Annotated in this window: 398 protein-coding genes, 7 tRNA genes, 7 pseudogenes and 1 riboswitch (2 of these 413 cut by a window edge); of the genes and pseudogenes, 233 read left to right on the top strand and 179 right to left on the bottom strand. The window is 71.0% G+C overall.

Features of this window, described 5'->3' with window-relative positions; all coding sequences use genetic code 11:
• The 5 genes from ACIQAC_RS08685 to ACIQAC_RS08705 form a co-directional block, all read left to right on the top strand.
• Window positions 1-84: the final stretch of a hypothetical protein gene (locus ACIQAC_RS08685; protein WP_402188373.1), read on the top strand. The gene continues 96 nt to the left of window position 1, outside the view; the window shows 84 of its 180 coding nt (coding positions 97-180); the start codon falls outside the window, past its left edge; it ends in the stop codon at window positions 82-84.
• Entirely contained in the window at window positions 81-374 is a 294-nt protein-coding gene (locus ACIQAC_RS08690; RefSeq protein WP_402188375.1) for a Dabb family protein, read from the top strand. The genes ACIQAC_RS08685 and ACIQAC_RS08690 overlap by 4 nt, the downstream gene beginning before the upstream one ends.
• 400 nt (window positions 375-774) lie before the next feature.
• Entirely contained in the window at window positions 775-1,596 is an 822-nt protein-coding gene (locus ACIQAC_RS08695; protein WP_402189263.1) for an RNA polymerase sigma factor SigF, read from the top strand.
• Between the two features lie 413 nt (window positions 1,597-2,009).
• Window positions 2,010-2,915 (top strand): RNA polymerase sigma factor SigF, encoded by a 906-nt coding sequence (locus tag ACIQAC_RS08700; RefSeq protein ID WP_402188377.1) that lies wholly within the window; start codon window positions 2,010-2,012, stop codon window positions 2,913-2,915.
• A gap of 373 nt (window positions 2,916-3,288) precedes the next feature.
• Entirely contained in the window at window positions 3,289-3,534 is a 246-nt protein-coding gene (locus ACIQAC_RS08705; RefSeq protein ID WP_402188379.1) for a hypothetical protein, read from the top strand.
• A gap of 48 nt (window positions 3,535-3,582) precedes the next feature.
• Here the strand turns inward: ACIQAC_RS08705 and ACIQAC_RS08710 are convergent, their stop codons facing one another.
• Entirely contained in the window at window positions 3,583-3,777 is a 195-nt protein-coding gene (locus ACIQAC_RS08710) for a hypothetical protein (protein WP_402188381.1), read from the bottom strand.
• A gap of 296 nt (window positions 3,778-4,073) precedes the next feature.
• Here ACIQAC_RS08710 and ACIQAC_RS08715 point away from each other — a divergent pair, with 296 nt between their 5' ends.
• The 4 genes from ACIQAC_RS08715 to ACIQAC_RS08730 all read left to right on the top strand — a co-directional run bounded on the left by ACIQAC_RS08715 (window position 4,074) and on the right by ACIQAC_RS08730 (window position 8,586).
• A complete protein-coding gene (locus ACIQAC_RS08715; RefSeq protein WP_402188383.1) occupies window positions 4,074-4,589 on the top strand; it encodes a MarR family winged helix-turn-helix transcriptional regulator in 516 nt (171 codons plus the stop codon).
• Window positions 4,590-4,604: 15 nt separating this feature from the next.
• Window positions 4,605-7,133: an MFS transporter gene (locus tag ACIQAC_RS08720; RefSeq protein WP_402188384.1), complete on the top strand. Its 2,529-nt coding sequence runs from the start codon at window positions 4,605-4,607 to the stop codon at window positions 7,131-7,133.
• 110 nt (window positions 7,134-7,243) lie between these two features.
• Window positions 7,244-8,065 (top strand): YceI family protein, encoded by an 822-nt coding sequence (locus ACIQAC_RS08725; protein ID WP_402188386.1) that lies wholly within the window; start codon window positions 7,244-7,246, stop codon window positions 8,063-8,065.
• A 50-nt stretch (window positions 8,066-8,115) separates the two neighbouring features.
• Window positions 8,116-8,586 carry a PPOX class F420-dependent oxidoreductase gene (locus ACIQAC_RS08730; protein ID WP_402188388.1) on the top strand — a complete coding sequence of 157 codons (471 nt, stop codon included), beginning with the start codon at window positions 8,116-8,118 and terminating at the stop codon, window positions 8,584-8,586.
• Window positions 8,587-8,612: 26 nt separating this feature from the next.
• On the opposite strand, the gene ACIQAC_RS08735 is transcribed toward ACIQAC_RS08730, so the two are convergent.
• The 9 genes from ACIQAC_RS08735 to ACIQAC_RS08775 form a co-directional block, all read right to left on the bottom strand.
• Window positions 8,613-9,368, bottom strand: a complete 756-nt coding sequence (locus ACIQAC_RS08735) for a TetR/AcrR family transcriptional regulator (protein WP_402188390.1) — start codon at window positions 9,366-9,368, stop codon at window positions 8,613-8,615.
• Window positions 9,369-9,507: 139 nt separating this feature from the next.
• Complete coding sequence (locus tag ACIQAC_RS08740; RefSeq protein WP_402188392.1) at window positions 9,508-10,980, bottom strand: MFS transporter; 1,473 nt, start codon at window positions 10,978-10,980, stop codon at window positions 9,508-9,510.
• A gap of 45 nt (window positions 10,981-11,025) precedes the next feature.
• Entirely contained in the window at window positions 11,026-13,284 is a 2,259-nt protein-coding gene (locus ACIQAC_RS08745) for an MMPL family transporter (protein ID WP_402188394.1), read from the bottom strand.
• A gap of 140 nt (window positions 13,285-13,424) precedes the next feature.
• Window positions 13,425-15,554 carry a glycosyltransferase family 39 protein gene (locus ACIQAC_RS08750; protein ID WP_402188395.1) on the bottom strand — a complete coding sequence of 710 codons (2,130 nt, stop codon included), beginning with the start codon at window positions 15,552-15,554 and terminating at the stop codon, window positions 13,425-13,427.
• Window positions 15,551-17,008: a glycosyltransferase gene (locus ACIQAC_RS08755; RefSeq protein ID WP_402188397.1), complete on the bottom strand. Its 1,458-nt coding sequence runs from the start codon at window positions 17,006-17,008 to the stop codon at window positions 15,551-15,553. Before ACIQAC_RS08755 ends, ACIQAC_RS08750 begins: the two co-directional genes overlap by 4 nt.
• Window positions 17,009-17,022: 14 nt before the next feature.
• Window positions 17,023-18,621 (bottom strand): ATP-binding protein, encoded by a 1,599-nt coding sequence (locus ACIQAC_RS08760; protein ID WP_402188399.1) that lies wholly within the window; start codon window positions 18,619-18,621, stop codon window positions 17,023-17,025.
• Window positions 18,618-19,358 carry a response regulator transcription factor gene (locus tag ACIQAC_RS08765; protein ID WP_384590611.1) on the bottom strand — a complete coding sequence of 247 codons (741 nt, stop codon included), beginning with the start codon at window positions 19,356-19,358 and terminating at the stop codon, window positions 18,618-18,620. The genes ACIQAC_RS08760 and ACIQAC_RS08765 overlap by 4 nt, the downstream gene beginning before the upstream one ends.
• Window positions 19,359-19,503: 145 nt before the next feature.
• A complete protein-coding gene (locus ACIQAC_RS08770; RefSeq protein WP_402188401.1) occupies window positions 19,504-20,397 on the bottom strand; it encodes a DUF2797 domain-containing protein in 894 nt (297 codons plus the stop codon).
• Between the two features lie 39 nt (window positions 20,398-20,436).
• Complete coding sequence (locus tag ACIQAC_RS08775) at window positions 20,437-20,823, bottom strand: HGxxPAAW family protein (RefSeq protein ID WP_402188403.1); 387 nt, start codon at window positions 20,821-20,823, stop codon at window positions 20,437-20,439.
• Between the two features lie 114 nt (window positions 20,824-20,937).
• Here ACIQAC_RS08775 and ACIQAC_RS08780 point away from each other — a divergent pair, with 114 nt between their 5' ends.
• Entirely contained in the window at window positions 20,938-21,456 is a 519-nt protein-coding gene (locus ACIQAC_RS08780) for a MarR family transcriptional regulator (protein WP_402188405.1), read from the top strand.
• Window positions 21,457-21,469: 13 nt separating this feature from the next.
• Here ACIQAC_RS08780 and bla read toward each other — a convergent pair whose 3' ends face one another.
• Window positions 21,470-22,432 carry a class A beta-lactamase gene (bla, locus tag ACIQAC_RS08785; protein ID WP_402189265.1) on the bottom strand — a complete coding sequence of 321 codons (963 nt, stop codon included), beginning with the start codon at window positions 22,430-22,432 and terminating at the stop codon, window positions 21,470-21,472.
• Window positions 22,433-22,642: 210 nt separating this feature from the next.
• On the opposite strand from bla, the gene ACIQAC_RS08790 reads away from it, so the two are divergent.
• Window positions 22,643-23,752, top strand: coding sequence for a LysR family transcriptional regulator (locus ACIQAC_RS08790; protein ID WP_402188407.1), 1,110 nt, complete (start codon window positions 22,643-22,645; stop codon window positions 23,750-23,752).
• Window positions 23,749-24,669 (top strand): serine hydrolase, encoded by a 921-nt coding sequence (locus tag ACIQAC_RS08795; RefSeq protein WP_402188408.1) that lies wholly within the window; start codon window positions 23,749-23,751, stop codon window positions 24,667-24,669. Before ACIQAC_RS08790 ends, ACIQAC_RS08795 begins: the two co-directional genes overlap by 4 nt.
• Window positions 24,670-24,778: 109 nt before the next feature.
• Here the strand turns inward: ACIQAC_RS08795 and ACIQAC_RS08800 are convergent, their stop codons facing one another.
• Window positions 24,779-25,207, bottom strand: a complete 429-nt coding sequence (locus tag ACIQAC_RS08800) for a peptidoglycan-binding protein (RefSeq protein ID WP_402188410.1) — start codon at window positions 25,205-25,207, stop codon at window positions 24,779-24,781.
• 61 nt (window positions 25,208-25,268) lie between these two features.
• A complete protein-coding gene (locus tag ACIQAC_RS08805; RefSeq protein ID WP_402188412.1) occupies window positions 25,269-25,724 on the bottom strand; it encodes a peptidoglycan-binding protein in 456 nt (151 codons plus the stop codon).
• 436 nt (window positions 25,725-26,160) lie between these two features.
• Between ACIQAC_RS08805 and ACIQAC_RS08810 the strand changes: the two genes are divergently transcribed.
• Both ACIQAC_RS08810 and ACIQAC_RS08815 read left to right on the top strand, forming a co-directional pair.
• Window positions 26,161-26,955: a peptidoglycan-binding protein gene (locus tag ACIQAC_RS08810; RefSeq protein ID WP_402188413.1), complete on the top strand. Its 795-nt coding sequence runs from the start codon at window positions 26,161-26,163 to the stop codon at window positions 26,953-26,955.
• Entirely contained in the window at window positions 26,952-27,851 is a 900-nt protein-coding gene (locus ACIQAC_RS08815; protein ID WP_402188415.1) for a DUF2690 domain-containing protein, read from the top strand. The genes ACIQAC_RS08810 and ACIQAC_RS08815 overlap by 4 nt, the downstream gene beginning before the upstream one ends.
• 93 nt (window positions 27,852-27,944) lie before the next feature.
• Here ACIQAC_RS08815 and ACIQAC_RS08820 read toward each other — a convergent pair whose 3' ends face one another.
• Window positions 27,945-28,412, bottom strand: a complete 468-nt coding sequence (locus ACIQAC_RS08820; protein ID WP_402188417.1) for an ArsI/CadI family heavy metal resistance metalloenzyme — start codon at window positions 28,410-28,412, stop codon at window positions 27,945-27,947.
• 90 nt (window positions 28,413-28,502) lie between these two features.
• On the opposite strand from ACIQAC_RS08820, the gene ACIQAC_RS08825 reads away from it, so the two are divergent.
• The 5 genes from ACIQAC_RS08825 (at window position 28,503) to ACIQAC_RS08845 (ending at window position 31,135) form a co-directional block, all read left to right on the top strand.
• Complete coding sequence (locus ACIQAC_RS08825; RefSeq protein WP_402188419.1) at window positions 28,503-28,892, top strand: ArsR/SmtB family transcription factor; 390 nt, start codon at window positions 28,503-28,505, stop codon at window positions 28,890-28,892.
• A complete protein-coding gene (locus ACIQAC_RS08830) occupies window positions 28,889-29,614 on the top strand; it encodes an aquaporin (RefSeq protein WP_402188420.1) in 726 nt (241 codons plus the stop codon). The genes ACIQAC_RS08825 and ACIQAC_RS08830 overlap by 4 nt, the downstream gene beginning before the upstream one ends.
• Window positions 29,611-30,027 carry an arsenate reductase ArsC gene (locus ACIQAC_RS08835; RefSeq protein WP_402188422.1) on the top strand — a complete coding sequence of 139 codons (417 nt, stop codon included), beginning with the start codon at window positions 29,611-29,613 and terminating at the stop codon, window positions 30,025-30,027. Before ACIQAC_RS08830 ends, ACIQAC_RS08835 begins: the two co-directional genes overlap by 4 nt.
• Before the next feature lie 217 nt (window positions 30,028-30,244).
• Entirely contained in the window at window positions 30,245-30,604 is a 360-nt protein-coding gene (locus ACIQAC_RS08840) for a nuclear transport factor 2 family protein (RefSeq protein WP_402188423.1), read from the top strand.
• Between the two features lie 57 nt (window positions 30,605-30,661).
• Window positions 30,662-31,135, top strand: coding sequence for a MarR family winged helix-turn-helix transcriptional regulator (locus ACIQAC_RS08845; protein ID WP_402188424.1), 474 nt, complete (start codon window positions 30,662-30,664; stop codon window positions 31,133-31,135).
• Window positions 31,136-31,215: 80 nt separating this feature from the next.
• On the opposite strand, the pseudogene ACIQAC_RS08850 reads toward ACIQAC_RS08845, so the two are convergent.
• Window positions 31,216-31,284: pseudogene (locus ACIQAC_RS08850) on the bottom strand (DUF6215 domain-containing protein); the annotation flags it as partial.
• 219 nt (window positions 31,285-31,503) lie between these two features.
• Here ACIQAC_RS08850 and ACIQAC_RS08855 point away from each other — a divergent pair.
• Entirely contained in the window at window positions 31,504-32,340 is an 837-nt protein-coding gene (locus ACIQAC_RS08855) for a protein kinase (RefSeq protein ID WP_402188425.1), read from the top strand.
• Window positions 32,341-32,523: 183 nt separating this feature from the next.
• Here the strand turns inward: ACIQAC_RS08855 and ACIQAC_RS08860 are convergent, their stop codons facing one another.
• Entirely contained in the window at window positions 32,524-32,994 is a 471-nt protein-coding gene (locus ACIQAC_RS08860) for a hypothetical protein (RefSeq protein ID WP_402188426.1), read from the bottom strand.
• A 373-nt stretch (window positions 32,995-33,367) separates the two neighbouring features.
• Between ACIQAC_RS08860 and ACIQAC_RS08865 the strand changes: the two genes are divergently transcribed.
• From ACIQAC_RS08865 to ACIQAC_RS08875, 3 genes and pseudogenes are all read left to right on the top strand, one after another.
• A complete protein-coding gene (locus tag ACIQAC_RS08865) occupies window positions 33,368-34,633 on the top strand; it encodes a TerD family protein (RefSeq protein ID WP_402188427.1) in 1,266 nt (421 codons plus the stop codon).
• Window positions 34,634-34,919: 286 nt separating this feature from the next.
• Window positions 34,920-35,252, top strand: coding sequence for a DUF952 domain-containing protein (locus tag ACIQAC_RS08870; RefSeq protein ID WP_402188428.1), 333 nt, complete (start codon window positions 34,920-34,922; stop codon window positions 35,250-35,252).
• A gap of 747 nt (window positions 35,253-35,999) precedes the next feature.
• Window positions 36,000-36,176: pseudogene (locus ACIQAC_RS08875) on the top strand (site-specific integrase); the annotation flags it as partial.
• 82 nt (window positions 36,177-36,258) lie between these two features.
• Here the strand turns inward: ACIQAC_RS08875 and ACIQAC_RS08880 are convergent.
• Together ACIQAC_RS08880 and ACIQAC_RS08885 are read right to left on the bottom strand one after the other, a co-directional pair.
• Window positions 36,259-36,331: transfer RNA gene (locus tag ACIQAC_RS08880), tRNA-Arg, on the bottom strand.
• A gap of 456 nt (window positions 36,332-36,787) precedes the next feature.
• A tRNA-Ser gene (locus tag ACIQAC_RS08885) sits at window positions 36,788-36,881 on the bottom strand.
• 332 nt (window positions 36,882-37,213) lie between these two features.
• On the opposite strand from ACIQAC_RS08885, the gene ACIQAC_RS08890 reads away from it, so the two are divergent.
• Together ACIQAC_RS08890 and ACIQAC_RS08895 are read left to right on the top strand one after the other, a co-directional pair.
• Entirely contained in the window at window positions 37,214-37,786 is a 573-nt protein-coding gene (locus ACIQAC_RS08890) for an SSI family serine proteinase inhibitor (protein ID WP_402188430.1), read from the top strand.
• A gap of 560 nt (window positions 37,787-38,346) precedes the next feature.
• Window positions 38,347-42,693, top strand: a complete 4,347-nt coding sequence (locus ACIQAC_RS08895) for a PAS domain-containing protein (protein ID WP_402188432.1) — start codon at window positions 38,347-38,349, stop codon at window positions 42,691-42,693.
• 123 nt (window positions 42,694-42,816) lie between these two features.
• On the opposite strand, the gene ACIQAC_RS08900 is transcribed toward ACIQAC_RS08895, so the two are convergent.
• The 6 genes and pseudogenes from ACIQAC_RS08900 to ACIQAC_RS08925 form a co-directional block, all read right to left on the bottom strand.
• Window positions 42,817-44,493, bottom strand: a complete 1,677-nt coding sequence (locus ACIQAC_RS08900) for a long-chain fatty acid--CoA ligase (protein ID WP_402188434.1) — start codon at window positions 44,491-44,493, stop codon at window positions 42,817-42,819.
• 126 nt (window positions 44,494-44,619) lie between these two features.
• A complete protein-coding gene (locus ACIQAC_RS08905; protein WP_402188436.1) occupies window positions 44,620-45,177 on the bottom strand; it encodes a SigE family RNA polymerase sigma factor in 558 nt (185 codons plus the stop codon).
• A gap of 221 nt (window positions 45,178-45,398) precedes the next feature.
• Window positions 45,399-46,553, bottom strand: a complete 1,155-nt coding sequence (locus ACIQAC_RS08910) for a lipid-transfer protein (protein ID WP_402188438.1) — start codon at window positions 46,551-46,553, stop codon at window positions 45,399-45,401.
• A 209-nt stretch (window positions 46,554-46,762) separates the two neighbouring features.
• Window positions 46,763-47,140: pseudogene (locus ACIQAC_RS08915) on the bottom strand (MaoC family dehydratase); the annotation flags it as partial.
• 23 nt (window positions 47,141-47,163) lie between these two features.
• A complete protein-coding gene (locus ACIQAC_RS08920; protein WP_402188440.1) occupies window positions 47,164-48,171 on the bottom strand; it encodes a bifunctional MaoC family dehydratase N-terminal/OB-fold nucleic acid binding domain-containing protein in 1,008 nt (335 codons plus the stop codon).
• 344 nt (window positions 48,172-48,515) lie between these two features.
• Window positions 48,516-48,842 carry a hypothetical protein gene (locus tag ACIQAC_RS08925; protein ID WP_402188442.1) on the bottom strand — a complete coding sequence of 109 codons (327 nt, stop codon included), beginning with the start codon at window positions 48,840-48,842 and terminating at the stop codon, window positions 48,516-48,518.
• 352 nt (window positions 48,843-49,194) lie between these two features.
• Here ACIQAC_RS08925 and ACIQAC_RS08930 point away from each other — a divergent pair, with 352 nt between their 5' ends.
• Window positions 49,195-50,175: a bifunctional DNA primase/polymerase gene (locus ACIQAC_RS08930; protein ID WP_402188444.1), complete on the top strand. Its 981-nt coding sequence runs from the start codon at window positions 49,195-49,197 to the stop codon at window positions 50,173-50,175.
• Window positions 50,172-50,627: a hypothetical protein gene (locus tag ACIQAC_RS08935; protein WP_402188446.1), complete on the top strand. Its 456-nt coding sequence runs from the start codon at window positions 50,172-50,174 to the stop codon at window positions 50,625-50,627. Before ACIQAC_RS08930 ends, ACIQAC_RS08935 begins: the two co-directional genes overlap by 4 nt.
• A gap of 32 nt (window positions 50,628-50,659) precedes the next feature.
• Here the strand turns inward: ACIQAC_RS08935 and ACIQAC_RS08940 are convergent, their stop codons facing one another.
• The 6 genes from ACIQAC_RS08940 to ACIQAC_RS08965 all read right to left on the bottom strand — a co-directional run bounded on the left by ACIQAC_RS08940 (window position 50,660) and on the right by ACIQAC_RS08965 (window position 55,740).
• Window positions 50,660-51,118, bottom strand: coding sequence for an SRPBCC family protein (locus ACIQAC_RS08940; RefSeq protein WP_402188448.1), 459 nt, complete (start codon window positions 51,116-51,118; stop codon window positions 50,660-50,662).
• A gap of 127 nt (window positions 51,119-51,245) precedes the next feature.
• Window positions 51,246-51,686 (bottom strand): VOC family protein, encoded by a 441-nt coding sequence (locus ACIQAC_RS08945; protein WP_402188449.1) that lies wholly within the window; start codon window positions 51,684-51,686, stop codon window positions 51,246-51,248.
• Window positions 51,687-51,949: 263 nt separating this feature from the next.
• Window positions 51,950-52,324, bottom strand: coding sequence for a hypothetical protein (locus tag ACIQAC_RS08950; RefSeq protein ID WP_402188451.1), 375 nt, complete (start codon window positions 52,322-52,324; stop codon window positions 51,950-51,952).
• Window positions 52,325-52,589: 265 nt separating this feature from the next.
• Window positions 52,590-53,174: a dihydrofolate reductase family protein gene (locus ACIQAC_RS08955; protein ID WP_402188453.1), complete on the bottom strand. Its 585-nt coding sequence runs from the start codon at window positions 53,172-53,174 to the stop codon at window positions 52,590-52,592.
• 301 nt (window positions 53,175-53,475) lie between these two features.
• Window positions 53,476-53,562 (bottom strand) — tRNA-Ser (locus ACIQAC_RS08960).
• A 573-nt stretch (window positions 53,563-54,135) separates the two neighbouring features.
• Window positions 54,136-55,740, bottom strand: a complete 1,605-nt coding sequence (locus ACIQAC_RS08965; protein ID WP_402188455.1) for a S1C family serine protease — start codon at window positions 55,738-55,740, stop codon at window positions 54,136-54,138.
• Window positions 55,741-56,001: 261 nt separating this feature from the next.
• Here ACIQAC_RS08965 and ACIQAC_RS08970 point away from each other — a divergent pair, with 261 nt between their 5' ends.
• From ACIQAC_RS08970 to ACIQAC_RS08980, 3 genes are all read left to right on the top strand, one after another.
• Entirely contained in the window at window positions 56,002-56,829 is an 828-nt protein-coding gene (locus ACIQAC_RS08970; RefSeq protein ID WP_402188457.1) for a glycerophosphodiester phosphodiesterase, read from the top strand.
• Between the two features lie 146 nt (window positions 56,830-56,975).
• Window positions 56,976-57,614: an ATP-binding protein gene (locus tag ACIQAC_RS08975; protein ID WP_402188459.1), complete on the top strand. Its 639-nt coding sequence runs from the start codon at window positions 56,976-56,978 to the stop codon at window positions 57,612-57,614.
• Between the two features lie 290 nt (window positions 57,615-57,904).
• Window positions 57,905-58,870: a DUF5926 family protein gene (locus tag ACIQAC_RS08980; protein WP_402188461.1), complete on the top strand. Its 966-nt coding sequence runs from the start codon at window positions 57,905-57,907 to the stop codon at window positions 58,868-58,870.
• Window positions 58,871-59,147: 277 nt separating this feature from the next.
• Here the strand turns inward: ACIQAC_RS08980 and ACIQAC_RS08985 are convergent, their stop codons facing one another.
• Together ACIQAC_RS08985 and ACIQAC_RS08990 are read right to left on the bottom strand one after the other, a co-directional pair.
• Complete coding sequence (locus ACIQAC_RS08985) at window positions 59,148-59,723, bottom strand: hypothetical protein (RefSeq protein ID WP_402188462.1); 576 nt, start codon at window positions 59,721-59,723, stop codon at window positions 59,148-59,150.
• A 56-nt stretch (window positions 59,724-59,779) separates the two neighbouring features.
• Window positions 59,780-60,439, bottom strand: a complete 660-nt coding sequence (locus ACIQAC_RS08990; protein ID WP_402188463.1) for a bifunctional DNA primase/polymerase — start codon at window positions 60,437-60,439, stop codon at window positions 59,780-59,782.
• A gap of 504 nt (window positions 60,440-60,943) precedes the next feature.
• Here ACIQAC_RS08990 and ACIQAC_RS08995 point away from each other — a divergent pair.
• Window positions 60,944-62,458, top strand: coding sequence for a PP2C family protein-serine/threonine phosphatase (locus ACIQAC_RS08995; RefSeq protein WP_402188465.1), 1,515 nt, complete (start codon window positions 60,944-60,946; stop codon window positions 62,456-62,458).
• 159 nt (window positions 62,459-62,617) lie between these two features.
• Complete coding sequence (locus ACIQAC_RS09000) at window positions 62,618-64,087, top strand: aminopeptidase P family protein (RefSeq protein ID WP_402188467.1); 1,470 nt, start codon at window positions 62,618-62,620, stop codon at window positions 64,085-64,087.
• A 163-nt stretch (window positions 64,088-64,250) separates the two neighbouring features.
• Here ACIQAC_RS09000 and ACIQAC_RS09005 read toward each other — a convergent pair whose 3' ends face one another.
• Window positions 64,251-65,069: a triphosphoribosyl-dephospho-CoA synthase gene (locus ACIQAC_RS09005; protein WP_402188469.1), complete on the bottom strand. Its 819-nt coding sequence runs from the start codon at window positions 65,067-65,069 to the stop codon at window positions 64,251-64,253.
• Between the two features lie 23 nt (window positions 65,070-65,092).
• Window positions 65,093-65,536: an ATP-binding protein gene (locus ACIQAC_RS09010; protein WP_402188470.1), complete on the bottom strand. Its 444-nt coding sequence runs from the start codon at window positions 65,534-65,536 to the stop codon at window positions 65,093-65,095.
• 244 nt (window positions 65,537-65,780) lie between these two features.
• On the opposite strand from ACIQAC_RS09010, the gene ACIQAC_RS09015 reads away from it, so the two are divergent.
• The 9 genes from ACIQAC_RS09015 to ACIQAC_RS09055 all read left to right on the top strand — a co-directional run bounded on the left by ACIQAC_RS09015 (window position 65,781) and on the right by ACIQAC_RS09055 (window position 75,872).
• Entirely contained in the window at window positions 65,781-66,608 is an 828-nt protein-coding gene (locus ACIQAC_RS09015) for a hypothetical protein (protein ID WP_402188472.1), read from the top strand.
• Window positions 66,609-66,795: 187 nt separating this feature from the next.
• Entirely contained in the window at window positions 66,796-67,545 is a 750-nt protein-coding gene (locus tag ACIQAC_RS09020; protein WP_402188474.1) for a YcnI family protein, read from the top strand.
• Window positions 67,546-67,675: 130 nt separating this feature from the next.
• Window positions 67,676-68,347 (top strand): SCO family protein, encoded by a 672-nt coding sequence (locus ACIQAC_RS09025; RefSeq protein ID WP_402188475.1) that lies wholly within the window; start codon window positions 67,676-67,678, stop codon window positions 68,345-68,347.
• A 44-nt stretch (window positions 68,348-68,391) separates the two neighbouring features.
• Window positions 68,392-68,829: a copper chaperone PCu(A)C gene (locus ACIQAC_RS09030; RefSeq protein WP_402188477.1), complete on the top strand. Its 438-nt coding sequence runs from the start codon at window positions 68,392-68,394 to the stop codon at window positions 68,827-68,829.
• 13 nt (window positions 68,830-68,842) lie between these two features.
• The gene (locus tag ACIQAC_RS09035) at window positions 68,843-70,837 is read left to right on the top strand and encodes a copper resistance CopC/CopD family protein (protein WP_402188479.1); all 1,995 of its coding nucleotides are present in this window, start codon (window positions 68,843-68,845) and stop codon (window positions 70,835-70,837) included.
• 8 nt (window positions 70,838-70,845) lie between these two features.
• Window positions 70,846-72,168 (top strand): iron uptake transporter deferrochelatase/peroxidase subunit, encoded by a 1,323-nt coding sequence (efeB, locus tag ACIQAC_RS09040; protein WP_402188481.1) that lies wholly within the window; start codon window positions 70,846-70,848, stop codon window positions 72,166-72,168.
• Between the two features lie 72 nt (window positions 72,169-72,240).
• On the top strand, window positions 72,241-73,173 hold the full coding sequence (pheA, locus tag ACIQAC_RS09045; RefSeq protein WP_402188483.1) for a prephenate dehydratase: 933 nt from the start codon (window positions 72,241-72,243) through the stop codon (window positions 73,171-73,173).
• A 615-nt stretch (window positions 73,174-73,788) separates the two neighbouring features.
• Complete coding sequence (gene serS / locus ACIQAC_RS09050; RefSeq protein ID WP_402188485.1) at window positions 73,789-75,066, top strand: serine--tRNA ligase; 1,278 nt, start codon at window positions 73,789-73,791, stop codon at window positions 75,064-75,066.
• Entirely contained in the window at window positions 75,063-75,872 is an 810-nt protein-coding gene (locus ACIQAC_RS09055) for an HAD family hydrolase (RefSeq protein ID WP_402188487.1), read from the top strand. The genes serS and ACIQAC_RS09055 overlap by 4 nt, the downstream gene beginning before the upstream one ends.
• 552 nt (window positions 75,873-76,424) lie before the next feature.
• On the opposite strand, the gene ACIQAC_RS09060 is transcribed toward ACIQAC_RS09055, so the two are convergent.
• The 5 genes from ACIQAC_RS09060 to ACIQAC_RS09080 form a co-directional block, all read right to left on the bottom strand.
• Window positions 76,425-76,655, bottom strand: a complete 231-nt coding sequence (locus tag ACIQAC_RS09060) for a hypothetical protein (RefSeq protein WP_402188489.1) — start codon at window positions 76,653-76,655, stop codon at window positions 76,425-76,427.
• Between the two features lie 130 nt (window positions 76,656-76,785).
• Window positions 76,786-77,505 carry an ABC transporter permease subunit gene (locus tag ACIQAC_RS09065; RefSeq protein ID WP_402188491.1) on the bottom strand — a complete coding sequence of 240 codons (720 nt, stop codon included), beginning with the start codon at window positions 77,503-77,505 and terminating at the stop codon, window positions 76,786-76,788.
• Window positions 77,506-77,515: 10 nt separating this feature from the next.
• Complete coding sequence (locus ACIQAC_RS09070; RefSeq protein WP_402188493.1) at window positions 77,516-78,427, bottom strand: ABC transporter ATP-binding protein; 912 nt, start codon at window positions 78,425-78,427, stop codon at window positions 77,516-77,518.
• Window positions 78,424-79,332 (bottom strand): ABC transporter permease, encoded by a 909-nt coding sequence (locus ACIQAC_RS09075; RefSeq protein WP_402188495.1) that lies wholly within the window; start codon window positions 79,330-79,332, stop codon window positions 78,424-78,426. The genes ACIQAC_RS09070 and ACIQAC_RS09075 overlap by 4 nt, the downstream gene beginning before the upstream one ends.
• A complete protein-coding gene (locus ACIQAC_RS09080) occupies window positions 79,322-80,344 on the bottom strand; it encodes an ABC transporter ATP-binding protein (RefSeq protein WP_402189267.1) in 1,023 nt (340 codons plus the stop codon). Before ACIQAC_RS09080 ends, ACIQAC_RS09075 begins: the two co-directional genes overlap by 11 nt.
• Window positions 80,345-80,566: 222 nt before the next feature.
• Here ACIQAC_RS09080 and ACIQAC_RS09085 point away from each other — a divergent pair, with 222 nt between their 5' ends.
• The 6 genes from ACIQAC_RS09085 to ACIQAC_RS09110 all read left to right on the top strand — a co-directional run bounded on the left by ACIQAC_RS09085 (window position 80,567) and on the right by ACIQAC_RS09110 (window position 86,460).
• Entirely contained in the window at window positions 80,567-81,412 is an 846-nt protein-coding gene (locus tag ACIQAC_RS09085; RefSeq protein ID WP_402188497.1) for a M24 family metallopeptidase, read from the top strand.
• Between the two features lie 2 nt (window positions 81,413-81,414).
• Window positions 81,415-83,166, top strand: a complete 1,752-nt coding sequence (locus ACIQAC_RS09090) for an SDR family oxidoreductase (protein WP_402188498.1) — start codon at window positions 81,415-81,417, stop codon at window positions 83,164-83,166.
• A 236-nt stretch (window positions 83,167-83,402) separates the two neighbouring features.
• Window positions 83,403-83,951, top strand: coding sequence for an RNA 2'-phosphotransferase (locus tag ACIQAC_RS09095; RefSeq protein WP_402188500.1), 549 nt, complete (start codon window positions 83,403-83,405; stop codon window positions 83,949-83,951).
• A complete protein-coding gene (locus tag ACIQAC_RS09100; RefSeq protein ID WP_402188502.1) occupies window positions 83,948-84,406 on the top strand; it encodes a hypothetical protein in 459 nt (152 codons plus the stop codon). Before ACIQAC_RS09095 ends, ACIQAC_RS09100 begins: the two co-directional genes overlap by 4 nt.
• A 42-nt stretch (window positions 84,407-84,448) precedes the next feature.
• Window positions 84,449-85,351 carry an LLM class flavin-dependent oxidoreductase gene (locus tag ACIQAC_RS09105; RefSeq protein ID WP_402188503.1) on the top strand — a complete coding sequence of 301 codons (903 nt, stop codon included), beginning with the start codon at window positions 84,449-84,451 and terminating at the stop codon, window positions 85,349-85,351.
• Window positions 85,352-85,590: 239 nt separating this feature from the next.
• Entirely contained in the window at window positions 85,591-86,460 is an 870-nt protein-coding gene (locus ACIQAC_RS09110) for a Cof-type HAD-IIB family hydrolase (RefSeq protein WP_402188505.1), read from the top strand.
• A 15-nt stretch (window positions 86,461-86,475) separates the two neighbouring features.
• Here the strand turns inward: ACIQAC_RS09110 and ACIQAC_RS09115 are convergent, their stop codons facing one another.
• From ACIQAC_RS09115 to hisC, 6 genes are all read right to left on the bottom strand, one after another.
• On the bottom strand, window positions 86,476-87,528 hold the full coding sequence (locus ACIQAC_RS09115) for a peptidoglycan DD-metalloendopeptidase family protein (RefSeq protein ID WP_402188507.1): 1,053 nt from the start codon (window positions 87,526-87,528) through the stop codon (window positions 86,476-86,478).
• A gap of 223 nt (window positions 87,529-87,751) precedes the next feature.
• Window positions 87,752-89,446: a GAF domain-containing protein gene (locus tag ACIQAC_RS09120; RefSeq protein WP_402189268.1), complete on the bottom strand. Its 1,695-nt coding sequence runs from the start codon at window positions 89,444-89,446 to the stop codon at window positions 87,752-87,754.
• Between the two features lie 221 nt (window positions 89,447-89,667).
• Window positions 89,668-93,153 (bottom strand): thiol reductant ABC exporter subunit CydD, encoded by a 3,486-nt coding sequence (cydD, locus tag ACIQAC_RS09125; RefSeq protein ID WP_402188508.1) that lies wholly within the window; start codon window positions 93,151-93,153, stop codon window positions 89,668-89,670.
• Between the two features lie 74 nt (window positions 93,154-93,227).
• Window positions 93,228-94,235, bottom strand: a complete 1,008-nt coding sequence (gene cydB / locus ACIQAC_RS09130; protein ID WP_402188510.1) for a cytochrome d ubiquinol oxidase subunit II — start codon at window positions 94,233-94,235, stop codon at window positions 93,228-93,230.
• 20 nt (window positions 94,236-94,255) lie between these two features.
• Window positions 94,256-95,764: a cytochrome ubiquinol oxidase subunit I gene (locus ACIQAC_RS09135; protein ID WP_402188512.1), complete on the bottom strand. Its 1,509-nt coding sequence runs from the start codon at window positions 95,762-95,764 to the stop codon at window positions 94,256-94,258.
• 340 nt (window positions 95,765-96,104) lie between these two features.
• Window positions 96,105-97,184 (bottom strand): histidinol-phosphate transaminase, encoded by a 1,080-nt coding sequence (gene hisC, locus ACIQAC_RS09140; protein WP_402188514.1) that lies wholly within the window; start codon window positions 97,182-97,184, stop codon window positions 96,105-96,107.
• 467 nt (window positions 97,185-97,651) lie between these two features.
• On the opposite strand from hisC, the gene ACIQAC_RS09145 reads away from it, so the two are divergent.
• The 3 genes from ACIQAC_RS09145 to ACIQAC_RS09155 all read left to right on the top strand — a co-directional run bounded on the left by ACIQAC_RS09145 (window position 97,652) and on the right by ACIQAC_RS09155 (window position 101,274).
• A complete protein-coding gene (locus tag ACIQAC_RS09145; protein WP_402188516.1) occupies window positions 97,652-98,764 on the top strand; it encodes a LacI family DNA-binding transcriptional regulator in 1,113 nt (370 codons plus the stop codon).
• A 326-nt stretch (window positions 98,765-99,090) separates the two neighbouring features.
• Window positions 99,091-100,194, top strand: a complete 1,104-nt coding sequence (locus ACIQAC_RS09150; RefSeq protein WP_402189270.1) for a metallophosphoesterase family protein — start codon at window positions 99,091-99,093, stop codon at window positions 100,192-100,194.
• Between the two features lie 213 nt (window positions 100,195-100,407).
• Complete coding sequence (locus tag ACIQAC_RS09155; RefSeq protein WP_402188518.1) at window positions 100,408-101,274, top strand: hypothetical protein; 867 nt, start codon at window positions 100,408-100,410, stop codon at window positions 101,272-101,274.
• Between the two features lie 80 nt (window positions 101,275-101,354).
• On the opposite strand, the gene ACIQAC_RS09160 is transcribed toward ACIQAC_RS09155, so the two are convergent.
• The 3 genes from ACIQAC_RS09160 to thiC form a co-directional block, all read right to left on the bottom strand.
• The gene (locus ACIQAC_RS09160) at window positions 101,355-102,785 is read right to left on the bottom strand and encodes a VWA domain-containing protein (RefSeq protein WP_402188520.1); all 1,431 of its coding nucleotides are present in this window, start codon (window positions 102,783-102,785) and stop codon (window positions 101,355-101,357) included.
• Window positions 102,786-102,864: 79 nt separating this feature from the next.
• Complete coding sequence (locus ACIQAC_RS09165) at window positions 102,865-103,554, bottom strand: GAF and ANTAR domain-containing protein (RefSeq protein ID WP_402188522.1); 690 nt, start codon at window positions 103,552-103,554, stop codon at window positions 102,865-102,867.
• Between the two features lie 253 nt (window positions 103,555-103,807).
• The gene (gene thiC, locus ACIQAC_RS09170) at window positions 103,808-105,628 is read right to left on the bottom strand and encodes a phosphomethylpyrimidine synthase ThiC (RefSeq protein WP_402188524.1); all 1,821 of its coding nucleotides are present in this window, start codon (window positions 105,626-105,628) and stop codon (window positions 103,808-103,810) included.
• A riboswitch (TPP riboswitch) is annotated at window positions 105,621-105,810 on the bottom strand. It overlaps the preceding gene by 8 nt.
• A gap of 557 nt (window positions 105,811-106,367) precedes the next feature.
• On the opposite strand from thiC, the gene ACIQAC_RS09175 reads away from it, so the two are divergent.
• A complete protein-coding gene (locus ACIQAC_RS09175) occupies window positions 106,368-108,053 on the top strand; it encodes a YibE/F family protein (RefSeq protein WP_402188526.1) in 1,686 nt (561 codons plus the stop codon).
• Between the two features lie 243 nt (window positions 108,054-108,296).
• On the opposite strand, the gene ACIQAC_RS09180 is transcribed toward ACIQAC_RS09175, so the two are convergent.
• From ACIQAC_RS09180 to ACIQAC_RS09195, 4 genes are all read right to left on the bottom strand, one after another.
• The gene (locus tag ACIQAC_RS09180) at window positions 108,297-108,743 is read right to left on the bottom strand and encodes an SsgA family sporulation/cell division regulator (RefSeq protein WP_402188528.1); all 447 of its coding nucleotides are present in this window, start codon (window positions 108,741-108,743) and stop codon (window positions 108,297-108,299) included.
• Between the two features lie 100 nt (window positions 108,744-108,843).
• Window positions 108,844-109,578, bottom strand: coding sequence for an IclR family transcriptional regulator (locus ACIQAC_RS09185; protein ID WP_402189272.1), 735 nt, complete (start codon window positions 109,576-109,578; stop codon window positions 108,844-108,846).
• A 445-nt stretch (window positions 109,579-110,023) separates the two neighbouring features.
• A complete protein-coding gene (locus ACIQAC_RS09190; RefSeq protein ID WP_402188530.1) occupies window positions 110,024-110,236 on the bottom strand; it encodes a DUF5326 family protein in 213 nt (70 codons plus the stop codon).
• Between the two features lie 176 nt (window positions 110,237-110,412).
• Entirely contained in the window at window positions 110,413-110,730 is a 318-nt protein-coding gene (locus ACIQAC_RS09195) for a cupin domain-containing protein (RefSeq protein WP_402189274.1), read from the bottom strand.
• 58 nt (window positions 110,731-110,788) lie between these two features.
• Between ACIQAC_RS09195 and ACIQAC_RS09200 the strand changes: the two genes are divergently transcribed.
• The 5 genes from ACIQAC_RS09200 to ACIQAC_RS09220 all read left to right on the top strand — a co-directional run bounded on the left by ACIQAC_RS09200 (window position 110,789) and on the right by ACIQAC_RS09220 (window position 114,725).
• Window positions 110,789-111,166, top strand: coding sequence for a phage holin family protein (locus ACIQAC_RS09200; protein WP_402188532.1), 378 nt, complete (start codon window positions 110,789-110,791; stop codon window positions 111,164-111,166).
• A gap of 24 nt (window positions 111,167-111,190) precedes the next feature.
• Window positions 111,191-111,682 (top strand): low molecular weight protein-tyrosine-phosphatase, encoded by a 492-nt coding sequence (locus tag ACIQAC_RS09205; RefSeq protein WP_402188534.1) that lies wholly within the window; start codon window positions 111,191-111,193, stop codon window positions 111,680-111,682.
• A gap of 149 nt (window positions 111,683-111,831) precedes the next feature.
• A complete protein-coding gene (locus tag ACIQAC_RS09210; protein WP_402189276.1) occupies window positions 111,832-112,980 on the top strand; it encodes a cystathionine gamma-lyase in 1,149 nt (382 codons plus the stop codon).
• A 260-nt stretch (window positions 112,981-113,240) separates the two neighbouring features.
• Complete coding sequence (locus ACIQAC_RS09215; RefSeq protein WP_402188536.1) at window positions 113,241-114,146, top strand: LysR family transcriptional regulator; 906 nt, start codon at window positions 113,241-113,243, stop codon at window positions 114,144-114,146.
• Window positions 114,147-114,242: 96 nt separating this feature from the next.
• Window positions 114,243-114,725 (top strand): NUDIX domain-containing protein, encoded by a 483-nt coding sequence (locus tag ACIQAC_RS09220; RefSeq protein ID WP_402188538.1) that lies wholly within the window; start codon window positions 114,243-114,245, stop codon window positions 114,723-114,725.
• Between the two features lie 15 nt (window positions 114,726-114,740).
• Here ACIQAC_RS09220 and ACIQAC_RS09225 read toward each other — a convergent pair whose 3' ends face one another.
• Entirely contained in the window at window positions 114,741-116,282 is a 1,542-nt protein-coding gene (locus tag ACIQAC_RS09225) for a globin domain-containing protein (protein WP_402189278.1), read from the bottom strand.
• A gap of 226 nt (window positions 116,283-116,508) precedes the next feature.
• On the opposite strand from ACIQAC_RS09225, the gene ACIQAC_RS09230 reads away from it, so the two are divergent.
• A complete protein-coding gene (locus ACIQAC_RS09230) occupies window positions 116,509-116,970 on the top strand; it encodes a hypothetical protein (RefSeq protein WP_402189328.1) in 462 nt (153 codons plus the stop codon).
• Window positions 116,971-117,230: 260 nt separating this feature from the next.
• Here ACIQAC_RS09230 and ACIQAC_RS09235 read toward each other — a convergent pair whose 3' ends face one another.
• The gene (locus ACIQAC_RS09235) at window positions 117,231-117,863 is read right to left on the bottom strand and encodes an HAD family hydrolase (protein WP_402188540.1); all 633 of its coding nucleotides are present in this window, start codon (window positions 117,861-117,863) and stop codon (window positions 117,231-117,233) included.
• Window positions 117,864-118,129: 266 nt separating this feature from the next.
• Between ACIQAC_RS09235 and ACIQAC_RS09240 the strand changes: the two genes are divergently transcribed.
• The 3 genes from ACIQAC_RS09240 (at window position 118,130) to ACIQAC_RS09250 (ending at window position 120,034) form a co-directional block, all read left to right on the top strand.
• Window positions 118,130-118,996 carry a GNAT family N-acetyltransferase gene (locus ACIQAC_RS09240; RefSeq protein ID WP_402188542.1) on the top strand — a complete coding sequence of 289 codons (867 nt, stop codon included), beginning with the start codon at window positions 118,130-118,132 and terminating at the stop codon, window positions 118,994-118,996.
• 117 nt (window positions 118,997-119,113) lie between these two features.
• Window positions 119,114-119,572: a MarR family winged helix-turn-helix transcriptional regulator gene (locus ACIQAC_RS09245; RefSeq protein ID WP_402188544.1), complete on the top strand. Its 459-nt coding sequence runs from the start codon at window positions 119,114-119,116 to the stop codon at window positions 119,570-119,572.
• A gap of 9 nt (window positions 119,573-119,581) precedes the next feature.
• Window positions 119,582-120,034 (top strand): GNAT family N-acetyltransferase, encoded by a 453-nt coding sequence (locus ACIQAC_RS09250; protein WP_402188546.1) that lies wholly within the window; start codon window positions 119,582-119,584, stop codon window positions 120,032-120,034.
• Window positions 120,035-120,151: 117 nt separating this feature from the next.
• Here the strand turns inward: ACIQAC_RS09250 and ACIQAC_RS09255 are convergent, their stop codons facing one another.
• Both ACIQAC_RS09255 and dnaB read right to left on the bottom strand, forming a co-directional pair.
• Window positions 120,152-121,537, bottom strand: coding sequence for a serine hydrolase domain-containing protein (locus ACIQAC_RS09255; RefSeq protein ID WP_402188548.1), 1,386 nt, complete (start codon window positions 121,535-121,537; stop codon window positions 120,152-120,154).
• Between the two features lie 95 nt (window positions 121,538-121,632).
• Window positions 121,633-123,108, bottom strand: coding sequence for a replicative DNA helicase (gene dnaB / locus ACIQAC_RS09260; protein ID WP_402188549.1), 1,476 nt, complete (start codon window positions 123,106-123,108; stop codon window positions 121,633-121,635).
• 460 nt (window positions 123,109-123,568) lie between these two features.
• Between dnaB and ACIQAC_RS09265 the strand changes: the two genes are divergently transcribed.
• The gene (locus ACIQAC_RS09265) at window positions 123,569-124,906 is read left to right on the top strand and encodes an MATE family efflux transporter (protein WP_402188551.1); all 1,338 of its coding nucleotides are present in this window, start codon (window positions 123,569-123,571) and stop codon (window positions 124,904-124,906) included.
• A gap of 327 nt (window positions 124,907-125,233) precedes the next feature.
• On the opposite strand, the gene rplI is transcribed toward ACIQAC_RS09265, so the two are convergent.
• The 4 genes from rplI to rpsF form a co-directional block, all read right to left on the bottom strand.
• Complete coding sequence (gene rplI / locus ACIQAC_RS09270; RefSeq protein ID WP_402188553.1) at window positions 125,234-125,680, bottom strand: 50S ribosomal protein L9; 447 nt, start codon at window positions 125,678-125,680, stop codon at window positions 125,234-125,236.
• A gap of 18 nt (window positions 125,681-125,698) precedes the next feature.
• Entirely contained in the window at window positions 125,699-125,935 is a 237-nt protein-coding gene (gene rpsR, locus ACIQAC_RS09275; protein WP_006381652.1) for a 30S ribosomal protein S18, read from the bottom strand.
• 72 nt (window positions 125,936-126,007) lie between these two features.
• Window positions 126,008-126,619, bottom strand: a complete 612-nt coding sequence (locus ACIQAC_RS09280; RefSeq protein WP_402188555.1) for a single-stranded DNA-binding protein — start codon at window positions 126,617-126,619, stop codon at window positions 126,008-126,010.
• 79 nt (window positions 126,620-126,698) lie between these two features.
• Window positions 126,699-126,989 (bottom strand): 30S ribosomal protein S6, encoded by a 291-nt coding sequence (rpsF, locus tag ACIQAC_RS09285; protein ID WP_073787253.1) that lies wholly within the window; start codon window positions 126,987-126,989, stop codon window positions 126,699-126,701.
• 289 nt (window positions 126,990-127,278) lie between these two features.
• Between rpsF and ACIQAC_RS09290 the strand changes: the two genes are divergently transcribed.
• From ACIQAC_RS09290 to ACIQAC_RS09300, 3 genes are all read left to right on the top strand, one after another.
• The gene (locus ACIQAC_RS09290) at window positions 127,279-127,590 is read left to right on the top strand and encodes a hypothetical protein (protein ID WP_402188557.1); all 312 of its coding nucleotides are present in this window, start codon (window positions 127,279-127,281) and stop codon (window positions 127,588-127,590) included.
• A gap of 177 nt (window positions 127,591-127,767) precedes the next feature.
• A complete protein-coding gene (gene femX / locus ACIQAC_RS09295) occupies window positions 127,768-128,889 on the top strand; it encodes a peptidoglycan bridge formation glycyltransferase FemX (protein WP_402188559.1) in 1,122 nt (373 codons plus the stop codon).
• 74 nt (window positions 128,890-128,963) lie between these two features.
• The gene (locus ACIQAC_RS09300) at window positions 128,964-129,995 is read left to right on the top strand and encodes an alanine racemase (protein WP_402188560.1); all 1,032 of its coding nucleotides are present in this window, start codon (window positions 128,964-128,966) and stop codon (window positions 129,993-129,995) included.
• A gap of 95 nt (window positions 129,996-130,090) precedes the next feature.
• On the opposite strand, the gene ACIQAC_RS09305 is transcribed toward ACIQAC_RS09300, so the two are convergent.
• Both ACIQAC_RS09305 and ACIQAC_RS09310 read right to left on the bottom strand, forming a co-directional pair.
• The gene (locus tag ACIQAC_RS09305) at window positions 130,091-131,587 is read right to left on the bottom strand and encodes a glycosyltransferase family 87 protein (RefSeq protein ID WP_402188562.1); all 1,497 of its coding nucleotides are present in this window, start codon (window positions 131,585-131,587) and stop codon (window positions 130,091-130,093) included.
• A 128-nt stretch (window positions 131,588-131,715) separates the two neighbouring features.
• Window positions 131,716-134,424 carry a transglycosylase domain-containing protein gene (locus ACIQAC_RS09310; protein WP_402188564.1) on the bottom strand — a complete coding sequence of 903 codons (2,709 nt, stop codon included), beginning with the start codon at window positions 134,422-134,424 and terminating at the stop codon, window positions 131,716-131,718.
• A gap of 385 nt (window positions 134,425-134,809) precedes the next feature.
• On the opposite strand from ACIQAC_RS09310, the gene ACIQAC_RS09315 reads away from it, so the two are divergent.
• From ACIQAC_RS09315 to ACIQAC_RS09330, 4 genes are all read left to right on the top strand, one after another.
• Window positions 134,810-135,493: a PadR family transcriptional regulator gene (locus ACIQAC_RS09315; RefSeq protein WP_402188566.1), complete on the top strand. Its 684-nt coding sequence runs from the start codon at window positions 134,810-134,812 to the stop codon at window positions 135,491-135,493.
• 45 nt (window positions 135,494-135,538) lie between these two features.
• Window positions 135,539-136,621, top strand: a complete 1,083-nt coding sequence (locus ACIQAC_RS09320) for an inositol-3-phosphate synthase (protein ID WP_402188568.1) — start codon at window positions 135,539-135,541, stop codon at window positions 136,619-136,621.
• A 101-nt stretch (window positions 136,622-136,722) separates the two neighbouring features.
• Window positions 136,723-137,985: an MFS transporter gene (locus tag ACIQAC_RS09325; RefSeq protein WP_402188569.1), complete on the top strand. Its 1,263-nt coding sequence runs from the start codon at window positions 136,723-136,725 to the stop codon at window positions 137,983-137,985.
• A 128-nt stretch (window positions 137,986-138,113) separates the two neighbouring features.
• Window positions 138,114-138,605, top strand: coding sequence for a hypothetical protein (locus ACIQAC_RS09330; protein ID WP_402188571.1), 492 nt, complete (start codon window positions 138,114-138,116; stop codon window positions 138,603-138,605).
• A gap of 148 nt (window positions 138,606-138,753) precedes the next feature.
• On the opposite strand, the gene ACIQAC_RS09335 is transcribed toward ACIQAC_RS09330, so the two are convergent.
• Window positions 138,754-140,202: a CCA tRNA nucleotidyltransferase gene (locus ACIQAC_RS09335; protein ID WP_402188573.1), complete on the bottom strand. Its 1,449-nt coding sequence runs from the start codon at window positions 140,200-140,202 to the stop codon at window positions 138,754-138,756.
• 279 nt (window positions 140,203-140,481) lie between these two features.
• Here ACIQAC_RS09335 and ACIQAC_RS09340 point away from each other — a divergent pair, with 279 nt between their 5' ends.
• The 7 genes from ACIQAC_RS09340 to trxA all read left to right on the top strand — a co-directional run bounded on the left by ACIQAC_RS09340 (window position 140,482) and on the right by trxA (window position 150,262).
• Complete coding sequence (locus ACIQAC_RS09340; RefSeq protein ID WP_402188575.1) at window positions 140,482-142,881, top strand: DUF6049 family protein; 2,400 nt, start codon at window positions 140,482-140,484, stop codon at window positions 142,879-142,881.
• A gap of 44 nt (window positions 142,882-142,925) precedes the next feature.
• Window positions 142,926-145,346, top strand: coding sequence for a murein biosynthesis integral membrane protein MurJ (murJ, locus tag ACIQAC_RS09345; protein WP_402188577.1), 2,421 nt, complete (start codon window positions 142,926-142,928; stop codon window positions 145,344-145,346).
• A 116-nt stretch (window positions 145,347-145,462) separates the two neighbouring features.
• A complete protein-coding gene (locus ACIQAC_RS09350; protein WP_402188579.1) occupies window positions 145,463-147,163 on the top strand; it encodes a protein kinase family protein in 1,701 nt (566 codons plus the stop codon).
• Window positions 147,164-147,181: 18 nt separating this feature from the next.
• Window positions 147,182-147,901 (top strand): RNA polymerase sigma factor SigM, encoded by a 720-nt coding sequence (gene sigM, locus ACIQAC_RS09355; RefSeq protein WP_402188581.1) that lies wholly within the window; start codon window positions 147,182-147,184, stop codon window positions 147,899-147,901.
• Entirely contained in the window at window positions 147,898-148,782 is an 885-nt protein-coding gene (locus tag ACIQAC_RS09360) for an anti-sigma factor family protein (RefSeq protein ID WP_402188583.1), read from the top strand. The genes sigM and ACIQAC_RS09360 overlap by 4 nt, the downstream gene beginning before the upstream one ends.
• A 137-nt stretch (window positions 148,783-148,919) precedes the next feature.
• Complete coding sequence (gene trxB / locus ACIQAC_RS09365; protein WP_402188585.1) at window positions 148,920-149,888, top strand: thioredoxin-disulfide reductase; 969 nt, start codon at window positions 148,920-148,922, stop codon at window positions 149,886-149,888.
• Between the two features lie 44 nt (window positions 149,889-149,932).
• Window positions 149,933-150,262, top strand: coding sequence for a thioredoxin (gene trxA, locus ACIQAC_RS09370; RefSeq protein WP_402188586.1), 330 nt, complete (start codon window positions 149,933-149,935; stop codon window positions 150,260-150,262).
• Between the two features lie 95 nt (window positions 150,263-150,357).
• Here the strand turns inward: trxA and ACIQAC_RS09375 are convergent, their stop codons facing one another.
• From ACIQAC_RS09375 to rpmH, 9 genes are all read right to left on the bottom strand, one after another.
• A complete protein-coding gene (locus tag ACIQAC_RS09375) occupies window positions 150,358-150,975 on the bottom strand; it encodes a GNAT family N-acetyltransferase (protein ID WP_402188588.1) in 618 nt (205 codons plus the stop codon).
• Between the two features lie 412 nt (window positions 150,976-151,387).
• A complete protein-coding gene (locus ACIQAC_RS09380; RefSeq protein WP_402188589.1) occupies window positions 151,388-152,497 on the bottom strand; it encodes a ParB/RepB/Spo0J family partition protein in 1,110 nt (369 codons plus the stop codon).
• A complete protein-coding gene (locus ACIQAC_RS09385) occupies window positions 152,494-153,567 on the bottom strand; it encodes a ParA family protein (RefSeq protein ID WP_402189280.1) in 1,074 nt (357 codons plus the stop codon). Before ACIQAC_RS09385 ends, ACIQAC_RS09380 begins: the two co-directional genes overlap by 4 nt.
• Window positions 153,568-153,904: 337 nt before the next feature.
• The gene (gene rsmG, locus ACIQAC_RS09390) at window positions 153,905-154,621 is read right to left on the bottom strand and encodes a 16S rRNA (guanine(527)-N(7))-methyltransferase RsmG (RefSeq protein ID WP_402188591.1); all 717 of its coding nucleotides are present in this window, start codon (window positions 154,619-154,621) and stop codon (window positions 153,905-153,907) included.
• Window positions 154,622-154,766: 145 nt separating this feature from the next.
• Window positions 154,767-155,279 (bottom strand): protein jag, encoded by a 513-nt coding sequence (locus ACIQAC_RS09395; RefSeq protein WP_402188593.1) that lies wholly within the window; start codon window positions 155,277-155,279, stop codon window positions 154,767-154,769.
• 15 nt (window positions 155,280-155,294) lie between these two features.
• Window positions 155,295-156,584: a membrane protein insertase YidC gene (gene yidC, locus ACIQAC_RS09400; RefSeq protein WP_402188595.1), complete on the bottom strand. Its 1,290-nt coding sequence runs from the start codon at window positions 156,582-156,584 to the stop codon at window positions 155,295-155,297.
• 3 nt (window positions 156,585-156,587) lie between these two features.
• On the bottom strand, window positions 156,588-156,941 hold the full coding sequence (gene yidD, locus ACIQAC_RS09405) for a membrane protein insertion efficiency factor YidD (protein ID WP_402188596.1): 354 nt from the start codon (window positions 156,939-156,941) through the stop codon (window positions 156,588-156,590).
• Window positions 156,938-157,309 carry a ribonuclease P protein component gene (rnpA, locus tag ACIQAC_RS09410; RefSeq protein ID WP_264932766.1) on the bottom strand — a complete coding sequence of 124 codons (372 nt, stop codon included), beginning with the start codon at window positions 157,307-157,309 and terminating at the stop codon, window positions 156,938-156,940. The genes yidD and rnpA overlap by 4 nt, the downstream gene beginning before the upstream one ends.
• A 21-nt stretch (window positions 157,310-157,330) precedes the next feature.
• Window positions 157,331-157,468 carry a 50S ribosomal protein L34 gene (gene rpmH, locus ACIQAC_RS09415; protein WP_003975051.1) on the bottom strand — a complete coding sequence of 46 codons (138 nt, stop codon included), beginning with the start codon at window positions 157,466-157,468 and terminating at the stop codon, window positions 157,331-157,333.
• 426 nt (window positions 157,469-157,894) lie between these two features.
• Between rpmH and dnaA the strand changes: the two genes are divergently transcribed.
• The 9 genes from dnaA (at window position 157,895) to ACIQAC_RS09460 (ending at window position 171,478) form a co-directional block, all read left to right on the top strand.
• Window positions 157,895-159,931 carry a chromosomal replication initiator protein DnaA gene (gene dnaA / locus ACIQAC_RS09420; protein ID WP_402188598.1) on the top strand — a complete coding sequence of 679 codons (2,037 nt, stop codon included), beginning with the start codon at window positions 157,895-157,897 and terminating at the stop codon, window positions 159,929-159,931.
• A gap of 1,189 nt (window positions 159,932-161,120) precedes the next feature.
• On the top strand, window positions 161,121-162,251 hold the full coding sequence (gene dnaN, locus ACIQAC_RS09425; RefSeq protein ID WP_402189282.1) for a DNA polymerase III subunit beta: 1,131 nt from the start codon (window positions 161,121-161,123) through the stop codon (window positions 162,249-162,251).
• Between the two features lie 231 nt (window positions 162,252-162,482).
• Window positions 162,483-163,358, top strand: coding sequence for a phosphogluconate dehydrogenase (NAD(+)-dependent, decarboxylating) (gene gnd, locus ACIQAC_RS09430; protein ID WP_402188600.1), 876 nt, complete (start codon window positions 162,483-162,485; stop codon window positions 163,356-163,358).
• A 100-nt stretch (window positions 163,359-163,458) separates the two neighbouring features.
• A complete protein-coding gene (recF, locus tag ACIQAC_RS09435) occupies window positions 163,459-164,580 on the top strand; it encodes a DNA replication/repair protein RecF (protein ID WP_402188602.1) in 1,122 nt (373 codons plus the stop codon).
• Window positions 164,577-165,101, top strand: a complete 525-nt coding sequence (locus tag ACIQAC_RS09440) for a DUF721 domain-containing protein (protein ID WP_402188604.1) — start codon at window positions 164,577-164,579, stop codon at window positions 165,099-165,101. The genes recF and ACIQAC_RS09440 overlap by 4 nt, the downstream gene beginning before the upstream one ends.
• Before the next feature lie 583 nt (window positions 165,102-165,684).
• On the top strand, window positions 165,685-167,769 hold the full coding sequence (gyrB, locus tag ACIQAC_RS09445; RefSeq protein ID WP_402188606.1) for a DNA topoisomerase (ATP-hydrolyzing) subunit B: 2,085 nt from the start codon (window positions 165,685-165,687) through the stop codon (window positions 167,767-167,769).
• Between the two features lie 41 nt (window positions 167,770-167,810).
• Window positions 167,811-170,402 carry a DNA gyrase subunit A gene (gyrA, locus tag ACIQAC_RS09450; RefSeq protein WP_402188608.1) on the top strand — a complete coding sequence of 864 codons (2,592 nt, stop codon included), beginning with the start codon at window positions 167,811-167,813 and terminating at the stop codon, window positions 170,400-170,402.
• Between the two features lie 33 nt (window positions 170,403-170,435).
• Window positions 170,436-171,233, top strand: coding sequence for a DUF3566 domain-containing protein (locus ACIQAC_RS09455; RefSeq protein WP_402188610.1), 798 nt, complete (start codon window positions 170,436-170,438; stop codon window positions 171,231-171,233).
• Window positions 171,234-171,401: 168 nt separating this feature from the next.
• Window positions 171,402-171,478: transfer RNA gene (locus tag ACIQAC_RS09460), tRNA-Ile, on the top strand.
• Between the two features lie 80 nt (window positions 171,479-171,558).
• On the opposite strand, the pseudogene ACIQAC_RS09465 reads toward ACIQAC_RS09460, so the two are convergent.
• Window positions 171,559-173,092: pseudogene (locus tag ACIQAC_RS09465) on the bottom strand (MFS transporter).
• Window positions 173,093-173,333: 241 nt separating this feature from the next.
• Here ACIQAC_RS09465 and ACIQAC_RS09470 point away from each other — a divergent pair.
• Window positions 173,334-174,077: a TetR/AcrR family transcriptional regulator gene (locus tag ACIQAC_RS09470; protein ID WP_402188612.1), complete on the top strand. Its 744-nt coding sequence runs from the start codon at window positions 173,334-173,336 to the stop codon at window positions 174,075-174,077.
• A 45-nt stretch (window positions 174,078-174,122) separates the two neighbouring features.
• On the opposite strand, the gene ACIQAC_RS09475 is transcribed toward ACIQAC_RS09470, so the two are convergent.
• Window positions 174,123-174,644 (bottom strand): DUF6344 domain-containing protein, encoded by a 522-nt coding sequence (locus ACIQAC_RS09475; protein WP_402188614.1) that lies wholly within the window; start codon window positions 174,642-174,644, stop codon window positions 174,123-174,125.
• Between the two features lie 353 nt (window positions 174,645-174,997).
• Here ACIQAC_RS09475 and ACIQAC_RS09480 point away from each other — a divergent pair, with 353 nt between their 5' ends.
• Window positions 174,998-175,126, top strand: a complete 129-nt coding sequence (locus tag ACIQAC_RS09480; RefSeq protein ID WP_003999697.1) for a DLW-39 family protein — start codon at window positions 174,998-175,000, stop codon at window positions 175,124-175,126.
• A gap of 313 nt (window positions 175,127-175,439) precedes the next feature.
• Window positions 175,440-176,702: a hypothetical protein gene (locus ACIQAC_RS09485; RefSeq protein ID WP_402188616.1), complete on the top strand. Its 1,263-nt coding sequence runs from the start codon at window positions 175,440-175,442 to the stop codon at window positions 176,700-176,702.
• A gap of 110 nt (window positions 176,703-176,812) precedes the next feature.
• Here ACIQAC_RS09485 and ACIQAC_RS09490 read toward each other — a convergent pair whose 3' ends face one another.
• Together ACIQAC_RS09490 and ACIQAC_RS09495 are read right to left on the bottom strand one after the other, a co-directional pair.
• Window positions 176,813-178,354: a protein kinase gene (locus ACIQAC_RS09490; RefSeq protein ID WP_402188618.1), complete on the bottom strand. Its 1,542-nt coding sequence runs from the start codon at window positions 178,352-178,354 to the stop codon at window positions 176,813-176,815.
• Window positions 178,355-178,505: 151 nt separating this feature from the next.
• Window positions 178,506-179,054: a helix-turn-helix domain-containing protein gene (locus tag ACIQAC_RS09495; protein ID WP_382682687.1), complete on the bottom strand. Its 549-nt coding sequence runs from the start codon at window positions 179,052-179,054 to the stop codon at window positions 178,506-178,508.
• A gap of 182 nt (window positions 179,055-179,236) precedes the next feature.
• Between ACIQAC_RS09495 and ACIQAC_RS09500 the strand changes: the two genes are divergently transcribed.
• A tRNA-Ala gene (locus ACIQAC_RS09500) sits at window positions 179,237-179,309 on the top strand.
• A 495-nt stretch (window positions 179,310-179,804) separates the two neighbouring features.
• Here the strand turns inward: ACIQAC_RS09500 and ACIQAC_RS09505 are convergent.
• Window positions 179,805-180,506: a DUF5324 family protein gene (locus ACIQAC_RS09505; protein ID WP_402188620.1), complete on the bottom strand. Its 702-nt coding sequence runs from the start codon at window positions 180,504-180,506 to the stop codon at window positions 179,805-179,807.
• A gap of 362 nt (window positions 180,507-180,868) precedes the next feature.
• Between ACIQAC_RS09505 and ACIQAC_RS09510 the strand changes: the two genes are divergently transcribed.
• Complete coding sequence (locus ACIQAC_RS09510; RefSeq protein ID WP_402188622.1) at window positions 180,869-181,402, top strand: peptidylprolyl isomerase; 534 nt, start codon at window positions 180,869-180,871, stop codon at window positions 181,400-181,402.
• 97 nt (window positions 181,403-181,499) lie between these two features.
• Complete coding sequence (locus tag ACIQAC_RS09515) at window positions 181,500-182,411, top strand: rhomboid family intramembrane serine protease (protein WP_402188624.1); 912 nt, start codon at window positions 181,500-181,502, stop codon at window positions 182,409-182,411.
• 285 nt (window positions 182,412-182,696) lie between these two features.
• Here the strand turns inward: ACIQAC_RS09515 and crgA are convergent, their stop codons facing one another.
• The gene (crgA, locus tag ACIQAC_RS09520) at window positions 182,697-182,951 is read right to left on the bottom strand and encodes a cell division protein CrgA (protein ID WP_402188626.1); all 255 of its coding nucleotides are present in this window, start codon (window positions 182,949-182,951) and stop codon (window positions 182,697-182,699) included.
• Window positions 182,952-183,093: 142 nt separating this feature from the next.
• On the opposite strand from crgA, the gene ACIQAC_RS09525 reads away from it, so the two are divergent.
• Genes ACIQAC_RS09525 through ACIQAC_RS09550 form a run of 6 tightly spaced genes read left to right on the top strand, consistent with a single transcriptional unit; the run spans window position 183,094 to window position 187,590 of the window.
• Window positions 183,094-183,873 carry a DUF881 domain-containing protein gene (locus ACIQAC_RS09525; RefSeq protein ID WP_402188628.1) on the top strand — a complete coding sequence of 260 codons (780 nt, stop codon included), beginning with the start codon at window positions 183,094-183,096 and terminating at the stop codon, window positions 183,871-183,873.
• Between the two features lie 21 nt (window positions 183,874-183,894).
• Entirely contained in the window at window positions 183,895-184,590 is a 696-nt protein-coding gene (locus tag ACIQAC_RS09530) for a class E sortase (protein WP_402188629.1), read from the top strand.
• Between the two features lie 17 nt (window positions 184,591-184,607).
• Window positions 184,608-184,805 carry a hypothetical protein gene (locus tag ACIQAC_RS09535; protein WP_402189331.1) on the top strand — a complete coding sequence of 66 codons (198 nt, stop codon included), beginning with the start codon at window positions 184,608-184,610 and terminating at the stop codon, window positions 184,803-184,805.
• On the top strand, window positions 184,802-185,440 hold the full coding sequence (locus ACIQAC_RS09540) for an aminodeoxychorismate/anthranilate synthase component II (protein WP_402188631.1): 639 nt from the start codon (window positions 184,802-184,804) through the stop codon (window positions 185,438-185,440). Before ACIQAC_RS09535 ends, ACIQAC_RS09540 begins: the two co-directional genes overlap by 4 nt.
• A complete protein-coding gene (locus tag ACIQAC_RS09545) occupies window positions 185,437-186,813 on the top strand; it encodes a class E sortase (protein WP_402188632.1) in 1,377 nt (458 codons plus the stop codon). The genes ACIQAC_RS09540 and ACIQAC_RS09545 overlap by 4 nt, the downstream gene beginning before the upstream one ends.
• A 21-nt stretch (window positions 186,814-186,834) precedes the next feature.
• A complete protein-coding gene (locus ACIQAC_RS09550; protein WP_402188634.1) occupies window positions 186,835-187,590 on the top strand; it encodes a class E sortase in 756 nt (251 codons plus the stop codon).
• 80 nt (window positions 187,591-187,670) lie between these two features.
• Here the strand turns inward: ACIQAC_RS09550 and pknB are convergent, their stop codons facing one another.
• From pknB to ACIQAC_RS09580, 6 genes are all read right to left on the bottom strand, one after another.
• Window positions 187,671-189,662 carry a Stk1 family PASTA domain-containing Ser/Thr kinase gene (gene pknB / locus ACIQAC_RS09555; RefSeq protein ID WP_402188636.1) on the bottom strand — a complete coding sequence of 664 codons (1,992 nt, stop codon included), beginning with the start codon at window positions 189,660-189,662 and terminating at the stop codon, window positions 187,671-187,673.
• Between the two features lie 171 nt (window positions 189,663-189,833).
• The gene (locus tag ACIQAC_RS09560) at window positions 189,834-191,303 is read right to left on the bottom strand and encodes a peptidoglycan D,D-transpeptidase FtsI family protein (protein ID WP_402188638.1); all 1,470 of its coding nucleotides are present in this window, start codon (window positions 191,301-191,303) and stop codon (window positions 189,834-189,836) included.
• Window positions 191,300-192,739, bottom strand: coding sequence for an FtsW/RodA/SpoVE family cell cycle protein (locus ACIQAC_RS09565; protein ID WP_402188640.1), 1,440 nt, complete (start codon window positions 192,737-192,739; stop codon window positions 191,300-191,302). The genes ACIQAC_RS09560 and ACIQAC_RS09565 overlap by 4 nt, the downstream gene beginning before the upstream one ends.
• Window positions 192,740-192,766: 27 nt before the next feature.
• Window positions 192,767-194,329, bottom strand: a complete 1,563-nt coding sequence (locus ACIQAC_RS09570) for a Stp1/IreP family PP2C-type Ser/Thr phosphatase (RefSeq protein ID WP_402189284.1) — start codon at window positions 194,327-194,329, stop codon at window positions 192,767-192,769.
• Between the two features lie 140 nt (window positions 194,330-194,469).
• On the bottom strand, window positions 194,470-194,979 hold the full coding sequence (locus tag ACIQAC_RS09575; RefSeq protein ID WP_402188641.1) for an FHA domain-containing protein: 510 nt from the start codon (window positions 194,977-194,979) through the stop codon (window positions 194,470-194,472).
• Between the two features lie 10 nt (window positions 194,980-194,989).
• Window positions 194,990-195,871 (bottom strand): FhaA domain-containing protein, encoded by an 882-nt coding sequence (locus tag ACIQAC_RS09580; protein WP_402188643.1) that lies wholly within the window; start codon window positions 195,869-195,871, stop codon window positions 194,990-194,992.
• A gap of 547 nt (window positions 195,872-196,418) precedes the next feature.
• Between ACIQAC_RS09580 and ACIQAC_RS09585 the strand changes: the two genes are divergently transcribed.
• From ACIQAC_RS09585 to ACIQAC_RS09605, 5 genes are all read left to right on the top strand, one after another.
• Window positions 196,419-196,505: transfer RNA gene (locus ACIQAC_RS09585), tRNA-Leu, on the top strand.
• Window positions 196,506-197,090: 585 nt separating this feature from the next.
• Window positions 197,091-197,321, top strand: coding sequence for a hypothetical protein (locus tag ACIQAC_RS09590; RefSeq protein WP_402188645.1), 231 nt, complete (start codon window positions 197,091-197,093; stop codon window positions 197,319-197,321).
• A 114-nt stretch (window positions 197,322-197,435) separates the two neighbouring features.
• Window positions 197,436-198,881 carry a DUF2252 domain-containing protein gene (locus ACIQAC_RS09595; RefSeq protein WP_402188646.1) on the top strand — a complete coding sequence of 482 codons (1,446 nt, stop codon included), beginning with the start codon at window positions 197,436-197,438 and terminating at the stop codon, window positions 198,879-198,881.
• A gap of 169 nt (window positions 198,882-199,050) precedes the next feature.
• Entirely contained in the window at window positions 199,051-199,854 is an 804-nt protein-coding gene (locus tag ACIQAC_RS09600; protein WP_402188648.1) for a hypothetical protein, read from the top strand.
• A gap of 59 nt (window positions 199,855-199,913) precedes the next feature.
• The gene (locus ACIQAC_RS09605; protein ID WP_402189286.1) at window positions 199,914-200,243 is read left to right on the top strand and encodes a rhodanese-like domain-containing protein; all 330 of its coding nucleotides are present in this window, start codon (window positions 199,914-199,916) and stop codon (window positions 200,241-200,243) included.
• A 48-nt stretch (window positions 200,244-200,291) separates the two neighbouring features.
• Here the strand turns inward: ACIQAC_RS09605 and ACIQAC_RS09610 are convergent, their stop codons facing one another.
• The gene (locus ACIQAC_RS09610) at window positions 200,292-201,425 is read right to left on the bottom strand and encodes an acyl-CoA dehydrogenase family protein (RefSeq protein ID WP_402188650.1); all 1,134 of its coding nucleotides are present in this window, start codon (window positions 201,423-201,425) and stop codon (window positions 200,292-200,294) included.
• Window positions 201,426-201,996: 571 nt separating this feature from the next.
• Here ACIQAC_RS09610 and ACIQAC_RS09615 point away from each other — a divergent pair.
• Genes ACIQAC_RS09615 through ACIQAC_RS09625 form a run of 3 tightly spaced genes read left to right on the top strand, consistent with a single transcriptional unit; the run spans window position 201,997 to window position 204,685 of the window.
• The gene (locus ACIQAC_RS09615) at window positions 201,997-202,719 is read left to right on the top strand and encodes a DUF5819 family protein (protein WP_402188651.1); all 723 of its coding nucleotides are present in this window, start codon (window positions 201,997-201,999) and stop codon (window positions 202,717-202,719) included.
• Window positions 202,716-203,936 (top strand): HTTM domain-containing protein, encoded by a 1,221-nt coding sequence (locus ACIQAC_RS09620; protein ID WP_402188653.1) that lies wholly within the window; start codon window positions 202,716-202,718, stop codon window positions 203,934-203,936. Before ACIQAC_RS09615 ends, ACIQAC_RS09620 begins: the two co-directional genes overlap by 4 nt.
• The gene (locus ACIQAC_RS09625) at window positions 203,933-204,685 is read left to right on the top strand and encodes a TrmH family RNA methyltransferase (protein ID WP_402188655.1); all 753 of its coding nucleotides are present in this window, start codon (window positions 203,933-203,935) and stop codon (window positions 204,683-204,685) included. The genes ACIQAC_RS09620 and ACIQAC_RS09625 overlap by 4 nt, the downstream gene beginning before the upstream one ends.
• A 13-nt stretch (window positions 204,686-204,698) precedes the next feature.
• Here ACIQAC_RS09625 and paaN read toward each other — a convergent pair whose 3' ends face one another.
• Complete coding sequence (paaN, locus tag ACIQAC_RS09630; protein WP_402188657.1) at window positions 204,699-206,393, bottom strand: phenylacetic acid degradation protein PaaN; 1,695 nt, start codon at window positions 206,391-206,393, stop codon at window positions 204,699-204,701.
• A 160-nt stretch (window positions 206,394-206,553) separates the two neighbouring features.
• Here paaN and ACIQAC_RS09635 point away from each other — a divergent pair, with 160 nt between their 5' ends.
• Window positions 206,554-208,080, top strand: coding sequence for a 3-hydroxyacyl-CoA dehydrogenase (locus ACIQAC_RS09635; protein WP_402188659.1), 1,527 nt, complete (start codon window positions 206,554-206,556; stop codon window positions 208,078-208,080).
• The gene (locus ACIQAC_RS09640; RefSeq protein WP_402188661.1) at window positions 208,077-208,667 is read left to right on the top strand and encodes a TetR/AcrR family transcriptional regulator; all 591 of its coding nucleotides are present in this window, start codon (window positions 208,077-208,079) and stop codon (window positions 208,665-208,667) included. The genes ACIQAC_RS09635 and ACIQAC_RS09640 overlap by 4 nt, the downstream gene beginning before the upstream one ends.
• A 55-nt stretch (window positions 208,668-208,722) precedes the next feature.
• Here ACIQAC_RS09640 and ACIQAC_RS09645 read toward each other — a convergent pair whose 3' ends face one another.
• Window positions 208,723-209,283: an Lrp/AsnC family transcriptional regulator gene (locus tag ACIQAC_RS09645; RefSeq protein WP_402188663.1), complete on the bottom strand. Its 561-nt coding sequence runs from the start codon at window positions 209,281-209,283 to the stop codon at window positions 208,723-208,725.
• Window positions 209,284-209,458: 175 nt separating this feature from the next.
• On the opposite strand from ACIQAC_RS09645, the gene pdhA (ACIQAC_RS09650) reads away from it, so the two are divergent.
• The 5 genes from pdhA (ACIQAC_RS09650) (at window position 209,459) to ACIQAC_RS09670 (ending at window position 215,787) form a co-directional block, all read left to right on the top strand.
• Complete coding sequence (gene pdhA / locus ACIQAC_RS09650) at window positions 209,459-210,595, top strand: pyruvate dehydrogenase (acetyl-transferring) E1 component subunit alpha (RefSeq protein WP_402188665.1); 1,137 nt, start codon at window positions 209,459-209,461, stop codon at window positions 210,593-210,595.
• A complete protein-coding gene (locus tag ACIQAC_RS09655) occupies window positions 210,592-211,596 on the top strand; it encodes an alpha-ketoacid dehydrogenase subunit beta (protein WP_402188667.1) in 1,005 nt (334 codons plus the stop codon). The genes pdhA (ACIQAC_RS09650) and ACIQAC_RS09655 overlap by 4 nt, the downstream gene beginning before the upstream one ends.
• Window positions 211,596-213,242 carry a dihydrolipoamide acetyltransferase family protein gene (locus tag ACIQAC_RS09660; RefSeq protein ID WP_402188669.1) on the top strand — a complete coding sequence of 549 codons (1,647 nt, stop codon included), beginning with the start codon at window positions 211,596-211,598 and terminating at the stop codon, window positions 213,240-213,242. Before ACIQAC_RS09655 ends, ACIQAC_RS09660 begins: the two co-directional genes overlap by 1 nt.
• A 113-nt stretch (window positions 213,243-213,355) precedes the next feature.
• Window positions 213,356-214,336 carry an NTP transferase domain-containing protein gene (locus ACIQAC_RS09665; protein ID WP_402188671.1) on the top strand — a complete coding sequence of 327 codons (981 nt, stop codon included), beginning with the start codon at window positions 213,356-213,358 and terminating at the stop codon, window positions 214,334-214,336.
• Window positions 214,333-215,787, top strand: a complete 1,455-nt coding sequence (locus ACIQAC_RS09670) for a molybdopterin molybdotransferase MoeA (protein ID WP_402188673.1) — start codon at window positions 214,333-214,335, stop codon at window positions 215,785-215,787. Before ACIQAC_RS09665 ends, ACIQAC_RS09670 begins: the two co-directional genes overlap by 4 nt.
• 70 nt (window positions 215,788-215,857) lie before the next feature.
• Here ACIQAC_RS09670 and ACIQAC_RS09675 read toward each other — a convergent pair whose 3' ends face one another.
• Window positions 215,858-216,973, bottom strand: coding sequence for a potassium channel family protein (locus ACIQAC_RS09675; protein ID WP_402188675.1), 1,116 nt, complete (start codon window positions 216,971-216,973; stop codon window positions 215,858-215,860).
• Between the two features lie 143 nt (window positions 216,974-217,116).
• Here ACIQAC_RS09675 and ACIQAC_RS09680 point away from each other — a divergent pair.
• A pseudogene (locus ACIQAC_RS09680) lies at window positions 217,117-217,821 on the top strand (potassium channel family protein); the annotation flags it as partial.
• 50 nt (window positions 217,822-217,871) lie between these two features.
• On the opposite strand, the gene ACIQAC_RS09685 reads toward ACIQAC_RS09680, so the two are convergent.
• Window positions 217,872-218,717: an ABC transporter permease gene (locus ACIQAC_RS09685; protein ID WP_402188676.1), complete on the bottom strand. Its 846-nt coding sequence runs from the start codon at window positions 218,715-218,717 to the stop codon at window positions 217,872-217,874.
• Window positions 218,714-219,718 (bottom strand): ATP-binding cassette domain-containing protein, encoded by a 1,005-nt coding sequence (locus ACIQAC_RS09690; RefSeq protein ID WP_402188678.1) that lies wholly within the window; start codon window positions 219,716-219,718, stop codon window positions 218,714-218,716. The genes ACIQAC_RS09685 and ACIQAC_RS09690 overlap by 4 nt, the downstream gene beginning before the upstream one ends.
• Window positions 219,719-219,969: 251 nt before the next feature.
• On the opposite strand from ACIQAC_RS09690, the gene ACIQAC_RS09695 reads away from it, so the two are divergent.
• Window positions 219,970-220,947, top strand: coding sequence for an NAD(P)H-quinone oxidoreductase (locus ACIQAC_RS09695; RefSeq protein WP_402188680.1), 978 nt, complete (start codon window positions 219,970-219,972; stop codon window positions 220,945-220,947).
• Between the two features lie 750 nt (window positions 220,948-221,697).
• Window positions 221,698-222,228 carry a bacterial proteasome activator family protein gene (locus ACIQAC_RS09700; protein WP_402188682.1) on the top strand — a complete coding sequence of 177 codons (531 nt, stop codon included), beginning with the start codon at window positions 221,698-221,700 and terminating at the stop codon, window positions 222,226-222,228.
• Window positions 222,229-222,307: 79 nt separating this feature from the next.
• On the opposite strand, the gene ACIQAC_RS09705 is transcribed toward ACIQAC_RS09700, so the two are convergent.
• Window positions 222,308-223,954, bottom strand: a complete 1,647-nt coding sequence (locus ACIQAC_RS09705; protein WP_402188684.1) for a protein kinase — start codon at window positions 223,952-223,954, stop codon at window positions 222,308-222,310.
• Between the two features lie 394 nt (window positions 223,955-224,348).
• On the opposite strand from ACIQAC_RS09705, the gene ACIQAC_RS09710 reads away from it, so the two are divergent.
• Window positions 224,349-225,932: a protein kinase gene (locus ACIQAC_RS09710; RefSeq protein ID WP_402189287.1), complete on the top strand. Its 1,584-nt coding sequence runs from the start codon at window positions 224,349-224,351 to the stop codon at window positions 225,930-225,932.
• A gap of 23 nt (window positions 225,933-225,955) precedes the next feature.
• Here the strand turns inward: ACIQAC_RS09710 and ACIQAC_RS09715 are convergent, their stop codons facing one another.
• Together ACIQAC_RS09715 and ACIQAC_RS09720 are read right to left on the bottom strand one after the other, a co-directional pair.
• The gene (locus tag ACIQAC_RS09715) at window positions 225,956-226,393 is read right to left on the bottom strand and encodes a pyridoxamine 5'-phosphate oxidase family protein (RefSeq protein WP_402188686.1); all 438 of its coding nucleotides are present in this window, start codon (window positions 226,391-226,393) and stop codon (window positions 225,956-225,958) included.
• Window positions 226,394-226,477: 84 nt separating this feature from the next.
• On the bottom strand, window positions 226,478-227,137 hold the full coding sequence (locus tag ACIQAC_RS09720; RefSeq protein WP_402188688.1) for a response regulator: 660 nt from the start codon (window positions 227,135-227,137) through the stop codon (window positions 226,478-226,480).
• Window positions 227,138-227,495: 358 nt separating this feature from the next.
• Between ACIQAC_RS09720 and pdhA (ACIQAC_RS09725) the strand changes: the two genes are divergently transcribed.
• From pdhA (ACIQAC_RS09725) to ACIQAC_RS09735, 3 genes are read left to right on the top strand one after another with little or no spacing between them, the layout of a single operon-like run.
• The gene (gene pdhA, locus ACIQAC_RS09725; RefSeq protein WP_402188690.1) at window positions 227,496-228,689 is read left to right on the top strand and encodes a pyruvate dehydrogenase (acetyl-transferring) E1 component subunit alpha; all 1,194 of its coding nucleotides are present in this window, start codon (window positions 227,496-227,498) and stop codon (window positions 228,687-228,689) included.
• Window position 228,690: 1 nt separating this feature from the next.
• Complete coding sequence (locus ACIQAC_RS09730) at window positions 228,691-229,683, top strand: alpha-ketoacid dehydrogenase subunit beta (protein ID WP_402188692.1); 993 nt, start codon at window positions 228,691-228,693, stop codon at window positions 229,681-229,683.
• Window positions 229,684-229,693: 10 nt separating this feature from the next.
• Complete coding sequence (locus tag ACIQAC_RS09735; protein WP_402188693.1) at window positions 229,694-231,229, top strand: dihydrolipoamide acetyltransferase family protein; 1,536 nt, start codon at window positions 229,694-229,696, stop codon at window positions 231,227-231,229.
• 88 nt (window positions 231,230-231,317) lie between these two features.
• Here the strand turns inward: ACIQAC_RS09735 and ACIQAC_RS09740 are convergent, their stop codons facing one another.
• Both ACIQAC_RS09740 and ACIQAC_RS09745 read right to left on the bottom strand, forming a co-directional pair.
• Window positions 231,318-232,271: a Bro-N domain-containing protein gene (locus ACIQAC_RS09740; protein WP_402188695.1), complete on the bottom strand. Its 954-nt coding sequence runs from the start codon at window positions 232,269-232,271 to the stop codon at window positions 231,318-231,320.
• 160 nt (window positions 232,272-232,431) lie between these two features.
• Window positions 232,432-233,331: a D-alanyl-D-alanine carboxypeptidase family protein gene (locus tag ACIQAC_RS09745; protein ID WP_402188697.1), complete on the bottom strand. Its 900-nt coding sequence runs from the start codon at window positions 233,329-233,331 to the stop codon at window positions 232,432-232,434.
• A 229-nt stretch (window positions 233,332-233,560) separates the two neighbouring features.
• Here ACIQAC_RS09745 and ACIQAC_RS09750 point away from each other — a divergent pair, with 229 nt between their 5' ends.
• Both ACIQAC_RS09750 and ACIQAC_RS09755 read left to right on the top strand, forming a co-directional pair.
• On the top strand, window positions 233,561-234,214 hold the full coding sequence (locus tag ACIQAC_RS09750) for a GntR family transcriptional regulator (RefSeq protein WP_402188699.1): 654 nt from the start codon (window positions 233,561-233,563) through the stop codon (window positions 234,212-234,214).
• On the top strand, window positions 234,211-235,524 hold the full coding sequence (locus ACIQAC_RS09755; protein ID WP_402188701.1) for a nitrate/nitrite transporter: 1,314 nt from the start codon (window positions 234,211-234,213) through the stop codon (window positions 235,522-235,524). The genes ACIQAC_RS09750 and ACIQAC_RS09755 overlap by 4 nt, the downstream gene beginning before the upstream one ends.
• A gap of 55 nt (window positions 235,525-235,579) precedes the next feature.
• Here the strand turns inward: ACIQAC_RS09755 and ACIQAC_RS09760 are convergent, their stop codons facing one another.
• Window positions 235,580-236,404: a maleylpyruvate isomerase family mycothiol-dependent enzyme gene (locus tag ACIQAC_RS09760; RefSeq protein ID WP_402188703.1), complete on the bottom strand. Its 825-nt coding sequence runs from the start codon at window positions 236,402-236,404 to the stop codon at window positions 235,580-235,582.
• Between the two features lie 214 nt (window positions 236,405-236,618).
• On the opposite strand from ACIQAC_RS09760, the gene ACIQAC_RS09765 reads away from it, so the two are divergent.
• Window positions 236,619-237,413 carry a carbon-nitrogen family hydrolase gene (locus ACIQAC_RS09765; protein WP_402188705.1) on the top strand — a complete coding sequence of 265 codons (795 nt, stop codon included), beginning with the start codon at window positions 236,619-236,621 and terminating at the stop codon, window positions 237,411-237,413.
• Between the two features lie 163 nt (window positions 237,414-237,576).
• Here the strand turns inward: ACIQAC_RS09765 and ACIQAC_RS09770 are convergent, their stop codons facing one another.
• A complete protein-coding gene (locus tag ACIQAC_RS09770) occupies window positions 237,577-238,068 on the bottom strand; it encodes an LURP-one-related/scramblase family protein (protein ID WP_402188707.1) in 492 nt (163 codons plus the stop codon).
• Window positions 238,065-239,090 (bottom strand): helix-turn-helix domain-containing protein, encoded by a 1,026-nt coding sequence (locus ACIQAC_RS09775; RefSeq protein WP_402188709.1) that lies wholly within the window; start codon window positions 239,088-239,090, stop codon window positions 238,065-238,067. Before ACIQAC_RS09775 ends, ACIQAC_RS09770 begins: the two co-directional genes overlap by 4 nt.
• A 52-nt stretch (window positions 239,091-239,142) precedes the next feature.
• Between ACIQAC_RS09775 and ACIQAC_RS09780 the strand changes: the two genes are divergently transcribed.
• Window positions 239,143-239,541 carry a cupin domain-containing protein gene (locus ACIQAC_RS09780; RefSeq protein ID WP_402188711.1) on the top strand — a complete coding sequence of 133 codons (399 nt, stop codon included), beginning with the start codon at window positions 239,143-239,145 and terminating at the stop codon, window positions 239,539-239,541.
• Here ACIQAC_RS09780 and ACIQAC_RS09785 read toward each other — a convergent pair.
• From ACIQAC_RS09785 to ACIQAC_RS09795, 3 genes are all read right to left on the bottom strand, one after another.
• Window positions 239,535-239,756, bottom strand: a complete 222-nt coding sequence (locus ACIQAC_RS09785) for a DUF6458 family protein (RefSeq protein WP_402188713.1) — start codon at window positions 239,754-239,756, stop codon at window positions 239,535-239,537. The two genes, ACIQAC_RS09780 and ACIQAC_RS09785, sit on opposite strands and share 7 nt — an antisense overlap.
• Window positions 239,757-239,885: 129 nt before the next feature.
• Window positions 239,886-241,184 carry a M18 family aminopeptidase gene (locus ACIQAC_RS09790; RefSeq protein WP_402188714.1) on the bottom strand — a complete coding sequence of 433 codons (1,299 nt, stop codon included), beginning with the start codon at window positions 241,182-241,184 and terminating at the stop codon, window positions 239,886-239,888.
• Window positions 241,185-241,305: 121 nt separating this feature from the next.
• Entirely contained in the window at window positions 241,306-243,132 is a 1,827-nt protein-coding gene (locus ACIQAC_RS09795) for an acyl-CoA dehydrogenase (RefSeq protein WP_402188716.1), read from the bottom strand.
• Between the two features lie 180 nt (window positions 243,133-243,312).
• Here ACIQAC_RS09795 and ACIQAC_RS09800 point away from each other — a divergent pair, with 180 nt between their 5' ends.
• From ACIQAC_RS09800 to ACIQAC_RS09830, 7 genes are all read left to right on the top strand, one after another.
• Complete coding sequence (locus ACIQAC_RS09800) at window positions 243,313-243,789, top strand: SseB family protein (protein WP_402188717.1); 477 nt, start codon at window positions 243,313-243,315, stop codon at window positions 243,787-243,789.
• A 264-nt stretch (window positions 243,790-244,053) separates the two neighbouring features.
• A complete protein-coding gene (locus ACIQAC_RS09805) occupies window positions 244,054-245,040 on the top strand; it encodes an SDR family NAD(P)-dependent oxidoreductase (protein WP_402188719.1) in 987 nt (328 codons plus the stop codon).
• 47 nt (window positions 245,041-245,087) lie between these two features.
• Complete coding sequence (locus ACIQAC_RS09810) at window positions 245,088-246,326, top strand: aminotransferase class I/II-fold pyridoxal phosphate-dependent enzyme (RefSeq protein ID WP_402188721.1); 1,239 nt, start codon at window positions 245,088-245,090, stop codon at window positions 246,324-246,326.
• A complete protein-coding gene (locus ACIQAC_RS09815; protein WP_402188723.1) occupies window positions 246,280-247,362 on the top strand; it encodes a diiron oxygenase in 1,083 nt (360 codons plus the stop codon). Before ACIQAC_RS09810 ends, ACIQAC_RS09815 begins: the two co-directional genes overlap by 47 nt.
• The gene (locus tag ACIQAC_RS09820; protein ID WP_402188725.1) at window positions 247,359-248,129 is read left to right on the top strand and encodes a tryptophan 2,3-dioxygenase family protein; all 771 of its coding nucleotides are present in this window, start codon (window positions 247,359-247,361) and stop codon (window positions 248,127-248,129) included. Before ACIQAC_RS09815 ends, ACIQAC_RS09820 begins: the two co-directional genes overlap by 4 nt.
• Window positions 248,130-248,248: 119 nt before the next feature.
• Complete coding sequence (locus tag ACIQAC_RS09825) at window positions 248,249-249,226, top strand: pirin family protein (protein WP_402188727.1); 978 nt, start codon at window positions 248,249-248,251, stop codon at window positions 249,224-249,226.
• A gap of 106 nt (window positions 249,227-249,332) precedes the next feature.
• A complete protein-coding gene (locus tag ACIQAC_RS09830; protein ID WP_402188729.1) occupies window positions 249,333-250,379 on the top strand; it encodes an AI-2E family transporter in 1,047 nt (348 codons plus the stop codon).
• 512 nt (window positions 250,380-250,891) lie between these two features.
• Here the strand turns inward: ACIQAC_RS09830 and ACIQAC_RS09835 are convergent.
• A complete protein-coding gene (locus ACIQAC_RS09835) occupies window positions 250,892-253,066 on the bottom strand; it encodes a SpoIIE family protein phosphatase (RefSeq protein WP_402188731.1) in 2,175 nt (724 codons plus the stop codon).
• Between the two features lie 192 nt (window positions 253,067-253,258).
• Between ACIQAC_RS09835 and aspS the strand changes: the two genes are divergently transcribed.
• Entirely contained in the window at window positions 253,259-255,022 is a 1,764-nt protein-coding gene (gene aspS, locus ACIQAC_RS09840; protein ID WP_402188733.1) for an aspartate--tRNA ligase, read from the top strand.
• A 93-nt stretch (window positions 255,023-255,115) separates the two neighbouring features.
• A pseudogene (locus ACIQAC_RS09845) lies at window positions 255,116-255,652 on the top strand (dioxygenase); the annotation flags it as partial.
• Between the two features lie 27 nt (window positions 255,653-255,679).
• Here ACIQAC_RS09845 and ACIQAC_RS09850 read toward each other — a convergent pair.
• The 3 genes from ACIQAC_RS09850 to ACIQAC_RS09860 all read right to left on the bottom strand — a co-directional run bounded on the left by ACIQAC_RS09850 (window position 255,680) and on the right by ACIQAC_RS09860 (window position 257,994).
• Window positions 255,680-256,282, bottom strand: a complete 603-nt coding sequence (locus ACIQAC_RS09850; protein ID WP_402188735.1) for a Uma2 family endonuclease — start codon at window positions 256,280-256,282, stop codon at window positions 255,680-255,682.
• A 1-nt stretch (window position 256,283) separates the two neighbouring features.
• Window positions 256,284-257,141 carry a helix-turn-helix domain-containing protein gene (locus ACIQAC_RS09855; protein ID WP_402188737.1) on the bottom strand — a complete coding sequence of 286 codons (858 nt, stop codon included), beginning with the start codon at window positions 257,139-257,141 and terminating at the stop codon, window positions 256,284-256,286.
• A 499-nt stretch (window positions 257,142-257,640) separates the two neighbouring features.
• A complete protein-coding gene (locus tag ACIQAC_RS09860) occupies window positions 257,641-257,994 on the bottom strand; it encodes a hypothetical protein (protein WP_402189289.1) in 354 nt (117 codons plus the stop codon).
• A 348-nt stretch (window positions 257,995-258,342) separates the two neighbouring features.
• Between ACIQAC_RS09860 and tgmC the strand changes: the two genes are divergently transcribed.
• Window positions 258,343-259,506, top strand: coding sequence for an ATP-grasp peptide maturase system methyltransferase (gene tgmC / locus ACIQAC_RS09865; RefSeq protein WP_402188739.1), 1,164 nt, complete (start codon window positions 258,343-258,345; stop codon window positions 259,504-259,506).
• A gap of 17 nt (window positions 259,507-259,523) precedes the next feature.
• Window positions 259,524-259,820: a DUF6087 family protein gene (locus ACIQAC_RS09870; protein WP_402188741.1), complete on the top strand. Its 297-nt coding sequence runs from the start codon at window positions 259,524-259,526 to the stop codon at window positions 259,818-259,820.
• A 135-nt stretch (window positions 259,821-259,955) separates the two neighbouring features.
• Here ACIQAC_RS09870 and ACIQAC_RS09875 read toward each other — a convergent pair whose 3' ends face one another.
• From ACIQAC_RS09875 to ACIQAC_RS09885, 3 genes are all read right to left on the bottom strand, one after another.
• Entirely contained in the window at window positions 259,956-260,321 is a 366-nt protein-coding gene (locus ACIQAC_RS09875) for a PH domain-containing protein (protein WP_402188743.1), read from the bottom strand.
• Window positions 260,322-260,411: 90 nt separating this feature from the next.
• Window positions 260,412-262,124 carry a methionine--tRNA ligase gene (metG, locus tag ACIQAC_RS09880; RefSeq protein WP_402188744.1) on the bottom strand — a complete coding sequence of 571 codons (1,713 nt, stop codon included), beginning with the start codon at window positions 262,122-262,124 and terminating at the stop codon, window positions 260,412-260,414.
• Between the two features lie 158 nt (window positions 262,125-262,282).
• A complete protein-coding gene (locus ACIQAC_RS09885) occupies window positions 262,283-263,812 on the bottom strand; it encodes a VWA domain-containing protein (protein ID WP_402188746.1) in 1,530 nt (509 codons plus the stop codon).
• Between the two features lie 248 nt (window positions 263,813-264,060).
• On the opposite strand from ACIQAC_RS09885, the gene ACIQAC_RS09890 reads away from it, so the two are divergent.
• On the top strand, window positions 264,061-266,133 hold the full coding sequence (locus ACIQAC_RS09890; RefSeq protein ID WP_402188748.1) for a PhoX family protein: 2,073 nt from the start codon (window positions 264,061-264,063) through the stop codon (window positions 266,131-266,133).
• A gap of 27 nt (window positions 266,134-266,160) precedes the next feature.
• Here ACIQAC_RS09890 and ACIQAC_RS09895 read toward each other — a convergent pair whose 3' ends face one another.
• On the bottom strand, window positions 266,161-267,102 hold the full coding sequence (locus ACIQAC_RS09895; RefSeq protein WP_402188750.1) for a LysR substrate-binding domain-containing protein: 942 nt from the start codon (window positions 267,100-267,102) through the stop codon (window positions 266,161-266,163).
• A 182-nt stretch (window positions 267,103-267,284) separates the two neighbouring features.
• Here ACIQAC_RS09895 and snpA point away from each other — a divergent pair, with 182 nt between their 5' ends.
• Window positions 267,285-267,962, top strand: coding sequence for a snapalysin (snpA, locus tag ACIQAC_RS09900; RefSeq protein ID WP_402188752.1), 678 nt, complete (start codon window positions 267,285-267,287; stop codon window positions 267,960-267,962).
• Between the two features lie 152 nt (window positions 267,963-268,114).
• Here snpA and ACIQAC_RS09905 read toward each other — a convergent pair whose 3' ends face one another.
• The gene (locus ACIQAC_RS09905) at window positions 268,115-270,049 is read right to left on the bottom strand and encodes an FUSC family protein (RefSeq protein WP_402188754.1); all 1,935 of its coding nucleotides are present in this window, start codon (window positions 270,047-270,049) and stop codon (window positions 268,115-268,117) included.
• A gap of 55 nt (window positions 270,050-270,104) precedes the next feature.
• Window positions 270,105-271,088, bottom strand: a complete 984-nt coding sequence (locus tag ACIQAC_RS09910) for a hypothetical protein (RefSeq protein WP_402188756.1) — start codon at window positions 271,086-271,088, stop codon at window positions 270,105-270,107.
• 155 nt (window positions 271,089-271,243) lie between these two features.
• On the opposite strand from ACIQAC_RS09910, the gene ACIQAC_RS09915 reads away from it, so the two are divergent.
• Window positions 271,244-271,777 carry an SH3 domain-containing protein gene (locus tag ACIQAC_RS09915; RefSeq protein ID WP_402188757.1) on the top strand — a complete coding sequence of 178 codons (534 nt, stop codon included), beginning with the start codon at window positions 271,244-271,246 and terminating at the stop codon, window positions 271,775-271,777.
• Window positions 271,778-271,883: 106 nt separating this feature from the next.
• On the opposite strand, the gene ACIQAC_RS09920 is transcribed toward ACIQAC_RS09915, so the two are convergent.
• Window positions 271,884-272,336 (bottom strand): hypothetical protein, encoded by a 453-nt coding sequence (locus ACIQAC_RS09920; RefSeq protein WP_402188759.1) that lies wholly within the window; start codon window positions 272,334-272,336, stop codon window positions 271,884-271,886.
• 212 nt (window positions 272,337-272,548) lie between these two features.
• Between ACIQAC_RS09920 and ACIQAC_RS09925 the strand changes: the two genes are divergently transcribed.
• The 3 genes from ACIQAC_RS09925 (at window position 272,549) to ACIQAC_RS09935 (ending at window position 276,040) form a co-directional block, all read left to right on the top strand.
• A complete protein-coding gene (locus ACIQAC_RS09925; RefSeq protein ID WP_402189291.1) occupies window positions 272,549-273,694 on the top strand; it encodes a PP2C family protein-serine/threonine phosphatase in 1,146 nt (381 codons plus the stop codon).
• A gap of 227 nt (window positions 273,695-273,921) precedes the next feature.
• Window positions 273,922-275,043, top strand: a complete 1,122-nt coding sequence (locus tag ACIQAC_RS09930) for a hypothetical protein (protein ID WP_402188761.1) — start codon at window positions 273,922-273,924, stop codon at window positions 275,041-275,043.
• 103 nt (window positions 275,044-275,146) lie between these two features.
• Entirely contained in the window at window positions 275,147-276,040 is an 894-nt protein-coding gene (locus tag ACIQAC_RS09935; RefSeq protein WP_402188762.1) for a hypothetical protein, read from the top strand.
• A 108-nt stretch (window positions 276,041-276,148) separates the two neighbouring features.
• Here ACIQAC_RS09935 and ACIQAC_RS09940 read toward each other — a convergent pair whose 3' ends face one another.
• Both ACIQAC_RS09940 and ACIQAC_RS09945 read right to left on the bottom strand, forming a co-directional pair.
• Window positions 276,149-276,460 carry a DUF6401 family natural product biosynthesis protein gene (locus tag ACIQAC_RS09940; protein WP_402188764.1) on the bottom strand — a complete coding sequence of 104 codons (312 nt, stop codon included), beginning with the start codon at window positions 276,458-276,460 and terminating at the stop codon, window positions 276,149-276,151.
• Between the two features lie 241 nt (window positions 276,461-276,701).
• Window positions 276,702-276,863, bottom strand: a complete 162-nt coding sequence (locus ACIQAC_RS09945; protein ID WP_402188766.1) for a hypothetical protein — start codon at window positions 276,861-276,863, stop codon at window positions 276,702-276,704.
• Window positions 276,864-277,104: 241 nt separating this feature from the next.
• On the opposite strand from ACIQAC_RS09945, the gene ACIQAC_RS09950 reads away from it, so the two are divergent.
• The gene (locus ACIQAC_RS09950) at window positions 277,105-278,448 is read left to right on the top strand and encodes a helix-turn-helix domain-containing protein (RefSeq protein ID WP_402188768.1); all 1,344 of its coding nucleotides are present in this window, start codon (window positions 277,105-277,107) and stop codon (window positions 278,446-278,448) included.
• 13 nt (window positions 278,449-278,461) lie between these two features.
• On the opposite strand, the gene ACIQAC_RS09955 is transcribed toward ACIQAC_RS09950, so the two are convergent.
• Window positions 278,462-279,229 (bottom strand): hypothetical protein, encoded by a 768-nt coding sequence (locus tag ACIQAC_RS09955; protein ID WP_402188770.1) that lies wholly within the window; start codon window positions 279,227-279,229, stop codon window positions 278,462-278,464.
• Window positions 279,230-279,939: 710 nt separating this feature from the next.
• Here ACIQAC_RS09955 and ACIQAC_RS09960 point away from each other — a divergent pair.
• Complete coding sequence (locus ACIQAC_RS09960; protein ID WP_402188772.1) at window positions 279,940-280,911, top strand: nucleoside hydrolase; 972 nt, start codon at window positions 279,940-279,942, stop codon at window positions 280,909-280,911.
• A 10-nt stretch (window positions 280,912-280,921) separates the two neighbouring features.
• Here ACIQAC_RS09960 and ACIQAC_RS09965 read toward each other — a convergent pair whose 3' ends face one another.
• Window positions 280,922-281,920, bottom strand: a complete 999-nt coding sequence (locus ACIQAC_RS09965; RefSeq protein ID WP_402188774.1) for a GlxA family transcriptional regulator — start codon at window positions 281,918-281,920, stop codon at window positions 280,922-280,924.
• 259 nt (window positions 281,921-282,179) lie between these two features.
• Here ACIQAC_RS09965 and ACIQAC_RS09970 point away from each other — a divergent pair, with 259 nt between their 5' ends.
• The 5 genes from ACIQAC_RS09970 to ACIQAC_RS09990 all read left to right on the top strand — a co-directional run bounded on the left by ACIQAC_RS09970 (window position 282,180) and on the right by ACIQAC_RS09990 (window position 289,512).
• On the top strand, window positions 282,180-282,770 hold the full coding sequence (locus tag ACIQAC_RS09970) for a cysteine hydrolase family protein (protein WP_402188776.1): 591 nt from the start codon (window positions 282,180-282,182) through the stop codon (window positions 282,768-282,770).
• Between the two features lie 83 nt (window positions 282,771-282,853).
• A complete protein-coding gene (locus tag ACIQAC_RS09975) occupies window positions 282,854-284,524 on the top strand; it encodes a glycoside hydrolase family 13 protein (protein ID WP_402188778.1) in 1,671 nt (556 codons plus the stop codon).
• 212 nt (window positions 284,525-284,736) lie between these two features.
• Window positions 284,737-287,034, top strand: a complete 2,298-nt coding sequence (locus ACIQAC_RS09980; protein ID WP_402189292.1) for a LuxR C-terminal-related transcriptional regulator — start codon at window positions 284,737-284,739, stop codon at window positions 287,032-287,034.
• A 292-nt stretch (window positions 287,035-287,326) separates the two neighbouring features.
• Window positions 287,327-288,379, top strand: coding sequence for an aldo/keto reductase (locus ACIQAC_RS09985; protein WP_402189293.1), 1,053 nt, complete (start codon window positions 287,327-287,329; stop codon window positions 288,377-288,379).
• A 236-nt stretch (window positions 288,380-288,615) separates the two neighbouring features.
• Entirely contained in the window at window positions 288,616-289,512 is an 897-nt protein-coding gene (locus ACIQAC_RS09990; RefSeq protein WP_402188780.1) for a Dyp-type peroxidase, read from the top strand.
• A gap of 24 nt (window positions 289,513-289,536) precedes the next feature.
• Here the strand turns inward: ACIQAC_RS09990 and ACIQAC_RS09995 are convergent, their stop codons facing one another.
• The 7 genes from ACIQAC_RS09995 to ACIQAC_RS10025 all read right to left on the bottom strand — a co-directional run bounded on the left by ACIQAC_RS09995 (window position 289,537) and on the right by ACIQAC_RS10025 (window position 298,121).
• Window positions 289,537-290,274 (bottom strand): AAA family ATPase, encoded by a 738-nt coding sequence (locus tag ACIQAC_RS09995; RefSeq protein ID WP_402188781.1) that lies wholly within the window; start codon window positions 290,272-290,274, stop codon window positions 289,537-289,539.
• 26 nt (window positions 290,275-290,300) lie between these two features.
• A complete protein-coding gene (locus ACIQAC_RS10000; RefSeq protein WP_402188783.1) occupies window positions 290,301-291,260 on the bottom strand; it encodes a hypothetical protein in 960 nt (319 codons plus the stop codon).
• Window positions 291,261-291,512: 252 nt separating this feature from the next.
• Window positions 291,513-292,328, bottom strand: a complete 816-nt coding sequence (locus ACIQAC_RS10005) for an SDR family NAD(P)-dependent oxidoreductase (protein WP_402188785.1) — start codon at window positions 292,326-292,328, stop codon at window positions 291,513-291,515.
• Entirely contained in the window at window positions 292,321-292,845 is a 525-nt protein-coding gene (locus ACIQAC_RS10010) for a cupin domain-containing protein (RefSeq protein ID WP_402188787.1), read from the bottom strand. Before ACIQAC_RS10010 ends, ACIQAC_RS10005 begins: the two co-directional genes overlap by 8 nt.
• A gap of 380 nt (window positions 292,846-293,225) precedes the next feature.
• Entirely contained in the window at window positions 293,226-294,602 is a 1,377-nt protein-coding gene (locus ACIQAC_RS10015) for an FAD-binding oxidoreductase (protein WP_402188789.1), read from the bottom strand.
• A gap of 637 nt (window positions 294,603-295,239) precedes the next feature.
• Window positions 295,240-297,315 (bottom strand): flavin monoamine oxidase family protein, encoded by a 2,076-nt coding sequence (locus ACIQAC_RS10020; protein WP_402188791.1) that lies wholly within the window; start codon window positions 297,313-297,315, stop codon window positions 295,240-295,242.
• 227 nt (window positions 297,316-297,542) lie between these two features.
• Window positions 297,543-298,121, bottom strand: a complete 579-nt coding sequence (locus ACIQAC_RS10025) for a tellurite resistance TerB family protein (RefSeq protein ID WP_402188792.1) — start codon at window positions 298,119-298,121, stop codon at window positions 297,543-297,545.
• A 251-nt stretch (window positions 298,122-298,372) separates the two neighbouring features.
• Between ACIQAC_RS10025 and ACIQAC_RS10030 the strand changes: the two genes are divergently transcribed.
• From ACIQAC_RS10030 to ACIQAC_RS10045, 4 genes are all read left to right on the top strand, one after another.
• Window positions 298,373-298,900, top strand: coding sequence for a SigE family RNA polymerase sigma factor (locus ACIQAC_RS10030; protein ID WP_402188794.1), 528 nt, complete (start codon window positions 298,373-298,375; stop codon window positions 298,898-298,900).
• Window positions 298,893-299,867 carry a hypothetical protein gene (locus ACIQAC_RS10035; protein WP_402188796.1) on the top strand — a complete coding sequence of 325 codons (975 nt, stop codon included), beginning with the start codon at window positions 298,893-298,895 and terminating at the stop codon, window positions 299,865-299,867. Before ACIQAC_RS10030 ends, ACIQAC_RS10035 begins: the two co-directional genes overlap by 8 nt.
• A gap of 71 nt (window positions 299,868-299,938) precedes the next feature.
• Window positions 299,939-300,745, top strand: coding sequence for a L,D-transpeptidase family protein (locus tag ACIQAC_RS10040; protein ID WP_402188798.1), 807 nt, complete (start codon window positions 299,939-299,941; stop codon window positions 300,743-300,745).
• A gap of 329 nt (window positions 300,746-301,074) precedes the next feature.
• The gene (locus ACIQAC_RS10045; protein WP_402188800.1) at window positions 301,075-301,719 is read left to right on the top strand and encodes a fascin domain-containing protein; all 645 of its coding nucleotides are present in this window, start codon (window positions 301,075-301,077) and stop codon (window positions 301,717-301,719) included.
• 119 nt (window positions 301,720-301,838) lie between these two features.
• Here the strand turns inward: ACIQAC_RS10045 and ACIQAC_RS10050 are convergent, their stop codons facing one another.
• A complete protein-coding gene (locus ACIQAC_RS10050) occupies window positions 301,839-302,729 on the bottom strand; it encodes an NAD(P)-dependent oxidoreductase (protein WP_402188802.1) in 891 nt (296 codons plus the stop codon).
• Window positions 302,730-302,895: 166 nt separating this feature from the next.
• Here ACIQAC_RS10050 and ACIQAC_RS10055 point away from each other — a divergent pair, with 166 nt between their 5' ends.
• On the top strand, window positions 302,896-303,525 hold the full coding sequence (locus ACIQAC_RS10055) for a TetR/AcrR family transcriptional regulator (protein ID WP_402188803.1): 630 nt from the start codon (window positions 302,896-302,898) through the stop codon (window positions 303,523-303,525).
• On the opposite strand, the gene ACIQAC_RS10060 is transcribed toward ACIQAC_RS10055, so the two are convergent.
• Window positions 303,522-304,055, bottom strand: coding sequence for a cupin domain-containing protein (locus ACIQAC_RS10060; RefSeq protein WP_402189295.1), 534 nt, complete (start codon window positions 304,053-304,055; stop codon window positions 303,522-303,524). The two genes, ACIQAC_RS10055 and ACIQAC_RS10060, sit on opposite strands and share 4 nt — an antisense overlap.
• A gap of 327 nt (window positions 304,056-304,382) precedes the next feature.
• Between ACIQAC_RS10060 and ACIQAC_RS10065 the strand changes: the two genes are divergently transcribed.
• The 5 genes from ACIQAC_RS10065 (at window position 304,383) to ACIQAC_RS10085 (ending at window position 306,908) form a co-directional block, all read left to right on the top strand.
• Window positions 304,383-305,075: a hypothetical protein gene (locus tag ACIQAC_RS10065; RefSeq protein ID WP_402188805.1), complete on the top strand. Its 693-nt coding sequence runs from the start codon at window positions 304,383-304,385 to the stop codon at window positions 305,073-305,075.
• A 130-nt stretch (window positions 305,076-305,205) separates the two neighbouring features.
• On the top strand, window positions 305,206-305,526 hold the full coding sequence (locus ACIQAC_RS10070) for a helix-turn-helix domain-containing protein (RefSeq protein WP_402188806.1): 321 nt from the start codon (window positions 305,206-305,208) through the stop codon (window positions 305,524-305,526).
• Between the two features lie 240 nt (window positions 305,527-305,766).
• On the top strand, window positions 305,767-305,970 hold the full coding sequence (locus ACIQAC_RS10075; protein WP_010986199.1) for a cold-shock protein: 204 nt from the start codon (window positions 305,767-305,769) through the stop codon (window positions 305,968-305,970).
• Window positions 305,971-306,135: 165 nt separating this feature from the next.
• Window positions 306,136-306,429: an SCO5918 family protein gene (locus ACIQAC_RS10080; protein WP_402188808.1), complete on the top strand. Its 294-nt coding sequence runs from the start codon at window positions 306,136-306,138 to the stop codon at window positions 306,427-306,429.
• Between the two features lie 83 nt (window positions 306,430-306,512).
• Window positions 306,513-306,908, top strand: a complete 396-nt coding sequence (locus ACIQAC_RS10085) for a DUF5994 family protein (protein ID WP_402188810.1) — start codon at window positions 306,513-306,515, stop codon at window positions 306,906-306,908.
• A 27-nt stretch (window positions 306,909-306,935) separates the two neighbouring features.
• Here the strand turns inward: ACIQAC_RS10085 and ACIQAC_RS10090 are convergent, their stop codons facing one another.
• A complete protein-coding gene (locus ACIQAC_RS10090; protein ID WP_402188812.1) occupies window positions 306,936-307,670 on the bottom strand; it encodes a TetR/AcrR family transcriptional regulator in 735 nt (244 codons plus the stop codon).
• A gap of 175 nt (window positions 307,671-307,845) precedes the next feature.
• Here ACIQAC_RS10090 and ACIQAC_RS10095 point away from each other — a divergent pair, with 175 nt between their 5' ends.
• Complete coding sequence (locus tag ACIQAC_RS10095) at window positions 307,846-310,077, top strand: MMPL family transporter (RefSeq protein WP_402188814.1); 2,232 nt, start codon at window positions 307,846-307,848, stop codon at window positions 310,075-310,077.
• Window positions 310,078-310,150: 73 nt separating this feature from the next.
• Here ACIQAC_RS10095 and ACIQAC_RS10100 read toward each other — a convergent pair whose 3' ends face one another.
• Window positions 310,151-310,828, bottom strand: a complete 678-nt coding sequence (locus tag ACIQAC_RS10100; RefSeq protein WP_402188815.1) for a TetR family transcriptional regulator — start codon at window positions 310,826-310,828, stop codon at window positions 310,151-310,153.
• Window positions 310,829-310,963: 135 nt separating this feature from the next.
• On the opposite strand from ACIQAC_RS10100, the gene ACIQAC_RS10105 reads away from it, so the two are divergent.
• The 5 genes from ACIQAC_RS10105 to ACIQAC_RS10125 all read left to right on the top strand — a co-directional run bounded on the left by ACIQAC_RS10105 (window position 310,964) and on the right by ACIQAC_RS10125 (window position 316,117).
• The gene (locus tag ACIQAC_RS10105; protein ID WP_402188817.1) at window positions 310,964-311,743 is read left to right on the top strand and encodes an SDR family NAD(P)-dependent oxidoreductase; all 780 of its coding nucleotides are present in this window, start codon (window positions 310,964-310,966) and stop codon (window positions 311,741-311,743) included.
• Window positions 311,744-311,863: 120 nt separating this feature from the next.
• Window positions 311,864-312,286, top strand: coding sequence for a YciI family protein (locus ACIQAC_RS10110; RefSeq protein ID WP_402188818.1), 423 nt, complete (start codon window positions 311,864-311,866; stop codon window positions 312,284-312,286).
• Window positions 312,279-313,424 carry an RNA polymerase sigma factor gene (locus ACIQAC_RS10115; protein ID WP_402188820.1) on the top strand — a complete coding sequence of 382 codons (1,146 nt, stop codon included), beginning with the start codon at window positions 312,279-312,281 and terminating at the stop codon, window positions 313,422-313,424. The genes ACIQAC_RS10110 and ACIQAC_RS10115 overlap by 8 nt, the downstream gene beginning before the upstream one ends.
• A gap of 168 nt (window positions 313,425-313,592) precedes the next feature.
• On the top strand, window positions 313,593-315,563 hold the full coding sequence (locus ACIQAC_RS10120; protein WP_402188822.1) for a YncE family protein: 1,971 nt from the start codon (window positions 313,593-313,595) through the stop codon (window positions 315,561-315,563).
• A gap of 140 nt (window positions 315,564-315,703) precedes the next feature.
• A complete protein-coding gene (locus ACIQAC_RS10125; RefSeq protein WP_402188824.1) occupies window positions 315,704-316,117 on the top strand; it encodes a cupin domain-containing protein in 414 nt (137 codons plus the stop codon).
• A 16-nt stretch (window positions 316,118-316,133) separates the two neighbouring features.
• Here ACIQAC_RS10125 and ACIQAC_RS10130 read toward each other — a convergent pair whose 3' ends face one another.
• A complete protein-coding gene (locus ACIQAC_RS10130; protein ID WP_402188826.1) occupies window positions 316,134-317,843 on the bottom strand; it encodes a transglycosylase domain-containing protein in 1,710 nt (569 codons plus the stop codon).
• Window positions 317,840-318,925, bottom strand: a complete 1,086-nt coding sequence (locus ACIQAC_RS10135; RefSeq protein ID WP_402188827.1) for a hypothetical protein — start codon at window positions 318,923-318,925, stop codon at window positions 317,840-317,842. Before ACIQAC_RS10135 ends, ACIQAC_RS10130 begins: the two co-directional genes overlap by 4 nt.
• A 214-nt stretch (window positions 318,926-319,139) precedes the next feature.
• Here ACIQAC_RS10135 and ACIQAC_RS10140 point away from each other — a divergent pair, with 214 nt between their 5' ends.
• On the top strand, window positions 319,140-319,655 hold the full coding sequence (locus ACIQAC_RS10140) for a SigE family RNA polymerase sigma factor (protein ID WP_402188828.1): 516 nt from the start codon (window positions 319,140-319,142) through the stop codon (window positions 319,653-319,655).
• Entirely contained in the window at window positions 319,645-320,382 is a 738-nt protein-coding gene (locus ACIQAC_RS10145; RefSeq protein WP_402188830.1) for a hypothetical protein, read from the top strand. Before ACIQAC_RS10140 ends, ACIQAC_RS10145 begins: the two co-directional genes overlap by 11 nt.
• 415 nt (window positions 320,383-320,797) lie before the next feature.
• On the opposite strand, the gene ACIQAC_RS10150 is transcribed toward ACIQAC_RS10145, so the two are convergent.
• The 5 genes from ACIQAC_RS10150 to ACIQAC_RS10170 form a co-directional block, all read right to left on the bottom strand.
• Window positions 320,798-322,294 carry a serine/threonine-protein kinase gene (locus ACIQAC_RS10150; RefSeq protein ID WP_402188831.1) on the bottom strand — a complete coding sequence of 499 codons (1,497 nt, stop codon included), beginning with the start codon at window positions 322,292-322,294 and terminating at the stop codon, window positions 320,798-320,800.
• Entirely contained in the window at window positions 322,291-323,100 is an 810-nt protein-coding gene (locus ACIQAC_RS10155) for an FHA domain-containing protein (protein WP_402188833.1), read from the bottom strand. The genes ACIQAC_RS10150 and ACIQAC_RS10155 overlap by 4 nt, the downstream gene beginning before the upstream one ends.
• A 141-nt stretch (window positions 323,101-323,241) precedes the next feature.
• Window positions 323,242-324,375 (bottom strand): hypothetical protein, encoded by a 1,134-nt coding sequence (locus ACIQAC_RS10160; RefSeq protein ID WP_402189297.1) that lies wholly within the window; start codon window positions 324,373-324,375, stop codon window positions 323,242-323,244.
• 480 nt (window positions 324,376-324,855) lie between these two features.
• Window positions 324,856-325,629 carry a polysaccharide deacetylase family protein gene (locus tag ACIQAC_RS10165; RefSeq protein ID WP_402188835.1) on the bottom strand — a complete coding sequence of 258 codons (774 nt, stop codon included), beginning with the start codon at window positions 325,627-325,629 and terminating at the stop codon, window positions 324,856-324,858.
• 194 nt (window positions 325,630-325,823) lie between these two features.
• Window positions 325,824-328,115 carry a serine/threonine-protein kinase gene (locus tag ACIQAC_RS10170; protein WP_402188836.1) on the bottom strand — a complete coding sequence of 764 codons (2,292 nt, stop codon included), beginning with the start codon at window positions 328,113-328,115 and terminating at the stop codon, window positions 325,824-325,826.
• Between the two features lie 174 nt (window positions 328,116-328,289).
• On the opposite strand from ACIQAC_RS10170, the pseudogene ACIQAC_RS10175 reads away from it, so the two are divergent.
• Both ACIQAC_RS10175 and ACIQAC_RS10180 read left to right on the top strand, forming a co-directional pair.
• Window positions 328,290-328,835, top strand: a pseudogene (locus ACIQAC_RS10175) (RNA polymerase sigma factor); the annotation flags it as partial.
• Window positions 328,836-329,260: 425 nt separating this feature from the next.
• Complete coding sequence (locus ACIQAC_RS10180) at window positions 329,261-330,370, top strand: CU044_5270 family protein (protein ID WP_402188838.1); 1,110 nt, start codon at window positions 329,261-329,263, stop codon at window positions 330,368-330,370.
• 103 nt (window positions 330,371-330,473) lie between these two features.
• On the opposite strand, the gene ACIQAC_RS10185 is transcribed toward ACIQAC_RS10180, so the two are convergent.
• Window positions 330,474-331,361, bottom strand: a complete 888-nt coding sequence (locus tag ACIQAC_RS10185) for a hypothetical protein (protein ID WP_402188839.1) — start codon at window positions 331,359-331,361, stop codon at window positions 330,474-330,476.
• Window positions 331,362-331,410: 49 nt separating this feature from the next.
• Window positions 331,411-331,944, bottom strand: a complete 534-nt coding sequence (locus ACIQAC_RS10190) for a translation initiation factor IF-2 (RefSeq protein ID WP_402188840.1) — start codon at window positions 331,942-331,944, stop codon at window positions 331,411-331,413.
• A 281-nt stretch (window positions 331,945-332,225) separates the two neighbouring features.
• Between ACIQAC_RS10190 and ACIQAC_RS10195 the strand changes: the two genes are divergently transcribed.
• Entirely contained in the window at window positions 332,226-332,801 is a 576-nt protein-coding gene (locus ACIQAC_RS10195; RefSeq protein WP_402188842.1) for an RNA polymerase sigma factor, read from the top strand.
• Window positions 332,798-333,418 (top strand): hypothetical protein, encoded by a 621-nt coding sequence (locus ACIQAC_RS10200; protein WP_402188844.1) that lies wholly within the window; start codon window positions 332,798-332,800, stop codon window positions 333,416-333,418. The genes ACIQAC_RS10195 and ACIQAC_RS10200 overlap by 4 nt, the downstream gene beginning before the upstream one ends.
• 81 nt (window positions 333,419-333,499) lie before the next feature.
• Here ACIQAC_RS10200 and ACIQAC_RS10205 read toward each other — a convergent pair whose 3' ends face one another.
• From ACIQAC_RS10205 to ACIQAC_RS10225, 5 genes are all read right to left on the bottom strand, one after another.
• A complete protein-coding gene (locus ACIQAC_RS10205) occupies window positions 333,500-334,174 on the bottom strand; it encodes a hypothetical protein (RefSeq protein ID WP_402188845.1) in 675 nt (224 codons plus the stop codon).
• A gap of 13 nt (window positions 334,175-334,187) precedes the next feature.
• Entirely contained in the window at window positions 334,188-336,332 is a 2,145-nt protein-coding gene (locus ACIQAC_RS10210) for a glycoside hydrolase domain-containing protein (protein WP_402188847.1), read from the bottom strand.
• Between the two features lie 14 nt (window positions 336,333-336,346).
• Window positions 336,347-336,925: a hypothetical protein gene (locus tag ACIQAC_RS10215; RefSeq protein WP_402188849.1), complete on the bottom strand. Its 579-nt coding sequence runs from the start codon at window positions 336,923-336,925 to the stop codon at window positions 336,347-336,349.
• Window positions 336,922-337,923 carry a hypothetical protein gene (locus tag ACIQAC_RS10220; protein ID WP_402188850.1) on the bottom strand — a complete coding sequence of 334 codons (1,002 nt, stop codon included), beginning with the start codon at window positions 337,921-337,923 and terminating at the stop codon, window positions 336,922-336,924. Before ACIQAC_RS10220 ends, ACIQAC_RS10215 begins: the two co-directional genes overlap by 4 nt.
• A gap of 271 nt (window positions 337,924-338,194) precedes the next feature.
• Window positions 338,195-339,469: a lysostaphin resistance A-like protein gene (locus ACIQAC_RS10225; RefSeq protein ID WP_402188852.1), complete on the bottom strand. Its 1,275-nt coding sequence runs from the start codon at window positions 339,467-339,469 to the stop codon at window positions 338,195-338,197.
• Window positions 339,470-339,614: 145 nt separating this feature from the next.
• Here ACIQAC_RS10225 and ACIQAC_RS10230 point away from each other — a divergent pair, with 145 nt between their 5' ends.
• Both ACIQAC_RS10230 and ACIQAC_RS10235 read left to right on the top strand, forming a co-directional pair.
• Window positions 339,615-341,960: a histidine kinase gene (locus tag ACIQAC_RS10230; RefSeq protein WP_402188854.1), complete on the top strand. Its 2,346-nt coding sequence runs from the start codon at window positions 339,615-339,617 to the stop codon at window positions 341,958-341,960.
• Window positions 341,960-342,610: a response regulator gene (locus tag ACIQAC_RS10235; RefSeq protein WP_402189298.1), complete on the top strand. Its 651-nt coding sequence runs from the start codon at window positions 341,960-341,962 to the stop codon at window positions 342,608-342,610. The genes ACIQAC_RS10230 and ACIQAC_RS10235 overlap by 1 nt, the downstream gene beginning before the upstream one ends.
• 43 nt (window positions 342,611-342,653) lie before the next feature.
• Here the strand turns inward: ACIQAC_RS10235 and ACIQAC_RS10240 are convergent, their stop codons facing one another.
• Window positions 342,654-342,842 carry a hypothetical protein gene (locus tag ACIQAC_RS10240; protein WP_402188856.1) on the bottom strand — a complete coding sequence of 63 codons (189 nt, stop codon included), beginning with the start codon at window positions 342,840-342,842 and terminating at the stop codon, window positions 342,654-342,656.
• 547 nt (window positions 342,843-343,389) lie between these two features.
• Window positions 343,390-344,190 carry an FkbM family methyltransferase gene (locus tag ACIQAC_RS10245; protein ID WP_402188858.1) on the bottom strand — a complete coding sequence of 267 codons (801 nt, stop codon included), beginning with the start codon at window positions 344,188-344,190 and terminating at the stop codon, window positions 343,390-343,392.
• Window positions 344,191-344,831: 641 nt separating this feature from the next.
• On the opposite strand from ACIQAC_RS10245, the gene ACIQAC_RS10250 reads away from it, so the two are divergent.
• Window positions 344,832-347,897 carry an FG-GAP-like repeat-containing protein gene (locus tag ACIQAC_RS10250; protein ID WP_402188859.1) on the top strand — a complete coding sequence of 1,022 codons (3,066 nt, stop codon included), beginning with the start codon at window positions 344,832-344,834 and terminating at the stop codon, window positions 347,895-347,897.
• A 96-nt stretch (window positions 347,898-347,993) separates the two neighbouring features.
• Here ACIQAC_RS10250 and cdgB read toward each other — a convergent pair whose 3' ends face one another.
• Window positions 347,994-349,523 (bottom strand): diguanylate cyclase CdgB, encoded by a 1,530-nt coding sequence (gene cdgB, locus ACIQAC_RS10255; RefSeq protein WP_402189300.1) that lies wholly within the window; start codon window positions 349,521-349,523, stop codon window positions 347,994-347,996.
• Window positions 349,524-351,248: 1,725 nt separating this feature from the next.
• On the opposite strand from cdgB, the gene ACIQAC_RS10260 reads away from it, so the two are divergent.
• On the top strand, window positions 351,249-351,449 hold the full coding sequence (locus ACIQAC_RS10260; RefSeq protein WP_402188860.1) for a hypothetical protein: 201 nt from the start codon (window positions 351,249-351,251) through the stop codon (window positions 351,447-351,449).
• Window positions 351,450-352,228: 779 nt separating this feature from the next.
• On the opposite strand, the gene ACIQAC_RS10265 is transcribed toward ACIQAC_RS10260, so the two are convergent.
• The gene (locus tag ACIQAC_RS10265) at window positions 352,229-352,810 is read right to left on the bottom strand and encodes a TetR/AcrR family transcriptional regulator (RefSeq protein ID WP_402188861.1); all 582 of its coding nucleotides are present in this window, start codon (window positions 352,808-352,810) and stop codon (window positions 352,229-352,231) included.
• Between the two features lie 242 nt (window positions 352,811-353,052).
• Here ACIQAC_RS10265 and ACIQAC_RS10270 point away from each other — a divergent pair, with 242 nt between their 5' ends.
• Window positions 353,053-353,445: an ester cyclase gene (locus ACIQAC_RS10270; RefSeq protein WP_402188862.1), complete on the top strand. Its 393-nt coding sequence runs from the start codon at window positions 353,053-353,055 to the stop codon at window positions 353,443-353,445.
• 161 nt (window positions 353,446-353,606) lie between these two features.
• Here ACIQAC_RS10270 and ACIQAC_RS10275 read toward each other — a convergent pair whose 3' ends face one another.
• From ACIQAC_RS10275 to ACIQAC_RS10285, 3 genes are all read right to left on the bottom strand, one after another.
• A complete protein-coding gene (locus tag ACIQAC_RS10275) occupies window positions 353,607-353,885 on the bottom strand; it encodes a GlsB/YeaQ/YmgE family stress response membrane protein (RefSeq protein WP_402188864.1) in 279 nt (92 codons plus the stop codon).
• Window positions 353,886-353,982: 97 nt separating this feature from the next.
• On the bottom strand, window positions 353,983-354,147 hold the full coding sequence (locus ACIQAC_RS10280) for a hypothetical protein (RefSeq protein WP_402188866.1): 165 nt from the start codon (window positions 354,145-354,147) through the stop codon (window positions 353,983-353,985).
• A 66-nt stretch (window positions 354,148-354,213) separates the two neighbouring features.
• Window positions 354,214-355,200 (bottom strand): YihY/virulence factor BrkB family protein, encoded by a 987-nt coding sequence (locus ACIQAC_RS10285; RefSeq protein WP_402188868.1) that lies wholly within the window; start codon window positions 355,198-355,200, stop codon window positions 354,214-354,216.
• Between the two features lie 506 nt (window positions 355,201-355,706).
• Here ACIQAC_RS10285 and ACIQAC_RS10290 point away from each other — a divergent pair.
• From ACIQAC_RS10290 to ACIQAC_RS10300, 3 genes are all read left to right on the top strand, one after another.
• On the top strand, window positions 355,707-356,033 hold the full coding sequence (locus ACIQAC_RS10290; protein WP_402188870.1) for a plasmid stabilization protein: 327 nt from the start codon (window positions 355,707-355,709) through the stop codon (window positions 356,031-356,033).
• Window positions 356,034-356,129: 96 nt separating this feature from the next.
• Entirely contained in the window at window positions 356,130-357,095 is a 966-nt protein-coding gene (locus tag ACIQAC_RS10295; RefSeq protein ID WP_402188872.1) for an LLM class F420-dependent oxidoreductase, read from the top strand.
• A gap of 20 nt (window positions 357,096-357,115) precedes the next feature.
• Window positions 357,116-357,805, top strand: coding sequence for an HAD family hydrolase (locus ACIQAC_RS10300; protein WP_402188873.1), 690 nt, complete (start codon window positions 357,116-357,118; stop codon window positions 357,803-357,805).
• An 87-nt stretch (window positions 357,806-357,892) separates the two neighbouring features.
• Here ACIQAC_RS10300 and ACIQAC_RS10305 read toward each other — a convergent pair whose 3' ends face one another.
• The 5 genes from ACIQAC_RS10305 to ACIQAC_RS10325 all read right to left on the bottom strand — a co-directional run bounded on the left by ACIQAC_RS10305 (window position 357,893) and on the right by ACIQAC_RS10325 (window position 361,191).
• The gene (locus tag ACIQAC_RS10305; RefSeq protein ID WP_402188874.1) at window positions 357,893-358,483 is read right to left on the bottom strand and encodes a cadmium resistance transporter; all 591 of its coding nucleotides are present in this window, start codon (window positions 358,481-358,483) and stop codon (window positions 357,893-357,895) included.
• 229 nt (window positions 358,484-358,712) lie between these two features.
• Window positions 358,713-359,384, bottom strand: a complete 672-nt coding sequence (locus ACIQAC_RS10310; RefSeq protein WP_402188876.1) for a nucleotidyl transferase AbiEii/AbiGii toxin family protein — start codon at window positions 359,382-359,384, stop codon at window positions 358,713-358,715.
• Window positions 359,381-359,728: a transcriptional regulator gene (locus tag ACIQAC_RS10315; RefSeq protein ID WP_402189302.1), complete on the bottom strand. Its 348-nt coding sequence runs from the start codon at window positions 359,726-359,728 to the stop codon at window positions 359,381-359,383. The genes ACIQAC_RS10310 and ACIQAC_RS10315 overlap by 4 nt, the downstream gene beginning before the upstream one ends.
• Window positions 359,729-360,308: 580 nt before the next feature.
• Window positions 360,309-360,737 (bottom strand): ATP-binding protein, encoded by a 429-nt coding sequence (locus ACIQAC_RS10320; RefSeq protein ID WP_402188878.1) that lies wholly within the window; start codon window positions 360,735-360,737, stop codon window positions 360,309-360,311.
• A 46-nt stretch (window positions 360,738-360,783) separates the two neighbouring features.
• The gene (locus ACIQAC_RS10325) at window positions 360,784-361,191 is read right to left on the bottom strand and encodes an NUDIX hydrolase (protein ID WP_402189304.1); all 408 of its coding nucleotides are present in this window, start codon (window positions 361,189-361,191) and stop codon (window positions 360,784-360,786) included.
• A 110-nt stretch (window positions 361,192-361,301) separates the two neighbouring features.
• Here ACIQAC_RS10325 and ACIQAC_RS10330 point away from each other — a divergent pair, with 110 nt between their 5' ends.
• Window positions 361,302-362,090 carry a GntR family transcriptional regulator gene (locus tag ACIQAC_RS10330; protein WP_402188879.1) on the top strand — a complete coding sequence of 263 codons (789 nt, stop codon included), beginning with the start codon at window positions 361,302-361,304 and terminating at the stop codon, window positions 362,088-362,090.
• Between the two features lie 91 nt (window positions 362,091-362,181).
• On the opposite strand, the gene ACIQAC_RS10335 is transcribed toward ACIQAC_RS10330, so the two are convergent.
• Window positions 362,182-362,255 (bottom strand) — tRNA-Gly (locus ACIQAC_RS10335).
• A 424-nt stretch (window positions 362,256-362,679) separates the two neighbouring features.
• On the opposite strand from ACIQAC_RS10335, the gene ACIQAC_RS10340 reads away from it, so the two are divergent.
• The 4 genes from ACIQAC_RS10340 to ACIQAC_RS10355 all read left to right on the top strand — a co-directional run bounded on the left by ACIQAC_RS10340 (window position 362,680) and on the right by ACIQAC_RS10355 (window position 364,504).
• Complete coding sequence (locus ACIQAC_RS10340; protein WP_402188881.1) at window positions 362,680-362,841, top strand: hypothetical protein; 162 nt, start codon at window positions 362,680-362,682, stop codon at window positions 362,839-362,841.
• A gap of 63 nt (window positions 362,842-362,904) precedes the next feature.
• Complete coding sequence (gene dcd / locus ACIQAC_RS10345; protein WP_402188883.1) at window positions 362,905-363,480, top strand: dCTP deaminase; 576 nt, start codon at window positions 362,905-362,907, stop codon at window positions 363,478-363,480.
• Between the two features lie 13 nt (window positions 363,481-363,493).
• Window positions 363,494-364,003 carry a phosphoribosyltransferase gene (locus tag ACIQAC_RS10350; protein WP_402188885.1) on the top strand — a complete coding sequence of 170 codons (510 nt, stop codon included), beginning with the start codon at window positions 363,494-363,496 and terminating at the stop codon, window positions 364,001-364,003.
• 144 nt (window positions 364,004-364,147) lie between these two features.
• Window positions 364,148-364,504, top strand: a complete 357-nt coding sequence (locus tag ACIQAC_RS10355) for a hypothetical protein (protein WP_402188887.1) — start codon at window positions 364,148-364,150, stop codon at window positions 364,502-364,504.
• A 102-nt stretch (window positions 364,505-364,606) separates the two neighbouring features.
• On the opposite strand, the gene ACIQAC_RS10360 is transcribed toward ACIQAC_RS10355, so the two are convergent.
• From ACIQAC_RS10360 to ACIQAC_RS10370, 3 genes are all read right to left on the bottom strand, one after another.
• Window positions 364,607-365,635 (bottom strand): YIP1 family protein, encoded by a 1,029-nt coding sequence (locus ACIQAC_RS10360; protein ID WP_402188888.1) that lies wholly within the window; start codon window positions 365,633-365,635, stop codon window positions 364,607-364,609.
• 56 nt (window positions 365,636-365,691) lie between these two features.
• Window positions 365,692-367,071, bottom strand: a complete 1,380-nt coding sequence (locus tag ACIQAC_RS10365; protein WP_402188890.1) for an FG-GAP repeat domain-containing protein — start codon at window positions 367,069-367,071, stop codon at window positions 365,692-365,694.
• Between the two features lie 349 nt (window positions 367,072-367,420).
• Complete coding sequence (locus ACIQAC_RS10370; protein ID WP_402188892.1) at window positions 367,421-369,703, bottom strand: (Fe-S)-binding protein; 2,283 nt, start codon at window positions 369,701-369,703, stop codon at window positions 367,421-367,423.
• Window positions 369,704-370,334: 631 nt separating this feature from the next.
• On the opposite strand from ACIQAC_RS10370, the gene ACIQAC_RS10375 reads away from it, so the two are divergent.
• From ACIQAC_RS10375 to ACIQAC_RS10405, 7 genes are all read left to right on the top strand, one after another.
• On the top strand, window positions 370,335-371,033 hold the full coding sequence (locus tag ACIQAC_RS10375; protein ID WP_402188894.1) for a hypothetical protein: 699 nt from the start codon (window positions 370,335-370,337) through the stop codon (window positions 371,031-371,033).
• A 105-nt stretch (window positions 371,034-371,138) separates the two neighbouring features.
• Window positions 371,139-372,989: a molecular chaperone DnaK gene (dnaK, locus tag ACIQAC_RS10380; protein ID WP_402188896.1), complete on the top strand. Its 1,851-nt coding sequence runs from the start codon at window positions 371,139-371,141 to the stop codon at window positions 372,987-372,989.
• Window positions 372,986-373,675, top strand: a complete 690-nt coding sequence (gene grpE / locus ACIQAC_RS10385) for a nucleotide exchange factor GrpE (protein ID WP_402188897.1) — start codon at window positions 372,986-372,988, stop codon at window positions 373,673-373,675. The genes dnaK and grpE overlap by 4 nt, the downstream gene beginning before the upstream one ends.
• Window positions 373,676-373,708: 33 nt before the next feature.
• Complete coding sequence (gene dnaJ, locus ACIQAC_RS10390; protein ID WP_402188899.1) at window positions 373,709-374,905, top strand: molecular chaperone DnaJ; 1,197 nt, start codon at window positions 373,709-373,711, stop codon at window positions 374,903-374,905.
• Window positions 374,906-374,910: 5 nt separating this feature from the next.
• The gene (locus ACIQAC_RS10395; RefSeq protein WP_402188901.1) at window positions 374,911-375,360 is read left to right on the top strand and encodes a heat shock protein transcriptional repressor HspR; all 450 of its coding nucleotides are present in this window, start codon (window positions 374,911-374,913) and stop codon (window positions 375,358-375,360) included.
• A 330-nt stretch (window positions 375,361-375,690) separates the two neighbouring features.
• Window positions 375,691-376,797 carry a substrate-binding domain-containing protein gene (locus ACIQAC_RS10400; RefSeq protein ID WP_402188903.1) on the top strand — a complete coding sequence of 369 codons (1,107 nt, stop codon included), beginning with the start codon at window positions 375,691-375,693 and terminating at the stop codon, window positions 376,795-376,797.
• Window positions 376,798-377,112: 315 nt separating this feature from the next.
• The gene (locus ACIQAC_RS10405) at window positions 377,113-378,144 is read left to right on the top strand and encodes a LuxR C-terminal-related transcriptional regulator (protein WP_402188904.1); all 1,032 of its coding nucleotides are present in this window, start codon (window positions 377,113-377,115) and stop codon (window positions 378,142-378,144) included.
• Here the strand turns inward: ACIQAC_RS10405 and ACIQAC_RS10410 are convergent.
• The 3 genes from ACIQAC_RS10410 to ACIQAC_RS10420 are packed head-to-tail and all read right to left on the bottom strand — an operon-like array spanning window position 378,107 to window position 380,990.
• On the bottom strand, window positions 378,107-379,111 hold the full coding sequence (locus tag ACIQAC_RS10410; protein WP_402188906.1) for a helix-turn-helix transcriptional regulator: 1,005 nt from the start codon (window positions 379,109-379,111) through the stop codon (window positions 378,107-378,109). The two genes, ACIQAC_RS10405 and ACIQAC_RS10410, sit on opposite strands and share 38 nt — an antisense overlap.
• On the bottom strand, window positions 379,104-380,129 hold the full coding sequence (locus ACIQAC_RS10415; protein WP_402188908.1) for a helix-turn-helix transcriptional regulator: 1,026 nt from the start codon (window positions 380,127-380,129) through the stop codon (window positions 379,104-379,106). Before ACIQAC_RS10415 ends, ACIQAC_RS10410 begins: the two co-directional genes overlap by 8 nt.
• On the bottom strand, window positions 380,130-380,990 hold the full coding sequence (locus tag ACIQAC_RS10420; protein ID WP_402188909.1) for a helix-turn-helix transcriptional regulator: 861 nt from the start codon (window positions 380,988-380,990) through the stop codon (window positions 380,130-380,132).
• 457 nt (window positions 380,991-381,447) lie between these two features.
• On the opposite strand from ACIQAC_RS10420, the gene ACIQAC_RS10425 reads away from it, so the two are divergent.
• The 3 genes from ACIQAC_RS10425 (at window position 381,448) to ACIQAC_RS10435 (ending at window position 385,407) form a co-directional block, all read left to right on the top strand.
• Window positions 381,448-381,786: a hypothetical protein gene (locus tag ACIQAC_RS10425; protein ID WP_402188911.1), complete on the top strand. Its 339-nt coding sequence runs from the start codon at window positions 381,448-381,450 to the stop codon at window positions 381,784-381,786.
• Between the two features lie 352 nt (window positions 381,787-382,138).
• The gene (gene clpB, locus ACIQAC_RS10430) at window positions 382,139-384,736 is read left to right on the top strand and encodes an ATP-dependent chaperone ClpB (protein WP_402189305.1); all 2,598 of its coding nucleotides are present in this window, start codon (window positions 382,139-382,141) and stop codon (window positions 384,734-384,736) included.
• Window positions 384,737-384,876: 140 nt separating this feature from the next.
• Window positions 384,877-385,407: a YbjN domain-containing protein gene (locus ACIQAC_RS10435; RefSeq protein ID WP_402188913.1), complete on the top strand. Its 531-nt coding sequence runs from the start codon at window positions 384,877-384,879 to the stop codon at window positions 385,405-385,407.
• Between the two features lie 95 nt (window positions 385,408-385,502).
• On the opposite strand, the gene ACIQAC_RS10440 is transcribed toward ACIQAC_RS10435, so the two are convergent.
• Window positions 385,503-386,705, bottom strand: a complete 1,203-nt coding sequence (locus ACIQAC_RS10440; protein ID WP_402188914.1) for a pyridoxal phosphate-dependent aminotransferase — start codon at window positions 386,703-386,705, stop codon at window positions 385,503-385,505.
• 138 nt (window positions 386,706-386,843) lie between these two features.
• On the opposite strand from ACIQAC_RS10440, the gene ACIQAC_RS10445 reads away from it, so the two are divergent.
• The 12 genes from ACIQAC_RS10445 (at window position 386,844) to kynU (ending at window position 399,816) form a co-directional block, all read left to right on the top strand.
• Window positions 386,844-387,113 (top strand): hypothetical protein, encoded by a 270-nt coding sequence (locus ACIQAC_RS10445; protein WP_402188916.1) that lies wholly within the window; start codon window positions 386,844-386,846, stop codon window positions 387,111-387,113.
• Window positions 387,114-387,536: 423 nt separating this feature from the next.
• Entirely contained in the window at window positions 387,537-388,076 is a 540-nt protein-coding gene (locus ACIQAC_RS10450; RefSeq protein WP_402188918.1) for a DUF2617 family protein, read from the top strand.
• A gap of 143 nt (window positions 388,077-388,219) precedes the next feature.
• The gene (locus tag ACIQAC_RS10455) at window positions 388,220-389,872 is read left to right on the top strand and encodes a polyamine aminopropyltransferase (protein ID WP_402188920.1); all 1,653 of its coding nucleotides are present in this window, start codon (window positions 388,220-388,222) and stop codon (window positions 389,870-389,872) included.
• A gap of 199 nt (window positions 389,873-390,071) precedes the next feature.
• Entirely contained in the window at window positions 390,072-390,809 is a 738-nt protein-coding gene (locus tag ACIQAC_RS10460) for an SRPBCC domain-containing protein (protein WP_402188922.1), read from the top strand.
• A gap of 289 nt (window positions 390,810-391,098) precedes the next feature.
• Window positions 391,099-391,887 carry an aldose 1-epimerase gene (locus tag ACIQAC_RS10465; protein WP_402188924.1) on the top strand — a complete coding sequence of 263 codons (789 nt, stop codon included), beginning with the start codon at window positions 391,099-391,101 and terminating at the stop codon, window positions 391,885-391,887.
• A gap of 10 nt (window positions 391,888-391,897) precedes the next feature.
• Complete coding sequence (gene pyrE / locus ACIQAC_RS10470; RefSeq protein ID WP_402188926.1) at window positions 391,898-392,449, top strand: orotate phosphoribosyltransferase; 552 nt, start codon at window positions 391,898-391,900, stop codon at window positions 392,447-392,449.
• Between the two features lie 139 nt (window positions 392,450-392,588).
• Window positions 392,589-393,620: a class II fructose-bisphosphate aldolase gene (gene fbaA, locus ACIQAC_RS10475; protein ID WP_402188928.1), complete on the top strand. Its 1,032-nt coding sequence runs from the start codon at window positions 392,589-392,591 to the stop codon at window positions 393,618-393,620.
• Window positions 393,621-393,675: 55 nt separating this feature from the next.
• Window positions 393,676-395,145, top strand: coding sequence for an MFS transporter (locus ACIQAC_RS10480; RefSeq protein WP_402188929.1), 1,470 nt, complete (start codon window positions 393,676-393,678; stop codon window positions 395,143-395,145).
• Window positions 395,146-395,235: 90 nt separating this feature from the next.
• Window positions 395,236-396,906, top strand: coding sequence for an MFS transporter (locus tag ACIQAC_RS10485; RefSeq protein ID WP_402188930.1), 1,671 nt, complete (start codon window positions 395,236-395,238; stop codon window positions 396,904-396,906).
• Between the two features lie 332 nt (window positions 396,907-397,238).
• On the top strand, window positions 397,239-397,652 hold the full coding sequence (locus tag ACIQAC_RS10490; RefSeq protein WP_402188931.1) for a DUF3151 domain-containing protein: 414 nt from the start codon (window positions 397,239-397,241) through the stop codon (window positions 397,650-397,652).
• A 153-nt stretch (window positions 397,653-397,805) separates the two neighbouring features.
• A complete protein-coding gene (locus ACIQAC_RS10495) occupies window positions 397,806-398,636 on the top strand; it encodes a tryptophan 2,3-dioxygenase family protein (protein ID WP_402188932.1) in 831 nt (276 codons plus the stop codon).
• Window positions 398,629-399,816 (top strand): kynureninase, encoded by a 1,188-nt coding sequence (gene kynU / locus ACIQAC_RS10500; protein ID WP_402188934.1) that lies wholly within the window; start codon window positions 398,629-398,631, stop codon window positions 399,814-399,816. Before ACIQAC_RS10495 ends, kynU begins: the two co-directional genes overlap by 8 nt.
• Before the next feature lie 115 nt (window positions 399,817-399,931).
• Here the strand turns inward: kynU and ACIQAC_RS10505 are convergent, their stop codons facing one another.
• Complete coding sequence (locus tag ACIQAC_RS10505; RefSeq protein WP_402188936.1) at window positions 399,932-400,537, bottom strand: TetR/AcrR family transcriptional regulator; 606 nt, start codon at window positions 400,535-400,537, stop codon at window positions 399,932-399,934.
• Window positions 400,538-400,736: 199 nt separating this feature from the next.
• Between ACIQAC_RS10505 and ACIQAC_RS10510 the strand changes: the two genes are divergently transcribed.
• The 8 genes from ACIQAC_RS10510 to ACIQAC_RS10545 all read left to right on the top strand — a co-directional run bounded on the left by ACIQAC_RS10510 (window position 400,737) and on the right by ACIQAC_RS10545 (window position 409,569).
• Window positions 400,737-401,627 carry an alpha/beta hydrolase gene (locus ACIQAC_RS10510; RefSeq protein ID WP_402188938.1) on the top strand — a complete coding sequence of 297 codons (891 nt, stop codon included), beginning with the start codon at window positions 400,737-400,739 and terminating at the stop codon, window positions 401,625-401,627.
• Window positions 401,628-401,790: 163 nt separating this feature from the next.
• Window positions 401,791-402,837, top strand: coding sequence for an alpha/beta hydrolase (locus ACIQAC_RS10515; protein ID WP_402188939.1), 1,047 nt, complete (start codon window positions 401,791-401,793; stop codon window positions 402,835-402,837).
• Window positions 402,830-404,047, top strand: coding sequence for an acyltransferase (locus ACIQAC_RS10520; protein ID WP_402188940.1), 1,218 nt, complete (start codon window positions 402,830-402,832; stop codon window positions 404,045-404,047). Before ACIQAC_RS10515 ends, ACIQAC_RS10520 begins: the two co-directional genes overlap by 8 nt.
• A 20-nt stretch (window positions 404,048-404,067) precedes the next feature.
• Window positions 404,068-405,438, top strand: coding sequence for a sensor histidine kinase (locus tag ACIQAC_RS10525; RefSeq protein WP_402188942.1), 1,371 nt, complete (start codon window positions 404,068-404,070; stop codon window positions 405,436-405,438).
• The gene (locus ACIQAC_RS10530) at window positions 405,435-406,121 is read left to right on the top strand and encodes a response regulator (protein WP_402188944.1); all 687 of its coding nucleotides are present in this window, start codon (window positions 405,435-405,437) and stop codon (window positions 406,119-406,121) included. Before ACIQAC_RS10525 ends, ACIQAC_RS10530 begins: the two co-directional genes overlap by 4 nt.
• Window positions 406,122-406,241: 120 nt before the next feature.
• Window positions 406,242-407,600, top strand: a complete 1,359-nt coding sequence (locus ACIQAC_RS10535) for a sensor histidine kinase (protein WP_402188945.1) — start codon at window positions 406,242-406,244, stop codon at window positions 407,598-407,600.
• Window positions 407,597-408,262, top strand: coding sequence for a response regulator (locus ACIQAC_RS10540; RefSeq protein ID WP_402188947.1), 666 nt, complete (start codon window positions 407,597-407,599; stop codon window positions 408,260-408,262). Before ACIQAC_RS10535 ends, ACIQAC_RS10540 begins: the two co-directional genes overlap by 4 nt.
• 83 nt (window positions 408,263-408,345) lie before the next feature.
• Complete coding sequence (locus ACIQAC_RS10545; protein ID WP_402188948.1) at window positions 408,346-409,569, top strand: cytochrome P450; 1,224 nt, start codon at window positions 408,346-408,348, stop codon at window positions 409,567-409,569.
• Between the two features lie 13 nt (window positions 409,570-409,582).
• Here the strand turns inward: ACIQAC_RS10545 and ACIQAC_RS10550 are convergent, their stop codons facing one another.
• The 3 genes from ACIQAC_RS10550 to ACIQAC_RS10560 are packed head-to-tail and all read right to left on the bottom strand — an operon-like array spanning window position 409,583 to window position 412,399.
• Window positions 409,583-409,831 carry a hypothetical protein gene (locus ACIQAC_RS10550; RefSeq protein WP_402188949.1) on the bottom strand — a complete coding sequence of 83 codons (249 nt, stop codon included), beginning with the start codon at window positions 409,829-409,831 and terminating at the stop codon, window positions 409,583-409,585.
• A gap of 55 nt (window positions 409,832-409,886) precedes the next feature.
• Complete coding sequence (locus ACIQAC_RS10555; protein WP_402188950.1) at window positions 409,887-411,488, bottom strand: ABC transporter permease; 1,602 nt, start codon at window positions 411,486-411,488, stop codon at window positions 409,887-409,889.
• Entirely contained in the window at window positions 411,485-412,399 is a 915-nt protein-coding gene (locus ACIQAC_RS10560) for an ATP-binding cassette domain-containing protein (RefSeq protein WP_402188952.1), read from the bottom strand. The genes ACIQAC_RS10555 and ACIQAC_RS10560 overlap by 4 nt, the downstream gene beginning before the upstream one ends.
• Before the next feature lie 126 nt (window positions 412,400-412,525).
• Between ACIQAC_RS10560 and ACIQAC_RS10565 the strand changes: the two genes are divergently transcribed.
• On the top strand, window positions 412,526-413,023 hold the full coding sequence (locus tag ACIQAC_RS10565) for a GbsR/MarR family transcriptional regulator (protein WP_402188953.1): 498 nt from the start codon (window positions 412,526-412,528) through the stop codon (window positions 413,021-413,023).
• Window positions 413,024-413,283: 260 nt separating this feature from the next.
• Here ACIQAC_RS10565 and ACIQAC_RS10570 read toward each other — a convergent pair whose 3' ends face one another.
• Window positions 413,284-414,141, bottom strand: a complete 858-nt coding sequence (locus ACIQAC_RS10570) for a diacylglycerol kinase family protein (protein ID WP_402188954.1) — start codon at window positions 414,139-414,141, stop codon at window positions 413,284-413,286.
• A gap of 197 nt (window positions 414,142-414,338) precedes the next feature.
• Here ACIQAC_RS10570 and ACIQAC_RS10575 point away from each other — a divergent pair, with 197 nt between their 5' ends.
• Window positions 414,339-415,622, top strand: coding sequence for an adenylosuccinate synthase (locus ACIQAC_RS10575; RefSeq protein WP_402188955.1), 1,284 nt, complete (start codon window positions 414,339-414,341; stop codon window positions 415,620-415,622).
• A 125-nt stretch (window positions 415,623-415,747) separates the two neighbouring features.
• On the opposite strand, the gene ACIQAC_RS10580 is transcribed toward ACIQAC_RS10575, so the two are convergent.
• Together ACIQAC_RS10580 and ACIQAC_RS10585 are read right to left on the bottom strand one after the other, a co-directional pair.
• Window positions 415,748-418,090 carry an ABC transporter permease gene (locus ACIQAC_RS10580; RefSeq protein WP_402188957.1) on the bottom strand — a complete coding sequence of 781 codons (2,343 nt, stop codon included), beginning with the start codon at window positions 418,088-418,090 and terminating at the stop codon, window positions 415,748-415,750.
• A complete protein-coding gene (locus tag ACIQAC_RS10585; protein ID WP_402188959.1) occupies window positions 418,087-418,782 on the bottom strand; it encodes an ABC transporter ATP-binding protein in 696 nt (231 codons plus the stop codon). The genes ACIQAC_RS10580 and ACIQAC_RS10585 overlap by 4 nt, the downstream gene beginning before the upstream one ends.
• A 204-nt stretch (window positions 418,783-418,986) precedes the next feature.
• On the opposite strand from ACIQAC_RS10585, the gene ACIQAC_RS10590 reads away from it, so the two are divergent.
• The 3 genes from ACIQAC_RS10590 (at window position 418,987) to ACIQAC_RS10600 (ending at window position 421,559) form a co-directional block, all read left to right on the top strand.
• Window positions 418,987-420,468: a sensor histidine kinase gene (locus ACIQAC_RS10590; protein ID WP_402188960.1), complete on the top strand. Its 1,482-nt coding sequence runs from the start codon at window positions 418,987-418,989 to the stop codon at window positions 420,466-420,468.
• The gene (locus tag ACIQAC_RS10595; protein WP_402188962.1) at window positions 420,465-421,157 is read left to right on the top strand and encodes a response regulator; all 693 of its coding nucleotides are present in this window, start codon (window positions 420,465-420,467) and stop codon (window positions 421,155-421,157) included. Before ACIQAC_RS10590 ends, ACIQAC_RS10595 begins: the two co-directional genes overlap by 4 nt.
• Window positions 421,158-421,265: 108 nt before the next feature.
• On the top strand, window positions 421,266-421,559 hold the full coding sequence (locus ACIQAC_RS10600) for a hypothetical protein (RefSeq protein ID WP_402188964.1): 294 nt from the start codon (window positions 421,266-421,268) through the stop codon (window positions 421,557-421,559).
• A gap of 26 nt (window positions 421,560-421,585) precedes the next feature.
• Here the strand turns inward: ACIQAC_RS10600 and ACIQAC_RS10605 are convergent, their stop codons facing one another.
• The 3 genes from ACIQAC_RS10605 to ACIQAC_RS10615 all read right to left on the bottom strand — a co-directional run bounded on the left by ACIQAC_RS10605 (window position 421,586) and on the right by ACIQAC_RS10615 (window position 424,553).
• On the bottom strand, window positions 421,586-422,236 hold the full coding sequence (locus ACIQAC_RS10605) for a hypothetical protein (RefSeq protein WP_402188966.1): 651 nt from the start codon (window positions 422,234-422,236) through the stop codon (window positions 421,586-421,588).
• 153 nt (window positions 422,237-422,389) lie between these two features.
• Window positions 422,390-423,091 carry a GntR family transcriptional regulator gene (locus tag ACIQAC_RS10610; RefSeq protein ID WP_402188967.1) on the bottom strand — a complete coding sequence of 234 codons (702 nt, stop codon included), beginning with the start codon at window positions 423,089-423,091 and terminating at the stop codon, window positions 422,390-422,392.
• Between the two features lie 97 nt (window positions 423,092-423,188).
• Window positions 423,189-424,553 carry an aspartate aminotransferase family protein gene (locus tag ACIQAC_RS10615; RefSeq protein WP_402188969.1) on the bottom strand — a complete coding sequence of 455 codons (1,365 nt, stop codon included), beginning with the start codon at window positions 424,551-424,553 and terminating at the stop codon, window positions 423,189-423,191.
• 187 nt (window positions 424,554-424,740) lie between these two features.
• Here ACIQAC_RS10615 and ACIQAC_RS10620 point away from each other — a divergent pair, with 187 nt between their 5' ends.
• The 4 genes from ACIQAC_RS10620 to ACIQAC_RS10635 all read left to right on the top strand — a co-directional run bounded on the left by ACIQAC_RS10620 (window position 424,741) and on the right by ACIQAC_RS10635 (window position 429,876).
• Entirely contained in the window at window positions 424,741-425,352 is a 612-nt protein-coding gene (locus ACIQAC_RS10620) for a DJ-1/PfpI family protein (RefSeq protein WP_402188970.1), read from the top strand.
• Window positions 425,349-425,885: a MarR family winged helix-turn-helix transcriptional regulator gene (locus ACIQAC_RS10625; RefSeq protein WP_402188971.1), complete on the top strand. Its 537-nt coding sequence runs from the start codon at window positions 425,349-425,351 to the stop codon at window positions 425,883-425,885. The genes ACIQAC_RS10620 and ACIQAC_RS10625 overlap by 4 nt, the downstream gene beginning before the upstream one ends.
• Before the next feature lie 141 nt (window positions 425,886-426,026).
• Window positions 426,027-428,108: a serine/threonine-protein kinase gene (locus ACIQAC_RS10630; RefSeq protein ID WP_402188973.1), complete on the top strand. Its 2,082-nt coding sequence runs from the start codon at window positions 426,027-426,029 to the stop codon at window positions 428,106-428,108.
• Window positions 428,109-428,403: 295 nt separating this feature from the next.
• A complete protein-coding gene (locus ACIQAC_RS10635; protein ID WP_402188974.1) occupies window positions 428,404-429,876 on the top strand; it encodes a M20/M25/M40 family metallo-hydrolase in 1,473 nt (490 codons plus the stop codon).
• Between the two features lie 152 nt (window positions 429,877-430,028).
• On the opposite strand, the gene ACIQAC_RS10640 is transcribed toward ACIQAC_RS10635, so the two are convergent.
• Entirely contained in the window at window positions 430,029-430,778 is a 750-nt protein-coding gene (locus tag ACIQAC_RS10640) for an SLATT domain-containing protein (protein WP_402188976.1), read from the bottom strand.
• A 239-nt stretch (window positions 430,779-431,017) separates the two neighbouring features.
• Between ACIQAC_RS10640 and ACIQAC_RS10645 the strand changes: the two genes are divergently transcribed.
• Genes ACIQAC_RS10645 through ACIQAC_RS10655 form a run of 3 tightly spaced genes read left to right on the top strand, consistent with a single transcriptional unit; the run spans window position 431,018 to window position 432,667 of the window.
• On the top strand, window positions 431,018-431,356 hold the full coding sequence (locus ACIQAC_RS10645; RefSeq protein WP_402188977.1) for a YbaB/EbfC family nucleoid-associated protein: 339 nt from the start codon (window positions 431,018-431,020) through the stop codon (window positions 431,354-431,356).
• 59 nt (window positions 431,357-431,415) lie between these two features.
• On the top strand, window positions 431,416-432,015 hold the full coding sequence (gene recR / locus ACIQAC_RS10650; RefSeq protein ID WP_402188979.1) for a recombination mediator RecR: 600 nt from the start codon (window positions 431,416-431,418) through the stop codon (window positions 432,013-432,015).
• Complete coding sequence (locus ACIQAC_RS10655) at window positions 432,008-432,667, top strand: DUF5063 domain-containing protein (RefSeq protein WP_402188981.1); 660 nt, start codon at window positions 432,008-432,010, stop codon at window positions 432,665-432,667. Before recR ends, ACIQAC_RS10655 begins: the two co-directional genes overlap by 8 nt.
• A 32-nt stretch (window positions 432,668-432,699) precedes the next feature.
• Here the strand turns inward: ACIQAC_RS10655 and ACIQAC_RS10660 are convergent, their stop codons facing one another.
• Window positions 432,700-437,451 carry a trypsin-like peptidase domain-containing protein gene (locus ACIQAC_RS10660; RefSeq protein WP_402188983.1) on the bottom strand — a complete coding sequence of 1,584 codons (4,752 nt, stop codon included), beginning with the start codon at window positions 437,449-437,451 and terminating at the stop codon, window positions 432,700-432,702.
• Window positions 437,448-437,792 (bottom strand): CU044_2847 family protein, encoded by a 345-nt coding sequence (locus tag ACIQAC_RS10665; RefSeq protein ID WP_402188985.1) that lies wholly within the window; start codon window positions 437,790-437,792, stop codon window positions 437,448-437,450. The genes ACIQAC_RS10660 and ACIQAC_RS10665 overlap by 4 nt, the downstream gene beginning before the upstream one ends.
• 252 nt (window positions 437,793-438,044) lie before the next feature.
• Between ACIQAC_RS10665 and ACIQAC_RS10670 the strand changes: the two genes are divergently transcribed.
• From ACIQAC_RS10670 to ACIQAC_RS10685, 4 genes are all read left to right on the top strand, one after another.
• Entirely contained in the window at window positions 438,045-439,322 is a 1,278-nt protein-coding gene (locus ACIQAC_RS10670; RefSeq protein ID WP_402188986.1) for an aspartate kinase, read from the top strand.
• Window positions 439,319-440,389: an aspartate-semialdehyde dehydrogenase gene (locus ACIQAC_RS10675; RefSeq protein ID WP_402188988.1), complete on the top strand. Its 1,071-nt coding sequence runs from the start codon at window positions 439,319-439,321 to the stop codon at window positions 440,387-440,389. Before ACIQAC_RS10670 ends, ACIQAC_RS10675 begins: the two co-directional genes overlap by 4 nt.
• A 483-nt stretch (window positions 440,390-440,872) precedes the next feature.
• Window positions 440,873-441,448, top strand: a complete 576-nt coding sequence (locus tag ACIQAC_RS10680; RefSeq protein ID WP_402189307.1) for a SigE family RNA polymerase sigma factor — start codon at window positions 440,873-440,875, stop codon at window positions 441,446-441,448.
• On the top strand, window positions 441,445-442,578 hold the full coding sequence (locus ACIQAC_RS10685) for a hypothetical protein (protein WP_402188990.1): 1,134 nt from the start codon (window positions 441,445-441,447) through the stop codon (window positions 442,576-442,578). The genes ACIQAC_RS10680 and ACIQAC_RS10685 overlap by 4 nt, the downstream gene beginning before the upstream one ends.
• Window positions 442,579-442,653: 75 nt before the next feature.
• On the opposite strand, the gene ACIQAC_RS10690 is transcribed toward ACIQAC_RS10685, so the two are convergent.
• Complete coding sequence (locus ACIQAC_RS10690; RefSeq protein ID WP_402188992.1) at window positions 442,654-443,469, bottom strand: SURF1 family protein; 816 nt, start codon at window positions 443,467-443,469, stop codon at window positions 442,654-442,656.
• A 127-nt stretch (window positions 443,470-443,596) separates the two neighbouring features.
• On the opposite strand from ACIQAC_RS10690, the gene ACIQAC_RS10695 reads away from it, so the two are divergent.
• Window positions 443,597-445,447 (top strand): prolyl oligopeptidase family serine peptidase, encoded by a 1,851-nt coding sequence (locus tag ACIQAC_RS10695; RefSeq protein ID WP_402188994.1) that lies wholly within the window; start codon window positions 443,597-443,599, stop codon window positions 445,445-445,447.
• A 286-nt stretch (window positions 445,448-445,733) separates the two neighbouring features.
• Here ACIQAC_RS10695 and ACIQAC_RS10700 read toward each other — a convergent pair whose 3' ends face one another.
• Window positions 445,734-447,596: an NAD-binding protein gene (locus ACIQAC_RS10700; protein WP_402189310.1), complete on the bottom strand. Its 1,863-nt coding sequence runs from the start codon at window positions 447,594-447,596 to the stop codon at window positions 445,734-445,736.
• Window positions 447,597-447,775: 179 nt separating this feature from the next.
• On the opposite strand from ACIQAC_RS10700, the gene ACIQAC_RS10705 reads away from it, so the two are divergent.
• Entirely contained in the window at window positions 447,776-448,798 is a 1,023-nt protein-coding gene (locus tag ACIQAC_RS10705; RefSeq protein ID WP_402188996.1) for a permease, read from the top strand.
• A 46-nt stretch (window positions 448,799-448,844) separates the two neighbouring features.
• Complete coding sequence (locus ACIQAC_RS10710) at window positions 448,845-449,561, top strand: TIGR03943 family putative permease subunit (protein WP_402188998.1); 717 nt, start codon at window positions 448,845-448,847, stop codon at window positions 449,559-449,561.
• A gap of 21 nt (window positions 449,562-449,582) precedes the next feature.
• Here ACIQAC_RS10710 and ACIQAC_RS10715 read toward each other — a convergent pair whose 3' ends face one another.
• A complete protein-coding gene (locus tag ACIQAC_RS10715; protein ID WP_402188999.1) occupies window positions 449,583-450,473 on the bottom strand; it encodes a class I SAM-dependent methyltransferase in 891 nt (296 codons plus the stop codon).
• 98 nt (window positions 450,474-450,571) lie between these two features.
• The gene (locus ACIQAC_RS10720) at window positions 450,572-451,168 is read right to left on the bottom strand and encodes a helix-turn-helix domain-containing protein (RefSeq protein WP_402189001.1); all 597 of its coding nucleotides are present in this window, start codon (window positions 451,166-451,168) and stop codon (window positions 450,572-450,574) included.
• Between the two features lie 233 nt (window positions 451,169-451,401).
• Between ACIQAC_RS10720 and ACIQAC_RS10725 the strand changes: the two genes are divergently transcribed.
• Window positions 451,402-452,931: a DHA2 family efflux MFS transporter permease subunit gene (locus ACIQAC_RS10725; RefSeq protein ID WP_402189311.1), complete on the top strand. Its 1,530-nt coding sequence runs from the start codon at window positions 451,402-451,404 to the stop codon at window positions 452,929-452,931.
• 6 nt (window positions 452,932-452,937) lie between these two features.
• Here ACIQAC_RS10725 and ACIQAC_RS10730 read toward each other — a convergent pair whose 3' ends face one another.
• Complete coding sequence (locus ACIQAC_RS10730) at window positions 452,938-453,585, bottom strand: TetR/AcrR family transcriptional regulator (RefSeq protein ID WP_402189003.1); 648 nt, start codon at window positions 453,583-453,585, stop codon at window positions 452,938-452,940.
• Window positions 453,586-453,688: 103 nt separating this feature from the next.
• Between ACIQAC_RS10730 and ACIQAC_RS10735 the strand changes: the two genes are divergently transcribed.
• Together ACIQAC_RS10735 and ACIQAC_RS10740 are read left to right on the top strand one after the other, a co-directional pair.
• Window positions 453,689-455,515: an ABC transporter ATP-binding protein gene (locus tag ACIQAC_RS10735; protein ID WP_402189005.1), complete on the top strand. Its 1,827-nt coding sequence runs from the start codon at window positions 453,689-453,691 to the stop codon at window positions 455,513-455,515.
• Between the two features lie 5 nt (window positions 455,516-455,520).
• Window positions 455,521-455,645, top strand: partial view of a hypothetical protein gene (locus tag ACIQAC_RS10740; protein WP_402189007.1) — the beginning only. Its footprint extends 364 nt past the window's final position; the window shows 125 of its 489 coding nt (coding positions 1-125); the start codon lies at window positions 455,521-455,523; its stop codon lies beyond the right edge, outside the window.

A 455,645-nucleotide genomic window follows, 5' to 3' on the forward strand; every position in this document is an offset into this window, starting at 1 on the left:
CAGATAGTGTTCGAGGGCATATCGGACGCCGCCCAGGCCATCGGCGACTTCATGACCTGGGTGGTCAACGGAGGTAAGTCATGATCCGTCACCTGGTTCTCTTCAAGCTCAACGAGGGCGTCGAGCGCGCCGACCCGAGGGTCGTGGAGGGCGTCGAGGCCTTCCGGTCGCTCGACGGCCTGATCGACGACCTGCGCTTCTGGGAGCTCGGCTGGAACATCAGCGAGCGGCCCATCGCCTACGACTTCGCGATCAACTCTGCCGTCGAGGACACGGACGCCCTGAAGCGCTATTTGGAGCATCCGGCACACCAGGCGGGAGTGGCGATGTGGCGCGAGTTCGCCACATGGGTGGTCGCCGACTACGAGTTCTGAGAAACCCCCGGTCAGCAAGGACTCCGCCCGGTACGGCGGAGGGCTTCACTACGTCCCACGGGACCCGTTTGCCCTCAACACGGCGTTATGCGGTGCTTGCACACAGTGCACATGTCTTGTGATGCTATGACCGCTTTTGACGGATGAGTTGATGGATTACGAGGTGGAGTTGACCGTGCCGGCCAGTACTGCGCCTCAAGCACCGCCCCAGGAGCCCCTGACGACGACCGCGACGACAGCCCAGGAGTCCGGGACGGCCACAGTGACAGCGACCGCAGCAGTGACAGCGACGGCGACCGTGACAGCGCCGGGAGCAGGGACAGTGCCGGGAGCAGGGACGGCGGCGGGTACAGGGACGGCGGTGGGTACGGCGACCGGGGCGGGTGCGGCGACCGCCACACTGACGGCTCCCGCCCCCGCCGTGGAGACGGCCCCCCTCCAGGCGACACCGCAGCGCAGCCGGGGCGCCGACACCCGGGCGCTGACCCAGGTGCTCTTCGGTGAGCTCAAGGACCTCCAGCCGGGCACCGCGGAGCACAACCGGGTGCGCGGGGCGCTGATCGAGGCGAACCTCCCGCTCGTCCGCTACGCCGCCGCCCGCTTCCGCTCCCGCAACGAGCCCATGGAGGACGTCGTCCAGGTCGGCACCATCGGCCTGATCAACGCCATCGACCGCTTCGACCCGGAGCGGGGGGTGCAGTTCCCGACCTTCGCGATGCCGACGGTCATCGGCGAGATCAAGCGGTACTTCCGGGACAACGTCCGCACGGTCCACGTTCCGCGCCGCCTGCACGAGCTGTGGGTGCAGGTCAACAGCGCGACCGAGGACCTCACCACCGCCTTCGGCCGCACCCCGACGACCTCCGAGATCGCCGAGCGGCTGCGCATCACCGAGGACGAGGTGCTGTCCTGCATCGAGGCCGGACGGTCGTACCACGCCACCTCGCTGGAGGCCGCGCAGGAGGGTGACGGACTGCCCGGACTGCTCGACCGGCTCGGCTACGAGGACCCGGCACTGGACGGTGTGGAACACCGCGATCTCGTCCGGCATCTGCTGGTGCAACTGCCGGAACGCGAGCAGCGAATTCTGCTGTTGCGCTACTACAGCAACCTCACGCAGTCCCAGATCAGTGCCGAACTCGGCGTATCGCAAATGCATGTCTCGCGGCTGCTGGCGCGCAGTTTCCAGCGGTTGCGGACCGCGAACCGGATCGAGGCGTGAGCTTCCCGCGGGCCGTACGCCCGCGATAGCCGGCGGCCCGCGCCGGCCCGGCGCGGGTGTCGGAACCGGAACGGCCGCCCACCCCGGGCGGGCTCGGCGGGTGCACTCGAAGCGGAGTGGAGTGCACCTCGATTCGAACCGGCGCACAACCGAAAGCGCGAGCGATCAGTAACCGGCACGAGCGAATCGCTCACCAGCCGCTTCGTCGGCCGAATCCCCCTGAAAAACCGTCACACCGCCTCTTTCCAGGGCCGATTCGCGTCTCGCATGTCGACATGTCACTACAGCGTGTTGCCGACATGTGACATTCTGCCGGAAGCGCGTTTGCCGTGGCTCCGGCTCCGGTATTCAGGTGAAGGCTGCTCCTCGACGAGGACGCCGCCACGACCGTCCCGCGACCCAAAGGGGGTGGCATGTCCGCAGACCAGGGCAGCTCGAAGGTGCTCACGCTCACAAAGAGCGAGGCGACGCCGGATGCGCTCGACACGCTCAGCCCCATCGACGAGGCACCGGCCGTCGCGGCCGCGCCGACTCCGGCCCTTCCGGCCGCATCGGAAGCCATCGACACCCGCACCCTGTCCCGCTCCCTGTTCCTGCGGCTCGCCGCGCTGGACGAGAACAGCCCCGAGCGCGCCTACGTCCGGGACACGCTCATCGAGCTCAACCTCCCGCTCGTGCGGTACGCGGCGGCCCGCTTCCGCTCGCGCAACGAGCCGATGGAGGACATCGTCCAGGTCGGCACCATCGGCCTGATCAAGGCGATCGACCGCTTCGACTGCGAACGCGGCGTGGAGTTCCCCACGTTCGCGATGCCGACGGTCGTCGGTGAGATCAAGCGCTTCTTCCGCGACACCTCGTGGTCGGTGCGGGTGCCGCGCCGGCTCCAGGAGCTGCGCCTGGCCCTCACCAAGGCCAGCGACGAGCTGTCCCAGAAGCTGGACCGCTCCCCGACGGTGACCGAACTCGCCGCGGTACTGGGCGTGTCCGAGGAGGACGTCGTCGACGGCCTCGCGGTCGGCAACGCCTACACGGCCTCCTCGCTGGACTCCCCGGCGCCCGAGGACGACGGCGGCGAGGGCTCGCTCGCGGACCGGCTGGGCTACGAGGACACCGCGCTGGAGGGTGTGGAGTACCGCGAGTCCCTCAAGCCGCTGCTGGCCAAACTGCCGCCCCGTGAGCGGCGGATCATCATGCTGCGCTTCTTCGCCAACATGACCCAGTCGCAGATCGGCGAGGAGGTCGGCATCTCCCAGATGCACGTCTCCCGGCTGCTGACCCGCACCCTGGCCCAGCTGCGCGAAGGCCTGATCTCGGACTGACGTACGGCCCCGTCCGTACCGTCCCTTCCTTTCTGACGTACCGTCAGCCAGCATGGCCCGATGTCTCGCGCGACGCATCGAGCGATATCGACACCCGGCCGCCGGGGCGCCCTGATCGGCGCGTCGGCGGCGGTCGTCTGTCTGGGCGCGGCACTTGCCGCGGGCGGCCCGGATCGGGTCGCCGGTACGGGGGTGCCGACGGGCGGGGTGCGGTTCGTGCCGTTGGATCCGCCGGGGGCCAGTGCGGGTGCGGGTGGTGAGTCCGCCTCCGAGCCGGAGGGTGGGGGCGGTGGCACGCGCGTGCCGTCCGGGGGTGGTGAGCCGTCGGGTTCCGCCGGCTGCCGGGCCCGCCGGGCTCCTGGTCGGGGAACCCGTGCGGGAGCCGGCGGACCAGCGGTGGTGCGAGAAGGTCACCCTCGGCTTCCACAACACCGGGCAGAGCGCGGTGCGTTCGGGCACGGTGACCTTCGGGACGCACGTCATCGGCGCGCTCGGCGTCGACTGGGCGACCGTCGAGTCCACCGAGGAACTCCCCGCGCCGATCCCGGCCGGCGCGCGGAACGAACAGACCTGGACGGTGTGCGTCGAGACGCGTGACGTCGACGTGCGGTGGGACTAGCGCGCCCGCGATCCGGTGCGGAGCGGGGCATCGGCCACCGCGGCCGCGTTACTTCAGCGCGAGCCAGGCGACCGCGGCGACGACCACGAGCACCGCGACGACACCGAGGATCAGGCCGACGCGCGGGCCCGAGGAGGCCTGCTGCTGGCGGCCGCCCTGCGGGGGCTCGTCGACGAACGCGCGGAACATCTGGGTGCTGCCGGCGGGGTCCGGGTTGCCCTGGGGGTTCTGGGAGTTGGCCATGGCCATGGACCCTAGCGAAGTCGCTGGGCGCCGGCCTAGTCGGGGGTTCCTTGTCGGGGGCTTGCCTGCTGCCGGCGTTCGGATTCCTGGGGCTCCGCCCCAGACCCCGTTCGGCCTGGACGGCCTCGTCCTCAAGCGCCGGACGGGCTGTCATTGGCCCCCGGTCTCAGCTGCGGCTTTACGGGTGCACATGCTTGTGTTTGCCAAGTTTTTGCTGGGCTTACGGCCACTTTATTTGCCTTCAGCAACCAATGGAATCTACGGTTGCCTGAAGCAACGAAAAATGGGGCGATGTGATGGCGGAGCAGGCGCAGTACGAGGAGCTCGCGCGTCAGCTCAGTGCCGTCGGGGCGGTGAAGCGGGATCTCGCGCGGATCCTGCCCGCCTCGTGCCCGGCCGGCTCGGCCGCCGTGCTGGCGCTGCTCGACCGGCACGGGGACATGCGGATCGGGCAGCTCGCGGAGCTGCTGGCCGTGGACATGTCGGTCACCAGCAGGCATGTCACACATCTCGCCGAGCGCGGCTGGATCGAGCGCAGCTGTGATCCCGCGGACAAACGCTCCCGCATCCTGCGGCTGACGCCGGCCGGCCGTGCCGTGGTCGACGAGCTGTCGCGGCGCAGCAGCGAACTGCTGGCCGAGCGGCTGAGCGACTGGACCGACGACGAGGTCGGGCAGCTGATCGGGCTGATGACCCGGTTGCGGGCGAGCTTCGGCGACCACCGGCCGGGACCGCGGCCGGTCGGGGTACGGGCGACGGGGCCCGCCCCTCCCCCACTCGAACCCACCACCCGGACACCCGCGAACACGTAAGAGAAAAGGAAAGCCATGGCAACGACCACACCGACCGGTGTGCGGGCCCACGCCAAGCACGGGGGTGGCTCACACGGGGAACCGATGTCGCACCGGCAGATCATGGAGGCACTGACCGGGCTGCTGCTCGGCATGTTCGTGGCGATCCTGTCGTCCACGATCGTCTCCAACGCGCTGCCCGACATCATCAAGGACCTCGGCGGCGGCCAGAGCGCCTACACCTGGGTCGTCACCGCGTCCCTGCTGGCGATGACCGCGTCCACCCCGCTGTGGGGCAAGCTCGCCGACCTCATCTCCAAGAAGCTGCTGATCCAGCTGGCGCTGGGGGTGTTCGTCCTGGGTTCGGCCGCGGCCGGGCTCTCGCAGAACCCGGCGATGCTGATCACGTTCCGCGCGGTGCAGGGCATCGGCATGGGCGGTCTGTCCGCGCTGGCCCAGATCATCCTCGCGGCGATGATCTCCCCGCGTGAGCGCGGCCGGTACAACGGCTACCTCGGCGCGACGTTCGCGACCGCGATGGTCGGCGGCCCGCTGATCGGCGGAGTCATCACCGACACCGACTGGCTCGGCTGGCGCTGGTGCTTCTACGTGGGCGTCCCGTTCGCCGTCATCGCCCTGATCGTGCTCCAGCGCACCCTGCACCTGCCCGTCGTCAAGCGGCAGGTGAAGGTCGACTGGTCCGGCGCCTTCTTCATCACGGCCTCGGTGTCGCTGCTGCTGGTCTGGGTGACCTTCGCCGGTGACAAGTACGACTGGGTGTCCTGGCAGACGTACGCGATGGTCGGTGGCACGATCGCGCTGCTGCTCGTGTTCATGCTCATCGAGTCGAAGGCCAGCGAGCCGATCATTCCGCTGCGGCTGTTCCGCAACCGCACGATCACGCTGGCCTCGATAGCGTCGCTGTTCGTCGGTATCGCGATGTTCGCCGGCACCATCTTCTTCAGCCAGTACTTCCAGCTGGCCCGGGACAAGTCGCCGACGATGTCCGGGGTGCTGACGATCCCGCTGATCGCGGGCCTGTTCGTCTCCTCCACCGTCTCCGGCCGGATCATCACCAAGACCGGGCGCTGGAAGGCGTGGCTGCTGATCGGCGGTGTGCTGATCACCGCCGGACTCGGCCTGCTCGGCACCATCGAGTACAACACCCCGTACTGGCACGTCGGTGTCTTCATGGCGCTGCTCGGTCTCGGCGTCGGCATGATGATGCAGAACCTGGTCCTCGCCACGCAGAACCAGGTGGCCCCGAGCGACCTGGGTGTCGCCAGTTCGGTCGTCACCTTCTTCCGCTCGCTCGGTGGCGCCGTCGGTGTCTCCGCGCTGGGCGCGGTGCTCACCCACCGGATCACGCACTACATCCAGGAGGGCGCGGCCTCCCTCGACCCGCAGTCGCAGGCCGCGCTGGCCGGTGCGAGCGACACCAACGCCTCGCTCCCGGACCTGGACGCCCTGCCCGCCCCGATCCGCACCCTGATGGAGAGCTCCTACGGCAGCGGTATCGCGGACGTCTTCCTGTACGCGGCTCCGATCGCGCTGCTCGCGCTGCTGAGCGCGCTGTTCATCAAGGAGGTCCCGCTGCGGACCCAGGGCGCGCTGGCCCAGGCGGCCGCCGAGGAGGCCGCTCCCGAGGGTGCCCCCGTCGCCGCGGAGGCGATCCGGGTTCCGGAGGAGGAGCGGGTGCCGGCCGTTGTCGGTGCCGTGCCGGAGGCGGGTCCCGGCGGGACGCAGCGGCTCGCCGCGGTGGCCTCCGCGACCGGCGGTTCCGGTGGCGGTGTCAGTGGCGATGCAGGTGTCGCGGTGCGTGGATTCGTGCGCGGCGCCGAGAGCGCGCCCGTGCCGCAGGCCGCGGTCACGCTGATCTCGCTGTCCGGCCGTCAGCTCGGCCGCTCGGTCGCGCAGGCCGACGGTTCCTACGCGCTCGACGCGCCCGGTACTGGTTCGTACGTCCTGATCGCCTCCGCCGACGGTTTCCAGCCGCAGGCCGCGACGGTCGTCGTCGACGGCGGACCGCTCGCCTACGACATCCTGCTCAGCGGCACCAGCGGGCTCACCGGTGTGGTCCGGGCCGCGGCGACCGCGCTGCCGGTCAAGGACGCGATGGTCATCGTCACCGATGTGCGCGGTGATCTCCTCGCCACCCAGACCACCGGCGAGCAGGGCGAGTTCACCCTCGCCGAGCTGGTGCCCGGCACGGTGACCGTGGCGGTCAACGCCGCCGGGTTCCGGCCGCGTGCCCTGCCCGTCGAGGTCGGCGGCACCGGTGTCACCCGGATCGAGGTCGACCTCGACTCCGGAGCCCGGGTCCAGGGCGTCGTACGCGCACCCGCCGGACCGCTCGCCGACGCCCGCGTCACGCTCGTCGACGCGGCGGGCAACGTGGTCGGCACCGCCACCACCGGGTCGGACGGGGCGTACGCCTTCACCGATCTGGACGGCGGCGAGTACACGGTCATCGCCACGGGCTACCCGCCGGCGGCGACCGCGCTGACGGTCACCGGACGCGGTGTCGACGACCACGACATCGCCCTCGCCCACCCGGGCGAGTAGCACAGAACCCCGGCCCGTGTCAGGGGCGCGCTCTGAGCGGAGGCGCCCCCCGGCACGGGCCGGTCTCTCTTCACGACCACTGGACCACTGCCCCCGAGGGAGAAAACGGGATGGGACTGAGCGCGCGGATCCGTACGCGGGACGGCTGGGCCGTGTCGCACGCGGTCGTCACGGTGACCGACATGGCGGGCGCGCAGGTGCTGCGGGCCGAGGCGGACGGCGAGGGTGCGGTACGGGATGCGGCGCCGCTGGCGCCCGGCGCGTACACCGTGATCGTCACGGCCGTCGGGTACGCGCCCACCGCGCGCAGCGCGCTCGTCACCGCGAGCGGCCGGGCCGAGCTGGGCGCGCTGACGCTGGCCCGGCAGGGCGGCACCGAACTGCCCCCGCCGGGGCCCTGGACCATCGACCCGGCGCACTCCAACGTCGGGGCCGTCGCCCAGCATCTGGGCATCTCCAGCGTGCACGGCCGCTTCACCGACTTCGCCGGCACGATCGAGATCGCCCCCGACGACGTCACCAAGTCCCGGGTCGCGGCCGTGATCCGGGCCGCGTCGATCGACACCGGCAACGGCATGCGGGACGGGCATCTGAAGTCGGCGGACTTCCTGGACGTCGAGCGCTTCCCGGAGATCACGTACCGCTCGACCGGTGTCACGCTCGCCGGCACGGACCGCTGGACGGTCCACGGTGAACTGGGGATGCACGGCGTCGTACGGCCCGTGGACCTCGACCTCGCCTATCTCGGCACCGGCGCCGACCCGTGGGGCGGCACCCGGGCCGCGTTCCGCGCGACGGCCGAACTGCGGCGCGAGGACTTCGCCATGAACTACAACCAGGTCGTCCAGGCGGGTGTCGCGGCCATCGGTACGACCCTCAGGGTGGAGCTGGACGTCCAGGCCGTGCAGGGCGAGACGCTGCCGCAGGCGTAGGACCACCAGGGTCACCCTCGGTGGGCGGTCCAGGGCCTACGCTGCTTTTCATGGCACCGAACATCGCGACGAACACGTCCGTCTCCCTGGAAGAGCTGCTGGACTTCGTACGGCCGCGGCACCGGGCGATCCTGCTGACCCGTCGGGCCGACGGGAGTCCGCAGGCCTCGCCGCTGACCTGTGGCGTCGACGACTCGGGACGGATCGTGATGTCCACGTATCCCGAGCGGGCGAAGACGCGTAACGCGAAGCGGGACGCGCGGGTGAGTGTGCTGGTGCTGAGTGATGAGTGGGACGGGGCGTGGGTGCAGGTCGACGGGGTGGCGGAGGTGCTGGATTCGCCCGATTCCGTCGAGCCGCTTGTGGAGTACTACCGGAATATCGCCGGGGAGCATCCTGACTGGGACGAGTATCGGGCCGCGATGGTGAAGCAGGGGAAGTCGATTGTTCGGGTTACTCCCGAGCGGTGGGGGCCGGTTGCCACCGGGGGGTTTCCGGCCCGGTTGGTCGAGGGCGGCTGAGGGCCGGGGCGTATGGCGGAACGCGCCTAGGCGCGTTCCGCCATCGCCTCGATTCCCGCCACCAGGAGGTCCAGGGCGAAGGTGAAGTCCCTGTCGAGCATCTCGGTGACCGTGTCGCCGCCGCGGGCCGCCATGATGTCCTGGCTGTTGGTGATGACGTCGGCCGTGCCGGGGTCCTCGCCGACCGATGCCATGGAACGGCGGTAGTACTCGTCCGGCGTCAGGCCCGCGTCCGTCACGCGGGAGAAGAAGTGGCCCTCGATCGTGCCGTAGCCGTACACGAACTGGAAGACGGCCGAGATCGCGCCGGTCACACCGTGTGCGGGCAGGCCCGCGCCGCGGATGACGCGCTGGACCTGGCGGGAGAACGCGAGTGAGTTCGGGCCGATGTTGAGGTAGCGGCCGGCGAGCGGGGACAGCCAGGGGTGGCGCACCAGCAGGGAGCGGTACTCCGTCGCGAGCATCCGCAGCTGTGCGCGCCAGTCCTGGTCCCCGGCGTCCGGGTCGGGCAGTTCGAGTTCGCCGAAGGCCGCGTCCAGGGCGAGTTCGAGGAGGTCGTCCTTGGTGTCGACGTACCAGTAGACGGACATGGCGGTGACGTTGAGCTCGGTGGCGAGGCGGCGCATCGAGAACTTGGCGAGGCCCTCGGAGTCCAGCAGCCGTACGGTCACCTCGGTGATCCGCTCCCGGTCGAGCCCCGACGGCTGCCCCCCGCTCCGACCACCCCGGCGCGCCCGGTCCCCCAGCCACACACTGGCTCGCTCGGCAGCAGCCTCAACCATGGCCCGACCTCTCCTCAACCCACCCAACGCCCGCTCAACACAAGGCTAGGCGCAACCCCGGGCCCAGGGGCGCGGGGAACTGCGCGAGAAACCACAGCGCGCCCGCACCCGCACGACGGACCTGTCACCACCCGCCCCTTCAGGCGCCCCCCTTCTCCGCCCGCCGCAGCAACGCCCCCGCCACCAGCCCCCCGGCCAGCACAGCCCCCGCCCCCACCGACAAACTGACCTCAAGCCCGGCGGAGTACGAGTCGATCACCCGGTCCCGCTCCACCGCGGACCCCGCCGCCGCCAGCGCCACCGGCAACGACACCGCCGCGAACCGCGCGTTGAGCACCGCCCCGAGCACCGCCACCCCCAGCCCGTTCCCGAACTCCGCCAACGTGCCGTTGATCCCCGCCCCGACCCCCGCCTTCGCGGGCGGAATCGCGCTCATGATGGCGTGGGCCATCGCCGGGTTGGCGATCGCGCATCCCGCCCCGATGAGCACCAGGCCGAGCAGTGTCCCCCCGTAACCGCCGGAGGCCATCGTGGCGATGGAGACCAGACCCGCCGACATCAGGACCATGCCGAGCGTGATGGACACCGGTGTGCCCAGCACGGTCGTCCACTTCGCGGAGAGGCCGGAGAAGTTGAGCGCGACGACGACCAGCGCGAGCGGTGCCGTGCGCAGGCCGGCCTCCAGGGGGCCGTAGCCGAGGACGAACTGGAGGTGCTGGGTGAGCAGGAAGAGCGCGCCGCCCATGCCGAAGGTGATGAGCACGGCCCCCGCCACCGCGCCGGTGAAGCGGCGGTCCCGGAAGAAGTGCAGGTCGAGCATCGGGAACGGGATCCGGCTCTCCCACCACGCGAACAGGGTGAGGACGAGGACGGCGAGGGTGCCGCCGACCAGGACGCGGCCGGAGGCCCAGCCGTGTTCGGGGCCCGAGATGATCGCGAAGACCAGGGACGCCATGCCGATCGTGGAGAGCAGCGCGCCGAGCAGGTCGGGGCGGTCGCCCTGCGGGTTCTTGGACTCGGGGACGAGGGCGACGACGGCGAACAGGCCGAGGGCCACGACCGGCAGGTTGATCAGGAAGATCGCGCCCCACCAGAAGTGGTCCAGCACAAAACCGCCGACGAGGGGTCCGGTGGCGAAGCCGAGGGCGTTGACCGCGCTCCAGACGCCGATCGCCTTGGCGTGCTCCTCGGGCGCGAAGATCTGCATCGCGACGGCGAGGGTGGTGGTCAGCAGCAGCGCGCCGCCGATGCCCATACCGGCCCGCGCGGCGATCAACTGCCCGGTGGATCCGGCCAGTCCGGCGGCGAGCGAGCCGATGCCGAACAGGGCGAGACCGGCGATCAGCATCTTCTTGCGGCCGTAGCGGTCGGCCGCGCTGCCCGCGGTGAGCAGCAGCCCCGACTGCACCAGCGAGTACGCGTTGATCATCCACTGGATGTCGGAGGTGGCGGCGTCCAGTTCCTCGGTGAGGGAGGGGATCGCCACGTTCAGCACGGTGTTGTCGAGCAGCACGGTGAGCTGGGCGAGACAGATGACGCCGAGGATCAGCCAGCGCTGTGGATGGCCGCCCCCGGTGAGGGACGCACTCTGCGCCTGGGAGGTCGTGGGCATGCTGTACACCGTAGAACAGTTCCTATACGGCGTACAAGAGCGTTTCTAGGGGCCGGGCACCGGGGCCTTGTGCCGGGTCACTCCCTCGCCCTCCGCGTCGATGTGGGGCAGCATCCGGTCGAGCCAACGCGGTGTCCACCAGGCGTGTCTGCCGAGCAGTGTCATCACGGCCGGGACCAGCAGCAGACGGACGACGGTCGCGTCGATGAGCACACTGACGGCGAGACCCAGGCCGAGCATCTTGACCACGATGTTGTCGCTGACGATGAACGCGGCGAAGACGCTCACCATGATCAGGGCGGCACAGGTGATGACCCGGGCGGTGATCTCCAGGGCGTGCGCGACGGAGGCCTTGGCGTCGCCGGTGCGCACCCAGCCCTCGTGCACACGGGAGAGCAGGAAGATCTCGTAGTCCATGCTCAGGCCGAAGATGATCGCGAACATCATCATCGGGACATAGCTCTCGATCGGCACCGTGCCCGAGACGCCCAGCGCGGGGCCGCCCCAGCCCCACTGGAAGACGGCGACGACCACGCCGTAGGAGGCCGCGATGGACAGGACGTTGAGGACGGCGGCCTTCAGGGCGACCAGCAGGCCGCGGAAGACCGCCAGGATGATCAGGAAGGCGAGCGCCACGACCACACCGATGATCAGCGGGAGCCGGCTCGCGACGATGTCCCGGAAGTCGACCTGCGCGGCCGTCGTACCGGTGACATAGCCCTTCGCGTCGGCGCCGGAGACCGCGGCGGGCAGGGTGTCGTCGACGAGCCGGTTCGTCAGGGCGGTGGTGCCGGCGTCCTGCGGGGACTCCTTCGAGTAGACCGTGCCGATCAGCACGTCCCCGTCCTGGGTCGCCGTCAGCGGGGTGACGGCCGCCGCGCCCGACACGGAGTCCAGGGTCTTCTGCGCCTGCGAGGCGAGGTCGGAGCGCTGGTCGGAGGGCACCTTCGACTGGTCGACGACGATGGTGAGCGGGCCGTTGGAGCCGGGTCCGAAGGCGTCCGTCATCAGGTCGTACGCCCGTCTGTCGGTGAACGACGTGGGGTCGGCGCCGTCGCCGATGTGGCCCAGCTGGATCGAGAAGACCGGGATGGCGAGGACCACCACGGCCGTCACACCGGCGGCCAGATATCTGAGCGGGTGGCGTTCGACGCGCAGGGCGTAGCGATGCCACATGCCGTGCGGGGTCTCGCCGGGCGCGGCGTCGGTCTCGGCGACCGGCTTGCGGACGTGCCAGCGGTCGAGGCGGCTGCCGATCAGCCCGAGCAGGGCCGGGACGAGGGTGAGGGCGCCGAGTACCGCCGAGACGACGGTCACCGCGGCGGCCAGCCCGAGTTTGCCGATGAAGGAGACGCCGGACGCGGACAGGCCGGCCAGGGCCACGATCACCGTGCAGCCCGAGACCAGCACGGCCCGGCCGCTGGTGGCGGTGGCCCGCCCCGCCGAGCGGACCGGGTCGTCGCCGTCGATGAGGTGCTGGCGGTGCCGGGTGATCAGGAACAGGGCGTAGTCGATACCGACCCCGAGGCCGATCATCGTGGCCAGGGTCGGGGAGACCGTGGCGAAGGTGAAGGCGGCGGCCAGCAGGCCCAGACAGGCCAGCCCGCCGATCACGCTGATCAGCGCGGTGATCAGCGGGATGCCGGCGGCCAGCACACTGCCGAAGCCGACGAGGAGCACCACGATCGCCACCGCGAAGCCGATCAGCTCGCTGATCCGGTCGTCAGCGGCCGGACGCGCCAACTCGCCCAGGGGTCCGCCGTACTCGACGTCGGCCCCGGCCGCCCGCAGCGGCTGTACGGCGTCGTCGACACCGTGGAGGTAGTCGTCGCCGAGGGTGGAGGGCTGGACGTCGAAGCGGACCGTGATGTAGCCGGTCTTGCCGTCGGAGGAGAGGGGGCCGACGTTCGGGGTGTTCTGCTGTGCGGACTGGCTGCTGCCGCTCGGGGCGCTCAGGGGGTTCTGCGCCGACAGGACGTGCGGGAGTTTCTGAAGGTCGGTCACCGCCCCGGACATCTGGGAGCCGAGTGCGGTGAGCGACTGGTCCGGGTCGTGCAGGACGATCTGGGCGCCGTAGCCGCCGGCCGCCGGGTCGTGGGCCTTGAGCACGTCGAGGCCCTGCTCGGACTGGACGCCGGGCAGGGAGAAGTTGTCCTCGTACTCGCCGCCGACGGACCGGTCCACGGCCTGGAGGGCGCCCATCGCGACCAGCCAGGCCACGATGACGATCACGAAGTGCCGGGCGCACCACTCGCCGAGCCGTTGCAGGCGGCCTCCGCGTTCACTGCCCGGTGCGCTGGACACGTCTTCATTACACGCCCGGGCGATGACCTCGGCATCTTGGGAAAGGCCCGGCGCCCCGGGAAAGGGGTGTGCCCCGGGGCCGCTCACCCCGGGGCACACCATGGGCGGGGACCACTCGTCAGTGGTCCCCGCCGGTCCGGTCAGCCGGTGCTGGAACTCACCGGCTGGGTCAGGTCGTAGAAGCTGGCCGAACCGACCGTGACCGCCTTGAAGTTCTCCTCGATCCAGGAGGTGATCTGGACCGACGTGCCGTCCTCGGAACCGCCCAGGGCGCCGGCGCCCGTGCTGCCGGAGATGAAGTAGTGGACCTTTCCGTCCTCCACGTACTTCTGGAACTCGGCGAGCGTCGGGGAGGGGTCGGTTCCGTTGAAGCCGCCGATCGCCATCACCGGCTCACCGGTGGCCAGCTGGTAACTCGCCGCATTCTGCGAGCCGATGGCCGCGGCGGGCCAGGTGTAGTCACCGGCGCCGGACTCCAGCAGTTCCTTGGCCTCGTCGCTGACGGCGGCACCGTCGAGCAGACCGCCGAAGCCGCCGCCGCCACCGCCACCGCCTCCTCGCTCGGCCGTGCCGCCGGGGGAACCGCCGCCGGGCCGGGTCGTGTTGCCACCCTGGCCGTTCTGGCCCGGCGCCCCGCCGGTGAAGCCGCCCGTGGGGGGCTGACCGGTCTGACCGCCCTGGCCCTGCTGACCCCCACCCGGGAGGCCACCGCCACCGCCGCCGCCGAAGCCTCCCCGGCCACCCGCGACCGCCGGCCCCGCCGTCACGATCGAACCGGTGTGGCCCTCGTTCAGCGTGGTCAGGCTGTACGCCGTCGGGCCGGCGAGCGCCGCCGCAATGCTTACGCCGACCACCACTACCGCCAGTCGACGCCCGAGCCGGCTCACGAAGACCAGGCCGAGCGAGGCCGCGAGTCCGCCGATCAGCACCGTCCACTTCAACCAGGGCAGATAGTCCGTGGAGCGGTTGAGCAGGACGTAACCCCAGGCGGCCGTCGCCGTCATGGCGCCCGCGAGCGTCAACGACGCCCAGGCCTTGCCCCGTTCCTCCCAGAGCACGGCCGCGCCCATACCGACGAGCGGGGCGATGTAGGGGGCGAGGGCAACGCTGTAGTACTCGTGGATGATGCCCTGCATAAAGCTGAACACCACCATGGTGATCAGCAACGCGCCGCCCCACAACACAAAGGCCGAGCGGGCGGTGTCCGTACGCGGGGCCCTGCGCAGCAGCCAGACCGCCGCGACCAGCAGGATCAGCGCGGCGGGGATCAGCCAGGAGATCTGGCCGCCGAAAGAGTCGGAGAACATCCGGTCCCAGCCGGTCTCGCCCCAGCCACGGCCGCCTCCACCGCCGCCTCCGCCTCCGCCTCCGACGCTGCCGGTCTCCTCGCCGTTGATCCGGCCGAGACCGTTGTAGCCGAAGGTCAGCTCCAGGAAGGAGTTGTTCTGCGAGCCGCCGATGTACGGGCGGGAGGACGCCGGCCACAGTTCGACGATCGCGACCCACCAGCCGCCCGCGGCGACCATCGCGAGTCCGGCGAGCAGCACCTGGGTCACCCGCTTCTTCAGCGTCGTGGGTGCAAAGACCATATACACCGGAGCGAGCACCGGCAGGATCAGGAACGCCTGGAGGGTCTTCACCAGGAAGGCCAGGCCGATCGCCACGCCCGCCCACACCAGCCACTTGGTCTGCGCCTTCTCCAGCGCGCGGATCGTGCAGTAGACCGCGGCGGCCATCAGCAGCGCGAGGGACGCGTCCGGGTTGTTGAACCGGAACATCAGCGCGGCGACCGGGGTCAGCGCGAGCACCGCGACGGTGACGAGCCCGGCCACCGGCGAGAACCGGCGGCGGACGGCCCCGTACAGCACGGCGGCGGTACCGACCCCCATCAGGACCTGCGGGAAGAGGATCGCGAAGGAGTTCAGGCCGAGCAGCCGGACCGACAGGGCCATCGGCCACAGGGAGGCCGGGGGCTTGTCGACGGTGATGGCGTTGCTCGCGTCGAGCGAGCCGAAGAACATGGCCTTCCACGACTGGCTGCCCGCCTGGACGGCCGCCGAGTAGAAGGAGTTGGCGTACCCGGACGCCGTGAGGTTCCAGGTGTAGAACGCGCCGACGAGCACGAGGGCGGCGAGGAAGGCCGGGCGGACCCAGGCCGCGTCCTCGGTCCGGCCGCGCCACACACGCTGCCGGAACGCCGTCTTCAGCCGGTGCGGGGCGGGCGCCGCGGCCGGTCCGACCGCCTGTCCGTGGGGGGTTGTTGTGGTCATCGGGCGTCCCTCGGATCGGTGTAGGAGCGCTGGGCGTCGTAGGCGGGTTCGGTGTCGTAGGCGGGTCCGGTGTCGAACGGGGGTCCGGCCTTGTACGCGGGTCCTGCGCCGTGGGCGGGTCCGGCCTCGTACGCGGGTCCGGCCTCGTACGCGGGTCCGGCCTCGTACGCGGGTCCGGCCTCGTACGCGGGTTCCGTGTTGTACGCGGGCTGCTCGGCGCGGTCCGGGAAGACCCAGGCGCGGAAGAGCAGGAAGCGCAGCACGGTCGCGGCGAGGTTGGCGGCGATCAGCACGGCCAGCTCGGTGGAGTGGGCCGGGTCGCCGCTCGCCGCGTTCAGGGCGGCGAGCGAACCGCTGGTCAGGGCCAGTCCGATACCGAACACGACCAGGCCCTGCGCCTGGTGGCGCACCGCGCCCGACCGGCCGCGCACCCCGAAGGTGAGCCGGCGGTTGGCGGCGGTGTTGGCGACGGCGGAGACGAGCAGGGCGAGCGCGTTGGCGATCTGCGAACCGGTGAAGCCGCGGAACGCGGTGTAGAGCACCAGGTAGAACAGCGTGGACAGCCCGCCGACGACACAGAACCCGACGAGCTGGCGGGCCAGTCCCGTCGGTACGTTCGTCAGCTCGCGGTCGCGCGGATCGTCGCCGAACGGCCGGGCGAGCCGGTCCAGCGGCAGCGAACCGCTGGTCAGCGCCTTGCCGACCCGCCACACACCCTTGAGGTCCTCGGTGGCGGTCCGGATGATGTGCACGGTGGAGTCCGGGTCGTCGACCCAGTCGACCGGCACCTCGTGGATCCGCAGCCCGGCCCGCTCGGCGAGCACCAGCATCTCGGTGTCGAAGAACCAGCCGGTGTCCTCCACCAGCGGCAGCAGCGCCTGGGCGACCTCGCGGCGGATCGCCTTGAAGCCGCACTGGGCGTCGGAGAAGCGGGCCTGGAGCGAGCCGCGCAGGATGAGGTTGTAGGAGCGGGAGATGAACTCCCGCTTGGCGCCGCGCACCACCCGTGAGCTACGGGCCAGCCGCGAGCCGATCGCCAGGTCCGAGTGGCCCGAGATCAGCGGCGCCACCAGCGGCAGCAGGGCGTTGAGGTCGGTGGACAGGTCGACGTCCATGTAGGCCAGGACCGGGGCGTCGGAGCTGGACCACACGGTCCGCAGCGCACGGCCGCGGCCTTTCTGCTCCAGACGGAAGGCCCGTACCTCCGGGATCCGTGCCGCCAGCGCCGCGGACACCTGGGGGGTGGTGTCCGTGGAGGCGTTGTCCGCGATGGTGATGCGGAACGGGTACGGAAAGGTGCGCGTGAGGTGTTCGTGCAGCCTCAGCACACACGGCTGTAGGTCCTTCTCCTCGTTGTAGACGGGGATCACCACGTCCAGGACAGGCGTACCGGCGGCTCCGGCCGGGAGGTGCTCCCGCGCCGGCAGGGTGCCGGGAGAAGAGTCGGTTCGCATGCGAAAAACTCTCGTCAGGCGCCCTGTCGCACCCATGTGGTGGCCCTGTGCTGGGGCTGTGGATGCTGTTGCCGGTTTGTGTCGGCGGCCGGCGGCGGGCCCAGCGCGGGCAGCCGGAGCGTGAACACCGTGCGTCCGGGCACACTGTCGACGGTCACGGTGCCGCCGTGCGCGGCCGCGACGGCCTCCACGATGGCGAGCCCCAAACCGGTCGAACCGGTGGATCGGGAACGTCCCGTGGCGCCTCGCGCGAACCGTTCGAAAACATGCGGAAGCAAATCGGGCGGGATGCCCTCACCGTCGTCCCGCACGTCCACGCACAGCCACTCCCCACGCCGCTCCACGCGCGCGGTGACCGTGGTCCCCGGCGGGGTGTGGGCACGGGCGTTGCCGAGCAGGTTGACCAGCACCTGCTGGAGCCGGGCGGCGTCGGCCGACACCAGCGCGGGCTCCTCGGGCAGTTCGAGCCGCCAGTTGTGGTCCCGGCCGGCCGCGCGCGCGTCGCTGACGGTGTCCACCACCAGCGGTACGAGGTCGGTCTGCTCGAACTGCAACGGGCGTCCGGCGTCGAGGCGGGCCAGCAGCAGCAGATCCTCGACGAGCAGGGTCATCCGGCCGGCCTCGGACTCGATCCGCCCGAGGGCGTGCCGGGTGTCGGGGCCGACCTGTTCCCCGCCGCGGCGGGTGAGTTCGGCGTAGCCGCGGATGGAGGCGAGCGGTGTGCGCAGCTCATGGCTGGCGTCGGCGACGAACTGCCGTACCCGTGTCTCGTTGCGCTGTCTGGCGTGCAGGGCGCCGTGCACGTGGTCGAGCATCCGGTTGAGCGCGAGTCCGACCTGGCCGACCTCGGTGCGCGGGTCGGTCTCGGACTCGGGCACCCGCTCGTCGAGGTTCACCTCGCCGCTGTGCAGGGGGAGTTCGGAGACCCGGGTGGCGGTGGCGGCGACCCTGCGCAGGGGGCGGGTGGCGACGCCGACGATCACGATGCCGGCGAGGGAGGCGGCGATCAGACCCGCCGCGGTGACACAGACCTCGATGAGGATCAGTGTGTTGAGGGTGCTGTCGACCTCGTCGGTCGGGATGGCGACGTAGTAGTGATCGGTCTGGTCGGCGGTGCTCGCGTACTGGACCCGGTACTCGCCGAGGCCGGGGATGTCCGCCGTGTGCTTGTGGCCGTCCCGGGGCACCGCGGCGAGCGCGGCGGCCTGGGCCTGGGTGAGGTTGCCGGGCACCAAGGTCACGTTGTCGGCGGAGGACTGCACACCCACCTTGGCCGCGACGACGGTGCCGCCTCGGACCTCGGCCCCGATGGTGCCCTTGGGCTGCGGGCCCCGGGAGACGAACTCGTCGAGGTCCAGGGTGTTGTACCTGATGGGTTTGTCGCCCGAGCCGTCGGCGAACGGCGGGCCGACCGCCCGGATCGTCGACTCGGTGAGCTGCTGGTCGAGCTGTTCGTACAGGTGTGACCGCAGCGCGAGAGTCGTGACGGTGCCGATGACCGCGCACACCACGGCGATCAGCACCACGGACGCGACGACGAGCCGGGTCCGCAACGTGCGCGGCTGTCCGGTGAACCGCCGCCGTCGCGTACGCGGGCGTCGCCGCCGGGTCATGACGTGGCTGGCTTGATCAGATAGCCGGCGCCGCGCCGGGTGTGGATCATCGGCTCGCGCCCGGCGTCGATCTTCCGCCGCAGATAGGAGATGTACAGCTCGACGACGTTGGCCTGGCCGCCGAAGTCGTACGACCACACGCGGTCCAGTATCTGCGCCTTGCTGAGCACCCGGCGCGGGTTGCGCATCAGGAACCGCAGCAGCTCGAACTCGGTCGCGGTCAGATGGATGCCCTGCCCGGCCCGCGTCACCTCGTGGCTGTCCTCGTCGAGGGTGAGATCACCGACGACGAGTACGGAGTCGGAGCGGCGGTCGGCGGCCCCGGAACGCCGGATCAGCCCACGCAGCCGCGCGACGACCTCCTCCAGGCTGAACGGCTTGGTGACGTAGTCGTCGCCGCCGGCGGTCAGCCCGGCGATCCGGTCCTCGACCGCGTCCTTCGCCGTGAGGAAGAGCACGGGCACGTCGGGCAGCTCACGGCGGAGCCGCCCCAGCACGGTGAGCCCGTCCATGTCGGGCAGCATCATGTCGAGGACAACGGCGTCGGGCCGGAACTCGCGGGCCGTCTGCACGGCCCCCTGTCCGTCGCCGGAACTCCGGATCTGCCATCCCTCATAGCGCAGGGCCATGGAAAGCAGCTCGGTGATCGACTGCTCGTCGTCCACCACCAGCACCCGGACGGGGCTCCCGTCCGGCCTCAGCAGTTCGGTGCGCCCCTGGGGCGAGGTCGTGGTCATGGCCGACACACTCGCGCTCGGCTCTGAGAAGGCCCTTTCCACAACCTGTGATTTCCCTGAGAAGTACACAGGGGAGTCTCAGGCAGTCCGAGGGACTCTCAGGGACTCTCAGGGACGTGGCCGGGGGTGACCTGGGGAGGGCCTGTCAGAAGAGCCCGTCCTGCCGGTGGGTCTCCCGCACGAACTCCCTCACGGGTACGGGCACTTCCCCCGCCCCCGCCGCTACGGCCGCCCCCGTGGCCGGTTCCAGCTCCCATCCCCGCATCAGCCGGGTGTCGAGCACCAGCACCCCGTCCCCCGTCGCCAGATGCAGATCCGGCCCGGCGGCCGCGACCAGCTCACCGCTCACCACCCCGCCCGCCACCAGCGCCCGCACCTCGCCGAACGCCTCCGGGACCCCCGCGAGCCCGAACACCCCCACGTGATCCACGGCCCGGAAGGGCTTGCGCACCAGCGACTCCGGCCACCCGCCCAGCGCCACCGCCCGCGCGTGCAGCTCCCCGATCTCCGCCGCCCGCTCGGCCGCGCTCACGGGAAGCGCCGCCCGCACCGCCCGCTTCTCGCTGTACGGGATCCGGTCCGGCACCCCGAGCGCCGCCCGCAGCAGCTCCTCCGTCCGCCGCGCCGCCATCAGCGGACCCGCGCCCAGCCAGCTGAAACAGACCGCCCCCTGCTCCAGCAGCCGCGCCGGCCCCCGCTCGACCGCGGTGATCCCGACCTTGGTCATGCCGGGCCCGAACCACGCCAGATACACGTGGTACGGCCGCGGATCGTCCGCGATCGTGTCGGCCGCGACGGAGTGCGCCCGGTCCAGCCGCGCACACTCCTCGCACCGCGCCCCCGTACTCCGCCCCGGCACCTCCGCCCGCAGCGCGCAGGCGTGCCCGCGCGCCCCCACACACGTCCGCACACCCCCCGCCCCGACCCCAAAGGCCACCCGCTTTCCCCAGGTCAGCGCGCTGCGCCGACCCCCGTCCCACTCCAGCTCGGGCCCCCGCGCCGACCATCGCAGCCCCGAGCAACGCCATTCCTGAGCCATTGCCAAAAGCGTAGACGCGACCACTGACAACGCCGGGTCCTAGCGAGACGGCGACTCGGCGACCGCCTGCTGCCGAGCAACTCCCGCCGCCCCCGGCGCCGCGGCCCCCGCCACTTCCACCACCGTCCCCCGCCGCCCGCGCCCCGCCAGCCGGCACCCCCAGCAGTCCGGGTGCCCGGCCCGCGCCCCCGCGTCCCGCAGCCGCCAGTCCCACTCGGCCCGGGGCCGCAGCCCCGGCGGCTTCCCCCACCCGGTGAGATGCAGCGCCCAGGTGACCAGCACACTCACGGCCATCACCGCCACCCCCGCGGCGATGAGGACGGGGGACGTCACACAGACCCCCACCCCGGCGACGGACCCGCCGACCGTGGCGATCCCGGTGCCGGTCCACCCCGCGACCGTGTGCCCCTCGTCATGAATGCTCATGTGCCTGCCTCCTGCCACCCTCATAGAATCGACAGATCGAGCGCGATCCCTCACGACGTAAGAAATTTACTACAGAAACCTCTTACGAAGTAAGAGGACTCGGGAAAGAGATCCATGCCGGCCGAGCCGTCCCGTCCTCCCGCCACGCCCGCCGAGGCGGTCCACGCCATGGACCGGCTGATCTCGGCACATCTCTTCGGCCAGCACCAGATCGCCCAGGAACTCGGCATGAGCGTCACCGACCTCACCTGCTTCGGGTACGTCATCGAGGCCGGCGACGACCTGCTCACCGCGGGCGAACTCGCCGTACGCGCGCATGTCACCACCGGCGCGGTGACCGGCATCCTGAACCGCCTCGAACGTGCCGAGTACGTCACCCGCCGCCCCGACCCCACCGACCGCCGCCGGGTCCGGGTGGCCGTCGTACCGGCCGCCGTGGAGCGGGTCATGGTGATCTACGGGGACTACTACGTGCGGCTGCACGCCCTGTTCGGCGAGTACAGCGGCGAGGAGATCGGCGTGATCAGGGACTGGTTCACGCGGGCGACGGCGCTGGCGCACGACTATCTGGAGAACCTGGGGCGGGAGCACGGGGGGAACTCGGCGCTTGAGACTCGCGGGAGTGAGGGCTAGGGCGAAACACGCCCTAGCGGCCCAGGCCCGTCACCGCCGCCTTCGCCGCCCCGGCGATGAGCGCGTCATCGCGCTCGGCTCCGTCCTCGTCCCGGCTGGACAGCACGCTCAGGACGACCGGGTTGCCGCCGTCCTCGGGCCACAGCACGGCGATGTCGTTGCGGCCGCCGTACCCCGCCGTGCCGCTCTTGTCGGCGACCTTCCAGCCCTTCGGCACCCCGGCGCCGATAAGGGTCTCGCCGGTGGTGTTGGTCTCCATCCACGTCCTGAGCAGGGCACGTTCGTCGCGCTTGAGGGCGTCGCCGAGGAGCAGTGCGCGCAGGCTGCCGGTCATCGCGCGCGGGGTGCTGGTGTCCCGGACGTCGCCGGGCCTGCCCTCGCTGAGGTCGGGCTCGTAGCGGTCCATCTCGGTGACGTCGTCGCCGAGTTCCTCCAGGACGGACTCCAGGGCGTCGGGTCCGCCGAGGTCCTCCAGGAGCAGGTTGACGGCCGTGTTGTCGCTGTACCAGAGGGTGGCGGCGGACAGTTCGCGCAGGCTCATGCCGGTCTCGGTGAAGTTCTCGGTCACCGGCGAGTTGTCGACCAGGTCCTCGCGCGAGTAGTGGATCACCTTGCCCATGCCGTCCACGCCGTACCGCCGCAGTACGGCACCCACGGCGAGGGCCTTGAAAGTGGAGGCGTACGCGAAACGGTCGTCCGCGCGGTAGCCGACGGAACGGCCCGTGCCGGTGTCGAGGGCGTAGACGCCGAGCCGTGCGTCGAACTCCCGCTCCAGTTCCTTGAATCGCCGCTCGGCGGCCTTGGTATCCGGTTTCCGGCCGGCGTCGGCGCCTGTGCCTTCGTTGCCGCCCTTGCCTGCGTTGCCGCCCTTGCCTTCGGATGCCGTGGGCTGCGGTTGGTCCTCCCCGCTCTGACCGCAGGCGGGCAGCGCGGCGAGCGCGAGCACACCGGCCGCGGCGACGGCACCCCGGCGCATTCGAAGCACGTATGACGACAGCACGTAGGACGACATGGCATGACCTCCAGAGATGAGGAACCCCGAGCCGGTGGAGGGCCCTTCGGGCAGCGTGCGTCACAGCACGCCCTGGCCAGGCGGCCCTCCGTCCGCACCACCCTCCGTCCCACCCGCCCCTGCCGTCCAAGACACCGACGTGCGCATCGATGCCGTTTTGGCATAGTGGAGGCTGTGGATCTTCTGGGGGCATGCCGTGCGTTCGTCCATGTGAGCGAGCACGGGAGTTTCACGGTGGGCGCGGCGGCGGCCCGGATGGCGCAGTCCGTGGCGAGCCGCCGGGTCGCCGCGCTGGAACAGCACTTCGGCGAACGACTGCTGTCGAGATCGTCGCGTACGGTCACGCTGACGCCGTTCGGCCGGGACGTACTGCCGTTGGCGCGCCAACTCGTCCAGCTCGGCGACCGGTTGGAGCACGAGGCGGAGGCCGCCCGCCACCGCCCGCTGCGGCTGGCCGTCCCCCACGACTGCCCGCCCGGCGCGCTGGCCCGGCTGATCGCGGACGCCCAGCGCCACGGCGTCCCCCTGGACCCACACCCCGCCCCGCCCGCCGAACGGGCCGAACTGCTGCGGTCCCGGGAGGTACGCGCCGCCCTGCTCGCGGTGCCGCCGGACGCGGCGACCTGGACGGTTCCCCTCGGCCTCGCGGTCGCGGACGTGCCGGGCGGGGGGCCGATCTACGTCGACACCCTGCGCCCCGGCCGCGCGGACGGCGACCGCCGGGCCCGGCGCATCTGGCTCCAGCCGGAGGACGACGTACCGCACATCCGGGACCGGATGGCACGGCTGCGGGACTCGGTGGGGTTGCGGCCGGCGCAGTTGGTGGTGGCGGGGGCGCTTACGGATGTGAGCGCGGCCTCGGTTTCGAGCTCAGGCGGTTCGGGCTCCGGCCCGGGCTCTGCCTCTGACGCGGGAGGCGCGTTGGCGAGGGCGGCGGCGGAGGTGCTGGCCGGCCACGGGGACGCGCTGCTCTGTTCCCCCGTACAGGCGGCGTCCCTGGCCCTGCACTGGCGCCCGATCGGCGAGCTGAACCCGGCCCTGGCCCGCGGATACGCGCTGGTGGCGGCGGAGGACACGGAGATGGACGTGGCGGGACCGGAGTTCGGGACGGGGGCGGCCGTAGGGACGATGCCGTCTGTGGGGGCGGGGACGGGGTCCGAGACGGGGGCGGGGACGGGGTCCGAGACGGGGGCGGGGACGGGGTCCGAGACAAGGAGCCGTATCCACGCGGCGTGCGCGGAGGCGATGGCCATGTGTCTGGGGACGGGGAAGACGACCGGATGACGACTCGACCCACCACAACGACGGCCCTGATCACGGACCTCCGCCGGACCCTGCGGGACAGCGGCCTGCACGGCTCGTTCCTGGTGCGGGACCTGGACACGGGGGAGGAGGTGGGCATCGACCCGGACATCGAGTTCGCGGTGGCGTCACTGGTGAAGATCCCGCTGGCGCTGGCGACCCTGGAACGCGTCAGGCGGGGCGAGTTGGACGGCGCGATGCCGGTCGAGGTGCAGCCGGGCCGGGTCACGACCCCGGGCCCGACGGGCATGTCCCGCTTCCGCCACCCGGCGCGTATCGCGGTGGAGGACCTTCTCTACCTCAGTACGTGCATCAGCGACGGGGTGGCGGCGGACGCGCTGTTCGAGCTGACGCCGCCGCACCAAGTGGCGTCGATCCTGGCGGAGTTCGGGGTGCGGGGCATCGCCGTACGGCACACCGTGGACGAGCTGACGGACACCCCGGCGGAACGCTTCGACGCGTCCGACATCCATCTGGCCCACGCGCTGGCCATCGACGCCGGTACGCCCGGCCGCGGCCACCGGGTCCCCCAACTCGACGTCTCCCACGCCAACACCGGCTCGGCGCGGGCCTTCGTGGAGCTGCTCCAGTCGATCTGGCGCCCGACGATCCCACCCGAGGTGGCCACCGCCCTGCGCTCCCTGCTCGCCGCGAACGTCCTGCGCCACCGGCTGTCCCCCGACTTCGCGTCGGACGCGGCGACCTGGTCCTCCAAGACCGGCACCCTCCTCAACCTCCGCCACGAGGCGGGCGTGGTCGAACACACCGACGGCCACCGTTACGCGGTCGCGGCCCTCACGGAGTCCCGGGTGGCCGCGGGCAGCCAGCCGGGCGCGGACGCGGTGATGGGCCAGGTGGCGAGGAGGCTGAGGGACCATCTGCGGTCGTGGGGACCGTAGATCAGGCGCTGTCCAAGGGGCACCGGCACGGCCGTCGGCAGCCGTGCCGGGGTCACCCCGGCGAGAACCAGAGCGTTCCCGGACCCCGTGGCGACCCCGTCCGACTGTGTCAGATCTTCCCGCAGCCGCTGAGGCCCCAGTGCTTCATGGCGTCTCGGGTGTCGGGACCGTACAAGCCGTCGTCGGAGATGCCGGCGCCGTCCTGGACGGATTTGACGGCGAGGAAGGTCTTGGGACCGTAGTAGCCGTCGTCGTCCAGGTCGAAGGGGTAGCAGGCGTTCAGGCTCTGCTGGAGGACTTCCACGGCCACGTTGGAATGGGTGTCGTTGAGGACGAGGTTGCAGGTCAGGCTGGGAGTCGGCTGCCCATAGGCGGGAACCTTGTGCCCGCCGACGTTCTTGAACGTGTTGCAGGTCGGATAGCCACCGGCCGCGGCGGCCGAGGGCGCCAGGGCCGTGCCCGTCAGGACGGCGGCGGCGAGTGCGGCGGTGGCGGCAGCGATGGCGGTGGGACGGATCCCGGTCGGGCGAGAGCGCACAGCTCCCCCTCACTTTCCGTGTGTGTGAAACAGGAATGTCGCGTCAGTGCGCGGCGCTCACTCAGCCGCAGAAGTCGACACTGTTGAACTCCGAGAACGCACTCTGGGTCTTGGCTCCGGCGATCCCGTCGACCGCGAGACCGGCATCGGCGAACCGGTTCAGGTACCGCTGCAACGCGCTGACCGTGCCGGGTCCGACGACTCCGTCCTCTTTGCCGGCGTCGAGGCCCAGGTCGTTGAACATCGCCTGCGCCGCCTCCCAGCTCTTGGCGCCCAGCGCCCCGTCGATCGTGCCGGTGTAGTAGTCGACCTCCCGCAGGAAGCACTGCCAGTGCTCCGCGCGGGCTTTGCTCAGCCCCAGGTTGACCACCGCGAGCGGTGCGACGGCCTCGGCACGCGCCACTGGCTGCCGGCCGGCCGCGGGAGCCGCCGCGGCCGTGCTCGCGGTCGCCAGACCACCGGTGGCGATCCCCACCGCGGTGGTGACACCGACGAGTGCCTTCGTGAGAGCTCGCATGCCGTTCCCCTCTTGATGATGTGCGATGACAGCTGATGCGCGGATGACTTGAGCGACGCGGATGACTTGGGTGAGCGACGCGGATGACTTGAGCGACTCGGATGACTCGGATGGCTTGAGCGTCGCGGATGACGTGTGCGACGCGGATGCATGGAGACGACCGCGCCGGCCGACTCCGCAACGAGACTGCGGGCTCGGTGCGCCGTTCGGCCACAGTTGCCCCGGAAGTGGCACTGTCCCGGGACGTCCGCCGCGCTGACCTGCGGGAACCTGGCCCGCCCAGGCCACTCGGCGGGACGCCCGTGCGCGGGTGACGGCCGGTTCCGGAGGAGGGCGGAACGAATCCGGACCGGTGGACGCTTTGGCGGCTGATGCAGAATGAGCCCGGGACACGGGAGCCGGGCCGACGGACCCGAACGCGAACGAGGGGGGGGACATGTCGCGTTGGAAAGAGCTGCCCGCCGAACTGCACCCACACGTAATCCAGTTGATCGTGCGTCTGCGCAGACTCAAGGACCGCAGTGAGCTGGGCACGCGGCAACTGGCCGTGAAAACGGGGTACAGCACGAGGTCGTGGCACCGGTATCTGAACGGCCGGTCCCTGCCGCCCCCGGATGCCGTCGAAGCGCTGGCCCGCGTCGGCGGTGACGATCCGGCCCGGCTACTGGCACTGCACGAGATGGCCGCCGAACACTGGGCGCAGGGACAAGTGGTCAACACCGATGCCCCGGAGAGCACCCGGGCGACGCCGGCACACACGCCCACAAGCCGTCAGCCGTCCGCCCGTTACCCGCGCGCCCTGGTCACGGCGGGGGCGGGGGCCCTGGTGCTGTCCATTTCCGTCTCGCTCGTGCTGGCCGTGCAGCTCGCCGACACCCGTGCCGAACTCGCGGACAAACGCGCCGCGCTCGCGGCGGCCCCGGCCATCGTGTCGGAGACGATGGTGCCGGTCATCTACACCTGCCGGCTGGAGCAGCGTGACGGCCGCTGGTACGCCGGCCTGAGCAGCACCACGGACGCCATCCTGGCGTACACCTACGTGGGCCCGGAGGTGGCCGAGGCGCAGTGTCTACTGCGCCGGGCGGGCATCCCGCCGGGCGATATCGACGGTGTGTTCGGCCCGAAGACGCAACGCGCGGTCCAGCGCATCCAGGAACGGGACGGACTGGTCGTCGACGGTGTCATCGGACCGCACACCTGGAAGGCCCTGCGGGGAGAGGCACCCGGGTGAGCACGGAACCCACCCGGCTGGTCGGGATGTTGCGGGAGTTGAGGGCCCGTACGGGGCTGAGCCTGGCCGCGCTGTCGGAGCGGACGGCGTACAGCAAGTCGTCGTGGGAGCGCTATCTCAACGGCAAGAGCCTGCCGCCTCGTCAGGCCGTACAGGACCTGTGCCGTGTCGCGAACGAACCGGACGGGCGGCTGTTGGCCCTGTGGGAGATCGCCGAGTCGGAGGCGAGCGGACGCGCGGCGGTCCTCGCCTCTCCCACCGGGGAGCCACGGCCGGAGCCGCGGGAACTCCCACGGCCGGAGCCGCGGGTACCGCCACGGCCTGCTGAGGCCGGACGGCCGTACGGCCTCAGCATCCGCAGCAACCTCCGGACCCGGATCACGGTCTCGCAGGTGTCACTGGCGTCACTGGTGTCACTGGTGTCACTGGTGGCGGTGTGCGCCCTGCTCGTCGGTGGTCTGGCACTGGTCGTCCTCCTGCTGCCGGGCCCGGACACGGCGGAGGACGAACCTCTGTCGGCTTCCCTCCCATACTCCCTCGCCCCTCAATGCCAGGGAGCGGACTGCGAGGGCCGGGACCCGCTACGCCTGATATGCGGCATCGACCCTGACACCCTCACCACGTACCGGACCGCCACCGGCGCCCGAGTGGAGCTGCGTTACAGCGAGAAGTGCGGCGCGAGCTGGGCCCGGACCTGGGGAACCCGGATCGGTGACCGGGTGGAGATCACCGCCGGCGGCCCGACCCATGACGTGCGTGTCTCGGACAAGAACGACATGGAGACGTACGTCTACACGGCGATGGCCACGGTCGGCCCCGGCAGCACTGTCCGGGCCTGCTTCCGGCCTGCGTCGGCCGACGGTGAACGGGAGTGCTTCGCGGCCCGCGTGGGCTAGGCCGCCGGCAGGACCCGTTCCGGTGAGTGACGCCTGTGCCGTTCGTTCGATGTGAACGCCCTACGGAATCCCGGGTGGCCGCGGGGAGGGTGGTTACGCGGGGGAGGCGCCGGCACAGCAGGCGTCCGCGGCGACGTCGGTGACGTCGACGACCTCGGCGACCTCGGCGACGTCGGTGCTCTTGCCGAGGGTGTCGGCGTCGGCCTTGACCACGTACACCTCCCAGGGTTCCCGGCCGGGGCCGTGCACCCAGACCTTGTCCTGGAGGGCGTAGCAGCAGGAGGTGTCGTTCTCGGCGAAGGTGGCCAGGCCGGCGTCCTTCAGCCGGGTGGTGGCGGCGTCGACCTGGTCGGTGGACTCGACCTCGACGCCGAGGTGGTCGAGGCGGGTGTCCTCGCCGGGTGCGCCCTCGATCAGGACGAGCTTGAGCGGGGGCTCGGTGATGGCAAAGTTGGCGTAGCCGTCACGCCGCTTGGCCGGTTCGGTGCCGAACAGCTTCGAGTAGAAGGTGATCGACGCTTCGAGGTCGCTGACGCGCAGGGCGAGCTGGGCGCGGGACATAACACGTCTCCCATCTGCTTGCATTGACGATTATCGATACTTCCTGCCAGACACCTTGCACCTTGTATCGACATCCGTCAACATAGAAGAATGTCGAAGCAAGAGCTTGTGGTGCTCGGACAGGACGACCTGGCGGCGGACTGCTGCCCGAGCCTGCTGACCGCCCCTCTGGACGAGGACCAGGCCACCGACCTGTCGAAGATGTTCAAGGCGCTGGGCGATCCGGTGCGGCTGCGGCTGCTGTCGCTCATCGCCTCACGGGCCGGCGGCGAGGTCTGCGTCTGTGATCTGACTCCGGCCTTCGACCTCTCCCAGCCGACGATCTCGCACCACCTGAAACTGCTCCGCCAGGCAGGCCTGATCGACTGCGAACGCCGGGGCACATGGGTCTACTACTGGGCCGTGCCCACCACCCTGGACCGCCTGTCGGCATTCCTGACGACGGCACAGCGGCCCGCGTCCGCGAGCACGTCAGCGTGAGCGCATCGCTGGGACGCCGGGCCCTCTCCGAGGCGATCGGATCCGCGGCCCTGGTCACGATCGTGGTCGGCTCCGGCATCCAGGCCACCGAACTGACGGACGACGTCGGCGTACAACTGCTGGCCAACTCCCTGGCCACGGTGTTCGGCCTGGGCGTACTCATCGCGCTCCTCGGACCGGTCTCGGGCGCCCACTTCAACCCGGCGGTCACGCTCGCGACGTGGTTCACCGGCCGCCGCACCCCGGGCGGCCTGTCCCTGCGGGAGGTGACGGCGTACGTCCCCGCCCAGACGGTGGGCGCGATCGGCGGCGCCGTCCTGGCCAACGCGATGTTCGCCCGACCCGTCGTGGAGTGGTCCACGCGCGACCGCTCCGCCGCCCACCTGTGGCTGGCGGAACTGGTCGCGACGGCGGGTCTGGTCTTCCTGATCCTCGGCCTGGTACGCGGCGGTCGCGGCCGGCTCGCGCCGGTGGCGGTGGCGTCGTACGTCGGAGCGGCGTACTGGTTCACGTCCTCCACGTCCTTCGCCAATCCGGCCGTCACCGTGGGACGCGCGTTCACGAACACGTTCGCGGGCATAGCGCCGGCGTCGGTCACACCGTTCGTGGCGGCGCAACTGGCGGGCGCGGTACTGGGCCTGGCCCTGGCGACAACCCTCTTCACACACCCGGAACCGCTCCCCGAACCCGCCCCCGAACCATCCCTCAGGACGCCAGCGTGACCACACCCGAGCCCACTCCCGCCCGCCCCTCCGTCCTCTTCGTCTGCGTCCACAACGCCGGGCGCTCACAGATGGCCGCCGCCTTCCTCACCCACCTGGCGGGCGACCGCGTCGAGGTACGCTCCGCCGGTTCCGCCCCCGCCGCCACCGTCAACCCCGCGGTCGTCGAGGCCATGGCCGAGGCCGGCATCGACATCGCGTCCGAAACCCCCAAGATCCTCACCACGGAAGCGGTCCGCTCCTCCGACGTGGTCATCACGATGGGCTGCGGCGACACCTGCCCCGTCTTCCCCGGCAAGCGCTACCTCGACTGGACCCTCCCGGACCCGGCAAACCAGAACGTGGCGGCGGTCCGCCCGATCCGGAACGAGATCGAGCGCCGAGTCCGCACCCTGATCAAGGAAATCACCTGACCCGGACTCCACCCACTCCACCCACTCCACCCACTCCGCCCACTCCACCCACCCTCCCCGCTCGCCCAGGAACCTCCCTTTGCGTGCGCGACGCACGCGCATGCTAGATTGGCCTATGCGTGCGGGGCGCACACATCTGAGCCAGGAGATACGTATGCCCGAGGAGCCGGTGGGATCGAGCACAACCGTGGAATTCGTCCGGAGGATGCTGACGAGCATGACCTTCTCGTCCGACGGGCAGGAGGTGAGGGCCATCCTGCCGCGCTTCGTCAATCCCGCCTACGTCCAGATCACCGACGGCAAGCGGATCGACTACGACGACCTGGTCGTCCACCTCGAACACCTGCGGTCGGTAGTCGCCAACGGCGAGTTCGCCGTACACCACGCGGTGCGTGAAGGCCGTAGCTTCGCCGAGCGGCACACCGTGAACATCACCATGAAGGCCGGTGGCGCCTCGTCGTTCGAGGTGATGATGTTCGGCGTGCTCGACGAAGAGGACCGCTTGCTCGCGGTGCACGAATCGACTCGGCAGATCAGTGGCGACTCCGCCGACGCCGACCTGGGCAGCGCTCTCTGAGCAGGCACCCCATACCCGTGCGGGCAGCACGCTGTTCGGGCCGTTATTGTGGGCGCCATGACTAGCATCGGCCGTGATCTCGAACAGGCCCTGGGGCAGTTCTTGCAGCGCCGCAACACGGCCCGGTTCTACGACGAGATGCTGGCCAGGGCGCCCGAGGGCGTGGACAGGCACAACTACCCGGTCCTGGCGGGCCTGGGCCGGGTCGGTCCGAGCACCGCGGCACGGCTCGCCGCCGAGATCGGGCTCGATCGGTCCCGGGTCAGCCGGCATGCCGAACGGTTCGAGAACATGGGCCTGCTTCGACGGGAGGCCGACCCGGACGACGCCCGCGGCACGCTGTTGATCCTCACCACCAGGGGCCACAAGGCCATCAACGCGATGCGGAGCGGGGTGGCCGCCTACCTCGACGACCTCATCCGGGGCTGGCCCGACGGCTTGGCCGAGTCATTGATCGACGGCCTCACCCGCCTGGCCCGCGAGTCCGACGACACCCCACCGAACCGCCCCCCGGCTGGGCAGGATCCATAACTCCCTCCGCGGCACCGCGGCCCCCGAAACCGTACGCTCAGGAACACATCACCTCAGCGGACAGGTCGTTCGGGGATCCTCTACCCAGGCGTTCCAAGGAGCGCGGCCAGGTCCGGCGGGGTGAGCGCGTTGCACAGGCCATCACCGGTCCCAGTCCGGGGCGCGCGTCCCTGTAGACCTGCGGGATCTCCTCGTCGCCCCTACCCGAACAGAAGGCGCCCCGCGGACCGTTGCCGTCGACCGGCACAAAGCCCGGGCCCATCCACGACGCCTCGGCGTGAGCTGACCTTGGCAGCCACGAGCCAAGCGACAGCACCAGTGCGACTCGGACTGCGGCCGACCGCGTTCACCCGGAAGGAGACCAGTCATTGTCCGGCCCACCCCCTGAACTGCCGATCGTGCTGCTCGACGCGCTCATGCCCACGGCTCAACGCCTGGTCCTCAACCGCCGAGGCTCCATGGTCTGGGAGGTCAAAAGCCCCCGCGGCCACTACGCCGTGAAGGTCGGCTATCCGATCGAAGCCACGCCCGACTATCCCGCCCAGCCCTGGACGGCCCTCGCACCCGCCCGCGAAGGCGCCGTCCTGCATCGCCTCGGCGTCACCAACTTCGCCTACGGCGAATGGGACCACGGAACCTGGAACTTCCAACCCTGGCACGAAGGCCCGGACCTGCACGAACTGTGGCAGCCCTACCGCACCGGGACCCCACTCATCGCGCCACACACCGGCGCGGCACTCGGATGCGCCGAAGCCCTGGCAGAACTCCACACCAAGGGCTGGGCCCACGGCGACGTACAACCCGCCCACTTCATCATCGGGCCGGAGCGAACCCACCTCATCGACCTCGCCCTCGCCCGCGGCGGCCACGTACCCGAGGGATACGACTTCCCCTTCCGCGGCTGCCTCGTCCACTACGAAGCACCCGAGATCGCCCAAAGCGTCCTCACCACCGGTGAAGCCGAACCGACCCAGGCAGCCGACATCTATGCACTCGGCGCCTCCCTGCTCATCTCCGCCACAGGCTGGCGGGCCGTCGAGTACCCGGATGACGCACCCCGCCCGGTGCAGAGACAAGCCGTGGCAGACGGCCGGCGTCGGACCGTAAGAGCACCCGGCAAGCTGGGCGAACTCATCGAAGCAATGCTCAGCCACGCACCACAGGACCGACCCACCGTCTACGAGGTCGGCAAAGCCCTGAGCTGACATAAAACAGAGGCCCCGTGGATCTCTCCACAGGGCCTCTGAACTGCTGTGCACTCGGCAGGATTCGAACCTGCAACCCTCTGATCCGTAGCTCTACAGAGATCGGTCATTGAAGGTCATAGAGGTCGTCGCGGGGTCCCTCTCGGTGGCTGTCGGCCAGGTCGGTTGCTGTACAGCAGCTGGTCAGCTCTCCAGGGCAGTGAGGTTTTGGCGGAGGACCGTGCGAGCCGCCCGGGTAGCGTCTCCATGAGCCTGCCTGGCGGTCTGGTACTCATCAGAGGTCACCGTGCATCCGGACGCGAGCGCTTCACGGACCCGGCGCAGTGAGAGGTACGAAGCGTCTATGGCTTCCGCTACTTCGGCGTCTGCCGTGAGGATGAGCCGTTCACGAGCCTCATCACACCCCGACGCCTGGAATGCCTGCCGGATCTTGGCCGCCCTCGTCTCTGGATCCGTGTGGCCCTCGTCGGCGGCCAACCGCATAGCTTCATGGGCCCGGCGGAGGGCGACCAGACAGTCCACGTACATGGTCCGACGGTTCTGAAGCCTGTTTTCCCGGACGGTCCGCCGCCAACGCACGTGCTCGCCGGTCAGCGTCGCCCCGACACCGAGCACTGCTCCGAGACCTGTCCCAACGAGAGTCGACCACTCCACGCCGCAGATCGTGCCATACAGCCGCCCTGGCGTGGCCGTTCCCGGCGCCCCTGCCCACGGCGTGCTCGTGACTTCTGGGCGACATCCACGCTTTCCAACTGTGGTGGTGGCCTCGGGAGCCTCGGACAGGGACGTTCACCTGGGTTCATGGGCGGTTGGGAACGAGAGCTACCACCGGCTTCGGTCCCGCCTGAACGGCCGTGAACGGCGCCGGATGAGACGGAAACTGAGACGGGCGGCCGATCCGCTGCCGTACCTTGCAAGCACAGGAAAATGATCACCTTGGTGGCGCTTCACCGCAGGAAATCACTGTTTGTCCTACACCGGCTGGCTACAGGTACCACGATGTACGCACCACCGTGAGAGGGCACCTATGACCACCACCCTTGCCAAAGGCGGCAACGCTGCTTTGTCCGCGGCGGTCTGCCGCGTCACCCTCACCTCGCTTACTACAGGCATCGACGTATCTGCCGTATTGCTCGCGCAGGACGGCAAGGTGCGGAGTGATGACGATCTGGTCTTCTACAACCACTCGTCGCACGACGGGGTCGTACTGAAGGGGCAGACGATCGTTGCGGATCTGACCGTGCTCCCTGCGACAGTCGATCGTGTTGCGATCGTCGCCAGCATTGACCCGGACCTGCGAGCTACTCACTTCGACGCGAGCAACACCCCTCACGCCGTCATCGAGTGTGGGAGCGAACGGATCACGTTTGCGCCGCCGCCGCTCACGCATCGGGAGACCGTGGTCATTCTCGTGGAGCTCTACAGACGGGCAGGCGTTTGGAAGGCAAGGGCAGTAGGCCAGGGGTGGGACACGGGCCTGGCGGGGCTGGCCTCGGACTTTGGCATCGTTGTGGATGACCCCGGGCCATCCACGGCACAGTCTCCATCTGCTGCGACGGCCACGCAGACTCGGCCCACTCCCGTTGCGCCGCCACGACCCACCTACGCACCGAACGTCTCACCGGCCGGTGCATCGGTGCCGCTGACGGCACCGCCTCGTCCTCTTGTCCCGCTGGGCAAAGTCGTTCTCACCAAGGCTGGTCAGGCGACTATTGACATGCGTAAGGACGACCCAAGCCTTGTCGTGACGGCCACACTTGAATGGAACGGCGGAAGCGCAGCCCGAAGACGAGCCGGCGCTGACCTCGACCTGTATGCCCTCTACGTCCCGGGAAGTGCCGTCACCCTGCCTGGCAAGCGCCCGAACAAGTCAGAGCAGGTCATCTACTACCGTCAGCTCGGATCGCCCTTCGCGCCGCCCTACATCGCCCTGGACGGCGACTCCCGGGTGCCGGGCCGCGAGACGATTACTATCCGTCGCCCCGACCTACAGGGCTACGTCCTTCTGTGTGCCTACAGTGCGGTGGAAAACGGTGCCGGTTCGTTCAAGTCCTACGGTGCTCGGGCTGTCATCACCGACGGGCGGGGTTCCACGGTAACGGTGCCACTGTTCAACAACCGCAACTTGTCCTACTGGGTCGCCATCGCCTTGATCGACTTCACTGTTCCCGGCGGTGCCCAGATCAGGCACGTCGAGAAGTACAGCGGCAACCATGTAGAGGCCCGCCCCACCCTCTACTCGAACGGCAACTTTCGCATGAGCACCGGAAAGGTCGAATTCAAGACGAGATAGTTGGCAAGACCGTACAAAATTCAAGCGGCAGGAGTCTGCCGTGCTCCCGCGTCCCGGAAGCTCTGAGCTTGGGAAGCTGCGGGCATTTGAGGCTGGTTTGGACGTTGACCTCGGCTAACGGCTGAGATGAGGCCTCGTCCCTCCGGGCTGCATTCACCGTGGTTCCTCGCTGTTTCCCGCTCGTTCTGGTGCGCTTGTGGTTCGGCCACCGACGCAGTCCCTCAGCCTGCCGGATCGACGCAACTCACAGATGCGCGCGGCAGGGCCGGGCCCGTAGCGTGGCCGTATGCCGAAACCTCAGCACATCGTGCACATAACCGAGCGCTCTCTATGGGAGACGGCCCGTGAGTCCGGCACCTACGAGATGTCCACCCGCGGCCGCACACTCCAACAGGAGGGGTTCGTCCACTTCTCCACCCGCGACCAACTTCCGCGTATTGCGGCCTTCCTCTACGGCGACTACGAGGGCTCCGACGAGTTGGTGGTGCTGATAGTGGACCCGGCCCGGCTCGATGTCCCACTGAGGTACGAAGCCATGCCCCCGAACGGCGAGGAGTTCCCGCACGTGTACGGGGCCGTCCCGGTCGAGGCCGTGGTGGGCGTCGAGCCCTGGGGGTGAGCGAACCAGGGCAGGGTCCGCCGCCGCTTGCTGTTGGTGATGTTGACCGCCCTTCTTTACCCGCCACCTACCTCAGCTGCCGTCCCGTCCGCCGCCGACCCACACACCGTGGAGCGAGCGTGGTTCAGGGGCGTCACGGTGAAGCGCGCCACTGTACGAACGACCTTGACGCTCCTACGGGCCCGCAGTCGGCGACGGCGCCCCTCCATCCCGGTGCCGGCCGATCCCCCGCCGGAGGCATCGCCTTGACGGTAGGCCGCTCAATGCGGTGGTCGACTTATGGCCTCGGGCCCTGTCCCCTCGTGGGCGCGCGTCGGCGCAGCGCGGGCGGAGGCAGGAGCGACGCCCGCGTCGGAGCCGGGAGCGCCCCCGGCGGAGCGAAGCGCAGCCGGGGCTTGAATCAGTAGAGAGAGTTGCAACTCAGTCGGGCGCGTGGCGCATTAAGTCGTTAACGCAGGCTGGGAGTTCGGCACTGTGCCGGTGTGCGAGCAGCAGGAAGGTGACTGGGCGGACCGTCGATGTGATGCGGGTGCCGGCCTGGTTGACCGTGACGGTGCAGGTTCTGATCGGAGCAAGGCCCGCCTCGCTTCGATGCAGCCTTCGTACAGCCATTCCCAGGCTTCTTCTGTTGCTGCGGCGTCGAGTGCCGGGCTGATCGTGCGTAGGGCAACGGAGATCCATCGGTCTGCCCGGCCGGCGGTGTGGGTGTCGAAGGAGGCGTGCAGCGTGGGCTGTTGGTCATCGGTGCACACGTGCAGCTCACTCCTCGTAGCGCTGAAGGTCCACCCGAAGGTGGCCCAACGCATCCTTCGTCACTCGCAGATCGCCATGACGATGGAGGTCTACGCCGAAGCGAGCGAGGAGGAGGTACGGGCCGTGCTCGGGAAGCTGTCCGCCGCGATGGGCGGCACCGGCACCGGCTGATCTTCAACCGTTGCTGTACTTCGCTGCTCTACAGCACGAAAAAGCCCCCTCCGGGATGATCCCAAGGGGGCTTTGACCTGTGTGCACTCGGCAGGATTCGAACCTGCAACCTTCTGATCCGTAGTCAGATGCTCTATCCGTTAAGCTACGAGTGCCTGTTTTCTGTCGTGTCCCGATCCCGGCCTTTTGGGCCGCTCGCGGCGACAGGAAGAACATTACATGACTGCCGCCGCCATGTGAAATCCATTAGCCATACGCATTTTGACCTGCGCAAATGCAGTCTGAGCGGGGGTTCGGCGCGGGTCGGAAACGGGCCCCTCCGGGCAGCTTGGGGCGGGCTGTCAACCCGGCGCTCCTCGGGGGGTGAGGAGGGTCACAGGGGGTTGGGGCCGGCGGGAGAGCGGGCAGCCGAGGGACTCCGTATCCGGACCCATCCGTGCGGACCGCCGCTCCGAATCATCGCCGAGGGCTACAAAGCGGTGCCTTCACCCGTCGCCCGGCTGCTGCCGGAACGCGCCAGTCGGGCGGCGAGCCCCTCACCACCGGACGGGTACCGCCCCCGAACGCACCTCAGGGAGTCCAGCACGAATCGGCTGAACTCCCTGATCTGGTGGCGGAGGCGGAGGGATTTGAACCCTCGATGGGCTTTAAGACCCAAACCGCATTAGCAGTGCGGCGCCATAGACCGGACTAGGCGACGCCTCCAGCACAACCACTCGCGCGAGCGCGAAATGGTGCGTCCAGATGATGACACAGACGAGCGCGCTGTCACCAATCGCCCCCCACGGTACTAGGCAGGCCCGGCGCAGGGCAAAGGCGTTCCCGAGGAGGTGGCAGAGGGTGCGGCAGCCGTGCGCCGCAGGTCCACGGAGGCCGACGGCCGGCCCACGTCGAGCGGCACGCCTGGCCCACGCCTAGTGGCACGCCCAGCCCACGCCTAGTGGCACGCCCAGCCCGGCGCGAGGGCACTCGAACGCCCTCGCTCGAACACCCGCCCCCGCCCGCAACCCCCCACCCCTCCCCGCGTTAATCAGGTCATGTCTCCAGCCCCCTCCGGCGCCCCGCGCCGAACGGTCGTCCCCGCCACCACCCCCGGCGCCCTGCGTCGCCTCCTCCTCACCGCCGGTGCCGCCTTCGCCGCGGTCGGCTCGCTGTCCGCCGCCACCACCCCGGCCGCGTACGCCCAGCCCATCGCCCCCACCCCCACCCCCATCCTCACCTCCACCCCCTCCCTCGGGCTGACGCCCGCCCTGCCGCCCCCCGTGCGGATGGAGGACCGGGCCAACAGCGGGCGGCTGACCGTCAGCCTCCGGGACGCCGACGGGCGGGCGACGACGTACGACCTGTCCTGTGAGCCCAACGGGGGCAGTCACCCGGACGTCAGCGGGGCGTGCGGGGCCGTGGACCGGGAGCGGCGGGCCGGGCAGGATCCGTTCGCGCCCGTGCCGGAGGGCAGCACCTGCACCATGCTCTACGGCGGCAAGGCCACCGCCCACGTCACCGGCACCTGGTCCGGCCGACGCGTCGACGCCCGGTTCGACCGGACCAACGGGTGCGAGATCGCCCGCTGGAACCGGCTCGTCCCCCTGCTGCCCGACCTCCGCGGCTGAGCGCCGGCCCTTCCCTCATGCCGCCGGCCCCCTCGGCTGAACACCGGCCCGCCACCCGCCCCACATCGCGGAACGGCGGCGCGACCTCGGTGTAAAGGTCCGGGGCAGGTGGAGCGAAGGGTGTGTGGGCCCGGACCAGCCCCGCGGTCCCCCGAACACACCCCGGCGGTCTCCCGAACACACCCTGACCGTCCCCCGAACACACCCCGGCGGTCCCTGGTCCCCGACCGAAGCCCCGGCCGGAGTCCAGGCTGAAGTCCCGGCCGGAGTCCCGGTCGGAGTCCCGGTCGAACGCCCCAGCCACCACCGGCATCCCAGCCGGAGTCCCGGCCGGAGCCCGGACCAAAGCCCCCGTCCAAGCCCCCGCCCCCCGCCGAAGTCCCCACTCCCCGGATCATGAACACCGTCCGGATCCCGTCATCAGGTCGTGCGACCTCTCTCTCATCCGGCGTCGCGAGCGCAACCCCAGCCTTTAGACTCCCTCGCGTGACACGTCGCGGGCAGGTTGGCAAGATGGCCCGAGCGGTCGGCAAGGTGCGGTAACAGGGAGGAAGCGTCTCGTGAGCAGCAGGCCATCCCGAGGCGCTGCTCGCCTCGCAGCGATACTCGACGCGCTGCCCGATGCGTTGGTCCTGGTCAACGCCAACGGGACCGTCGTCAACGCGAACACCATCGCTCTGGAGGCCTTCGAAGCCCCGGGAACCGCCCTCGTCGGACGTGGGCTGCTCGATCTGCTCCCGCAGTTCGACTCCAAGCTCATCCCCGGCAGCATGCGCCGGCCCGACCACTTCGACCCCCAGGCGCGCACCAAGCCGACCCGGATGATCGCCCGCCGGACCGACGGCTCCGAGTTCCCCGTCGAGGTCACCAGCGCGAACCTGGAGAACGGCCAGCAGGCCTACGACGGTTACGGCTACACCTCCGACGAACTGCTGATGCTCGTTGTGCGGGACCTGTCCGGGACCGTCGACACCGAGGCCGAGCTGGCCCGTTCGCAGCGGCAGACCGAGATGATCCTGCGGGCCGCGGCCGAGGGTGTGGTCGGTACCGACACCGACGGGCGGATCGTCCTCGTCAACCCGGCCGCCGCCCAGATACTGGGTTATCGGGCCGGTGAGCTGGGCGGCAAGGAGCTGCACAACCTCGTCCTGCACTCCCGCCCCGACGGCGCGCCCTTCCCGTACGACGAGTCGCCGCTCGCCGACACCCTGCGCTCCGGGCGCAAGCACCGGGTGCGCGGGCAGGTGCTGTGGTCCAAGAGCGGTGACAAGGTCTCGGTCGATCTCACGACCGCACCGGTGCGTGACGGGGACCAGCTCGTCGGGGCCGTGATGACCTTCACCGACCGGCGACCGTACGACACGCTCGCCCAGGAGAAGGAAGCCGCCGACAAGCAGCACGCGGAGGAGCTGGAGGCGCTCTCCGAGGAGCACGCCTCCGACCTGACCGCGCTGCGCCAGCAGCACGTCGCCGAACTGGAGGAACTGCGCGAGGCGCACGAGGAGGAGCTGGCGGCCGGCGACGACCGGTACGCCGCGCTGGCCGAGCGGGAGAAGGACCGGTACGAGGCGCTCGCCGGGCGCCACGACCAGCTGCTCACCCTGCTCGCGACCTCGCTGCGCGGACCGCTCGACGAGCTGCGCCGCGATCTGGCCGCCCTCGCCGCCGACGACGCGGGCCAACTGTGGCCCGAGGCGAACCAGGTGCTGCACCACCTCTCCGCCGGCTACTCGCGGATCACCACGCTGATCGACAACGTCCTCGGCTACCAGCGCATCGACAACGGGACAGACTCCATCACCCGTACGAAGGTCATGCTGGACTCCGTCGTCGCCGCCGGTGTCGACGGGGCCGTCGAGCTGATCGGGCCCGGCCGGGTGCAGTTCGCCGTGCACGCGCCGCCCATCGAGGCCGAGGTCGACCCGGTGCTGCTCGCCACCGCGCTCGCGCACCTCGTCGCCGACGTCGCGGGCGTCGACGCCACCGGCAACGCGCCCGTCTCCGCGGGCGGTTACATGGACAACACCGTCGTCGTGGCGGCGGCGCAGCGCGGTGAGGTCGTACGGATCGAGGTGCGCGGGCCGTACGCCGGGGGAGACCCGGTGCACGAGCCGATCGTGCGCGGCATCGTCCGGGCCCACGGCGGTGTGCTCCAGACCCACGAGGTACCGGGGATGAGCGGCAGCGCCTTTGTGCTGGAGGTGCCCATCGGCGGCGGGGCCGGCGCCATGGCCGCTCCGGCACCCGGCACCCACTCCGGGGCGCTCGAAGTCGCCTCGTCCGAGGCCTCCTCCGGGGGCGGCGGCCGACGCAGGGCCCGACGGGCCTCCGTGGACGCCTTCCTGGAGAGCGAGGGTCCCTCCGGCGGCGACACCGACGGCTCCGCCCCGACCGGCCGCCGCCGCCGACGCGCCGCCGAAGCGCAGGAGATCGAGCGGGCTACGGCGGCTCCCAGCGCCGAGGGCGGAAGCGGTACGGGTCGCCGTCGCGGGCGTCCGGCCGAGTTGGCCGCCGGGCCGTCGGCCGGGCCGGTGGGCTCGAACATCGTCACCGCCGCCGAGCACGCGGCCGGGGCCGCCGCATCCGGTTCGGGCCTCGGTCCGGCCGTTCCGCCGCAGGGGGTGCCCGCCCCGCCGCACGGTGTGCCCGCTCCGGCCCAGGGGATGCCCGTACCGTCCGGGCGGCGCGCCCGCCGTGCGGACGGCGGACAGCCCGCGGCGCTGCCCCCCGCCCTTCCGGCCGCCGTCCCGCCCGGCACCCAGGCCGATCCCGATCCCGATCCGAACGGCGGCGACGGCGACGCGCAGTCGTCCGGGCGGCGCCGTCGTGCCCTCGCCGCCGCGCAGGAGCGCGCGGTCGCGCAGGAGGCGGCGCCTCGTACGGTGTTCGCGCTGCCGCCCGCCGACGCCGACCGCACGGACGGGCCGGACGGTCAGGACGCGCAGGTCGGGTTCAATCAGCAGGTCGGGTTCAATCAGCAGGGTGGGCCGGTCCAGCAGGGCTCCGTGCCCGTACCCGCTCAGGGGATTCCCGCCGATCCGCCGCCCCAGGCGGCGCCGCCCGTCCACGTGGCCCCCGGTCAGGCCGCGCCCAACGGGCAGCACGACGCCGTACCGCACGACCAGTCCGCCGATCACACCCCGCCCCAGCCGCATCCCACCACCGCGCCGACGGGGCGGCGGCGCCGTTCCGTCCAGCAGGGGGAGGCCGGCGGGACTCCGGCCCAGGGTGTGCCCGCGCAGGGGGGTGGGCAGCCCGTCGCGGCCGCCGGACACGCGCCCGTTCCCGCGCAGGGTGTGTCCGCGGAGGGGCAGCCCGTGCCGCCCGGTGGCCGGGCAGCCGTCGCGCCGGCCCAGAGCCGGACGACTCAGGCCCAGAGCCAGGCCCAGGCTCAACATCAGGCCCAGGCTCAACATCAGGCCCACGCTCAACCCCAGGTCCAGCAGGCCGCCGTACCCGCGCAGGCGGCTCCGCACGGTGGGCAGCCGCTGCCCGCCGAAGGCACACCGGCCGCGGGTACCCGGCGGCCCCAGCAGACCCCCGGCTCCGGCACCCCCCTCCCGCCCAACGGCACCGCCCAGCCGGGCGGTCCGCAGACCCCGGCCCCCGGCACGCCCCTCCCCCCGGAGGCCGGCGCGCAGCCCAGGGCCGCTCAGCCGTTGCCCGCCGAAGCGGCGGCGCCGGTGGATCCGGACTCGACGCAGGGCCGTGCCATAAGCGTGCGGACGCTGGGCCAGGGTGTGCCGTTCACCCGGCAGGCCGCGCAGGTCCAGCAGGCGCAGCCGCAGGCTCAGGCACAGCCCCACACGGCGGCCGCGCCCACCCAGTCGCAGCCGTCCGGCACCGCTACGCCCGCCCCGCACCAGCCCGGCGGTTCGGGCCGCCGGCGCAAGCTCGGTACGCGGCCCGAGCCGGCCGGAGCGGGTGCGGAGCAGCAGGCCCGCCCGCATCCCCAGGCCGAGTCGGCGCCGACGCCGTCCCAGCCCGCGCTCTCCGTCTCGCAGCCCTCCCTCGCGGGCCAGTCGCGGCTCGCGCAGAACTCCGAGGGCGCCGGACGGTCGTACGCCATAGGAGCACCGGACGAGAACGCCGCCGAGGGGCCCGAGCCGCTGGACGGTCCCGGCGGAGCGGTCGAGGTGGCGGACACACCGCGGCAGCAGCCGATGGACGACGAGTTGCCGCCGGAGCCGCTGGACAACCCGCGCCGGCTGCTGGTGTGGCCCGCGCCGGACGTCTCCACCCAGCAGGCGCTCAGCGACCGCGGCTACCGGCCGGTGATCGTGCACTCGCGCGAAGAGGTGGACGCGCAGATCGCGGCGTTCCCGGCCGCGCTGTTCGTCGACCCGCTGACCGGGCCGATCACCCGTACCGCGCTCCAGTCGCTGCGGCAGGCCGCGGTGGCCGCCGAGGTGCCGGTGATGGTGACGGCCGGGCTCGGACAGGCGACGCGCGAGGCGGCGTACGGCGCCGACCCGGCCGTACTGCTGAAGGCGCTGGCTCCGCGGGACAGCGAGCAGCATCCGCCGCGGGTGCTGCTCATCGAGGAGCACGCGGAGATCGCGCTGGCGCTGACGGCGACGCTGGAGCGGCGCGGGATGCAGGTGGCGCGGGCCGCGAGCGACGCGGACGCGGTGACGCTGGCGGGGCAGTTCCGGCCGAACCTGGTGGTGATGGACCTGATGCAGGTGCACCGCCGGCAGGCCGGGTTCGCCGGGATCATCGACTGGCTGCGGGCGAACGGGCAGCTCAACCGCACCCCGCTGGTCGTCTACACGGCCGCCGTCGACCAGGCCGACCTGCCCCGGCTGGCCTCCGGTGAGACGGTTCTGTTCCTCGCGGAGCGGTCCACCAGCTCGGAGGTCCAGGGCCGGATCGTGGATCTGCTGGCCCGGATCGGCACCAACTGACGGCGGCGGGGCCCCCGACACCCGACCCCCGCACAACCAACAGCCCCCGGCGTGCGCCGGGGGCTGTTCGTGCGATCCAGGACGCGGGGTCCAGGATGCGGGGTGCGGGGTGCGGGATGCGGGTCAGATCTCGGTGACCGACAGCGCGCCGTCCGCGTACTGCCTGCGCAGCAGCTTCTTGTCGAACTTGCCGACGCTGGTCTTCGGGACCGTCTCGACGATCGTCCAGCGCTCCGGGAGCTGCCACCTGGCGATCTTGCCCTCGTCCGCGAGGAACGCGCGCAGGGTCTCGAAGTCGGCGGTGGAGCCCTCCCTGAGGACGACCATGGCCAGCGGGCGCTCGCCCCACTTCTGGTCCGGGACGGCGAAGACGGCGGCCTCGGCGACCTCGGGGTGCGCCATCAGCGCGTTCTCCAGGTCCATCGAGGAGATCCACTCGCCGCCGGACTTGATGACGTCCTTGGCGCGGTCGGTGAGGGTGAGGAAACCGTCCGGCGTTATCGTGCCGACGTCACCCGTCTTGAGCCAGCCGTCCTCGCTGAACTTGTCGTCGGGGCGCAGGGGTTCGCCGTCGACGCCGTTGTAGTACGAGCCCGCGATCCACGGCCCGCGGACCTCCAGCTCGCCCGCGGACTGGCCGTCCCAGGGCAGCCGTTCGCCGCCGGGGCCGGTCAGCCGGGCCTCGACGCTCGTCGGGAACCGGCCCTGCATCAGGCGGTACCCGAACTCCTCCTCGGTGTCCACGGCGTGGGCCGGCGGCCGAGACACCGTGCCCAGCGGGCTGGTCTCCGTCATGCCCCAGGCGTGACAGACCCGCATGCCGAGCTTGTCGAAGGCCGCCATCAGGGCGGGCGGACAGGCCGAGCCGCCGATGGTGACCTGGGTGAGGGACGAGACGTCACGGGGGTTGGCGGTGAGTTCGCCGAGCAGGCCCTGCCAGATGGTCGGGACGGCGGCGGCGTAGCTCGGCCGCTCCTTCTCGATCATCTCGGCGAGCGGGGCGGGCTGGAGGAAACGCTCCGGCATCAGCATGTTGACGCCGGTCATGAAGGTCGCGTGCGGCAGGCCCCAGGCGTTGACGTGGAACTGCGGGACCACCAGCAGCGCGGTGTCCTTGTCGCACAGGCCCATGGACTCGGTCATGTTGACCTGCATCGAGTGCAGGTAGACCGAGCGGTGGCTGTAGACCACACCCTTGGGGTCGCCCGTGGTGCCGGAGGTGTAACACATGGACGCGGCCGTACGTTCGTCCAGCTCCGGCCAGTCGTACGCGGTCGGCTTGCCGGCCAGCAGGTCCTCGTACTCGTGGACGGTGACGGCGGCGTCGGCGAGGGCCGCGCGGTCGCCGGGGCCGGAGACGACGACGTGCTCGATCGTCTTCAGATGCGGCAGCAGGGGCACGAGCAGCGGCAGCAGCGAACCGTTGACGAGGACGATCCGGTCGGCGGCGTGGTTGACGATCCACACGAGTTGTTCGGGAGGCAGCCGGAGGTTCAGGGTGTGCAGGATCGCGCCCATGGAGGGGACCGCGAAATAGGCCTCGACGTGCTCGGCGTTGTTCCACATCAGGGTCGCCACCCGGTCGTCGCCGGTGACCCCCAGGTCGTCGCGGAGCGCGTGCGCCAGTTGGGCCGCACGGGCGCCGATCTCGGCGTAGGAGCGGCGGTGCGGCTCGCCCTCGCCGGTCCAGGTGGTCACCTGTGAGGTGCCGTGGACCGTGGATCCGTGGGTCAGGATCCTGGAGATCAGCAGTGGTACGTCCTGCATCGTGCTCAGCACGGTGTCCTCCCGGGGCGACATTGCCTACGCGGCGGTAAGGTTTCCGCTGATTCTGCGCACGTACCGCGCGGTATGTCACTAGATCCGGGCGATCGATCACCTCACGTTGCCGAGGCGTACGCCCACATACGCCCACAAGGGCGTTCCCTAGCGGACGAGTCCGAGCTCCGGGTCCTCGCGCAGCTTGCCGAGCGCACGCGACACCGCGGACTTGACCGTGCCGACCGAGACCCCGAGCACCTCGGCCGTCTGGGCCTCGCTCAGGTCCTCGTAGTAGCGCAGCACGACCATGGCCCGCTGCCGGTCCGGCAGCCGCATGATCGCCCGCCACATCGCGTCGTGCAGCGCCTGGCGCTCCGCCGGGTCGTCGCCGGCCGGCTCCGGGTCGGGCTCGGGCAGCTCGTCGACGGCGAACTCGTCGACGCGGCGCTTGCGCCACTGCGAGGTGCGGGTGTTCAGCAGAGCGCGGCGGACGTAGCCGTCGAGCGCGCGGTGGTCCTCGATGCGCTCCCACGCGACGTAGGTCTTGGTGAGCGCGGTCTGCAACAGGTCCTCCGCGTCACTGGGGTTGGCGGTCAGTGACCGGGCGGTGCGCAGCAGCACCGGGCGGCGCGCGCTGACGTAGGAGGAGAACGACGGATACGCCGCATACGGCGAGGGCCGCCGGGCGGCGTCCGAAGCGCTGGTGCAGACGGGTGTGGTCATGGCTCCACGCTAGGAGTGAGACCGCCCCGGGCGGATCGGCCGCAGGTGCCGAAGCCGAGTCCCCCTCAGGTTGTAGGGGTGGAGGTAGCTGCACCTCCCAGAGGTGGACGAGAGGTGGAGGCGTCCTGCGGGTTTCCCCGGGTTTCCCCTTGGGGGCTCGGTCCCGGGGAGGAGGCGAGGAGCAGGCGAGGAGCAGGCGGGAGGGAGCCGGGGGAAGGGCCCTATGTGTCCGCTCCGAGCAGCAGTGCCGACGTCGGGACCCCTGTCCCGGCCGTCACCAGCACCCGCTCCGCGCGCGGCACCTGGTTCACGGAGGTACCCCGGATCTGGCGTACGGCCTCGGCGATGCCGTTCATCCCATGGAGGTACGCCTCCCCCAGCTGACCGCCGTGGGTGTTCAGCGGCAGCCGCTCCTCGGCGACGAAACCGGCGGCCTCGCCGCGCCCGCAGAACCCGTACTCCTCCAGCTGGGTCAGCACGAACGGGGTGAAGTGGTCGTAGAGGATCCCCACATCGACGGCGTCAGGACCGAGCCCGGCCGAGCGCCACAGCCGGCGGGCCGCCTCGCCCGCCTCGGGGAGTCCGGTCAGGTCGCCGCGGTAGAAGCCGGTCATCTGCTCCTGGCCGCGGCCCGCGCCCTGGGCGGCGCCCACGATCACCGCGGGCGGCCGGGGCAGGTCCCGGGCCCGCTCGACCGAGGTGACCACCAGCGCCTGGCCGCCGTCGGTCTCCTGGCAGCAGTCCAGCAGGCGCAGCGGTTCCACGATCCACCGGGACGCGGCATGGTCGGCGAGGGTGATGGGGCGGCCGTGGAAGTAGGCGGCCGGGTTGTTCGCGGCGTGCCGGCGGGCCGTGACGGCGACCGGCCCGAACGCCTCCTCCGCGGTCAGCCCGTACGTGTGCAGATAGCGCTGGGCGGCCATCGCCACCCAGGACGCCGGGGTGAGCAGCCCGTACGGCATCACCCAGCCGAGCGCCACGCCCTCCGCCGAGGGTTCGCGGTGCTGGACGCCGGAGCCGAAGCGGCGGCCGGAGCGCTCGTTGAACGCCCGGTAGCAGACGACGACCTCCGCGACGCCGGACGCGACCGCGAGGGCGGCCTGGAGGACGGTGGCGCAGGCCGCGCCGCCGCCGTAGTGGACGCGGGAGAAGTAGGCCAGCTCGCCGATGCCGCAGGCCTGGGCAACGGTGATCTCGGGGCTGGTGTCCATGGTGAAGGTGACCAGACCGTCGACGTCGCCCGGTGTCAGTCCCGCGTCGTCGAGCGCGGCGCGGACCGCCTCCGCGGCGAGGCGCAGCTCGCTGCGGCCGGAGTCCTTGGAGAACTCGGTCGCTCCGGCGCCGACGATGGCGGCCCGCCCACCGAGGCCGGTCACGCCGCCGGCTCCGGGGAGACGGTCGGTTCCGGGGAGGCGGTCGGCTTCGGCGAGACGGGGTGCTGCGGGGAGGCGGTCGGCTCCGGCGAGACAGGGTGCTGCGGGGAGGCGGTCGGCTCCGGGGAGACGGGGTGCCGCGGGGAGGCGGTCGGCTCCGGGGAGACGGGGTGCTGTGGCGAGACGGGGTGCTTCGGCGAGACGGGGTGTTGCGGCAGGGTCAGGGTCGCGGTGCCGGTCACGTGGCGGCCGATGCCGTTCTCGCCGGTGACGCGGACGACGACCGCCGTTCCGGCGACCTCCTCCACCCGGCCCGTCAACACCATGGTGTCTCCGGGGTAGTTGGGCGCGCCGAGCCGGATGGCGACCTTGCGCAGGACGGCCGCCGGGCCGAAGTGGTCGGTGAGGTAGCGGCCGACGAGTCCGTTGGTCGTGAGGATGTTCATGAAGATGTCGGGGGCCCCCTTCTCGCGCGCGAGCACCGGGTCGTGGTGGACGTCCTGGTAGTCGCGCGAGGCGAGGGCACCGGCGACGATCAGGGTGCGGGTGATCTCGATCTCCAGCGGGGGCAGCCGGTCCCCGGCCCGCACCCCGCGCTCCGTGGCCCGTTCGCTCACGACGCCTCCTCCGCCCGGAACACCGGCAGCACCAACTCGTCGTCGTACGCCCGGAACTCGACCCGTACCGGCATCCCGATCCGCACCTTGTCGTACGGCACCCCGACCACGTTCCCCACCATCCGCACACCCTCGGCGAGTTCCACGAGGACGACGGCGTACGGCGGGTCGAAGGCGGGGAAGGGCGGGTGGTGCATCACGACGTACGAGTGGACCGTGCCGTCGCCGCGCGCGGGGAACGGATCCCAGTCGGGCGAACCGCAGTCGGGGCAGCCGGGGAGCCAGGGGAAGCGGGGGGTGCGGCAGGCGGCGCAGCGCTGGAGGAGGAGTTCGTGGCGGGCCACACCGTCCCAGAAGCCGGCGTTGTCGCGGTTCACGACGGGGCGGGGGCGGCGGGGCCGCGGGTCCTGACGGGTGCGCGCGGGTGCGTACTTGAGGATCCGGAAGCGGTGGGTGCCGGCGAGTCCTTCGGATACGCGGACGTCGGTGCGGGTGGTCACGAAGTACCCGGTGCCGAGCTTGGTGGTCTTGGGTCCCGTGACCGACTCGACGACCGTGTCGAAGGTGACCTCGTCGCCGGGGCGCAGCGGACGGACGTACTCCTGCTCGCAGTCGGTGGCGACGACGGAGGTGCAGCCGGCCTCGTCGAGGAGGGAGAGCAGGTCGTCGTAGGCCTGGGTGCGGCCGGGGGGGTGGGGGTGGCCGGCGGGATCGGGGTGGCCGGCGGGATCGGGGTGGCCGGCGGGCGACGTTCCGTCGGCAGGCTCGGCGTGGCCGCTCAGGCCGCCCATCGTCCACGCCTGGAGCATGGTGGGCGGGGCGACGGCGTCGGGGCCGGCGTAGGCGGGGTTGGTGTCGCCGAGGGCCTCGCACCAGTGCCGGATCATGGGCAGGTTGACGGGGTCCTTGCCCCGCACGGCGACGGCGGCGGGCAGACCCTCGTACGTTTTGAGCCGTACCGTCAGGTCGTCGGGCCGCACGGCCGGGTCGTCGTCGGTCGTCACGGACGTGCTCCTTCCGTGCGTGAGCCCGTCCGGGCGGCGTACGAAGGAATCTGACTGTCCGTCAGATATCTTCGCCTGTCAAGGTCGAAGGGGACGGCCCGCGCTCGCCCTGGCCGTGGACCTCGCCCTGGACCTGACCCTGACCCTGACCCTGGCCCTGGACCTGGCCCTGGACCCGACCCCGCCCCGGACCCGACCCCGGCCCGGCCCGGCCCCATCCCACTCCCCGGAAAACGCCTGCGCGGCGGTGCCGAAGCACCGCCGCGCTGACGCTGTTTTCCCCACAGAGCACATCCACACACCTCAGGTCGAGGGGCGGCCGGCCGCACCGGCCGCCCCCCGGCTCACCAGAAGAGGGGGGTGAAGCTGACCGCCACGTTCTCGTTGCCCTGGTTGATGGCCGTGAACGCGGAGCCGTCGACCTGCGCCGTGTTGCTCTGGTTCGACGCGCCGGAGCCGATCGCCTGCTGCTGGGTGGTGGACGAGTTGCCGTTGTTGTCGCCGCCGACACCGCTGCCGACGATGCCCTGGAAGGCGTTGGTGACGGCCGCGCTCGATCCGTCGTCCGCGATCGCACCGTTGTCGGCCGTCGCAACGCCGGTGAACAGAGCGGCAGCGAGCGGAAGGGCGGATACGGCGGCGATGACGCGGGCGGTACGGATGCTTGCCATGTGTATTTCCTCCAGAACAGGTCACCCCGGCCGTCCCGGGGTGCATGAAGTACGGCTTCCACCAAGGCAGTTGGCCCTCCGCCTCGGCGATGTTCACGACGTCGCGAGATCAGGATTGCCCACCGAATCCCCGGCGAACTACCCCGGAAGCCCTCATTCGCCCTGAAGCGTGAGGACAAGTCGATAAACCCCTTTCGCCACTCTTGCCTCGGAGGTGGCGCATTCCCACCGACTCATCTCAAGTGCCGCAACAGGGGAAGCGTTCCGGCACTTTTCCGGCCAACCTCCCGTCCCGGGCGCGCCGCACTCGACCCCTCTTCCTTTTCTCGAACATACGTACGAACATAGAGGCATGGCCACCACCGACCGGCAGGCCACGACGCTGGCCCTCGCACACGCCCTGTCCGCCGCCGAGCGCGGTCTGTCCGTCATCCCGCTGTCCCGGACGAAGCTGCCTGCCCTCCGTTCCCCCCACCGCGACCACCCCGAACCCGGCCCCTGTCACGGCGAGTGCGGCCGTCTCGGGCACGGCGTGTACGACGCCGCGACCGACCCCGTCCGTATCCGCGAGATGTTCGCCGCGGCGCCCTGGGCGACCGGCTACGGCATCGCGTGCGGACTGCCGCCGCACCATCTGATCGGCATCGACCTCGACACGAAGTCGGGCACCGACTCCACGGCCGCCCTGCGCGAACTGGCCCTGCGCCACCTGTTCACGATCCCGCCGACGGTCGTGGTGCTGACCCCGTCCGGCGGGCGCCACCTGTGGCTGCGCGGCCCGGCCGACGCCGTCGTCCCCAACTCCGCGGGACGGCTGGCGCCCGGTATCGACATCCGCGGCGCCGGCGGCTATCTGGTCGGCCCCGGCTCCCGTACGGAGTTCGGCGTCTACGCCACGGCCCCCGGCACGGCCCATCTGACCCCGGCGGCCTGCCCCCCGGCGCTGCTCCGGCTCCTCCTCCCCCCGCCCAAGCCCTCGCCCCGCCACGCGGCCCCCCAGCCGGCGGGCGGCCACGGCCAGGGGCTGCTCCAGTTCGTCGCCGCGGCCCACGCCGGGCAGCGCAACACCCGTCTGTTCTGGGCCGCCTGCCGCGCGTACGAGAACGGCATCGGACCCGATCTGACCCCGCCCCTGATCGCCGCCGCGATCTCCACGGGCCTGACCGAACGCGAGGCCCGCGCCACGATCGCCTCAGCCGCCCGGCTGACGGGCCACCGCCGCCGTATGCCCCCTGACAGCCCTCTCACGAACCCGGAGACTCCCCACATCGCCCCCGACCGCGACCCCGGCCGCCGCCCTCCCCGCATCAACCCCGACCAGCCCCGCCCATGAGCGCGACGACCATGTCACTCGCCCAGGTGGTGCTCTTCTCCGGCCGCACGATCGAACTCACCGAGCTGCGCCAGTCCTCAACGTACGGCGGCATGCCGGAGGGTTATCCGAGCTATCCGTGCCGCCCGGTCAACGGCCGGAGGATCAACACCCTGCTGTACAGCGCGGAACGCTGTTTCCCCGCCCACCCGGTCCATCTGGTCCCGCCGCCGCTCGAACACCCGGACGTGCCGGCGGGCCCCTTCGGCAGGGTCGAGGTCCTCCCGGCCGTCGCCTGCGTGGGCGTCTTCCACTCGACGCCGATCACCGCGACGCACGACCCGGTACTGCACCGCTCGGCCCTGACGATCGTCTGGTTCCAGGCCACCGCCCGCATCCCGACGGGCCGGGAGGCCGACGGGGGCCTGCTGGGGGTGGCGTGGGACCGCTTGGCGGCGGACTACGAACGCTGAGGGGGCCTGCGCCGGCGTGTGCCGGCCCGGTTTCAGCGAGGCGCGATGGCCGTCTCGGCCGCCCGCTTGATCCGCTCTCCGAACGCGGGGGCGTCCTTGCGGGCGGCGGCGAGTCCAAGACCCACGAGGAGCTTGCCGATGCCGTGCCCCTCAAGGACGTTGTGGATCCGCACGCGGGTCCTGCCGTCGGGGAGGGCGGTCAGGTCGTAGCCGCCTTCCAGCACGGCCACGCTGTTCTTCGACACCTCGGTCCAGCGGATCCGCACCGGCGCCTCGAGCTCGGTGATGCGGAACTCCCGGGAGGTCTTCATGCCGGCGTCCTTGACCGTGCTCCGGAAGACGGTGCCCACCGTGGTCGGCGCGTCGGGGACCCGCTCGATCTTGAGGACCCGGGGGCTGAACTGGGGATCGTTCCGTCCGTCCGCGAGGTAGGCGAAGACCTCTTCGACGGGCCGATCGACCTCGACGATCGCTTCGAACTGTCCTGCCATCACCACTCCCGATCGGGCTGGCCGCACGGACCACGCCGTCTGCCTCAGCGGTACCGACATCGTGAATCTACGGGAGTACGGCGCATCCCGCGAGACGAACGGGGCGGGGCGGGCCGCGCGCTCGCGCTCAGCCCAGCTGCTGGGCCAGACCGACGATGACACCCTCCGGACCCCGGAGATAGCAGAGCAGATAGCTCTCCTCGAACTGAGCGATCTCACCGACGATCTCGGCGCCGTGCGGCCGCAGCCGGGCAACGGTGTCTTCAAGATCGTCGACGGCGAACATCACGCGGTGCGTGCCCAGGATGTTGTGCGGCTTGTTGCGCGGCCCGTCGGTGATGGCCTCGGGGCTGAGGTACTTCGCCAGCTCCAGCCGGCTGTGCCCGTCGGGGGTCCGGACCATCGCGATGTCACACCGCACACCGTCGAGCCCGGTGCACTTGTCGGCGACGGGCCCCTCGACGGTCGCCCTGCCCTCCAGCTCCATACCGAGTTCCACGAAGAACGCGACGGCGGCGTCCAGGTCCTCGACGACGATGCCGACGTTGTCCATCCGCTGAATCGCCATGTGGCTTCTCCTTCTTGTACGACTTCCTCGTGCGCCGGATGGCGCCCACTGACACCCCTGGGACGGAGCGGCCCTCAGGTTCTCGACATCCCCGGACCACAGAACTCGAAGAAGTTCCCTTCCTCTTGGCGAACGGCCCCCGACCGCCGTCCGCCGTCCGCCGTCCGCCGTCCGCCGTCCGCCGTCCGCCGTCCGCCGTCCGCCGTCCGCCGTCCGCCGTCCGCCGGGCAACGCCGCGCCCGGCGTCGCCGGCCTCAGCGTGATCAGAGTCGGCCGTTGCCGCTGACGGCCTTGTGCGTCCGGACCAGGAGCAGCGCGCCTCCGGTCGCCAGCCCCAGCGCCCCCGCGGCCAGGAAGCCACGGGAGGAACGCCAGGACAGCACCGACCACCGCGACTGCGCGGAGAGCACGGAACCCGTGCTCAGCCACGACCCGGCCGAGATCAGCGACAGGGACGACCCGATCGAGCCGACCGACAGGGCACTGCCGATGGAACCCACCGACAAGGCAGAACCCACGGACCCCACGGACAGCACCGACCCCACCGACCCGATCGACAACACGGAGTCCTGCGACCACAACGACAACAACGAACCGGACGAGGCACCCCGACCCGACCGCGCAGACAGTTTTGTCATAGACCCATCCTGCCCACAGACCACTCGTTCTTGGGGGGCATGCGGCTCGCCACGTCGCCATCATCGTGACGCCCGCGTTCGAGTGGCCGGAACTGCACTCAGCTCGGCCGGCGCGCACCTGGAGTTGGCCGACGCGTTGAGGTCGCTTCACCACCTCGGTGTCTCTGGAAGGCTCACCGCTGTCGACCAGTACGGCGACACCGTGACGAACGAGTGGGAGGCCGCTCCGTGTCACCCAGCCGGTCGGCGGGTGAGGTCTGGAGCCTCAGCGTCGCACGCGGTATCGCAGGTGCGTCGCACCCTTGCCCTGGATCACGACCGGGTCGTCGAGGCGGTGCGGTGCGCCGGTCAGGTTGGCGAAGTAGGGGATCCCCTTGCCGAGCAGCACCGGTACGAGACTGACGTAGACCTCATCCACCAGCCCCAGGTCAAGCGCCTGCCGTGCGATGTCGGCGCTGGCGATGCCGACGTGTTTGTCACCGGCGACCTCCCTGGCACGCGCGATACCTCCGGCGACGTCGCCGACAAAGGTCGTACGCGGCCACTTCGCGGCGTCTGTGGGCGCGTTGTGGGTCACGACGACGACTGGCGCGCCGATCGGGTGGCTGTCATTCCAGCCGTTGGTCAAGTCGAACAGCCGACGGCCGCAGACGAGCGCACCGGCCCCGGCGAGAACCTCGCGCAACATCTCCGCGCTGTTCTCGTCGACCTGGAACGACCAGTGCTCGTCGGCACTCGGCACGGTGACATCACCGGCGTCGTACCAACCGAACAGCTCACCGGTTCCGTCCTTGGGGTCGGCGATGTAGCCGTCCAGCGACATCGTCATGTGTGTATAGACCTTGGCCATGCGGACCTCCTGTGGACTCTCCTCCTGCATGGACCTCCCAGGAGCATCGAATTCATCGGCCAGCCAGTAATCATGAAGCCGCAGTTCTGCGCCCTGCCGCGACACCCAGGCCACGGCCTACCAGCCGGAGTAGCCGACAGATCGCGATCTCGACCGTGGCCCACCCATGGCCCACGCGCGCCCCTTCCGTGCCCGATCGAGCGGGAAATCGCGGGGACCGGCGGGCGCGGGCGGGTAGCGGATACGACAACGGCCCCTGACCAAGTTCCCTGGTCAGGGGCCGTTCTCGGTGCTCATCACGCGGTGGGTGTGGGATTTGAACCCACGGTGACATCGCTGCCACGACGGTTTTCAAGACCGTTCCCTTAGGCCGCTCGGGCAACCCACCCCGCTGCCGTCCACCTGGGGCGGAGCGGGTACAGACTACCCGGCCGTCAGCGGTGCGCGGGGCCCTTGGCCGCCCGAGGGCGGCGGCTCCGGTCTGTCCGGTGCCGCCTCTCGGATCAAGCCCCGGTGACCGCCGCCGGCTCAGCGTGTGGGCAGGTACGCGTGCTCGATCGTCTGGTGCTGGGTATTGCCCTGTCGGTCGGTGAGGGTGACGGTCGTCAAGGCGCCCGCCGTGCGCGTGGGTCGGTCCTGCGCGGCGAAGACGCCCTCGGTGCGGGTGGGTCGGTCCTGTCCGGCGGTGGCGTCTCACGGTTCCCCCTCGTGTCGGCGTCTGCCCCTGCTCTCGGGTGTCCTGGGAGGTGGACGGGGTTCCCGGCGACCCGAGTTGCGTTCGCCGCCGATCCGAACGCGCGGACCGACGGGTTCACGCCATGGGTGCGGATGCCCCGGGTTGGTCGCTGCCGGGGTCCGGAGAGCGCCGCTGACCTGTGCGTACGCCGGCCCGTGGGCACGCACGCGGAAGGGGTGCCCCTCGGTGAGGGGCACCCCTGTCAGAACCGGGTCCTGCGGTCGGTCAGCTGTCGCCCTCGCGGGACTCCAGGGTGACGTCGACCGTGTGGGTCTTGTTGTCCCGCTCGTAGGTCAGGGTGACCTTGTCGCCGGGCTTGTGCGTCCAGATCTCGCCGATCAGGGTCGGGCCGCTGTCGATCACCCGGTCGTCGAGCTTGGTGATCACGTCGCCCGGCTTGAGGCCGGCCTTGGCGGCGGGACCGTCCGCCTCCACCGCCTCGGAGCCGCCCGCGCCCGTGTCGGTGATCTTCGCGCCGTTGGTGCCCTCCTCCAGGGAGACCGAGGCGCCGATCTTCGCGTACACCGGCTTGCCGGTCTTGATCAGCTGCTGGGCCACGTACTTGGCCTGGTTGATCGGGATGGCGAAGCCGAGGCCGATCGAGCCGGACTGGCCGGTGCCGCCCAGGCCGTTGCTGGAGGACTGGATCGCGGAGTTGATGCCGATCACATTGCCCTTGGCGTCCAGCAGCGGGCCGCCGGAGTTGCCCGGGTTGATCGAGGCGTCGGTCTGGAGCGCGCTCATGTACGAGGCGTTGGTGCCGGTGCCGTCGCTGGACGCGACCGGGCGGTTCTTGGCGCTGATGATGCCGGTGGTCACGGTGTTGGAGAGGCCGAAGGGGGCGCCGATCGCGATCGTGGAGTCGCCGACGGCCACCTTGTCGGAGTCGCCCAGCGTGAGCGGCTTGAGGTCCGACGGGGCGTTCTTGAGCTTGATGACGGCGACGTCGTAGCCCTGCGCGTTGCCGACGACCTGGGCGTCGTACTTCTTGCCGCTCGGGAAGGTCACGCTGAGCGTGCCCCCGTCGACGGCGTCGGCCACCACGTGGTTGTTGGTGATGATGTGGCCCTCGGTGTCGAACACGAAGCCCGTGCCCGTGCCGCCCTCGCCGCTGCTGGACTCGGCCTCGATGGTGACCGTGCTGGGCAGCGCGGTGGCCGCGACACCCGCGACGGTGCCGGGGTCGCGCTTGAAGTCACCGCCGTTGTCCGAGGCGGAGACCGTGGTGGAGCTCGAGTCGTCGTCGTTCTTCGCCAGCGTGTACCCGAGGCCGCCGCCGAGGCCGCCCGCGACCAGCGCGGCGATCAGCACCCCGGCGAGCAGTCCGCCGCGCCCGCGGCCCGACTTCGGCGCGGGCTGCTGCGGCGCGGCACCCCAGGGGGCGCCCGGGTCGCCGCCGGAGCCGCCGCCGTAGCCCGGGGCGGGCGGCGCCGGGGGCGGCCAGCTCGCGTCGGGGGCGGAGGTGCCGGTACCCACCGGGTGCGCGTGCGTGCCGTCACCGGGGACGGAGGCGTGCGCGGTCTGTCCGTACGCCGGGTCCTGGCCGTACGCGCCGCCCTGGCCGTATGCCGCGTCCTGGCCGTACGCCGGCTCCTGCGCGGCCGGCCGCGGGTACTGGCCGGGCTGTTCGGGGGCGGCGGGGGTGGCGGGGGTGGGGGCAGGGGCCGGGGCGTCGTGCGGCACCGGCGGAAGCGGGGTCGTGGGCGGTCCGCCCTGCGGGGCGGGGGCCTGAGGCGCGGGGGTCTGCGGGGAGGCAGCGGGAGTGTCCACCGGCACGGGGGGCGCGGACGGGGCCGGTGGTACCGCAGTGCCCTCGTTCTCGGTGCTCACAGCTGTTCTCCTCGATCCACTGCTGGTGTTGTCGGTCGCACTCGGCCGGGCTCGTCAGTCCTGCCGACGGCCCGGCGCGCTGCGACTCTGCTTCTGCTTTTGTATGCCATCAGCTTTTCCCACAGGCTGTCAGAGCACCATAAGCGGTTCCTGTGCGTCCGCGACCATGCTCCATATGCGGCCTTTTGGGCTCACCGGATGCATCCGGAGGGAGCACAACCGGGTGTCACGGGTACCCCCGGGCGATGACACCATGACGCGGTGACCCACGCACGACAGCACGGCATTCAGGTCGTCGCCCACCGCGGAGCCTCCGAGGACGCCCCGGAACACACGCTGGCCGCCTACAAGAAGGCGATCGAGGACGGCGCGGACGCCCTCGAATGCGATGTACGCCTTACCGCGGACGGCCATCTCGTCTGTGTGCACGACCGCCGCGTCAACCGTACGTCCAACGGCCGCGGCGCCGTCTCGGCGCTGGAGCTGGCGGAACTGGCCGCCCTCGACTTCGGCTCCTGGAAGAAGGGCGAGGCCTACCGCAACCGCGACGAGGAGCCGGACTGGGAGCACCGTCCCGAGGACCCGGCGGACACCTCCGTACTCACCCTGGAACGTCTCCTGGAGCTGGTCGCCGACGCCGGGCGGCGGGTGGAGCTGGCGATCGAGACCAAGCACCCGACACGCTGGGCCGGCCAGGTGGAGGAGCGGCTGCTGCACCTGCTGAAGCGCTTCGGCCTGGACGCCCCGGTCACCGCGGCCGAGTCGCCGGTACGGATCATGAGCTTCTCGGCGCGTTCGCTGCACCGCGTCCGGGCCGCCTCGCCGACACTGCCGACGGTCTGTCTGATGCAGTTCGCGTCACCGCGGCTGCGTGACGGACGGCTGCCCGCGGGTGTCCGGATCGCGGGCCCCTCGATCCGGATCGTGCGCAACCACCCGGCGTACGTCGAGCGCTTCCAGCGCGCCGGGCACCAGGTGCACGTGTGGACCGTGAACGAGCCCGAGGACGTCGATCTCTGCGTCGACCTGGGCATTGACGCCATCATCACCAACCGCCCGGCCGCGGTGCTGCGCCGGCTGGGTCGCTGAGAGATAACGACCGGGCGGGATCCCTTGACCCGACGGGTCCTGTGGACCATTCTCCGAGCGGCCACACCGTCGAAATCCAGCCACATTTCGACGACCTCGTCACCGGGTGTGCACCGGCGCGTTCGGTACGTGTTCGACCGAGGTGAGTGCGTCACCGGACCTGGATTGGCCGGTTTCCGGTACAGGCCGATGGGGCATCCACACGGTGGCGTGGGGCGAAGGAGGTCTCGGGGGTGGCGTTGGTGGTGGCACAGGAGGTGCCCACGTCGTCGAGCATGGCCGTACCCCATGGCCCTGCGGGCGTGGGGAAGGCAAGACACCGGATGCGCGCTCAACTGCGTACGGGCGGTGTGGCGGAATCGGTCATCGACGACGCCGTACTGATCCTGTCCGAACTGCTGAGCAACGCGTGCAAGCACGGCCGGCCACTGGGCGACGCCCTGGCCGGGGACGGCGACGTCCGGGCCGCATGGCGCGTCGACGCGCGCGGCCGGCTGGTCGTGGAGGTCACGGACGGCGGTGGGCCCACCCGCCCGGCACCGTCCACCCCGTCGGTCACCGCCCACGGCGGCCGCGGGCTGAACATCATCACCGCGCTGGCCGACGACTGGGGTGTCCGGGACGACACCCGGGGCGAGGTCACCGTGTGGGTCGTTGTGCACGACGACGTTCATGATCCGAATTCCGGCCACCGCCGCGACGACTTCGCTACGCGCGTCGCCGCCCCGTCGGTGTCCACGATGCCGGGCCTGGACTTCGCGGAAGCGTTCGACGACCGGGACTGAGCGGGATCGGTACGGTGCCGTCGCGTCGCCGGTACGGTCGTCGGGCCGACGCCCTTACCCGCACGCGCGCGGCACCCGTTACCCGCACGCGTGCGGCACCCGTACCCGCACGCACGCGGCACCCGTGTCCCGCACGGGAAAACCGCACCGGGCGGCACCGCGCGGGGCCGCCCGCGTCCCGGCGACGGTTGTCCACACCCCGGCCCCCGTCCACAGCGGCCCATGGGCCGGCGCCGTAGCGACTAGGCTCCCGCCCGTACGAGACGAGCCGTAACCGGGAGACACCCACCATGGCCAAGAAGCGACCCCAGACGAAGGCCGCGCGCCCGCAGCTCACGGACGGAGAGGTCCCGGTCGTAGGTGCCCGTGAACCCTGCCCGTGCAACAGCGGCCGCCGGTACAAGGCCTGTCACGGCCGGGCCGCCGCGCACGCCGCGACCGAGCTGGTGCACCGCCCCTTCGAGGGCCTGTCCGGCGAGTGCGACTGGGTGGCGCTGCGCGAGCTCGTGCCGGCCGCGACCGTCGAGCTCACCCTCAAGGACGGGCTGCCGGACGACGTGCCGTCCGTGACGCTCGCCACCGTGCTGCCGATGGCGTGGCCCGCGCTGCGCCGCGACGACGGCTCGGTGCTGATCGGCCTTCAGAACGACACGGCGTCCGGCGACATCAGCCGCGACCTCGCCGACACCCTCCAGCGCGCGCTGACCGCGAAGCCGGGCACGCCGGTCCAGGGCCGCCGCGCCCCGGCCGACGGTCCGCGGCTCCAGGATCTGCTCGATCCCGAAGGCACGTTCGCGCCAGAAGTGCACAGCGGCTTCGAGTTCTGGGTTCCGGACCCGGAGAACGCCACTCCGGACGTGACCGCGTCCCTGGAGCGGGCCAACGCCGCCGCCATCCCGACCGTGAAGCTCACGGGTGTGGACTCGGCGTACTGGTGCGAGACCCCGGACAAGAACCACCTGCGCTGGGTCATGCCGCACGCGGAGGAGAAGCTTCTGGACGCGCTCGCGCGGCTGCACGCGGCGGGCCGTTCGAGCCTCGGCGAGGGCACCCGTCTGGTGGGTTCGTTCCGCGCCCACGGCCTGACCGTGCCGGTCTGGGACCTGCCGAGCGCGATCGGCGCGGAGGACGTCGAGAAGCCGGCCGCCGAGTTCGCCGAGCGGCTCGCCGCCGCGCTGGCGGTCGACGCGCCGCTCACCGCGGAGGAGCGCCGGGCGCGCGGCGGGCTGACGAACCGACAGGTCACGCTGAACTGACGGACGGTCGGGGGATCGCGGACGGCTGACCGACCGGTCAGCCGTGCCGCGCCGGTCCCGACCACCGCCGACCGCCCTCAACCGCGGATCAACTGCGGATCAACTGCGGTTGTCCGCAAGCCAGTCGGTGTCCGAATAGCCGAGCAAAACCTGAGATCGAATTTGCTAACCGCCGATCTCTTGTTACCGTTCCCATAGCCCGGTTGCTGGTGCATCCCCCGTCGCCAGCAACCGGGTCTTCTCTTGCGCGCCGTCCGGCACCGGCCGCCGCCCCGGGTCAACTCCCCGTGGATGTCGGCGAGTTGCTGCCGGAGCGCAGCAGCAGCCGCCCCTGACCTGCGGCGTCGGCGAACTCCGCGACCGCCGAGTAGTGCTCCAGCTCCCCGCGGGTGCGCTCGCGGGGTGTGTCGCAGTCGGCCGGCTCGTCGCCCGCGTCCACCGCGCAGTGCATCGTCACGGTCCGGCCGCCGGGCCCCATCAGACTCAGTACGGCGTCCAGGTCCTCGCCCGTCGCGTTGCGGTAGTACGTGCGCGCCCAGGTGTCCTCGCCCTGCGTCAGCACACAGGTCTGTGCCTCGATGCCGTCGGGCGAGGTGAGTTCGGGGCCGCAGCGGGCGGCGGTGGCCAGGCCGACGCCGAGCCGCAGCGGGGAGCCCGTCGGGGAGGCGACCGGATCCGCCGGGTCCTGTTGGTGCGGCCGGGGGTCGTCGCGCGGGCCGGCGGAAGGGGTGGATACCGGCCGACCCGCACGGGTGCGCGCCTCGTCGCCCGCGGGCCCCGCGGAAGCCACCGCGAGGGGCAGCACAACGGCACACACCGCAAGGCCCGCGAGGGCGAGAAGACGGGGGTTCATAAAAGGGACGATAACGAGCGGGGACGGGCGCCCGGTTCCGCCGGCGCCCGACACCCCTACAACTCGGGCGCGCTCACACCCGTACGAGTGAGGGCCTCGACGACCGCGTCCACCACGGCCTCGACATCGGGCACCCACGGGGAGGCCGAGCCGGGCAGCGGCGCGCGCTCCCAGGTGATGTCGCCCTGCCCGGTGGCCGACGGCGGCAACGCGATGTAGCCGCCCTCACCGTGGAAGCGGAGCGAGCCGGGGACGAAGTCCTTCGCGTACAGCAGCTCGCCCAGCTGCTCCATCGAGTACGGCCGCACCAGCAGCGCCCAGCGGGTGCGGGAGGCGACGACCGGACCGAGGCGCATGCCGTTGCGGTCCAGCGCGTCGAGGGCGCGCGCCGCGGCCGGCACGGGCAGGCTCACCGCGCAGGGCGCGGTGCCGCCGGTGGCGAGGACGATCGGGGCCGTGGGCCGGTTGGCCCACCACCAGCGCACCATGCGCTCGTCGGTGGTGGCGGCGAGCAGTCCCGGGTCGAAGGGGTGCGCGCCTGGCACCGTGCACTCGGGGTCGGGGCAGCCGCAGCGCCCCTGCGGGTCGGCCGTCACTCCCGGGAGTACGGGCCACTGCCATTCCGATGCGAAGGTCAGGGCCGCGCTGATCAACTCACGCCTCCCGTCGTTCCGCCTGGACAGGAGCCTGCGTCGCTTTCCGAGGATCTCGCGCATGAGCGCTCGTTCCTTTCCGTTGCACCGCTGGCAACACCGTGGGGGCACATCACACCATGTGTCGATCACTTCACTGTGCGTACCTGTTGGCGCATCACACCCCTGCTGGAAGCACGGGGAACCCCTATGGGCCGAGCGTTGGCTGTGTCCGCTGCCGTTCCGTCCATACTGCGTGCATCAAAAGCATGGGCGTGGCGCGGGGTGGCGAAGTCTGGCGTTTTCGCGTCGCACGTATTTCTCTTCGCCTCCACCACGGGAGGATGGGTCTCGGTCGTCGGTGGCTAAGACGCCCGGGTCCGTCGCCAGGTTCCGGGTGGCCCCCAACCACCCCTGGCCTTCTCCGAGTACGTACCCATCACGACCGCTGTGACGCTCCGTCGAGCAAGGCCAGTCGACCCCAATAACCCGTTACCTGAGGCAGTTTTAAGCCAACTTTGCTTTTCCGCAAGGGGAACGACGGAAGATCCCGCCGACCCCATGGACACCAGGAATCCCAGCAGGACAATGCTGGACATCCCCTCACGAGTGCGTGTACATGTGGAGACACTGCTAGCGGCGCAGAATGACATGGGGGTTTGCGATGCTTTTGAGCAGTACGCACCGGTCGGAAAGCCGGACACCATGACCGCCCCGCACCCTTCGAAAGTGGCCGGAATCGATTCCGCGGTTCCCTCGCCCGCACAGACTGTCGCGCCCGCGTGCGCGACCACCGGCACCGCGGCCCTCACCACCGGCCCCGGCGCCCTCCTCCAGGACCGGCTCGCCGGCTGGGTCTCCGACCTCACCACGCTGCACGAACTCACCGAACGCCTGGTCCGCACCGACAACCTCCCCGACGCCCTCCAGGAGCTGCTGCGCGCCGGTGCGGCCCTGGTCGGCGCCCGCCGCGGCCTCGTCGTCCTCGAACCCGCCGACGGTCTCGGGCCCCGCCGCACCGTCGGCCTCGGCCTCGCCCAGGCCGACCTCGGCCACCTGGAGACCGTCCCGCGCGGCTCCCTGCCGTACGGCGAACTCCTCGACACCCCGGCCGGGCTGCCCGGCGGCGTCGCCGAGATCGTGCGCGCCGACCTGCTCGCCGAGGACGGCCTCGACCCGCGCCACCGCGAGGTCGCCGCCCGCCTCGGCTACGCCGCCAGTTACACGCTGCCACTGTCGTCGAAGGCCGCCGGCCGCCTCGGTGCCGCCATGTGGCTGTACGACGAGCCCGCCGAACCGGTGGAACGCATGCGCCATCTCGTCGGCCTCTACGCCCGCTACGCCACCGAGCACCTCGCGCGCCTCCTGGAGGTCGAGCGCACGCGCGCGTGCCTGCGGACCATGTCCGAGGAGCTGCTGCCGTCCCGGCTCCCGCGCGTGTCCGGCGTCCAGCTGACCGCCCGGCACCGCACGGGACCGCGCGGCGGCGGCGACTGGTACGACGCGCTGCCGCTGCCGGACGCGGCGCTCGGCCTCGCCGTGGGCTCCGTGACGGGCTCGGGGCCGAGCGCCGTCGCCGCGATGGGCCGGCTGCGGGCCTCCCTGCGCGCGTACGCCGTGATGGAGGGCGAGGACCCGGTCGCTGTGCTCTCCGACCTCGAACTGCTGCTGCGGCTCACCGAACCCGCCCGCTGCGCCACCGCCCTGTTCGCCTACTGCGAGCCCGCGCTGCGCAAGATCACCCTCGCCGGTGCCGGGCACTGTCCGCCGCTGCTGATCGGCGAGCGGCGCACCGAGTTCGTCGAGACGTCCGTCTCCGCGCCGCTCGGCATGCTCGCCTGCTGGGAGGCGCCGAGCGTGGAGGTGCAGGCCGAGGAGGGAGAGACGGTTCTGCTGTACACCGACGGGCTGTTGCAGCGCACCGGCGAGCCCGTCGACCGGGCGTTCGCCCGGCTGCACGCCGCGGCCGTCGCCGTCCCCAAGGCGGTCCGCCGCGACCCCGAGGCCCTCATTGACCATGTGCTGCGCGCGGTCCTGCCCGACGGGCTGGACACCGCGGACAGCGACGAGGACGTGGTGCTGATGGCGGCGCTCTTCGAGTAGCCCGCCCGGCGCGGATTCCGAGCGGTCCGCTCCCCTCTATACGGGTTCTGTACAAGTAGCCGTTCCGTCGCTGCCCGTGACGGGTCTTCCGGGCCCTGGGCCTCCTGCCGTACGACCGTACGATGGAGGCGGTCCAGTGCCGTATCGAGGAGGATGACCGTGGCGGACGAGCTCACACCGGCGACCCCGGAGGACTCGGAAACCGAGTCGGAAAAGCCGATCAAGCAGCGCAAGAACGGTCTGTATCCGGGCGTGTCCGACGAGCTCGCGGAGAACATGCAGTCCGGTTGGGCCGACACGGAGCTGCACGATCTGCGGCCCCTCGCGCAGGCCGCCGAGACCGCCGCCCGCCGTGCCGCGCTCTCCGCCCGCTTCCCGGGCGAGCGTCTGGTGATCCCCGCGGGGAACCTCAGGACGCGGTCGAACGACACCGACTACCCGTTCCGGGCCTCGGTGGAGTACGCGTACCTCACCGGCAACCAGACCGAGGACGGGGTGCTCGTCCTGGAGCCGCGCGCCGAGGGGCACGCGGCGACGATCTACCTCCTGCCGCGCTCCGACCGCGAGAACGGCGAGTTCTGGCTCTCCGGCCAGGGCGAGCTGTGGGTCGGCCGCCGGCACTCGCTCGCCGAGGCCGAGCAGCTGCACGGCATCCCCGCGTCCGACGTGCGTGAACTGGCCGCGGCGCTCACCGAGTCCACCGGTCCGGTCCGGGTCGTACGGGGGTACGACGCCGGTGTCGAGGCCGCCCTGACCGACAAGGTCACCGCCGAGCGCGACGCCGAGCTGCGGGTCTTCCTCTCCGAGATGCGGCTCGTCAAGGACGAGTTCGAGATCGGCGAGCTCCAGAAGGCGGTCGACTCGACCGTGCGCGGTTTCGAGGACGTCGTACGGGTGCTCGACAAGGCGGAGGCCACGTCCGAGCGGTACATCGAGGGCACGTTCTTCCTCCGCGCGCGCGTCGAGGGCAACGACGTCGGATACGGCTCCATCTGCGCGGCCGGGCCGCACGCCTGCACGCTGCACTGGGTGCGCAACGACGGGCCCGTCCGGTCCGGCGACCTGCTCCTGCTGGACGCGGGCGTCGAGACGCACACGTACTACACCGCGGACGTCACGCGGACGCTGCCGGTCGACGGCCGCTTCAGCGACATCCAGCGGAAGATCTACGACGCGGTGTACGACGCCCAGGAGGCCGGGATCGCGGCGGTGAAGCCGGGTGCGAAGTACCGGGACTTCCACGATGCCGCCCAGCGGGTGCTCGCCGAGCGGCTGGTGGAGTGGGGGCTGGTCGAGGGGCCCGTCGAGCGGGTGCTGGAGCTGGGGCTCCAGCGGCGGTGGACGCTGCACGGGACCGGGCACATGCTCGGCATGGACGTCCACGACTGTGCCGCCGCGCGTACGGAGACGTATGTGGAGGGGGTGCTGGAGCCGGGGATGTGCCTCACCGTGGAGCCGGGACTGTACTTCCAGGCCGACGATCTGACGGTTCCCGAGGAGTACCGGGGGATCGGGGTGCGGATCGAGGACGACATCCTGGTGACGGGGTCGGGGAACCGGAACCTCAGCGCGGCGCTGCCTCGGGAGTCTTCGGAGGTCGAGTCCTGGATGGCATCCCTCCGGGGGTGACGCGCGGGCCCTGAAAGCCTCCCGGCTGAGCCGCGGGCAATCGTGCCGCCCTGCGGCACGGGTGGGCGCGGCGGCACCCCGTCGGCGCCGGGCTGCGCGAACGCCCCGCGGGGCCACCCACACCCGCGGTTGGACGTTGCGCAGGCCCGCGCAACGTCCCGGCTCACGCGGCCCGCGTCACCGTGTCCAGGAAGAGGGCGCCCGCCAGCAGCCCCGCGCTGCCTCTTGGGCTCCAACCCCGGGACAGGAGTTCGGCGTCGAAGAGGGTGAGGGCCTCCCCGCCCTCCTCGGACGCCGTCCCCCCGGCGTCCAGAATCCCCCGCGCAGCCCCCTGCACCCGCCGCAACCCGTGCGGCCCGGCGACATGCAGCAGCTCCGTGTCGGGAAGAGACGCCATCACGGTGAGGAGGGCGTCCAGCCGGGCCCGCGACTCGCGCACCCCCGCGTCCCGCGCCGCGTCCAACGCCACAACGGCCTTACGGACGTGCGGAAAACCCGCCCGCGCCTCCCCACGCGCCCCCGCCGCCCCGTACGTCGCCGACACCGTGGACCCCCGGGACGGCCGCGGCGGAGCGGCACGGTCGGAGTGGGCGACGATCCGCCTGGCCGTCAGGGCGACGTCCTCCGCCGACCCGCCCGGCACCAGCGCGGCACCCGCGACGAGCAGCCCCAGGGTCCACAGGGCACCCCGGTGTCCACCACCCGCGCGCTCCACACAGTGCTCGGTGGAGCGCCCGATCGCGCCCAGCTCGGCGCGGAGTTCCGCCGTCGGCTCCCCGGCCCGGCGCGCGGCCGCCGCCATCGCGGTGAGACCGGGCGCGAGGGCCTTCGCCGTCCACCGCAGGGCACGGTGGTCCCGGCGGCCCGCGCCGGCCCCGAGATCGCGGGGGTCGGGCAGCCCGGGCTTCGGAGCGAGCGCCAGCTGTCCGGTGAGCGCGGTCACGGCGGCAGCCGCCAGCGCCTCGTCCTCGGGGCTCTTCATCGCCGTAACGTAACGAACGGCGGCTACACCGCGATCAGCGGTGCGTCCTTTCTCCATTTCAGGATCTTGTCGAAGCTCACCACCGCGCCACCCCGGCCGGGCTTGTTGCCGATTTGGACGTGGTCGGCGAGTTCACGGATGAGATACAGGCCCCGTCCGCCCTCGGCCTCGTCGTGGCCCAGGCGGACGGACCGGTCGGCGGTGAAGCCCGGACCGGAGTCGGCGACTTCGATACGGCACTTCTCGCCGTCCAGATAGGCCGTGACGCGATACGCCCCCGAGAAGCCGGGTGCCATGCCCCCGCCGTGTTCGACGGCGTTCGCGCAGGCTTCGCTCAGCGCCACGGAGAGGTCGTACGAGACGTCGGGGTCGACGCCCGCGGTCTCCATGGTGCCGAGCAGCAGGCGCCGCGCGAGCGGAACGCTCGCAGCTTCACGCCGCAGATGGAGTGACCACCAGATGCTCATGCTCCAGCCTCCTGGCCGCGGCTCGACATACCGTTACGTATTGCCGCGCAAGTCCCTGTGCAATCTCGGTTCCGAGGTGATAACGCCCATACGGCGGATGCAATCAAGGTGGCATTCGGTGTATGTGGGGCCTGAGGTGCACGAGTCGGGCCGGTTCGGCGCAGACGACGACCTTCCGGTTCACGGAGAATCTTGTGGACCTGCCGTATGGGGCGGGTAAGGCCAGTGCGATGATGAGCCCGCCATGTCTGCCCCCCACCCGCCCCGGGCGCGCTCCGGAGGAGATCTCCGGATACTGCGGGCCGCGGTGTTCGCCGCGGTCTGTGTTGTGCTGTCCGCGGCCGGGCACGCGCTCGCGTCCTGCGCGGCGGTGCCGCTGTGGGCGCTGGGTGCCGGGTTCGCCGGAGTGCTCGCGGTCGCCGCGCCGCTCGCCGGCCGGGAGCGGTCACTGGCCGGGATCGTCACCCTGCTCGCGGCCGGACAGGCCGTACTGCACACGCTGTTCGGCCTGGGCCAGCACGGCATGGCGGCCACCACCACCGGCACCGCCGCGGCCTCCGCCACGTCGGCCGACGCCTCGCTCGTGGAGCGGGCCGCGCGGCTGGTGTGCGGCAGCGCCGCCGCGACACTCAGTCCGGCCGAGGCGCACCGGATCCTGACCGACGCCCGGCTCGCGCCGGACGGTATGACGGCCGCCGGGCACCATCCGGCGGACGCGATGTCCGCCACCGCCGGTTCCTCGGCCGCGCTGCTGCCCTCCCTGCCGATGCTGCTCGGCCATGTCCTCGCGGCGCTCGCCGCGGGCTGGCTGCTGCGCCGCGGCGACCTGGCGCTGCTCCGGCTCGTGGAACTGTCGGCGCACGGAGTCGCCGAGGGGGCGTCCGTACGATCGCTGCGCGCCGCCCTCGCTCTGGTGCGCGCCCTGCGTGCCGGGCTTCCGGGAGCGCCGCGGGCCGGTTCGTGCGCCGTGCGCGCCGACCGCTGTACGCCCCCCGAGCCCCGTAGCACCGCGCTGAGGCACTCGGTGATCCGGCGCGGCCCGCCGCCCGCCGTGTTCGACCTCGCCGCCTGACGCGACGCGACCGCCACCTCGTACGAATCCTTCGGGAGGTTGCCGCCGTCGCGCGGCACGCGCGTGTGCCCGGTTGTCCCGGACGTCCCTCGAAGGGCACCTCCACGCGCGCGTACCCCTCTTCCTCACCAACGGATTCCCAACGGATTCCCAGCGGATTCCCACCCGAAGTGGAGTGCTCCCCACCATGAAGGCTTCCCGTATCGCCGCCGTCGGTGCCGTCGCCGCGACGGCCGTCGTCGTCCTCTCCTCCCCCGCGTTCGCGCATGTCACCGTGCAGCCGGAGGGCGCGGCCGCCAAGGGCGGCTACGCGGTCGTCGACTTCCGGGTCCCCAACGAGCGCGACGACGCCTCGACCACCAAGCTGGAGGTCAGCTTCCCGACCGAGCACCCGCTGGCCTCGGTGCGGCCCGAGCCGGTGCCGGGCTGGAAGATCGACGTGACCACGGACAAGCTGGACAAGCCGATCGACTCGCACGGGACGCAGATCACCGAGGCGGTCTCCAAGGTCACCTGGACCGCCGACGGCAAGGGCATCGAGCCGGGCTTCTTCCAGAAGTTCCCGGTCTCCGTGGGCGCGCTGCCCGACGACGCCGACGAAATGGTCTTCAAGGCGATCCAGACGTACTCCAACAAGGACGTCGTGCGCTGGATCGAGGTCCCCGAGGACGGCCAGGAGGAGCCCGAGAACCCGGCGCCGGTGCTCGCCCTGAGCGCGGCCACCGAGGACCACCACGCCTCCTCCGGCTCCGAGTCGAGCGAGGAGCCCTCGGACGACGCGAGCGCGGCGGCCGCCAACACCTCCGCCTCCTCCGAGGAGTCCGGCGACTCGTCCGACACCACGGCCCGGGTCCTCGGCATCGTCGGCATCGTCATCGGCGCGGCGGGTGTGGCGTACGGCGTGCTGGCCGGCCGTCGGCGCGGCACCGCGGCCTGACGTCTCCGTCACGTCTCCGTCCGCGGTGAGTACCGGGGCCGTGCGGCCCGCCTCCTCGGCGGTTCGCGGGACTTCGCGCCGTACGGCCCCGGCTCTCGCTCCAGAACTTCACATCTAGGACATTCTCCACATGCACAGCGTGCGTAAGAACAAGAAGAAGACCCTCGCGGCGGCCGCCCTGCTCGCCGCCGCCACCTTCACCCTCTCCGCCTGCGGCAGCGGCGACGACTCCGCCTCGCCCGTCTCCGTGGTCTCCGAGGAGCCCGGCTCGGACAAGGCCGCCACCGTGCTCGACAAGCCGTTCGAGAAGCCGGACCTGGTGCTGACCGACACCTACGGCAAGTCGTACGACCTCCGCAAGGAGACCGCGGGCCGGCCGACGCTGATCTACTTCGGCTACACCAACTGCCCCGACATCTGCCCGCTGACCATGAACAACATCGCGGTCGCCAAGAAGCAGCTGCCGCAGGCCGAACAGGACAAGCTGCGCGTGGTGTTCGTGACCACCGACCCCGAGCGCGACACCGCGTCCGCGCTCGGCAAGTGGCTCAAGGGCATCGACACCCAGGTCGTCGGGCTGACCGGCGACTTCGCCACCATCCAGGCGGGCGCCCGCACCCTGGGCATCTCCATCGAACCGCCGACCAAGGACAAGGACGGCAAGGTCGTCTCCACCCACGGCACCCAGGTCGTCGCGTTCTCCCCGAAGACCGACGGCGGTTACGTGCTCTACGGCGAGGACGCCACCGTCGACGACTACACCAAGGACCTGCCCAAGCTGATCAAGGGGCAGAACCCGTGAGGCGTTCCGTCAGGCGTCCTGCACGGCGTCCTGCAAGGCGTCCCGTGACGGCCGCCGCGCTGCTGGCCGGCGCGCTGGTCCTGGCCGGCTGCGGCTCCGACGATCCGCAGGGCGCCGAACTGTCCGTCAGCTCCGCCTACATGCCGCAGCCCGTCTCCGACACCATGGCCGCCGGCTTCCTCACCATCGCCAACAACGGCGGCGAGCAGGCCCGGCTGACCTCCGTCACCAGCGACATCGGCGAGGTCACCGTGCACGAGACGGAGGGCAACGCGATGCGCGAGGTCGACTCCCTCGCCGTCCCGGCGCACGGGAAGCTGGAGTTGAGCAGCGGCGGCAACCATCTGATGTTCGAAAAACTGAAGCGCAAGCCCAAGGAGGGCGAGAAGGTCACCCTTGAGCTGCACTTCACCGGCCTCTCGCCGGTCGACGTCGAGATCCCGGTCAAGTCGGCCACGTACAACCCCGACTCCGGGAACTGAGGGAGGGACCACCTTGACGCAGTCCATCGCCCCCCGTCTGCGGACCCTGGTGCTGCTGCTGGTGGCCGTCGCCGGCGCGCTGCTCACGAGCGCCGGACCGGCCTCCGCGCATGCCGCGCTCACCGGCAGCGACCCCCAGCAGGGGGCGGTGGTCGAGAAGGCGCCGACCCAGGTCTCGCTCACCTTCTCCGAGCCCGTCTCCATCTCCGACGCCGGTCTGCGGGTGCTCGACCCCAAGGGCGAGCGCGCCGACAGCGGCGCCGCGACCAACATCAGCGGCACCACGTACGCCGTGCCCCTGCACTCGGGCCTGCCCGACGGCACGTACACGGTGACCTACCAGGTCGTCTCCGCCGACAGCCATCCCGTCTCCGGCGCCTACACCTTCTCCATCGGCGCGCCCTCCGCGACCTCGGTGTCCGCCGAGGCGCAGAACGCGGGCGGCGGGGTCGTCGGCGCGCTGTACGGGTTCGGGCGCTATGCGTCGTACGCCGGTTTCATTCTGCTGGCCGGTGGCGCCGCGTTCGTCCTGGCCTGCTGGCAGCACGGGTCCGGTGTGCGGGCCCTCCAGCGCCTTGTGGTCTCCGGATGGGTCGCGCTGACCGCGGCGACGCTCTGGCTGCTGCTGCTGCGCGGCGCGTACACGACCTCCGGGAAGCTCGGCGACATCTTCGACCTCGACCTGCTCGGCGACGTGCTCCAGACCAAGACGGGCGCCGCGCTGGTCTCCCGGCTGCTGCTGCTCGCCGCGGGCGCGCTGTTCATCGCCGTGCTCTTCGGGGCGTACGACAAGCGCGAGGACGACGAGAAGCGGGATCTGACCTTCGGGCTCTCCGTCGGCGGGTTCGTGGTCGCCGCCGGGCTCGCGGCGAGCTGGGCGATGGCCGAGCACGCCTCGACCGGACTTCAGCCCGGGATCGCGATGCCGGTAGACATCCTCCATCTGCTCGCCGTCGCCGGCTGGCTGGGCGGACTGTGCGCCCTGCTCGTCGCGCTGTACTGGGCGCCCGCCGAGACGCCGCTGGACGCGGACGCCGTGGGCCGGTTCTCCCGGGTGGCGTTCGGCAGTGTGGTCACCCTCGTCGCGACCGGCATCTACCAGTCCTGGCGCCAGCTCGGCTCCTGGGGCGCGTTCACCGACACCCGCTACGGGCAGCTGCTGCTGGTCAAGCTCGGCCTGGTGGTCGTGCTGGTCGGCATCGCCTGGATGTCCCGCCGCTGGACGGCCCGGCTCGCCGAGTCGGCGGTCGCCGTCGGCAGCGGCAAGCGCGAGAAGGTCGGCGCACGCGCCGGCTCCCCGGCCGGCGGCAGGTCCGGGAAGAGCGGTGGCGGTACGGCGGAGAAGGGCCGCGGTTCCGGGAAGGACCGGACGTCGGAGAAGGGCGAGAAGGCCGAGAAGGGCGCCGGGTCCGGCAAGGGCGCCGACTCCAAGCGGGCCGCCCAGCTCGCCCGGCAGCGGGCCGCCACCGAGACGGCGAAGCGCAGACAGCTGCGGAACGCGGACCCCAACCGGTTCGGGCTGCGCCGCTCGGTGTTCGCCGAGACCACCGTCGCCGTGGTGCTGCTCGCCGTGACCACCATGCTGACGTCGACCGAGCCGGGGCGCACCGAGGAGGACGCCAAGGCCGCGACCTCGGCCGCCGCCGACGCGTCCGGTCCGGCGACCGGCGCGGTGACGCTGGACATGACCTTCGACACCGGCGGCGAGGACGGCAAGGGCGTCGTACGGCTCGACATCGATCCCGCGCGGGTCGGCGGCAACGAGCTGCACGTGTATGCCGAGCGGCCCAACGGGCGCGCGTTCGACGTCCCCGAGGTCAAGCTGGCCTTCACCCTGGAGTCCAAGGACATCGGGCCGCTGCCCGTCGTCCCGGACCACATCACCACCGGGCACTGGTCCGCGAGCGGAGTGCAGATCCCCATGGCGGGCGAGTGGAAGATCGCCGTGACCGTGCGGACCTCCGACATCGACCAGGTGACCGTCTCCAAGAACGCGCAGATCGGCTGAGCACGGACATGGCTGACCACACGGCTGAACCGCCCCTGACGGCGCCCGTCACACCTCCCCAGGAGGGCGATTCCGAAAGTGCCTCCCCTAAGTTCGAAAGTGCCTCCCTCAAGGGGGGTGTTTCGCGGCGGGCGCTGCTCGGGACCGCCGGGGCGACCGGCCTGGTGCTCGGTGCCGCCGGCGGAGCCGTGGGCTATGCCGCCGCACCCGCGCAGGCGACACCCCTCACCTCGCTCGGCACCGGGCAGGCGATGTTTCACGGGAAACATCAGCCCGGGATCACCACCCCGCTGCACGCCCGCGGCCATCTCGCCGCGTTCGACCTGGCGCCGGGCGCCGGACGCAAGGAGGCGGCCGCGCTGCTGCGCCGCTGGTCGGAGACGGCCCGCCGGCTGATGGCGGGTGAGGCCGCCGCACAGGGCGACACGGACGTGGCCCGGGACGCCGGACCGTCGTCGCTGACCGTCACCTTCGGCTTCGGGCACAGCTTCTTCGGGCGTACGGGCCTGGAGAAGCAGCGCCCCGTCTCCCTCGACCCGCTGCCCGACTTCTCCTCCGACCACCTCGACAAGGCCCGCAGCAACGGCGACCTGTGGGTGCAGATCGGCGCGCACGACGCCCTGGTGGCGTTTCACGCCCTGCGCGCGATCCAGAAGGACGCGGGCAGCGCCGCCCGGATCCGCTGGCAGATGAACGGCTTCAACCGGTCACCGGGCGCCACCTCCCACCCGATGACCGCGCGCAACCTCATGGGCCAGCTCGACGGCACCCGCAACCCCAAGCCCGCCGAGCCCGACTTCGACCGGCGGATCTGGGTGCCGGCCGAGCCCACCAAGGACCCCGCGTGGATGGCGAACGGCTCCTACGTGGTCGTACGCCGCATCCGTATGCTCCTCGACGACTGGGAGCAGCTCTCCGTCGCGGACCAGGAGGGCGTCATCGGGCGGCGCAAGTCCGACGGGGCGGCGCTGTCCGGGGGCACCGAGACCACCGAGATGAACCTCGACAAGGTCGACGGCGAGGGCGCGCTGGTCGTACCGATCAACGCGCACGCGCGGATCACCCGGCCCGACCAGAACGGGGGCGCGGCGATGCTGCGGCGGCCCTTCTCGTACCACGACGGCTTCGACACACACGGGGTGCCGGACGCCGGGCTGCTCTTCGTCTGCTGGCAGGCGGATCCGCTGCGCGGCTTTGTGCCGGTGCAGCGGAAGCTGGACCGCGGGGACGCGCTGTCGAAGTTCGTGCGCCACGAGGCGAGCGGCCTGTTCGCGGTGCCGGGGGGCGCGACGGACGGCGGGTATGTGGGGCAGGCGCTGTTCGAGGGGTAGTCGTACTTAGGGGTAGTCGTACGGGGGCTGTGCGCGTGAGCCCCCTCTCCCTGGGCCCATTAGGGTGAGGGCATGCCAGCGAGCTACGCGTATCTCGGCCCTGAGGGCACCTTCACCGAAGTCGCCCTGCGCACGCTTCCCGAAACGGCCACCAGGGAGCTCGTCCCGTACGTGTCCGTGCAGTCCGCGCTCGACGCGGTGCGGGCCGGCGAGGCCGAGGCGGCGTTCGTGCCGATCGAGAACTCGGTCGAGGGCGGCATCACCACGACCCTCGACGAACTGGTCGCGGGGGCGCCGCTGATGATCTACCGCGAGGTGCTCCTCTCGATCACCTTCGCGCTGCTGGTCAGGCCCGGCACCAAGCTGTCGGACATCAAGACGGTCTCCGCGCATCCGGCGGCCCAGCCGCAGGTGCGGAACTGGCTCAAGCGCCATCTCCCGGACGCGCACTGGGAGTCGGCCGCCTCGAACGCGGACGCGGCCCGGCTGGTGCAGGAGGGGCAGTACGACGCCGCCTTCGCGGGCGAGTTCGCCGCCGCCCGGTACGGCCTGGTGGCCCTGGAGACGGAGATCCACGACGCGGAGAACGCGCAGACCCGGTTCGTGCTGGTGGGCCGGCCCGCGCGCCCCGCGGCGCCGACCGGCGCGGACAAGACGTCCGTGGTGCTGTGGCAGCGCGACGACCACCCCGGTGGACTGCGTGACCTGCTCGGCGAGTTCGCCACCCGCGGTATCAACCTGATGCTGCTGCAATCGCGTCCGACCGGTGCCGGTATCGGCAACTACTGCTTCTGCATCGACGCCGAGGGCCATATCTCCGACCGCCGGGTGGCCGAGGCCCTGATGGGGCTGAAGCGGATCTGCCTCCAGGTGCGGTACCTGGGCTCGTACCCGCGTGCGGACGTGACCGTGGACGACGTACGCCCGCGGCCGGTCGGGACGTCGGACGAGGAGTTCGTGTCGGCGGCCGACTGGGTCGCGCGCTGCCAGGACGGCCGGTTCTAGGTCGGCCGGTTCTGGGGCGGCCGGTTCTGGACCAGAGCTGTGCTCGCGTCCTCTCCGTCGCACCGCGTCGGCACCTCATCAGTCACACCCGTCACACCGGTGCTACCTGCTGATTTTCGTTATCCACAGGGGTTATCCACAGGTGCCCTTCTCGACCTAGGGACAAGTCGACACCACAGCGCGAGTCAGTCGACAAATCGCCGCACAGAGCCCCAGAGCGTCCACCGGCGCGCACGTCACCCTTCGTCCACTGTTTTCCATTGGGCAACTCTTCAGAGCGACACAATTCCACTCGAAAGTGGGCGTAAGTGATGTTTGCCCTGGGAATCCAGACCTTCGGCCGGAACTCTCGAAGTGATCAATTCCGATGTCCACAGATCTTCCGCACAGCCTGTGGATAACTTTTCCGGGGTGTGGATTTCTGTGGACAACCGGATCGCCAAGTCCCGTTCCCTACAAGGGAATCCAGTCAACCAGGCGCCGCCCCGCTCCCTCGTTCCAGGGAACTCCAAGATCTTTATTGACACATCCGGCAATTGACGCATAGCCGAACGTAAGCCGTCCCCACCCTTTATGAGTCGAAGGGCGTCCTCGTGCACCGGTAGCCTGGACCGCGTGATTGACCTTCGCCTGCTCCGTGAGGACCCCGACCGTGTGCGCGCCTCCCAGCGTGCCCGTGGAGAGGACGTCGCGCTCGTCGACGCCCTCCTCTCCGCCGACGAGCGGCGCAGGTCGTCCGGCGTCCGCTTCGACGAGCTGCGTTCCGAGCAGAAGAGCATCGGCAAGCTCATCTCCAAGGCCTCCCCCGAGGAGAAGGCCGAGCTGCTCAAGAAGACGGGGCAGCTCGCCGCGGACGTCAAGGCGGCCGACGCGGAGCAGCACGAGGCGGACGAGGAGACCAAGCGCCTCGCCATGCAGCTCGGCAACCTGGTGCACCCCGACGTCCCGGTCGGCGGCGAGGAGGACTTCGTCGTCCTGGAGACGCACGGCACCATCCGCGACTTCGCCGCCGAGGGCTTCGAGCCCAAGGACCACCTGGAGCTCGGCGAGGCGCTGGGCGCCATCGACGTCGAGCGCGGCGCCAAGGTCTCCGGCTCACGCTTCTACTACCTGACCGGCGTCGGCGCGCTCCTGGAGCTGGCCCTCGTCAACGCGGCGATCGCGCAGGCCACCGCGGCCGGCTTCACCCCGATGCTGACGCCGGCGCTGGTCCGCCCGCGCGCCATGGAGGGCACCGGCTTCCTCGGCCAGGCCGCGGAGAACGTGTACCACCTGGAGAAGGACGACTTCTACCTGGTCGGCACCTCCGAGGTCCCGCTCGCCGCGTACCACATGGACGAGATCCTCGACGCCGACAAGCTGCCGCTGCGCTACGCGGGCTTCTCGCCCTGCTTCCGCCGCGAGGCCGGCACCTACGGCAAGGACACCCGCGGCATCTTCCGTGTGCACCAGTTCGACAAGGTCGAGATGTTCTCGTACGTCGACCCTGCGGACGCGGAGAACGAGCACAAGCGGCTCCTGGACTGGGAGAAGCAGTGGCTGGACGGCCTTGAACTGCCCTTCCAGGTCATCGACGTGGCCTCGGGCGACCTCGGCGCGTCGGCGTCCCGCAAGTACGACTGCGAGGCGTGGATCCCGACCCAGGGCAAGTACCGCGAGCTGACGTCGGCCTCCAACTGCGACGGCTTCCAGGCCCGCCGGCTGTCCGTGCGGATGCGGGACGGCAAGAAGGTGCAGCCGCTGGCGACGCTCAACGGCACGCTGTGCGCCGTACCGCGCACGATCGTGGCGATCCTGGAGAACCACCAGCAGGCCGACGGCTCCGTACGGGTGCCCGAGGTGCTGCGTCCCTTCCTGGGCGGCCGGGAGATCCTGGAGCCGGTGACCAAGTGAGTACCGGGTTCCCCTACCGGCTCGTCGCGACCGACCTGGACGGAACGCTCCTGCGCTCCGACGGGTCGGTCTCCGGCCGCACCCGTGACGCCCTCGCCGCGGCCACCGAAGCGGGTGCCGCGCACATCGTCGTCACCGGCCGGGCGGTCCCGTGGACCCGGGACATCCTCGACGACCTCGGCTACCAGGGCCTCGCCGTGTGCGGACAGGGCGCCCAGGTCTACGACGCCGGCGCGCACCGCCTGCTGACCTCGGTGACCCTGGACCGGCAGCTCGCGGGCCTGGCCCTCGCCAAGATCGAGGCGGAGGTCGGCCCGCTGCACCTGGCGGCGAGCCGGGACGGCCTGGACGGCGAGGTCCTGATCGGACCGGGGTACGCGCTGCACGGCGGCCTGCCCGCGACGCCGTTCACGGAGGCGGCCGATCTCTGGGTGGCCCCGCTGAACAAGATCTACATACAGCATCCGACCCTCACGGACGACGAGCTGGCCGAGGCCGCCCGTCAGGCCGCTGGCGGCTTCGTCACGGTCGCCATGGCCGGCGCGGGCATCGTCGAACTCCTCCCGCTCGGCCTCTCCAAGGCCACGGGCCTCTCCCTGGCGGCCCGCCGCCTGGGCATGAAGGCCGCGGACACCATCGCCTTCGGCGACATGCCCAACGACCTCCCGATGTTCGCCTGGTCGGCAAGAGGCGTAGCCATGGCCAACGCCCACGACGAACTCAAGGCAGTGGCCGACGAGGTGACATCGTCGAACGACGAGGACGGCATCGCGGTAGTCCTGGAGAGACTGCTGGCCGAGGGCTAGAACCCTGTCGGGGCATGCTTTCCGTGCCGGGCGGGGCAACCCCCTGAGAGACGCGCAGCCCTCAACGCCGCAAACCGCAACGCCCCAAGGGACGCGGGGAACTGCGCAAAAAGCCCCACTCAACCCGCACCAGACCACCGCACCCAAGACCTTGAGCCTCAAAGCCCCACGCGCTGCAACCCCCCAGGGGCGCGGGGAACTGCGCAAAAAGCCCCACTCAACCCGCACCCGACCACCGAACCCGGCGGCCCCCACCCCTCGCACACCCCGGGGCCCCGGGAGGGCGGCCCACGCGAAATAACCTCGCGTGCTCGAAGCGGCCGCCCCGGGCAGCACCCCGTGCGAACCGGCCTCCACGGGGACGCAGACCACGCCCCGGGGATCCGTCGCGGACTGCCCTGTCGGGAACTGGACGAACTGTCGTGCATGGACAGCGCCCGGCTCCTCACCCGGAATATGGCCACCGGCACAAACATCGCGGCGGCGGGGACACCACCACTGTGCCGGGACCCCGAGTCGCCCGCCACCGAATAAAGCGCCGCCCGGCAACAGCTACCGGCGCCGCCACCTGCGCCGACGCGCCTTGCTGAAGAACCACCCGGCAGGCGGCTCGTCGGACCGCCACGGCTGCGGCTCCGGCTCCTCACGGCTCCACCGCGCGGCCAGCATCCGCGCGCGGGCGGACGGCTCGGCGCTCTCCGCGGAGCGGATGAACTCCTCGTCCAGGTCCAGGTCGTCCCAGGCCTCGTCACGATCGCCGGCGGCCGGCGTCTTGTCTGCCATCCCCGTTCCCTCCAGCCGTGCGTCCCCCGTGTGTGCTGCGTTGTTCCCGTCCGTCAGTGTGCCTCGGCGCAGGTGAAGCCCCCGTCAAGAACGAGGGCCCCACCAGGAGGTACGTCTCACTCCTCCCGGGTCACTCCTCCCCGGCCAGCGTCAGCGTCCGCAGCTTCTGGCCCGCGTACCAGGTGGCCAGCACGGTCACCACGACCAGCAGGACCGTCGCCGTCGTCAGGCCGACGTCCGAGGTGACGAGGTCACCACCGGCGACCTTCTGGGCCACGGAGAGCGACCACTGCTGGACGCTGAGCGTGCGCGCACCGGGCACGAGGGAGCCGAAGAGGGCCTCCCAGACCAGGGCGTAGACGAGGCCGAAGACCACCGCGTGCCGCGAGACCGTGCCGAGGAGCAGGAACAGCGCCGCGTACGCGATCGAGGCGACCAGCGCGGCCACCGTGTAGGCGACGGCGACCTGCTGGCCGTTGCCGTTGAGGATGAACCCGGCGATCAGGGTGGGCAGCGCCGAGAAGACCATGGTCACGGCGACGGCGACGATCAGCTTGGTGAAGATGATCGTGGGCCGTTTGATCGGCTTGGACAGCAGGTACACCACCGAGCCGTCGTCGATCTCCGGGCCGATCGCGCCGGTGCCGGCGATGACACCGATGATCGGCACCATCGTGGCGAGGGCGAGCCCGCCGAGCACGTCGGCCGCGGTCTGGTCGTCGGCGCCGGTCAGGGCGCGCACGACGACGGAGATCACGATCAGCAGCAGGGGCAGGGCGCCGAGGATGAGGGCCCGGCGCCGGCCGAGCAGGGCCCGGTAGGTGAGTCGGGCGACTGTGGGGTCGTACATCTTCGGCCTCCTACGCCGCGACGAGATACGAGAAGACGGACTCAAGGGACTCGTCGGACGGCGAGACGGTGAGCAGTCGGATGCCGTGGTCGCGGGCCACCCTCGGCAGCAGTGCGGTGAAGCGGCCGAAGTCGACGGCCTGGACGCGCAGCGCGCCCTCGGCGAGGTCGACCTCGATGCCGGCCGTGGAGGGGTCGGCGATCAGCGCGGCCGCGAGTGCGCGGTCGTCGCTGGAGCGCACCAGGTAGCGGTGCGGCCGGTCCGTCATCAGGCGGCGGATCTTGCGGAAGTCACCGCTGGCCGCGTGCCGTCCGGCGACCACGACCTCGATGTGCCAGGCGAGTTGCTCGACCTCTTCGAGGATGTGGGAGGAGAACAGCACCGTGCGGCCCTCGTCGCCCATCCGCCGCAGCAGGTCCATCAGCTGCATGCGCTGGCGCGGGTCCATGCCGTTGAACGGCTCGTCGAGCAGGAGCAGGGACGGGTCGTGGACCAGCGCGGACGCCATCTTGACGCGCTGGCGCATGCCCTTGGAGTAGGTGGCGATCTTGCGGTCCTGCGCGTACTCCATCTCGACCGTGGCCAGCGCCTTCTGCGCGGCCTTCGCGCCCAGGCCGTGCAACTCGGCGTTGGCGACGACGAACTCGCGGCCGGTGAGGAAGTCGTACATCGCCTCGCGCTCGGGCACGACGCCGATGTGCTTGTAGATCGACTCGTTGCGCCAGACCTGCTGTCCGTCGAGGGTGACGGTGCCGGTGGAGGGGGCGAGGAAGCCGCCCATCATGTTGATCAGGGTGGACTTCCCGGCGCCGTTGGGGCCGAGCAGGCCGGTGACGCCGGGGCCGATGTTCATGGTGATGTCGTTGACGGCGACCACGTTGCCGAACCAGCGGGAGACGTGGTCGATCGAGAGCGTGGTCACAGTCCGACCTTTCGGTAGCGGCGCATCAGCAGGCCGTAGCAGGCGGCGACGAGACCGAGGGCGACCACGAGGTACACCACGCCCTCGCCGGCCGACGGGCCGACCCCGCCGGGGAACGCCGAGTCGGCGCCCAGGAAGGCGGTCTGTACGCCGTCGACGAGGGTGATCGGCGAGAACAGGCCGATCCAGTCGACGGCACCGGAGCTGCCCTGGACGTCGGCGATGGCCTGGAGGGTGGAGACCGCCCCGAAGGAGATGGTCAGTACGGCGATGACGGCGGCGATGCCGAAGCCGCGGCGCGGTGTCACCGAGGCGATGACCAGGCCGAGTCCGGCGAAGAGCAGTGAGAGCAGAGCCACGGAGACAAGTCCCTGTGCGAATCCCTTGGTCTGGTCCGCGAAGTCCAGCTTGGCCAGCAGCGCGCCCACGTAGAGCACGAGCAGCGGGGCAGCGGTGAGGATGAAGAGCGCCGAGGCCAGCGCCGCGTACTTGGCGCGGACGTAGTCGGCGGTCTCGATCGGCCGCGAGAAGTACAGCGGGACGGTCTTGAAGCGCAGGTCGCGCGAGACCGACTGGGGCGCCTGCGAGGCGACGTACAGGCTGATCACGGCCTGGAGCACGATCGCGTAGCGCGTGTAGTCGAGCGGGAGTTCGTTGGCCTTGGTGGCGACGGCGACGGCGACCATGATGGCCGCGGGCACGCACATCACGACGAACAGCAGCATCGGCAGCACCTTGGACTTCACCGAGCGGCCGAGGCCGTAGGAGCCGCGCAGGGACTGCGAGAACAGGGACCGGCGGGCGTAGGCACGGCCGAGGCGGGGGCCGTCGTAGTTGCGGTAGCCGATGTTGTGAATGCGGGTCTGATCACCCGGCGGAGGGGCTGTGGGGTGCTCAACTGCCATGACCGACCGCCTCCTTCCGCTGGCTCTGGGGCTCGCTCGCCGTGTCGTCCTTGAAGACCTCGGAGATGTGGTGCCGGCGCTGCTCCATGCGCACCAGGCCGAGGCCGAGGTCGGCCACCAGGTCGCGGACCACGTCGTAGGTCTCCTCGCCCTGCGCGGTGAGCAGCAGGATGTGGCCGGCGCCGGGCAGGCCGCTGCCGTCGTGGACCTCGATGCCGCGCGCGGCGAGCGCCTCGCGCATCGTGCGCGTGCCGTCGGGGTGTGTGTCGGAGTCGGTGACCTCGACGGCGAGGGTCGTGGTGATCTGGGTGAAGTCGGTGGTGGAGCTGGAGCGCAGCAGTTTGCCGCCGTCGATGACGACGACGTGGTCGCAGGTGCGCTCCAGCTCGCCCAGGAGGTGGGAGGTGACCAGGACCGAGATGCCGAAGTCGGTGTGGATGCGGCGGATGAGGCCGAGCATCTCGTCGCGGCCGACCGGGTCGAGGCCGTTGGTCGGCTCGTCGAGGAAGACCAGCTGCGGGTCGTGGACCAGCGCCTGGGCGAGTTTGACGCGCTGCTTCATGCCGGTCGAGTAGCCGCCGATGGGGCGGTAGCGCTCCTCGTACAGACCGACGTGGCGCAGGGTGTCGGCGGTGCGCTCGCGGGCGGCGGTCGGCGGGAGGCCGGACATCCGGGCCATGTGCACGACGAACTCGGTGGCCGAGACGTCGGGCGGCAGGCAGTCGTGCTCCGGCATGTAGCCGACGCGCTCGCGGATGGCGGCGCCCTTGGTGGCGACATCGAGTCCGAGCACTTCGGCACGGCCCTCGGTGGCGGGGGACAGACCCAGCAGGATCTTGATCATGGTGGACTTGCCGGCTCCGTTGGCTCCGACGAGTCCGGTCACACCGGGCCCGACGTCCACGGAGAGCCGGTCAAGCGCGGTCACCCGGGGGAACCGCTTGCTCAGGCTTTCGGTCGCGATCACAGTCACGGGTAAGACGGTAGTGATTCCGGCCACGCCGGTCGTCAGACCGGAGAGCCGTCTTCGTATCACTCTGGAGTCGTACGGGACCTTAGGGGTCCCCCTGAGGCCCGAGCCCTTAAGGGTTTTGATCGGGACGATCGAACGGTTTCCATCTGTTTTCCACAGGCCGCCGACCGCCTATTGACGACCGGTCTAACAAATGCGAGATTCGGCGGAAGTCAAGTTACGGACACGTACTGCGATCAACGCGGACAGTGGGGCGATGGCATGACGGCGGCAGTGGAGGCGGGGCCCGCGGCGGCGGAGCTGCGCGGATTCAGGCGGGTGCAGCGCCTCGCCTACGAGTGCGCCGAGGCGGTCGCCGCACAGCTCCAGCCCGGTGTGACGGAGCGTGAGGCGGCCCGGATGCAGCGCGAGTGGCTGCGCGCGCGGGGCGTACGGGACTGGTTCCATCTGCCGTTCGCCTGGTTCGGCGACCGCACGGCGTTCGCGAACTTCCGGATCCCCCTCCAGTTCTTCCCCACCAACCGCCGCCTGGAGCCCGGGATGCCGTTCATCCTGGACATGGCCCCGGTCTTCGAGGGATACACGGCGGACATCGGGTACTCCGGCTCGCTCGGTCTCAACCCCGTGCAGAACCGGCTGATGGCCGACCTGGAGGCACACCGGGAGCTGATCCTGCGCGAGGTGCGCGAGCGGCGCTCCCTGCGCGAGATCTACCAGGACGTGGACCGTCTTATGGTCCGCCAGGGCTACGCGAACCGCCATCGCGCGTACCCCTTCGGCGTGATCGCCCACAAGGTGGACCGCGTCCAGCAACGCCGCTGGTCACCGCATGTGTTCGGGTTCGGCACCCAGTCCCTGAAGGGGCTGGCCTCGGACGTGCTGCACGGTCATCGCGACGGCTGGTCGCCGCTGTGGTCGCCGTACCGTTTCTCCGACCATCCGCCGCGGCCGGGCCTGTGGGCGGTCGAACCGCACCTCGGATTCCGTGGCACGGGCGCGAAGTTCGAGGAGATCCTGGTCGTCACCGACTCCGCGGACCCCGACGAGAGCGCCTTCTGGCTGGACGACGATCTGCCGCACGTGCGGCGCTGGGCGGAGGAGAAGTGAGCATGCTCCAGGGAGCGCGTGAGCGCCGGGTGCGGTCCGGCGACGTCGAGCTGTGCGTCGCCGAACTCGGGAACCCGTCGGCGCCGACGGTCGTACTCGTGCACGGCTATCCGGACAGCAAGGAGGTCTGGTCGGAGGTGGCCGCCGAGCTCGCCGACCGCTTCCACGTGGTGCTCTACGACGTCCGCGGCCACGGCGCGTCCACGGCTCCGCGCCCGCTGCGCGGCGGGTTCACGCTGGAGAAACTCACGGACGACTTCCTGGCCGTCGCGGACGCGGTCAGCCCGGACCGGCCGGTCCATCTGGTCGGGCACGACTGGGGTTCGGTGCAGTCCTGGGAGTTCGTCACCGTCAAGCGCACCGAGGGCCGGATCGCCTCCTTCACCTCGATGTCCGGGCCGTCCCTGGACCACTTCGGCCACTGGATCAACGCGCGCGTGAAGCGCCCCACCCCGCGCCGCGTCGGCCAGCTCCTCGGCCAGGGCGCCAAGTCCTGGTACGTCTATCTGCTGCACACACCCGTGCTGCCCGAACTGGCGTGGCGCGGACCGCTCGGCAGGCGCTGGCCGAAGATCCTGGAGCGCGTCGAGCACGTCCCCGGCGGCGACTACCCGACCCGGTCCCTGCCGGACGACGCCGCCCACGGCGCCTGGCTGTACCGGGACAACGTCCGCCGCCGGCTGCGCAGGCCCCGCCCCGACGCCTACGCGCACGCGCCCGTGCAGCTCATCACCCCCCTCGGCGACGCCTTCCTCTCCGAGCAGCTCTACGACGGTCTGGAGCTGTGGGCTCCGCAGCTGACCCGCAGGACCCTGCCGGCCAAGCACTGGATCCCGCGCACCCGGCCCGCACAGGTGGCCGCCTGGGTGGCGGAGTTCGTCACCGGCGTCGAGGGCGGCCGGCCGCGGGCACAGGCCACGGGGCGCCACGCGGACCGGTTCGGCGGGCAGTTGGTGCTGGTCACGGGCGCGGGCAGCGGCATAGGGCGGGCGACCGCGTTCGCGTTCGCCGAGTCCGGGGCGCGGGTGGTCGCCGTGGACCGGGACGCCGAAGGCGCCGCCAGGACCGCCGAGATGTCCCGTCTGATCGGCGCCCCGGACGCCTGGGCGGAGACGGTCGACGTCTCCGACGAACAGGCCATGGAGAAGCTCGCCGAGAAGGTGGCGACCGAGTACGGCGTGGTGGACGTGCTGGTGAACAACGCCGGTATCGGGCTGTCCGGTTCGTTCTTCGACACCACCACCGACGACTGGCGCAAGGTCCTCGACGTCAACCTGTGGGGTGTGATCCACGGCTGCCGGCTCTTCGGGAAGCAGATGGCCGAGCGCGGCCAGGGCGGTCATATCGTCAACACCGCCTCGGCGGCCGCCTATCAGCCGTCGAAGGCACTGCCCGCGTACAGCACCTCCAAGGCGGCCGTGCTGATGCTGAGCGAGTGTCTGCGGGCCGAACTCGCGGGCCAGGGCATCGGGGTGACCGCGGTGTGCCCCGGCTTCGTCAACACCAACATCACGTCGACGGCCCATTTCGCGGGTGTGGACGCGCAGGAGGAACAGCGGCGGCGGAAGCGCTCCGCGCGGTTGTACGGACTGCGCAACTACCCGCCGGAGAAGGTCGCCGACGCCATCCTGCGGGCCGTGGTGCGCAACCAGGCGGTGGTTCCGGTGACGCCGGAGGCCCGGGGCGCGCATCTGCTGGCGCGGTTCATGCCGGGGACGCTGCGGAGGATCGCACGCGTGGAACCGCCGCTCTAGGGAGGGGAGTTGAGGAACGGGGCGTGGAGGGCCCGCACTTGGGGAAGGGTATGGAAAGTGGGGCGAGTTGACCAAATGCCCTGAAATAAAGCTTTCTTGGTGAACCACCTTGAAAAGCCAGGTCCGTTGTCCACAACTTCTCCAAATCCCCTGTGGATAACTACACTTGGTTGTGGATCAAACCTGGAGTGCAAAATCAAATGCGTGATTCACGTCTCGCCCGGCACCCTGGTGAGATGGATGAAAGACGCACCGTAAAGGTGTCGAAGTATCTCTCGAAGCACCTCCGCCATCAGCCCGAGCGGATCGGGCTGGTGCTCGACGAGGGTGGCTGGGTCGAGATCGAGACCCTGATCTCCGCGGCGGCCGGACACGGCTTCCGGCTCACCCGCGAAGAGCTCGACCAGGTGGTCGCCAACAACGACAAGAAGCGGTTCGCGATCGAGGGCACCCGGATCCGCGCCAGCCAGGGCCACAGCATCGAGGTGGACCTGGGGCTCGCGCCGGCCACCCCGCCCCCGAACCTCTTTCACGGCACCGTGGCCCGCAGTCTGGACGCGATCCGCGACGAGGGGCTGCGGCCGATGAACCGGCACGACGTCCATCTCTCGGCCGACCACGAGACCGCCACCCGGGTCGGCGCCCGCCGCGGCCGTCCCGTCGTGCTCTCCGTCGACGCCGCCGCCATGCACCGCGACGGCCATGTCTTCCACGTCAGCGCCAACGGCGTCTGGCTCACCAAGGCCGTGCCGCGGGAGTATCTGCGCTTCCCCGAGACTGCATGATCGTCCCCATGGACCATCTCCCGACCACCGAGGCCGCCGTCACCGCCCTTCGCGCCATCGCCGCGGAGTACGCCCTGGAGATCGACGTCACCCACGACATAGGCGCCGACCAGACCTCGCGCCGCAGCGCGGCAGGCGTCGGCGTCACCACCGACGCGGACGGATCGCTGCCGCACGAGGCCTACGTCGAGTTCGGCGGCAGCCCCGTGCTGGACGTCCGGCTCTATCCCGACGACGACGCGCTGATCACCGTCGACGGCGTCGAGTTCCACGACGTGCCGCGCGACGACGTCCCCGCCTTCCTGCGCGCCGTCCTCGGCGGTCTCGCCCACGTCCGCGGACGCTTCTTCCCGCCCGGATACTTCCTGGTCGTGCCGCTGCCCGGGGACCGCACCTACAAGGAGGCGGTCTCGCTGATCGGCCTCACGCCGTGGCTGAGCGGACGCGTGCGGTGACGGTTTCACGTGAAACGGGTGTGTCCGCTTAGTCTCGAACGCATGAGTCTGCGCCTGAGCACCGTGATCCTCCCGTACCGCCGCTGGCACGAGGGCGGCCGTACATCCTGGGAGCGGGCCGAGCAGCTCGGCTTCCACACCGCGTACACGTACGACCATCTGTCCTGGCGCAGCTTCCGGGACGGCCCTTGGTTCGGTGCCGTACCCACTCTCACGGCCGCGGCGGCCGTCACCGAGCGGCTCCGGCTCGGCACGCTGGTCACCTCGCCGAACTTCCGGCACCCCGTGACCCTCGCCAAGGAGCTGATCTCCCTCGACGACATCTCCGGCGGCCGGATCACGCTCGGTATAGGAGCCGGAGGCACCGGCTTCGACGCCACCGCGCTCGGCCAGGAGCCGTGGACACCGGCGGAGCGGGCCGACCGGTTCGGGGAGTTCGTGGCGCTGCTCGACCGGCTGCTCACCGCGGACTCCGTGTCGTACGAGGGGAACTACTACTCGGCGCACGAGGCCCGCAACATCCCGGGGTGTGTGCAGCGTCCCCGGCTGCCCTTCGCCATCGCCGCGACCGGACCGCGGGGGGTGCGGCTCGCCGCCCGCCACGGACAGGCCTGGGTGACCACCGGCGACCCGAAGCTCTTCGAGAACGGCACCCCCGAGCAGTCCGTACGCGCCATCCGCGCCCAGGTCGACCGGCTCGCCGACGCCTGCGCCGAGCGGGGCCGGGACGTGGCCGAGCTCGACAAGATCCTGCTCACCGGGTTCACGCCGGACCGCAGGCGGCCACTGGAGTCGCTGGACGCGTTTGTGGACTTCGCGGGCCGCCACCAGGAGCTGGGCTTCACCGAGATCGTGCTGCACTGGCCGATCCCGGACACCGACTTCGCCGTCGACGAGAAGGTCTTCGAGCAGATCGCGATGGAGGCGGGAGCGCAGTTGCGCTGAGCCTGCCGGCTGGGCGGGTGCGCTGTGCCTGCCGGCTGGGCGGGTGCGCTGAGCCTGCCGGCTCGGCGGGTGCGCTGAGCCTGCCGGCTCGGCGGGTGCGCTGAGCCTGCCGGGGCCGCATGGTTGCGCCGGGGTCGGCCGGTCGCCGGTCCGTCGGCATCCGGCCAGGTGAGGGCGGTGACCACTCAGATGCGCGGAGCCCCGCACGCCCGTGCGGGCCCATACGGGAGAATGACCTGGTGACCTCTGCGACTCGACAGCCCGAGACCCCGACCGCCGCCGTTCCGCCCCGCCTGATCGCCACCGACCTCGACGGGACCCTGCTGCGCGACGACAAGTCGGTCTCGCCGCGGACCGTCGCCGCCCTCGCCGCGGCCGAGGAGGCGGGCGTCGAGGTCTTCTTCGTCACCGGCCGGCCCGCCCGCTGGATGGACGTCGTCAGCGACCACGTCCACGGGCACGGCCTCGCCATCTGCGGCAACGGCGCCGCCGTGGTCGACCTGCACGGCGGCCCCGGCGCCCACCGGTTCGTGAAGGTGCGCGAGCTGGCCCGGGAGAACGCCCTGGACGCCGTACGGCTGCTGCGGGACGCGGCGCCGGGCACGGTGTACGCGGTGGAGCAGACGTACGGCTTCCACCAGGAGCCGGCGTATCCGAACATGCACATGGAGATACCCGATCTGCGCAAGCCCGCCGAGGAGCTTCTCGGCGCGGACGGGCCGGGCGCCGACGAGCCGGTGCTCAAGATCCTCGCGTTCCACCCCACGATGGACCCGGACGGCTTCCTCACCCTCGCCCGGCTCGCCATCGGCGACCGCGCCAACGTCACCCGGTCCAGCCCCAGCGCCCTGCTGGAGATCAGCGGTCCCGGCGTCTCCAAGGCCAGCACCCTCGCTCTGTGCTGTGCCGAGCGCGGCATCTCGCACGAGGAGGTCGTGGCCTTCGGCGACATGCCCAACGACGTCGAGATGCTGACGTGGGCGGGTCAGTCGTACGCGATGGGCAACGCCCACCCGGACGTCATCGCCGCCGCCTCCGGACGTACGGTCGCGAACAACGACGACGGAGTGGCAGTCGTCATCGAACGGCTGCTGAAGCAGGGGTCGTAGGGCCGGCCCGTTCGCTCACAGGGGCACGCCCCGCGTCTCCAGCCACGGCACCGGGTTGACGCCCGAACCCAGTTCGGGGGTGACCCGGACCTCGAAGTGCAGATGCGGGCCGGTGGAGTTGCCGGTGGTGCCGGCCTGGCCGATCCACTGGCCCGGCACCACACTCTCGCCCTGGTCGACGGCGACGGACGCGAGATGGGCGTACTGCGTGTAGTAGCCGCCGGGGTGCTGGAGCACGATCTCGATGCCGAAGGCGCCCCCGCAGGACACCCGCACCACCCGGCCCTCACCGACCGACCGCACCGGCGTGCCGATCGGTACGGCGAAGTCCTGCCCGGTGTGCCGGTTGGCCCAGCGCGCGCCGCCGCTGCCGAACCCGGCGGACATCTCGTACGTCTCCACCGGGGCGACCCACGGCTGCGTGAAGTGCTGCTCGGGCTGGTCCAGCCGTACGGCACCACGGCAGTTGCCGGCCGCCGCCGACGCGTCCGCCTCGCCCTGGAGCTGCCCGCGCGCCCGCTCCAGCTTCCGCTCGATGTCCTGCTTCAGCTCGGCCAGCGCCGCGTTCTGCTTCTCCAGGTCCTGCCAGGCCGCGGCCGCCTTCGCCTCGTCGGCGGCGAGCTGCTCCTCCGCGCGCCGGCTCTTGCCGATGGCGTTGCTGACGGCCTGGTTGGTCTTGGAGAGCACGTGCTGACCGCGCATCAGCTCTTCCGGGTCGCCGGACAGCATCAACTGCGCGGTGAGCGGCAGCCCACCGCCGTCGCGGTACTGGGCGCGGACGATACGGCCCAGGTCCTCGTGGAGTACGGCGATCTCCTGCCGCTGCTGGTCGAGCAGCGCCTCCAGCCGCTCGGCCTCCGCGCGCTGGGCCTCCACCGCACGCCGGCCCTTCTCGTACTGCCGGGTCGCGACCTCCGCGTCCTGGTACAGCCGCGCCACCTGGGTGGCGGTGCCGCCGTCCGCCCCGTCGCCCGTGTGCACGGCGTCGTCGGTGGGCCGGGCCGCGAGCACGGCGGCGGCGCAGAGCAGCACCAGGACGAGCTTCGGGTGACGGCGAATTGAAAGCATGTCAGCGATCGTGGCCCGCACGGCCGGGCCGGGGCATGTTCAACTCGTGCACCTGGGGGACAGCTTGCTGCGGACGGGTGGCACGGCTCGGCGTGTCGCCGGACTCCGGGACACCTGCCGTGCACGGCACGGCACGGCGCGGCATGGGACGGCGCGGCATGGGACGGCGCGGTGTGCGCGCCTCGTGTGTCCGTGTCCGCCCCTGTCCCTGTCCCTGTCCCTGTCAGTACGGTGCCTGCCACACCACCGACGTGCCGCCCCCGTCGTCGCCGAGGCCCGCGCCGTACCAACTGTCGCCGCCGAGCGACTCCGCGCGGCGCTTGAGGTTGCGCAGACCACTGCGTCGGCCGCCCTCGGGGATGCCCACGCCGTCGTCGGCGACCGTGAGGCGTACCCCCTGCTGTCCGTCCGGAAGCGTCACCGTGGCGTCGACGACGACGTCGATCCGCGCGGCGCCCGCGTGCCGGAAGGCGTTGGACAGCGCCTCCCGCAGCGCCGCCACGAGGTTCTGCCCGGTCCCGTCGCCGACCAGGGCGTCGACCGGGCCGACAAAGCGGTGCGTGGGCTTGAAACCGAGGGGCACGGCGGCGGTGTTGATCTCCCGCAGCACCCGCGTGCGCAGCCCCGAGGGGACCTCGGCCGGGCTCTGCTGGAGGGCGAAGATCGCCGTACGGATCTCCTGGATGGTGACGTCGAGTTCGTCGACCGCCTTGCCGACACCGTCGCGCACCTCGGGCACGACCGACCTGCGCTGCGCGCCCTCCAGCATCATCCCGGTCGCGAACAGCCGCTGGATCACCAGGTCGTGCAGGTCGCGGGCGATGCGGTCGCGGTCCTCGAACACCGCGAGCCGCTCCCGGTCGCGCTGTGCCTCGGCCATCATCAGCGCGAGCGCCGCCTGGGACGCGAACTGGATCGCGAGGGTGCGCTCGGTCTCCGTGAAGGGGCGCTCGCCGCGCGCCCGCGGCATCACCAGGGTGCCGAGGACCCGGCCGTCGCTCTGCAAGGGGAGCATCATCGTCGGGCCGTAGTCCCTCGCCAGGCCGGTGATCATCCGCTGGTCGGTGGCCGCGTCCTCGACGAACACGGCCTGTCCGTCGAGGAGTTCGGTGACGATCCGGCTCTCCGGCGGAATGACCACTCCGAGCATGCTCACCGCCGGATCGGCGGCCACGGCGACGATCTCCAGACCGCCCTCGTCGGCGGGCAGCAGCACAAACCCGGCGGCCGAGCCGGAGAGTCTGCGGGCCTGTTCGGCGACGACCTGGAGGGCGTCGTCGGCGTCGTCCTGGCCGGACAGCAGCGCGGTGGTGACGGCGACGGACCCGTCGATCCAGCGCTCGCGCTGCTTGGCGGCCTCGTAGAGCCGGGCGTTGCCGATCGCGATGCCGGCCTCCGTGGCGAGCACGCGCACCATGCCGAGATCGTCCGCGTCGAACGGTCCCCCGCCGCGCTTCTCGGTCAGATACAGATTGCCGAAGATCTCGCCCTGGACCCGGATCGGGGCGCCGAGGAAGCCGTGCATCTCCGGGTGGTGCGCGGGGAAGCCGCAGGAGCGGGGGTCGGCGGCCAGGTCCGCGAGCAGCACCGGGTCGGGGTCGTGGATGAGCGCCCCCAGCAGTCCCCTGTGCCCGTCGGGCAGCCGGCCGATCCGCCGGGCCGTCTCCGCGTCGACGCCGTGGTACACGAAGTCGACCAGGCCGTCCAGGTCCTCGGCGACGACGCCGATGGCCGCGTAGCGCGCGTGGGTGAGCGCCGCCGCGGTCTCGCAGATCCGGGTGAGTGTCGAGTGCAGCTCCAGTCCGCTGCCGACGGCCCGCATCGCCTCCAGGAGCCGCGGCACCCGCCCGTCCGGCCCGTCGGTCAGCTCCCAGGAGGGCGGCGGGGAGCCGGCAGGCACCGGGGAGTCGGAAGGCATCGAGGAGTCGGCAGGCGTCGAGGAGTCGGAGGGGGAGGCGTCGGACATGACCTGAGCGTAATTAGTCCTATTTCGCAGGGAAAGTCGAGACCGCCGCCGCCGCACGGGGGCCGGGGTTCCCACTGCCTGCGAGGCAGAGTGCCGGTATCTCCGCGGCAAGGCTCCCACCGCTCGCCGTAGGGGCAGCGAGGCTTCTGCCGGCCCCCACGGCGAGCGGGCCGCTACACCGCCCCCACCAGCACGTCCGCCTCCGCCTCCCGCTCCGCGAGCTCCCGCAGGGGCCCGTCCGCCGCCGCCAGCTCGGCGTACGTGCCGCGCTGCACCACCCGACCCGCGTCCAGCACGACCACCTCGTCGACCGCGTCAAGGCCGGCCAGCCGATGGGTGATCAGCAGGGTCGTACGGCCCTCGGTGGCGGCCAGCAGATCGGCGGTGAGCGCGTCGGCCGTCGGCAGGTCGAGGTGTTCGGCGGGCTCGTCGAGGATCAGTACGGGGAAGTCGGCGAGCAGCGCACGGGCGAGGGCAAGCCGCTGCCGCTGTCCGCCGGACAACCGCGCCCCGTGCTCACCGACCAGTGTGTCCAGCCCGTCCGGCAGCCCGTCGGCCCAGTCCAGCAGCCGGGCGCGGCCGAGCGCGTCACGCAGTTCGGCGTCGGTCGCGTCCCGCTTGGCGAGCAGCAGGTTCTCCCGCACCGAACTGTCGAAGAGGTGGGCGTCCTGCGCGCACAGCCCGACCAGCCGCCGTACGTCGTCGCCGTCGAGGGCGTACGCGTCCACCCCGGCCAGCGTGTATCCGCCGGCGTCCGCGTCCAGGAACCGCAGCAGCACCTGCGCCAGCGTGGTCTTGCCGGCCCCGGACGGTCCCACGACGGCGATCCGGCGCCCTTCGCCGAGGGTCAGGTCGACCCCGGCGAGCGCGTCCCGGTCCTGGCCCGCGTACCGGGCGGTGAGTCCCTTGACGACGACCGGGAACGGCGAGGCGGGCGCCTGCCGGGGCCGCTCCGGTTCCCGCACCGGCTCGGGCGCGTCCAGCACCTCGTACACCCGCTCGGCGCTCTTGCGCACCCGCTGCCGGAACCGCACGGCGAGGGGCATCCCGAGGACGGCCTCGAAGGCGGCCAGCGGGGTGAGGACGACCACGGCGAGGAGCAGTCCGTCCAGGCGTCCGGCGGCGACCGCCTGGACACCGACGAGCGCGGTGGCGGCGACCGTGACGCCGGAGACCAGCGCGGTCAGCCCGTCGCCGAGCGCGGTCGCGGTGGCCGCCCGGGAGGCGATCCGGGTGAGTACGGAGTCGGCCTCGCGGGTCTCGGCGGTACGGGCGGGCAGGGCGCCGGCGACGGTGAGTTCGGCCGTGCCGGTCAGCAGGTCGGTCACGCGGGTGGCCAACGCCCCGCGCGCGGGGGCGAGCCGGCGTTCCGCGCGCCGCGCCACGGCACCGGTGACGAGCGGCACCCCGGCCCCGGCGACCAGCAGCCCCACGGCGAGTACCGCGCCCGCCTCGGGCAGCAGCCAAGCCGTGAAGCCGACGGACGCGGCCGAGACCATGACGGCGGCACCGGCCGGGAGCAGCCAGCGCAGCCAGTAGTCCTGGAGGGTGTCCACGTCGGAGACCAGCCGCGACAGCAGATCGCCTCGGCGGGTGCGGCGCAGCCCGGCGGGGGCCAGCCGCTCCAGGCGCCGGTACACGGCGACCCGGGTGTCGGCGAGCATCTTCAGCACCACGTCGTGCGACACCAGGCGCTCGGCGTACCGGAACACGGCCCGGCCGATCCCGAAGGTCCGTGTCGCCGTCACGGCCACCATCAGATAGAGCACCGGCGGTTGCTGCGAGGCCCGCGAGATCAGCCACCCCGAGGTGGCCATCAGACCCACGGCACTGCCGAGGGCGAGGCTGCCGAGCAGCAGGGCCGACGCGAGCCCGCCGCGCCGGGTGCCGGACATGGCCCGGACCCGGGCGAGCACCCCGCCCCGGTGCACCGCCGGCTCCGGCTCGTGGCCACCCGCCTCGGCGTCCGGGGTGTACTCGGCCGGACGCTCGACGGCGGGACCCGCGGCCAGTACCGGCGCGGGCGCCACGGGCTCCGCCAGCCGCACCACCCGGTCGGCCACGCCGAGCAGCGCCGGCCGGTGCACCACGAGCAGCACGGTCCGGCCTGCCGCCAGCCGCCTTACCGCGGTGACGACCTCGGCCTCGGTCTCCCCGTCCAGCGCGGCCGTCGGCTCGTCGAGCAGCAGGACCGGCCGGTCGGCGAGGAACGCGCGGGCCAGCGCCAGCCGCTGCCGCTGTCCCGCGGAGAGCCCGGCGCCGTCCTCGCCGAGCACGGTGTCGGCACCCTGGGGCAGGGCGTCGACGAACTCCAGCGCACCCGCGTCCGCGAGCGCCCGGCGTACGGCGGTGTCGTCCGCGTCCGGCCGGGCCAGCCGTACGTTCTCCGCGATGCTCGCGGCATACAGATGCGGCCGTTGCGGCACCCACGCGATCCGGGACCGCCAGGCGGCCGGGTCGATGTCGGCGAGGTCGGTGTCCCCGATCCGCACCCGGCCCTCGGTGGGCCGGACGAACCCCAGCAGGACGTTCAGGAGGGTGGACTTGCCAACGCCACTCGGGCCGACGAGGGCGACCGTCTCACCGGGTTCGACGCTGAGGGAGGCCTCGGTCACCGCGTCCGTGGACCGGCCCGGGTAGCGGACCGTGACACCCTCGAAGGTCAGCGCGCCGGCCGGGACCGGGCCGGTGCCCGCGTCCGGGACCGGCGTCTCCAGGACCGCGAAGATCTCCTCGGCGGCCGCGAGCCCCTCGGCCGCCGCGTGGTACTGGGCGCCCACCTGCCGCAGCGGCAGATACGCCTCGGGCGCGAGGATCAGGATCACCAGGCCGATGTACAGGTCCGTCTCGCCGTGCACGAGCCGCATGCCGATCGTGACGGCGACCAGCGCCACCGAGATCGTGGCGAGCAACTCCAGGGCGAACGAGGAGAGGAAGGCGATCCGCAGCGTCCGCATGGTCGCCTGGCGGTACTCGCCGGTGATGCGCTTGATCGACTCGGCCTGCGCCTTGGCCCGGCCGAAGACCTTCAAGGTCGGCAGCCCCGCGACGACGTCCAGGAAGTGCCCGGACAGCCGGGACAGCAGCTGCCACTGACGGTCCATCCGGGACTGGGTCGCCCAGCCGATCAGCACCATAAAGACCGGGATCAGCGGGAGCGTGCCCACGATGATCGCGGCGGAGACCCAGTCCTCGGTGACGATCCGCGCCAGCACGGCTACGGGCACCACGACCGCGAGCCCCAACTGCGGCAGATAGCGCGAGAAGTAGTCGTCCAGCGCGTCGATCCCCCGCGTGGCGAGGGCGACCAGCGAACCGGTCCGCTGCCCGCTCAACCAGCCGGGGCCCAGAGCCGCGGCGCGCTCCAGCAGCTTGCCGCGCAGTTCCGACTTCACCGCCGCGCTCGCCCGATGGGCGGCAAGCTCGGTGAGCCAGGAGATCAGCGCACGGCCGAGCGCGACGGCGACCAACAGCAGCAGGGGAGTACGGAGTTCGGAGCCGGACAGCCCGTCCTGGAAGGCGCCGACCACCACCTCGGCGATCAGCATGGCCTGGGCGATGACCAGACCGGCCCCAAGGACGCCCAGGCCAACGATCGCCACCAGGAAGAGCCGGGTGGCTCGGGCGTAGCGCAGAAGACGCGGATCGATTGGTTTCACGTGAAACAGGCCCTTCGGTCCGATCGGTCCTCCGGGGGGATGTTTCACGTGAAACATCCCCCCGGATGCCGGACTTAGTGTGCGACGTCCGCAGCGATGTGCTGCGTTCCGATCCGCTTGCGGAACACCCAGTAGGTCCACGACTGGTAGAGCAGCACGATCGGTGTGGCGATCGCCGCGCACCAGGTCATGATCTTCAGGGTGTACGGGCTCGACGAGGCGTTGGTGACCGTGAGGCTCCACTCGTCATTGAGCGAGGACGGCATGACATTCGGGAAGAGCGAGAGGAACAGCATCGCCACGGCGGCTACGATGGTCACCCCGGACAGTGCGAACGACCAGCCCTCACGCCCCGCCTGATTGGCCACCAGCGCCACGACGAGCGCGGCCACCGCCACCACAAGAGCGACCAGGCTCTTGCCGTCGCCGCTGTCGACCTGCGTCCACACCAGGAAGATCAACGCCAGCACGGCGGTGAGCAGACCGACCTGAAGCGCCAGCTTCCGCGCCCGCTGCCGGATGTCACCCACCGTCTTGAGAGCCGTGAACACCGTGCCGTGGAAGGTGAACAGCGTCAGCGTCACCAGCCCGCCGAGCACGGCATAGGGGTTGAACAGATCCCAGAAGGTGCCGACGTACTCGAAGTCCTGGTCGATCTTCACTCCGCGCACGATGTTGCCGAAGGCCACGCCCCACAGGAAGGCCGGGATCAGCGAGGTCCAGAAGATCGCGGTCTCCCAGTTGCGCTGCCAGTTCTCCTCGGGCCGCTTGGCACGGTACTCGAAGGCCACGCCCCGGACGATCAGGCAGACCAGGATGATCAGCAGAGGCAGATAGAAGCCGGAGAAGAGCGTGGCGTACCACTCGGGGAAGGCGGCGAAGGTGGCGCCGCCCGCGGTGAGCAGCCACACCTCGTTGCCGTCCCAGACCGGACCGATCGTGTTGATCAGAACCCGCTTCTCGGTCCGGTCACGGGCGAGCAGCTTGGTGAGGACGCCGACCCCGAAGTCGAAGCCCTCCAGGAAGAAGTAGCCGGTCCACAGGACGGCGATCAGGACGAACCAGACGTCGTGCAGTTCCATGACAGTGCAGCTCCCTCGGCCTAGTACGAGAAGGCCATCGGCTTGTCGGCGTCACGGGAGTCGCCGCCGATCTTCGTGGGCGGATTCAGGTCGGCCTCGGTCAGTTCGGGTGGGCCGGCCTTGACGTACTTCGCGAGCAGCTTGACCTCGATCACGGCGAGGATCGCGTAGAGCGAGGTGAAGACGATCATCGAGGTGAGGACCTCGCCCTGGGAGACGCCGGGGGAGACCGCGTCGCGGGTCTGGAACAGGCCGTAGACGACCCAGGGCTGACGGCCCATCTCGGTGAAGATCCAGCCCCAGGAGTTGGCGATCAGCGGGAAGGCCAGGGTCCAGATCGCGATGCGCCAGTACCAGGTGGTGAGCCGGGGACCGAGCGGGTTCTTGCGGAACAGGACCAGATGCGGCACCTCGTCCTCGCCCGTCCGCAGATGCTGTGGCAGCAGGAACTTCCTGCGGGTCAGCCAGAGCCCGGCCAGACCGATCATGAGGGAGGTCATCCCGAAGCCGATCATCCAGCGGAAGCCCCAGTAGGCGACGGGGATGTTGGGCCGGTAGTCGCCGGGACCGTACTTCTCCTGCTCGGACTTGTTGACGTCGTTGATGCCGGGGACGTATGAGCTGAAGTCGTCCTTGGCGAGGAAGGACAGCAGGCCCGGGATCTCTATGGCGACCTTGTTGTGGCCCTTCTCCACATCGCCGTAGGCGAAGATGGAGAAGGGGGCCGGCGCCTCGCCGTCCCAGAGTGCCTCCGCCGCGGCCATCTTCATCGGCTGCTGCTCGTACATGATCTTGCCGAGTGTGTCGCCGCTCACCGCGGTGAGCAGGCCGCCGACGGCGACGGTGACCAGGCCGAGCCGCAGCGAGGTCCTCATCTCCCGGATGTGCTTCTTGCGCAGCAGATGGAAGGCGGAGATGCCGACCATAAAGGCGCCACCGGTGAGGAAGGCCGCCGACAGGGTGTGGAAGGCCTGCGCGAGGGCGGTGTTCTGGGTGAGCACCAGCCAGAAGTCGGTGAGCTCGGCGCGTCCGCGCTCACCGTTGATCTTGTAGCCGACCGGGTGCTGCATCCAGGAGTTGGCCGCGAGGATGAAGTACGCCGACAGGATCGTGCCGATCGAGACCATCCACATGCAGGCCAGGTGGATCTTCTTGGGCAGCTTGTCCCAGCCGAAGATCCACAGGCCGATGAAGGTGGACTCGAAGAAGAAGGCGATGAGGGCCTCGAACGCGAGGGGCGCACCGAAGACGTCACCGACGAACCGCGAGTAGGCGGACCAGTTCATGCCGAACTGGAACTCCTGCACGATGCCGGTGACCACACCCATCGCGATGTTGATCAGGAAGAGCTTCCCCCAGAACTTCGTCGCCCTGAGGTACTTCTCCTTCTCCGTGCGCACCCAGGCGGTCTGTAGGCCGGCGGTGAGGGCCGCCAGCGAGATCGTCAGAGGGACGAACAGGAAGTGGTAGACGGTGGTGATACCGAACTGCCAACGCGCCAAAGTCTCCGGCGCCAAAGCCAATTCCACGTCCTCAGTCTCCTTACATCGCCGTGGACACAGCGGCAGTCTGCCCCTTTTGTCACACACATCACGGGAGCAACCGGGACACGCTTGTGAACGCGTTCACATTCACAAGCCATTATGACGTACCGATTTTCGACGTTCGACGGGGGGTGCCACCTTGCCGCCGACCGCCGACCGCCGGGCACGTCGCCCTCCGGGCCGCGGCGACGCCCTGCCGCTCCCTTACGGGCCCATGCCGAACTCAGCGTCGGCGACCCCCGTGCGGATGGGGGTCGCCGACGCCTGAGGAGTTGTCGGTGTCCGAAGGTTGCCGGCGTCTGAGGTGCAGCGAAGAGGAGAGGGGCTACAGCTCCTTGCCGAACGCCTCCGTCACCTTCAGGAAGATGTCGTTCGCCTCGGTCTCGCCGATCGTCACCCTGACCCCCTCACCGGGGAACGGCCGGACCACCACACCCGCCTGCTCACAGGCCGCCGCGAACTCGACGGTGCGCTCCCCCAGCCGCAGCCACACGAAGTTGGCCTGGGTCTCGGGCACCGTCCAGCCCTGGGAGCGCAGTCCGTCGGCCACGCGGGTGCGCTCGCCGATCAGCGAGCCGACGCGGCCCAGCAGTTCGTCCTCCATCCGCAGCGAGGCGATCGCCGCCTCCTGCGCGATCTGGCTCACACCGAACGGCACCGCGGTCTTGCGCAGCGCCGCCGCGACCGGCTCATGGGCGATGGCGAAACCGATCCGCAGCCCGGCGAGACCGTACGCCTTGGAGAAGGTGCGCAGCACGCAGACGTTCGGCCGCTGCCGGTACAGCTCGACACCGTCCGGGACCTCGGGGTCGCGGATGAACTCCCGGTACGCCTCGTCCAGCACCACCAGGACATCGCTGGGCACCCGGTCCAGGAAGCGCTCCAGCTCGGCCCGCCGGACGACGGTGCCGGTCGGGTTGTTGGGGTTGCACACGAAGATCAGCCGGGTGCGGTCGGTGATGGCGTCCGCCATCGCGTCCAGGTCGTGCACCTCGCCGGACGTCAGCGGCACCTGCACCGAACGCGCACCGCTGATCTGCGTGATGATCGGGTACGCCTCGAAGGACCGCCAGGCGTAGATGACCTCGTCGCCCGCGGCGGCCGTCGCCTGGATCAGCTGCTGAGCGACGCCGACCGAGCCGGTGCCGGTGGCCAGGTGGGCGAGCGGCACCCCAAAACGGTCCGACAGCTCGCTCATCAGGCCCGTGCAGGCCATGTCCGGGTAGCGGTTGAAGTTCGCGACGGCGGCGGCAACCTGCTCCATCACCCCGGGCAGCGGGGGATAGGGGTTCTCGTTGGAGGACAGCTTGTAGGCGACCGGGCCTCCGGCGGCAGCGGGCTTGCCGGGCTTGTAGGTGGGGATCCCTTCCAGCTCGGCGCGCAGCTTGGGGCTCGTCTCGCTCACCGCAGTCCTCCTCGTGACCACCGGCGGCCCATCCCGGCCGCCGGCTTCCCATGCTCGTCACCTTATGAGGATTTCTCCCCCCTGCGTACTGGTGGGGAGAGGTGACCGTGCACCGCCCGGACGGACGCCCTCGGGCCCCTGGGTGAGGTGACCCTTAATCGCCACATACGCATCAGGGGCAACATCGTACGAACTTGTACGAATCCAAGGGGCGCTTCACATATATCTACGCGCCGGTGGCTCACGCCGTGGCGCGCATCACCCATGCAGGTGAGTTGAGACCTCTTCGAGACATCGGGCACTTGGCAGGTCGGTGCTCGCCGACAAGTCACGTACTGCATTACGAGCCGTCAACTCCCTTACATTCCAAGGCAATTGATGCAGAACGACCATGCAGAAACGTGCCTGTCAACGGGTGCATATGCGTCCGCCCTACCCCACCGAATGCGCCCTACTATCGGCTCGCCATGACAGCAGCAGGGAAGCACCAGGTGAGCCGCGCGGAAACCTCACGGCGAGGAAGCCGGCCGAGCCGGGCGGGCATCAGAGATGTGGCCGCCGCCGCCGGAGTGTCCATCACGACCGTCTCCGATGCCCTGAACGGCAAAGGCAGGCTCCCCGACGCCACCCGACGCCACGTCCGCGAAGTCGCCGACCGACTCGGGTACCGCCCCTCGGCCGCGGCCAGAACCCTCCGTACCGGCAAGTCGGGCCTCATCGGCCTGACCGTGACGACGTACGGGGATGAACCTTTCACCTTCACCGAGTTCGCCTACTTCGCCGAGATGGCGAGAGCCGCGACCTCGGCCGCACTCGCCCGTGGCTACGCGCTGGTCATCCTGCCGGCGACGTCCCGCCACGACGTGTGGTCGAACGTCGCGCTGGACGGCACGGTCGTCATCGACCCGTCCGACCAGGACCCGGTGGTCAGCGAACTGGTCCGGCAGGGTTTACCGGTCGTCTCCGACGGCCGCCCGGCCGGCTCACTGCCGGTGACCGCGTGGGTGGACAACGACCACGAGGCGGCCGTACTCGGCATCCTCGACCATCTTGCCGACGCCGGCGCCCGTCGGATCGGCCTGCTGACCGGGACCACCACCGACACGTACACCCACCTCTCCACCACCGCATACCTTCGCTGGTGCGAACGCGTGGGGCAGGATCCGGTGTACGAGGCCTACCCCGCCCACGACCCGTGCGCGGGCGCCGTCGCCGCCGACCGACTACTCGCCCGCCCGGACCGGCCCGACGCGGTCTACGGCCTCTTCGACCCGAACGGCACCGATCTGCTCGCCGCGGCCCGCCGCTACGGGCTGCGGGTCCCCGACGACCTACTCCTCGTGTGCTGTAGCGAATCCACGGTGTACGCCAACACCGAGCCGCCCGTCACCACGCTCTCGCTGAAGCCGCGCCGGATCGGTACGGCGGTGGTGCAGCTGCTGATCGACGCGATCGAGAGCGTCGACTCCGACCAGCCGGTCGAGCAGGTGATACCGACGGAACTGATCGTGCGTACGTCGTCGCAGCGGAGGTCGCCGCGGACGACGGTCAGTCCGCCGAGGTCTCCCGAGGAGCAGTAGGGGCGCGGGGGGGTGCCGGAGAGTGGGAGCGGCCCGGCAGACGTCGGGCGGCCTGTCGAACGGGGGTCGGCGGGCCGCTCGGCAGCCGACACGTCGGCCATCCCGACGCCTTGGTCGCCCCCGGCGGAGCCGCCGGCACCCCGCGACGCCTCTCCGAGGCCGGGCAAAGACCTGCCCAATCGGGGCGAAAGCCGCGGTGAACAGGAGTCTTGCTCCGATTCACCACCCCTGGGTCATCACATGGCACGATCCGCATTCCTATGATGGGCCCACGACACCGCGGGCCGCTGCGACCAGGCAGTCCGATGCGGTGCAGCGGCGGCGCGATGGTGGAGGGGTCGATGACTCAGGGGGCCGGTCAGGGACCCGAGGTGGAGCGCACGGCGACGTTGCGCGACTTCCGGGTGCCCGCGTACGTCAACGAGACCGGCCCGTACGCCCACAGCATGCAGCCCGGCGCGGCCGCCGGGCCCGTCGCGCAGCCCGTCGACCACCCCGACGAGTACACGCCCACCCAGCGCGACCTCCCGGTCATCAACCGGGGTGACACTGTGCAGGTGACCGTCGAACCCGACCCGGAGCCCGGGTCCGCCGCCCCGTCCGACACCGGCCCCGGCCCGCTCTACGTCGTCGGCGACGTGCACGGCTACTTCCACGAGCTGATCGCCGCGCTCCAGGAGCAGGGCCTGATCGACGACTCCGGCCAGTGGTGCGCGGGCACCGCGCGGCTGTGGTTCCTCGGCGACTTCACGGACCGCGGTCCGGACGGCATCGGTGTCATCGACCTGGTGATGCGGCTGTCCGCCGAGGCCGCCGCGGCCGGCGGCTACTGCAAGGCCCTGATGGGCAATCACGAACTGCTGCTCATCGGCGCCAAGCGGTTCGGCGACACCCCCGTCAACTCCGGTGCGGGCACCGCCACCTTCCAGGCGGCCTGGCTGCTCAACGGCGGCCAGAAGACCGACATGGACCGCCTCCAGGACCACCATCTCCAGTGGATGGCCCGCCTGGACGCCGTCGAGGAGGTCGACGGCCACCTCCTGGTCCACTCGGACACCACCGCCTACCTCGACTACGGCCGCTCGATCGAGGAAGTCAACGACACCGTCCGCGAGACCCTCACACGCAACGACGCCGACGAGGTCTGGGATCTGTTCCGCAAGTTCACCAAGCGGTTCTCCTTCCGCGACGAGGGCGGCGCCGACCATGTGCGCTCGCTGCTCGATACGTATGGCGGCACCCGCATCGTTCACGGCCACAGTCCGATTCCGTATCTGCTCGGCGAGGTCGGCTCCGAGGACGGCGAGGAGAGCGCGGGACCCGTGGTCGAGGGGCCGCACGTGTACGCCGACGGGCTCGCCATCGCGATGGACGGCGGCGTGACCATGGCCGGAAAACTGCTCGTTCAGCAACTGCCCCTGCATATCTGACGGTTCCCCGTGCATACCCGCGGGATTCCGGGGCAGACGTCCCATCCGACGGTTGGGCGTACGACGGCGCAGGACACGGGGCTATTTCGGTAAACCCCCTGTCACCGTGTGCCGTCACCGCTCTACCATCGGCTTATCCGTAGCAGGCTCCCCTCCGTTTCTGCCCGACGGCTCGTTGGCATGCGAGCCCCAAGCCCTACGGAGCATCGGGGGATGCACATGAACAGCGTTCCGCAGCACCTGCTGAGCGAGGACCGCCAGGAATACGAGCGGATCCTCGATGAGGCGCTGCGCTCCGCACCAACCCGACCGGAGCTGACCGCTGTAGGCCAGCGGCTCAACCCCGAACAGCTGCGCACCATGGCGCTCAACGCCACCGCACTCATCACGGCGGCCGCGGCGACCGAGTACCAGCACTACGTGAAGGTCCGCGAGGAACTGCGCCAGCCGGCGCCGTCCACCCCGTCGTCCGGCCACGACTCCGGCTCCAGTGAGTCGGGTTCGGGCACGGTGGGGCTCGCCGCCACCATGGGAGAGGTCACCGAGGCCGCCGGCGCGGGCGTTGTCGCCGTCGTCGCGGTGCTGGCTCCCGTCCTCGCCGGAACGGCCGCGGCGATCTTCCTGCTCGTCGGCTATCTCCTCCGGACGGTGACGCCCGACCTGTCGTTCGGCGAAACGCTCGTCACGACCGGCTGGGTGTTCGGCGCCGTCACGGCCGTGGCGATCCTGGTCGCCGCCGTCGGGCTGCTGATCACCGCACTGCACAACCGCCCGTCCCGGGAAGCCGGTCCCTACGGCGAACCGAACGGGGAGGTGGCGCTGGCCAGGGAAGCCTGGCGCGATGCGCTGCTGGAGCGAGGCATCCTGCCGTTCCTGCGCGAAGCGCTCGCCACCCCCGGTGCGACCGCCCTGCACAGTACGGCTCCGTCGGCCCCGGCCAGCCGTATGCCGCACCTCGGCTACGACCGTCCGGGCTTCTCCAGCCCCGGCGACGGCGCCTCCCCGGGCTCCCGTCCGAGCTTCTCCAGCCCGGACTACACAAGCCCGGACTTCGGAGGCCCGGAACACCGGCCGGAGTAACCACCCACCCGCGCTCCCGCACGGACACCCACCGGGGTCCGGGGCGGGGGCGTGAGTCGGTGGGTCTCTCTGTGCCCGCCCTAGAGGATCCCCGCGCGGCCCGCCGCCGTGATCCAGCTCGGGAACTCCGAGAGCAGCCGGTCGTACAGCTCCGCGTCCGGGACCGTGCTGATGTCGTCCACGGCGAAGAAGCCGACGTTGTCGACGCGGCGGCCGGTCAGGGTGTCCAGCCGCTCCAGCACGCCGTAGTTCGACTTCCCCAGCCCCACGAACTGCCAGAAGATCGGCTCGTCCACGGCCTCCCGCAACTGCTGCTCGATCTGTGCGTTGCGGTAGACGCCGCCGTCGGAGAAGAACAGCACCAGCGTGGGTGCCGCCGCCGGGTTCTCTCGTACGAAGGCGCGGACTTCGGCGATGACCTTCTGTTCCTCGTTCTGGATGCCGACCGTCCGCATGTCGACCTGGCCCGGCTCCATGCCTCGCTTCGTCTTCTTGCGCCCGAAGAGGCTCAACTGGCCCACCCGCACATGCAGTCGCAGCCACTCGGGCAGCTCCCCCAGCAGCAGATCGGGCAGCCGCGCGGGATTCGACGCGAACGTCCACGCCTGCATCTCACCATCGTCGTCCAGCTGCGCCGCCACGGCGGCCATCCGCTCCACCACGTCGGCGACGACCCCGCGCGAGTACAGGAACGACATCGATCCGGACGCGTCGAGCACCAGAATCACCCGGGCGGTGACGCCCTCGGCGCCGTGCTTGCGCAGGCTGACCGCGACCTGCTCCTTGCGCAACGAGAGCCGCTTGCGCATGTCGACGGGCAGCTTCTCCTCACCCTTGGTGAGGCGGACACCGGCGGGCATCGCGGGCGGACCGCCCTGCCGGTACGGATACGGGGACTGGACCGGGGGCGGCGGCGTGACCTGCGGGTACGAGGGCGAGGCCGGGGCCGGGGAGGTGACCGTCGCCGCCGTGTCGCCCTCCTCGTCGACCGTGATGCCGAAGTCCGTGGCCAGCCCCGCGAGCCCGGAGGCGTACCCCTGCCCCACCGCCCGGAATTTCCACTTCCCCTGCCGCAGATACAGCTCACCGCCGATGAACGCCGTCTCCGTGCCGGCCGCCATCTCGAACCGGGCCAGCTCCGCCGACGTACCGGCGTCCAGCAGCCGCAGCGTCAGCCCGGGTACCTGGCCGAAGGTCCCGCCGTCGGCCGAGGCGCACAGGACGATCCGCTCCACGGCCGCCTCCAGCGCGCCGAAACGCACCCCGACCGTGTCCGCCATACCCGCGCCCGTCTGCTGTTTCCCCAGGTGGGTGACTGCTCCGGAGGTGTGGTGCGGTTGGTTGTAGAAGACGAAGTCGCCGTCGTCCCGGACCCGCCCGTCGGCGGTGAGCAGCAGCGCCGAAGCGTCCACATCGGGCACACCTGGCCCCGCCGACCAGCAGAGCTCGACCCGTACCTCGGCGGCCTCGACCGGGAGGTTGGCGCCCTTGCTCAGTGCACTCGATGTCATGGGCCCAGTCTGCCGACCGGCCGTGGCCCTGACGACCTCCCCGGCGTCTCCGTTCCACCACCGCGGGTGCGGACACGGCTTAGGTGAGACCGCCGCGGTCGCAGATGATGCGGGCCACGTCGCGGAGCTTGATGTTGTTCTCCTGCGAATAGCGGCGCAGTACGTCGAAGGCCTGGTCCTCGGTGATGTTGTGGCCGCCCATGATGATGCCCATGGCCTCGCCGATGAGGTGGCGGGTGTCGACGGCCTGTTCCAGCTGGGCCTGGGTGCGTGCGGCGGAGAAGGCGACCGCGGCGTGCGAGGCGAGGAGCCAGCCGGCCAGTTCGCTGGCCTCCGTGAAGACACCCGGCTTGCGGGAGTAGATGTTCAGCGCGCCGAAGTCCTCGTCCTCGGTGTAGAGGAGGAAGCCCATCATGCTGCCTATGCCCAGGTCACGGGCTTGCGGAGCGTATTTGGGCCAGCGTGGCTGCGGCTTGGTGAAGTCGGCGATACGGAAGACTCGGTCTCCCAGCGAGCTGCGGGCGGCGTCGAAGCAGGGCCCTTCGCCCGACTCCTCCTGAAGCTTGTCGGAGCTGACGACCAGCTCGTCGGTGGCGGCGATGGTCTCCACCTTCTTGCCGCGCAGCCTGAGAATGCCCGCCGACTCACACCCCTCGACGAGCTCGATCGCGGAGGCGGTGATCCGCTCCAGGGTGGCGGTGACCGACTCCTGTGCCAGGAGGTCGCGCGCCATGGCGGCCAGTTGTTGCGCGAACCGGGCCCAGTCCATGACTGCCTCCTCGCCCCACCTCATCCCGGTGACTTCATTCCAAGCTTCGCATGCGAACGACGGGGCCGGGCCGCTTGCGGGGTACCGAGGGGGGCGCCCTCGATCCGCGACAATTAACCAAACATGTGTTCAGTTTTCAAGGTGCGATGTCATCTCAAGGTGCGGTGTCGTTTCAAGGTGCGGTGTCGCTGTCGCGTTCCTCGCGGGGTCGGGTGCGGTCCGGGCCTCACCCGACCCCGCGAGGCGCGCTGCTTCAGTCGGCGAGCGGCAGGTACACCCTGTTGCCGCTGGCGGCGAACTCCTTCGACTTCTGGAGCATGCCTTCCGCGACCTCCTCGGGAGACGCCCCTTCGGCCGCGACACCACCGAAGCGCTCGTTGATGCTCTGGCTGATCTTCATGCTGCAGAACTTGGGGCCGCACATCGAGCAGAAGTGGGCTGTCTTCGCGGGTTCTGCCGGCAGGGTCTCGTCGTGGAACTCACGGGCCGTGTCCGGGTCGAGGGCCAGGTTGAACTGGTCCTCCCAGCGGAACTCGAAACGGGCGTCCGACAGCGCGTCGTCCCACTCCTGTGCTCCGGGGTGCCCCTTGGCGAGGTCGGCTGCGTGGGCGGCGATCTTGTAGGTGATGACGCCGGTCTTGACGTCGTCACGGTTGGGCAGGCCCAGATGTTCCTTGGGCGTGACATAGCAGAGCATGGCCGTGCCCCACCAGGCGATCATCGCGGCACCAATGCCGGAGGTGATGTGGTCGTACGCCGGCGCGACGTCCGTCGTCAGCGGGCCGAGCGTATAGAACGGAGCTTCATCACAGATCTCCTGCTGAAGGTCGATGTTCTCCTTGATCTTGTGCATCGGGACGTGTCCCGGGCCCTCGATCATGGTCTGTACGTTGAAACGCTTCGCGATCCGGTTGAGTTCCCCGAGCGTGCGCAACTCCGCGAACTGCGCCTCGTCGTTGGCGTCGGCGATCGAGCCCGGCCGCAGTCCGTCACCCAGCGAGTAGGTGATGTCGTAGGCGGCGAGGATCTCGCAGAGTTCCTCGAAGTTCTCGTAGAGGAACGAGTCCTTGTGGTGCGCGAGGCACCACGCGGCCATGATCGAGCCGCCGCGCGAGACGATGCCGGTCTTGCGGTTCGCCGTGAGCGGCACGAACGGCAGCCGCACACCCGCGTGGACGGTCATGTAGTCCACGCCCTGCTCGGCCTGTTCGAGGACCGTGTCCTTGTAGATCTCCCAGGTCAGCTCCTCGGCCCTGCCGTCGACCTTCTCCAGCGCCTGGTAGAGCGGCACGGTGCCGATGGGGACGGGGGAGTTGCGCAGCACCCACTCGCGGGTGGTGTGGATGTTCCGGCCGGTGGACAGGTCCATGACCGTGTCGGCGCCCCAGCGGGTCGCCCAGGTCATCTTCTCGACCTCCTCCTCGATGGAGGAAGTCACCGCCGAGTTTCCGATGTTGGCGTTGACCTTCACCAGGAATCGCTTGCCGATGATCATCGGCTCGATCTCCGGGTGGTTGACGTTGGCGGGCAGCACGGCCCGTCCCGCCGCGATCTCCTCGCGCACGACCTCGGGAGAAACGTTCTCCCTGACGGCCACGTACTCCATCTCCGGCGTGATCTCGCCCCGGCGTGCGTACGCAAGTTGCGTGACCGCGCTGCCGTCACGGCTCCGGCGCGGCTGACGAGGCCGGCCGGGGAAGACCGCATCGAGGTTGCGCAGGCCGCCTCGCGGCGACGTGTGCTTGATGCCGTCGTCCTCGGGGCGGACGGGGCGCCCCCCGTACTCCTCGGTGTCGCCGCGGGCGATGATCCAGTTCTCCCGCAACGGCGCCAGTCCCCTGCGAACATCAGTGGTGACCAGCGGATCGGTGTACGGGCCGGAGGTGTCGTACAGCGTGACGTCCTGCCCGTTGGTGAGATGCACCTGACGGACCGGCACACGCAGATCGGGGCGGGAGCCCTCGATGTACGCCTTGTGCCAGCCGATGGACTTCCCGGCCTCCTCGCTGGTGGCGATCTCCGTGTCGCTGGAGATCTGCGTGGAGGCAGGCGTGCGTGCGTCCTCGATGGTCATGAGACCTACTCCCTACGCCGGCATTACCCGGTAACAGGTTCGGCGGTCGACGCAGCGGTTCTCGTCTGTCGGCGTTCCATGGGATACGTCACTCGTGATGAGTGATGTTCCACGTGAAACATCGCGAAGACGAAGGTCAGCGCCCTCTCAGCCCGGTGCTCCGAGCTCCCGCGTGTACAAAGGTGACTCCACGCTAGCGTCAATTCGGGCGCGGTGAACAGAGGGCCCCTGCCGTTCTTGCGATGATCGGTCGGTGACCACACCGCAGGATCCCCCATTCCCTCCGCCGGAGCCGCCCCGCGAACCGGGCGATGCCTCCGGCTCCGGCCGCGGCCCCGGACCCGAAGCGGGACCGGACTACGAGACCGGCTCCGTACGCCGACTTGGCGCCCGCTCGGGGCCTCCGGCGGGGGCGAGTGACGGTCGTGGGGGCGGGGTTGGGGAGGGGGGCAGGGGTGTTGGGCCTGGTGTTGGTCGCGGCCCTGGTCCTGGGCCCGGTCCTGGTCCTGGTCTTGGCCCCGGTCCTGGTCCTGGGCCCGGCGGTCCTCGTGGTCAGGGTGCCGGTCCTGGCAGCCCGCATGGCCAAGGGCGCGCTCCTGGTGGTCAAGGGGCGGGTCGTGGTGGACAGGGGCCGGGTACTGGTGGTCAGAGGCTTGGACCCGGCGGTCAGGGGCGCGACTTCGGTGGTCCCCCTGGCGGGCAGGACTTCAACGAGCCGCAGGGGCAGCCGTACAGGCCCGTGCGGGGCGAGGGCTACGGCCCCAACGCCGGCGCAGGCTATGGTCCCGGCGGCAACGCGCCTGGTGACGGCCGTGGTCAGGCATCCGGCGGGGGTTACGGCGACGGCTATGGCGACGGTTACGGCGGTGGCCCTGGCGGCCACGGAAACGGGCCCGAGGGCCCGGGAGCCGACCCCCGCAATGGGCCCACCAACGGACCCGCCAACGGGCCGGACGACGGCCACAGGCATGGCCAGGGCAACGGCGGTCCCGGCAACGGGCACAGCGGCGGACACGGTGACCACCACGGCGACAATCACGGCGGCGGTCACGGACACGGCGACAACGGGCACGGCGGTGGGCACGGTCACTCCCACAGCCACGGTCCCGCCGCCCCGGTCTCCGTCCACCTACGTAAGATCATCGCGGCCATCCTCGTACCGTTCGCCGCTGCCGTCCTGGTCGGGCTCGGGCTGCTCTGGCCCGGTGGCGCACCGCCGCACGAGCGCACCGGTGTCGGTTTCGACCGGCAGACACAGGAAGCCACGGTCACCAGGATCGATCAGGTGGACTGCGCGTCGGTGAACGCCTCCGGGGGCACCCCGACCGGCGACACCTCCACCGCCGAGGGCTCCTCCGCCGTCCAGCAGGCCAAGGGCGACTGCAAGCGGGCCACGATCCGCGTCGACACCGGCACGGACAAGGGCCGTACGTTCACCGAGATCGTCCAGCCCGACCAGTCCCGCCAGTTGAAGCAGGGCCAGGAGGTCGTGGTCGCCTACGAGCCCTCGGCGCCCAAGGACCTTCAGTACTCGGTGACCGACATCAACCGGCGCCTCCCCATGACCCTGCTCGCCGGCATCTTCGCGCTCGCCGTTGTGGTCGTGGGCCGGCTGCGGGGGCTCATGGCGCTGGTCGCGCTGGCGATCAGCTTCCTGATCCTCAACTTCTTCATCCTGCCGGCCATCCTCCAGGGCTCGAACCCGCTGGTCGTGGCCGTGGTCGGAGCGAGCGCCATCATGCTGGTCGCGCTGTATCTGTGCCACGGGCTGTCGGCGAGAACCTCGGTCGCGGTACTCGGCACGCTGGTTTCCCTGCTGCTGATCGGCATCCTGGGCTCGCTGTTCATCGGCTGGGCGGCCCTCACCGGCGACACGGACGACAACACCGGTCTGATCCACGGCCTGTACCCGTCGATCGACATGAGCGGTCTGCTGCTGGCCGGCGTCATCATCGGCTCGCTCGGTGTGCTCGACGACGTGACGGTCACGCAGACCTCCGCGGTCTGGGAGCTGCACGAGGCCAACCCCACGATGGGCTGGAAGGGGCTGTACCGGGCCGGCATCCGGATCGGCCGCGACCACATCGCGTCGGTCGTCAACACACTCGTCCTCGCCTACGCCGGCGCCGCGCTCCCCCTGCTGCTGCTCTTCTCGATCGCCCAGAGCAGCGTGGGAGCAGTCGCCAACAGCGAGTTGGTCGCCGAGGAGATCGTGCGGACTCTGGTGGGTTCGATCGGTCTCGTCGCCTCGGTGCCCGTGACCACGGCACTCGCCGCCCTCGTCGTCTCGGCCGACCGCACGTCGAAGGGTTCGACGGGAGCGACCGCACCGACAGGACCGGCAGCACCGGACTCCACAACGCCGGGCGCACACCCTCCGGCCGGTACGCCCCGCACCGGCCGGGGTCGCCGCCGTAAGCGCTGAGAGCGGCGCGGAGGCGGGAACCCCGGGTATGGGTCGGAGAGGGATGCACGGGGTGAGCCGGCTCGGGAAACCCATCCCACCCGGTCCCCCGAGTCCCACGCCGGACCACGTCAACAAGCCCGACCACATCAACAAGCCGACCGCATCAACAAGCCCGACCGAAGAACCGTTCCTGCAAGCCTTCCGGACCCGTTCGCCGGTCCCAACGCCCCCGCTTGAGGAAGCGTTCCGCCCCAGAGCGGCTCAGCCCGCGCTCTGCTCCTCCGCCAGGATGCGGTCCAGAGTCTCGTCGAGGTGGGCGTCGAAGTCGGCGAGCGCGCCCTCCTGGCCCAGCGGCACCAGCTTGTCCGTACGGTCGAGGAAGGCCACGAGCGGCGCCGCCGAGGAGCGGAACAGGGCGTGGTCGCTGCCGACCTGAAGGCGGATCAGCACCTCGCCCAGCGTGTCCGCCTCGGCCGGCGACACATGGACGTCGCCCTCGCCGCAGGGGGTTCCCACACCGTCGATCAGCAGTTCCCGGCCGAAGGCCCAGGTCACCGGGGCGTCGCCGGGCAAGTGGAAGGTCAGCCGCACGGCGTACGGATCACCGGTCTCATAGCGCAGCTCCACCGGGATACGGAAGGAGAGCTCCTCGGAGACGAGAAAGCTCATCATGACCTCTGCCTGAACTGCCTGTACGGACTCGCGCATCGCCTACCCCGCCATGTGCCGGTCGAGTGGCCGGGAATGAGCTCCCGGCACTTGATGGCATCTTGCTGAACGCACACGGCAGATCACAAGGAGTGAGTTTTCAGATGCTGATAGAGATCGCCAGTGACCCCGGCATGCGTCCGATCTCCGCCTGGAGCTCCCGCGCGGCCGCCAGCAGTCGATCCCCCTGCTGAGCTGGGAGGGAGATGGCGATCGTGGCCGCTGTGGCACCCAGCGTGACGGGGATCGCGGCGCACACCGCGCCGAGTGCGTACTCCTGTCTTTCGACAACCGGAGTCCTACCATCCGCCCGTTCGAGGCGGCGAAGGAGGGCCCCATCGTCACGCACCGTATATGGAGTGATGGTTTCCACGGGGTAGCGATCGAGGTGGTCGCGGCGGGCGCCCTCGTCGAGCTGGGAGAGCAGACACTGGCCGATCGCGTGTGCGTGACCGGTCTCGCGGAAGTCGGCCCACTCCTCGACCGCCGGACTGCCCGGACTGTCCGAGACGCACAGGACTTCGATTTCGCCGTCCCGGTAGACGGCGTAGTACACGGGAACACCGATCAGATCTCGCCAATGTGCGAGCGCTTCGACAACCGTGCTGCGACGTTTCTGCTTCGCCGCGGTGTCACTCAGCCGCTCTGCCGCCTCGCCGAGGAAGAACAGGCCCTTGTCGCGGCGCAGATATCCCTCGTGCACCAGGGTGCGCAGCAGGTGGTAGGCGGTGGGCAGGGCGAGGCCGGTCTCCCGGGCCAGTTGCTTGGCGGGCGCGCCGTGCTCGTGCTCGGCGACGCATTCGAGGAGGCGCAGCGCGCGCTGTACGGAGCCGATGAGGGTCGCCGACTGGGGCTCCCGGCGGGAGTCCGTGGGCGACTGGGGTGCCTGCCGTACGGAGGACGGCGACGGGCGGGCCCGTGCCGGCCGCGTACTCGGCGGGACGGGCTGCTCTGGGGCTCGTACACGAAGGGCCGGTGTGGGGGCGGCCTGGGTGGGTGCGGAGGTTGCGTCGGTATCGACGGAGGCGTTGGTGGCGGCGGAGGCTGTGGCTGAGGCAGTGGCGGCCGTGGCCAAGGGATGACTCCCGGAGCGCGAGGGGGGCAGCCCGTGCGGTGAGGCACGGGACGGGAGGGGGGTTGCGTCGCTCGCGGGGCGGTCCCGCGTCGGCTTTCGGACTCTATTCGTCCGCCCCGGCCCACATACGGCCCGTCCGGGAAACTTCCCTCGCCCGAGGGAACCGGTGATGTCCCGTTACCGGATCACCGGTCCCCCTCCCTACTCACCAGTCGCTGCGCGACGTGGAACTCGACATGAACTTCCGTACGACATAGATCAGGCCGCCGACCAGTGCCACGAAGATCAGCAGCTTGAACAGCAGGCCGATCACAAAGCCCACGACGCTCGCTATCAGACCGCCGAACACGACCAGGGCGATGACCGGCACCGCGATCCACTTCACCCACCACGGCAGTCCCGTGAAGATCTCTCGCATCGCCCTCGTCCTTCTCTCTCCACTCGCCGGCCGCACCGGGCCACTCGGGCCCCGCCCGTCCGTCGGGTCGTCTGGTTGTCCTGCCTTCGATGCTAGGGCGGACAGGGGGGCGTACGGGGCCCCCGCGTCCCTTGTCCTCCCCTGACCGATCCCCTAGGGAACCCGGACGCCCTGCGTCAGCTTTCGGGCGGAGAGAACATCACCAGAACCCGCAGATCCTCACTGATGTGGTGGAACTTGTGCGCCACGCCCGCGGGGACGTACACCACGCTGCCGCGCGCGACCTCCGTGGTCTCCATGCCAACGGTGATCGCGGCGCGCCCGCTGACGACGAAGTAGACCTCGTCCTGCGCGTGCGGCTGCTGCGGATCGTGCTCGCCGGCGTCCAGTGCATACAGTCCGACCGACATGTTCCGCTCTCGCAGGAACTGTAGGTAGGCGCCGTCGTTGGCGGCGCGCTCCGCCTCCAGTTCGTCCAGCCGGAATGCCTTCATCGTTTCGTCGCCCTCACGCCCGTGCTCGTAGCCGATCTCTTCTGCCACGATCAGACACATGATGAATTTCCTAGTCAAGACGATCGCCAACGCGGGCGCTCTCGCCGTCGCGGTGTGGCTGCTCGACAAGATCACCCTCACCGGGGACAGCACGGGCAAGAAGGTCGGCACGCTGCTGCTGGTGGCGCTGATCTTCGGCCTGGTCAACGTCGTGGTGAAGCCGGTCCTCCAACTGCTCAGCCTGCCGCTGCTCATCCTCACGCTCGGCCTGTTCACCCTGATCGTCAACGCGCTGATGCTGCTGCTGACCTCGTGGCTGGCCGACAAGCTCGACCTGAGTTTCCACGTGGAGGGCTTCTGGACGGCCGTCCTCGGTGGCCTGATCATCTCCATCGTGTCGTGGGCGCTCAACGTTGTGCTGCCCGAGAAGGACTGAGCGGGGACGACGGGACCGAAGAGCATGACCTACCGCGTCTGTTTCGTGTGCACCGGCAATATCTGCCGCTCACCCATGGCCGAATCCGTCCTCCGCGCGCGTGTGGCGGAGGCCGGGCTCGACGACCGGGTGGCGGTCGACAGCGCCGGTACGGGCGGCTGGCACGAGGGCGACCCCGCCGACCCCCGCACGGTCACCGTCCTGGAGGACAACGGGTACGGCAGCGAGCACGCCGCCCGGCAGTTCCAGGCGTCCTGGTTCGCCCGCCTCGACCTCGTCGTCGCCCTCGACACCGGCCACCTGAAGGTGCTGCGCCGCCTCGCGCCCACCGAACAGGACGCCGCGAAGGTGCGGCTGCTGCGCTCGTACGATCCCGCGGCGGACGACGATCTCGACGTGCCCGACCCGTACTACGGGGGCATGGAGGGCTTCGAGGCGTGCCTTGAGATGGTGGAGGCGGCGAGCACGGGACTGCTCGCCGCGGTTCGGGAGCACGTGGAAGGACGGGCGGTATGAGCGATTCCGTTGGGCGGGACGGCGAGACGCCGATACGCGACTCGCGGGACGGGGATCTCCCGACCGGTGCCGCGCGGCACGGCGACATGCCTGTAGGACGCGATGCGGGCAACACTCCAGTGGGGCGCCATGTGGGCAGCGACACGCCGGTGGGACGCGATGGGGACGGCGACACGCCGGTCCGTGACGGCACGCGCGCGGTACGCGCCGGGCTGCCGGAGCCGGTGGCCTACGAGCCGACCCTGCCCGGCCCCGTCTTCGCCGCCCACTTCCACCTCCCGGGCGAGCCCACCGGCCCGTACACCTACGGCCGCGACCAGAACCCCACCTGGACGCACCTGGAGCGCGCCATAGGCGAGTTGGAGGCGCCCGGGCGGGACGACGTGGAGACGCTCGTCTTCGCGTCCGGCATGGCGGCGATCTCGGCCGTGCTCTTCTCGCAGCTGCGCGCCGGCGACACCGTCGTCCTGCCCAGCGACGGCTACCAGGTCCTGCCCCTGGTCCGCGCCCAGCTGGAGGCGTACGGCATCGAGGTGCGCACCGCCCCGACCGGCGACGACGCTCAGCTCGGCGTCCTCGACGGCGCGAAGCTGCTGTGGATCGAGACGCCGTCCAACCCCGGGCTCGACGTGTGCGACATCCGGCGCCTCGTCGAGGCGGCACACGCGCGGGGCGCCCTGGTCGCCGTGGACAACACCCTCGCCACACCGCTCGGACAGCGCCCCCTGGAGCTCGGCGCCGACTTCTCGGTGGCCAGCGGCACCAAGCAGCTGACCGGGCACGGGGACGTCCTGCTGGGGTACGTCGCCGGCCGCGACGCCGAGGCCATGGCGGCCGTACGGCGCTGGCGGAAGATCGTGGGGGCGATCGCGGGGCCCATGGAGGCGTGGCTCGCGCACCGGTCGATCTCCACACTCCAGATGCGGGTCGACCGCCAGGACGCCACCGCGCTCGCGGTCGCCGAGGCGCTGCTGCACTGGCCGGAGGAGCTCGGCGTGCGCTACCCGGGGCTGCCGCGCGACCCCTCGTACAAGGTGGCCTCGGAGCAGATGAGCCGCTTTGGGTGCGTGGTCTCGTTCACGCTGCCCTCCCGCGCGCGTGCCGAGCGTTTTCTGGAGGCGCTGCGGCTGGTGGACGACGCCACGAGCTTCGGCGGCGTACGGTCCACGGCCGAACGCCGCGGCCGCTGGGGCGGTGACGCGGTCCCGGAGGGCTTCATCCGGCTGTCGGTCGGCGCGGAGGATCCGCAGGACCTGGTGGCCGACATACTGCGGGCGCTGGAGGCGTCGGCGGGATAGCGCGATTTTCGGACGCCCGCCAGGGAGCCGCGGCTGTGTCGCCGGGCGCCCGGTGAGGGGTCCCGCTCCGTCGAACGGACGGTCCGAGCCTCCCCCCTCGTGGCTCGGACCGTCCTCGGTTCTGCGCGCGAAGAACCGCGCAGACAAGGCTAGTTGACTCTGTGTCAGTGTCCAATCACAGTAGCGACAGCGACCTATCGACATATTTATAGTTGGGCCCTGCCCGACGCGAGACCTCAGGCACGAGGAGAGGGTGTGGCATGGATCTGGCCTTACTGCGCACGTTTGTGACTGTGCACCGGGCCGGTTCCTTCACCCGAGCCGCCGCGCTGCTGGGCCTCTCCCAGCCGGCGGTGACCTCCCAGATCCGCACCCTGGAGCGGCAGCTCGGCCGCCCCCTGTTCCTGCGACAGGCCCGCGGTGTGACCCCGACGACCATCGGCGACGAACTCGCCCACAAGGCAGCCCCTCATCTCGACGCCCTGGTGGAGATCGCCGAGACCGGCCTCGACGACGAATCCTCCCTGCGCACCCTGCACCTCGCCGGCCCTCCCGAGTTCACCGCCGAACGGGCCCTGCCCGCGCTCGTGGAACTGACCGGCGACGACGGCCACGGCTTCGCCCTGCGCACGTCCTTCGGAAACGCCGAGGAGACCCTCGAAGGACTCGCCGCCGGCCACCACGATCTGGCCATCAGTACGGCCCGGCCGCGTGGCGCGCTGCTCACGGCGACCGCGCTCTGCGACGAGGAACACGTCCTCGTCGCCGCGCCCCGCCGTGCCGAGCAGATCTGCCCCGAGAACCTCCGGGACAAGGGCGCGTCCGCCCTTCAGAACCTCCCCGTCGTCGAAGTGCACGAGTCCCTGCCCTTCGTCTCCCGCTACTGGGCCTCCGTCTTCGACTCCCTGCCCTCCGCCTCCGGCACGGTGATCGTCCCTGACCTGCGGGCCGTCCTCGCCTGCACCGCCGCCGGAGCGGGGCTCGCCGTCCTGCCTCGCTATCTGTGCGCGGACGCCCTGGAGCGCGGCGAGGTCATCGCCCTCCACAACCCGACGGTCCCGCCCCTGCGGACGTACTTCCTGGTGGTGCGCACCGGCACGCTCGCGATGCCGCATATCGCGCGGGCATACGAGTGGTTGCAGCGGGCGGCGGGCGAGTGGGGGTGAGACGTGAACGTGAGCTTGCGGCAGGGTTACGGTCCGAACTGGACGAGTGCCGCCTCGCGATGTTTCACGTGGAACCAGCCGGGCCACATTCCTCCCATGACCGTCCGACCCGTGGTCAAGCGCACCGCGCGTGCCGTTCTCCTGGACGGAGATGACCTGATCCTGATCAAGCGCACCAAGCCGGGCGTGGATCCGTACTGGATCACTCCCGGCGGCGGCGTCGAGCTGGACGACGCGACCGTCGTCGACGCCCTGCACCGAGAGGTGTACGAGGAACTCGGTGCCAAGATCACCGATGTGGTGCCGTGCTTCGTCGACACCGTCGAACACATCGGTCAGGACGCGGCCACGACCGGCGTGAAGGTGCAGCACTTCTTCGTGTGCCACCTGGCGTCCATGGACCCCGCGCTGCGACACGGCCCCGAAGTGGACGAGCCCGCCGGTGAGTACGAGATCGTGCGTGTGCCGTTCACCCGCGTCGGCATCGCGACCGTCCACCTCGTACCGCTGTCGCTGCGGCACTACCTCGACGGGAACATCGAGGGCGTACGTGCCATGCACGCGCCCGACCTGGGCTGAGCGCGGACTTCCGGGTCAGTCGCCGGCCGCGACGAGTTCCTCCACCGAGTCGTGGCGTATGCGGTCCGACGGAACGCCGATGTCCCTGAGGGTGTGCACACCGCTGCGGATCATGCCGGGCGGGCCGGACAGATAGGCGTCGTACTCCATCCAGGGGCCGTACTCGCGTATGGCGTCCGGGAGTTGCAGATGCGCCTGCGCGTCGATGATCGCCCGCACCGAGAGCCATGAGTGGGACTGCTGGAGCCGGAGCATCGTGTCGATGTCGTAGAGGTCGTGGTCGGTGCGGGCGCCGTAGAACACCTCGACCGGCCGCCGCTCGCCATGCTCCGCGACGTCCTCGATCAGCGCCTTGATCGGGGCGATGCCCGTGCCGCCGCCCAGACACAGCAGTCCGCTGTTCGTGGTGTGGTCGACGGTCATGGACCCGGCCGGCGGACCGAGGCGGATCACATCACCCGGGCGGGCGCGATGCACGAGGGAGTTGGAGACCCAGCCCGCCGGAACCGCCTTCACGTGGAAGGTGAGCAGGCCGTCGGAGCGCGGCGCGGAGGCGAAGGAGTAGTGCCGCCAGACCCGCGGCCACCACGGTGTCTCCAGGCTCGCGTACTGGCCCGCGAGGAAGGGGTAGGGCTGGTTCGGGCGGACGGTGACGACGGCCACGTCGGGGGTTCTCAGGTCGTGCGCAACGACCTCCGCATGCCACCAGGCCGGGGCGCGCAGCTCGTCCGCGGCGGCCGCGTCGATCATCACCTGGGAGATCGTCGTGTACGTCCGGACCCAGGCCGCCTCGGTCTCCGCATCCCAGACGCTCCCGGCGTACTTGCTCAGGGCGCCGATGAGGCATTCGCCGACGGCCGGGTAGTGCTCGGGCTGCGTGCCGTACTTGCGGTGGCCGCGGCCCAGGTTCTGGAGGTAGTCGACGAGCACCGGCTTGTTGTCGATGTGCTCAGCCGCCGTGAGCAGCGCCTTCAGCAGGCGGTCCCGCTGGGCGTCCATCGCGGCCGGGAACATCGGTCGAAGCTCGGGGTAGCGGACGAAGAGCAGCGCGTAGAAGTACGAGGTGACCTTGTCGGCGACGGGCCCGACCTCCGCCATGGTCCGACGCACGAGAACGGCGTCGGGGGATGCGGCGGGCTCGGTGGGAGGCGGGGTCGGCCGGCTGAAGACGTCGGAGGAGGCAGCGTCGGGAGCCGCGGGGCGCTGCGCGGAGCCGGCGAACGCGTCGGGAACCGCGGGCTGTTGTACCGGGCGGGCGGCGGTCTCGGGCGGCATGGGCTGCTGCGCCGGATGCGCCAACGCCTGCGGGGGTGTGGGCTGCTGCGCGGGGCGAGTGAAAGCTTCGGGGACCCTGTGCTCCTGCGGGAGCCGTACGGCGGCTTCCGGGGACGTGTGCTCCTGCTGGGGCCTCATCGGGGCCGGGGCGGCGGTCTGTGCCGGGGTGGGGCGCTCGGGGGCCGGTGACGGGGCCGGCGGGGTCTGGGGCGCGGGCGAGGGGCGCTCCGGAGCCAGGGTGGCGGCGGGGCGTTGCGCCGGAATGCGCTGCTCGGCGGGCAGGGGCTGCGCGGGCGGCTGTGTCTGCGTCTGCTGCGCGACCTGCGGGGCTTGAGCGGCGGGCGTGGGGGCGGAGGCGGGGGCGGGGGCGGCCTGAGCCTGGGGCGTCTGGGGCGGAAGAGGCTGAGGCTGAGTGGGGTGCGCCTGGGGCGATGGTGCGGCGGCTACGGGAGGCTCGGGCGCCGGCGGCCCGGAAGCCGGTTTGCTGGGCTGAAAGGCCGACCAGGAGGTGGAACCGCTCGGCCTCTGGGAGTTCGGCGGCGGACTCGGCGGCGAGGGAACTGGCGTCGAAGCGTCGGGTATTCGCTCCGGCTCCGGACCGGCATCGGGGGCCGCGGGGTCGGCCGGGGCTTCTGAAGACGGCTCGTCCGCGGCGGGCGCGGTGTTCCTGCCCTTCGGACGCATGCCGGCCAGTCGCCGCCCGTCAGCCGTGTCCTGCTCGCTGCCCGGCGCCGGGGGTTTGCGCGGTGTGAACCAGCCGCTCCCGCTGCCGGAAGTGCCGTTGTCGGCCGACGTGGTGGTCGGAGCGTCCATGATGTGCCTCGCCTCGAACATCTTTCGGTCGGTCCATGCACTTCCTCATACGGAAGATGCCTGCTTTCCCCCCGCAGACGGCTCGCCTCTCCTGTTTCCGCACAACATCCAACGCGGCCATATTCAACCGGTATTCGCGACCCGTACGGACAAGTAAGGCCAGAGTGTGACATTGGCCGCAGTACGCACACCGCAGCGTCCCATCTCGTTCGGACGCGCTGCCTCGTACCCGGGAAATCGGGTCGTCGATCTCTCCGTCTCGTTAGGCTTCTTTGCCCTGTTCTCGGCTCCGCACCGGATCGGTGCGCCTCTCCCCGCACAAGAACCGGAGTCGACCATACCGGCCACCGCCAGCCACACAAGTCCCCCCTGCCCCAGGCGCGAACCACCCAACGGGCGAACCAGCAGTTCCTTCAACTACCGGGCGTGGCGCACCATTTCATAGGCATCCCACAGATCCCTCCCGGCATACGAGTGCGTCGCGAGCCCCGCCAGACGCTGATCCGCGTTGACCGCGACAGACACCGGAACCACACCGAAGAGGTCTATGTCCGACATGGAATCTCCATACGCCACACAGTCCGCCCTGGTGACTCCGAACCGCTCGCACAGCTGGTCGGCGACAAGCACCTTGGTCGCGGCAGTGAACACACCCGTGGGGTCCACCGGCGCGGCGAAGGGCACGGCCGGGAAGCGGGATCCGAACGCGGCGTGCGCCCCCCAGGCGGTCAGCCGCTCAACGAAGAAGGACGGCGAGAGGGAAATGACGGCGCAGTAGTCGCCCGCCTCGCCGATCTCGGCCCAGACCTTGCGGATGCGGGCCAGCCAGGGGGCCGCCTCGAAGGCCGCCGTCACATGGAGGTCAGTGAGCTCCGTCCACAGCGCATGGATACGCGCCGCGTACTCCGGCGGGCCGATCAACCCCGCCGAGATCTCCTGTTCGAGAAGGAGAGTCTCGGCTTCGAGTCCGAGTTGCCGTGAGATCTCCATGGGTGCCGTGGACCCGTGCAGCAGCGTGCCGTCCATGTCGAAGAGATGCAGTCTCGCCATGTCACCGAGGCTAATAGGAACGAGACACGGGGTGCTCGACCCGTTCCTCGATCCGCTCCGTGATCCACCTCTCGACCCACTCCTTGTTCCCCCGCGGTCCCGTCGCGCGGTCCGTCCCGCAGACGCTCACCGTTCGCCGATGTTTCACGTGAAACACCCCCTGCCGGTGAGCCCACTGTGGATATGACCCCGACATGGCTAAATGCCAGTACGTGTCGGGCGAAACAGGTGGACGACAGGGGCACCGGTCGGACAGCCTGACCTGCGTGCCCACCTCTTCGCTCGCCGATCTGCCCATCCGCCGTCTGACCCGTCGCGATCTCGACATCTGCGCGGACTTGTCCGAGGACAGGGGGTGGCCGCGCGAGGAGCACAAGTGGGGCCTCCTCCTCTCCGCCGGTCAGGGTTACGGCATCGATGATCCCGATGGCGGTCTCGTCAGCGCCTGTGTCGTCACCGAGTACGGCCCTCACGGCCGACCCGATCTCGCGGCCATCGGTATGGTGCTCGTCGCTGAGCGTCACGCCCGGCAGGGCGTCGGACGCCGGCTGATGCGCCAGATCGTCATGGAGCTGGGCACCACACCCGTGACTCTGCACGCGACCCCGAACGGTCGCCCTCTCTACGAGGAGCTCGGCTTCAAGACCTCCGGCCGGGCCGAGATGCTGTACGGCCACTTCACACCCGGCGGTCCCACGCCCCACGTCAGCACACGCGCCGCGACCGCGGAGGACATCACCGGGCTGCTCCGGCTGGACGGAGCGGTGTTCGGCAGCGACCGCACGCACCTGATCACCCGGCTGCCCGCCTTCGCCGACCAGTTGCGGGTCGCCGAGAAGGACGGCCGGATCATCGGCTTCGCGGGGGCCTGGCCCAATATGGACACACACGTCGTGGGCCCGCTGATCGCCCAGGACACGGAAACGGCGAAGGCACTCATCACCTCCCTCGCGGCCCACACCGACCGCCCGCTCCGCACCGACATCGACGTACGGCACACGGAGCTGCTCGCCTGGGCGAAGGCACGCGGCCTCGAGTCGGTGGCATTCAACGCGGTGATGACCTACGGAATCAGCGAGCTGCCCGGCGACTGGAGCCGGCGCTTCGCACCTCTGACGGTCGCGGCGGGCTAGCCTCCGCAGCCACCTCCCACATTCGCAATAATTGCAGACGCCCTATAGATGCAAGAGCAGACTATTGCGGTCTTGCTCTATCCTGGTCTCAGCCGCTTCGGGACGGAGGAAACGCCAATGACAGCGACGGACCCCGCGCTCACCGCCCTCGCCCAGGGCTGGTGCGCCCTCTCACTGCTGCACGGGAGGATCGAGGCACACATCGAGCGCTCTCTTCAGAACAAGCACGATCTGAGCGTGCGCGAATACTCCTTGCTGGACGTGCTCAGCCGACAGCACGACGGCGACGGGGGGCACCTCCAGATGAAGCAGGTAGCCGACGCGGTTGTGCTCAGCCAGAGCGCCACCACCCGGCTGGTCACCCGGCTCGAGGATCGCGGCCTCCTGGAGCGCTATCTGTGCCCGACCGACCGCCGGGGCATCTACACCAACGTCACGGAGGCCGGCCTCAAGCTGTTGGACGAGGCGCGGCCGACAAACGACGCGGCACTGCGTGAGGCCCTCGACCAGGCGGCCCTGAACCCGGAGCTGGCCCCGCTGGTCCGCGTCGTCGAGTCGCTGAACGTGCCCGCGTAGGGTGCGGGCATGGGAGATCTTGTAATACGCCGAGCCACGGCCGAGGACCTACCCGCGATCGTCGGCATGCTCGCGGACGATCCGGTGGGCGCGCAGCGCGAGTCACCCGATGACCTGACCCCGTATGTCGCGGCGTTCGAGCGCATCGTCGCCGATCCGAACCAGCACCTGGTCGTCGCCGTCCGCGAGAATCAGGTGGTCGGCACGCTCCAGCTGACGCTGGTCCCCGGACTGTCCCGGCAGGGCGCCACGCGGTCGATCATCGAATCCGTCCGGATCCACGCGGACGAGCGGGGCAGCGGGCTCGGTACGCAGTTCATCGAGTGGGCGGTGGATGAATCACGCCGGCAGGGCTGCCAGTTGGTCCAGCTGACGTCGGACGCGAGCCGGACGGACGCGCACCGCTTCTACACGCGTCTGGGCTTCGAGGCCTCACACGTGGGATTCAAGCTCCAGCTCTGACGCGTACTCCGTGCATGCGACTGTCGCCGTGAGTGGGGCTGACGCCGTGGGTGGTACTGGCGCCATGGGTGGGGCTGTGTTTCACGTGAAACACAGCCCGAGCGACCCTGCGCTGCCCTAGCCAATCCCCTGCCAGCCGTCCGGATGCACTCCACCCGGCACCGAAGCGCCGTTGTCGTACGGCTGCCGGGTGAACACGAACGACCCGAGGTCCAGGTGGCTCACGGAGCCGTCAGGCCGTCGTACGGCCTTCAGGAGCTCTCCGGCGTAGTAGCCCTCCAGCCCGGTCCAGGTGCCGTCCCCGTTGGCACGGAACCGGGAGCGGCGGCCACGGCCTGCGAGTGGCTCCAGCGAGACCAGGCCGTCGGCCGTCACCCGCAGGGCGAAGCCGTGCGTCCCCCAGTACCACTGGCCGGCCAGCTCCAGCGCTTCTGGATCCACCTCGCGCAGCGGTTTCCAGGGGGCAGGGATCCGGGGCTCGGCATCCGCGACGATCCCTAGGAGGTCGGCGCCGATCGAGGCGATCAGCGGGCCGGAGGTGCAGTTGGCCAGGACAACCGCGGCGACGTCGTCCTCCACGCTGATGACGAGGTTCGCCAGGAAGCCGGGCAGCGACCCGGAATGGCCCACGAGCAGCCTCTTGTCACGACGCTGGAGTTGCAGCCCAAGTCCGTAGCCGACGCCGTCCACGATGTCCGCGGCCTCGCCGGGTGCCGCGGGGTTCCGCATCTCGCGTACGCTCTCCGCGCTCAGCACCCGGTCGTCCCCCTCTGTCAGGAAGACGGCGAAGCGCGCCAAGTCTGCTGCGGTGGACCAGAGTTGGCCTGCTGAGGCCATGATCCCGAGGTCCTCCGTGGGCTCCGGCAGCAGTACATCGGCCCATGGATGCACGGCCCACCCTCCGGCGTGCGGCGCCTGCGGCTGGGCGCTCGTACGGTCGAGTCCAAGGGGTTCGAGCAGCTCGCGCCGCAGCACGTCCGCCCAGGGCGCGTCACGCAGCTTCTCGACGAGCGCGCCCAGCAGCGTGTAGCCGGGGTTGGAGTAGTGGAACCGCCGGCCGACGGGATGCAGGAAGGGCCGCTCACCCAGCACATCGCCGAGCTCCGGCCGCAGCGACGCCGACGACCGCTCCCACCACGGCGCCGGCGACTCGGCCGCGAGCCCGCCCGTGTGCGCCAGCAGTTGGGCGACAGTGACCTCACCGGCCCGGGTCCCCGGCAGGTGCTTCTCGAGCGGGTCCTGGAGGTCCAGCAGCCCTTCGTCCCGCAGCCGTAGGACGAGCACCGCAGTGAAGGTCTTCGTGATGGACCCGATCCGGTACTGCACGTTCTCGTCGGGCCCATGTCCGTCGACGGAACTCCGCGCCTCGGTCCACACCGTCCGCCCGCCCCGCACCACCGCCGCCACCATCGAGGGCGCCCGCCCTTCGGCCTGACCCACGGCAACCCGGTGCAGCAACGCCCGCCGCGTCTGAGGCAGCAGTTCTTCCTGAGGTGTCGTCATGCCCCCAGTCCATCTGCCGGGCAGCCGAACGTCGAGTTCATTTCACACGGGTGGACGCGGACACCCAGGACCGAAGCAGGCCGGCCCGCTCACGATCAGGTCTGTGCCATGTCCACAAACCGCGAGTAGTGGCCCTGGAATGCGACCGTGATGGTCGCGGTGGGGCCGTTACGGTGCTTGGCCACGATCAGGTCGGCCTCGCCCGCACGCGGTGACTCCTTCTCGTAGGCGTCCTCTCGGTGGAGAAGGATGACCATGTCGGCGTCCTGCTCGATCGAGCCGGACTCACGCAGGTCGGAGACCATCGGCTTCTTGTCGGTGCGCTGTTCGGGACCACGGTTCAGCTGGGACAGTGCGATGACCGGGAGTTCCAGCTCCTTGGCGAGGAGCTTGAGGTTACGGGACATGTCCGAGACCTCCTGCTGGCGGCTCTCGGAGCGTTTGGAGCCGCCGTTCTGCATCAGCTGGAGGTAGTCGATGACGACCAGCCGGAGGTCGTTGCGCTGCTTCAGACGGCGGCACTTCGCGCGGATCTCCATCATCGACAGGTTGGGCGAGTCGTCGATGTAGAGCGGAGCCGCCGAGACGTCCGGCATCCGGCGGGCCAGGCGTGTCCAGTCCTCGTCCGTCATCGTGCCGGACCGCATGTGGTGCAGGGCCACTCGCGCCTCCGCGGACAGCAGGCGCATCGCGATCTCGTTGCGCCCCATTTCGAGCGAGAAGATGACGCTCGGCAGGTTGTTCTTGATCGAGGCGGCGCGCGCGAAGTCCAGTGCCAGCGTGGACTTACCCATCGCGGGGCGGGCCGCGATGACGATCATCTGGCCCGGGTGCAGACCGTTGGTGAGCGAGTCGAAGTCCGTGAAGCCGGTGGGTACACCGGTCATCTCGCCGCTACGGGAGCCGATCGCCTCGATCTCGTCGAGTGCGCCCTCCATGATGTCGCCGAGCGGCAGATAGTCCTCGCTGGTGCGCTGCTCGGTGACCGCGTAGATCTCCGCCTGGGCCCGGTTGACGATCTCGTCGACGTCGTCGTCGGCCGCGTACCCCATCTGTGTGATGCGCGTGCCGGCCTCCACCAGGCGGCGCAGCACGGCCCGTTCATGGACGATCTCCGCGTAGTACTCGGCGTTCGCCGCCGTCGGCACGCTCTGCACCAGCGTGTGCAGATACGAGGCCCCGCCGACCTTGTTGATCTCGCCGCGCTTGGTGAGCTCGGCGGCGATCGTGATCGGGTCGGCCGGCTCCCCCTTGGCGTAGATGTCGAGGATCGCCTGGTAGATCGTCTCGTGCGCCGGCTTGTAGAAGTCGTGACCCTTGAGGACCTCCACCACATCGGCGATGGCGTCCTTGGAGAGCAGCATGCCGCCCAGGACGGACTGCTCGGCATTGAGGTCCTGTGGCGGAACCCGCTCGAACGACGGCCCCGCCCCGTCCCACGCCCCGCTGTCCTGACCCCGCTCGTGCTGCTCGTCGCGACCGCGTGTCCCGTCGGCGCGGCGGCGGGAGGGCAGACGATCACCCGGACCGCTGTCGGCCCACGGGTCGTCCAAGGGCTCGGAAATGCTCAACCGAGCCACCTCCTCCCGTCCGCCCAGCGGACCTCGCCGTGCCCCTCATTTCTACGGCACGGCACTGACAATTGAGATGCCCAACTCCGGTTGTGGCGCGTCGGTTTTGTGATGATTCTTCGGCCGTCGGCAGGAGTGTGCGCCGGACCACGGTAGGCCCCCGGGCACCGTCAGCCAATCTGGTTATCCACAGGCCATGTGGACGACGGCCCGGATGCTGTGGAGAACTCCCCGAAACCTGTGCACGACCCGGTGGACAGCCCTGTGAACAAGACCGACCTCCACCCGCTGAACCACCTCTGACCTGCATATCTACCGTCCACCGGCTGTGCGTAAGAAAAACTTTCCCAGTCGGCCCAAGATCACATCAAGCCGTGCGGGACTCTGCACACGGAGCAACCATGCGTAAGGGTCTAATGCATCTTGCATCTCTTACCTGTGGACGATTAGATTGATGCTCATGACACAGGCTCCCGCGACCCCCAAGGCTGTCCGGCGACAGCACGATCGAGAGATCGTCTCGCTGGCCGTCCCGGCCTTCGGCGCACTCGTCGCCGAGCCCCTCTTCGTCATGGCCGACAGCGCGATCGTGGGCCATCTCGGCACCGCACAACTCGCCGGACTCGGCGTCGCCTCCGCCCTCCTCATCACCGCCGTGAGCGTCTTCGTCTTCCTCGCCTACGCCACCACGGCCGCCGTCGCGCGTCGTGTCGGCGCCGGAGACCTGCCGGCCGCCATCCGGCAGGGAATGGACGGTATCTGGTTGGCCCTGCTTCTCGGCGCCGCAGTCATAGCCGTCGTCCTCCCCACCGCCCCGAACCTCGTCGCCCTCTTCGGCACCTCGGACACGGCCGCCCCGTACGCCACCACCTATCTCCGGATCTCCGCGCTCGGCATCCCCGCCATGCTCGTCGTCCTCGCCGCGACCGGCGTACTGCGCGGCCTCCAGGACACCAAGACCCCGCTGTACGTCGCCATCGGCGGCTTCGTCGCCAACGGCCTCCTCAATGTGGGCCTCGTCTACGGCGCCGATCTCGGTATCGCCGGATCCGCCTGGGGCACCGTCATCGCCCAGTTCGGCATGGCGGCCGTCTATCTCGTCGTCGTTGTCCGGGGAGCCCGTAGGCACGGCGCCTCACTACGACCGGACGCCGCGGGCATAAGAGCCTCCGCGCAAGCGGGAGTTCCGCTCCTCGTCCGTACACTCTCCCTGCGCGCCATCCTGATGATCGCCACCGCGGTCGCCGCCGGACTCGGCGACGCCGATGTCGCCGCGCACCAGATCATCCTGTCGTTGTGGAGTCTGCTCGCCTTCGCCCTCGACGCCATCGCCATCGCCGGACAGGCCATCATCGGGCGCTATCTCGGCGCGGACGATCCCGAAGGCGCCCGGCAGGCCTGCCGTCGCATGGTGGAGTGGGGCCTGGCCGTGGGGCTCATCCTGGGCGTCCTGGTGATGCTGTCCCGTCCGGCCTTCCTGCCTCTCTTCACCAGCGACTCCGCGGTCAAGGACGCCGCCCTGCCCGCACTGATCGTCGTGGCACTCTCCCAGCCGATCTGCGGCGTGGTCTTCGTCCTGGACGGAGTCCTGATGGGTGCGGGCGACGGACCGTACCTCGCCTGGGCCATGATCCTCACTCTGGCGGTCTTCGCCCCGGTGGCCCTCCTGATCCCGACCATCGGCGGTGGGCTCACCATGGTCTGGGTGGCGATGACGCTGATGATGACCGTACGGATGCTGACTCTGTGGCTGCGCACCAGCTCCGGCCGCTGGATCGTCACGGGCGCCACCCGCTGAGCAACCCTCGGAGTGGCGACGAGCACCACGCCCGTTTCACGTGAAACATCCACCCGGTGCACCCCAGCCACCTCCGTCACGCCGATGCCCATGTCGGTACGAACGCGCCCATCGACGCCGGCGACGACGTTTCACGTGAAACGGCCACCGGCCGCCAACCTCACCAGCCGCTGTCTCATGGCTCCCCACCGCTGCGCAGGTCCGCGGGACGTTTCACGTGAAACGTCCCGCGGACCCAACCCGGACGAGAATCCGCCGGAGCACGAAGAAGGGCCGTACCCCACCGGGTACGGCCCTTCTCTCAGCTGTTCAAGCCGAGCGCGGCGATCAGGCCGCGACAACCTCGATGTTGACCTTGGCGGCAACCTCGGGGTGCAGACGCACGGACGTCACGTGGGCGCCCAGGGTCTTGATGGCCGAGCCGAGCTCGATCCGACGCTTGTCGACATCGGGACCACCGGCGGCCTTGATCGCCGAAGCGACGTCGGCCGGCGTGACGGAACCGAAGAGACGACCGGCGTCGCCGGAGCGAACGGCCAGGCGGACCCGGACACCCTCGAGCTGGGCCTTCACAGCGTTGGCCTGCTCGATGGTCTGGATCTCGTGGATCTTGCGAGCACGACGGATCTGCTCGACGTCCTTCTCGCCACCCTTGGTCCAGCGGATAGCGAAATTCCGCGGGATCAGGTAGTTGCGAGCGTAACCGTCCTTGACGTCGACGACGTCGCCCGCGGCACCGAGGCCGGAGACCTCGTGGGTCAGGATGATCTTCATGTGTCGGTCACCCTTCCCTTATCGCGCGGTGGAGGTGTAGGGCAGCAGCGCCATCTCACGGCTGTTCTTCACAGCCGTGGCGACGTCACGCTGGTGCTGCGTGCAGTTGCCGGTCACGCGGCGGGCACGGATCTTGCCGCGGTCGGAAATGAACTTCCGCAGCATGTTCGTGTCCTTGTAGTCCACGTACTGGACCTTGTCCTTGCAGAAAGCGCAGACCTTCTTCTTCGGCTTGCGCACAGGCGGCTTCGCCATGGTGTATCTCCTGTGTGATCAAGAAGTGTGGGGTGTGCCCCGCCTTCGACCACGGGCACAAGGCCCGAGGTGTTAGAAGGGGGGCTCGTCCGAGTAGCCGCCACCGCCGCCGCTGCTGCTGCTGCCGCCGGAGCTTCCGCCCCAGCCGCCGCCACCGCCCTGGTTGCCACCGGCGGGAGCGCCGGTCGCCCAGGGGTCGTCGGCCGGAGCGCCGCCGCCCTGCTGCTGGCCGCCGCCGGAGCCACCGCCCCAGCCGCCGCCACCCTGCTGGCCGCCGCCGCCACCGCCGCCGAAGCCGCCACCCTGGCCGCCGCTACGACCGGCGGTCTTGGTGACTTTGGCCGTGGCATTGCGCAGGCTGGGGCCGACTTCCTCGACGTCCAGCTCGTAGACCGTGCGCTTGACACCCTCACGGTCCTCGTAGGACCGCTGCTTCAGCCGGCCCTGCACGACAACGCGCATGCCTCGCTGGAGCGACTCGGCGACGTTCTCCGCCGCCTGGCGCCAGACCGAGCAGGTCAGGAAGAGGCTTTCGCCGTCCTTCCACTCATTGGTCTGACGGTCGAAGGTGCGGGGGGTGGACGCGACACGGAACTTCGCGACCGCCGCACCGGACGGGGTGAAGCGCAGCTCGGGGTCGTCGACAAGATTGCCGACGACCGTGATGACGGTCTCGCCTGCCATGGGGGAACCTCTCGGCGGGTTTGCTGCTGGCTGCTTTTGGTGCTGCTACTCGAATCCCGGGATCAGCTGAGCCGGAGGCTCAGTGGGTCTCGGGGCGGAGGACCTTGGTCCGGAGGACCGACTCGTTCAGGTTCATCTGGCGGTCGAGCTCCTTGACGATCGCGGGCTCAGCCTGCAGATCGATGACCGAGTAGATGCCCTCGGGCTTCTTCTTGATCTCGTACGAGAGACGACGACGGCCCCAGGTGTCGACCTTCTCGACCTTTCCGTTGCCCTCACGGACGACGGAGAGGAAGTTCTCGATCAGGGGGGAGACAGCGCGCTCCTCCAGATCGGGGTCGAGGATGACCATCACCTCGTAGTGACGCATGTGGAACCCACCTCCTTTGGACTCAACGGCCACGGTCGTTCCGTGGCAGGAGGGTTGTGATGCGTTCGCAACGGTATCGGTCGCCACTGACAATCGAGGGTCGATGACGATGTTCCCGCCCCGGGCCGGGCAGTACGCCCTGGCTCCGGGCTGGGCAGACACCGGTGCAGAGGGTACACAGTACCCGCACACCCGCTTCCGGTTGAAATCCGGCCGGGAGGGCCGACAATCTGTACACATCGGGTGTGTACGGCGCTATGAGGCGCCGCCCTTTCGCAGGAGGTGCCCCATGGCACAGGCATTGCGACCCAACACCGCCGGTTCTCTCTTCGCCACGGACGGCAAGACCCATCCGCTCCAGGACGCCCTGCTCGCGGTGACCCTGGTCCTCGGGGTGGTCTCCTTCGTGACGGCTATGTTCCACAACCTCCATCTGCTCAGCTCCTGGACCGGCCTGATCGGGATCGCCACCGGCGCCTACGGCCAGTGGATCTCCGAGACCACTCGTGAGCGCTTCGGACTGATCCTGGGTCTTGGTGCCTCGGGCGTCGGCTTCTTCCTCGGCATGGCGCACGGTGGTCTGTTCGGCGGAGTCTTCTGACCCTGCCGAGGCGGCCTCCAGCACCCCACAGCACGCTTCCGAACGCCCCGGCGGTCCTCGGGCCGGGGCGAAGGTTCCGTACGCCCAGTCGGGCGGCTCGCGAGGCGCAGTAGGCTTCGGCGCGAGAGCCGGAGCCCCTGTACCCATGGGGACACACCAGCCCGAGGAGCGCCCCGAATGAGCCTGACCCTGAGGACCATCAGCCGCGAGCAGCATCTGGCCTACATCCAGAACCTGCCGGCGGCTAGCCACATGCAGGTCCCGGCCTGGGCAGACGTAAAGGCGGAGTGGCGCTCGGAGAACCTCGGGTGGTTCGACGACCGGACCGGTGAGCTGGTCGGCGCGGGCCTGGTCCTCTACCGGCAGCTGCCCAAGATCAAGCGCTATCTCGCCTATCTGCCCGAGGGCCCGGTCATCAACTGGTTCACCCCGAACCTCGACGACTGGATCCAGCCGATGCTGGCCCATCTCAAGCAGCAGGGCGCCTTCTCCGTGAAGATGGGCCCGCCCGTGATCATCCGGCGCTGGGAGGCCACCTCCATCAAGGCCGGCATCCAGAACCCCGACGTGAAGCGGCTGCGCGACATCGAGGCCGACTTCATCGAACCCCGGGCCTTCGAGGTCGCCGACAAGCTGCGCCGGATGGGCTGGCAGCAGGGCGAGGACGGCGGGGCCGGCTTCGGCGACGTACAGCCCCGCTACGTGTACCAGGTGCCGCTGGCGAACCGGTCGCTGGAAGAGGTGCACAAGAACTTCAACCAGCTGTGGCGCCGCAACATCAAGAAGGCCGAGAAGGCGGGCGTCGAGGTCGTCCAGGGCAGCTACCAGGACCTCGAGGAGTGGCAGCGGCTGTACGAGATCACGGCGGTGCGCGACCACTTCCGGCCGCGTCCGCTGTCGTACTTCCAGCGCATGTGGACGGCCCTCAACTCCGAGGACCCCAACCGGATGCGGCTGTACTTCGCACGGCACAACGGTGTGAACCTGTCGGCCGCGACGATGCTGATCGTCGGCGGGCACGTCTGGTACTCCTACGGCGCCTCCGACAACATCGGCCGGGAGGTCCGGCCCTCGAACGCGATGCAGTGGCGGATGCTGCGCGACGCCTACGCGCTCGGCGCCACCGTCTACGACCTGCGTGGCATCTCCGACTCGCTGGACGAGTCCGACCACCTCTTCGGCCTGATCCAGTTCAAGGTGGGCACGGGCGGACAGGCCGCCGAGTACCTCGGCGAGTGGGACTTCCCGCTCAACAAGCTGCTCCACAAGGCGCTGGACATCTACATGTCGCGACGCTGAGCTCCGGGCATTTGCTTCGATAGCTTCCATACCTCTGATACACCGCAGCCACGAGAAAGGTTCCAGGTCCGGCCATGGCGCTCACGCTTTACGTCGACACCGCGCGCTGGCGTGCGCACCACAAGCACGTGCAGGAGCAGTTCCCGGGACTCGTCCCGGTCTGCAAGGGCAACGGCTACGGGTTCGGGCACGAACGGCTCGCGGAGGAGGCCACGCGGCTGGGCTCGGACATCCTCGCCGTCGGCACGACGTACGAGGCCGCGCGCATCAAGGACTTCTTCGGCGGCGACCTGCTGGTGCTGACGCCGTACCGGCGCGGTGAGGAGCCCGTGCCGCTGCCGGACCGGGTGATCCGCTCGGTGTCGTCGATCGACGGCGTGTACGGCCTTGTGGGCGCACGTGTGGTCATCGAGGTGATGTCCTCGATGAAGCGGCACGGCATCAGCGAGCAGGATCTGGCGCAGTTGCACGCCGCCATAGAGAACGTCCGCCTGGAGGGCTTCGCCATCCACCTGCCGCTGGACCGTACGGACGGCTCCGACGCCGTCGAGGAGGTCATCGGCTGGATGGACCACCTGCGCGCGGCCCGGCTCCCGCTGCACACCATGTTCGTCAGCCATCTCAAGGCCGATGAACTCGCCCGGTTGCAGCAGCAGTTCCCGCAGACCCGCTTCCGGGCCCGGATCGGCACCCGGCTCTGGCTCGGCGACCACGACGCCACCGAGTACCGCGGCGCCGTCCTGGACGTCACCCGCGTCTCCAAGGGCGACCGCTTCGGCTACCGGCAGCAGAAGACGGCCTCCGACGGCTTCCTGGTGGTCGTGGCGGGCGGAACGTCGCACGGGGTGGGTCTGGAGGCCCCCAAGGCGCTGCACGGCGTTATGCCGCGCGCCAAGGGCGTCGCCCGCGCCGGCCTCGCCACGGTCAACCGGAATCTCGCCCCGTTCGTCTGGGGCGGCAAGCAGCGCTGGTTCGCGGAGCCGCCGCACATGCAGGTGTCGATCCTGTTCGTGCCGTCGGACGCCCCGGAACCGAAGGTCGGCGACGAGCTGGTGGCCCATCTGAGGCACACCACCACGCAGTTCGACCGCATCGTCGACGTCTGAGCCACCCGGGACGACCGAGTACCCGAGACGCCCGAAGGGCCGTATGCGGAATCCCGCGTACGGCCCTTCGGGCTAACCGCTCACCTCTTGTTCGCTCAGGGCGAACGCGTTCCCGTTTCCGTTCCCCACTCCACCTGTGGCCCGTCCAGATGGGACGCGTGGCGTGGGGGATGGGCGGCCGGACCGAGCACAAAGACGTCCTCGGCCCTGTCGAGCACACCGCCCGACGGATCGTCGTCGCCGGCCAGGCGGACCACGTCGCGCTCCGGCATGAGGATGTCGCGGACGATCATCACGCACAGGTACAGCGTCCCGAGCAGGTGCACTCCGATCGCCCAGTGGTAGCCGTCAGTCGGCAGTCCCTTGTGGGCATCCCCGCTGGTCGTGTACGCGAGGTACAGCCAGATCCCGAGGAAGTACACCACCTCGCACGCCTGCCAGATGAGGAAGTCCCGCCACTTGGGTCGGGCCAGCACGGCGAGGGGGATCAGCCACAGGACGTACTGCGGCGAGTAGACCTTGTTGGTGAGGATGAACGCCGCGACGATCAGGAACGCCAGCTGCGCGAAGCGAGGGCGCCGCGGAGCGGTCAGCGTGAGCGCCGCGATGCCGGCGCAGCACAGCAGCATCAGCAGTGTGGCCAGGGTGTTGACCGTCTCGGTGCTCAGCGGGTCGCTGGAGTTCTGCGCCAGGATCAGCCAGAAGGATCCGAAGTCGACGCCGCGCTCCTGGCTGAACGTGTAGAACTTCGACCAGCCGTCGAAGGCGAAGAGCATCACCGGCAGGTTCACGACGATCCAGGCGACGGCCGCGCCCGCCAGTGCCTTGCCGAAGTCCCGCCACTTCCCGGCCCGCCAGCACAGTACGAGCAGCGGTCCGAGCAGGAGGAAGGGATAGAGCTTGGCGGCCGTGGCGAGCCCCAGCAGGACGCCGAAAGCCAGTGAGCGGCCGCGGGACCACATCAGCATCGCCGCGGCCGTCAGAGCGACCGCCAGCAGGTCCCAGTTGATGGTGGCGGTCAGGGCCAGCGCCGGCGCCAGGGCGACCAGCAGACCGTCCCAGGGGCGCCGCGCGTGGGTCCGGCTGACGCATACGGCGATGATCGCCGCACACACCATCAGCAGGCCCGCGTTGACCATCCAGTACCACTGCTCCTGGTGCTGGATGCTGCCGCTGCCCGTTGTGAGCCAGGAGGCGGCCTCCATGAACACACCGGTCAGCACCGGGTACTCGAGGTACTCCATGTCACCGGGCAGCCGGTCGAAGTACGGCACGAGCCCGTCCGCGAAGCCACGCCCCTGGTACAGGTGCGGGATGTCGGAGTAGCAGGCGTGTGTGTACTGCGAACTGGCGCCGAAGAACCAGGCTCCGTCGTAGCAGGGCGCCTTCTGGACCAGGCCAAGGGCGAACATGCCGATCGCCACGAGCGCGACGACCCGTACGGGGGTCCACCAGGACGTCCCGAGCAGGGCACGCCGCCCGATGGGGCCACCGATCAGCTCGCTGCCACTCGCGGCGACCTGGTCCGTCCTGGTGGGCGGCACGATGTCCGGCTCGCGCGCGCTCGCTTGCGTCGATTCTGCACTGGGCATGGGGCACATCCTGCCGTACGCGTCTGAGGGAAAGCCGAGGGCCGCCGCATCGGGTGATGCGGCGGCCCTCGTTTCACGTGAAACGGCGAGGTGTTTCACGTGAAACATCCGTGATGGGCGAAAAGACGCTAACCAGTCCCGCCTCCGAAGAGGGTTCCGTTGCCGTTCTGGTTGCCGTTGTCTCCGGTCGCGCCTTCTGTCTCCGTCCCCGTTGGTGGCGTGGTCACGCCGCCGTCGGTGCCGCCATTGTCGGTGCCGCCGTTGTCTGTACCACCGTCGTCCTCACAGCCGAAGAAGTCCTCACACGTCTCGCTCTCCGTAGGAGTCGGCGTGGTCAGCGTCGGGGTGGGAGTGGGCGTCGGAGTCGGGCTCTCCTCCTCGGTCTCCGTGGCCGAGGGAGTCGGCGTGGGCGACGGAGTGTCGTTCACGATCACACCGATGGGCTCGGGCTCGGGGAACTTCACGGCCTTCTGGCCCTTCAGCGCCTCCGACATGTAGTCGTGCCAGATCTCCGACGGGAACGACGCACCGTGGATCGAGTCCTGACCACCGGTTCCGTACATCTTGAGGAACGTACGGTTCTTCAGGGTCTCGTCGTCCGGGTACCGGAACATGTTGATCGCGGTGGACAGCTGCGGCGTGTACCCGACGAACCAGGCCGACTTGTTGTCGTCGGTCGTACCGGTCTTGCCGGCCACCTCACGGCCCGGCAGCTGGGCATTGCTACCCGTACCGTCGTCGACCACGGTCTTGAGGACGTCGGTGACGTTGTCGGCGACCTTCGACTCAAACGCCTGCTTGGTCGCCTTCACGTGCTTGAAGACCTCGCCGTCCTTGCTGGACACCCTGGTGACCGAGAACGGGTCGTTCTGCTTGCCACTGGCCGCGAAGGTGGCGTACGAGCCCGCCATGCGGATCGCGCTGGGGTCAGAGATACCGAGGGAGAACGAGGGGAAGTCGATGCCGGCCAGGCTGCTCTCCAGCACACCCGCGTCGAGAGCCGCTTCCTTGACCTTGTCCAGACCGACGTCCATACCGAGCTGCACATAGGCGGAGTTCACGGAGTACTGCATGGCCGTACGAAGGTCGATGTCGTAGTCCGGCGCATCGCCGTACGTCTCGTCGCCGTCGTTGACCTGTAGCCACTCCTCGCCTTCTTCGTTGTGCCAGATCGAGCCGTCGTATTCCTTGATCTTGAGTTTGTTCTTGCCGCTGTAGAAGCTCTTCGGGGAGACCTGCGTGCGCTCGTCCTGCGCCTGGACCGTCCCGAGCTCAGGGTCTCTGACGCCCCACTTCATCGCCGCCGCCAGCACAAACGGCTTGAAGGTCGATCCGACCTGGGCGCCGGTCTCGTTGGCGTTGTTGGTGAAGTGCTTGGTCGCGTCCTCACCGCCGTAGATCGCCACGATGGCGCCGGACGCCGGATCCACCGAAGCGCCGCCGAACTGGACATGCGTATCGGTGTCGGGCCGCTTCTTGGTGTCGATGTTGGCCATCTTGACCTTCTCGACCGACTTCTCCAGCTCCTCGGTCTTCTTCTTGTCGAAGGTCGTGTAGATGGAGAGGCCGCCCTCGCGGAGCTTCTGCTCGGAGATGCCGGTCTTCTCCGCGTTGTTGACCAGGTAGCCGTTGGCGAGGTCGACGAGATAGCCGACCTGACCACTCAGCGCGGTGTTGAAGCGCGGGTTCTGGACCTTGGGCAGCGCCCGGAACTTGTCGCGCTCGGATGCGCTGAGATGGCCGTACTCGACCATCTTGTCCAGCGTGTTCTGCTGCTGGGTCAGCGCCCGCTTCTTGTTCGCGTCCTCGGTCGCGGCGGGGTCGATGGAGGGAGCGCCTGCCGGGTCGTAGTACGTGGCGCCCTTGAGCGTCGCCGCCAGGAACGCGCACTCGCCCGCGTCCAGGTCTATGGCGTCCTTGTTGAAGTAGGCGCGCGCGGCCGCCTGGATTCCGTAGGCGTTGCGACCGTAGTACGCGGAGTTGAGGTAGCCCTCCATCACGTCGTCCTTGGACTCCGAGGCCCCCACCTTGATGGAGACGAAGAGCTCCTTGAACTTCCGGGTGATGGTCTGCGACTGGTCGTCCAGCATCGCGTTCTTCACGTACTGCTGGGTAATGGTGGAGCCACCCTGCGTCTGGCCGCCGCTGGCCATGTTCACCACGGCGCGGGCGATGCCCTTGGGGTCGATGCCGCTGTCCGTGCGGAACGTCTTGTTCTCCTGCGAGATCACCGCGTTCTGCATGTTCTTGGGGATCTGCGAGAGGTTGATGATCTGCCGGTTCGTCTCGCCGCCGGTCGACACCATCTCGTCGCCGTTGCTCCAGTAGTAGACGTTGTTCTGCGCTGTGGCCGTCAGAGCGACGTTTGGCACCTCGACCAGCGCGTAGCCGACGCCGGCGACCGCCACCAGGCTGCCGACGAAGCCGACACACAGACCGGACACGAGCTTCCACGACGGCACCCAGCGGCGCCAGCCGTCACGTCCCACGCGCGGGTAGTCGATGATCCGCTTCTTGCCGGGCACGGCTGCGCGGCCTCTGCCCCGGCCGGGACCGGTCGTCCCGCCGGGCGCCGCCCGACGGTCGGCTCGGCCCGGCTCTGCCGCCCTGCGGCGGCTCCCTGTACTTCTCTGTGCCGCGCGGCGGGCCTCGGCGCGGCCACTGTAGGACCGCTCCTCGTCTTCCGACCCGTAATCCGACCCATAGGAGTCGGAGGGAGACCCGGTGGCGCCTCGCGGTGCCGCACGGCGGCCGGACGACGAGCCGGACGGGCCGCGTCGGGCCGCGGCACGTCCGCTTCCCTGCGGCTGCGGCGGTTTGCGACGGTGCTCGCTCATCGAACGATTACTCCTCGGGCAGGCGCATCCGTGCGCGCCTGGAAACGGCAGCTGGTTTCCGGTCCCCCCCAAGTACGGATGTGGTCCGTTCCGCATTCATCCGTACTGCACCGAGGATCATGACGTCCCCAGGCGTCACATGGTTCCCGGTGGTGTGCATGGCGCACAGACTACGCACCGTCAAAACCTGCCTAGCACCGAAGTTCACCCCAAATCAGGCAACTTGCTTCCTAAGAATCAGTGATGTGACGCCGTTCACCGTCCCCCCACTTGTCCCACCCGGAAGGCCGTTCTATCGTCTGGATGTATCGAGTCGATACATCAGCTCGGCATAAAGACCGTCACGGTGCCCGTTCAGACCGGGCCGCGGCAGAGAGGAGGCGACATGAGCCGGCGTTCCGGGATCCTTGAGTTCGCCGTACTCGGCCTGCTCCGCGAATCCCCGATGCACGGCTATGAGCTGCGCAAACGACTCAACACGTCACTGGGTGTCTTCCGGGCATTCAGCTACGGGACCCTGTACCCCTGCCTCAAGACGCTGGTCGCCAACGGCTGGTTGATCGAGGAGCCGGGGAGCAGCCCCGAGGAGGCCCTCGCCGCGCCCCTGGCCGGCCGCCGGGCAAAGATCGTCTATCGGTTGACGGCGGAAGGTAAGGAGCACTTCGAGGAGCTCCTCTCGCAGACCGGTCCCGACGCGTACGAGGACGAGCACTTCGCGGCCCGGTTCGCCTTCTTCGGGCAGACCTCACGCGATGTCCGTATGCGCGTGCTGGAGGGCCGTCGCAGCCGGCTGGAGGAGCGGCTGGAGAAGATGCGCGCCTCTCTGGTGCGCACACGGGAGCGCCTCGACGACTACACGCTTGAGCTCCAGCGCCACGGAATGGAGTCCGTGGAGCGCGAAGTGCGCTGGCTGAACGAGCTCATCGAGAGCGAGCGGGCCGGACGGGACCTCCGTGGTCCCGGCTCCGGGGGGCCCGCTCAGCAGGACACCACATCTGGAGAGTCGGGCGGCCTGCCCCGGTCCGGGGACATCTCCCGGCCGGATTCGCCCGACGACACCGCCACGTGAGGCACCCGTCAGGGGCCTCACTCGTACACACAGGGAGCAGCCGGAATGGGTTCGGTTCGCGTAGCCGTCGTAGGCGTGGGCAACTGCGCCGCGTCGCTGGTGCAGGGCGTCGAGTACTACAAGGACGCCGACCCGGCGTCCAAGGTGCCGGGCCTGATGCACGTGCAGTTCGGCGAGTACCACGTCCGTGACGTGGAGTTCGTCGCCGCGTTCGATGTCGACGCGAAGAAGGTCGGCCTCGACCTCTCGGACGCCATCGGCGCCTCCGAGAACAACACCATCAAGATCTGCGACGTGCCCTCCACGGGCGTGACCGTCCAGCGCGGCCACACCCTCGACGGTCTCGGCAAGTACTACCGCGAGACCATCGAGGAGTCCGCCGAGGCCCCGGTCGACGTCGTCCAGATCCTCAGGGACAAGCAGGTCGACGTGCTCGTCTGCTACCTGCCGGTGGGTTCCGAGGACGCGGCGAAGTTCTACGCCCAGTGCGCCATCGACGCCAAGGTCGCCTTCGTCAACGCCCTCCCGGTCTTCATCGCCGGCACCAAGGAGTGGGCGGACAAGTTCACCGAGGCGGGCGTCCCGATCGTCGGTGACGACATCAAGTCCCAGGTCGGCGCCACCATCACGCACCGCGTCATGGCGAAGCTGTTCGAGGACCGCGGCGTTGTCCTGGACCGCACGATGCAGCTGAACGTCGGCGGCAACATGGACTTCAAGAACATGCTCGAGCGTGAGCGCCTGGAGTCCAAGAAGATCTCCAAGACGCAGGCCGTCACCTCGCAGATCCGCGACCGCGAGCTGGGCGCCGACAACGTCCACATCGGCCCGTCCGACTACGTGGCCTGGCTCGACGACCGCAAGTGGGCCTACGTCCGCCTGGAGGGCCGTGCGTTCGGTGACGTCCCGCTGAACCTGGAGTACAAGCTCGAGGTCTGGGACTCCCCGAACTCCGCCGGCGTCATCATCGACGCCGTGCGCGCAGCGAAGATCGCCAAGGACCGCGGAATCGGCGGCCCGATCCTCTCCGCGTCGAGCTACTTCATGAAGAGCCCGCCCGTGCAGTACTTCGACGACGAGGCCCGCGAGAACGTCGAGAAGTTCATCAACGGCGACGTCGAGCGCTAGAAGGACGGGGCTTCGCCTCCGAAGCTCCCCCTCCTGATGGGCCGTTGAGGGTCCCCGGTGCATTCCGCCCGGGGACCCTCCCCGTATGTGAGGCTGTGCCCATGGCCGTCGTACGTGATCTGCGCGTTCTCCTGCGCTTCGGGGACTTCCGGCGGCTGCTCGCCGTACGACTGCTCTCCCAGGGGGCCGACGGTGTCTTCCAGGTCGGGCTCGCGACCTATGTCGTCTTCTCCCCCGAGCGCCAGACCTCGCCCACCGCGATCGCCTCCGCCATGGCGGTACTGCTCCTCCCGTACTCCCTGGTCGGCCCCTTCGCCGGTGTCCTCCTGGACCGCTGGCGCCGCCGCCAGGTCTTCGTCCACGGCAATCTGCTGCGCGCCGCGCTGGCCACCGCCACGGCCGTCCTGATGATCAGCCACGTACCGGACTGGCTCTTCTACGTCTCGGCGCTGTGCGTCACCGCCGTCAACCGCTTCATCCTCGCCGGACTCTCCGCCGCCCTCCCGCGCGTGGTCGACTCCGAGCGCCTGGTGATGGCCAACTCCCTTTCCCCGACGGCCGGAACGCTCGCCGCGACGGCCGGCGGCGGCGTCGCCTTCGCCGTCCGGCTGCTCGTCGCCGACTCCGACGCCGCCGTGGTGCTTGTCGGGGCCGCCCTGTATCTGTGCGGGGCGCTCGCGTCGCTGCGCATCTCGCGGGAACTGCTGGGCCCCGACCGCGCGTTGGTCCGGCCGCAGCTGCGCACCGCACTCGCCGGCACCACCCGCGACCTCGCGGCGGGCGTACGCCATCTGGCGGCGCCGCCCCGCCGGGAGGCCGCCTGGGCGCTCGGCGCGATGACACTCATGCGCTTCTGCTACGGCGCCCTGACGGTCACCGTCCTGATGCTCTGCCGCTACGCCCTGACGTCCGACCCCGACGACGGACTCGCCCTGCTGGGGCTCGCGTTGGGGATCTCCGGGGCAGGTTTCTTCGTGGCGGCACTCGTGACTCCCTGGGCCGCGGGACGGCTGGGACCCGGTCGCTGGATCGTCGTCTGCTCCGGGGCGGCGGCCGTGCTGGAGCCCACCCTCGGACTGCCGTTCGCGACCGTGCCGCTGCTGGTCGCGGCGTTCGTTCTGGGGCTGACGACCCAGGGCGCGAAGATCGCCACGGACACCATCGTGCAGTCCTCGGTCGACGACGGTTTCCGCGGCAGGATTTTCGCTGTCTACGACGTCCTCTTCAACGTCGCGTTCGTCGGAGCGGCCGGAGTGGCGGCCCTGATGCTGCCTCCCGACGGGCGCTCGGTGCCCCTCGTGCTCACGATCGCCGCCGTCTACGGGGCAGTTGCTGTGGCTATGGCCCGCTTTGAACGTCGATAAGTGTCACATCAGGGATACAGAGCGACTTCTGGGTGTGACGTTTCCTGTGAGGACGGATAACTTACGTGGGTCTTACGCGTGATCATTTCACGCCACACACCCATTTCTTTTTTCCAGGGGGATCCCAAGTGACCACTCCGCCGCCCCAGGGCAACCCGTTCGCCCAGAGCCAGCCTCAGGGGCAGAACCCCTTCGCGCAGGGCCAGACGCCTCCGGAGGGCGGTTTCCCGCAGCAGCCCGGCTTCCCCCAGCAGGGCAACCCGTACGGCGCGGTGCCGCCGGAGCAGCCGCGCCGGAAGATCGGTTTCAAGACGATCAAGAACATCGTCATCGCGGTCATCGTCGTCAGCGTTGCCGTCGGCGCCTTCATAGCCAGCCGCGACGACGCCGACCAGGCCGCCGTGGGCGACTGCCTGAAGTCCTCGTCGTCGTCCTCGGACGAGATGGAGGTCGTGGAGTGCTCCTCGTCCGAGGCCGAGGTCGAGGTCCTCAAGAAGGTCGACGGCAACTTCTCGTCGATCACCGCCGAGACCGAGTGCCGCAAGGTCGAGGAAGCCACCAGCTTCTACGCGCAGACCGGCGACGGCGCCGAGTTCCTGCTGTGCCTCAAGGACGCCTAACCCTCACCGCAGGGTCGCAGCCTCACGTACGAGGACGATGTTTCACGTGAAACATCGTCGACATAGCGACGGCGGCGCATGTTTCACGTGAAACATGCGCCGCCGTCGTCTGTTCGACCGGCCCGTCGCCGTCCCCGGGCCTCTGGGCTCAGTCCTGCGGCTGCTCCGCCCACCACTCCTTGAGCGCTGCCACCGCCGCCTCGGGCTCCATCGGTCCGTTCTCCAGCCGCAGTTCCAGCATGTGCTGGTACGCCTGTCCGACCGCCGGTCCCGGCCTGATCCCGAGGATCTGCATGATCTCGTTGCCGTCGAGATCGGGGCGGATCGAGTCCAGCTCCTCCTGCTCCTTGAGCTGCTCGATGCGCTCCTCCAGACCGTCGTAGGCTCGGGAGAGCGCGACGGCCTTGCGCTTGTTGCGTGTGGTGCAGTCCGAGCGGGTCAGCTTGTGCAGGCGCTCCAGCAGCGGGCCGGCGTCACGGACATAGCGGCGGACCGCCGAGTCCGTCCACTCCCCGGTGCCATAGCCGTGGAAGCGCAGGTGGAGTTCGACGAGTCGCGAGACGTCCTTCACAAGCTCGTTGGAGTACTTCAGCGCCAGCATGCGCTTCTTGGTCATCTTCGCGCCGACGACCTCGTGATGGTGGAAGGAGACCCGGCCGTCGCTCTCGAAGCGGCGTGTGCGCGGCTTGCCGATGTCGTGCAGCAGCGCGGCAAGGCGCAGCGTCAGATCAGGGCCGTCCTGCTCCAGCGCGATCGCCTGCTCCAGGACGATCAGCGAGTGGTCGTAGACGTCCTTGTGGCGGTGGTGTTCATCGCTCTCCAGGCGCAGCGCGGGCAGCTCCGGCAGTACGTGGTCCGCGAGCCCCGTGTCGACGAGCAGCGTCAGTCCCTTGCGTGGGTTCGTGGACAGCAGCAGCTTGTTGAGTTCGTCCCGGATGCGCTCGGCGGAGACGATCTCAAGTCGTGCGCTCATCTCCTGCATCGCCGTGACGACCTCGGGGGCGACCTCGAAGTCGAGCTGCGCGGCGAAGCGGGCGGCCCGCATCATCCGCAGCGGGTCGTCCGAGAAGGACGCCTCCGGGGTGCCCGGGGTACGCAGCACACGCGCCGCGAGGTCGTCGAGGCCGCCGTGCGGATCGATGAACTTCTTCTCCGGGAGCGCCACCGCCATCGCGTTCACGGTGAAGTCGCGCCGGACCAGGTCCTCCTCGATGGAGTCCCCGTACGACACGTCGGGTTTGCGTGACGTCCGGTCGTAGGCCTCCGACCGGTACGTCGTGACCTCGATCTGGTAGCCGTCCTTCTGCGCCCCGACCGTGCCGAAAGCGATCCCGACCTCCCAGACGGAGTCGGCCCACGGCCTGACGATCTTCAGTACGTCCTCGGGACGGGCGTCGGTGGTGAAGTCCAGATCGTTGCCGAGCCGGCCGAGCAACGCGTCCCTGACCGAGCCGCCGACCAGGGCGAGGGCGAACCCGGCCTCCTGGAACCGGCGGGCTAGATCGTCGGCGACAGGTGCGACGCGCAGTTGCCCGTCGGGCTCGCGGTCTTCCACCTGGCTCACGGCACTGAGGTTGTCTTCGTTGGCGTTCGGCACAACAGAAAAGGGTACGTGGCCCGGACGGCACCGGGCTCCTCGATTAAACCGCGCACGGTCGCCGGCGACGGCCAGGGGGACAGCTGGGCCGATACTCGCCCAAGGCCCGCCCTTGTGACGTTCGCCGGGTGCTCCCCTTTATAGGGGCACATAGAGGACGGCACTGCGGCCTCCCCGATCTTGTGAGCCGGTCCGCGGCACTTCCCCTCAGCGCGCATCGTTACCATGCGTGGACGCACATCCGACGACCACTGACGACGACGAGGGACGGGCGAACGCGTGGCCGAGGCGGCAGACATCCAGGGGACGTGTCCCTCACCTGCCCGTCGGTGGCTGCGGCGCACAGGGGCCCTGCTCGCGGGCGCGCCGCTGCTGGCCGGGGTGCTCCAGCTGTCCGCCGCGCCGGCCGCCCATGCAGCCGGGCAGGACTCCGCGAAGGCGGGTTCCGGCACCCGCACGGTGAGTGTCGCGCTCGACTCGCTCAGCCCCAGTGCCCCCACGGACGGCGACACCGTCACGGTCACCGGCACGGTGACCAACACCGGCAAGCAGACCGTCACGGACGCCTACGTCGATCTGCGGGTGGGCCCCGAGCTCTCCACCCGCTCGGCCATCGACGACGCCGCCGCCCGCACCGGGTACGTCGTCGGCGCCGACGGCACCCAGGTCGGCGACGAGTACGCCCAGGAGTTCACCAAGCTCACTCCCGGCGTCTCACAGCCCTTCAGCATCTCCGTACCGGTCGACGAACTGGACCTCGGCGGCAGCGGCGTCTACCAGCTCGGGGTGGCACTGTCCGGCGAGACCGCCGCGCAGCCGTGGGACCAGGTGCTGGGCTTCCAGCGGACGTTCCTGCCGTGGCAGCCCGACGAGGCCGACCCGCGGTCCAGGACCACGTTCCTGTGGCCACTGATGTCCACCGTCCACATGACGGCGGAGACCGGCTCGAACGAGCAGCAGACACCGGTCTTCCTCAACGACGACCTGGCCGAGGAGATCTCCCCCGGCGGCCGGCTCGACCAGATGGTGTCGCTGGGCAAGGACCTCGACGTCACCTGGGTCATCGACCCCGACCTGCTGGCCTCGGTCGACGCCATGACGCGCAGCTACCAGGTGCGGGGCGACGGCGACACCACCACGCCCGGCACGCACCAGGCGCTCGCCAAGCAGTGGCTGGCCCAGTTGCAGAGGGCGGTGGCCGGCAAGGAGGTCGTCGCGCTGCCCTTCGCCGACCCGGACCTCGCCTCTCTCGCGCACAACGGCACGGACGTCACCGGCTCGCTCAGCCGCCTCAAGGAGGCCACCGACGTGGTCGCCAACACGGTGGAGCCGATCCTCCACGTGAAGCCGACGACCGAGTTCGCCTGGCCCGTGGACGGCGCGATCGACCCGGCGATCGTCAAGGTCGCCACCTCGGCCGGCGCCGACAAGATCATCACCCGCAGCGACAGCCTGGAAGAGGTCGGCGGGCTGCCGTACACGCCCTCGGCGGCCCGGCCGATCGGCGGCGGCACCACGGCCGTGGTGGCGGATTCGCGGCTCTCCACGGCGTTCCAGGGCGATCTGACGAAGGCCTCCACGAGCACACTCTCCGTGCAGAGGTTCCTGGCGCAGAGCCTGATGCTGAATCTCCAGACGGACCAGCAGCGCAGCTTCGTCGTCGCCCCGCAGCGTATGCCGACGGCCAGCCAGGCGCGCACCATGGCGGAGGCGGTGACGGCGCTACAGGGCGGCACGTGGTCGCAGGCGCAGCACCTCACCGACGCCGCGGAGGCCAAGCCGGACCCGGGCGCCACCACGCAGGTCCCCTCCGCCTCGCAGTACCCGTCGTCCCTGCGCAAGCAGGAGCTGCCGCGCGCGGCCTTCGAGGACATCGCGACCACGCAGGCCAAGCTCGACAACTTCAAGGTGATCCTCAGCGACCAGTCCCGGGTCGTGACGCCGTTCGGCCGGGCCATGAACCGCGAGATGTCCACCTCCTGGCGGGGCCGCCCCACCGAGGCCGCGAGCTTCCGCAACGGCGTCGAGAACTACCTGGACGACCTGGCGAGCGAGGTCACGCTGATCCAGAAGTCGGAGACCAAGCTCTCCGGCCGCAGCGCCACGATCCCCGTGACCGTGCAGAACAACCTGGTGCAGCCCGTCGACCATCTGGTCCTGCGGCTCACCTCCACCAATCCGACCCGCCTGGAGATCGGCGGCAAGGGCTACGCCGAGCAGCCCGTCAGCGTCTCCGGCGGCCACGCCCAGTCGGTGAAGTTCGACACGTCCGCCAACGCCAACGGCCGCGTGGCCGTGATCGCCCAGCTCTTCACCGAGGACGGCCAGGCCTACGGCGCACCGGTCACGTTCGACGTGCGGGTCACCGAGATCACCGCGACGGTCATGCTGGTCATCGGCGGCGGTGTGCTGCTGCTCGTCCTCGCCGGGTTCCGGATGTACACCCAGCGCAAGCGGGCGGCGAAGACCGCGGCCGGGGACAAGCCCGGTCAGGACGACACCGCGGCGCGGGAGAACCCCGGGACCCCCGAGGACCGTCCTCAGTCCCAGGAACCGCACGACGAGGCGTCCGGCACCCGGCCGGGGGCACCCGACCCGGAGCAGCCGAGTGACCCGACGTCGGACACCGCATCGGAAAGCGCCGACCCGTCCGGGACGGGTGAGAGAGTGGACCGTTGAGGATGTCGTGGCCGGTCGGCCCGGGACGATGAGGTGGGGTAACCATGAACGCGCCGTACGACGGTGACCGCGGCCAGGCCGCGGGGCCCTCGGGCAACCCCGAGGGACCGCCGCCCGAGCCCGGCCAGGTGCCTCCGCAGCACCCCGCGGACATGTACCTCCAGGACGCCTACGACCAGGACCCCTACCGGGCGCAGGATCTCGCCGCCCAGGACCCGGTCGCCGAGGCGCTCTACGACCGTGCCGCGCACCCGCCGCCGCCCCCCGGCACCTACCCGCCGCAACCGATGTACGGGCAGCCGCAGCAGTCGCCGTACGCCCCCGACCCGCGTGTGTGGGCCCAGCCGCCCGCGCCGGAGCCGGAGGGCCCGACGCAGTACCTGCCGCACGGCGACGATCCGCGCAGCACCCAGTTCGTGGGCGTCGACGATCTGGTGACCCAGGCCGGTGAGCAGCGCCACGAGCCGGACGCGTTCGCCCATCTCTTCCGCGACCAGCAGCAGAGCGGTGTGCACCCGGCCGCCGACTACCCGGCCGTGCCGGGCCCGGCCGCGGCGCCGCACATGGGCGCCCAGGCACCCGCGGGCCCCTATCCGGCACAGGCCGGTCCGGCCGGCGGCTACCAGGACGGCCAGTACGCGCCCGCGCAGTACGGGCAGGGCGCGTACCCGGAGGGCCAGTACCCCCAGGGGCAACAGGCCCAAGTCCAGTACCCGCAGGGGCAGTACGGCGCCCAGCAGGTCCCCCAGGAGCGGTACCAGGCGCCCAGGCCGCCGGCACCAGAGGCCGCGGCTCCCGCACCCGCCTCAGGCTCGACCCCCGCCGCCAAGAAGGGTGGCCGCGCGGGCGGCCTGCTGAAGTCCAGCGCCGTGATGGCGGCGGGCACGATGGTGTCACGGCTGACCGGCTTCATCCGCTCGGCGCTGATCGTCTCGGCGCTCGGCGTCGGCCTGCTCGGTGACACCTTCCAGGTCGCCTACCAGCTGCCGACGATGATCTACATCCTGACCGTCGGCGGCGGCCTCAACTCCGTCTTCGTACCGCAGCTCGTGCGGGCCATGAAGGACGACGAGGACGGCGGCGAGGCGTACGCCAACCGGCTGCTGACCCTCGTGATCGTGGTCCTGGGCCTACTCACCGCGCTCGCCGTGCTCGGGGCGCCGCTGCTGGTGCGCGCCCTGTCCAACCCGGTCGCCTCCGACCCCGCGGCCAACGAGACGGCGATCACCTTCGCCCGTTACTTCCTGCCCACGATCTTCTTTATGGGCATCCACGTGGTGATGGGCCAGATCCTCAACGCCCGCGGCCGGTTCGGCGCGATGATGTGGACGCCGGTCCTGAACAACATCGTCATCATCGTGACCCTCGGTATGTTCCTCTGGGTCTACGGCAGCGCCGCCGACTCCGGGATGACCGTCGGAAACATCCCGCCGGAGGGCCAGCGGCTACTCGGCGTCGGCGTCCTGCTCGGTCTGGTCGTCCAGGCCCTCGCGATGATCCCATACCTGCGCGAGACCGGCTTCCGGATGCGGCTGCGCTTCGACTGGAAGGGCCACGGCCTCGGCAAGGCCGCGATGCTCGCCAAGTGGACGATCCTGTTCGTCCTCGCCAACCAGGCCGGCGCCCTCGTCGTCACCCAGCTCGCCACCGCCGCCGTCTCCGACACCAACATCGCCGGCACCGGCTTCAGCGCCTACGCCAACGCCCAGCTCATCTGGGGACTTCCGCAGGCCATCATCACCGTCTCCCTGATGGCCGCCCTGCTCCCGCGGATCTCCCGCTCGGCCGCCGAGGAGGACGCCGGAGCCGTCCGCGACGACATCTCCCAGGGGCTGCGCACCACGGCCGTCGCCATCGTCCCGATCGCCTTCGGCTTCGTCGCCCTCGGCGTCCCGATGTGCACCCTGATCTTCGGCTCCTCGGGAATCGGCGCGGCCACCAACATGGGCTACATGCTGATGGCCTTCGGCATCGGCCTCGTCCCGTACTCCGTGCAGTACGTCGTCCTCCGCGCCTTCTACGCGTACGAAGACACCCGCACCCCCTTCTACAACACGGTCATCGTGGCCGCGGTCAACGCCGGGGCGTCCGCGCTGTGCTTCCTGCTCCTGCCGCCCCGCTGGGCCGTGATCGGCATGGCCGCCTCCTACGGGCTCGCCTACGTCACCGGCGTCGGCGTCGCCTGGAGCCGGCTGCGCAAGCGGCTGGGCGGCGACCTCGACGGCACCCGCGTGCTGCGGACCTACGCCCGTCTGAGCATCGCCTCGGTCCCGGCGGCACTGCTCGGCGGCGCCGCCTGCTACGGCATCACACAGACCCTCGGCCAGGGTGTGCTCGGCTCCTTCGCCGCTCTGCTCGGCGGCGGCGCCGTACTGCTCGGCATCTTCTTCGTCGCCTCCCGCCGGATGCGCATCGAGGAGCTCAACTCGTTGGTGGGCATGGTCCGCGGGCGTCTGGGGCGCTGAGGGGGGTACGCGCACAACCATCGTCCGCCATCGCGTGTCGTGCATAGCGGCGGACTGTGGGCACAATTGGTTTCGGCGTCGTACGAGGCGCAACAGATGGGGAGGCAGGGACGACGGTGGCGGAACGGAGCAGGGCTGCCGTCGACGTGGCAGACAACAGCGGCGACGAGCCGCTGACCGCCGAGGCGGACCAGGCGGACCAGTCCACGGCCGACGGGGTGGACCAGAACCGGGAGCGCGACACGGAGCAGAACGAGGCACAGGGGAGTGGCGGGACCGAGAGTCCCGGGAAGGCCTCGGCGCCCGAACTGCACAGCGGTCACAAGCTCGCCAGACGCTACCGCCTGGAGGAGTGCGTCACCCGTCTGGACGGTTTCAGCAGCTGGCGTGCCGTCGACGAGAAACTCCGTCGCGCCGTCGGTGTGCACATCCTGCCCGCGGATCACACCCGGGCCCGTTCCGTCCTGGCCGCGGCCCGTTCCTCCGCGCTGCTGGGCGACCCCCGATTCGTCCAAGTCCTCGACGCCGTCGAGGAGAACGACCTCGTCTACGTCGTGCACGAGTGGCTGCCGGACGCCACCGAGCTGACCGCGCTCCTCGCGGCCGGCCCGCTGGAGCCGCACGACGCCTACCAGATGGTCAGTCAGGTCTCCGCGGCGATGGCCGCCGCACACCGTGAGGGCCTCGCGCATCTGCGGCTGAACCCCAACGCCGTGCTGCGCTCCTCCTCCGGCCAGTGGCGGCTGCGCGGCCTCGCGGTCAACGCCGCGCTGCGCGGGATCACTTCCGAGACCCCGCAGCGCACCGACACCGAGGCGATCGGCGCCCTGCTGTACGCGGCGCTGACCCAGCGCTGGCCGTACGAGAGCGACGCGTACGGGCTGTCGGGGCTGCCGAAGGGCGTGGGTCTGATCGCCCCCGACCAGGTGCGGGCCGGCATCCACCGCGGCCTCTCCGAGCTGGCGATGCGCGCGCTGGCCAACGACGGCGCCACCGCCTCCCGGCACGAGTCGCCGTGCACAACGCCCGAGGAACTCGTCAAGGCGATCAGCGAGATGCCCCGCATCCGCCCGCCGGAGCCGGTGTTCACCGCCCCGCCCGACTACCAGCGCACGACGTACCAGCAGGGCAGCTACGGCCGTCAGACACGGCATCCCGGCGAGACCCAGCCAGTGCTCCCACCGCCGCCCCCGCTCCAGAGCCGCACCGGCAAGGCACTCAAGTGGGCCGTCTCGGCCCTCCTCATCGCCGCGCTGGGCCTCGGCAGCTGGCAGCTGGCGGACGCCCTGATGGAACAGGGCGAGAAGACGGACGACACCAACCAGACACAGACGACGGACGGCAACGACAAGAGTTCCGAACAGGCCAAGCCGGATCGGCCCATCGCGATCCAGGGCGCCGACGACTTCGACCCCTTCGGCAGCGACGGCTCCGAGAAGCCCGGCGACGTGGGCAAGGTCTACGACACCACGCCCGGCACGTACTGGCAGACGGACTACTATCTGGGCGCCAAGTTCGGCAACCTCAAGGCCGGTGTCGGTGTCATCCTGGATCTCGGCAAGGTCCAGGACGTCGGCAAGGTCACCGTCTCGTTCCAGGGCAGCACCGCCGTCGAGCTGCGCGCGGCGAGCGGTGACTCGAAGCCGGCGAGCTTCGACGGCTACACCAAGGTCGCCGAGGGCACGGGAACCACGGTGCCGCTCACCCCGGAGAAGGAACTCAAGGCCCGGTACGTACTGGTCTGGCTGACGGAACTGCCTCTTCAGTCGAACGGCGAGTACCGGGGCAGGGTCATCGACGTCAAGGTCACCAGCTGAGAGGGCGAGGGCGGGGGTTTGCACAGCAATCAGCAGGACGCACCTGACGCAGACCTCCTGGCTCGGCATGTCGCCGGTGACCCCGATGCCTTCAGTGAGCTGGTCCGGCGTCACCGCGACCGGCTCTGGGCCGTCGCCCTGCGGACGCTCGGTGACCGGGAGGAGGCCGCCGACGCCGTGCAGGACGCCTTTGTGTCCGCCTACCGGGCCGCCCACACCTTCCAGGGGAAGTCGGCCGTCACGACCTGGCTGCACCGGATCACGGTGAACGCGTGCCTGGACCGGGCCCGCAAGGTCGCCTCACGCAAGACCTCGCCCGTCGACGACACCGAACGCCTTGAGCAGCTATTGGAGCCGCACGAGTCGGCGTCGGCTCCCGCCGAGCGCAACGACCTGCACCGCCAGCTCATCGAAGCGCTAGGCACGCTTCCGCCCGATCAGCGGGCCGCCCTCGTCCTGGTGGACATGCAGGGCTACCCCGTCGCCGAGGCGGCCCGGATCCTCGATGTCCCCACCGGCACCGTGAAGAGCCGGTGCGCGCGCGGCAGAGCCAGACTCCTTCCACTTGTCACCCACCTCCGGCCGGACAGAACCAGAGCAGCCGACGATCCGGACGGGGAACGGAACCGGACGCAGGGGACATCCGTCCCACCGGCAGCGGGGCCACCGGATGGTGGTCCTCATGAAGCCGGACCAAGCGACTCAGCTGCTGTGAAGGGCGGAGGTGGGCGAGCGTGACATCCACGACAGACATGACCGGGCACCCGGACGTCGCCGAGATCGCCGACCTCACCGAGGGCCTGCTGACACCGTCCCGGACCGCTGAGATCCGCGGGCACCTGGACGAGTGCGAGCTCTGCGCCGACGTCCGCGCCTCGCTGGAGGAGATCCACGGACTGCTCAGCACCATGCCGAGCACCGAAACCATGCCCGCTGATGTCGCCGCGCGCATTGATGTCGCGCTGGCCGTCGAGGCGACCTCCACCGCGAACTCGAGCGTCGATGTTTCACGTGAAACAGCGGACGACGCTCGTGTTTCACGTGAAACATCGATTTCCGCCGACCGTCCCGCAGGCCGCCCCCGCACCTCGACCACAGGCCCGGGCCGCAAGAACGACCGCGGCAAGCGCCGCCGCGTAACCGTCATCGGCGCCGCCTTCGCGGCCGCCGCAGTAGGCCTCGGCTCGGTCCTGCTGTCCTCACTGATGGGCGGCTCCAGCTCCGGCCCGACGGCCGAGAACCGGTCCACCGCCGCGGACACGTTCTCCGCGGGGACGCTGGAGCGTCAGGTCACCGATCTTCTCGCCCCGGAGCAGGACCTCTCCGGCGGGGCACGTACCCCTGACGAGGGCGTGACCATCGAAGGCGGACCGAACTCGCCCAGGGTGTTCGATTCGCCCTCCGTACCCGACTGTGTCCGCAAGGGCATCGGACGCAACGAGGAGGCCCTCGCCGTCGACGAGGGCACATACAAGGGCACGGACGCCATGCTCGTGGTGCTACCCGACGCCAATGACACCAGCCGGGTCACCGCGTACCTCATGGACTCGACCTGCATCAAACAGGCCTCGGCCAAGATCGCGACCATTCTGCTCCAGACCTCGTACGCGCACCCCTGAGTGCCGCGCGCTTTTCCCCTGCCGTGTGGCCGGACACAGCGGGAATGCGCGCCCCTTAGGATCCGTTGGGTGGGGTGAGAGTCCTGAGAGGGCCCCCCACGGGCAATCCGACGAGTCCAGAGACGAGGAACCAAGTCGTGAGCGACGTCCGTAACGTGATCATCATCGGCTCCGGGCCTGCCGGCTACACGGCGGCCCTGTACACCGCACGAGCGTCGCTGAAGCCTCTGGTCTTCGAGGGTGCCGTGACCGCTGGTGGCGCGCTCATGAACACGACCGACGTGGAGAACTTCCCGGGCTTCCAGGACGGCATCATGGGCCCGGAGCTCATGGACAACATGCGCGCGCAGGCCGAGCGTTTCGGTGCCGAGCTGATCCCCGACGACATCGTCTCCGTGGACCTCACCGGTGAGATCAAGACCGTCACCGACACCGCCGGCACCGTGCACAAGGCGAAGGCCGTCATCGTCTCCACCGGCTCGCAGCACCGGAAGCTGGGCCTGCCGAAGGAGGACGCACTCTCCGGACGCGGTGTCTCCTGGTGTGCCACGTGTGACGGGTTCTTCTTCAAGGACCAGGACATCGCCGTGATCGGCGGTGGCGACACCGCGATGGAGGAGGCCACCTTCCTTTCGCGCTTCGCCAAGTCCGTCACGATCGTCCACCGCCGGGACACCCTGCGCGCCTCCAAGGCGATGCAGGACCGCGCCTTCGCCGACCCGAAGATCAAGTTCGTCTGGGACAGCGAGGTCGCCGAGATCCAGGGCGACCAGAAGCTCTCCGGGCTCAAGCTGCGCAACCTGAAGACCGGCGAGCTCTCGGAGCTGCCCGTCACCGGCCTGTTCATCGCGATCGGCCACGACCCGCGGACCGAGCTATTCAAGGGTCAGCTCGACCTCGACGGGGAGGGCTACCTGAAGGTCGAGGCTCCCTCGACCCACACGAACCTGACCGGTGTCTTCGGCGCCGGTGACGTGGTCGACCACACCTACCGCCAGGCGATCACCGCCGCCGGCACCGGCTGTTCGGCCGCCCTCGACTCCGAGCGCTTCCTCGCGGCCCTCGCGGACGGCGAGAAGGCCGAGCCCGAGAAGACCGCCGTCTGACTCTCCCCCCTCCTCACTGCACCAACCCACGTAAGGAGCCCGCTGTGGCCGATCTGAAGCACGTGACCGACGACTCCTTCGAGCAGGACGTCCTCAAGAGCGACAAGCCCGTCCTGGTGGACTTCTGGGCCGCCTGGTGCGGTCCGTGCCGCCAGATCGCGCCCTCCCTCGAAGCGATTGCCAACGAGCACGGTGAGAAGATCGAGATCGTCAAGCTGAACATCGACGAGAACCCGGGCACGGCCGCCAAGTACGGCGTGATGTCCATCCCGACCCTGAACGTCTACCAGGGCGGCGAGGTCGTGAAGACCATTGTTGGTGCCAAGCCGAAGGCCGCGATCCTGCGCGACCTCGAGGACTTCATCACCGAGTAGTCGCAGCGCGGTCTCCACCGCGACGATGTTTCACGTGAAACACGAATGGGCCAGCCCTTCTGGGCTGGCCCATCTGTATGACGGGCAACGCTCCGCTACAGCGGACGCAGTGCCGGCTCCTTCTGCACCGCGCCCAGCAACCGGTCGATCGCCAACTCGACGTCCTCTTTCCACGACAGTGTCGTCCGCAGCTCCAGCCTCAGCCGCGGATGTGTGGGATGCGGCCGGACAGTCTTGAACCCCACGGCGAGGAGATGGTCGGCGGGCAGCATGCACGCCGGCTCCTTCCAGCGGGCGTCACCAAACGCCTCGATCGCCCGGAACCCTCGCCGCAGCAGATCCTTGGCGACTGTCTGGACCATCACACGGCCCAGCCCCTGCCCCTGGTACCCCGGCATGATGAAGGCCGTCATCAGCTGAACGGCGTCGGGCGAGACCGGGCTCGTGGGGAACGCAGTGGCGCGGGGAACGTAGGCGGGTGGCGCGTAGAGCACAAAGCCCACCGGGACCTCGTCGACGTAGACGACCCGTCCGCACGATCCCCAGTCCAGGAGGACGGCGGAGATCCAGGCTTCCTTCTCCGTCGCGGGTGTGCCCGCCTTTATCGACGCTTCTCCGCTGACTGGGTCCAACTCCCAGAAGACGCACGAACGACAGCGCTTGGGAAGGTCCTGAAGGTTGTCCAGGGTGAGCGGTACGAGCCGGCGCCCCATAAAGGCTGTTCCTCGCTTCCTTCGCCCGCTGCGTCGCGGGCGGCAGTCAGAGCACTCCGTTCCCTGAGCAGGCTGCCGACGAACCCGCCGACCGCGCCCAACCCCAATCCCGCGCTCACCAGTCCGGTCCGGCTCATCGTTCGCATGGCCCCCGCCTCCCCTTGAGAGGTCCTACCAGGTGGATGCGCCATACCCGAACGCATGGTATCCACGATGCCATTCTGCCGATACCGCCTGAAAGCAAAGAGCGGGGGCGGGGGGGGGGGAACACCCCCCCCCCCCCCCCCCCCGCCGCCCCCGCGCCCCCCCCCCCCCCCCCCCCCCCCCCCGGGGGGGGGCCCCCCCCCCCCCCCCCCCCCCCCCCCCCCCGCTCTGCACGTCGACGGACGCGTTCCCGCATCCGACCGAAAGCTCAGCTCTCCGCCTCGTCGCCTTCGTTCTCGTCTTCGTCCTCCAGCAGGCTCTGCTGGAGAAGCAGCCGCTCGCCGGGAGCGAACGAGTTGAGGATCCGCTCCAGATCCTCCGGAGAGGCGAACTCGACGGTGATCTTGCCCTTCTTCTGGCCCAGTTCGACCTTCACCCGCGTCTCGAAGCGATCCGAGAGACGGGTGGCGAGGTCGTTCAAGGCTGGAGAGACCCGGGCACCGGCACGGGGTCCCTTGGCTCGCTGGGCCTTCTGCGGCCGCGAACCCATCAGGGTCACGATCTCCTCGACCGAGCGGACCGACAGCCCCTCGGCCACAACCCGGTAGGCCAGCCGCTCCTGCTCCTCCTGGTCGTCGACGGAGAGCAGGGCCCGCGCATGTCCGGCGGAGAGCACTCCGGCGGCCACCCGGTTCTGGACCTTCGGCGAGAGCCGCAGCAGACGCAGCGTGTTGGAGACCTGAGGGCGGGACCGGCCGATGCGGTCCGCCAACTGGTCGTGGGTGCAGTTGAAGTCCTTCAGCAGCTGGTCGTAAGCAGCCGCCTCTTCGATCGGGTTCAGCTGGGCGCGGTGCAGGTTCTCCAGGAGGGCGTCCAGAAGAAGCTTCTCGTCGTCCGTGGCCCGCACGATCGCGGGGATCGCCTCCAGGCCAGCCTCCCGGCAGGCCCGCCAACGCCGCTCACCCATGATGAGCTCGTAACGCCCGATAGCCGTCTGGCGGACAACTACGGGCTGGAGAAGGCCTACCTCCTGAATGGAGGTGACAAGCTCCTGTAGCGCATCCTCGTCGAAGACCTCACGCGGCTGCCGCGGGTTCGGCGTGATCTCGTCGAGAGGGATCTCGGCGAAGTGGGCACCAACCGGAGACGCGGGCGCCTCCAGTTCCACCGGCGCCAGGTTCTCCTCTGTTTCACGTGAAACAGGCGGCAGAGTGGCCACCTTGGCCGCGGCCACACCACGCTCACTCAGTACCGGGACAGACGTGGGAGACGTCGATGCCGCGCCTCCCATGGCAGCCTGTGCCGGCATCTTCTCGGTCGGGGCAGCAGGGATCAGCGCGCCCAGCCCTCGGCCCAACCCCCTTCGTCGCTCGCTCACTGGATCCCCTCCACCATGCTCGGGTCGCTCTGGGCGCCGATATGGGCGTGGGGCGCGTCATAGCTGACACCCACACCCTTCAGCGCAATTTCTCGTGCCGCCTCAAGATAGGAGAGGGCACCGCTCGATCCTGGATCGTAGGTCAGCACCGTCTGCCCATAGCTCGGCGCCTCGGAGATACGGACCGAGCGCGGAATGCTCGTCCTCAGTACCTCGTCGCCGAAGTGACTGCGCACCTCGTCGGCAACCTGGGACGCAAGACGCGTCCGGCCGTCGTACATGGTGAGCAGGATCGTCGACACATGCAGGTCGGGGTTGAGGTGCCCCCGTACCAGGTCGACATTGCGCAGCAACTGGCCCAGTCCCTCCAGCGCGTAGTACTCGCACTGGATCGGGATCAGGACCTCCTGGCCGGCGACGAGTGCATTGACCGTCAGCAGACCGAGGGAGGGCGGGCAGTCGATGAGGACATAGTCCAGAGGCTGCTCGTAAGCCTGAATCGCGCGCTGAAGCCGGCTCTCGCGGGCCACCAAGGAGACCAGCTCGATCTCCGCACCGGCGAGATCGATCGTGGCAGGTGCACAGAAGAGGCCCTCGACATCGGGGACCGGCTGCACCACCTCTGAGAGTGGCTTGCTCTCGACCAACACGTCATAGATGGACGGAACTTCGGCGTGATGGTCTATGCCCAGAGCAGTGGACGCGTTGCCCTGCGGGTCGAGGTCGACCACCAGCACACGGCCGCCATGCAGTGCCAGCGAAGCGGCGAGGTTGACGGTTGTCGTCGTCTTACCCACCCCGCCCTTCTGGTTGGCGACGACCATGACACGGGTCTGCTCCGGCCGTGGCAGGCCTTCGCCGGCGCGACCCAGCGCCTCGACCGCCAACTGGGCAGCACGACCGATGGGAGTGTCGTCCATCGGAGGCGGTGTTTCACGTGAAACATCCTCCCCCGTCGATTCGGTACGGGGACCGGGGACCGGATCGGTCATCGGTCCCGCGATGTTGGCGTCGGACCGCAAGGATTCACTCTCCTCGACTTCAGGCTCGCAATGAACAGAGCCTCCCATGCCATCGGGGTGGTGAACCAGTGAGGCCTGTTGTTCTGTGGAGAAATCCACCTCTGTGGACAACTCCGTGCCCCCCGAGGGTGACTGACCGCGCTTCCGCGAGAACAGATTGCTCTCCGGCCGGGACGGTGCGTCATCGGATGGGGAACCTCCCAGCGAACCGAGGGGTTTTCGGTCGCGGGGTTCGGCGGCTCGGCCGCGAGTGATGATGCCGTGCAGCAGTGAGCGACGTTTCACGTGAAACACGATGCACAGTGCCGAGGGCCGAACTGTCGCGACACTCCGGCATGCGTAGGTTTGGCAGCTTGTGTGGAGTACGAATGGTCCTCAGGACAGATCAGCGACGTCGGCGCGTACGCCCGGTCCGCGCCGCCTTGGCTCGCTTGGCCGCGAAGCGCACACCGCCGGGGCTCTCCCCGACCTCGACCCGCACCACGGTCGACGGAGGATCCACGATCCCGTCACCCACATGCAGGATCGACGTCTCCACCGCACCGAGTTTACTGAGCGCGGTCGACGCGGCCTTCAGCTCCTCCTCGGCGGTGTCTCCCTTGAGGGCGAGCATCTCGCCGTAGGGCCGCAGCAGCGGGATGCCCCAGGTGGCCAGGCGGTCCAGCGGGGCGACCGCTCGGGCCGTCACCACATGGACAGACGGCAGCTGGCCCATGACCTCCTCGGCCCGGCCGCGCACCACGGTCACATGGTCCAGGCCGAGCAGCTCCACGACCTCGGTGAGGAAGTTCGTACGCCGTAGCAGTGGCTCCAGGAGCGTGATCTTCAGGTCCTCCCGGACCAGGGCCAGCGGAATGCCGGGCAGGCCGGCGCCGGAGCCGACATCGCAGACCGTGACACCCTCGGGCACGACCTCCGAGAGCACCGCGCAGTTCAGCAGATGCCGCTCCCAGAGCCGCGGCACTTCGCGTGGGCCGATCAGACCGCGCTGCACACCCGCCTCCGCGAGCAGCTCCGCGTATCGGACCGCGTCCGCGAAGCGATCGCCAAACACCTCCTGCGCCTGCTCGGGCGCAGGGGGGAGCTCCGCTGACTCCGTCACGGGGACCGTCCTTCCATACCGCTTCGACGCAGGGCGCCGATCACCAGGGCTCAGGATCTACGGGGAACCATCAGCCGTCAGGAACAGGCTGACAAAGTTCGGCCCCGCCTGCGCTACAGACGGGGCCGGTGGGACGTGGAACTGCTCAGGCGGGCAACACGACGACGAAGCGCTGCGGCTCCTCGCCCTCGGACTCGCTGCGCAGCCCGGCGGCCTTGACCGCGTCGTGCACGACCTTGCGCTCGAAGGGCGTCATCGGCTTCAGCTTCACGGGGGAGCCGCTGCTCCTGACCTCGGCCGCGGCCTTGGCACCGAGCTCGGCGAGCTCGGCCCGCTTCTGGGCGCGGTAGCCGCTGATGTCCAGCATCAGCCGGCTGCGGTCGCCGGTCTCCCGGTGCACGGCCAGGCGCGTGAGCTCCTGGAGCGCCTCCAGCACTTCGCCGTCACGGCCGACGAGCTTGTGCAGCTCACGGCCGCCCGCGTCGCTGATGATCGAGACAGAGGCGCGGTCGCCCTCGACGTCCATGTCGATGTCGCCGTCGAGATCGGCGATGTCCAGCAGACCCTCGAGGTAGTCCGCCGCGATCTCGCCCTCCTGCTCCAGGCGGGACAGGGTGTCTGCACCCTCGGTAGCAGCGGAGGTGGTGCCTTCCGTCACGGGATGGACTCCTTTTTACTTCTTGGTCGGGGACTTGGGCCGCTGGGGGCCCTTGCGCTGACCGGACTGGGCCCGGCTGCGGGAGCCGTTGTCGGACTTGGACGCCGACTTCCCGGTGGACCCGCTCGGCTTGGCGTCCGCCGGCTCGTCGGACTTGATGAGCGAGGTCGGCGACGAGGAGGTCTTCTCGGCACCGCCCGCGGGCTTCACGGGGCCACGCTTGGACTTGGGCTGCCGCTTGGGCTGCTGCCGCTTGGGAGTCGGCGCCGCGGTGGTGGTGGTCGTACCGTCCTCGTGCTGCACGGTCACGGCGTTCTCGCTCTTGACCACGGAGCCGTCGGCCTCAGCGGCGAGCCCGGCCTTGCTCAGACCGTTGATGAACTTGCGCTCGTGGTCGTTGCGGTCGCGGCCCTTGGCGACGATGGCCTTGACGATGGCACGCTCACGCCGGTTGCGGGTCTTGCCATGGTGCGTGACGTGCTTGTGCAGGCGCTCCAGGTAGGCGGCCTGGGCCTTGGAACCCGGAGTCGGGTTGTTGCGGATGACGTACATCTGCTGGCCCATGGTCCACACGTTGGTGGTCAGCCAGTAGACGAGGACACCGACGGGGAAGTTGATGCCGAAGACGGCGAACATGACGGGGAAGACGTACATCAGCATCTTCTGCTGCTGCATGAACGGGGTCTTCACCGAGGTGTCGACGTTCTTCGTCATCAGCTGGCGCTGTGTGTAGAACTGCGACAGCGACATCAGCACGATCATGATGGCGGTGACGACCCGCACATCGGTGATCGTGGAGCCCAGGGCCTCGACCTTGGACGAGCCGTCGGTGAACTTCGACGCGAGCGGGGCACCGAAGATGTGCGCCTTCTGGGCGCTGGCCAGCAGCCGCTCGTTGATCACGCCGATGGTGTCGTTCGAGGCGATGCTGTTCAGCACGTGATACAGGGCGAAGAAGAACGGCGACTGCGCCAGGATGGGAAGGCACGAGGACAACGGGTTGGTACCCGTCTCCTTGTACAGCTTCATCATCTCTTCGGACTGGCGCTGCTTGTCGTTCTTGTAGCGCTCCTGGATCTTCTTCATCTCGGGCTGCAACGTCTGCATCGCCCGCGTCGCCTTGATCTGCTTCACGAAGAGCGGGATCAGGCAGATACGGATCAGGATCACCAGCGACACGATGGACAGGCCCCAGGCCCAGCCCGTGTCAGGGCCGAAGATCGCACCGTACAGCGAGTGGAACTGGACGATGACCCACGAGACGGGTGTGGTGATGAAGCTGAAGAAGCTGGCAATCGTGTCCACTAATCATGCTCCTTGGGCATGGGACGAGGTCTCTGCGGCCGGGCTCGAAGCAGAGGTCTCTTCGGTGGCCGGTTCGGCGGCGGAGATCCCGCCCTTGCGTGCGCGCAATGCGTTACGCAGCATCTCGTGCCACCTTGGACGCTTGCGCGGCGGGACATGGTCCACGCCACCGAGCGACCACGGATTGCACCGCAGAATGCGCCAGGCGGTCAGTGCCGTGCCCTTGACCGCACCGTGCCGGTCTATGGCCGTGTAGCCGTAGTGGGAACACGACGGGTAGTACTTGCACACCGGCCCGAGCAGCGGGCTGATGGTCCACTGGTACAGCTTGATCAGTGCCAGCAGCGGGTACTTCATCGCGCGCCCCCTCCCAGCAGCCGCTGTAGAGCGGCGTCCAGGTCTTGGGCCAGCTGTGCATGGTCGGCGTCACCCGCTCCGGGCAGCGCTCGTACCACTACCAGGCTACCGGGGGGCAACAGGGCAACCCGATCGCGCATGAGGTGACGCAGTCTGCGCTTGACCGTGTTGCGTACAACCGCACCTCCCACGGCCTTGCTCACGACGAAACCCGCACGCGTCGGAGGAGCGCTCTCCCCAGGCGCGTGCGGGTCCGTGGCACCGCTACGAAGGTGGACGACGAGAGTCGGGCGGCCTGCCCGACGACCCCGTCGTACCGCGGTCGCGAAGTCCTCGCGCCGCCTCAGCCGGTTCTCGGTGGGCAGCACGATGTCATGACCTGACCGGGATCAGGCGGACAGTCGGGCGCGACCCTTGCTACGGCGGGTCGCGAGAATCGCGCGGCCGGCACGGGTACGCATACGCAGCCGGAAACCGTGGGTCTTCGCGCGACGACGGTTGTTCGGCTGGAAGGTGCGCTTGCTCACTCGGGGGCTCCAGAAGAAAATCGGGGTTTTCGGGTGCCGTCCTGGCTGTCACCGTGCGCCCACGAGAAGCTCGCGTCACGCCCGAGTGCACCGCTTTCCGATCACCTGACGCGATCTGTGCCCATCGGAGGCAGGCGGCAGCAGCCATCGACAACTCGACCTGGTTACGGTACGCGCGGCTACGCCATCCGGTCAAACCAGCGGTCACCGGGAGACACTATCCACAGCCTGGGGACAACAACTTGAACCGTACCGGTCGCCCTGACTACCGTGGCTGGACTCCGATTCGTTCCCTTATCCCCGCACGAGCGGGATTGCTCCCGCCGGCCCAGCCGGTTTTACTCCCCACCCCTCCACGAACCACACGTTCGTGGGACCCATGAGAGAGCGTGCCCTGTGGCTGACGTACCTGCCGATCTTGCCGCAGTGTGGCCACGAGTACTCGATCAACTTCTGGGTGAGGGGCGTGGACAGGGTGTCGAGAGCAAGGACGAGCACTGGATCCGTCGCTGCCAGCCCCTGGCGTTGGTCGCGGACACCGCCCTGCTCGCCGTACCGAACGAATTTGCGAAGGGCGTACTGGAGGGCCGTCTCGCGCCGATCGTGAGCGAGACGCTGAGCCGCGAGTGCGGCCGGCCGATCCGGATCGCGATCACCGTCGACGACTCCGCCAACGAACCGCCCTCGCCGCCGGCACCCCCGGCCCCGCCCCAGCAGCGCTACGAGGAGCCCGAGCTCCCGTCCGCTCCTTATGAGGGTCCTTCCTACGACGGCTCCCCGCGCGAAGGCTCCTCTTATGAGGGCACCTCCCGCGACGGACGCGACACGCGCGAACCCCGTGAGCCGCGCGAGTCCTACGACGGCGGCCCGCGCGAGGGCTCCTCCTACGACGGCTACGGCCGCCACCGCGCGGAGCCGCGTCCCGGCCCCGGCGACCAGCTGCCCACGGCCCGCCCGGCCTACCCCTCGGAGTACCAGCGCCCCGAGCCCGGCGCCTGGCCCCGCCCGGCCGCCCAGGACGACTACGGCTGGCAGCAGCAGCGCCTCGGCTTCCCCGACCGCGACCCCTACGCGACACCGCCGTCGCAGGACTCGTACGGCTCCCCCTCCCACGACTCCTACGGCGGTCCCTCGCAGGACTACCGCTCGCAGGGCATGGACCGCCCGCCGTACGACCAGCGGGACCGCGGCGGGTACGACCGCGAGCGGCCCCCGTACGACCAGCAGCGCGCGGACTACGACCAGCAGCGGGGCGACTACGACTCTCCGCGCGGTGACTACGACCAGCGCGACGGCCGGCGTGAGCGCCCCGAGCCGGCGGGCGGTCCCGGGCACCACCGCGGACCCGGCGGCAACTCCCTGCCCTCCTCCAGCGGCGCGCCCGGCCCGCTGGCCGCGAAGCCCGCGCCGGCCGCCGGTCCCGGCGAGCCGACCGCGCGGCTGAACCCGAAGTACCTCTTCGACACGTTCGTCATCGGCGCCTCGAACCGTTTCGCGCACGCGGCCGCGGTGGCCGTCGCCGAGGCGCCCGCGAAGGCCTACAACCCCCTGTTCATCTACGGGGAGTCGGGTCTCGGCAAGACGCATCTGCTGCACGCGATCGGGCACTACGCGCGAAGCCTGTATCCCGGCACGCGCGTGCGGTACGTCAGCTCGGAGGAGTTCACCAACGAGTTCATCAACTCGATCCGCGACGGCAAGGGCGACAGCTTCCGCAAGCGGTACCGCGAGATGGACATCCTGCTCGTCGACGACATCCAGTTCCTGGCGGACAAGGAGTCGACGCAGGAGGAGTTCTTCCACACCTTCAACACGCTCCACAACGCCAACAAGCAGATCGTGCTCTCCTCCGACCGGCCGCCCCGGCAGCTCGTCACGCTGGAGGACCGGCTGCGGAACCGTTTCGAGTGGGGCCTGACCACCGACGTCCAACCGCCCGAGCTGGAGACGCGGATCGCGATCCTGCGCAAGAAGGCGGTCCAGGAGCAGCTCAACGCCCCGCCGGAGGTACTGGAGTTCATCGCCTCGCGGATCTCGCGGAACATCCGTGAGCTGGAGGGCGCGCTGATCCGCGTGACGGCGTTCGCGTCGCTCAACCGGCAGCCGGTCGATCTCGGTCTGACGGAGATCGTCCTCAAGGACCTGATCCCCGGCGGCGAGGACTCGGCGCCCGAGATCACGTCCACGGCCATCATGAGCGCCACCGCCGACTACTTCGGGCTCACGGTGGAGGACCTGTGCGGCACCTCGCGCGGGCGCGCGCTGGTGACCGCCCGGCAGATCGCGATGTACCTCTGCCGCGAGCTGACGGATCTGTCGCTGCCGAAGATCGGCGCGTTGTTCGGCGGCCGCGACCACACGACGGTGATGCACGCGGACCGCAAGATCCGCAATCTGATGGCCGAGCGGCGCTCGATCTACAACCAGGTCACCGAGCTCACCAACCGCATCAAGAACGGCTGACCCGCCCACCGGGGCTCTCCGCTGGCCCCGGCCTGCCGTAGGCCCCGGCCCACTGCAAGCCCCCGGCCCTCCGCACACCGCGGCTTCCTGCACACCACGGGAAGCCGCGGCACCGGGGGCGACGCCGCTGCGCTGTCACACCGCGGCCCTGCCGCATCGCCGCGCCGACGGCGCATCGCCGCGCCGACGGCGCATCGCCGCGCCGACGAAGCATCACGCGGCCGGCCACAACCCCCCGCGGCACACCGCCGCCGACCCCCACCGCCGACCCCCGCCGCGGCACTCCACCGCGCTCTCACGCGCCCCCTCCGCGCAGCCCCGCCGCCTCCCGCACAGCCGTCAAACGCCTCCAAGGGCGCCCCGCGACGAGATTCGCCGGGGTGCCCTTCGTCGTTGTGCGGCCAGGCGGTGTTCGAATCCGGGCCGGGTTACGGCCACTCTCCACAGATTCGGTGACTTTCTGCCGTCCACATGCTGGGGACCGCCGAGTTGTCCAGATCTCTTCCACAGCCCCGGCCGGTGAAAAGGCGTCAGGCCAGGTCAGGTGGTTGTGGATTCGTGGACAAACGATCTCCACAGACTGTGGACGAAGCGCTGATCCACAAGCTGTGTACGGAGTTGTCCACTGACAACCCACAGGCCGGGGCCGGTTGTCCCCAGCGAACGGCCGCTTCTCCACACCTCTGTCCACTGTTCGGCAACACGACGCGCCCGGTCACCGGGTCGAGTGAAAGGCGTCACACAAAGGTGCCGGGTTGGCCTGTGGGAAAGGCGGGTAAAGCTGGGGACGGCCCTGGGGAGAAGTCGCCTCATCCTGTGCACGGGATGTGCAGAACTTTCTGTTCTCCACAGCGAGGCCCGGTTGTCCACCGCCTCCACCCACAGGGTCGGTGGACAAAATTTCCGCCCTGAGCTGCGCAAACGGGGTTATCCACGGTATCCACAGGCCCTACTACTACTCCCAACTAGAGAGAGCTGGGAATCCGTTTCGAAGGGGGTCCTGTGCACAACTCGCCGTTCGTCGCCCGGCTGCCCCTCGTCACGACTTGACCCCGAGAGGCACCTACTGTCAGTGCCGTGCGTCAGACTGTTCCCCGGTGTCCTTCCCCTCACCGGGACCGACGACACCGAGACAGACGACGAAGCCAGGCAGGGCGAGAAGCGCCGGCAACAGCAGGAGGCGGCAACAGTGAAGATCCGGGTGGAACGCGACGTACTCGCGGAGGCCGTGGCCTGGGCGGCACGCAGCCTCCCGGCCCGCCCGCCGGCGCCTGTCCTCGCCGGCCTGCTGCTGAAGGCCGAGGAAGGCCAGCTGAGCCTGTCCAGCTTCGACTACGAGGTCTCCGCGCGGGTGTCCGTCGACGCCGAGATCGAGGAGGAGGGCACCGTCCTGGTCTCGGGCCGGCTGCTCGCCGACATCTGCCGCGCGCTGCCGAACCGGCCGGTGGAGATCTCCACAGACGGTGTACGGGCGACGGTGGTCTGCGGCTCCTCGCGCTTCACCCTGCACACCCTCCCTGTGGAGGAGTACCCGTCGCTGCCGCAGATGCCGACCGCGACCGGCACCGTCCCCGGTGAGGTCTTCGCCTCGGCCGCCGCCCAGGTCGCCATCGCCGCGGGCCGTGACGACACGCTGCCCGTGCTCACCGGTGTGCGTATCGAGATCGAGGGCGACCGGGTCACCCTGGCCTCCACCGACCGCTACCGGTTCGCCGTCCGCGAGTTCCTGTGGAAGCCGGAGAACCCGGAGGCGTCCGCGGTCGCCCTGGTGCCCGCCAAGACGCTCCTGGACACCGCCAAGGCCCTCACGAGCGGCGACAGCGTGATCCTGGCGCTGTCCGGCTCGGGCGCGGGCGAGGGCCTGATCGGCTTCGAGGGCGCGGGCCGTCGGACCACGACCCGCCTCCTGGAGGGCGACCTCCCGAAGTACCGCTCGCTGTTCCCGACGGAGTTCAACTCCGTGGCCGTGATCGAGACGCCGCCGTTCGTCGAGGCCGTCAAGCGTGTGGCGCTGGTCGCCGAGCGCAACACCCCGGTGCGGCTGAGCTTCGAGCAGGGTGTGCTCATCCTGGAGGCCGGTTCCAGCGACGACGCACAGGCTGTGGAAAGGGTCGACGCGCAGCTGGAGGGCGACGACGTCTCGATCGCCTTCAACCCGACGTTCCTGCTGGACGGGCTGAGCGCCATCGACTCGCCGGTCGCCCAGCTGTCGTTCACGACGTCCACCAAGCCGGCGCTGCTGAGCGGCAAGCCGGCCTTGGACGCCGAGGCGGACGAGGCCTACAAGTACCTGATCATGCCGGTGCGGTTGAGCGGCTGAGCAACTGCATCGACCCGGCGTCGACGACGGCTGGGGGTGTGGGGGTCGTCCCCCACAAGATCGCAGTATGCCGGTGCGGCTGAGCGGCCTCAGCGGCGCCAAAGAGAACGTCGCAGGTCGGGGCATACGTTTGAGCGGGTATGCCCACAGATGTGGATGAGCGTCCGGGTTTAGGCTCGGACACGGGTACGGAAGTGCCCTCATGCCACGTCGCAACCTAAGGAACAACTGATGGAGCTCGGTCTCGTCGGCCTCGGCAAGATGGGCGGCAACATGCGCGAGCGGATCCGCCGCGCAGGCCACACCGTCGTCGGATACGACCGCAACCCGGACCTCGCCGACGTCCACAGCCTCGAAGAGCTTGTGGACAGCCTCAAGGGCCCGCGCGTCGTGTGGGTGATGGTCCCCGCCGGTGCCGCCACCCAGTCCACCGTCGACCGGCTGGCCGAGCTGCTGGAGCCCGGCGACGTCGTCGTGGACGGCGGCAACTCCCGCTGGACGGACGACGAGAGGCACGCCGACGAGCTGGCGGCCAAGGGCATCGGCTTCGTCGACTGCGGTGTCTCCGGCGGCGTCTGGGGCCTGGAGAACGGCTATGCGCTGATGTACGGCGGCGACAAGGAGAACGTCGCCAAGGTGGAGCCGGTCTTCGAGGCGCTCAAGCCGAAGGGCGACGCGGGCGCGGTGCACGCCGGCCGGGTCGGCGCGGGCCACTTCGCGAAGATGGTCCACAACGGCATCGAGTACGCCATGATGCAGGCCTACGCCGAGGGCTGGGAGCTCCTGGAGAAGGTCGACTCCGTGACCGACGTCCGGGAGGTCTTCCGCTCCTGGCAGGAGGGCACGGTGATCCGGTCCTGGCTGCTGGACCTCGCGGTCAACGCCCTCGACGAGGACGAGCACCTGGACAGGCTGCGCGGCTTCGCCCAGGACTCCGGCGAGGGCCGCTGGACCGTGGAGGCGGCCGTCGACCACGCGGTGCCGCTGCCCGCGATCACGGCCTCGCTGTTCGCGCGGTTCGCGTCCCGCCAGGACGACTCGCCGCAGATGAAGATGGTCGCCGCGCTGCGCAACCAGTTCGGCGGACACGCGGTCGAGACGAAGTAGCTGCGAACAGCCGGTCGTAGCTGCGACCAGCCAGTCGCAGAGAACTGATCCACAGGACCGTTCCGGCGGTCCACAGCCCGGGGGAGGTCGGCGCACCACCATGCACGTCACGCACCTGTCGCTCGCCGACTTCCGCTCGTACGCCCGGGTCGAGGTCCCGCTCGACCCGGGCGTCACCGCCTTCGTCGGCCCCAACGGACAGGGCAAGACCAATCTGGTGGAGGCCGTCGGCTATCTCGCCACGCTGGGCAGCCACCGTGTCGCCTCCGACGCCCCGCTGGTCCGCGTGGGCGCCGAGCGGGCGGTGGTCCGGGCGCAGGTCCGCCAGGGCGAGCGGCAGCAGCTGGTCGAACTGGAGATCAACCCCGGCCGCGCCAACCGCGCCCGCATCAACCGGTCCTCGCAGGTCAGACCCCGTGACGTACTGGGGATCGTACGGACCGTGCTGTTCGCGCCCGAGGATCTCGCCCTGGTGAAGGGCGACCCGGGTGAGCGGCGGCGGTTCCTGGACGAGCTGATCACCGCGCGCTCCCCGCGCATGGCCGGTGTCCGCTCCGACTACGACCGTGTCCTCAAGCAGCGCAACACGCTGCTGAAGTCGGCGGCGCTGGCGCGGCGGCACGGCGGCCGTTCCATGGACCTGTCGACGCTCGACGTGTGGGACCAGCATCTCGCCCAGGTGGGCGCCGAGTTGCTCGCTCAGCGCCTCGATCTGATCGCCGCGATCCAGCCGCTCGCGGACAAGGCCTACGAGCAACTGGCGCCCGGCGGCGGGCCGGTCGCCCTGGAGTACAAGCCGTCCGCGCCGGGTGAGGCGCACACGCGCGACGCCCTCTACGAGCAGCTGACCGCCGCGCTCGTGGAGGCACGCAAGCAGGAGATCGAACGGGGCGTCACCCTCGTAGGTCCCCATCGGGACGATCTGAATCTCAAACTCGGTGAGATGCCCGCCAAGGGGTACGCGTCGCACGGCGAGTCGTGGTCCTACGCGCTCGCCCTGCGGCTGGCCTCCTACGACCTGCTGCGCGCCGAGGGCAACGAGCCGGTGCTGATCCTCGACGACGTCTTCGCCGAGCTGGACACGCGGCGCCGTGAGCGGCTCGCCGAGCTGGTCGCGCCCGGCGAGCAGGTGCTGGTGACGGCCGCGGTGGACGACGACGTACCGCATGTGCTGGCCGGGGTGCGGTACAGCGTGAGCGACGGGACGGTGGAGCGCGTATGAGCGACGACGGAGCCGTGCCCGAGAAGACCTCCGGTGTCGACCTTGCGCGCGTGGCGCTGCGTGCGGCGAAAGAGGCGGCACGCGCGCGTGGGGACGCGGCCCAGCAGAAGAAGCAGGCGCGCCGCGGCGGACTGCGCTCCGGCGCGCGCGCCGACGGACGCGACCCGATGGCGCTGGGCTCGGCCATCAACCGGCTGATCACCGAGCGCGGCTGGGAGGCGCCGGCCGCGGTCGGCGGTGTGATGGGCCGCTGGCCGCAGATCGTCGGCGAGGACGTGGCCAAGCACTGCGAGCCCGAGCGGTACGACGAGGACGAGCGGGTCCTGGTCGTGCGCTGCGACTCCACGGCCTGGGCGACGAATCTGCGGCTGCTGGCGCCGACGCTGGTGGCGCGGCTCAACGAGGACCTGGGCCACGGCGCGGTCCGGCTGATCAAGGTGCAGGGCCCGAGCGGGCCGCCGCGGCGCTACGGGCCGCTGCGGGCGCCCGGGAGCACGGGGCCCGGCGACACCTACGGGTGAGTGTGTTCGGTCACGCTTGAGGGTGTTCGATCGCGCGGGGGTGGGCGAGGCCGGCCGACGTAAGCGGGCATCCGGCGCGAATCGGTCGGAGACGCTGCGCGCATCGGGCGCGGCTCCGGCGCGGACCGGGCGCTGATCGGGCCCGAAGTCAGCCCGGAGTCAGCTCCAAGTCCGTGAGAAGTGAGCGACTTCACACGGGCGGCACGTCGGTGACCCATGAGACCCCTGTTTTCCACAGGCTGTGGACCGATTGTCGTACCGGCGCGCCCTGAGACCGGACACAGTTGCGAATCACGACCTGACCCGGGAGTAGCAAAGGGTTGACATCTCGAAGCGCTGAGTGGCTCCGTGAGCCTCTTGGAGCCCCCATCCGTATATCGGGACCCGGAAGAGGATGGTTCAGGGCGGCACATGCGGACTCAGGTACCGGCAAACCCCCATCACTGTCGGCGCTACCGGTAGACTGGAAGACAATCCCGCCCCGTACGTGGGGACGTCCGGGAAAAGCTGAGCAACGCTGATCCAAGGCTTACCAACGCAACACGCCGCAGCCGCTCCGGCAACCCGCCGGCGAGCCTGGCTAGTGCTGTGCCAGAAAGGGCGCTTCGTGGCCGATTCCGGCAACCCCAACGAGAACATCCCGTCCACCGACGCCGGCGCGCACAACGCGACCAGCACCTCGAACGGCGAGGTCACCGCCTCGTACGACGCCAGCGCCATCACCGTCCTTGAGGGTCTGGACGCGGTCCGCAAGCGGCCGGGCATGTACATCGGCTCGACCGGTGAGCGCGGCCTGCACCACCTCGTGTACGAGGTCGTCGACAACTCGGTCGACGAGGCGCTGGCCGGCCACGCCGACACGATCGACGTGACGATCCTGGCCGACGGCGGCGTGCGCGTCATCGACAACGGCCGAGGCATCCCGGTGGGCATCGTCGCGTCCGAGGGCAAGCCGGCCCTGGAGGTCGTGCTGACCGTCCTCCACGCGGGCGGCAAGTTCGGCGGCGGCGGCTACGCGGTCTCCGGCGGTCTGCACGGCGTCGGCGTCTCCGTGGTGAACGCGCTGTCGGCGAAGGTCGCCGTGGAGGTGCGCACCGACGGCCACCGGTGGACGCAGGACTACAAGGTGGGCGTCCCCACGGCACCGCTCGCGAAGCACGAGGCCATCGAGGACACCGGCACGTCGGTCACCTTCTGGGCCGACCCGGACATCTTCGAGACCACCGAGTACTCCTTCGAGACGCTCTCGCGGCGCTTCCAGGAGATGGCGTTCCTCAACAAGGGTTTGACGATCAAACTCCGTGACGAGCGCGAGTCGGCGAAGGCGACCTCCGGGGCGGACGAGGCCGGCGCCGACGAGAAGGCCGAGCCCAAGGCCGTCACGTACCACTACGAGGGCGGCATCGTCGACTTCGTGAAGTACCTCAACTCCCGCAAGGGAGACGTGATCCACCCGACCATCATCGACCTCGAGGCCGAGGACAAGGACAAGAGCCTGTCCCTCGAGGTCGCGATGCAGTGGAACAGCGGTTACAGCGAGGGTGTGTACTCCTTCGCCAACATCATCCACACGCACGAGGGCGGTACGCACGAAGAGGGCTTCCGCGCGGCGCTCACCAACCTGATCAACAAGTACGCGCGCGACAAGAAGCTGCTGCGCGAGAAGGACGACAACCTCACGGGTGACGACATCCGCGAGGGTCTGACCGCGATCATCTCGGTCAAGCTGAGCGAGCCGCAGTTCGAGGGCCAGACCAAGACCAAGCTCGGCAACACCGAGGCCAAGACCTTCGTACAGAAGGCCGTCTACGAGCACCTCAACGACTGGCTGGACCGCAACCCGAACGAGGCCGCGGACATCGTCCGCAAGGGCATCCAGGCGGCCACCGCGCGCGTGGCGGCCCGCAAGGCGCGCGACCTCACCCGCCGCAAGGGCCTGCTGGAGAGCGCGTCCCTGCCGGGCAAGCTCTCCGACTGCCAGTCGAACGACCCCACCAAGTGCGAGATCTTCATCGTCGAGGGCGACTCCGCCGGCGGCTCGGCCAAGTCCGGCCGCGACCCGGAGTACCAGGCGATCCTCCCGATCCGCGGCAAGATCCTCAACGTCGAGAAGGCGCGGATCGACAAGATCCTCCAGAACCAGGAGATCCAGGCGCTGATCTCCGCCTTCGGCACCGGTGTGCACGAGGACTTCGACATCGCCAGGCTCCGCTATCACAAGATCATTCTGATGGCGGACGCCGACGTCGACGGCCAGCACATCAACACCCTGCTGCTGACCTTCCTGTTCCGCTTCATGCGGCCGCTGGTCGAGGCCGGCCACGTGTTCCTGTCCCGCCCGCCGCTCTACAAGATCAAGTGGGGCCGCGAGGACATCGAGTACGCCTACTCCGACCGCGAGCGCGACGCGCTGCTGGAGCTGGGCCGCAATCGCGGCAAGCGGATCCGCGAGGACTCGATCCAGCGCTTCAAGGGTCTCGGCGAGATGAACGCCGAGGAGCTGCGCATCACCACGATGGACCAGGAGCACCGCGTCCTCGGCCAGGTCACCCTCGACGACGCCGCCCAGGCCGACGAGCTGTTCTCGGTCCTGATGGGCGAGGACGTCGAGGCCCGCCGCCAGTTCATCCAGCGCAACGCCAAGGACGTCCGCTTCCTCGACATCTGAGTCGGTCTCAGCTGACCGCACCAGGAAGGATCTTCACCAGCATGGCCGACGAGAACACTCCAGTCACGCCCGAGGCAGAGGGCCAGACCCTGCGTGTCGAGCCCGTCGGGCTCGAGACGGAGATGCAGCGCTCCTACCTCGACTACGCGATGTCCGTCATCGTCTCGCGCGCGCTGCCGGACGTCCGGGACGGCCTCAAGCCCGTCCACCGGCGTGTCCTGTACGCGATGTACGACGGCGGCTACCGCCCCGAGCGCGGCTTCTACAAGTGCGCCCGCGTGGTCGGCGACGTCATGGGCAACTACCACCCCCACGGCGACTCCTCGATCTACGACGCCCTGGTGCGCCTCGCCCAGCCGTGGGCGATGCGGATGCCGCTCGTCGACTCCAACGGCAACTTCGGCTCGCCGGGCAACGACCCGGCGGCGGCCATGCGCTACACCGAGTGCAAGATGGCGCCGCTGTCCATGGAGATGGTCCGCGACATCGACGAGGAGACCGTCGACTTCACGGACAACTACGACGGCCGCTCCCAGGAGCCGACCGTCCTGCCCGCCCGCTTCCCGAACCTGCTGATCAACGGCTCGGCGGGCATCGCGGTCGGCATGGCGACCAACATCCCCTCGCACAACCTGCGCGAGGTCGCGTCCGGCGCCCAGTGGTACCTGGAGAACCCGGAGGCCTCGCACGAGGAGCTGCTCGACGCCCTCATCGAGCGCATCAAGGGCCCCGACTTCCCGACCGGCGCCCTGGTCGTCGGCCGCAAGGGCATCGAGGAGGCGTACCGCACCGGGCGCGGCTCCATCACCATGCGCGCGGTCGTCGAGGTCGAGGAGATCCAGAACCGCCAGTGCCTGGTGGTCACGGAGCTGCCGTACCAGACCAACCCCGACAACCTCGCGCAGAAGATCGCCGACCTGGTGAAGGACGGCAAGATCGGTGGCATCGCCGACGTCCGTGACGAGACGTCCTCGCGCACCGGCCAGCGACTCGTCATCGTGCTCAAGAGGGACGCGGTCGCCAAGGTCGTACTGAACAACCTCTACAAGCACACGGACCTCCAGACGAACTTCGGCGCCAACATGCTGGCGCTCGTCGACGGTGTCCCGCGCACCCTGTCCCTGGACGCGTTCATCCGGCACTGGGTGACGCACCAGATCGAGGTCATCGTCCGGCGTACGCGCTTCCGGCTGCGCAAGGCCGAGGAGCGGGCGCACATCCTGCGCGGCCTGCTGAAGGCCCTGGACGCCATCGACGACGTCATCGCCCTCATCCGGGCCAGCGACACCGTGGAGATCGCGCGTACGGGCCTGATGGACCTCCTGGAGATCGACGAGATCCAGGCCAACGCGATCCTGGAGATGCAGCTGCGCCGACTGGCCGCCCTGGAGCGCCAGAAGATCGTCCAGGAGCACGACGAACTCCAGGCGAAGATCACGGAGTACAACGCGATCCTGGCCTCGCCGGTCCGCCAGCGCGGCATCGTCAGCGAGGAACTCGCGGCGATCGTCGAGAAGTTCGGCGAGGAGCGCAAGACCACGCTGGTGCCCTACGACGGTGACATGTCCATCGAGGACCTGATCGCCGAGGAGGACATCGTGGTGACCGTCTCGCGCGGTGGCTACGTCAAGCGGACCAAGACCGTCGACTACCGCGCCCAGAAGCGCGGCGGCAAGGGCGTGCGCGGTACGAAGCTCAAGGAAGACGACATCGTCGACCACTTCTTCGTGTCCACCACCCACCACTGGCTGCTGTTCTTCACGAACAAGGGCCGGGTGTACCGCGCGAAGGCGTACGAGCTTCCGGACGCCGGCCGCGACGCGCGCGGGCAGCATGTCGCCAACCTGCTGGCCTTCCAGCCGGACGAGGCGATCGCCGAGATCCTCGCGATCCGCGACTACGACGCGGCGCCCTATCTGGTGCTGGCCACCAAGGGTGGTCTGGTCAAGAAGACATCTCTGAAGGATTACGACTCGCCGCGCTCGGGCGGTGTCATCGCGATCAATCTGCGTGAGCAGGAGGACGGATCCGATGACGAACTAATCGGAGCGGAACTCGTTTCGTCCGATGACGATCTGCTGCTGATCAGCAAGAAGGCACAGTCGATCAGGTTCACGGCGACCGACGAGTCGCTGCGCCCGATGGGCCGTGCGACCTCGGGTGTCAAGGGCATGAGTTTCCGCGAGGGCGACCAGCTGCTCTCGATGAATGTTGTTCGACCCGGTACGTTCGTGTTCACTGCCACGGACGGCGGGTACGCGAAGCGGACCCCCGTCGACGAGTACCGCGTCCAGGGCCGTGGCGGCCTGGGTATCAAGGCTGCCAAGATCGTGGAGGACCGCGGATCGCTCGTGGGCGCGCTGGTGGTCGAGGAGACCGACGAGATCCTCGCCATCACACTCTCGGGCGGTGTGATTCGTACGCGAGTCAACGAGGTCAGGGAGACGGGCCGTGACACCATGGGCGTCCAACTGATCAATCTGGGCAAGCGCGATGCCGTCGTCGGTATCGCTCGTAACGCCGAGGCGGGACGCGAGGCGGAGGAAGTCGAAGGCGCCGCGGCCGTCGACGAGTCCGACGAGGGTGCCGAGACCACCGGCACGGACGAGGGTGACGCGCCCTCGGCCGAGTAGGACACGAGCCGAGCAGGCACGAGGAGAGTCAGCGTGAGCGGAGCCACGGGCGCCGGATCGGCCGGTATCCCGGCCGGTAGTTCGACCGGTGCGGAGACGGACGGCGGCGGTCGTGGCTCCGCCGCGCGGATCACCGACCCGCATACGACCAACTTGCAGGCGATCAAGCCGGCCAAGGCCGAAGCAAAGGCGCCCGACACTCATGGATCCCAGGGGGGAACTGTGACGGAGACCCGAGGCTCGGGGACGCAGCAGTACGCGGCCGGAGCGGACTCGGCCACCTCGGCCGCCCAGCCCCAGCCGGCCGCCGGGGGGTCCTCGCAGGCGGCGCCTTCGCCGCTGCCGGGTGAGCGCCGTCCGCAGCAGAGCGAGACGCCGTACCACCCGCCGCAGGCCTACCAGACCCCGGCGCCCGGCAGCGCGGTGCGCCGGCCGCGCACCGGGGCGCGCACCACCCCGCGTGTGCGCAAGGCACGGCTGCGGGTGGCCAAGGCCGACCCGTGGTCGGTGATGAAGGTCAGCTTCCTGCTGTCCATCGCGCTCGGCATCTGCACGATCGTCGCGTCCGCGGTGCTGTGGATGGTCATGGACGCGATGGGGGTCTTCTCCACGGTGGGCGGCACGATCTCGGAGGCGACCGGCTCGAACGAGTCGAACGGCTTCGACCTCCAGTCCTTCCTCTCGCTCCCGAACGTCCTGCTCTTCACGACGATCATTGCGGTCATCGACGTCGTCCTCGCGACGGCGCTGGCGACGCTGGGAGCGTTCATCTACAACCTGTCCGCCGGCTTCGTCGGCGGCGTGGAGCTGACGCTCGCCGAGGACGAGTGAGCGACGGCTCCACGGGACCGGCCCGCCGCACCTGAGTGGCGGGCTGTTCTGCGGCGGCGGGGATTCAAACCTCCGCCGAAGCCCCGCTGACTATCGATTTTGGGACTGCCGCGGTCGTGCGCTAATCTTCAGGGGTCAGCGCGCGGGACATACACCGCAGAGCGCGGCGGGGCTATAGCTCAGTTGGTTAGAGCGCATCCCTGATAAGGATGAGGCCACAGGTTCAAATCCTGTTAGCCCCACCAGTGTGAAAACCCCTCAACCGGTTCTGGTTGAGGGGTTTTCGCTGTTTCCGGCCGGTCGGCCGGGCGGGTCGTGGGTGGTGTTACGCCGTGAGTTGGGGTTCCTTGGTGTGTGGGGGTGTCGGCTCCGGCTTGGGGGTGCGCATGACCAGGGTGGCCAGGAGTGCTGCTGACAGGACGCCGAGGGCGCTGACCGTGAACGTGGTGGACATCGCCGTACTGAAGGCTTCGCGGGCTGTGTGGACGAGGGCGCTGTCGTCCGTGGCCAGGGCGCCGGCGATGGAGGACCTGGCGGCCTCGGGGGCGTCGGCGGGCATGCCGTTGGTGTAGCCGCTGGTGAGCAGGGAGCCGAGGATGGCGATGCCGAGGGCGGTGCCGGCCTGCTGGATGGTGTCGTTGAGGGCCGAGCCGACGCCCGCCTTGTCGGCCGGGATGGTGCCCATCAGGGCGGCGATCGCGGCCGGCATGGCGAGGCCCGCGCCGAGTCCGAGGAGGCCGAGGCCGATCGCCGGGACCGTGAAGCCGCTGTCCGCGGTGACCGTGGTCAGGAGGGCGAAGGAGGCGACCATCACCAGCATGCCGATCAGGATCACGTAGCGGTTGCCGATGCTCGCCGCGAGCTTGACGCCGCCGCCGTTGCCGGCGAGGGCCGCTATGGCCAGGGGCAGGAAGGCGAGGCCGGCCTCGATGGCGGAGTAGCCGAGCACGAACTGTAGGTACTGCGTCAGGACCAGCAGCAGACCGCCGTTGCCGATCTGCACCAGCGCCAGGGAGAGCGAACCCCCGCTGAAGTTGCGGTGCTTGAAGAGGACCATCGGCACCATCGGCGACGCCGTGACGTTCTCCCAGACCACAAAGCCGCCCAGCGCGACGACCGCCACGGTCACACTGACCAGCGAGCGGCCCTCGAACGCCCCGTGCTTCGGGATCTCGATGATCCACCAGATCAGCGCGGTCATCCCGACAGCCGACAGCACCGCGCCCAGCGGATCCGGCTTCTGCCACGGCGCCCGGGACTCCGGCATCAGCAGCAGACCGGCCGTGATGGCGAGCGCGACGATCGGGACGTTGATGTAGAAGATCGACTCCCAGGAGAAGTGCTCGATCAGTACGCCACCGAGGACCGGGCTGCCGACCAGCCCCAGCATGGACACCGAGCCCCAGATCGCCATCGCCGTGCGGCGCTCCTCCTCGTCGAAGACCGTGATCAGGATCGACAGCGTCGACGGCATGATCAGCGCGCCGCCGACCCCCATCGCCACCCGCGCGGCGATGACCTCGCCGGGGTTGGTGCACAGGGTCGCCGCCATTGAGGCGGCCCCGAACAGCACCAGGCCGATCAGCATGATCCGGCGGCGCCCGAAAAGGGTCGCCGAGGCTGCCCGAGGTCAGCAGCAGACCGGCGAAGACCAGGATGTAGGAGTCGAGGATCCACTGGGTGTCCTGCGCGGAGGCGCCCAGGTCCGCCGTCATCGAGGGCACCGCGACGGTCAGTGCCATGCCGTCCACGGTCAGGACCAGCGTGCTCAGGCACAGCACGATCAGGATCCACCAGCGGCGGGGGTTCGGGGCGTTGGTGCTGGTGTCCTGAGTGGTCACAGGGTCCAGGGGGGCCATGACGGGTCCTTCCGATACCGGGTTCCAGGCGGTGCGTACAGTGTTCCGCCCGATGCGTACACCGTTCCTTGCGATGCGCACACTGTACGCATCGCGGAACAGTGTGCGCAAGGGGTGATGTGTGTACGCTGGATGCGAACGTTGTACGCAGTGCGCCGTACGCAGGGAAGTGTCCGGGATCCGGATACGTGCCCGGGAGTCAGAGAAGTGCCCACGGATGTCGCAGGGAGGAGCCCTCACCATGGCCCCAAGGACCAAGCCGGACCCGAGTCCGATCCCGTCGGTGTGGGCCCGCCCGCAGAAGCCGGCCGACCAGCCCGCCCTCAACCGTGACGCGATCGTCCGCGAGGCCATCGCCATGCTGGACGCGGACGGTGTCGAAGCGCTGAGTATGCGGAAGCTGGGGGCTCGCCTCAATGCGGGAGCGACGTCGCTCTACCGGCATGTGGCGACCAAGGACGAGCTGATGGAGCTCGCCGTCGACGAGGTCGCCGCGGAGATCCACGTACCGCCGGCCGGTCGTCCCGACTGGCGCGCGGATGTTACCGAGGCCGCCGCGTCGTTCCGCGCGGTGGCCCTGCGGCACCGCTGGCTGTCCTCGGTGCTCGGGCAGGCGGGACTCGCCTACCTGGGTCCCAACCTCATGTCCTTCAACGAGCGGCTCGCCGCCCTTTTCGCGGCCGCCGGATTCGCCGAGCCGAGCCGCGCCATCGACTGTGTGGTGTCGTACGTCATCGGAGTCAGCACCACCGAGGCGGCCTGGCTGACCACGGTCGCGCGGTCGGGGGAGACGGAGGCCGAGTTCGTGGCCCGGCTGATGCCCGCGGCCCAGGAAGTCGCCGCGCGGCACGTCCATCTCGCGGCGTCGTTCGAGCGGGAGGACATCACTGCCAAGGTGGCCGATCCGGTCGCGCTGCGGGAGGACAAGTTCGCCGACGGCATGGAGATCGTGCTCGACGGACTGTCGCTGCGGCTGTCCCGGTGACTGCCCAGGTGACTGTCGGGGTGGAGCAAGTGGGGGTGGGGCGGGTCAGTGCTGGGTCGAGGTGCTGAGCGTGGCGGTGTTGGCCGGGTTGGCCGCAGTGTCTTCACAGTGGTGGTCCGCCGTCGCCTTCGTCGCCTCGGTTGTCGCACTCGTCACTTCGGTCGTCACTTCGTTGATGGCGCCAGTCGTCACTCCGGTCGTCGCTTCGTTGATGGCGCCGGTCCTCGCGTCGGTCATGGCGTCCGTCGTGGCGTCCGTTGTGGCGTCAGCCGTGGCGTCGTCTGCGTCCGCGTCTACGGGCGGACGGTGGCGGCAGCTCGGTGTCTTGCCGTGGGCCTCCGCGCGGATGCGCTGTTTCATCGTGGGGGGCAGGGCCTTGGTGTGGGCCCAGGCCCACTGAGGCATCGCCGGCACCGTGGCCGGAGCCTCGCCGCCGGTGACGACCGTCGGCTCGCTCTGCGGGACGGCCGCGGCGGCCGACGTGGTGATGAGTCCGAGCGCCGTGCACAGCGCGAGGAAGGCGGTGATGAACGCGGTCCACAACTTCATGACCTTGATCCGGGCCATGGCCCCTCACTTTCCGGTTGGGCGATTTCAGGCTTGGGCGATTTGCGTACTTTCCTCATGATGTGTATGGCGGCCCGGAAGTGGGGGACCAACGCCCGCGGCGCGTCGATCGTCTGATGAACACCACACGGATGGGTGCAAGGGCCGCGAAATGGGGAGGAGGGGGCGGAAGCGCGGACATAGTGACCGTCCGTAGGGGTGTGATCACCCTGAGGTCGGAATATCATCATCCGCTTCTACTGCGGCTCCGGGGCCGGGAGTTGGGGGCCCCAGCAGGTCACCGATCGATATCGGTCGGTGTGTATAGTCGGGCGCCAGAGGTCCCCTACGTCAAGGAAAGACGAGGTCGCGCGGTGAAGAAGCTTCTCCTGGTCGCACTGGCCGCCATCGGCGGGCTCCTCGTGTACCGCCAGATCCAGGCGGATCGCGCCGAGCAGGATCTGTGGACGGAGGCGACTGACTCCGTGCCCACGGGTTCGTGAGCATCGAGATCCAGTTCTGACAGACCCCGGCCGCCCGCGCGGTCGGGGTTTTGCGTGTGCGGGGCCGCTCGGCGCGGCAGGATGACCCCGAAGCGGGGTCCGGGTCGCTACGGCGACGGTGCCGAGTGGTGACGAGGGGTGACGCGTGATACGGCGGCGGGGTACGGCGTGGACGGGCGCGGTGGCCGCGCTGTGGACGGCGACGGCGCTCCTGGGAATCCATCCGGCGTATGCCGAGTCCGCTTCTTCCGGTACCTATCCATCCTCCGGTACCTATCTATCCTCCGGTGCCTCCCTTTCTTCCGGTCGCTCCTTGTCGTCCACCGCCTCTGAGACTGCCTCGACTGCCTCGACCGCCTCCGACGACGGTTACGCCTTCGCCGAGGGCGCCCCGACCGTCGAGCCCGCGGATTCCACGACCGGCGCCGGCCGCCTGGAGCCCGGCGGCACGTACCGCAGCGCACTCCCCTCCGAGGGGAAGATCTACTTCCGCCTCGAACTCGACGCGACCTCCACCATCTACGTCTCCGTCACCGCGGTACCGCCCAGCGACACCGAGGTCGTCGCGGGCGACGGGATCCGGGTGTCCGTGGAGGACACCGACGGCGGCTCCTGCTCCTACGACACGGAGACCATCGGCGCCCCGCGCAGCCCGCACCCGATCGTCGCCTGGGGCGAGCGCGAGATCTCGCCGGAGGGCTCCCGCTGCGAGGGCGCCGGCACGCACTACGTCGTGGTCGAACGCGTCACCACGTCCACCTCCGCGCCGGACCCCTGGGACCTGGAGCTCGCCGCGGTCTCCGAACCGGGCCTCGAACAGGCGGGCGCGACCACCGCCCCCGAGACCTGGAACTCCTCCTCGCCGGAGCCGGTGACCGGCGAACCGGTCCGCCGCGCGGGCGGCGGTGGCTTCTCCTCGGCGACGGGCCTGGGCCAGGGCGTCTGGCAGGACGAGATCACACCGGGCCAGTCCCTCTTCTACGAGGTTCCGGTCGACTGGGGCCGACAGCTGTCCGCCACCGCCGAACTGGGCGGAACGGCCGAACAGACCGGCTATACGTCCGGCGCGCTGGACGTGACCCTGTACAACCCGGTGCGCGCGCCGGTCGAGGACGCCGGCGCGGGCTACGGCGGCCGGCAGACCTCCGCCGCGCTGCAACCCCTGCCGCCCGTCGCCTACGACAACCGCCATGCCGTCGCCGACCGGGTGAGCGGGATGCGGTTCGCCGGGTCGTACTACCTCGTCGTCCACCTCTCCACCCAGGTCGCCGACCGGCTCGGCGAGGGGCCCTTCGGGCTGACCCTGCGGGTGGGACTGAAGGGCGCGGCACAGGCTGGGCCCGGATACACGGGGAAGCCGGTCCCCGCCGACGTCTTCGAGCCCGATGCCGTGGACCTCGGGGAGGACGGCGGCAACGGGGCTTCGGCGGCCGACAGCGCCTCCGGTGGCGCGGCCGGGGACGACAACACCGCGATGACCGCGCTCGCGGTTGGCGGGATCGGCGTGGGGACGGCGCTCCTCGCCTGGCTGGGCGTGTGGACGGCGGCGGGGCGTCGGCGGGGGTCGGCTGTCTGAGGAGGGGCGCTGTCTGAGGGGGCAGCTGTCTGAGGAAGGGCGCTGTCTGAGGGGAGGGGGCGGTCGGTGCTCACCTGCTTCTCAGTCCTCGGCGACCGGCTTCCCGACCTTCAGATGCGTGTCAGCGCCCAGAAGCCCACGGCGTAGCAGGCCAGGGCCAGCAGCAGCACCGGGATCGCCACTTTCGCGGGCGGCCCGGAACGGCTCTTTCGACGGCGGTCGGCCCGGTGCCGTGGAACTGCCTGCGCCGGAGAGGGAACCTGTGGGTCCTGAGCGGTGTACGAAGCAGTAGAGGCTGTGGCCGCTTCGGCACGCGGACGGGGGGACAGGGCATGCGTGAACTCGTAGGGCTGGGGATGCGGCTGAGCCTGCGCGTGTGGATGCGGGTGGGGCTGACGCTCGTGGTCCTGCTGCCGGGGCCGGTGGCCCGGCTGAGGGGGCGTGTGCGGGGGAGCCGGCTCCTGCGTCTGCGGCCGGCCCCCGGAGGAGGTGAACCGGGGCGGTGGGAGATGGAAGCTCCCCGTGTCCGACATGCTGACCGGCGCGGACGACTGCTGCCCCGCAGACGACTGCCCCGCAGACTGCTGCCCCGCGGACGGCCGCCCCGGAACCGGCTGTGCCCCCGACGGCAGCCGGGGATCCACCGACACGGAACCGGTGCCGGGCCACACCCCGGACGAGCCGCCCGTGCGGGAGGAGGACCGGGAGTCCGTACGGCCTTCCTGTCCCGTCTCCTCCCCGGCGCCCTCCGGCGCGACCCCGGAGGCGGGCTTCAGAGGCCCCGTGGGCCCGAATCCCGTCGGCAGCGGCCCGAGTTGGTCGAACACCTCGACCTGCTCGTCGTCGGGCCCGGGCGCCGGCAGGAGCTCCGCGGCGGCGGCCAGCGCCTTGCGCGCCCCGACGGCCGTACGGAAGCGGGTCTCGGGGTCCGGTTGGAGCAGTGCCGCCACGACCTGCCAGAGCGGCTCGGGAACGCCTGTGGGCGCGCTGGGAGTTCCGTGCGCGACGAAGTACTGAAGGAGGGCCTTGGCGTCCGGCTTGGCGCCCTCCAGGAGATACAGCGCGACCAGGCCCACGGCGAACAGGTCGGCGGGGAAGTCCGGTTCGGCGCCCAGCATCTGCTCGGGCGCGAGATAGCCGGGTGTGCCCACCACGAGGTTGGTCTCGGTCAGCCGGGGCTCGCCGAAGCGCATGGCGATGCCGAAGTCGGACAGCCGCAGGCGCGGGCGGGCGGTGCCGGTGGCTTCGAGCAGGATGTTGGCGGGTTTGATGTCGCGGTGCACCACACCTTCCGCGTGCACGGCGGCGAGCCCGGAAAGGAGCTGGTCGAGCAGCGTGCAGACGAACGGTGCCGGCAGGGGCCCGTAGTCCCCGACGAGATGGACGAGGGAACCGCCCGCCACCAGGTCCATGGTGAACAGGACCTTGTCGTCGTCGGCGGCCCAGCTGGCCGGCGCGAGCACATGCGGGTGGTCGATGCGCAGCGCCTGCTCGCGGACGAAGCGCAGCAGAGAGTGGGCGTCGCTCTGCTGGAGGACCTTGGCGGCCACATACCGGCGGCGGCGGTGGTCCCACGCGCGCCAGACGGCACCGACCCCTCCGCGTCCGATCGGGTCGACCAGTTCGTACCGTGCGGCGAAGACCTCACCCATGGCTGTGCGCTGCTCCTCCCCCTGGGACGACCCCCCTTGTTATCCCCATCGCTTCCCCCGGGGGAAGCGATATGACGCCTCTCCTGTCTTCTCCAGCCCTTTCCTGCCATGTTCCGGTCGCCGCACCCCCGTTCGGCGACCGGACGACGGGTCAGTTCTGGTGGGACTGGTAGTGCGCGACGGCGTCCGAGGTGCGGCCGGCGCCGTAGACGCGGAGGAACTCGGCGAGTTCCGGATGGCTGGGGGCGAGGGTGTCCGCGGCGTCGATGATGTCGCCGGCGGCGGCGACCGAGCGCAGCAGGGACTGGATCTCGCGGACCACGCGCTTGACCGTTGGTGCCCCCGAACTACTCGTCGTCTGTGTGGTGTTGCTGAGCACCGAGCCCCCCTGAGACTTCTTGATCTCGTCCATGCGCTCGGTGGCTTCCGCCGCGCTCACGCTGCCGTCTGCCACCTGACCGGCCAGTTCCTGCAATAGCTGCACTCGCTGGACCACGGCCGGATTGCCGATCTTCGCCCGCTGACCGCTCATCAGCTGGGACAGCATCGGTGCGGACAGCCCCAGCACCCCCGCGAGACGAGCCTGGTTGAGACCAAGATCGTCGATGAGCTTACGGAAGAGCGCCCCCAAAGGCTCCCCGTACCAGTTCCGCTGCAGTTCCCGCGCTCTTGCGGTGGCTTCCTGCTGTGCGGCGTCCATTGCGTCTCCCCATCGCCTTCCCCAAAACGGCGGTTCGCTGTCGCGAACCACGTCGAGCATCTTACGGAGAGTGGTCGCCTGCCGGGACCCCCCAATCTTTTTGCGAGAAACCGGGGGCGACCCGGTACTCTGGTCTCCGGCGCCTGTCGGTGTGGTTGATCCGGCGCGGACGCCTCTCTTCCGGGGCCTTAGCTCAGTTGGTAGAGCGCTGTCTTTGCATGGCAGATGTCAGGGGTTCGACTCCCCTAGGCTCCACACTTCCGGCCGGTTCGGACGCCCGCTGCGGCGTCCGGCCGGTCCTTTTTGTGCCCCCGGACGACCACCCCGGGTATGCCCGTGCGGCCCCTTCGGCCACCCCTTCCGGCGGTGGTCTGCGTCACCTTTCACCCCACCTTGTGCGCCGCCCCGAGGGCGTTTCGGGCACCCCCAGAACCGTTGCATTCATTTGCGCAAACATGTGCTGAGAGTGGCCGGCGGGATGCCGTGCGCCGGACGGCCGGGGCGGGTGGGATGCCGGTCGCCGGGCGGGAGCCATGTGTGACCTGGTCGGTGAGTGATCGCGTAGCCGCGAAGGAGCGCAGCGTTACCAAGTCTGTACGGAACCTGCACAGCCAGGGCGTTGCAAACGTCATCGCCGTCATGCTCGGCAATCATGGCTCCGGCAGTGTTCCACGTGAAACATCGCGGCGGGGCAAGAGACGTCCAAGTCTCTTGCCCCGCCGCGATGTTGGGCCTCTGGTGAGCCCGGGTTCAGTTGCCCTTGTCGCGCTTGGCCGCTTCCTCCTCGGCCTCCTTCGCCTGGACCTCGGGGTCGAGCGCGGACTGGCCGCTGCCGTCGACGGAGGTGAGGTGGCCGTGCTCGGGCACCTCGGTGGCGGCCGGCGGTTCCACCAGCCAGTCGGGGTTGGCCTGCTTGTCCCACCACTTCCAGGCGGCGAAAGCCCCGCCCGCCAGCACACCCGCGATCGCCAGCACCTTCACGGCGCGGCCGGCCCTGGCCCGGCGTTCGTGCTTGCGGACCAGCTTCTGGATGTCCTTGGCCGTCACCTGGCCCCGCAGGGCGGCGATGGCCGCCGCACCTCGGGTGGCGGCCTCGTCCTTGACGGGAGCGGCGGCGGCCACGGCCTGTTCGATCCGCGGCTTGGAGTAATCGGCGGCCTGCCGGGCGGCGACCCGGGCCCGGAGGGCCGTTTCGTGCGCGGCGTAGTCGACCTTGGGCGGTACGTGGGTACGTGCTTGTTCCAAGCGTGGGGCGAGATGCGACTCGTACTGGACGCGGGCCTGCTCGGCGGCCTGCGACATCTTGGGCGCGAGCCGTACGCGTGCCTCGTGTGCGTAGTGGGTGGCCCTGTCCTTGGCCGTGTCGGCGTAGGGCGCCACCACTTCCGCGGCGTGCAGCACGCTGTCCTTCGCCGAGCCGGTCGCGGCGCGCACGCTGTCGATGCGGGTCACTGGATCCTCCTCGTCGGTGGCGTACGGTATTTCGACTTTCCGCCCTTTTACGGATCATGCCCGTTGGGGGGCCACGAGGCATGCGAGGGCGGGCATCCGGGTCATGGGTCCGGGCTCCGGACCGTCTGTTGATCAAGCCGATCGGCTGTCGATCAAGTGCAATAGCGGATGAATACAGGGCAACAGGAGCTTGTCGTCGACAATGCCACGGATCCCCGCGGAGCGCGCCCGTCCTGGGAGTGCCGGACCGGTTTTTCGCAAGTGACGCGCCGGTGGAAGGGGTCGGAAACGGGCGACGGGCGACGTACGGCGCGGTCCGTGCGAGGATCGGGGAGTCACAGGAAGACAACGGAAGGCAGATCGTGGCCGAGCAGCTTTACGCCACCCTGAAGACCAACCACGGCGACATCGAGATCCGGCTCTTCCCGGACCATGCGCCGCAGACGGTCAAGAACTTTGTCGAACTCGCCACGGGCGAGCGCGAGTGGACCCACCCCGCCACGGGTGAGAAGTCCAAGAACAAGCTCTACGACGGCACGGTCTTCCACCGGGTGATCGACGGATTCATGATCCAGGGCGGTGACCCGCTGGGGAACGGGACCGGCGGTCCCGGCTACGAGTTCGGGGACGAGTTCCACCCCGACCTTCAGTTCAACAAGCCGTACCTGCTGGCCATGGCCAACGCCGGTCCGGGCACCAACGGCTCGCAGTTCTTCCTCACCGTCTCGCCGACGGCCTGGCTGAACCGCAAGCACACCATCTTCGGTGAGGTCTCCAGCGCGGCCAGCCAGAAGATCGTGGACGAGATCGCGACCACGAAGACCAACCCGCGTACCGACCGCCCCGTCAACGACGTGGTCATCGAGTCCGTGGTGATCGAGTCCCGCCAGGTCTGAGGCCGTTTCGGCCCCTCCCACAGGGAACCAAAAGCCCCGCTCATCCGTAATGATGGGCGGGGCGTTGTGTTCCCGACGACGAGTGAGGGGGAACCCCATGGACCAGGCGCCGGGCAGCCCGCAGGGCCCGGGGGAGCAGTCCCCCCAGCCCGCACAGAGCCTGCCTGTCTGCTACCGGCATCCGGGCCGGGAGACGGGCGTGCGCTGCACCCGCTGCGACCGCCCGATCTGCCCCGAGTGCATGGTCAGTGCCTCCGTCGGTTTCCAGTGCCCCGAGTGTGTGCGCGGCGGTTCCGGCACCGGGCACGCGCCGAGCGCCTCCCAGCCCCGCACGATCGCGGGCGGCACCGTCGCGTCCGACCCCCGGCTGATCACCAAGATCCTGCTCGCGATCAACGTCGCGGTGTTCATCCTGGTCCAGGTCCGGCCTTCGGTGCTGGACAGCCTGGTGCTGGTCGGCCAGTGGCCGCCGGCGCCGTGGCCGACGACCGAGGGGGTCGCGGACGGCGAGTGGTATCGCCTGGTGACCTCGATGTTCGCGCACGAGGCGATCTGGCACATCGCGTTCAACATGCTGAGCCTGTGGTGGCTCGGCGGCCCGTTGGAGGCGGCCCTCGGCCGGGTCCGCTACTTCACGCTGTACATGGTGTCCGGACTGGCGGGCAGCGCCCTCACCTATCTGCTGGCCTCACCCAGCTCGGCGTCGCTGGGCGCCTCCGGCGCGATCTTCGGCCTGTTCGGTGCGACGGCCGTGCTGATGCGCCGGCTCAACTACGACATGCGGCCGGTACTCGCCCTGCTGGCGATCAACCTGATCTTCACCTTCAGCCCGGGGTTCAACATCGCCTGGCAGGCCCACATAGGAGGCCTGGTCGCCGGTGTGGTCGTCGGCTACGCGATGGTCAACGCCCCACGTGAGCGCCGGGCCCTGGTGCAGTACGGGACCTGTGCCGCGGTGCTGGTTGTCGTGATCGGCATCACACTCTTGAGGACCCTCCAGCTCACCTGAGCGGCTCTTGTCCACAGCGTGTGCCGGATCTTGTGCATAGTGTGCGGGAACAACTGTGCCCCCTGTAGCTGACCTGTGTTTCCGCAGGTCAGGCAGGGGGCGAACAGTTTTGCGAGCGATGGTGTGACGGTCGTACCGGCGTCAACCCGCCAGAGGTTATCCACAGATCTTCGTCTTTTCCCCAGGTGGGATGTGGAAATTCCGCAGGGGCTGTGGATAACTCAGCGGATAGCCCTGGGCAGAGCTGTGTTCACCGCCCAGCGGCCCGGACTTCGCGTCCGAGCCCTACTTCCACTGGGTCGAGACGCCGAATCCCGCGGCGATGAAGCCGAAGCCGACCACGATGTTCCAGTTGTCCAACCCGTCGATCGGGAGGGAACCGTCGGTGACGTAGAAGACGACGATCCATGCCAGGCCGACGAGGAACATCGCCAGCATGACGGGTGCGACCCATGCGCGATTGGTCAGCTTGATCGTCGTCGCCTGCTTCGACGGCGGCGGCGTGTAGTCAGCCTTCTTGCGGATACGTGACTTCGGCACGAGGGTCTCTCCTGTCGATGCGCTGCGTGGCCGCGCAGGGAACTCGGGTCGGGCTCGGGGCAGCGTACAAGGGGACACTGAGTGCTCCCCCGGGCGTCCGTTAGCGTAGTGCTTCCGCGGCGCCGAAGGAGATAAGGGTACGTTGAGCAATTCTGCCGACTCCCCCGAGACCGGGTCCAGCGCTGCCCGCAAGACCCGTTTCCGACCGGTACGGGTCCTTACGGTCGGCGTCTTCGCTCTCGCCGGACTTATTTTCTTCACCAGCTTCAATACTGCCAAAGGCACCGATATCCGTACGGACGCCTCCTTGCTGAAGCTCTCCGACCTGATCCAGGAACGCAGCGGCGAGAACGGCGAACGGGACGAGTCCAACGCCTCGCTGCGCGAACAGGTCGAATCGCTCGCCGAGCGGGACGACGGCAGCACCAAGGCCGAGGACGACAAGCTGGAGGCCCTGGAGAAGTACGCGGGGACGCAGAAGCTCTCCGGCGAGGCGATCAGCGTCACCCTCAACGACGCCCCGCCCAACGCCACCGCCAAGCTCCCCGGCTACCCCGAGCCGCAGCCCGACTACCTGGTCATCCACCAGCAGGACCTCCAGGCCGTGGTCAACGCCCTCTGGCAGGGCGGCGCCAAGGGCATCAAGGTCATGGACCAGCGGCTGATCTCCACCAGCGCCGTGCGCTGCGTCGGCAACACCCTGATCCTCCAGGGCCGGGTCTACTCACCGCCGTACAAGATCACCGCGGTCGGGGATCCGGAGAAGTTGCAGAAGGCGCTGACCGCGAGCCCCGCGATCCAGAACTACATGGTGTACGTCAACGTGTACGGACTCGGCTGGAAAGTCGAGGAGGACGGGGCGGTGACTCTGCCCGGGTACTCGGGCACAGTGGATCTGCACTACGCCAAGCCCGTGGAGTAAGCGTCTCTTCAGGAGCCGCCGGTGCGCGTTGTCGTCAGAACCGTCAGCGAGCTGTGCATCACCGCCGGCACCGTGATCGTGCTCTTTGTGGTGTACGTGCTGTTCTGGACCGGCGTGAAGGCCGACCATGTGATGGACGACCAGATCGCACGGCTCGAGGACCGGTGGTCGCAGTCGGGTACACGGCCGGCGCCGACGCCGGCGCCGGGTGCCGCGGCGAGCGATCCGCCCGCGCAGAAACCGTACAAAAGCGGCGAACCCTTCGCGATCATGTACATTCCGCGGCTTGGTTTCACGTGGAACAAGCCGGTTCTCGAGGGCACCGCCACCGGAACCCTCAAGAAGGGGCTCGGGCACTACGCCGGGACCGCGCAGCTCGGGGAGAAGGGGAACTTCTCCGTCGCCGGGCACCGGCGCACGTACGGCGACCCCTTCAAAAACTTCCCCGAACTGCGCCGCGGGGACGCGGTGGTGCTCACCGACGGGACCACCTGGTTCACGTACAGGATCGACAAAGGTCCCTACAAGACGGTCCCGACGGATGTGGAGGTGATCGATCCTGTTCCCGAGAAGTCGGGCTACAGCCGCACCGGCCGCTACCTCACGCTGACGACCTGCGATCCCGAGTGGGGGCACAGCCACCGGCTGATCGTCTGGGCGCATCTGGACTCCACCCAGCCCGTGGAGGCCGGGAAACCAGAGGCACTGCGCCGTTAGTCTGGAGCGAGTACGGCGTGAGTCTGGTGCCGTGGGTCAACGGAAGGGACGGCATGTACGGCTGGATCTGGCGGCATCTGCCGGGGAACGCATTGGTGAAACTGCTGCTTTCACTCGTACTTGTCATGGCCGTGGTCTACGTCCTGTTCCAGTACGTGTTTCCGTGGGCCGAACCGCTGCTTCCCTTCAACGACGTGACGGTGGACAACCAGTGAGCGCGCGCATCCTTGTCGTCGACAACTACGACAGCTTCGTCTTCAACCTGGTCCAGTACCTCTACCAGCTCGGCGCCGAGTGCGAGGTGCTGCGCAACGACGAGGTCGGCACCGCCCATGCCCAGGACGGCTTCGACGGCGTCCTGCTCTCCCCCGGCCCCGGTACGCCCGAGCAGGCCGGTGTCTGCGTCGACATGGTCCGGCACTGCGCGTCGACCGGCGTGCCCGTCTTCGGCGTCTGCCTCGGTATGCAGTCGATGCAGGTCGCGTACGGCGGTGTCGTGGACCGCGCGCCGGAGCTGCTGCACGGCAAGACCTCGCTCGTGGAGCACGCGGGCAGGGGCGTCTTCGCCGGACTGCCCTCGCCGTTCACCGCCACCCGGTACCACTCGCTGGCCGCCGAGCCGGCCACCGTCCCGGCCGAGCTGGAGGTCACCGCCCGTACCCACGACGGCATCGTGATGGGCCTGCGCCACCGGGAACTGCCCGTCGAGGGAGTGCAGTTCCACCCCGAGTCGGTCCTGACCGAGCACGGGCACCTGATGCTCGCCAACTGGCTCGTGGAGTGCGGTGACCGGGACGCGGTGGCCAGATCGGTGGGGCTGGCGCCGGTCGTGGGCAGGGCCACGGCGTGACCGCGCTGCGCCCCGAGCGCGAGTCCGACTCCGCCTACGGGGTCGGCGACCGGGGGACCTCGTACGGGCAGGAGCCGTACGGGGTGCCGGGTGCGTTCGAGGGCGCGTACGCGGGCGAGGGTCCGTATGCGGGTGAGGGGCCGTACCCGGGCGAGGGCCCGTATCCGGGTGAGGTTCCGTACCGGGGTGAAGGCCCGTATGCGGGCGAGGACTTCGCGGCAGCGCCGCCCTACGAGGCGCCTCCGGCGCCCGCCCCGTCCGACACACAGGTGCTGCCGCCGATCCACGGAGACCCGGTCCACCAGCGCCCCCCGGTCCAGCAGCACCCGGTCCAGCAGCACCCGTCCCAGCAGCGCCCGACCGGCCGTCGGCGCGCCGGGCAGCCGCAGCCCTCCGCTCCGCCGCGGTCCGTCCCGCAGCCCCCCATCGACGAAGAGACCGTCGCGCTGCGCATACCCGAGCTGCCGGGCGAGCCCATATCCGCCTCTCGCGGTGCCGCCGAGCCGTCGGGGTCCGATACCGCCTCCGGTGGCCGTGCGGCCCGTAGAAAGGCCGCCAAGCGGCGTCATGGGCGCGGTGGTACCCATGGGCACCCCGCCGGTTCCGGCGGAACGGCGGACGACGAGACCGGCGAGGCCGGCGCCGGGTCGGGGGCACCGCTCTCCCGCGTGGAGGCGCGCAAGCTCGCCCGCTCCCGCAAGCCCAGCGCGTCGGTGGTCGCCAGCCGGGCGATCGGTGAGGTGTTCATCACCACCGGCGTCCTGATGCTGCTCTTCGTCACCTACCAGCTGTGGTGGACGAACGTCCGGGCGCACGCGCAGGCCGGCAAGGAGGCCAGCGACCTCCAGGAGGACTGGGCCAACGGCAAGCGCAACCCCGGGACCTTCGAACCCGGCCAGGGCTTCGCCATCCTGCGCATCCCCAAGCTGGACGTGGTCGTGCCGATCGCCGAGGGCACCAGCAACAAGGGTGTGCTCGACAAGGGCATGGTCGGCCACTACGGGGACGGCAAGCTGAAGACGGCGATGCCGGACGCCAAAACGGGGAACTTCGGGCTCGCGGGCCATCGCAACACCCACGGCGAGCCGTTCCGGTACATCAACAAGCTCAGCCCCGGGGATCCGATCGTCGTGGAGACCCAGGACACGTACTACGTCTACAAGATGGCGTCGATCCTGCCGGTGACCCAGCCGAGCAACGTCAGCGTCCTGGATCCCGTACCGGCGCAGTCCGGGTTCAAGGAGCCGGGCCGCTACATCACGCTGACGACCTGTACGCCGGAGTTCACCAGCAAGTACCGGATGATCGTCTGGGGCAAGATGGTCGAGGAGCGGCCGCGCAGCGAGGGCAAGCCGGATGCGCTCGTTGACTAGGACCGGCAAGGGCGGATGACCGTGGCAGCGACCACCGACGACACCGAAGAGCACACCGCGGCGCCCGGCTCCGGGCCGCCGGCGCGGCGCCGGGGACCCGGCCGGATCGCGATGGCGGTCAGCGTCTTCGGTGAACTCCTCATCACGGCCGGGCTGGTGCTCGGCCTCTTCGTCGTCTACTCCCTGTGGTGGACGAACGTCCTCGCCGACCGGAAGGCCGACAAGGAGGGCGACAAGGTCCGCGACCACTGGGCCCAGGAGTCCACCGGTCCCGGCGCGCTGGACACCAAGGACGGCATCGGCTTCCTGCACGTCCCCGCGATGGGCAGGGGCGAGATCCTGGTCGAGAAGGGCACGAACACCGAGCGGCTCAACGACGGTGTCGCCGGCTACTACACCGACCCCGTCAAGGCGACCCTCCCCACCAGCGGCAAGAACGGCAACTTCTCGCTCGCCGCGCACCGCGACGGCCACGGCGCCAAGTTCCACAACATCCACAAGCTGGAGAAGGGCGACCCGATCGTCTTCGAGACGAAGAACGACTGGTACGTCTACAAGGTCTACGCGGTGCTGCCGGAGACCTCGAAGTACAACGTCGACGTCCTCGGCCCGGTCCCCAAGGAGTCCGGCAGGAAGAAGGCCGGCAAGTACATCACCCTGACGACCTGCACCCCCATCTTCACCAGCCGCTACCGCTACGTCGTCTGGGGCGAACTGGAACGCGTCGACAGGGTCGACGCGGCCCGCACCCCACCGAAGGAACTCGGCCGCGGCTGAACCGTCGCCGTACGTGAGTGGGCCCCGCCGGACGGTTCCGGCGGGGCCCACTCATGTGATGCCGTGTTCAGAGGCGGGGATCAGTCGTCGCCGCCGCCTCCGATGAAGCCGCCGTTGCCGCCTCCGTTGTTACCGCCGAGACCGACGGTCTGGAGGGTGATGGTCGTGGCTCCCGGGTCGTCGACCTCGGTGCCGCCGGCGGGGTCCTGGTTGATCACCAGCGCCTGGTCACTCTGATCGCTGCCCTGGGCGAACTGGATGTTGTTGAAGCCCTGGGACTGAAGGGTCTGGCGGGCCTGGGCGACCGTCTGGTTGCGGACGTCCGGGACCTGCTTCTTCTGCTGTTCGAACTTGCCGACCTTCAGGGTGACCGTCGAGCCCGGGTCCACTGACGAGTTGGCCGCCGGGGTGGACTCGATGACCTTGCCGTCCTGGTTCTGGTCCTGTGTCGGCACCTCGGTGCACGTGCCGGTGAGGTCGTTGGCCTCCAGCTGGGCCCGTGCGTCGTCACAGCTCTGGCCCACCACGTTCGGGACCGTGGCCTTCTCGGCCTCCTTGGCGACCGTCAGGGTGATCGTGGAGCCCTTCTCGACCTCGTCGCCGAGGCCGGGGTCCTGCTCCAGGACCGTGTTGGGTTCCTCCGAGGACTCCTTGGTCTCCGTCTTCACGACGAACTGGAACTCGTCGCCCTCCAGCTTCGCCTTCGCGTCGTCGAGGCTGTCGCCGACCACACTCGGTACGACGACCTTGGGCGCCCCGGTCGAGACGACGAGGTTGATCGTCGTGCCCTTGTCGACCTTGGTGCCGCCGGTCGGGTCCTGCGAGCACACGTTGCCCTTGGGCTGGTCCTCGCACGGCTTGTTGCTGACGGAGAGCTGGAGATCGGCGTTGGTCACCTGTTTCCTGGCGTCGTCCTCCGTCTGACCGACGAAGTTCGGCACCGCCACCTGGTCGTTGCTCACCCCGTCGCCGGCGAACACCCACCGGCCGATCAGGATCGCGCCCACCAGCACCAGTACCGCCGCCACCACCAGCAGGATCGTGGAGGTGTTCGACTTCTTCTGGCGGCGCCGGTCGGGGCGGTCGTCGTAGCCGTAACCGCCGTCGTCCGGGTTCATCGGCGGCAGCATCGACGTGGCGCCGGCGTCCGAGGAGCGCAGGGCCGTGGTCGGCTGGTCGTCGGGGTAGCCGCCGTAGCCCACCGCGCCCATGGCGGCCGTGGCCGCCACCGGCTGTCCGTCGAGACAGGCCTCGATGTCGGCGCGCATCTCGTCGGCCGACTGGTAGCGGTAGTTGGGGTCCTTGACCAGGGCCTTCAGGACGATCGCGTCCATCTCCGGAGTGATCTCCGGATCGAAGACGCTCGGGGCCTGCGGCTCCTCCCGTACGTGCTGGTAGGCGACCGCGACCGGTGAGTCACCGATGAACGGTGGCCGGACCGTCAGCAGCTCGTAGAGCAGACAACCCGCCGAGTAGAGGTCGGACCGTGCGTCGACCTGCTCGCCCTTGGCCTGCTCCGGGGAGAGGTACTGGGCGGTGCCGATGACCGCGGAGGTCTGGGTCATCGTCATGCCGGAGTCGCCCATGGCGCGGGCGATGCCGAAGTCCATGACCTTGACCTGGCCGTTGCGCGTCAGCATGACGTTCGCGGGCTTGATGTCGCGGTGCACGATGCCGGCGCGGTGCGAGTACTCCAGGGCCTGGAGGATGCCGATGGTCATCTCCAGCGTGCGCTCGGGCAGCAGCTTGCGGCCGGAGTGCAGCAGTTCGCGGAGTGTGGACCCGTCGACGTACTCCATGACGATGTACGGGATCGAGACCCCGTCGATGTAGTCCTCGCCCGTGTCGTAGACCGCCACGATTGCGGGATGGTTGAGCGAGGCGGCCGACTGGGCCTCCCGGCGGAACCGGGCCTGGAAGGACGGGTCGCGCGCGAGATCCGCGCGCAGCGTCTTCACCGCCACGGTGCGGCCGAGGCGGGTGTCATGCGCGAGGTATACCTCCGCCATGCCACCACGGCCGAGCACATGGCCCAGCTCGTACCGGCCGCCGAGGCGACGCGGCTCTTCCATAAGCTACCTACCAGCCCTCTCCGTCGGTCCCGGCCCGTACGTTCGTACGGGTCGGAGGCTGCCGTCCGGGCCTACCGTACCCGGATGGAATTGTGTGACCTGGCCAAGCCCGTCACCCGATACAGGACCGGTATCGCAACGTGCACCGATGTGAAGGGGACGTGATGGGGGTCACTGCTTGTCGCCGATGACGGCCTCCATCACACTCTTGGCGATCGGGGCCGCGAGGCCGCCGCCGGAGATCTGCTCGCGGTCGGCGTTCTGGTCCTCGACCACCACGGCGACGGCGACCGGCGAACCGGACTCGGTCTTCGCGTAGGAGATGAACCAGGCGTACGGCTTCTCACTGTTCTCGACGCCGTGCTGGGCGGTACCGGTCTTGCCGCCCACCGTGACGCCCGGGATCTGTGCGGCCTTGCCGGTGCCGTCGGTGACCACGGTCTCCATCATCGACTGGAGGATCTGCGCGTTCTCCGAGGACAGCGGCCGGCTCATCTCCTCCGGGTCCGTCTGCTCGATGGTGTCGAGGCTCGGGGCCTGGAGCTTGTCGACCATGTACGGCTTCATCAGCTTGCCGTCGTTGGCGACCGCGGAGGCGACCATCGCCATCTGGAGCGGGGTCGCGGCGGTGTTGAACTGGCCGATGGAGGACAGCGCGGTCTGCGAGGCGTTCATGTCCTCGGAGAAGACCGAGGCGGTGGAGCGAACCGGCACGAACTGCTCGGTGTCGAAGCCGAACTTCTTGGCCGTCTCCAGCATCTTGTCGTTGCCGAGGTCGGAGCCGACCTTGCCGAAGACCGTGTTGCAGGAGTACTGGAGGGCCACCCGCAGCGTCGCGTTCTTGCACGGGATGTTGCCCTCGTTGGGCAGCTCTGTGTTGGTGCCCTCCATGGTCCACGGGTCCGGCGAGTCCGTCTTCTCGTCGGCGTCCTTGTACAGCCCGTGCTCCAGCGCCGCGGCGGCCGTGAGCACCTTGAACGTCGAGCCCGGCGGGTACACCTCGCGCAGCGCCCGGTTCAGCATCGGGTCGTCCGCGTTCTCCTTCTTCTGGAGCTTGCCCCAGGCCTCGGCGTCGTCGTTCGAGTAGCCGGCGAAGGACGACGGGTCGTACGAGGGGTACGAGGCCAGCGCCAGGATCTTGCCCGTGGACGGCTCGATCGCGGCCACCGCGCCCTTGCCGCGCTTGGCGAGACCGTCGTAGGCGGCCTTCTGCGCGGCGGCGTTGAGGGTGGTGACGACGTTGCCGCCCTCCTTCGACTTGCCGGTGAGCATGTCGAGGGTGTTGCGGAAGAACAGCCGGTCGTCGTTGCCGGTGAGGATGCCGTCCTCGATGCTCTCCAGCTGGCTGGCGCCGAACGCCTGCGAGGTGTAGCCGGTGACGGGCGCCCACATGGGGCCGTCCTTGTACGTACGGACGTACTCGAAGTCGCCGCTCTTGGCCTTGCGGAAGCCGGTGATCGCCTTGCCGTCCACGATGATGTTGCCGCGCGGTGACGCGTACCGCTCGATGGCGACCCGGCGGTTCTTCGGGTCGCTCGCCAGTTCGTCGGCCTGCACGTACTGAAGGAAGTTGTCCCTTATCAGCAGGGTGAGGACGAGGAGACCGCAGAAGATCGCGATCCGGCGCAGGGGCTTGTTCATGACGGGCGGACCACCTGGGTCATCTCGGCGTCGGGGTTGGGCGCGGGGGACGGCGCCGGGCGGCGGGCGGTGTCGCTGATCCTGATCAGGATCCCGATCAGCGCCCAGTTGGCGATGACCGAGGAACCGCCGAACGCCAGGAACGGCATCGTCATACCGGTCAGCGGGATGAGGCCCATCACACCGCCGGCGACGACGAAGACCTGGAGCGCGAAGGCGCCGGACAGGCCGATGGCGAGCAGCTTGCCGAACGGGTCACGGGCGGCGAGCGCGGTGCGCACACCCCGCTCCACGATCAGCGCGTAGATCATCAGGATCGCCATCAGGCCGGCCAGGCCCAGCTCCTCGCCGAAGGTGGCGAGGATGAAGTCGGAGTTGGCGGCGAACCGGATCAGGTCGGAGTGGCCCTGGCCGAGGCCGGTGCCCAGGGTGCCGCCGGAGCCGAACGCCCACAGGGCCTGCATCGCCTGCTCGGAGTGGCCGGGTACTTGCTGCTGGCTGAGGGTGTACTCGCGCATCGGGTCGAGCCAGGCGTCGACGCGCTGCTGGATGTGCGGTTCGAACGAGGCCACGCCGACCGCGCCGACCGCGGACATCAGCAGACCGAAGACGATCCAGCTGGTCCGCTCGGTGGCGACGTACAGCATGATGATGAACATTCCGAAGAACAGCAGCGACGTGCCGAGGTCGGTCTCGAAGACCAGGATCAGGATCGAGATCGCCCAGACCACGAGGATCGGACCGAGGTCGCGGCCGCGCGGCAGGTACAGGCCCATGACGCGGCGGCTGGCGAGGGCCAGCGCGTCGCGCTTCACCATCAGGTAGCCGGCGAAGAAGATCGCCAGCACGATCTTCGCGAACTCACCGGGCTGGATGGAGAATCCGGCGACCTGGATCCAGATCTTGGCGCCGTAGATGTTCCGGCCGAGGCCCGGTACCAGGGGCAGCAGCAGCAGGAACACCGCGCCGACCATGGAGATGTACGTGTAGCGCTGGAGGACCCGGTGGTCCTTGAGGAAGATCAGCACCACGATGAAGAGCGCGATGCCCATCGCCGTGTACAGCAGCTGCCGTGGCGCCGCAGTGCCCGCCTGGCCGATGGACTGCAACAGCTTGGACTGGTCGAGCCGCCAGATGACGACGAGCCCCAGCCCGTTCAGCAGCGTGGCCAGCGGCAGCAGCAGCGGATCCGCGTACGGCGCGAACTTGCGTACGACGAGATGGCCCACGCCGGCCAGCAGACCGAGGCCCAGACCGTAGCTCAGCAGGCCGGCCGGTACCTGGTCGTTGATGGCGAGGCCCACGTTGGCGTAGGCGAACACCGGGATCGCGACGGCGAAGACGAGCAGCGCGAGCTCGGTGTTGCGCCGGCTCGGCGCACCGATCGCGCCGATCGTGGACGTGTGCTGCGTCGACGTGTTGGAAGGACTGCTCATCGTGTGACAGGGCCTCTCACGGCTTGCCTACTGCGTACCGCAATTGGAGACGACCTTCTGCTCTTCCTCCGACAGGCTCGGGCCGGGGCTGGGAGTGGTCGCGGGCGGGGACGTTGACTGATCGGTATTCGGAGGCGTGGTCTCCGAAGGATTGGTCGAAGTTGAGGGATTCGGTGTCGGGGTCGCCTTGGACGTGAAGGAGGACGGGACGGTTCCGGTGGTGCCGCCCGCCTCGCCCTCACCGCTCTGCGAGTTCCTGGCGCTCTCGGCGGCCTGCCGCTCGGCCTGCTTCTGGCATGCGGAGGCCTGCACCGCCAGCTCGTCGATCTTCGACTGGGCGTTCTTGAGGTCGCCCTCGGCGATCGTCGCCTCGACCAGCTTCTGCTGGTACGGCGGCAGGTACTTGAGTTCGATCTCGGGGTGGTCCTTCTCGACGTCCGAGAGCGAGACCCAGGCGAGGTCCTGGTTGATGCCCCGGTACAGCGCGACGTGCTCGCCGTTGGTACCGACGTAGTACTGGGTCTGCGTCCAGCGCCAGCCGCCGTAGAGACCGCCGCCCACCACGGCCAGCGCGAGGATCCCGTAGAAGGATCTCTTCAGCCAGCGGCCCTTGCGGGGTTTGACGAAGTCGTCGTCCCCGTAGCCGCCGAAGCCGTCGGTCGGGATGAAGCCGGTGGTGTCGCCGGAGCCGGGCGGGCCGAACTCGCCCCCGCCGCCGCCCTGTCCGGGCACCTGGCGGCCGAGCCCCGAGGCGCGGCCGGCCGGGGTCTGCATGATGCCGTTGTCGTTCAGCTGGTGCTGGTTCTCCGCGACCGCGCCGACGATCACCGGGGCGTCGGACAGCTGCCCGGCGAGGGTGTCGGAGGTGTCCAGGTCGAGGACGTCGGCGATGATCACCGTGATGTTGTCGGGGCCGCCGCCGCGCAGCGCGAGCTGGATCAGCTCGTGCACGGTCTCCTGCGGGCCCTGGTAGCTGGCGAGGGTGTCTTCCAGCGTCTGGTGCGAGACGACGCCGGAGAGGCCGTCGGAGCAGATCAAGTACCGGTCGCCGGCCCGGACTTCACGGATCGACAGGTCCGGCTCGACATGGTCGCCACTGCCCAGCGCGCGCATCAGCAGGGAGCGCTGCGGGTGGGTGGTGGCCTCCTCCTCGGTGATCCGGCCCTCGTCGACGAGGCGTTGCACCCAGGTGTGGTCCTGCGTGATCTGCGTCAGCACACCGTCGCGCAGCAGGTACGCGCGCGAGTCGCCGACGTGTACGAGGCCGAGCCGCCGGCCGGTCCACAGCAGGGCGGTGAGCGTGGTGCCCATACCCTCCAGCTGCGGGTCCTCCTCGACCATGGAGCGCAGCTGGTCGTTGGCCCGCTGTACGGCGGTGCCGAGCGAGGTGAGGATGTCGGAGCCCGGAATGTCGTCGTCGAGCGCGACGATGGTGGAGATGGCCTCGGAGGAGGCGACCTCGCCGGCGGCGGCACCGCCCATGCCGTCGGCGATGGCGAGCAGCCGCGGACCGGCGTAACCGGAGTCCTCGTTGCCCTCCCGGATCATGCCCTTGTGCGATCCGGCGGCGAAGCGCAGTGAAAGGCTCATGCCCACCTCGCCCGTCGGCTCCGGGTACAGCCGGTCGTGTCGAGCCACACTGCCCACCCTCCGGTCGGGAGCGCGCACGGGCCCTGGGTGAGGACCACCGGTGCGTGCTCGCTCCGCTCGCGCTCATTCATGACGTGGCACTACTTCCGCAGCTCGATGACGGTCTTGCCGATCCGGATCGGCGCACCCAGCGGAATCGGCGTGGGGGTCGTCAGCCGCCCACGGTCGAGGTACGTGCCGTTGGTGGAGCCCAGGTCCTCCACGATCCAGTTGCCGTCCCGGTCCGGGTAGATCCTGGCATGGCGGCTGGAGGCGTAGTCGTCGTCCAGCACAATCGTGCTGTCGTGTGCGCGGCCCAGACTGATGGTCTGGCCCTGGAGCGCGACGGTGGTGCCGGTGAGGGTTCCCTCCGTCACCACCAGTTTGGTCGGTGCGTTGCGGCGCGAACGGCCACCGGCCGGTTGCTGGCGTTGCTGTGGGGGCGCCTGGCGGGCCGCTTGCTGCGGCCGGCCTGACTCCCGTCGGGACCCGCGCTGAGTGACGCGCGTACCGAACAGATCGCTGCGGATGACCTGCACGGCCACGATCACGAACAGCCACAGAACGGCCAGAAAACCCAGCCGCATGACCGTGAGGGTCAGCTCTGACATTGCCCCCGGATCACCCTTCGGCTTGCCTGTAGATAACGGTGGTGCTGCCCACGACGATCCGTGAGCCGTCGCGGAGCGTAGCGCGGGTGGTGTGCTGCCCGTCCACCACGATGCCGTTGGTGGACCCGAGATCCTGGATCGTCGAGGGCGTTCCGGTCCGGATCTCGCAGTGCCGGCGGGAGACGCCGGGGTCGTCGATCCGCGCGTCGGCCTCGGTGCTGCGGCCCAGCACGAGCGTCGCGCGGGAGATCTGGTGGCGTGTGCCGTTGATCTCGATCCAGTGTCTGGTGCGCGAGCCCTGTGCGGCGGCCGTGGGCCGCTGCGGGGCCGCGGGCTGCGGGTAGCCGTACCCCCCGGGACGTCCGCCCGCGGGCGGCGGGGAGGGCGGCATGGGGGGAGCGCCGGCCGGCTGGGGCGGGAAGCCCGCGCCGCCGGGGCGCTGTGCGGCGGGGCCGCCGCCGCCCGGTGCGGGCGCGGGCGCCGCGGGGCCGGGGCCGGCGGGGGCCGCCTGGCTGGTGGAGGAGGCGAGCGTACGGCTGCGTACCCGGTAGAGACCGGTGTCCAGGTCGTCCGCCTTCTCCAGGTTGACCTTGATCGGCCCCATGAAGGTGTAGCGCTGCTGCTTCGCGTAGTCGCGCACCATGCCGGCCAGCTCGTCACCGAGCTGTCCGGAGTAGGGGCTGAGCCGCTCGAAGTCCGGCGTGCTCAGCTCCACGATGAAGTCGTTGGGTACGACGGTCCGGTCGCGGTTCCAGATGGTGGCGTTGTTGTCGCACTCGCGCTGTAGCGCGCCCGCGATCTCCACCGGCTGGACCTCGGACTTGAAGACTTTGGCGAAGGTGCCGTTGACCAGACCTTCGAGACGCTGCTCGAACTTCTTCAGGACTCCCATGGGGCACCTCCTCCGTCGTTGCCACTGTGTGTACTGCGCCCGGGAGCACCGCGGGTGGCGCGGTCGCTCCGTCGTTCACTGCCTCTTGTACTGCGGGTATTGCTCTGTGTGTTGCTCTGCTTACCAGTACTGCGTACTTGGTACTGCTTACTGATCGTATCCACGCGCCGCTGAATCGGCTGGTTCCCCCTGTCGGGCCGGTCGAAGGGTTTCGACGCCTCCGACCGTTCCCTGCGAAGGGCCTCTTCGAACTCCCTGTGGGGCGTGGTCCTGCCCATGGATCGTAGAGGCGGCCGTGGACCAGTGTCCCGCACCCGGCTGTGCTCTCCGCCCGGCTCCTGGGGAGACGGCCGCTACCGGTACGAGGTTGATACGTGACGCGGGGTCCCGCGTGACGGGAGGGGCAGGTGCGGCACGGGCTGCGGGGGGTCCGGGGCGGGTCCCCGGCGGCGACAAGGGATGTGAACCCACCCGGTCCCGCGTGCTAATGTTCTGCATGTCGGAAGGCCGCAGCCCCAAGGGGAGAACGCCCGAAGACACACCCAATGCGCGGGTGGCGGAATAGGCAGACGCGCTGGATTCAGGTTCCAGTGCCCGAAAGGGCGTGGGGGTTCAACTCCCCCCTCGCGCACCACGAAGCGTCGACGAGATCGCTTCCGAGCAGTACCGAAGGGTCCTCACCGTAATCACGGTGGGGGCCTTTTTCGTTGCCACCGGGACCGCGAGGGCTGCGACCTCCCCACTGGTGTCACGTCTCTCGTGGTGTGACGTCTCTCTCACCATCCCGGCACCCTCGCCGCCCTCGGTACCGGACGGGTAGTCGGAGGAACGAATCTGCTGGTCAGCGCATGATTCCTTGATCACTCGGGTCGGTGAAGCAGGCCGGTCCGACAGAAGGTGCCCACCGGGTGTCTGTTCACCCACATCATCCGGGGCAGTGGGAAGAAGATCACCTACCAGAACGCCGGCGTCGACTGCGCCTTCGTCGCCGCGCTCAGCACGGGATTCTGCAACTGGCGTATCGACTTCACGTACTCGGACACGAGCAACCGGAGGTACCGGACGTCACGGGGGCGAACCCATCCGGAGTGCAAGGTCGACCCCATGCGGAACAACTCCCCTCAGACCCTGGCTCGTTATGGGAAGGCGTGTGCGCTTCTTCTTGTCAATGGGGTGCGCCGAGTGAGCCAGTGTCACCACATCACTAAGTGAGTTCCTCATGGTTGAGAGGCGGCAGGAGCGGGATCAGGTAGGGGCGGGGCGGCGGCATGCCGGTATCGCCGCGTTCGTTGCGGGGCTCCTCGTGACACTCGCCTTCTTCGCCTTCTTTCCGGGTCTTCCGCATGTCATCGACTGGGGGGCGATCATCGTCGCTCTCCTCATGGGGGCGCTGGCCCGCTGGGTTTGTCAGACCTGGATGGCGAGGGGGAGCAAGGCGAAGAGCAGGTGAGCGGCGCGGCTGGGCAGGGGCGTGGTGTGTGAGAAAGGCCACGGTGGGGTCTGACGTGGGGTGGGGGGCGGTTGTACGGTCGGCACGAGTTGATGTTCGGGTGCGGATGAGCACGTGAGGACGGGGGAGGCGGTCGTTGTGGCCGATGGCGGTGTGCGGGACGGGGCGGGGGCGCGGATTCCGGTGGTGCCGGGGTTTGCGGAGCGGTCCGCGCGGGGGCTGGGGTCGCCCAAGGAGGAGGGCAAGGCGCTGCGGGAGCGGGTGCCGCGGCGGGCGCACGCCGAGCTCGAACTCGACGGCTCCCGGCCGGACACCGTCACGGCCGTCGAGGAGTCGAACCGCGGCCGGCTGCCGGGGCTCGCGCCGATCCGGGTGGGCAGGATGGCGGCCACTCCCTTCGCGTTCCTGCGGGGCGCCGCCGGGCTGATGGCGTACGACCTCGCCCGCACCCCCGTGACCCGCGTCCGCGCCCAGATCTGCGGTGACGCCCACGCGGCCAACTTCGGGCTGTACGGCGACGCCACCGGCCGGCTCGTCATCGATCTCAACGACTTCGACGAGACCGTCCACGGGCCCTGGGAGTGGGACCTCAAGCGGCTCGCCGCCTCCCTGGTCCTCGCCGGGCGGGCCGGCGGCGCGGACGAGGACGTCTGCCGTGCCGCCGCCCACGACACGGTCGGCGCCTACCGCCGCACCATGCGGCTGCTGGCCAGGCTCCCCGTGCTCGACGCCTGGAACGCCATCGCGGACGAGGAACTCGTCTCCCACACCGACGCCCACGATCTCCTCGGCACCCTGGAGCGGGTCTCGGAGAAGGCCCGCGGCAACACCTCGGGCCGGTTCGCCGCGCGCTCCACCGAGCCGACCGAGGACGGTGGACGCCGGTTCGTCGACGCCCCGCCGGTGCTGCGCCGGGTCCCGGACGAGGAGGCGGCGGTCGTGGCCGCGGCCCTGGAGGGTTACGTCACCTCGCTCCCCGAGGACCGGCACCCGCTGCTGGCCCGGCACGCGGTGCACGACGTGGCGTTCCGGGTCGTCGGTACGGGCAGTGTCGGTACCCGTTCGTACGTCGTGCTGCTCCTCGACCACCGTGGTGAGGCACTGATACTCCAGGTCAAGGAGGCCCGTCCGTCCCTGCTGCTGCCGCATCTGGCTACCGCGGGCTTCGAGACGCCGGTGGTGGAGCACGAGGGGCGCCGGGTGGTTCAGGGGCAGAAGCGGATGCAGGTCGTCAGCGACGTGCTGCTGGGCTGGACGACCGCGGACGGGCGGGCCTTTCAGGTGCGGCAGTTCCGGAACCGGAAGGGCAGTGTGGATCCGGCCGCGCTCTCCGCCGATCAGCTCGACGACTATGCGCGGATGACCGGGGCGCTGCTGGCTCGTGCGCACTCGCACAGTGTCGATCCGCGGCTGCTTGCCGGTTATTGCGGCAAGAACGAGGAGTTGGACGAGGCGATGGCCACGTTTGCCGTTGGCTATGCGGACCGTACTGAGGCGGATCATGCGGAGTTGGTTTCCGCGGTGCGGGCGGGGCGGGTGGCGGCGGAGACCGGGGTGTAGGAGGCCACCGGGGGAGGGCGGCGCGGCGGGTGCGGGCCGGTGGGGGTTGTTCGCGCAGTTCCCCGCGCCCCTAAGAGCCTTGCGGCTTGCGTCCGCTGAGAGGGCTTGTGGTTGCTGGAACGTGGTCGGGGCGGCGTGGGGTGGGGTGGGGGTGGCCTACGCTGGGTGGGTGACGACCCCGGAAGCTGAGCAGTCCCGGCCCGAGGCCCGGCTTGAGCGGGCCGTGCGCGCCGCCGAGCAGGCGTTGATCGAGTACGAGATCGCGGTGGAGACCTTCCGGGTCGAGGTGGAGAACTTCTCCCGCCTCCACCACCAGAAACTCGGCCCGATGTACGCCCGCCTCGAAGAGCTGGACGCGCAGATCGCCGAGGCGCGAGCCGCCCGTACCGGCGATCCCGAGGACGTGGCCCAGGCGCAGGAGCTGCGCGCGCGGGTCATGCCGATGCCGGACGTGGAGGAGCTGTTCCACGGCTGGATGGACGGCGAGGGCCTCTTCCCGGAGTCCGTGGCGATGCTCACGGACCAGCCGGTACGGCCCCCGCAGCGCGTCCGCCCCAGCGACGAGGCCCGCCGGCTCTACCGCGAACTGGCCCGCAAGGCCCACCCCGACCTGGCCCAGGAGGACGGCGAGCGCGCCCGGCGTGAGGAGTTCATCACGCGGGTGAACGCCGCGTACGCCCGTGGCGACGAGGTGCTGCTGCGGGAGCTGGCGGAGGAGTGGGCCGCCGGGCCCAAGCCGAAGGACTCGGGGCCGGCCGAGAGCAACGAGCTCTACGCCCGGCTCGAATGGCTCGCCCAGCGCAAGGAACTGCTCTCCCTCGTGGCCCGCGAGCTGGAGGAGAGCGCGATCGGCTCCATGCTGAAGCTGGCGCAGGAGGACCCCGACCGGCTGCTCGACCAGATCGCCGACCAGCTGATCGCCGAGGTCACCCAGCGCGAGACGGATCTCGCGGAGCTGCTCGCCCAGGAGTAGTGGGGCCGGGCGGGTGTCACGGGTCGGGTAGCGTCGGGGGCATGAGTTTCGGAGCTGGTGTGCCCACGGTTCAGGTCGGAGACCTCAAGGACGACGACTTCCTGCTGGACGTCCGCGAGGACGACGAATGGCAGGCCGGTCACGCCGAAGGGGCGCTGCACATCCCGATCAGCGACTTCGTCGCCCGCTACGGCGAACTGACCGAGGCCGCCCCGCAGGACGGCCGCGTCCATGTGATCTGCCGCTCCGGCGGACGCTCGGCGCAGGTCACGATGTACCTCGCCCAGCAGGGCATCGACGCGGTGAACGTCGAGGGCGGCATGCAGGTCTGGGAGGCGGCCGGACGGCCCGTCGTCACGGACAGGGGCGAGTCCGGCTTCGTCCTGTAACTCCCTTTCGCGCAGCGTTCTTTGGGGGGGGCGCCCCGCACCGGGGCGTCAGCCCAGGGGGTGGGCGGCCAGCAGGTCGCCCAGGGTCTCCTCGTGCGCCGCGGCCGGGCCGAGCGACAGCTCCAGGTACTTGGCCCAGGCGTGGTACCGGTGCAGCGGGTACTCCACGTCGGCGCCGAACCCGCCGTGCAGATGCTGTGCCGTCTGCACCACCCGCCGTACCCCCTCGGACGCCCAGATCTTCGCCACGGCGACATCGCCGGACGTGGGCAGCGCCCCCGGTGCCTCCGAGTCGATCCGCCAGGCCGCCTGCCAGAGGGTGGCCTCCATCGCCTTCAGGTCGATGTAGCGGTCGGCGGCCTGTACGGCGACCGCCTGGAACGTGGCGATCGGATGCCCGAACTGCTCCCGCTTTCCCGCGTATTCACCGGTCATCGCCAGCACCCGCTCGCCCAGGCCGAGCGCCAGCGCGCACGTCCCGGTGGCCAGCAGATCGCGCAGCCACTCCCACGCCCCCTCGGCGTCGAGCACATCGTGGGCCGGGAGCCGGGCCGAGTCCAGCCGCAGCTCGCCGAGCCGCTCGCCGGACGTGGAGACCTGCTCGGCGAGGGCCGAGCCCGGCAGATCGCGCGGGACCAGCGCGAGGACGCCCCGGTCGTCGCCGGTGTGCGCCGGTACGAGCGTGAAGTCGGCCTCGTACGCCCACGGCACCGCCGTCTGCACGCCGTCCAGCACCCACGCGTCGCCGTCCCGGCGGGCCGTCACCGCGCGCTCGGCCGCGTCGTGGCCGGTACGGCCGTTCGCGGCGACGGTCAGCACCACCTCGCCGCGGCCGGCGCGCGCCAGCAGGTCCGCCTTCAACTCCGGCCCGCCGTACCGCTGTACGGCCGCCGCCGCCGCGCTGCTCTCCAGCAGTGGGACCCGGGCCAGTACCTTCGCCGACTCGCGCAGCACAAGACAGAGCGCGACCGTGTCCAGGCCCGCGCCGCCGTGTTCCGGCGCGAGCAGCAGGCTGAGCAGATCGGCGTCGGCGAGCTTCCCCCACAGCGCCCGGTCCAGGTCGTCCGCTACGGGGCCGGGGGTGAGGGCCGGACTGGGTACGGCGTCCGGGGCCACCCCGGCGAACACGCCCCCCGCCGCCTCGGCCGCCGCCTGCTGTTCCTCGCTGAGGGTGAAGTCCACGGTCCAGTCCTCCCGGCGCGTCCGCGATCTGACGGAGCGTCAAGATAGAACAGGTTCTATGAGAAGGGAACGGGCGGGGAAGGGTGAGTGGTCCGTCGCGGCCGTGCCCGCCGACCGGGCGTTCGGTTCGTGGATCCCGCCCGTCGGCCGGCGTCGTAGGGTGTCAACCGCTGAAGGGGCTGTGCGGGGCGGATGGGGCTGAGTAGCGTTCGCGTTCGAGTGCGGGCCGGGAAGGGGCGCACGCGCGCGACGTCGGACACGGGAAGTCGGGAAACGGGGCGGAATGGACGGGCAGGGCGCCAGGGGGGCGGACCACGCCGGGGATGCGGGCCGGGACGTGGGCCGGGGTGCCGACCGGGGCGGCCAAGATGACCGGAATGTCCGGGAAGTTCCCTCTGTTCCGGGTCCCTCTGTTCCGGGTCCCTCGGAGCCGGTGGAGCCTGTGGAGCCGGTGGAGCCCGCCAAAGCCGCGCCGCCCGTAGAGCCGCCGGAACCTTCGGTTCCCGTAGGGCCGCCGGTGCCTTCGGTTCCCGTAGGGCCGCCGGTGCCTTCGGCTCCCGTTGAGCCCTCCGTGGCCGCGGCTCCCGCCGAACCCCTCGTGCCCCCGGCTCCGGCTGAGCAGCCCTCCGGCCCCCCACCCCCTCGTACCGGCGTAGCCGCCCTCTCTCTGCCCTATCAGGTCGGGGTCGCGTTCGCGCTCGCCGTGGTGGCCGTGGCCGCCTGTGTGCATCTCGGGATGGTGTTCCTGCATGTGGCGCCGTCGAACACGGTGACGAAGCAGCACGGTGAGGCGATCGAGGACTGGGTGTATCCCGAGTTCGAGCAGAACTGGAAGCTGTTCGCGCCGAACCCCTTGCAGCAGAACGTCGCCGTGCAGGTCCGTGCCCAGGTGCGGACCGCGGACGGCGGTGACCGGACCACCGGCTGGATCGATCTGTCCGCGCAGGACGGGCGGGCCATCGACGGCAATCTGCTGCCGAGCCACACCGACCAGAACCTGCTGCGCCGGGCCTGGGACTTCTACGTGGCGACGCACGACGGCGACAACCGCGCGACCGGTTCGCGCGGCGGGCTGTCGGAGACGTACGTACGCCGGATCGTGGTGCTGCGCCTGGAGCGGGACGGCGTGGCGGGCAAGGGCGAGGTGATCGAGATGGTGCAGGTCAGGTCCAGCACCACCAGCGTCAAGCCGCCCGAGTGGAGCGACGAGAAGATCTCCCTGGAGCCGGTACGCCGGGTGCTGCCCTGGTGGCAGGTGCCCGCCGACGAGGCCGCCGCGGGGAGCATCGGATGAACCGCTGGTCCCTCGCCGTCTCGCGCGGCATCGCCCGGGTCACCGAGAGCGCCCTCGGCCCGTACCAGACCGCCGTGATCCGGATCGGCTTCGCCGCGACCTGGCTGCTGTTCCTGCTGCGGGAGTTCCCGCACCGCCAGGAGCTGTACGGTCCCGACGGTCCCTGGAGCTGGGGCCTGGCCGAGCAGCTGATCGGGCTCAACCGGGCGTTCACCGCGCTGATCTGGTCCGACGGTCAGCTCTGGTTCGAGGCGGTGTTCGCGCTCGCGGTGCTGTCGAGTCTGCTGCTGATGCTGGGCTGGCGGACCCGGACGATGTCCGTGCTGTTCATGGTCGGGGTGCTCTCGCTCCAGAACCGCAGTGTGTTCGTGGGCGACGGCGGCGACAACGTGCTGCACCTGATGAGCCTCTACCTGGTCTTCACGCGCTGCGGCCAGGTCTGGTCGCTGGACGCGCGCCGGGAGCGGCGGACGCGGGCGGCACGCGCGCGTGGGGAGCGGGTCACGGACCGGACGGGGCCGCTGCTGTGGGGCGTTCTGGCGCTGGTCCTGGTGGTCGTGACCCTGTCCGGGCGGATGGACAGCGAGTGGGCCGTCCCGGCCCTGTTGTGGGCCGTGCTGCTCGGACAGGCGCTGTGGTGGGTCGTCGCGCGCGTGGCGAACACCCCGCAGCCGCGGATCATGCTGGACGTCGTCGGCAACATCCTGCACAACGGCGCCCTGCTGGTGATCATGGCGGAGGCCTGTCTGATCTACGCGACGGCCGGCTGGTACAAGATCCAGGGTTCGCGCTGGCAGGACGGCACGGCGGTCTACTACCCGCTGCACCTCGACTACTTCTCGCCCTGGCCCGCCCTCGCCGACCTGCTGTCGTCCAGCGGCACGATCGTGATGCTCGTGACGTACGGCACGGTCTTCGTGCAGATCGCCTTCCCGTTCACGCTGCTGCGCCGGCGGGTGAAGAACGTCCTGCTGGCCGCGATGATCACCGAGCACGCGGTGATCGCCGTGGTGCTCGGGCTGCCGTTCTTCTCGCTGGCGATGATCGCGGCGGACCTCGTCTTCCTGCCGACGTCCTTCCTGAAGCGGGTCGGCGGGTGGGTGGCACGCGTGCGTGGGCGGCTGTTTCCGGGGCGCGGCGACGGCGACGGCGAGGACGTGGGAGACGCCGGTACGGCCGGGCGGCCGGCGGAGGCCCGCGTAGGCTTCCCGGCATGAACGACCCGCTCAGGGCCTGGCACCGGCTCGCGGACACCGGTGTGCTGCTCGACGGATTCCACGCCCTCAAGCACGCTCTGCGCTTCGGGGCCGAGGTTCCGGTGGCGGTGGCCGTCGACCGCGCGGCCACGCTGGCCCTCGCCGGTGAGCTGGCACCCGACGTCCGCGACACGCTGGACGCGCTGCTGACGGAGGTCCCGGAGGCGGCGTACCGGAGTCTGGTCGCGCGCCCGCATCCCACCGCCGTGGCCGCCCTGGCCGTACGGCCGTCCCGCGCGGGCCAGTTGGAGACGCTCGCGCGCGTGCCGCGGAACGCACCCGTGGTCGTCCTGGACAATCCGCGCAATCTCGGCAATGCGGGTGCCGTGATCCGGCTGGCCGCCGGTTTCGGCGCCACCGGGGTCGTCACCACCGGCACTCTCGACCCCTGGCATCCCACGGTGGTGCGCGGCGGCGCCGGGCTGCACTACGCGACCGCCGTGGAGCGGCTGGAGGTGGCCGAGCTGCCCGCGGGGCCGCTGTTCGCACTGGACCCGGAGGGCGAGGACGTCCGGGGCGTGAAACTGCCGGACGACGCCGTCCTCGCCTTCGGGTCGGAGCGCAGCGGGCTGTCCGCGGAGCTGCGCGCGCGCACGGACCGGCTGCTGTCGCTGCCGATGCGCCCCCAGGTCTCCAGCTACAACCTCGCGACCAGTGTGGCCATGACGCTGTACCACTGGAGCGCGAGCGGGGGCGCACCCGCTTTCTAGTTTTCCCGGCGGTCTAGGCCTGGCGGCGGACCTCCACGAACCGGAAGCGGTTGGCGACGAAGGCCGCGTCCGTGAGGGCCGCGTTGGCCGCCGGGTTGCCGCCCGAGCCGTGGAAGTCGGAGAAGGCGGCGGTCTGGTTGACGTACACCCCGCCGGTGAGGTTCAGCGAGAGCTGCGCGGACTCCTCCAGGCAGACCTCCTCGACGGCCTCCTCGAACTGCTCGTCCGTGGTGTACGCGCCGACGGTCATCGCGCCCTTCTCGCGCACGGTCCGGCGCAGCAGCTCCACCGCGTCCGTGGCGGAGTCGACGGCGACGGCGAAGGAGACCGGGCCGAAGCACTCGCTCATGTAGGCGGCCTCGTCGTCGGGCTTGGCGCCGTCCAGCTTGACCATGACCGGTGTGCGCACCACCGCGTCCGGGAACTCCGGGTTGGTGATCTCCCGGCTGGCCAGGGCGACTTCCCCGAGGCCGGCGGCGGCCTCCAGGCGGGTCTTCACGTCCGGGTTGACGAGCGCGCCGAGCAGGGCGTTGGCGCGGGCGTCGTCGCCGAGCAGTCCGGAGACCGCCGAGGCGAGGTCGGCGACCACCTCGTCGAAGGTGCGGACGCCGTCCTCGGTGCCGATGCCGTCGCGCGGGATGAGCAGGTTCTGCGGGGTGGTGCACATCTGGCCGCTGTACAGGGACAGCGAGAAGGCCAGGTTGGACAGCATGCCCTTGTAGTTGTCGGTCGACTCCAGGACGACCGTGTTGACACCGGCCTTCTCCGTGTAGACCTGCGCCTGGCGGGCGTTGGCCTCCAGCCAGTCGCCGAAGCCGGTGGAGCCGGTGTAGTCGATGATCCGGATCTCGGGGCGGGTGGCCAGCGTCCTGGCGATGCCCTCGCCGTCCCGCTCGCCGGTCAGCGCGACCAGGTTGGGGTCGAAGCCGGCCTCGGTGAGCACGTCGCGCGCGACGGCGACGGTCAGCGCGAGCGGCAGCACCGCGCGGGGGTGCGGCTTGACCAGCACCGCGTTGCCGGTGGCCAGGGAGGCGAACAGGCCCGGATAGCCGTTCCACGTGGGGAAGGTGTTGCAGCCGATGACCAGGGCGACACCGCGCGGGGCTGCGGTGAAGCGCTTGGACAGGGCGAGCGGGTCGCGCTTGCCCTGCGGCTTGCTCCAGTCCGCGCTCTCCGGGGTGCGGACCTGCTCGGCGTACGCGTACGCCACCGCTTCCATGCCGCGGTCCTGTGCGTGCGGGCCGCCGGCCTGGAACGCCATCATGAAGGCCTGGCCCGAGGTGTGCATGACCGCGTGCGCGAACTCGTGCGTCCGGTCGCTGATCCGCTTGAGGATCTCCAGACAGACCACCGCGCGCAGCTCGGGGCCCGCGTCCCGCCAGGCGCGCTGCCCGGCCTTCATCGCGGGCAGCAGCACGTCGACGTCCGCGTGCGGATAGCTGACGCCCAGCTCGACGCCGTACGGCGACACCTCGCCGCCGACCCAGTCGTCGGTGCCGGGCTGGCCGAGGTCGACGCGGGTGCCGAGGAGGGCGTCGAAGGCGGCCTTGCCGGCCGCGGCGTCCAGGCTGCCGTTCTCCCCGTAGGCCTTGGGGTGCTCGGGGTGCGGGGACCAGTACGCGCGGGTGTGGATCGCCTCCAGCGCCTGGTCGAGGGTGGGGCGGTGCTGGGCGATCAGCTCGTTCGCCGAGAGTGCGGCGGCGGTCATTCTTGACCAACTCCTCGTCTCAAGAGCTCGATGTCGAGCTCATGACCTGGGCAGAGACATGGGCAGGAACAGGGCGTCAGAGTTAGAGTAACCGAACGATCGGTCGGTACAAGGGGGTCCGCCGTATCTGTGGACAACGGCGTGCGGGAGGATCGCGCACATGACAGCACCCGATCTCAGCAGCCCCGTGGCCGTCGTCGGCACCGGCACCATGGGCCAGGGCATCGCGCAGGTCGCGCTGGTGGCGGGCCACGCCGTACGGCTGTACGACGCCGTACCGGGGCGGGCCCGGGAAGCGGCCGACGCGATCGGCGCCCGCCTCGACCGGCTCGTCGAGAAGGACCGGCTCGCCGCCGCCGACCGGGACGCGGCACGTGGGCGCCTGCTGCCCACGGAGGAGCTCGGCGGGCTCGCGGACTGCACGCTGGTCGTGGAGGCGGTGCTGGAGCGGCTGGACGCCAAACAGGAGCTGTTCCGGGCGCTGGAGGACATCGTCGCCGAGGACTGTCTGTTCGCGACCAACACCTCCTCGCTTTCGGTGACCGCCGTCGGCGGCGCGCTGCGTGCCCCCGGCCGCCTGGTCGGCCTGCACTTCTTCAACCCGGCGCCGCTGATGCCGCTGGTCGAGGTGGTCTCCGGGTTCGCCACGGACGTCACGTCGGCCACCCGCGCGTACGAGACGGCACGCGCGTGGGGCAAGACCCCGGTCGCCTGCGCCGACACGCCCGGCTTCATCGTCAACCGCATCGCCCGCCCGTTCTACGCCGAGGCGTTCGCGGTCTACGAGGCCCAGGGTGCCGACCCCGCGACCATCGACGCCGTGCTGCGCGAGTGCGGCGGCTTCCGGATGGGCGCGTTCGAACTGACCGACCTCATCGGGCAGGACGTCAACGAGTCCGTCACGCACTCCGTGTGGCAGGCCTTCTTCCAGGACGTGCGCTTCACGCCGTCGCTCGCCCAGCGCCGCCTGGTCGAGTCCGGCCGCCTCGGCCGCAAGTCCGGACAGGGCTGGTACGACTACGGCGACGGCACCACGGAGGCCGAGCGCTCCGAGCCGCACACCGCCGAGGAGGCCGCGCCGCCCGCGTACGTCGTCGCCGAGGGCGACCTGGGCCCCGCGGCCGAACTGCTCGCGCTGATCCGCGAGGCGGGCATCCAGGTCCGCGAGGACGAGGAGGACCACGGGACCCGCCTGGTGCTGCCCGGCGGCGGCCAGCTGGCGCTCGCCGACGGCCAGACGTCCGTGGAGTTCCGCGACGTCGTCTACTTCGACCTGGCGCTCGACTACCGCAGGGCCACCCGCGTCGCCCTGTCCGCCTCCCAGGACACCACCTCGGCGACGCTCTCCGAGGCCATCGGCCTGTTCCAGGCGCTCGGCAAGAAGGTCAGCGTCATCGGGGACGTGCCCGGCATGATCGTGGCCCGCACGGTCGCGCGGATCGTCGACCTCGCCCACGACGCCGTCGCCAAGGGCGTGGCCACCGAGGAGGACGTGGACACCGCGATGCGCCTGGGTGTGAACTACCCGCTCGGTCCCTTCGAATGGAGCCGCCGGCTCGGCCGCAACTGGGCGTACGCCCTGCTCGACGATCTGCACCTGCGCGACCCGTCCGGCCGCTACGCGCCGTCCCTCGCGCTCTACCGCCATGCGTACGCCACCGACAAGCGGGAGGGCAGCACCTCATGACCACCGCCAAGCGCGACACCTACACGCCGGAGACCCTGCTCTCCGTCGCCGTCCAGGTCTTCATCGAGCGCGGCTACGACGGCACGTCCATGGAGCACCTCTCCAAGGCGGCCGGCATCTCCAAGTCGTCGATCTACCACCACGTCTCCGGCAAGGAGGAACTGCTCCGCCGCGCGGTGAGCCGGGCCCTGGACGGCCTCTTCGGGATCCTGGAGGAGGAGCACGCGCGCGAGGGGCACGCCGCCGACCAGCTGGAGTACGTCGTACGGCGCATGGTCGAGGTGCTGATCCGCGAGCTGCCCTACGTGACGCTGCTGCTGCGGGTGCGCGGCAACACCGACGCCGAGCGCTGGGCCCTGGAGCGGCGCCGCGACTTCGACCACCGGGTGGCCGAGCTGCTCAAGGCGGCCGCCGCGGACGGCGAGGTGCGCGGCGACGTCGAAGTGCGGCTCGCGACCCGGCTGGTCTTCGGCATGGTCAACTCGATCGCCGAGTGGTACCGCCCGGACACCCGCGGCGCGGGGGAGCGCGAGGTCTCGGAAGCGGTGGTACGGCTGGTCTTCGGGGGCCTGCGCCGGGAGAGCTGAGCGCGGCCGGGTGCCGGCCGGCGGCCCCCGGGTCACTCCGGGCGGCTTCCCCGGGTCACCCCAGCGGTTCCAGGTCCTCCTCCTCGAAGACCAGCAGCGTGCGGCTGCTGAGCACCTCGGGGAGGGACTGGAGGCGGGTCAGGACCAGCTCGCGCAGCGCGCGGTTGTCGGACACGTGCACCAGGAGCAGCACGTCGAAGTCACCGCCCACCAGGGCGATGTGGGCGGCGCCGGGCAGCTGTCTGAGCTGCTCGCGCACGGTCCGCCAGGAGTTCTGGACGATCTTCAGGGTGATGTACGCCGAGGTGCCCTGGCCCGCCCGCTCGTGGTTCACACGGGCGCCGAAGCCCCGGATGACGCCGTCCTCGACGAGCCGGTTGATGCGCGCGTAGGCGTTGGCGCGCGAGACGTGGACCCGCTCGGCGACGGACCGTATCGACGCGCGGCCGTCCGCCTGGAGCATGCGCAGGATGTCCTGATCAATGACGTCCAGGGGGCGCGCAGGCGGTGCCTCCGCGCCGGGGGCGTGCGGGGCGCCCGTGGGAAGGGTGCCGGACGGGGTGCCCGCGGGAAGGGCGCCGGGCTCCGGCCCTTCGGCCATTTGTTCAGGTGCCATGTCCCCCCGCCTCCCTGGCATGGACGTACTGCATCCATTCCAGGCTGTGGAGAACCGTTTGTCCACAGCCTGGGGCCACCTGTAGCCAAAATGTGTCGGCGACCGAACAATCGGTAGGTGAGACGCCTCACTGCCGACGCGTCTCCCCACGCAGTGCTCACGAGGAGGTGCCGTCATGACGGTCATGGAGCAGCGGGGCGCGTATCGGCCATCGCCGCCGCCCGCCTGGCAGCCCCGCACGGACCCCGCGCCGCTGCTGCCCGACGCGCGGCCGTACCGCGTGCTCGGCACCGACAAGGCCGCCCAGGCCGACCCCGCCCTGCTGCGCCGGCTCTACGCCGAGCTGGTCCGTGGCCGCCGCTACAACACCCAGGCGACCGCGCTGACCAAGCAGGGCCGGCTGGCCGTCTACCCCTCCAGCACCGGCCAGGAGGCCTGCGAGATCGCCGCCGCGCTGGTCCTGGAGGAGCGCGACTGGCTCTTCCCCAGCTACCGCGACACGCTCGCCGTCGTGGCCCGCGGCGTCGACCCCGTCGAGGCCCTGACCCTGCTGCGCGGCGACTGGCACACCGGCTACGACCCGCGCGAGACCCGCGTCGCCCCGCTGAGCACCCCGCTCGCCACCCAGCTCCCGCACGCCGTCGGCCTCGCGCACGCCGCCCGCCTCAAGGGCGACGACGTGGTCGCGCTCGCCATGGTCGGCGACGGCGGCACCAGCGAGGGCGACTTCCACGAAGCGCTGAACTTCGCCGCCGTCTGGCAGGCACCGGTCGTCTTCCTCGTCCAGAACAACGGCTTCGCCATCTCCGTCCCCCTCGACAAGCAGACCGCCGCCCCCTCCCTCGCCCACAAGGCCGTCGGCTACGGCATGCCGGGCCGGCTCGTCGACGGCAACGACGCGGCGGCCGTGCACGAGGTCCTGACCGACGCCGTACGGCACGCGCGCGAGGGCGGTGGTCCGACGCTGGTGGAGGCCGTGACCTACCGCATCGAGGCGCACACCAACGCCGACGACGCCACCCGCTACCGGGGCGACGCCGAGATCGAGGCCTGGCGCGAGCACGACCCCATCCAGCTCCTGGAGCGCGAACTGACCGCGCGCGGACTGCTCGACGAGGACGGACGGGCCACCGCGCGGGACGCCGCCGAGGCGCTCGCCGCCGATCTGCGCGCGCGGATGAACCAGGACGCGGTGCTCGACCCCATGGACCTGTTCGCCCATGTGTATGCCGAGCCCACCCCGCAACTGCGCGAGCAGCGTGCCCAGTTGCGGGCCGAGCTCGACGCCGAGTCGGAGGGGCCGCAGCGATGACCACCGTCGCCGTCAAACCCGCCACCATGGCGCAGGCCCTCACCCGCGCGCTGCGCGACGAGATGGCCGCCGACCCGTCCGTGCACGTCATGGGCGAGGACGTCGGTGCCCTCGGCGGTGTCTTCCGGGTCACCGACGGCCTCGCCAAGGAGTTCGGCGAGGACCGGGTCACGGACACCCCGCTGGCCGAGGCCGGCATCCTCGGCACGGCCGTCGGTATGGCGATGTACGGGCTCAGGCCGGTCGTGGAGATGCAGTTCGACGCGTTCGCCTACCCGGCGTTCGAGCAGCTCATCAGCCATGTCGCCAAGATGCGCAACCGCACGCGCGGCAAGCTGCCGCTCCCGATCACCATCCGCGTGCCCTACGGCGGCGGCATCGGCGGCGTCGAACACCACAGCGACTCCTCCGAGGCGTACTACATCGCGACCCCGGGGCTGCACGTCGTCACCCCCGCCACGGTCGCCGACGCCTACGGCCTGCTGCGCGCGTCCATCGCCTCCGACGACCCTGTGGTCTTCCTGGAGCCCAAGCGGCTCTACTGGTCGAAGGCGGCATGGAACCCGGAGGAGCCGGGGACCGTTGAACCGATAGGCCGTGCGACGGTGCGACGCTCCGGCCGGAGCGCCACACTGATCACGTACGGTCCGTCGCTGCCGGTCTGCCTCGAAGCCGCCGAGGCCGCCCGCGCGGAGGGGTGGGACCTAGAGGTCGTCGATCTGCGCTCCCTGGTGCCGTTCGACGACGAGACGGTCGGCGCCTCGGTCCGACGGACCGGACGAGCGGTCGTGGTGCACGAGTCGGGCGGGTTCGGCGGACCGGGCGGGGAGATCGCGGCCCGGGTCACGGAGCGCTGCTTCCACCATCTGGAGGCGCCGGTGCTGCGCGTGGCCGGGTTCGACATCCCCTATCCGCCGCCGATGCTGGAGCGACACCATCTGCCCGGCGTCGACCGGATCCTGGACGCGGTGGCGCGTCTGCAATGGGAGGCCGAAAGCTGATGGCACAGGTGCTGGAGTTCAAGCTCCCCGACCTCGGCGAGGGACTCACCGAGGCGGAGATCGTCCGCTGGCTGGTCGAGGTGGGCGACGTGGTCGCCATCGACCAGCCCGTCGTCGAGGTCGAGACGGCCAAGGCGATGGTCGAGGTCCCGTGTCCCTACGGCGGTGTGGTCACGGCCCGCTTCGGCGAGGAGGGCACGGAGCTGCCCGTGGGGGCGCCGCTGCTGACGGTGGCGGTGGGCGCGGACGCCTCCGAAGGGGAGGGCAGGGTGCCGTCCGGCGGGGATTCGGGTGTGGCGGCCGACCGGGATTCGGGTCTGCCTTCCGGCCGGGGTGCGGGTGTGGCGGCCGGCGGGGGGTCCGGCGCCGATGCGGACGGGGGTCCGCGGGGTGCCGGCGGCTCGCGTGGCGCTCAGGGCGCGCGCGGCGCCGGTGACTCGGGTGCCGATGATGGCCCGGGTGGGGCCGAGGGCCCGCGTGGTGTTCCCGCCGGCGGGGTTCCGTCCGCGGGTGCGGGTGCCGGCGCGCACAACGGGGCGCGGGTCGGCTCGGCCGAGGGCTCCGGCAATGTGCTCGTGGGTTACGGCACCGCGGAGGCGCCCGCGCGGCGTCGCCGGGTGCGGCCCGAGACCCGTACGGTCGACGCCGTCCCGTCCCCGCCCACCGGCGGTACGACCCGCGCGGAGGGCCCCCTCGACACCGTCCGGGCCGACGGACCCGTCCCCGTGATCTCCCCCCTGGTGCGTCGGCTCGCCCGCGAGCACGGGCTCGATCTGCGGGAGATGAGCGGCTCGGGCCCGGACGGACTGATCCTGCGCGCGGACGTGGAGTACGCCCTGCGCGCGGCGGAGGCCCGCGGCCGTACGGCGGTGACCGCGCAGACGGCACCCCTGACGGCGGAGACGTTCCAGGTCCAGGCCGGCTCCGGGGCGGCCCCGTCCGTCGCGGTGGCCAACGGCGCCACCCGGGTCCCCCTCAAGGGCGTCCGCGGTGCCGTCGCCGACAAGCTCTCCCGCAGCCGCCGCGAGATCCCGGACGCCACCTGCTGGGTGGACGCCGACGCGACGGAGCTGATGCGGGCCCGCGCGGCGATGAACGCGGTGGACGGCCGGAAGATCTCCGTACTCGCGGTGCTGGCCAGGATCTGTGTCGCGGCCCTCGCCCGGTTCCCCGAGCTGAACTCCACGGTCGACACGGAGGCCAGGGAGATCGTCCGGCTCGACGGGGTGCACCTCGGGTTCGCCGCGCAGACGGACCGCGGTCTTGTCGTCCCGGTCGTGAAGGAGGCGCACACGCGGAACGCGGAGGGGCTGAGCGAGGAGTTCGCCCGGCTGACCGACGCGGCCCGCACCGGCCGGCTCACCCCGGCGGACCTCACCGGCGGCACCTTCACCCTCAACAACTACGGCGTGTTCGGCGTCGACGGCTCGACGCCGATCATCAACCACCCCGAGGCCGCGATGCTCGGCGTCGGCCGGATCGTGCCCAAGCCGTGGGTGCACGAGGGCGAGCTGGCGGTACGGCAGGTCGTGCAGCTCTCGCTCACCTTCGACCACCGGGTCTGCGACGGCGGCACGGCGGGTGGCTTCCTGCGGTATGTCGCCGACTGCGTGGAACAGCCGGCGGTGCTGCTGCGCACCCTGTGACGACGACGAGGTCACCCGGGACGGCAGAGAGCGGACGTCACCTGTGACGAACAGGACGCCGCCGCCTCTGCGGCACCGTTCCCTGTGATCACACCGCCCCGCATACTCGGTGTGTGACCTCACCGGAGCACTCCGACCTCACGCACGACGGCGCGTACGCCGGTCCGTACGACGCCGTGGTGCTCGCCGGTGGGGCCGCGCGACGGCTCGGAGGCGCGGACAAGCCGGGTGTGCGGGTCGGCGGACGGGCCCTGCTCGACCGGGTCCTCGCCGCCTGCGCCGACGCCATCACCACCGTGGTCGTCGCCGACCCCCGGCCGACCGCCCGTGCGGTCGGCTGGGCCCGGGAGGACCCGCCCGGCGGCGGCCCCCTCGCCGCGCTCGGCGCCGGGCTGCGGCACACCACCGCGGACCGGCTCGTCGTTCTCTCCGCGGATCTGCCGTTCCTTCAGGAGGCGACCGTCCGGCGGCTGTTGGCCGCCCTGCGGGACGGGACCTTTGACGGCGTACTGCTGACCGACCCGGACGGCCGGGACCAGCCGCTCGTCGCCGCCTACCGCGCGGCGGCACTGCGGCGCGCGCTCGCGCGGATCGCGGACGAGCAGGGCGGTCTGACCGGCCTTCCCCTGCGCCGGCTCACCGCCGCGCTGAACCTCACCCGGATCTCGGACCCGGTCGCGTCCTTCGACTGCGACACCTGGGACGACATCGCCACCGCCAGGGCACGCATCAGGGAGCATGGTCACGTGTTGGAAGAATGGATCTCCACAGTCAAGGACGAGCTGGGCATCGAGCTGGACGTGGACGTCCGCGGACTGCTCGACCTGGCCCGTGACGCCGCCCACGGGGTGGACCGGCCGGCGGCGCCGCTGACCACCTTCCTCGTCGGATACGCCGCCGCGCGCGCCGGTGGCGGCCCCGAGGCGGTCGCCGAAGCCTCCCGCAAGGCCACCGCCCTCGCCCTGCGCTGGGCCGAGGAGAACGCCCCCGAGGATGCCGGGAAGCCGGATGCCGGAAAGCCGGATGCCGGGAAGCCGGATGCCGGAAAGCCGGATGCCGGGAAGCCGGATGCCGGGAAGCCGGATGCCGGATGACCGCGCCCGCCGCCCGTGACGGCCGGAACGGCCGGGACGGCCGGGACGCCGGGGATCTCGACGTCGAGGAGGTGCTCGCGCTCGTGAACGAAGCAGCCGGCTCCCGCCGCGACGCCTCCGCCGCGTCCGCGCCCACCGCCAAGCCCGACGCCCGGCACTCCCCCGACGCCCCGCACGAAGACCACGGCGGTCACGGCAGCCACGGAGGCCACGGCACTCACGGCGCATCACGCGGTCACCAGGCCTCCCACTGGCCCGACGCCCGTGAGGCCGCCGCCCGCGCCGCCCGGTCCGGCGCCCGCTCCGGTGCCCGGCGCGCACCCGTCACCGTGCCGCTCGACGCCGCCCTCGGCCTGGTCCTCGCCGCCCCGCTCGCCGCCCTCACCGACCTCCCGTCGTTCGACACCTCGGCGATGGACGGCTGGGCCGTCGCCGGCCCCGGACCCTGGGCCGTACGCGACAAGGGCGTCCTCGCCGGACACGCGCCCGCCGAACCCCTCGACGACGGCGAGGCCGTACGGATCGCCACCGGCGGCCGGATCCCCCCGGACACCACCGCCGTGATCCGCAGCGAGCACGGCCGGACCGACGACAACGGGCGGCTGCACACGACCCGGGACGTCGGCCACGGCCAGGACATCCGCCCGCGCGGCCAGGAGTGCCGCACCGGAGACCAGCTACTGCCCCCCGGCACCCTGATCACCCCGGCGGTCCTCGGCCTCGCCGCGGCCGCCGGCTACGACACCCTCGGTGCCGTCCCGCTGCCCCGCGCCGAGGTGCTGATCCTCGGCGACGAGCTGCTCACCGAGGGCCTCCCGCACGACGGACTGATCCGTGACGCGCTCGGCCCGCTGCTGCCGCCCTGGCTGCGGGCGCTCGGCGCCGAGGTCATCGGCGTGCGCCGGCTCGGCGACGACGCCGAGGCCCTGCACAAGGCGATCACCACCTCCGAGGCCGACCTGATCGTCACGACCGGCGGTACGGCGTCGGGCCCCGTGGACCACGTCCACCCCACCCTGGCCCGAATCGGCGCCGAACTGCTGGTGGACGGCGTCAGGGTCCGCCCCGGACACCCGATGCTGCTGGCCCGCACCCGGCAGAATCAGCACCTCGTGGGGCTCCCCGGCAACCCCCTGGCCGCAGTCTCCGGGCTGGTCACCCTTGCCGAACCACTGCTGCGCACCCTCGCGGCCCGCCCGGCGCCCGAGCCCTACGCGCTGCCACTCCAGGACGCCGTACAGGGGCATCCCCACGACACCCGGCTCGTACCGGTGTCGCTGCGCTCCGACCGTGCGGTGCCGCTGCACTACAACGGGCCGGCGATGCTGCGGGGCGTCGCGGCGGCCGACGCGCTGGCGGTCGTACCGCCGGGTGGCGCCGCGCGTGGGCAGCGCGCGGAGCTGCTGGATCTGCCGTGGGCCAGCGCCGGAGTCAGCGTGTGTTTCACGTGAAACATCGCCGCCGGGCCGCCTGATCCTCAACGGCGGCCCGGCGCGCGCCCGTTGACGCCCGCGTCGGCCGCTACTCCAGCGTCGACTGCACCGGCCTGCTGACCGTGATGACCCGGTCCCTCGGCTGGAGCTTGGACAGCCGCGGATCGGTGTAGTCCAGTACTTCCTTGCCGCGTACGGCGGCCACGACCAGGTCGGCGCAGGCGCGCGGGGAGTTGCCGATCTCCTCCTCGCGCACGGCCCGTTCGATGAGGTCCAGGCCGCTGCCCAGGGTCATCAGATCCTCCAGCAGCCGGGCCACGGAGGGGCTGACCATGGAGACACCGAGCAGCCGGCCGGCGGAGCTGGAGCTGGTGATGACGGTGTCCGCACCGCTCTGCTGGAGCAGCGGCACGTTCTCGTTCTCGCGCACGGCGACCACGATGGTGGCGTGTTTGTTGACCTGGCGGGCGGTGAGGGTGATCAGCGTGGCGGTCTCGTCGCGCTGCGGGGCCACGATGACATGGGCCGCGGACTGCACCTCGGCCTTGATCAGGGTGTCGGTGCGGGTGGCGTCGCCGGTGACGGAGACCAGGCCGTCGTCCGCGGCGGCGCCGGTGGCCTTGCGCTGGGCGTCGACGACGACGATCCGGTCCCGGCTGATGCCCTGTCCGGTCAGCGTCTGCACCGCGTGGCGGCCCTTGGTGCCGTAGCCGATGACCACCACGTGGTCGCGGGTGCGGGAGCGCCAGCGGTGGATGCGGACCTGCTGGCGGGTGCGCTCGGTGAGCACCTCCAGGGTGGTGCCGACCAGGATGATCAGGAACATCACCCGCAGTGGCGTGATGACCAGGATGTTGACCAGCCGGGCCGTGTCGCTGACCGGGGTGACATCGCCGTAGCCGGTGGTGGAGAGGGTGACGGTGGCGTAGTACGCGGCGTCGAGAAGGTCGACACTGCCGTCGGAGTTGTCGGTGTAGCCGTCGGCGTCGACGTAGACGATGAGGATCGTGACGAACAGGACCAGCAGGGCCATCGCGAGCCGGCGCAGCACCTGCTGGAGCGGCGGGATGGTGCTGAGCGTCGGCATCGAGATGGACCGGCCGGCCTCGGCGTCGTCGCGGGCCTCGGTGCGTGAGCGGTACCAGAGGGAGCGGACAATGGACAGCCGCGTCCCTCGTGCCTGTGGTCGCTCGTCCGCCTTCATCGCGTGCCCCCTGTGACGGTGATCCCTACGGTCGGCACCATGGTGACGGACGCTACCCCACGGTTTCGAGGCGGGCGCGCGACGTCCGCCGTCCGGGACGCGAACGGCAGGCAGGTCCGGAAGTCGGATCCGGCAGACTCAGGAGGCTCCTCTTGCGCGATCACGTAGTCGTCATCGGGTTCGGCACCAAGGGACGGTCCGCGATCCGGGCCGTCTGCGCGTCCGGTGTGCCCAAGGACCAGGTGGTGGTCATCGACCCGAGCACCAAGGCGATCGCGGCGGCGGAGGCCGAGGGCTACGGCGGTGTGGCCGGCGACGCGACCCGCAGCGCGGTGCTGCGGCGGGCCGAGGTGCAGCGGGCCGGAAAGATCATCGTGGCGCCGCAGCAGGACGACACGGCGGTGCTGGTGACCCTGACCGCCCGGCAGCTCAATCCGCGGGCGAAGATCGTGGCCTCGGTGCGCGAGGAGGAGAACGCGCCGCTGCTGAAGCACTCCGGCGCCGACGACGTGATCACCAGCGCCGGTGCGGCCGGCCGGCTGCTCGGTCTGTCGGTGCTCAGTCCGGCGGCCGGGCTGGTCATGGAGGACCTGATCCGGCAGGGCGGCGGCCTGGACATCGTGGAACGGCCGGTCACCCGGGCCGAGACGGGAAAGGTCCCGCGCGATCTGGAGGACCTGGTGGTGAGCGTCGTACGCGGCCACCGGGTGCTGGCCTACGACGACGCGGCCGTCGGCACGCTGGAGCTGACGGACCGGGTGATCACGATCGTGCGGGTCGAGCCGGAGAAGCCGGAGACGGACGGGACCCCCGGGTGGATGACCCGGGGGCCCGAACGGCGGCCGTGAGGCGGCGGTGGCGTGATGCCGGGCGCCGGTGAGGCCGGCGCCGCGGAGCGCTACTTGCGGTTGTAGAGCCGCATGGTGATCGGTCCGAAGACCAGGATCAGCGCGGCCGCCCAGCCCAGCGACCAGGCGATCGAGTCGGCCGGCCAGTCGCCCGCCATCAACTCGCGGACGGCGGTGGCCACATGGGTGACCGGGCTGTTGTTCACAAACGCCTGGAGCCAGCCCGGCATGGTCTTCGGGTCGACGAAGACGTTGGACAGGAAGGTGAGCGGGAAGATCACCATCATGCTCACGCCCATGACCGACTTCTCGCTGCGCAGCATCAGACCGAACATGGTCCAGATCCACGAGAACGCGAACGAGAAGACGATCAGCAGCGCGATGCCGGCGACCACTCCGCCGAAGCTCTCCGGGCGGTAGCCGAGGATGATGCCGACGGTCAGCATCACGATCGAGGCGATGGTGTACCGCAGGGCGTCGCCCAGCAGATAGCCGACCATCGTCGACGGCCGCCAGATCGGCAGCGAGCGGAACCGGTCGAAGACACCCTTCTCGATGTCGGTGTTGACCGAGACACCCGTGTACATCGTGATCATGACGACCGACATCACCAGGATGCCGGGCAGCAGGAACTGGATGTACTCCTTCGGCGAACCGGCCAGCGCCCCGCCGAACAGGTACGTGTACATCAGCACCATCATGATCGGGAAGGCGGTGACGTCGAAGAGCTGCTCGGGCACGTGCTTGATCTTCAGCACCGCCCGCCAGCCGAAGGTCAGCGACGCCGACCAGGCGCTGGGCCGCGGCGGCCGCTCCTTGGCGACGAGCAGCTCGGCGAGCGACTCGGCGCTGACCGGTGCGAGGTCCTGGGTCTCGGTGGTGGTCGCGGTACTCATGCCGCTGCCTCGGCTTCCGTCTTGTCGGCCTGCGTGTCATGTCCGGTCAGGGCGAGGAACACCTCGTCCAGGCTGGGCTGGCCCAGCGAGAAGTTGTCCACGGTGATGCCGGTGCGCGCCAGCTCGGCCAGCGCGCGGGCCGCCTGCTCGGCCGCCCCCTGTCCGTTGCCGGGGCCGCCGACGCGGGCCGTCAGCGCCACCGGGTCCGGCTCCAGCTGCACGTCGGCGTCCAGCGCGAGCCGCAGTACCTGCTCGGCCTGGGGCCGCTGCTGCGCGTCACGCAGCCGTACGTGGACGGAGCCGGCGCCGACCGACGCCTTCAGCTCGCCCTTGGTGCCCTCGGCGATCACCTTGCCGCGGTCGATCACGGCGATCCGGGACGCCAGCTGGTCGGCCTCGTCCAGATACTGCGTGGTCAGCAGCACGGTGGTGCCGTGCGCGACGACCGCGCGGACGATGTCCCACACCTGGTTGCGGCTGCGCGGGTCAAGACCGGTGGTCGGCTCGTCGAGGAAGAGCAGGTCCGGGGTGTTGAGAATCGACGCGGCGATGTCGATACGGCGCCGCATACCGCCCGAGTAGTTCTTGATCTGCTTTCCGGCCGCCTCGGTCAGGCCGAACGCCTCCAGGAGTTGGGCGCTGCGTGCGTAGGCGGCCTTCTTGCCGTGGCCCAGGAGCCGGGCCAGCAGGACCAGGTTCTCGGTGCCGGTCAGGTCCTCGTCCACGGACGCGTACTGCCCGGTGAGGCTGACCCGGCTGCGGACCGCGTCGGCCTCGCGGACGACGTCGTGGCCGAAGACGTGCGCCTGGCCGCCGTCCGGCCTGAGGAGGGTGGCGAGCATCTTCACGGTGGTGGTCTTCCCGGCGCCGTTCGGACCGAGGACGCCGTAGACCGTGCCGGTGGGTACCGCGAGGTCGACGCCGTCGACCGCCCGGGTGTCGCCGAACGTCTTCACCAGGCCCGCGGTCTCGATGGCCAGGCCAGAGGTCTGCTGGCTCATGGTGGGTTTTCCTTCCGGAGGTCATTCCACGTACATGGGTTACGCATGGGGAGACTTTTACCGTGGCTCAGACTCATCGGTTTCGCACAGGTTTTTTACGGGAGACCGGACGAAAGGTGTACGAGGGTCGGTCGCGGGGCCGAGGAACCTGAGGCGGAGCGCCGGGACCAGGGGCGGAGGCCGGGCCCGGGTGATGAGGCCGCTGTGTACGGCCGGTCCACTTCGGGGGCCCGGGCGGTAGCGTCGACCTCATGCATGCGATCACGATTTCCGAACCTGGTGGGCCCGAGGCGCTCGTGTGGGACGAGGTCTCCGATCCGGTGCCCGGCGAGGGCGAAGTACTGGTCGACGTGGTGGCCAGCGCCGTCAACCGCGCCGACATCCTGCAACGCCAGGGGTTCTACAACCCGCCCCCCGGCGCCTCCCCCTACCCCGGCCTCGAATGCTCGGGGCGGATCTCCGCCGTCGGGCCCGGCGTGACCGGATGGGCCGTCGGCGACGAGGTGTGCGCCCTGCTCTCCGGCGGTGGATACGCCGAGAAGGTCGCCGTCCCGGCCGGACAGCTGCTGCCGCTTCCCGCGGGCACCGACCTCAGGCACGCCGCCGCGCTTCCCGAGGTGACCTGCACGGTCTGGTCGAACGTCTTTATGATCTCCCATCTGGCTCCCGGCGAGACGCTGCTTGTGCACGGCGGCTCCAGTGGCATCGGGACCATGGCCATCCAGCTCGCCAAGGCGGTCGGTGCGCGGGTCGCCGTCACCGCGGGGTCCAAGGAGAAGCTGGAGCGCTGTGCCGAGCTGGGCGCCGACATCCTCGTCAACTACCGCGAGCAGGATTTCGTCGAGGAGGTCAAGAACGCCACGGGCGGGGTGGGGGCGGACGTGATCCTCGACAACATGGGTGCGAAGTATCTGGACCGGAACGTCCGGACTCTTGCCGTCAACGGCCGGCTCGCGATCATCGGGCTTCAGGGGGGTGGCAAGGGTGAGCTGAACATCGGTGCGTTGCTGGGGAAGCGCGGGGTGGTCAGCGCGACGTCTTTGCGGGCTCGGCCGCTGGGGGAGAAGGCGGCGATCGTGGCGGCCGTGCGGGAGCGTGTGTGGCCTCTGATCGAGGCTGGTCAGGTGCGGGCGGTTGTTGATCGGGAGCTTCCGATGCGGGAGGCGGCGGGTGCGCATCGGGTGGTGGAGGAGAGTGGGCATGTGGGGAAGGTGCTGCTGACCACGTAGTGCTGGGCCGGGGTTGTTGTGCCAGTGCGGGCCGGTTCGGGCTGGTCGCGCAGTTCCCCGCGCCCCTGTCGGGTGAGGTGGGCTTGGCGGTTTGCGGTTGCCGGGTGCGGGCCGGTTGGGGCCGGTCGCGCAGTTCCCCGCGCCCCTCTCTCGGCATTGGCCGGGCGCCGGTCGATCGGTGGCCTGCGTCCAGCTTCTACGCGCGGCGTAGGCGTAGGGCCAAGAAGGTCAGAGCCAGGCCCAGGCCTATCAGGATCAGGCCGGTGCCCAGGGGGAGTACGCGTAGGGCCGGGGCGGATCGGCGGTCCGGGTCCGCCACCGGAGCGGCCTTCGGGTTGTGCACCGGCCGCGGGGGTGGTGTGGCCGGCACCGGCGTGGTCGGTGAGGGTGTTGCCTCCGGTAGCGCGGTCTCCTCGGGCCGTCCCGGTCGCTTCCGGCCCTCCCCCGGCCCACTCCCCGCCCGGCTGGGCTCAGGGGAGACGACGGTGGGCGGGGCGGCCTGCGATACGACCCCGTGGGCCGGGGCGCTCGCCGGCCACCACAGCAGTGCCGCGCATGTCAGCAGCGCCCCGAGTGCTGGGCCCACTCGGGGGTGGGGGCGGGTGGCCTGCGGTGAGCGGGGCACGGGACAAGCTTCACATTCGGCCACCTGCGTGGCATTTCGCAGGGGGCCGATCGGCGGGCCGTGGCGTATCGGCTTCCGTGGGGGGCAACACGGTACTGACGTGCGCGGTGCGAGAGAATGACCGTATGGAGATGCCGAGGAACGAAAGGTCGCCGGAGAACGCCCAGAGGATCCTGGTCGTGGGCCAGGACGGCATGGCTCTCGGCGGCGGCGCAGACGACGACTCCCGCGAGGTCCCGGTGACGGAGATGGTCGAGCAGCCGGCGAAGGTGATGCGGATCGGCAGCATGATCAAGCAGCTCCTGGAGGAGGTGCGGGCGGCTCCCCTGGACGAGGCGAGCCGGGTCCGGCTCAAGGAGATCCACGCCAGTTCGGTGAAGGAGCTGGAGGACGGTCTGGCGCCGGAGCTCGTCGAGGAGCTGGAGCGGCTCTCACTGCCCTTCACCGACGAGGGCATCCCGTCCGACGCGGAACTGCGCATCGCGCAGGCGCAGTTGGTCGGCTGGCTGGAGGGTCTCTTCCACGGGATCCAGACCACCCTGTTCGCCCAGCAGATGGCCGCGCGGGCCCAGTTGGAGCAGATGCGCCGGGCGCTGCCGCCCGGTGTCACCCCGGAAGGCGGCGAGGAACCCCACACGGGCGGCCCCTACCTGTAACAGCCAAGGCGCACACGCAAGCAAAAGGCCCGGCAAGTGCCGGGCCTTTCCCATGGGTTCCGTCGAGTTCGGCCGGTCCTCAGCTCGGCGGGTTGCCCGTCGAGACGCTCAGCTGGATCTCCGGCACTGCCTTCGGGTCGGCGTCCGTCCCGGACGCCGGGAACTGGTTGATGACCGATCCCTCGCCGTACGTGTTCTCGTCGACGTTGTCGACCTTCAGCTGCCAGCCCGCGGCCTGGAGGCACGCCTTGACCGACGCGAGGTACTTGTACCGGAAGTCCGGGATCCGGATCTTCGTCGGGTCGTTGTACGCCTCTTCCGGCTCGGTGCACTCCGAGGTCTCGATCGTCTTCGACGTGTCCGGACCCCGGTAACCCGGCTGCTTCTCGGCGGACGCCGACGGGCTCGGCTTGTCGGAGCCCTCGTTGCCGTCGTCGCCGCCCAGGGTCAGGGCCGCGATCAGACCGCCGACCGCGAGCAGGGCGACGACCACCGAGCCGATGATCACCGGCCGGTTGCTCTTGCCGCCACCGCCACCGCCACCGCCGCCCGGCGTCTGCGCGGTCTGCGGGGTGAGGTTGTACGGCGGCGGGGTCGACGGGGCGCCGTGCTGCGGGGAGTACGCGGCCGGGGACGGCGTCTGGTACCCGCCCTGCTGGGGGTAGCCGTACGCCGGGGAAGGCGTCGGCGGGCCGTACGGGTTCGGCGGCGGGGTCGGCTGGTACGGCGTCTGGACATGGCCCTGGGGCGCCTGCGCGGCCTGGTCGACCGGCGGGAAGACGGCCGAGCCGACACCCGAACCGCTCTGCGTGGACGCGCCCGGCACGATGTTGGGCGGCGTCGCGTGGAAGGAGCTCGCGACCCGCAGGCACTCGTCGCGCATCGCCACCGCCGTGGGGAAGCGCTCGTTCGGGTTCTTCTTCAGCGCCCGGGTGATCAGCGCGTCGACGGCCGGCGGCAGCGCCCGGTTGACCGAGGAGGCGGTGACCGGCTCCTCCTGCACATGCGCGTACGCGATGGCCAGCGGGGAGTCCGCGTCGAACGGCAGCCGCCCGGTGACCAGCTGGAACAGCATGATGCCGACCGAGTAGAGGTCGGAGCGGGCGTCGACGCCCCGGCCGAGGGCCTGCTCCGGCGACAGGTACTGCGGGGTGCCGACGACCATGCCGGTCTGCGTCATCGACGTCACGCCGGACTGCATGGCGCGCGCGATGCCGAAGTCCATCACCTTGACGACACCGCGCTTGGTCACCATGACGTTGCCCGGCTTGATGTCGCGGTGGACCAGGCCCATCTCGTGGCTGATCTCCAGCGCGGCGAGCACGTCCGCGGTGACCTTCAGCGCCTTGTCGGCGCCCATCGCGCCGAACTGCCGTACGTCCTCGTCGAGCACAGAGCCGAGCGGGCGGCCCTCGACGTACTCCATGACGATGTACGGAGTCGTCATTCCGTCGAAGTCGTCCTCGCCGGTGTCGAAGACCGAGACGATGTTGGTGTGCGTGAGCTTCGCCACGGCCTGTGCCTCGCGGCGGAACCGCTCGCGGAACGCCTGCTCGCGCCCGAGTTCGCTGTGCAGTGTCTTGATGGCGACCTGGCGGTCGAGCACCGAGTCGTACGCGAGATGCACCGAGGCCATGCCGCCCTGGCCGAGCAAGTCACGCAGCTGGTAGCGGCCACCGGCGATCCCGCGCCCCGCATACCGGCCCTGTGCGCCGTCCTGGCTCATTGTTCTGCGTCCCCCATTGGCGCCGGCGACAGCGGCTGCTGTGCTCCCGCAATCCACCAGTGATCGAAAGTGCTATTCCCGGCCAAGTCTGCCCGAGGGCACTGACACGTCAAGTTCGGTGCCCGATCCGTGACCGTACGCGAAAGAAGCGTCGCGGAAGCGTTACAGCGCACGTACGGCCGGTACACAGGATTTGCACGACGATAAGGCCGCACGGTTTCATGACCGGTCCGTCCAGGGACGGCACCGGTGACCGTGCCGGCTCCTTCCGGCGGACGTCCGGGCCCGGTTCGGGCGTCCCGACTCGCACCGGCGGCTTGCGCGGAGGCTGTAGCGTGGCCGACGGAGACCGTAACAACACCGCGCGCACCGCGGGCAGAAACGACGGCGAGGACTGATGGCACAGCAGCGCGCTCAGGGCCCGTCCGACCCCGAGGCGGCTGGCGGCGGGATGTCAGACGCGCCGGAGCTGTGGGGCAACGGCGGACTGGTGGGGGACGGCCGGTACCGGCTGACCCGCAGACTCGGCCGGGGCGGTATGGCCGAGGTGTTCGCCGCCGAGGACGTTCGTCTCGGACGCACCGTGGCGGTGAAGCTGCTCCGTTCCGACCTGGCCGAGGACCCGACCTCCAAGGCCCGCTTCACCCGCGAGGCACAGTCGGTGGCCGGGCTCAACCACCACGCGATCGTCGCCGTGTACGACTCCGGCGAGGACTTCGTGGGCGGCCAGTCCGTGCCGTACATCGTGATGGAGATCGTCGAGGGCCGCACGATCCGTGATCTGCTGCTCAACGCGGAGGCCCCCGGGCCCGAGCAGGCGCTGATCATCGTGTCCGGTGTCCTGGAGGCGCTCGCCTACTCGCACCAGCACGGCATCGTGCACCGCGACATCAAGCCGGCCAACGTGATCATCACGCACAACGGCGCCGTGAAGGTCATGGACTTCGGCATCGCGCGCGCCCTGCACGGCGCGTCCACGACGATGACGCAGACCGGCATGGTCATGGGCACCCCCCAGTACCTGTCGCCGGAGCAGGCGCTCGGCAAGGCCGTCGACCACCGCTCCGACCTCTACGCGACCGGCTGCCTGCTCTACGAACTCCTGTCGCTGCGCCCGCCGTTCATCGGCGAGACCCCGCTGTCGGTGGTCTACCAGCATGTGCAGGACATCCCGACGCCGCCGTCCGAGGTCTCCGACGTCTCACCGCCGGAGCTGGACGGTCTCGCGATGCGGGCGCTCGCCAAGGAGCCGGACGACCGTTTCCAGACCGCCGAGGAGATGCGCGGCCTGGTCCAGTACGGCCTCCAGATGCTCTACGACCAGGGCGGCCACACCGGCACCTGGAACACCGGCCCGGTGGAGACCCACGACGGCCGGCACACCCCGGCGATGGGCACGGCCGGCACCGCGGTGCTGCCGCACCCGTCCGACGGTTCGCACACCTCGCAGATCCAGCAGCCGATCATCCCGCCGTACGGAAACGGCCGCGACGACGGCGGTTTCGACGGCAGCGGCGGCCGCGGCCGCGGTGGCAACAAGCTGTGGATACTCGCGGTGCTCGGTGTGATCGCGATCGTCGCGGGTGTGGCGCTGGCGCTGAACAACGGCGACTCGGAGGGCGGCGGCGGAAGCGACACCCAGTCGCCGACCACCTCGCAGACCACCGAGGACAACCGGACCAGCTCGTCGCCGAGCGACGAGGCCAGCGAGGAGACCGAGGACCCCGGTACCTCGAACGAGAACGGTTCGGGCGGCGGCTGGGAGTACACCCCGTCCCAGACACCCTCGGCGACCACGACCGAGCCGACGCCCACACCGACCGACACCCAGCCCACGGACACGGAGCCGACGGACACCGAGCCGACCGACACCGAGCCCACGGACACCGAGCCGACCGACGTCGACCCGCCCACGGGGGAGCCGACGGGCGGCGGCCCCGAGGGCGCGGACGGCGGCCTGCCCGGCGGGGTCGGCTGACCGCACCCGGCGGCACAACCGCCTCAGTCTTCCCGCCCCGACCCGCCCCGCAGTCCGTCGTCCGTCGAGTGGACCGTCGCGAACTGCGGGGTCAGCCGGAGATAGACCGGGTCGTAGGGCTCGCCGTCCGCCACGCGCGGCGGGGGGCCGAGGCGGTCGAGTTCGGCGGCGGTCGGTTCGGCCGCCGCGCACTCGCCGACGACGTGCACGGCCCACGCCCCGGCGGTGGACTCCGCCAGGCCCAGGCTGTCGGCCCCGTACGCGACCACATGCCCCACACACGCCTGGTCGTACCCCGGGCGGCCGTGCATCCGCAGCAGCACCCGGCCGTCGGTGACGATGTGCCGCGCGGGCGCCAGGAAGGGCAGCGCGCGCATGCTCGCCGCGACCCGGCCGTGGGCGGTACGGCCGAGCAGTTCGGTGGCGAGGGAGAGGTCGTCCGGCGCTTCGTCGCAGGGCATGGTGTCACTGTGCGCGACCGGATCGGCCCGCGACAGGGGCGGCGGACCCGCGAGGACGGGACGTAAGTCCCGGACCTCGGGAATTCAGTGTTTCTCCACCTGCATTCGGGCCACGAAGGCCGCCGCCTGGGAGCGTCGCTGCATACCGAGTTTGGACAGCAGACCCGACACATAATTCTTGATCGTCTTTTCGGCGAGATGCAGTTCTTCGCCGATCTGCCGATTGGTGAGGCCCTCGCCGATCAGATCGAGGATCCGGCGCTCCTGCTCGGTGAGCCGGGCGAGCCGGTCGTCCGTCTTCGGGCCGCCGCCCTCGCGCAGCCGCTCCAGCACCCGGGCGGTGGCGACGGGGTCGAGCAGTGACTTTCCGGCCGCCACGTCCCGTACGGCGCTCAGCAGCTCGCTGCCGCGGATCGCCTTGAGGACGTACCCCGAGGCGCCCGCCATGATCGCGTCGAAGAGGGCCTCGTCGTCGGCGAACGAGGTCAGCATCAGGCACCGGACGGACTCGTCGCCGGAGCGGATCTCGCGGCACACCTCAACGCCGCTGCCGTCCGGGAGCCGTACGTCGAGCACCGCCACGTCGGGCCGGGTGGCCGGAATCCGTGCCAGCGCCTCCGCGGCCGTACCGGCCTCGCCGACCACCTCGACATCGGCCTCCGCCGAGAGCAGCTCGTGCACTCCGCGCCGGACCACCTCGTGGTCGTCCAGGAGAAATACCCGGATTTTTCCGTTTTCGATCACGGCGCCAGTGTCACATACAGGCTCTTCCCGTGCCCGGGGCCGGCGGGATAACGTGCCGTTGTTCCGGCCCCCTGCAAGGCTGTGACCAGGAGTTGTCCCCGGCTTTCCGGATTTACTTGGAAATCCAAGCAAAATCCCTGGTCAGAAGGGGTTTCACAGAAATGTGGAGCACTGGGTAACGTGATTGTTGCAGGGTCTTCGCCGGGGCACCTGTCACGCCCGTCCACCGGCCGGATCGCACCCCACCCCGTGCGTCGGCCGGAAAACGGGTGAGCCGCTCCCCCAGACCCCTGAACGGCGCTGGGGGAACCCCCAGCGCCCGGCGAACCCGGGACGCCGGACCGACGGAGGAGCACACGTGACCGTGGAGAGCACTGCCGCGCCCAAGCCGCGACGCAGCGCCGGTACCAAGAGCACGGCCGGTAAGCGATCAACCCGGAAGTCACCGGGAACCGAGCCCGAACTGGTGCAGTTGCTGACACCCGAGGGCAAACGCGTCAAGACCGCGGACAACGCGGCGAACGCGGCCTACGAGAAGTTCGTCGCCGACATCACCCCGGACGAGCTGCGCGGCCTGTACCGCGACATGGTGCTCACCCGCCGCTTCGACGCGGAGGCCACCTCCCTCCAGCGTCAGGGCGAGCTGGGCCTGTGGGCGTCGCTGCTCGGCCAGGAGGCCGCCCAGATCGGCTCCGGCCGCGCCCTGCGCGACGACGACTACGTCTTCCCGACCTACCGCGAGCACGGTGTCGCCTGGTGCCGCGGCGTCGACCCGACCAATCTGCTCGGCATGTTCCGCGGCGTGAACAACGGCGGCTGGGACCCGGGCGGCAACAACTTCCACCTCTACACGATCGTCATCGGCTCCCAGACCCTGCACGCCACCGGCTACGCGATGGGCGTCGCCAAGGACGGCGCGGACTCGGCGGTCATCGCCTACTTCGGCGACGGCGCCTCCAGCCAGGGTGACGTGGCCGAGTCGTTCACCTTCTCCGCGGTCTACAACGCGCCGGTGGTGTTCTTCTGCCAGAACAACCAGTGGGCGATCTCCGAGCCCACCGAGAAGCAGACCCGCGTCCCGCTCTACCAGCGCGCACAGGGCTACGGCTTCCCGGGCGTCCGCGTCGACGGCAACGACGTCCTCGCGAGCCTCGCGGTCACCCGCTGGGCCCTGGAGCGGGCCCGCAACGGCGAGGGCCCCACGCTGGTCGAGGCGTACACGTACCGCATGGGCGCGCACACCACCTCCGACGACCCGACCAAGTACCGGGCCGACGAGGAGCGCGAGTCCTGGGAGGCCAAGGACCCGATCCTGCGCCTGCGCCGGTACCTGGAGTCCGCAAACCACGCGGACGAGGGATTCTTCGCGGAACTGGAGACGGAGAGCGAGGCGTTGGGCAGGCGAGTGCGTGAAGCGGTCCGCGCCATGCCCGACCCGGACCACTTCGCCATCTTCGAGAACGTGTACGCGGACGGGCACGCGCTCGTCGACGAGGAGCGCGCCCAGTTCGCCGCGTATCAGGCGTCGTTCGCCGACGCAGGGGAGGTCTGAGATGGCTGAGGCTGTGACGATCAAGAACCTGGCCCTGGCCAAGGCGATCAACGAGTCGCTGCGCACGGCGCTGGAGGCGGACCCCAAGGTCCTGATCATGGGCGAGGACGTCGGCAAGCTCGGCGGCGTCTTCCGCGTGACGGACGGGCTCCAGAAGGACTTCGGCGAGAGCCGTGTCATCGACACCCCGCTCGCCGAGTCCGGCATCGTCGGCACCGCGATCGGCCTGGCCCTGCGCGGCTACCGCCCCGTGGTGGAGATCCAGTTCGACGGCTTCGTCTTCCCGGCCTACGACCAGATCGTCACCCAGCTCGCGAAGATGCACGCGCGCTCGCTGGGCAAGATCAAGATGCCGGTCGTCGTACGCATTCCGTACGGCGGCGGGATCGGCGCGGTCGAGCACCACTCGGAGTCCCCGGAGTCGCTCTTCGCGCACGTGGCGGGCCTGAAGGTGGTCTCGCCGTCCAACGCGTCCGACGCGTACTGGATGATGCAGCAGGCCATCCAGAGCGACGACCCGGTGATCTTCTTCGAGCCCAAGCGGCGCTACTGGGACAAGGCCGAGGTCAACACGGAGGCGATCCCCGGCCCGCTGCACAAGGCCCGGGTGGTCCGCGAGGGCACCGACGTGACGCTCGCGGCCTACGGCCCCATGGTCAAGCTCTGCCAGGAGGTCGCGGACGTCGCGGCGGAGGAGGGCAGGTCCCTGGAGATCCTCGACCTGCGCTCGGTGTCGCCGCTGGACTTCGACTCGATCCAGACGTCGGTGGAGAAGACCCGCCGGCTGATCGTGGTCCACGAGGCGCCGGTGTTCTTCGGCTCGGGCGCGGAGATCGCCGCCCGGATCACGGAGCGCTGCTTCTACCACCTGGAGGCCCCGGTGCTCCGGGTCGGCGGCTACCACGCCCCGTACCCGCCCGCGCGCCTGGAGGAGGAGTACCTGCCGGGCCTGGACCGGGTGCTCGACGCCGTCGACCGCGCCTTGGCGTACTGAGGAGAGGGTCGTGACGACGATGACCGAAGGGTCCGTACGCGAGTTCAAGATGCCCGATGTGGGCGAGGGACTCACCGAGGCCGAGATCCTCAAGTGGTACGTGCAGCCCGGCGACACGGTGACCGACGGCCAGGTGGTGTGCGAGGTCGAGACCGCCAAGGCCGCGGTGGAACTCCCCATCCCCTACGACGGTGTGGTCCGCGAACTCCGCTTCCCCGAGGGCACGACGGTGGACGTGGGTACGGCGATCATCGCGGTGGACGTGGCGGGAGGTGCGGCCCCGGCCGCGTCGGCACCCGCCGCCGAGGCGCCGGTGGCGACGGCTCCCGTGGCGACTGCTCCCGCGGCGACTGCTCCCGCGGCGAAGGCGCCCGTGGCGGAGGCGCCCGTCGCCGAGGCCAAGCCGGAGGGCCGCCAGCCGGTGCTCGTGGGCTACGGAGTGGCGACGACGTCGACGCGCCGCCGCCCCCGCAAGAACGCCGAGGAGGTGCCGCAGCAGCAGTACGCGGCGGCCGTCCAGGCGGAACTGAACGGCCACGCGCAGGTGACGGAGGCCGCGCCGCCGGCGTCCCAGCCGGCGCCCGCCCCCGCGGCGCCCGCTCCGGTGGCAGGTGAACGCCCGCTGGCCAAGCCCCCGGTGCGCAAGCTCGCCAAGGACCTGGGCGTCGACCTGGCGACGGTGGTCCCGTCGGGTCCGGACGGCATCATCACGCGGGAGGACGTCCAAGCGGCGGCCACCCCGAAGCCGGAGACGAAGGCCGAGACGAAGGCCGAGTCCGCGGCCGCGCCGCAGACGCAGGTCGTGCGGCCGTCCGCTCCGCCCGCGCCCTCCTCCTTCGACGCCTCGCGCGAGACCCGGGTCCCGGTGCGGGGGGTGCGCAAGGCGACGGCGGCGGCGATGGTCGGTTCGGCGTTCACGGCGCCGCATGTCACGGAGTTCGTGACGGTGGACGTGACGCGCACGATGCGGCTGGTGGAGGAGCTGAAGGAGGACAAGGAGTTCGCGGGCCGACGCGTGAACCCCCTCCTGCTGATCGCGAAGGCCCTGATGGTCGCGGTCCGGCGCAACCCGGACGTCAACGCGTCCTGGGACGAGGCCAACCAGGAGATCGTGGTCAAGCACTACGTGAACCTGGGCATCGCGGCGGCCACACCGCGCGGCCTGATCGTCCCGAACATCAAGGACGCGCACGACAAGACCCTGCCGCAGCTGGCCGACGCGCTCAGCGAGCTGGTGGCGACCGCCCGCGACGGCAAGACGTCACCGGCGGCGATGCAGGGCGGCACGGTGACGATCACCAACGTGGGCGTCTTCGGCATCGACACGGGTACGCCGATCCTGCCTCCGGGCGAGTCGGCGATCCTCGCGGTCGGCGCGATCAGGCTCCAGCCGTGGGTCCACAAGAACAAGGTCAAGCCCCGTCAGGTCACCACACTGGCGCTCTCCTTCGACCACCGCCTGGTCGACGGCGAGCTCGGCTCGAAGGTCCTGGCGGACGTGGCAGCCGTCCTGGAACAGCCGAAGCGGCTGATCACCTGGGCGTGAGGCCGCCCGACGAGATAGGTTGAAAAGGAAGAAGGGGTGCCGCAATCTCGGTTTGCGACACCCCTTCTTCCTGTCACCAGCCCATGAATCAGGGCTGGTTCAGCACGTACACCGGCGCTCCGTCGTCCGCCGCGCCCCGCGAACGGATGCAGGCGTGCTTGCGCAGCAGCCGCAGGCACTCGTTGACGCGGTGGACGGTCAGACCCGTTCGGGCGGCGATGGATTCGAGCGGTTGACGCAGCTCGCCCTGCTCGACCAGGACCGGGGCGATGACGACGGCCACCGTCCAGACGTCCTCGGTCACGGACAACCGCCGCCGCCAGTCGGCCAGCACCGACTCCGTGGTCGGGCACGAGGCCGGCTCGGTGGGTGTCGCCCGCACGCCGGCCAGGGTGTCCAGTCGGCTCGCGATGCGCTCCATGGCCTCCGCCATGGCCTGTTGGGCGGTGAGCGTCTCGCGCTGCATCGCCAGCATCTCCTTCTGCACCGAGAGCGACTCCTGCTGTGCGACCGCGAGGTCCTCGTCCGCCCGGAGGTTGCGCTCCTCAAGCCGGACGATGGCCTCGGCGACCTGTTCCGGCATGGCGTACGCGATGGGCGCACCCGGCCCGGTGGGCTGCACCTCGGCCTCTTCGAGGGAGTAGGAACCCTCGCGCTGCACGGTCTCGATGACTTCCGCGGCCCACTGCTTGAAAGGCGCGCAGGCGGGTTTTGTACAGGCGTTGACGAGCAGGATGAGGCCCTGGAGAGAGATGACATTCATGTCTCGGCGCCACTCCCTACCTGCGGGAACGCTGAGACCGTAAGCTCCAGTTACAGTCTCGAGTGTCTCTCGATGGGCGTCCGGGACATGATCTGAGAGTGCCTGCCGGGAGTTGCTGTGTCCCAACTGCTTGCAGACATCCACCGCCGGGAACCAGTGGGCTCCGTCCGGCATCGTCAACCGCCGGACCCTGGCTCCCGTCGCCGCGTACACGAAGTCGCTGATGTCGATCGCGTCGTGCTGTTCACCCGTGTGGGGTCGCTTGCTCGGTTCGTTCATTCGAACCACCTCCGCAGCGGAACCTAGGGCGGAGGAAATCGAATATGCCAGCCGACCTAACGATGTTCACTTATGCGAGGGAAGATCATCGGATTCGCTTGCGCGGGGCCTGTGAATCGCCGTTGGGCCCGCCGCCAGTGTGGGCGGGCCCGTGGCGGGTTCAGCCCAGGCGGGCGAAGCCGTAGTTGAGGAGCTTCTTCGCGTCGGCCTCGCGCTGGGGGCCGGACGTGGAGGTGAGGACCGTACCGATGACGGTCTTGCCGTTGCGGGTGGCGGCGAAGACCAGGCAGTACTTGGCCTGGGCGCCGGAGCCGGTCTTCACGCCGATGGTGCCGCTGTAGTTGCTGAGCAGCGTGTTGGTGTTCTCCCACGTGTAGTAGCGGTAGCCGCCGCTCTTCGTGGTGACCTTCTGCTTCGTCGTCTTCGTCTTGACGACCGCGCGGAAGGTCGAGCTCTTCATCGCGCTGCTCGCGAGCTTTGTCAGGTCGCGCGGCGTCGAGTAGTTCGAGCCGTTGCTTATGCCGTCGAACGAGTCGAACTTGGTGTTCTTCATGCCGAGTTGCTTCGCCGTGGTGTTCATCTTGCCGATGAACGACTTCACGCGCGCCGCCCGCGTCGAACCGCTGCCGAACTTGTCGGCCAGCGCGTACGCCGCGTCGCAGCCGGAGGGCAGCATCAGGCCGTAGAGCAGCTGGCGGACGGTGACCTTGTCACCGACGATCAGCCGCGCCGACGACGCCGTGTTCCTGACGATGTAGTCGCTGTACGCCTTCTGGACCGTGACCTTGGCGTCCAGGTTGAGGTTCGGCTGCGCCAGCACCACCTTGGCCGTCATGATCTTGGTGGTCGAGCCGGTGGAACGCTTGGTGTCCGCGGCCTTGGTGTACAGCGTCGAGCCGTTGGCGTTGTTCATCACGTAGCCGCCCTTGGCGACGATCGTGGGCGTGGCGACGGCCTGCGCCGGTGCCGCGGAGAAGGCCCCGGCCGCGAGCATGGCGCCGGCGGTCACGGTGACAGCGGCGGCTCTGCGGATCCTGGTGCCTTGAATGCCGGTTATCAAGTGAGGTACCCCGATTAAGTTGAATGCCCCTGTTGTCAGGCCCGAGTTGGCGGCGGTGAAGCGGGCCGCATGTGTGAGACATGTAAGGACCGGCAATGGTTGCGCGGATCATGCGGAAATCTGAAGAAGGAGGGACCCGGGAGGCCCGAGGGACGCGGGTGACGCGTGGCACGTCCGGATCCTGGGACAGGACTGCCTCATGCGTACGTGATGTATCTATCCTGTGGGCATGCCCTCCGTCGCCGTGAAACAGCCCCCCGCCGCCGACCGCGTCTACACCCACGTCAAGCAGGGCGTCCTGGAGCGGCGCTACGAGGGCGGCGCACTGCTCACCGAGGGAGAGCTGGCACACGCCGTCGGGGTGTCCCGCACACCGGTGCGCGAGGCGCTGCTGCGCCTGGAGGTCGAAGGGCTGATCAAGCTCTACCCCAAGAAGGGCGCCCTGGTCCTGCCCGTCTCCGCGCAGGAGATCGCCGACGTCGTCGAGACCCGGCTGCTGGTCGAGGAGCACGCCGCGCGCAAGGCCGTACCCGCGCCGCCCGGCCTCATCGAGCGCCTGGAGGAGCTGCTCGCGCAGCAGAAGGAGCAGGCCGAGGCAGGTGACCTCGCGGGCGCCGCCGTCACCGACCGCTGTTTCCACGCCGAGATCGTCCGCAGCGGCGGCAACGCGATCCTCAACCGGCTCTACGACCAGCTGCGCGACCGGCAGCTGCGGATGGGCGTCGCCGTGATGCACTCCCACCCCGACCGGATCGCCAAGACCCTCGCCGAGCACGAGGAGATCCTGCGGGCGCTCAGCTCCGGCGACGCCGAGGCCGCCGTCGGGGTCGTCCACCGGCACGTCGGATGGTTCTCCCACCTGGCCCGGGGTGAGGTGCGGTGAGCTCCTCCTCCGGTCCGCCCGCCATATCCCTGCCGGGCGATCCACCGGGCGGCCGGCGTGCCGTCGCCGTGTGGAGCATCGGCGTCTCCGTCTACTTCGTCGCCGTCATCTTCCGTACGTCCCTGGGGGTCGCCGGACTCGACGCCGCCGAGCGCTTCCACGTCAACGACTCGGCCCTGTCGACCTTCTCCATCCTCCAGCTGCTGGTCTACGCCGGTATGCAGATACCCGTCGGCCTGCTGGTCGACCGGCTCGGCACCAAGAAGGTGCTGACCATCGGTGTGGTGCTGTTCACCGCCGGACAGCTCGGCTTCGCCTTCTCCCAGACGTACGGCACGGCCCTGGCCTCCCGCGCGCTGCTCGGCTGCGGGGACGCGATGACCTTCATCAGTGTGCTGCGGCTCGGCAGCCGCTGGTTCCCCGCACGGCGGGTACCGCTCGTCGCGCAGCTCGCCGGGCTGGTGGGCATGGCCGGCAACCTTGTCTCCACGCTCGCCCTCGCCCCGCTGCTGCACGGCATCGGCTGGACCGCCGCGTTCGCCGGGAGCTCCCTCGCCGGTGTGGTGGTGCTCGTCCTCATGCTGGTCTTCCTCAAGGACCACCCCGAGGGACACGAACCCGAGCCCCTCCCGCACCTCGGCGCTGCCTACGTCCGCAAGCAGATCGCCGCGTCCTGGCGCGAACCGGGGACCCGGCTCGGGCTCTGGGTCCACTTCACCTCGCAGTTCCCCGCGATGGTGTTCCTGCTGCTGTGGGGACTGCCCTTCCTCGTCGAGGCCCAGGGCCTCGGCCGCGGCACCGCGGGCGCGCTGCTCACCGTGGTCGTCCTCTCCAACATGGCGATCGGGCTCGTCTATGGGCAGATCGTCGCCCGGCACCACGGGGCGCGGCTGCCGCTCGCGCTCGGCACGGTCGGTACGACCGCGACGCTGTGGGCCGTGACGCTGCTCTGGCCCGGCGCGCACGCGCCGATGTGGCTGCTGGTCACGCTGTGCGTGGTGCTCGGCGCGTGCGGGCCGGCGTCGATGATCGGCTTCGACTTCGCGCGGCCCGCGAATCCGCCGGAGCGGCAGGGGACGGCGTCCGGGATCACGAACATGGGGGGATTCGTCGCCTCCATGACGACGTTGTTCGCGGTGGGTGTGCTGCTTGACGCCTCCGGCGGGGACTATGCCGTGGCGTTCTCGTCGGTGTTCGTGTTGCAGGCGCTTGGGGTGAGCCAGATTCTGCGGTTGCGGGGGCGGGTCGCTCGGCGCGAGCGCGAGCGGCTGGTCGCGAGCCGGGTGTCCACGGTCCACGTCCCTGTGTGACGCCGGACGGGCCGAAAGCAACCGGCGTTGCCGCAAGGACTGAACGGCGACCCCGCTACTGCGTCACCGTGAAGTTCGCCAGGATCGCCGTCGTCAACTGCTGGTCGCCCTCTGCCTTTACGCGGTCCGAGACCGCTGCCGGGGTGACTCGGCCGCAGGCCAGGCGGACGTAGGTCTCCCAGTCGAGGGTGAGGGTGGCGGCCGGGCCCAGGGCGGGGGCCGTTTCCAGGGTGCCGCGGCCCTGGATGTCCACACGGATCGTGCGCAGGAACTCGACCGGGCCGTGCACGTCGAAGACGATCGCCGAACTGCGCGGCGCGTCCGCCTTGGTGGCGACGATCTCCGGAAGCGCGGCCAGCAGCACGTCCCGTGCCACGTGCGCGCCGGGCGAGTCGAGGTTGCCGGGCCGGCCCAGCGCGGCGCGCAGGTCCTGTTCGTGCACCCACATGTCGAACGCGTGGCCGCGCATCGCCTCTTCGAGGGTGCGGTCGACACCGAGCGGTCCGCGCACCTTCGTACCGGGATCGCGCGACTCGTTGCGCAGCTGGCGGTTGCGGCGGATCACCGTGTACTCCAGCTCGGAGGTCATCTCCGGCGCCGTGTGGTGACGGCGTACGTCGACCTGCATCTCCATGTAGCGCTGGTGGTCGTTGGTGACGTGGAACAGGTCCCGGGGGAGCGTGTGGATGGGGCGCGGGTCGCCGAGCATCTCGTTGTTCAGCCCGATGACATGGGAGACGACGTCCCGGACCGACCAACCCGGGCACGGGGTCCGCCGGTTCCACTCGCCCTCCACGAGCGGCTGGACCAGCTCGGATATCGCGTCGATGGAGTGGGTCCAGGCGTCGGCGTAGGGCTGGAGGGTGGGATGCAGACTCACGGAACGGGACCCCTCGGCGGTCTTGACACGGGCAGTTGGCGGCGGCATTGCCAGTGGGAGGTGGCTGTCGGCGGCGTCTCGGACTCCCCCGGTTCGTGGCGGGGCTCGAACCGGCGGGACCCCCAAGTTACGCTGCTGTGCGTCACCCCGGCAGTGCTTTCGTGTGACGATCGTAGGCCCGTGTGGACGACTCGAATGCCAGGACGGTGGTAGTGTGCGCGCTTCTCTCCTCCAGATCGCCGTAGATGAGGACGAACCGGTTGAATCGCGCCGGGTGCGGGTCGCTTCGCTGGTACGGGAACAGGCCGGGCTCGCCGACCTCGTGGTACTGCCGGAACTGTGGACCACCGGGGCCTTCGCGTACGAGGAGTTCGGCCGCGAGGCCGAGCCGCTGGAGGGGCCGACGTACGAGGCCATGGCGAAGGCGGCGAGCGACGCGGGCGTGTGGCTGCACGCCGGGTCGGTTCCCGAGCGCGACCCTGAAGGACCGCTCTACAACACCTCCCTCGTCTTCTCCCCCTCCGGCGGACTCGCCGCCGCCTACCGCAAGATCCACCGCTTCGGCTTCGACAAGGGCGAGGCCGTGCTGATGGGCGCGGGGCGGGAGTTGGTGACCGTACGGCTGCCGGAGACGGTGGTCGGGGTGGCCACCTGCTACGACCTCCGGTTTCCCGAGATGTTCCGTGGGCTGGTCGACGCGGGGGCGCAGACCCTGGTGATTCCGGCGGGGTGGCCGGAGCGGCGGCGGGAGCACTGGACGCTGCTGGCTCGGGCGCGGGCCGTGGAGAACCAGGTGTTCGTGCTTGCCTGTGGAACGGCCGGGGTGCATGCGGGGGTTCCGCAGGCGGGGCACTCGATCGTGGTGGATCCGTGGGGGGTGGTGCTGGCGGAGGCCGGGGGCGGGGAGGAGGTGCTCCGGGTGGAGTTCGATGCGGGGGTTGTCGGTCGGACGCGGGAGCAGTTTCCTGTGCTGCGGGATCGGGTGCTGGGGGTATCGGCGCCGGGGTGACCTGAGCGGCGGTGTTCGGCGGGCCGGCGCTGGGGTGCGGGCGGGGGCGTTTGCGCAACCCGGCGCTACGGGGTGCCGCCGCGCCCACCCTCCCCCTCTCGGCTTCGCTCAAGCGGGGATCGCCATCGCCCCAGCGGCACGACTGCCCGCAGCGGCGGTCGGCCTAGTCGTCGTCCTCCTTCTCCGCCAGTTGGATGACGCAGACCGCTACCGCGATCAGCAGGGCCGGGTCCGTGTCTTCGCGGACGACGTCGACGCCGTAGGTCTCGCGGATGTGGAGGAAGCGGCGGGAGATGACCGCGAGGAGCTCTCCGTCGTACTCGACGGCGAACTCCCGGTCGAGGATCTTGCCGCTGACGTCGAGGTCCGTGCCGTCGACGAGGCTCACCCGGTAGTGGTTGCGCAGCAGCGAGAGGCGTTTGCGGCGGATGCGGGCCAGTGGTTCGCCGCCGCGCTCGATCAGCATGGTGTCGCGCAGGGCGAACATCTTCTCGCGGATGTGGATCAGCACCCGCCCCTGTGTGTCCTTCAGCTCGAAGGTGTCCCGCAGCCGCATCGCCTTGCCGTCGACCAGGAACGCCTTGTTGCCGCGGTCGTCCTCGATCCAGTAGTCGTCGCCGAAACCGAGGAGCCGTTCGCGTACGAGGAATCTCATGTTCTGAGCGGTTCCCCGGACGCCGGTCCGAAACGCCGCCGGTAGGCCGAGGGGCTGAGTCCGGTCTCGCGGTGCAGCCGGGCGCGCAGGTTCGCCGCCGTACCGAGCCCGCTGCGTGCGGCCACCACGTCGAGGCGGGCCTCACCGCGCTCGATGAGCCGGCACGCGAGGGCGACGCGTTCGCCGTTCAGCCAGGTCAGCGGGGTAGTGCCGAGCTGGGCGCGGAAGCGGCGGTGCAGGGTCGCGGGGCTGACCGCCGCGTGGGCGGCGAGGTCGGCCACCGTCAGCGGGTCGCCGAGGCGCTCCTGCGCCCACACCAGCAGCGGTCCGAGCGACTCGTCGGGCACGTCCGGCACGGGCCGTTCCACGAACTGCTTCTGGCCGCCGTCCCGGTGTGCGGCGAACACCAGCCGCCGCGAGACGGCGTTGGCGATCTCGGCGCCGTGGTCACGCCGCCAGATGTGCAGGCCCAGGTCCAGCGCGGCGGCGCTGCCCGCGGCGGTGAGCAGATCGCCCTCGTCGATGAAGAGCACGTCCGGTTCGAGGACGACGGCGGGGTGCAGGGCGCGGAAGGAGTCCACCCAGCCCCAGTGCGTGGTGGCCCGGCGGCCGTCCAGCACCCCGGCCTCGGCGAGCGCGAACGTGCCGGTGCAGAAGCTCATGACCCGCGCCCCGCGCGCGTGCGTACGGCGGATGGCGTCCCGGACGGCCGGCCCGCGCGGGACGACGTTGTCCGGGCGGCCCGGCACGACCAGGGTGTCGGCGTCGTCCACCGCGTCCAGGCCGGCCACGTTCGTCAGGGTGAAGAAGCCGTGGTTCATCCGGACCCGGGGCGTCGGCGCGCAGAGTGTGACGTCGTAGAGCGGGGCGGGCAGGCCCAGTTCGGGGCGCGGGAGTCCGAAGAGCTCGGTCGCGACACCGACCTCGAAGGGGTTGGTGCCCTCGTCGACGATCACCGCCACCCGGTGCGGGCGGCCGGGCCGGAGGGCGCGAGGCGCGGGCTGCGAGGATCCTTGCGGCATGTGCGATTTCTAGCACTCGTACCCGTACGGCGCCACGGCGGACGATGACCGTATGGAACCCATCGCCCTGGACAGGGCCCTCGACTCCTTCAGTGATCTGTGGAGCCCGCGCATCGTCACCGCCGTCAACGACTACGACGTCCGTATCGCCCGGGTCGAGGGCGAGCACGTGTGGCACGTGCACACCGACACCGACGAGTTCTTCCTGGTCATCGAGGGTGAGCTGCACATCGCGCTGAGAGAGGCGGACGGCGAGCGTACGGTTGTGCTCCCCCGCGGATCGGTCTTCACCGTGCCGCGCGGAACCGAGCACAAGCCGTACGCCCCCGTCCCGAGCGCCATCCTGGTGTTCGAGCCCACCGGGACGCTCAGCGTCGGCGACCGCCATGACGAGGTCCCGGATCACGTGGACGCGACGACGGGACACGCGCTGGCCGGCGGGGTTCAGTAACGCCGGTTGGGGTCTTCGTCGACGACCCGGGTGGCCGGTGGGACGACCACCCGACGGCGTCGGGCGATGCTGCTGAACGTCGCCACGCCGATGAGGCCGACGGCCATGAGGATCACACCTACGAGGTCGAGATTGACCCCTTCCATGTCCCAGTCCGTCGCAAACGCGAGGATCGCGCCCACGGCGATGAGGATGATGCAACCGCCGAGGCCCATGACTGTCGCCTCCTGTCGGGTCGGGTGCTGCCGGTCCGCACCGGGTACCCGCCCGACGGGCCGTCATGCCGCACCCCCGCCCGGCACATCGGCGCCGCCGTCGGCAACATCACCTGCGCGGCGGCGACTTCAGCCCTCCAGGAACGCCACCAGGGCGTTGCCCAGCAGATACGGGTCGTCCACCCCGCACAGCTCGCGCGCACTGTGCATCGACAGGATCGCGACGCCGATGTCGACCGTGCGGATGCCGTGCCGGGCCGCGGTGATGGGCCCGATGGTGGTGCCGCAGGGCATGGAGTTGTGGGAGACGAACGACTGGAAGGGCACACCCGCCTTCTCGCAGGCGGCGGCGAAGATCGCGCGGCCCGAACCGTCCGTGGCGTAGCGGTTGTTGACGTTCACCTTGAGGATCGGGCCGCCGTTGACCCGCGGGTGGTGCGTCGGGTCGTGGCGCTCGGCGTAGTTGGGGTGCACGGCGTGGCCGGTGTCGGAGGAGAGGCAGACCGTGCCGGCGAAGGCGCGGGCGCGGTCCTCGAAGGTGCCGCCGCGGGCGAGCACCGAGCGCTCCAGGACGGAGCCGAGCAGCGGGCCGTCGGCCCCGGTGTCGGACTGCGAGCCGTTCTCCTCGTGGTCGAAGGCGGCGAGGACCGGGATGTACGGCAGGTCGTCGCCGCTGCTCGCGACGGCCGTCAGCGCGGCCGTACCGGCGTGCACGGAGAGCAGGTTGTCCATCCGCGGGCCCGCGAGGAGTTCCTGGTCGCGGCCCAGGTAGGCGGGGGCCTCCACGGAGTGCAGCATCAGGTCCCAGCCCGCGGCGGAGCCGGCCGGCAGCCCGGACTCCGCTTCGAGGAAGGCGATCAGATCGCCGTCGCGCACATTGTCGCCGAGGCCCCAGACCGGCTGAAGGTGGCGCTGCTTGTCGAGCTTGAGCCCCTCGGAGGAGACCGAGCGGTCGAGGTGGATCGCGAGCTGGGGGACTCGCAGCAGCGGCCGGTCGATGTTGACCAGGCGGGTCGAGCCGTCGCGCAGGGTGAGCCGGCCGGCCAGGCCCAGATCGCGGTCCAGCCAGGAGTTCAGCAGCGGGCCGCCGTAGATCTCCACGGAGACCTGGCGCCAGCCGTGGGAGCCGCTGTCGGGGAGCGGCTTCACACGGAGGTTGGGGGAGTCCGTGTGCGCGCCGACGATCCGGAAGGGGGTGTGCGGAGCGGCGCCCTCGGGGACGTACCAGGCCACGACGGCGCCGCCGCGCAGCACGTACTTGCCGCCGGTCGTGCCGTCCCAGGCGTCCGTCTCCACGACCTGCCGGAACCCGGCCTTCTCCAGCCGCTCGGCGACGGTCGCCACGGCGTGGTACGGCGACGGCCCGGCCGCCAGGAAGGACATCAGGTCTTCGGTGTGGCCGCGATCGAGGCGGGGGGGTTCGCTCATGGGGTTCACCTTAACGACGTACGAGGGCCCGCTTCCCTTGGTGGGAGCGGGCCCTCGTGAGGACGGTGCGAAGGACCTGGGCGGTTGCCGGGAGGACCTGGGTCGTGTCCGCGGACTCGGCCTAGAAGGCGCTCTCGTCCAGTTCCATCAGGTCGAGGTCGACGGTCTCGGAGATCTTTCGGGCCAGGGTGACGCCCGGCAGGACGTTGGCCGCGAAGAACTTCGCCGCCGCGATCTTGCCGGTGTAGAACGCCTTGTCCCGCTGGGAGGCCGTCGGCAGCTTCTCGACGGCGACCGCGGCGCCGCGCAGCAGCAGATAGCCGACGACGACGTCGCCCGAGGCCATCAGCAGGCCGGTGGTGTTCAGACCCACCTTGTAGATGTTCTTGACGTCCGTCTCGGTGGCCGCGAGGTCGGTGAGCATCTGCCCGACGATCGCCTCCAGTTCGACGGCCGCCTTGGCCAGGTGCTCGCGGGCGCCGGCCAGTTCGTCGCCGCCGGTGCTCAGCGCCAGGAACTTCTTGATGTCCTCGGCGAGCGAGTTCAGCGCGGCGCCCTGGTTGCGGACGATCTTCCGGAAGAAGAAGTCCTGGCCCTGGATGGCGGTGGTGCCCTCGTACAGGGTGTCGATCTTGGCGTCGCGGATGTACTGCTCGATCGGGTACTCCTGGAGGAACCCGGAGCCGCCGAAGGTCTGGAGCGACTGCGCGAGCTGCTCGTAGCCCTTCTCGGAGCCGTAGCCCTTGACGATCGGCAGGAGCAGGTCGTTGAGCGCGTGCTCCGTCGAGGCGTCCTCGCCGGTCGCCTCCTTGACGGCGATGGCGTCCTGCACCGACGCGGTGTGCAGCACCAGGGCGCGCATGCCCTCCGCGTACGCCTTCTGCGTGATCAGCGAGCGGCGGACGTCGGGGTGGTGGGTGATGGTGACCTTGGGGGCGGCCTTGTCCATGAAGTTCGCCAGGTCGGGGCCCTGGACGCGCTCCTTGGCGTACTCCAGGGCGTTCAGGTACCCCGTCGACAGCGTCGAGATGGCCTTCGTGCCGACCATCATGCGGGCGAACTCGATGATCCGGAACATCTGGCGGATGCCGTCGTGCTTGTCGCCGATCAGCCAGCCCTTGGCGGGGTGGCGGTCGCCGAAGGTCATCTCGCAGGTGTTGGAGACCTTCAGGCCCATCTTGTGCTCGACGTTGGTGGCGTAGACGCCGTTGCGCTCGCCCAGCTCGCCGGTCTCGAAGTCGAAGAGGTACTTCGGCACGAGGAAGAGGGAGAGGCCCTTGGTGCCCGGCCCGGCACCCTCGGGGCGCGCGAGCACGTAGTGAAGGATGTTCTCCTCCATGTCGTGCTCACCGGAGGTGATGAAGCGCTTCACACCCTCGATGTGCCAGGAGCCGTCCTCCTGCTGGACGGCCTTGGTACGGCCGGCGCCGACGTCGGAGCCGGCGTCCGGCTCGGTCAGCACCATCGTGGAGCCCCAGGTCCGCTCGACCGCGAGCCGCGCGATGTGCTTCTGCTGCTCGGTGCCCTCGTCGAAGAGGATGCCGGCGAAGGCCGGGCCGGAGCAGTACATCCACACGGCCGGGTTGGCGCCGAGGATCAGCTCCGCGTACGACCAGATCAGCGAGGGCGGCGCGGTGGTGCCGCCGATCTCCTCGGGCAGGCCCAGCCGCCAGTACTCCGAGTCCATGAAGGCCTTGTAGCTCTTCCTGAAGGACTCCGGGACCGGAGCGGTGTTCGTCTCGGGGTCGAAGACCGGCGGGTTCCGGTCGGCGTCCGCGAAGGACTCCGCCAGCTCGTTCTCCGCGAGCCGGGTCAGCTCTTCGAGGACGCTCTTGGCGGTGTCCGTGTCCATCTCCGCGAACGGGCCGGTGCCGTACAGCTTGTCGCGTCCGAGCACCTCGAAGAGATTGAACTCGATGTCGCGGAGATTCGACTTGTAGTGCCCCATGGCGACGGCTCCGTAGAGAGAGATCCGGCGAGGCACAGACTCCTCGCTCCCAAATTCACATGCCAACTAATTGCCTACGATGATGCTACCCGTCGGTAATAAGACGCAACCCCTACTCGGCCAAGTGTGAGAAGGGTCTACGGCGCCACACCGCTCCGCCCGCTCGGTACGCTTGCGCGCATGTACGGATACGGGCAGCCGATGGACAACGGTGGCGGGCAGCAGTACGCCCAGCCGCAGCAGATGCCCGGCGGCGCAGGCGGTTACGGCCAGCAGCCGCCGCTGTATCCGGAGCCTTCCCCGCCGTCGCTCGCCGACGCGGTGCGCGCGTTCACCACCGGGCAGATGCCGGCGGAGGACTTCCAGCAGGTCTTCGCCACGTCGAAGGTGTACTGCCCCCGCGGCGACAACCCCGGCTTCCTCGCCCTGCACAACACCCAGCAGCCGGTCATCCCCATGTTCTCCTCGCTCAAGGAACTGCGGCGGTACGCGGGCAAGGAGTCCAAGTACTTCGTGATCACCGGCTCCGAGGTGATCGACCTCCTGCCCACCGGCTACGGCTTCGTCCTCGACATGGAGGGCGAGCACCGGATGGTCTTCGACGCGAAGGCGGTCGAGCAGATGGTCGAGTTCGCGATGCGCAGGATGTACGGCTGACGGCTGATGGGTGACGGCTGACGGCTGACGGGTGGGGCTGGGGCTCCCGGGGCGCCGGAGGTTTCTGTGGCCACTGTGGTCGCTGTGGCCTTTGTGATCTTTTGATTCCCTGTGTGACGGCTGAGCCGCGCATTTGAGCCGGGTGGCGTGCGGACGTCTGGTAGTACCCCTCGTCCTGGCCCGCCACGGGCCGGAACCGTCCCGCGCTCCCTACATTTCCGGTGGAGTGACGGCGATCGACCGGCACATGCGCTGGGGGCCCGGATGACGGCTGCACGGAACGTACTGATCACAGGAGGCTCGGCGGGGATCGGCCGGGCGTGTGTGGAGCGGTTCGCGAGGGCCGGTGACCACGTGTGGTTCACCTATCACTCGGGGCACGGGCGGGCGGCGGAGCTGGTCGCGCGGCTCGCGCGGAGCTGTCCGCTGCCGGTGCGGGCGTTCGCCTTCCGGCAGGGCGAGTGGGACGACCACGTACGGCTGCTCGACGAGCTGCCCGGACCGGTCGACGTGCTCGTCAACAACGCGGCGGTCGGCTCGAAGACGGTCGAGACGTACGTGCCCGGCCCCGACCACGTCAGGGACGCGGCCTTCCTCCAGATCAACGCCGTGGGGCCGCTGTGGCTGGTCCAGCAACTGCTGCCGGGGATGCTCGCACGGGGCGGCGGCAAGATCGTGAACGTGTCCAGCGTGGGCGGCGGGGTCGCGCCCTTTCCCGGGTTCCGGATCGCGGACGGCATGAGCAAGGCGGCGCTGGCCTATCTGACCCGGCATCTGGCGGCGGAGCTGGCGCACGAGCCCGTGGACGTGGTGGCCGTCTGCCCCGGCGCCGTGGAGACACCGATGTTCGAGGCCAGCACCCTCACGGGCCTCACCCCGGAGGGCAGGGCGGCCGTGGAGGCCGCCCTGCCCCGAGGCCGCCTGATCCACCCGGCGGAGATCGCCGAACTGACCTGGTGGCTCTCCGGCCCCGGCTCGGCGGTCCTGCACGGAGCGGTGATCGATGCGTCGATGGGCCTGGGATCACACCCGGGGCTGCTGACGGGGGCGGGGGTGCTGACGCACGGGGGGCATGGAGGCGATGCCGATCGCGTGCCGGTGGGCGGTCCGGCCGACAGGCGGCCGGAGCCCGACCCCGTCCTGGACGCCCCGCCGGCCCGGACGCCCTCCGCCACCGGACGGCCGGCGCCCGTCCGTACCCCGCCGCTCCCCACTGCCCCGATGTCCGGTTCCGCGCGGGGTGCCCGGTGACGGCCCCGGTTGCCATGGGGAGGGTTTCTCGGCAGGCCGGGGGGCTTGTGGCCGGTGTTCCCGCCATCGCCGAGGCGCACTTCCGGGCCGAGGCGTATCCGTGGGAGCCGCGGTCGCGGCCCGACGGGTTTCTCAATCTCGGTACCGCAGAGAACCGGCTGCTCGGCGACCTGCACGCCGCGTACCGTCCGCCGCCGCTGACGGACGCCGGGACGCGGTACGCCCCGCTGTACGGCACCGCGCTGCTGCGGGAGCGGATCGCCCGGCATCTGGGCGGTGGCGTTTGCCCCGAGGACCTCGTCGTCGTCGCCGGGGCGACCGCCGCGCTCGACGTGATCGCGACGGCGCTGTGCGACCCCGGGGACGGGATCGTCGTACCGACGCCGTACTACGGGGCCTTCGACACCGATCTCGCCGGCCGGTCCGGCGCCCGGCTGCTGCCCGCGCCGCCCGACCCCGCCGACGGGCACGGGCTGTCGCCGGCCGCCGTGCGCCGGGTGCTGGACGCGGCGCGGCGGGACGGGACGCCGGTCCGGGCGGTCGCGCTGGCCTCGCCCGGCAACCCCACCGGGACCGTGTATCCGCCCGCCACCCTGCGGGAACTGGCCCGCACGGCGGCCGCGTACGACGTGGATCTGATCGCCGACGAGATCTACGCCGGGTCGGTGTTCGGGCCCGGCCACTTCGTCGGCCTGCGCGAGTTCGCCGGACCCCGCGTGCACACCGTGTGGGGCTTCGCCAAGGACTTCGCGCTGCCCGGCCTCAAGGCGGGCGTCCTGCACACCCCGGACCCGGCGGTCCGGGACGCCGCCCGCGCGCTGGCCTACTTCGCGCCGCTGTCCACCCACACCCAGGCCGTCCTCGCCGACCTGCTCGCCGACCCCGGCACGGTCGCCGCGTTCCTCGCCGAGAACCGGCGCCGCCTCCGCGCCTCCTACCAGGCCGCCACGGCACTGCTGGACGCGCACGGCATCCCGTACGTCCCCGCGCAGGCGGGCTGTTCGGTCTGGGCCGACCTCGGCGCCTGGCTGCCGGGACCCGACCCGGGCTTCGACGCGGAGCGCGAGCTGTGGCGGGCGATCCTCGACCGCACCCGCGTCAGCATCCTGCCGGGCGAGGCCTTCCACGCCCCGCGCCCCGGCTGGTTCCGCGTCTGCCACACCCTCGACGCCGCCATGGTCGGCGAGGCACTGACCCGGCTCGGCCGGTTCCTCGGCACCCGACAGAAGGAGGGACTTCGTGGCGCGGGACTTCACACCGCCGGGTCCGCTCGACCGCTGGTATGAGCAGGCGGGCGTCCGCACCGGCGTGCGCCGGATGTTCCACGAGGACGCCGAGCACGGCAGGGTCCTCTTCCCGGCCGCGCTTGTCCCCTACGCCGGCCACGAGGCCGTACGGGCCCTGCCGCCCGAGCGGGTCCGTGAGCTGACCGTGCGGCACCTGTACCAGTTCCTGCTCTCCACCACGCATCTGGAGACCCGCGTGGTCAACACGGCCGCCGAGCCGATCGCCAACGGCCGCGCCGGTGGCCCGGCCCTGTCCGCCGCCCTGCGGATGGACGCCTTCAAGGTCTACTGCGACGAGGGCTACCACGCCCTCTACAGCCTCGACCTGGCCGACCAGATCGCGGCCGTCACCGGCATCCCGGTCCCCGGCTGGGACTACGGCGGTTTTGTCGAGCGGCTCCGCGAGACCGGCCGCGACCGTCTCCCCGGCGCACCCCGGCTCGCGGAACTGCTCCAGGCGGTCGTCTTCGAGACCCTGATCACCGCCGTACTGAACGAGGTCCCCGCCGACGAGACGGTCGCCGCCCCCGTACGGGACCTGCTGCGCGACCACGCCCGCGACGAGGGCCGCCACCACCGGTTCTTCGCCCAGTTCTTCAGGGAACTGTGGACCGGCCTGTCCCCGGCCGACCGCACGGCCGCCGCCACCGCCCTGCCCGCCCTGATCGAGGCCGCCCTGACCTGGGACCTCGTCCCGGTGCACGGTTCGCTGCGGCTGGCGGGGCTGGACGACGACACCGCCCGGCAGGTCGTGCACGACACATACGCCGCCGGGCCCGGCAGCCGGCGGCTGAACGAGATGGCCCGTGCCACGCTGCGGATGTGCGACGCGGCCGGCGTGTTCGACGTGCCGGGCGCACGGGAGCGGTTCGCCGCGCACGGCTTGGGCGACGGCACGGACGCCACGACCGACGGCACCCCGACGGTGGGCACGTCGGCGGTGGGCGCCCCGGCGCAAGGGCGCCGGACCCACCCCGGGTCCCGTACCCCGTACACCCCCGCACCCCGTACGACCACGCACGAGGAGCGTCCATGAACCGCAGCACCGCCACCGAGACCCTCACCTACGCCGCCTATCTGCGGCTGCCGGCCCTGCTCGGCCAGCAGGCGCCCCGGGCCGGCGGCGCGGCCCACGACGAGCATCTCTTCATCGCCGTGCACCAGGTCCACGAGCTGTACTTCAAGCTCCTGCTGACCGAACTGACCGACGCCCGCGACCGGATGCTCGCCGGTGAGACGGCCGTGGCCGTGGAGCGGATGCGGCGCTGCGGACGGATCGCGCAGACCCTGCTGGGGGCGCTCGACCTGCTGGACACGATGGCGCCGGGCGACTTCCGGGCGTTCCGGGGCGCGCTCGGCACGGCGAGCGGCGCGCAGTCGGCGCAGTTCCACGAGATCGAGGCGCTGTCGGGCCGGATGGACGTGGCCGACGCCGGGCGCGGGGCGTGGCTGACGGCCGCCGAGCGGGCCCGGCTGGACCGGCGGCTGCTGGAGCCGACGCTGTGGGACGGCTTCCTCGCCGCGCTGGGCGCGGAGGGCCTGGTGTGCGGCAGCCGTACGGAGCGGATGCGGGCGTACGACCGGATGGCGGCCGGGGACGCCGGCCCGGCGGACGAGCTGACGGCGGCGCTCCTGGAGTACGACCGGGCGTGGGCGAGCTGGCGCGAGCGGCATGTCGGGGTCGTCGTACGGCAGTTGGGCGGGGAGCGGGGCAGCGGGGGCAGCTCGGGGGCGGCGTATCTGCGCTCCCGCGCGGCGCATCGCTTCTTCCCGGAGCTGTGGGAGGCCCGCGCCGGACGGTGAGCACCGCGGAACTCGGCTGAACCGAAGGCCCGGAGGGAATGACCTCCGGGCCTTCACCGTTAGGGGTGGCAGGAAGTTCAATGCTCAACTAAAGTAGGCGTACAAAGGAGGTACCGACCATGCCCGCAGTGACCGTCGAGAACCCGCTGACGCTGCCCCGTGTGACCGCGCCCACCGACGCGGTGGCGCGCCCCGTGCTGGCCGTCACGACCGCTCCTGGCGGTTTCGAGGGCGAGGGATTTCCGGTGCGCCGGGCGTTCGCCGGGATCAACTACCGCCACCTCGACCCGTTCATCATGATGGACCAGATGGGCGAGGTGGAGTACGCGCCGGGTGAGCCCAAGGGCACCCCCTGGCACCCGCACCGCGGCTTCGAGACCGTCACCTACATCATCGACGGGATCTTCGACCACCAGGACTCCAACGGCGGTGGCGGCACCATCACCAACGGCGACACCCAGTGGATGACGGCGGGCTCCGGCCTGCTGCACATCGAGGCGCCGCCGGAGCACCTGGTCGTCTCGGGCGGCCTCTTCCACGGCCTCCAGCTGTGGGTGAACCTCCCGGCCAAGGACAAGATGATGGCCCCGCGCTACCAGGACATCCGCGGCGGCAGTGTGCAGCTGCTGACCTCCCCGGACGGCGGCGCGCTGCTGCGGGTCATCGCCGGTGAGCTGGACGGCCACGCCGGCCCCGGCATCACGCACACGCCGATCACGATGATCCACGCGACGCTGGCGCCGGGCGCGGAGATCACTCTGCCGTGGCGCGAGGACTTCAACGGCCTGGCGTACGTCCTCGCCGGGCGCGGCGCGGTCGGCGCGGAGCGGCGTCCGGTCAAGGTCGGCCAGACCGCCGTCTTCGGCGAGGGTTCGTCGCTGGTCGTCCGCGCGGACGAGCGGCAGGACGCGAACACGCCGGACCTGGAGGTCGTCCTCCTGGGCGGGCAGCCGATCCGGGAGCCGATGGCGCACTACGGGCCGTTCGTCATGAACACCCGTGAGGAGCTCCAGCAGGCCTTCGAGGACTTCCAGAAGGGCCGCCTGGGCACCGTTCCCGCGGTGCACGGGATGTCCGAGCAGGGCCCGCAGGGCTGACCGGCCCTGCCGCGGGGCCGGGTGACGGGGCGTCGGACTGACGTCCCGTCACCCACGCGGTCCGCCACCGCAGGACAGCCCGCCGGGCGCGTGGTCCGCTGGACCCGTGCTCCTGCTCCCCCTCCCCGTCCGCCGTCTCGCCGCCTGGTGCCTCGTCATCCTGCTGGTGGCAGGCGTGTTCTACGTCGGGGTCAGGCTCTGCGTCGAACTGCGCACGGCCGTCGTGCCGGTGCTGCTCGCGCTGCTCGGCACGGCGTTGCTGGGGCCGCTGCACCGGCGGCTGGTCAAGGTCCATGTCCAGCGCTCGCTCGCCGCCGCGATCACCTGTGTCGCCGTGGTCGCCGTCGTCGGCGGAGCCGTGTACATCGTGGTCTCCGCGCTGATCGACTCCGGCGACCAGATCGTCGCCTCGCTCAAGGACGCCGCGAAGACGCTCTCCGACCACTTCGGGGCGGCCGGCACCTCCCTGGACGACGTCGCCTCCAACGCGCGGGACCTGCTCGGCAAGTTCGGCGGTACGGCGGCCTCCGGGGTGATCAGCGGGGTCAGTGTCGTCGGCGAGACCATCGCCATGGCCGTACTGGCGCTGCTGCTCGTCTTCTTCTTCCTGCGCGACTCCGACCGGGCCGCGGACGCGCTGCGCGCGATGTCGCCGAGCCGGGCCGCGGACACGGTCGAGGCGATGGCGCGGCGGGCGTTCCAGGCCGTCGAGGGATTTATGCGCGGTACGACCGTGATCGCCTTCATCGACGCCGTGTGCATCACCGTCGGGCTGCTGATCCTGGACGTGCCCGGGGCCATGGGGCTCGGCGCGCTCGTCTTCGTCGGCGCCTACATTCCCTACCTGGGCGCCTTCCTCTCCGGCGCGGTCGCGGTCCTCGTCGCGCTCGCCGACCGGGGGCTGGTCATCGCCCTGTGGGCGCTCGGCGTGGTGCTCGCCGTGCAGGTCCTCGAAGGACACGTCCTGCAACCGGTGATCCAGAGCCGCACGGTCCAGATGCATCCGGCGGTCGTGATGATCGCCATCACCGGCGGCGCGTCCGTGGCCGGCATCCTCGGCATGCTCTTGGCGGTACCCCTGACGGCCGCAGCCTTCGGAGTAGCAAGCGAACTCCGCGCCCACTACGCCCCCCCGAACCAGGGCCCACCCTGACCCACGCCGCCCAGCGGCGCCCCTGACGGGGTTGTCGTCCGTCCTCGGGCCCGTCGTGGCTGGTCGCGCAGTTCCCCGCGCCCCTAAAAGCAACCCCGCCGGCCCGCAGCGGCAGGCGATCAGGAGGGCCGAGTTCTCGACGGGGGCGGCCCGTGACACCGTCAGGGGCGCGGGGAACTGCGCGCCAAGCCCCCACCGGCCCGCGGGGAATGCGGTGAGGAGGGCCGCGTTTTCGGCGCGGGTGGCCGGTGACGCCGTTGGGGGCGCGGGGAACTGCGCGATCGGCCCCCACCGGCCCGCGGGGAATGCGGTCAGGGGGGCCGGGTTTTCGGCGGGGGTGGCTGGCGACGCCGTTGGGGGCGCGGGGAACTGCGCGATCGGCCCCCACCGGCCCGCGGGGGAACGTGGTCAGGAGGGCCGAGTTGTGACTCCCTAGGGGCGCGGGGAACTGCGCGATCGGACCCGCACCCGGACCCCGGCCGGAGAGTCCGCGGGCGCGGAAGGTGCCGGCGTCAGTCCAGATCCTCCAGCGCGATACCCAGGACGCCATGTCCGTCCGGCGAGACCTCGCCCTCCGCCTCGTACAGCTCGAACCAGATGCTCTTCCCCTCACCACGAGGATCGACCCCCCACGCATGAGCGAGCAGCTCGATCAGCACCAGCCCCCGCCCCGACGACGCCAGCTCCCCCGGCCGCCGCTTGTGCGGCAGATCGTCCCCCGCGTCGGTCACCTCGACCCGCATCCGTCGCGCCCCCGGTTCACCGGTGATCTCGGCGACAAGCAGCGCATCGGTGTCGGTGTGCACCAGCACATTGGTGAGCATCTCCGACACCAGCAGCACGGCGGAGTCCAGCTGGTCCCCCGACGACCAGTCGTGCAGCAGCTCACGCAACTGCTGCCGGGCCACGGCGATCCGCTCCGGCTCGGCCTGCGCCACGGTCAGCATCGTGCGTCGGGTCCGCGGCCGCAGTACCACCGGCTCGCCCCCACCACAGCCCTCGCCCTGCCGGCACAGCAGCAGTATCGCGATGTCGTCCTCGCGCCGGTCCGCGAGCGGGCCGGTGGTGTGGTGCGACGAGGGCCCGTGCACGGCCTGGACCAGCGCGTCGGCGAGCTCGTCGAGACCGCTCCGGTGGTTCTCCAGGATCGCCCGGATCCGCTGCCAGCCGGTCTCCAGGTCGTGGCCCCCGGTCTCGATCAGACCGTCCGTGCACAGCATCAACGTCTCGCCGGCCTGGAGGGCTATCCGGGTGGTGGGGTAGTCGGCGTCAGGGTCGATACCCAGCGGCAGCCCGCCCGGCGTGGCCCGCTTCAGCACGGTGCCGTCGGCCATCCGGATCGCCGGGTCCGGATGCCCGGCGCGCGCGATGTCCAGCAGCCCGGTCGCCGGGTCCACCTCCACGTAGAGACAGGTCGCGAAGCGCAGATCGCCGAACTCCTCCTCCGCGCGGTCGATGCCGTGCAGAAAACGGGAGGCGCGCGAGAGCACCGCGTCGGGGCGGTGCCCCTCGGAGGCGTAGGCGCGCAGCGCGGTCCGCAGCTGGCCCATCAGACCCGCCGCCCGCACGTCGTGGCCCTGGACGTCCCCGATGACCAGCGCGAACCGGCCGCCCTCACCGGGCAGCGGGATCATGTCGTACCAGTCGCCGCCGACCTGGAGACCGCCGCCGGTCGGGACATAGCGGGCGGCGACGCTCATGCCGGGGATCTCCGGGCCCAGCGTGGGCAGCATCGAGCGCTGGAGACCGTCGGTCAGCTCCCGCTCCGACTCGGCGGCACCGGCCCGCGTGAGGGCCTGCGCCAGCATCCGGGCCACCGTCGTCAGCACCGACCGCTCGTCCGGCGTGAACGCCACCGGATACCCGAACGCGGCCATCCACGCGCCCATCGTGCGCCCGGCCACCGTCAGCGGCAGAAACGCCCAGGACTGGCGGCCAAAACCCTCGGCGAGCGGCCAGGTCAGCGGATAGCGGCCCTTGTACTGCTCCGGCGAGGACAGATACACCGCCCGCCCGGTACGGACCACCTCGGCGGCCGGATAGTCGGTGGCCAGCGACATGTGCGAGAACGGTCCCTCGTCGCCGTCGTCCTGCCCGTGGTGGCCGATGATCGTCAGCCGGTCGCCCTCCACACCGAAGACGGCGAGCCCGTCCGGGGAGAACCCCGGCATCGACAGCCCGGCCGCGACCCGGAGCACCTCCGCCGTGGACCGCGCCTCGGCCAGCGCCCGGCCCGCGTCCAGCAGAAACGCCTCCCGCGAGCGCCGCCAGTCCCCGGTGACCGCCCGCCGCCCGGCCGGGGTGCCCGGCGTCGGCTCGGTGACCTCCTGAAGGGTGCCGATGAGCTCGTAGGCCTTCTTCACGGGGTCGAAGGACGGCTTGGAGCGGCTGCGTACGACCCGGATGATCCGGCCCTGCTCGTCCATGATCCGGATCCGCACCTCGGCGAGGGTGTCCTCGGCGACGGCGAGCTGGATCACCCCGGTGATCTCGTTCCAGTCCACGGGGTGCAGCCGGGCCCGGGTCTGGGCCTCGGTGAGCGTGGCCGGCTCCGCGGGCAGCCCCAGCAGCCGAGCGGCCTCGCCGTCCACCGTGACCTGCCGGATCGACGTGTCCCAGTGCCAGATGCCGGTCCCGATAGCGGCGAGAACCTCACCCACTGAGGGCAGGGGCTCACCAGTGCGCATTGCCCCACTGTAAGGAGATGTGATCGAACACTGCCACTGATGTCGAACGGCGGTGGCAGGGGGAGGCCGGGCAGCGAGTGGGGGGAGGCCGGGTAATGGGGGGAAGGGCCCTTCGGGCGGCCGGTACGCTGGGGGCGACGTTTCACGTGAAACAAAAACGCCCCCCGATCCGCGAAGGCTGGATGAACGACGATGCATCGGTACAGGTCCCACACCTGCGGCGAGCTCCGCGCCTCTGACGTCGGCAGCGACGTCCGGCTGAGTGGCTGGCTGCACAATCGGCGCGACCTGGGCGGCATCCTCTTCATCGATCTGCGCGATCACTACGGCATCACGCAGCTCGTCGCCCGTCCCGGCACGCCGGCCTACGAGGCCCTGGACAAGCTGACCAAGGAGTCGACGGTCCGCGTCGACGGCAAGGTCGTCTCGCGCGGCGCCGAGAACGTCAACCCCGAGCTGCCGACCGGTGAGGTCGAGGTCGAGGTCGGCGAGGTCGAGCTGCTCGGCGCCGCCGCCCCGCTCCCCTTCACGATCAACGCCGAGGACGGGGTCAACGAGGAGCGGCGCCTTGAGTACCGCTTCCTGGACCTGCGCCGCGAGCGGATGCACCGCAACATCATGCTGCGGTCGTCGGTGATCGCCGCGATCCGCTCCAAGATGGTCGCGCTCGGCTTCAACGAGATGGCCACCCCGATCCTGTCGGCCACCTCCCCCGAGGGCGCCCGCGACTTCGTGGTCCCGTCCCGGCTGAACCCGGGCAAGTTCTACGCCCTTCCGCAGGCCCCGCAGCAGTTCAAGCAGCTGCTGATGATCTCCGGCTTCGACCGGTACTTCCAGATCGCGCCCTGCTTCCGCGACGAGGACGCGCGTGCGGACCGCTCGCCGGGCGAGTTCTACCAGCTCGACGTCGAGATGAGCTTCGTCGAGCAGGAGGACGTCTTCCAGCCGATCGAGCGGCTGATGACCGAACTCTTCACGGAGTTCGGCGGCGGCCGTGAGGTGACCTCCCCCTTCCCGCGGATCCCGTTCCGCGAGGCGATGCTGAAGTACGGCTCCGACAAGCCGGACCTGCGGGCCCAGCTGGAGCTGTTCGACATCACCGATGTCTTCGAGGGCTCGGAGTTCAAGGCCTTCGCCGGTAAGCACGTCCGTGCGCTGCCGGTGCCGGACGTCTCCGCGCAGCCCCGCAAGTTCTTCGACCAGCTCGGCGACTTCGCGGTCACGCAGGGCGCCAAGGGCCTGGCGTGGGTCCGTGTCGCCGAGGACGGCTCGCTGTCCGGCCCGATCGCGAAGTTCCTCACCGAGGACAACATCGCGGAGCTCACCAAGCGGCTCTCTCTCGCGGCCGGTCACGCCGTCTTCTTCGGCGCGGGCGAGGTCGAAGAGGTCTCGAAGATCATGGGGGCGGTGCGCGTCGAGGCCGCCAAGCGGGCCGGCCACTTCGAGGAGGGCGTCTTCCGGTTCTGCTGGATCGTCGACTTCCCGATGTACGAGAAGGACGAGGAGACCGGCGCGATCGACTTCTCGCACAACCCGTTCTCCATGCCGCAGGGCGGCCTTGAGGCCCTGGAGACCCAGGACCCGCTGGACATCCTCGGCTGGCAGTACGACATCGTCTGCAACGGCGTCGAGCTGTCCTCCGGCGCGATCCGGAACCACGAGCCGGACATCATGCTGAAGGCGTTCGAGATCGCCGGTTACGACCGGGAGACCGTCGAGGACAAGTTCGCCGGCATGCTGCGCGCGTTCCGCTTCGGCGCCCCGCCGCACGGCGGCATCGCACCGGGCGTGGACCGCATCGTGATGCTCCTCGCGGACGAGCCCAACATCCGCGAGACCATCTCCTTCCCGCTCAACGGCAACGCCCAGGACCTGATGATGGGCGCGCCGACGGAGCTGGACGAGACCCGGCTGAAGGAACTGCACCTGACGGTCCGCAAGCCCCAGCCGAAGTAGCCGGAACGGCGGCCCCTGCGGTGTTTGCGTCGCAGGGGCCCCGCCCAGCCCGCGCCCACCTGGCTGACAGGCTTCTTGCCCAGCGTCTCGCGCATGACGGAGAACGCGCGGGACAGCGGTGGATCACCGCGCCACAGACGGGACTTGACGCGCCGAAAGGTGCTGGTGGTGGGAGCGGGCGCCTTCGCGGACGAGGCCACGGTGAGCGCTGCCGAGCCCTGCTACAAACTCACCTCGGAGACCATCGAGGGCCCCTACTACATCGACGCCGACAGGATCCGCCAGAACGTCACCGAGGGCAAGGCGGGCATCCCCCTGACCCTCGCCATCACGGTCCTCGACGCCGAGACCTGCGAGCCGCTCAGAAACGCGGCGGTGGACATCTGGCAGTGCGACGCCTTGGGCATCTACTCGGGTTACGAGTCGATGGGCAACGGGAGCGACGACACCGGCGTCCACTTGGAGCCGACCGACGACGAGCGCTGTCTGCGCGGGACCTGGAAGACCGACAAGCAGGGCAGAGTCACTTTCAAGAGCGTCTTCCCGGGCTGGTACGCGGGCCGCTGCGTCCACATCCACACCAAGGTGCACGTGGATAGTGGTCCAGGCGTCGATCACGGTCGGCGTGGACCCCGAGTCGTCTGCTGCCGACTGAGGTCAGTCCGCCTGGCCCTGCTCGCTCTGGTAGCGGGGCAGGTCCTGGGTCGAGATGGTCCACTCGGCGATGGTGACGTCCTCGCCGTAGACGAAGTCCTTGCGGGTCGCGTATCGGGGGCCCTGGGGGGTGGAGTGGATATCGGTGAGGACGGCACCGGTGCCGGTGCGGGGGTCGAAGATCGCGTAGACGGGGATGCCCATCAGGGGGTAGTCGCGCAGCTTGGTGACCCAGTCGTTGTCGGGGTTGGAGCGGGAGACGACTTCGATGGCGGTGAGGACCGTACGGGGGTCGAAGGCCCCTTCACCCTCCATGTCGGCCTCGGCGATCACCATGATGTCGGGGCGGCGCATGATCCCGTGGGGGGCGTCCTCGATATCCGGTTTGCCGGTGTGGGCGACGAGTACGTCAGGCATCACCTGCTCCAGGCGCCTTCGGATGAGCGCGGCGGTCAGCTCGTGCCTGCCACTGGGCGCCCTCAGGTCGTGGACGAGCCCCTCCTTGGTGATCTCGAACGTGCCGGGCACGGTGTCGTCCGTGGACAGGACGAATGTGCGCAGGGCTCTGTAGCGGTGAGAGGTCCCACCCTGAGGCGTCGCTTTCATGTCAGACGGACTCCGGGCGGCAGTCGTGGCAGCGGCCGGGGGCTGGGGAACGGAACGCGCGGTCGCAGCCGTCGCAGTTCCGGAGCGGGTGTCTGGGCGCCGATGTCCCTGAGGTGTGAGACCTGAACGGGGGCGGCGGTGGGAGTTGTGCCGTCAGGCGGTGGGCCAGGAAGGCGGCCGGGCGGGTCAGGGGTTCTGCCGGGAGGTTCTCCGTGAGGGCGTGGCGGACGGCTGTGGGGGTGATGTCGCGCTCCAGCCAGGCGGTGACGCCCGGGGCGAGGTGTTCCGCGTCGGTGGCTGAGAGGAGCAGGCGGGGGTCCCGGCGGCGGAGGTCGCAGAGGATCTCCAGGGCTGTCTGAAGGAGTGCGGGGGACGTCGTCGAGGGCCTTGGTACCGCGGGGAGGCGTTTGCGTGGGGGCGGTTTGTCGGGGGCCGGGCGGCGGGCCGGTTTGTTGGGCGACGAGGCTTCCCGGGTTCGGTGGCCCGGTCTGTTGCGGGAGATCGTGCGGGTCACGATCCGGCCTGTGGGGGTCCGCTCGCGGCTGCGGCTGAGGTAGCCGTGGGCTTCGAGTTCGCGCAGGGCGGCGGCGATACGGGTGGGGCCCTCCGGGAAGCGGTCGGCGAGCGTCTTGATGTCGACGGCGGTGCCGGGGCGTACCGACTGGATGTACGTCGCCAGTCCGATGGCGAGCAGGGACAACTCCCTGTGCTGGGCCAGGTGGTTGCCGATCACCGTGAAGTTCTCGGTGTGGCGGGCGTTGTCGTGGACGACGCCGGAGGGTGGTTGCCCGTGAGGGTGGTTCTTGCCCGGGATACCGGGTTCGGAGCACTCGGGCGCGCTAGAGTTTTTGAAGTCCATCGGGAAGGGTCCGCTTCCTCGGTGGTCAGGCCCTCGCACTGGGATGGCAGTCCCTGCGAGGGCCGTCGCATGTCTGACGGGGGATCTTGCTGCGCTGAGCGTAAGCCACCCAACCCACCCCGAATCCAGTCCAGTTGGGCATATTCACCCGGCAGAGTGAGTTTGCTCCGCGGGAGGGAGGGGTGGGGCTTGGTGGGGTGTCTTTTCCCTGGTGGGTAGTACTTGGGGACCGCAGGGGCGACCGGAGCGTGGGGTGTCGGGCTCCGGTGACTGTCCGCGAATTGTCCGGTGCGGTCCGAGGCTGTCGAGGCGTTGCGCACGGGTGGGGCAGTGACGGGTACGTGGCAGACGACCGAGGCGGACGAGCCGGGGTGGGTGGTGGATCGCGACGACGAGTGGGGGTGTGGCCGTTGTCGCCACCGTGGGGCGGCAGTTGAAGCTGCCGCATGAGGCCGTGGGGATGCGGGCCGCCCGGACGGAGACGTCGTCGCTCCTGAGATCAGACGGTTCCCTCGATGCGTTCGAAGATGTCCGCGTCCGTCTCTCGCTGCCAGTCCGGCAGGTCGGACCAGTCGGCGACGTATCCGGGCTTGGGGTCCTCGAAGTGCTGGAACATCTGGGCGGTCCAGCAGAGCGCGACGAAGCGCCCCTTCTGCTCGCGGGAAAGCCGGGCCGCATGCCCGCCGCTGACTTTGATGAAGTCGCGCACCTGCCCGCACACGGCCGCGGCAGCTTCGCGTTCCCACGCGGGCGTCTCGTCCCACGGCGTGACGTATCCGGGCTTCGGCTCACCGCGATAGTGCTTGTTCACACCGTCGATCCACGCCTCGCGGAAGATCCGGCCGTCATCCATGCACGTGCCCCTCTCATCATGCGGTGCGCGGAAGCGCCGCGATTCGGTGATCAAGAGTCGAGACTCGGTCATCGGACATGAACGGGGCAAGACGCCCCCGCAGCCCGTCCAGCTTCCTGCCGATGAAGCCCGAATTCGACCGGTCCGCCAGTCCGAGTGCCTGCTCCGCGAAGTGCACAACCTGGTCGACGTCACGCCTGTGCGCTCCGAGCACTGCGAGGTCGCTCAGAACAGCTGCGCGGCGACGCAAGGACAGAGGCCCAACGGACAGTGGGGGTGGCTGGAGACCGAGACCGGCCTCCCGATGTCCGCTGCCTTCGCCGACCTACTCGCACAAGGAGACCGCCGATGACCGACCCGGCATCCGAGCGACGCCGCATGGCGACCTTGCTCGTCAGCGAAGGCGTCCTCAAATCCCCCTGGCTGCGTGCAGCCGTCGAGGCCGTCTCCCGCGAGGGGTTCCTCCACCCGGGAGTGTTCCTGGACGAGGGGCGGACCTGGCGGCCCGTCATCGCCGCCGACACGACCCCGGACGAGTGGCTGAAGATCGCATACAGCGTCGACACACTCACCACCCAGCTCGACGGGCGCCTTACCGCCGACCAAGTCGGCGAACCCGTCGTCGGCGTACCCACGTCCTCCTCGACCGACCCGGCCACCGTCGTCGGCATGATCGAGACACTGGATCTCGCGACGAGCCACCGAGTCCTGGAGATCGGCACGGGCACCGGCTACTCCACCGCCCTGTTGTGCCACTGCCTCGGCGAGGACAACGTCACAACGGTCGAGGTCGACGCACAGGTGGCCGCACGTGCCGATGCGGCTCTCGAAGCCGCCGGCATCTCCACGTGGACAGTGACGGGTGACGGACTCCTCGGTCACCCGTACCGGGCACCGTACGACCGGGTCGTCGCCACCTGCGCGGTCCGCCGCATTCCGTACGCGTGGATCAGGCAGACGAGACCCGGCGGTGTTGTCCTCGGCACGGTCGGCTCGTGGCCGTGGGGAACCGGCCTCGCGAAACTGGCCGTCGGCGATGACGGCACCGCCGAGGGTCCGATCGTCGGGCGTTCCTCCTTCATGCAGGCACGGGACCAGGCAGTGACCCCTGTGGCCGGCGATCTCTCCGCCCGGACCACGTACGCGGACAGCGAGCGGCGCACTCAGGTGTCTCCTCTTGTTCTGGAGGAGTGGATGCCTGCATTCCTCGCGCAGTTGGCGGTGCCCGGCGCCCAGTTCGTCCGCGCGACGGACGGCGACGGGTTGTCCATGCTGTACCTCTTCGATCCGGAGAAGGAGTCGTTCGCCGCGTTCCTCACCGACGGCGCGAGCTGGACCGTCCGCCAAGGCGGCCCGGTTGCCCTCTGGGACGACGTGGAACGTTCTCTCGTCGCCTGGCAGGACGCCGGGGCTCCGGAGATCGACTCCGTACGGCTCCGTGTGACGCCCGTGTCCCATCGGTACTGGATCGACCAAGCCCCCTCCCTGCGCTGGGAACACCGGATCGTCTGACCCACTACGCTCGGGACATGGACGACGAACCGCTCTCCCAGTGGGCCGAGCGTCGCGACGCGCGGATCGGGCAACTCCGCGCCGTACCCCTCGTGAGCGGCGACGGCCCGAGGGCAGCGCATCTGAACCCCGATGCGCCCCGTGCGATCCAGCGGTGGAACGGCCATCTGTGGGAGGCGCACGGCTTCGCGGCGAACCTCGCGGAAGCACGGCGCATCCTGTTTCCCCACACCGAGGCCGCGGCCACTCCTGAGGCGTCACCGAAGCTCGGTCCCGGGACCGGTAGACATCGGAAGCCTCCGACGCCCCGATGACTCAGCGGGAGAGCGGCAGCCCAAGCGGTACCTCTGAACCTGGCCGAGACCGAGCCTCGCCCGCCCGGCGTGGTCACCTTCACGGCTGGCGCTCCGCCGACGAGTGGGGGGCGTCCCGGTGCCCGGTACCTGGGGTCAGCGGGCCACGAACTGGGTGAGTATGGCCTGGACCTCGTAGATGTCCACGCCCTTGGTGAAGGTCTTGGTGATGGGGAGCTGGGTGCCCGAGACCCAGATCTTCAGTTCGGCGTCCAGGTCGAACGTGCCGGCCGTCTCCACCGCGAAGTGCGTGATGCTGCGGTACGGGACCGAGTGGTACTCCACCTTCTTGCCCGTGATGCCCTGCTTGTCGATCAGGATCAGCCGCCGGTCGGTGAACAGGATGGTGTCGCGGATCAGCAGATACGCGGCGTGCACCTGCTCGCCCTGGCCCAGCAGCCGGGCGAAGTCCTGCGCCGCCGACGCCGGGTCTATCGCGTGCGCGTTTCCGAAGAGTGCCATGGTGGTTCCCCCCACTCGAACGTCGCGTGGTCTCTGCGCACGCGATCTTGGCTAGATATACCGGCTGAGTGGGGGGTCCGAGAAGGGCTGTTACGCGGCTGTTTCGCCGCCGAAGCGGTCCTTGTACGCGGCCAGGTCGTCGTCCGTGAGCTTCGCGAAGAGCACCGGCGGGACCGTGAACGGCGTGCCCGGTGCGACCAGCGTCAGGGACTTCGCCTCGGACTCGGTGATCCACGTCGCCGTGTCGTCGGGCAGGGCGAAGGCCGCGCGCATGGCCGCCGACGAGGACGGGATGAAGGGCTCCGAGACCACCGCGTACAGGTGGATCAGGTTCATCGCCGTACGCAGCGTCAGCGCCGCGCCGTCCTTGTCGGTCTTGATCTCCAGCCAGGGGGCCTTCTCCTCCAGGTAGGAGTTGCCGGCCGACCACAGCGCGCGCAGGGCGGCGGCCGCCTTGCGGAACTGGAGGGACTCCATCTGCGACTCGTACTCGGCGAGGAGACGGGCGATCTCCCCACCCAGCTTCGCCTCCGCCTCGCCGGGCTCGCCGCCCGCCGGAACCTCGTCGCCGAAGCGCTTCTTCGAAAACGACAGGACGCGGTTGACGAAGTTGCCGAGCGTGTCCGCGAGGTCCTTGTTCACCGTCGCCGTGAAGTGCTCCCAGGTGAAGGAGGAGTCGTCCGACTCGGGGGCGTTGGCGATCAGGAAGTAGCGCCAGTAGTCCGCCGGGAGGATCTCCAGGGCCTGGTCGGTGAAGACACCGCGCTTCTGGGACGTGGAGAACTTCCCGCCGTAGTACGTCAGCCAGTTGAAGGCCTTGACGTAGTCGACCTTCTTCCAGGGCTCCCGGATGCCGAGCTCGGTGGCCGGGAACATCACCGTGTGGAACGGGACGTTGTCCTTCGCCATGAACTGCGTGTAGCGGACGTCGTCCGACGACTCGTACCACCAGGACTTCCAGTCCCCGCCGGTCGCGTCCGCCCACTCCTTCGTCGCGCCGATGTACTCGATCGGGGCGTCGAACCAGACGTAGAAGACCTTGCCCTCCGCCGCCAGCTCCGGCCAGGTGTCGGCCGGGACCGGGACGCCCCAGTCCAGGTCGCGGGTGATCGCGCGGTCGTGCAGGCCCTCGGTCAGCCACTTGCGGGCGATGGAGGAGGCGAGCTGCGGCCACTCCTCCTCGTGCGCGGCGACCCACTCCTCGACCTCGTTCTGGAGCTTCGACTGGAGGAGGAAGAGGTGCTTGGTCTCGCGGACCTCCAGGTCCGTGGAGCCGGAGATCGCCGAGCGCGGGTTGATCAGGTCGGTCGGGTCGAGTACGCGGGTGCAGTTCTCGCACTGGTCGCCGCGGGCCTTGTCGTAGCCGCAGTGGGGGCAGGTGCCCTCGACGTAGCGGTCCGGGAGGAAGCGGCCGTCCGCCGGCGAGTAGACCTGGCGGATCGCGCGCTCCTCGATGAAGCCGTTCTCGTTCAGCTTCCTCGCGAAGTGCTGGGTGATCTCGCGGTTCTGCGGGCTGGAGCTGCGGCCGAAGTAGTCGAACGCCAGTGCGAAGCCGTCGTAGATCGCCTTCTGGGCGTTGTGCGCCTGGGCGCAGAACTCGGCGACCGGGAGGCCCTGTTCCGCCGCGGCCAGTTCGGCCGGGGTGCCGTGTTCGTCCGTCGCGCAGATGTAGAGGACGTCGTGGCCGCGCCGGCGGAGGTAGCGGGAGTACACGTCCGCCGGGAGCATGGACCCCACCATGTTGCCCAGGTGCTTGATCCCGTTGATGTACGGAAGGGCGCTGGTGATGAGGTGTCGAGCCATCGGGGGCTGCTCCCAGGTCGGTCTTCTGGTGGTGCGCGAACCTTGAAATCGTAGCCGACACGGGTGGGCCGCCCGCCTCTCGTTTTACGGGGTGAGAGGGGGCGGCCCTTGGGGTTCGGGTGCCGCGGTGCGGGTGCCGAGGTGGGGGGTGCGTGCGGCTACGGGCGCCAGGTCTTCAGGACGCCTTCGTAGAGTTCCGTGTCCGTGAGCTCCAGGGGGGTCTCGCCCGCGAGGAAGTACGAGGTGTTCGAGGTCTTCAGCTTGCGGAGGTAGTCGAACGCCTTGTTCTCCGGGTCGCCGAACGCGACGAACGCGAAGTGGATCTGCGGGTGGGTCTTCGCGGCGTCGGTGAGGGCCTGGGTGGCCGGGGTCTTGGCGTCGGGGGCGCCGTCCGTCTGGAAGACGACGAGGGCGGGGTCCTTGGTGCCGGATTTCTCGTAGTGGGCTACGACGTCTTCCACGGCGGCGTGGTAGCTGGTGCGGCCCATGCGGCCCAGGCCGGCGTGGGTGTCGTCGATCTTCGATGCGTGGTCGGGGAGGGTGAGGTCGGCGGTGCCGTCGACTTCCGTGGAGAAGAAGGTGACGTGGACTGTGGCGTCCGGGCCTGCGGGGTCCAGGTGGGCCGCGAGGGCGAGGGTCTGGTCTGCGAGGGCCTGGGCGGAGCCGTCCTTGTAGTACGGGCGCATGCTGGCGGAGCGGTCCAGTACGAGGTACAGGGTGGCCTGTGTGCCGGTGAGGTTGGTTTTGGTGAGGGTTTCTGCGGCGGCGTTGTAGGCGGTGACGAGGGTGGGGGGCAGGGTGGCGTCGGCCTCGGCTTCGCCCTCGGCCTCTTCGTTCCCACCCGCACCACCCGTGACAGTCTCGTTGTCGGGTGCGGGTGGCCCCTGTGGGGGGTTCTCGCCGTCGGCGGCTGCGGGTGCGGCTGCCGCGACGGGTTCCGGCTCCGCCGGCTTCTCTTCCACGACCACCGGGGCTTCTTCCACCGGTGCCGGTTCCTCGACGACGGTCGTCGGTTCCTCCACGACCGGCGTCGGCTCCTCCGCCGCGGGCGTCGGCTCCGGTGCGGCCGGTTCCTGCGCTTCCTCGACCGGGGTCGCCTCAGCGACCGGGGCCTCCTCGACCACCGAGTTTTCCGCGACCGGCTCCTCGACGATGGCCGTCGGCTCCTCGGCCACCGGCGTCGCATCGGCCACCGGGGCCTCTTCGACCACCGGGGTTTCCGCGACCGGCTCCTCGACGGCCGGCACCGCCTCGGCGGCAGCCGGCTCCTCGACGACCGGCGTCGCATCGGCCACCGGGGCCTCCTCGGCCACCGGGGCCTCTTCGACCACCGGCGTCACCTCGGCCACCGGGGCCTCCTCGACGACCGGCGTCACCTCGGTCACCGGTGTCGTATCGGTCGCCGGTGTTGTCTCCGGTGTGGGCTCGGGGGTCGGGGTTTCCTCGGCTTGGGTGGGGCGGGGGACCGTTACCTGGTTGAAGGCTGCCGCCACCAGGTCGTGTTCGTCCGGGGACGCCGCACGCGGCTCCGGGACGTGGGTGGTCGTGGGGGTCGGTTCCGACGACGGGGTCGGGATGGTGGGCGTGGGACTCGTCGGCGCGGGCCGCTGGTCCGCACCCTCTGCTTCGGCGGACCGCGCTTTGCGCGATCGGCCGAATGCGTTCCGCAGGAGAGTGAGAATGCCCATGTGCGCAACCCTTCGGGTGAGTTGATCCCGTCAATCCCTGGCCAGGACGGACACGTAAGGTTAGCGGCCCCGGAGGGTGATCTTGGGGAGGGTTGGTACACCCGCCCCTGACTCTCTACGCGCCTAGCGGCAACTGCCTTACGGCTACCTTCGGTTCACGCCTCGTTCACTCAGCGGCTCCGCTCCCGCACAAACATCCTCATACCGTCCGTCACGCTGGATACAAGGGGAAGCAAGGGGAGAACAAAGTGCGTAAGCAGTTGCCCATCATCAGTACACCGTCCGATTTGCATCCCGGCGGCCGTTCCGCCCTCACCTGCCGGTTCCGCTGTGGCGACGCGTGCTTCCACGAGGTGCCGAACACCACCACGAACCCGTACGTCGGAGACGTCATCGCCTCCGCGCTCAGCCGCCGTACCGTCATGCAGGCCGCCGCCGTCGTGACCGCCGCAGCCGCGGCCGGTACCGCCGCGTCCGTGGCCGCGGCCCCCGAGGCCGAGGCCGCCACGGCCACCGGGTGGCACAAGCCCGGCCGCGACAAGTCCGCCCGCGGTCTGCGCTTCACGCCCGTCGAGCCGAACACCGCCGACACCGTCACCATCCCCGCCGGTTACAAGCAGAATGTTGTAATTCGTTGGGGTGAGCCGATCCTGCGTGGCGCCCCGGCCTTCGACCCGAACAACCAGACCGCCAAGGCCCAGGCCGGGCAGTTCGGGTACAACAACGACTTCCTCGCGCTGCTGCCCGTGCCGGGCGAGCGCCACCGCCAGATCCTCGTCGCCAACCACGAGTACACCGACGAGATCCTGATGTTCCGCGCCTACGATGCCAACAACCCGACCCGCGAGCAGGTCGAGATCGCCTGGGCCGCGCACGGGCTGTCCGCCGTGGTCGTGGAGGGCGACGGCAGGACCGGCAGGCTCACGCCCGTCCCGCGGCACTCGCTCAACCGCCGGGTCACCGCCACCACCGAGTTCAAGGTCACCGGCCCGGCCGCCGGCTCCCCCCTGCTGAAGACCTCCGTGGACCCGACCGGCACCAAGGTCCTCGGCACGCTCAACAACTGCGCCGGCGGTGTCACCCCGTGGGGCACCACACTGCACGGCGAGGAGAACTTCAACCAGTACTTCGCCAACGCCACCCGCGACACCGACAAGCGCTACGGCCTCGGCACCGGCGCCTCCGAGCGCAAGTGGGAGCGTTTCGACAAGCGCTTCGACGTCGCCCAGGAGCCGAACGAGCCGCACCGCTTCGGCTACGTCGTCGAGCTCGACCCGTACGACCCCGACTCCAAGCCCCGCAAGCACACCGCGCTCGGCCGCTTCAAGCACGAGGGCGCGACCGTGCGGCTGACCGACGACGGCCGGCCGGTCGTCTACTCCGGTGACGACGAGCGGTTCGACTACTTCTACAAGTTCGTCGGCAGCAAGCGGATGAAGAAGGGCAGCAGCCGGTCGGTGCGCGAGCACAACCTCTCGCTGCTCGACGAGGGCACCCTGTACGTCGCCAGGCTCACCGGTGACTCCCCCGCCATCGAGATCGACGGCACCGGCAAGCTCCCGAAGGACGGCGAGTTCGACGGGTCCGGTGAGTGGATTCCGCTCGTGACGGCCGGTTCGAAGGGTGCTGTCTCGCACGTCGAGGGCATGTCCGTCGACGAGGTGCTGGTCTTCACGCGGCTCGCCGGTGACAAGGTCGGCGCCACCAAGATGGACCGGCCCGAGGACATCGAGCCGAACCCGCACTCCGGCAAGGTCTACGTCGCGCTGACCAACAACACCAACCGCGGTGTCGGCGCCAACGCCAAGGCCGACGAGGCCAACCCGCGCAACGCCAACAAGCACGGGCACATCCTGGAGCTGACCGAGCGCTGGAACCGCGCCGAGAGCACCCGGTTCGCCTGGACGCTGTTCCTGGTCGCGGGCGACCCGGAGGACCCGGCGACCTACTTCGCCGGCTTCCCGAAGGACGACGTCAGCCCGATCTCCTGCCCGGACAACGTGGCCTTCGACAGCCACGGCAACCTGTGGATCTCCACGGACGGCGCCCAGCTCGGCTCGCACGACGGCCTGTTCGGCGTCGCGACCCGCGGTGACCGGCGCGGTGAGCTCAAGCAGTTCCTGACGGTGCCGAAGGGCGCCGAGACCTGCGGTCCGCTCGTCCAGGACCGCCGGGTGCTCGTCGCCGTGCAGCACCCGGGCGAGCTGACCGGCGCCACCGCCGAGAAGCCGCTCAGCGACTGGCCCGACGGACCGGGCAGGCTCAACCGTCCGGCGGTCGTCGCGGTGTACCGCGCCGACGGCGAGGACATCGGCGTCTGATCCCACCGGGGGGACCGGGGACGGAGGTCAGGGGAGTGCTGGGACCGGCGGTCGTTCGCCGTCGTGTTCCAGCCACTCCCGATACGCCGGTGCCTGCTGGGCACACTCGCGGTACGCGTCCTCCAGGGCCGGGAAAACGCCCTCCAGGTCCGTCTCCGTACGGGCCGTGAGGAGCAGCCGTACGCCTATCGGGTCGCCGTGCAGGCGCCGTACCGCCGTCTCGGGGCCCGAGGGGCGGGTCGGCTGGCAGACGGTGACGACCTCGCCGGTGGCGACCAGGGCGGTGGCCGTGTGGTAGTCGCCGTGCAGCACGTGCGGGCTGACGCCGACGGCACGGAACATCCGCTGTACGGCGTCCCACTCGCCGTCCACCGACGGATCGATCATCCACCGGTCGCCGGCCAGGTCGCGCAGGTCGACCTCGGACTTCGCCGCCGCCGGATGGTCGGCCGGCAGGGACACGAACTGCGGTTCGCGGTCCATCAGCACCCGGGTGCGCAGCTCCGGCGGGATCCGCAGGGGGCTGCCCTCGACCTCGTGCACGAAGGCCACGTCCAGCTGGCCGTCGGCGACCATCCGCAGCAGGACGTTCGGGGAGACGCTCATGTGCAGGGTCGGGTCCTGGCCGTGGCCGCGCAGCCGGCGCAGCCAGCCCGACAGGGCCCGGCTGGCGGTGGAGCCGACGCGCAGTTGCGGGCCGCCCGCCGCGGCCGCCCGCGCCTCGCTGACCAGGGAGCGCATTTCGGCCACCAGGGGGCGGGCGCGGCTGAGGACCAGGCGGCCCAGGGGGGTGGGGCGGCAGCCGGATCTCGCCCGCAGAAACAGCGCGCCGCCCAGTTCGTGCTCGATCCGTCTCAGCTGGGTGCTGAGCGAGGGCTGGGCGACGCCCAGCTGACGGGCGGCACGGTGCAGGCTGCCGGTGTCGGCGATGGCGCACAGCGCGCGGAGGTGTCGCACCTCAAGGTCCATGCTCTCGGAGACTAAAGCGGACTCACAGGTTTCACCAGACGCACAAATCCGCTCTGAACCTTGCCAATTGGGGCCCCGATAGGGCGGGACTATCACCTGTTGCCATCATCCCAGGGGTCCCGGCTGCATCGAAACTTCCGTGTTGAACGAACGACTCGATCCCCCCACCCCTGGAGTCTTCGATGCGAGTACGCATGTCCTCGACCGCCCGGACCGCCACCGCGGTCGCCCTCGGCATGGCAACGGCCGGGTTCGGAATGACGGTTCCCGCCGCCGCGGCCCCCGCGCCGGTCTCCGCCACCCCCGCCCACGCCGGCTTCACCGGCCCGTCCGCGGAGTCGGACGCCACCGAGGCGTTCTTCCAGGCGGTCCTGAAGTCGGCCGCCGAGAAGCGGGCCGCGAACCCCACCTCCACCGCGGCCGTGACCGTCGTCTACGACGCGTCCCGTGCCCCCAGGTTCAGCGCGCAGATCTCCCGCAGCACCCAGATCTGGAACAGCGCGGTGACCAACGTCCGGCTCCAGCAGGGTTCGGGCGCCGACTTCACCTACCGCGAGGGCAATGACCCGCGCGGGTCGTACGCCTCCACCGACGGGCACGGCAGAGGGTACATATTCCTCGACTACGCCCAGAACCAGCAGTACGACTCGACTCGTGTCACCGCGCACGAGACGGGGCATGTGCTGGGGCTGCCGGACCACTACTCCGGGCCGTGCAGTGAGCTGATGTCCGGGGGCGGCCCCGGCACCTCGTGCACCAACTCTCAGCCGAACGCCGCCGAGCGGGCTCGGGTGAACCAGTTGTGGGCCAACGGGTTCGCTGCCGCGCTCGACAAGGCGCTGGAGAAGAGCGGGCGCTAGCTTTTTCGGCGGCGGCGGCGGTGCGGTCGGTAGGTTGTCCGGCTGACGCGCCGTTGTGGCTGGTCGCGCAGTTCCCCGCGCCCCTGAAAAGCCTTGCAGGCACCCCCCACCAGATGCGGCCGTCCCTCTTGAGGGGCGGCCGCGTCGGTGTGTCAGCGGGGGGTCGCGATGGCTCTTGCCGCCGCCACCTCCTGGCGGAGGGGTTCCAGGACCGAGCCCGAGGGGCCCGTGAGGTCGGTGCGGACCGATTCCAGGACCTCGGAGTCCCGTAGGCCCTGGGAGAGTTCGGTCAGTTGGAGGGTCACCTGGTCGATCTCGGCCTCGGACGGTGGGGCGGCGCCGTGTTTGACGCGGACGCGGGCCGCCGTCGTGGCGTCGACGATGCGTTCCACGGCGACGGCGAGCGGCCACCAGGCGGCGGCGTGCCGGCCGGTGGGCGGCGGCTCGGTCAGGGCGCGCTGGAACTCCGTACGGATGACCGAGAGGTCGCGGTAGAGGCGGCGGCGCATCCGGGCGCGGGCGGCCGGTTCGGTGTCCTTGCCGAAGGCCGTCTCCACATAGCGGGCCGTGTCGGAGACCGCGTCCGCGAGCCGGTCGCCGACGCGGGCGTGCCAGCTCTCCGGCCACAGCAGATAGCCCGCGATCAGCGCGATCGCGCAGCCCATCAGGGAGTCCACGAGGCGGGGCAGCAGCAGGGCGGTGCCCTGGCGGTTGAGGGTGTCGGAGAGCAGCAGGATGACCGGGGTGATGGCGGCGGTCTGGTAGCCGTAGCCGCGGGGGGTGAGGGCCGGGATCAACGGCGCGAGCAGCAGCATCACCGGTACGTCCCACCAGCCGCGCGGCACCTGCGAGAGCACCGCCGCCGCGAGCACCAGACCGGCGACCGTGCCCAGCGCGCGCAGCAGCGCCCGGGAGAACACCGAACCGAAGTCGGGCTTGAGGACGAACGTGATGGTCAGGGCGACCCAGTAGGAGCGGGGCACCGGGACCAGGGAGACCAGGGCCTGGGCGATGCCGATGCACAGGGCGAGGCGCAGTCCGTAGCGCCAGGAGGCGGCGGACAGCAGGACGTTGCGGGCGGCGCGGCCGGCCCGGACGCGCAGGGCGGCGGGGCGGCCGAGACGGTCGTCGATGCCGCCGGCGTCGAGGTCGGGCCTGGCGACGACACCGGCGGCGTGGCGCAGCGCGTGGTCGACGGCACGGGCGGTCTCGGTGACCGGGACCGGCAGGTCGAGCCCTATGGGGCCGCTGTAGCCGGTCTCGACGGCCTCGGCGAGATGCCGGACCGCGGCGGGGACCTCGGGCGGCAGCGGGGTGCCGGAGAGATGGACGGCGGGGGCGGCCTCGATGACCGGGGTGACGGCGTTCAACTGGGCGAGCAGCCGGATCAGTTCGGGGCTGCGGCCGTGGTGGCGGGTGCGCCGGGCGAGGACCAGGTCGTAGGCCTGGTTGAGGGACTGCGTGGAGGCGTGGCGGGCGTCGTCGTAGGAGAGCAGGGGGTTCTCGTCGAGGAGGTCGGCGACCTTGCGGTAGGTGTCTGCGACGGCCGCGCGCTCGGGCACGCCGGACCGCAGCGGCCAGGCGAGCAGGGCGAGGAGCAGTACCTGGAGGCCGCCGCCGGCCATCAGGAGGGGCGCCACCCACCAGTCGCCGGGCATCGGCAGTCCCGCGCCGATGACGGTGTTGAGGAGCAGAAGCAGTCCGGATACGGAGGCCACCGCGCCGATCGTCGAGATCATCCCGGAGAGCAGCGCGACGGCGGTGACCGCGGCGACGGCGAGCCAGCCGTGGCCGTAGGTGAGGGAGCCGAGGGTGACGCCGATCGCGCCGAAGAGCTGTGGGATCGCGATGTTGAGGATCCGCATGCGGTAGGCGTCGGCGGTGTCGCCGATGACGCCGGAGAGGGCGCCCATGGAGGCGAGGGCGCCGTAGGCGGGTTCGCCGAGCGCGAGGCCGACGGCGAGGGGGAGGCTCATGGCGATGGCTGCGCGGGCCACGGCGGGGCGGTTGATCGGTGCCTGCTGGGTCTGGAGGTTCCGGACCAGCCAGTCGGGTGGGGTGAGGCCGATGGGGAACTCTCGGGGCATGGGCACATTATGGCCACGTGGGGTGAGGGGGGGGTTTGCGCAGTTCCCCGCGCCCCTAAAGGGTTGTTGGTTGGCCCTCGGGTTGGTGGGGGCTTGTCGCGCAGTTCCCCGCGCCCCTGAGGGGTGGTTGTTCGGGTGCGGGCGGGTGGGGGTGTCTCGCGCAGTTCCTCGCGCCCCTAAAGGGTTGTTGTTTGGCCTCGGGGCGGTGGGTGTAGTGGGTGGTCAGGGCTGCTGTCAGGCCTAGGGCTACCAAGAGCCAGGAGGCTGTGCGGAGAGTTGTGGTGAGGGTGTCGTAGACCGCGGCTGTTGCGTCCTGGGGGACGCCCGGGGGGAGGTCGGAGAGGGTGAGGTGGCGGCCCAGTGCCACCGCGAGGCCCAGGAGGGCGCCGCCCAGCGCGGTGCCGAGGGCCGTGGCGGTGACCGCGCGGCGCCGGCACGCGGCCAGCGCGATGCCGGTGACGGCGAGCACAACGGCCGCCAGCGGCAGCCAGAACGCGGCGAATTCCAGCACGTGGAGACCCTTCCGCAACGGGGCGAGATCCTGCGCCGGCAGAACGGCGACCGGAGTGTGTCCAACGACCGCGCCGCTCCCCAACGGCACGTTGTCCTCGGCGAGCTGACGCTGCACCGCGGCGGCGACCGGCGCCAGGTCGACGACGACCGGCTCCCGGCTTCCGCTGTCCAGGGCGTGCAGTATGGCGTGATGAGTGGCCCGGTTCGCCTCGTCCCAGCCCAACCGGAACGCCTCGGTCCGGGTGAACGAGCGCACCGCGTCCCGCAGGTACGGCGCCATCGAGCCCGCGTCCGCGCGCTCCGCGATGCCGTCGCCCACGGTGTCCGCGACCACGTCCCGGACGGCCGGGTCGGCGGCCAGCGGCGCCATCGTGCCGACGTAGCGGCCGGTGTCGGCCAGCCCGTACACGGCCCACGCCGCCAGCGCCCCGAACGGCACGAGGAGACAGGCCAGGGCGATCAGCGCGGCCGAGAGCGCGCCGCGCAGGCGCGGGGGGTACGGGCGATACGGGGGACGCGGAGGCACGTGTCCAGGCAACGGCCCGGCGGCGGGGGCCGCGAGCGCAGTACGGCCGGACGGGCGAACCGCCCACGACCCTTGGCACCACCGGGCCGCGCCCGTTCCGGTGGAGGGTTCACCCGAACGGGTGTTTCCTGGTCGTGGGGAGAAGGAGGCCGATCATGCGAACCACTCCGGCCCTGCGGACCCTGACCGCGGCCCTGTTCACCGGCTCGGCCCTCGCGGCCGCACCCATGGCGTTCGCCGACGTACAGCGCGGCAGCGGCGGCTCCCAGAGTTCCGTGTGGGGCACCGTCGTCTCCCGCACCGACCTGACCCTGCGGCAGGCGCCGACCACCCACTCACCGTCCGTCGGACAGGCGTCGCCGGGCAGTGAGGAGCGCGTCGGCTGTGTGGTCCGCGGACAGAGCGTCAACGGAAACCCGTACTGGTACTGGCTCGTGGAGTCACAGGCGTGGGCAACCGCGGCCTTCGTGGACACCGGCGGACGGTCCGTGCCGGCCTGCGACGACCCGTGCCCGGTGTGGCGGAACGGCTCCTGGACCAACTGGAACGACCCGTACTGGGGCGGCTCGTCCGGGAGTTCGGACCCGGCGGACACCTGGACCTTCTCCGGCTCCGGCTCGATCGACATCGACATCGACATCTCCGGATCGTGGAGCTGGAGCGTGACCGGGTCCTCGTCGGACGGCTGAGCCGCGCTCGGTCGTCCGGTGGGTGGAGGGAAGAGAGGGAAGAGGGAAACACGTGGGCCCCGGCTGCCGTGCCGGGGCCCACGTGCGTCCGGGGTGCCGCTCAGCCTCAGCCGAGGCGGTGGCCCTCGGCGTCCTCGTGCGTGTAGTAGCGGTAGAACAGCACGGCGAAGGTGCCCGCCGCGACCGCGAGCGCCATCAGACAGGACCGCAGCACGGTCGCGCCGGTCAGGCTGTAGAGGAAACCGAACGCGATGCCGGCGAACGCCGCCCAGAGCATCGCGTGCACTTCGCGCTTCACCCGCGAGGCCAGTTCGCGTACGCCGATCAGGACCACGGCGAAGGCGAGCACCGAGACGAAGCCGAGCAGCAGGTTCCAGCCGGTGATCCCATCACCGCCGCGCGCGTTGGCCGCGGCCCAGTAGCCGTAGACCAGGCCGAGTCCGACGGGTGCCGCCCACTTGGCGACCGTGTGGGTCCGTTCGCTGAACACGTCCGGGAGCCGGGTCCGGCCGGGCGTGGTGCCCGGTGCGGCGCCGGGTGCGGGTGCGGCTTGAGCCATGAGAGCACTCCTCTCTCTCGCCCCCGCCTTCCAGGGCACACCTGCCCGGGTCACCTGGCAAGTCCGGACGGCGGGCGGGCACGCGCTTCCGGCCGGATGCGGGGGGCCGCCCGCCGTGTTTCGCTGGCCTCATGAGGTCCGCGGGCGACCGGGCGCTGAGACCCGTGAGCTACGCCGGGACCGGCCGGAGCCTGCTCGACCGGCTGCCCTGGATGCGCCGCGCACAGCTGTGGCACCAGTACGGGATCCTGCGGATCCGCGACCGCAGCGCGGGCTGGCTGCCGCCGCTGGTCCTGCTGCTCGGCATCGTCGCCGTCGACTACGGCACCGGCACCGACTTCCGGATCATCACCTGGGTGGTGCTGGTGCCGGGGATCGCGGCGGCGCTCTGCGGGGTGTGGGCGACGGCCGCGTTCACCGGGCTGGTGCTGGTCACGTACGTGACCGTGGAGGCGCTCTTTCCGAACCAGTTCAGCGCCCAGTTCTCCGACTTCACGCTGATCGCGCTGGGCGGGATGCTGGCCACGCTGGCCTGCGCGGTCCGGGTGCGCGGCGAGGAACGCATCCTGCGGATGAGGGACGTCACCGAGACCGTACGCCGTACCGTGCTGCGCCCGCTGCCGCCCGGCTGGGGCGGCCTCGAACACGCCGAGGTCTATCTCGCCGCCGACACCGAGGCGCGGGTCGGCGGCGACTTCTACGACATCCAGCCCTGTCCGTACGGCACCCGTGTGCTGCTCGGCGATGTGCAGGGCAAGGGGCTCGGGGCGGTGGAGGCGGCGGCCGCGCTGCTCGGCACGTTCCGGGAGGCCGGGTACCACGAGGCGGACCTCGCGACGGTCGGCGAACGCCTCGAAGTGCGGATCCTGCGGCACGGGCGGCGGGTGGAGGAGCTGGGGCGGGACGACGGGGACCGCTTCGCGACGGCCGTGCTGCTGGAGTTCCCCGAGGGCGAGCGGGGGGTGGTGGACGTCGTGAACTTCGGGCACGAGCCGCCGCTGGTGGTGGGGGCGGGGGGTGTGCGGTCGCTGCCGCCCGGTGAGGGGGTGCCGCTGGGGCTGGGTGATCTGGTGCCGGGGGCGGGCGCGGGGGGCGTGGCCGGGCGGGTGTGTGTGCAGCGGGTGGCGTTGGCGGCGGGGGAGACGCTGTTGCTGACGACGGACGGGGTGACGGAGGCGCGGGACGCGGCGGGGACGTTCTTTCCGCTGGAGGAGGTGGTGGGGCGGGCTGTCGCCGCGGATGCGCGGTGTGTGGAGCCGTGGCGGTTGGTGGGGGTGGTGAGTGAGGGGGTGGAGCGGCACTCCGGCGGTCGTCTGGCGGACGACACGACGGTGTTCGCGGTACGGGTGTTGCGGTGAGCGGGGTGCGGCTGTGCGGGGGTTGCGGTGCGGGGGCGTTGCGCAGCCCGGCGCGACGGGGTGCCGCCGCGCCCACCCGTGCCGCCCCAGCGGCACGACTGCCCGCGGCTACGCGGGCTTTAGGGGCGCGGGGAACTGCGCGATCGGCCCCCACCGGCCCGCACCGGACAGCCAAGCTCTCAGCGGCAGCGTTAACGTGTGCTAAGTGATCGGGTGAAGGGGGACACATGGGTGGGACCGTGCTGCTGGTCGCCGGCGCGCCGGTGGGACGCGGAAGGCTGGTGGACGCCACCTCCGTCCTCCCCGTCCTCTCCGCCGTAGCCCCCGGCGTCCTCGCGGGCACCGACACCGCCCATGTCGTGGAACTGGCCGACCCGTTGGAACCCCAGGCCGTACTCACCCGGCTGCGCGCCGCCGCCGCGAACCCCGACCCGCTCACGGTGTTCGTCGTAGGACAGCTCCAACTCGACCGGCGCCAACGGCTTCCGCACCTCGCGCTGGCCCGCACCACACCCGCCACCATGCGCTACACCGGCTTCCCCTGGCACTGGTTCCGTGAGGAACTGCGCCTGCGGGCACCGGGCAGCACCACCCTCCTGCTCGACCTGCACGCCGACGCCGACTGCTGGGAGCACCTGCGCGCCCACCCCCTCGACTCCGGTCGCGGACACGCCGTGTACGGACGGATCGCGCCCCCGCCGGGCCGCCGTACCGTCGGGCAGCCGTCGTACATGAAGGCCGTGGCGACGATTCTGCGCAGTGGCCACCGGCCGCTACCGGAACGGTTGCACCAGCAGGCGCTGACCCGAATCGCGGACGAGGGCAAGGGCGCGGGCGTCGGTATCGTCCTCGGCAACGCCGTACCCACCATGCCCACCATGCCCACCATGCCCACCATGCCCACCATGCCCGCCGCGGCGCCCACCGCCCCCGACCCGCACGCCGCGCTCGCCGACGCCGTGCGGTCCGGGCGGCACGCCGACGCGGACGCCCTCGCGGCGCGGTGGGAGCAGGCGGCCGTACGGTCGCACGGGCCCGGTTCCGACGAGGCGCTGCACTGGTCGGAGGTCCGGGCCGACCTCGCCATGCTGGCCGGGGACGCGGTCCGCAGCTGCCGCACCTGGCTCGCGGTGGCCGGCGCCCGGCTCGCCGCGGGGCAGCCGGCCGACGCGCCCGCGGTCGAGGCGGCCGTGGACCGCGCCCACCACCAGTGGGGCGCGATCGGGGACGCGTCCCGCGCCCGCGAACTGGGCCCCGCGCTCGCGGAGTTGCGCGGCCGGGTGCCGGGGCGCCGGGCGGGCGCCCTGGACCATGTGCGGCGCCAGCTGGAGCAGCTCCAGGGCGCCTGACGCCCGCCGCGCGTGTCACCCGTACGGCGGTGTCCCCCGGGCCCGGGACCGGCGGCGCTGCTATCCACGTAGGAGGGGGCCGCACGGATCGAAGGAGCCGCTCATGGCCACCACGCACCCGTCCACCCTCGCCGTCGAATGGACGCAGGGCCTCAACGACGCCTGGTCGAAGATCGCGCAGTTCGTGCCCAAGCTCATCGGCTTCCTCGTGATCCTGGCCATCGGCTGGTTCGTCTCGCGGCTGATAGCCCGCGTCCTCGACCGGGTGCTGCGCAAGGTCGGCTCCGAGCGGCTGTCGCAGCGGGCGGGCACGGCACGGCTGCTTCAGGAGTCCCGGTACGACATGACCGGCATCGTCTGCCGGATCGTGTACTACGCGCTGATGCTGATCACCCTCCAGCTCGCCCTCGGTGTCTTCGGCCCGAACCCGGTCAGCTCGATGATCAACGGCATCGTGGCCTGGCTGCCGCGCGGCATCGTCGCGGTCGTCCTGATCGTCGTCGCCATGGCCATCGCCAACGCGGTGCGCGGCATCGTCTCCGGCGCCCTGTCGTCGGTCTCCTACGGCCGTACGGTCGCCACCATCGTCTGGGCCGCCATCCTGGCCCTCGGTGTGATCGCCGCGCTCGGCCAGGCCGGTATCGCCACCTCGGTCACCCAGCCGCTGCTGTACGCGGCCCTCGCGGCGGCCGTCGGCATCCTCGTCGTGGGTGTCGGCGGCGGCATGATCATGCCGATGCGGCAGCGCTGGGAGCGCTGGCTGACCGTGGCCGAGCGGGAGTCCTTCCGGGCCAAGGGCAGCGTCGGCGCCTACCAGGCCGGCCGACAGGACGCCCTGACCCACCAGCCGGCCCGCGAACGGACGGACATGCCGGGGCGTGGGACTGGCGGGATGAGCGGTTCCGGCGGGATGGGCGGCACGGGTGGGACGGGTGGTCCTGGCGGGACGGGCGGTCCGGGCGGGGCGGACCGGCCGGGCCCGGCGGACATGAGCTAGGCCTGGTCCTGTTCCGGGCCTGGTTCTGGGGCCTGGCTCCGGCCGCTTGGCCGATACGCCCGGGACCGCGGCTCTGTTCGTCTCCCCGGTCCCGTTGGCCGGACAGGTCTACGGCGCGGGTTCCGTGAGCAGGTCGTGCCGGCTGACCAGCCAGGTGATGGCGGTCAGCCGGCACACCGCGTAGTCGTGGCCGACGGGTTCGCGCCAGTCGAGTTCGGCGAGGGCGTCGAGGAAGCCGAGCGCGTAGTCCGCGAGGACCTCGCGGTGCGGGGGGTGCGGGACCAGACCCGGCGCCGGGGCGGACAGCCGGTCCCTGAGCTCCGCCACGTGCTGGTCCACGGCCGCCGTGAACGCGGGCTCGAACGCGAACTCCGCGAAGCGGGGCGCGTACGTGTTGCTGATGGCGGCCAACGGGGACATTCCCCCACGTTAAACGGGGAGAGCGGGGGTGGTGGAGGGGGCTTTGTGATGGTTTACGTCACACCGGGACACGGGACACCGGGACACCGGGACACTGGGACGCAAGCCGGAGAGTCGGCCGCGGCCCGGCCCCTCCGGCACTCCGGCGGCCCGCTTGTGGCGGGCTCGGCCGGGTGGGGTCCGCGGGGTGGAGGGTGATCCGCCGGACCGGTCGGAGGTCCTCAGGGCCGGGGGGTGGTCGTCACGGGCGGGCGGAGTGGGTGACTCCGTCGGCCGTGGCCGCGCGGGCGGGGCCCGCGTTGGCGGCGGTGATCAGGGCGACGGCCGCGATCACGGCCGCGACCAGGGCTCTGGTGTAGCGGGCGGGAGGACGTCCGTTGCGCGCGGATGTACGTCCGAGCACGGCAACCTCGCAAGGCTCGCAGGGGGTGGTGCGCGGTCGGGTGGAGCGTGGTCGGGGGTGGTTCACCGCGGGGCGGTGCGTTGACGGAAAGTGCAATAACAGCGACGTGTTAACCACCCTTAATACGTCTCCTAACGTAGAGGGTTCCGGAGCCCAACCGGAAGGGGGTCAGGCGGAGTTGGGCCATTCAAACGATCCAAGTCGCTGAGTAATAAGTGCACTTACTGGCAGGATTAAGCGCATGGCGAACCGGGACGACCCCGAGACCATCGGGCGCAGGGTGCAGCAGCTGCGGCACGAGCGCGGTCTGACACAGCGGCAGTTGGCGGAACCCGCCTACACACCCGCCTACATCTCCACCCTGGAGGCCGGCCGGGTCCGCCCCTCCGACGAGGCGCTGCGGCATCTCGCCGGGCGGCTCGGCGTCGCCTTCGACGAGCTGGCCACCGGCCGTCCGGCCCGGCTCGCCACCGATCTGCGGCTGCGGCTCACCGAGGCCCAGCGCACCCTGGCCACCGGCGCCGCCGAGGAGGCCGCCGACCAGTACAAGGCGCTGCTCGCCGACGCCGAGGCGCACGCGCTGCCCACCGAACAGGCCACCGCGCTGCTCGGGCTCGGCGAGTGCGGGCTGGACACCGGTGACATCACGGCGGCCCGGCACCACTTCGAGCAGGCCGAGCAGGTGCTCGCCGACCAGCCGCTGCCCGCCCGCGTCCCGGCGCTGCGCGGCCGCGCGATCTCCCACTACCTCGCCGGTGAACTCCGCTACGCCGTCTACCTCCTGGAGTCCACCCTCGACGAGCTGAACCGGGGCGGGCTGCACGACCCGGACGCGCTGCTGCTGCTCTACGGCAGTGTCATCGGCCCGTACATGGACATGGGCGCGCACGCGCGGGCCGCGCAGGCCGCCGAGTTCGCGCTGGCGGTCGCGCCGCAGGCCGGGGATCCGGCACTGGTCGCCAGGATGCACCGGCAGGTCGCCCGTACGCTGCTCGCCGAGGGCCGGATCGCCGAGGCCGACGCCTCGCTCGCCAAGGCCGCCGAGATGTACCGCCAGCTCCAGATCCGTACCGAACTCGCCAACTGCCACTGGATGCGCGGATACGTCTGTGCGCAGAACGGTGAACTGGAGCGCGCCGAGAGCGAGTTGCGCGAGGCGCTGACCATGCTGTCGGCCACCCGTGCCGCGCTCTACCGCAGTCAGGCCGCCGTCGAGCTCGCCGACGTGCTGCACCGGCGCGGCAAGTCCGACGAGGCCGCGGAGCTGCTCCGCGAGGTGCTCGGCGACCTCTCCCCCGAGCGGGGCGCGATGCACGCGGCGGCGGCCCACCGGCTGCTCGGCATCATCGCCGAGGACGCCCGCGACACGGACACCGCCGAGGAGCACTACGTCCGGGCGCTGAGCCTCCTCGAACGGGCGGGCGCGGCGGGCGACCTCGCCGACCTGTGCCGGATGCTCGGTGATCTGCTGCGCCGCACCGGGCGGGTGGAGGCGGCGCTGGACGCGTACCGGACGGGACTGGGACACCGTACGGCGCCCGGTACGACGACCCTCGGACCGGCGCCGGCACAGCCGCCGGTGTGACGCGCCGCGACCGTCAGATCTGCACCCTGCCCTGCTTCCGTACGTCCGCGAGCCGCTCGGCGCCCAGCTCGACGGCGGCCTGGGTGATCTCGGTGTAGACCTCGCCGAGGCCGCCGTTGGTGAGGGTGAACGCGTCCTCGCCGACGCGTACGGCGGCCACGTCGAGGGTGAGGGTCACGGGCTCGCCGTTCACCTCGCGGGTCACGGCGATCCGCAGCCCCTGCCGGACGTCGCCGACCTCCGGCAGCGGGGCGTCGTAGACCTCCACGGTGCGGGGTTCGCCGCGCGGGCCCGACGCCTTGAACGACGGGCAGGCGGCCGGCAGCGTCTTCATCCAGGCCACCACCCGGTCCACGTCCGCCGGGCGGCCGGCGCTGACCTGGTAGCGCAGCTGGGCGTCGTCGTAGCCGTCGTCGAGGCCGATCGCGGCGCGGGCGGGGGCGCCGAGCAGGTCGTCGGCGTAGAGGGCGTCGAGGAGGCGCCGGCAGTCCGGGGCGCTCGTCGTCGCCTTGAGGAAACCGTCCCGCCAGGTCGCCGCGCCCTGTGTCGGCATCCACGGCTCGCCCAGATCGGCCTCGGTGATGAGTGCGGCCTGGGCCTGGGCCTCGGTGAGGGCGGGTGTGGTGGCCGGGGTGGAGGGGGCGGCCTTCGGCACGGATCTGGGGGCCGGGGTGGCGGGGGGTGCGGGCGGTTGGGCGGCGACGGGGTCGGTGGTGGAGCAGGCGGCCACCGTGAGCAGTGTGCTTGCTGCGAGGGCGCAGGTGACGAGGGCGCGGGTCATCGGGGTTCCTCCGGCGAGGGGGGGCGGCGCGGGGCGGGGGGCGAGGGCTCGGGGCGGGAGCGTGGGGCGGGGGCTCGGGGCGAGGGCTCGGGGCGGGGGCGTGGGGTGGGGGCGGTTACGCACCACGGCACCACCGCCCCCGCCCCACCACCACCGAGCCGACCCGTCCGAGTGACCAGCCCGCCCACCCGGCCGCACCCGGCACCGGACCGCGACGGGGTGCCGTGGGTGTGGGTTGCCGCGGGGGCGTTGGCGCAACCCGGCGCGACGGGGGTGCCGCCGCGCCCACCCGTGCCGCCCCAGGCGGCACGCATGCCCGCGGCTACGGCGTGAGTGCGTGCGGCTGCGGCGAGCTTTCGACGGGCGCGAGCCGCAAGGCTTTTGGGGCGCGGGGAACTGCGCGATCAGCCCCCGCCGGGCCTGCACGTGGTACTCGTCGGCGTGTCCGCGGCTGGGGCGAGTTTCCGGCGGGCGCGAGCCGCGAGGCTTTTGGGGCGCGGGGAACTGCGCGATCAGCCCCCGCCGGGCCTGCACGTGGTAGTCGTCGGCGTGTCCGCGGCTGGGGCGAGTTTCCGGCGGGCGCGAGCCGCGAGGTTTTTTGGGGGCGCGGGGAACTGCGTGATCAGCCCCCGCCGGGCCGCGTGGGGAAGGCGCGTAGGGTCCGGACGTATCCGTCGTGGTGAGCGAGTGCCCCGAGAGAAGGAGTCCGCGTGACCGGTCAGCCCATTCCGGTGATCATCGACTGCGACACCGGCGTCGACGATGCCCTCGCGCTGCTGTTCGCCGTACGCCACCCGGACCTGGACCTGCGGGCGGTGACCTGTGTCGCCGGGAACACCGACGTCGACGGCGTGGTCCGCAACACCCTGACCGTGCTGGAACAAGCCGGCGCGCCCCACATCCCGGTGGCCCGCGGAGCCTCCCGCCCCCTGATCGAGGCCCCCCGCTCCGCCAAGCACGTACACGGCGAGGACGGAATGGGCGACCTCGGACTGCCCGCGCCGACCCGCGCCCCGGCCGACGTGGACGCCCTCACCCTGCTGCGCCGCGAGATCCTCGCCTCGCCGCGCCCGGTCACCCTGATTCCGACGGCACCGCTGACCAACATCGCGCTGCTGCTGCGCACCCACCCCGAGGTGGTCGGCAACATCGAGCGGATCGTGTTCATGGGCGGCGCGGTCGCCACCGGAAACGCCACCCCCGTCGCCGAGTTCAACGTCTGGCACGACCCGGAGGCGGCCGCGATCCTGCTGACCGCCGGGGTCCCGATCACCATGTACGGGCTGGACGTGTTCATGCGCGTCGACGTCCCGGCGCCGGACGTACGGCGGCTGCGCGCCAGCGACGAGCCCGGCGCGCGGCTGGCCGGCGAACTCCTCGCCCACCGCCCGTCCGCGCCCGACCCCGACGGCGACGACCCGGCCGGCGGCCTCGGCGACGCGGGCGCGGTGTGCGCGGTCGTCGACCCGGCGGGCCTGACCACCCGCCTCCTCCCGGTCGAGGTGTCCCTGGCGCCGGGCCCCACCCGCGGACAGACCATCGTCGACCGGCGCCCCCGGCCAGGCGAGGCCGAGATCCACGAGGGCGGGCGCGAGACGGCCCTGGTGGACGTGGCGCTCGACGTCGACGTGGCCAGATACACCAAGCTCTACCTGGACACGGTGGAGGGCGGGGCGCGGTAGCCCCGCCGGCTCACCGCTGAAGGGCCGGGTGCCGGAACCGTCCCCGGTACTCCGTCGGCGTGGTGTCCAGCCTGCGGCGGAAGGCCCGTACGAGTGTGTCCGTCGTGCCGAACCCGCAGGCGGACGCGACCCGTTCGAGCGTGTCGTCGGTGGTTTCGAGGCGGATACGGGCCGCCTCGACCCGGGCCGACTCCACGTACGCGGCCGGGGTCGTGCCGAGTTCGGTCCGGAAGATCCGGGCGAGCTGGCGCTCGCTGACGTGGATGCGGGCCGCGAGGTCGGCAACGGAGAGCGGTTCGCACAGGTGCCGGGTGACGTGGTGGCGCAGCTCCTCCACCCGGCGGGTCGTGGACAGCGGCTCCAGCGGAACGCTGAACTGGCTCTGCCCGCCCGGCCGTTTCAGGTACATCACCAGCTGCCGGGCGACCCGCAGGGCCGCGGCCTCGCCGAAGTCGTCGGCGACCAGGGCGAGGGAGAGATCGAGGCAGGCGGTGATGCCCGCGCCGGTCCACACGTCGCCCTCGCGGATGAAGATCGGGTCGGGGTCGACCTCGACGGCCGGATGGTCGTCGGCGAGCTGCTGGGCGGTCGACCAGTGGGTGGTGGCCCGTCTGCCGTCCAGCAGACCGGCCTCGGCGAGGAGATGCGCGCCGACACAGACCGAGGCCACCCGGCGGGACCGGACGGCCAGCTCCCGTACCCGCGCGACCAGCGCCGGGTCGGTGAGCGCCCGGATCCGGCCCTGGTCGTCGATCTCGACCGACCCGGGCACGATCAGGGTGTCGATGCTCCGCCCGGCCACCTCCGCCAGCGTGACGTCGGGCAGCACCCGCACCCCGGCGGAGGTGGTGACGGGGTCCAGGGTCTCGGCGGCCAGGACCACCTCGTGGCCGTCGGCGCCGTCCACCTCGCGGCGCAGCATGCCGAAGACCTCGGCGGGCCCGGTGACGTCCAGCAGGTCGACGCCGTCGAAGAGCAGCACAACGACGGTCCGTTTTGCCTGATCCATCAGGGCCTCCGGTCTGCTCGGCACGAACGTCTGCGCGGCACGGACGTCTGCGCGGCATGAACGTCTGCGCGGCACGAACGTCTGCGCGGCACGAATGTCTGCTCGGCGCGGACACCCACCTGCCGTGGACCTGTCCGTCGTGGTGTCCGGATCTGCATGCTAGGCGTCATTGCCGACATCACGCACCGGCTCGTAGCGTTCAAGGGCCGCCCCCGCCCGGTGTGCGGCGCTTCCCACCACCACCGAGAAGGGCACCCTCATGGCCTCCGCCACCCTGCGCGAGCTGACCGGCTCCGACCAGACGCCCGCCGCCCTGGCCGACGCGACGCTGATCCTCGTCGACTACCAGAACACCTACACCCGCGGGGCGCTGGAACTCGAAGGCTGGCAGGCCGCCCTCGACGCGGGCGCCGAACTGCTGGCCCGCGCCCGCCGGGCCGGCGCGACGGTCGTCCACGTCGTGCACGACGCCGGTGAGGGCTCCCCCTACGACATCCGCGCCGAGATCGGCCGCATCCACCCCCGGGTCGCGCCCGCCGAGGGGGAGCGGACCGTCGTCAAGAAGGCGCCCGACTCCTTCGTCGGCACGGAACTCGGCGACCTCGTCGACGCGGCCGGACACCAGGACGTGGTCGTCGCCGGGTTCATGACCCACATGTGTGTGACCTTCACCGCCCAGGGCGCCTTCCTGCGCGGCAACCGCCCCACCGTCGTCGCCGACGCCTGCGCCACCCGCCCCCTGGAGACGGCCGTCTCCCCGGTCTCCGCCGAGCAGCTCCACCACGGCGCCCTGGCCACGATCGCCGACGTCTACGGAGTGGTCGTACCGACCGCCGCCGCCCTGCGCTGAACCCGGGGAGTTTCGCCGTCGGCGCGAAAGGGACAGAGTCTGTTCTGTCTGCATGCTCCACGCACCGTCCATGAGGAGTCCGCGTGACCGTACGACCCGACCCGCCCACGCCCGACCTCTCGCCGCGGCACGCCGACTGGTGGCGGCAGGCCGTCGTCTACCAGGTCTATCCGCGCAGCTTCGGCGACGCGGACGGCGACGGCCTCGGTGACCTGAAGGGCGTCACCGAACACCTCGGGCATCTCGCCGCGCTCGGCGTGGACGCCCTGTGGCTGAGCCCGTTCTACCCGTCCGAGCTGGCCGACGGCGGCTACGACGTCATCGACTACCGCGACGTCGACCCGCGCCTGGGCACCCTGGACGACTTCGACGCGATGACCGCCGAGGCGCACCGGCTCGGTCTGAAGGTCGTCGTCGACCTGGTGCCCAACCACAGCTCGCACCGGCACGTCTGGTTCCAGGAGGCGCTCGCGGCGGGCCCCGGATCACCGGCCCGCGACCGGTACGTGTTCCGCGACGGACGCGGTGCGCACGGCGAACTCCCGCCCACCGACTGGCAGTCCGTGTTCGGCGGCAGCGCGTGGCGGCGGGTCGCGGACGGGCAGTGGTACCTGCACCTGTTCACCCCCGAACAGCCCGACTTCAACTGGGGCCACGAGGAGGTCCGCGCCGACTTCCGCACCACCCTGCGGTTCTGGTCGGACCGGGGTGTCGACGGCTTCCGCGTGGACGTCGCGCACGCCCTCGCCAAGGACCTCGCCGAGCCGCTGCGGGACCTGGGCGCGCCCGAACTCAGCGGTGACAGCGCGCTGGAGCACATGGCCCCCGGCAGCCACCCGTTCTACGACCGCGACGAGGTGCACGCGATCTACCGGGACTGGCGGGAGATCTTCGACAGTTACGATCCACCGCGCATGGCCGTCGCCGAGGCGTGGGTGCCGAACGCGCGCCGTGTCCGGTACGCCCGCCCCGACGAGCTGGGCCAGGCCTTCAACTTCGAGTACCTCCAGGCCCCCTGGGACGCGGCGGCGCTCCGGCAGGTCATCTCCGACTCCCTCGACACGGCCCGCGCGGCGGGGGCGTCCGCGACGTGGGTGCTGTCCAACCACGACGTCGTGCGGCACGCATCCCGTCTGATGCTGCCGCCCGGCACGGAGAGCAACGACTGGCTGCTGTCCGGCGGCCACGCCCCCGCCGTCGACACCGCCGCCGGTCTGCGCCGGGCCCGCGCGGCCACCCTGCTGATGCTGGCGCTGCCCGGCTCGGCCTACCTCTACCAGGGTGAGGAACTCGGCCTGCCCGAGGTCGCCGACCTGCCCTTCGAGGTGCTTCAGGATCCGGTCTGGGAGCAGACGGGGCATGTCCAGAAGGGGCGCGACGGATCCCGGGTGCCGCTGCCGTGGACCACGACGGGGCCGTCGTACGGGTTCGGCGCGGGCGGTTCCTGGCTGCCGCAGCCGGAGTCCTTCGCGTCGTACGCGGTGGCTGCGCAGGACGGGGTCGAGGGGTCCACGTTGGAGCTCTACCGCACGGCGCTGCGGCTGCGGCGGAAGCTGTCCGACGCGGAGTCCCTGACCTGGGTCGACGGCTTCGCGCCGGGCGTTCTCGCGTTCAGTCGGTCGGACCGGTGGCGTTGCGTGGCGAACCTGTCCGGTACGGAGGTTGGTCTGCCTGCGGGAGAGGTGCTTCTGGCCAGTGGTCCGCTGACTTCCGACGGTCGGCTCGGGCCCGACACGACCGTGTGGTTGGGGTAGCCATTCGGCCGCGGGCCGGTGGGGGCTTGTCGCGCCCGCGCGGCGGTAGCCGCACATCGAGCAGAGCCCCGCGCCCCTCAAGGGGTTGGTGTGGGCGTTGGGTGAGCGGAGCCGGCGTGGTGTTCACCCGGCTTGGCGGTTCTTGGGGCATTCACGGTTGGTGAGGGGGTGCCTACGCTGTGATGGGTTGTATGGACTGCGTCGGGGGTCGTATGGGGTTCGGGTTCGGGCAGCGGCGTGGTGGGCAACTGCCCGTGGAGTTGACGAGTTTCGTCGGACGGGACGTGGAACTCGCGCTGATCCGTACCGCGTTGGAGCAGTCCCGCCTGGTCACGCTGGTCGGACCGGGCGGGGTCGGCAAGAGCCGTACGGCGTTGCGGGCCGCCGGGGCGGTGGCGGGGCGGTTCCCGGACGGGGTGCGGCTGGTGGAGCTGTCCGCGCTGCGGGACCCGGAGCTGATCCCGGCGACGCTCGCCGGCGTGCTCGAACTGCCGGAGCAGTCGGGGATGACCCCGCTGGACGCGGTCGTGGAGCATCTGCGCGGCAGGCGGCTGCTGCTCGTCCTCGACACCTGCGAGCATCTCGTCGACGCCTGCGCGATGCTCACCGACATCCTGCTGCGCGAGGCCGGCGGCCTGAGTGTGCTCGCGACCAGCAGGCAGCCGCTCGACGTGCCCGGCGAGCACTGCGTACCGCTCGCGCCGCTGGCCAGGGAGGACGCGGTCGATCTGTTCGTGCAGCGGGCCGCCGCCGTCGCCCCGGGGTTCACCGGTACCGGCACCGACCGCGAGCGGACGCTGGCGCTCGTCGACCGGCTCGACGGCATCCCGCTGGCCCTCGAACTGGCCGCCGTACGGCTGCGGGCCGTACCGCTCGCCGAACTGGTCGCCCGGCTCGACCGGCGTTTCGAGGTGCTGACCGGTGGCCGCCGTACCCGGCTCACCCGGCACCAGACCCTGCGCACGGCCATCGACTGGTCGCACGATCTGTGCACCGCCGAGGAACGGCTGCTGTGGGCGCGGCTGTCGGTGTTCGCGGGGTCGTTCGAGCTGTCGGCCGCCGAGCGGGTCTGCGCGGACGGCGAACTCGGCCCCGAGCAGGTGGTGGAGGCGCTGATCGGGCTGGTCGACAAGTCCGTGGTACGGCGGATCGGCGAGGACGGCGGCCGCTACCGGCTGCTCGACACCCTGCGCGAGTACGGCGCCGGGCGCCTGGAGCGCACCCCGGACGCCGGGGCCGGGGTGAAGGAGCGGCACTTCGCGCACTACGAGCGGCTCGTCGCCCGGTTCTGGGACGAGTTCCTGAGCCCGGCGCAGGTGGCGCTGCACCGGGCGGTGCGCGAGGACATCTCCGACATCCGGGCGGCTCTGGCGTACGGGTGCGCGGGCGACGACGGTCGGGCCGTGGACGCGCTGTGGCTGGCGACGCGGCTGGGCCCGTACTGGCGGGCGGCCGGCACGTTGTCCGAGGGCAGGCACTGGATCGACAAGGGGCTCGCCCGGGTCCCGCAGGACTGCCCGGAGCGGGCCTGGGGACTCCAGATGACCGGCATCTTCGGCGTCTGGACGGCCGATCTGGAGACGGCGGTCGAACGGTTTCCGCTGGCCCACGAGGTGGCCGTGAGGGTCGGTGAGGAGCGGGTGGAGCGATCGGCCGCCGCGTATCTGGGCGCGATGGCCGTGTTCGGCGGGGACGTCGAGGGCGGGCTCGCCGAACTGGAGCGGCACCGGCTGCGGATCGTGGCGTCCGGCGACGGCCTGGCCATCGGTGTGGTCCACTACGAGGCCGCGCTGCTGCGGGCCGTGCTGGGCGACACCGCCGGGGCGCTGGAGCTGTGCCGGTTCGGCCTGGACTATCTGGCGCGGCTGGGCGAGCGGCAGTTGTACGCGTCCACCACCGCGACCCAGGGTCTGATCCTGTGGCTGAACGGCGACCACGAGGAGAGCGAGCGCCGGTTCCTGGCCGGTCTGGAGGCGGCGAGCGAGATCGGCGAGGTGCTGGTGGCCGCGCTCGCCTGTCTGGGCCTCGCGTGGTGCGCGGCCCGCGGTGAACGCCCGGTCCGTGCCTGCTGGTTGCTCGGGTACGCCGAACACGCGCGGCGCCTGGGCGGCGATCCGATCACCCTGCTGCCACGGCTCCTGGAGGAGCAGGACGCCGTACAGAAGTCGGTGCGGGCGACGCTCGGCGCGGCCGAGTTCGAGCGGTGGTGGGAGGCGGGGGCGCGGATGAGCGGCCAGGAGGTGCTGGAGGCGGTTCGCGCCGACGCCGACCTCCCTGTGCCGCCGCGGCCCGCGGCCCCGCCCGCCCGCCGGCCGGCGACCCGCACCGCGGACTCCCTGACCCGGCGCGAACGCGAGGTCGCCGCGCTCGTCGCCCAGGGCCTGTCCAACCGGGAGATCGCCGAACGCCTCGTCATCTCCAAACGCACCGTCGACGCCCACGTCGAGCACATCCTCGCCAAGCTGGGCATCACCTCACGTACCGAGATCCCGGCGGTCGCCGGACCCTAGGCCGCCGGCCCTGGCGTACGTACGTATCCCCCGACCGGGCGGTACGTGTACCGACGTTCGTGGCTCCGGGCCGTGTCCGGCACACCGGCACGGCAGGCTGGTCGTGCCGCCCGGGGGACGGATCGTGCCGGGCGCCGGCAGTTGGTCACCCCCACGGCTGTCATGGCAAGGTGCCCGGCACCGCACCTCCCCCCGGCGGCGTCACAGCGGGGCTGCCCCTGGTCGGTGGGGCAGCCCCCACGACGCCCTTGCGTTCGAGTCCGCTCCAGCACGTACCGTGCCGCCCATGAGCATGCGCTACCGCCCGCTGGGGCGGACCGGGATCGAGGTCAGCGCCTACTGCCTGGGCACCATGATGTTCGGGGCCGTGGGCAACAAGGACCACGACGACTCCGTGCGGATCATCCACTCCGCGCTGGACCGTGGCATCAACTTCGTCGACACCGCCGACATGTACTCCGCGGGCGAGTCCGAGACCATCGTCGGCAAGGCGCTGCGCGGGCGCCGCGACGACGTGGTGCTCGCCACCAAGGTGCACTTCCAGATGGGCGAGGGCCGCAACCGCGGCGGCAACTCCCGGCGCTGGATCGTACGGGAGGTCGAGGACAGCCTCACCCGGCTCGGCACCGACTGGATCGACCTGTACCAGGTGCACCGGCCCGACCCCACGACCGACATCGAGGAGACCCTGGGCGCGCTCGGCGACCTGCAACGACAGGGCAAGATCAGGGCGTTCGGCTGCTCGACCTTCCCGGCCGAGGAGATCGCGGAGTCCCACCACGTGGCCGAGCGCCGGGCGCTGCCCCGCTTCCGTACCGAGCAGCCGCCGTACTCGCTGATGGCGCGTGGTGTGGAGGCCGCCGTGCTGCCGACCTGCGCGCGGTACGGGATGGGGGTCCTGACCTGGAGCCCGCTCGCGTCCGGATTCCTCACCGGCAAGTACCGCAAGGACGGCCCGATCGACCTCACCAGCGGACGCGCCGCGCTCACCCCGCACCGCTTCGACCCCCGGCTCCCGGAGAACGTGCGGAAGCTGGAGGCCGTGGAGGAGCTGGTCGAGGTCGCGGACGGGATCGGCCGCACGCTGCCCGAACTCGCCGTCGCCTTCCCGCTCGCGCACCCGGCGGTCACCTCCGTCATCATCGGCCCGCGCACCATGGACCAGCTGGACGGGCTGCTCAAGGGCGCCGACCTGGTGCTCGACGACGCCACCCTCGACCGGATCGACGAGATCGTGGAGCCCGGCACCGACCTCTACCGGGCCGACGGCGCCTGGCGTCCGCCGTATCTCACGGACCCGTCGACCCGCCGCAGGCCCGTCGCCGAGCGCGCCGCGCACGCGTGACGCCGTAGCCGCTCACGGGCGCCGGACTGCCGTGCGCGGACAAGAAGTTGACATGTGTGGACGTAAGGAGCGATGGGCATCGTGTCCGGGTGCGGAAGGCGGTGTGCCCATGCACGCCGCGGCGGGGACCGGGCCGCACCCGGAACGAGAGGGGAGTCATGTCTTCGCCGTCGCCTTCGCCGTCTTCGCCGTTGCCTTCGCCGTCCCGCACACGGCAGTCGCGGGAGCCGCAGCCCGTGGTGGGGCCGCCGGCCGCCGCCGCGGTGTTCCTCGTCCTGACCCTGGAACCCGGCGGCGAGGCCGCCGCCCGCGAGACGCTGGGCGAGGTCGAGGCGCTGACCCGCTCCATCGGGTTCGGTCACCCCGAGGGGCGGCTGACCTGCGTGAGCGGAGTCGGCGCCCGCGCCTGGGAACCTCTCTACGGCAGCCCGCGCCCGGCCGCGCTGCGGCCCTTCCGCGAGCTGGCCGGCCCCCGCCACCGCGCCCCGGCCACCCCCGGTGATCTGCTGTTCCACATCCGGGCCCAGCGCCCGGACCTGTGTTTCGCGCTCGCCGCGGAGATCGTGCGCCGGCTCGGCGACGCGGCCCGCGTCCAGGACGAGGTGCAGGCCTTCGCGTACTTCGACTCCCGCAATCTGCTCGGCTTCGTGGACGGTACGGAGAACCCGGTGGGGGACACGGCCGCCGACACCGCGCTCGTCGGCGACGAGGACCCCGCCTTCCACGGCGGCTCCTACGCCGTCGTCCAGAAGTACCTGCACGACGTGGACGCCTGGGAGAAGCTCGCGGTCGAGGAGCAGGAGCGGGTGATCGGCCGTACGAAGCTCACCAACCTCGAACTCGACGACGCGCCCGGCTCCCACGCCGACGTCAACACCCTCACCGCGCCCGACGGCTCCGAACTGCGCGTCCTGCGCGGCGCGATGCCCTTCGGACGGCCCGGACACGGCGAGTTCGGCACCTACTTCATCGCCTACGCCCGTGACCCCGGGGTCCCCGACGAGATGCTGCGGCGGATGTTCCTCGGCACCACGGAGACCGGCCCCGATCCGCTGCTCGACTTCTCGCGGGCGGTGACGGGGACGGCGTTCTTCGTCCCGTCGGCCGGGTTCCTGCGGGCGAACTCCGCCTGAGGAAAGGCCGGTTCGGGAGGGCCGTCACTTCAGGATGTGACGCAGGTAGGCCCACGGCTCGTCGAGATAGCGGCGCCAGTGGTCCACGATCTCCAGCTCCTCCCACGCCGCCGGGCGCATCCCGTGGTCACCGACCTCCAGGATCGCGGCGCCCGGCAGCGCGGTGAGCAGCGGTGAGTGCGTGGCGCAGATGAACTGTGCGCCGGACGCGGCCAGTTCGTGCATCAGCGCGACCAGTTCCAGGCAGGACGCGAAGGACAGCGCGGACTCGGGCTCGTCGAGGACGTAAAGCCCCGGCTCCCGGAAGCCCTCGCGGAACGCCATCAGGAAGCTCTCGCCGTGGCTCATCGCCTCCGGGTGCTCGGAGAGCCTGCCGGACGCGCTCTCGCGGGTCAGCGCGTCCAGGGCGGTCTCCGCGCGCAGGAAGAAACCACGGCGCCCGGTGCGGGGGCCCTGGAACATACGGCGCCCGCCCGGCGCGGTCTCGAAGCGCAGCCGGCGCCCCAGCGGGGACGGCTCGCGCGCACTGGCGTAGCGGTATCCGGCGGAGCCGCCCCACGAGTCCAGCCCGAACCCCTCCGCCAGCGCCTCGGCCAGCGTCGACTTGCCCGAACCGTTCTCGCCGACCAGGAAGGTCACCGGCGCGGTGAAGCGCAGCCCGCCGTCCAGCAGCCGGCGGACGGCGGGCACGGACCAGGGCCACTGGTCAAGGTCACCGGGGTCGGTGTCGGCCACGTGGGCGTACGCGCGTTCGACGATCACGGTGCCAGGGTCTCATCACCGGCGGTTCAGCCGACGCAGATCACCAGCAGGCAGAGCTGGTCGGCGGAGGGATCGGCCGGCTCGGTGCCGCCGGCGGGCGGGTCGCTCGGTGTGGGCGTCGGCGTCGGTGTGGCGGACGTCGGCGGCGGGGTGCTGCCCCCGGCCGAGTCCGGCGGGGAGGCGGGGGGCGCCGCGGACTGCGACTCCGGGAGGGTGTTCACCGAGGTCGGCTGCCCGCCGCCCTGCGTGCCGGTCCGGGTGTCGGACACGGACTCGGAGGTGTCGGCGGTCCGCTGCCGCGGAATGCCGGGTGTGCTCGGCTCGGCGGGGTCGGCCGAACGCGGGGGCGCGGTACGGGAGGTCCGGCCGTCGTCGGTGCGGGGCGTGTCGGGCAGGGTCGGGTCGACGACCTCCTCGTCCGTGCCGCCCATGCCGGAGGTGTCGGGCGCAGTCGCCGCCTGGGCCCGGTCGCCGGAACCCCGTTCCATCGTGGAGAGCGTCAGCCCGCCACCGACCAGCGCGAACGCGGTGGCGATCACGGCCCGCCGCTGGCTCTTCTTGAGCCGCGCGAGCTGCCGCCGCCGGGAGGCCCGGCCGTGGGAGAGAACGGGAAGGGGGTCCGCGGTCTCGGTCCCGGCCGTGTCGGAGGCGACGGGGGTGACGGGGGCGGGGGATACGGGGGCGGGGGCCGTGCTCGGCACGGTGGCCGTGTCGCCGACGGCGGCCGGGTCGGCGTGGGTCGCCGTGTCGTCGAAGGAGGCGATGTCGGCGAAGGCGGCCGTGTCGGTGAAGTCGGCCTGGGGGGCGTCGAGTTCGGGCGGCACCGGGGCGGACACGGGGGCGGTGGCCCACGCCGTGTCGTTGCGCGGCGGCATGAGGGGCTGCCCCGCCGAGGAGGGCGGGGCTATGTCGGGGGCGTAGGCCCCACAACCGGGGCACACGAAGACGCCGTTGAGATGCCGGCGGCACGAAGAGCAGTAGTCCATTTGCGGGCTTCCTGTGGAGACGCGCCGGCGGCCCGTGGCCGCGGCCTGATCACGTTCACACGTTGGATCGAGCAGCCAGCAACGCTAACGAGGCTTCAACATCGCTATGTGCAGCCTGTGTGACGCTCCTGCGCAGATTCCCCGGGTGCGGGTGTGACGTGTGCGGTGGGCGAGCGCACGGGAACGGTGCGTGCGGGTGATCCACTGGTACTGCCGGGTAGTCAGTACGGGGAGTAGCGGACGCCGGCCGGCTCACCACGTGGGGCGTGCGCCGACCCCGCCGTCCACAACGAGGTCCGTGCCGCTGATCCAGTCCGCCGTGTCGGAGGCGAGGAAGACACAGGCGTTGCCGATGTCCTCGGGGCGGCCGAGGCGGACGAGAGGCGCGGCGGCGGTCCAGCGGCGGACGCCCTCCGGCCAGTCGGCGGCGAGGCCCGGGCGGTCGATCAGGCCCGGGGAGACCGTGTTGACGCGGATGCCGTGCGGGCCGTACTCCAGCGCTGCCGACCGGGCGAACATGATCAGGGCGGCCTTGGCCGCGTTGTAGTGCGCGTGCCCGGGGGCCGGGTGCCGGCCCTCGATGGAGGCGATGTGCGTGACGGATCCGCCGCCGCGCTCCCGCATCACCCGCGCCGCGGCCTGCGTACAGCTGAACGCGCTGGTGACGTTGGCGTCGTACATGCCCCGCCAGTCCGCGGCGGTCAGTTCGTCGAGCGGGGTCAGGGGCTGGATTCCGGCGTTGTTGACCAGCGCGTCCAGGCGGCCGTCCTGCCAGGCGGCGCTTTCCGCGACGAGCCGCCGGCAGTCGTCCTCGACGGTCAGGTCGGCCGCCACGGCGATCGCGTCGCCGCCCGCCCGCGTGATGCGGTCGACGAGCGCGGCGGCCCGGGACTCCCCGTGGTGGTAGTGGGCGACCACGGCCGCCCCGGCCCGCGCGAACTGCCACGCGATACCGCCGCCGATGCCGCCGCTGGCACCGGTGACCAGGGCGACCCGTCCGCTCAGATCCGGCAGCCGCGGATCCGGCAGCGGCGGATCCGGTGGCCGCGGATCCCGTACGTCACTCATCGGGCGCTTCCTCGGCCATCCGGGTGGGTGCGTGCGGGCGGTGCAGGGAGCGGATCAGGGGGGTGTGGTGCGGGTGCCGGGCGCAGAGGCGCGCCACCGTCTCGTCGTCGGCGCCGTCGTAGTCGTCGGGCAGGAATCCGGGCGCCATCGTGGTGCCGAACAGGGACCAGCGTCCGCCCGGGGCCGGTCTCGCGCCCATCCAGGTTCCCGGCGGTACGACCGTCTGGACCTCGCCCTCTTTGTCCAGCTCAACCAGGCGGTCCGTGCCGTCGGGGGACAGCAGGAGGAGGTGGAGGGGGTCGCCGGCGTAGAAGTGCCAGATCTCTGTTGTGGGGAGGCGGTGCAGGGCGGAGAAGTCGGCCGGGGTCAGCAGCGCGATGATCGCCGTGCCGGTGGGGCGGCCGGTCTCGTCGGCCGGTCCTGCCCAGGTCTGGCGGAACAGGCCGCCCTCCACGGGCAGGGGTTCGAGGCCGTACCGGGCCGCGATGTCCTCCGGGGTGACCTCCGCGCCGGTCATGGCCGCTCCTTCACATCCGTGCTCAGCGGCGACTCTAGGCCCTACGACCGGTTGCGGCCCGGCGGGGGTCGTTCGCGCAGTTCCCCGCGCCCCTGAAAAGGTCGTCGGTCGGCCGCGGGTCGGTGGGGGCGTGTCGCGCAGTTCCCCGCGCCCCTGAAAAGGTCGTCGGTCGGCTGCGGGTCGGTGGGGGGCGTGTCGCGCAGTTCCCCGCGCCCCTGAAATGGTCGTCGGTCGGCCGCGGGTCGGTGGGGGCTTGTCGCGCAGTTCCCCGCGCCCCTGAAATGGCCGTCGGTCGGCCGCGGGCCGGTGGGGGCTGGTCGCGCAGTTCCCCGCGCCCCTTGAAAGCAACAGCCGGCCCCGCGGCACCCCGTCGCGCCGGGCTACCCCCGGGGCAGTGGTGTTGCGTGGAAGATGTCGTCCGGGTCGTACGTGCGCTTCGCGCTGAGCAGCCGACCCCGGTTGGGCCCAAAAGCGTGCGCGATCTGATCGTGCTCGTCCGCGCCGAGCAGATTCACGTACCCGCCCGGCAGGGCCTCCGCGGCGAGCGACTCCGACATGTCCCGGGCCCACCGCCGATGCGCCGCGTCATCCTCCCCCGGCGCCCACACGGAGATGTTCTCCACCAGCAGATGCGGTGTACGGACCCCGAACGCCGTGTCCCCGACCGGCACCCGCGCCGCGGCCCCGTGCAGCACATGCGTCGAGACCGCGGCGAAGGGCGACACCAGCGCCTCCCCACCGGCGACGAACGCGTCGATCACCCCGTCCGTGAGCGCCGGTACGTTCCGCGCCCGGATCTCCACATGTCGTCCCGCCGGGAACAGCACGTCGGTCCCCGCGAGCGTCTCGGACATCCGGGTCGGCCTCACCCCGTCGAACACGGGATCGCCGAGCCGCGAGAACGGCGCCACCGCCACCCGCCCCGCCGCCACGTCACCGCACCACGTCGGCGCCACGAACACCAGCGGATCCCCGGCGGGCCCGGTGACGACCCCGCACTGCACGGTCAACTCGTCCGGCACGTGCGGCTGCCGCTCGGCCAGCCCCTTGAGGACGGAAGTCGCCTGCTCCCACGGGTACATGACCGTGCCGGCCAGCACGGTCGGGTCGGCGACCCCGCCCGCCAGCGGATGCACCCGGACGCGGATCGACGTGACCACCCCGAAGTTGCCGCCGCCACCGCGCAGCGCCCACAGCAGTTCGGGTTCGTGGTCGGCGTCCGTCGTGATCGCCGTACCGTCGGCGAGGACGATGTCCACGGCCACCACGTTGTCGACGCCGAGCCCGAACCGCCCGGCCAGCGGGCCGTATCCGCCGGCGAGCGTGAAGCCGACGATCCCGACCGAGCCGGACGTGCCGGTCACCGCGACCATGCCGTGCGCCTCGGCGGCCAGCGCCACGTCCATGGCCCGCGCGCCGCCCTCCACGTCGGCCGTACCGGCGTCCGCGTCGACGGTCACCCGCCGCATGCCGATCAGGTCCAGCACCAGTCCGCCGTCGGCGACCGCGTCGCCCGTCCAGCCGTGGCCACCGCCCCGCACCGACAACGGCACCCCGAACTCCCGGGCCGCCCTGACCCCCGTCTGCACGTCCCCCACGTCCGCGCACCGCAGGACGACACCGGGCCGGCGCCCGACCGCGCCGTTCCACAGCGTGCGGGACTCCTCGTACGCGGCGCCGGAGGTCACGACCCGCTCGGGAGACGTCTCCCGCCGCAGGTGGCCGACGAGTTGTGCGGTCTCGCTCCGAGCTGTCATGGCCACTCCTCAGTAAGCCTCGGCACCCGTGCACGACCCGGGCAGAGTAGGCCTTTCCTCCCCACAAAACCCCGCCCCCCGAACACCCCGACAAAGACTCTGGGACATCGCCCCCAGACGCCCCCCCTCACGCCCCGTCCAACCTCCTGGACTTCCCACCAGACCGTCCAACCTTCCCGCCCTCACACAGATCCGCCCAACCCTCGGACAGATCCGCCCGACCGGCCGGTAGCCGTCCGCACCGGCCGGCGCTGGGAAGTCGGCCGTGTAGCTGTACAGGCCGCTGGTGTGCTGGAGCAGCTGCCTGCCGTACGGTGATCGCGCGGCCGTCGTTGCCGGCCCTCCTGGAGCGCCCCGTGCCGCCGCTCGGCGGCCGACGCGCCCTGCACCGGCTCGACGGCCGACGCCGCGGGGAGCATGAGGACGGACACGGCGACCGCGGCGACGAGGACGGACACGGCGACGAGGACGGACACGGCGGACACGGCGGTCCGCAGGGACGGCCTCATGGTGTGCTCCTGGCGGGACGGTGTGTGCGCACCGCCCTGCGCGGTGGGGAACACACCAGGAAAACCGGCCCTCCCGCACGATCATGCCAACTCCCGTGCGGGAGGGGGTAGCAGGATCCCGCCCGAGCCTAGGGCCTGTCCGCCGTGTGCGCCTCCAGCGCCGCCCGTACGCCCGACTCCAGCGCGCCCTCGATCCACGACGGCTTCACCGACGTGTGGTCACCGGCGAACACCAGCGGGCCCTCCTGGGCGCGGATGGCGGCCAGGAGTTCCGTGTGCTGGCCGGGCAGCAGCACGGACGCCTCGCCGTACGCGTACGGATCCCGCAGCCAGCTCTGCGTGCGCCCGGCGCCCGTGTAGAAGACCTCGACACGCTGCCCGTACACCTGTTGCAGGCCGCGCAGGGCGTGCGGATAGCGGGCGTCGTCGTCGAAGGAGTCCCAGCGGGAGGCGTCGTCGGCCCAGCTGTAGGAGGCGAGGACGACTCCGCCGCGGCTGCCGGCGACCGGGTGCGAGGGGTTGATCAGGAAGCGGTTGGAGTTGTCGGCGATGGAGCCGCCGCCCACGATGTCCGCCGCCTCGGGCTGGTCGCGGGAGGCCCAGTAACTCGCCGCGTAGTGGGTGCGCTGGGCGTCGCTGATATGTCCGTCCGGCACGTCCGGGTGCGCCCCGAGCAGACTGCCGTCGGCGGGCGCCGCACCCTTGCGGTACGCCTCGTACAGCCCCGGCCGGACCGCGTCCAGCTCCCGCTTCCACTCGGCCTCGTCCAACTCCCACCAGCGGCGGGCGAACTCCAGCAGCACCTTGGTCGCGCTGTCGTAGTGCAGCTCGGCGACGGCCCGCCGTTTGCCGTACGACATCAGCGGCCGCACCTGCACCTGCCGAAGCCCGGAGAACGGCACGGTGACCACCGCCAGGTCGCCGGTGAACTGTTCGCGCACCACCTTGCCGTCGCGGCCCTCGGAGACGGTGTCGATCCACACGTGCGGGCCGCGCGCCCGGACGTGCGCGGTGTCTCCCTCGCGCCCGGTGTCTCCCTCGCGCCCGCTGTGCCAGTACTCGATCCTGGTCGCCCGCCGGTCCAGGCGCAGCACGTCCCGCACCTCCGCCAGCAGCGCGTCCGGCAGTACGGCCGTGCCCCCGGCCAACTCCCAGAACGCGGTGTCGGGGCTGATCAGCGACTGGCTGATGAAGCTGTGGATGAACGACAGCGGCAGCCGCGAGGTCAGGTTCTCCAACGTGCCGACCAGGTCGATCGTGCGTTCGTCGAGGCCGGCCTCCTCGGTCAGGAACCGGAACATGGACCAGTCCCCGAACCGCTGGATCACCCGCGCCCAGCCCTCGACCCGCTCCGGCAGCGGCTTGTCGACGCGCTTGCCGTCGGGACCGACCGTGCTGAACTCGTCGCGTACGGGGTCCAGTGCGGCCTTCAGGATCGCCGCCGACGGGGTGTCCCAGTACTTCTCCGGCACCCCGAAGGACCGGTTGACCCTGCGGGGCGCCCTCGCGTAGTCGGCGCGGCGCTCCCGGACGCCGTTGACGTGCAGCCAGGCCCGGTTGACCGGCTTGCCCTCGCCGTCGACGTCGATCAGATGGAACGGCCGCTTCTCCAGCCCGAACCGGGCGATGAGGTCCATGACCAGCGGATGGCTGCCGGGGATCCGCATGGCCCCGGCCTCGGCGTACTGCTTCGGGTCGGCGAAGGCCTGTGCGGCCCCCTCGTGCCCGCCGGTGCGGAAGGTCTTGATCCGGCCGCCGACCCGGTTGCCGTTCGCCTCGATCAGCGTCACCCGGTGTCCGGCGCGCTTGAGCAGCCAGGCCGCGAGGAGCCCGGCGGGCCCGGCGCCCACCACGAGGATCTTCTTCCTGCCGCCGGTTCCGGTGCGGGGCAGCCCGGCGTCGAGGATCTTCAGATACCCGGGTACGAGTGGCTTGTTGTGCTCGTCGACGACGAGCAGCGCACGGGCGACGGCGAGACAGGTCTCCCAGTCGGCGGTGGATCTCGGCGCCTGCGGAGCCTGCGGGGCGTGGGCCGGTGCGGCCACGGACCGTTCGGCGGCGGGTGCCGTTACGGCCGGTCCGGCGGCGGCGGGTCCCGCCACGGCCGGTACGAGCGCCGCCGCGCCCGCGACCGAACCGGCCGCGACACCGAACTGCCGCCTGGAGAAGGACTGATGACGTGCTTCGCTGCGGTGGTCATCCATACGTCCTGGATAGACGCACCGGCATGTACTCCACAGCCGCATACCGGCCGGTCATCACAACGTGCGAGCGCTCGTGGGCGCGCACGGGGACCACGGCGCCGGGCCGACCCGCCCGACCGCTCCCGTACGCCCTCTGTATGCGTCCGGTCCGCGGCCGGGCGGGGTTTGACCACGGGCTGCCGGAGCCCGCATCCCATGGGCTCCCGGAGCCCGATTCCCAGCGGCTCCTAGAGCCCGAACTCCTGCGGGGACAGCCCCAGCGTCGCGCACGCCTCGCGCAGCACCTGCTCCTCCGCCGGCGCGACATAGCCGTCGGCGCCCGCGACCACGATGCCGGTCTGGACGACCGCACGGGCCTCCGTCGGCTTCTTCGCGGCCTTGGCGATCTCCTGCATCACCTGGACCTTGCCCTGCGGGAAGTCGAAGGCCAGCTGGTCCACATGCTTGTTGAAACGCTGGCGCAGCTGCTCCGGCGGGAAGTTCGACAACACGTCGTTGCTGAGGATCAGCGACTCCACGTGCTGGCGCTCGGCCGGGTCCACATGTCCGTCGGCCGCCGCGACCAGGGCGCACATCGCCATGCTCGCGTCCCGGTAGGCGCCGCTCTTCAGCTCCGCCTTCAAGGAGGTCAGCTGGGACTTCAACGTGCTCACCAGCTGGGCCTTCGAGCCGCCTCTGCCCGACGCACCGTGCGCTCCGGGGCCCGCGTGCCCGGTCTGTCCCGCGTGGCCGCCGGAAGCGCGCCCGCCCTGTGCCTGCTGTTGCAGACCCTTGGCCTGGTCCTTGATCCGATCCCACATCGCCATGCCAGCCACCTCGGCCTTTGCCGTATCAATACCGGTCGTCATCAGTTCGGTCGTCGTCCTGGCAACGCCTGCCCGCTCCGGTTAGTTCCATGACCCCCACCGACGGAGGGTGCCCCGAACGGACGTACGGCCCCGTGACGGCCGACGGACCTTCGTCGATCGATTTCGGAACGGAGGCAACCAGAATCGGACTCCGACTGGTTGAGCAGGTGTGAGAATGACACGACGAGCACCGGCACGATGGCGGGGTCATGGTCGCTACGACGGTGAGGTGCGGCGTGCGGCCGGACTTCGAGGACTTCGTGACGGCGTGCGGCCCCCGACTGCTGCGCGTCGCCTGGCTGCTGACCGGCGACCCCCATCTCGCCGAGGACCTGCTCCAGACGGCCCTCGCGAAGGTGTGGCCCAAGTGGTCGCGGATCGCGGACGAACAGCCCGAGGCCTATGTCCGCAAGACCCTGGTCAACACGTATTCCTCCTGGTGGCAGCGGCGCTGGCGGGGCGAGGTGCCGACCGGCGAGCTGCCGGAGGCGCCCACCTCGGGCGATCCGTTCGCGGGCGTCGACCTGGAACAGGCGCTGGCGGCCGTCGTACGCCGGCTGCCGCCCCGCCAGCGCGCGGTACTGGTGCTGCGCTACTTCGAGGACCTGTCGGTGGAGGAGACCGCCGAGGTGCTCGGATGCAGACCCGGCACGGTCAAGAGCCAGGGCGCCAAGGCGCTGCGCACCCTGCGCGCCCAGCTCTCGCCCGCGACGGCGCAGGGCACACCCCATGACTGACCGGGGTGCGCGGGACGACGACGAGGCGCCGGAGGTGCGGATCCTCCTGGAGCGCGGGGTGCCCCGGCTGAGCCCGCCCGCCGGGCGCCTCGACCAGGTCCGCACCCGGATCGTGCGGCGGCGCAGGCGCCGGCGGACCGGGGCGGTGCTGCTCGGCGCGGTCGCGGTGGCCGGGCTGCTCGTGGTGCCCCAGCTGATCACCGCGCCCGGGGCGGAACGCTCGTCATCGGCCGCCGACAGCCCCACGCCGACCCTGCCCGGCGGCGGCGCCACCGTGCGCTTCCCGCAGCTGCGGGAGCTGACCGTCGCGCTGCCCGCCGGCTGGTCCGTGACCGCGGTGCAGCAGGCCCCGGAGTTCACGATCGGCTACGTCGCGAGCCAGGCGCTGGACGCGCCCGCCAAGTCGCCCGCCTGCGAACCGAAGGCCGTCGAGGTGTTCGCCTGCGCCCCGCTCTCCCAACCGCTGGAGCCCGGTGGAGCGATCGTCGCCTTCCAGGTGTTCGAGGACTCGCACCACAAGGCGACCGGCAAGACGCTGGGCGTCGTACAGAGCGAGCAACTGGGCACCTTCTGCCGGAAGCTCGGCGGCGAACGCCTGCTCACCGCCATCGCCGACGCCAGGGGTACGGACCGGCCCGCGATGATCCTGGCGTCCGTATGCCTGGACGGATCGGCCACCGACGCCTCGGACACGGCCCCACCCGGCGCCACGGACACGTCCTCGCCCGGCCTCTCCGACACCTCCTCGCCCGGTCTCTCAGGCACCTCGTCGCCCGGTGTCGGCGAAACCTCCTCGCCCGGCACCTCGGACACCACCTCGCCCGGCGCCCCCGCGAGTGCCTCGTCCGGCTTGCCACGCACGGTCCAGGCGCTGCTCGACTCGATCGCGTTCGACGCCGCGTCACCGCAGGACAAGGTCGTCTCGGCGATCCCCGCCCCCACGACCGCACCCCCGACGGCGGACTGACCACCCGCCGCACCCCTCACCTCTTCCTTCCCCCTCACTTTCCGCGAAAGGCGGCCCCCGTGCCTGCCCCCATGTCCTCACCCCTGTCCTCTTCTCCGTCCCCGTCCCGGTCCCGGTACCGGTCCCTCTCCCTGCCGGTGTCCGCGGCCGTGGCGGCCCTGCTCGCCGCGACCGCCCTGACCGGCTGCACCACCGCCCAGGACGCGGCGGCCCCCACCGCGTCCCCCACCACCGTCGTCACCGAACGCGCCGCGCCCGGACCGGCCACGCGGACCCGCGACAACGCGAACCAGCAGATCCCGGGCCTCGGCGCGCGGACCAGGGCCGAGATCCCGGACGACTCCCGGCAGGTCCTGGTCGTCACCGGCGAGGGCAAGAACGAGAACACCGTCACGGCCGTCCTCTACGAGCGGACCGGCGAGGCCTGGCAGGCGTCCGCCGGACCCTGGGACGGACACAACGCCCTGCGCGGCTGGACCGACGACCACCGGCTCGGCGACCTGCGCTCGCCCATCGGCGTCTTCGGTCTCACCGACGCGGGCGGCCTGCTGAAGGACCCCGGCACGGAGCTGCCGTACGACCAGGGGCCCGCGTTCACGCTCAACGGCACAGGGTTCGAGGGCGAACCGCTCGCGGGGTCCTTCGACTACGTGATCGCCATCAACTACAACCGCAAGGCCGGTACGACGCCCCTGGACTGGACCCGGCCGCTGGGTGCCGAGAAGGGCGGCGGCATCTGGCTGCACGTCGACCACGGCGGCCCCACACAGGGCTGTGTCAGCCTGCCGAAGGACGACATGAAGGAGCTGCTGCGGACCCTGGACCCGCAGGCGCGTCCGGTGGTGGTCATGGGGGACGAGGGGTCCCTGAGCCGCTGACCAAGTGCCGGGCGAGAACGGGGGGTTGCTCCAGGGTGAACGGAGGATGACGCGGCCCGCAATTCAGTGCCGCCTACACCGATCACCTCAGAAGTACCGTTAATTCCCTCCCCAAAGCTGCGTCACACAGTTACGCTGATGCGGCTTCGCCCCAGGGCGGAGCGGCTGCCGAGGTACCCGGGGAGGGGTACCGGGCGCAGCAGTTGGGGGTACGGGGAAGAATTTTGGGGGAGTTGGCTCCGCCGTGCGGAGAGATCAGCGCCTGGCCCAGTGCGGGCCCATTGCCTCGTCGTGCCCGGAATCCGTTTCACGAATGGTGAGGTATCGCAGTGCGCCGTACGACTTCTGCCCTTCTGACGCTGAGTGCCCTGCTGGCCGCCACCGCGGTCACCGCGCCCATGGCCGTCGCGGCCCCGCAGGCCGACCAGCTGGTCGGCGTCCCCAGTGGCTGGGAGGCCGTCGATGGTGACGTCCTGAACCAGGCCGCCGAGAAGAACAACTCCCGCGCGGCGGTCGCCGCCGAGCCCGAGCTGGTGGCCCTCCAGTCGGCCAAGAACAGTAAGTTCGTCGCCACCGAGAAGACGTACGCCGCGCCCAACACCGGTGTCCTGCGCGCCCGTTCGGCCGCGTACAACGGCTCGTGGGAGGGCTTCGCCTTCGAGTGGGACGAGGCCACCGAGACGTACTCGATCCGTTCCCTGGCCAACAACCTCTACGTCGCCGTCGAGAAGAACTTCACCGGCAACGCGAAGAACGAGCTGCGCGCCCGCTCCGCGAGCGTCGGCGGCTGGGAGCGGTTCATCGTCTACTACAACTCGGACCTGGACCGCTACGCCCTCCAGTCCACGCTGAACAACCAGTTCGTCGCGATGGAGAACGGCATCACCGGCACGCACCAGTACGCCCTGCGCGCCCGCTCGGCCGAGATCTCGGGCTCCTGGGAGGAGTTCAACCTCTTCACCCTGGAGGCCTGACCTCCGGACGGGCCGGCCGGCAGCACGGCCCTGAAGTGATCGGGAAGTGATCGGGAAGTGATCGGGGCCACCCCCGGACCGCTCATGGTCCGGGGGTGGCCCTGTTCCCGGTGGTGTCCCTATCGCTGAGGCGGTGCCGAGCCGTCCGTCCGTGCCTCCAGCGCGCGCACCACGGCCACCATGTCCTCGTGGCCGTGCCCCTGCGCCACCGTCTCGCCGAAGAGGGCGTGACAGACGTCGAGCAGCGGCGAGGCGAGCCCCGCCCTGCGGGCGGCCCGCGCGATCAGCTCGTTGTTCTTCAGTACGTCCGCCGCGCCCGCCTGCACGGTGAAGTCCCGGGCCAGCAGCTTGGGCGCCTTCATCCGCGAGACCGCGCTCGCCATCGGACCCGCGTCCAGTACGTCCCGCAGCAGCGCCTGGTCGAGCCCGTGCCGTTCGGCGAAGTGGAACGTCTCGACGAGCCCGGTGACCTGGGTGATCAGGAACAGGTTCACCGAGAGCTTCATCAGCAGCGCCCCCGGCACGGGTCCGCAGGCGAACGTCTCCCGGCACATCGGCGCCAGCAGCGGCCGTACTTCCGCCACCGCGTCCGTGTCGCCCGCCACCATCGCCACCAACTGCCCCTGCTCGGCGGGGACCCGGGACCCGGAGACCGGGGCCTCGACATACCGGCCGCCCGCCGCCCGGACGTCGTCCCGCAGGCCCGCCGAGTACTCCGGCGCGGTCGTGCCCATGTGGACGACCGTGTGCCCCGCGACCCGGGCCGCGAAGTCCGGAGTGCCGCGCCCGAGCACGGCGTCGATCGCGGCGTCGTGGGCCAGCATCAGGATCACGGTCCCGGCCCGCTCGAACACCTCGTCCGGGCTCGCGGCGACCTCGGCCCCCGCCTCACGCAGCGGCTCGCAGCGCTCGGGGGTGCGGTTCCACACCACGAGGGGTGTTCCGGCGCGGGCCAGGTTGAGGGCCATGGGCTGCCCCATGACGCCCAGACCCAGGAATCCCAGGGACACGATGCACCGCCGTTCCCGGCACACGGGCCGCCGTCGAACCGTGGCCACAGCTGACTATGACAGCGGTCATGGTAGTCGCGTCTATGACCACGGTCATAGGCTGGGGGTACGGGACCCCCGACGACCGGGATGCCGGGGGGCCGCGGACGGTGGTGGAGGTAGGCGGATGGCGGCGGACCGGGCGTCCACGCACGGCCCACGGGAGCGGATGGTCTTCAGCGCCGCCCAGCTGATCCGGCGCGACGGGGTCGCCGCCACCGGGATGCGCGAGGTCGCCGCACACGCCGGCGCACCGCGCGGCTCGCTCCAGCACTACTTCCCCGGCGGCAAGGAACAGCTGGTCAACGAGGCCGTCGGCTGGGCCGGCCGCTACGCGGGCAAGCGGGTCGCCCGGTTCCTCGCCGCGCTGCCGCAGCCGACGCCGGGCGCGCTGTTCGCCGAGATGGTCCGCCAGTGGACCCACGAGTACGAGACCACCGGCTTTGTGGCCGGCGGCTGCCCGGTCGCCGCCGCCACCGTGGACTGCGCCGCGTCGGCCCCGTCCACCCGGGAGGCCGCCGCCGCGGCGTTCGCCGTCTGGACCGGGCCGGTGGCCACCGCCCTCACCGACCTGGGCGTACCCGCCGAACGGGCCGAGCCGCTCGCCACACTGATGATCAGCGCCGTCGAGGGGGCGATCGTGATCGCCCGCGCGGAGCGGGACGTACGCGCCCTGACCACGGTCGCCCGCGAACTGGGCCCCCTGCTCGACGCGGCGGCGACGAACGCCCCTGACGGCGACTCGCCCTCCCCCTAGTCCCCTTCCGGCTCCCCCTCGAAGTCCTCCAGGAAGTAGCTGTCGTGCCGGACGCGGAACCGCTTCAGCTCCTCGCTCCCCCGTCGTGACACCTCGGCCACCTGCTCGAAGTACTCCTCGCGCGGGGCGCCCGGCGCGAAGAGCAGCAGCATGGAGGTGGGTTCGTCGGACACGTTCCTGAAGGCGTGCAGGCCGCCGACCGGGACGTAGAGGAAATCGCCCGCGCGGCCGGTGACCCACTTCTCCCCGTTGTAGAGGGACAGTTCGCCGGACAGCACGTAGAAGGACTCCGAGATCCCCTTGTGGAAGTGGGTCTCCGGGCCGGGGGACCGGGGCCCCAACTCCACCTTGTACAGCCCGAACTCGCCGCCGGTCTGCGCGTGCGTGGCGAGGTAGTGGGTCGAGCCGCCCGGCGAGGAGAGCTCCGGGGGTGTGGCGGCCGGGCGGAAGACCGCGTTCACCGTGCCCCTGTCTCCCTCGTAGCGGGGCTCGGGGTACTCCGCGTACTCGGTGTACTCCGGGTACGACATCACACACTCCTTCGTCGGGACTCCACCGGCCGGACCGGCCCGTACGAACATCGTCGTCCCGCCCCCGAGCAGCCGCATCGTGCTCGCGATCGATCCCGGCACCACCGCGTCCTAGGCCCCGGCGGCAAGCGGACCGGACCGCAGGACCTAGGACCCGGGACCCCGTCGCCGGGAGCCCGGCGCTCGCCGAAGTGCCGTCCGTGGAGCGGGCGGGCGTACGCTCGAAGCACCGAGGGCTCTTCGTGCGCCGGCTGACGCGTCGGTGCCGTTCTCGGCGAACGACGACGCGGGGCCGGACCCGTCCGGACCCGGGGCAGGGCTCGCCCCATGACCGCGAACGTGCCGGACCGCCCGGCGAGCGCCGACCCGCCTCGGCCACCGCACCGGTACGGCGCGCGCTCCGCAGACGCCGACCCGAGGCGGCACCGCCAGGGTCCCTCGCCCGAACGCGGCGAGTTCCTGCGCGCCCTCAACCGCCGCCAGATCGAGGACCGCACCCGCGAACTCGGCGAGCTGTACACCCGCACGTCCCCCGGGGAGCCGTGGGCCACGGAGACCGAGCGGGCCGTCGCGTTCCTCAGACGGCTCGCCGGGGACATGCGCAGGCCCGGCTTCGAGCTGGTCGTCGCCGAGACCGCGGGCCCCGGCGGCACCGCCGTGATCACGGGCTGCGCCTACGGGTTCCTCGTGACCGGCGAGGGGCCGTGGTGGCAGGGGCTCGACGAGTACCTCCCGGACGGCCTGCGCCGCCTCGCCGCCGCCGGCCGGCTCTTCGCGGTCGGCGACATCCTTGTCGAGCGCCGGGTGCGCACCCAGGACCAGGGCCGCGACTGGAACCTCGCCCGGCGGCTCCAGGGGCGGCTGCTCGCCGACCACGTCGACACGCTCGGTGTCACGCTCGTCGACCGCGGCGACACCGACGCCGTCGCCGCCCTGCTCGCCTGGGGCTGGCAGCGCGTCCCGGGCGAGGTCACCGGCCCGTCCGCCACCGACCACGGCCGCCTGCTGGTCCTGCGCTGACGGCCTCCGTCCGGAGGGGGACAAATCTCCCCCCGTCACCGGAGGATTTCCGCGAGGACGACTAGAGTTCTGCTCAGGGAACCAGCTCACCCTGTTGCGGGCCGCGTCGGCGGGCCGCGGGAAGGTACACATGCCCTCGGAAGACCGGTCGCAGGCAGCCGACCGGCTCGACGACGACCACCACCCCGCGTACACCATGGGGCGGGCGGCCGAAGTGATCGGCACCACCCCGGGGTTCCTGCGGGCCCTCGGCGAGGCCGGACTCATCGAGCCCATACGGTCCGAGGGCGGCCACCGCCGCTACACCCGCCACCAGCTGCGACTCGCCGCGCGGGCCCGCGGCATGGTCGACCAGGGCACCCCCATCGAGGCCGCCTGCCGGATCATCGGTCTGGAGGACCAGCTCGCGGACGCGCTGCGGGTCAACGAGGAGCTGCGCGGCGACGAGTGAAAACCTGATGGCGCCGGAATAGAAATTCGACCGATTACGAAATCGCATTACGCGAGACGTCTGACGGATTTCGGGACGCCACCCTACGTTTTCCTGATGCCGATTTGTTCCGTGCTAGGCTGAATCTCAGTTGCAGTCGTGGTTGCCATTCTTACCGGTTTTCCGGAGCAGGTGATCATCACAGCGATGAGGAGGCCCGCGAGGTGCGGGTTTCAGCACTGCTCTAACAGGAGAAAACACATGGCCACCGGCACTGTGAAGTGGTTCAACGCGGAAAAGGGCTTCGGCTTCATCGAGCAGGACGGCGGCGGCGCCGACGTCTTCGCCCACTACTCGAACATCGCCACCCAGGGCTTTCGTGAGCTCCAGGAGGGTCAGAAGGTGACGTTCGACGTCACGCAGGGCCAGAAGGGCCCGCAGGCGGAGAACATCGTTCCCGCCTAAGCCTGACCCCCCGGATTCGCGCACAAGCTCATACGCGATACGGCTTACAGGGGCCCGCACCTTGGGTGCGGGCCCCTGTTTCGTTTCCATCCGCGCGACCGCTCCCCCTCCACTCCCCGCTGTTCCATCCCCGCCCCGGATCCCCCCCGACCCTGGTGAGGCACCATGCGCTGTGTGATCGCTCGTTACCCCTTCGACCTGTCCAAGGGCGAAGTGGAAATGTCGATGGAGAAGGTCGAGCCCGAGGCCGCGACCGGCGCCTGTGTGGTGATCGGGGGCAAGACGTACCCCGTCAAGCAGGTCGGCATCGTGATCACCCGTCTCGACCCGCGTGACTTCACCGCGGCGGAGATGGTCCGCGCACTGGTCCGGCTCGGCTTCACCTGCCGCACCGCTCCCACCCCGCCCGCGCAGGTCTCCGACCTGTCGTACGGCACGGTGGACCGCTCGATCGGCTGACCCGACCGACACGGCCGACGCGGGCCGGCGACGCGGCCCCTGTCCCCCGGCCGCACTCCTCGCGCCGAGGCCAAGGAGCACACATGGCACTCGCCCCGCAGCCCCCGCTCCCCTCCCCGGACGCCGCACGTCTGCGGCTCGCGACCCCGGCACGGCTCGGCCGGCAGCCCCGGCGGATCGACGGCGCCTGGTGGCCCCGCTCGCACGACCTGGCGGCCGAACTCCCGCGTCTGCTGGTCGGGTTGCCGCAGGACTGGGGCCTGATCAGCAGCATCGTCGTGAACGGCGGTCAGTGGGCCGAGTCGCCCGCCGGCCTTGTCGTCGCCGGCCAGGTCGTCCGGCTGCGGCGCACCCACGCCCCCCAGGTCCCGGACACGGTCTGCCTGCTGGCCCCCGGCCAGGGGCGATGGGACCTGCTCGTGGTGCCCCCGGAGGCCTCGGAGGCGGAGGCCGACCGGCTGATGGCGGAGGCCGTCTGAGAGCGGCGCGCGGTCCGGGCGGCCCGTTCAGGCGGCCGGGATCCGGGCGTTGAGCTCCGTCAGCATGTTCCGCATCGCCATCCGGAAGATCTCCGCCTGGTGCTCGCCGACGAACGACAGGTGCCCGAACACCTCCAGGACGACCAGACCGTGCATATGGCCCCACGCGCTGAACAGCAGCGCGGCCGCGGGCGGCGGCAGGGCTCCCGGACCGTCCTGTCGCAGCAGTTCGAGGTGGGCGCGGAGCTCGGGTGACAGGGGCGGGGTGTCGGCGGCGGCGAGCTGCTCCCGGGTGAAGTGGCCGAACATCTCGTGCTGGAACACCATGCTCATCCGGACCATCGCGCGGGTGGTGAGTCCGTCGACCGGCGCCGCGTAGTTCCGCAGCGGTGTGCCGTAGAGAAGCTGGAACAGCTCGGGGTGGGCGATGGCCCAGCTGCGGTAGCCCTCCGTCGCGACCACCATGCGCGGCAGGTCGCCGGCCCCCAAGTGCGCGGTGTCGACCGCCTCCTGCACGGCGTCCGCCAGCGCGTCGTACGCCTTGGCGATGATCGCCGTGATCAGGGCGTCCCGGTTCGGGAAGTAGTGGTAGAGCGCCTGCACGGTCATACCGAGGTCGCGGGCGACGGCCCGCAGGGACAGGGCGTGCGGCCCCTGCTCGGTGATGTGGCGCTCGGCGGTGTCGAGGATCTCCCGGGTGGCGACGGCCCGGCGCCGCTCACGCAGGGAGAGCGGGGGCGCGCCGTCCACATCCGTAGTCATGCCGCGACCGTACGACGGCAAGTCCTCCGGCACACCCCGAAGTTGCGAGGTGTGAGGAAAATCTAACACTGCCAAATCTTCCGCCGCGTGGCTACGTTCGTCAGCGGCGACGACGAGTGCGGCGCTTTGTCGGTGTATTTCACCAACTCATGCAGGTACGTAAAGGAGATCGGTCGTGTTTGACCGCATAGCCGAACTGGCGATCCGCCGGGCCCGGCTGGTACTCGTCGTCGCGGTGGTGGCCGTGGCGCTGATGAGCGCCGTCGGCGCCGGCGCTTTCAGCAAGCTGAAGGGGGGCGGCTACGACGACCCGGCCTCCCAGTCCTCCCGGGCCGCTGTGGCCATCGAGGAGAAGTTCGGCGGGGAGACCAATCTGGTCCTGCTGGTCACGGCCGCCGAGGGGCGCGTCGACGGCCCGGCCGCCGAGCGTGACGGACGGGCGCTGGTCGCCGAGCTCAGGAAGGAGACACGGCTGGAGAACGTCGTCTCGTTCTGGGACGCCGGCACTCCCTCCCTGCGCTCCGGGGACGGCCGCGAGGCCCTGGTCCTCGCCCATGTGAAGGGCGACGACACCCAGCAGGAGAAGAACGCCAAGAGCCTCATCGACGCGTACTCCGGCACGTACGGGGGCGGGCTCGACGTCCGGGCGGGAGGGGCCGCCGCCGTCGGCAACGACATGTCGACGCAGGTGCCCAAGGACCTCCTCCTCGCCGAGGCCATCGCCGTCCCGCTGACCCTCGTCCTGCTCCTGTTCGTCTTCGGCAGTGTCGTCGCGGCGCTGCTGCCGCTGGCCATCGCGGTCATCGCCATCATGGGCACGTTCGCCGAGCTGTACCTCCTCGGCAGCGCCACCGACATCTCGGTGTCCTCGACCAACCTGACCACGGCCCTCGGTCTCGGACTGGGCATCGACTACGCCCTGTTGATGATCAGCCGGTTCCGGGAGCAGCTCGCGACGGGCGCGAGCGTCGACGACGCCGTACGGCACACCGTGCGCACCGCCGGCCGGACGGTCGCGTTCTCCGCGGCGACCGTGGCCGTGGCGCTCGCGGCGCTCCTGGTGTTCCCGCAGTACTTCCTGCGCTCGTTCGGTTACGCCGGGGTCGGCGTCGTCGCCATCGCGGCCGTCGGCACGCTGTTCGTGATGCCGGCGCTGTTCGTGGTGCTCGGCCACCGCGTCAACAAGGGCCGGCTGCCGTGGGCGAGGAACGCGCGCCCCGACGCCCGCGGACCCCTGTGGGGGCGGCTGGCCCGGACCGTCATGCGGCGCCCCGCGCTCACCGCGCTGCCCGTGCTCGCCGTACTGCTGCTGGCCGCGAGCCCGCTGCTCGGCATCACCCTCGGCAGCCCGGACGAGCGGGTCCTGCCCGAGGACGCGCAGAGCCGCCAGGTCTCCAGCGTGCTGCGGGACAAGTTCGCGGGCAACGACGACGACGCCGTCCATGTCGTCATCGACGAGGCCGTGGACACCTCCGCGCTGGACTCGTACGCGGCCGAACTCTCCGGGCTGGCCGGCGTCGTGCGCGTCGAGGCCGGCACCGGCACCTACACCGACGGCCGCTCCACGGCGCCCGGCAACGAGGCCCTCAGCCGCCCCGACGCCCAGCGGATCACCGTGGTCAGCGACCTCGTGCCGCGCTCCGGCGACGCGGAGAACCTGGTCGAGCGGGTCAGGGCGGTGACCGCGCCCGGGGACTCGGAGGCGCTGGTCGGCGGCGCCGACGCGGCGCTCGTCGACTCCAAGGGCTCCGTCGGCGACCGGATCCCGCTCGCCCTGGCCCTCGTCGCCCTGACCACGTTCGTCCTGCTCTTCCTCTTCACCGGCAGTGTCGTCCAGCCGCTGCGCGCGCTGGTGCTCAACATGATCAGCCTGGGCGCCACCCTCGGCGTGATGACCTGGATCTTCCAGGACGGCAACCTCGCCTCCCTCCTCGGTGTGACGCCGATGCCGATGGAGACGTCCATGACCGTGCTGATGTTCTGCATCGCCTTCGGCCTCTCCATGGACTACGAGGTCTTCGTCACCAGCCGGATCAAGGAGCTGCACGACCAGGGCCACAACACCGAGTCCGCGGTGGTCAACGGCCTCGGTCACACGGGCCGGATCGTCACCGCGGCCGCCTGTCTGCTCGCGGTGAGCTTCTTCGCCTTCGGCGCGGCGAAGATCAGCTTTATGCAGATGTTCGGCCTCGGCAGCGGTCTTGCGATCCTCATCGACGCGGTCGCCGTCCGCGGGGTGCTCGTCCCCGCCGCGATGCGGCTGCTCGGCCGCTCGGCCTGGTACGCGCCCGGATTCCTCCGCAGGTTCCACGCCCGGTACGGGCTCAGCGAGGGCGGCCCCGCACCCGAGCCGGCGCCCGTCCCGGCACAGCGGTCCACTGAGTCGCCGTATGTGAAGAACCCCTGATCCCGCCTGCGGCGGCGACGTACCGGGCCCGGAAGCAGACCGGGTCCGGTACGGCCGGCTGTGCCCCGGCCCGTCAGCCGCCCGCCGGACGTGTCGCCCGGGCGCGCAGATGCTCGATGCCGGTGTCGATCGCGGCCCTGAGGTGGGTGGAGTCGCCGGTGGACATCATGATGGCGACGCCGCCCTGGAGTCCGGCCAGCATGGCCGCCGCCGTGCGGTCGGTGTCGAGTTCGGGTACGACGAGGCCGTTCGCCTGGAGTGCGCGGATGCCCTGGGCCAGTTGCTCCTGCCACTGGCGCATGAGCCCCGTGACGATCGCCCGCGCGCCCGGCCGGGACCGCCCGACCTGGAGGAACAGCGAACCCATCGGGCAGTGGTCGCCCTGGCGTTCGTAGCGCTCCACCACGACGTCCCGCCACTGCTGCCAGGACTCCCACGAGTCCAGCCGGCCCAGGTGCGGCTGCTGGTCCGCCAGGACACGGTCCGCCTCGAACTGGGCCACCGCCAGCAGCAGTTCGTCCTTGCCGCCCGGGAAGTAGTGGAAGAGCTGGCTCTTGCTGGTGCGGGTGCGGGCGCGGATGTCGTCGAGCGTGGTGGCGCCGATGCCCTGCTCGCGCAGCACCCCGGCGGCGCCCTCGACGATCCGGGCGCGGGTGGCCCGGCCTTTGGGGGTGGGGGCGGTGGGGACAGTGGGGGAGCCGGGAGCGGTGGGGGAGGCGGCGGTGGTGGGGGAGGCGGGGGTGGTGGGCATGAGGACTCCTTTCGCCGTGCCACGCGGTCTCGTAGTGGACTCGTGGGTCCATTTTACCCGCACGGTTTGGACTTGCCGGTCCATTTTCTGCGACGCACCCTGGGCCGCACACCGCGAGACAAGGGAGAACGCGTCATGACGGAACGAGTGCACAGGCTGCGGGACAGGACGGCTCTGGTCACCGGGGCGACGAGCAACATCGGGCAGGCGATCGCCGAGGCGTTCGCGGCCGAGGGCGCCCACGTCGTGGTGTCCGGGCGCAACGAGGAACGCGGCGCGCGGGTCGTGGCGGGCATCCGCGCGGCCGGCGGCCGGGCCGACTTCGTGGCGGCGGACCTCGACGGCACCGCGGACGCGTCCCGGGACCTGGCCGAACGGGCCCGGGAGGTGCTGGGCGGACGTATCGACATCCTGGTGAACAACGCCGGCATCTACCCGGCGCCCAGCACCGTCGACACCGACGAGCAGATGTTCGACCAGGTGTACGGGGTGAACGTGAAGGCGCCGTACTTCCTCACCGCGGCCGTTGTGCCGGGTATGACGCGGTCCGGGGGCGGGGTGGTCATCAACCTCGGTTCCTGGATCGTCCGCCTCGGCGTGCCGCTCGGGTCGCTCTACAGCTCGACCAAGGGCGCCATGGAGACGCTCACGCGCGCCTGGGCGGCGGAGTTCGGGCCGCTGGGGGTGCGGGTGAACGCCATCTCGCCGGGCGTGATCCTGCCCGAGACGCCCGACGGCGCCGAGCCGCACGCGGGCCGGATCATGATGAAGGGCACCCCGGCGGGCGAGGTCGGTACGCCGGACGCGATCGCGCACGCGGCGGTGTGGCTGGCGAGCGGGGAGGCGGAGTTCGTGCACGGGACGGTGGTGGACGTGGACGGGGGGAGGACGGCGGTGGCGGTGATCGCGGGGTAGGGCGGGTCCGCCGGGGATCGCGCGGGAGAAATTCTTCCCGGCGATGTCGAGAACCCGTGCCCGGCTCCGTCCCCGGAGTGGAGGCGGCCACAATGGTCGTACGAAACGAGGAGAACCGCGATGGCCAAGTACCTTCTGCTCAAGCACTACCGGGGCGCCCCGGCGGCGGTCAACGACGTCCCCATGGACCAGTGGACGCCGGAGGAGATCACGGCGCACGTCCAGTACATGCAGGACTTCGCCGACCGGCTGGAGAAGAGCGGCGAGTTCGTCGACAGCCAGGCCATCGCGCCGGGCGGGACGTTCGTGCGGTACGACGGTGAGGGGCGCCCGCCGGTCACGGACGGTCCGTTCGCCGAGACGAAGGACGTCATCGCCGGCTGGATGGTGATCGACGTCGACAGTTACGAGCGCGCCCTGGAGCTGGCCGGAGAGTTGTCCGCGGCTCCGGGGGCGGGCGGGAAGCCGATCCACGAGTGGCTGGAGCTGCGGCCGTTCTTCGAGTCGGCGCCCACCATCCCGGACTGCCCCTTCCATGGATGAAGCGCTGCTCAGGAGCCTGACGCCGGGTGTCCTCGGGATCCTCGTCCGCCGCGGAGCCGACTTCGCGGCGGCCGAGGACGCCGTGCAGGACGCGCTGGTGGAGGCGGTCCGGGTGTGGCCGGACGATCCGCCGCGCGACCCGAAGGGCTGGCTGGTCACGGCGGCCTGGCGGAAGTTCCTCGACGCGACCAGGGCGGAGATGGCCCGGCGGCGGCGCGAGGACCGGGTGGACGAGGAACCGGCGCCGGGTCCGGCGGCCACCGTGGACGACACGCTCCAGCTGTACTTCCTGTGCGCGCATCCCTCGCTGAGCCCGTCCGCCGCGGTGGCGCTGACGCTGCGCGCGGTCGGCGGGCTGACCACACGCCAGATCGCGCAGGCGCACCTGGTCCCCGAGGCGACGATGGCGCAGCGCATCAGCCGGGCCAAGCGCACGGTGTCCAACGTACGTTTCGACCAGCCCGGTGACGTGGCGACCGTCCTGCGCGTCCTCTACCTGGTCTTCAACGAGGGCTACTCCGGTGACGTCGACCTCGCCGCCGAGGCGATCCGCCTCACCCGGCAGCTCGCGGCGGTCATCGACCACCCCGAGGTGGCCGGGCTGCTGGCCCTGATGCTGCTCCACCAGGCCAGGCGCGCGAGCCGTACCGCGCCGGACGGGAGCCTGATCCCGCTCGCCGAGCAGGACCGGGGCCGGTGGGACACGGTGGCGATCGCGGAGGGTGTGGAGATCCTCCAGGCGGCGCTGGCCCGGGACCGGCTGGGGGAGTTCCAGGCGCAGGCGGCCGTCGCGGCGCTGCACGCGGACGCGCGCACGGCCGAGGAGACGGACTGGGTACAGATCGTGGAGTGGTACGACGAACTGGTCCGGCTGACCGACAGTCCCGTCGTCCGCCTCAACCGTGCGGTGGCGGTGGGCGAGGCGGACGGCCCGCACGCCGGCCTGGCCGAACTCGCCACCCTGAACGACTCGTTGCCCCGCCACACCGCGGCGGCGGCCTACCTCCACGAACGCGCCGGCGCCCCGGTCACGGCGGCCCGCCTCTACACCGAGGCCGCGCAGAAGGCCCCCAACCTGCCCGAACGCAACTACCTGACGGCCCAGGCGGCCCGCCTCAACACAGCAACCCGAAACTGACCCCGCCGCACTGCCGACCGGGGAATTCCATTCCCTGATTGTCGCTGGCATGCCATACGCTGCGGTCTTGGTGGCGTCCGCACATCGTTCGCGGTGTGAAGGGGGGACGCGCGGCCTATTCACTTCCGCCCGGTTGGCCGGGCGACTTCTGTGGGGGTTCACATCACTGTGCGCAGGCGCAGCATCGCGACCGCGACGGCACTCGCGGTCGTTCTCAGTTCCGCGGCTCTGGTCACGGGCGTCGCGGGTCCGGCGGTCGCCGACTCGGCGAAGGTCCTTCCGGTGAAGTCGGTCGGCGACGTCGTCGTCGACGGTCTGCACCGGCGGGTCTACGTGTCCGACCCGACCGGCGGGAAGATCGTCGTCACCGACTACAACGGCGCCGTCAAGGCGACCCTGAGCGGGCTCGCCGGTGTCTCCGGCCTCGCCGTGTCGGCCGACTCCGGCCAGGTGTACGCGGCCGTGAAGAACAGCAGCAGGATCGTCGCCGTGGAGACGGCCACGTACACCGAGACCGCGAGTTACCCGCTGGGCGCGGCGCCCGGCGACCTGGAGGTGGTGGACGGCCGGATCTGGTTCACCCACGGCACCGACTTCGGCTCGCTCGACGTCTCCGGCGCCGCCCCCGTCGTGCAGCTCGCCCAGCGCGGCGACGTCGGCTTCGGCGGCGCGTACGGCATGTTCCTGGCCGCCGACCCGGCGGTCCCCGGCACGCTGGTGGCCGGCAACGGCGGCGACCTCGCCGTGTACGACCTCACGGCCGAGGGCGCCACGCTGCGGGTCAAGGGCTCCATGGACACCGCCGTACGGCAGCTGGACCTGACCCCCGACGGCGGCCAGGTCCTCACCTCGTGGGGCGACCCGGACACCGGCTACGCCATCGGCGCCTACTCGGCCGCCGACCTCACCGAGCAGACCGGCTACCCGATCGACGCCTACCCGAACGCGGTGCGGGTCGCGCCCGACGGCAGCGTCGCGGGCGGCAGCGACTCCTGGTACGACCCGGACGTCCACATCCACCACCCGGGCGACCCGGCGCCGGTACGGGAGTACGACTTCCCCAACACCGGCAACAGCAGCGGCGCCGACACCCTCGTCGACGGCGCGCTCGCCTGGGCGCCGGACTCGAGCCGCGTCTTCGCCGTGTCGGTGAACACGTACGGCACGTACACCCTGCGCGCGCTGACCGACCCGACGAAGGAGCTGCCCACCGTCAAGGTGTCGGCCCCCGCGAAGTCGGACCGCGCGAAGAAGCTCACCGTCACCGGCAAGCTGACGTCGAAGACGCGCCTGGCCGCGGGCACCTCCCTGAAGGTGACCCGCACGGACCTGGAGTCGCCGAACGGCAAGGCCCTGCCGGCCGTCAAGACGAAGGCCGACGGCTCGTTCAGCCTCACGGACACCCCGCCGTCCGGCGGCAAGGTCACGTACAAGGTCTCCTACGAGGGTGACGCCACGCACGCCCCGGCCGCCGGGTCGGACGCGGTGGAGGTCTCCCGCAAGGCGGTCTCGCTGAGCCTGAACAACAACGGCAAGGTGTACTCGTACGGCAAGGACGTCACCTTCACCGCGCAGCTCGGCTCGACGTACAAGAACCGCACCGTCGCCATCTACGCGGACCCGTTCGGCACCGACAAGCCGAAGAAGCTGCTGAAGTCGGCGAAGGTCAACTCCAGCGGCAAGCTGTCGGCGAAGGTCGACATGACCCGCGACACCACCGTCACGGCCGTCTTCGCGGGCGACTCCCGTACGGCACCGAAGACCGTGAAGTCGACCGGATACGCCCAGGTGAAGGTCTCCACGTCCGTCTCCAAGCACTACAAGACGGGCAAGATCGGCTCCACGAAGTACTACTACTTCCGCAAGAACACCGACCCGGTCTTCACCACCACGATGACCTACTACAAGGGCCGCGAGCAGCGCTTCCAGCTCCAGGTCTACTACCAGGGCTCCTGGTACGACTCCGGCTCCGAGTACTTCGCCCTCCCCACGAACGGCAAGTCGGCGGTCAGCCTGGAGGCCCCCGGCGAGTCCGGCATCCGCGCCCGCATGCGCTCGTCCTACCTCAACGGCTCCTCCGGCGACTCGGTCAACTCGACCACCCACGGCGCCTGGAAGTACTTCACCTTCACCAACTGATCCACCCAACCGCCAGACCACACCACGGCCGGGGGCAACTGCCTCCGGCCGTACGTGTGTCCCCGCCGCCGAGCGCGAGTGTCACAAACGGAGTCGGCGTCCTGTCCTCACTGTGGACAGTCTCTGTTGGGAGGACATGTATGAGTGCTGAGCATGGGCATCTGCCGCCGGGTGTCGAGGTGATCACGACCCTGCCGGACGCGGCGGCTCTCATCCCGGCCGGCGCCGAGGCCCGGACCATCCGGATTACCCTGCCGCCCGGCGACCCCGGCGCACCCCCGCACCGTCACCCCGGGCCGATCTTCGGATACGTGACGGAGGGCGAGATCCTCTTCGAACTGGAAGGCCGGGCGCCCCGCGTACTCAAGGCCGGCGACGCGCTCTTCGAGCCAGGCGGCGACGTCATCCACTACCAGGGCGCCAACAACCTCCCGGACACCCGCTCCCAACTGGTGGTCACGATGTTCGCTCCACCCGGCACCCCCGTCCTGACGGTGGTCCCCGCGGAGGAACTGGCCGCCCGCCGCCACCTGAGGGCCGCCGCCCCGGACTGACGAGCAGTGGGTCCTGCTAGCGGGTGGGGATGCTGATGGATCCGGTGTCCTTTCTTGCTGTGTTCCAGATTCCCGCTGCCACGGTTGCCGCGAAGTCCGTCGGGGGTGGGGTGTTGGGGAGCTGGGACGGGAGGGTGGTGCCCTTCTTGGGGCCCGGGCGGTCGGCGAAGAGGGCTACCGTGAGGGAGAGTTGGGGGTCGTAGGCGGTGGTCCAGACGGTTCGGCGGGTGGTGCCGCCGCCTGCGCCCGCCGTGGTGAAGCCGGGGGACGGGGTGGGCGTGGCCCCCGCCGAGCCCTTCGCCGCGCCTGCCGCCGCCGCCTGCTTCTCGTCCAGCAGCCGCCGTGTCCCGGGGTGGGCCTCGTAGACCGTGCGGCCCTCCTGGGTGATGCGGGTGACCGTGTACGGGGCGGCGTACTCGCCGTTCGCCGCCACCGTCGCGTAGGCCGACGCCAGGGTGAGGGGGGTCGGGGCCGGGGTCCTGAGGAGGTCGGCCAGCGGGTTGTCCGCCCGTATCGCCGCCATGAACGGGTCCAGGGCCGTGCCCGCCTCCACCGCGCCGCTCACCGCGTCGTTGAAGGGCTGGCGCGCGTAGTCCGAGCCGCCGTACAGGACCCGTACCGCCCCGTTGCCCGGGACCATGCCCACCACCGCCGTGTGCAGACGGACGCCGTCCTTGCCGCCCGGATGCTCCGCCACCCGCTGTGTCGCGGTGTCCTGGAGGGACAGGTCGAACGTCGTCGTCACGTCGTACCCGCCGCTCGCCAGCTCGTCCTCCGTGATGCCGAGCCGCTCCGCCGCCTCCTTCGCGGCCACGTCGATCAGATACTGCCGCTGCCCCTCCGTCTCACCCGGCGGGTAGAAACGGAACGCCGGGAACCGCGCCGCCGACCGCTCCTTCTCCGTGATGCTGCCGCCCGCCACCATCGCGTCCAGCACCCACTCCCAGCGGTCCTCCAGCTTCGCCGTCACCTTCGGGTCGGAGCCCGCCTTCTCGTAGTACGAGGGGATGTTGACGATCGAGGCCAGCGCCGCGCCCTGCGCGATCGTGAGGCTCCTGGCGTCCACGCCGAAGTAGTTGCGCGCGGCGGACTGGATACCGGCCGCGCCCCGGCCGAAGTACACCGTGTTGAGGTAGCCCTCCAGGATGTCGTCCTTCGTGCGGGTACGGTCCAGTTTGATCGCGATGAACGCCTCGCGCGCCTTGCGGGACAGCGAACGCTCCGGGCTGAGCAGGGCGTTCTTCACGTACTGCTGGGTGATGGTCGAACCGCCCTGCGGGTCGCCGCCCGTCACCGCCGCCAGCGCGGCCCGCGTGATGGCCCGCGGCGAGATACCGCTGTCCGTACGGAAGGAGCGGTTCTCCGCCGCGATCACCGCCTCCTGGACATGGAGCGGGACCGCGGACAGCGCGACGTCCTGCCGGTCGACCGGCCCGCGCCGGCCCAGATAGGCGCCCTTCGTGTCGAGGAACACCGTGCTCTGGGTGACCGTCTCGGGGTGCGGCTCCGGGACCGTCGTCAGGTGGTACGCCACCACGGCCACCGTGCACAGGGTCGCGACGAGGGTGACGAACGCGTACGCGAGGTGGCGCAGGCGGCGGCCCCGGGTGCGGCGCAGGCGGGTGCGGAGGGGGATACGACGACGAGGAGCCTCGGGGTTCTTGGCCGGCGGGCCGGTGGTGCCGGGGGCAGGAGCGGGGGGCGTTTCGGGCTTCGGGTCCGTCATATCCGCCACCACTCGCTCTCCGACCGCGCGGCGACCTCGCCCGACGCGTCGTACACCGTGACCACCCGCTCGTCCCCGCCCGTGGCGAACAGCGCCTGCATGTTCTCCTTCGGCAGGGGCGCGCTCGCGTACCAGACGCCCCAGCCCGGACTGCCCGCCAGGACCAGGACCTTCGCCGTGACCCTGCCGGCGCCGGTCCGCACCTCGACACGGCTCGGCTCGCCGCGCACGCCGGAGAAGAGGCCCGACAGGAAGAACCCGTCCTGAACGGTGTCCGCCCGTACGGACACCGCCGGCCGGGAGGACTTCGGGCCGGGCGGGTCACCGCCGCTCTCCGCGTACGAACCCGGCACCGACCAGTGCCCACCCTCGGCCGTCAGCCACACCCGTACCCCCGCCCCGGCCGTCACCCGCTCACCCGGCGCCACCACCCGGACCGGGCTCGTCGCCGGACGGGCGTGCTCCCCGGACACCGTCTCCGAAGCGGCACCCCCGAAGTGGTCCGCGGCGAGGAGCGCGGCCGGCGCGAGCAGCGCCGCGCACACCGCCCCGGTCACCGCGGCACGGCGGCGCCGCCGTGCCCGCCCCCGCGCCCGGAGCTCGGCCAACGGCGCATCCGACGGGCCCGGGACCGGATCCGCCGCGGCCCGGGCGTACGCCCGCCGGATCTCCTCGCCGTCGGCCTGCTTGCCGTAGGCCCGCACCGCGCCCACCGAGCACCCCAGCAACTGTGCGATCTCCCGGTCCGGCAGGCCCTCCCAGAGCCGCAGCACCCGTACGACCCGCCGGCGCGCGGCCCGCCGTCCCCGCCACCGTCCCCGGCCGGCGCCCGGCCTGCGCAGATACTCGCGCACCAGACACCGGCGCACATGGAAGTCCACGTCGTCGCGCGGAACCCACCGCCACCGCGCGTACATCCGCACCAGCGTTCTCCGCACCAACTCCTCCGCGGCGCCCGTGACTTCGGTGTCGGTGTCGGTGTCGGTGAGCAGCCGCGCGGTCACGAGCAGCCGGGACCAGTGCGTCCCCGCGTACGTCGCGAAGTCGTGGCCGGCGGGGAGTACGGCGTGCGTGGGGGGCACGTGGGGGGCCCTTCCGTTCGGGGACTCGGTCGGCCACGCGACGAAACACGTGGTCAGGTACGTGCGCGGGGACCGGACCGGAAATGACGGAGCCGGGAACCCCTGTGGAGCGTCTTCCTTGTGGGGTGCGATTGACTGGTGCGACGTACGGGACCTGTACGCACCGCACAGGCGACCGGGTTGCAGGGAAGGGGCACGGATTCCGGTGGGAGGCATGACCGAGGACGAGTTCGACGCCTTCTACGCGGCCGCGTTCCCCCGGCTGACCGGCCAGCTGTACGCCTTCACCGGCGACCACGGCGAGGCCCAGGACGTGGTGCAGGAGGCGTTCGTACGGGCCTGGGACCGGCGTGGGCAGTTCCTTGCGGACAACGCGCCCGAGGCGTGGATCCGCACGGTGGCCATGCGGCTCGCGGTCAGCCGCTGGCGGCGCGCGAAACGCTGGCTGGAGCTGGTACGGCGGACCCCGCCGCCCGATTCCGCACCGGGGCCGGGGCCCGAGCACACCGCGCTGGTGACGGCCCTGCGGGAACTGCCCGAGGCACAGCGGATGGCGATCGTCCTGCACCATTTGTGTGACCTGACCGTGCAGCAGGTAGCCTCCGAGACCGGTGCGCCCGTGGGTACGGTCAAGGCGCGGCTGGCCCGGGGACGGGCGGCGCTGGCGCATCTGCTCGCGGAAGACGAGGCCGACAAGCCGGTGGGGAGGGAGAGCGGCCGTGTCCGATGAACTCTCCGCCGCCCTGCGCGAGTTGGCCGCGACCGAGGCGACGAGAACGGCCGTGCCGCCGGCCGGTGGCGCCGGGGTCCGGGGCCGGGCGGTACGCCGCAGGCGCCGCCGCCGTACGGCGCTCACCCTCGGCGCGGGCACCGCGGGCCTCGCCCTGGTCGCCCTCACCCTTCACTTCGGCGCGTCCCCGGAACCCCCGGACCGGTACGCGACTCCGGCCGCCTCTCCAGCCGCTTCTCCGGCCGATTCTCCGGCCGATTCTCCGACCGATTCTCCGGCCGTGACAGCGCCGGTCTCCCCGGCGCCGCCGTCCGAGGCCACGTCGGTGGGTGTCTCCGGCACCCTCGACCTGTCGTCGCGCACGTTCGCGTTCGCCGGCCGGGTGCTGCCGCTCGTCGGGGAGTCGGGCATCGGTGCCGACGTGGGGGCCGCGGGTCCGATGACGGTGTCCACGAAGGAGATGAAGCGGGACCTGACCGTCGACGTACTCGGCAAGGGCCGCACCTCGGTGACCGTGCCGTACGCGGTCGAACTGCGCGACCGCGGCGGCCTGCCGCTCTACGTCGCGACCTTCGAGCCGGTCCAGGCCCTCAGCGACTACGCCGTCGTCGACGCGGGCCTGATCGTCCTCGGCGCCGAGGACGCCCGGTGGTTCTTCGACAGTGTGGGGCTCGGGGAGAACATCACGGTGACGACGTCGCGCTCCGTCAGGACCCCGGCGGGGTGAGTCGCCCCGGGCCGGTCCAGCCGAAGGGGACGGCGTCGGCGGCGGCCGTGTGCCAGTTGGTGACGACGGGCCGGTCGACGGTGATGGTGCCGACCTCCAGGGAGACCGGGTTCGGGTCCTCGTCGCCGACGCGAGCAGGTGATGCCCGACTTCGCCGCGGCCATGAGCAGGATGTATCCGCCGGCCTGGGACTCGGACCGGGTGCTCCAGGAGATGTCGTTGGCACCGCAGGTCTGCTCGACCGGCTGCCGCCCGTCGGTGTTGGTGTCGGCACCGGAACCGGCGGGCTCGTCACCGCCGCCACCGCCACCGCCGCCACTGCCTTCGTTCCAGGACAGCGCTGTTTCAGGGCGGTGGCATGATCACGGCGGCCCGTGCCCCGAGTGCGCCGCCTGAGCCTCAGGGCCCCTGTGGCTCAGGCGGCGCACTCCGGTACGTCCGGCGTGCTCCGGGTCCGTACCGCGGGCAGCCAGGCCGTGGTCCGTACGGTGTCCGCGTCCAGTGCCTGCTCCGGCTCGGGCAGCCGTACCCGGTACCAGCGGGACGAGCGGACGCCCGCCTCGTCGGTGATGGGGACGCCGCGCTCGGTCGCGCACTCGACGACGAGGACGTCGCCGTGCCACACCCGGGTGTCGACGACGTTGCCCAGGACGTACTCCTCGGCGGGGTCGATGGCCAGACCCATGCTGCACGTGGGATGCCGGTCGGAGCGGTCGCGGCAGGTGTCGTGGGCGTTGTAGACGGTCAGTTCGGCCGCCGCCGGGGTGTTGCCGCCGGAGCCGCCCGTCTGCCACCAGACGACGCCGCACGCGCCGAGCACCACGACCGCGGCACCGGCGGCCAGCGCCGGGACACGCTTTCCGAGCCGCCGGGGGTCGGCGGGGCGGCCCCCGGAAGGGTCGGCCGGGCTGCCGGTGGGGTGCTCGTCCCCGTGTCCGGTGACGCCCCGGACCCGCTCCAGCAGGCTCTCCGCCGTGTGTGCCGCCCGCTCGGCGTGCGCGGGCAGGAGGCAGTCGGCGGCCAGTGGGCGCCAGGACTCCGGTACGGCGACGTCCAGTTTGAGCGGCGCCCTGCCCTCCGCGTACTCCTGGACCGCCGACGCGCGGGCGGTGAAGGTCGCGCCCGGGAAGGGCGAGGTGCCCCCGGTGAACACCTGGTGGATGATCACGCCCAGGGCCCAGATGTCGGCGCTGGTCCGCACCTGCACACCGCGTTCGTCCAGCGGGGCCCGCCAGCGCTCGGGCGGCAGGTAGTCCGGCGAGCCGAAGGGCGGGATGTAGCCGTGGGTGCCGCGGGTCCCCTCCAGCTCGGCGGTGAGCCCGAAGTCGGACAGCCGTACCGAACCGTCCGCCATGATCAGTACGTTGTCCGGCTTCAGGTCGCCGTGCACCCAGCCGAGCCGGTGCAGATGGGCCAGCCCCTCGCAGATCTCGGTCAGCAGCCGTTCCGCGTCCGGCAGGGCCACGCCCTCAGCGTCGTCCAGCAGGTCCTGGAGGCTGCACTCGGCGCGCTCCATCACCAGCACCACGGCACCGTCCAGGCCGGGCACCTCGGAGTCGCCGAGCACCACGGAGTCCAGCAGCCGCATCAGCCGCGGATGGTGGGTCCGGGTCCCGAACTCGATCTCCCGCCGCGCGGTCTCCGCCAGCCGCTCGGCCTGACGGGGACCGAGCCCGGAGGTGGGCAGGAACTTGAGGGCGACGCGGCCCTCCGTACCCTGCGATTCCGCCGGGAGGTCCGCCGCACCCCGCGATTCCGCGGTGCCCCGTGTCTCCGGCGCCTCGCGGCCCTCGTAGACGCGTCCCCAGCCGCCGTCGGCGATCGGCTCGGTGACCTCCCAGCGGCCGACGCGGAAGCCGCGGGGGATACGGCGGCCGGCCTCACGGGTGCCGCGCCGAGGGGCCTCGCTCACCGGTGGCCCCCGTGCCGTGCCGGTTCCGTGGGTGTGGGCAGGGGGACGCCCGGGGTGCGCGGCGGCAGCAGGGTCAGATGCTCCTCGCGGACCAGGCCGAAGCGGAGCGCGACACCGACCACGGCCTCGCGCTTGCCGGTGCGGCGGGTGCCGTTGCCCGGGTCGCCGGTGTCCTGCGGTCCGCGGATGCGGAGCTTCTGGTCGGCGAGGTAGTCGAGGTGGGCGCTGACGGCCCGCGCGGTCAGCTGGGTGAGGGCCGGGTGGCTGCGGATGCGCTCCACGATCTGCGGGGTGGTCGGCACGGAGACGGCGGACTCGTCGCGCAGCCGCGGTTCGCACAGGGCGACGAGGACGAGGAAGTACGTGGCCGTCTCGTCGAGGGAGTACGCGTTGAGGGTGCGGGTGCCCCACGTACCGGCCGGGTCGTCGGCGTCGAGGTAGACGTGGTCGGGCGCGAACACCTGGAAGCTCACGCTGGAACCCCGGGTGGGCAGCACGACACGGGCGAACTCGAACGGGATCGGCGCCCCCGACCGGCGCGGCGGCACCCGCAGGTACTCCCCCGCCCCCTCGGGGTTCTCCACGAGATAGCTGTGGGTGGAGGAGTAGTTGGTGAGCTGCCAGTGGTCGTCTGTGACACGGATCTCGCCGGCGAGGCGGGAGACGGCCGGGTCGGGGAGCTGTAGTTCGACCGGATGTGCCTGGGTGCCACGGCCGAAACGTGCCGTCTCACCCGGTCCCAGGCGCAGGGTCGTCGGCGGTTCCGTGCGGTTTTCGGACGGCAAATGGATCAATATGCCGCTCATCGGCAGCTCTTCCTCCCCCGGGTTCGGCCGGTCGTAGCCGGACGAATGATAGTCCCGGGGGGTACCCCCGGGGGGAGGACGGAGAAGGGCCCCGTGGAGTCCGTTCTCCGCGAGGCCCTCGGTCGTTTCGTCCAGTGCCTGCTACGAAGTGCAGACGGAGACGCCGGGAAGTTGGTTCCCCGGTGAGCTGATGTAGATGTTGGTCATGTACCCGCCGTACTGGGGGAGGTAGGCCCACCAGGTGTTCTCGTACGGCGGGACGGTGACCTTCTGGCCCTCCTTCTGGCAGCTGACCAGGACCTCGACGCCGGCCGGCAGCGTGGTGATGCGGTCGTTCGCGGTGGTCGGCAGCGGGCGTACGTTCACGCCCGGACCCCAGGTGCCGAACCAGGTGCCCGCCGGGCGGACCGCGCCCGGCACGTTCAGGGACCGGGTGATCCGGTTGACGGCGGTGTAGGCGGTGCCGAACGGGGTGCCGTCGTTGTGCAGGGTGAACACGGCGACGATGGAGCGGTCGTTGGGGCCGACGGTGCCGGTGGTGTGCAGGGCCTCACGGTCGAGGTTGACGTCCTCGGCGGCGCGCTCGGCGGCCCGCGGGGCCTCCTGCTTCGCGGCGAGGTTCGGGATGGTCGGCGTGGGCTTGGGGGCGCAGTTGCTGGTGTCCCCGAACCCGGACCAGCCCTGCTTGACCGCGCGCGGCTTCTCGAAGGAGGCCGGGATGCCGAACTGCTGGTCGAAGCCGTCCGTCCCGCAGCGCGTCGACTGGCGCAGGTTGCCCATGATGTAGTCCCGCACCGGCGCGGTGGAGGTCTCCAGGATGTACCGGTAGATCCGGACCGTGTCGGCGGCCGACAGGCTCACATAGCCCCAGTAGCCCTCCATCCCGGACGGCGGCGGGTCGGTGGCGGTGAGACCTAGCAGCTTCACCATCCGCGTGACGATCGCCGTCTGCCCGCCGTCGATCCAGTACTTGGAGGCAACGTTGTCCTCGCTGCTGCGCAGCATGGAGTCGAGGCGGGCGCGGTCGGCCGCGGGCATGGTGCGGGGGTCGTGGCTCTGGAGGAAGTCGAGCGCGATGAGCAGCTTCACCACGGAGGCCGAGCGGAACTTCATGTTCTCGTTGAGGCGCTCGGTGAAGGTGCCGGTCGTCCGGTCGAAGACCGCGATACCGGCGGTCACGTTGGCGGGGACCTCGGCCTGGGTGACGGGGGCCGGGGCCGCGGGCGCGGCGGTGGCGGGCGGCGCGCCGGTGAGGCCCAGGACGGTCGTGGCCAGGGTGAGGACGGTGGCCGCGACGACACCGAGCCGCCGCGGTGGCGTGGCGCGGCGGCTCCGCGGCCGGTCGGCGGCGGCTCCGCCGTGCCGGTGGATGGTCGATCGGATCACAGTGGGTTCCCCTGTTCGGTCGGCCAGTGGTGGCGGGGGGACGCTACGGCGTTCACGGCCCCGCCGGTATCCGGAAGTTGACGGGGTACGGGCGTCCGGGCACTGTCTCGCGGGCGGGGCACGGGCATGCCTCGCCGACCGGGCCCCTTCCGCCGGCCCGCCCATACCCCGCGCCCCGCGGACCGTCATTCCGTGAACTTCCGGATGCCGGTCGCGGCCGTGCCCCGGATACGTTCCGAGCAGGAACAGCCCCCGCCGGCCGCTCACGGGCTGCCGCTCGCGCCGCCTGACCAACGGCGCGCGCGGCCCCGGCGGGGGCTGTGCCGGTCCGGCCCCGGGCCGGGAGCCCGTGTTGTGTCCCCGGCCGGATCAGCGCACCGGGAAGCCGAAGGCGTACCCCTGCTCGTCCAGCCACGGCAGGACCCGGCGCAGGGCCTCGACGGTCTGGGAACGGTCGCCGCCCGCGTCGTGGAAGAGAATCGTCGGCCCGTTGGGCAGCTCCCGCTGCACGGTCGCGACGATGGCGTCCGCGCCCGGCCCCTCGAAGTCCTTGGTGTCCACGTTCCAGCCCAGCGGCCGCATCCCGCGCGACGCGGCGAGCTGACGGCTGTACGGGGTGAAGGCCCCGCCGGGCGCACGGTAGTACTGCGGCCGTACGCCGCCGGACGCCTCGGTGATCATGCGTTCGGCGTCGAGGATCTGCTGCTTCTGGTAGGCCTCGGACTGCTTGTCCATGGTGGTGTCGTGGGCCACCGAGTGGTCGCACAGCCGGTGCCCCTCCGCGACGACCCGCTTCACGAGGTCCGGGTGCGCCTGCGCCTGCGTCCCCACCATGCAGAACGTGGCCTTCACCCCGTACTCCCGCAGAATGTCGAGCACCTGGGGGGTCCAGACGGGGTCGGGGCCGTCGTCGATGGTGATGTTGACGCCGCGCGGGCCCTTGTCGGAGGCGTGCACGATGGTCGCGTCGACCGCCTCCACGGCACCGCCGGGCTTCGCCGTGGCGGTCACCTTCGGCGGCGAGGCCGCCACGGCACCGGCCTGCGCGGCCCACACCGAGGCGCCGGTGGCGAGCACCGTCACCCCGAGGGCCGCGCCGATCAGCTTGCCGTACCAGTTCCGTCCGCCACCGTGCCGTGCCATGTCCGCCCCGCTTTCCCGCAGTTGCCCGCCCGTCCCCGATCGCGTCGCGACCATCTGGCAGGACGAGGGACCACGGCCACTGGATCCGTCCGTTACGGATCACGGACGATCCCGGGGGAGTTCACGGACAACCGAGCGCGGGCGGTGCGGCAGGCGGGGTCGGTCGGGTCCCGGTGTTGGCCGGGCCCCGTTGCTCATTCGGGTCCCGTTGCGCCTTCGGATCCCGTGGTCCGCTCGGGCCGGTTCGGGCTTCGGGAGAAGGCCGTGTCGCCGGCCGTCGCCACGATCGCGTCGTCGACGAGCAGCACCTGCGGCGGGGTGTCCTGCGCCTTGTTCCCGGCGTCGTCGAGCGCGGAGGTGCGCCACGCCTCGGCGCCGGTACGGCTGTCGAGCGCCAGCAGGCGTCCGAACCGGTTGGCGAAGTAGACCCGCCGGTACGTCGTCGACACCACGGGCGCGGACAGACTCTCCATGTCCGTCGCCTTCTGCCACAGCCGCTTGCCGGTGTCGGCGGAGACCGCGGTGACCGACCCGTTGGACCGGACGAAGTAGACAACACCGTCCACCAGCGTGGCCGTGCCGGTCAGCGGACGGGCCAGGGGCACGCGGGTGACCTTCCTGGTCTCCGGGTCCACGCGGAGCAGCGCGTTGTACGGCCGCTCGTACCCGGACTCGTAGACGTCCTTCGCCGTCTGCGGGGCCAGGAAGAGGGGTTGGCCGTCGGGGGCGCCGAGCAGTTCCGACTTCCGGGGCAGTTCGGCGACCGAGTCCAGGCTGTTGGGTCCGACCCGCATCAGGCCGATCGGTGACTGCCCCGTCTCACCGGGCGAGCACAGGGCGTACGGGTCACCCCCCAGCGCGGCCGGAGCGCAGAACTCGTCCAGCGAGGGTGCTTGCCACAGCTCCTTGCCAAAGGCGTCGTACGCGACGAACGACCCGGCGTCCGGGGACACGGTCAGCAGTCCGTCGTCGTACAGGACGGGTTCGGCGGCCTTGTCGATGTCGCGCTGCCAACGCCGTTCCCCGGTGTCGGCGTCCAGGGCCAGCACCCGTCGGACGTCGTCGTCCGGGTCCTCGAAGACGTAGACCAGCCCGTCCCGTACGCCGATGGGCCGCGTCCCCTGCGGGCGGGTGCCGCTCCGCCACAGGACGCGGCCGGAGGCGGGGTCGACACGGGCGACGGTGAAGCCGGTGCCACCGCAGAACAGGGCGCCGGCGTCCGTCACGCAGCCGAGTTCCTGGTAGTCCAGCGGGACGCCCTGCACCTCGTCGCGCAGGGCCGTGCGCCACGGCCGCCAGCCCTCGGGCAGGGACGCGGCACGGGCGCCGGTCGTGGAGTCGGCGGCGGTGGTGGTGTCGGAGGCGCCGGTGTCCTCGGTCGTCATAAAGCCGCCCACGCCGACGCTCAGCCCCGCGACGGCCAGCGCCGCGCCGATGCCGGCGAGCAGCATGCGGTTCCGACGGGCCCTGGGGATACGGGTGTTGGGGCCGCGGGTCGACGTGGTGGCGGAGGCGGAGGCGGAGGTGGTGGTCGTGGGGGTGGGGTCCGTGGCGGGGGAGGACGTGGGCCGGGGGCGTGGGGCGCCGGACGTCCCGGCACCTCTGCCCGTCCCGGCACCTCTGCCCGTCCCGGTTCCGCCGCCCTCGCCGGCCGCCTTCGAGGGTGCGACGGTGTCGGACTCCGGGAGTGCCAGGAGCAGGCGGTGCAGGTCCGCCAGTTCCGGCCGGGCGGCGGGGTCCTTGTCGAGGCAGGGTTCGACGACGCGCCGGAGCGGTCCGGGCACCCCGTCGAGGTCAGGGGACTCGTACATCACCTGATAGCCGGTCAGGTACGGGCTGCCGGCGTCGAACGGTCCCGTGCCGACGGCGGCGAACACCAGCAGCGATCCCAGCGAGAACACGTCCGAGGCGGGGGCGACGTCCCTGGGCGAGGCGAGCTGTTCCGGCGACATGAAGGGCGGGGTGCCGATCACCCGGCCGGTCACGGTGAGGCTCTGGTTGTCGGCGGCGCGCGAGATGCCGAAGTCGATGACGCGCGGCCCGTCCTCGGTCATCAGGACGTTGGCCGGTTTGAGGTCCCGGTGCACCAGGCCCACCCGGTGGATGTCGCGCAGCGCCTCGGTGAGGCCCAGGCCGAGCGAGCGCAGCTCCCGCCGGCTCAGCGGGCCGTTCTCCTTCACGACCTCGGCGAGGTTGAGTCCGGGAACGTAGAGCGTCGCCATCCATGGCCGCAGGGCGTCCGGGTCGGCGTCCACGACGGGCGCGGTGAAGGCGCCGCTGACTCGGCGGGCGGCGGTGATCTCCTGCCGGAAGCGGGTGCGGAACTCCTCTTCCTGCGCGTACGGCTCGTGCACGAGCTTGACCGCGACCTGCCGCCCGGAGTCGGAGACGCCGAGATAGACGACTCCCATACCGCCCGCCCCGAGCCGGCCGAGCAGGGTGTACCCGCCTATGGACTCCGGGTCCCCGGTGCTCAGGGGCGTCATCGCCGATCATCCTTCCCCGCGCCTGCCTACGTCACGGGGATCAGAGTAGGGCCTGTCCCTGTGGTGTCCGGGGGCAGGATGATGCCCGTGTGACGCGCGGCCGGGATGGAGTGTGACGTGAGTCACGGGAAGTGGGTGGGGGGTGCCGGACAGCTCACTGAGGTGACCACTCATATGCGTACCCGGGTCCGGGCCGGGGAATCGACCGCGTTCGCCGAGCTCTTCGACAGCTACTCGCGCGCGGTCTACAACCATGCCTACCGGCTGACGGCCGACTGGTCGGTGGCCGAGGACGTGATGGCGGCGACCTTCCTGGAGGCCTGGCGGCTGCGCGACAAGGTGGACCCCGAGGGCGGGTCGCTACGGCCCTGGCTGCTGGGGATCGCCACCAACACGGCGCGCAACCAGTACCGGAGCAACCGCCGTTACCGGGCCGCCGCCAACGCCGCCGCGGCGGCCGAGCTGTCGGTGGCCGACCACGCCGACGAGGTGGCCGGCCGGGTCGACGACCGGCGCCGGCTCGCGACCGCGCTCACGGCGCTCGCCAAGCTGCGCAGACCGGAGCGCGAGGTCATCACGCTCTGTCTCGGCGAGGGCCTGGACTACGAGGCCGCGGCGCGGGCGCTCGGGATCCCCGTCGGCACGGTGGCCTCCCGGCTCTCCCGGGCCCGAAGAAAACTGCGCACGCTGACCGCCGAGACGATGCCGGCTGCACCGGCGGGCAACGGGGCGGACTGGGTCGACGGGGCTGGCTGGGTCGGCAGAGCTGGCGGGGCTGGCGGGGTCGGCAGAGCTGGCGGGGCTGGCGGGGTCGGCAGAGCTGGCGGGGCTGGCGGGGTCGGCAGAGCTGGCGGGGCCAACAGGGCCAGCGGGGCCGACGGGGTCGGCAGAGCTGGCGGGGTCGGCGGGGCTGGCGGGGCCGACCGGTCTGGCGGGGTCGGCGGGGTCGACCGGACCGACCGGGCCGACCGGGCCCGCGGGGCCGACCGGACCGACCGGGGCGACGGGACCGGCAGGACCGGCAGGGTCAGGGCCGTCGTCGACGTTGCGAAGAAAGTTCGGGGGAATCGGGAAGTCGGTCCGGCGGCCAGACAGACAAGAGGCGATCACACACACGCGATCCGGCCCGCACAGGAGGGAAACCGATGAACGCGAACCCGTCCCCGCAGCGACAGGACGAGTGGGACGAGAGCACGGAGCTCTTCGCCCCTACGGCACGTGACCTGCCCGTGGGCCGCCACGAGTTCCACAGGGAGCGCCTCATGGCCCAGATCCACGACATGCAGCAGGAAGAGCGCACGGCGACCGCGGGCGCCGCGGGCCCCGCGAAGGTACGCCGGCTCCGGCTGCCGCGTCCGGCGATCGCACTGCCCGCCCTCGCGGCCGCCCTGGCCGGCGTGGTCGTCGCCGGGGTGGCGATGAGCGGCGGCGGCGGAGTCGAGGACGGCGGCATCGCCACCGGACCGGCCCTGACCACCAGGCTCGGCACCACGACCACCGACGGGATGCCCGAGCTGATCGACGAGATCTCGCTGGCGGCGGCCGACGTGAGCCACCCGGTCGTCAAGCCGGGCCAGTTCATCTACATCGAGTCCAAGACCGCCGAGACGTTTGTGAAGACCGTCGACGACAAGAGCTCCCTGGCCAGCCACCCGCTGCACAGCCGCAAGGTGTGGATGTCCCCGGACGGCACCGAGGGCTGGCTGACCGAGCCGGCGGTCAACGGCCCCGAGGGCGAGACGCTGAGCCTGCCGGACGAGCAGGGCAACCCGCGCGTCGCCGACCTGAACGGTCCGTCGTACGACTACCTCACCAAGCTCACCACCGACCCCGATGAGCTGCTCGCCAAGATCTACAAGGAGACGAAGGGGCAGGGCAACTCCCCGGACCAGCAGGCGTTCGCCACCATCGGCGACCTGCTCGGCGAGAGCTACCCGCCGGCGGAGCTCTACCCGGCGCTGTTCAAGGCCGCCGAGAAGATCCCCGGGGTGGTCGTGGTGAACGACGTCGAGGACGCGGTGGGGAGGCCCGGTGTGGCGGTGGCCCGGCTCGACGAGACCAGCGGTGCCCGCGAGGAGTGGATCTTCGACAAGAAGACCCATGTCTTCCTCGGCGAGCGCAGCGTCCAGGTCGAACAGCACGGCGGCGAGGGCGAGGACGAGCTGTTCAAGCCCGGCACGGTCCTCTTCACCAGCGCCATCGTGAAGCGGACGGTCGTCGACGAGATGAAGCAGACCCCGTCGCAGGCGGGCTGAGGCACTCCCGCCCCCGGGCAGGCCACCACGGCAGGCCATCACGGCAGGCCATCACGGCAGGCCACCACGGCCGGTCCCGCCCGGGGTTCCGCGGCGCCCGCCGTCAGCGTCCGTCGGCGACCCGCTCGGGCGGCGGCACCAGCCGGTGCACCGCCCGCAGCACGGGTGACCTCGGCGGCCGCCAGACATGCCGCTCGGTGAAGGGCCAGGCGTAGACGGGCGCTCCGTCCCGGACGCAGTCGAGCAGGCCCGGTGCGGGGAGCGCGCGGGCGGACCACTCGTAGAGCTGCTGCATTCTCGGCACGATCATCCCGAAGTCGACCAGCCGGCCGAAGCCGATCTCCGCCCGGAGACTCGACTGCACACTGTCGTGGAGCGGGTACTCGTCGGGGAGTACGCGGGACAGCTGGAGGAAGATCCCGGTCATGCCGAGCCGGGGGTCGCCGAGGAACGGGGCGAGCGGCCGGAGCCGGCCGAGGGCGAGGCGGGGCGCGGCGACGAGCGCGTGGGCGTAGAGCACGCGGCACAGCACCACGTTCATGAAGAAGCGCTCGGTCTCGTTCTCCGCCTCGGCGAGGTCGCGGTGGGCGAGGTAGGCGGCGACCACACTGCCGTTGTGCGCCCGGTACCAGGTGCGGGCGGTGGGCCGTTCGGCGAAGGCCAGCCAGTGCGCGGCGGTGTCGGAGGAGGCGGGTCCGGGCAGGCCGCCGCTGAGCCCGACCGACTCGCAGCCGTCACGCAGGATGCGCTCGTTGACGGCCCGCCACCAGGGGCTACCGGGCCGCTCCCCCCGTACCGGCCGCAGGACTCCCCGCCGTAGCTGCCACCCCATGAACGACATGGCCGCCCGCCGGAACGGCAGATGGCGCGGGGCCCTGCCGTACGGCCCGTGGTAGCACCGCTCCATCAGCGCCAGCCGCCCGCCCGGGTCGTCCCGCACGGCGGCGACCCGCTGCCCGGCCCAGTCCCCGGCACCGACCCCAGACGTCATGCTCACAGCATCCAGCATCGCGGACGGGGGGTGGCGGGGCCACTGCTGTTCAGTGCGGTGGTGGCAGCGGGTCGAGGGCGTTGGCGACGGTGCAGCCGCCCTCGCCGGGCATGCGCTGCATCCGGGACGGCACCCAGACCTCGGTGGTGCCCGGGCGCACGCGGGCAAGGAGGCAGTCCTGCGGGTCGTGGCCGTTGCCCCGCACGGACAGGAGAACGCCGACGCGTGCGCCGTCCGACTTCACCTCCGTACGGATGGCCGGACCGAGGTCGAGGGCGGCGACTGTCCGCCGTACCTCGGCCTCGTCCACCCGTCCGCCCCCGGGCACTTGGAGAAGTTCCGCGCGCAACTCGTCGTAGGGCAGCCGGGGCGGTTCGGGCGGCGGGGCGAAGGTCGGAGCGGGACCGTCCGGGCACTTGGCGGGGACGGGGTTCTCGTCCCACTCCGCCCTGGGCGACACCCGCAGCGAGAAACAGCGTTCTACGGTGATCATCTCGCCGCCGAAGCCTCCGTCGTGCGCCGACCCGGACGTACGGACGACGACGTCGATCCCGTCCCCCTGGTGTGTCGAGGTACCCGTCACCTGGCCGCGATACGCGCTGACCGCGCCGGGGGAGGCATGGCTGGGCAAGCATGCTGCGGGGCAGGCTACTTGCATCTCGCCGCCGAAGACATCGACGTGGAAACGTCGTGATAGTGGGTCTTGGGGCCGCCGGCCCGTGGTTTCGTCTCGAATCGGTTTGAGGTGGATGCGCGGTACGGAAGAGAGAGCGGGCGCCCCCGGTGTTTGTGACACCGGGCCGTCGGCCGCGCGCTCGTCCGAAAGGATCCGGCCGGTGCCGGACAGGACGGGTTGTGGAATCCATGACGGAAGAGGAGTCGCGCCACCGGCAGCGGGCGCGCTTCGAGGCGCTGGCGCACGTGGTGGCCGAACCCCTGCATCGGTATCTGCTGAGACGGACCGGCGCCGACGCGGTCGAGGACGTCCTGGCGGAGGCGATGCTGGTGCTGTGGCGCCGTATCGACGACGTGCCCGGCCTGGCGGCGGCACCGGCTTCCCCGCCCGACCCCGACGACGTGCTGCCGTGGTGCTACGGCGTCGCGCGGGGCTGCCTGGCGAACGCCCGCCGCGCGGACGGGCGCCGGCTGCGGCTGATGGAGCGGCTGATCCGGACGCAGGACCGGCAGCCGCCCGGCGGCGACGACCACAGCGACCTGCACGCCGCGCTCGCCGCCCTCGGTTCGCTGGACCGCGAGGTGGTACGGCTGTGGGCGTGGGAGGGGCTCACCCCCCGCCAGATCGCGGAGGCGACCGGCCTCTCGCCCAACGCGGTGAGCATCCGCCTGCACCGCGCGAAGAAGAGACTCGCCGAACAATTGGGTCGAAAGACCAACGAACCGTCCGGACACAAGAGGGATGAAGGAAGGAGCAGTCAGTGAACGACGACGAGTTGCTGGCCCGGCTGAAGTCCGCGGACCCCGCGCTGACCCCCCATGCTCCGCTGCCACCCATCGACCAACTTGTGGAGGACACCTTGACCACCAACACCGCTCAGCGGCCCGGCAGTTCGGTCCCCGGAGAGCTTCCGGCGAAGACCGGTGCTCGGCGGAGCCGCCGTCAGCTGCTCGGGCTCGCGGCGGCCGCCGGTCTGCTGCTGCTCGGCGGCGGCATCGCCGGAGGAGTCATGGCGAACAACGACAACGGGCAACCGGCCACGTCCGGCGCCCTCACCCTCACTGTCCACAGTGGTTCCGGCAACCAGAAGTGCGGGGCACCCAGCCCCGACACCCTGGGCGGATACCCGACCCTCTTCATCGGCACGGTCACCTCCGTCAAGGGCTCCACGGTCACCTTCCGCGTCGACCACTGGCTGAAGGGGGGCGGCGACGCGGAGACGGTCGTCCTCGACAGCGACGCGAACCGCCCGGAGGCCCTGACCTTCTCGGCGGGCGACCGCTACGTCGTGGCCGCCGAGGACGGTGTCGTCCCGGTGTGCGGCGCCAACTGGGCCTCGGACGAGACGGTCACCGACTTCCGCCAGGCTTTCGGCAAGTGAAGCAGAGGTAGAAGTAGCGGGGGCCGTCGTGCGTACGTCCCCGAGCCCACCACCGGCGGTGAGCTCGGGGACGTGGCGGCCTCAGTTGCCCTGGGCCCGTTCCAGGCGGCGTGCCTTGGTGCGGCGGGGTGGGGACGCCGGGTCGGCGACCGTGCCCGCCGTCTGGGTGCGGGGCGCCGTGGTCCGGCCGGGGTCCAGCCGGGCGGCGACCTTGGCCAGGGTGCGGTCGCCGGGACGTACGGCGATGTGGAAGTGGGACACCTTCACCGGCGTCAGGTCACCGCCCCACACGACCGTGCCCTCGCAGTCCGCGAGGATGTCCCGCACGATCGCCTCCTGATGCGGCCACAGCCCCTCGCTCCCCTTCAGCGGATACGCCGTGGGGTGAAGCGCGAGGGCCGTCCCGGAGAGATGGTTCGACTCGAAGTCGGCGCCGACCGTACGCCGGGTGAGGTGGCCGGTGGCGCCGCCGCCCTCGCCCGTGTCCAGCGCGGCGATCTCGTAGTGCCAGCGCCGCGCCACATGCAGCAGCACGGCACCGGCGTCACCACGCCGCAGGCCGAGCGAGGCCGCCGACCCCTCGACCCGGTGCACGGTGACGGAGGCGGGGTCGATCCGCCAGCCGTTGGCGGACACGTCGCCCGACCACTGCCCCGCCGACGGAGCCGCGGAGGCGGGTGTGTTCAGCGCGCCCGACGCCACGGCGAGTACGCCGGTGCCGGCGGCGGCACGCAGGAGACTGCGTCTGGAGATCATCGGCCTGCTCCCTTCACCCTTGGCCCACGGCGGAGACACCGGGGTCACTGCCGTCGCGCCAGATGTTGTGGTCCAGGCCCCAGCCCGGCTGGAACGCGTACTCGTGGATCTGGTTGAACGACCAGTTCTCCGGCAGCGGGAAGCCCAGGTTCCCGGAGAACCCCCACGACATCCCGGAGACGAACGACCACCGCGCCCCGGCGTCCTTCGACACCCGGATGCACACGTTGCGCGACCCGTAGACCCCGAACGTGTAGCGGCCGCCCAGCTCGGCGAGACCGGCCTTCACACCGTTGAAGTACGGCACCACATGGCTGGTGATCTCCTCGTCCGTGGCGTCGTAGTCGACCCCGAAGTAGATGCACGTACCGGCGCCGATCCCGTGCTCCACGGCCTTCTGGTGCGCCTTCTTCCCCTGGTCGTACCCCTTGGCCCGGGAGAAGTTGTCGAGCACCGTGCCGTTGTACTGGAAGATCGGGTAGAACCTCAGCCCGGCGTTCAGAATGGTCTGCGGCTCACCCGGCTTGAGCGCCTTGCCGAGGTAGAACGGGTCGTCCGGGGCGAGATGCTCGTCCAGATAGCGCCCGACGATGCGGTAGCCGTTGGCCTTGAGCAACTGCCCCCGCTGCGGGGTGATCTCCGTGATGCAGTCGCAGCCGGTGGCGTCCCGGGACGTGTCGCCCGACGACACGAGCAATTGCGCCCACGTCGTGTAGTCGTTGCGGCCCGTGACGGGGATCTGCGAGAACCTCTGGAAGGACTGGAGCCACCCCAGGTGCGTGCCGGTCTGGGCGTCGGTGCCGATGTCCGCCGCGAGGTAGTTCGCCTGTCCGTTCGCCGTGTACGTCGGTGAGTTGAAGTAGCACGCGGCACGGAAGAGATAACGCAGGTCGCCGGTGAGGTTCGCCGCTCCCCTGCTCTTGAGGGCGGCCTGCGTCCCCGGCCCGAAGTACCCGTTGATCGAGCCCATGGCGATCCCGATCTCGTACTGGATCGCCATCATGAGCCCCTGCTGGACGTCCCGGGAGTAGATCCCGTCGCAGGGCACCAGACTCATCGCGGGAATGCCGATCCCGGCGACATAACGGGAGTTCAGCCGCTGCTGGATCGCCCGGATGTTCGGGTCACCGCCGGGCACCAGCTGGAACTGGTCCATCCGCAGCAGCGACTTCAGCACGTGCGGCCACATGTTCAGCCGCTGCGCCACGTTCCCGTAGTCCAGGCCGATGTGGCCGTAGAGCTCCTGGAGGGAGGACTGGGAGTCCGCGCCCCACCCGACGAGGAACGGCGAAGCCCAGTAGCCCTTGCACCACAACGCCCCGTTGTAGAGGCGCAGAAGGTTCTGGTTCGGCTCGGAGTCCGGCATCAGCCGGCGGTTCTTCACCGCGTTGAACGTCCCCGGGCCGAAGGTCTGCACGGTGGGGGATATACCGAGTTCGTGCTGAAGGCCCTGGGTGAGGGCGAGCACGGTGTTCCAGCCGGTGTAGCCGGTCTCGGAACAGATCACGTACCCGGGCGCGGTGTCGTAGGTCTCGTTCACCCACTTCTGCGTCCGGTACACGTAGATGTCTGCGGGCGCCCGCCACGGCACGGACGGATCGATCGTCGATCCCGGCCGCGCGTACATGTGGAGGTTGCCGGGGCAGTCGGTGTCGTAGCCGAAGGAGTGCGGGAGGATCTTGTTGCCGGCCTTGCGGGTGACGTTGGTACGCAGGTGCTCGATCAGGCTTCTGATCGCGCGCAGCATGGCCTCGCTCGCGACGTCCTGCGAGCGGATCATGCCCACGATCGAGTAGAAGCCCTCGTTGCGCCCCACACCCTCGATGGGTGGCGAGGTGCCGCCGTTGCCCTCGCCGCGCTGCTCGCCGCGTCCCTCGTAGACCTGGCCGTGCGGGCAGACGAGGTAGTTGTAGGCGATGTCCCCCTCGAACTCGCCGCCGTTCTTGTGGTCCACGTAGACCTCGGCGACCGCCCTGCGGCAGGCCTCCTCGGTCCCGAGGTCGGCGGTGGTGCCGGCGCCGAGGTAGTGCAGGAACACACCCATGTGACCGGACCACTTCGGGTTCTGGCTGGGCGCGGGCGGAGCGGACGCGTGCTGTCTCAGGTCCGCGGGGGCGTACTGCCCCCAGGTGGCACGTGAGTTGATGGTGATGGCCACGGTTCCCCCCTCCGTCAGCAGGCGTAGTGCGGGTCGTGGATGTAGTCCGCGTCGTCCGTGAACCAGCGGTGGGCGCTGATCTGGTTGTCCGCCCAGCCGCCGTCGAGGAACTTCTCGTAGCCGAGGGACAGATCGGAGTAGTAGCTGCCCGCCTCGATGCAGAACGACGACTGGCTCGTGCTGAAGTTCACGTCACGGCGGAGCGCGACCTCGCTGAACAGGCCGGGGAACCCGTTGTTCCACAGGGACGTGGCGCGGTCGTTGAAGTTGCCGCAGTCGTCGCCCCACCACGTGTCGTCCCGGTCCCACCGGCACCAGGCGCCCTCGAAGTAGGGCAGGTCGTAGGCGTAGAGGTAGCCGTCGGCGCCGGCCGCGGCCAGCGTGCTGAGATCGGCGCCGGACCGGACCGGGGTCGGCGCGCCGGACTTGACGCCGGACTTGCCGCCGGGCTGGGCGCCGGGCGAGGCGTCGGCCGTCGCCGGTGTGGACGGTCTCGCGTCCGGGGCGGCCATGGCGGGAGCCGCTGTGGCGACCATCCCGACCACGGCCGCGGCCATCAGAACATTCCGCAGACCCTGCTGATACCGCTTCATCTCGTGTCTCTCTCCTGGGTGTTGGGCTGCCGCGACGGGTCTTCGTCGCGGACGATCCGTTGCGCCTTCGGCAGCGCGGCGAGCCGCATCCGACGGGCGTTGGTCACATCGGCGCGATAGCGCTCGCGTGCCTCGGCGAGCTGCCGCTCCCCGACGTCCACGGCGACCTTCGCGAGGCCCGAGCCGACGGCGCACTCCGCCTCGGCCACGGCGTACTCGATCTCCTTGGCCGCGGGCGCCGAGTCGCCCAGCGCGGCCCGCAGGGCCGACGGCGACTCATGACGCAGGCCCCGTCCGGCCACACAGTCCGCCCAGCGCCGCAGCGCCTTCGTGTACGTGGGATCGGCCTGCGCCCGGCTCATCGCCAGCGCGCTGACACCCCGGTCCACGGCGTCCGCGCCGAACCACACCCGGAAGTCGCCGTACAGCTCGCCGCGCGCCTCGCTGGTGCAGCCTCGGGTACTGCGCCCGGTCGTCGCGCCGCTCGGCAGTGTGACCTCGACGGTGTCCACACCGCCGCCCTGCCACACACGCAGCGCCTCGGCGCGCCGCTCGGGCGACAGGGCACGCAGGTAGTCCCCGACGGGGTCGTCCGCCCGCAGCCGGGTGGTCTCCTCGGGAGTACGGACCCGGGTGCCGTAGCCGTGCTCGCGGGCCCAGTCCACATCGCCGAGGACCAGCGCCATCGGCGGCGGCTCGGCCCCGCTCCGGGCCGGCTCGGGCGCCGCCGGCAGCCGGAACCCGGCCCGGGCGAGGCAGCGCCGCTCCAGGACGTCTTCGGCGCGGGCCAGCGTCAGGAGCTCGGCGGTGGTGGCCTCACGGGGGAGCGCGGGGTCCTGGGTGGTGGGGTCCTGGGCGGCGGAGTTCTGGTCGGCGGGGGGCGCGTCCGGCGCGGTGCGCGCGGTCGGGGCGGTGTGCGGGACCGGATCGGCGGGCCCGCAGGCGGTGAGCGTCCCCACTCCGAGCAACAGCAGTGACAGCACGGCGAATCCACGCATCTGGTCTCCCCCCACACCCGCAGGTCGTTGGTCGCCCTCAGGTTGTCCGGGGGCCCAACGCACCGCACGCCCTTTCGGCCTCAACCGAAAGGGCGGGGCTTATGGGGCGCTTGGGTATGAAAGAGGCGGAGGGGGTGGGGTGAGCTTGATGCCTTGGGGGCGTGCGGCGTTCGGGGGGCGGGGGCGGGGGCGTGCTGGGGGTGGGGGCGCGGCTGCGGAGTGCCGGGTGCGGGGGCGTCGTACGAACTGGCTTCGAACCGGCTCCGCTTCGTCAGCGCGAGGGGTCGTCGGGCGTACCGGGCGGGGGGTCGGAGGGAGTTGCTGCCTCCGGGAGCAGGTCAGGCGCGGCGGGGCGTTCGGCGTACGGGGCGGGGGCGACCGGGGCGACTGGGGTGGCCGGGGTGGCCGGGGAGACAGGGACAGCGGGGACGCCGGGGACCACGGGGACGACCGCGACGCCGGGCCGAGGGGCGGCGTACGCGGCGGGAACCCAGGGATACGCGGCGGGGTGGACCGGCGCGACCGCGGCCGGCGCGGGGACCGTCCGCGTCGGTGTGCGGCGACGCGCCAGCCAGAGCACGGCCACGGCGTACAGCGCGACGCCCGTCAGGTCGACGGCGACCAGCTGCCAGGGAGCGTCCGCGGCGGTCTCGTCGGTCGTGAGGCCGTCGACGACGGCGGCCGAGACGCCGAAAGCGAGGAGGTTGTTCACGGCGTGCAGCCCGATGGCCGCCTCAAGACCGCCGGTGCGTACGGTGAGCCAGCCCGCGACCATCGCGAACACCAGCAGGTCGGCGAAGCCCCACGGCGTACCCCACCCGTGCGCGGCGGCGAACAGCACGGCCTGGGGCACCAGCGCCCACCAGGGCGAGCGCAGCAAACCGCCGACCGCCTGCAACAGCCAGCCACGGAACACGTACTCCTCGGCCGCCGCCTGCAACGGCACCAGGACGACCAGCATCGCGAGAGCCGGTCCGAAGACCTCCCAGCCCGCCCACCGCGCCGGCGGCCCGTCGTCCACGGGCAGCAGGACCAGGACCACGGTGGTCACGGCGAGGACCAGAAGGGCCGCCAGTACGCACCACCCCAGCCAGCGCCACCGCAGTCCGCCCGTCACGGAAGAGACCGTGCCCGCCGGGCGCCGTCCGATCCACAGCACCGCGAGCAGGACGACGGGCAGCGCGGACGCGATCGCCAGCAGGTCCGCGGCCGTACCCGAGACCGGGCCGAACTCGACGGTCCCGTCGGGCGTCGTGGGGTAGCCCCGGACCACTCCCAGAACCTCGAAGACGCCGTAGACCACGACGGCCGCGAACACACAGCCCACCGCCAGGAAGCCGGTGCCCAGCACGGACCGCCACCATCGATGGCGGGTCGAGAAGCGGGCCATACGGTGGTAGGGGAGCTGCTCGGTCGGGAGCGCGGGCGCGGTGGACAGCGACATCGGGTCGGTCATGGGTGTCGGGTTGGCCATGGGCATCGGGTCGGTCATGGGCATCGGGTTGGCCATGGGTGTCGGGTTGCTCGTGGGCGTCGGGTTCGTCATGGGCACAACCCTCGCCGCGGGCCCGCGTCCCCAACATCGCCCGCGGGCACGAACGGTGTCTCTGTCGGAGGGTAGAGAGCCACCTCTCCCCTCCTCCCTGAGGCCGGTGTCACGCCGCGGCACCCCGCCCTACGCTCGTGCCGAGATGGAGACGATACGCAACTGGCTGCTCCCCGCACTGCTCGCGGCCGCCCAGCTCGCCGCGCTGTGGTCCGGCGCCGGCCTGGCGACCGAGGAGTCGCCCGGGACCGCCGTACTGCTCGCCGTCCTGGGCGCGGTGGCCGTCCAGACGGCGGCGCTGGGCCGCCGACGTCAGGCGCCTGTCCAGGCCCTGGCCGGCTCCCTCGGCACGCTCGCGGTGGGCCAACTCGTATGGCCCGACGGCAGCTTGTGGCTGGGCGCGCCGATCGCGCTGTACTCGGTGGCGGTACGCCGCCCCGCGCCCGTGGCCGTACGCGCGGTCGCCGCCGCCGTGGTCGTCGAGACGCTCCTGTCGCTCGTCCGGTCCGGGATACGGCCCTCCCTCGCCCTGGACTGCGCACTCGCCGCGCTGGTGTACGCCACCAGCGCGGGGCTCGGCGGGGCCCGACGGCACTGGCTCGAAGGCCGCTCGCTTGCCGCCCGGCGACTGGCCGGCGCGGAGGAGACCCGGCAGCGGGCGGGCGACGCCGAGCGGCGGCGGCTGGCCCGCGAACTGCACGACGTGAGCGCCCATCACCTCACCTCCGTCGTCATCACCGCCGACGCGGCGCGAAGACTCGGCGACAAACGGCCCGAACTGACCGCCGAGGCGCTGTCGTTCGCCGAGCGCACCGGCACCGAGACCCTGACGGCGCTGCAACGGCTTGTTGGTCTGCTGCGGGACACCGGTCGTCCGGATCCACGTCCGATGACCGGACGTATCGAGGAACTCGTCGCCGGATTCGGCCGGTTGGGCCGCCCCATCGACACCGTGCTCCCCGGCGACCTGGCCGGTCCCGCGGCCGAGGCGGTCCACGGGATCGTCCGCGAGGCGCTGACGAACGTGGTGCGGCACGCTCCGGGTTCGGCGGCGCGTGTCAGCGTCCTGCGGGGGGAGGGGGTCCTGGAACTCTGCGTCAGCAACGGTCCGCCGCGCGGCACGGCAGCGCACTCAGCACACGGCCTGGGCTCGGGACGCGGTGTCGCGGGGATGCGGGAGCGGGCCGCGGCCGTGGGCGGTGAACTGACGGCCGGCCCCGCGCCGGACGGCGGCTGGCAGGTATGGGCCACCCTCCCCGACGTCACCGGGCCGAGGGTTCCGCCCGGGGGCGCGGGCCGCCGCGACGTACTGCGCGGCCGACGACTCGCCGACCCGGCCCTGGTGTTCACGGCGACACTCCTCCCCCTGGTGTTCATCCTGATCACCGTGGAGGAATGGACAGGCGAGAGACTGCGCGCCGCGGCACCCGCCCTACTACTCGTCGCCGTCCTGCTGACCACTCACGCACTGCCGCTGCTGTGGCGCCGACGCGCCCCGTGGCCGGCGTTCGCGGCCGTGCTGGCCACGTCATGGCTGTGGCCGGCGGCGGTCGCCGGGGCCGTGCTGCCGTCGCGGATGTCGGCGTTCTTCACCGGAGGAGCGGTCGTGGAGCTGCTGGCGGTGTACGCGATGGCGGTCTACGGCCGCGGAGCCGCCCACACCTGGCCCGCGTGGTGCGCGGCGGCGCTCTCGCTCGCCGGGTCCGTGGTAGTGACGGCGGCGGCGGACGGCGATTTGCTGGGCGAGACCGCGAAGTTGCCCGCCGCCGCGATGCTGATGTCCGTTGCGCTGAGTGTGGTGCTCGCCGTGGTGTTCGCGGCCGTGTGGGGCGCGGGGCTCGCCGTACGACACCGACGTAGACGGATCCTGGCCCGCGACGACTTCGTACTGGCCGACACGCTGTGGCACGCGGAACGGGCCGCGGACGCCGAACGGCGCCTGCTGGCAGCCCGGTTGCGCGAGGCAGTCCTGCACCCCACCGCCGTACTCGTCGAACAGGCCCGGCGAGGACGGCTGGAGGACGTGGCCACCGGCGCCCGCGCGGCCCTCACCGCCATGCGTGAACTGCTCCACGGCCTGAGCAGCCCGGACCTCGCTCCGGCGCCCACCGCGGCGGACCTCGACACGCTGTGCCGGACGGCACGCGCGGCCGGTCGGGACGTGACACTGCGGGGCCTGCCGGAGGCCGCGCGGGATCTGCCGCCGTCCGTGACCGTGTCGGCGTACCGGATCGTCGAGGCGGCGCTCGGCGCGGGCGACCGGGGGCCGGCGCGGGTCACCCTGCGCCGGCGGCGGGACACCCTGCGCGTCACGGTGACGGGCGTACCCCTGGCCGCGACCGGTCCCGTCGCCGAACGCCTGAAGGTGCAGGTGGGGACGGGAGCCGGACGTATCACACTCGAACAGACCGGTACCGTACGGGCATCGCTGTCCACCCGGCCGGGTCCGCCGGTGCCCGTCCAGGAGGTGTCGCCATCGCCGTCCGCGTGATGGTCGTCGACGACCAGGCGGTGGTCCGTGCCGGATTCGCCGCCATCGTGGACGCCGAACCCGACCTGACGGTCGTCGCCGAGGCCGCCGACGGCGCGTCGGCGGTGTCGCTCGCCGAGGCCGCCGCACCCGACCTCGTCCTGATGGACATCCGCATGCCCGGCATGGACGGCCTCACCGCGACCCGTCTCATCACCGCGCAGCGGCCGCGCCCGCGCGTCCTCGTCCTGACCACCTTCGATCTCGACGCCTACGTCTACGAGGCCCTGCGCGCCGGAGCCTCCGGCTTCCTCCTCAAGGACGCCCTCCCCGAGGACCTGCTGTCCGCGATCCGCGTCGTCGCCACGGGAGAGGCCATCCTGGCCCCGACCGTGACCCGCCGCCTCATCAGCACCTTCGCCCAGCACACCCCACAACCCCTGCCCCCGACGGGCCCGTTGTCCGCCCTCACCCCACGCGAACACGAGGTCCTGCTCCACATCGCCTCGGGCCTGACCAACGCCGAGATCGCCGCGACCCTCGGAGTAACCACCGGCACGGTAAAAACCCACGTGAACGCCCTGCTCACCAAACTGGGCCTACGCGACCGAGTACAAGCGACGATCCTCGCTTACGAAAGCGGATTGATCAGACCGGGAGGCACACCGTGACCCCGAGGCCGCACGCACTGCCTACACGTCGGCGCGCCGCCACCTACCGCTTCAGTGCCCTGTAACGCTTCATCAGCGCGGTGATCCGGGCGGGATCCGCCTGCCCGTTGAGCTCGGCCACGAGATCGTCGGGACACAACTCGTAGTGATCCCCCCACCACCGACGCCCACGGTTGTCCCAGACCCGGTAACCCCCCGGCACACCGCGGGCCACATAACGCCTCTTACTCACGGTCCCCCTGTCCCCACAACGTTTCGTCCTGCTTCCACCAGCAAGCTCGGCGTCGCACCCGGAATCCTGCGGACTCCTGCGGTCAACTGCGGCTGCCGCGAGGCGAGTAGGGGATCACCCTTGCAGGTCCCATTCGTCGAGGCGGATCCTCACCTGGCGGTTGCGGTCGGCGTGCCAGATCACCTCGCCGGTGACGGTGGCGCCTATGGCCGGCAGCTCCATGTGGTGAGGCATGGCGGAGATCTCGGCTAGACCGACGGCATTCGGCGCACCATCGATTAGAAGGAAGACGCCGAACGGCTGCCGACCGATCACGCGTCCGCTGATGTGAGATCCAAGGGGCAATGAGGAGACGGTTGTCGGCCAGCTGCGTTCTACGACATCCGGGGCCGGCGATTGGGAGGGGTCTGGCCAACTGAACTCGGGCATTGGTCAATCATGGCCAGGGCGTCGGGCGTTGTCGACGCAGATACGTGCGGTGCCGTTCGCGTGGGTCCAATCGACCCGACCGCCCAATACCTCCCGGAGCGGCGGGAGTTGAGTATGGTCAGGACCTGACCGCGAACACCATGCCGATGTCGCCGGCCCGCTGCACGGAGTCCTGCTCGGCGCTGACGGTGAACCCGTGTGTGCGGAGCACCTCGCAGACCGTGTCGCGGTTCCGCTGCCAGCCCTCCACCTCGACGACGGCCTGGCGGACGATGGGCCAGTGCCGTTCCTCGATGCCTCTGAGTACGTCGAGTTCGGCGCCCTCCACGTCGACCTTGAGCAGGTCGATACGGTCGATGCCCTGCTCGTCGAGCACCGACGACAGGGGCCTGACCTTCACCCGATGTGTCTCAAGCTCCCGCAGCACCCGCAGCTTGCGGCCGATGAGGAGGGTGAGGACGGACGCGGGTACGCGGCGCAGGACCGGTCCCAGACCACCCTGGCGGATCATCTCGACCACGCTGGCGGTGACCCGGCGCCGCTCGTCCTCGATGTTCCCCTGGTCCCGCGAGGAGGACGAGAAGATCGTGGCGGCCGGAACGTAACTGAAGTCGAGCTCCTCCTCACGGGACGCCAGACCGTAGGGCAGCGCGGTCAGACGTCCGTCGAAGAACTCACGGGCATTGCGTTCGAGTGTCGCGTGGAGCGGCGGCATCGGCTCGAAGGCGTAGATCCGCACGTCCCCGTCCAGCCGCTCATACACGGCGGCCGAGAACACCCCGATGTTGGCCCCCACGTCGAGCACCGTCGCACCCGGCGTGCACTCGATCCCGTGAGTGAAGTAGCCGTCCACCTCCTCGCGGAGGAAGGACGCCTCCCAGCGATTGATGCTGTGCAGCTCGATCGCGTTCATGGCCATGACAAGATGATGTATCAGGGCCGCACCCAACAAACCAGCCCGCGCTCTTCATTTCAGCCGCGTCCCGGCGTGCGAAGGTCGGACCGGAACGGCGTCAGGACACAACTCGCGTACGCGGGCCCCGCCGGCGGCACCGCGGAGGCAGCGAGCGCTATTCCGGCGACCGCGGCAACGGAGCCACGCGCAAAGGCACGACGAGCCACCTGTTTCCCCTCCCCCACGGAGGGCCCCACCCCCCCCGAAATCCCCAAACAAGCGTGCGAATAATTAGCATCGGGCTGGGCCGGACGACGCGGCGGACAGCCTCACGGAAGACCCTGACGGACCGACGCTGCGCACGGCGGCCGAGCCACTCCGCATCGGACTGGACAACACAAGACCTCGGCGGATGCTGAGACCCGAGGGGCGGCAGCAGGACCTGTGGCCTCTGTGAACGCTCCGCCGTCCGAGCCGCGATCCGGAACGCGTTGTCCGTGGCCGCTCGTGGCAGCGCTCCGCTCGCTCGTGGTCGCCCTTGTCGCCGGGATCCTGAAGACCAGTACCGGAGGCAGAAGGATCTTTCCCGACCGCAACCTTGTCGCCCGCCGGCGAGTCTTGATCGTGCAAGTGACCCCAGCTTTCCACTCCCGTGGAGGACCCAAGTGGGCAGACGTGCCCTCATCCATGGCGGTTTGGCCGTCACCACCTCGCTGACCCTGGCCATGAGCCTCGGCCCGCTGACAACCGAGGTCCACGCGGCCCGCGCCACCGAGGTGGTCATCCCGGCGCAGACATCCCTGCTGCCGCGGACCGCCCTGTTCAACGCCGGACCTTCAGGGTTCCTGCGCTACGAGCCCGGCCGTGGCCATGTGTGGACCACCTACACGGGCGACGACACGGTGGTGGACGCCTCGGCCGACGAGGTCTGGGGCATGCCGGAGTTCGGCGCCGGCTCGGACGTGGTCGCCCGCTACGACGACGGCGCGCGCACCGTGACGCTGCGGGACATGGGGGCCGGGGGCGCGGTCACCTCGATCGCGCTCCCCCAGGGCCACAGCTACCAGGGAACGCTCGGGCGGACCGTCGTCACGACCGCCTGGACGGCCGACCGGCTGACCTGGCACCTGCTCGACCTCCAGGACGACGGCACCGTGGGCGACCGCGCGGTGTCGGGCGTCCCGGCCGATGTCTCCTCGGTGAGCACCGGCAACTCGCCCGTGGCCGACGCACACGGCACGGTGGTGCAGTACTGGACGGGCAGCACGACCCACAGCGGCTGGATAGACGCCGACAAGGGCACGTTCGTCGAGCTGCCGTACAACCCGACCCTCACCACGACCGGGCGGGTGGTCCTCACCCCCACCCACCTGGTGTCCTGGGACGGGACCAACACCGTCTCCGTGTACTCCCGTGCCGACCTGACCAAAGCCGTCCGTACCGTGCCGCTGGAGAACGACAACGCGACCCACCTGCTGGGCATGGTCGGCGACCAACTCCTGGTCTCCCGCCACGACTCCTCACTGGGCGCCAAGGACGGCAGCCTGCCCGTGTGGCGGGTCGACGCGCTCGCCCCCGACGGCTCGACGGCCAAGACCGTGCTGGCCCGGTCGGAGAGCCTCGCCCTCGCCGTCCCCACCCCCGACGGCGGGCTCCTCGTGCCCGGCGGCGGCACCGACACCGCCGACTTCGGGGTGAACCTGGTCCGCGCGGGCACCGACGGCACCCCCGTCGCCGAGAAGGTCGCCGCCTCCGTGCTGGACCCGGTGGCCGACCCGACAACTCAACTCACCCTGGACAACGGCCGGTTGACGGTGGTGGAACAGGACCGCGAGACCGGCCGTACCTCCATGTACAGGCGGACGATCGGCAGTACCGGTGATGCCCTCACGGCCGGCCCCCGCACCTCCCAGGGCCTCGTCACCGCCTCCGCACCCAACCTCGTGGGCACCGGGGACGGCCGTACGGTCGTCTGGAACCCGTACCTCTCGGGCGACGACCGCGTCCCCCGGGTCGTCCAGCCGACGGGCACCCTGCCCGGCACGGCGATCGACCCCGGGCACAGCTATGTGCGGGTGTGGGACGCCAAGGGTCGGCACGTCGCGATGGCCACCGAGTACACGGCGGCGACCGGTTCGCAGACGAAGGTGGTCGACCTCGACACCGGCTCCACGGTGCTCACCTCGGCGACGCACGGCAAGGCGCTGTGGGGCACCACCCTGTGGGTGGCGGACGGCAACGACAGTGCCGCACCGGTCGACGTCCGCACCGGCAAGCGCGGCGAATCGGTGTGGTTCGGCCGGAATTGCCTGCTGGAGGACCTCCAGGCCGTGGGGCGCCTGCTGCTGTGGTCGTGCGTCGGCTCGGGCGAGAGCCAGGGCGTCTACGACACCGTCACCCAGACCAAGACCACCCTCACGCAGGGCGCTTGGGACACCGCCAAGCTCGGCGACGGCTTCGTCGTCACCAGCACCGGCGGCGAGCTGAAGGTGACCGACGTCCGCGGCGCCACGCCCGTGACGCACTCGGTGGCCACCCTCTCGGGCGGGAACCCCTGGGACGTCGACCCGTACACCGGCCTGATCGCATATGTCGACGCGAAGGCGAACACCCACCTGGTGCCCAGCGGCGTCCCTGTCTCGGCGCTCACCCAGCTCGACGCCTCCGTCGCGGCTTCGGCCGACATCAAGAGCGCGGCCTGGAACCCGCGTTGGTGGCTGTCGAAGCAGGTCGCGTCCTGGACGCTCACCCTCAAGAACAAGGCGACGGGTACGACCGTCCGCACCCTCTCCGGCGGTACGGCACAAGGCGCGCTCCAGACCTCCTGGAACGGCAAGGACACGGTCGGCAAGCTCGTCGCCAACGGCGCCTACACCTGGACGCTCACCGCCACCCCGGCCGACGGCCAAGGCGCGGCCCTCACCAGGACCGGCACGCTCAAGGTCACCGGCGCGACCCCGGTCCGACGGGACTTCGCCACGGCGGACGGCTTCGGCGAGGTGCTCACCCTCAACGGCTCGGGCGGACTGACGTACCAGTACGGCACTGGCACCGGGACCCTGACCGCCAAGAAGACGGGCTCCGGCTGGCCGACGAGCGCCAGGTTCGTGCCGTACGGCGACCTCAACGGCGACCGGTGCAACGACGTCCTCGTGCGCTACAGCAGCGGCGCGCTGCGCGCCTACCGGCCCGCGTGCGGGGCGGCGGTGACCCCCTCGACGGCGTACACCACGCTTGGCACCAGCGGCTGGACGCAGTACGACGTGCTGACCTCTCCCGGGGACGTCAGCGGTGACGGCCGCGCGGACCTGGTCGTCCGGCAGGCCTCCACCGGGGACGTCTACCTGTACAAGGCGACAAGCGCGGGCAAGCTGTCGGCGCGGACGAAGATCGCCTCCAAGTGGACGGGCTACAAGAAGATCGTGGGTACCGGCGACCTCAACGGCGACGGCCACGGCGACCTGCTGGCGCAGGACAAGTCGAACGAGCTGTGGCGCTACGACGGCACCGCGACGGGCAAGTTCAAGAGCCGGGTGAAGGTGTTCAACGACTGGGGGGCCTCGTACAACGTCATCGTCGGCGCGGGTGACATCACCGGCGACGGCCGGGCCGACCTCGTCGCCCGTGACACCTCCGGCGCCCTCTACCGCCACAACGGAAACGGCAAGGGCTCCTTCGGGAGCCGCACGAGACTCGCCACCGGATGGCAGAACTTCAAGGGCGTGTTCTGACCCACGTCACACGCCCCCTTTCCCCTGAGCACGGGAAAGGGGGCACACACCCGTGAGGGGTTCCCGCCGTGCACACCGGTCCGCGCGAACCCGCGATCACGACGCGAGCGCGCGTGCAGCCCGCAGGATGTCGCCAGGGGCCGTCCCGCATTGCGCCCATGTGATGCCGACGCCCGCATGCATGTGAACGGTTTCGTCGCCCAACGGCATCGGCAGATGGATCCGGGACTGCATCAATGCCGCCGCGCTCTGCGCGTCGGCGGGCCCGAGTTCGGGGGCGAGGACCACGAACTCGTCTCCGCCGTACCGGGCGACCGTGTCGCCGTCACGTACGGCCTCGGTGAGCCGCCGGGCGACTTCGACGAGGACACTGTCCCCCCTGTCGCGCCCGAAATGGGTGTTGAGGGCCTTGAAGTCGCGAAGAGACAAGAAGATCACTGCCAGGCCGCGGCTGTTGCCGCTTCTCGGTGCCCAGAGATGGGGGTGGTGGGTCGAGGCATGGTGGGCGGGAGCGAGGTAGGTGTTGTTGGTACCCGACGCGGCGACTTCGGACGCATGCCGCCTGAGTTCGCAGAGCTGCGCTTCGATACGTGCGTGCAGCTCGGCGGAGTTCGGCAGACCGGTGAGGGCGTCGTACGAGGCACGGTGGGCGAGCGCGATCTCACGGCGCTTGCGCTTCTCGATGTCCTCGACGTGAGTGAGCAGAAAGCGGGGTCCGTCGACGGCGTCAGCGACCACACTGTTGCGCATCGAGACCCACAGATAGGTTCCGTCGCGGCGCCCGAGGCGCAGTTCCGCGTGCCCGCCTTCGGCACCGGTGTTGAGCAGGGTGCCCATGTCTTCGGGGTGGACGAGGTCGGAGAAGGCGTAGCGGCGCATGGTGCCGGCCGGGCGGCCCAGCATGCGGCACAGCGCGTCGTTCGTGCGGAGGATACGGCCGTGACTGTCGCCGCCCATCTCCGAGATGGCCATACCGGAGGGGGCGTACTCGAAGGCTTGCCGGAAGCTCTCCTCGCTGGCACGCAAGGTCTGTTGCTCCCGCTCCAGCCGGACCAGCGCGCGCTGCATGTTCGAACGTAGCCGTGCGTTGCTGATCGCGATGGCGGCCTGGAAGGCGTACTCCTCCAAATTCCGGCGCTCGTCCGGCCTGGGGCGACGGCGGGTGAGGGGCCAGTCCACTGAGATGACCCCGAGCAGCTCATTGTGGGACGCCCCCGAGGCACTCCGTTTGTACATGGGTGCGAAGAGCCGGTCGGAGGGGTGCCACTCGTCCTCGAAGCGGGGGGCGGGGCCGTCCGTGTGGAACTGCGGTACGTCGTCATCGTCGAGGACCTGGCCCTCGGTGTGGGGGATGAACCGCAGATCGCCCCAGACCTCCCCCATGTTCAGGCGGCGCTCCCACGAGTCCCGGGAGCCGACGCGGCCGGTGATGAGTGCCTCGGCCTCCGCGCCGCCCGCGAGGGCGGCGACGACGAGGTCGCCGTCCGGCCGAACGAGGTTGACGCACGCCAATTGGTAGCCGAGACCGGTCACGACTCCGTCGACAACCGTTTGCAGGGTGTCCGCGAGGCTGCCGGCGAGATGTAGGTCCTGGACCGCGGCCTGGAGATTTTGACTCTTGTCTATGGCGAGCGCGCTGCGGATGGCGAACTCGGCGGCGACCGATAGATCGGCCTCCTGAAAGGCTTGCCCGGAGGAGTGGCGTCGAAGAACCGCTGTGCCGATGATCCGCCTGCGGCCATGCAGAGGGACGAGGAGGATGTGGTGCCCGTCGGCGGCGTACCCCTGACCGAGGAGTTCCGGCAGCGCGGCGCTACCCACCGGCGAGTCGCTGGTGATCGGCAGTGCCCCGTTCAGTACTTCGAAGAGCGCGCTGCCGGCGCGTACCTCGCACAACGCTGCGCCTCCACCGGCGTGAAGCGGGTGGACCTGTTGCAGCCGCAGCACGAGTGGACCCACGAGTTCTTCGTCGCCCACCGGGATCGGGTCTCGCAGATGGACCACGACCGCATCGGCGATGGCGGGGACGAGGCCCCTGCACAGCCGCGTCACGATGTCCGCCGGATCCGATCCCCCAGTGATCCGGCCGACCGCGTCGGAAATGTCGCCTTGGCGGTCGGTGACCGGAGGCCGTGGGGACTCCAGCGCGGGCAAGGTTGCTTCCTGGCTGGTCGGAGGGTTGTTCGGGGTTGTGCCGGACAACCCGAGGGCTTGTTCTCCCAGGTTCTGCCGAGCGCGTCCGGGCTCTGATGTCTCGGCTTCCGCCGCAGAAGCCGAGGATGACCAGTAGCCCAGGTCGTCGGCGGCCTGCTGAACGGCCTCGTGACCTTTGTCGAGTACGTCGCGCGCCCTCTCCAGCGCACGGTCGACATCGTTGAGTTCGGCATCGTCGGGGCTGAGCGCGCGCAGATCGGGCTCGGTGAGCAGCGGCCCCGGCTCCCGCGCACCGGAGTGCCCACTCTCTCCCGTACGGAGTCGCAACTCGGCCAGCTCGGACTCAAGTTCGTGGATTCGCCGTGCCGCATGGTCGGCGACCTGCTGGGCGATCCCCCGCTCCCGCTCCGCACGAACCAGCTGTTCACGCAGTTCCGTCTCCTGTAGTTGCGCTCGAGACAGGAGTTCCACCACTCCCTGACCACCGGGGAGTTCGGCGGTCACCGACTCCAGTGAGTCGAGCCGACGCTTCAGTTCTGCGACTTTCGCCTGCGCCTGACCAAGCATGATGAACAGGAATGTGGCAATCGACAGGGCCTGTTGCCGCCCGTGCTCTCCGGCCTCGTAAGCCTGCCGGGCACGCTGCATCTCCTGGAGGACCTCGATAGTGCGGTCCTTGGCCTCCAGCAACTCTCGGGCGGGCACCAGGTCACGTGCCTCCGTGATCGCTGTGGGGTTCGTGTCTGCCCGGTCCCACAGTGTTCTGGCCTCGTCGAGGCGTTGCCGGGACGCATCGGCCTGTTCGTGGGGGAAACACACGTCGGCCACGGCCTCGACAAGATCCCACTCCAGCGACTCTCCGGACAGCTGGTCACGCAACCGACGTAACTCGGGCACCGATCCGGTGACGAAGTGCTCGCGGGTGAGCCGTGCGTGCAACTCGCCTACGGACACCCTCGATTCGTCGAGCCACGACCGCACCGCCGCGACCAGCTGGTTGATCTCGACGCACGAGCCACGGGCTGGTCCCCACGGCCGCCCCGCCCGCTTCCTCTCGCCCGCCACGCCGCCCCCACGGTTTGTTCGCCGGACAACCCTTTGTTGTCACCGGAGAAACATCCAACCGTCCCACCTGCGGCCCCGCTCGGGGATCGTCATAACTCGTCATCGAGACCACACGACCCAGGCGGTGCACTCATGCAACACACCTTCCCGGCGTTTATGCTCCTCGCGCTGGCGGTGGCCGTCCTCTTCTCGGTTGTCGTTGCGGCGATCGCCTTCGCCCTCGCCCGCTGGGAGGGGGCCAAGGTACCGACGGCCTTCTCTCGCTGCGGCATCGCGTTCGCGGCGAGCCTCACGCTGTGCCTGGCCGTCTTCGCGGCGCTGAACCGGACGTAGCGGAGGGAGGAGGCATCGCACGTTCACCCTCCGCGAGCAACCTCGGGGTGGGCGAACGGCTTCCGTGGCTGGATCCGGCTTCGCCACCGTCCCCCCCGACGCACATGGCCGAGGCCTGCTGCTGATCGGTGGGCAACACCGACTCGGGTGCCGGCCGATTCCACGGGACGCTCGCCTCGTTCACCGTCGCCGACGCCTGGTCGCCCTGAGATCACCACGCCATTGATCCAAACGATCAGTGTTTCGGCGCATACGGCGAAAGACGCGGGCTATGACCTGGGCCTTCTCCGCGGAGTGGTCGACGGGAGTCGAACCCGCACTCTCAGCTTGGGACGCGGCAGCCAAGGGGGCGGTCGGCGCTCGTGCCGCTGGATTCCCGCTGCCTACCGGGTAGGTTGTGAGCCTCGTTGCAATTGCAGATGTCGCATGAGGCCCCTGGCTCCGGTGCTCGGCAACGGTAACCAAGTCGTATGGCGCGGCGCCTCGTGGAAGTCACCGAACGCGGTGTCGGTCACCGGGAACACGAGCATTGAGTCGGCAGAGTGGGACGTTGATGCGGTGCAACGCACCGGGCGAGGGGCCGTGTTGGAGAGGCTGACGGCAGCCGGGGAGGCACCTTCCCTGCTCGGGACGGCTCGACAAGATGCGCCTGACGGTCGCACGCTTCTTCCGTCGGGCCACGTCGGGCCACGCCGGATCAACAGAGATATCCCTGAGCCGGGGTCAGGTGTACTGATCGGCGGCATGGCGAGAGACCGTGAGCGTCCGTCGCCCACCCCCTACGTCGGCCAGCGCTCCAGCGCCATGTCCGCGATGTCCTGGAGTTCGTCCCGGCCGAGGCCGCCGGCGGCCTGGACGGCGATGCCGAAGATCACCGTCATGACATACCGGGCGAGCTGTCGAGGGTCGGCGTCGCCCGGAAGATCGCCCTCGTCGACGGCCCGCCGGAAGCGCTCCTCCAGGCGTAGACCCGAATCGTTCCGCCACTCGGCCAGCATGTCGTGCGCGGGCCGGCTCGCATCACTCGACGCCAGTGCGCCCTGCACGGTCAGGCAGCCCGCCGGCCCTTCGGGGCGCGTGGTGGTCCGGACCGCTCCGCGGAGCATCGCCTCGGCCACACCGCGCGCGGTCGGCTCCTCCAGCGCGCGTGTGCCGTAGACGGCGGGTCCCTCGGTGTAGCGCTCCAGGGCTCTGCGGAACAGCTCCTGTTTGTTGCCGAAGGCCGCGTACAGGCTCGGCTTCGTGATGCCCATGGCCTTGGTGAGGTCGGTGAGGCTGACCCCGTCGTATCCCCGTTCCCAGAACACCTGCATGGCGCGCTCGAGCGCCTCGTCGATGTCGAACTCTCGAGGCCGCCCCATGACGGCGCTCCGCGGACCAGCCATAGGTGCAGCGTACTCCCGGCTCCCCGGCTCCCCTGCTCCCCGTGTAGTGATCCGCACGACTTCTGTACCGATCGGAATAGAACTCTCGTGGTCCCGGTTCCAGCCCATGACGGCAGTCACCACAACGAGTTCGTGGGAGGGCGTCGTCGTAGTCCGGTAACCGTCCAGTCATCGTCCGAGTACACGCCCCGCGCGTTCGGGGCGGCAGAGGGGTCAGCATGTCCGAGAAGGAAGTACGTGAGGTCTTCGAGCGCTACATCGAGGCGCTCAACGCCCATGAGTTCGACCGGATGACCCAGTTCATCCATGACGAACTCACCGAGAACGGCCGGCCGGTCACACGCGACGACGTCATCGCGGAGCTGAAGGGGCACGGCGACGCGGTGCCGGACTTCACCTGGCGGGTACGGGACGTGGCCATCGACGGCGACCGTGTCGCGGCCCGTCTGTTCAACAGGGGCACCCCCGCGAAGGAGTGGTTCGGCGTCGCTCCGACCGGCGAGACGATCGAGTACGCCGAGTACTCCTTCCACAAGGTGCGTGACGGCCGCTTCTACGAGATGAACTACCTGATCGACGCAGAGGCCGTACGGCGACAACTCGGCGTCTGACGTCCGGAGGCACCCTCGCCCGCGGCTGAAGCGACCGCACGTCCGAGAGCCCGGCCACCGGCCGGGCTCTCGTGATGTGTCGGCCGTGTCGCGACTCGGCCGTCTCATGTGCCCCGGAGGGATACCGCCCACAGGCGGAAGCCGCCGGTGTCGGTGCGCGATCAGGCGCGGCGGCGCGAGCGCCGGTTGCCCGTGAACACGCGGTACAGCAGAAGCAGAATGAGGGAGCCCACAATCGCGGCGATCCAGGTGGAGAGGTCGAAGAACCCGTCGATGGAGTCCACGCCGAAGATCACCTTGCCGAGCCAGCCGCCGAGGAGACCACCGGCGATGCCGATGAGCATGGTGACGATGATGCCGCCCGGGTCCTTGCCCGGCATCAGGATCTTGGCGATGGCACCGGCCAGCAACCCGATGACGATCCACGCGATGATGCCCATGATGAGTCTCCGCTTCCTTGAAAGAAGGCTGTGTCAGCTCAACGTGTGCACCGATTGGGTCCGAACAAACGTCCCTTTCGGTAGGTGCGCGGTTGAACTACAGCGCGTCCCTCGGCACCGACTCGTTCCACGTACGTGACGCGACGCGCCGCCCGCCCTCGTAGGCGTCCGGCGTGGCGTTGACGTGGAACTCCTCGGCGTCGCGGGTCGACTTCGTGCTCGTACGGACCCGCGCGTCCCAGTCCCTGCGCCGGAAGCACATGGTCCATGCCCATGCCGCCTCACCGGTGGGCGACGCGAAGTCGTCGGCGACCGAGGTGTACCGGCGCTACTCCATACGCCGGTGGTCCTCATCGCTCCAGGCGCGGGTGTCACGGGGCGGGATGTAGGGCTCCTCACCGCTCGGCAGTCCGCCGGCGACGGCACGCTGGCGAGCCAGTTCCGCGTCGAACTCCAGGCCGAGCAGGATCGCGATGTTGCTGATCCACAGCCATATCAGGAAGACGATCACGCCGGCGAGCGTGCCGTAGGTCTTGTTGTACGAGGCGAAGTGGGCCGCGTAGAACGCGAAGCCCGCCGAGGCGATCAGCCAGAGCAGCAGGGCCAGCACGCTGCCCGGCGTGACCCAGCGAAAGCCGCGGCCCTTCACGTTGGGCGCCGCCCAGTACAGGATCGCGATCATCGCCATGACCAGGACGACGAGCGCCGGCCACTTCGCGATGGACCACACCGTGAGTGTGGCGTCCCCGATACCGAGCGCCGAACCGGCCGCGCGCGCGAGGCCGCCCGTGAACACGGTGATCAGTGCGCTGACCACCGCCAGGACCAGCAGCACCACGGTGACCCCGATCCGGATCGGCAGCACCTTCCAGATGGGGCGTCCCTCGGGCATGTCGTACACCACGTTGGCGCTGCGGATGAAGGCCGCGATGTAGCCCGAGGCCGACCACAGCGCCAGCCCGATGCCGACCACGGCCATGATCGAGCCGAGACCGCTGGACGACTGGAGCTGCTGTACCCCGTCGCCGATGATGTCCCGGGCCGAACTCGGCGCCAGTCCTTCGACGTTGTCCAGCACACGCTGGGTCGCCGACTGGCCGGCGATGCCGAGCAGCGAGACCAGGACCAGCAGCGCCGGAAAGAGTGCCAGCACCCCGTAGTACGTCAGAGCGGCGGCCCGGTCGGCGAGCTCATCGGCCTGGAACTCCTTGGCCGTGCCCTTGAGGACGGCCCACCAGGACCGTTTCGGCAGTTCGCTGGGCCTGTCCGGCGCATTGCGCTCCACCTGCTGACCGGGTCCGGGTGTCTGTGGCATTCCACCTGGGTATCCCGGCTCGGCCCGGTCATGCGTCGACGGTGGGTCGGGCGGTGTGGCCGGCGCATCGGTGCGTGGGTCGTTTGCGGGGCCCGCTCATGGGCGCCTCGACCGGTGGGGCCCGCTCATGGGCGCCTCGACCGGTGGGGCTCGTGCATCGGTGTCTCGGTGGTGGTGGGGCTCGTGCATCGGTGTCTCGGTGGTGGTGGGGCTCGTGCATCGGTGTCTCGGTGGTGGTGGGGCCCGCGCATCGGTGTCTCGGTGGTCGCGGGGCCGCGCATCGATGTCTCGGCCGGTTGCGGGGCCGCCCGCTCATCGCTGCCCCGGCCGGTGTGGCCCCGCTCATCCGTTCGGTGGCTGTCGGCTCGCACACCACGGGGAGCGCGCGTCAGATGGGACCCGTGTGTGCCGGGGGCCGGGTGAGAGGTGCCGGATGCCGGGTACGCGCACAGTCACCGGAAGGGGCGCAGCCGAAAGCGGGCGCACGTGCCCGGAAGGAGAAGGTCATGCCGCGAGGTTCGAGCGCGAAGCGCGAGCGTCAGTACGAGCACATCAAGGAGGGGGCCGAGAAGCGGGGAGCCTCCAAGGGGCGGGCGAAGGAGATCGCCGCGCGGACCGTCAACAAGGAGCGTGCCCGGTCGGGCGAGTCGGCGACGGCCAGCAGGACCTCCACCCGGGACAAGAAGTCCGCGTCGCAGCGAGGTGGTGAGCGCTCGCACAGCGGGGCGCAGGGGCCGACGAAGGACCAGCTGTACGCGGAGGCCAAAAAGCGCGGCATCGACGGCCGCTCCTCGATGAACAAGCAGCAGCTCGCCAGGGCTCTCGGACGCTGACACACCGGCCGACCGCCGCGAAAGCGGACACCCACCCCTGTGCATGGCGAGCGCGATCCCGAGCCCTGGCATGGCGACCACGAGGAGAAGAGCGGCATGGTGCGGATCGGATACACGATGATGACCGAGCAGACCGGACCGCGAGAACTCGTCAGCCATGTGGTCGGCGCCGAACGCGCCGGCTTCGACTTCTCCGTCACGTCCGACCACTACTTCCCCTGGCTGGAGTCCCAGGGCCACGCCTCCTACGCGTGGAGTGTGCTCGGAGCGGCGGCGCAGGCCACCGAACGCATCCCGCTCATGACGTACGTGACCTGCCCCACGGCCCGCTACCACCCGGCCGTCGTCGCCCAGAAGGCCGCCACCCTTCAACTCCTCTCCCAGGGGCGGTTCCGCCTGGGACTCGGCTCCGGGGAGAACCTCAACGAGCATGTCGTGGGCGGCGGTTGGCCCGCCGCGCACGTGCGGCTGGAGAAGCTGGAAGAGGCCGTGGAGATCATCCGCTCCCTCTTCACGGGGGAGAACGTCAACCACCACGGCGCCCACTTCGACGTGGAGAACGCCCGGTTGTGGGATCTGCCCGACACACCCCCGCCGATCGGAATCGCCGTCTCGGGCGACCGCTCGTGCGAACTCGCCGGCCGGCTGGCCGACTTGGTGATCGCCACCGAACCCAGGCCGGAGCTGATCTCCTCCTTCGACCGCCATGGCGGCACCGGCAAACCCAAGGTCGGCCAACTGCCGATCTGCTACGACAGTGACCGTGACGCGGCGATCGCCCGTGCCCACGACCAGTTCCGCTGGTTCGGCTCCGGCTGGCCGGTCAACTCCGAACTCCCCGGTCCCGCCGCGTTCGAGGCCGCCACTCGGTTCGTACGCCCCGAAGACGTCGCCGAGTCCATCCCCTGCGGCGACGACGTGCAGGCGGTCGTCGAGGCCGTACGTCCATATGTCGAAGCGGGGTTCACCGAGGTCGCCCTCGTCCAGATCGGCGGCGACCACCAAGAGCCGTACCTGGAATGGGCCCAGCAGAAGCTGCTCCCCGCCCTCCGCGAACTGTGAGGCAGTGAGGAGAGCACGCAATGGCCAGCAAGCGTGACGCGACACGCGCAGCGATCTTCGACGTCGACGGAACACTCGTGGACACCAACCACCTGCACGTCGTGACCTGGTGGGAGGCGTTCCGGCAGGCGGGCCGGCACGTTCCCATGCGGGAGATCCACCGGGCCGTGGGCCTCAGCGGCGGTGACCTGCTGGATCACCTGCTCGGCGACGACGGCCGCAGCCCCGAGGAGGACGAGCAGCTCACCGCGGCCCACCACGCCCTGTACGCCACCTACTTCGAGCGGCTGCCGGCGCTGGACGCGGCGGGCGACCTGCTGCGCGCCCTTGCCGGCCGGGGCTGGCAGATCGTCCTGGCGACCTCGGCGAGTGGCGCGGAACTCGCCGCGCTGCGCCGTGCGATCGACGCGGACGACGTCATCCTCGGGGCGACCAGTGCGGACGACGTCGCCGACGGCAAACCCGCCCCCGACCCCGTCCGGCAGGCCAGGGAACTCGCCGCCGTACCGAGCGAACAGGCCGTGTTCATCGGCGACACCGTCTGGGACATGAAGGCGGCTGTACGGGACGGAGTGACGCCCGTGGCCGTGCTCTCCGGCGGAATCCCCGCCGCGGACCTGAAAACGGCCGGTGCCCAGGCCGTGTACAGGGACCCCGCAGACATCCTCGAACACCTGCACACCAGCCTCTTGGCGGACCGCGAGCCCTGAGTAGAGACCGCCGCCTCGGCGGACGCTGGTCCTCCACGACCGCAGGCACCGCGCTGATATCAAGCCGAAAGCCCACACATTCTTGGGCTAAAGGCCAAAAGCGCCGCCCTCGATGAGAATGAACATTCCCAGGGCGACCAGAACGAGCGGCAGCAGGACGTGCCCCCACCGGCTGAGCACCTTGGCGATGACCGGACGGGTGGCGAAGTACCGGCCCGCGAAGCACCACACGGCCACCAGGACGAGGAACACAACGGCGTACACGCTCATCCCGCCCAGGCCTGCGGTGACGAACACCGGCACGTATACGCCGATGTTGTCACCCCCGTTGGCGAAGGTGACCGCGGCGACCTCCAGCACTGCTGGACCCCCCTCGGCCCTCTCTCCCTCCGACTCGCCGCGATGCCGCCAAGCCTGCCAGGCGGCCTTCAGCCCGAGCGCGAGGGGCAGCAGGCCCAGATAAGGAACAACCGAATCCGGGAGAAAGCTCGCACCGAACGCCGCAGCAACCGCGACAGCGAGGATGCCGGCGAAGCCGAGATACTGCCCCGCGACGATCCGACGGGCAGAGCCCCGACGCCCCGCGCCCCGGGCAAAGAACAACGACAGAATCAAAATGTCGTCGACATTGGTAACAGCAAACAGCCCAACCGCCTGCCCCACCACACTCAAACCCACAACCGGCCGCCCCCCTCCTCACCTGCCCCGCGACCCTACCCGTCCCGCACCCCGACCGACTGCGACCACTCCATCCTCGACTTAGGACACACTGAGGGCCCGCCACCGCCCCTCTCGAATCCGACTAGCCAACAAAGAACCCCCAGGTCATCGACCTGGGGTTCGTGTTGGATCAGCCGGCGATGAAGCGCGCCTTCATCGCCGGCGGCGCCTTTGCAGTCTTCAGTCTTCAGTCTTCGTGCGGAGGCTCCAGCTCCTGGATTCGTTCACCGATGTCGTCGGCCCAAGATCGTGCCCACCGCCGCAGCTCGGTGATCGCGGGCTCGTCGAGCCCGTAGGCGACAAATTCCGTGTCGTCAATCCAGTCGGCCCCGACCAACCGTGCCTGAAGCTCGCAGAGGTCGAAGGAGTCGCGGGCGTGGCGCCGTCCAAGCTCTTCCAACTCGATGTGGCTCCAGCGGTCGGCCGCAGCCTGTACGTCGACCAGATCTCTGGCCAGACCGCGGTCGGCCAGTGCGCGAACCTTGGTGCCGACGACATCTTCGAGGGACAGCACCAACCCATGCTTGGTGCGCACAGGGGGCCGCCAAAGTGTCTCCTTGAGGATGTCGACCTCGCACTCCTCACGGCTGGCGGGATCGGTGACGATGAGCCTCGCCGCTAGCGGATCTGTCTCGAGAGCTCTCACGTGCCATCCACGCTCTTCCAGGCCGGTGCGCACGGCAGTGGCAATGTCTTCCATGGACTCCGGGTTCTCGGTTGCGACATCGAGATCCTGACTGAGCCGGTTCACCAACCCATGTGCTTGGACCGCATAGCCGCCGGTAAGCGCCAGGGGGTAGCCACCACCGACATCGAGGAGATCCGCAAGCAGGCGACGGTGCAGATCCGTGAGGTTCACGCAGCGGCCTGGGCTTCGTGAGCCAGCTCGTCGAAGGAGCTCTCCCACACCTCTCGGACATCACGGCTGACCAGTGTGCGCAGTGTGGGCCATAGGCTGACGAGAAGGTCGCGATTGAGGAACCGGACCAGATCGTCTTGCAGTCCCTCGGCCAGGACGATCCGGTAGTAGCTCATCCGCAGCCGAGGCTGAGCGAGATCGAACGTGGTCAGCCCCGACCAGGCCAGATGCAGCGGCAAGGTCACTGTGCCGTGCTGAGGGCCGACGAGCTCGGAGAGCGCGGCAGGCGCACGCCGAGCGAACTTGGCACGTCGAAGATCAGAGAGACCGGGCTGTGTTGCCATACGTCGATTATCCAGGAAGAGCGTGTGGTGGGGCTCCTTCATCCGCTGACTGGCCCATGTACTTCTCAGGTATCCCACCGCGGCGTCGAGTGCCGGGCTGATCGTGCGGAGGGCGACGGAGATCCATCGGTCTGCCTGGCTGGCGGTGTGTGCGTCGAAGGAGGCGTGCAGCGTGGGGTGTTGGTCTTCGGTTGGGTTCTGAGTCCAGCACTCGCACCAGTAGCCGCGGTGGAGTCTCTTCATCGGGCGGCTCCGGGCGGGTAGATCATTAGGACGTAGCGGGTGGTCTCGTCGTACAGCGTGAGTTGGTAGGCCGTGCCCGTGGTGAGGTAGGTCAGAGCGCGTTCGTGTTCTGCCTCGTCTGTCAGCCAGTGGCGTCCCGGCTGGGCGTATGCGGGGTCGAGCTGGTCTGTGAGGTGGCTTGTGCGTTCGCGTAGCCAGCGCAGGGCGAGACGTGGGCTGGCCGCGCTGTGGGACCCCAGCGAATAGGTGCTCGTCTGGTCCAAGAGGTAGGCAGCTCCCGAGCAGAGGTAGGCGCCGCTTTGAGCTGCGGCGGCTAAGTGGGGCACGGGCGACGGCGTCAGCACGGGTGGCCTCCTGGGCGGACGTCCCTGTAGAGCTCCGCCGTGACGGTGTGGCCGGTGTCGCTGTCGTGGACCACGACCCGGTGCGCGATCGCACTGACCATGCCCAATCCGCGTCCGTGTTCCGCCTCCTGGTCCCGGTGCTCGACCTTCGGGGCGGTGCCCGTTCCGCCGTCGTCCGTGACCGACAGTGCGATGACCTGCGGGGAGACGGCGAGCGCCAAGTGGAAGCTGCCCGGCGTGAGGCCGCTGGCCGTGTGGAGGATCGCGTTCGCACTCAACTCGCTCACGATCAGTTCGGCGTCTTCGGCCATCGGGGATCCGTGCAGGATTTCCCGCGTCCAGCGGCGGGCCCGGCTGACCTCTTCCGGAAAACCTGGGCAAGTGAGGCCCCAGACCCGAGCAGTACTCATATACTCGTGCATACAAGTTCCTTTGTGCTGGTAGGCCGCCATGTGCAGCGGGTTCGGGCTAGACGAGTTTCACGCCGTCATGGGCGCGGATGGCCGGCGGAAAGGCCGCGTTCAACGCGTCCAGGACGCGGATCGCGTACGCCTCGTCGGCGAGTTCGGAGACTTCTTCGCGGGTGGCCCAGCGCAGAGCGCGGGTCTCGTCCCCGGTGGTCGGTGCGCCGTCGGCCGCTTCGCAGCGGAAGACCAGGGAGACGATCAGGCCCGTCATGTTCTTGTAGACGCCGGTGAGGGTCGCGGGAAGTGCGATCTTGATGCCGGTCTCTTCGAGGACTTCGCGCTGGAGGGCCTCGGGGAGGGTTTCCTCCCGCTCGACCACGCCACCCGGGGGTTCCCACTTGCCGTTGTCGCGGCGCCTGATCAGGAGGGCGCGGCCGTGGTCGTCGACGATGACTCCGGCGACGCTCACGGAGTGCGGACGGTCCATGCTCACGTTCCTCGGCCCTCTCGGATGGCTAGGCTCTCCACCGTAGCAACGACACTCACCCACTCGTCTAGATATCTAAAGGAGTACTCGACGTGAGCACTCTCCGTTCCGGCCTCCTTGGCGATCTCGACCCCATGAGTGATCGTGCGGTCTTCCGGCAGATCGCCGACCAGCTGCGCGAGGCCATCGACCGTGGGCGATTCAAGGAGGGCGAGAAGCTGCCCTCGGAAGCGGAACTCGTCGAGCACTACGGGGTTTCCCGGATGACGGTCCGCAACTCCTTCTCCGTCCTCCAGGGCGAGGGCCTGGTCGCCGCCGAGCACGGCAAGGGTGTCTTCGTACGGCCACGACCACCTGTCCGGCGGCTCGCGTCGGACCGGTTCGCCCGACGCCATCGCGAGCAGGGGAAGTCCGCGTTCATCGTCGAGGCCGACGCCGCCGGCAGTCACCCGCAGGTCGACAGCCTGGAAGTCAAGGAGGAGAAGGCCAGCCAGGACATCTCCACCCGGCTCGGCTCCGTACGGCGCGTGCTCGCCCGCCGGCGCCGGTACCTGCTCGATGGGCGGCCGGTGGAGTTCGCCACTTCCTTCCTCCCGCTCGACATCGCCCGTGGCACGCAGATCGCCGAACCCAACCCCGGCCCCGGCGGCGTCTACGCCCGACTCGAAGAACTCGGCCACCACCTCGACCACTTCGAGGAAGAGATCCGCGCCCGGATGCCCACGCCGACCGAGGTGAAGACGCTCCGACTCGCGTCCGGCGTGCCCGTTATCCACCTCATCCGTACCGCGTACGACAGCGAAGGGCGGGCCGTGGAGGTCTGCGACACGGTCATGGCGGCGGATGCCTACGTCCTGTCGTACCAGCTCCCGGCCACGTGAAGGTCTGATCGGCTGTGCCGCTCGCTCCTCAACACACCGGCCCGACCTGGACAACAAAGAACCCCCGGGTCATCGACCAGGGGGTTTCACATGGAGCGGGTGACGAGAATCGAACTCGCACTCTCAGCTTGGGAAGCTGATGTTCTACCACTAAACTACACCCGCGCGAGACACCGACCGGCGTCGGGTCCGAACGCTCGCTCACTCTACCTCATGCCAGGCCCCCGGTGCCCAAGCCGGGGGCCTGCGTGCATGCGCTTGGGGCAGGTTGTCCCGGGTGGGTTCGTCGGAGTGTGGGGTGGGTTCGGGTCCGACGCTGGGCGGTGTCTCCGGGGCCCGAGTCGTGGGATCCGTTCCGTCTCCCGGGAGTGTGCTCCGGGTTTGCTTGAGGGGGTCTCGGGGCGCGGCCCCTCGCCGCTGACGCGGCTGCGAACGGCGTGAGTTGGGGCGTACCGTGGAGGTCTTGGGGAGGGGCTTCCGGGGTCGGAGTGCCGCCTGGAGTGGCGTCCCATTCATCCCGTAATGTGTGGCTTCTTCGTCCGGCGAGCAGCAGTCGGGCGTGGCTCTGGGGAAGGGACTCTTGGACTTGATGGAGCGCACTCTCGTCCGTTGTGCCGACGGGCACGTGTTCAGCACCGCTTCGTTCCCGATGCAGCAGGCCGAGCGGCTCGGTCCCGGGCGGCTTGTGCGATGTCCGCGGTGTGCGCGGCTGCGCAGCGTCGTGCCGGTCACGCTGGAGAAGAAGCGGTAGTGCAGGTGGCGCGCGGAGTCGTCCGGTTGTGGTGGCTCCGCGCGTCTTGCGTATCCTCGGGGCGTGCTTCTCTCTGACAAGGACCTCCGGGCCGAGATCGACGCCGGGCGGGTACGGATCGATCCCTACGACGAATCCATGGTGCAGCCGTCCAGCGTCGACGTACGTCTTGATCGGTACTTCCGGGTGTTCGAGAACCACCGGTACCCCCATATCGATCCGTCCGTCGAGCAGGCGGATCTGACGCGGCTCGTCGAGCCCGAGGGGGACGAGCCGTTCATCCTGCATCCCGGGGAGTTCGTGCTCGCCAGTACCTACGAGGTTGTTTCGCTCCCTGACGATCTCGCCTCTCGGCTCGAAGGGAAGAGTTCTCTTGGGCGGCTCGGGCTCGTGACCCACTCCACCGCCGGGTTCATCGACCCGGGGTTCAGCGGTCACGTCACCCTTGAGCTGTCCAACCTCGCCACCCTCCCCATCAAGCTCTGGCCCGGTATGAAGATCGGGCAGTTGTGTATGTTCCGGCTGTCCTCGCCGGCCGAGTTCCCGTACGGCAGTGAGCGGTACGGGTCGCGTTACCAGGGGCAGCGCGGGCCCACCGCCTCGCGGTCCTTCCTCAACTTCCATCGGACGCAGGTGTGAGGGGGACGGCGGTATGAGTGACGCACGGGAGAACCTCACCTACGAGCGGTTCGGCGACGCCGTCCGTGAGCTGGCGCAGCAGATCGTCGACGACGGGTACGAGCCCGACATAGTGCTCTCCATCGCCCGCGGCGGCGTCTTCGTTGCCGGCGGCCTCGCCTACGCCCTCGACTGCAAGAACATCCACCTCGTGAACGTCGAGTTCTACACCGGGGTCGGGACGACCCTCGAGATGCCCGTCATGCTCGCCCCCGTCCCCAACGTCGTCGACTTCTCCGACAAGAAGGTGCTGATCGCCGACGACGTCGCCGACACCGGCCGCACGCTCAAGCTCGTGCGCGACTTCTGTCTCGACGCCGTCGCCGAGGTGCGGTCCGCCGTCGTCTACGAGAAGTCGCAGTCGCTCGTGAAGTGCGAGTACGTGTGGAAGCGCACGGACGACTGGATCAACTTCCCCTGGTCCGTGCTGCCCGTCGTGCGGAGGTCGGGGGAGCCGGTCACGCCTTCCAGGGAAGCCATCTGACCCCTCCGGTCGGACCGAGGTACGCGCAAAGTCCTGGCACCAAAGTCCTGACGGCAAAGTCCTGACGGCAAAGTCCTGGCAGGGCGTCACACCTCGCCGCTAGTGTCGCGATCATTCGCCTGGACAACGGGGAGTGTGATCACGATGGCGAACGGTTCCATACGCGGTAAGGGGTGTCTGATCGCGCTCGGCCTGGCGCTCTGCTGGATGCTCGTCGGCGCGGGAATCCCGATGGGACTGACCGTCGCCGGCATGGGCGTCTACGACAAGGTCACGGCGGACCGGCCCATCAAGTGCGGCGACGACGTGATGCCCGACGACGACACCTACCACTGCCTCGGGCCCTATTCCCCCAGCACCTACGAGGGGCTGGTCGAGGAGCGGCGCGAAGAGGTGGCGCGGGCGCCGTACTTCATCTTCTTCGGATCCCTGGCCGCGGTCCTCGGGGTCGTGGCCTGGTTCGTCATCAGACGGTACGTCCGCGCTCCGATGCGTTACTGAGAGGTTCCCGGGCGCGCTACGACAAGGCGCGCAAAAGGGCCCCGGCGTACCCGCCGGGACCCTCCGCTCACGCAGCCGCAGCCGCAGCCGCAGCCGCACTCGCTACAGCGTGCCCAGCTTCACGATCGACAACAGCGCGATCAGCTGGATCGCCGACGCGCCCAGCGCCTTCGGCCACGGCAGGTCGTGGGAGCGGCTGACCATCAGGGTGAGCAGGGCGCCCGCCGCGACCCAGGTGGCCCAGCCGAGGCCCTGGACGAAGGTGGCGTCGCCGCCCGCGAACATGGCGAAGACCAGACGCGGGGCGTCCGTGATGGACGTGATCAGCATCGACAGGCCGACCGTCGGCTGCCAGGCGCCGTCGCCGCCCAGCTGACGGGCCAGGGTGTGGGTGACCACACCCAGGATGAAGAAGCTGAGCACCATCGCGACGGCCGTCGTCAGGACGATCGGTACGGCGTTCTCCAGCGTCGCGTTGATCGCGTCCTCGCGGGCGCCGTCGAAGCCGAAGACCGCGAGCAGGCCGTACAGGAAGGTGACGACGAGGGCCGGGCCCCACATCGTGTAGTCGCGCATCTGGAGGAAGGTCTGCCGGGGCGACAGCACGATGCCCTTCAGCAGGTCCTTCCAGTGCAGACGCGGGCCCACCGGGCCGGGCGCGGCGGAACCGGCGTGGTACGTCTCGCCCTGGTTGTAGCCGCCGGCCTCGTCGATCGAGAACGCCTGGGTGTGGCCCGGGTTGTTGGCCGCGTACGGGTCCGGGCCCGCCGGGTGGTGCCCGCCGTCGCCGAAGTACTCGGGCTCCCCGTGGTCGCCGCCGTAGCTGCCGTAACCGCCCTGCGGCTGGGGCCGCTGCGGGTACGGCGGCTGAGCCGCGGAGGGGTAGCCGTACGACGGCGGTCCCTGGGGCGCGCCATAGGACGGCGGCGCCTGGGGCGCGCCGTATGACGGCGGTCCCTGGGGCGCCTGCTGCCCGTACGGAGGGGTCTGCGGTCGCGCTTGCGGGGCGCGGTTCTCACGGCCGCCGCGTCCGATCCTGAATCCAGCCACGTAATCGAACGTACCGGGTCTCGATGAGTGACGTGCCGGACCGCGGCATCCGGGAGGCGCTTTGCTGCCGAGCTGTGACATCCCCTAAGGGCGTCGACGGGGGTGTTTCCCCTGGTCCCCTAGGGGGTTGCCGCCTCTCACCCGGAGTTGCCGAGGCCCAGGAACTCCGCCGTCGAGAACGTCACCACCGGCTCCGCCCCGACCAGCTTCCCCGCCGTCCCCGGGTACACCGCCACGCTGTCCCGTGTCTCGCCGCGGTACGTCCGCACCACCAGGTCGGCGCGCCCGTCGCCGTCGAAGTCGCCGACGGCGAGCACCCGTGTGGTGCCGGGGGCGGCCGGGGTGACGGTCGCGGCCGGTTCCGGGTCCAGTCCGGTGGTACGGCCACGGTAGAGCCGTATCGCACGGCTGTTCTCCGCGCCACCGGCCTCGTCCGCCTCCGCACCGTCCCCGTCGCCGGTCTCCTCGCCGGCTCCCGTGCCGCCGGCGCCGACCACCAGGTCCGCCCGCCCGTCCCCGTCGAAGTCGGCCGCGTCCAGCAGGGTGCCGGGGGCGGGGAGGGTGGCGCGGGTGGGGTCGGGCAGGTCGTAGCGCAGGGCGATGCCGTCCGCCGAGCCGATCGCCGCGTCCAGGGGCTTGCCTTGGCCGAAGGGGGCGAGCGCGATGTCGCTGCCGGGCGGCAGTTCGACCGCGGTGCCGTCGGGTCCGTCCGCTCCGCCGAGCACGAGATACGCCGTGCCCTCGCCGTCGGCGGTACGGATCACCAGGTCGTCGTTGCCGTCGCGGTCGACGTCGGCCGCGGGGCCCGAGGGGACGTTGCCGGGGGCCGGGATCGGGGCGCCGGCCGCGCGCGGGGCGCCCTTGCGGCTGAACGGGCCCCGCAGATAGCTGAGTTGCTCGTCGGAGGCGTGCACGACGAGGTCCTGCTTCTCGTCGCCGTCGAAGTCGCCGCACACCGGTTGGTCCGGCCAGTCCTTGCCGGCGCGGGCGGCGGCCGGCACCACCAGCTTCACCGCCTTGCCGGTGAGGCCCCCGGAGGAGCCGAAGAGGATCTGCAACGGCACCGGCGGCTGCCCTTGACCGTCGTAGGGCGGATCCGTGGAGACCACGAGGTCGGTGAAGCCGTCCCCGTCGAGGTCGCAGCTCGCCTCCGCGTCGAAGGCGTTCGGTGCCTGGCCCTTGGTGCGGGCCGCCTGGCGGCCGGGGCTGATCAACTGCCGTGCGCCCGGGGCGAGTCCGTCGGGGCCGCCGTAGACGATCCCGATGCCCGCGTCGTCCGCGTGCTCCTGGTCCTTGACGAGGTCGTCGAGTACGAGGTCCCGGCGGCCGTCGCCGTTGAAGTCGTCCGGGGTGTCGCTGCCGTCGCCGCGCGGGACGGGGAGACCGGGCGCGGCGTCGGCGGCCCGGTTGACGGGCGGGCGGTCGGCCGGGGCGGGGTCGGCGGACGGGCCGCAGGCGGCGAGGGGCAGCAGGGTGAGAGCCGCCACCACACAGATCGCGCTTCTGCGCACGCGCACCCCTCACCTCACGGCGACTCGCCGGCCACACCGTCAACGACCCCGTAATGATGCGCACGTTCGAGGCGGACGTGAAGGGCCGGGTCCGGCCATGGCGCGGACGGGCAGGAGACGGCGCCCGGGTTGCCCCGGTGGGTGCCGGGTTGGCCGGCGGTCGGATGTGGCCGGTCGCGGTCGCGCCGCCGCCATCTCCACAACCAGAGCGGACATGCGGGCCTCACCCGAGCACGCGGACGCCCGGGACACGCCTGCCCCCGGACACGCCGACCCCCCGGACACCCCGACGCCCCCGGACACGCCAACGCCCCGCGCACACCGGCGCGGGGCGTCGACCTTCACGCGGAATCGGCTACTTCACCGGCTCCGGCTCCGGCGCGTTCTCCTCCGCCGTCTCGCCCGCCGGGTCGACCGGCGTCCGTACGGAGTCCAGGAGCAGCTGGGCCACGTCGACGACGGTGATCGACTCCTTCGCCTTGCCCTCGTTCTTCTTGCCGTTGACCGAGTCGGTCAGCATGACGAGGCAGAACGGGCAGGCCGTGGAGACGATGTCGGGGTTGACCGAGAGGGCCTCGTCGACGCGCTCGTTGTTGATGCGCTTGCCGATCCGCTCCTCCATCCACATCCGCGCACCACCGGCGCCGCAGCAGAAGCCGCGTTCCTTGTGGCGGTGCATCTCCTCGTTGCGGACGCCGGGGACGGCGGCGATGATCTCGCGCGGCGGCGTGTAGATCTTGTTGTGCCGGCCCAGGTAGCAGGGGTCGTGGTACGTGATGATGCCCTCGACCGGGGTCACCGGGACCAGCTTGCCCTCGTCGACGAGGTGCTGGAGCAGCTGGGTGTGGTGGATGACCTCGTAGTCGCCGCCGAGCTGCGGGTACTCGTTGCCGAGGGTGTTGAGGCAGTGCGGGCAGGTGGCGACGATCTTCTTGGCCGACCTGGGCTTGCGGGACTCGTCGGTGACCTTGCCGTCGTCGTCGAGTTCCTCGCCGAAGGCCGTGTTGAGGGCCATGACGTTCTCCATGCCGAGTTCCTGGAACAGCGGCTCGTTGCCGAGCCGGCGTGCCGAGTCACCCGTGCACTTCTCGTCGCCGCCCATGATGGCGAACTTCACGCCCGCGATGTGCAGCAGCTCCGCGAAGGCCTTGGTGGTCTTCTTGGCGCGGTCCTCCAGGGCGCCGGCGCAGCCGACCCAGTACAGGTACTCGACCTCGGACAGGTCCTCGATGTCCTTGCCGACGACCGGGACCTCGAAGTCGACCTCCTTGAGCCACTCCAGGCGCTGCTTCTTGGCCAGGCCCCAGGGGTTGCCCTTCTTCTCCAGGTTCTTGAGCATCGTGCCCGCCTCGGACGGGAAGGCGCTCTCGATCATCACCTGGTAGCGGCGCATGTCGACGATGTGGTCGATGTGCTCGATGTCCACCGGGCACTGCTCGACACAGGCGCCGCAGGTGGTGCAGGACCACAGGACGTCCGGGTCGATGACGCCGTTCTCCTCGACCGTGCCGATGAGGGGGCGCTCGGCCTCCGCGAGAGCCGCCGCGGGGACGCCCGCGAGCTGCTCCTTCGACGCCTTCTCCTCGCCCTCCGCGGTCCTGCCGCCGCCGGCCAGCAGGTAGGGCGCCTTGGCGTGCGCGTGGTCGCGCAGGGACATGATGAGGAGCTTGGGGGAGAGCGGCTTGCCGGTGTTCCAGGCGGGGCACTGCGACTGGCAGCGGCCGCACTCGGTGCAGGTGGAGAAGTCGAGCAGGCCCTTCCAGGAGAACTGCTCGACCTGGCTGACGCCGAACACGTCGTCGTCGCCCGGGTCCTCGAAGTCGATCGGCTTGCCGCCGGAGGTCATCGGCAGCAGCGCGCCCAGTGAGGTGGCGCCGTCGGCGTTGCGCTTGAACCAGATGTTCGGGAACCCGAGGAAGCGGTGCCAGGCCACACCCATGTCGGTCTTCAGGGCGACCGTGATCATCCAGATGAAGGACGTGGCGATCTTCAGCCCGGCGAAGAAGTAGGTGAGGTTCTGGAGGGTGGAGAGGTCCATGCCCTCGAACCACGAGACCACCGGGTACGAGATGAAGAACGAGGCCTCGTAGCCGTCGACGTGGTGCTGGGCGCCCTCCAGCGCGTGCAGCGTGAAGATGCAGACGCCGACGATGAGGATGACCGTCTCGACGAAGTACGCCTGGCCGGTGTTGGAGCCCGCGAACCGTGACTTGCGCCCCGCCTTGCCCGGCCGGGACAGCTGGCGGATGGCGATCAGCGTCAGGATGCCGAGGACCGTCGTGGTGCCGATGAACTCGACGAAGACGTTGTACGGCGCCCAGTCGCCGATGACCGGCAGCACCCAGTCGGCGACGAAGAGCTGGCCGATGGCGTTGACGATGGTCAGCAGCAGTGTGTAGAAGCCGATCGCCACGAACCAGTGGGCGACGCCGACGATGCCCCAGCGGTTCATCCGGGTGTGGCCCAGGAACTCCTTGGCCAGGGTCACCGTGCGCAGGACCGGGTCGTTGGTGCGGGCTCCGGCCGGGAGGGGCTGGCCCAGCATCATGAAGCGGAAGATCTCCAGGACGGCCCGGCCGAACAGGGCGACGCCGACCACGATGAGGACCATCGACACGATGATCGCGGCGAGTTGCATCTCGGGGCTCCTCGGGCCTGCGAGGGGAGGCGGACCCACCGGAAAGGCTGGTGGGACCTACATTACTAAGCGGTAACTTATGCGGTCCGTCTGAGACTACCCCCATCCTGCCCCGCACTGTAGCCAGCCCCTCGGTGATCTGTGTCGCTGAGGCGTGCCTGACCTGTGTCGCCGGGGCGGGCCCGACGTGCGTCGCCGCGTGGCTCTTGGGCCGTGTCGTCGAGGTGCCGTCGGCGACGATGCGCGCGGCGCGCCGGGACTGTCACGGCATTCATCACAAATCGTGACATTCCGTTTAGCTTGGTGGCTGTGTTCTACGGGATCGCCGCGGCCGTCGCCGCACTCTTCCTCGCCGCCCTGTTCTCGGCGCTGCTCCGGGCCCTCGCGCTGCGGTTCGGACTCCTTGACCGGCGCCGGCGGACGCGGCCGGTGCCGGTGCTCGGCGGGGCGGCGGTGGTCGGGGCCACCGCCGTCGTCGCCGGCGCGGGCCAGTGGGCCGGCTTCGTACGGCTCGGCGGTGTCGCCGTACTGCTCGCGGCCGGCCTCGCGGTCGCCGGACTCGGCCTGGTGGCGGACGTCCGCCGGCTGCCCACCCGCTTCCTGCTGGGCGGCACGGCGATCGCCGCACTGTGTGCGGTGCCGCACGGGCGTCGCCGGCGGGGTCCTCGCCGCCGGCTGGATCACCGCCGTGACGCTGGCGTTCCGCTCGCTCGACCACGCCGACGCGCTCGCCGGGACGGTCGGTGTGGTGACCGCCTTCGGGGTCGGGATCTGTGCCGCGGCCGAGGTGATGGACGGGCTCGCGGTGCTGCTCAGTGTGCTGGCGGCGGCGCTGACCGGGTTCCTCATGCACAACTGGCCGCCCGCGCGGATCGGACTCGGGGCGACCGGGTCGCTGTTCGTCGGGTTCGTGCTCGCGGGCGCCGCGTTGCGCACGCGCGCGGGGCAGGAATGGGCGGACTCCGCGGCGGTGTTGTTCGCGCTGTCCGCCGTGGCCGTGACGGACGTCGTCCTCGTGGTGCTGGTCCGCCGGCTCGCGGGGCGGGCCCTGTTGTCCGGCGGGCCGGACCATCTCGCCCACCGGCTGCGGCGGTTCGGGCTCACCCCGCAGGGGGTGACCGTGGTGCTGGGGGCGTGCGCGTTCGGCGCGGTGCTCGTCGGGGTGCTGGTGCACACCGGGGCGGCGGGGGCGGGTGCCGCGCTCTGGGTCGGTGGCGGGTCCCTGGTGATCGTAGGGGCGCTCCTGGCGGCGGGTTCTCCGGGTTCGTCTCGTAGGCAACCAGTGGGCCGTGGGGCGCGTCTTCCCAGGCCACAGGGCGGTTGCGTGTAAGGAACGGATAAGAGTTGAGTCTGGTTGACTCAGCTCTGTTGACCCAGACGGGGCCGTCGTGCACACTTGAGTCCGTTCCACTCAAGTCAGCTGGAGGAATCAACCATGGCACGTGCGGTCGGCATCGACCTGGGCACGACTAACTCCGTCGTCAGCGTTCTTGAAGGCGGCGAGCCCACCGTCATCACCAACGCAGAGGGCGCCAGGACCACGCCGTCCGTCGTCGCCTTCGCCAAGAACGGCGAGGTGCTCGTCGGCGAGGTGGCCAAGCGGCAGGCCGTGACGAACGTCGACCGGACCATCCGGTCGGTCAAGCGTCACATGGGCACCGACTGGAAGATCGAGCTCGACGGGAAGCCCTTCAACCCGCAGCAGATCAGCGCCTTCGTGCTCCAGAAGCTGAAGCGCGACGCGGAGTCCTACCTCGGCGAGAAGGTCACGGACGCGGTCATCACCGTCCCGGCCTACTTCAACGACGCCGAGCGTCAGGCCACCAAGGAGGCCGGCGAGATCGCCGGTCTGAACGTCCTGCGGATCGTCAACGAGCCGACGGCCGCCGCCCTGGCGTACGGCCTCGACAAGGACGACCAGACCATCCTGGTCTTCGACCTCGGTGGCGGCACCTTCGACGTCTCGCTGCTGGAGATCGGCGACGGCGTCGTCGAGGTGAAGGCCACCAACGGTGACAACCACCTCGGTGGTGACGACTGGGACCAGCGCGTCGTCGACTACCTGGTGAAGCAGTTCTCCGCGGGCCACGGTGTGGACCTCGGCAAGGACAAGATGGCCCTCCAGCGTCTGCGCGAGGCCGCCGAGAAGGCCAAGATCGAGCTGTCCTCGTCCACCGAGACCTCGATCAACCTGCCCTACATCACGGCGTCCGCCGAGGGCCCGCTGCACCTGGACGAGAAGCTCACCCGGGCCCAGTTCCAGCAGCTGACGGCCGACCTGCTGGAGCGCTGCAAGACGCCGTTCCACAACGTCATCAAGGACGCCGGCATCAACCTCTCCGAGATCGACCACGTCGTTCTCGTCGGTGGTTCCACCCGGATGCCCGCCGTCGCCGAGCTCGTCCGCGAGCTGACCGGCGGCAAGGACGCCAACAAGGGCGTGAACCCGGACGAGGTCGTCGCCATCGGCGCCGCGCTCCAGGCCGGTGTCCTCAAGGGCGAGGTCAAGGACGTCCTGCTGCTCGACGTCACCCCGCTGTCCCTCGGTATCGAGACCAAGGGCGGCATCATGACCAAGCTGATCGAGCGCAACACCACGATCCCGACCAAGCGCTCCGAGATCTTCACCACGGCCGAGGACAACCAGCCGTCGGTGCAGATCCAGGTCTACCAGGGCGAGCGTGAGATCGCCGCGTACAACAAGAAGCTCGGGATGTTCGAGCTGACCGGTCTGCCGCCCGCCCCGCGCGGTGTCCCGCAGATCGAGGTCGCCTTCGACATCGACGCCAACGGCATCATGCACGTGACCGCGAAGGACCTCGGCACGGGCAAGGAGCAGAAGATGACCGTCACCGGCGGCTCCTCGCTGCCGAAGGACGAGGTCAACCGGATGCGCGAAGAGGCCGAGAAGTACGCGGAGGAGGACCACGCCCGCCGCGAGGCCGCCGAGTCCCGCAACCAGGGCGAGCAGCTCGTCTACCAGACGGAGAAGTTCCTCAAGGACAACGAGGACAAGGTCCCCGGCGAGATCAAGACCGAGGTCGAGGCCGCGGTCGGCGAGCTCAAGGAGACCCTCAAGGGCGAGGACAGCGCCGCGATCCGCACCGCGACGGAGAAGGTCGCCGCCGTCTCGCAGAAGCTCGGCCAGGCCATGTACGCCGACGCCCAGGCCACCCAGGCCGCGGGCGGTCCCGAGGACAGCGCCGCGCCCGGTGGTGCCAAGGCGGACGACGACGTCGTGGACGCCGAGATCGTGGACGACGAGCGCAAGGACGGTGCGGCGTGACCGAGGAGACCCCGGGCTTCGACGAGAAGCCCGACGTCCCCTCCGGCGCGACCCCTGACGACGCCGAGCCCCAGGCCGCCCCCGAAGAGCGGGCGGCCCCGGCCGGGGACGGGAACGAGACAGCGGGTCTGGTGGCCCAGCTGGACCAGGTGCGTACGGCGCTCGGTGAGCGCACGGCGGACCTCCAGCGCCTCCAGGCCGAGTACCAGAACTACCGCCGCCGGGTGGAGCGCGACCGGATCACGGTCAAGGAGATCGCCATCGCGAATCTGCTGACCGAGCTCCTGCCCGTGCTCGACGACATCGGGCGGGCCCGGGACCACGGCGAACTCGTGGGCGGCTTCAAGTCCGTCGCCGAGTCGCTGGAGACCGTGGCGGCCAAGATGGGCCTCCAGCAGTTCGGCAAGGACGGCGAGCCGTTCGACCCGACGATCCACGAGGCCCTGATGCACTCCTACGCGCCGGATGTCACCGAGACGACCTGCGTCGCGATCCTCCAGCCGGGGTATCGCTTCGGCGAACGCACCATCCGCCCCGCGCGGGTGGCGGTCGCCGAGCCGCAGCCGGGAGCGCAGCCGGCCAAGGCGGACGAGTCCGCCGACGCCGACGCGGCCGGGTCCGCGGGGACCGCCGGGCCCGCGGGGACCGCAGAGAACAAGGAGAGCGGTGGCCCGGACGAGGGCTGACGTTGCACGGACGAGAGAGGAGGGACGTCGGGGATGAGCACCAAGGACTTCATCGAGAAGGACTACTACAAGGTCCTCGGCGTCCCCAAGGACGCCACCGAGGCCGAGATCAAGAAGGCCTACCGCAAGCTCGCCCGCGAGTTCCACCCCGACGCCAACAAGGGCAACGCCAAGGCGGAGGAGCGGTTCAAGGAGATCTCCGAGGCGAACGACGTCCTCGGCGACCCCAAGAAGCGCAAGGAGTACGACGAGGCGCGGGCGCTGTTCGGCAACGGCGGGTTCCGCCCGGGGCCGGGCGGCGGCGGCAACTTCAACTTCGACCTGGGTGACCTCTTCGGAGGCGGCGCCCAGGGCGGCGGCGGAGCGGGTACCGCCGGCGGGGCCGGTGGCTTCGGCGGCGGCCTCGGTGACGTCTTCGGCGGGCTGTTCAACCGCGGCGGCGCCGGACCGGGTACGCGTACGCAGCCCCGGCGCGGCCAGGACATCGAGTCCGAGGTCACCCTCAGCTTCACGGAGGCGATCGAGGGCGCGACGGTCCCGCTGCGGATGTCCTCGCAGTCGCCCTGCAAGGCCTGCTCGGGCACCGGCGACGCCAACGGCACACCGCGCGTGTGCCCCACGTGCGTGGGCACCGGGCAGGTGGCACGCGGCTCGGGCGGCGGTTTCTCGCTGACCGACCCGTGCCCGGACTGCAAGGGCCGCGGCCTGATCGCGGAGAACCCGTGCGAGGTCTGCAAGGGCAGCGGACGGGCCAAGTCCTCGCGGACGATGCAGGTGCGCATCCCGGCGGGGGTCAACGACGGGCAGCGGATCCGGCTGCGCGGCAAGGGCGCCCCCGGCGAGCGCGGCGGCCCGGCGGGCGATCTGTACGTGGTGGTGCACGTCGACACGCACCCCGTGTTCGGCCGCAGGGACGACAACCTCACGGTGACCGTCCCCGTGACGTTCACGGAGGCGGCGCTCGGCGGCGAGGTCAGGGTCCCGACCCTGGGCGGACCGCCGGTCACCCTCAAACTGCCGCCGGGCACACCCAACGGCCGGACCATGCGGGCGCGCGGCAAGGGCGCGGTCCGCAAGGACGGCAGCCGCGGCGATCTGCTGGTCACCGTGGAAGTGAGTGTCCCGAAGGACCTTTCGGGGAAGGCTCGTGACGCGCTGGAGGCGTATCGCGAGGCTTCCGCGGGTGAGGATCCGCGGGCGGAGCTGTTCCAGGCCGCGAAGGGAGCTTGATCGGAATGGACGGTCGTCGACGCAACCCGTACGAACTGACCGAGGAGACCCCGGTCTACGTCATCTCGGTGGCGGCCCAGCTCTCCGGCCTGCACCCGCAGACGTTGCGCCAGTACGACCGGCTGGGCCTGGTCTCCCCGGACCGCACCGCCGGCCGGGGCCGCCGCTACTCGGCCCGCGACATCGAACTGCTCCGCCAGGTCCAGCAGTTGTCGCAGGACGAGGGCATCAACCTCGCCGGCATCAAGCGCATCATCGAGCTGGAGAACCAGGTCGCGGCGTTGCAGGCGAGAGCCGCCGAGTTGCAGGCCGCGCTCGACGGGGCCGCGGCGACGATGCGGCAGCGCGAGGCCGCGGTGCACGCGTCGTACCGCCGGGACCTCGTGCCGTACCAGGAGGTCCAGCAGACCAGCGCGCTGGTCGTGTGGCGTCCGAAGCGGCCGCAGTCGGACTGAACCCGGTTCGACTTCTTTGCGAACCGACACCGGTTCTTCGCGCACCGACACCGGCAGGGCCGGGGAGGCGATGTCCTCCCCGGCCCTTGCTCGTGTCACCGGAGCCGCCCGGCGCCTCGCCGGTCCCCATGAACTCCCGGAGAGTGGAGGGACGATGAAGGCCGTCCGTATAGGCTTCCGCTGCGTCTTCACGAGCTAAACGGAACGTGATGTTGCACTCTCGTTAAGTAGTATCGCTTGACGCCGACCGCGCCCGCCGCGTTGGCTTTTCAGTCACCTGGGTTGTGTTGTGTCACCCGCGTCCCGTCCGCAATGAAGTGAGACCCCGAAATGCGTCGTATCGCCATATCCGTGGCCACGTCCTCGCTGATCCTCTCGCTCGCCGGCTGCGGCGTCCTGGGGGCGACCGGGGACAGCGATGACGCCACCCCGACGAAGGGGAACGACATCACGGTCGGGCTGCTCCTGCCGGAGAAGGCCAACACCCGCTACGACAAGTTCGACCACCCCATCTTCGAGAAGAAGGTGGCCGCGCTCACCCGGAACCAGGGCACGGTCCAGTACGCCAACGCGGACGCCAGCGCCCCGACGCAGGAGACCCAGCTCCAGCAGATGATCGACGACAAGGTCGACGTCATCGTGCTGGACGCCGTGGACGCGCACGCCATCGCGGGCGGTGTGCAGAAGGCCAAGGACGCCGGAATCCCGGTCATCGCCTACGACCGGCTCGCCGAGGGCCCGATCGACGCGTACATCTCCTTCGACAACGAACTCGTCGGCGAGGTCCAGGGCCGTTCGCTGCTGGAGGCGATCGGCAGCGGCGCCGACAGCTCCGACAAGATCGTCATGATGAACGGCTCGCCGACCGACCCCAACGCCAAGCAGTTCAAGCAGGGCGCGCTGGAGGAGCTGGAGGGCCAGGTCACCGTCGCCCGGTCCTACGACACCAAGGACTGGAAGCCGGAGAACGCCGAGGCCAACATGGCCGAGGCGATCAAGGAGATCGGCGCGGACAACATCGCCGCCGTCTACTCCGCCAACGACGGTATGGCCGGCGGCATCATCAAGGCCCTGGAGGACGCGGGCGTCACCGACCTGCCGCCGATCACCGGCCAGGACGCCGAACTGCCCGCCGTACAGCGGATCATCTCCGGCGAGCAGTACATGAGCGTGTACAAGTCCTACCCGCAGGAGGCCGAGGCGGCCGCCGAGATGGCGGTGGCCCGCGTCCAGGGCAGGGACATCCAGTTCGACGCGCTGACCCGCGACCGGGTCGACAGCCCCACGGCCAAGGACATTCCGTCCCAGCTCGTCCCGGTGATCGCGCTGACGCAGGAGAACATCGAGGACACCGTGATCGCCGACGACATCTTCAAGGCGTCGGACATCTGCACGGCCAAGTACAAGGACGACTGCGCGGCGCTGGGCCTCAACTAGCCGCCGCCGTGCCCCCGTAGTCCTTGCGTGTGGGGCCGGCGCGCGCCGGCCCCGGCACTCCTTCCGTGCCCCGTACCACCGTCATCCTGCTGCACAGGAACGTACGGAGGAGGGGAAAAACCCCCGCAGAACGGCGGATTCCAGCGGCCCTTCACCGAGGAGCCGTGTTGCGGAGCAGGTCCCGGCCGCGCATAGTTGCGGAGCCGGGGGGTCTCGTCGGTGCCGGCATCCCGTGCCCGCCCGGGGCCCGTCGGCGGACCGGGCCGAGGCCCGTCGACGGACACGGAGAGGCTGGAACCGGGGGTGGAATGGGCCATGGCCGGGCACGGAAGGGAGCATCCCCACGGTGCCGACCGACTGTGCGAAGCCGGGGATCGGGTGTACTCCCGGGCCGTACGGCGCGGCCGGGTGCCGCGTCAGGACGCCGAGCCGGTTCCCTGCCTGCTCGAACTCGCCCTGCTCCACCCCGACCCGGACGACATGGACTGGCTGGTGCCCACGGCACCCCAGGAGGTCATGACCCGGCTGCTGCGCGGGGTCTACGACGAGGTCAGCACCAGCCAGCGCCGGGTGGGCGCGGCCGTGGCGGCCGTCGAGTGGTACTCCGGGCTTGGCGGTCCGGCGCCGGCCTCACCGCCCGGTGAGGGCACCGCGATCCGGGTCCTGGACGGCCCCTCCCGTATCCAGGCCGCCCTCGACGAGGCGACCGAGGCGTGCCGCACGGAGGTGCTGACGGTCCAGCCGGGCGGCATCCGGCGCGAGCACGAGCTCTCCGAGGGGCTGCACCGGGCGCTGGCGCTGCGCGGGCGCGGGGTGCGGATGCGGGACCTGTACAACCACGTGGCCCGGCACGGCCAGGGCCTGCTGAACTACCTGGAGCTGATGGGCGACGCCGTCGAGGCGCGCACGCTGGACGAGGTCATCGACCGGCTGATCCTCTTCGACCGCACGGTGGCGTTCATCCCGGCGAACGCCGACCGCACGGTGGCCCTGGAACTGCGCCACCCCGGCCTGGTCGAGTACCTCGTCACGGTCTTCGAGCGCCTGTGGCGCCTGGCGATCCCGCTCACCGCGCCGCTCCCGGACACCGGCATCGAGGGCATCTCGCACCGCGAGCAGTCCATCGCCGCGCTGCTCGCGGAGGGCCACCAGGACGCGGTCATCGCCGAACGGCTCGGCATCAGCGTGCGCACCTGCCGTGCCCACATCGCCCGGCTCTCCGAGACCCTGGGCGCCGCGAGCCGCACCCAACTGGGCGTCCGCATAGCCCAGGTGGGCCTGGACGGCCCGACCGCCGCCCCCGCCTCCCTCACCCTTCCCGGTCAAGAATCCCCGACCGGCCGATGAGATAGCCGAGCTGCGCCCGGCTCTCGCTGCCGAGGGTGGCGGCGAGCTTGGCGATGTGGACGCGGGCGGTACGGATGTTCATGCCGAGCCGGTCGGCTATGACGGCGTCGGTGTGGCCTTCGACGAGCAGCGCGGCTATGGCGTGCTGGCGGGCGGTGACGCCGTTCAGGGAGGGCTGCTGGACGGCCCGGGGGTGCATGGGGGTGGCGAGGCGCCACAGGCGGTCGAAGGCCGTCGCGAAGTACTCGACGATCGCGGGCACCCGGATCTCGAGGGCGAGGGTGCGCTCCTCGTTGGCCGGCACGTAGGCGACCCGGCGGTCGATCACGATGAGCCGCTCGGTCACCTCGTCGAGGGTGCGGGCCTCCACGTCGCCGTCGAGCTGCTCGTAGCGGGCGACGACCGCGGGGTGGTGCCGCAGGGTGTGCTGGTACAGCGTGCGGATACGGGCGCCGCGGTCCAGCAGGGCCTGGTCGCGGACCAGCGCCTCCAGTATCGGCTCGACGGGTTTGCCGATGTAGCTGGTGTGCGGCTGTACGCAGAGCAGCTCGCGGGAGGCGTCGGCCATCACCTCGTTGAGGACCTCGTTGATGCGCGGCATGCTGCTGAGGATCCTGAGCGAGGGGTCGTCCGGCGCCGCGGTGTACGGGCCGCGGGCGCGCAGCAGCGGTTCGAAGGCGCGTGCCAGCCGCTCCTCGCGCCGCCGTTCGTCCGCGATCCGCTGGGCGGACGCGCGTAGCAGCTGCTGGAGGGCCAGCGTCGGCGCCACCGGCTCCAGGCGGCTCAGGTCGTCGACGGCCGGGTACAGCAGGCCGAAGTCGACGAGACAGGGGGCGGCTGCCGCCTCGGCCTCGGTGACGGAGACGTGGCCCTCGGTCAGTGCGCGGCGGTACAGCGCCGTACCGGCGGCGCACAGGTCCTCGACGCCGTGCTCGGGGTGCTCGGGGTGCTCGCCGGGGTCACTCATGCGCTCCCTCCCGCTCCAGGACGCCCGATCGCGCGATGAGATAGCCGAGTTGGGCGCGGCTCTCGCTGCCGAGGGTGGCGGCGAGCTTGGCGATGTGGACGCGGGCGGTACGGATGTTCATGCCGAGCCGGTCGGCTATGACGGCGTCGGTGTGGCCCTCGACGAGAAGGCCCGCGATGGCGTGCTGGCGGGGCGTGACGCCGTTCAGGGAGGGCTGCTGGACGGCCCGGGGGTGCATGGGGGTGGCGAGGCGCCACAGGCGGTCGAAGGCCGTCGCGAGATGGGTCACGACGGCCGGCACCCGTACCTCCATGGCGACGCTGCCGTCCTCGCCGCCGCCGGGCACGAACGCGACGGTGCGGTCCACGACGATCAGCCGGTCCGGCAGTTCGTCGAGGGTGCGGGCCTCGGCGTCGCCCCGCAGCTCGTCGTAGCGGGCGAGGATCAGCGGGATCTGCCGCATCGTCGCCTGGTAGAGCGTGCGGATGCGGCCGCCGCGGTCGAGCAGCGCCTGGTCGCGTTCCATCGCGACGACCTGGGCGCGCTCACCGCGCGGGCCCGAGTAGTGGGTGTTGGGCTGCACACAGAGCACTTCGCGGCGGGCGTCCGACATGACGTCGGTGATGGCCCGGTTGATCGGCTCGGTGCCGCGCAGGACGGTGATCGCGGACGGCTCCGTGTACGCGCGTCCGGCGCCGTCGATCCCCACGAGCGGTTCGAACGCCTCGGCGAGCCGCTCCTGCATCCCGAACTCGGCGGCGGTCCGCTCCGCCGAGGCCCGCAGCAGGCGCGGCAGAGCCACGGTGGGCGCCACGGGTGCCAGGCGGCCCGGGTCGCCCTCAACGGGCCGCAGCAGGCCGTGTGCGGCGACGCAGGGGGTGTCCCCGGCCTCCTCCGCGGCCAGGCCTCCGTCGCGCAGCGCCCGCTCGTACAACTTCTCCCCGGCCTCGCACAGGCCGGCGGCGCACGGTGCCTCGCCGCCGCCGGCGGTCGGGTCCTGGTCGGTCCGGACGTTCATTCAGCGGTCCTGGTCCTTCTCCAGAAGCCCGGACTGGGCGATCAGGTAACCGAGCTGGGCGCGGCTGCCGCTGCCCAGGGCGGTGGCCAGCTTCGCGATGTGGGCACGGCAGGTGCGTACGTTCATCCCGAGCCGGCGCGCGATCGCCTCGTCGACGTGACCCTCGATGAGGAGTTTGGCGATGGAGTGCTGGATGTCGGTGATGCCGTCGGGGGCGGTCTCGTAGGGGGTCCCGGCGCGCAGCGGGACGGCGCGGTTCCACATGAACTCGAAGACCTTGACGAGGTAGTGGACCAGGCCGGGGTGGCGCAGCTCCAGGGCGACCTGCCGGTCCTCGCGGATGGGGATGAAGGCCACGCTCTCGTCGCAGATGATGAGGCGCTCGACGAGTTCGTCGATGGTGCGGTACTCGACCTTCCCGTTGGCGAACTGGTCCACGTAGGCGAGTCGTTCGGGGTTGTACCGTGCCGTGTGCTGGTAGAGGGTGCGGATTTTCACCCCGCGCTCGATCAGTGGCTTGTCGCGTTCCAGTGCCTCCAGGAGCCGGTTCTCGGCGCTACGGGCGCTGCCGCTCGGCTGGACGGTCAGCATCTCCGTCTGGCACTGGGCCGTGGCGAGGTCGAGAGCCGCATTGATGCGGTCCAGACCCTCCAGCACGGAGATGGAGTGGGCCGGGGCCGTGTCCTGGATGGCCAGGCCCATGAATGGCTCGAAGAGTTCGGACAGCACGATCGACTGCCGTCGCTGCTGGGTGATCTCGCGTTCGATGGGGTTGAGCCGCTGGGCCAGGGCGATCGCCGGGGGCACGGGACGCAGCCAGGAGGGATCGTCGGGATCGGGATGAAGTAGGGCAAACTCCATCAGGCAGGGAGCAGACTCAATATCCGCCCGCAGAATGCGACCTGTCCGCAGGGCGTTCGCATATAGGCGACTTCCGTCCTCACAAAGTTCGGTCACCGCATGGGGATGCGTCGCCTTAGTCCCATTTGATCCCAAATCTCCACCCCCCAGGGTCCTGAACGTGCAGGAACATGATGCACCGATTGTGTGGCCATGACGTGCCTGAATGAGCCATCGTCTTATCCGACGGGGGAAGAGGGGACCTTCAAGTGAGGACGAAGCCGACTATGCGTAAGAGAATGCTTCGCTCGGTGCTTGTTGCCGCCTTCTCCGCCGTCGTGGCCTTTGGCGCTCTGGCTGGCCTCTCCGGTGAGAAGAGCGACACGCGCAGTGCGGTGGGGGCCGAGGCTGTGAGCGTAGCCACAGTCGGCGACCAAGCAGCCAACTCTGCCGCAGACAGTAAGTGGGACTGATCGGCATGACCACTCCACCGGACGATCGCTCCTTCCGACGCGAAATGGCCACGGCCTACCGATCAGGATGGCACTTCATCGATCTGGTCACCGCTCTCCCCCACAGTGGTGACTCGTTGATGGTGACCGTCTTCGGGGAGCCGGTGGTCGTGACCCGGGACGAGGACGGGGACGTGCGGGCATTCAGGTGCCTGCGCCGGCCCCGCGGTGCACCGCAGCCCGTGCGGTGTGCCATCAGGTACGGAATGATCTTTGTCAATCTGGACCAGCGAGACCATCAACTGGCGCAGCCGGCGGCCCCCACCGCCCCGCGCCAGATCTCAGCCACCCCCCGCAGTGCCTGACGCGATTCCCCCGTCGTAACAGATCGCTCAGGTGCTTCCCCCCGCAGCGGCGTCACCGTGACCTGAACACGGTGACGCCGCTGCAGTTTTTGGGCAGAAAATCCGGGTATCTCCCGATCTCACAGTGGCCGAAAAGGCCGCCCCGCGTCCCTCATCGGCCCGTCATTGGACTGCCGTCCCGAGACGCGCCGCTTCCCCTCCCGTACCAGGTTCCGTGGCGACCGGCGCCGCCCTGCCCGGAACCCTCCCGGCCTCCCCTTGAGTGGAATAGACTCAACTTTATGTACGTTGGCCGAGTCAGCGCAGTGTGGGCGCTGAGTGGTACGACGACGTCGAGGAGGAGACTGCGAACGTGGACGCCGAGCTGACCAACCGGAGCCGGGACGCGATCAAGGCGGCCGGTAACCGTGCCGTGACCGAGGGCCACGCGGACCTCACCCCCGCGCATCTGCTGCTGGCTCTGCTCCAGGGGCAGGACAACGAGAACATCACCGACCTGCTGGCCGGCGTCGATGCCGATCAGGCGGCCGTGCGGGCCGGTGCCGAGAAGGCGGTCGGCACGCTGCCCAGCGTGACCGGGTCCACCGTCGCACCGCCGCAGCCGAACCGCGAGCTGCTCGCGGCGCTCGCCGACGCCCAGTCCCGCGCCCAGGAACTCGGGGACGAGTACCTCTCCACCGAGCACCTGCTGATCGGCATCGCCGCCAAGGGCGGCCAGGCCGGCGAGGTGCTCACCCAGCAGGGCGCCACCCCGAAGAAGCTGCTGGACGCCTTCCAGAAGGCGCGCGGCGGACGCCGGGTCACCAGCGCCGACCCCGAGGGGCAGTACAAGGCCCTGGAGAAGTTCGGCACCGACTTCACGGCCGCCGCCCGCGAGGGCAAGCTCGACCCGGTCATCGGGCGGGACCAGGAGATCCGCCGGGTCGTGCAGGTGCTGAGCCGGCGGACCAAGAACAACCCCGTGCTGATCGGCGAGCCCGGCGTCGGCAAGACCGCCGTCGTCGAGGGGCTCGCCCAGCGGATCGTCAAGGGGGACGTGCCCGAGTCGCTCAAGGACAAGCGGCTCGTCGCGCTCGACCTCGGCGCGATGGTGGCCGGCGCCAAGTACCGCGGTGAGTTCGAGGAGCGGCTGAAGACCGTACTCGCGGAGATCAAGGCGTCCGACGGCCGGATCATCACGTTCATCGACGAACTGCACACCGTCGTCGGCGCGGGCGCGGGCGGCGACTCCGCCATGGACGCCGGCAACATGCTCAAGCCGATGCTCGCCCGCGGTGAGCTGCGGATGGTCGGCGCGACGACCCTCGACGAGTACCGGGAGCGGATCGAGAAGGACCCGGCCCTTGAGCGCCGCTTCCAGCAGGTGCTGGTCGCCGAGCCGTCCGTCGAGGACTCCATCGCGATCCTGCGCGGCCTGAAGGGGCGCTACGAGGCCCACCACAAGGTCCAGATCGCCGACAGCGCGCTCGTCGCCGCCGCGACCCTCTCGGACCGTTACATCACGTCCCGCTTCCTTCCCGACAAGGCCATCGACCTGGTCGACGAGGCCGCCTCCCGGCTCCGGATGGAGATCGACTCGTCGCCCGTCGAGATCGACGAACTCCAGCGTTCCGTCGACCGGTTGAAGATGGAGGAGCTGGCGCTCAGCAAGGAGACCGACCAGGCCTCCAAGGAGCGGCTGGAGAAGCTGCGCCGCGACCTCGCCGACAAGGAGGAGGAGCTGCGCGGCCTCAACGCCCGCTGGGAGAAGGAGAAGCAGTCCCTGAACCGGGTCGGCGAGCTGAAGGAGAAGCTCGACGAACTGCGCGGCCAGGCCGAACGCGCCCAGCGCGACGGCGACTTCGACTCCGCCAGCAAGCTGCTGTACGGCGAGATCCCGGCCGTCGAGCGCGATCTGGAGGAGGCGTCCGAGGCCGAGGAGGAGGTCGCCAGGGACACCATGGTCAAGGAGGAGGTCGGCGCCGACGACATCGCCGACGTCGTCGCCTCCTGGACCGGCATCCCGGCCGGCCGGCTGCTGGAGGGCGAGACGCAGAAGCTGCTGCGGATGGAGGAGGAGCTGGGCAAGCGGCTGATCGGGCAGAGCGAGGCCGTACGCGCGGTCTCCGACGCCGTACGGCGCTCCCGCGCGGGTATCGCGGACCCGGACCGGCCCACCGGCTCGTTCCTCTTCCTGGGCCCCACCGGCGTCGGCAAGACCGAACTCGCCAAGGCGCTCGCGGACTTCCTCTTCGACGACGAGCGGGCCATGATCCGCATCGACATGTCGGAGTACGGCGAGAAGCACAGCGTCGCCCGGCTGGTCGGCGCCCCGCCCGGCTACGTGGGCTACGAGGAGGGCGGCCAGCTCACCGAGGCCGTGCGCAGACGTCCGTACAGCGTGGTGCTCCTCGACGAGGTGGAGAAGGCGCACCCGGAGGTCTTCGACATCCTGCTCCAGGTGCTGGACGACGGCCGGCTCACCGACGGACAGGGCCGCACGGTCGACTTCCGCAACACGATCCTGATCCTCACGTCCAACCTGGGCAGCCAGTATCTGGTCGAGCCGCTGACCAGCGAGGAGGAGAAGAAGCAGCAGGTCCTGGAGGTGGTCAGGACGTCGTTCAAGCCGGAGTTCCTCAACCGTCTCGACGACCTGGTCGTCTTCTCGGCGCTCAACAAGGACGAGCTGACCCGGATCGCCCACCTCCAGATCGGCCGGCTCGCCAAGCGCCTCGCCGAGCGCCGGCTCACCCTGGACGTCACCCCCGCGGCCCTCACCTGGCTCGCCGACGAGGGCAACGACCCGGCGTACGGCGCCCGCCCCCTGCGCCGCCTCGTCCAGACCGCCATCGGCGACCGCCTCGCCAAGGAGATCCTCGCGGGCGAGGTCAAGGACGGCGACACGGTCCGGGTGGACGCCTTCGGAGACGGCCTGATCGTGGGCCCGGCCACGGGGAAGACGCTCTGAGTGAGTGAGAAGAGACACGGGCGGGCCACCGCCCGTGTCGCGTCCCACTCCACCGGGCGCGAGCCCGGACCCCGCCGGGGTTGCCACGCCCCTCCCCGCATGGGAGAGGATGGCGGAATCCGTACGAAGGGAAATTCACGGTGACCATCGACCCGTCCTCGATTCCGAACTTCGGGGGCCAGCCGCAGGGGCAGCCCCAGGGCCCGACCGGCCCCGTAGTCCCGGATCAGGACCTCGTGAAGCAGCTCCTCGACCAGATGGAGCTGAAGTACGTCGTCGACGAGGAGGGAGACCTCGCGGCGCCGTGGGAGCAGTTCCGTACGTACTTCATGTTCCGTGGCGAGGGTGACCAGCAGGTCTTCTCGGTGCGGACGTTCTACGACCGCCCGCACCAGATCGACGAGAAGCCCCAGCTGCTGGAGTCGATCGACGACTGGAACCGGCGCACGCTGTGGCCCAAGGTGTACAGCCACACCCACGACGACGGCACCGTCCGCCTCATCGGCGAGGCGCAGATGCTGATCGGCCCCGGGGTCAACCTGGAGTTCTTCGTCTCGTCGACGGTCAGCTGGGTGCGCGCGGCGATCGAGTTCGACCGCTGGCTCGTCGAGCAGCTCGGTCTGGAGCAGGAAGTCAACGAGGCGGACAAGCCCGACGACGACGCCGAGTAGCCGAGGCGCCACTCAGCCCCGACGTACGAGAGCCCGGCCGGGGCGGACCAGTACGGTCCCCCGGCCGGGCTCTCGCACGTCACGCGCGCGTACGGCTAACCCGCGAGCCCCTTGAGTCGCTGTACCGCCTCCTCCAGCACGCCCGTGCGTTTGCAGAACGCGAAGCGGACGAAGGGGGCGCCGGCGTCGCGGTGGTCGTAGAAGACGGCGTTCGGGATGGCCACCACGCCCGCGCGCTCCGGCAGGGCGCGGCAGAAGGCGAAGCCGTCGCTCTCGCCGAGGGGGCGGATGTCCGTGGTGATGAAGTACGTGCCGGCCGGCCGGAACACCGTGAAGCCCGCGTCGCCCAGCCCCGCGGCCAGCAGATCCCGCTTGGCCAGCATGTCCGCGCGGAACCCGGTGAAGTAGGAGTCCGGGAGGGCCAGCGCCTCCGCGACCGCGTACTGGAACGGGCCCGCCGACACGTACGTCAGGAACTGCTTCGCCGTACGCACCGCCGTGACCAGCTCCGGCGCCGCCGTCACCCAGCCGACCTTCCAGCCGGTGAACGAGAACGTCTTGCCCGCCGAGCCGATGGTCACCGTCCGCCCCCGCATCCCGGGGAACGTGGCGAGCGGCAGATGTTCGGCGCCGTCGAACACCAGATGCTCGTAGACCTCGTCCGTCACCACCAGCAGGTCCCGCTCCACCGCCAGCTCGGCGACGGCCGCCAGCTCCTCGCGGGTGAGGACCGTGCCGGTCGGGTTGTGCGGGGTGTTGACGAGCAGCAGCCGGGTGCGGTCGGTGACCGCGTCCCGCAGCTCGTCGAGGTCCAGCCGGAAGCGGTTCCCCTCCGGCGTCTCGTGCGGCCGCAGCGTCACCGGCACCCGGCGCGCGCCCGCCATCGCGATACAGGCCGCGTAGGAGTCGTAGTACGGCTCAAGGGCGATCACCTCGTCGCCGGGCTCCAGCAGCGCCAGCATCGACGCCGCGATCGCCTCCGTGGCGCCCGCCGTCACCAGGACCTCGGTGTCGGGGTCGTACGACAGCCCGTAGCGGCGCTGCTGGTGCTCGGCGATCGCCGTGCGCAGCTCGGGGACGCCCGGACCGGGCGGGTACTGGTTTCCGCGGCCGTCCCGCAGCGCCCGTACGGCCGCCTCCCGGATCTCCTCGGGCCCGTCAGTGTCCGGGAAACCCTGGCCCAGGTTGATCGCGCCGGTCCGCACGGCGAGCGCGGACATCTCGGCGAAGATCGTGGTCCCGAACTCGGTGAGACGGCTGTTGAGGACGGTGCGCGCGGGTGACGTCATGCCGGTCATCCTGCGCCCAAGCTCTGGAGTTCCTCAACTCTGCTTTGGGCCGTGGAACGGCAGGGCATCCCCTGGTCACGCAGCGAGCGAGGTGCCCACGGGGGGCCGCTTCGGGGGAGCTGCGCGGAACCTAAGGAGGGTGACGTCATGGCCATGGCTCTCGGCATCACCGTACTGATCATTTTTGGCGGGGTGCTCCTGATGGCCCTCGTGGGGGCAAGCCGCCGGACGCGGCCCCACCGGTCCCACAGCAGCGACCACAACAACGGCAGCGGAAGCAGCGACAGCAGCAACAGCTGGTGGGGCGGCGGCGGTGACTCGTCCGGCGACTCCGGCGGCGGTCACTCCTGCGGTGGCGGTTCGTCGTCGTCCTCGTGCGGGGGCGGAGGCGGCGGTGGATGCGGTGGAGGCAGCTGACACGGGGCAGCTGAGCTTCTGAAGGGGGAACCGCATCCTTCGCCGAGCGCCCGCCGGGAACCACTTCCGGCGGGCGCTCGGGCATGTCCGGGGCGGGGGGCATCCGAACACGCGGACAGCAACCCGGCGTACGCCTCCGCGACACGGCGTGCGCCGTAGTTGAACAGTTGAGCTGTAGAGCCCTCTGAGGGATGGAAACCCCACGAAGTTGGGTAAAAACGCTGTGGGGCCACCGCAGTTCATGATTCCCTCTAAATCACCAACGCAGCCCCTCGGACGTCCTGCGGACACCTCTCCCGACTGGGCTGACCGGGCCGATCTCCCGGTGTCGACCGGGGTGCGCCGGACCCACACCGCCTTTCTTCACCGCCTTTCCACTGCTTTTCTTCACTGCCTTTCTTTGCGTGCTAGCGGAGCCGATCCATGCTCACGACCCTGAACACCTCCTACACCGACACGCGCGCGGCCGACCTCGCCTGGACATTGGGGCGCGAGCCGCTGCCCGCCCTTGCCACGCTCGATCTCGAACTGGACGGGGCGAAGCTCCAGTTGCGACTACTCGGCGCGTCCCACCAGGTCCTGCTGGAACAGCAGCGGGTCAGCTGTTCGGAGACGGTCGCGTGCATCCCGGGCAGCAGCACCCCGCTGCCCCTCGGCGTGGCCAAGCGGGTCGGCGACTGGGAGTACGAGTTCGCGGCCCGCGTGGAGGCCCTCTCCCCGGGCTCCTTCGCCGGCCGCGCCCAGGAACTGCTGGCCCTCGTCTCCGACCACCCCAACGGCCTGGCCGGCGTCTTCCCCGGCAGCCCGCACGCCTTCACGGCCCTCCTCGCCCAGCGCCACGAGGGCCAGGTGCACTGGCGCACGTGGCACGCCTATCCGCAGGACGGCCAGTTGGTGGCGACGAGGACGAGGGTCGGCACATCGACGACACGGGGCCGCAGATCCAGCCTGTCCGGCGTTTGAGGACGAGGCCGTTCAGGCCGAAGCGGGCGCCCGGGGGTGCAACTCCCGGCAACGGCAACTGAAACCACCGGCACGCCGGGAACGCCGAGTTCCACACGTGTGGGTGACAAAACGCACCGCACCGGTGACGTAACGTCGCAGTCGTGATCGACCCGCACGCCCCGGCACCGCCCGGAACCCCGCCGCCCTGGGGCCCTTCCGACGGTCCCGGCAGCACCGTGCGGCTGCCCGTCCGCCCCGGCACCGGCAGGTTCCTCGTCCTGGTCTGCGTCTTCGTCTGCGCCGCCTGCGGACTGGTCTACGAACTCGAACTCGTCGCCCTTGCCTCCTACTTGATCGGCGACTCGGTCACCCAGGCCTCCATCGTGCTGTCCGTCATGGTGTTCGCGATGGGCATCGGCTCCCTCGCGGCGAAGCGGCTGCGCAGGCTCGGCGCCGCCGGATTCGCCATGGTGGAGGTGATGCTGGCGCTCGTCGGTGGATGCAGCGCGATGGCGTTGTACGCGGTGTTCGCGTGGACCGGCGACTGGGGCGGGCTGTGGGCGCACGGTCCGCGCCTGCTGCTCGTCGCGTTCTCCCTGGCCACCGGGCTGCTCATCGGCGCCGAAGTGCCGCTGCTGATGGAGCTGATCCAGCGGATCCGCCGCCAGGACCCGGGCGGCGCGGTCGCCGACCTGTTCGCCGCGGACTACGTCGGCGCGCTCGTCGGCGGCCTCGCCTTCCCCTTCCTGCTGCTGCCGTTCCTGGGCCAGCTCACCGGCGCGCTGCTCACCGGCACGGTCAACGTCGTCGCCGGCGGGGCGCTCGTCCTCGGCCTGTTCGGCCGCGAACTGACCCGCCGCACCCGCTGGCTGCTGCTCGTCGCCAACCTCACCGCGCTCGGCCTGCTCGCCTCCGCCGCAGCCCTCGTCGACGACTTCGAACGCGCCGCGCGGCAGGCCGTGTACGGCAGGGACGTACGGGTCGCGGTGCAGACCGGTGTCCAGGAGGTCGTCCTCACCGGCGGCACGGACGGCAGACCGCTCTCCCTCTTCCTCGACGGCCGGCTGCGGGTCAGCGGCAGCGACGAACGGCGCTACCACGAGGCGCTGGTCCACCCGGCGATGACCGGCCCGCACGCGCGCGTGCTGATCCTCGGCGGCGGCGACGGCCTCGCCGCCCGCGAAGTGCTGCGCCACCCGGGCGTCGAGCGCGTCGACATCGTTGAACTCGACCCCGAGGTCGTCCGGCTCGCCCGCAACGACCCCGCGCTCTCCGCCCTCAACGGCCATGTCCACGGCGACCCCCGGGTCCATGTCGCCATCGCCGACGCCTTCGGCCGGCTGCGCGAGGTGCCGACGGGCTCGTACGACGTGGTGATCTCCGATCTGCCGGACCCGGGCATCACGGCCAGCACCAAGCTGTACTCGCAGGAGTTCTACGGTCTCGCCCGCGCCGCCCTCGCCCACGACGGCCGGCTCGTGGTGCACGCGGGGCCGGTGGCGTCCCGGGCGCGCGGGTTCTGGACGGTGGACACGACGATGCGGGCGGCGGGGCTGCGTACGTCCCCCTATCGGGTGGGTGGGCGTGCGGCCGGTTTCGCCGCCGGGCCCGACCGCACGCCGGGCTCCGCCCGGGCCCCGCGGGACTGGGGCTTCGTGCTGGCCGCGTCCGGCGCCCGGCCGCCGCTGCGGCTCGGTGACGGGCCGCCGCCGCGGACGCTCACCGACACGGGCCTCGCGGCGGGTGCGGTCGCCGCTGAGCGGAGCCGGATCGGGGGGCTGCCGGTGTCGACGCTGGTGCATCCCCGCTACTGAAGGGGGCCGGGAAGGGTTCGGAGCGGGTCCGGGGAGGGTCCGGGGAGGGTCCGGGGAGGGTCCGGGAAGGGTCCGGGCAGGGTCCGGGAAGGGTCCGGGAAGGGTCCGGGGAGGGTCCTGGAGGGGGGAAGGGCTGATCCTGTGCGAATCCCCTGACGTGCGGGTGCGTTCCCGCTGTGGCTGGGTAGGCTCGACAGACATGGAGTTCGAGGTGTTCGTTCCGGTTCCCGCCGAGCGGCTCAGGGAGGCGCTCGCCGACCCCGCGCGGGTGGCGCGTGCCGTGCCCGGTCTCCAGCAGGAGGCCGGTGCCGAACCGATCGCCGGACGTCTGAAAGTCCGGGTCGGCGGCACGAGCATCACGTACCGGGGCACGGTGCGGCTGACCGGCCGGGACGACGGGTCGTACGGCGTCGAGGCCGACGCCGCCGAGGCGCGCGGCGCCGGTTCGGCCAAGCTGGCGCTCACCCTCACGCTGCGGGACGCCGACGGCGGTACGACGCTGGTCCTCGACGGTACGGGGGCGGTGGACGGGCGGATCACGGAGCTTTCGGGGGACGCGGTGCGGGGGGCGTTCGGGCGGTTGCTGGTGCGGGTGGGGGAGCGGTTGGGGGAGGCCGAGGTCGCGCCTCCGTCGCCGGTGGCTGATCCGGGTCCGAGTCCGGCTTCGGCTCCGGACCCGGTTCCGGAGGAGGTGGCCGTTGTGGAGGCCAAGGATCCGACGGAGCCGCCTGCCGCGGAGGCTGCGCATGCTCGGCGGACGATGATCGGGCGTAGTGCGGAGGAGGTGGATCATGCGCCGCCTCGGGGGCGGTATGCGCCGGTGCCTGCGCCGCAGACGATCACTCCCAGTACGACGTTGCGGTGGGCCGCGCCTGCCGCTGCGCTGGCGCTGGCCTCGGCGATTGTGGTGACGCGGGCCCTCCGAAAGCGCCGCTGACCCCTCCGGGGCGGTCAGGTCGCCATCCGTCCGCGGGTCGGTGGGGGTTTGTCGCGCAGTTCCCCGCGCCCCTGGAAAGGTCGTTGTTCGGCTGCGGGCCGGTGGGGGTTTGTCGCGCAGTTCCCCGCGCCCCTGGAAAGGTCGTTGTTCGGCTGCGGGCTGGTGGGGGTTTGTTGCGCAGTTCCCCGCGCCCCTTACAAGCAGGGGCCGGGCGCGGTGGTGCCCCGTTGGCGCCGGGTTGGGCAACGTCCCCCACTCAGCCCTGTGATCACCCCGTAGGCTCGGTGGGGTGAGTAATGACCACATCATTCTGGCCGCGGGTGATGCCCGGGCGACCGTCGATGCCGGCAACGGCGGCCGGCTGGCGAGCGTCACGCTCGCCGGCACGGAACTCCTCCGCCAGGGCCCCCGCTACGGCTGCTTCCCGATGGTTCCCTGGTGCGGCCGCATCAGGGACGGCCGCTTCCGCGACGGCGCCACCGTCCACCAGATGCCGCTCAACTCCCCGCCCCACGCCATCCACGGCACCGCCCGCGACGGCGCCTGGCGCACCGCCCGCGTCACCGAGGACGAGGCGGTGATCACGTACGACCTCGTCGAGCCCTGGCCCCACCCCGGCCGGGTCACGCAGGTGTTCGCCCTCACGCCGGACTCGCTCACGCTCACGATGGCCGTCGAGACGTACGCGGACTCGTTCCCGGCGCAGATCGGCTGGCACCCGTGGTTCAACCGGAGCGTCGAGGGCGCCGACGCGGTCCTCGACTTCGCCGCCGCCTGGCAGGAGGAGCGCGGCGACGACCATCTGCCGACCGGCAACCGGCTCGACCCCAAGCCCGGCCCCTGGGACGACTGCTTCGGCATGCCCGACGGAGTCGACGTCACCGTCACCTGGCCGGAGCGGCTGGAGCTGAAGGTGACCAGCCCCGAGCAGTGGGTCGTCGTCTACGACGAGCAGGAGGCCGCCGTATGCGTCGAACCGCAGACCGGTCCGCCCAATGGTCTGAACACCGCCCCGCGCCTGGTCACCCCGCTGGAGCCGCTGGAGGCCACCACGACCTGGCGGTGGCGGCGGCTCTAAGCTGGGCGGCATGACGACGGACGTGCGCGGCGAGCTGCTGCAACAGATCAAGGACAAGGCCGTGGTGCACGGCAGGGTGACCCTCTCCTCGGGTCTTGAGGCCGACTACTACGTGGACCTGCGCCGCGTCACCCTCGACGGGACCGCCGCCCCGCTGGTCGGCCAGGTGCTGCTCGACCTCACCGCCGAGCTGGACTTCGACGCCGTCGGCGGCCTCACCATGGGCGCCGACCCGGTGGGTACGGCGATGCTGCACGCCGCCGCCGCCCGGGGCCGCACGCTGGACTCCTTCGTCGTCCGCAAGGCCGCCAAGGCGCACGGTCTGCAACGGCGGGTGGAGGGGCCGGACATCGCGGGCCGGCGGGTGCTCGTCGTCGAGGACACCTCCACCACCGGCGGCTCGCCGCTCGAGGCCGTCGAGGCCGTGCGCGCGGCCGGCGCCGAGGTCGTGGCCGTCGCGACCATCGTCGACCGGGCCACCGGCGCCGCCGAGAAGATCCAGCAGGGTGCGGGTGTGCCGTACCTCTTCGCGTACTCCAAGGACGAGCTCGGTCTGGACTGAGGGCCGGGCGCGGACGGCACTCGGAGCATCGCGGTTCGTCTGGAAGGATGGGCCCGACGATGACGTCACAGCACCCCAAGGTCTAGGTCAGGGCCGTCAGCACGCAGCACGCCCACCCGCACATACAAGGAGCGGACAGATGCCCATCGCAACCCCCGAGGTCTACAACGAGATGCTCGACCGGGCGAAGGCAGGCAAGTTCGCCTACCCGGCCATCAACGTGACCTCGTCCCAGACCCTGCACGCTGCGCTGCGCGGCTTCGCGGAGGCCGAGAGCGACGGCATCATCCAGATCTCTACCGGCGGCGCCGAGTTCCTCGGCGGCCAGCACAACAAGGACATGGTCGTCGGTGCCGTGGCCCTGGCCGAGTTCGCGCACATCGTCGCCGCGAAGTACGACGTCACGGTCGCCCTGCACACCGACCACTGTCCCAAGGACAAGCTCGACGGGTACGTACGTCCGCTGATCGCGGTCTCCGAGGAGCGCGTCGCCCGCGGCGAGAACCCGCTGTTCCAGTCGCACATGTGGGACGGCTCCGCCGAGACCCTCGCCGACAACCTGGCCATCGGCCAGGAGCTGCTGGCCCGTGCCGTCGCCGCGAAGATCATCCTCGAGGTCGAGATCACCCCGACCGGCGGCGAGGAGGACGGTGTCTCGCACGAGATCAACGACTCGCTGTACACCACGGTCGACGACGCGATCCGTACGGCCGAGGCGCTCGGCCTGGGCGAGAAGGGCCGCTACCTGCTGGCCGCGTCCTTCGGCAACGTCCACGGTGTGTACAAGCCGGGCAACGTGGTGCTCCGCCCCGAGCTCCTCAAGGAGCTGAACGAGGGCGTCGCCGCCAAGTACGGTCGCGCCGCCGACGCCAAGGTCTTCGACTTCGTCTTCCACGGCGGCTCCGGCTCCTCCGAGGAGGAGATCCGGACCGCGCTGGAGAACGGCGTCGTCAAGATGAACATCGACACGGACACGCAGTACGCCTTCACGCGCCCCGTCGCCGACCACGTGCTGAAGAACTACGACGGTGTCCTGAAGGTCGACGGCGAGGTCGGCTCGAAGAAGACCTACGACCCGCGGACCTGGGGCAAGCTGGCCGAGGCCGGCATGGCCGCGCGGGTCCTCGAGGCCTGCGGCCACCTGCGTTCGGCGGGCAACAAGATCAAGTAAGTACGGTTTCAGCGAGCCCGGCGCCCACGCGCCGGGCTCGTTGTATACCTGGGGCATGCCTGACGTCCGCGTCGCCTCACCGCAGGGCAAGTGGATCCTGCTCACCACGGTCATGGGATCCAGCATGGCGATGCTGGACTCGACCGTCGTCAACGTCGCCCTGCCGCGTATCGGCGAGGACCTGGACACCGATCTCGCGGCGCTCCAGTGGACCGTCAACGCCTACATGCTCACGCTCGCCGGGCTGATCCTGCTCGGCGGCTCCCTCGGCGACCACTACGGCCGCCGGAAGGTCTTCGTCATCGGCGTGGTGTGGTTCGCGATCGCCTCGCTGCTGTGCGGACTCGCCCCGAGCGCGGAGGTGCTGATCGCCGCGCGTGCCCTCCAGGGCATCGGCGGCGCCCTGCTCACCCCGGGTTCGCTCGCGCTGATCCAGGCGTCCTTCCATCCCGACGACCGGGGCCGGGCGGTCGGCCTGTGGTCCGGGTTCGGCGGTATCGGCGCGGCCGTCGGTCCGTTCCTGGGCGGCTGGCTGGTGGACGGGCCCGGCTGGCGCTGGGTCTTCCTGCTGAACGTGCCGCTGGCCCTCGCGTGTGTGCCGATCGCGCTGAGGCATGTGCCCGAGTCGGCCGACGGCCGGTCCCACGGGCGCTTCGACGTCCTCGGCGCCTTCCTCGGCGCCCTGTCCCTCGCCCTCGTGACCTACGCCCTGATCGAGGCCCGCACCGGCACTCTCGCGGTCGTCGTCACGGCCGTCGCGGGGGTGGCCGCGGGCATCGCGTTCGTGCTGGTGGAGCGGCGGCGACCGGACCCGATGATGCCCCCCAAGATCTTCGCGTCCCGCCAGTTCACCGCCATCAACCTGGTCACGCTCTGCGTCTACGCCGCCTTCAGCGGGTTCTTCTTCCTTGCCGTCCTCCAGCTCCAGGTCGTGGCCGGCTACTCGGCCCTCGGCGCCGGTACGGCCCTGCTGCCGACGACGATCCTCATGCTGCTGTTCTCCGCCCGCTCCGGCGAACTCGGCGCCCGTATCGGCCCCCGGATCCCGCTCACCGTCGGCCCGCTGTTCTGTGCCGCCGGGCTGCTGCTGATGCTGCGGGTCGGCCCGGACGCCTCGTACCTGACCGACGTACTGCCCGCCCTGCTGGTCCTCGGCCTCGGCATGGTCACGCTCGTCGCGCCGCTCACCGCCACAGTGCTCGCCTCCGTGGACGCCGCGCGGGCGGGACTGGCGAGCGGTATCAACAACGCGGCCGCGCGTGCGGCGGGTCTCATCGCGGTCGCCGCGCTGCCGCTGGTCGTCGGTATGAGCGAGGACGCCTACCGCTCGCCGGACGCCCTCGACCAGGCCTTCGGCCGGGCCATGCTGGTCTGCGCCGGGATCCTGGTCGTCGGCTCGGTGGTGGCCTTCGCGACCGTACGGCGCCCTCCGCCGGACTGCCGCCGCCCGGAGTGCCTGACGCACGGCAGCGTGACGGCTCCGCCGCTGGAACCGGGGGCGAAGTCGTCGGGGCGGCTGGAGTAGTCGCAGGGCGAGATCAAGTAGTCCCACCCGTTCACCTGCATATTCGGGCGAGCCCGGCATTCCGTGCCGGGCTCGCTGTTTGCTGTGTTCATGGCAGACGTCCGGATGGCCTCCCCACAGGGCAAGTGGCTTCTGTGCACCACCGTTCTCGGCTCCGGCATGGCCATGCTGGACGCGACCGTCGTCAACGTCGCCCTGCCGCGTATCGGTGAGGATCTGAACACCGGTCTCGCGGCGCTCCAGTGGACCGTCACCGCGTACATGCTCACGCTCGCCGGGCTGATGCTGCTCGGCGGCTGCCTCGGGGACCGCTACGGGCGCCGCAAGGTGTTCGTGGCGGGGGTGGTGTGGTTCGCGCTGGCCTCGCTGCTGTGCGGGCTCGCTCCGACCGCGGAGATCCTGATCGCCGCGCGGGCCCTCCAGGGCATCGGCGGCGCGCTGCTCACGCCGGGCTCGCTGGCGTTGATCCAGGCCTCGTTCCATCCCGACGACCGAGGGCGGGCGGTCGGGCTGTGGGCGGGGTTCGGGGGGATCGGCGCGGCCGTCGGGCCGTTCCTGGGCGGCTGGCTGGTGGACGGGCCCGGCTGGCGCTGGGTGTTCCTGCTGAACGCCCCGCTGGCGCTGCTGTGTGTGCCGGTGGCGCTGCGGCACGTGCCGGAGTCGGACCGGCGGGAGGGGCGGGGCGGGGGTGTCGAGCCGCAGGGCGGGGGTGCCGAGCCGCACGGGCGTTTCGACGTGCTCGGGGCCGTGCTGGGCGCGCTGGCGCTGACGCTGGTGACGTTCGCGCTGATCGAGGCGCGCGCCGGGACGTACGCGGTGGTCGGCGCCGCGGGCGCGGGGGTCGCTGCCGGGGTCGCGTTTGTGCTGGTGGAGCGGCGGCGGCCGGATCCGATGATGCCGCTGGACATCTTCGCGTCGCGCCGGTTCACCGCCGCCAACCTGGTCACGGTGTTCGTGGACGCGGCGCTCGCGGGCTTCTTCTTCCTGACCGTGCTGCACTTGCAGGTCGTGGCCGGGTACTCCGCGCTCGGCGCCGGTACGGCCCTGCTGCCGACCACGCTCATGATGCTGCTGTTCTCCGCCCGCTCGGGCGAGATCGCCGGCCGTATCGGCCCCCGGATCCCGCTGACCGTCGGGCCCCTGCTGTGCGCGGCGGGCATGCTGCTGATCGTGCGGGTCGGGCCGGGCGCGTCGTACGTGACGGACGTACTGCCCGCGCTGCTGTTGCTGGGGCTGGGCATGGTCACGCTGGTCGCGCCGCTGACCGCGACCGTGCTGGCGTCGGTGGACACCGCGCGGGCCGGGCTGGCCAGCGGTGTCAACAACGCGGCGGCCCGCGCGGCCGGGCTGATCGCGGTCGCCGCGTTACCGCTGCTGTCCGGGATGGGCGGGGACGCGTACCGGTCCCCGGCCGCCTTCGACAGCGCGTTCTCGCGGGCGATGGCGGTGTGCGCCGGGTCGCTGGTCACGGGCGCGGCCATCGCGTTCGCGACGCTACGAGAGCGTCCGCCGGTCCAGGCCCAGCCGGATTTGGCGCCGGGCGGAGTGCCGACGTCGAGGGAGCGGCCGGGGAAGGGGCCGGGGGAGCGGACGGGAAAGGGCCCGGGGGAGCGGACGGGAAAGGGATTGGGGGAGCGGTCGGGGAAGGGGCCGGGGGCGGATTTGAGGAAGGGTGGCTCGGGGCGGGACCTGGGGAAGGCCCCGGGAGCGGAGCCCTCGCGGCCGTCGCGGGACTCACGGAAGTGGTCGGGGAACACGTAGGGCGGGGCGCGGCGGGGGCGGAGGGTTTCGGCGGCGCGGCGGGCGCGGGTCCGCGTGGAGAGGGCATGGCGGGGGCGGAAAGCTTCGGTGGCGTGGCGTGGCGGGTGCGGGTGCGGGTGCGGGTCCGGGTCCGGGGTCGAGGGGATGCGGCGCGGCGGGGCGGAGGGTCTCGATGGGGTGGCGCCGCGGGCGCGGGCCGGGGGTGGTGGCGGCGCGGCGGGTGCGGATCCGGGTGGAGGGGGCGCGGGTCCGCGTAGAGGCGGCGTGGCGGGTGCGGGTCCGGGGTGGCGGGGGTCGTTCGGACCGCGGTCGGATGTACGAGACTGGACCCCATGACGATTCACGAGAACCTCCTCGGGGGACCGCCCCCGACCCACCTCCCCGACGACCCCGAGCCGCGTGAGCTGCTCGCCGGCGGCTCCCCGGCCGCCGAGGTCGCCGCGAAGTACCCGAAGTCCTCGCTGGCCTGGGCCGTCCTGGCCGACGACGCCTTCGAGCGGGGCAGCGCCGTGGAGTCGTACGCCTACGCCCGTACCGGCTACCACCGCGGTCTCGACGCCCTGCGCCGCAACGGCTGGAAGGGCCACGGCCCGGTCCCGTGGGAGCACGAGCCGAACCGCGGCTTCCTGCGCGCCCTGCACGCCCTCGCGCGTGCCGCGCAGGCGATCGGCGAGCAGGACGAGTACGAGCGCTGCTCGCAGTTCCTGAAGGACTCCTCGCCCGCGGCGGCCCAGACCCTGGGCTGAGCTGCGGTTTCCTGTGACGTGGGCCCGTCCGTGATCCGGGCGGGCCTTGCGATGTCCCCGGAGGTTGCGGAGGATGCGGGTGGGGACCGGGGCCCCCGTGCCGGCATCGGCAGGGGCGGACCGCTACCCGGAGTACATATTCAGGAGACAGCGATGTCCCCAGAGGCTCACGAGCCCGTGGCCCCGCATCTCGACTTCCAGGGCACCACTCCGTACGAGGACTACGTCAAGGCGGATGTGCTCACCCACCTCCAGCACACCCTCTCCGACGATCCCGGAGAGATGGTCTTCCTGGTCACGACCCAGGTCATGGAGCTGTGGTTCACCGTGATCGTCCACGAGTGGGAGACCGCCGCGCGCGCCCTGCGCGAGGACGACGTCCCGACGGCCGTCGACGCGCTGAAGCGTTCCGTACGGGAGCTGGAGGCGCTGAACGCCTCCTGGAAGCCGCTCGGCCAGCTCACCCCGCAGCAGTTCAACGCGTACCGCAGCGCCCTCGGCGACGGCTCCGGCTTCCAGTCGGCCATGTACCGCCGGATGGAGTTCCTGCTCGGCGACAAGTCGTCGTCCATGCTCGTCCCGCACCGCGGCGCGCCCCGCGTCCACGCCGAGCTGGAGAAGGCGCTGCACGAGCCCAGCCTCTACGACGAGGTGCTGCGGCTGCTCGCCCGCCGCGGCCACCCCGTCCCGGAGTCCGTCCTCACCCGTGACGTGTCCCAGCGCTACGAGCCCTCCGACGAGGTCGAGCGCGCCTGGACCGACGTCTACGCGGGCGACGCGACCGACGAGGTCGCCCGCCTCGGCGAGGCGCTGACCGACGTCGGCGAACTGGTGTGGCGCTGGCGCAACGACCATCTGGTCGCGACCCGCCGCGCGATGGGCTCCAAGACCGGCACCGGTGGCTCCGCCGGGGTGGCCTGGCTGGAGAAGCGGGCCCGGAAGAACGTGTTCCCCGAGCTGTGGACGGCCCGGTCCTATGTCTGAACTCGTGCGCAGGGCGGAGAAGCTGGACGCCGGTGACCCGCTCGCCGGCAAGCGCGCGCAGTTCGTCCTCGACGACGTCGTCTACCTCGACGGCAACTCCCTGGGCGCGCTCCCCGCGAACGTGCCCGCGCGCGTGGCGGACGTCGTCGCGCGGCAGTGGGGCGAACTGCGTATCCGGTCCTGGGACGAGAGCGGCTGGTGGACCGCGCCGGAACGGATCGGCGACCGGATCGCCCCGCTGGTCGGCGCGGCGGCCGGGCAGATCGTCGTCGGCGACTCGACGAGCGTGAACGTCTTCAAGGCGGTGGTCGCGGCGGTACGGATCGCCGGTGACGGCCGGGACGAGATCCTCGTCGACGCCACGACCTTTCCCACCGACGGGTACATGGCCGAGTCCGCGGCACGGATGACCGGCCGCACCCTGCGCCCGGTGGAACCGGCCGAGGTCCCGGACGCGCTGAGCGACCGTACGGCCGCGGTGCTGCTCAACCACGCCGACTACCGCACCGGCCGCCTCCACGACCTGCCCGCCCTCACCGCCGCGGTGCGCGCCGCGGGGGCCGTGTCGGTGTGGGACCTGTGCCACAGCGCGGGCGCGCTGCCGGTCGGGCTCGACGAGCACGAGGTCGACCTGGCGGTCGGCTGCACGTACAAGTACCTGAACGGCGGCCCGGGTTCACCGGCCTACCTGTACGTACGCCGGAGCCTCCAGGACGTCTTCGACTCACCGCTGCCCGGCTGGAACTCGCACGCCGAGCCCTTCGGCATGCGCCCCGCCTACGAGCCGGCCCCCGGTGCGGTACGTGGGCGCGTCGGCACCCCGGACATCCTCTCCCTGCTCGCCCTGGAGGCGGCGCTGGAGGTCTGGGAGGACGTCTCGATCCACGCGGTCCGCGCGAAGTCCCTCGCCCTGACGGACTTCTTCCTGGAGTGCGTGGACGCGTACGTCCCGGACGGCCGTGTCGCCTGTCTGACGCCTCTGGAGCACGGGGAGCGGGGCAGCCAGATCGCGCTGCGCTGCGACGACGCTTCCACGGTGATGCGCCGGCTGATCGCCCACGGAGTCGTGGGCGACTTCCGCCCACCCAACACCCTCCGCTTCGGCTTCACCCCGCTGTACGTCGGCTTCACGGACGTGGAACGGGCAGCACGCCTCCTGGGAGAGCTACTGCTCACGTAGCTGCGGGCAATCGTGCCGCAGGGCGGCACGGGTGGGCGCAGCGGCACCCCGCCGGCGCCGGGCTGCGCCAACGCCCCCAGGCGCAGCCCCACGCCGGCCCCGGACCGGCCAACGGTCACTCACTCCCGTACACCCCCGCCACAGCCGCCGCATACGCCGCCCGAGCAGCCCGCTCCCCATCCGCGGCGACGGGCGCAACCCCGGTGGTCAGCAACGCGTAGTACAGCGGAGCGGAGACCGCGCGCACCACCGCCCCCGCATCCGTCCCCACCCCCAACTCCCCGCGCTCCACGGCCTGTTCCACACACGGCACCCACTCCCCCACCCGCACCGCGTAGAACCGCCGCAACGCCTCCCCCGTACGCGCGTCGCACACCGCCGCGGCGATCACGGCCCGGAACAACGCTCCCTGCCGCGCATCGGCCAACGTCCGCTGTACCAACGCCGCGTTCGCCCGCAGATCCCCCAGCAGACTCCCCGTCTCCTCCCGCGGCGACGACTGCTCGGCCATGTCGTCGAGCAGATCGGCCACCAGCCCGGTGACGGACCCCCACCGCCGGTACACGGTCGTCTTCCCGACCTCCGCCCGCCGCGCGACATCGGCGAGGTCGAGCCGGTCGAACCCGTGCTCGGCGAGCACGTCCCCGGCGGCCCGCAGCACCGCGGCCCGCACCCGCGCGGTACGCCCTCCGGGACGAACGGTGCCGGGTTCGGCGGACATAAGGGCTCCCTGGGCGGACGTAAACGATGTAAACGACTGACTCGGACAGCGTAACGAAACAGCAGAACCGTTTACCCCTCACCGAGCGTCACCTGCGCGTGTCGCCGCACGTCACCCGCCTGATACCGTCCCGGCCAACGGCCGAACACCCACCTGGTCCTGGTCCGCCAAGTCTTTTTCGTCGCTGAGAGGTTGGAGCATGCCGGACGACGTCGCCGCAGCCCGCGCCGCCGAAGAGGAGGAGTCCGCCTTCTCCCATCCGCCGGTCGACCCCGACGCCACCGCCGCGTACGGCGACCACCCCGACCAGGTGATCGACTTCTACGCCCCGCGTATCACCGCGCCCGCCGACGCCGCGGGTCTCGCGGTGGCGGCGCCGCTCGTCGTCGTCCTGCACGGGGGCGCGTGGCGGGCCCCGTACGACCGGCGGCACGTCACACCCTTCGCCGACTTCCTGGCCCGGCGGGGCTTCGCCGTGGCCAACGTGGAGTACCGGCGCGGCGCCGAGGGGCCGGACTCCGCGGGGGTGGCGGGGCGCTGGCCGGACACGTTCGACGACGTCGCCGCCGCGCTGGACGCGCTGCCCGCACTCGTACGGGAGGCCCTGCCGCAGGCCGATCCGCGCCGCATCGTGGTCACCGGGCACTCGGCCGGCGGCCAACTGGCCCTGTGGGCTGCGGCCCGCCATCTGCTGCCCGCGGACGCGCCCTGGCGCACCGAACGCCCCCCGCAGCTGCGGGGAGTTGTCGCGCTCGCGCCGATAGCGGACTTCGCGGTGGCGGAGAAGCTGGACGTGTGCGGGGGCGCTGCCGCCCAACTGCTGGGAGGGGAAGGGGAGTTCGCCGCGCGGATGCCGTACGCGGATCCCGCGCTGCTCCTTCCGACCGGTATCGCGACGACGCTCGTCCAGGGGCGGCTGGACCTCGATGTGCCGCAGGCGGTCGCCGAGTCGTACGCGGACGCGGCGGCGAAGGCGGGCGAGGTCGTCGGCCTGACACTGCTGGAGGACGTCGGCCACTTCGCGCTGATCGACCCGCTGGCGGACGCGTGCGCGGTGGTGGCGGAGGAGATCGCTCAGTTGGCGTGGTAGCCCGGTCATGGCTCAAGTGCCGTGCGGCGGACGCGTCATACCCGTAATACCTGAGAGCTACGGCAGGGAAGAGCTCCCTGGCGGGACGCGGACCACGCCCCTCGATTCATAACTTTCCTACCAGACAAGCCCGATGACCGGGCGGACTGGGAGGGACGGGGCGATGGAGCTGACGGGGGGCCGTGGGAGCGGGGGCCGGGGGAGCGGGCGTCGGGACCGACGCTGGCGTGATGGCGGGCGCGAGGACCGGCGTGGGGCGGGTCGCAGGCGTCGCACACTGCTCGCCGCGCTGATCACGACCTGTCTGGTGGTGCCGCTGTCCGCCGCGGCCCGCCCCACCGTCCCCGCGCCGGACCCGGCCCGCCTCGGCCGTGTCACGGCGACGACCCTCGACGCGGCGTACGCGGCGAACCGGGCCAACGCCGCCGAGGCGTCCCGGATGGCCGCCGACCACGGCGACAGCGGCCGTGCGGATGTGGAGCGGGCGATGGCCGACGACCCGTCGCGGCAGCTGCTCGCCTTCGACGGACGCGGTGCCGGCCGGGCGACGGAGGTCTTCGGCGACCTGGCCCGCGCGGACCGGATCGGCGTACTGATACCGGGCTCCGACACCGGACTCGACACCTACGGCCGTTTCCGCGCCGCCGCCGAGGCCCTGCACCGGCAACTCGCCCACGAGGCCCCGGGCACGCCCACGGCGGTCGTCGCCTGGCTCGGTTACGAGACACCGGGCACCGTCAGCACCACGGTCATGACGACGGACCGGGCCGACGAAGCCGCCCCGGAACTAAGGGAGTTCATCGGCCGCCTGCGTGTCGTCACCGGCGAGGACGCGCAGGTCGCGCTGGTGTGCCACTCCTACGGCTCGGTGGTCTGCGCCCGCGCCGCGTCCGGACTGGACGTCGAGGACCTGGTCGTCGTCGGCAGCCCCGGTACGGGTGTGGACTCGGCGGCGGACCTGGACACCCCGGCGCGGATCTGGGCGGGCAGGGGCGCCGGCGACTGGGTGGCGGACGTGCCGCATCTGCGGGCCGACCTGTTCGGCACCACGGTCGGGTTCGGCACCGACCCGATGTCCCCGGCGTACGGCGCCCGCCGCTTCGCGGCCGGATCCGGCGGACACAGCGACTACTTCACCCCGGGCTCGGTCGCGCTGGCCAACCTCGCCCGGATCGTGCTCGGCGAGACGTCGGAGGTGGGCCGTGACTGAGACGGTACGATGGTTCGGGGGCGCCCGATGGAGGGGCCTGCGGAGACAGGCCCGCCGGATCGACGCCGCGACCCCCGCCGGACGGGACCGCGCGGTCGACGCGCTGCGGGCCTTCGCGATCCTCGGGGTGGTCCTCGGCCACTGGCTGGTGACGGCGCTGGTCGCCGACGGCGGCACCCTGCGTGCCGCGAGCCCGCTGGACCCCATGCCGTGGCTGGCCCCGGTCTCCTGGATGTTCCAGACGCTCGCCGTGTTCTTCCTGGTGGGCGGTCATGTGGCCACGAAGAGCCTGGAGTCGGCCCGCGCGAAGGGCATGGGATACGGGAAGTGGCTGGGCGCGCGGCTGTCCCGGCTGTTCGCCCCGGTGGCCGCGGTGCTGGTGCTGTGGGCGGTCGCGGCGGGCGGACTGCTGCTGACGGGCGCCGAGTTCACGACCGTGCACACGCTGGTCAAGCTGGCCCTGTCGCCGCTGTGGTTCCTCGTCGTCTTCGCGGCGCTGACGGCGGCGACCCCGCTCCTGACGCGCGTCACCCCGCTGTGGCCGCTGGCGGTCGTCCTGTACGTCGACCTGTTCCGCTTCGGGCTCGGTGGCCCCGACGCGCTGGGCTGGGTGAATCTGGCGGCCGGCTGGCTGGTGCCGTACACGCTGGGCGCGGCCTGGACCCGGGGTGAGCTGGAGGGGCCCCGCGCGGGCTGGGTGCTGCTGGCCGGCGGGGTGTCGGCGACGGCGGGGCTGGTGGTGTTTGCGGGATATCCGGCGTCGATGGTCGGGGTGCCGGGCGCCGGGGTGTCCAATCTGAACCCGCCCACGCTGGCGGCGGTCACCTTCGGTGTGGCCCAGTGCGGAGCGGCGCTGCTGCTGCGCGGCCCGCTGCGCCGGGGGATGCGCCGGCCGGTGCTGTGGGCGGGGGTGGCGGTCGCCAACCTCTCGGCGATGACGATATTCCTGTGGCACCAGACGGCGATGATGGCGACCACGGCCACGGGGCTCCTTGTGGGCCGCCTCCCCGGACTGCACACCCGGCCGGACAATCTCACCTGGGTCGCGGCCCGACTGGCCTGGCTCCCGGTGTTCGCCGTGGTCCTGGCCCTGTGCTGGATGGCGTTTCGCTCCCGGGAGCAGGGCGGCACGGGACGCCGTTCGAGGGTGATCCGGTCGCACTCCGGCGCCGCGAAGCTCCCCACCGGTGGCCCTAGGGTGGACGCGTGAAGAGCGGGGGGAGCGGCGGGGTGAGCACCGCGCCGAAGGTGGTGGGCCGGGCCCGGCGCGGGCTGCGGGTGCTGCGTGACGACCTGTGGACCGTACGGGCGGACCCGCTGCCTCCTTCCGTCTGGCTGCGCTGGCTGCCGCACGGGGTCGTGTACCTCGCCGCCCTCGGAGTGCTGCTCGGTGACCTGCCTCAGCTCCAGGACAACGGCGGGCTGGCCTTCGGGCTGGCGTTCCCGGTGGCCGTGGGCCACGCCGGCGCGATGGTGCTGGCGCTGTGGCGGCCGATCCCGGCGTGGTGGCTGTCGATGACGGCCACCCTGCTGGCCGCGATCGCGGTACGGCACGAGTTGGTGTCCGGCGGCGCCGAGAACTTCACCTGGCCGTGGACCGCCGCCGGCCTCGTCGCGCATCTCTTCGTCCTGCTGCTGCTGGCGCTGCGGGTCCGTACCCGTGTCGCCGCGGAGGCCCTGGCGTTCACCGCGCTGTTCACGTACGCCGTCGAGGGGCTGTGGGGTGCGCCCGACTTCCAGCCGACCGGTGTGCTGCTGGTGGTCCTCTCGGGCGTGGTGGTCGTCCTGGGCATCGCGATACGCGGACGGCGCGAGGCGCGCACCAAGCTGGAGGAGCAGACCTCGCTCACGGCGGAGGAGCGGGCGCGGCGCACCCTGCTGGAGGAGCGCAGCCGGATCGCGCGCGAACTCCACGACGTGGTCGCCCACCACATGTCCGTGATCTCCATCCAGGCCCAGGTCGCCCCGCACCTCGTGCAGGACCCGTCGGACGAGCTGAAGGAGAACCTCGCGGGCATCCGGCAGAACGCCCTGGAGGCGCTGACGGAACTCCGCCGGGTGCTGGGCGTCCTGCGTGCCGAGCACCCCGACCCGCACCCGGACGAGCCGCTCACCGCGTCCGACTCCGCCGCCGAGGCCCACTCCCCGCAGCCCACCCTGGACCGGCTGGACGCGCTGGTGGAGAACACTCGCGCGGCGGGCCTGACCGTGGTCACCCAGAACAGCGGCACCAGACGCCCGCTGCCACCCGGGCTGGAGCTGTCGGCGTACCGGATCGTGCAGGAGGCCCTGAGCAACGTGCTGCGCCACGCGCCCGGCGCGAGGACCTGGATCCATCTCACCCACCTGCCCACCGGGCTCCGTGTGGAGGTCCTGAACTCCCCGCCGACCCGCCCGGCCGCACCCTCGCAGGGCGCCGGCCACGGCCTGCTGGGTATGCGCGAACGCGTCGCGATGCTGGGCGGCAGCCTGACGGCCTACTCCCTCCCGGGCGGCGGATACCAGGTCACGGCCTATCTGCCGACGGACGGCACGCCCGTGGGTCCGGACGACCCGAATCTTTCCTACTACCCCGACGACCCCGAGGACGGCGCGAGATGAAGAGCAGCGAGGGACGTGTGATCCGCGTACTGATCGCCGACGACCAGCAGATGGTCCGGCAGGGTTTCACCGTGCTGCTCAACACCCAGTCCGACATCGAGGTGGTCGGCCAGGCGGTGGACGGTCTGGAGGCGGTGGCGAAGGTGACCGAACTCGCCCCGGACGTGGTGCTGATGGACATCCGTATGCCGGAGCTGGGCGGTATCGAGGCGACCCGCAGGGTGACCGCGATGACATCAGGGACCAGGGTCCTGGTCCTGACGACCTTCGACCTGGACGAGTACGTCTACGAGGCGCTGCGGGCGGGCGCCTCCGGCTTCCTCCTGAAGGACGCCTCGGCGGACCAGCTGGCAGAGGCGGTACGGGTGGTGGCGGCCGGAGACGCCCTGCTCGCGCCCGGTGTCACCCGGCGGCTGATCGCCCAGTTCTCCCGTATGGACGGCGCGCCGCCCGCGCCGCTGAAGGAGCGGGTCGCCGATCTGACGGAACGCGAGACGGAGGTCCTCTCCCTGATCGCCAGAGGCCTGTCGAACGCGGAGATCGCGGAGCGCCTGGTCGTGGCGGAGCAGACGGTGAAGACCCATGTGGGCCGGATCCTGGTGAAACTGGGCCTGCGCGACCGTACCCAGGCGGCCGTGTTCGCGTACGAGTCGGGTCTGGTGCGGCCGGCGGGGTATCAGTAGGGGGACGCGGGTGTCCGCCCGGCTCCGTCCGGCTCCACCCCGTAGTACCTGAGACGGACCCCGTATGACCCCTCTCACTGGTGACGACGGCGACCCGGGGTCGGGCCTACCGTTCTGAGCGTGACCGAGACGACTCAGATGCCATCGAGCCCGCATCCACAGGACGGGGAGTTCGGGGTGTACAAGCGCAGTCCGGAGTACCGGCTGGCCGCGGATGCCCTGCGAGGGCTGCGGCAGGATCTGATCAACGACGCCTTCGCGTACCGGCCGCTGCCCAGGATGAAGCTGGGCGGGCCGTTCACCCGCCGCCTGCGCGGGCGGATGCGGGAGTACGCGGCGTACACCCCGCACACGGCGGTGGCCCTGATGGGGCTGATGGCGTTCGTGGTCGGCTGGAACAGCGGGGGGTACGGTCTGACGGCCCTGGTGACCGGCGTCCTGTGCCTGGTCCCGGTGCTGGCCACGCTGGTGCGGCCGGTCGGCGCCTTCTGGCTGTCGATGGCCGCCACCCCGGTCTTCGCGGTGTTCGCCCGCGGCACCTCCGGCGAGTGGCCGTGGCTGCCCGGCCCCTTCGTCACCCACATCTTCGTGCTGGCCCTGGTGGCGATCCGCACCCGGCCGCGCACGGCGGCCTGGATGTGGCTGGTGACCGCCGTGTACGGCTCCGTGGTGGCGACCTTCTTCGGCTGGTACGACGGCTCCAGCAACACCGGGCCCATGCTGGTGCTGTCCGCCCTGATGCTGCTCGTCATCGCCGTCCGGCACATCCGGCGCGAGGCCGAGCAGGAGGTCACGGCACAGCTGACGGTGACCGAGCACGAGCGGTCCAAGCGCACCCTGCTGGAGGAGCGGACCACGATCGCCCGCGAGCTGCACGATGTCGTCGCGCACCACATGTCGGTGGTCGCCATCCAGGCCGAGGCCGCTCCCTACCGGGTGGAGAACCCGCCGCCGGAGCTGGAGCGCGCGTTCGTCACCATCCGGGAGAACGCGGTGGCGGCGCTGACCGAGCTGCGCCGCGTCCTCGGTGTGGTCCGCGCCGAGGACTACGAGGCCCCGGACGCCCCGCAGCCCACCCTGGCCGAACTGGACGGGCTGCTCGCCAACGTCCGGGACGCCGGGCTGAGCGTCGACAAGACGGTGACCGGAGCGGTGCGGGAGCTGCCGCAGGGTGTGGAGCTGTCGGCGTACCGGATCGTCCAGGAGGCGCTGAGCAACACGCTGCGGCACGCGCCGGGCGCGAGCGCGCGGGTGGAGGTGGGGTATGTGCTGGGCGGGCTGGGACTGCGGATAGTCAACGATGCGCCGCCCAACCCCTCCCTGATCAAGCCCTCGCCCGGCGCCGGGCACGGGGTGACCGGGATGCGCGAGCGGGTCTCGATGCTGAGCGGTGAGATGACGGCGGGCGCGACCGACGACGGAGGTTACGAGGTGGCGGTGTTCCTGCCGGTCGCCCGGGTCGGCGACGGTGAGTCATGAACATCCGGGTACTGATCGCGGACGACCAGATGATGGTCCGCGAGGGCTTCTCCGTCCTGCTGAACGCGATGCCGGAGATCGAGGTCGTCGGCGAGGCCGTCAACGGCCGCGAGGCGGTGGAGCGGGTCCGTGAGCTCTCCCCGGACGTGGTCCTGATGGACATCCGGATGCCCGAGCTGAACGGCATCGAGGCGACCCGTGAGATCGTCGCGGCGGACAGCGGCGCGAAGGTGCTGGTCCTGACGACCTTCGACCTCGACGAGTACGTGTACCAGGCGCTGCGCGCGGGAGCCTCGGGCTTTCTGCTCAAGGACGCCTCCGCGCGCCAGCTCGCCGACGGGGTGCGGGTGGTCGCCGCGGGGGAGGCGCTGCTGGCGCCGTCGGTCACCCGCCGGCTGATCACGGAGTTCTCCAAGCTGTCCGACGCCCCGAGGCTGATGCCGTCGGCGCAGGCGGCGTACGGCGATCTGACCGACCGGGAGACGGAGGTGCTGGTGCTGATCGCCCAGGGGTTGTCCAACTCCGAGATCGCGGAGCGTCTGGTCGTCGCCGAGTCGACGATCAAGACCCACGTCAGCCGGATCCTGGTGAAACTGGGGCTGCGGGACCGCACCCAGGCGGCCGTGTTCGCCTACGAGGCCCGGCTGGTCACCCCGGGCTGAGAGCGGCCACCCCGCCCGCCCCCGCCGCGGGCCGCGCACGACCCCCCTGGTCACGGCGGGCTCCCCCGGGCTAGCGTCCGTCCATGGCAGTGCGTGAGATTTCGCAGGTGTTCGACCCGTGGGACCCGGCGTTCGTCGGTGACCCGTATCCGGCGTACGCGGAGCTGCGGGCGCGGGGACGGGTGATCTGGTACGAGCCGAGCGACCAGTGGCTGGTGCCGCGGCACGCGGACGTCTCGGCGCTGCTGCGGGACCGGCGGCTGGGGCGGACGTATCAGCACCGGTTCTCGCACGAGGACTTCGGGCGGACGGCGCCGCCGGCGGAGCAGGAGCCGTTCCACACGCTGAACGACCACGGGATGCTCGATCTGGAGCCGCCGGACCACACCCGGATCCGACGGCTGGTGTCGAAGGCGTTCACCCCGCGGACGGTGGAGCGGCTGAAGCCGTATGTGGAGCGGCTGGCCGGTGAGCTGGTGGGCGGGCTCGTCGCGCGCGGCGGCGGTGATCTGCTCGCCGAGGTGGCCGAGCCGCTGCCCGTCGCCGTGATCGCCGAGATGCTGGGGATCCCCGAGTCGGACCGGGCGCCGCTGCGGCCCTGGTCGGCGGATATCTGCGGGATGTACGAGCTGAGTCCGTCGCCGGAGACGGCGCGCAGGGCGGTGCGGGCGTCCGTCGAGTTCTCCGAGTATCTGCGGGAGCTGATCGCGGCGCGGCGCAGGGAGCCGGGCGAGGATCTGATCTCCGGGCTGATCGCGGCCCACGACGAGGGCGACCGGCTCACCGAGCAGGAGATGATCTCGACGGCCGTGCTGCTGCTCAACGCGGGGCACGAGGCGACGGTGAACGCCACGGTGAACGGCTGGTGGGCTCTGTTCCGCAACCCCGGCCAGCTCGCCGCCCTGCGCGCCGACCACTCCCTCGTCCCGTCCGCCGTGGAGGAGCTGATGCGCTACGACACCCCGCTCCAGCTCTTCGAGCGCTGGGTGCTGGACGACATCGAGATCGACGGCCAGGTGGTGCCCCGCGGCTCCGAACTCGCCCTGCTCTTCGGTTCCGCCAACCACGACCCGGCCGTCTTCGCCGACCCCGGGCGCCTGGACCTGGCCCGCGCCGAGAACCCGCACATCTCCTTCAGCGCGGGCATCCACTACTGCATCGGCGCCCCACTGGCCCGTATCGAACTCGCCGCCTCCATGACCGCCCTGCTGGACCAGGCCCCCACCCTCCGGCCGGCCGCGGAACCACGGCGCAAGCCGAACTTCGTCATCCGCGGCCTGGACGGGCTGAGCGTGGAGGTGGGCTGACCACCCGGAGAGATCACTCGGAGGTGCGCGGTGCGCGCCGCCACCGTCTCCCCAGACCATGAACCACCGCCCATGCGCCCAGCCCCGCGGCCGTCCCGGCGATCAGCGCGAGCGGGAGTTCCACAAAGAGCACGGTGAGGTCCGGGCCCTGTTCGAAGCGGTTGATCCGGCCCTGGGCGCGCTGTGTCCACACGGCGAGCCCGGCGCCCGCGCCCCCGAGCATGGTCAGACATCCGACGGCGGCCTGCGCACGTTGTCCCATGTCGGGAGCAGACGCGCGCGGACCGCCGCCGGGTTCCCCCGCCGTACCGCGGATCTCAGCTGCTGACCACGTCCCGGCGCCGCAGCCCCGTCAGTCCGGCGGCCGTGAGCACGGCGGCGAGGGCCAGCAGGACCAGGACCGGCGGCCAGCTCATGTCGCCGCCCGGCAGCTTGGGCAGATGACCGAAGGGGGAGAGGTCCTGGAGCACCTGGGGCGCGTCCAGTGCCGGACCGACCCAGCCGATGAGGAGGACCGCGCCCGCGACGCCCCAGGCCGCCGGGGCCACTCCCGGCGAGACCCCGTACAGGAGCACCGCCAGTGCGCCGATCACCCAGATCGCCGGGAGCTGGACGAGACAGGCGGCGAGGATGGGGCCGAGGTCCTGGCCGTAGCCGGCGGCGAAGCCCAGGGCCGCGATCACCATGATCAGGGCCGAGCCGGCGAAGGCGACCGTCAGATGCCCGGCCGCCCAGCGGAACCGGCCGACCGCGTTGGCCAGGACGGGTTCGGCGCGCCCGGAGGTCTCCTCGCCGTGCAGCCGCAGGACCGACGCGACGACGTACAGGGCGGCGATCAGCCCGAGCATGCCGACCATCGACGCGAGGAACGCGTCCGTGATGCCGCTCTGGCCGCCCATCCGCTCGAAGATCTCGCGGGCGTTCCTGTTGTCGCCGATGAGGTCGGCGGCGCCGTCGGTGAGCCCGCCGTAGACGACTCCGGCGAGGAAGAAGCCGATGCTCCAGCCGAGGACCGTGCCGCGCTGGAGCCGCCAGGCGAGGGCGCCCGCGGTGGCGAGTGCGCCCACCGGCGGTCCCGGCCGGGTCGGCAGGAAGCTCATGCCGACGTCCCGGCGGCCGGTCAGCTCGTACGCCACCACCGCCTGGACAACCACGGCGGCGGCGAGCAGGAGCAGGACCCACCAGCGTTCGCCGGCGAAGGGGCGCAGGTTCTCCAGCCAGCCGAGCGGGGAGAGCCAGGTCAGGACGGAGGAGCCGTCGGTACTGGCCGAGTCGCCCGCGGCGCGCAGCACAAAGGCGGCGCCGAGGACGGCGGCGGTCAGACCGCGGGCCAGCCGGGCGCTCTCCGTCAGCTGCGCGACGATCGCGGCCATCGTGGCGAAGACCATGCCGACCCCGGCGATCCCGAAGCCGAGTGCCAGTGCGCCGCCGGTGCCCTGGCCCGCGAGACCGGCCGTGATCAGCAGTGCGAGCACCCCGTTGGCGACGGCGGCGGCCAGCAGCGCCGCCGTCAGGGAGGCGCGGCGGCCCACCATCCCGGACGCCACCAGTTCCTGACGGCCGCTCTCCTCCTCGTCGCGGGTGTGCCGTACGACGATGAGCAGGCTCATCACCGCGGCGAGCGCGGCCGCGTAGACGCCGACGCGCCATGCGGTCAGCGCGCCGAGGGAGTCGTCGAAGACCGGGCCGATCAGCGCGCGCAGGGACGCGTTGGTGTCCATCTGCCGGATCAGGTCGGCGCGTTCGGCGGCGGTGCCGTAGAGGCTCTTGACGGAGTTCGGCATGGACAGGACCATCAGCGCGTTCACCGCGACCCAGCCGGGGATCATCACCCGGTCCCGGCGCAGGGCGAAGCGCAGCAGGGTGGTGGTGCCGGCGAGCTGCTGTCCGCTCGCGGGCCGTACCGCGTACGCGGTCATCGGGCCGACACCCCGTCGAGGTCCGCGCTGTCTTCCTGGTAGTGCCGCAGGAACAGCTCCTCCAGCGTGGGCGGCGTCGACGTCAGGGACCGCACGCCGGTGTCGCTGAGGGTGCGCAGTACGGCGTCGAGCTTGTCGGAGTCGACCTGGAGGCGCACACGGCTGCCCTGGACGTCGAGGTGGTGCACGCCCGGGAGGGTGGCCAGTCCGCCTGGCGGGCCTGCGAGTTCGGCGGTGACGCTGGTGCGGGTCAGGTGCCGCAGTTCGGCCAGCGAACCGGTCTCGACGGTCTGTCCCCTGCGGATGATGCTGACCCGGTCGCAGAGCTCCTCGACCTCGCTGAGGATGTGCGACGAGAGCAGGATGGTCCGGCCGCGCTCGCGCTCCTCCTCCACACACCGCTGGAAGACCTCCTCCATGAGGGGGTCGAGTCCGGAGGTCGGCTCGTCCAGGATCAGCAGGTCGACGTCGGAGGCGAACGCGGCGACGAGGGCGACCTTCTGCCGGTTGCCCTTCGAGTAGGTGCGGCCCTTCTTCGTGGGGTCCAGTTCGAAGCGGTCGATCAGATCGGCCCGCCGGGTGGTGTCGAGGCCGCCGCGCAGTCTGCCGTAGAGGTCGATGACCTCGCCGCCGGAGAGGTTGCGCCACAGGGTGACGTCCCCGGGGACGTACGCGATCCGGCGGTGCACCTCGACCGCGTCGGCCCAGGGGTCGCGGCCGAGCACCTGCGCGGCGCCCGAGTCGGCGCGCAGCAGGCCCAGCAGGACCCGGATGGTCGTGGACTTGCCGGCCCCGTTCGGGCCGAGGAAGCCGTGGACCTCACCGGTCTCGACCTCCAGGTCGAGGCCGTCGAGCGCGTGCGTCCTGCCGAACGACTTGTGCAGTCCGGCGACGCTGATTGCCTTCGTCATGTTGTCGAAGCTACGGTAACTTCACAAATTTGTGAAGTTAAGGAAGCGTATAAATCGCACGTAGACTTGACTGCGGGGGCGGGAACAGGGCGGATGCTGGGCGGAACCGGAGGAGATGATCCAGTGATGGCGGAAGCGGGCGCGGCGGGGCGGGACCCCGAGACGTTGTCGAAGTTCGTCGAAGGCTTCGCGGCTCAGCTCGTCGAGGCGGGCATGCAGCGGATGCCGGCCCGGGTGTTCGCCGCGCTGCTCGCCTCCGACGCCGGCGCGATGAGCTCGGCCGAGCTCGGTGAACAGCTCCAGGTCAGCCCGGCCGCGGTCTCCGGCGCGGTCCGCTATCTCGCGCAGGTGCACATGGTGTCGCGGGAGCGGGAGCCCGGGTCGCGGCGGGAGCGGTACCGGGTGCACAGCGACCAGTGGTACGAGGCGCTGACCAACCGGGACGCCGTCCTCAAGCGCTGGCAGAGCACCCTGCGCGACGGGGTCGACAGCCTCGGGGAGGATTCGCCCGGCGGCCGCCGGATCGCCGAGACCCTCGCCTTCTTCGAGTACCTGGACGGGGCGATCGGCGCGGTGATGCTCGAATGGCGCGAGCACCGGGACCGGACGTTCGGCGCACCCTGAGGGACGCTGCGCAACCCGGCGCGACGGGGTGCCGCCGCGCCCACCCTCCCCCATCGCCCCGGGCGGCACGCATGCCCGCGGCTACGGCGAGCGGTCGGCACGATTGGCCCGCGGCTGCGCGGGCTTTTGTTTTCAGGGGCGCGGGGAACTGCGCGATCGGCCACGGCGGAGCCGCGGCCGCACGACGACCGGTTGTCCCCAGGGGCGCGGGGAACTGCGCGACCAGCCCCCACCGGCCCGCGCCCGGACAGCCGCCCAAGCTACGCAGGACCCGGCAGGGTCAAGCCCAGGGCCCCGTCCCAGACGGTCCACGTCCGGCTGCGGACCGGCCCCCACACCTCCGCATCCGCCCCGTACCGAAAATCCGCCCCCGACACGGTCACCCGCCGCCCCCGCGCCGTGAGCGGCGCGGCCTCCGCCCCCACCGACAACGGCCGCACGTCCACGTCCGCCGTCCCCGCGCCACCGGGCGTGACCGAGACCGCCGCGACCGGCTGGTCCAGGTCGACCAGCGTCTTCCCGTCCACCTCGACCCGCAGCCGCGCCGGTGCACCGGGACCCGGCGCCGGAGCCCGGGCCGGCACCAGCGTGCGGACCAGGGAGTGACAGGTCCGCAGCCACGCGGTGCGCCCGGCGGCGGAGTCCGCACCGAAGTCGTCCGGGCCCGCACCCGGCAGCGCCGGGATCCGCAGCGCCCCCAGCACCACCCCGTCGCTGTCGTCGACCAGCAGATCCAGCCGGCGTTCCGCGCCGAGCAGCACCGCCCGCGCCGCGGCCACCGCCCCCGTCGGCACACCCAGCGCCGCCGCGAGCGACAGCCCACTGCCCACCGGAACCAGCGACAGCGCACACGCGGCCAGCTCCCGCCGCCGGTGCAGCAGCGACACGGCCCGTACGAGCGCCCGGTCGTCGCCGATCACCACCGGCCGCCGCGAGCCGCGCCGCGCCAGCGCGCGGGCGAACTCCTCGGGCCCGTCCGGCAGGCACACCTTCGTCGCCGCACCCGCGCTGAGCACGTCTTTCGCGATCCGTACGGACTCCCCGTCGGTGCGCCGGGCGGCCGGATCGATGACGACCAGCAGCTGATCGGAAGTCGCGAAAGTCGCCACCTCGGCCATGCCTCGCTTCCTCGGGTAGCATCTTTGTGCAAGAGCCCCTTGCGCTATTGCGCCAGGGGCTTCGTCTATTCCGGGGCATCCGGTCCGACGGTTCGCGGCCCAAGCAGGTCGTGGCCGGTTGTGGTGCACGTGGCGGAAACGCCCACCGCGTGCGCCCCTGACCTTGGACATGCCCCGCCCGGAAGGGGTGTACGCGCGTGCCCGCACTTGTGCTGCTCGGTGCTCAGTGGGGTGACGAAGGCAAGGGAAAGGCGACGGACCTGCTCGGCGGATCCGTCGACTACGTGGTCCGTTACCAGGGTGGTAACAACGCCGGCCACACGGTGGTCGTGGGCGACCAGAAGTACGCCCTCCACCTGCTCCCTTCCGGAATTCTCTCCCCCGGCTGCACGCCGGTCATCGGCAACGGCGTCGTCATCGACCCGTCGGTCCTGTTCTCCGAGCTGAACGGGCTGAACGAGCGTGGCGTCGACACGTCCAAGCTCCTGATCAGCGGCAACGCCCACATCATCACGCCGTACCACGTGACGGTGGACAAGGTGACGGAACGCTTCCTCGGAAAGCGGAAGATCGGCACCACCGGGCGCGGCATCGGACCGACGTACGCCGACAAGATCAACCGGGTCGGCATCCGGGTCCAGGACCTGTACGACGAGTCGATCCTGACCCAGAAGGTCGAGGCGGCGCTCGACGTCAAGAACCAGATGCTCACCAAGCTCTACAACCGGCGCGCGATCGCCGTCGACCAGGTCGTCGAGGAGCTGCTGGGTTACGCCGGGAAGCTGCGGCCGTACGTCTCCGACACCGTTCTGGTGCTGAACCAGGCGCTGGAGGAGGACAAGGTCGTCCTCTTCGAGGGCGGCCAGGGCACGCTCCTGGACATCGACCACGGCACGTACCCCTTCGTGACGTCCAGCAACCCGACCGCGGGCGGCGCCTGCACCGGCGCCGGCGTCGGCCCCACGAAGATCAGCCGTGTGATCGGCATCCTCAAGGCGTACACGACCCGGGTCGGCGCGGGCCCGTTCCCGACGGAGCTGTTCGACGCGGACGGCGAGGCGCTGCGCCGGATCGGCGGCGAGCGGGGTGTGACGACCGGCCGTGACCGCCGCTGCGGCTGGTTCGACGCGGTCATCGCGCGGTACGCGACCCGGGTCAACGGCCTGACCGACTTCTTCCTGACGAAGCTCGACGTGCTCACCGGCTGGGAGCAGATCCCGGTCTGTGTGGCGTACGAGATCGACGGCCGCCGGGTCGAGGAACTGCCGTACTCCCAGACCGACTTCCACCACGCGAAGCCGGTCTACGAGATGCTGCCGGGCTGGACCGAGGACATCAGCGCGGCCAAGACGTTCGCCGATCTCCCGAAGAACGCCCAGGCGTACGTCAAGGCGCTGGAGGAGATGTCCGGCGCCCCGATCTCCGCGATCGGCGTCGGCCCGGGCCGGGACGAGACGATCGAGATCAACTCGTTCCTCTGACCGCTCATGCTGCTCATGGCCGCTCGTGGCTGCTTGTGACCGCTCGGGCCGTGGCCTCGTCACGGGCGGCCGAGGGGACGCTCCGTCATCCGACGGGGCGTCCCCTTCTTCTTTCCGTCGCCCTCTCACTCCGTGCGCAGGGCCCGTGCCGTGTCCGTCCGGGCCGCCCAGCCCGCCGGGAGGAGCGCGCCGCCGATCGCCACGGTCAGTCCGCCGAGTCCGAGGACCGTCAGGAGCAGCGGTCCGTAGACGGCGACGAACGCCTCGGGCAGGTGCATCCCGACCGTGGCGCCCATCATCGGGGTGACGTAGTGGTGCAGGGCCACGCCGAGCGGTACCCCCGCGGCCGCCGCGAGGAGTCCGGTGCCGGTGACCGAGGTGAGCACCATGCCGACGGTCTGCCGGGGTGTCATCCCGAGCGCCTTGAAGACGCCCAGGTCGTGGATGCGGTCGCGGGTGTCGAGGACGACGGTGTTGAGGACACCCAGGCCGGCCACCGCGACCAGCATCAGGGTGAGCATCCCGATCAGCGCGTCCATGGCCCGCACCACGCTGGAGGAGTTGTCGCCGCTGGTGTGCACCAGGGCGCCGAGGGGCTCCAGGGTGGGGTTCAGTGAGCCGAGGTAGGACGCGGTGTCGCCGGACGGCTCGACGTGGAACCTGGCCGGGTCGTCGTCCAGGCCGAGCGCGCCCAGCGTCGAAGTGGCGGTGAGCAGGGGCATCGCGTCGCCCTCGGTGAAGAAGGCCTCGCCGACGATCCGTACGGAGGTGCGGCGGCCCTCGGCCGTCAGCGTCACCGAGTCGCCGATCCCGATCCCGGCCGCGTCCAGGAACCGGTCCGTGACCACCGCCTCGCCGGGCCCCTTCAGCCAGCGTCCGGAGACGAGTTCGGGGGCGGCCCAGGTGGCGTCCCCCCAGTACGCCACGACGTCCGTGCGGCCGGTGATGCCGGACGCGGTCACCTCGGCCTGGGTGGTGCCGTAGAAGCGGCGGGTGTCCGGGTGGGCGCGCAGGGCCGCGGTCACCTTGCCGGGGTCGGCCCGCGGGCCCGGGGTCCGGCCGGGCGCGGCGACCGCGTTGGCGCCGGGCGGCGCCTGTCCGCCGCCGGTCTCGACCACGACCGGGGCGCCCGCGTCGAGCATCCGGTTCGTCTCCACGGCGCCGAGCGTCAGCGCGAGCCCGGCCGCGAAGGTCACCGTCACCGCCGCGAGCGCGACCGCCGCCGCGGTGGTGGCCGAGCGTGCGGGGCGGGTGAAGGGGTGGGCCAGGCCCAGGCCGACCGGGTGGGGCACCGGCAGCCGTCCTGTCACCCGGCGGGCGAGACGTCCGCGGCCGGTGCCCGGGGTGCGGCCGACGGCGATCGCCTCGACGGTCCGCAGCCGGCCGGCGCGCAGCGCGGGCACCAGCGCCGCGAGGCCCACCAGCGCGAGCGCCACGGTGACCGCGGCCACGTCGACCCACCACGGGACGGAGGCGGGCGCGGAGGAGTAGACGGTCTCGACGTCGGCGAGGACCGGAACGGCCAGCAGGTTGCCGAACCCCAGCCCGAGCGCACAGCCGACCGCGGCGGGCAGCAGGGCCCCGCCGACATACGTCCGCACCACCTGGGCGGGTGTGCAGCCGACCGACTTCAGGATGCCGATACGCCGGGTGTGGGCGCCGACCGCGCCGCTGACCACGATCCCGATGATCAGCACCGACATGGCGAGGGCCAGCACCCCGAAGGCGGCCACGAAGGGCACGAACGCGAGGGCGTTCGCGGCCTGTTGCTGCTTGACCGCGAGGTGGGAGAGCGTGCCGGTGAGCGCGCCCCCGGGCACGGCGGCGCCGATCGCGGCACGGGCGTCGGCGACCTCGCCGGAGGTGTCCGCCTGCCGCAGCCGGTAGAGCATCTCGTAGGAGACGTCACCGGTCAGGGAGTCGGCCTGGGCCGGGGTCACCCACGCGTCGGCGGTGCCGGTCACCGACCGCGCCCGGCCCACGACGGTCAGGACCGGTTCGCCCGGCACGTCCGGGAGTTGGAGCCGGGTGCCGGGTGCGATCGCCGGGAGGTCGCCGTCGCCCAGCACGATCTCGCCGGGCGCGGTGGCCCATCGGCCCTCCAGGAGCCGCAGCCGGTCGACCGGCCCCTCGGGGTCCGCGCGTCCGGCGACCGTCATGGTGGGCAGGGTGACCCCGGCGGGAAGCGCCGCGGACGAGGTGTCCGTACGAGGACGCACCTCGGCCGTCCGGAAGGGGCCCGCCGCGGCGCTCACCCCGGACACCCGGGCGGTCCCGGCGAGTTCCCCCGCCGTCACCCTCGACCCGTCGAACCGTGCGGTCAGATGGGCGCCGCGCTGCTCCGACATGGCGTGCTCGAAAGGCGCCCGCGAGGCCGCGAGCACCCCGGCGGCGACGACGGACGCGGTGACGGCGACCAGGGTGGTCAGCACGATCACCACCGTCTGAAGCCGGTTGCGCCCCTTCACCGGGCCACCGCCGCGGTCGCGGTGTCCCGCACGATCCGTCCGTCGACCAGCTCGATCGTGCGGGACGCGCACGCCTCGGCGAGCCGCAGGTCGTGGGTGACGAGCAGGATCGTCTGCCCGTCCGCGTTGAGCCCGGTCAGCAACTCCCGTACGTCGTCCCCGGACGCGGTGTCCAGGGCGCCGGTCGGCTCGTCGGCCAGCAGCAGCGCAGGCCGGTTCATCAGGGCGCGGGCCACCGCGACGCGCTGGCGCTCCCCGCCGGACAGGGTTCCGGGGTAGGCGGCGGTGTGCCGGTCGATGCCCAGGTGGGCGAGGAGTTCGGCCGCGCGGCGGCGGGCCTCGGCGCGCGGCACACCGGCGAGCCGGGCGGGCAGCAGCACGTTGTCCGTGACCGTGAGGTCGTCCAGCAGATTGAAGAACTGGAAGACCATCCCGATCCTCGCCCGCCGGTACTTCGCCGAGCCGGCCTCGCCCAGCCGGTCCACCCGCAGCCCGTCGACGGTGACGCTGCCGGCGCTCGGCCGGTCCAGGCCCGCGATCAGGTTGAGCAGCGTGGACTTGCCGCTGCCGGACGGCCCGAGCACGGCCACCGACTCCCCGGGCCACACGGTCAGGTTCACGTCGGCGAGGGCGGGCGGCCCCTCGCCGTACGTCCGGCTCGTCCCACGGATGTCGATGACGGGCTGTGGCACGGGGGCTCCTCGGTCGCTGTCGGACGGTTCGCCGTGACGCTAGGAGCGGGGCGGGGTCCGGGGCGTCGCCCGCGCTGCCGAGCGGGACTGCCGTACCGGACGGACCCGGTGGGCGCGTCATACCCGGGATGTACACGGTGGATGTACGGCCCCTCCCCGGCCGGAGGGATGTGGCGGGTGCCGGGCGCTTGCCAGACTGGGGCCATGAGGAGCGAGCGGTGGCCGACGAGTGTGGCGGAACTGCTGCGTGCCGGTCCGCTGCCGCGCCCCTCGCGGTGGATGTGGACGGCGGACACCGTGCTGGCGCTGGTGCTGGCCACCGGCACGGTGAGCGCGCTGGCCGGGCAGGACGAGGCGGTGAAGGTGGGGTATCCCGGGGTCGCGGAGCTGTTCCCGCCGCCTCCGCCCCCGCCGATGCCGCCGGTGCTCGGGGCGGGCCCCGATCCGGGGCTGCTGGTGCTGGCCGCCGTCACCGCGCTGCCGCTGATCGTGCGGCGGCGGTGTCCGCTGGCCGCGTTCTGGGCGGTGCTGGTGCTGAGCCTGGTGCTGGGGGTGCGCGCGGGCCAGAGCGGGGCCACCCTGTACACGTTCCTGTCCTGTGTGGTCGCCGCCTACAGCGCGGCCGTGCACAGCCCGCACCGGCTGTACGCGCTCGGCAGTGTGCTGGGCGGGGCGGTGCTGATGGCGATCGGGCACGAGCAGTACTTCCCGCAGTTCACCCCCGGCTTCGTTCCCTTCCTGGTGCTGGTCGGCGTGGGGCTCGGGGCGAACGCCCTGCACATCTGGCAGCAGCGCGTGCGTGACCTCCAGGAACGCCAGGTGGTGGCGACCCGTCTCGCCGTCGAGCAGGAACGGGCCCGTATCGCACGCGAGTTGCACGATGTCGTCACCCACAATGTGAGCGTGATGGTGATCCAGGCGGGCGCGGCCCGCAAGGTGATGGACGCCGCGCCCGACCGGGCCCGCGAGGCGCTTCTCGCGGTGGAGGCGGGCGGACGTACGGCGATGGCCGAACTGCGCCACGCGATGGGCCTGTTGACGATGGACGACGGAGGGGCCGGCGCGCACCCGGACGCGGACGCTGCCGCCGACGCGGACCTGGCTCCGCAGCCCGGCCTCGCGCAGCTGACCGCCCTCACCGACCGGGTCCGCGCCACCGGCGTCCCCGTGGAGGTGACGGTCACCGGAACCCCGGGACCGCTCGCCGCCGGCGCCGACCTGGCCGCGTACCGCGTGGTGCAGGAGGCCCTGACCAACGTCGTTCGGCACGCCGGGGGCGCGCGGGTGCGGGTGGCGGTCGAGCACACCGGGGAAGCGGTCCGCGTCGAGGTCACCGACTCCGGCGGTACGGCGGTGACCCCGGCCGGCGGCGGACGCGGCCTGATCGGCCTCCGCGAACGCCTCACGATCTACGGCGGCACCCTGGAGACGGGACCACGACCCACCGGCGGCTTCCGCATCCGGGCGATCATCCCGACGGAGGGGCCCGTGACTTCGGCGAAGGCGCCCGCGATGCCGGCGGGGGCGCCCGCGATGTCGGCGGGGGCACCCGTGACGTCGGCAGAGGGGCCCGTGATGTCGGCGGGGACACCGCCGGTTCCCACGAAAGTGCCCCTGGCCCCACCGGCGGCCCCCGCGATCCCGGCGGCGGCGGCCACCCCCTTGCCCCCGGCGGGCGCGTCGTGAGCGGGCCTCCGCGGGTTGTGATCGCCGATGACCAGGCGCTCGTCCGGACCGGGTTCTCGTTGATCCTCGGTGCCGACGGGATCGATGTCGTGGCGGAGGCGTCCGACGGGGAGGAGGCGCTGGAGGCGGTCCGGGTCACGCGGCCGGATCTGGTCCTGATGGACGTGCGGATGCCGGGCCTCGACGGGCTGGAGGCCACCCGGCGGCTGCTGTCCGGGACCGTGGTGCCCGACCCGCCCAAGGTGCTGATCCTGACGACGTACGACCTGGACCGGTACGTCTACGCGGCGATCACCGCCGGCGCCAGCGGCTTCCTGCTGAAGGACGTAACGCCCGAACACCTGGTCGCCGCCGTCCGGCTGGCCCGCTCCGGCGACGGGCTGCTCGCGCCGGCCATCACCCGGCGCCTCGTCGAGCGGTTCGTCTCCCAGGACACCCGGACCGCCGCACTCCACCGCGACCTGTCCGTGCTCACCCCGCGCGAGGCGGAGGTGCTCCAGGCGCTGGGCACGGGACTGAGCAACGCCGAACTCGCCGCCCGGTTCACACTGAGCGAGGCCACGGTGAAGACACACGTCGCCCGGATCCTCGGCAAACTCCGGCTGCGCGACCGCGCCCAGGCCGTGGTCGTGGCCTACGAGACGGGGCTGATCACACCGGGGGCCGGATCCGGAGCCGGCGACCGGTGACCAGTGACCGATGACCGGTGAACAAGAAGTGCTGACAAAACGGGCATAGTCTGGCGGTGTACGGAATCCGTACCCCCCCGCGCGTCGACCGTGAAGAAGGTGAGTGCGATGCGCGTACTGCTCAAGGCGTCCATGGACACGGAGAAGGCCAACGAGGCCATCCGCAGCGGCACCCTGGGGAAGTTGATCCAGGAGGCGATGGAACAGATCAAGCCCGAGGCGGCGTACTTCACGACCGAGAACGGGCAGCGCACCGCCTTCCTGTTCTTCGACATGCAGGACAGCTCGCAGATGCCGGTGATCAGCGAGCCGTTCTTCCTGAACCTCGACGCCAAGATCTCCTACACGCCGGTCATGAACATGGACGACGTGACGAAGGGACTCTCCCAGCTGGGGCGTTGAGGCGTTGAACCCCGGCGTACGGGCCCTCAGCTGAAGACGATCATCGACCCCTGGGCCAGGCTCCGGGTGGAGGCCGCGTGCAGCCCCAGCCAGACATGCCGTTCACGGGAGAACGGGCTGGGGTCGTAGGGAGCGGGGACCGCGGGCTCCTCCAGCTCCGTGGGGGCGGCGGGCGCCCGCGGGGCGGCGGGCGGGTTCGCGGGGTCGATGCCGATCGCCGCGGCCACGAACTCCAGCTCCCGCAGCAGCGCCTGCGCCGAGCCCAGCGGGCCGCCGCCGGCGAGCAGTTCGTCGTTGGCGAGCGGATGCGGGAAGTCGACGGGGACGTAGGCGCCCGCGTGGTCGTAGTGCCAGACCAGGTGGGACTGCTGGGCGGTCGTCGCGAACATCTCCAGCAGCTGCTCGTAGTCGCCGCCGAGTTCGTCGACCGGGGTCACCGGCAGTCCGCAGACCTGGAGCAGATAGGCCCGGCGCAGGAAGTGCAGTGCGTCGTAGTCGAATCCGGCGACCGGGGCGACGTCACCGGACAGGCCCGGCATGTACTGGTACACCGGCACGGGCGGCAGCCCGGCCTCGGCGAGCACCTTGTTGTATTGCGCGAGTTCCTCGGCGAAAGGGTTTTCGGGCGTGTGGCACAACACGTCGACGAGAGGTACCAGCCACAGGTCACAGGCCAAAAGAGGGCTCCTCCACGGATGGCGCGCACGGCACGGTGGTCAAGGAAGGGTAGTCGGTGCGGGACGGACACGGGTCCCCCCGTGCGCACGTCCGGTCTGGATCCCATACCCAGTACACGGCACCGGGACCCGGTGGACCGGCACGCGGAACCGTCAATCCACCGAGAGGCGTTCGATCAGCGCCAGCGAATGCGCGTTGTACGCGGTCACGACGGCCCTGGCCGTCTCCGTGTCCCGCACGTTCAGCGCGTCCACCAGCTCGGTGTGCCCCGCCCACAGCAGGCCCCGAAGATCGGTGAGCCGGCGCAGCCGCTGTACCGCGCACACCCAGGACTGGAGCCGCAGCCGGTGCAGGAAGTCCGAAAGGTACGCGTTGCCGAACAGCACCCCCAGCTCGCGCCAGAACCGCAGGTCGTAGCCGATCAGTACGTTGAGATCGCCGGCGGTCGCCGCCCGGCGGGCCTCCTCGCCCCGGCGCCGCACCCCCGCGAGGGCCTGCGCGATCTGCGGATCGGCGGGGTCCTGGAAGCCCTTGTGTCCCTCGCCGAGCGCCAGGAACATCCCGTCGGTCACCAGGGCGCGCGCCTCGACTATGCCGCGGAAGTCGTCGACGGAGTACTCGCGGACCCGGAAGCCGCGGTGCTGGTCGGCCTCCAGCAGTCCCTGCGCGGAGAGATCGACCAGGGCCTCGCGGACCGGCGTCGCGGAGACGCCGTACTGCTCGCCGATCTCCTTCACGGTGAACGCCTCTCCCGGCGGCAGCCGCCCCGCCAGCACCTCGTCGCGAAGCGCGTCGGCGATCTGCTGCCGCAGGGTGCTGCGGGTCACGGCGCCGTTGCCGCTGGTGCCGGGCATGGTCGGGGCGTCCTCTCCGTGGGCGCGTGAGGGGCGTACTCGTACATGTCTACGAGCACGCCACCTTACGCGTTCGAACCCCCGGCGGACCCGTCGGTCACCCCGTGTACGCGTCGGCCACCGACAGCGCCGCGTCGAGGGCCGCGAGGCCCTCCTTGAGCTCGGCCTCGGTGACGTTGCAGGGCGGCACGACGTGGGTGCGGTTCATGTTCACGAAGGGCCAGATGCCGGCCGCCTTCGCCGCCGCGCCGAACGCGGCCATCGGGGCGTTCGCCTCGCCGGACGCGTTGTACGGCACCAGCGGTTCGCGGGTCTCCTTGTTCTTCACGAGGTCGAGCGCCCAGAACATACCGAGGCCGCGGACCTCGCCGACGCTCGGGTGGCGCTCCGCCAGCTCGCGCAGCGCCGGTCCGACGACGCTCTCGCCGAGCCGGGCCGCGTTCTCCACGACACCCTCCTCGGCCATCACGTTGATCGTCGCGACGGCCGCGGCGCAGGCCAGCGGGTGCCCCGAGTACGTGAGCCCGCCCGGGTAGGGCCGCTTGGCGAAGGTCTCGGCGATCGCCCCGGAGATGGCGACCCCGCCGAGCGGCACGTACCCGGAGTTCACGCCCTTCGCGAAGGTCAGCAGATCCGGTACGACCCCGAAGTGGTCGGCCGCGAACCACTCACCGGTCCGCCCGAACCCGGCCATCACCTCGTCGAGCACCAGGACGATCCCGTACTGGTCGCACAGTGCGCGCACCCCGGCGAGATAGCCGGCCGGCGGCACCATGATCCCGGCGGTGCCGGGGATCGTCTCCAGCACGATCGCGGCGATCGTCGAGGGCCCCTCGAAGGCGATCGTCGTCTCCAGGTGTTCGAGCGCGCGGGCACACTCCTGCTCCTCGGTCTCCGCGTAGAAGCGCGAGCGGTAGAGGAACGGCGTCCAGAAGCGCACGACCCCGGCCGAGCCGCTGTCGTTGGCCCAGCGGCGCGGGTCACCGGTGACGTTGATCGCCTGCTGGGTGCCGCCGTGGTACGAGCGGTACGCCGAGAGCACCTTGGGGCGGCCCGTGTGCAGCCGGGCCATCCGCAGCGCGTGCTCGATCGCGTCGGCGCCGCCGTTGGTGAAGAAGATCCGGTCCAGGTCGCCCGGGGTGCGCTCGGCGATCAGCCGGGCCGCCTCGGAGCGGGCCTCGACGGCGAAGGCGGGCGCGAACGTGGTCAGGGAAGCGGCCTGCTCCTGGATCGCGGCGACGACCTTCGGGTGCTGGTAGCCGATGTTGGTGTAGACGAGCCCGCTGGTGAGGTCCAGGTAGCGGTTGCCGTCGTAGTCCCAGAAGTACGACCCCTCGGCGCCGGCCACGGCGAGCGGGTCGATGAGTTCCTGCGCGGACCAGGAGTGGAAGACGTGCGCACGGTCCGCAGCCTTCACGGCGGCGCCGGCCTGCGGGTCGGGCTGGATGGCGTGAGGGGTCATGCGGGCGAGCGTAGGTGTCCGCGATACGGACGCGATATCGGCGTCCTGTCTGCGGTCCGGGGGTTTCCGCGACAGGTTGTCCACGGGACGCGTACGAGGGCCGGGGGCCGGACGAGATATTGACAGGATGCTGTCGAGATGACAGTCTTCTGTCATAAGGAAGCGGACGTGAACCCGAGGAGAAGTCATGAGCACCAGCCCCAAGCCCGTGCACCTGGCCGTCTACGACACCCTCGCCGACTGGGAGACCGGCCACGCCACGGCCCAGCTCGCCCGCGCCGGATACGGCATCCGCACGGTCGGCGCCGGCACCGCCGAGGTCACCAGCGTCGGCGGACTGCACATCCGGCCCGACACGGCCCTGGACGACGTACGGCCCGAGGACGCGTCCCTGCTGATCCTGCCCGGCGCCGACTTCTGGGACGCGGGGGACGACCTCGCCCCGTTCGCCCGCAAGGCGCGCGAGTTCCTGGACGCCGGGGTGCCGGTGGCCGCGATCTGCGGGGCCACGCTCGGACTGGCCCGCGAGGGACTGCTCGACGACCGCGACCACACCAGCGCGGTCTCCTTCTACCTGCTGCCCTCCGGCTACGCGGGCGGCGCCCGCTATGTCGACACCGACGCGGTCACCGACGGCAACCTGGTCACCGCCGGCCCCACCGAACCGGTCGCCTTCGCCCGCGAGATCCTCGCGCTGCTCGGGGTCTACGACGACGAGGTGGTCGACGCCTGGTACCGCCTCTTCCACGACTCCGACACCGAGGCGTACGGCGTGCTCGCCAAGGCCGGTGTCGCGTGAGCCGTGAGCGGCAGGACCTGCTGAGCCGGAGCGCGCTCGGGGTGTTCCGGCTCAACGGCCAGTTCCTCGCCGTCGCCGAGGAACTGGCCCGGCCCGCCGGACTGACCGCCGCCTGGTGGCAGGTGCTCGGCGCGGTCCTGCGCGAACCGCTGCCGGTCGCCGGGATCGCCCGCGCGATGGGCATCACCCGGCAGAGTGTGCAGCGCATCGCCGATCTGCTGGTGGAGCGCGGGCTCGCCGAGTACCGGCCCAACCCGGCCCACCGCCGCGCCAAGCTGCTCGCGCCGACGGACGAGGGGTTCGCGGCCGTGCGCCGTATCGACCCGGGGCACGCCGCGTACGCGGACCGGCTGGCCGAGGCCTTCGGAGCGGGCGGCACGGAACAACTGGCCGAGGCGGTACGGCTGCTGGAGCGGCTGTCGGCGGTACTGGACGAACTGGGGCCGCCCGCCGCCCAGTCGGGCACCGGGTCCGCCGTCGGGTCCGCCGTCGGGTCGGTCACCGAGAGGTCCGGCGTCGTTACGGAACCGTAGACGAACCGTATGAATCGGGCTGCTCAGCCGTCCGCGCCCGGCACTATCCTCGGTCCATCGCACGGCAGCGCACGCATGTGCTGAAGTGCACACAGGCGCTGGGGAGCGCGGGGGCGCACGGTGGAGGGGGCGGCGCGACCGATGGAGAATCTTGGACCCGGGGATCCTCAGCGGATCGGGGTGTACCGGCTGCTGGCGCGGCTCGGCGCCGGCGGCATGGGCCAGGTGTACCTGGCCCGTTCGGACCGGGGACGCACGGTCGCCGTGAAGCTGGTGCGGGAGGAGCTGGCCGCGCGGGAGGAGTTCCGGGCCCGCTTCCGCCAGGAGGTGCAGGCGGCCCAGCGGGTCGGCGGGTACTGGACGGCACCCGTCCTCGACGCCGACACCGAGGCCGACGTGCCCTGGGTGGCCACCGGTTACGTCGCCGGGCCGAGCCTCCAGCAGGTCGTCGGGCGGGACCACGGGGCGCTGCCCGAGCGGTCGGTGCGGATCCTCGCGGCCGGGCTGGCGCACGCGCTGAAGGACATCCACGCCGCCGGCATCGTGCACCGGGACCTCAAGCCCTCCAACGTGCTGGTCACCATCGACGGCCCGCGGGTCATCGACTTCGGTATCGCGCGGGCCCTGGAGACCGTCACCGAGGGCGGTCTGACCAGCACCGGAGCGCTCGTCGGCTCGCCCGGCTTCATGGCGCCCGAGCAGGTGCGCGGCGACCGGATCACCCCGGCCTGCGACATCTTCTGCCTCGGTTCGATCCTCGCCTTCGCCGCCACCGGCCATCTCCCCTTCGGTGGCGCCGACAGCGGTGTGCACGCCCTGATGTTCCGCATCGCCCAGGAGGAACCGGACCTGGACGACCTGCCCGAGGGTATCGCCGACCTCGTCCGCGACTGTCTGAAGAAGGAGCCGGGGGCGCGTCCCACGCTGGACCGGATCCTGGAGCGCACCGGCGCCGAGGACACCGTCTCCGGCGGGCGCTCCCACGACCCGTGGCTGCCGGGTTCGCTGGTCGCCCAACTCGGCCGCCACGCCGTGCAGTTGCTCGACACGGAGGACCCCGAGGGGCCCGGCGCGTCTGCCGGACCGCCGCCCGAGGCGCCTCCGGAGCACGCGCCGGCCGCCGCCGACGGTCCCCCTCCGGCGGGCCCGCCCCAGCCGGGAGCCCCGGGCGCCGGCGGGCAGAACCACCTGCCGACGATGGTGGCGGGAGTGGGTGCGGGCACGGTGGGCCCGCCCACGAACACCCCGCCGCACCCGGCGTACGGCGGCCCGGGGACGACCCCGGCGGCCCAGGGACATCCGCAGCAACTGGGCCCGGGCCAGGGAGGCCAGGGCGGACACGGCGGCCAGGGAGGCCAGGGCGGCGGTCACGGTCCCGGCGTGCAGGGGCACCCCCAGCAGCCGTATCCGCCGCAGGCCTACCCACCCCAGTCGTATCCGCCGCAGGCCCCCGGCCCGGGAGGGCAGCCGCCGGGCTACGGCCATCCGCAGCCGGGAGGGCAGCCGCCCGGCTACGGCTATCCGCAGCAGCCGGCGCCCTGGAACTCCCCGGGCGCCCCCGGATCCCCGTACCACCCCTACGGCTCCACGCCGCCCTACGGTCCGCCCGTCGTGCCGCTGCACGGTGGTGGGCCCGACGAGCCGCGGCGCCGCAGTAGCCGGGGCAGCGCGGCGCTCGTCGCGGTGGCGCTGGTCGTCGCGCTCGGCGCGGGCGGGTCGGTGTACGCGCTGATGAGCGGCGGTGACGACGACACACAGAGTGATGACAGGCCCGGTCCGACGCCGACCGTCGTCACGAGCGACGGGCCGACCGAGCCGCAGCCGTCGACACCGCCGCCCTCGACGCCGGGGGCGTCCACCCCGGCGGGCGGGGCGATCCCGACCGGGTACCTGGGCACGTGGACGACGACCATCGACAACGCGGACGGGGCCAACACCCGCCAACTCACCATCCAGCAGGGCGAGGTGGGTGACACCGTGCTGTCGCTGGTCGCCGACGGCCCCTCGGGCAGCGGCACCTACCACTGTGTCTTCGAGGCGGACCTGACCGGGGAACCGGGCGCGAGCGGTCCGCTGCGGATCGGGCCCTCCACGGTGACCACCGGCCGGCCGATGTCGTCGTGCAGCCCCGGCGAGGCCACCGAGATCACCCTGCTGCCGGACGGCCGGCTGCGCCGCGTGAACACCGCCTCCGGCGAGGAGCTGACGTACAGCAAACAGTGACGGGGGCGCGGGGAACCCGGTGAAGTGCCGTTCGGCGTAGGTGAGTTGAACGTACAGCGAACTTCTCCACGGCGGACCGGCGGGCCGTTCGGACAGACGTACGGTGTCCGGACGATTCGGCTCGGGAGTGGCGGGGGCACCACGTGGCGTGGCTGAGTGCGGAGAACGTCGTGGCCGTGGCGACGGCGGTGAGGGACGTCGGCGCCGCGTATGGCCGAAACCCCCGCCTGCGCGGCGGGTTTCGGCCGGGGAGCGACCCTTGCCCGGTGGTGACGTGCGCACGACCATGGGGTGCATGGGTCCCACGAGAAGGACACTTCTGACGGCGACCGCGACGGCTGCGGTGGGCGCGACCACCACGGCGAGCGCGTGCGCCGCGACCGAGACGCCCTCGACCGAGGCGCCCGCGACCGGTGCCCCTCCGGTCGGCGCGCCCTCGACCGGGGCGACCCCGTCCGCCGAGGCCGCCGGCGGCCCGCCGGCCACCCGGCAGGCGCCGACGCGTGAACTGCGCACCCTGCTCCGGGAGATCGACCCCGACCGCGTCGAGGCGACGGTCCGCAAACTCGTCTCCTTCGGCACCCGCCACACCCTGTCCGACCAGGACGACCCGGAGCGCGGCATCGGTGCCGCCCGCGACTGGCTGCTCGCGGAACTGCGCTCGTACGCGGCCCGGTCCGGCGGCCGGATGACGGCCGACCTCCAGTCGTACATCCAGGGCCCGGCCTCGCGCATCCCCACGGCGACCCGTATCACCAACGTCGTCGCGACCCTGCGCGGCTCGGTCACCCCGGAGCGGGTGTACGTCGTCTCCGGGCACTACGACTCCCGGGTCTCGGACGTCATGGACGCCACCTCGGACTCGCCGGGCGCGGACGACGACGCGTCGGGTGTCGCGGTGGTCCTGGAGCTGGCCCGGGTGATGGCCAAGCGCCGCCCCGCCTCGACCATCGTGTTCGCGGCGGTCGCGGGGGAGGAGCAGGGGCTGTACGGGGCCGCGCACATGGCGGAGCGGTTCAAGGCGGACGGCGCGGACGTGCTCGGGATGTTCACGAACGACATCGTGGGCAGTCCGACCGCGGACGACGGTACGCGCGAACCGCACGTCGTCCGGCTCTTCGCGGAGGGTGTGCCGTCCTCGGAGACCGCGGAGGAGGCGGCGCTGCGGCGGTCGGTCGGCGGCGAGAACGACTCCGCGACGCGTCAGCTGGCCCGGTTCGTGCGGGACGTGGCGGAGAACGACGCCACGGGGATGAGGGTCCGGGTCGTGTACCGCCGGGACCGGTATCGGCGGGGCGGGGACCACATCCCGTTCCTGGAGCGGGGGTTTCCGGCCGCCCGCTTCACCGAGCCCGCCGAGGACTACGCGCATCAGCACCAGGACGTGCGGGTGGAGTCCGGGGAGCGGTACGGGGATCTGCCGGAGTTCTGCGACTGGGCCTACATCGCGCGGGTGGCGCGGGTGAACGCGGCGACGTTGTGGACTCTCGCGCAGGCGCCGGGGGCGCCGCGGGATGCTCGGATCGTCACCGCGAACCTCACGAACTCGACGGAGTTGACGTGGGCGCGGGGTCCTGAGCCGGACCTTGTGGGGTATGAGGTGGTGTGGCGTGAGACCACGTCGCCCGACTGGACCCACGTGATCCCCGTCGGGGACGTGACGTCCCACGAGGTGGACTTGTCCAAGGACAACGTGTTCTTCGGCGTCCGCGCCCAGAACCGGGCGGGCCTGAGAAGCCCGGTGACCTTCCCGTCCCCCTCAACGTAATCCGTCCACCGGCCGGTGGGGGCTTGTCGCGCAGTTCCCCGCGCCCCCAAAAGCCTCTTCGCGCAGCCGCGGGCAATCGTGCCGCAGGAGCGATGGGGGAGGGTGGGCGCGGCGGCACCCCGTCGCGCCGGGCTGCGCAACGCCCCCCCGCGTCAGCGGGTCTCCGGGGGGCGTTGGCGGGGCATGTTCGGGCGGGTGGGGCCGTTGGGGGGTAGCGGGAGGCGGGTGGAGGCGGCGCCGGACTCGCGGCCCGCTCCGACCCCCGCCCCCTGAACCCCCAGCGGTGTCCCCCCGGAGCGGAACTCCACCATCCAGTCCGCCGTCTCCGCCCGCACCAACTCCGTCACATCCTCCGAGAACCTCCGCAACACCCCAAGACACCGCTCCGCCGCCTCCCCGGCGGTCCCCTCCGTGGGCCCCAGCACCTCCCGCACACTCTCCGACGCCCAGTCGAACTGAAGCACCTGCAACCGCCGCTGCACCGCCTGCGCCGTCGCCACGTCCCGCATCCACCCGGACGTCACCCCGAAGAACCGGTCCACGGCCACACACGCGACAGCGACCAGCACCGCCAGATACCCCCAGGGCGCGGACCCGCCCAGCACCCCGGTGAGATCCAGCAGCGGCAGCGCCGCCCCCACCACCGCACCCCCGGCCGTCCCGGCCCGCAGCACCCGCGCGCCCCGCCGCTTCCACTTCCGGTCGGCGAGGTACCAGGACACGGTCCGCAGCGCCCCGTACTCCACCCACCGGTAGAGCTCCTCCAGCCGCTCGGCGGGTTCTCCCCAGTCCCCGGGCGGGAACGCCCGCCCGGTCAGATCGCCCGGCCGCAGCCCGGCCGCCCCCTCGCCGCCCCGCCCGTCCTGCGGCGGCCCCTCGGGCTGCATCTCCGGCTGACCCACCCGGCACTCCCTACCTTGGAACTCCTGATGCTGATGCGCCGGATCCTTCCTACCGCCCAATGGGTGGCGAAGAGGACGGTTTCATTGCTTTTCCGCCCGGAAAGGGGCCTTGATCAGGTATAGGACTTGCGATCGACTCACTCGAAAGAGTGCCGGGGCGACGGCAGCGCCGACCACGTAGGCTCGTGCCGAACGGGAAAACCGAGCGGGAAAACCCGTACCGACAAGGAGAGCCGATCGTGATCCCCGGTGGTGGCCAGCCCAATATGCAGCAGCTGCTGCAACAGGCGCAGAAGATGCAGCAGGACCTGGCGAAGGCCCAGGAGGAGCTCGCGCAGACCGAGGTCGACGGCCAGGCCGGCGGCGGTCTGGTGACGGCGACGGTGACCGGCGCCGGTGAACTGCGCGCGCTGAAGATCGATCCGAAGGCCGTGGACCCGGACGACACCGAGACCCTCGCCGACCTCGTCGTGGCGGCGGTGCACGCGGCCAACGAGAACGCCCAGACGCTTCAGCAGCAGAAGCTCGGCCCCCTGACCCAGGGCCTCGGCGGCGGTATCCCCGGCCTGCCTTTCTAAAGCGGCCGAGGGCCCTCTACCGTACGTACTGAAGGCATCCGAGGAAGGACGGGCAGTCCGTGTACGAAGGCGTGGTCCAGGACCTCATCGACGAACTGGGGCGGCTCCCCGGCGTCGGTCCCAAGAGCGCGCAGCGGATCGCCTTCCACATCCTCCAGGCGGAGCCGACCGACGTACGTCGGCTCGCGCACGCCCTGCTGGAGGTCAAGGCGAAGGTCCGCTTCTGCGCGACCTGCGGCAACGTGGCGCAGGAGGAGCTGTGCGGCATCTGCCGCGACGTCCGCCGGGACCTCTCGGTGATCTGCGTGGTGGAGGAGCCGAAGGACGTGGTCGCGATCGAGCGGACCCGTGAGTTCCGCGGCCGCTACCACGTACTGGGCGGCGCGATCAGCCCGATCGAGGGCGTCGGCCCGGACGATCTGCGGATAAGGGAACTCCTCGCACGGCTGGCCGACGGCACGGTCACGGAGCTGATCCTCGCCACGGACCCGAACCTGGAGGGCGAGGCCACGGCGACGTACCTCGCCCGCATGATCAAGCCCATGGGCCTCAAGGTCACCCGCCTGGCCAGCGGCCTCCCTGTGGGCGGCGACCTGGAATACGCGGACGAGGTCACACTCGGCCGCGCCTTCGAGGGGAGACGACTCCTAGATGTCTGACGCCACGCTGCACTACACGACGCAGGACCCCGACGACTTCGCGGTGCAGATCGCGGACCAGATCGAGAGCTTCCTGGTCGCGGTCGCCGAGGTGGCGAAGGGCGACGAGCCGGGCTCGGCCGTCCCCTTCCTGCTCCTGGAGGTCTCCCAGCTGATGCTGGCCGGCGGCCGGCTCGGCGCACACGAGGACATCCTCCCCGACGAGCGCTACGAGCCCGACCTGGGCCCGGAGCAGGACGTCGACGAGCTGCGCGAGAAGCTCGCCCGGCTGCTCGAACCGGTCGACGTCTACTCGGAGGTCTTCGACCCCTACGAGCCGCGCACCGCGCCGGTGCCGGCCCGGATCTCCGACGACCTCGCCGACGTCATCGCCGACCTGCGCCACGGCATGGCCCACTACCGCGCGGGCCGGGTCACGGAGGCGCTGTGGTGGTGGCAGTTCTCGTACTTCTCCAACTGGGGCTCCACCGCGTCCGCGACCCTGCGCGCCCTGCACTCGGTCCTCGCCCACATCCGCCTCGACCAGCCCCTCGAGGAGCTGGACGGCCTCGACACCGACCAGGCCCTCGGCGACGACACCCTGGAGATCGAGGCCGGCAAGGTGATGGTCGAGGAGATCGCGGAACCCCTGGGCCTGCGCTCGGCGAAGTAGCGGCCGACCCGGCACGGGGCCGGGCGGCCGGCTCAACCGTCCGGGGCGTCGTCCCGCCACTCCAGACCGGGTACCCGGGGCAGCGCGGCGCGCACGGCGTCCGCCACCGGCCGGAGATCGATGCCGAGGCGGGTGAGCCGTGCCACGAGTTCGTCGTCCGGCAGTCCGGCGAGCCGGGAGACGTGCAGGAAGCCGGCGACCGGGCGCCGGAAGGCGTGCGGCAGGGACAGGGGCGCGGAGTGCTCCTCGCGGAGCTCCAGGCAGAGCCGGCGGTCGGTCCGGTCCCACTGTCCGGGCAGGTGGTCCGGCATCCGGAAGCCGAACGCGGCCAGCTCCTCCACCAGTTCGTCGGGGTCGAGCTCCAACTCCGCGGACACGGACAGCAGGTGGTACGGCGGCACGGTCCGGTCCCAGTCGAGCCAGAGCGGACCGCTCTCGCTGTTGTCGGACCTCGTGAAGGCGAGCCCGGCGTCGAAGTGGTCGGGCAGCACCGTGTCCGACGGCACCGGCGCCCACAGGCCGAACCCGGCCAGAAGGTCGAGCACCTCCCGCGGAGTGATCCGGAGCCGGTCCGCCACGGTGATCACATGGCGGGCCGTCACCCGGTCACCCGGCGCGTACGCGGACTCCTCCGGCCGGTCCAGGTCCTCGACGACCAGGACGACGTTGTCCGTCCCGGCGACCTCGGGGAGCGGGGCGTCCGGGGGGACCAGGCCGTAGGAGCGCAGCCTGGACGCGACCGCCGCCGGTGACAGTCCGGTGAGGTCGGACACCTGGGCCACGTGCAGCAGGGTCACCTCCGCACCGGCCGGGATCCAGGGGCCGGCCTCTTCGCCGTCCCTCCGGAGAATCACCAGGTCGTCGTGGTCGGCCGACGGCGGCAGGGCAGCCGGTACGGCGAAGCCCAGTTCCGTGATCCGCCGTGCGACGTCCTGGAGGGGCAGGCCCCGCTGCACGGCGGTGTCGGCGAGCGCACCGGGCGGCACGGTCCCGTCGTCCATCTCGGCCAGGTCCGCGACGTGCCAGCCCCACGTCCGGCCCTGCGCCAGCAGCCCGGGCACGATGTCCTCGTGACCCGCTCCGAGCCGTACGTCGAGACGGTGGCGCCGGAGCCTGCGGGCGACCTCCGGCACGGGCAGCCCCAACTCCTCGGCGGCGGCGAGGATCCAGCCCGTCTGCACCGGCTCGGCGGGCCGGAGCCAGGGGAACTCGCCGTCGCGCCGCCGGCTCAGCAGGACCAGCGTGGTCCTGTCCTGCGGGTCGGGGCGGAAGGGTTCGCCGACGACCTCGAAGCCGAACGTCCGCATGCGGGACGCGGCTTCCGTGGCGTCGACGCCGAGCACCTGGTGGGCCTGGAGCAGATGGCCCGGCGGGACGGGTTCGTCGACGGGGAGCCAGGTCAGGGTGAAGTCGTCCCGGTTGAGCGCCCGCAGGTCGTCGCTGAGCAGGGCCAGATTGACCGAGTCGACCAGGGGTTCGGCGCCGGACGGCTCCGGGGCGGTGAGCCGGAGCCGCCGCAGGCGCGCCACCACGTCCGAGTACGACCTGCCGCACACGGTGGCGACGAACAGCGCGTGGCCCGGGGTGCCGAGCTCACGGACGTCGTCCTCGTCCCTCGGCCAGAGCCGGTTGTCCCACGCCTGGAAGTAGGAGCTGCGGGCGAGGACGTCCGAGGGGCGGGCCGCGAGTACGTCCCCTACCCGGTCCAGTTCCGGCACGAGCGCGGTCAGCGCGGCCAGTTCGGCGTTGGGGCGGTGTCCCAGCAGGCGCCACAGCCGGGTGACGTCGTCGGGATCGTCGTACACCTTGCCCGCGGGGGTCTCGCCCAGTGACGCCCCGGTCTCCGTGATCCCCGACCGTGCCCGGTGGACGATGTGCACGTCCTGCGGGAAGAACCCGGCCCGGTCGAGCGGGGCGGGCCGGCCGTGCAGTTCCAGCACACAGCCGTGCCGGCCGGCCGCGTCGGTCACGAGGTCGGCGAGCCGGGGGCTGACGCCCGCCACGTCGGCCAGCCACTCACTGGTGAGCCACGGTTCCTCCCGCTCGTCCCGGACGGCCCGCCGCCCGACCAGAGCCGGCAGTGCCGCCCCGATGAGCTGCTCGACCTGTTCGCAGACGTCCGCGTCGAGGATCTCCGTACGGTCCGTGGACAGACGCCTGGGCAGACTCCTGCCGCTGAGGTTGACCACCACACCGCGCAGCTGCCGCCGGTTGGCCGGGTCGCTCAGCACGCCCTGCCGGACCCGCGGCTCGACATGGATGCCGTCGACCAGGATGCCGCCGCCGTGCTCGCACCAGACGACCTGTCCGTCGGTTCCGCCGGGCCCGTTCGGCCAGGCGATCAGGGAGCCGTGGGCGTCGAAGCCGTCGGGCCGCAGCCGCGGCGCCTCCCGGGGGCGCAGCTCGCCCGCCTCCCATCGGGCCTCCTGCGATCCGTGCCGGGCCACGGTGGTGAACTCGGCGATGCCGAGGAGCCTGCCGAGTTCGCGGACGCAGGACGGCGCCTTGTCCCCGGCCCGCAGGTAGAGCCGGACACGGGTGCCCGGTCCGCGCTGCGAGACGTCGGAGGCGCGGACCCGGAAGTAGTGTCCGGGGCCGGTGAGGACAACGGTCAGTTCGCCGCGCGAGTCCATCCGCCGGGTCGTGACGTGGATCTCGTCGGCGAGCATGAAGTAGCTGAGGACCCCGATGCCGAACCGGCTGGTGGGGTGCATGGTGATGCCGTGCCGGCGCCACTCCTGCTGTTCCTCCCGGAAGTCGGGGAGGTCGGTGAACCTGACGCCGGCCTGTGAGAAGGCCTGGGCCAGGACGGTCTCGTCCATGCCGATGCCGTTGTCCCGGCATTCGAGGTAGTGCCGGCCGTCCTCGACGCCCTGGGTGAACTCGATCAGCCCCCGGTAGCTGCTGTGCGGGTCTCCGGCCCTCGTCCGTGCCGCACGGTAGCGGCAGGCGTCCAGGGCGTTCTGGTACAGCTCGCGGATGGCGAGGGAGCGGTCACGGTAGAGGTTCTCGCCCATGAGCAGCTCCTGCACCCTGGCCTCGTCGAGCCGGAAGCGGATGACCCCGTTGACCGGTCCGGGCGTTCCGTTGCCGTCGGACGAGCGCAGCTCGCTCGCCCCGGCGTACGCGGGCAGCGCGTCGAGGCCGGGCACGGCTGCGTGCCGTACGTGGCGCAGCAGCGTCTCCATCCGCTGTGCGTGCTCGGTGAGGGCGTCGACGAGGGCGGGGTGGTCGCAGACGGCCTTCAGCCGCAGTGCGTCGCGCTGGTCGCTCCAGGAGCTCTGCTCCTCCTCCACCGCACCGAGCACCTGGGCGGGTGAGAGGGCGTAGGGGATGCCCGCGTGCTCGACGACCACCGCGGGCAGGTCGGTCACCTCGATCGCCATGCGGTGGGCGATGGCGAACAGGGAGCCGAGCAGGCGTTCCCGCACCTTGGGAAAGTGCAGGCCGCGGAGGTTGAGCTGGAACGCCTCCGCGCGCAGATGCCCGTCGCGGGTGGTGTCGAAGAGCTCCCCCGGGGGCACGCCCACGCACGAGACCAGGCGGGTGACCAGCTCGGGGTGGAGCACCCGCCGGATGTCGACGTCGTCCCGGCACGCGACCGCCAGCAGCCGGTCGAGGGTGCCAGGCTGCCGGTTCGTCCACTGGTGGAACAGCCACCATCCGACTTCCCGTTCGCAGTCCGGGTGGCCGTGCAGCGGCCCGCGTCTGGCCTGGCGGACGAGCCTGTGGTGTCCGCGCAGCAGCATGTCGTACTGCTGTCTCACCGGGGAGGCGTCGGCCGCCTCGGCCAGCCGGGCCGGCTCCACCTCGGCGGCCAGGCCGGCGGCCTTGCCGGTCCGGTGCGCCTGGTACAGGAAGGGCAGCAGGGTGAGCAGCGCCGCCTCGGCGCCCTCCAGGCCGGGACCGGACTCGGACCAGAGGATCCTGATCAGCTGGTTGGTGCGGTAGGCGATCCGCAGTGCCAGGTTCCGGTCGTGCCAGGGATCCTCGGCGATCCGGCCGTGCGCCGTCCCGTAGGACTCGGCCAGCCGCGCCACGACGTCGCGGGCCTGTGCCTTCAGGGACTCCGCCGTGTCCTGGTCGGCGGGTTTCACCAGGCTCCAGGCGAGGGAGCCGGTCACCGCGTCCAGCCAGTCCCGGCGGGCGGCGGGGGGCCGCCGCCCGGCGGCGATCAGGTCCTTCAGGCCGGGCCAGTACCGGGCCATGACGTGCGTGGGCATCATCCGTCCGTTGCGCACCCCGCGGGCGCCCGCCGCGGTGACCATGCCGACGACCTCACCCGTGTCGACCAGGGTGACGGCGGCGCCGCTGAACCCCGGGGCCAGCGGTTGGCCGTCCGGCTGCCAGGCCTCCAGCTGCATCCATTCGCCGCTGATCAGCTGGGGTGCGGTGACGCGATACTCGGCGAGCGTGCCCTCGGGGAACCCGGCCGGGAACCCGTACACCACGAGCTTGTGCGGGCGGGTGCCGTCCGCGGTGTCGAGCAGGGCCGGCACGGCCGGGGCGACGGGCGCGGGCCGCTCCAGTTCCAGTACGGCGAGGTCGCCCAGGTCGGTGGGGCCGCCGGCCCAGCCGCCGTGGACAACGACCCGGGCGGGCACGGCGGGGGTGCCGGGGCGTTCGGTGAAGGTGACGGCGATCGTGCCCTCGGCGGCCTGCTGGACGACGTGTGCGCAGGTGAGCACGGTGTCCGGGGTGATCAGGAAGCCCGCGCCGGCCACTCCGCCGCCGACCTCGATCCGGGCGTGCCACTCGGCGCTCTTCGGGAGACGACCGGTCATGACGCGGTGCTGGACCCCTGGCCGTCGGGGGACCAGACGAGTTTGACGACGAGATGGCCCTCCGCCGTGCCCTTGGCGATGATCGCGCCCGCCTCCGCGGTCAGCTTCACCCCGAACTCCAGCTCCACGGAGTCCGGCCGCAGGGTGCCGTCGCGGAAGACCCGCAGCGCCGACTGGGCCGCGGCCCGCACGCCTTCCAGCGAACTCTCGAAGGTGCGCGCCGCCTGGACCGTGCCGTCGGCGCGGCGGGCGACCAGCCGGGACCCGGACGGTTCCTCCTCCGCCGCCTGCACGGAGACGACCGCGCCGTCGTCGGTCGTGAACTCCACCAAGCCGTCCATGGCGCCCCCTGGTCCCGCCGAGATCTGAGCCGCCCCCATTGTGGCGGACGGTACCGGGGCGGGGTACGGGGTTCCGGGCACTGTCTGTGATGCGGGGCACTTTCCGAGTGGGGGCTGTGGGGGGCGGGCATGTGCCTGGGCGGACGGGCGGCCGGAACCGCGGACCCGGTATCTCAGGATGCGATACCTCGAAGGTCGTTTTCGGGCGCTCGTTAAACTGAGCCGACACAACGGACTGAGCGAGGAGCGCACGTGGGCCTTGTCGTGCAGAAGTACGGAGGCTCCTCCGTAGCCGATGCCGAGGGCATCAAGCGCGTCGCCAAGCGAATCGTGGAAACCAGAAAGAACGGCCACCAGGTGGTCGTTGTGGTTTCCGCGATGGGCGACACGACGGACGAGCTGATCGATCTCGCCGAGCAGGTTTCGCCGATGCCTGCCGGGCGCGAGCTCGACATGCTGCTGACCGCGGGAGAGCGGATCTCCATGGCACTGCTGGCCATGGCGATCAAGAACCTGGGCCACAAGGCCCAGTCGTTCACGGGCAGCCAGGCGGGTGTCATCACCGACTCGGTCCACAACAAAGCCCGGATCATCGACGTCACGCCGGGGCGCATCCGCACCGCGCTGGACGAGGGCAACATCGCGATCGTCGCCGGATTCCAGGGTGTCTCGCAGGACAAGAAGGACATCACCACGCTCGGGCGCGGTGGCTCGGACACCACGGCGGTGGCGCTCGCCGCCGCCCTCGAAGCCGAGGTCTGCGAGATCTACACGGACGTCGACGGGGTGTTCACCGCCGACCCGCGGGTCGTGAAGAAGGCGAAGAAGATCGACTGGATCTCCTTCGAGGACATGCTGGAGCTGGCCGCGTCCGGCTCCAAGGTGCTGCTCCACCGCTGTGTGGAGTACGCCCGCCGCTACGACATCCCGATCCACGTGCGGTCCAGCTTCAGCGGACTCCAGGGCACCTGGGTCAGCAGCGCGCCGATCGAGCAAGGGGAAAAGCAGGTGGAGCAGGCCATCATCTCCGGTGTCGCACACGACACCTCCGAGGCCAAGGTCACGGTCGTCGGTGTGCCGGACAAGCCGGGAGAGGCCGCCGCCATCTTCCGTACGATCTCCAACTCCGAGATCAACATCGACATGATCGTGCAGAACGTGTCCGCGGCCTCCACGGGTCTGACGGACATCTCCTTCACGCTGCCGAAGAGCGAGGGCCGCAAGGCGATCGACGCCCTGGAGAAGGCGAAGAACCTGATCGGCTTCGACTCCCTGCGCTACGACGACCAGATCGGCAAGATCTCCCTGGTCGGCGCCGGTATGAAGACCAACCCCGGGGTCACCGCGGACTTCTTCACCGCGCTCTCCGACGCCAACGTGAACATCGAGCTGATCTCGACCTCCGAGATCCGCATCTCGGTGGTCACCCGTGCCGAGGACGTGACGGAGGCGGTCCGCGCGGTGCACAGCGCGTTCGGACTGGACTCCGACAGCGACGAGGCCGTGGTCTATGGAGGCACGGGCCGATGACCGTACGACCGACGCTCGCGGTCGTGGGGGCGACCGGGGCCGTCGGCACGGTCCTGCTCCAGATCCTGTCCCAGCACGCGGACATCTGGGGTGAGATCCGACTGATCGCCTCGCCGCGCTCGGCCGGCCGCAAGCTGGCCGTGCGCGGCGAGGAGGTCGAGGTCGTGGCGCTGACCGAGGAGGCCTTCGACGGCGTCGACATCGCGCTGTTCGACGTGCCCGACGAGGTGTCCGCGCACTGGGCGCCGGTCGCCGCCGCCAAGGGCGTGGTGGTCGTGGACAACTCCGGCGCGTTCCGGATGGACCCCGACGTGCCGCTGGTCGTGCCCGAGGTCAACGCGCACGCGGCCCGGATGCGCCCGCGCGGCATCATCGCCAACCCCAACTGCACGACCCTCTCGATGATCGTGGCGCTCGGCGCCCTGCACGCCGAGTACGGCCTGCGTGAGCTGGTCGTCTCCTCGTACCAGGCGGTCAGCGGGGCCGGCCGGGCCGGGGTGGAGACCCTGCGCCGGCAGCTGTCGCTCGTCGCCGGTACGGAACTGGGCACCAAGCCCGGTGATCTGCGCCGGGCCGTCGGCGACCACACCGGCCCGTTCCCCGAGCCGGTCGCGCTGAACGTCGTACCGTGGGCCGGGTCGCTGCGTGAGGACGGCTGGTCGTCGGAGGAGATGAAGGTGCGGGACGAGTCCCGCAAGATCCTCGGGCTGCCGAAGCTGCCCGTCGCCGTGACCTGTGTCCGGGTGCCGGTGGTCACCACCCACTCGCTGACCGTGCACGCCGGCTTCCAGCGGGAGGTCACGGTGGACGGCGCCAGGGAGATCCTCGCCACCACACCCGGTGTGGTGCTGGTCGACAACCCGGCCGCCGGGGAGTTCCCGACCCCCGCCGACGCGGTCGGCACCGACCCGACCTGGGTGGGGCGGGTACGCCGGGCGCTGGACGATCCGACGGCCCTGGAGCTCTTCGTGTGCGGGGACAACCTGCGCAAGGGGGCGGCCCTGAACACCGCGCAGATCGCCGAGCTGGTCGCCGCCGAGACGACGGGGCGCCGCACCGACGCATAAATGCCCTGGCCATGACAGGAACGGTTTGTAGGATCCGTACTCGGTGTGTGAGGCGGTCGATGGTCTCGACCACTTGAACCGGGACCCCTCGCCGTTCGAAGATTTCCTCCCCGCCCTCCGCAACCGCGCGGAGGGCGGGGAGCGTCTTTGCGGTCGCCCTTCCGGGGTGGGAGACGCGTGGAAGCGCGGCGTGGGGACGCCGGGCTGCGGGCGTGGGGACGCCCGTTCCAATTTGGGACATAGGGGAAGAGCGGGACGCATGAGGCCAAGTGAGGCATCGTCAGCCGTGCGGTCGGACACGAGATCGGTGTCGGCCACACAGCACGGCGCAAAAGAGACGCCCGGCACGTACAACCCTCACAGGGGGAAACGTGTCCAACTGGCGTGGCAGAGGTACTCGACTTCACAGCGGCAGCGCGCGGCTCCGCCCTGCGCCCGCCCGTTCCGCGGCGCCGGCCCAGAGCGGCCGGCGCGACCGGTGGCATGCCGGTGATCGCGCCCATGCCCGCAGCGCACCCGACCCCGATCCCCGGCCAGCGCGACGGTGCGGAGGACGTCGCGGCGGCGGGGACCACCGTCGACCACCTCACCGAGACGTACCGCACGCACTACCGCTCCCTGCTGGGCCTCGCCGCCCTGCTCCTCGACGACACCGCCTCCTGCGAGGACGTCGTCCAGGAGGCCTTCATCCGCGTCCACTCCGCGCGTAAGCGCGTCCGCGACCCCGAGAAGACACTCGCCTACCTCCGCCAGACCGTCGTCAACCTCTCCCGCTCCGCGCTGCGCCGCCGCATTCTCGGCCTCAAGCTGCTGTCGAAGCCGATGCCGGACATGGCGAGCGCCGAGGAGGGCGCGTACGACCAGCTGGAGCGGGACTCCCTGATCAAGGCCATGAAGGGCCTTCAGCGACGGCAGCGCGAGGTGCTGGTGCTGCGCTACTTCGCCGACATGACCGAGGCTCAGGTCGCCGAGTCGCTCGGGATATCCCTGGGTTCGGTGAAGGCGTACGGCTCTCGTGGCATCGCGGCCCTGCGGCTGGCGATGGAGGCACCCGCATGAGCGAGGACAACGAACGGCGCCACCTGCACGTCCCCGGGGAACCGGGGGACGGCCCCGAGCACGAGCCGAAGCAACCGCACGCTGGGAACGGAACCGTGAACGACCGCCTCGACGACCAGGGCCCGGACGGGCTCGACTCGGACGAGCAGACACTGCGCAACCTGCTGCACCACGCCGTGCAGGACATCGAGCCGCGCCAGGGGACGCTGGACCATCTGCGCCGGGCGGTGCCCGCGCGCCGCGCCCGCAAGCGGCAGGCCGCCGTCGGCATGGCCGCCGCGGCCCTGTTCATCGGCACCGCCGTCCCGGCCCTGGTGCACGTGTCCAACTCCACCGGCTCCGACGACAACACCACGATCGCCGGCCACGGCCAGGAGGCCCAGGGCGGCTCCAGCGAGGGCAAGGGGCCCGACGGCGGCTCCAGCACCTCCGGCGGCTCCACGGGCAGCACCGAGAACCACGGCAAGGGCGGCGGCGAGGGCGAGGACAAGGGCCCCGACGCGAGCCCCGGCGCCGACCCCGGCCTGCCGGCCAACCCCACCGCCTCCGCGCCCGCCTCCGCACCCGCGTGCACCGCCGTGCAGCTCGGCGCGGGCACCGGCACCGTCGACGTCCCCGACACCGCGGGCACGGTCTACGGCACCTTCCGGATCAGCAACATCTCCGCGGACAGCTGCACCGTCACCGGCGCCGGCACCGTGACCCCGATCCCGGTGGGCGCCGCCGACTCGACCAAGATCGCCGTGACCCAGCACAGTTCGGGCGACGTGGCCGCCGCGCTGCCCGACCCGTCCCTCGAAGCCGCCCGGCTGGTGCTGCTGCCGGGGGCGGCGTACGAGGTGAGGTTCGCCTGGGTGCCGTCCGAGACCTGCCCGATCGAGGGCGGCAACGGCGGCAACGGCGAACCGTCCACCGACCCGTCGCCCACCGAGGACCCGGGCGCGACCACGGGCTCCTCCACCGGCGGCGACACCGGCACGAGCACCCAGATGCTCAGGGGTGACGGCACGGCCGACGGAAGCGTGCAGGTGTCGTACACACCGGAGGCCGGATCGGCCCCGGTCATGGCCGAGGTGCAGGACGCGTGCGCCGGGACGGTGTACCGGACCGGGGTGCTGGCGGGGCAGTAGGACTCCGGGGGCGGGCGGGTACTCGCCCGCAGCCGGACCGGGCCGGCAGGTACTCGCCGCAGCCGGACCGGGCGGTCAGCGGCCCGGCGGCCCGGCGGCCGCGTCCGCCGTCTCCTTCCGCGCCGGCAGGTCGTCCGGTACGAGGCCCATGCGGGCGTCCCGTACGAACTCCACCTCACGGCGCAGCAGCCGGAACCACATGAAGACCACAAAGCCCGCGAAGACGAACCACTCGCCGGTGTAGCCGAGGTTCTGGAACGCCTTGAGATCCAGGCCGGTGTCCGGCGCGGCCGCCGCGGGCACGGCACGCATCCCCGAGTCGCCCTTGTTGAGCGTGACCCACGCGTCGTAGACGTCGTACGGCACCAGGTTCACCAGGGAGGCCGCGCTGATCGCCGCCGTCTGGCCCGACGGCAGCCCGCTCGTGGCCATCACCCCGTTGCTGCCCGGCGTCTCGGAGGCCTGGAGCGCGCCCGTGACGGTGACCTCGCCGGACGGCGCGGCCGGGACCTTCGCCGGGTCGGCGGTGCCGGGCAGCCAGCCGCGTACGACCGGCAGGGCCCGGCCGGCGTCGGTGCGCAGCATGGTCAGGACGTAGAAGCCCTGCTCGCCGTCGAGTTCACGGTCCGGGACCAGCAGCTGTTCGCCGTAGCGGCCCCGCGCGGTGGTCTGGTCGCCCGAGGTCGCCTTGTCCACCGGCAGCAGCTCGGCCAGCGGGCGCGCGACCGAGTGTTCGTCGGCCTCGGCCTGCGCACCGGCGTCGCGGTGGCTCGCCATCCGGTCCTCGAACCGGCTCAGCTGCCAGGACCCCATGAACACGCAGAAGGGGATGGCGAGCAGCACGAAGACGTTGATCCCCCACCATCGTGGCGTCAGCAGAAACCGGTACACGCCTCCCAAGGTACGGGGCGTTCCTGAGGGCCCCGGGACGGGGGTCCTGTGGACGAACAGGCAAAGTTGTCCACAGGCTGGGGGCCGACGGGAGCGCGATGTCCCCCGGGGCGGGCAGTATGGGGCCATGACTCAGAGCAACGGGTCCGTCTCGCCGGATCAGCAGCAGCACAGCGCGTCCACACCGTCCATGCCGGACTGGGAGAAGCGCTTCCGGGCGCCCCGGGTGTCCCTGCCCGACTGGGCCGAGGACGCACCGCATCGCTCCCTGTTCGTGTCCAACGCGACAGGGACGTACGAGCTGTATGCATGGGACCGGTCGACCGGCGCGCAACGCCAGGTCACCGACCGGCCGAACGGCACGACGGACGGCGTGCTCTCCCCGGACGGCGCCTGGATCTGGTGGTTCGACGACAAGGACGGCGACGAGTTCGGCGTCTGGCGCCGCCAGCCCTTCGAGGGCGGTCCGGACGAGCCGGCCACCCCCGGCCTCGACCCGTCCTACCCGGCGGGCCTCGCACTCGGCCGCGACGGCCGTACGGCGGTGGTGGGCCGCTCCACCGACGAGGCGGGCACCACCATCCATCTGGCCCGGCACGGCGAGGACCCGGTGGTCATCTACACCCACCGCGAGTCGGCCGGCGTCGGCGACCTCTCGCACGACGGTTCGCTGATCGCCGTCGAGCACACCGAGCACGGCGACGCGATGCACTCCGCGCTGCGGGTGGTGAACCCGGACGGCAGCAAGGTCGCCGAGCTCGACGACACCCTGGGCGGCACGGTCGAACTGGGCCTGGAGGTGCTGGGCTTCGCCCCGGTCGACGGCGACCCGCGGCTGCTCATCGGACACCAGCGCCGGGGCCGCTGGGAGCCGCTGGTGTGGGACGTGGTCTCCGGCGCGGAGACGGACCTGGCGCTCGACCTGCCGGGCGATGTCAGCGCCGAGTGGTATCCGGACGGCTCGGGTCTGCTGATCGCCCACAGCTTCGAGGCCCGCAGCGAGCTGTTCCGCTACGACCTGGCCACCCGTGAGCTGGAGAGCGTCACCACCCCGCCGGGCACGGTCTCGGGCGCGACGGCCCGCCCCGACGGCACGGTGGAGTACCTGTGGTCGTCGGCCGCCGAGCCGTCCGCCGTGCGGTCCACGGCCGGCGGTGTCGTCCTCGACCCGCCGGGGATGAAGTCGCCGGGTTCGGTCCCGGTGGAGGACGTGTGGGTCGAGGGACCCGGCGGCCGGATCCACGCCCTCGTCCAGAAGCCGGCCGGCGCGACCGGCCCGCTGCCCACGGTCTTCGACATCCACGGCGGCCCGACCTGGCACGACAGCGACGCCTTCGCCGCGGGCCCGGCGGCCTGGGTCGACCACGGGTACGCGGTGATCCGGGTCAACTACCGCGGTTCCACGGGGTACGGCCGTGCCTGGACCGACGCCCTCAAGCACCGGGTCGGTCTGATCGAGCTGGAGGACATCGCGGCGGTACGGGAGTGGGCGGTCACCTCCGGTCTCGCCGACCCCGCCCGGCTGATCCTCACCGGCGGCTCCTGGGGCGGCTACCTGACCCTGCTCGGCGTCGGTGTCCAGCCGCAGGACTGGACGATCGGCATCGCCGCGGTGCCGGTCGCCGACTACGTCACGGCGTACCACGACGAGATGGAGGCGCTGAAGGCGATGGACCGCACGCTTCTGGGCGGCACCCCGGAGGAGGTTCCCGAGCGCTTCGAGGCGTCGTCGCCGCTGACGTATGTCGAGGAGGTCAAGGCGCCGGTCTACATCTCGGCCGGGGTCAACGACCCGCGGTGCCCGATCCGCCAGATCGACAACTATGTGAAGCGTCTTGAGGCCAGGGGGGCCACGCACGAGGTGTACCGCTACGACGCGGGGCACGGGTCGCTGGTCGTGGACGAGCGCATCAAGCAGATCCGCCTGGAACTCGACTTCGCCAAGCGCCACCTGGACACAATCCCGGCGGCCCACTGAGGCCCCACCGTCGCCGGGGGCGGGGCGCCCGACCCCCGGCGACGGGTGCGCCTCCGGCGACGGGTGCGCCTCCGGCGGGGGGTTGCGCAGCCCGGCGCGACGGGGTGCCGCCACGCCCACCCGTGCCGCCCCAGCGGCACGACTGCCCGCGGCTACGTGGGCTTTTAGGGGCGCGGGGAACTGCGCGAGCGCCCCCCACCGGGCCCGCGGCCGACCGACGACCTTTCAGGGGCGCGGGGAACTGCGCGAACGCCCCCACGGGCCCGCGGCCGACAGACGACCGGCGTTACCCCGATGTGCGTGGGCGCCGGCGCCCGAGGAGCTCCGCCAACCCCCGGCGCGTAGCCGCCAGCACCACCCGATCCCCCGCCTTCAACACATACGTGTCCGGCAGATCCCAGATCAGCCCAGACGGCACCGCACCCCCCTCCCCCACGGAAGTGTCCAGCGCCAACACCCGCCAGGCCCCCGCCCGAAACGCCTCCGCGACGGTCCGCCCCTCCAGCCGAGGCTGCCCCGCCACCTCCAGCGCCGCGAACAGCAGCACCCGCCGCTCGACGGGAATCGCCCCCAGGATCTGCCGCCCGAACATCGCCCCGGCGAACGCGGGCGCCGCCAGATGCGAAACACTCCGGCTGCGCGTGAGCGCGTGCGGATGCGCGGCCCGCAGGGTCCGGTACACGGCGGTCGCGAAGTCGTCGTCGTAGAGCCGCAGCACGACCCGGAGTTCGGAGCGCAGGGAGCGGGCGTAGAGGACGGCCTCCAGGTTGGTGGGGTCCGCGCTGGTCAGGGCGAGCAGCGCGGACGCCCGATGGATCTTGGCGGCCTCCAGGACGCCTTCCTGGGTGACGTCACCGAGCACCACCGGCACCCGCAGCCGCCGCGCCGTCGGCATACCGCGGGCGTCGGGGTCGGCCTCGACGCAGACGACGGGGATGTCCAGCTCGCGCAGCCGCGTCAGCACCCGGGTGCCGATCTTCCCTAGGCCGAGCAGGACGACATGCCCGCTCAGCCCGCGGGGCGGCTTGCGCAGGGCGGACGCGCTGCGGAACGTACCGAGCCCTTCGAGCACGGCGGCCAGCAGCACCGGCAGGAGCAGCAACCCGACCAGGCCGGAGAGCAGTTGGAGGACCTGTTCGCTGGTGGGCCGGTTCAGCGCGGGCTCGTTGATGGCGAACAGGTTGAGGAGGGTGACGTAGGTGGCGTGCAGGGGGTGGTCGTCGGCCACCACCATCAGCGCGACGGCCAGCCCGATCACACAGGCCACGAGCCCGGCGAGGGACCAGCGCAGCCGGCGCGAGAACAGCGACGCGAAGGGCACACCGGCCCGCCCCGGCCGCAGGGAGGGCCCGGAGTACGACACCTGCTCCAGCACGATCGTCGCGCGCCCGGTCGCCGCCCGTACCGCCGCGGCGTCCGGCAGCAGCTGGGGCCCCTGATCACCGCTGCCCTCCGAACCGTCCGCGCCCGCCGGGTCGTTGCTGGTCGCGGAGAGCAGCGCGAGGGTGGCCAGACCGGGGACGGCGACCTGTCCGGGTGCGGGCGGCTGCCGTTCCACGGCCCGCAGGATCAGCCCGTCGGTCTGGACGACCTTGCTGGTGCCGGTGAGCGCGGTCGCGGCCAGCGCGGGCGCGGCCGTGTCGGCGTCGGAGAGCACCACCGTCGAGGCGTCGCCCGGCCTGCCGTCGGCGCCGGAGGCCAACGCGGCGGCCTGGTCGAGGAGTTCCTCGATGTGCTGGCCGAGGCGGCGGTTGTACAGGCGCAGGACGAGCCGGAGGCGCGGGTTGAGACGGCGGGCGGTGAGCGCGGCACGGACGTTGGTCTCGTCGTCGTCGTAGACGAGGGCGAGCGCGGTCGCCCGGTCCACACCGGCCTCGATGAAGGCGGCCTCGTTCGGCTCGGAAGCCTGGACGACACGGTCGCCGGAGGGGTCGGGGGGTGGCGCGCCGGGCGCGTTCTGGGCGCTGCGGCCGACCGCCGCGCCCATCCGGTCGAGCAGCGCCGCGGACGCGGCACGCGCCCGCCCCACCACCGGCTGCCGTACCCGGCGTCCGGTCGCCGGCACCACGAGGGTGACCTGTTCCCCGTACACCCCGCGCAGCTCGGCCGCGAGTCGCTGCGCCAGCCCGTCGTCACCGCACACCACCATGTGCGGGACCGTGTCACCTGCCGATCCCTGCCCCGGAACGCTCGTCACGAGGGGCAAGCCTGCCCCACCGGGACAGGTGTGGACCAGCGGTGGTCGCGGAACGGCTGAACGCCGACGCCGTTGTGGCCGTACTGGAGCAGAGGGATCGCGCCCCTCGCCGCACCGGAGGTACCCCACCCGTGGCCGTCACGACCCACGAACGCCCGCCGTCACCGGGCGCGCCCAAGGAAGAGGACCGCCCCGGCGAGGGCGGGCGGCGGCTCGACTCGCCGTTGATGCTGGTGCTGTTGATGCTGGTGGCGGTCCTGGCACAGGGCCCGATCCGGGGCGCGCTGGCCACGCCCGTGATGCAGAGCTGGATGACGGTGTTCGTCGCCGTGGTCGTACAGGCGCTGCCCTTCCTGGTGTTCGGGGTGCTGCTGTCGGCGGCGCTCGCGGTGTTCGTGCCGGCGTCGTTCTTCGCGCGGGCGCTGCCGGGACGTCCGGCGCTCGCCGTGCCGGTCGCGGGGCTCGCGGGCGCGGTCCTGCCCGGCTGCGAGTGTGCCTCCGTACCGGTCGCGGGGGCGCTGGTCCGGCGCGGGGTGACACCGGCGGCGGCGCTGGCGTTCCTGCTGTCGGCGCCGGCCATCAACCCCATCGTGCTGACCGCCACGGCCATCGCCTTCCCCGGCGAACCCGCGATGGTCGTGGCCCGGTTCGCGGCCGGACTGCTGGTGGCGTGCGCGACGGGCTGGCTGTGGCACCGGCTCGGCCGCACCGACTGGCTGCGGCTGCCCGAGCGGGCGTCGTACGAGGGACAGGGCAAGGGCGCGGCGTTCTGGGGGTCGGTGCGGCACGACGTGGTGCACGCGGGCGGCTTCCTGGTGGTGGGCGCGATGGCCGCCGCGACCCTGAAGGCCGTGGTGCCGGAGAGCTGGCTGAGCGCGGCCGCCGGAAACCCGGTGGTGTCCGTCCTCGCCCTCGCCGCGCTCGCCGTACTGCTGTCGATCTGCTCGGAGGCGGACGCGTTCGTGGCCGCGTCGCTGACCCAGTTCTCGCTGACGGCCCGGCTGACGTTCCTGGTGGTGGGGCCGGTGATCGATCTGAAGCTGTTCGCGATGCAGACGGCGACGTTCGGCCGCGGGTTCGCGCTGCGCTTCGCGCCGTTGAGCCTGGCGATGGCGATCCTGGTGTCGGTCCTGGTCGGGGCGGTGCTGCTGTGAACCCCTCGTCGCGGGCCGCGTTCGTGCCGAACGGAAGGGTGTCGCCGTGAACCGGTCGGCGCAGGCAGCCGTGTTGTTCCTGCTGGGCGCGGCGGTGGTGCACGCCGGGGCCACGGACCTCGCGCTGCGGTATGTGAAGCCGGGGCTGCGGCCGCTGGTGGTGGCGTGCGGGGTGGTGCTGATCGCGGCGGCGGTGGCGACGGTCTGGTACGAGCGCCGGGCGCGCAGGGAGCCAGGCACCGAGGCCCACGCACACCACGAACCCCGGGTCTCCTGGCTGCTGGTCCTCCCCCTCCTCGCCCTCATCCTGATCGCGCCGCCCGCCCTCGGCTCGTACAGCGCGATGCGTGCCGGTACGTCGGTGCAGGAGCCGTTGGCCTATCCGCCGCTGCCCGCCGGGGAACCGGCCCGGATCGCCGTCGCCGACTACGCGGGCCGCGCCGCCTACGACCACGGCCGCACCCTGCGCGACCGCACCTTCCGGCTCACCGGCTTCCTCGCGCTCGACGGCGCCGGGCACCCGTATCTCGTACGGATGACCCTCAACTGCTGTGCCGCCGACGCGCTCCCGGTGAAGATCGGGCTGACCGGCGAACTGCCGCCGGTGCTGCGCCCGGACGCGTGGCTGGAGATCACCGGCACCTACTCACCCCGGATGGAGAAGGACCCGGTCAACGCCGGGCGGATCCCGTTCCTGAAGGTGACGCATGCGCGGCCGGTCGAGGTGCCGGAGGATCCGTACGACGAGACCTACAACGGCTGACCGGCCCTGCTTCTCACGGTGTCAGGGGCGGCGCGCGGCCCACACCGTGCGTTCGGTGCGGACGGTCAGATCCGTGCGGCGCAGGACGCTGTGCGGCCCGTCCGTGTCGAGCAGCCGGTCGAGCGCGGCGAGGTCCGCGGGCGCCAGTGTCCCCACGAGGCCACCGCGCATCCGGGTCAGACTGCTGAGCGCGTAACGGCCGACGGTGTCACCGGGGGTCGGGCCCAGATCGACGACGAGGGTGCGCTCCTCCTCGACGGTGAACCCGGCGGCGGTCAGCTTGGGTCCCCAGTCGGCGCCCCGGTGCGGCAGCTGCTCGGCGTGGTGGCGGTCGAGTGCCGTGTGGCAGCGCTCTTCGAGCCCGGGGGCGTCGGCCGGGGCGTCCTCGGGCAGGAACCGCGGGAAGCCGGCCAGTTCCACGACCGCGAACAGCCCGCCGGGCGCGAGCGTCCCGTGGACCTGGCGCAGGGTGCGGTCGGGGTCGGCCATGTGGTGCATGGAGGCGGACGCCCAGACCAGTTGTGGCGCGCCGAGCTCCGGCCAGGCCACGTCGAGATCGGCCTCGACGGTACGCACCCGCCCGGCGACCCCGGCCGCCTCCGCCTTGGCCCGCAGCCGGTCCAGATGTACGGGGGAGGCGTCCACGGCGGTCACCTCGGCGCCGGGGAAGCGCCGCAGGAGGGCGAGTGTGCCGGCGCCGGTGCCGGAGCCGAGGTCCACGATGTGCCGGGGGTCGGCGGCGACGGGCAGCCACGCGGTGAGGGAGGCGATGTGCTCGGCGAGCACCTCCGCGTCGAGGTCGAGAATCTCGGTCTGGTCGTGGGAGTGGGGTTCGCGGGGGGTGTGGGGCTGGTGGAGTGCGTGCGGGGCATGCGATGTGTGGGGGGCGTGGGGTGCCGAGTGCTGCGTCATACGGCCACGTTAGGAGCGCCGGGGCCGGGCGGCCCGGTCGCTTTCCGGAAGCGCAAGACGGTCGGTGCTTCTCCTGCCGGACGCGCAAACCGAGGGGGTCACGAGCCGTCCCCGCCCCCGCCGTCCCCGCCGTCCTCGCCGCGCTGATGCCCCCGACGGGCATCCCGGTCGAAGATGCCCAGGAGCTCGCACGGCCCGCCCTCGGCGCCGATCGCGTGGGGCAGCATCGTCGGGAACTCGGCGCTCTGGTTGGTCTCGACGCGGAACCGCCGGTTGCCGAGGAGCAGCACGGCCGTACCGGAGAGGACCACGAGCCACTCGCGCCCCGGGTGGGCGCGCATCCGTGACGGGTTGTCCGGCGGCGGGTCCGTCATGCGCTGCCGTACGACCGTCATGCCCGGCTCGGCACGGACGGTCCAGCGCATCCGCTGGTGCACGGAGTCGATCGTCGGACTGGAGATGACGTCGTCCGTGCCCGTCTCGACGAGCTGGTCGAGTGTGGTGTCCATGGCACGGGCGAGGGTGACGAGCTGGTCGAGGGCGAGCCGCCGCTGACCGTTCTCGATCCGGCTGAGGGTGGACGGGCTGAGCCGGGCGCGGGTGGCCAGCTCGTCGAGCGACCAGCCCTGCGCGACGCGCAGCGCGCGGATCCGTTTGCGCACGAGGCTGTCGAGATCTCCATCGTCTTGCGTCATGAGCAAAACGCTATGCCATGCCCGCAAGCCCTGCCTAGCGTGGGCGCCCCACCACCCCACCACCCCACCACGTCAGGGGCGCGGGGAACTGCGCGAACACCCCCACGGACCCGCACCCACCCACTCACGACCAGCTCCCTCCCACCCCACCTGGAAAGGTCACCGCCTTGAACACCAACGTCGACGATCCCCGCCGCCGACGCGCGATCCTGCTCACCGTCTGCATCGCGCTGATGGCCGTCATCGCCTCCGTCTCCGGCCTCAACGTCGCCCAGCCCGACATGGCCGTCGCCTTCGACGCGTCCCAGTCCACCCTCCTGTGGATCATCAACAGCTACACCCTGAGCCTGGCCGCGCTGCTCCTGCCGCTGGGCGCGGTCGGCGACCGCTGGGGCCGCAGACCCGTACTCCTCACGGGCCTGGTCCTCTTCGGCGTCGCGAGCGCGGCCGCCGGACTCGCCCCCACCGCCGAGGTCATGCTCGCCGCACGCGTCCTCGCCGGCGTCGGCGCGGCCATGATCATGCCGGTCACCCTCGCCGTCATCACCTCGACCTTCCCGGCGGAGGAACGCGGCCGCGCGATCGGGGTGTGGACGGGCGTCGCGGGCGGCGGCGGCATCCTCGGCATGTTCCTGTCGGCCGCCCTCGTCGACGTGGCGAACTGGCGCTGGCTCTTCCTGCTGCCGGTCGCGCTCGTGGCCGTCGCCCTCGTCATGACCCTGCGGTCCGTGCCCGACTCGCGCGAGCCGTCCCGGCACGGGTTCGACACGGTCGGCGCGCTGACCTCGGTCGTCGCCGTGGTCGGCCTCATCTTCGTACTCCAGGAAGGACCCGAGCGGGGCTGGACCGCGCCCGTCACCCTGCTGAGCCTGCTGGCCGGCGTCGTCGCGGCCACCGCCTTCGTGGTGTGGGAGCTGCGCCGACCCGCGCCGCTCCTCGACGTCCGCCTCTTCCGCGAGCGCGGTCTGGCGAGCGGATCCGTCGCACTCCTCGCCGTGTTCGGCGTCCAGGCCGGGATCTTCGTGGTCCTCTTCCCGTTCCTCCAGGCCGTGCTCGGCTGGTCCGGGCTGCTGTCCACACTGGCGCTGATGCCGATGGCCGTACTGATGATGATGACCTCCGGCCTCGCGCCCCGGCTGGCCGAACGCGTCGGCAGCCGCTCCACGATGGCCCTCGGCGTCCTCCTCGGCGGTACGGGCCTGGCCCTCATGGCCACCCTGGTCTCCGTCGGCGGCGGCTACCTCTCCGTCCTGCCCGGCATGCTCGCCATGGGTGTCGGCATGGGCCTGACGATGACCCCGGCGACGGAGGCGATCACCGGCGCCCTGCCGCGCGAACGGCAAGGTGTCGCGTCCGCGCTCAACGACGTGACCAGGGAGTTCGGCACCGCGCTCGGCGTGGCCCTGCTCGGGGCGCTGCTGTCCGCGGGCTACCGCGGGGCCATCGGTTCCCGGCTCGACGCCGTGCCCGAGCGAACCGCCGACACGGCCCGCGAGGGCGTCGCCAACGCCGTCGAAGCCGCCGGCACGGCCGGTCCGCACGCCGACGCGCTGCTCCGCGCGGCCCGCGAGTCGTTCGTCGACGGCTGGCAGCAGGCGATGTGGGCGGGGGTCGCGGTGATGGGGCTGCTGTTCGTGTACATCGCGGTACGAGGTCCGGGGCGGCCGATCGACACAACGGGCGGGGCCGCCACCTCCGTCACTTCCACCACCTCCGTGGAAACGGGGACCGCGCGTGCGGCCGAGGACGCGGCTTCCCGCTGAGGCGTCTCACGCCTCCCGCGTCTCCTCCCCCCGCCCCGCCGGGATCCCGCCCGCGGTGATCCCACCCGCCAGGATCCCGCCCTCCAGGGTCCGCACCACATGGGCGGTCACCCCGTGCCGCGGCAGTGTGCCCTGCTGGGCCGCCTCAGCGCCCGCGTAGACCAGTGCCCACAGCGCCTGCATGATCCAGGCGGCGCTGACGCCGGTGTCGAAGACGCCTTCCCGCTGGCCGCGTTCGATGAGGTCGACGACAAGCCGTTCGGTCTCGTCCTCGCCCTCGGTGGCGGCGCTGATCTCCTCGAAGAGCTGGAGGTCCCCGACGGCGAAGAGCAGCCGGTCGCCCGTGTCGACCAGGGCCGTCGTGAGCCGGCGCATCGCGTCCAGCGGCGGCCCCTGCTCGACGGCGGCGTCCCGCACCGCCTGGTCGATCATCTCCAGGGAGTCCCTGGCCGCGGTCAGGACGAGCTGGTCGCGGTCCGGGAAGTAGCGGTGGAGCGTGCTGCGGCCCACGTCGGCGGCCTTGGCGATCTCGGCGAGGGTCGCCCGGCGGTCACGGGCCAGGACGGAGGCCGCGGCGTCGATGATCGCCCGGCGCGTCCGACCGCGGGTCCCGGACTCCGCGACGGGGGGAACAGGCCCCGACGTCATGCTCATGTTCCAAACATAGCAGTGGACAGTTCGCAATGGACCACGCATACTCGAAAGTGAGACATGAATGTCCCATAAATAAGAGTCGCTATCCCATAGAGGATCCCCCGTGCCGAACCTGCGTCTGCTCTGGTCCTTCGTCCGCCCCCACCGCCGTACGCTCGCGCTCGGTCTTGTCCTTGGTCTCTTCGTCACCGCGACCACCCTCGCGACCCCGCTCGTCACCAAGTGGGTGCTCGACGGTCTCGCCGACTCGCGCTCGATCACCCCGGCGGTCGTCGCGCTGTCCGCGCTGCTCGTGGCCGGTGCGGGGGTGCAGGCGCTCCAGTGGATCCTGCTCGGGCGGATGGGCGAGCGGGTGGTGCGCGACGCCCGTACGTCGATGGTCCGGCGGCTGCTGCGGCTGAAACTCGGTGAGCTCGGCGGGCGCTCCAGCGGCGAGCTCGTCACCCGGGTCACCTCCGACACCGTGCTGATGCGCGAGGCCGCCGCATCCAGCCTGACCCAGCTGGTCAACGGCACGATCGCGCTGTTCGGCGCGCTCACGCTGATGGCACTGCTCGACTGGGTGCTGTTCGCCGTCACCGTCGCCAGCCTGGCCGCCGTCGCCGTGCTCGTCGCCGTACTGATGCCGCGGCTCGCCAGGGCGCAGGGCGCGGCGCAGGAGTCGGTGGGCCGGCTGGGGGCGGCGCTGGACGGGGCGCTGCGGGCGATCCGTACGGTCAAGTCCGCGCGGGCCGAGGAGCGCGAGTCGGTGCGGATCGAGGCCGAGGCGGACGCCTCCGCGCGGCACAGCATCCGGGCCGTACGGATCGAGGCCGTGGTCTGGTCGGCCACGATGGCCGGGGTCCAGCTGGCGATCCTGCTGATCCTCGCGATCGGCGCGATCCGCGTGGACTCGGGCGCGCTGGAGGTCTCCACCCTGATCGCCTTCCTGCTGTACGCCTTCCAGTTGATCGACCCGGCGACCGAACTCGCCCGGGAGTTCTCCCAGTTGCAGTCCGGCGTCACCGCGGCCGCGCGGATCGCGGAACTCCAGAAGCTGGAGCTGGAGGACGGCCACACCCGCCCCGCCGTCCCGCACCCGGCACCCCCGGCCACCGCCACCCCGCACGTCCTGACCTTCGACGAGGTCACCGCCCGCTACCTCCCCGACGGACCGCCGATCCTCGACGCCGTCTCCTTCGACGTCCCGCGCCACGGCCACACCGCGATCGTCGGCCCCTCGGGCGCGGGCAAGACCACCGTCTTCTCCCTCATGCTGGAGTTCCTGCGCCCCGAGAGCGGCCGGCTGCGCCTCGACGGCGTCCCGCTGGAGGAGTGGCCGGCGTACGAGTCCCGCCGCCGTATCGCCTACGTCGAGCAGGACACCCCCCTCCTGCCGGGCACCCTCGCCGACAACCTGCGCTATCTGCGTCCCGCCGCGACCGACGCCGAGCTGTGGGCCGCGCTCGACGCGGTCGGTCTGACCCGTCGCGCCGAGGCGCTGCCCGACCGCCTCGACACGGTCCTCGCCGGTGCCACCGTCTCCGGCGGCGAGCGGCAACGCGTCGCCCTCGCCCGGGCGTTCGTCGCCGACCCGGAGATCCTGCTGCTCGACGAGGCCACCGCCCAGCTCGACGGGCTGACCGAGGCCGCCGTCCAGGCCTTCGTCCGGGAACGGGCCGCGCGGGCCGCCGTGGTGACCATCGCCCACCGGCTCTCCACGGTGGTGGAGGCGGACCGGATCATCGTCCTGGAGCGGGGGCACGTCCGCGCGACCGGCACCCACACCGAACTCCTCGCGGCCGACGCGCTGTACGGCGACATGGTGCGCGCGCTGCGGCTGTCGACAGCGCCGGCCGGGCAGGAGAGGCCCTGGAAATCTGACGGTCCGTCAGCTAAGTTCGACGGTAATCCGCAGACCGCTTCAGAGCGGGCCGCTTCAAAGGGGTGAGCGCAGTGGAGAACAGCCCTCGGAACGCCGCGAGTCCACAACCGCCCGGCACTCCCCGCTGGGTCGCCATGTTCTACGAACCCACCGCGGCGGAGTGGCGGGTGGGCGCGGAGTCCCCGTACCGCGCCCC

The sequence above is a fragment of the Streptomyces sp. NPDC088387 genome, assembly GCF_044753385.1.
GTDB lineage: Bacteria > Actinomycetota > Actinomycetes > Streptomycetales > Streptomycetaceae > Streptomyces.

Coding starts and splice junctions, on each gene's coding strand:
- ACIQAC_RS08690 (WP_402188375.1), top strand. CDS start 81: ATGATCCGTCACCTGGTTCTCTTCAAGCTCAACGAGGGCGTCGAGCGC.
- ACIQAC_RS08700 (WP_402188377.1), top strand. CDS start 2,010: ATGTCCGCAGACCAGGGCAGCTCGAAGGTGCTCACGCTCACAAAGAGC.
- ACIQAC_RS08710 (WP_402188381.1), bottom strand. CDS start 3,777: ATGGCCAACTCCCAGAACCCCCAGGGCAACCCGGACCCCGCCGGCAGC.
- ACIQAC_RS08715 (WP_402188383.1), top strand. CDS start 4,074: ATGGCGGAGCAGGCGCAGTACGAGGAGCTCGCGCGTCAGCTCAGTGCC.
- ACIQAC_RS08720 (WP_402188384.1), top strand. CDS start 4,605: ATGGCAACGACCACACCGACCGGTGTGCGGGCCCACGCCAAGCACGGG.
- ACIQAC_RS08725 (WP_402188386.1), top strand. CDS start 7,244: ATGGGACTGAGCGCGCGGATCCGTACGCGGGACGGCTGGGCCGTGTCG.
- ACIQAC_RS08730 (WP_402188388.1), top strand. CDS start 8,116: ATGGCACCGAACATCGCGACGAACACGTCCGTCTCCCTGGAAGAGCTG.
- ACIQAC_RS08735 (WP_402188390.1), bottom strand. CDS start 9,368: ATGGTTGAGGCTGCTGCCGAGCGAGCCAGTGTGTGGCTGGGGGACCGG.
- ACIQAC_RS08740 (WP_402188392.1), bottom strand. CDS start 10,980: ATGCCCACGACCTCCCAGGCGCAGAGTGCGTCCCTCACCGGGGGCGGC.
- ACIQAC_RS08750 (WP_402188395.1), bottom strand. CDS start 15,554: ATGACCACAACAACCCCCCACGGACAGGCGGTCGGACCGGCCGCGGCG.
- ACIQAC_RS08755 (WP_402188397.1), bottom strand. CDS start 17,008: ATGCGAACCGACTCTTCTCCCGGCACCCTGCCGGCGCGGGAGCACCTC.
- ACIQAC_RS08760 (WP_402188399.1), bottom strand. CDS start 18,621: ATGACCCGGCGGCGACGCCCGCGTACGCGACGGCGGCGGTTCACCGGA.
- ACIQAC_RS08765 (WP_384590611.1), bottom strand. CDS start 19,358: ATGACCACGACCTCGCCCCAGGGGCGCACCGAACTGCTGAGGCCGGAC.
- ACIQAC_RS08770 (WP_402188401.1), bottom strand. CDS start 20,397: ATGGCTCAGGAATGGCGTTGCTCGGGGCTGCGATGGTCGGCGCGGGGG.
- ACIQAC_RS08775 (WP_402188403.1), bottom strand. CDS start 20,823: ATGAGCATTCATGACGAGGGGCACACGGTCGCGGGGTGGACCGGCACC.
- ACIQAC_RS08780 (WP_402188405.1), top strand. CDS start 20,938: ATGCCGGCCGAGCCGTCCCGTCCTCCCGCCACGCCCGCCGAGGCGGTC.
- bla (WP_402189265.1), bottom strand. CDS start 22,432: ATGCGCCGGGGTGCCGTCGCCGCGGCCGGTGTGCTCGCGCTCGCCGCG.
- ACIQAC_RS08795 (WP_402188408.1), top strand. CDS start 23,749: ATGACGACTCGACCCACCACAACGACGGCCCTGATCACGGACCTCCGC.
- ACIQAC_RS08805 (WP_402188412.1), bottom strand. CDS start 25,724: ATGCGAGCTCTCACGAAGGCACTCGTCGGTGTCACCACCGCGGTGGGG.
- ACIQAC_RS08810 (WP_402188413.1), top strand. CDS start 26,161: ATGTCGCGTTGGAAAGAGCTGCCCGCCGAACTGCACCCACACGTAATC.
- ACIQAC_RS08820 (WP_402188417.1), bottom strand. CDS start 28,412: ATGTCCCGCGCCCAGCTCGCCCTGCGCGTCAGCGACCTCGAAGCGTCG.
- ACIQAC_RS08825 (WP_402188419.1), top strand. CDS start 28,503: ATGTCGAAGCAAGAGCTTGTGGTGCTCGGACAGGACGACCTGGCGGCG.
- ACIQAC_RS08840 (WP_402188423.1), top strand. CDS start 30,245: ATGACCTTCTCGTCCGACGGGCAGGAGGTGAGGGCCATCCTGCCGCGC.
- ACIQAC_RS08845 (WP_402188424.1), top strand. CDS start 30,662: ATGACTAGCATCGGCCGTGATCTCGAACAGGCCCTGGGGCAGTTCTTG.
- ACIQAC_RS08865 (WP_402188427.1), top strand. CDS start 33,368: ATGACCACCACCCTTGCCAAAGGCGGCAACGCTGCTTTGTCCGCGGCG.
- ACIQAC_RS08870 (WP_402188428.1), top strand. CDS start 34,920: ATGCCGAAACCTCAGCACATCGTGCACATAACCGAGCGCTCTCTATGG.
- ACIQAC_RS08890 (WP_402188430.1), top strand. CDS start 37,214: ATGTCTCCAGCCCCCTCCGGCGCCCCGCGCCGAACGGTCGTCCCCGCC.
- ACIQAC_RS08900 (WP_402188434.1), bottom strand. CDS start 44,493: ATGTCGCCCCGGGAGGACACCGTGCTGAGCACGATGCAGGACGTACCA.
- ACIQAC_RS08905 (WP_402188436.1), bottom strand. CDS start 45,177: ATGACCACACCCGTCTGCACCAGCGCTTCGGACGCCGCCCGGCGGCCC.
- ACIQAC_RS08925 (WP_402188442.1), bottom strand. CDS start 48,842: ATGGCAAGCATCCGTACCGCCCGCGTCATCGCCGCCGTATCCGCCCTT.
- ACIQAC_RS08930 (WP_402188444.1), top strand. CDS start 49,195: ATGGCCACCACCGACCGGCAGGCCACGACGCTGGCCCTCGCACACGCC.
- ACIQAC_RS08935 (WP_402188446.1), top strand. CDS start 50,172: ATGAGCGCGACGACCATGTCACTCGCCCAGGTGGTGCTCTTCTCCGGC.
- ACIQAC_RS08940 (WP_402188448.1), bottom strand. CDS start 51,118: ATGGCAGGACAGTTCGAAGCGATCGTCGAGGTCGATCGGCCCGTCGAA.
- ACIQAC_RS08945 (WP_402188449.1), bottom strand. CDS start 51,686: ATGGCGATTCAGCGGATGGACAACGTCGGCATCGTCGTCGAGGACCTG.
- ACIQAC_RS08950 (WP_402188451.1), bottom strand. CDS start 52,324: ATGACAAAACTGTCTGCGCGGTCGGGTCGGGGTGCCTCGTCCGGTTCG.
- ACIQAC_RS08955 (WP_402188453.1), bottom strand. CDS start 53,174: ATGGCCAAGGTCTATACACACATGACGATGTCGCTGGACGGCTACATC.
- ACIQAC_RS08980 (WP_402188461.1), top strand. CDS start 57,905: ATGGCCAAGAAGCGACCCCAGACGAAGGCCGCGCGCCCGCAGCTCACG.
- ACIQAC_RS08985 (WP_402188462.1), bottom strand. CDS start 59,723: ATGAACCCCCGTCTTCTCGCCCTCGCGGGCCTTGCGGTGTGTGCCGTT.
- ACIQAC_RS08990 (WP_402188463.1), bottom strand. CDS start 60,439: ATGCGCGAGATCCTCGGAAAGCGACGCAGGCTCCTGTCCAGGCGGAAC.
- ACIQAC_RS08995 (WP_402188465.1), top strand. CDS start 60,944: ATGCTGGACATCCCCTCACGAGTGCGTGTACATGTGGAGACACTGCTA.
- ACIQAC_RS09005 (WP_402188469.1), bottom strand. CDS start 65,069: ATGAAGAGCCCCGAGGACGAGGCGCTGGCGGCTGCCGCCGTGACCGCG.
- ACIQAC_RS09010 (WP_402188470.1), bottom strand. CDS start 65,536: ATGAGCATCTGGTGGTCACTCCATCTGCGGCGTGAAGCTGCGAGCGTT.
- ACIQAC_RS09015 (WP_402188472.1), top strand. CDS start 65,781: ATGTCTGCCCCCCACCCGCCCCGGGCGCGCTCCGGAGGAGATCTCCGG.
- ACIQAC_RS09020 (WP_402188474.1), top strand. CDS start 66,796: ATGAAGGCTTCCCGTATCGCCGCCGTCGGTGCCGTCGCCGCGACGGCC.
- ACIQAC_RS09025 (WP_402188475.1), top strand. CDS start 67,676: ATGCACAGCGTGCGTAAGAACAAGAAGAAGACCCTCGCGGCGGCCGCC.
- efeB (WP_402188481.1), top strand. CDS start 70,846: ATGGCTGACCACACGGCTGAACCGCCCCTGACGGCGCCCGTCACACCT.
- pheA (WP_402188483.1), top strand. CDS start 72,241: ATGCCAGCGAGCTACGCGTATCTCGGCCCTGAGGGCACCTTCACCGAA.
- ACIQAC_RS09060 (WP_402188489.1), bottom strand. CDS start 76,655: ATGGCAGACAAGACGCCGGCCGCCGGCGATCGTGACGAGGCCTGGGAC.
- ACIQAC_RS09065 (WP_402188491.1), bottom strand. CDS start 77,505: ATGTACGACCCCACAGTCGCCCGACTCACCTACCGGGCCCTGCTCGGC.
- ACIQAC_RS09075 (WP_402188495.1), bottom strand. CDS start 79,332: ATGGCAGTTGAGCACCCCACAGCCCCTCCGCCGGGTGATCAGACCCGC.
- ACIQAC_RS09085 (WP_402188497.1), top strand. CDS start 80,567: ATGACGGCGGCAGTGGAGGCGGGGCCCGCGGCGGCGGAGCTGCGCGGA.
- ACIQAC_RS09090 (WP_402188498.1), top strand. CDS start 81,415: ATGCTCCAGGGAGCGCGTGAGCGCCGGGTGCGGTCCGGCGACGTCGAG.
- ACIQAC_RS09095 (WP_402188500.1), top strand. CDS start 83,403: ATGGATGAAAGACGCACCGTAAAGGTGTCGAAGTATCTCTCGAAGCAC.
- ACIQAC_RS09100 (WP_402188502.1), top strand. CDS start 83,948: ATGATCGTCCCCATGGACCATCTCCCGACCACCGAGGCCGCCGTCACC.
- ACIQAC_RS09105 (WP_402188503.1), top strand. CDS start 84,449: ATGAGTCTGCGCCTGAGCACCGTGATCCTCCCGTACCGCCGCTGGCAC.
- ACIQAC_RS09115 (WP_402188507.1), bottom strand. CDS start 87,528: ATGCTTTCAATTCGCCGTCACCCGAAGCTCGTCCTGGTGCTGCTCTGC.
- ACIQAC_RS09120 (WP_402189268.1), bottom strand. CDS start 89,446: ATGCCTTCCGACTCCCCGGTGCCTGCCGGCTCCCCGCCGCCCTCCTGG.
- cydB (WP_402188510.1), bottom strand. CDS start 94,235: ATGGAACTGCACGACGTCTGGTTCGTCCTGATCGCCGTCCTGTGGACC.
- ACIQAC_RS09145 (WP_402188516.1), top strand. CDS start 97,652: ATGACAGCAGCAGGGAAGCACCAGGTGAGCCGCGCGGAAACCTCACGG.
- ACIQAC_RS09150 (WP_402189270.1), top strand. CDS start 99,091: ATGGTGGAGGGGTCGATGACTCAGGGGGCCGGTCAGGGACCCGAGGTG.
- ACIQAC_RS09155 (WP_402188518.1), top strand. CDS start 100,408: ATGCACATGAACAGCGTTCCGCAGCACCTGCTGAGCGAGGACCGCCAG.
- ACIQAC_RS09160 (WP_402188520.1), bottom strand. CDS start 102,785: ATGACATCGAGTGCACTGAGCAAGGGCGCCAACCTCCCGGTCGAGGCC.
- ACIQAC_RS09165 (WP_402188522.1), bottom strand. CDS start 103,554: ATGGACTGGGCCCGGTTCGCGCAACAACTGGCCGCCATGGCGCGCGAC.
- thiC (WP_402188524.1), bottom strand. CDS start 105,628: ATGACCATCGAGGACGCACGCACGCCTGCCTCCACGCAGATCTCCAGC.
- ACIQAC_RS09180 (WP_402188528.1), bottom strand. CDS start 108,743: ATGCGCGAGTCCGTACAGGCAGTTCAGGCAGAGGTCATGATGAGCTTT.
- ACIQAC_RS09190 (WP_402188530.1), bottom strand. CDS start 110,236: ATGCGAGAGATCTTCACGGGACTGCCGTGGTGGGTGAAGTGGATCGCG.
- ACIQAC_RS09195 (WP_402189274.1), bottom strand. CDS start 110,730: ATGAAGGCATTCCGGCTGGACGAACTGGAGGCGGAGCGCGCCGCCAAC.
- ACIQAC_RS09200 (WP_402188532.1), top strand. CDS start 110,789: ATGATGAATTTCCTAGTCAAGACGATCGCCAACGCGGGCGCTCTCGCC.
- ACIQAC_RS09205 (WP_402188534.1), top strand. CDS start 111,191: ATGACCTACCGCGTCTGTTTCGTGTGCACCGGCAATATCTGCCGCTCA.
- ACIQAC_RS09215 (WP_402188536.1), top strand. CDS start 113,241: ATGGATCTGGCCTTACTGCGCACGTTTGTGACTGTGCACCGGGCCGGT.
- ACIQAC_RS09220 (WP_402188538.1), top strand. CDS start 114,243: ATGACCGTCCGACCCGTGGTCAAGCGCACCGCGCGTGCCGTTCTCCTG.
- ACIQAC_RS09235 (WP_402188540.1), bottom strand. CDS start 117,863: ATGGCGAGACTGCATCTCTTCGACATGGACGGCACGCTGCTGCACGGG.
- ACIQAC_RS09245 (WP_402188544.1), top strand. CDS start 119,114: ATGACAGCGACGGACCCCGCGCTCACCGCCCTCGCCCAGGGCTGGTGC.
- ACIQAC_RS09250 (WP_402188546.1), top strand. CDS start 119,582: ATGGGAGATCTTGTAATACGCCGAGCCACGGCCGAGGACCTACCCGCG.
- ACIQAC_RS09255 (WP_402188548.1), bottom strand. CDS start 121,537: ATGACGACACCTCAGGAAGAACTGCTGCCTCAGACGCGGCGGGCGTTG.
- ACIQAC_RS09265 (WP_402188551.1), top strand. CDS start 123,569: ATGACACAGGCTCCCGCGACCCCCAAGGCTGTCCGGCGACAGCACGAT.
- rplI (WP_402188553.1), bottom strand. CDS start 125,680: ATGAAGATCATCCTGACCCACGAGGTCTCCGGCCTCGGTGCCGCGGGC.
- rpsR (WP_006381652.1), bottom strand. CDS start 125,935: ATGGCGAAGCCGCCTGTGCGCAAGCCGAAGAAGAAGGTCTGCGCTTTC.
- ACIQAC_RS09280 (WP_402188555.1), bottom strand. CDS start 126,619: ATGGCAGGCGAGACCGTCATCACGGTCGTCGGCAATCTTGTCGACGAC.
- rpsF (WP_073787253.1), bottom strand. CDS start 126,989: ATGCGTCACTACGAGGTGATGGTCATCCTCGACCCCGATCTGGAGGAG.
- ACIQAC_RS09290 (WP_402188557.1), top strand. CDS start 127,279: ATGGCACAGGCATTGCGACCCAACACCGCCGGTTCTCTCTTCGCCACG.
- femX (WP_402188559.1), top strand. CDS start 127,768: ATGAGCCTGACCCTGAGGACCATCAGCCGCGAGCAGCATCTGGCCTAC.
- ACIQAC_RS09300 (WP_402188560.1), top strand. CDS start 128,964: ATGGCGCTCACGCTTTACGTCGACACCGCGCGCTGGCGTGCGCACCAC.
- ACIQAC_RS09305 (WP_402188562.1), bottom strand. CDS start 131,587: ATGCCCAGTGCAGAATCGACGCAAGCGAGCGCGCGCGAGCCGGACATC.
- ACIQAC_RS09310 (WP_402188564.1), bottom strand. CDS start 134,424: ATGAGCGAGCACCGTCGCAAACCGCCGCAGCCGCAGGGAAGCGGACGT.
- ACIQAC_RS09315 (WP_402188566.1), top strand. CDS start 134,810: ATGAGCCGGCGTTCCGGGATCCTTGAGTTCGCCGTACTCGGCCTGCTC.
- ACIQAC_RS09320 (WP_402188568.1), top strand. CDS start 135,539: ATGGGTTCGGTTCGCGTAGCCGTCGTAGGCGTGGGCAACTGCGCCGCG.
- ACIQAC_RS09325 (WP_402188569.1), top strand. CDS start 136,723: ATGGCCGTCGTACGTGATCTGCGCGTTCTCCTGCGCTTCGGGGACTTC.
- murJ (WP_402188577.1), top strand. CDS start 142,926: ATGAACGCGCCGTACGACGGTGACCGCGGCCAGGCCGCGGGGCCCTCG.
- ACIQAC_RS09375 (WP_402188588.1), bottom strand. CDS start 150,975: ATGGGGCGCCGGCTCGTACCGCTCACCCTGGACAACCTTCAGGACCTT.
- ACIQAC_RS09385 (WP_402189280.1), bottom strand. CDS start 153,567: ATGGGAGGCTCTGTTCATTGCGAGCCTGAAGTCGAGGAGAGTGAATCC.
- yidD (WP_402188596.1), bottom strand. CDS start 156,941: ATGAAGTACCCGCTGCTGGCACTGATCAAGCTGTACCAGTGGACCATC.
- gnd (WP_402188600.1), top strand. CDS start 162,483: ATGGAGCTCGGTCTCGTCGGCCTCGGCAAGATGGGCGGCAACATGCGC.
- recF (WP_402188602.1), top strand. CDS start 163,459: ATGCACGTCACGCACCTGTCGCTCGCCGACTTCCGCTCGTACGCCCGG.
- ACIQAC_RS09440 (WP_402188604.1), top strand. CDS start 164,577: ATGAGCGACGACGGAGCCGTGCCCGAGAAGACCTCCGGTGTCGACCTT.
- gyrA (WP_402188608.1), top strand. CDS start 167,811: ATGGCCGACGAGAACACTCCAGTCACGCCCGAGGCAGAGGGCCAGACC.
- ACIQAC_RS09470 (WP_402188612.1), top strand. CDS start 173,334: ATGGCCCCAAGGACCAAGCCGGACCCGAGTCCGATCCCGTCGGTGTGG.
- ACIQAC_RS09475 (WP_402188614.1), bottom strand. CDS start 174,644: ATGGCCCGGATCAAGGTCATGAAGTTGTGGACCGCGTTCATCACCGCC.
- ACIQAC_RS09490 (WP_402188618.1), bottom strand. CDS start 178,354: ATGGGTGAGGTCTTCGCCGCACGGTACGAACTGGTCGACCCGATCGGA.
- ACIQAC_RS09495 (WP_382682687.1), bottom strand. CDS start 179,054: ATGGACGCCGCACAGCAGGAAGCCACCGCAAGAGCGCGGGAACTGCAG.
- ACIQAC_RS09515 (WP_402188624.1), top strand. CDS start 181,500: ATGGACCAGGCGCCGGGCAGCCCGCAGGGCCCGGGGGAGCAGTCCCCC.
- pknB (WP_402188636.1), bottom strand. CDS start 189,662: ATGGAAGAGCCGCGTCGCCTCGGCGGCCGGTACGAGCTGGGCCATGTG.
- ACIQAC_RS09560 (WP_402188638.1), bottom strand. CDS start 191,303: ATGAACAAGCCCCTGCGCCGGATCGCGATCTTCTGCGGTCTCCTCGTC.
- ACIQAC_RS09565 (WP_402188640.1), bottom strand. CDS start 192,739: ATGAGCAGTCCTTCCAACACGTCGACGCAGCACACGTCCACGATCGGC.
- ACIQAC_RS09570 (WP_402189284.1), bottom strand. CDS start 194,329: ATGAGCCTTTCACTGCGCTTCGCCGCCGGATCGCACAAGGGCATGATC.
- ACIQAC_RS09575 (WP_402188641.1), bottom strand. CDS start 194,979: ATGTCAGAGCTGACCCTCACGGTCATGCGGCTGGGTTTTCTGGCCGTT.
- ACIQAC_RS09580 (WP_402188643.1), bottom strand. CDS start 195,871: ATGGGAGTCCTGAAGAAGTTCGAGCAGCGTCTCGAAGGTCTGGTCAAC.
- ACIQAC_RS09590 (WP_402188645.1), top strand. CDS start 197,091: ATGGTTGAGAGGCGGCAGGAGCGGGATCAGGTAGGGGCGGGGCGGCGG.
- ACIQAC_RS09620 (WP_402188653.1), top strand. CDS start 202,716: ATGAACCGCTGGTCCCTCGCCGTCTCGCGCGGCATCGCCCGGGTCACC.
- ACIQAC_RS09625 (WP_402188655.1), top strand. CDS start 203,933: ATGAACGACCCGCTCAGGGCCTGGCACCGGCTCGCGGACACCGGTGTG.
- paaN (WP_402188657.1), bottom strand. CDS start 206,393: ATGACCGCCGCCGCACTCTCGGCGAACGAGCTGATCGCCCAGCACCGC.
- ACIQAC_RS09635 (WP_402188659.1), top strand. CDS start 206,554: ATGACAGCACCCGATCTCAGCAGCCCCGTGGCCGTCGTCGGCACCGGC.
- ACIQAC_RS09640 (WP_402188661.1), top strand. CDS start 208,077: ATGACCACCGCCAAGCGCGACACCTACACGCCGGAGACCCTGCTCTCC.
- ACIQAC_RS09645 (WP_402188663.1), bottom strand. CDS start 209,283: ATGGCACCTGAACAAATGGCCGAAGGGCCGGAGCCCGGCGCCCTTCCC.
- pdhA (WP_402188665.1), top strand. CDS start 209,459: ATGACGGTCATGGAGCAGCGGGGCGCGTATCGGCCATCGCCGCCGCCC.
- ACIQAC_RS09655 (WP_402188667.1), top strand. CDS start 210,592: ATGACCACCGTCGCCGTCAAACCCGCCACCATGGCGCAGGCCCTCACC.
- ACIQAC_RS09660 (WP_402188669.1), top strand. CDS start 211,596: ATGGCACAGGTGCTGGAGTTCAAGCTCCCCGACCTCGGCGAGGGACTC.
- ACIQAC_RS09670 (WP_402188673.1), top strand. CDS start 214,333: ATGACCGCGCCCGCCGCCCGTGACGGCCGGAACGGCCGGGACGGCCGG.
- ACIQAC_RS09675 (WP_402188675.1), bottom strand. CDS start 216,973: ATGAAGGCGGACGAGCGACCACAGGCACGAGGGACGCGGCTGTCCATT.
- ACIQAC_RS09685 (WP_402188676.1), bottom strand. CDS start 218,717: ATGAGTACCGCGACCACCACCGAGACCCAGGACCTCGCACCGGTCAGC.
- ACIQAC_RS09690 (WP_402188678.1), bottom strand. CDS start 219,718: ATGAGCCAGCAGACCTCTGGCCTGGCCATCGAGACCGCGGGCCTGGTG.
- ACIQAC_RS09695 (WP_402188680.1), top strand. CDS start 219,970: ATGCATGCGATCACGATTTCCGAACCTGGTGGGCCCGAGGCGCTCGTG.
- ACIQAC_RS09700 (WP_402188682.1), top strand. CDS start 221,698: ATGGAGATGCCGAGGAACGAAAGGTCGCCGGAGAACGCCCAGAGGATC.
- ACIQAC_RS09705 (WP_402188684.1), bottom strand. CDS start 223,954: ATGAGCCAGGACGGCGCACAGGGCCGGTATGCGGGGCGCGGGATCGCC.
- ACIQAC_RS09715 (WP_402188686.1), bottom strand. CDS start 226,393: ATGCCCTGCGACGAAGCGCCGGACGACCTCTCCCTCGCCACCGAACTG.
- ACIQAC_RS09730 (WP_402188692.1), top strand. CDS start 228,691: ATGGCTGAGGCTGTGACGATCAAGAACCTGGCCCTGGCCAAGGCGATC.
- ACIQAC_RS09740 (WP_402188695.1), bottom strand. CDS start 232,271: ATGAACGAACCGAGCAAGCGACCCCACACGGGTGAACAGCACGACGCG.
- ACIQAC_RS09750 (WP_402188699.1), top strand. CDS start 233,561: ATGCCCTCCGTCGCCGTGAAACAGCCCCCCGCCGCCGACCGCGTCTAC.
- ACIQAC_RS09770 (WP_402188707.1), bottom strand. CDS start 238,068: ATGAGATTCCTCGTACGCGAACGGCTCCTCGGTTTCGGCGACGACTAC.
- ACIQAC_RS09775 (WP_402188709.1), bottom strand. CDS start 239,090: ATGCCGCAAGGATCCTCGCAGCCCGCGCCTCGCGCCCTCCGGCCCGGC.
- ACIQAC_RS09780 (WP_402188711.1), top strand. CDS start 239,143: ATGGAACCCATCGCCCTGGACAGGGCCCTCGACTCCTTCAGTGATCTG.
- ACIQAC_RS09785 (WP_402188713.1), bottom strand. CDS start 239,756: ATGGGCCTCGGCGGTTGCATCATCCTCATCGCCGTGGGCGCGATCCTC.
- ACIQAC_RS09790 (WP_402188714.1), bottom strand. CDS start 241,184: ATGAGCGAACCCCCCCGCCTCGATCGCGGCCACACCGAAGACCTGATG.
- ACIQAC_RS09795 (WP_402188716.1), bottom strand. CDS start 243,132: ATGGGGCACTACAAGTCGAATCTCCGCGACATCGAGTTCAATCTCTTC.
- ACIQAC_RS09800 (WP_402188717.1), top strand. CDS start 243,313: ATGTACGGATACGGGCAGCCGATGGACAACGGTGGCGGGCAGCAGTAC.
- ACIQAC_RS09805 (WP_402188719.1), top strand. CDS start 244,054: ATGACGGCTGCACGGAACGTACTGATCACAGGAGGCTCGGCGGGGATC.
- ACIQAC_RS09820 (WP_402188725.1), top strand. CDS start 247,359: ATGAACCGCAGCACCGCCACCGAGACCCTCACCTACGCCGCCTATCTG.
- ACIQAC_RS09825 (WP_402188727.1), top strand. CDS start 248,249: ATGCCCGCAGTGACCGTCGAGAACCCGCTGACGCTGCCCCGTGTGACC.
- ACIQAC_RS09835 (WP_402188731.1), bottom strand. CDS start 253,066: ATGCGCACTGGTGAGCCCCTGCCCTCAGTGGGTGAGGTTCTCGCCGCT.
- aspS (WP_402188733.1), top strand. CDS start 253,259: ATGCATCGGTACAGGTCCCACACCTGCGGCGAGCTCCGCGCCTCTGAC.
- ACIQAC_RS09850 (WP_402188735.1), bottom strand. CDS start 256,282: ATGAAAGCGACGCCTCAGGGTGGGACCTCTCACCGCTACAGAGCCCTG.
- ACIQAC_RS09855 (WP_402188737.1), bottom strand. CDS start 257,141: ATGGACTTCAAAAACTCTAGCGCGCCCGAGTGCTCCGAACCCGGTATC.
- ACIQAC_RS09860 (WP_402189289.1), bottom strand. CDS start 257,994: ATGGATGACGGCCGGATCTTCCGCGAGGCGTGGATCGACGGTGTGAAC.
- tgmC (WP_402188739.1), top strand. CDS start 258,343: ATGACCGACCCGGCATCCGAGCGACGCCGCATGGCGACCTTGCTCGTC.
- ACIQAC_RS09870 (WP_402188741.1), top strand. CDS start 259,524: ATGGACGACGAACCGCTCTCCCAGTGGGCCGAGCGTCGCGACGCGCGG.
- ACIQAC_RS09875 (WP_402188743.1), bottom strand. CDS start 260,321: ATGGCACTCTTCGGAAACGCGCACGCGATAGACCCGGCGTCGGCGGCG.
- metG (WP_402188744.1), bottom strand. CDS start 262,124: ATGGCTCGACACCTCATCACCAGCGCCCTTCCGTACATCAACGGGATC.
- ACIQAC_RS09885 (WP_402188746.1), bottom strand. CDS start 263,812: ATGGGCATTCTCACTCTCCTGCGGAACGCATTCGGCCGATCGCGCAAA.
- ACIQAC_RS09895 (WP_402188750.1), bottom strand. CDS start 267,102: ATGGACCTTGAGGTGCGACACCTCCGCGCGCTGTGCGCCATCGCCGAC.
- snpA (WP_402188752.1), top strand. CDS start 267,285: ATGCGAGTACGCATGTCCTCGACCGCCCGGACCGCCACCGCGGTCGCC.
- ACIQAC_RS09905 (WP_402188754.1), bottom strand. CDS start 270,049: ATGCCCCGAGAGTTCCCCATCGGCCTCACCCCACCCGACTGGCTGGTC.
- ACIQAC_RS09915 (WP_402188757.1), top strand. CDS start 271,244: ATGCGAACCACTCCGGCCCTGCGGACCCTGACCGCGGCCCTGTTCACC.
- ACIQAC_RS09920 (WP_402188759.1), bottom strand. CDS start 272,336: ATGGCTCAAGCCGCACCCGCACCCGGCGCCGCACCGGGCACCACGCCC.
- ACIQAC_RS09925 (WP_402189291.1), top strand. CDS start 272,549: ATGCGCCGCGCACAGCTGTGGCACCAGTACGGGATCCTGCGGATCCGC.
- ACIQAC_RS09930 (WP_402188761.1), top strand. CDS start 273,922: ATGGGTGGGACCGTGCTGCTGGTCGCCGGCGCGCCGGTGGGACGCGGA.
- ACIQAC_RS09935 (WP_402188762.1), top strand. CDS start 275,147: ATGGCCACCACGCACCCGTCCACCCTCGCCGTCGAATGGACGCAGGGC.
- ACIQAC_RS09940 (WP_402188764.1), bottom strand. CDS start 276,460: ATGTCCCCGTTGGCCGCCATCAGCAACACGTACGCGCCCCGCTTCGCG.
- ACIQAC_RS09950 (WP_402188768.1), top strand. CDS start 277,105: ATGGCGAACCGGGACGACCCCGAGACCATCGGGCGCAGGGTGCAGCAG.
- ACIQAC_RS09955 (WP_402188770.1), bottom strand. CDS start 279,229: ATGACCCGCGCCCTCGTCACCTGCGCCCTCGCAGCAAGCACACTGCTC.
- ACIQAC_RS09965 (WP_402188774.1), bottom strand. CDS start 281,920: ATGGATCAGGCAAAACGGACCGTCGTTGTGCTGCTCTTCGACGGCGTC.
- ACIQAC_RS09970 (WP_402188776.1), top strand. CDS start 282,180: ATGGCCTCCGCCACCCTGCGCGAGCTGACCGGCTCCGACCAGACGCCC.
- ACIQAC_RS09980 (WP_402189292.1), top strand. CDS start 284,737: ATGGGGTTCGGGTTCGGGCAGCGGCGTGGTGGGCAACTGCCCGTGGAG.
- ACIQAC_RS09985 (WP_402189293.1), top strand. CDS start 287,327: ATGCGCTACCGCCCGCTGGGGCGGACCGGGATCGAGGTCAGCGCCTAC.
- ACIQAC_RS10000 (WP_402188783.1), bottom strand. CDS start 291,260: ATGGACTACTGCTCTTCGTGCCGCCGGCATCTCAACGGCGTCTTCGTG.
- ACIQAC_RS10005 (WP_402188785.1), bottom strand. CDS start 292,328: ATGAGTGACGTACGGGATCCGCGGCCACCGGATCCGCCGCTGCCGGAT.
- ACIQAC_RS10010 (WP_402188787.1), bottom strand. CDS start 292,845: ATGACCGGCGCGGAGGTCACCCCGGAGGACATCGCGGCCCGGTACGGC.
- ACIQAC_RS10015 (WP_402188789.1), bottom strand. CDS start 294,602: ATGACAGCTCGGAGCGAGACCGCACAACTCGTCGGCCACCTGCGGCGG.
- ACIQAC_RS10020 (WP_402188791.1), bottom strand. CDS start 297,315: ATGGATGACCACCGCAGCGAAGCACGTCATCAGTCCTTCTCCAGGCGG.
- ACIQAC_RS10025 (WP_402188792.1), bottom strand. CDS start 298,121: ATGGCGATGTGGGATCGGATCAAGGACCAGGCCAAGGGTCTGCAACAG.
- ACIQAC_RS10030 (WP_402188794.1), top strand. CDS start 298,373: ATGGTCGCTACGACGGTGAGGTGCGGCGTGCGGCCGGACTTCGAGGAC.
- ACIQAC_RS10035 (WP_402188796.1), top strand. CDS start 298,893: ATGACTGACCGGGGTGCGCGGGACGACGACGAGGCGCCGGAGGTGCGG.
- ACIQAC_RS10040 (WP_402188798.1), top strand. CDS start 299,939: ATGTCCTCACCCCTGTCCTCTTCTCCGTCCCCGTCCCGGTCCCGGTAC.
- ACIQAC_RS10055 (WP_402188803.1), top strand. CDS start 302,896: ATGGCGGCGGACCGGGCGTCCACGCACGGCCCACGGGAGCGGATGGTC.
- ACIQAC_RS10060 (WP_402189295.1), bottom strand. CDS start 304,055: ATGTCGTACCCGGAGTACACCGAGTACGCGGAGTACCCCGAGCCCCGC.
- ACIQAC_RS10065 (WP_402188805.1), top strand. CDS start 304,383: ATGACCGCGAACGTGCCGGACCGCCCGGCGAGCGCCGACCCGCCTCGG.
- ACIQAC_RS10070 (WP_402188806.1), top strand. CDS start 305,206: ATGCCCTCGGAAGACCGGTCGCAGGCAGCCGACCGGCTCGACGACGAC.
- ACIQAC_RS10075 (WP_010986199.1), top strand. CDS start 305,767: ATGGCCACCGGCACTGTGAAGTGGTTCAACGCGGAAAAGGGCTTCGGC.
- ACIQAC_RS10080 (WP_402188808.1), top strand. CDS start 306,136: ATGCGCTGTGTGATCGCTCGTTACCCCTTCGACCTGTCCAAGGGCGAA.
- ACIQAC_RS10085 (WP_402188810.1), top strand. CDS start 306,513: ATGGCACTCGCCCCGCAGCCCCCGCTCCCCTCCCCGGACGCCGCACGT.
- ACIQAC_RS10090 (WP_402188812.1), bottom strand. CDS start 307,670: ATGACTACGGATGTGGACGGCGCGCCCCCGCTCTCCCTGCGTGAGCGG.
- ACIQAC_RS10100 (WP_402188815.1), bottom strand. CDS start 310,828: ATGCCCACCACCCCCGCCTCCCCCACCACCGCCGCCTCCCCCACCGCT.
- ACIQAC_RS10105 (WP_402188817.1), top strand. CDS start 310,964: ATGACGGAACGAGTGCACAGGCTGCGGGACAGGACGGCTCTGGTCACC.
- ACIQAC_RS10110 (WP_402188818.1), top strand. CDS start 311,864: ATGGCCAAGTACCTTCTGCTCAAGCACTACCGGGGCGCCCCGGCGGCG.
- ACIQAC_RS10115 (WP_402188820.1), top strand. CDS start 312,279: ATGGATGAAGCGCTGCTCAGGAGCCTGACGCCGGGTGTCCTCGGGATC.
- ACIQAC_RS10125 (WP_402188824.1), top strand. CDS start 315,704: ATGAGTGCTGAGCATGGGCATCTGCCGCCGGGTGTCGAGGTGATCACG.
- ACIQAC_RS10130 (WP_402188826.1), bottom strand. CDS start 317,843: ATGACGGACCCGAAGCCCGAAACGCCCCCCGCTCCTGCCCCCGGCACC.
- ACIQAC_RS10140 (WP_402188828.1), top strand. CDS start 319,140: ATGACCGAGGACGAGTTCGACGCCTTCTACGCGGCCGCGTTCCCCCGG.
- ACIQAC_RS10155 (WP_402188833.1), bottom strand. CDS start 323,100: ATGAGCGGCATATTGATCCATTTGCCGTCCGAAAACCGCACGGAACCG.
- ACIQAC_RS10165 (WP_402188835.1), bottom strand. CDS start 325,629: ATGGCACGGCACGGTGGCGGACGGAACTGGTACGGCAAGCTGATCGGC.
- ACIQAC_RS10170 (WP_402188836.1), bottom strand. CDS start 328,115: ATGACGCCCCTGAGCACCGGGGACCCGGAGTCCATAGGCGGGTACACC.
- ACIQAC_RS10180 (WP_402188838.1), top strand. CDS start 329,261: ATGAACGCGAACCCGTCCCCGCAGCGACAGGACGAGTGGGACGAGAGC.
- ACIQAC_RS10185 (WP_402188839.1), bottom strand. CDS start 331,361: ATGACGTCTGGGGTCGGTGCCGGGGACTGGGCCGGGCAGCGGGTCGCC.
- ACIQAC_RS10195 (WP_402188842.1), top strand. CDS start 332,226: ATGACGGAAGAGGAGTCGCGCCACCGGCAGCGGGCGCGCTTCGAGGCG.
- ACIQAC_RS10205 (WP_402188845.1), bottom strand. CDS start 334,174: ATGATCTCCAGACGCAGTCTCCTGCGTGCCGCCGCCGGCACCGGCGTA.
- ACIQAC_RS10215 (WP_402188849.1), bottom strand. CDS start 336,925: ATGAAGCGGTATCAGCAGGGTCTGCGGAATGTTCTGATGGCCGCGGCC.
- ACIQAC_RS10220 (WP_402188850.1), bottom strand. CDS start 337,923: ATGCGTGGATTCGCCGTGCTGTCACTGCTGTTGCTCGGAGTGGGGACG.
- ACIQAC_RS10225 (WP_402188852.1), bottom strand. CDS start 339,469: ATGACGAACCCGACGCCCACGAGCAACCCGACACCCATGGCCAACCCG.
- ACIQAC_RS10230 (WP_402188854.1), top strand. CDS start 339,615: ATGGAGACGATACGCAACTGGCTGCTCCCCGCACTGCTCGCGGCCGCC.
- ACIQAC_RS10235 (WP_402189298.1), top strand. CDS start 341,960: ATGGTCGTCGACGACCAGGCGGTGGTCCGTGCCGGATTCGCCGCCATC.
- ACIQAC_RS10245 (WP_402188858.1), bottom strand. CDS start 344,190: ATGGCCATGAACGCGATCGAGCTGCACAGCATCAATCGCTGGGAGGCG.
- ACIQAC_RS10260 (WP_402188860.1), top strand. CDS start 351,249: ATGCAACACACCTTCCCGGCGTTTATGCTCCTCGCGCTGGCGGTGGCC.
- ACIQAC_RS10265 (WP_402188861.1), bottom strand. CDS start 352,810: ATGGGGCGGCCTCGAGAGTTCGACATCGACGAGGCGCTCGAGCGCGCC.
- ACIQAC_RS10270 (WP_402188862.1), top strand. CDS start 353,053: ATGTCCGAGAAGGAAGTACGTGAGGTCTTCGAGCGCTACATCGAGGCG.
- ACIQAC_RS10275 (WP_402188864.1), bottom strand. CDS start 353,885: ATGGGCATCATCGCGTGGATCGTCATCGGGTTGCTGGCCGGTGCCATC.
- ACIQAC_RS10280 (WP_402188866.1), bottom strand. CDS start 354,147: ATGTGCTTCCGGCGCAGGGACTGGGACGCGCGGGTCCGTACGAGCACG.
- ACIQAC_RS10285 (WP_402188868.1), bottom strand. CDS start 355,200: ATGCCACAGACACCCGGACCCGGTCAGCAGGTGGAGCGCAATGCGCCG.
- ACIQAC_RS10290 (WP_402188870.1), top strand. CDS start 355,707: ATGCCGCGAGGTTCGAGCGCGAAGCGCGAGCGTCAGTACGAGCACATC.
- ACIQAC_RS10295 (WP_402188872.1), top strand. CDS start 356,130: ATGGTGCGGATCGGATACACGATGATGACCGAGCAGACCGGACCGCGA.
- ACIQAC_RS10300 (WP_402188873.1), top strand. CDS start 357,116: ATGGCCAGCAAGCGTGACGCGACACGCGCAGCGATCTTCGACGTCGAC.
- ACIQAC_RS10315 (WP_402189302.1), bottom strand. CDS start 359,728: ATGGCAACACAGCCCGGTCTCTCTGATCTTCGACGTGCCAAGTTCGCT.
- ACIQAC_RS10320 (WP_402188878.1), bottom strand. CDS start 360,737: ATGCACGAGTATATGAGTACTGCTCGGGTCTGGGGCCTCACTTGCCCA.
- ACIQAC_RS10340 (WP_402188881.1), top strand. CDS start 362,680: ATGGAGCGCACTCTCGTCCGTTGTGCCGACGGGCACGTGTTCAGCACC.
- ACIQAC_RS10350 (WP_402188885.1), top strand. CDS start 363,494: ATGAGTGACGCACGGGAGAACCTCACCTACGAGCGGTTCGGCGACGCC.
- ACIQAC_RS10355 (WP_402188887.1), top strand. CDS start 364,148: ATGGCGAACGGTTCCATACGCGGTAAGGGGTGTCTGATCGCGCTCGGC.
- ACIQAC_RS10360 (WP_402188888.1), bottom strand. CDS start 365,635: ATGTCACAGCTCGGCAGCAAAGCGCCTCCCGGATGCCGCGGTCCGGCA.
- ACIQAC_RS10370 (WP_402188892.1), bottom strand. CDS start 369,703: ATGCAACTCGCCGCGATCATCGTGTCGATGGTCCTCATCGTGGTCGGC.
- dnaK (WP_402188896.1), top strand. CDS start 371,139: ATGGCACGTGCGGTCGGCATCGACCTGGGCACGACTAACTCCGTCGTC.
- dnaJ (WP_402188899.1), top strand. CDS start 373,709: ATGAGCACCAAGGACTTCATCGAGAAGGACTACTACAAGGTCCTCGGC.
- ACIQAC_RS10395 (WP_402188901.1), top strand. CDS start 374,911: ATGGACGGTCGTCGACGCAACCCGTACGAACTGACCGAGGAGACCCCG.
- ACIQAC_RS10400 (WP_402188903.1), top strand. CDS start 375,691: ATGCGTCGTATCGCCATATCCGTGGCCACGTCCTCGCTGATCCTCTCG.
- ACIQAC_RS10405 (WP_402188904.1), top strand. CDS start 377,113: ATGGCCGGGCACGGAAGGGAGCATCCCCACGGTGCCGACCGACTGTGC.
- ACIQAC_RS10410 (WP_402188906.1), bottom strand. CDS start 379,111: ATGAGTGACCCCGGCGAGCACCCCGAGCACCCCGAGCACGGCGTCGAG.
- ACIQAC_RS10415 (WP_402188908.1), bottom strand. CDS start 380,129: ATGAACGTCCGGACCGACCAGGACCCGACCGCCGGCGGCGGCGAGGCA.
- ACIQAC_RS10420 (WP_402188909.1), bottom strand. CDS start 380,990: ATGGAGTTTGCCCTACTTCATCCCGATCCCGACGATCCCTCCTGGCTG.
- ACIQAC_RS10425 (WP_402188911.1), top strand. CDS start 381,448: ATGACCACTCCACCGGACGATCGCTCCTTCCGACGCGAAATGGCCACG.
- ACIQAC_RS10440 (WP_402188914.1), bottom strand. CDS start 386,705: ATGACCGGCATGACGTCACCCGCGCGCACCGTCCTCAACAGCCGTCTC.
- ACIQAC_RS10445 (WP_402188916.1), top strand. CDS start 386,844: ATGGCCATGGCTCTCGGCATCACCGTACTGATCATTTTTGGCGGGGTG.
- ACIQAC_RS10450 (WP_402188918.1), top strand. CDS start 387,537: ATGCTCACGACCCTGAACACCTCCTACACCGACACGCGCGCGGCCGAC.
- ACIQAC_RS10460 (WP_402188922.1), top strand. CDS start 390,072: ATGGAGTTCGAGGTGTTCGTTCCGGTTCCCGCCGAGCGGCTCAGGGAG.
- pyrE (WP_402188926.1), top strand. CDS start 391,898: ATGACGACGGACGTGCGCGGCGAGCTGCTGCAACAGATCAAGGACAAG.
- fbaA (WP_402188928.1), top strand. CDS start 392,589: ATGCCCATCGCAACCCCCGAGGTCTACAACGAGATGCTCGACCGGGCG.
- ACIQAC_RS10480 (WP_402188929.1), top strand. CDS start 393,676: ATGCCTGACGTCCGCGTCGCCTCACCGCAGGGCAAGTGGATCCTGCTC.
- ACIQAC_RS10485 (WP_402188930.1), top strand. CDS start 395,236: ATGGCAGACGTCCGGATGGCCTCCCCACAGGGCAAGTGGCTTCTGTGC.
- ACIQAC_RS10490 (WP_402188931.1), top strand. CDS start 397,239: ATGACGATTCACGAGAACCTCCTCGGGGGACCGCCCCCGACCCACCTC.
- ACIQAC_RS10495 (WP_402188932.1), top strand. CDS start 397,806: ATGTCCCCAGAGGCTCACGAGCCCGTGGCCCCGCATCTCGACTTCCAG.
- kynU (WP_402188934.1), top strand. CDS start 398,629: ATGTCTGAACTCGTGCGCAGGGCGGAGAAGCTGGACGCCGGTGACCCG.
- ACIQAC_RS10505 (WP_402188936.1), bottom strand. CDS start 400,537: ATGTCCGCCGAACCCGGCACCGTTCGTCCCGGAGGGCGTACCGCGCGG.
- ACIQAC_RS10510 (WP_402188938.1), top strand. CDS start 400,737: ATGCCGGACGACGTCGCCGCAGCCCGCGCCGCCGAAGAGGAGGAGTCC.
- ACIQAC_RS10515 (WP_402188939.1), top strand. CDS start 401,791: ATGGAGCTGACGGGGGGCCGTGGGAGCGGGGGCCGGGGGAGCGGGCGT.
- ACIQAC_RS10530 (WP_402188944.1), top strand. CDS start 405,435: ATGAAGAGCAGCGAGGGACGTGTGATCCGCGTACTGATCGCCGACGAC.
- ACIQAC_RS10540 (WP_402188947.1), top strand. CDS start 407,597: ATGAACATCCGGGTACTGATCGCGGACGACCAGATGATGGTCCGCGAG.
- ACIQAC_RS10545 (WP_402188948.1), top strand. CDS start 408,346: ATGGCAGTGCGTGAGATTTCGCAGGTGTTCGACCCGTGGGACCCGGCG.
- ACIQAC_RS10550 (WP_402188949.1), bottom strand. CDS start 409,831: ATGGGACAACGTGCGCAGGCCGCCGTCGGATGTCTGACCATGCTCGGG.
- ACIQAC_RS10555 (WP_402188950.1), bottom strand. CDS start 411,488: ATGACCGCGTACGCGGTACGGCCCGCGAGCGGACAGCAGCTCGCCGGC.
- ACIQAC_RS10560 (WP_402188952.1), bottom strand. CDS start 412,399: ATGACGAAGGCAATCAGCGTCGCCGGACTGCACAAGTCGTTCGGCAGG.
- ACIQAC_RS10565 (WP_402188953.1), top strand. CDS start 412,526: ATGGCGGAAGCGGGCGCGGCGGGGCGGGACCCCGAGACGTTGTCGAAG.
- ACIQAC_RS10570 (WP_402188954.1), bottom strand. CDS start 414,141: ATGGCCGAGGTGGCGACTTTCGCGACTTCCGATCAGCTGCTGGTCGTC.
- ACIQAC_RS10590 (WP_402188960.1), top strand. CDS start 418,987: ATGAGGAGCGAGCGGTGGCCGACGAGTGTGGCGGAACTGCTGCGTGCC.
- ACIQAC_RS10600 (WP_402188964.1), top strand. CDS start 421,266: ATGCGCGTACTGCTCAAGGCGTCCATGGACACGGAGAAGGCCAACGAG.
- ACIQAC_RS10610 (WP_402188967.1), bottom strand. CDS start 423,091: ATGCCCGGCACCAGCGGCAACGGCGCCGTGACCCGCAGCACCCTGCGG.
- ACIQAC_RS10615 (WP_402188969.1), bottom strand. CDS start 424,553: ATGACCCCTCACGCCATCCAGCCCGACCCGCAGGCCGGCGCCGCCGTG.
- ACIQAC_RS10620 (WP_402188970.1), top strand. CDS start 424,741: ATGAGCACCAGCCCCAAGCCCGTGCACCTGGCCGTCTACGACACCCTC.
- ACIQAC_RS10630 (WP_402188973.1), top strand. CDS start 426,027: ATGGAGAATCTTGGACCCGGGGATCCTCAGCGGATCGGGGTGTACCGG.
- ACIQAC_RS10635 (WP_402188974.1), top strand. CDS start 428,404: ATGGGTCCCACGAGAAGGACACTTCTGACGGCGACCGCGACGGCTGCG.
- ACIQAC_RS10655 (WP_402188981.1), top strand. CDS start 432,008: ATGTCTGACGCCACGCTGCACTACACGACGCAGGACCCCGACGACTTC.
- ACIQAC_RS10660 (WP_402188983.1), bottom strand. CDS start 437,451: ATGACCGGTCGTCTCCCGAAGAGCGCCGAGTGGCACGCCCGGATCGAG.
- ACIQAC_RS10665 (WP_402188985.1), bottom strand. CDS start 437,792: ATGGACGGCTTGGTGGAGTTCACGACCGACGACGGCGCGGTCGTCTCC.
- ACIQAC_RS10675 (WP_402188988.1), top strand. CDS start 439,319: ATGACCGTACGACCGACGCTCGCGGTCGTGGGGGCGACCGGGGCCGTC.
- ACIQAC_RS10680 (WP_402189307.1), top strand. CDS start 440,873: ATGCCGGTGATCGCGCCCATGCCCGCAGCGCACCCGACCCCGATCCCC.
- ACIQAC_RS10685 (WP_402188990.1), top strand. CDS start 441,445: ATGAGCGAGGACAACGAACGGCGCCACCTGCACGTCCCCGGGGAACCG.
- ACIQAC_RS10695 (WP_402188994.1), top strand. CDS start 443,597: ATGACTCAGAGCAACGGGTCCGTCTCGCCGGATCAGCAGCAGCACAGC.
- ACIQAC_RS10700 (WP_402189310.1), bottom strand. CDS start 447,596: ATGGTGGTGTGCGGTGACGACGGGCTGGCGCAGCGACTCGCGGCCGAG.
- ACIQAC_RS10715 (WP_402188999.1), bottom strand. CDS start 450,473: ATGACGCAGCACTCGGCACCCCACGCCCCCCACACATCGCATGCCCCG.
- ACIQAC_RS10720 (WP_402189001.1), bottom strand. CDS start 451,168: ATGACGCAAGACGATGGAGATCTCGACAGCCTCGTGCGCAAACGGATC.
- ACIQAC_RS10725 (WP_402189311.1), top strand. CDS start 451,402: ATGGCCGTCATCGCCTCCGTCTCCGGCCTCAACGTCGCCCAGCCCGAC.
- ACIQAC_RS10730 (WP_402189003.1), bottom strand. CDS start 453,585: ATGAGCATGACGTCGGGGCCTGTTCCCCCCGTCGCGGAGTCCGGGACC.